348 protein-coding genes, 13 tRNA genes and 1 pseudogene (1 of these 362 running past the window's edge) are annotated in these 410,056 nt (G+C 45.5%); 196 read left to right on the forward strand and 166 right to left on the reverse strand.

Features of this window, described 5'->3' with window-relative positions:
• Positions 1 to 512: the 5' portion of a pyridoxal phosphate-dependent aminotransferase gene (locus tag F461_RS0108815; protein ID WP_020000790.1), read on the reverse strand. The gene continues 598 nt to the left of window position 1, outside the view; the window shows 512 of its 1,110 coding nt (coding positions 1-512); the start codon lies at positions 510 to 512; its stop codon lies beyond the left edge, outside the window.
• Positions 496 to 1,650 carry a hypothetical protein gene (locus F461_RS0108820; protein ID WP_235633758.1) on the reverse strand — a complete coding sequence of 385 codons (1,155 nt, stop codon included), beginning with the start codon at positions 1,648 to 1,650 and terminating at the stop codon, positions 496 to 498. Before F461_RS0108820 ends, F461_RS0108815 begins: the two co-directional genes overlap by 17 nt.
• Before the next feature lie 294 nt (positions 1,651 to 1,944).
• Here F461_RS0108820 and F461_RS0108825 point away from each other — a divergent pair, with 294 nt between their 5' ends.
• Positions 1,945 to 3,129, forward strand: a complete 1,185-nt coding sequence (locus tag F461_RS0108825; protein WP_020000792.1) for an MFS transporter — start codon at positions 1,945 to 1,947, stop codon at positions 3,127 to 3,129.
• Positions 3,130 to 3,318: 189 nt separating this feature from the next.
• On the opposite strand, the gene F461_RS0108830 is transcribed toward F461_RS0108825, so the two are convergent.
• The 5 genes and pseudogenes from F461_RS0108830 to glmS form a co-directional block, all read right to left on the reverse strand.
• Entirely contained in the window at positions 3,319 to 4,182 is an 864-nt protein-coding gene (locus tag F461_RS0108830; protein ID WP_020000793.1) for an FAD binding domain-containing protein, read from the reverse strand.
• Entirely contained in the window at positions 4,179 to 4,658 is a 480-nt protein-coding gene (locus F461_RS0108835) for a (2Fe-2S)-binding protein (RefSeq protein ID WP_020000794.1), read from the reverse strand. Before F461_RS0108835 ends, F461_RS0108830 begins: the two co-directional genes overlap by 4 nt.
• A complete protein-coding gene (locus F461_RS0108840) occupies positions 4,655 to 6,940 on the reverse strand; it encodes a xanthine dehydrogenase family protein molybdopterin-binding subunit (RefSeq protein ID WP_020000795.1) in 2,286 nt (761 codons plus the stop codon). Before F461_RS0108840 ends, F461_RS0108835 begins: the two co-directional genes overlap by 4 nt.
• A gap of 176 nt (positions 6,941 to 7,116) precedes the next feature.
• Positions 7,117 to 7,272 (reverse strand): annotated as a pseudogene (locus tag F461_RS19045) (transposase); the annotation flags it as partial.
• 468 nt (positions 7,273 to 7,740) lie between these two features.
• Positions 7,741 to 9,564 carry a glutamine--fructose-6-phosphate transaminase (isomerizing) gene (gene glmS / locus F461_RS0108850; protein ID WP_020000798.1) on the reverse strand — a complete coding sequence of 608 codons (1,824 nt, stop codon included), beginning with the start codon at positions 9,562 to 9,564 and terminating at the stop codon, positions 7,741 to 7,743.
• A gap of 547 nt (positions 9,565 to 10,111) precedes the next feature.
• Here glmS and F461_RS19185 point away from each other — a divergent pair.
• The 5 genes from F461_RS19185 (at position 10,112) to F461_RS0108875 (ending at position 13,874) form a co-directional block, all read left to right on the forward strand.
• Entirely contained in the window at positions 10,112 to 10,417 is a 306-nt protein-coding gene (locus tag F461_RS19185) for a hypothetical protein (protein ID WP_143154775.1), read from the forward strand.
• A gap of 252 nt (positions 10,418 to 10,669) precedes the next feature.
• Positions 10,670 to 11,149: an acetolactate synthase small subunit gene (gene ilvN, locus F461_RS0108860; protein WP_020000800.1), complete on the forward strand. Its 480-nt coding sequence runs from the start codon at positions 10,670 to 10,672 to the stop codon at positions 11,147 to 11,149.
• A gap of 20 nt (positions 11,150 to 11,169) precedes the next feature.
• Positions 11,170 to 12,096, forward strand: coding sequence for a bifunctional enoyl-CoA hydratase/phosphate acetyltransferase (locus tag F461_RS17565; RefSeq protein WP_020000801.1), 927 nt, complete (start codon positions 11,170 to 11,172; stop codon positions 12,094 to 12,096).
• The gene (gene buk / locus F461_RS0108870) at positions 12,096 to 13,214 is read left to right on the forward strand and encodes a butyrate kinase (RefSeq protein WP_020000802.1); all 1,119 of its coding nucleotides are present in this window, start codon (positions 12,096 to 12,098) and stop codon (positions 13,212 to 13,214) included. Before F461_RS17565 ends, buk begins: the two co-directional genes overlap by 1 nt.
• A gap of 96 nt (positions 13,215 to 13,310) precedes the next feature.
• A complete protein-coding gene (locus F461_RS0108875; RefSeq protein ID WP_020000803.1) occupies positions 13,311 to 13,874 on the forward strand; it encodes a TetR/AcrR family transcriptional regulator in 564 nt (187 codons plus the stop codon).
• Positions 13,875 to 13,932: 58 nt separating this feature from the next.
• Here the strand turns inward: F461_RS0108875 and F461_RS0108880 are convergent, their stop codons facing one another.
• Both F461_RS0108880 and F461_RS0108885 read right to left on the reverse strand, forming a co-directional pair.
• Entirely contained in the window at positions 13,933 to 14,316 is a 384-nt protein-coding gene (locus F461_RS0108880) for a Spy/CpxP family protein refolding chaperone (protein ID WP_020000804.1), read from the reverse strand.
• Positions 14,317 to 14,419: 103 nt separating this feature from the next.
• Positions 14,420 to 15,475 carry a glycosyltransferase family 9 protein gene (locus tag F461_RS0108885; RefSeq protein ID WP_020000805.1) on the reverse strand — a complete coding sequence of 352 codons (1,056 nt, stop codon included), beginning with the start codon at positions 15,473 to 15,475 and terminating at the stop codon, positions 14,420 to 14,422.
• A gap of 343 nt (positions 15,476 to 15,818) precedes the next feature.
• Here F461_RS0108885 and F461_RS17570 point away from each other — a divergent pair, with 343 nt between their 5' ends.
• From F461_RS17570 to F461_RS0108900, 3 genes are read left to right on the forward strand one after another with little or no spacing between them, the layout of a single operon-like run.
• Positions 15,819 to 17,258 carry an efflux transporter outer membrane subunit gene (locus tag F461_RS17570; RefSeq protein ID WP_020000806.1) on the forward strand — a complete coding sequence of 480 codons (1,440 nt, stop codon included), beginning with the start codon at positions 15,819 to 15,821 and terminating at the stop codon, positions 17,256 to 17,258.
• Between the two features lie 5 nt (positions 17,259 to 17,263).
• Positions 17,264 to 18,535, forward strand: coding sequence for an efflux RND transporter periplasmic adaptor subunit (locus F461_RS0108895; RefSeq protein ID WP_020000807.1), 1,272 nt, complete (start codon positions 17,264 to 17,266; stop codon positions 18,533 to 18,535).
• Positions 18,536 to 18,538: 3 nt separating this feature from the next.
• On the forward strand, positions 18,539 to 21,712 hold the full coding sequence (locus F461_RS0108900; RefSeq protein WP_020000808.1) for an efflux RND transporter permease subunit: 3,174 nt from the start codon (positions 18,539 to 18,541) through the stop codon (positions 21,710 to 21,712).
• Between the two features lie 346 nt (positions 21,713 to 22,058).
• On the opposite strand, the gene F461_RS0108905 is transcribed toward F461_RS0108900, so the two are convergent.
• Entirely contained in the window at positions 22,059 to 22,892 is an 834-nt protein-coding gene (locus F461_RS0108905) for a sugar phosphate isomerase/epimerase family protein (protein ID WP_235633757.1), read from the reverse strand.
• Positions 22,893 to 23,398: 506 nt separating this feature from the next.
• Here F461_RS0108905 and hmcA point away from each other — a divergent pair.
• The 17 genes from hmcA (at position 23,399) to pnp (ending at position 41,314) form a co-directional block, all read left to right on the forward strand.
• On the forward strand, positions 23,399 to 24,958 hold the full coding sequence (gene hmcA / locus F461_RS0108910) for a sulfate respiration complex hexadecaheme cytochrome HmcA (RefSeq protein ID WP_020000810.1): 1,560 nt from the start codon (positions 23,399 to 23,401) through the stop codon (positions 24,956 to 24,958).
• A 16-nt stretch (positions 24,959 to 24,974) separates the two neighbouring features.
• A complete protein-coding gene (hmcB, locus tag F461_RS0108915; protein ID WP_020000811.1) occupies positions 24,975 to 26,081 on the forward strand; it encodes a sulfate respiration complex iron-sulfur protein HmcB in 1,107 nt (368 codons plus the stop codon).
• Complete coding sequence (hmcC, locus tag F461_RS0108920; RefSeq protein ID WP_020000812.1) at positions 26,081 to 27,241, forward strand: sulfate respiration complex protein HmcC; 1,161 nt, start codon at positions 26,081 to 26,083, stop codon at positions 27,239 to 27,241. The genes hmcB and hmcC overlap by 1 nt, the downstream gene beginning before the upstream one ends.
• Positions 27,242 to 27,257: 16 nt before the next feature.
• The gene (hmcD, locus tag F461_RS19315) at positions 27,258 to 27,401 is read left to right on the forward strand and encodes a sulfate respiration complex protein HmcD (protein WP_020000813.1); all 144 of its coding nucleotides are present in this window, start codon (positions 27,258 to 27,260) and stop codon (positions 27,399 to 27,401) included.
• A gap of 42 nt (positions 27,402 to 27,443) precedes the next feature.
• Positions 27,444 to 28,124 (forward strand): sulfate respiration complex protein HmcE, encoded by a 681-nt coding sequence (hmcE, locus tag F461_RS0108930; protein ID WP_020000814.1) that lies wholly within the window; start codon positions 27,444 to 27,446, stop codon positions 28,122 to 28,124.
• 23 nt (positions 28,125 to 28,147) lie between these two features.
• Complete coding sequence (gene hmcF / locus F461_RS0108935) at positions 28,148 to 29,533, forward strand: sulfate respiration complex iron-sulfur protein HmcF (RefSeq protein WP_020000815.1); 1,386 nt, start codon at positions 28,148 to 28,150, stop codon at positions 29,531 to 29,533.
• Between the two features lie 118 nt (positions 29,534 to 29,651).
• Positions 29,652 to 30,008: a response regulator gene (locus tag F461_RS0108940; RefSeq protein ID WP_020000816.1), complete on the forward strand. Its 357-nt coding sequence runs from the start codon at positions 29,652 to 29,654 to the stop codon at positions 30,006 to 30,008.
• Positions 30,009 to 30,029: 21 nt separating this feature from the next.
• Positions 30,030 to 30,479, forward strand: coding sequence for an RrF2 family transcriptional regulator (locus tag F461_RS0108945; protein ID WP_020000817.1), 450 nt, complete (start codon positions 30,030 to 30,032; stop codon positions 30,477 to 30,479).
• Between the two features lie 341 nt (positions 30,480 to 30,820).
• The gene (locus tag F461_RS0108955; RefSeq protein ID WP_020000819.1) at positions 30,821 to 31,324 is read left to right on the forward strand and encodes an LSm family protein; all 504 of its coding nucleotides are present in this window, start codon (positions 30,821 to 30,823) and stop codon (positions 31,322 to 31,324) included.
• 36 nt (positions 31,325 to 31,360) lie between these two features.
• On the forward strand, positions 31,361 to 32,749 hold the full coding sequence (nusA, locus tag F461_RS0108960) for a transcription termination factor NusA (RefSeq protein WP_020000820.1): 1,389 nt from the start codon (positions 31,361 to 31,363) through the stop codon (positions 32,747 to 32,749).
• Between the two features lie 6 nt (positions 32,750 to 32,755).
• The gene (locus F461_RS19050) at positions 32,756 to 32,983 is read left to right on the forward strand and encodes a YlxR family protein (protein ID WP_073020969.1); all 228 of its coding nucleotides are present in this window, start codon (positions 32,756 to 32,758) and stop codon (positions 32,981 to 32,983) included.
• A 16-nt stretch (positions 32,984 to 32,999) separates the two neighbouring features.
• Entirely contained in the window at positions 33,000 to 36,023 is a 3,024-nt protein-coding gene (gene infB, locus F461_RS0108965) for a translation initiation factor IF-2 (RefSeq protein ID WP_020000821.1), read from the forward strand.
• Between the two features lie 169 nt (positions 36,024 to 36,192).
• Entirely contained in the window at positions 36,193 to 36,483 is a 291-nt protein-coding gene (locus F461_RS0108970) for a DUF503 domain-containing protein (protein ID WP_020000822.1), read from the forward strand.
• Positions 36,484 to 36,582: 99 nt separating this feature from the next.
• Positions 36,583 to 37,569: a DHH family phosphoesterase gene (locus F461_RS0108975; RefSeq protein WP_020000823.1), complete on the forward strand. Its 987-nt coding sequence runs from the start codon at positions 36,583 to 36,585 to the stop codon at positions 37,567 to 37,569.
• Positions 37,570 to 37,575: 6 nt separating this feature from the next.
• Entirely contained in the window at positions 37,576 to 38,493 is a 918-nt protein-coding gene (gene truB / locus F461_RS0108980; RefSeq protein WP_020000824.1) for a tRNA pseudouridine(55) synthase TruB, read from the forward strand.
• Between the two features lie 36 nt (positions 38,494 to 38,529).
• The gene (gene rpsO, locus F461_RS0108985; RefSeq protein WP_020000825.1) at positions 38,530 to 38,799 is read left to right on the forward strand and encodes a 30S ribosomal protein S15; all 270 of its coding nucleotides are present in this window, start codon (positions 38,530 to 38,532) and stop codon (positions 38,797 to 38,799) included.
• 262 nt (positions 38,800 to 39,061) lie between these two features.
• A complete protein-coding gene (gene pnp / locus F461_RS0108990) occupies positions 39,062 to 41,314 on the forward strand; it encodes a polyribonucleotide nucleotidyltransferase (protein ID WP_026364706.1) in 2,253 nt (750 codons plus the stop codon).
• A gap of 743 nt (positions 41,315 to 42,057) precedes the next feature.
• Here the strand turns inward: pnp and F461_RS0109000 are convergent.
• The 5 genes from F461_RS0109000 to F461_RS0109020 form a co-directional block, all read right to left on the reverse strand.
• Positions 42,058 to 42,639, reverse strand: a complete 582-nt coding sequence (locus tag F461_RS0109000) for a hypothetical protein (RefSeq protein WP_026364707.1) — start codon at positions 42,637 to 42,639, stop codon at positions 42,058 to 42,060.
• A gap of 51 nt (positions 42,640 to 42,690) precedes the next feature.
• Entirely contained in the window at positions 42,691 to 43,335 is a 645-nt protein-coding gene (locus F461_RS0109005) for a hypothetical protein (protein WP_020000829.1), read from the reverse strand.
• A 77-nt stretch (positions 43,336 to 43,412) separates the two neighbouring features.
• Positions 43,413 to 44,006 (reverse strand): hypothetical protein, encoded by a 594-nt coding sequence (locus F461_RS0109010; RefSeq protein WP_020000830.1) that lies wholly within the window; start codon positions 44,004 to 44,006, stop codon positions 43,413 to 43,415.
• 625 nt (positions 44,007 to 44,631) lie between these two features.
• Complete coding sequence (locus tag F461_RS0109015; RefSeq protein ID WP_020000831.1) at positions 44,632 to 44,985, reverse strand: hypothetical protein; 354 nt, start codon at positions 44,983 to 44,985, stop codon at positions 44,632 to 44,634.
• A 4-nt stretch (positions 44,986 to 44,989) separates the two neighbouring features.
• Positions 44,990 to 45,592: a DUF8043 domain-containing protein gene (locus F461_RS0109020; RefSeq protein WP_020000832.1), complete on the reverse strand. Its 603-nt coding sequence runs from the start codon at positions 45,590 to 45,592 to the stop codon at positions 44,990 to 44,992.
• A 734-nt stretch (positions 45,593 to 46,326) separates the two neighbouring features.
• Between F461_RS0109020 and F461_RS0109025 the strand changes: the two genes are divergently transcribed.
• The 8 genes from F461_RS0109025 to F461_RS0109060 all read left to right on the forward strand — a co-directional run bounded on the left by F461_RS0109025 (position 46,327) and on the right by F461_RS0109060 (position 56,277).
• The gene (locus F461_RS0109025; protein WP_020000833.1) at positions 46,327 to 47,646 is read left to right on the forward strand and encodes a malic enzyme-like NAD(P)-binding protein; all 1,320 of its coding nucleotides are present in this window, start codon (positions 46,327 to 46,329) and stop codon (positions 47,644 to 47,646) included.
• A gap of 153 nt (positions 47,647 to 47,799) precedes the next feature.
• Positions 47,800 to 49,284 (forward strand): leucyl aminopeptidase, encoded by a 1,485-nt coding sequence (locus F461_RS0109030; protein ID WP_020000834.1) that lies wholly within the window; start codon positions 47,800 to 47,802, stop codon positions 49,282 to 49,284.
• 200 nt (positions 49,285 to 49,484) lie between these two features.
• Positions 49,485 to 49,892, forward strand: coding sequence for a VOC family protein (locus F461_RS0109035; protein ID WP_020000835.1), 408 nt, complete (start codon positions 49,485 to 49,487; stop codon positions 49,890 to 49,892).
• Positions 49,893 to 50,089: 197 nt separating this feature from the next.
• Positions 50,090 to 52,027 (forward strand): biosynthetic arginine decarboxylase, encoded by a 1,938-nt coding sequence (gene speA, locus F461_RS0109040; protein ID WP_020000836.1) that lies wholly within the window; start codon positions 50,090 to 50,092, stop codon positions 52,025 to 52,027.
• A 78-nt stretch (positions 52,028 to 52,105) separates the two neighbouring features.
• A complete protein-coding gene (locus F461_RS0109045) occupies positions 52,106 to 53,302 on the forward strand; it encodes a saccharopine dehydrogenase family protein (RefSeq protein WP_020000837.1) in 1,197 nt (398 codons plus the stop codon).
• Entirely contained in the window at positions 53,275 to 54,432 is a 1,158-nt protein-coding gene (gene nspC, locus F461_RS0109050; RefSeq protein WP_020000838.1) for a carboxynorspermidine decarboxylase, read from the forward strand. The genes F461_RS0109045 and nspC overlap by 28 nt, the downstream gene beginning before the upstream one ends.
• Positions 54,433 to 54,611: 179 nt before the next feature.
• Entirely contained in the window at positions 54,612 to 55,463 is an 852-nt protein-coding gene (gene speB / locus F461_RS0109055) for an agmatinase (protein WP_020000839.1), read from the forward strand.
• 64 nt (positions 55,464 to 55,527) lie between these two features.
• Positions 55,528 to 56,277: a metallophosphoesterase family protein gene (locus F461_RS0109060; protein ID WP_020000840.1), complete on the forward strand. Its 750-nt coding sequence runs from the start codon at positions 55,528 to 55,530 to the stop codon at positions 56,275 to 56,277.
• 103 nt (positions 56,278 to 56,380) lie between these two features.
• On the opposite strand, the gene leuB is transcribed toward F461_RS0109060, so the two are convergent.
• The 7 genes from leuB to F461_RS0109095 form a co-directional block, all read right to left on the reverse strand.
• Complete coding sequence (gene leuB, locus F461_RS0109065; RefSeq protein ID WP_020000841.1) at positions 56,381 to 57,454, reverse strand: 3-isopropylmalate dehydrogenase; 1,074 nt, start codon at positions 57,452 to 57,454, stop codon at positions 56,381 to 56,383.
• A gap of 83 nt (positions 57,455 to 57,537) precedes the next feature.
• A complete protein-coding gene (locus tag F461_RS0109070; RefSeq protein ID WP_020000842.1) occupies positions 57,538 to 58,035 on the reverse strand; it encodes a 3-isopropylmalate dehydratase small subunit in 498 nt (165 codons plus the stop codon).
• A gap of 181 nt (positions 58,036 to 58,216) precedes the next feature.
• The gene (gene leuC / locus F461_RS0109075) at positions 58,217 to 59,473 is read right to left on the reverse strand and encodes a 3-isopropylmalate dehydratase large subunit (protein WP_020000843.1); all 1,257 of its coding nucleotides are present in this window, start codon (positions 59,471 to 59,473) and stop codon (positions 58,217 to 58,219) included.
• A gap of 5 nt (positions 59,474 to 59,478) precedes the next feature.
• Positions 59,479 to 60,999, reverse strand: a complete 1,521-nt coding sequence (locus tag F461_RS0109080; protein WP_020000844.1) for a 2-isopropylmalate synthase — start codon at positions 60,997 to 60,999, stop codon at positions 59,479 to 59,481.
• A 314-nt stretch (positions 61,000 to 61,313) separates the two neighbouring features.
• Positions 61,314 to 62,063 carry a CDP-diacylglycerol--serine O-phosphatidyltransferase gene (gene pssA / locus F461_RS0109085; protein ID WP_020000845.1) on the reverse strand — a complete coding sequence of 250 codons (750 nt, stop codon included), beginning with the start codon at positions 62,061 to 62,063 and terminating at the stop codon, positions 61,314 to 61,316.
• A gap of 59 nt (positions 62,064 to 62,122) precedes the next feature.
• On the reverse strand, positions 62,123 to 62,770 hold the full coding sequence (locus F461_RS0109090) for a phosphatidylserine decarboxylase family protein (protein WP_026364709.1): 648 nt from the start codon (positions 62,768 to 62,770) through the stop codon (positions 62,123 to 62,125).
• A gap of 134 nt (positions 62,771 to 62,904) precedes the next feature.
• Positions 62,905 to 63,543, reverse strand: coding sequence for an HAD family hydrolase (locus F461_RS0109095; protein WP_020000847.1), 639 nt, complete (start codon positions 63,541 to 63,543; stop codon positions 62,905 to 62,907).
• Between the two features lie 124 nt (positions 63,544 to 63,667).
• Between F461_RS0109095 and F461_RS0109100 the strand changes: the two genes are divergently transcribed.
• Both F461_RS0109100 and F461_RS0109105 read left to right on the forward strand, forming a co-directional pair.
• Positions 63,668 to 64,648 carry a YbgA family protein gene (locus F461_RS0109100; protein WP_020000848.1) on the forward strand — a complete coding sequence of 327 codons (981 nt, stop codon included), beginning with the start codon at positions 63,668 to 63,670 and terminating at the stop codon, positions 64,646 to 64,648.
• Between the two features lie 297 nt (positions 64,649 to 64,945).
• Positions 64,946 to 65,221 (forward strand): HU family DNA-binding protein, encoded by a 276-nt coding sequence (locus tag F461_RS0109105; protein ID WP_020000849.1) that lies wholly within the window; start codon positions 64,946 to 64,948, stop codon positions 65,219 to 65,221.
• Between the two features lie 285 nt (positions 65,222 to 65,506).
• Here the strand turns inward: F461_RS0109105 and F461_RS0109110 are convergent, their stop codons facing one another.
• The gene (locus tag F461_RS0109110; protein WP_020000850.1) at positions 65,507 to 68,224 is read right to left on the reverse strand and encodes a bifunctional acetate--CoA ligase family protein/GNAT family N-acetyltransferase; all 2,718 of its coding nucleotides are present in this window, start codon (positions 68,222 to 68,224) and stop codon (positions 65,507 to 65,509) included.
• A 471-nt stretch (positions 68,225 to 68,695) separates the two neighbouring features.
• Between F461_RS0109110 and acs the strand changes: the two genes are divergently transcribed.
• Positions 68,696 to 70,693 carry an acetate--CoA ligase gene (gene acs, locus F461_RS0109115; protein WP_020000851.1) on the forward strand — a complete coding sequence of 666 codons (1,998 nt, stop codon included), beginning with the start codon at positions 68,696 to 68,698 and terminating at the stop codon, positions 70,691 to 70,693.
• Positions 70,694 to 71,663: 970 nt separating this feature from the next.
• On the opposite strand, the gene F461_RS17575 is transcribed toward acs, so the two are convergent.
• Together F461_RS17575 and F461_RS0109125 are read right to left on the reverse strand one after the other, a co-directional pair.
• A complete protein-coding gene (locus F461_RS17575) occupies positions 71,664 to 73,715 on the reverse strand; it encodes a sigma-54 interaction domain-containing protein (protein WP_020000852.1) in 2,052 nt (683 codons plus the stop codon).
• Positions 73,716 to 73,872: 157 nt separating this feature from the next.
• Positions 73,873 to 75,135, reverse strand: a complete 1,263-nt coding sequence (locus F461_RS0109125; RefSeq protein ID WP_020000853.1) for an HDOD domain-containing protein — start codon at positions 75,133 to 75,135, stop codon at positions 73,873 to 73,875.
• 199 nt (positions 75,136 to 75,334) lie between these two features.
• Between F461_RS0109125 and F461_RS0109130 the strand changes: the two genes are divergently transcribed.
• On the forward strand, positions 75,335 to 76,687 hold the full coding sequence (locus F461_RS0109130; protein WP_020000854.1) for an NAD(P)/FAD-dependent oxidoreductase: 1,353 nt from the start codon (positions 75,335 to 75,337) through the stop codon (positions 76,685 to 76,687).
• A 241-nt stretch (positions 76,688 to 76,928) separates the two neighbouring features.
• Complete coding sequence (locus F461_RS0109135) at positions 76,929 to 77,147, forward strand: hypothetical protein (RefSeq protein WP_020000855.1); 219 nt, start codon at positions 76,929 to 76,931, stop codon at positions 77,145 to 77,147.
• A gap of 48 nt (positions 77,148 to 77,195) precedes the next feature.
• On the opposite strand, the gene F461_RS0109140 is transcribed toward F461_RS0109135, so the two are convergent.
• The 18 genes from F461_RS0109140 to F461_RS0109225 all read right to left on the reverse strand — a co-directional run bounded on the left by F461_RS0109140 (position 77,196) and on the right by F461_RS0109225 (position 86,675).
• Positions 77,196 to 77,432, reverse strand: coding sequence for a hypothetical protein (locus tag F461_RS0109140; protein ID WP_020000856.1), 237 nt, complete (start codon positions 77,430 to 77,432; stop codon positions 77,196 to 77,198).
• A gap of 90 nt (positions 77,433 to 77,522) precedes the next feature.
• Positions 77,523 to 78,182: an RluA family pseudouridine synthase gene (locus tag F461_RS0109145; RefSeq protein WP_020000857.1), complete on the reverse strand. Its 660-nt coding sequence runs from the start codon at positions 78,180 to 78,182 to the stop codon at positions 77,523 to 77,525.
• Positions 78,183 to 78,197: 15 nt separating this feature from the next.
• Positions 78,198 to 79,019, reverse strand: a complete 822-nt coding sequence (locus F461_RS0109150; RefSeq protein WP_020000858.1) for a hypothetical protein — start codon at positions 79,017 to 79,019, stop codon at positions 78,198 to 78,200.
• Between the two features lie 448 nt (positions 79,020 to 79,467).
• Complete coding sequence (locus F461_RS0109155) at positions 79,468 to 79,866, reverse strand: NifB/NifX family molybdenum-iron cluster-binding protein (protein WP_020000859.1); 399 nt, start codon at positions 79,864 to 79,866, stop codon at positions 79,468 to 79,470.
• 46 nt (positions 79,867 to 79,912) lie between these two features.
• Positions 79,913 to 80,776: a 4Fe-4S binding protein gene (locus F461_RS0109160; RefSeq protein ID WP_020000860.1), complete on the reverse strand. Its 864-nt coding sequence runs from the start codon at positions 80,774 to 80,776 to the stop codon at positions 79,913 to 79,915.
• Positions 80,769 to 81,623: a nucleotide-binding protein gene (locus F461_RS0109165; protein WP_020000861.1), complete on the reverse strand. Its 855-nt coding sequence runs from the start codon at positions 81,621 to 81,623 to the stop codon at positions 80,769 to 80,771. Before F461_RS0109165 ends, F461_RS0109160 begins: the two co-directional genes overlap by 8 nt.
• Complete coding sequence (locus F461_RS19495) at positions 81,623 to 82,183, reverse strand: NifB/NifX family molybdenum-iron cluster-binding protein (protein WP_020000862.1); 561 nt, start codon at positions 82,181 to 82,183, stop codon at positions 81,623 to 81,625. The genes F461_RS0109165 and F461_RS19495 overlap by 1 nt, the downstream gene beginning before the upstream one ends.
• 58 nt (positions 82,184 to 82,241) lie before the next feature.
• Positions 82,242 to 82,616: a DUF134 domain-containing protein gene (locus F461_RS19500; protein ID WP_020000863.1), complete on the reverse strand. Its 375-nt coding sequence runs from the start codon at positions 82,614 to 82,616 to the stop codon at positions 82,242 to 82,244.
• A 443-nt stretch (positions 82,617 to 83,059) separates the two neighbouring features.
• A tRNA-Asp gene (locus tag F461_RS0109180) sits at positions 83,060 to 83,136 on the reverse strand.
• A gap of 6 nt (positions 83,137 to 83,142) precedes the next feature.
• Positions 83,143 to 83,218: transfer RNA gene (locus F461_RS0109185), tRNA-Val, on the reverse strand.
• Between the two features lie 251 nt (positions 83,219 to 83,469).
• The gene (locus F461_RS0109190; protein WP_020000864.1) at positions 83,470 to 83,844 is read right to left on the reverse strand and encodes a Rid family detoxifying hydrolase; all 375 of its coding nucleotides are present in this window, start codon (positions 83,842 to 83,844) and stop codon (positions 83,470 to 83,472) included.
• A 309-nt stretch (positions 83,845 to 84,153) separates the two neighbouring features.
• Positions 84,154 to 84,229 (reverse strand) — tRNA-Val (locus F461_RS0109195).
• Between the two features lie 47 nt (positions 84,230 to 84,276).
• Positions 84,277 to 84,353: transfer RNA gene (locus F461_RS0109200), tRNA-Asp, on the reverse strand.
• A gap of 14 nt (positions 84,354 to 84,367) precedes the next feature.
• Positions 84,368 to 84,443, reverse strand: a tRNA-Val gene (locus tag F461_RS0109205).
• Between the two features lie 176 nt (positions 84,444 to 84,619).
• On the reverse strand, positions 84,620 to 85,249 hold the full coding sequence (locus F461_RS0109210) for an RluA family pseudouridine synthase (protein ID WP_020000865.1): 630 nt from the start codon (positions 85,247 to 85,249) through the stop codon (positions 84,620 to 84,622).
• An 87-nt stretch (positions 85,250 to 85,336) separates the two neighbouring features.
• On the reverse strand, positions 85,337 to 86,215 hold the full coding sequence (gene map / locus F461_RS0109215; RefSeq protein WP_020000866.1) for a type I methionyl aminopeptidase: 879 nt from the start codon (positions 86,213 to 86,215) through the stop codon (positions 85,337 to 85,339).
• Between the two features lie 300 nt (positions 86,216 to 86,515).
• A tRNA-Asp gene (locus F461_RS0109220) sits at positions 86,516 to 86,592 on the reverse strand.
• Between the two features lie 7 nt (positions 86,593 to 86,599).
• Positions 86,600 to 86,675, reverse strand: a tRNA-Val gene (locus tag F461_RS0109225).
• 465 nt (positions 86,676 to 87,140) lie between these two features.
• Here F461_RS0109225 and F461_RS0109230 point away from each other — a divergent pair.
• Positions 87,141 to 88,505 carry an outer membrane homotrimeric porin gene (locus F461_RS0109230; protein WP_020000868.1) on the forward strand — a complete coding sequence of 455 codons (1,365 nt, stop codon included), beginning with the start codon at positions 87,141 to 87,143 and terminating at the stop codon, positions 88,503 to 88,505.
• Between the two features lie 185 nt (positions 88,506 to 88,690).
• Here F461_RS0109230 and F461_RS0109235 read toward each other — a convergent pair whose 3' ends face one another.
• Complete coding sequence (locus tag F461_RS0109235; RefSeq protein WP_020000869.1) at positions 88,691 to 89,710, reverse strand: radical SAM protein; 1,020 nt, start codon at positions 89,708 to 89,710, stop codon at positions 88,691 to 88,693.
• 270 nt (positions 89,711 to 89,980) lie between these two features.
• Here F461_RS0109235 and F461_RS0109240 point away from each other — a divergent pair, with 270 nt between their 5' ends.
• On the forward strand, positions 89,981 to 90,397 hold the full coding sequence (locus F461_RS0109240) for an HIT family protein (RefSeq protein ID WP_020000870.1): 417 nt from the start codon (positions 89,981 to 89,983) through the stop codon (positions 90,395 to 90,397).
• 32 nt (positions 90,398 to 90,429) lie between these two features.
• Positions 90,430 to 90,720, forward strand: a complete 291-nt coding sequence (locus F461_RS0109245) for an integration host factor subunit alpha (protein WP_020000871.1) — start codon at positions 90,430 to 90,432, stop codon at positions 90,718 to 90,720.
• Between the two features lie 90 nt (positions 90,721 to 90,810).
• On the opposite strand, the gene F461_RS19580 is transcribed toward F461_RS0109245, so the two are convergent.
• From F461_RS19580 to F461_RS0109265, 4 genes are all read right to left on the reverse strand, one after another.
• Positions 90,811 to 91,545, reverse strand: a complete 735-nt coding sequence (locus F461_RS19580) for a septal ring lytic transglycosylase RlpA family protein (protein WP_020000872.1) — start codon at positions 91,543 to 91,545, stop codon at positions 90,811 to 90,813.
• A gap of 111 nt (positions 91,546 to 91,656) precedes the next feature.
• Positions 91,657 to 93,480 carry a triose-phosphate isomerase gene (locus F461_RS0109255; RefSeq protein WP_020000873.1) on the reverse strand — a complete coding sequence of 608 codons (1,824 nt, stop codon included), beginning with the start codon at positions 93,478 to 93,480 and terminating at the stop codon, positions 91,657 to 91,659.
• Positions 93,440 to 94,264 (reverse strand): hypothetical protein, encoded by an 825-nt coding sequence (locus F461_RS17585; protein ID WP_051089206.1) that lies wholly within the window; start codon positions 94,262 to 94,264, stop codon positions 93,440 to 93,442. Before F461_RS17585 ends, F461_RS0109255 begins: the two co-directional genes overlap by 41 nt.
• A 359-nt stretch (positions 94,265 to 94,623) precedes the next feature.
• Positions 94,624 to 94,881: a hypothetical protein gene (locus tag F461_RS0109265; RefSeq protein ID WP_020000875.1), complete on the reverse strand. Its 258-nt coding sequence runs from the start codon at positions 94,879 to 94,881 to the stop codon at positions 94,624 to 94,626.
• Between the two features lie 524 nt (positions 94,882 to 95,405).
• Here F461_RS0109265 and dsrA point away from each other — a divergent pair.
• The 4 genes from dsrA (at position 95,406) to F461_RS0109285 (ending at position 99,779) form a co-directional block, all read left to right on the forward strand.
• On the forward strand, positions 95,406 to 96,719 hold the full coding sequence (gene dsrA / locus F461_RS0109270; protein WP_020000876.1) for a dissimilatory-type sulfite reductase subunit alpha: 1,314 nt from the start codon (positions 95,406 to 95,408) through the stop codon (positions 96,717 to 96,719).
• An 18-nt stretch (positions 96,720 to 96,737) separates the two neighbouring features.
• Positions 96,738 to 97,883, forward strand: a complete 1,146-nt coding sequence (gene dsrB / locus F461_RS0109275; protein ID WP_020000877.1) for a dissimilatory-type sulfite reductase subunit beta — start codon at positions 96,738 to 96,740, stop codon at positions 97,881 to 97,883.
• A gap of 77 nt (positions 97,884 to 97,960) precedes the next feature.
• Positions 97,961 to 98,197 (forward strand): dissimilatory sulfite reductase D family protein, encoded by a 237-nt coding sequence (locus F461_RS0109280; protein ID WP_020000878.1) that lies wholly within the window; start codon positions 97,961 to 97,963, stop codon positions 98,195 to 98,197.
• Between the two features lie 106 nt (positions 98,198 to 98,303).
• Entirely contained in the window at positions 98,304 to 99,779 is a 1,476-nt protein-coding gene (locus F461_RS0109285; protein ID WP_020000879.1) for a cobyrinic acid a,c-diamide synthase CobB, read from the forward strand.
• A 150-nt stretch (positions 99,780 to 99,929) separates the two neighbouring features.
• Here the strand turns inward: F461_RS0109285 and F461_RS0109290 are convergent, their stop codons facing one another.
• From F461_RS0109290 to F461_RS19655, 4 genes are all read right to left on the reverse strand, one after another.
• Positions 99,930 to 100,397, reverse strand: a complete 468-nt coding sequence (locus F461_RS0109290; RefSeq protein ID WP_020000880.1) for a DciA family protein — start codon at positions 100,395 to 100,397, stop codon at positions 99,930 to 99,932.
• A gap of 54 nt (positions 100,398 to 100,451) precedes the next feature.
• Positions 100,452 to 101,501, reverse strand: coding sequence for an FUSC family protein (locus F461_RS0109295; protein ID WP_020000881.1), 1,050 nt, complete (start codon positions 101,499 to 101,501; stop codon positions 100,452 to 100,454).
• 629 nt (positions 101,502 to 102,130) lie between these two features.
• A complete protein-coding gene (arsB, locus tag F461_RS0109300) occupies positions 102,131 to 103,237 on the reverse strand; it encodes an ACR3 family arsenite efflux transporter (RefSeq protein ID WP_020000882.1) in 1,107 nt (368 codons plus the stop codon).
• A gap of 110 nt (positions 103,238 to 103,347) precedes the next feature.
• Positions 103,348 to 103,557, reverse strand: a complete 210-nt coding sequence (locus F461_RS19655; RefSeq protein WP_412779042.1) for an ArsR family transcriptional regulator — start codon at positions 103,555 to 103,557, stop codon at positions 103,348 to 103,350.
• 201 nt (positions 103,558 to 103,758) lie between these two features.
• Between F461_RS19655 and F461_RS0109305 the strand changes: the two genes are divergently transcribed.
• Positions 103,759 to 104,679, forward strand: coding sequence for an ArsR/SmtB family transcription factor (locus tag F461_RS0109305; RefSeq protein WP_020000883.1), 921 nt, complete (start codon positions 103,759 to 103,761; stop codon positions 104,677 to 104,679).
• A gap of 22 nt (positions 104,680 to 104,701) precedes the next feature.
• Entirely contained in the window at positions 104,702 to 106,141 is a 1,440-nt protein-coding gene (ahcY, locus tag F461_RS0109310; protein ID WP_020000884.1) for an adenosylhomocysteinase, read from the forward strand.
• Between the two features lie 100 nt (positions 106,142 to 106,241).
• On the opposite strand, the gene F461_RS0109315 is transcribed toward ahcY, so the two are convergent.
• From F461_RS0109315 to F461_RS0109360, 10 genes are all read right to left on the reverse strand, one after another.
• Positions 106,242 to 106,667, reverse strand: a complete 426-nt coding sequence (locus F461_RS0109315; protein WP_020000885.1) for an MOSC domain-containing protein — start codon at positions 106,665 to 106,667, stop codon at positions 106,242 to 106,244.
• A gap of 256 nt (positions 106,668 to 106,923) precedes the next feature.
• Positions 106,924 to 107,919: a MerR family transcriptional regulator gene (locus tag F461_RS0109320; protein ID WP_143154822.1), complete on the reverse strand. Its 996-nt coding sequence runs from the start codon at positions 107,917 to 107,919 to the stop codon at positions 106,924 to 106,926.
• A gap of 828 nt (positions 107,920 to 108,747) precedes the next feature.
• Positions 108,748 to 110,415 carry a dihydroxy-acid dehydratase gene (gene ilvD, locus F461_RS0109325; RefSeq protein ID WP_020000887.1) on the reverse strand — a complete coding sequence of 556 codons (1,668 nt, stop codon included), beginning with the start codon at positions 110,413 to 110,415 and terminating at the stop codon, positions 108,748 to 108,750.
• Positions 110,416 to 110,478: 63 nt separating this feature from the next.
• Positions 110,479 to 111,351 carry a cell division protein FtsX gene (locus tag F461_RS0109330; RefSeq protein WP_020000888.1) on the reverse strand — a complete coding sequence of 291 codons (873 nt, stop codon included), beginning with the start codon at positions 111,349 to 111,351 and terminating at the stop codon, positions 110,479 to 110,481.
• Positions 111,351 to 112,058, reverse strand: coding sequence for a cell division ATP-binding protein FtsE (gene ftsE, locus F461_RS0109335; RefSeq protein WP_020000889.1), 708 nt, complete (start codon positions 112,056 to 112,058; stop codon positions 111,351 to 111,353). The genes F461_RS0109330 and ftsE overlap by 1 nt, the downstream gene beginning before the upstream one ends.
• Positions 112,059 to 112,488: 430 nt before the next feature.
• On the reverse strand, positions 112,489 to 113,121 hold the full coding sequence (locus F461_RS0109340) for a tetratricopeptide repeat protein (RefSeq protein ID WP_020000890.1): 633 nt from the start codon (positions 113,119 to 113,121) through the stop codon (positions 112,489 to 112,491).
• Entirely contained in the window at positions 113,111 to 113,500 is a 390-nt protein-coding gene (locus tag F461_RS0109345; protein ID WP_020000891.1) for a hypothetical protein, read from the reverse strand. Before F461_RS0109345 ends, F461_RS0109340 begins: the two co-directional genes overlap by 11 nt.
• Positions 113,500 to 114,171, reverse strand: coding sequence for a YkgJ family cysteine cluster protein (locus F461_RS0109350; protein ID WP_020000892.1), 672 nt, complete (start codon positions 114,169 to 114,171; stop codon positions 113,500 to 113,502). Before F461_RS0109350 ends, F461_RS0109345 begins: the two co-directional genes overlap by 1 nt.
• Before the next feature lie 376 nt (positions 114,172 to 114,547).
• The gene (locus F461_RS0109355) at positions 114,548 to 114,736 is read right to left on the reverse strand and encodes a ferredoxin (protein ID WP_020000893.1); all 189 of its coding nucleotides are present in this window, start codon (positions 114,734 to 114,736) and stop codon (positions 114,548 to 114,550) included.
• 212 nt (positions 114,737 to 114,948) lie between these two features.
• On the reverse strand, positions 114,949 to 116,304 hold the full coding sequence (locus tag F461_RS0109360) for a trypsin-like peptidase domain-containing protein (protein WP_020000894.1): 1,356 nt from the start codon (positions 116,302 to 116,304) through the stop codon (positions 114,949 to 114,951).
• 188 nt (positions 116,305 to 116,492) lie between these two features.
• Between F461_RS0109360 and cobT the strand changes: the two genes are divergently transcribed.
• Positions 116,493 to 117,608, forward strand: coding sequence for a nicotinate-nucleotide--dimethylbenzimidazole phosphoribosyltransferase (gene cobT / locus F461_RS0109365; protein ID WP_051089207.1), 1,116 nt, complete (start codon positions 116,493 to 116,495; stop codon positions 117,606 to 117,608).
• 382 nt (positions 117,609 to 117,990) lie between these two features.
• Here the strand turns inward: cobT and F461_RS0109370 are convergent, their stop codons facing one another.
• Entirely contained in the window at positions 117,991 to 120,951 is a 2,961-nt protein-coding gene (locus F461_RS0109370) for a DEAD/DEAH box helicase (RefSeq protein WP_026364714.1), read from the reverse strand.
• A gap of 229 nt (positions 120,952 to 121,180) precedes the next feature.
• Here F461_RS0109370 and F461_RS0109375 point away from each other — a divergent pair, with 229 nt between their 5' ends.
• Positions 121,181 to 122,887, forward strand: coding sequence for a Na+/H+ antiporter NhaC family protein (locus tag F461_RS0109375; RefSeq protein ID WP_020000897.1), 1,707 nt, complete (start codon positions 121,181 to 121,183; stop codon positions 122,885 to 122,887).
• Between the two features lie 89 nt (positions 122,888 to 122,976).
• On the opposite strand, the gene hypF is transcribed toward F461_RS0109375, so the two are convergent.
• Positions 122,977 to 125,316, reverse strand: a complete 2,340-nt coding sequence (hypF, locus tag F461_RS0109380) for a carbamoyltransferase HypF (RefSeq protein ID WP_020000898.1) — start codon at positions 125,314 to 125,316, stop codon at positions 122,977 to 122,979.
• Positions 125,317 to 125,554: 238 nt separating this feature from the next.
• Between hypF and F461_RS0109385 the strand changes: the two genes are divergently transcribed.
• Together F461_RS0109385 and F461_RS0109390 are read left to right on the forward strand one after the other, a co-directional pair.
• Positions 125,555 to 126,124, forward strand: coding sequence for a cupin domain-containing protein (locus tag F461_RS0109385; RefSeq protein WP_020000899.1), 570 nt, complete (start codon positions 125,555 to 125,557; stop codon positions 126,122 to 126,124).
• Positions 126,125 to 126,132: 8 nt separating this feature from the next.
• Entirely contained in the window at positions 126,133 to 127,782 is a 1,650-nt protein-coding gene (locus F461_RS0109390) for an AMP-binding protein (protein ID WP_020000900.1), read from the forward strand.
• Positions 127,783 to 127,855: 73 nt separating this feature from the next.
• On the opposite strand, the gene F461_RS0109395 is transcribed toward F461_RS0109390, so the two are convergent.
• Together F461_RS0109395 and F461_RS0109400 are read right to left on the reverse strand one after the other, a co-directional pair.
• On the reverse strand, positions 127,856 to 130,489 hold the full coding sequence (locus tag F461_RS0109395; protein ID WP_020000901.1) for a cytochrome ubiquinol oxidase subunit I: 2,634 nt from the start codon (positions 130,487 to 130,489) through the stop codon (positions 127,856 to 127,858).
• 1 nt (position 130,490) lies between these two features.
• Positions 130,491 to 131,552, reverse strand: a complete 1,062-nt coding sequence (locus F461_RS0109400; protein WP_020000902.1) for a hypothetical protein — start codon at positions 131,550 to 131,552, stop codon at positions 130,491 to 130,493.
• Positions 131,553 to 131,988: 436 nt separating this feature from the next.
• On the opposite strand from F461_RS0109400, the gene F461_RS0109405 reads away from it, so the two are divergent.
• From F461_RS0109405 to F461_RS18675, 4 genes are all read left to right on the forward strand, one after another.
• Positions 131,989 to 132,777 (forward strand): type III pantothenate kinase, encoded by a 789-nt coding sequence (locus tag F461_RS0109405; protein WP_020000903.1) that lies wholly within the window; start codon positions 131,989 to 131,991, stop codon positions 132,775 to 132,777.
• A 77-nt stretch (positions 132,778 to 132,854) separates the two neighbouring features.
• Entirely contained in the window at positions 132,855 to 134,144 is a 1,290-nt protein-coding gene (gene eno / locus F461_RS0109410) for a phosphopyruvate hydratase (RefSeq protein WP_020000904.1), read from the forward strand.
• A 242-nt stretch (positions 134,145 to 134,386) separates the two neighbouring features.
• Positions 134,387 to 135,577: an oxygen-binding di-iron domain-containing protein gene (locus F461_RS0109415; protein WP_020000905.1), complete on the forward strand. Its 1,191-nt coding sequence runs from the start codon at positions 134,387 to 134,389 to the stop codon at positions 135,575 to 135,577.
• Between the two features lie 128 nt (positions 135,578 to 135,705).
• Positions 135,706 to 136,194: a cytochrome P460 family protein gene (locus tag F461_RS18675; protein ID WP_020000906.1), complete on the forward strand. Its 489-nt coding sequence runs from the start codon at positions 135,706 to 135,708 to the stop codon at positions 136,192 to 136,194.
• Between the two features lie 221 nt (positions 136,195 to 136,415).
• Here F461_RS18675 and aspS read toward each other — a convergent pair whose 3' ends face one another.
• From aspS to F461_RS17595, 3 genes are all read right to left on the reverse strand, one after another.
• Complete coding sequence (gene aspS, locus F461_RS0109425; protein WP_020000907.1) at positions 136,416 to 138,245, reverse strand: aspartate--tRNA ligase; 1,830 nt, start codon at positions 138,243 to 138,245, stop codon at positions 136,416 to 136,418.
• Between the two features lie 143 nt (positions 138,246 to 138,388).
• Positions 138,389 to 139,627, reverse strand: a complete 1,239-nt coding sequence (gene hisS, locus F461_RS0109430; RefSeq protein ID WP_020000908.1) for a histidine--tRNA ligase — start codon at positions 139,625 to 139,627, stop codon at positions 138,389 to 138,391.
• A 136-nt stretch (positions 139,628 to 139,763) separates the two neighbouring features.
• Complete coding sequence (locus F461_RS17595; RefSeq protein ID WP_020000909.1) at positions 139,764 to 140,555, reverse strand: class I SAM-dependent methyltransferase; 792 nt, start codon at positions 140,553 to 140,555, stop codon at positions 139,764 to 139,766.
• 517 nt (positions 140,556 to 141,072) lie between these two features.
• On the opposite strand from F461_RS17595, the gene F461_RS0109440 reads away from it, so the two are divergent.
• Complete coding sequence (locus F461_RS0109440; RefSeq protein WP_020000910.1) at positions 141,073 to 141,603, forward strand: acyl-CoA thioesterase; 531 nt, start codon at positions 141,073 to 141,075, stop codon at positions 141,601 to 141,603.
• A gap of 496 nt (positions 141,604 to 142,099) precedes the next feature.
• Here F461_RS0109440 and F461_RS0109445 read toward each other — a convergent pair whose 3' ends face one another.
• From F461_RS0109445 to F461_RS0109465, 5 genes are all read right to left on the reverse strand, one after another.
• Entirely contained in the window at positions 142,100 to 142,489 is a 390-nt protein-coding gene (locus tag F461_RS0109445; RefSeq protein WP_020000911.1) for a Fur family transcriptional regulator, read from the reverse strand.
• A 154-nt stretch (positions 142,490 to 142,643) separates the two neighbouring features.
• Positions 142,644 to 143,126, reverse strand: a complete 483-nt coding sequence (gene moaC / locus F461_RS0109450; protein ID WP_020000912.1) for a cyclic pyranopterin monophosphate synthase MoaC — start codon at positions 143,124 to 143,126, stop codon at positions 142,644 to 142,646.
• Complete coding sequence (gene dnaJ, locus F461_RS0109455; protein WP_020000913.1) at positions 143,126 to 144,247, reverse strand: molecular chaperone DnaJ; 1,122 nt, start codon at positions 144,245 to 144,247, stop codon at positions 143,126 to 143,128. Before dnaJ ends, moaC begins: the two co-directional genes overlap by 1 nt.
• 5 nt (positions 144,248 to 144,252) lie before the next feature.
• Positions 144,253 to 144,477 (reverse strand): DNA-directed RNA polymerase subunit omega, encoded by a 225-nt coding sequence (rpoZ, locus tag F461_RS0109460; RefSeq protein WP_020000914.1) that lies wholly within the window; start codon positions 144,475 to 144,477, stop codon positions 144,253 to 144,255.
• A 50-nt stretch (positions 144,478 to 144,527) separates the two neighbouring features.
• Positions 144,528 to 145,841 (reverse strand): DUF4340 domain-containing protein, encoded by a 1,314-nt coding sequence (locus tag F461_RS0109465; RefSeq protein WP_020000915.1) that lies wholly within the window; start codon positions 145,839 to 145,841, stop codon positions 144,528 to 144,530.
• A 449-nt stretch (positions 145,842 to 146,290) separates the two neighbouring features.
• On the opposite strand from F461_RS0109465, the gene F461_RS0109470 reads away from it, so the two are divergent.
• From F461_RS0109470 to F461_RS0109480, 3 genes are all read left to right on the forward strand, one after another.
• Positions 146,291 to 147,043, forward strand: a complete 753-nt coding sequence (locus tag F461_RS0109470) for a tRNA lysidine(34) synthetase (RefSeq protein WP_020000916.1) — start codon at positions 146,291 to 146,293, stop codon at positions 147,041 to 147,043.
• A gap of 51 nt (positions 147,044 to 147,094) precedes the next feature.
• The gene (locus tag F461_RS0109475; protein ID WP_020000917.1) at positions 147,095 to 148,000 is read left to right on the forward strand and encodes a M23 family metallopeptidase; all 906 of its coding nucleotides are present in this window, start codon (positions 147,095 to 147,097) and stop codon (positions 147,998 to 148,000) included.
• A gap of 104 nt (positions 148,001 to 148,104) precedes the next feature.
• Positions 148,105 to 149,232, forward strand: coding sequence for a glycosyltransferase family 4 protein (locus F461_RS0109480; RefSeq protein WP_020000918.1), 1,128 nt, complete (start codon positions 148,105 to 148,107; stop codon positions 149,230 to 149,232).
• Positions 149,233 to 149,638: 406 nt separating this feature from the next.
• Here the strand turns inward: F461_RS0109480 and F461_RS0109485 are convergent, their stop codons facing one another.
• Both F461_RS0109485 and F461_RS0109490 read right to left on the reverse strand, forming a co-directional pair.
• Entirely contained in the window at positions 149,639 to 150,598 is a 960-nt protein-coding gene (locus tag F461_RS0109485) for a DNA polymerase III subunit delta' (RefSeq protein ID WP_020000919.1), read from the reverse strand.
• Between the two features lie 19 nt (positions 150,599 to 150,617).
• Positions 150,618 to 151,898: an adenylosuccinate synthase gene (locus F461_RS0109490; protein ID WP_020000920.1), complete on the reverse strand. Its 1,281-nt coding sequence runs from the start codon at positions 151,896 to 151,898 to the stop codon at positions 150,618 to 150,620.
• Positions 151,899 to 152,107: 209 nt separating this feature from the next.
• Here F461_RS0109490 and F461_RS18680 point away from each other — a divergent pair, with 209 nt between their 5' ends.
• Positions 152,108 to 153,712 (forward strand): transglycosylase SLT domain-containing protein, encoded by a 1,605-nt coding sequence (locus F461_RS18680; protein ID WP_020000921.1) that lies wholly within the window; start codon positions 152,108 to 152,110, stop codon positions 153,710 to 153,712.
• Here F461_RS18680 and F461_RS19065 read toward each other — a convergent pair.
• Complete coding sequence (locus F461_RS19065) at positions 153,632 to 153,991, reverse strand: hypothetical protein (RefSeq protein ID WP_020000922.1); 360 nt, start codon at positions 153,989 to 153,991, stop codon at positions 153,632 to 153,634. The two genes, F461_RS18680 and F461_RS19065, sit on opposite strands and share 81 nt — an antisense overlap.
• 221 nt (positions 153,992 to 154,212) lie before the next feature.
• Here F461_RS19065 and F461_RS0109500 point away from each other — a divergent pair, with 221 nt between their 5' ends.
• From F461_RS0109500 to F461_RS0109520, 5 genes are all read left to right on the forward strand, one after another.
• Positions 154,213 to 155,487, forward strand: coding sequence for an AICARFT/IMPCHase bienzyme formylation region (locus F461_RS0109500; protein ID WP_020000923.1), 1,275 nt, complete (start codon positions 154,213 to 154,215; stop codon positions 155,485 to 155,487).
• A gap of 170 nt (positions 155,488 to 155,657) precedes the next feature.
• A complete protein-coding gene (locus tag F461_RS0109505) occupies positions 155,658 to 157,736 on the forward strand; it encodes a ribonuclease catalytic domain-containing protein (protein WP_020000924.1) in 2,079 nt (692 codons plus the stop codon).
• A 76-nt stretch (positions 157,737 to 157,812) separates the two neighbouring features.
• Positions 157,813 to 158,418 (forward strand): glycerol-3-phosphate 1-O-acyltransferase PlsY, encoded by a 606-nt coding sequence (plsY, locus tag F461_RS0109510; protein WP_020000925.1) that lies wholly within the window; start codon positions 157,813 to 157,815, stop codon positions 158,416 to 158,418.
• Positions 158,418 to 159,869, forward strand: a complete 1,452-nt coding sequence (thrC, locus tag F461_RS0109515) for a threonine synthase (RefSeq protein ID WP_020000926.1) — start codon at positions 158,418 to 158,420, stop codon at positions 159,867 to 159,869. Before plsY ends, thrC begins: the two co-directional genes overlap by 1 nt.
• Positions 159,870 to 160,248: 379 nt before the next feature.
• Positions 160,249 to 163,116, forward strand: coding sequence for a ComEC/Rec2 family competence protein (locus F461_RS0109520; RefSeq protein ID WP_020000927.1), 2,868 nt, complete (start codon positions 160,249 to 160,251; stop codon positions 163,114 to 163,116).
• A gap of 393 nt (positions 163,117 to 163,509) precedes the next feature.
• Here the strand turns inward: F461_RS0109520 and F461_RS0109525 are convergent, their stop codons facing one another.
• A complete protein-coding gene (locus tag F461_RS0109525; RefSeq protein WP_020000928.1) occupies positions 163,510 to 163,869 on the reverse strand; it encodes a response regulator in 360 nt (119 codons plus the stop codon).
• 526 nt (positions 163,870 to 164,395) lie between these two features.
• On the opposite strand from F461_RS0109525, the gene F461_RS19330 reads away from it, so the two are divergent.
• Positions 164,396 to 164,626 carry a ubiquitin family protein gene (locus F461_RS19330; RefSeq protein WP_020000929.1) on the forward strand — a complete coding sequence of 77 codons (231 nt, stop codon included), beginning with the start codon at positions 164,396 to 164,398 and terminating at the stop codon, positions 164,624 to 164,626.
• Positions 164,627 to 164,735: 109 nt separating this feature from the next.
• Positions 164,736 to 165,641 carry a PP-loop family protein gene (locus tag F461_RS0109535; protein WP_020000930.1) on the forward strand — a complete coding sequence of 302 codons (906 nt, stop codon included), beginning with the start codon at positions 164,736 to 164,738 and terminating at the stop codon, positions 165,639 to 165,641.
• Between the two features lie 285 nt (positions 165,642 to 165,926).
• Here F461_RS0109535 and F461_RS0109540 read toward each other — a convergent pair whose 3' ends face one another.
• The 9 genes from F461_RS0109540 to F461_RS17605 form a co-directional block, all read right to left on the reverse strand.
• Positions 165,927 to 167,636, reverse strand: coding sequence for an FAD-dependent oxidoreductase (locus F461_RS0109540; protein ID WP_020000931.1), 1,710 nt, complete (start codon positions 167,634 to 167,636; stop codon positions 165,927 to 165,929).
• Between the two features lie 741 nt (positions 167,637 to 168,377).
• Positions 168,378 to 169,388: an FAD:protein FMN transferase gene (locus tag F461_RS0109545; protein ID WP_034606211.1), complete on the reverse strand. Its 1,011-nt coding sequence runs from the start codon at positions 169,386 to 169,388 to the stop codon at positions 168,378 to 168,380.
• Positions 169,285 to 170,304: an RnfABCDGE type electron transport complex subunit B gene (gene rnfB, locus F461_RS0109550; RefSeq protein ID WP_020000933.1), complete on the reverse strand. Its 1,020-nt coding sequence runs from the start codon at positions 170,302 to 170,304 to the stop codon at positions 169,285 to 169,287. The genes F461_RS0109545 and rnfB overlap by 104 nt, the downstream gene beginning before the upstream one ends.
• 57 nt (positions 170,305 to 170,361) lie before the next feature.
• The gene (locus F461_RS0109555) at positions 170,362 to 170,937 is read right to left on the reverse strand and encodes an electron transport complex protein RnfA (RefSeq protein ID WP_020000934.1); all 576 of its coding nucleotides are present in this window, start codon (positions 170,935 to 170,937) and stop codon (positions 170,362 to 170,364) included.
• 16 nt (positions 170,938 to 170,953) lie between these two features.
• Positions 170,954 to 171,625, reverse strand: coding sequence for an electron transport complex subunit RsxE (rsxE, locus tag F461_RS0109560; protein ID WP_020000935.1), 672 nt, complete (start codon positions 171,623 to 171,625; stop codon positions 170,954 to 170,956).
• A 53-nt stretch (positions 171,626 to 171,678) separates the two neighbouring features.
• Positions 171,679 to 172,260 (reverse strand): RnfABCDGE type electron transport complex subunit G, encoded by a 582-nt coding sequence (rnfG, locus tag F461_RS0109565; protein WP_020000936.1) that lies wholly within the window; start codon positions 172,258 to 172,260, stop codon positions 171,679 to 171,681.
• A 3-nt stretch (positions 172,261 to 172,263) separates the two neighbouring features.
• Positions 172,264 to 173,223 carry an RnfABCDGE type electron transport complex subunit D gene (locus F461_RS0109570; RefSeq protein WP_020000937.1) on the reverse strand — a complete coding sequence of 320 codons (960 nt, stop codon included), beginning with the start codon at positions 173,221 to 173,223 and terminating at the stop codon, positions 172,264 to 172,266.
• 9 nt (positions 173,224 to 173,232) lie between these two features.
• Entirely contained in the window at positions 173,233 to 174,429 is a 1,197-nt protein-coding gene (locus F461_RS0109575; protein ID WP_020000938.1) for a 4Fe-4S dicluster domain-containing protein, read from the reverse strand.
• A gap of 9 nt (positions 174,430 to 174,438) precedes the next feature.
• Positions 174,439 to 174,840 (reverse strand): cytochrome c3 family protein, encoded by a 402-nt coding sequence (locus F461_RS17605; RefSeq protein ID WP_020000939.1) that lies wholly within the window; start codon positions 174,838 to 174,840, stop codon positions 174,439 to 174,441.
• 321 nt (positions 174,841 to 175,161) lie between these two features.
• Between F461_RS17605 and F461_RS0109585 the strand changes: the two genes are divergently transcribed.
• The gene (locus F461_RS0109585; RefSeq protein ID WP_020000940.1) at positions 175,162 to 175,692 is read left to right on the forward strand and encodes a chemotaxis protein CheW; all 531 of its coding nucleotides are present in this window, start codon (positions 175,162 to 175,164) and stop codon (positions 175,690 to 175,692) included.
• Between the two features lie 228 nt (positions 175,693 to 175,920).
• Here F461_RS0109585 and F461_RS0109590 read toward each other — a convergent pair whose 3' ends face one another.
• A complete protein-coding gene (locus tag F461_RS0109590; RefSeq protein ID WP_020000941.1) occupies positions 175,921 to 176,307 on the reverse strand; it encodes a Ros/MucR family transcriptional regulator in 387 nt (128 codons plus the stop codon).
• Between the two features lie 914 nt (positions 176,308 to 177,221).
• On the opposite strand from F461_RS0109590, the gene F461_RS0109595 reads away from it, so the two are divergent.
• The 7 genes from F461_RS0109595 (at position 177,222) to F461_RS19190 (ending at position 183,552) form a co-directional block, all read left to right on the forward strand.
• Positions 177,222 to 178,619 carry a cobyrinic acid a,c-diamide synthase CobB gene (locus F461_RS0109595; RefSeq protein ID WP_020000942.1) on the forward strand — a complete coding sequence of 466 codons (1,398 nt, stop codon included), beginning with the start codon at positions 177,222 to 177,224 and terminating at the stop codon, positions 178,617 to 178,619.
• On the forward strand, positions 178,612 to 179,259 hold the full coding sequence (locus F461_RS0109600) for a precorrin-8X methylmutase (RefSeq protein ID WP_020000943.1): 648 nt from the start codon (positions 178,612 to 178,614) through the stop codon (positions 179,257 to 179,259). The genes F461_RS0109595 and F461_RS0109600 overlap by 8 nt, the downstream gene beginning before the upstream one ends.
• Before the next feature lie 123 nt (positions 179,260 to 179,382).
• The gene (locus F461_RS0109605; RefSeq protein WP_020000944.1) at positions 179,383 to 180,948 is read left to right on the forward strand and encodes a DEAD/DEAH box helicase; all 1,566 of its coding nucleotides are present in this window, start codon (positions 179,383 to 179,385) and stop codon (positions 180,946 to 180,948) included.
• A 32-nt stretch (positions 180,949 to 180,980) separates the two neighbouring features.
• The gene (locus F461_RS0109610; protein WP_020000945.1) at positions 180,981 to 181,442 is read left to right on the forward strand and encodes a hypothetical protein; all 462 of its coding nucleotides are present in this window, start codon (positions 180,981 to 180,983) and stop codon (positions 181,440 to 181,442) included.
• Between the two features lie 287 nt (positions 181,443 to 181,729).
• Positions 181,730 to 181,805, forward strand: a tRNA-Ala gene (locus tag F461_RS0109615).
• A gap of 321 nt (positions 181,806 to 182,126) precedes the next feature.
• Positions 182,127 to 183,125, forward strand: coding sequence for a 4Fe-4S dicluster domain-containing protein (locus tag F461_RS0109620; protein WP_051089200.1), 999 nt, complete (start codon positions 182,127 to 182,129; stop codon positions 183,123 to 183,125).
• On the forward strand, positions 183,118 to 183,552 hold the full coding sequence (locus tag F461_RS19190) for a hypothetical protein (protein WP_026364716.1): 435 nt from the start codon (positions 183,118 to 183,120) through the stop codon (positions 183,550 to 183,552). The genes F461_RS0109620 and F461_RS19190 overlap by 8 nt, the downstream gene beginning before the upstream one ends.
• 284 nt (positions 183,553 to 183,836) lie before the next feature.
• Here F461_RS19190 and F461_RS0109630 read toward each other — a convergent pair whose 3' ends face one another.
• On the reverse strand, positions 183,837 to 184,142 hold the full coding sequence (locus F461_RS0109630; RefSeq protein WP_020000946.1) for a Dabb family protein: 306 nt from the start codon (positions 184,140 to 184,142) through the stop codon (positions 183,837 to 183,839).
• A gap of 198 nt (positions 184,143 to 184,340) precedes the next feature.
• Here F461_RS0109630 and F461_RS0109635 point away from each other — a divergent pair, with 198 nt between their 5' ends.
• A complete protein-coding gene (locus F461_RS0109635; protein ID WP_020000947.1) occupies positions 184,341 to 186,077 on the forward strand; it encodes an AMP-binding protein in 1,737 nt (578 codons plus the stop codon).
• 427 nt (positions 186,078 to 186,504) lie between these two features.
• Positions 186,505 to 187,326, forward strand: coding sequence for a shikimate dehydrogenase (gene aroE, locus F461_RS0109640; protein WP_020000948.1), 822 nt, complete (start codon positions 186,505 to 186,507; stop codon positions 187,324 to 187,326).
• Between the two features lie 224 nt (positions 187,327 to 187,550).
• On the opposite strand, the gene F461_RS0109645 is transcribed toward aroE, so the two are convergent.
• The 4 genes from F461_RS0109645 to F461_RS0109660 all read right to left on the reverse strand — a co-directional run bounded on the left by F461_RS0109645 (position 187,551) and on the right by F461_RS0109660 (position 191,835).
• On the reverse strand, positions 187,551 to 187,877 hold the full coding sequence (locus tag F461_RS0109645) for a P-II family nitrogen regulator (RefSeq protein ID WP_020000949.1): 327 nt from the start codon (positions 187,875 to 187,877) through the stop codon (positions 187,551 to 187,553).
• Between the two features lie 18 nt (positions 187,878 to 187,895).
• Positions 187,896 to 189,269 (reverse strand): ammonium transporter, encoded by a 1,374-nt coding sequence (locus F461_RS0109650; protein ID WP_020000950.1) that lies wholly within the window; start codon positions 189,267 to 189,269, stop codon positions 187,896 to 187,898.
• A gap of 409 nt (positions 189,270 to 189,678) precedes the next feature.
• Positions 189,679 to 190,821: an NADP-dependent isocitrate dehydrogenase gene (gene icd, locus F461_RS0109655; protein ID WP_020000951.1), complete on the reverse strand. Its 1,143-nt coding sequence runs from the start codon at positions 190,819 to 190,821 to the stop codon at positions 189,679 to 189,681.
• 231 nt (positions 190,822 to 191,052) lie between these two features.
• Positions 191,053 to 191,835, reverse strand: coding sequence for a DsbA family protein (locus F461_RS0109660; RefSeq protein ID WP_026364717.1), 783 nt, complete (start codon positions 191,833 to 191,835; stop codon positions 191,053 to 191,055).
• A 418-nt stretch (positions 191,836 to 192,253) separates the two neighbouring features.
• Between F461_RS0109660 and asnS the strand changes: the two genes are divergently transcribed.
• Positions 192,254 to 193,639, forward strand: coding sequence for an asparagine--tRNA ligase (asnS, locus tag F461_RS0109665; protein ID WP_020000953.1), 1,386 nt, complete (start codon positions 192,254 to 192,256; stop codon positions 193,637 to 193,639).
• A 247-nt stretch (positions 193,640 to 193,886) separates the two neighbouring features.
• Here asnS and F461_RS0109670 read toward each other — a convergent pair whose 3' ends face one another.
• Positions 193,887 to 195,113: an OmpP1/FadL family transporter gene (locus tag F461_RS0109670; protein ID WP_020000954.1), complete on the reverse strand. Its 1,227-nt coding sequence runs from the start codon at positions 195,111 to 195,113 to the stop codon at positions 193,887 to 193,889.
• A 491-nt stretch (positions 195,114 to 195,604) separates the two neighbouring features.
• On the opposite strand from F461_RS0109670, the gene F461_RS0109675 reads away from it, so the two are divergent.
• Positions 195,605 to 196,819 (forward strand): L-serine ammonia-lyase, encoded by a 1,215-nt coding sequence (locus tag F461_RS0109675; RefSeq protein WP_020000955.1) that lies wholly within the window; start codon positions 195,605 to 195,607, stop codon positions 196,817 to 196,819.
• Positions 196,820 to 196,890: 71 nt separating this feature from the next.
• On the opposite strand, the gene F461_RS17610 is transcribed toward F461_RS0109675, so the two are convergent.
• The 3 genes from F461_RS17610 to F461_RS0109690 all read right to left on the reverse strand — a co-directional run bounded on the left by F461_RS17610 (position 196,891) and on the right by F461_RS0109690 (position 199,188).
• Positions 196,891 to 197,250: a SpoIIAA family protein gene (locus F461_RS17610; RefSeq protein WP_020000956.1), complete on the reverse strand. Its 360-nt coding sequence runs from the start codon at positions 197,248 to 197,250 to the stop codon at positions 196,891 to 196,893.
• Between the two features lie 7 nt (positions 197,251 to 197,257).
• Positions 197,258 to 197,890, reverse strand: coding sequence for a tetratricopeptide repeat protein (locus F461_RS17615; protein WP_020000957.1), 633 nt, complete (start codon positions 197,888 to 197,890; stop codon positions 197,258 to 197,260).
• A gap of 230 nt (positions 197,891 to 198,120) precedes the next feature.
• Entirely contained in the window at positions 198,121 to 199,188 is a 1,068-nt protein-coding gene (locus F461_RS0109690) for a M24 family metallopeptidase (protein WP_020000958.1), read from the reverse strand.
• A gap of 234 nt (positions 199,189 to 199,422) precedes the next feature.
• Between F461_RS0109690 and F461_RS0109695 the strand changes: the two genes are divergently transcribed.
• On the forward strand, positions 199,423 to 200,190 hold the full coding sequence (locus F461_RS0109695) for an exodeoxyribonuclease III (protein WP_020000959.1): 768 nt from the start codon (positions 199,423 to 199,425) through the stop codon (positions 200,188 to 200,190).
• A gap of 434 nt (positions 200,191 to 200,624) precedes the next feature.
• Here F461_RS0109695 and hisF read toward each other — a convergent pair whose 3' ends face one another.
• Positions 200,625 to 201,404, reverse strand: a complete 780-nt coding sequence (gene hisF / locus F461_RS0109700) for an imidazole glycerol phosphate synthase subunit HisF (protein ID WP_020000960.1) — start codon at positions 201,402 to 201,404, stop codon at positions 200,625 to 200,627.
• Positions 201,394 to 202,035 carry an imidazole glycerol phosphate synthase subunit HisH gene (gene hisH, locus F461_RS0109705; protein ID WP_020000961.1) on the reverse strand — a complete coding sequence of 214 codons (642 nt, stop codon included), beginning with the start codon at positions 202,033 to 202,035 and terminating at the stop codon, positions 201,394 to 201,396. The genes hisF and hisH overlap by 11 nt, the downstream gene beginning before the upstream one ends.
• 398 nt (positions 202,036 to 202,433) lie before the next feature.
• Here hisH and carB point away from each other — a divergent pair, with 398 nt between their 5' ends.
• Genes carB through F461_RS0109720 form a run of 3 tightly spaced genes read left to right on the forward strand, consistent with a single transcriptional unit; the run spans position 202,434 to position 208,111 of the window.
• On the forward strand, positions 202,434 to 205,670 hold the full coding sequence (carB, locus tag F461_RS0109710) for a carbamoyl-phosphate synthase large subunit (protein ID WP_020000962.1): 3,237 nt from the start codon (positions 202,434 to 202,436) through the stop codon (positions 205,668 to 205,670).
• Between the two features lie 28 nt (positions 205,671 to 205,698).
• The gene (purF, locus tag F461_RS0109715) at positions 205,699 to 207,084 is read left to right on the forward strand and encodes an amidophosphoribosyltransferase (protein ID WP_020000963.1); all 1,386 of its coding nucleotides are present in this window, start codon (positions 205,699 to 205,701) and stop codon (positions 207,082 to 207,084) included.
• Positions 207,085 to 207,112: 28 nt separating this feature from the next.
• The gene (locus tag F461_RS0109720; protein ID WP_020000964.1) at positions 207,113 to 208,111 is read left to right on the forward strand and encodes a KpsF/GutQ family sugar-phosphate isomerase; all 999 of its coding nucleotides are present in this window, start codon (positions 207,113 to 207,115) and stop codon (positions 208,109 to 208,111) included.
• A gap of 248 nt (positions 208,112 to 208,359) precedes the next feature.
• Here F461_RS0109720 and F461_RS0109725 read toward each other — a convergent pair whose 3' ends face one another.
• On the reverse strand, positions 208,360 to 210,153 hold the full coding sequence (locus tag F461_RS0109725) for a bifunctional lysophospholipid acyltransferase family protein/GNAT family N-acetyltransferase (protein WP_020000965.1): 1,794 nt from the start codon (positions 210,151 to 210,153) through the stop codon (positions 208,360 to 208,362).
• Positions 210,154 to 210,687: 534 nt separating this feature from the next.
• Between F461_RS0109725 and F461_RS0109730 the strand changes: the two genes are divergently transcribed.
• On the forward strand, positions 210,688 to 212,868 hold the full coding sequence (locus tag F461_RS0109730) for a glutamine synthetase III family protein (RefSeq protein ID WP_020000966.1): 2,181 nt from the start codon (positions 210,688 to 210,690) through the stop codon (positions 212,866 to 212,868).
• A 324-nt stretch (positions 212,869 to 213,192) separates the two neighbouring features.
• Positions 213,193 to 214,542 carry a glutamine synthetase family protein gene (locus F461_RS0109735; RefSeq protein WP_020000967.1) on the forward strand — a complete coding sequence of 450 codons (1,350 nt, stop codon included), beginning with the start codon at positions 213,193 to 213,195 and terminating at the stop codon, positions 214,540 to 214,542.
• A gap of 103 nt (positions 214,543 to 214,645) precedes the next feature.
• Here F461_RS0109735 and F461_RS0109740 read toward each other — a convergent pair whose 3' ends face one another.
• On the reverse strand, positions 214,646 to 214,948 hold the full coding sequence (locus F461_RS0109740) for a hypothetical protein (RefSeq protein ID WP_020000968.1): 303 nt from the start codon (positions 214,946 to 214,948) through the stop codon (positions 214,646 to 214,648).
• Between the two features lie 314 nt (positions 214,949 to 215,262).
• On the opposite strand from F461_RS0109740, the gene F461_RS0109745 reads away from it, so the two are divergent.
• On the forward strand, positions 215,263 to 215,676 hold the full coding sequence (locus F461_RS0109745; protein ID WP_020000969.1) for a 2-thiouracil desulfurase family protein: 414 nt from the start codon (positions 215,263 to 215,265) through the stop codon (positions 215,674 to 215,676).
• A 768-nt stretch (positions 215,677 to 216,444) separates the two neighbouring features.
• The gene (locus F461_RS0109750) at positions 216,445 to 217,038 is read left to right on the forward strand and encodes a DinB family protein (RefSeq protein ID WP_073021048.1); all 594 of its coding nucleotides are present in this window, start codon (positions 216,445 to 216,447) and stop codon (positions 217,036 to 217,038) included.
• Positions 217,039 to 217,131: 93 nt separating this feature from the next.
• On the opposite strand, the gene F461_RS0109755 is transcribed toward F461_RS0109750, so the two are convergent.
• Positions 217,132 to 217,497, reverse strand: coding sequence for a diacylglycerol kinase (locus F461_RS0109755; protein ID WP_020000971.1), 366 nt, complete (start codon positions 217,495 to 217,497; stop codon positions 217,132 to 217,134).
• A 212-nt stretch (positions 217,498 to 217,709) separates the two neighbouring features.
• On the opposite strand from F461_RS0109755, the gene F461_RS19195 reads away from it, so the two are divergent.
• On the forward strand, positions 217,710 to 218,048 hold the full coding sequence (locus F461_RS19195) for a hypothetical protein (protein ID WP_073021050.1): 339 nt from the start codon (positions 217,710 to 217,712) through the stop codon (positions 218,046 to 218,048).
• A 51-nt stretch (positions 218,049 to 218,099) separates the two neighbouring features.
• Here the strand turns inward: F461_RS19195 and F461_RS0109760 are convergent, their stop codons facing one another.
• Positions 218,100 to 219,860 carry a chloride channel protein gene (locus F461_RS0109760; RefSeq protein WP_020000972.1) on the reverse strand — a complete coding sequence of 587 codons (1,761 nt, stop codon included), beginning with the start codon at positions 219,858 to 219,860 and terminating at the stop codon, positions 218,100 to 218,102.
• A gap of 414 nt (positions 219,861 to 220,274) precedes the next feature.
• Between F461_RS0109760 and F461_RS17620 the strand changes: the two genes are divergently transcribed.
• A complete protein-coding gene (locus F461_RS17620; protein ID WP_020000973.1) occupies positions 220,275 to 220,895 on the forward strand; it encodes a phosphatase PAP2 family protein in 621 nt (206 codons plus the stop codon).
• 76 nt (positions 220,896 to 220,971) lie between these two features.
• Here F461_RS17620 and F461_RS17625 read toward each other — a convergent pair whose 3' ends face one another.
• On the reverse strand, positions 220,972 to 223,128 hold the full coding sequence (locus F461_RS17625) for a GGDEF/EAL-containing response regulator (RefSeq protein ID WP_020000974.1): 2,157 nt from the start codon (positions 223,126 to 223,128) through the stop codon (positions 220,972 to 220,974).
• 170 nt (positions 223,129 to 223,298) lie between these two features.
• Between F461_RS17625 and F461_RS0109775 the strand changes: the two genes are divergently transcribed.
• From F461_RS0109775 to F461_RS0109830, 11 genes are all read left to right on the forward strand, one after another.
• Positions 223,299 to 223,946 (forward strand): DUF47 domain-containing protein, encoded by a 648-nt coding sequence (locus F461_RS0109775; protein WP_020000975.1) that lies wholly within the window; start codon positions 223,299 to 223,301, stop codon positions 223,944 to 223,946.
• Positions 223,947 to 223,958: 12 nt separating this feature from the next.
• Positions 223,959 to 225,449 carry an inorganic phosphate transporter gene (locus F461_RS17630; protein WP_020000976.1) on the forward strand — a complete coding sequence of 497 codons (1,491 nt, stop codon included), beginning with the start codon at positions 223,959 to 223,961 and terminating at the stop codon, positions 225,447 to 225,449.
• 68 nt (positions 225,450 to 225,517) lie between these two features.
• Positions 225,518 to 226,576 carry a cobalt-precorrin 5A hydrolase gene (locus tag F461_RS0109785; RefSeq protein ID WP_020000977.1) on the forward strand — a complete coding sequence of 353 codons (1,059 nt, stop codon included), beginning with the start codon at positions 225,518 to 225,520 and terminating at the stop codon, positions 226,574 to 226,576.
• 3 nt (positions 226,577 to 226,579) lie between these two features.
• Positions 226,580 to 227,329 (forward strand): precorrin-3B C(17)-methyltransferase, encoded by a 750-nt coding sequence (gene cobJ / locus F461_RS0109790; protein WP_020000978.1) that lies wholly within the window; start codon positions 226,580 to 226,582, stop codon positions 227,327 to 227,329.
• A 16-nt stretch (positions 227,330 to 227,345) separates the two neighbouring features.
• Entirely contained in the window at positions 227,346 to 227,762 is a 417-nt protein-coding gene (locus F461_RS0109795; RefSeq protein WP_020000979.1) for a cytochrome c3 family protein, read from the forward strand.
• Between the two features lie 184 nt (positions 227,763 to 227,946).
• Complete coding sequence (locus F461_RS0109800) at positions 227,947 to 228,345, forward strand: cytochrome c3 family protein (protein ID WP_020000980.1); 399 nt, start codon at positions 227,947 to 227,949, stop codon at positions 228,343 to 228,345.
• Positions 228,346 to 228,826: 481 nt separating this feature from the next.
• Positions 228,827 to 231,877, forward strand: a complete 3,051-nt coding sequence (locus tag F461_RS0109805; RefSeq protein ID WP_020000981.1) for a hypothetical protein — start codon at positions 228,827 to 228,829, stop codon at positions 231,875 to 231,877.
• Positions 231,878 to 232,141: 264 nt separating this feature from the next.
• Positions 232,142 to 232,696, forward strand: coding sequence for an acetate uptake transporter (locus tag F461_RS0109810; RefSeq protein WP_020000982.1), 555 nt, complete (start codon positions 232,142 to 232,144; stop codon positions 232,694 to 232,696).
• A gap of 523 nt (positions 232,697 to 233,219) precedes the next feature.
• The gene (locus tag F461_RS0109820) at positions 233,220 to 234,239 is read left to right on the forward strand and encodes a LacI family DNA-binding transcriptional regulator (RefSeq protein WP_020000984.1); all 1,020 of its coding nucleotides are present in this window, start codon (positions 233,220 to 233,222) and stop codon (positions 234,237 to 234,239) included.
• A gap of 386 nt (positions 234,240 to 234,625) precedes the next feature.
• Positions 234,626 to 236,248, forward strand: coding sequence for a BCCT family transporter (locus tag F461_RS17635; RefSeq protein ID WP_020000985.1), 1,623 nt, complete (start codon positions 234,626 to 234,628; stop codon positions 236,246 to 236,248).
• 8 nt (positions 236,249 to 236,256) lie between these two features.
• Positions 236,257 to 236,943 (forward strand): S1 family peptidase, encoded by a 687-nt coding sequence (locus F461_RS0109830; RefSeq protein ID WP_020000986.1) that lies wholly within the window; start codon positions 236,257 to 236,259, stop codon positions 236,941 to 236,943.
• 252 nt (positions 236,944 to 237,195) lie between these two features.
• On the opposite strand, the gene purE is transcribed toward F461_RS0109830, so the two are convergent.
• A complete protein-coding gene (gene purE, locus F461_RS0109835; protein ID WP_020000987.1) occupies positions 237,196 to 237,696 on the reverse strand; it encodes a 5-(carboxyamino)imidazole ribonucleotide mutase in 501 nt (166 codons plus the stop codon).
• Positions 237,697 to 237,717: 21 nt separating this feature from the next.
• Positions 237,718 to 238,986: a phosphoribosylamine--glycine ligase gene (purD, locus tag F461_RS0109840; RefSeq protein ID WP_020000988.1), complete on the reverse strand. Its 1,269-nt coding sequence runs from the start codon at positions 238,984 to 238,986 to the stop codon at positions 237,718 to 237,720.
• Between the two features lie 643 nt (positions 238,987 to 239,629).
• On the opposite strand from purD, the gene F461_RS0109845 reads away from it, so the two are divergent.
• The gene (locus F461_RS0109845; RefSeq protein WP_020000989.1) at positions 239,630 to 240,052 is read left to right on the forward strand and encodes a universal stress protein; all 423 of its coding nucleotides are present in this window, start codon (positions 239,630 to 239,632) and stop codon (positions 240,050 to 240,052) included.
• A 167-nt stretch (positions 240,053 to 240,219) separates the two neighbouring features.
• Positions 240,220 to 241,641, forward strand: a complete 1,422-nt coding sequence (gene cls / locus F461_RS0109850; protein WP_020000990.1) for a cardiolipin synthase — start codon at positions 240,220 to 240,222, stop codon at positions 241,639 to 241,641.
• A gap of 376 nt (positions 241,642 to 242,017) precedes the next feature.
• Here the strand turns inward: cls and hemL are convergent, their stop codons facing one another.
• Positions 242,018 to 243,286, reverse strand: a complete 1,269-nt coding sequence (gene hemL, locus F461_RS0109855; RefSeq protein WP_020000991.1) for a glutamate-1-semialdehyde 2,1-aminomutase — start codon at positions 243,284 to 243,286, stop codon at positions 242,018 to 242,020.
• Positions 243,287 to 243,355: 69 nt separating this feature from the next.
• Positions 243,356 to 243,835, reverse strand: a complete 480-nt coding sequence (ahbB, locus tag F461_RS0109860) for a siroheme decarboxylase subunit beta (protein ID WP_020000992.1) — start codon at positions 243,833 to 243,835, stop codon at positions 243,356 to 243,358.
• 385 nt (positions 243,836 to 244,220) lie between these two features.
• Here ahbB and F461_RS0109865 point away from each other — a divergent pair, with 385 nt between their 5' ends.
• Complete coding sequence (locus F461_RS0109865) at positions 244,221 to 245,213, forward strand: NAD(P)H-dependent glycerol-3-phosphate dehydrogenase (protein WP_020000993.1); 993 nt, start codon at positions 244,221 to 244,223, stop codon at positions 245,211 to 245,213.
• Between the two features lie 178 nt (positions 245,214 to 245,391).
• On the opposite strand, the gene F461_RS0109870 is transcribed toward F461_RS0109865, so the two are convergent.
• Both F461_RS0109870 and F461_RS0109875 read right to left on the reverse strand, forming a co-directional pair.
• The gene (locus F461_RS0109870; RefSeq protein ID WP_020000994.1) at positions 245,392 to 245,703 is read right to left on the reverse strand and encodes a tetratricopeptide repeat protein; all 312 of its coding nucleotides are present in this window, start codon (positions 245,701 to 245,703) and stop codon (positions 245,392 to 245,394) included.
• Between the two features lie 13 nt (positions 245,704 to 245,716).
• Positions 245,717 to 245,986, reverse strand: a complete 270-nt coding sequence (locus F461_RS0109875; protein ID WP_020000995.1) for a DUF2325 domain-containing protein — start codon at positions 245,984 to 245,986, stop codon at positions 245,717 to 245,719.
• Positions 245,987 to 246,180: 194 nt separating this feature from the next.
• Between F461_RS0109875 and F461_RS0109880 the strand changes: the two genes are divergently transcribed.
• The 3 genes from F461_RS0109880 (at position 246,181) to F461_RS0109890 (ending at position 248,207) form a co-directional block, all read left to right on the forward strand.
• Positions 246,181 to 246,768 carry a DUF1007 family protein gene (locus F461_RS0109880; protein ID WP_161624754.1) on the forward strand — a complete coding sequence of 196 codons (588 nt, stop codon included), beginning with the start codon at positions 246,181 to 246,183 and terminating at the stop codon, positions 246,766 to 246,768.
• A 2-nt stretch (positions 246,769 to 246,770) separates the two neighbouring features.
• Positions 246,771 to 247,685: a nickel/cobalt transporter gene (locus F461_RS0109885; protein WP_020000997.1), complete on the forward strand. Its 915-nt coding sequence runs from the start codon at positions 246,771 to 246,773 to the stop codon at positions 247,683 to 247,685.
• A 255-nt stretch (positions 247,686 to 247,940) separates the two neighbouring features.
• Positions 247,941 to 248,207: a hypothetical protein gene (locus tag F461_RS0109890; RefSeq protein ID WP_020000998.1), complete on the forward strand. Its 267-nt coding sequence runs from the start codon at positions 247,941 to 247,943 to the stop codon at positions 248,205 to 248,207.
• Positions 248,208 to 248,303: 96 nt separating this feature from the next.
• On the opposite strand, the gene F461_RS0109895 is transcribed toward F461_RS0109890, so the two are convergent.
• Positions 248,304 to 248,954, reverse strand: coding sequence for a tetratricopeptide repeat protein (locus F461_RS0109895; RefSeq protein ID WP_020000999.1), 651 nt, complete (start codon positions 248,952 to 248,954; stop codon positions 248,304 to 248,306).
• 137 nt (positions 248,955 to 249,091) lie between these two features.
• Between F461_RS0109895 and F461_RS0109900 the strand changes: the two genes are divergently transcribed.
• From F461_RS0109900 to F461_RS0109915, 4 genes are all read left to right on the forward strand, one after another.
• Complete coding sequence (locus F461_RS0109900; protein ID WP_020001000.1) at positions 249,092 to 249,280, forward strand: ferredoxin; 189 nt, start codon at positions 249,092 to 249,094, stop codon at positions 249,278 to 249,280.
• 330 nt (positions 249,281 to 249,610) lie between these two features.
• A complete protein-coding gene (locus F461_RS0109905) occupies positions 249,611 to 250,075 on the forward strand; it encodes a chemotaxis protein CheX (RefSeq protein WP_020001001.1) in 465 nt (154 codons plus the stop codon).
• 416 nt (positions 250,076 to 250,491) lie between these two features.
• Entirely contained in the window at positions 250,492 to 251,160 is a 669-nt protein-coding gene (locus F461_RS0109910) for an anaerobic ribonucleoside-triphosphate reductase activating protein (protein ID WP_020001002.1), read from the forward strand.
• Complete coding sequence (locus F461_RS0109915; RefSeq protein ID WP_020001003.1) at positions 251,108 to 253,198, forward strand: ribonucleoside triphosphate reductase; 2,091 nt, start codon at positions 251,108 to 251,110, stop codon at positions 253,196 to 253,198. Before F461_RS0109910 ends, F461_RS0109915 begins: the two co-directional genes overlap by 53 nt.
• Before the next feature lie 552 nt (positions 253,199 to 253,750).
• Here the strand turns inward: F461_RS0109915 and F461_RS0109920 are convergent.
• Positions 253,751 to 255,421: an FG-GAP repeat domain-containing protein gene (locus F461_RS0109920; protein WP_020001004.1), complete on the reverse strand. Its 1,671-nt coding sequence runs from the start codon at positions 255,419 to 255,421 to the stop codon at positions 253,751 to 253,753.
• Between the two features lie 316 nt (positions 255,422 to 255,737).
• Here F461_RS0109920 and F461_RS0109925 point away from each other — a divergent pair, with 316 nt between their 5' ends.
• A complete protein-coding gene (locus F461_RS0109925) occupies positions 255,738 to 256,997 on the forward strand; it encodes an RsmB/NOP family class I SAM-dependent RNA methyltransferase (protein WP_020001005.1) in 1,260 nt (419 codons plus the stop codon).
• 161 nt (positions 256,998 to 257,158) lie between these two features.
• Here the strand turns inward: F461_RS0109925 and F461_RS0109930 are convergent, their stop codons facing one another.
• On the reverse strand, positions 257,159 to 257,761 hold the full coding sequence (locus F461_RS0109930) for a SagB/ThcOx family dehydrogenase (protein ID WP_020001006.1): 603 nt from the start codon (positions 257,759 to 257,761) through the stop codon (positions 257,159 to 257,161).
• Positions 257,762 to 258,903: 1,142 nt separating this feature from the next.
• On the opposite strand from F461_RS0109930, the gene F461_RS0109935 reads away from it, so the two are divergent.
• The 5 genes from F461_RS0109935 (at position 258,904) to F461_RS0109955 (ending at position 264,522) form a co-directional block, all read left to right on the forward strand.
• The gene (locus tag F461_RS0109935; protein WP_020001007.1) at positions 258,904 to 260,454 is read left to right on the forward strand and encodes an ABC transporter substrate-binding protein; all 1,551 of its coding nucleotides are present in this window, start codon (positions 258,904 to 258,906) and stop codon (positions 260,452 to 260,454) included.
• Between the two features lie 177 nt (positions 260,455 to 260,631).
• Positions 260,632 to 261,609 carry an ABC transporter permease gene (locus tag F461_RS0109940; RefSeq protein WP_020001008.1) on the forward strand — a complete coding sequence of 326 codons (978 nt, stop codon included), beginning with the start codon at positions 260,632 to 260,634 and terminating at the stop codon, positions 261,607 to 261,609.
• A 3-nt stretch (positions 261,610 to 261,612) separates the two neighbouring features.
• A complete protein-coding gene (locus F461_RS0109945) occupies positions 261,613 to 262,524 on the forward strand; it encodes an ABC transporter permease (RefSeq protein WP_020001009.1) in 912 nt (303 codons plus the stop codon).
• A 6-nt stretch (positions 262,525 to 262,530) separates the two neighbouring features.
• Positions 262,531 to 263,490: an ABC transporter ATP-binding protein gene (locus tag F461_RS0109950; protein WP_020001010.1), complete on the forward strand. Its 960-nt coding sequence runs from the start codon at positions 262,531 to 262,533 to the stop codon at positions 263,488 to 263,490.
• A gap of 3 nt (positions 263,491 to 263,493) precedes the next feature.
• Complete coding sequence (locus F461_RS0109955) at positions 263,494 to 264,522, forward strand: ABC transporter ATP-binding protein (RefSeq protein WP_020001011.1); 1,029 nt, start codon at positions 263,494 to 263,496, stop codon at positions 264,520 to 264,522.
• A gap of 117 nt (positions 264,523 to 264,639) precedes the next feature.
• Here F461_RS0109955 and infA read toward each other — a convergent pair whose 3' ends face one another.
• The 3 genes from infA to F461_RS0109970 form a co-directional block, all read right to left on the reverse strand.
• Entirely contained in the window at positions 264,640 to 264,858 is a 219-nt protein-coding gene (gene infA, locus F461_RS0109960) for a translation initiation factor IF-1 (RefSeq protein ID WP_020001012.1), read from the reverse strand.
• A gap of 79 nt (positions 264,859 to 264,937) precedes the next feature.
• Positions 264,938 to 265,014 (reverse strand) — tRNA-Met (locus F461_RS0109965).
• A gap of 220 nt (positions 265,015 to 265,234) precedes the next feature.
• Positions 265,235 to 265,897: a metallophosphoesterase family protein gene (locus tag F461_RS0109970; protein WP_020001013.1), complete on the reverse strand. Its 663-nt coding sequence runs from the start codon at positions 265,895 to 265,897 to the stop codon at positions 265,235 to 265,237.
• Between the two features lie 215 nt (positions 265,898 to 266,112).
• Here F461_RS0109970 and F461_RS0109975 point away from each other — a divergent pair, with 215 nt between their 5' ends.
• From F461_RS0109975 to fliQ, 15 genes are all read left to right on the forward strand, one after another.
• Positions 266,113 to 266,691 carry a 5-formyltetrahydrofolate cyclo-ligase gene (locus F461_RS0109975; RefSeq protein WP_020001014.1) on the forward strand — a complete coding sequence of 193 codons (579 nt, stop codon included), beginning with the start codon at positions 266,113 to 266,115 and terminating at the stop codon, positions 266,689 to 266,691.
• Positions 266,682 to 267,434, forward strand: coding sequence for a purine nucleoside phosphorylase YfiH/LACC1 family protein (locus F461_RS0109980; protein WP_020001015.1), 753 nt, complete (start codon positions 266,682 to 266,684; stop codon positions 267,432 to 267,434). Before F461_RS0109975 ends, F461_RS0109980 begins: the two co-directional genes overlap by 10 nt.
• A gap of 12 nt (positions 267,435 to 267,446) precedes the next feature.
• A complete protein-coding gene (locus F461_RS0109985) occupies positions 267,447 to 267,998 on the forward strand; it encodes an aminodeoxychorismate/anthranilate synthase component II (protein WP_020001016.1) in 552 nt (183 codons plus the stop codon).
• Between the two features lie 10 nt (positions 267,999 to 268,008).
• Positions 268,009 to 269,337, forward strand: coding sequence for a chorismate-binding protein (locus tag F461_RS18685; protein WP_020001017.1), 1,329 nt, complete (start codon positions 268,009 to 268,011; stop codon positions 269,335 to 269,337).
• The gene (locus F461_RS0109995; protein ID WP_020001018.1) at positions 269,334 to 270,101 is read left to right on the forward strand and encodes an aminotransferase class IV; all 768 of its coding nucleotides are present in this window, start codon (positions 269,334 to 269,336) and stop codon (positions 270,099 to 270,101) included. Before F461_RS18685 ends, F461_RS0109995 begins: the two co-directional genes overlap by 4 nt.
• Before the next feature lie 479 nt (positions 270,102 to 270,580).
• Complete coding sequence (gene era / locus F461_RS0110000) at positions 270,581 to 271,498, forward strand: GTPase Era (protein WP_020001019.1); 918 nt, start codon at positions 270,581 to 270,583, stop codon at positions 271,496 to 271,498.
• 117 nt (positions 271,499 to 271,615) lie between these two features.
• Positions 271,616 to 272,350 (forward strand): YggS family pyridoxal phosphate-dependent enzyme, encoded by a 735-nt coding sequence (locus F461_RS0110005; protein WP_020001020.1) that lies wholly within the window; start codon positions 271,616 to 271,618, stop codon positions 272,348 to 272,350.
• Positions 272,351 to 272,371: 21 nt separating this feature from the next.
• Positions 272,372 to 273,133, forward strand: coding sequence for a flagellar motor protein (locus tag F461_RS0110010; RefSeq protein WP_020001021.1), 762 nt, complete (start codon positions 272,372 to 272,374; stop codon positions 273,131 to 273,133).
• A gap of 34 nt (positions 273,134 to 273,167) precedes the next feature.
• Positions 273,168 to 274,037: an OmpA/MotB family protein gene (locus F461_RS0110015; RefSeq protein WP_020001022.1), complete on the forward strand. Its 870-nt coding sequence runs from the start codon at positions 273,168 to 273,170 to the stop codon at positions 274,035 to 274,037.
• A gap of 3 nt (positions 274,038 to 274,040) precedes the next feature.
• Positions 274,041 to 274,769, forward strand: a complete 729-nt coding sequence (locus F461_RS0110020; RefSeq protein WP_020001023.1) for an OmpA/MotB family protein — start codon at positions 274,041 to 274,043, stop codon at positions 274,767 to 274,769.
• 35 nt (positions 274,770 to 274,804) lie between these two features.
• Positions 274,805 to 275,284 carry a flagellar basal body-associated FliL family protein gene (locus F461_RS0110025; protein ID WP_020001024.1) on the forward strand — a complete coding sequence of 160 codons (480 nt, stop codon included), beginning with the start codon at positions 274,805 to 274,807 and terminating at the stop codon, positions 275,282 to 275,284.
• A gap of 41 nt (positions 275,285 to 275,325) precedes the next feature.
• On the forward strand, positions 275,326 to 275,853 hold the full coding sequence (fliN, locus tag F461_RS0110030) for a flagellar motor switch protein FliN (protein ID WP_020001025.1): 528 nt from the start codon (positions 275,326 to 275,328) through the stop codon (positions 275,851 to 275,853).
• A complete protein-coding gene (gene fliO, locus F461_RS18690; RefSeq protein ID WP_020001026.1) occupies positions 275,846 to 276,280 on the forward strand; it encodes a flagellar biosynthetic protein FliO in 435 nt (144 codons plus the stop codon). Before fliN ends, fliO begins: the two co-directional genes overlap by 8 nt.
• Complete coding sequence (gene fliP, locus F461_RS0110040) at positions 276,201 to 277,010, forward strand: flagellar type III secretion system pore protein FliP (RefSeq protein WP_020001027.1); 810 nt, start codon at positions 276,201 to 276,203, stop codon at positions 277,008 to 277,010. The genes fliO and fliP overlap by 80 nt, the downstream gene beginning before the upstream one ends.
• An 11-nt stretch (positions 277,011 to 277,021) precedes the next feature.
• Positions 277,022 to 277,291: a flagellar biosynthesis protein FliQ gene (gene fliQ, locus F461_RS0110045; protein ID WP_020001028.1), complete on the forward strand. Its 270-nt coding sequence runs from the start codon at positions 277,022 to 277,024 to the stop codon at positions 277,289 to 277,291.
• A 285-nt stretch (positions 277,292 to 277,576) separates the two neighbouring features.
• On the opposite strand, the gene F461_RS0110050 is transcribed toward fliQ, so the two are convergent.
• Both F461_RS0110050 and hemW read right to left on the reverse strand, forming a co-directional pair.
• Positions 277,577 to 278,467, reverse strand: coding sequence for a zinc dependent phospholipase C family protein (locus F461_RS0110050; RefSeq protein ID WP_020001029.1), 891 nt, complete (start codon positions 278,465 to 278,467; stop codon positions 277,577 to 277,579).
• Positions 278,468 to 278,554: 87 nt separating this feature from the next.
• Positions 278,555 to 279,697 (reverse strand): radical SAM family heme chaperone HemW, encoded by a 1,143-nt coding sequence (gene hemW, locus F461_RS0110055; RefSeq protein WP_020001030.1) that lies wholly within the window; start codon positions 279,695 to 279,697, stop codon positions 278,555 to 278,557.
• Positions 279,698 to 279,864: 167 nt separating this feature from the next.
• Between hemW and F461_RS17650 the strand changes: the two genes are divergently transcribed.
• The 3 genes from F461_RS17650 to F461_RS0110070 all read left to right on the forward strand — a co-directional run bounded on the left by F461_RS17650 (position 279,865) and on the right by F461_RS0110070 (position 282,911).
• On the forward strand, positions 279,865 to 280,305 hold the full coding sequence (locus tag F461_RS17650; RefSeq protein WP_020001031.1) for a MarR family winged helix-turn-helix transcriptional regulator: 441 nt from the start codon (positions 279,865 to 279,867) through the stop codon (positions 280,303 to 280,305).
• Positions 280,306 to 280,610: 305 nt separating this feature from the next.
• A complete protein-coding gene (locus F461_RS17655; protein WP_020001032.1) occupies positions 280,611 to 281,951 on the forward strand; it encodes a M23 family metallopeptidase in 1,341 nt (446 codons plus the stop codon).
• A 324-nt stretch (positions 281,952 to 282,275) separates the two neighbouring features.
• Positions 282,276 to 282,911 (forward strand): LysE family translocator, encoded by a 636-nt coding sequence (locus tag F461_RS0110070; protein WP_020001033.1) that lies wholly within the window; start codon positions 282,276 to 282,278, stop codon positions 282,909 to 282,911.
• Positions 282,912 to 283,683: 772 nt separating this feature from the next.
• On the opposite strand, the gene F461_RS0110080 is transcribed toward F461_RS0110070, so the two are convergent.
• Positions 283,684 to 283,770, reverse strand: a tRNA-Leu gene (locus tag F461_RS0110080).
• 324 nt (positions 283,771 to 284,094) lie between these two features.
• On the opposite strand from F461_RS0110080, the gene F461_RS0110090 reads away from it, so the two are divergent.
• From F461_RS0110090 to F461_RS0110105, 4 genes are all read left to right on the forward strand, one after another.
• Positions 284,095 to 285,039: a bifunctional riboflavin kinase/FAD synthetase gene (locus tag F461_RS0110090; RefSeq protein ID WP_020001036.1), complete on the forward strand. Its 945-nt coding sequence runs from the start codon at positions 284,095 to 284,097 to the stop codon at positions 285,037 to 285,039.
• Between the two features lie 26 nt (positions 285,040 to 285,065).
• The gene (locus F461_RS0110095) at positions 285,066 to 286,850 is read left to right on the forward strand and encodes a chloride channel protein (protein WP_020001037.1); all 1,785 of its coding nucleotides are present in this window, start codon (positions 285,066 to 285,068) and stop codon (positions 286,848 to 286,850) included.
• A 169-nt stretch (positions 286,851 to 287,019) separates the two neighbouring features.
• Entirely contained in the window at positions 287,020 to 287,715 is a 696-nt protein-coding gene (locus tag F461_RS0110100; RefSeq protein ID WP_020001038.1) for a FadR/GntR family transcriptional regulator, read from the forward strand.
• 72 nt (positions 287,716 to 287,787) lie between these two features.
• A complete protein-coding gene (locus tag F461_RS0110105) occupies positions 287,788 to 288,810 on the forward strand; it encodes an alpha-hydroxy-acid oxidizing protein (RefSeq protein WP_020001039.1) in 1,023 nt (340 codons plus the stop codon).
• Between the two features lie 51 nt (positions 288,811 to 288,861).
• On the opposite strand, the gene F461_RS0110110 is transcribed toward F461_RS0110105, so the two are convergent.
• Both F461_RS0110110 and F461_RS0110115 read right to left on the reverse strand, forming a co-directional pair.
• The gene (locus F461_RS0110110; protein ID WP_020001040.1) at positions 288,862 to 289,329 is read right to left on the reverse strand and encodes a YbhB/YbcL family Raf kinase inhibitor-like protein; all 468 of its coding nucleotides are present in this window, start codon (positions 289,327 to 289,329) and stop codon (positions 288,862 to 288,864) included.
• A gap of 1 nt (position 289,330) precedes the next feature.
• Positions 289,331 to 291,277, reverse strand: coding sequence for a molybdopterin biosynthesis protein (locus tag F461_RS0110115; RefSeq protein WP_020001041.1), 1,947 nt, complete (start codon positions 291,275 to 291,277; stop codon positions 289,331 to 289,333).
• Between the two features lie 991 nt (positions 291,278 to 292,268).
• Here F461_RS0110115 and F461_RS0110120 point away from each other — a divergent pair.
• A complete protein-coding gene (locus F461_RS0110120; protein ID WP_020001042.1) occupies positions 292,269 to 292,691 on the forward strand; it encodes a universal stress protein in 423 nt (140 codons plus the stop codon).
• Between the two features lie 635 nt (positions 292,692 to 293,326).
• Here F461_RS0110120 and F461_RS0110125 read toward each other — a convergent pair.
• Positions 293,327 to 294,505 (reverse strand): Na/Pi symporter, encoded by a 1,179-nt coding sequence (locus tag F461_RS0110125; protein WP_020001043.1) that lies wholly within the window; start codon positions 294,503 to 294,505, stop codon positions 293,327 to 293,329.
• A 346-nt stretch (positions 294,506 to 294,851) separates the two neighbouring features.
• Between F461_RS0110125 and F461_RS0110135 the strand changes: the two genes are divergently transcribed.
• Complete coding sequence (locus F461_RS0110135; RefSeq protein ID WP_020001045.1) at positions 294,852 to 295,676, forward strand: nitroreductase family protein; 825 nt, start codon at positions 294,852 to 294,854, stop codon at positions 295,674 to 295,676.
• A 264-nt stretch (positions 295,677 to 295,940) separates the two neighbouring features.
• Here the strand turns inward: F461_RS0110135 and F461_RS0110140 are convergent, their stop codons facing one another.
• Positions 295,941 to 296,273, reverse strand: coding sequence for a hypothetical protein (locus tag F461_RS0110140; RefSeq protein WP_020001046.1), 333 nt, complete (start codon positions 296,271 to 296,273; stop codon positions 295,941 to 295,943).
• A gap of 37 nt (positions 296,274 to 296,310) precedes the next feature.
• Positions 296,311 to 297,957, reverse strand: coding sequence for a hydantoinase/oxoprolinase family protein (locus F461_RS0110145; protein ID WP_020001047.1), 1,647 nt, complete (start codon positions 297,955 to 297,957; stop codon positions 296,311 to 296,313).
• Positions 297,958 to 298,567: 610 nt separating this feature from the next.
• Here F461_RS0110145 and F461_RS0110150 point away from each other — a divergent pair.
• Positions 298,568 to 298,960, forward strand: a complete 393-nt coding sequence (locus tag F461_RS0110150; protein WP_020001048.1) for a Ros/MucR family transcriptional regulator — start codon at positions 298,568 to 298,570, stop codon at positions 298,958 to 298,960.
• A 124-nt stretch (positions 298,961 to 299,084) separates the two neighbouring features.
• Here the strand turns inward: F461_RS0110150 and F461_RS0110155 are convergent, their stop codons facing one another.
• Positions 299,085 to 300,671, reverse strand: coding sequence for a peptide chain release factor 3 (locus F461_RS0110155; protein ID WP_020001049.1), 1,587 nt, complete (start codon positions 300,669 to 300,671; stop codon positions 299,085 to 299,087).
• A 314-nt stretch (positions 300,672 to 300,985) separates the two neighbouring features.
• On the opposite strand from F461_RS0110155, the gene phrB reads away from it, so the two are divergent.
• Positions 300,986 to 302,347 carry a deoxyribodipyrimidine photo-lyase gene (gene phrB / locus F461_RS0110160; protein WP_020001050.1) on the forward strand — a complete coding sequence of 454 codons (1,362 nt, stop codon included), beginning with the start codon at positions 300,986 to 300,988 and terminating at the stop codon, positions 302,345 to 302,347.
• A gap of 64 nt (positions 302,348 to 302,411) precedes the next feature.
• Here the strand turns inward: phrB and F461_RS0110165 are convergent, their stop codons facing one another.
• Positions 302,412 to 303,332 (reverse strand): dihydroorotate dehydrogenase, encoded by a 921-nt coding sequence (locus F461_RS0110165; RefSeq protein ID WP_020001051.1) that lies wholly within the window; start codon positions 303,330 to 303,332, stop codon positions 302,412 to 302,414.
• A 10-nt stretch (positions 303,333 to 303,342) separates the two neighbouring features.
• Positions 303,343 to 304,161 carry a dihydroorotate dehydrogenase electron transfer subunit gene (locus tag F461_RS0110170; protein ID WP_020001052.1) on the reverse strand — a complete coding sequence of 273 codons (819 nt, stop codon included), beginning with the start codon at positions 304,159 to 304,161 and terminating at the stop codon, positions 303,343 to 303,345.
• Positions 304,162 to 304,661: 500 nt separating this feature from the next.
• On the opposite strand from F461_RS0110170, the gene F461_RS0110175 reads away from it, so the two are divergent.
• Positions 304,662 to 306,674 carry a peptidase U32 family protein gene (locus tag F461_RS0110175; protein ID WP_020001053.1) on the forward strand — a complete coding sequence of 671 codons (2,013 nt, stop codon included), beginning with the start codon at positions 304,662 to 304,664 and terminating at the stop codon, positions 306,672 to 306,674.
• Between the two features lie 99 nt (positions 306,675 to 306,773).
• Here the strand turns inward: F461_RS0110175 and F461_RS0110180 are convergent, their stop codons facing one another.
• Together F461_RS0110180 and F461_RS0110185 are read right to left on the reverse strand one after the other, a co-directional pair.
• Positions 306,774 to 308,099 (reverse strand): M14 family metallopeptidase, encoded by a 1,326-nt coding sequence (locus F461_RS0110180; RefSeq protein ID WP_020001054.1) that lies wholly within the window; start codon positions 308,097 to 308,099, stop codon positions 306,774 to 306,776.
• The gene (locus F461_RS0110185) at positions 308,099 to 308,944 is read right to left on the reverse strand and encodes a M15 family metallopeptidase (protein WP_026364723.1); all 846 of its coding nucleotides are present in this window, start codon (positions 308,942 to 308,944) and stop codon (positions 308,099 to 308,101) included. Before F461_RS0110185 ends, F461_RS0110180 begins: the two co-directional genes overlap by 1 nt.
• Before the next feature lie 400 nt (positions 308,945 to 309,344).
• Here F461_RS0110185 and dnaX point away from each other — a divergent pair, with 400 nt between their 5' ends.
• The 3 genes from dnaX to recR all read left to right on the forward strand — a co-directional run bounded on the left by dnaX (position 309,345) and on the right by recR (position 312,250).
• Positions 309,345 to 311,219 (forward strand): DNA polymerase III subunit gamma/tau, encoded by a 1,875-nt coding sequence (gene dnaX, locus F461_RS0110190; RefSeq protein ID WP_020001056.1) that lies wholly within the window; start codon positions 309,345 to 309,347, stop codon positions 311,217 to 311,219.
• A gap of 100 nt (positions 311,220 to 311,319) precedes the next feature.
• Positions 311,320 to 311,631 carry a YbaB/EbfC family nucleoid-associated protein gene (locus F461_RS0110195; RefSeq protein WP_020001057.1) on the forward strand — a complete coding sequence of 104 codons (312 nt, stop codon included), beginning with the start codon at positions 311,320 to 311,322 and terminating at the stop codon, positions 311,629 to 311,631.
• A gap of 13 nt (positions 311,632 to 311,644) precedes the next feature.
• Positions 311,645 to 312,250 carry a recombination mediator RecR gene (recR, locus tag F461_RS0110200; RefSeq protein ID WP_020001058.1) on the forward strand — a complete coding sequence of 202 codons (606 nt, stop codon included), beginning with the start codon at positions 311,645 to 311,647 and terminating at the stop codon, positions 312,248 to 312,250.
• A 270-nt stretch (positions 312,251 to 312,520) separates the two neighbouring features.
• Here recR and F461_RS0110205 read toward each other — a convergent pair whose 3' ends face one another.
• Positions 312,521 to 312,916, reverse strand: a complete 396-nt coding sequence (locus tag F461_RS0110205; RefSeq protein ID WP_020001059.1) for a secondary thiamine-phosphate synthase enzyme YjbQ — start codon at positions 312,914 to 312,916, stop codon at positions 312,521 to 312,523.
• Positions 312,917 to 313,130: 214 nt separating this feature from the next.
• On the opposite strand from F461_RS0110205, the gene selB reads away from it, so the two are divergent.
• Entirely contained in the window at positions 313,131 to 315,056 is a 1,926-nt protein-coding gene (gene selB, locus F461_RS0110210; protein WP_020001060.1) for a selenocysteine-specific translation elongation factor, read from the forward strand.
• 228 nt (positions 315,057 to 315,284) lie between these two features.
• On the opposite strand, the gene F461_RS17660 is transcribed toward selB, so the two are convergent.
• Positions 315,285 to 316,838, reverse strand: a complete 1,554-nt coding sequence (locus tag F461_RS17660) for a TolC family protein (RefSeq protein ID WP_020001061.1) — start codon at positions 316,836 to 316,838, stop codon at positions 315,285 to 315,287.
• Between the two features lie 457 nt (positions 316,839 to 317,295).
• Between F461_RS17660 and tolQ the strand changes: the two genes are divergently transcribed.
• From tolQ to pal, 5 genes are all read left to right on the forward strand, one after another.
• Complete coding sequence (gene tolQ / locus F461_RS0110220; RefSeq protein ID WP_020001062.1) at positions 317,296 to 317,991, forward strand: protein TolQ; 696 nt, start codon at positions 317,296 to 317,298, stop codon at positions 317,989 to 317,991.
• 5 nt (positions 317,992 to 317,996) lie between these two features.
• Positions 317,997 to 318,422 carry a protein TolR gene (tolR, locus tag F461_RS0110225; RefSeq protein ID WP_020001063.1) on the forward strand — a complete coding sequence of 142 codons (426 nt, stop codon included), beginning with the start codon at positions 317,997 to 317,999 and terminating at the stop codon, positions 318,420 to 318,422.
• A gap of 11 nt (positions 318,423 to 318,433) precedes the next feature.
• Positions 318,434 to 319,345 (forward strand): cell envelope integrity protein TolA, encoded by a 912-nt coding sequence (gene tolA / locus F461_RS0110230; protein WP_020001064.1) that lies wholly within the window; start codon positions 318,434 to 318,436, stop codon positions 319,343 to 319,345.
• Positions 319,346 to 319,370: 25 nt separating this feature from the next.
• Positions 319,371 to 320,714: a TolB family protein gene (locus tag F461_RS0110235; protein WP_020001065.1), complete on the forward strand. Its 1,344-nt coding sequence runs from the start codon at positions 319,371 to 319,373 to the stop codon at positions 320,712 to 320,714.
• Positions 320,715 to 320,925: 211 nt separating this feature from the next.
• Positions 320,926 to 321,474: a peptidoglycan-associated lipoprotein Pal gene (pal, locus tag F461_RS0110240; protein WP_020001066.1), complete on the forward strand. Its 549-nt coding sequence runs from the start codon at positions 320,926 to 320,928 to the stop codon at positions 321,472 to 321,474.
• 293 nt (positions 321,475 to 321,767) lie between these two features.
• Here pal and F461_RS0110250 read toward each other — a convergent pair whose 3' ends face one another.
• Entirely contained in the window at positions 321,768 to 322,283 is a 516-nt protein-coding gene (locus tag F461_RS0110250) for a hypothetical protein (RefSeq protein ID WP_020001067.1), read from the reverse strand.
• Between the two features lie 96 nt (positions 322,284 to 322,379).
• The gene (locus F461_RS0110255) at positions 322,380 to 323,351 is read right to left on the reverse strand and encodes an ABC transporter ATP-binding protein (protein ID WP_020001068.1); all 972 of its coding nucleotides are present in this window, start codon (positions 323,349 to 323,351) and stop codon (positions 322,380 to 322,382) included.
• A 154-nt stretch (positions 323,352 to 323,505) separates the two neighbouring features.
• Between F461_RS0110255 and F461_RS0110260 the strand changes: the two genes are divergently transcribed.
• Entirely contained in the window at positions 323,506 to 323,778 is a 273-nt protein-coding gene (locus F461_RS0110260) for a DUF4911 domain-containing protein (protein WP_020001069.1), read from the forward strand.
• A 109-nt stretch (positions 323,779 to 323,887) separates the two neighbouring features.
• Here F461_RS0110260 and F461_RS0110265 read toward each other — a convergent pair whose 3' ends face one another.
• From F461_RS0110265 to ald, 17 genes are all read right to left on the reverse strand, one after another.
• Positions 323,888 to 324,097: a hypothetical protein gene (locus F461_RS0110265; protein WP_143154826.1), complete on the reverse strand. Its 210-nt coding sequence runs from the start codon at positions 324,095 to 324,097 to the stop codon at positions 323,888 to 323,890.
• Between the two features lie 46 nt (positions 324,098 to 324,143).
• Positions 324,144 to 324,929, reverse strand: a complete 786-nt coding sequence (locus F461_RS17665; RefSeq protein WP_020001071.1) for a class I fructose-bisphosphate aldolase — start codon at positions 324,927 to 324,929, stop codon at positions 324,144 to 324,146.
• A gap of 16 nt (positions 324,930 to 324,945) precedes the next feature.
• Complete coding sequence (locus F461_RS0110275) at positions 324,946 to 325,713, reverse strand: tRNA1(Val) (adenine(37)-N6)-methyltransferase (protein ID WP_082208201.1); 768 nt, start codon at positions 325,711 to 325,713, stop codon at positions 324,946 to 324,948.
• Positions 325,714 to 326,073: 360 nt separating this feature from the next.
• Complete coding sequence (locus F461_RS0110280) at positions 326,074 to 327,282, reverse strand: FprA family A-type flavoprotein (RefSeq protein WP_020001073.1); 1,209 nt, start codon at positions 327,280 to 327,282, stop codon at positions 326,074 to 326,076.
• Between the two features lie 298 nt (positions 327,283 to 327,580).
• Complete coding sequence (rd, locus tag F461_RS0110285; protein WP_020001074.1) at positions 327,581 to 327,739, reverse strand: rubredoxin; 159 nt, start codon at positions 327,737 to 327,739, stop codon at positions 327,581 to 327,583.
• Positions 327,740 to 327,757: 18 nt separating this feature from the next.
• A complete protein-coding gene (locus F461_RS0110290; RefSeq protein ID WP_020001075.1) occupies positions 327,758 to 328,138 on the reverse strand; it encodes a desulfoferrodoxin in 381 nt (126 codons plus the stop codon).
• Positions 328,139 to 328,505: 367 nt separating this feature from the next.
• Positions 328,506 to 329,534 carry an endolytic transglycosylase MltG gene (gene mltG / locus F461_RS0110295; protein ID WP_020001076.1) on the reverse strand — a complete coding sequence of 343 codons (1,029 nt, stop codon included), beginning with the start codon at positions 329,532 to 329,534 and terminating at the stop codon, positions 328,506 to 328,508.
• A gap of 10 nt (positions 329,535 to 329,544) precedes the next feature.
• Positions 329,545 to 329,976 (reverse strand): Holliday junction resolvase RuvX, encoded by a 432-nt coding sequence (gene ruvX, locus F461_RS0110300; RefSeq protein WP_020001077.1) that lies wholly within the window; start codon positions 329,974 to 329,976, stop codon positions 329,545 to 329,547.
• A 75-nt stretch (positions 329,977 to 330,051) separates the two neighbouring features.
• Positions 330,052 to 333,627 carry an FAD-binding and (Fe-S)-binding domain-containing protein gene (locus F461_RS0110305; protein ID WP_020001078.1) on the reverse strand — a complete coding sequence of 1,192 codons (3,576 nt, stop codon included), beginning with the start codon at positions 333,625 to 333,627 and terminating at the stop codon, positions 330,052 to 330,054.
• Between the two features lie 113 nt (positions 333,628 to 333,740).
• Positions 333,741 to 334,775, reverse strand: a complete 1,035-nt coding sequence (locus F461_RS0110310) for a DHH family phosphoesterase (protein WP_020001079.1) — start codon at positions 334,773 to 334,775, stop codon at positions 333,741 to 333,743.
• Position 334,776: 1 nt separating this feature from the next.
• Entirely contained in the window at positions 334,777 to 335,283 is a 507-nt protein-coding gene (locus F461_RS0110315; protein WP_020001080.1) for a bifunctional adenosylcobinamide kinase/adenosylcobinamide-phosphate guanylyltransferase, read from the reverse strand.
• Between the two features lies 1 nt (position 335,284).
• On the reverse strand, positions 335,285 to 336,151 hold the full coding sequence (cbiR, locus tag F461_RS17670) for a cobamide remodeling phosphodiesterase CbiR (RefSeq protein ID WP_020001081.1): 867 nt from the start codon (positions 336,149 to 336,151) through the stop codon (positions 335,285 to 335,287).
• Between the two features lie 225 nt (positions 336,152 to 336,376).
• Positions 336,377 to 339,520 carry a UvrD-helicase domain-containing protein gene (locus tag F461_RS0110325; RefSeq protein WP_020001082.1) on the reverse strand — a complete coding sequence of 1,048 codons (3,144 nt, stop codon included), beginning with the start codon at positions 339,518 to 339,520 and terminating at the stop codon, positions 336,377 to 336,379.
• A 344-nt stretch (positions 339,521 to 339,864) separates the two neighbouring features.
• The gene (locus F461_RS0110330; protein ID WP_026364727.1) at positions 339,865 to 340,584 is read right to left on the reverse strand and encodes an amino acid ABC transporter ATP-binding protein; all 720 of its coding nucleotides are present in this window, start codon (positions 340,582 to 340,584) and stop codon (positions 339,865 to 339,867) included.
• Positions 340,585 to 340,611: 27 nt separating this feature from the next.
• The gene (locus F461_RS0110335; protein WP_020001084.1) at positions 340,612 to 341,283 is read right to left on the reverse strand and encodes an amino acid ABC transporter permease; all 672 of its coding nucleotides are present in this window, start codon (positions 341,281 to 341,283) and stop codon (positions 340,612 to 340,614) included.
• A 115-nt stretch (positions 341,284 to 341,398) separates the two neighbouring features.
• Positions 341,399 to 342,139: a glutamine ABC transporter substrate-binding protein GlnH gene (gene glnH, locus F461_RS0110340; RefSeq protein ID WP_020001085.1), complete on the reverse strand. Its 741-nt coding sequence runs from the start codon at positions 342,137 to 342,139 to the stop codon at positions 341,399 to 341,401.
• Positions 342,140 to 342,490: 351 nt separating this feature from the next.
• A complete protein-coding gene (gene ald / locus F461_RS0110345) occupies positions 342,491 to 343,594 on the reverse strand; it encodes an alanine dehydrogenase (protein ID WP_020001086.1) in 1,104 nt (367 codons plus the stop codon).
• A gap of 635 nt (positions 343,595 to 344,229) precedes the next feature.
• Here ald and F461_RS0110350 point away from each other — a divergent pair.
• Positions 344,230 to 345,468 (forward strand): M48 family metallopeptidase, encoded by a 1,239-nt coding sequence (locus tag F461_RS0110350; RefSeq protein WP_020001087.1) that lies wholly within the window; start codon positions 344,230 to 344,232, stop codon positions 345,466 to 345,468.
• Positions 345,469 to 345,772: 304 nt separating this feature from the next.
• Here F461_RS0110350 and F461_RS0110355 read toward each other — a convergent pair whose 3' ends face one another.
• On the reverse strand, positions 345,773 to 346,192 hold the full coding sequence (locus tag F461_RS0110355) for a YccF domain-containing protein (protein ID WP_020001088.1): 420 nt from the start codon (positions 346,190 to 346,192) through the stop codon (positions 345,773 to 345,775).
• Positions 346,193 to 346,449: 257 nt separating this feature from the next.
• Here F461_RS0110355 and gdhA point away from each other — a divergent pair, with 257 nt between their 5' ends.
• The 7 genes from gdhA to cydB all read left to right on the forward strand — a co-directional run bounded on the left by gdhA (position 346,450) and on the right by cydB (position 356,185).
• Entirely contained in the window at positions 346,450 to 347,796 is a 1,347-nt protein-coding gene (gene gdhA / locus F461_RS0110360) for an NADP-specific glutamate dehydrogenase (protein WP_020001089.1), read from the forward strand.
• A 344-nt stretch (positions 347,797 to 348,140) separates the two neighbouring features.
• On the forward strand, positions 348,141 to 351,131 hold the full coding sequence (locus F461_RS0110365; RefSeq protein WP_143154827.1) for a PEP/pyruvate-binding domain-containing protein: 2,991 nt from the start codon (positions 348,141 to 348,143) through the stop codon (positions 351,129 to 351,131).
• Positions 351,132 to 351,726: 595 nt separating this feature from the next.
• Positions 351,727 to 352,173 carry a YqaA family protein gene (locus F461_RS0110375; RefSeq protein WP_026364728.1) on the forward strand — a complete coding sequence of 149 codons (447 nt, stop codon included), beginning with the start codon at positions 351,727 to 351,729 and terminating at the stop codon, positions 352,171 to 352,173.
• Positions 352,174 to 352,332: 159 nt separating this feature from the next.
• Entirely contained in the window at positions 352,333 to 352,776 is a 444-nt protein-coding gene (locus F461_RS0110380; protein WP_020001093.1) for a universal stress protein, read from the forward strand.
• A gap of 37 nt (positions 352,777 to 352,813) precedes the next feature.
• Positions 352,814 to 353,269, forward strand: coding sequence for a universal stress protein (locus tag F461_RS0110385; RefSeq protein ID WP_020001094.1), 456 nt, complete (start codon positions 352,814 to 352,816; stop codon positions 353,267 to 353,269).
• Positions 353,270 to 353,813: 544 nt separating this feature from the next.
• Entirely contained in the window at positions 353,814 to 355,112 is a 1,299-nt protein-coding gene (locus F461_RS0110390; protein ID WP_020001095.1) for a cytochrome ubiquinol oxidase subunit I, read from the forward strand.
• A 44-nt stretch (positions 355,113 to 355,156) separates the two neighbouring features.
• Positions 355,157 to 356,185 carry a cytochrome d ubiquinol oxidase subunit II gene (gene cydB, locus F461_RS0110395; RefSeq protein WP_020001096.1) on the forward strand — a complete coding sequence of 343 codons (1,029 nt, stop codon included), beginning with the start codon at positions 355,157 to 355,159 and terminating at the stop codon, positions 356,183 to 356,185.
• A 211-nt stretch (positions 356,186 to 356,396) separates the two neighbouring features.
• Here cydB and F461_RS0110400 read toward each other — a convergent pair whose 3' ends face one another.
• Positions 356,397 to 356,888 carry a YchJ family protein gene (locus F461_RS0110400; RefSeq protein ID WP_020001097.1) on the reverse strand — a complete coding sequence of 164 codons (492 nt, stop codon included), beginning with the start codon at positions 356,886 to 356,888 and terminating at the stop codon, positions 356,397 to 356,399.
• Positions 356,889 to 357,237: 349 nt separating this feature from the next.
• Here F461_RS0110400 and F461_RS0110405 point away from each other — a divergent pair, with 349 nt between their 5' ends.
• The 6 genes from F461_RS0110405 (at position 357,238) to F461_RS0110430 (ending at position 360,357) form a co-directional block, all read left to right on the forward strand.
• Positions 357,238 to 357,660: a PilZ domain-containing protein gene (locus F461_RS0110405; protein ID WP_161624758.1), complete on the forward strand. Its 423-nt coding sequence runs from the start codon at positions 357,238 to 357,240 to the stop codon at positions 357,658 to 357,660.
• Positions 357,661 to 358,000: 340 nt separating this feature from the next.
• The gene (locus F461_RS17675) at positions 358,001 to 358,384 is read left to right on the forward strand and encodes a hypothetical protein (RefSeq protein WP_020001099.1); all 384 of its coding nucleotides are present in this window, start codon (positions 358,001 to 358,003) and stop codon (positions 358,382 to 358,384) included.
• 112 nt (positions 358,385 to 358,496) lie between these two features.
• Positions 358,497 to 359,786, forward strand: coding sequence for a serine--tRNA ligase (serS, locus tag F461_RS0110415; RefSeq protein WP_020001100.1), 1,290 nt, complete (start codon positions 358,497 to 358,499; stop codon positions 359,784 to 359,786).
• A gap of 69 nt (positions 359,787 to 359,855) precedes the next feature.
• A tRNA-Lys gene (locus tag F461_RS0110420) sits at positions 359,856 to 359,931 on the forward strand.
• A 136-nt stretch (positions 359,932 to 360,067) separates the two neighbouring features.
• Positions 360,068 to 360,143, forward strand: a tRNA-Lys gene (locus F461_RS0110425).
• A 138-nt stretch (positions 360,144 to 360,281) separates the two neighbouring features.
• Positions 360,282 to 360,357, forward strand: a tRNA-Lys gene (locus tag F461_RS0110430).
• 363 nt (positions 360,358 to 360,720) lie between these two features.
• On the opposite strand, the gene mtnA is transcribed toward F461_RS0110430, so the two are convergent.
• Positions 360,721 to 361,770 carry an S-methyl-5-thioribose-1-phosphate isomerase gene (gene mtnA / locus F461_RS0110435; protein WP_020001101.1) on the reverse strand — a complete coding sequence of 350 codons (1,050 nt, stop codon included), beginning with the start codon at positions 361,768 to 361,770 and terminating at the stop codon, positions 360,721 to 360,723.
• A gap of 315 nt (positions 361,771 to 362,085) precedes the next feature.
• On the opposite strand from mtnA, the gene F461_RS17680 reads away from it, so the two are divergent.
• Positions 362,086 to 363,384, forward strand: coding sequence for a GGDEF domain-containing protein (locus F461_RS17680; protein ID WP_020001102.1), 1,299 nt, complete (start codon positions 362,086 to 362,088; stop codon positions 363,382 to 363,384).
• A 276-nt stretch (positions 363,385 to 363,660) separates the two neighbouring features.
• Here the strand turns inward: F461_RS17680 and F461_RS0110445 are convergent, their stop codons facing one another.
• The 3 genes from F461_RS0110445 to F461_RS0110455 form a co-directional block, all read right to left on the reverse strand.
• A complete protein-coding gene (locus F461_RS0110445; protein WP_020001103.1) occupies positions 363,661 to 364,596 on the reverse strand; it encodes a DUF7973 family transport facilitator in 936 nt (311 codons plus the stop codon).
• 166 nt (positions 364,597 to 364,762) lie between these two features.
• The gene (locus tag F461_RS0110450) at positions 364,763 to 366,118 is read right to left on the reverse strand and encodes a sigma-54-dependent transcriptional regulator (RefSeq protein ID WP_020001104.1); all 1,356 of its coding nucleotides are present in this window, start codon (positions 366,116 to 366,118) and stop codon (positions 364,763 to 364,765) included.
• Positions 366,118 to 367,932 carry an ATP-binding protein gene (locus F461_RS0110455; RefSeq protein WP_020001105.1) on the reverse strand — a complete coding sequence of 605 codons (1,815 nt, stop codon included), beginning with the start codon at positions 367,930 to 367,932 and terminating at the stop codon, positions 366,118 to 366,120. The genes F461_RS0110450 and F461_RS0110455 overlap by 1 nt, the downstream gene beginning before the upstream one ends.
• Before the next feature lie 239 nt (positions 367,933 to 368,171).
• Between F461_RS0110455 and F461_RS0110460 the strand changes: the two genes are divergently transcribed.
• The 3 genes from F461_RS0110460 (at position 368,172) to F461_RS0110470 (ending at position 370,080) form a co-directional block, all read left to right on the forward strand.
• Complete coding sequence (locus tag F461_RS0110460; RefSeq protein WP_020001106.1) at positions 368,172 to 368,711, forward strand: Spy/CpxP family protein refolding chaperone; 540 nt, start codon at positions 368,172 to 368,174, stop codon at positions 368,709 to 368,711.
• A gap of 320 nt (positions 368,712 to 369,031) precedes the next feature.
• The gene (locus F461_RS0110465) at positions 369,032 to 369,460 is read left to right on the forward strand and encodes a hypothetical protein (protein WP_020001107.1); all 429 of its coding nucleotides are present in this window, start codon (positions 369,032 to 369,034) and stop codon (positions 369,458 to 369,460) included.
• An 11-nt stretch (positions 369,461 to 369,471) separates the two neighbouring features.
• The gene (locus tag F461_RS0110470; RefSeq protein WP_020001108.1) at positions 369,472 to 370,080 is read left to right on the forward strand and encodes a hypothetical protein; all 609 of its coding nucleotides are present in this window, start codon (positions 369,472 to 369,474) and stop codon (positions 370,078 to 370,080) included.
• A gap of 135 nt (positions 370,081 to 370,215) precedes the next feature.
• Here the strand turns inward: F461_RS0110470 and F461_RS0110475 are convergent, their stop codons facing one another.
• Entirely contained in the window at positions 370,216 to 371,409 is a 1,194-nt protein-coding gene (locus tag F461_RS0110475) for a DNA polymerase IV (protein WP_235633773.1), read from the reverse strand.
• Positions 371,410 to 371,647: 238 nt separating this feature from the next.
• Between F461_RS0110475 and kdsB the strand changes: the two genes are divergently transcribed.
• The 5 genes from kdsB (at position 371,648) to F461_RS0110500 (ending at position 376,329) form a co-directional block, all read left to right on the forward strand.
• Positions 371,648 to 372,397, forward strand: a complete 750-nt coding sequence (gene kdsB, locus F461_RS0110480) for a 3-deoxy-manno-octulosonate cytidylyltransferase (protein WP_020001110.1) — start codon at positions 371,648 to 371,650, stop codon at positions 372,395 to 372,397.
• A complete protein-coding gene (gene carA / locus F461_RS0110485; RefSeq protein WP_020001111.1) occupies positions 372,397 to 373,521 on the forward strand; it encodes a glutamine-hydrolyzing carbamoyl-phosphate synthase small subunit in 1,125 nt (374 codons plus the stop codon). Before kdsB ends, carA begins: the two co-directional genes overlap by 1 nt.
• 30 nt (positions 373,522 to 373,551) lie before the next feature.
• Complete coding sequence (locus tag F461_RS0110490) at positions 373,552 to 374,352, forward strand: tetratricopeptide repeat protein (RefSeq protein WP_020001112.1); 801 nt, start codon at positions 373,552 to 373,554, stop codon at positions 374,350 to 374,352.
• A 552-nt stretch (positions 374,353 to 374,904) separates the two neighbouring features.
• Positions 374,905 to 375,891, forward strand: a complete 987-nt coding sequence (locus tag F461_RS0110495; protein ID WP_020001113.1) for a sulfite exporter TauE/SafE family protein — start codon at positions 374,905 to 374,907, stop codon at positions 375,889 to 375,891.
• 12 nt (positions 375,892 to 375,903) lie between these two features.
• Complete coding sequence (locus tag F461_RS0110500; protein WP_020001114.1) at positions 375,904 to 376,329, forward strand: hypothetical protein; 426 nt, start codon at positions 375,904 to 375,906, stop codon at positions 376,327 to 376,329.
• A 216-nt stretch (positions 376,330 to 376,545) separates the two neighbouring features.
• Here F461_RS0110500 and F461_RS0110505 read toward each other — a convergent pair whose 3' ends face one another.
• Genes F461_RS0110505 through F461_RS0110515 form a run of 3 tightly spaced genes read right to left on the reverse strand, consistent with a single transcriptional unit; the run spans position 376,546 to position 381,833 of the window.
• Positions 376,546 to 379,626, reverse strand: a complete 3,081-nt coding sequence (locus F461_RS0110505; protein ID WP_020001115.1) for an ATP-binding protein — start codon at positions 379,624 to 379,626, stop codon at positions 376,546 to 376,548.
• The gene (locus F461_RS0110510) at positions 379,626 to 380,888 is read right to left on the reverse strand and encodes a metallophosphoesterase family protein (protein WP_020001116.1); all 1,263 of its coding nucleotides are present in this window, start codon (positions 380,886 to 380,888) and stop codon (positions 379,626 to 379,628) included. The genes F461_RS0110505 and F461_RS0110510 overlap by 1 nt, the downstream gene beginning before the upstream one ends.
• Before the next feature lie 24 nt (positions 380,889 to 380,912).
• Positions 380,913 to 381,833 (reverse strand): pseudouridine synthase family protein, encoded by a 921-nt coding sequence (locus F461_RS0110515; RefSeq protein WP_020001117.1) that lies wholly within the window; start codon positions 381,831 to 381,833, stop codon positions 380,913 to 380,915.
• Positions 381,834 to 382,476: 643 nt separating this feature from the next.
• Here F461_RS0110515 and F461_RS0110520 point away from each other — a divergent pair.
• The 9 genes from F461_RS0110520 to F461_RS0110560 all read left to right on the forward strand — a co-directional run bounded on the left by F461_RS0110520 (position 382,477) and on the right by F461_RS0110560 (position 394,799).
• The gene (locus F461_RS0110520; RefSeq protein WP_020001118.1) at positions 382,477 to 383,811 is read left to right on the forward strand and encodes a helix-turn-helix domain-containing protein; all 1,335 of its coding nucleotides are present in this window, start codon (positions 382,477 to 382,479) and stop codon (positions 383,809 to 383,811) included.
• Between the two features lie 135 nt (positions 383,812 to 383,946).
• Positions 383,947 to 385,101, forward strand: coding sequence for a DNA polymerase III subunit beta (gene dnaN, locus F461_RS0110525; protein ID WP_020001119.1), 1,155 nt, complete (start codon positions 383,947 to 383,949; stop codon positions 385,099 to 385,101).
• A complete protein-coding gene (gyrB, locus tag F461_RS0110530; RefSeq protein WP_020001120.1) occupies positions 385,101 to 387,497 on the forward strand; it encodes a DNA topoisomerase (ATP-hydrolyzing) subunit B in 2,397 nt (798 codons plus the stop codon). The genes dnaN and gyrB overlap by 1 nt, the downstream gene beginning before the upstream one ends.
• Positions 387,498 to 387,506: 9 nt before the next feature.
• Positions 387,507 to 389,945 carry a DNA gyrase subunit A gene (gene gyrA / locus F461_RS0110535; RefSeq protein ID WP_020001121.1) on the forward strand — a complete coding sequence of 813 codons (2,439 nt, stop codon included), beginning with the start codon at positions 387,507 to 387,509 and terminating at the stop codon, positions 389,943 to 389,945.
• A gap of 3 nt (positions 389,946 to 389,948) precedes the next feature.
• Positions 389,949 to 390,734: a tetratricopeptide repeat protein gene (locus F461_RS0110540; RefSeq protein ID WP_020001122.1), complete on the forward strand. Its 786-nt coding sequence runs from the start codon at positions 389,949 to 389,951 to the stop codon at positions 390,732 to 390,734.
• Positions 390,735 to 391,102: 368 nt separating this feature from the next.
• Complete coding sequence (def, locus tag F461_RS0110545; RefSeq protein ID WP_020001123.1) at positions 391,103 to 391,603, forward strand: peptide deformylase; 501 nt, start codon at positions 391,103 to 391,105, stop codon at positions 391,601 to 391,603.
• Positions 391,588 to 392,577 (forward strand): methionyl-tRNA formyltransferase, encoded by a 990-nt coding sequence (gene fmt / locus F461_RS0110550; protein WP_020001124.1) that lies wholly within the window; start codon positions 391,588 to 391,590, stop codon positions 392,575 to 392,577. The genes def and fmt overlap by 16 nt, the downstream gene beginning before the upstream one ends.
• Positions 392,578 to 392,590: 13 nt before the next feature.
• Complete coding sequence (locus F461_RS0110555) at positions 392,591 to 393,436, forward strand: DUF116 domain-containing protein (protein WP_020001125.1); 846 nt, start codon at positions 392,591 to 392,593, stop codon at positions 393,434 to 393,436.
• A 34-nt stretch (positions 393,437 to 393,470) separates the two neighbouring features.
• Positions 393,471 to 394,799, forward strand: coding sequence for a transcription antitermination factor NusB (locus F461_RS0110560; RefSeq protein WP_020001126.1), 1,329 nt, complete (start codon positions 393,471 to 393,473; stop codon positions 394,797 to 394,799).
• A gap of 178 nt (positions 394,800 to 394,977) precedes the next feature.
• Here the strand turns inward: F461_RS0110560 and F461_RS0110565 are convergent, their stop codons facing one another.
• From F461_RS0110565 to queA, 5 genes are all read right to left on the reverse strand, one after another.
• The gene (locus tag F461_RS0110565; protein ID WP_020001127.1) at positions 394,978 to 395,526 is read right to left on the reverse strand and encodes a 2-oxoacid:ferredoxin oxidoreductase subunit gamma family protein; all 549 of its coding nucleotides are present in this window, start codon (positions 395,524 to 395,526) and stop codon (positions 394,978 to 394,980) included.
• A 1-nt stretch (position 395,527) separates the two neighbouring features.
• Positions 395,528 to 396,286, reverse strand: a complete 759-nt coding sequence (locus tag F461_RS0110570; RefSeq protein ID WP_020001128.1) for a thiamine pyrophosphate-dependent enzyme — start codon at positions 396,284 to 396,286, stop codon at positions 395,528 to 395,530.
• A 3-nt stretch (positions 396,287 to 396,289) separates the two neighbouring features.
• Complete coding sequence (locus F461_RS0110575) at positions 396,290 to 397,351, reverse strand: 3-methyl-2-oxobutanoate dehydrogenase subunit VorB (protein WP_020001129.1); 1,062 nt, start codon at positions 397,349 to 397,351, stop codon at positions 396,290 to 396,292.
• Positions 397,352 to 397,353: 2 nt separating this feature from the next.
• Positions 397,354 to 397,581, reverse strand: coding sequence for a 4Fe-4S dicluster domain-containing protein (locus F461_RS0110580; protein WP_020001130.1), 228 nt, complete (start codon positions 397,579 to 397,581; stop codon positions 397,354 to 397,356).
• A 143-nt stretch (positions 397,582 to 397,724) separates the two neighbouring features.
• On the reverse strand, positions 397,725 to 398,843 hold the full coding sequence (queA, locus tag F461_RS0110585; protein ID WP_020001131.1) for a tRNA preQ1(34) S-adenosylmethionine ribosyltransferase-isomerase QueA: 1,119 nt from the start codon (positions 398,841 to 398,843) through the stop codon (positions 397,725 to 397,727).
• A 155-nt stretch (positions 398,844 to 398,998) separates the two neighbouring features.
• Here queA and F461_RS18695 point away from each other — a divergent pair, with 155 nt between their 5' ends.
• From F461_RS18695 to F461_RS0110620, 7 genes are all read left to right on the forward strand, one after another.
• Positions 398,999 to 399,565, forward strand: a complete 567-nt coding sequence (locus F461_RS18695; RefSeq protein WP_020001132.1) for a hypothetical protein — start codon at positions 398,999 to 399,001, stop codon at positions 399,563 to 399,565.
• On the forward strand, positions 399,565 to 400,773 hold the full coding sequence (gene coaBC, locus F461_RS0110595) for a bifunctional phosphopantothenoylcysteine decarboxylase/phosphopantothenate--cysteine ligase CoaBC (protein WP_020001133.1): 1,209 nt from the start codon (positions 399,565 to 399,567) through the stop codon (positions 400,771 to 400,773). The genes F461_RS18695 and coaBC overlap by 1 nt, the downstream gene beginning before the upstream one ends.
• A complete protein-coding gene (locus F461_RS0110600; protein ID WP_020001134.1) occupies positions 400,755 to 401,564 on the forward strand; it encodes a hypothetical protein in 810 nt (269 codons plus the stop codon). Before coaBC ends, F461_RS0110600 begins: the two co-directional genes overlap by 19 nt.
• Before the next feature lie 301 nt (positions 401,565 to 401,865).
• The gene (locus F461_RS0110605; protein ID WP_020001135.1) at positions 401,866 to 403,224 is read left to right on the forward strand and encodes an NfeD family protein; all 1,359 of its coding nucleotides are present in this window, start codon (positions 401,866 to 401,868) and stop codon (positions 403,222 to 403,224) included.
• A gap of 309 nt (positions 403,225 to 403,533) precedes the next feature.
• Entirely contained in the window at positions 403,534 to 404,295 is a 762-nt protein-coding gene (locus F461_RS0110610) for a slipin family protein (protein ID WP_020001136.1), read from the forward strand.
• Between the two features lie 72 nt (positions 404,296 to 404,367).
• Positions 404,368 to 405,375 (forward strand): NAD-dependent epimerase, encoded by a 1,008-nt coding sequence (locus F461_RS0110615; RefSeq protein ID WP_020001137.1) that lies wholly within the window; start codon positions 404,368 to 404,370, stop codon positions 405,373 to 405,375.
• Between the two features lie 360 nt (positions 405,376 to 405,735).
• Positions 405,736 to 406,515 carry a ParA family protein gene (locus F461_RS0110620; RefSeq protein ID WP_026364732.1) on the forward strand — a complete coding sequence of 260 codons (780 nt, stop codon included), beginning with the start codon at positions 405,736 to 405,738 and terminating at the stop codon, positions 406,513 to 406,515.
• Between the two features lie 15 nt (positions 406,516 to 406,530).
• On the opposite strand, the gene F461_RS0110625 is transcribed toward F461_RS0110620, so the two are convergent.
• Positions 406,531 to 406,974, reverse strand: a complete 444-nt coding sequence (locus F461_RS0110625) for a hypothetical protein (RefSeq protein ID WP_020001139.1) — start codon at positions 406,972 to 406,974, stop codon at positions 406,531 to 406,533.
• An 85-nt stretch (positions 406,975 to 407,059) separates the two neighbouring features.
• Between F461_RS0110625 and F461_RS0110630 the strand changes: the two genes are divergently transcribed.
• The 3 genes from F461_RS0110630 (at position 407,060) to F461_RS19200 (ending at position 409,644) form a co-directional block, all read left to right on the forward strand.
• Positions 407,060 to 407,953 (forward strand): ParB/RepB/Spo0J family partition protein, encoded by an 894-nt coding sequence (locus tag F461_RS0110630; RefSeq protein WP_020001140.1) that lies wholly within the window; start codon positions 407,060 to 407,062, stop codon positions 407,951 to 407,953.
• 62 nt (positions 407,954 to 408,015) lie between these two features.
• The gene (locus F461_RS0110635) at positions 408,016 to 409,029 is read left to right on the forward strand and encodes a bifunctional heptose 7-phosphate kinase/heptose 1-phosphate adenyltransferase (RefSeq protein WP_020001141.1); all 1,014 of its coding nucleotides are present in this window, start codon (positions 408,016 to 408,018) and stop codon (positions 409,027 to 409,029) included.
• A 324-nt stretch (positions 409,030 to 409,353) separates the two neighbouring features.
• Positions 409,354 to 409,644 carry a hypothetical protein gene (locus F461_RS19200; RefSeq protein WP_143154864.1) on the forward strand — a complete coding sequence of 97 codons (291 nt, stop codon included), beginning with the start codon at positions 409,354 to 409,356 and terminating at the stop codon, positions 409,642 to 409,644.
• The last annotated feature ends 412 nt before the right edge of the window (positions 409,645 to 410,056 follow it).

The raw sequence follows: 410,056 nt of genomic DNA on the forward strand, positions 1-410,056 counted from the left end.
GGATTATTGGGATTGCAGACAAAAATAAGCTTGGTTCGGGCATCAACAGCAGCCAACATGGCATCTGGATCAAAACGATAGTTTTGATCCAACGGAATCAAACGTGCTTCAATACCGGAGAACTCTGCAACCCATTCATAAACAGCAAATGTTTTATCTGCAGTAATAATATTGTCGCCCGGTTCACAGAATGCCTTAACAACACTCGAAATCAATTCGCAGGAGCCGTTCCCCACCAAAAAACGTGACCGATCCGGTCCCAATTTTTCGGACAGAGTATCACGCAGATTCTGACTATCGCCATGAGGGTAAATAGGGATTATACCTGCATTGATCTCGGCCAGCAGTTCTCGCACGGCAGGCGAGGGCCCCAATATGTTCTCGTTGTTGTTCAAACGGTGCAGGTGATTAAGACCGTAAAGCCGCATCAATTCAGCATCCGGAGGACTAGGCCGATATGGATCGAAAAGCCGGATATGTTCCGGAACCAGATTATCAAGCTTCAGAGACATGACGGAAAACCAATGTATCAGACTGCCCACCGTGGGGCAGTAGAAGTTCAGGCCGGAAGCCACACCGACACAGGGAACTGCCTATGGCAGCGTGCCATCCTTTAGACAAGTCTATTTCAAAAAAAATGTTTCGGTAACCTGCGGAAGTAAGAGACGCGACATGCCGGCCAAGGTTATCACCCATGTCTGCACCGTTGAGTTCCGGGTAAAGGAAAGCCTCACTCAGGGCGGGGCTCAAACGTGCGCCGATAACTGATCCCGGTTGAACGACTTCGCCGAGTTCGCTCACAGGACGTAAATCACGGACCAGTTCCAAGGCATCGTAGCGGCTACGCAGAAAATCAGCGAACTCCGAGTGCGTCCAAACCACCGCGCCGAAATCCTCTTGGAGCATTCGGCCCCAGACGGAATGCATTACTGGCTCCGAAGCACCTTCTAGCAGGTACGGCAGCTCAGCCATAAGTTCGAAGCCATGGTCAGCCAGCGACTGTGTGCCCAAGCTATTGAACACGTTCTTGGCTCTGGTTCGTCCCACAGCCTGCAACATGGCGTTGACCAGTTCCCCGACGACAGAACCATCCGTAGAAAAATCATAAGGTCCGAAGAAAGTGACGCTCTGTTCGGAACGCATTTCCCAAAAAACTATTCCACACAAGTGACCGGACGCATCACGAGCTTCTATGGCAAACAACTCCCCAGCCCCAACCAAATCTGCCGTTCTACCCGGACAAGCACACCACTCCGGCACAACATGCTCCGGATAAAGCGCAGTAATCGCGTTACACGCTTCAAACAACGAGTCTGCATCGCTGACGCCGGAAAAAGTCATCCGCCCTTGCAAACAAATGCGTTCCACTGGAAAAGGCTTCAGCTCAGGGTATACCTTGTCTACCCGTAAAGCGAGCTCCATCCTCCGACCATCCAGCCTAACACGAAAGCCGTCAGACATCCGCGCAGCCAATAACAATGGCAGACAAGTCCAGTCTCCATTTTCTCCGTCAATATTAGGCGCAGAGGCCAGATTCATTGCGGAAAGGTCAACATCGGCAGAGACAAAAGAAAAACTAATCTCAACACCGGTGGGGATGGTTCGGATAGTCGTTTCAATATCGCCCACATCGACCGATGCGAGAAACAACAAAAGCTCCTCGGCGCAATGGACCAAACGCGGAATCTTAGCGCGGTCCAATCTGAAGACGGCACCAGCCTGCTCGGCCGCTGCCTGCAAAAGTCCAGCCCATTCAGCATCAGCATGAAGCCGGAGACGGATACACGGTGCTGCGGTGTTCACAAAAAGCCTCACTGACGAAATTGATGAAAAACGGCGTTCTTGCCGAACGCCTTTACAAAAGGCTCGCCGAAAAGCTAATCACAAGAAAGGGTTGCAACAAACTCCCACGAACCATCTACTGCCATATTGAAAGGTAATACCATGCTTCTTTTTTCCAAAAATGACAACTCGTTATTCTCTCCAGAGTTCTGCCTCCTCATGGGAGTCACCTTTCTAGCCTTCTGCAATATTTCCCTGTTCTACGGTCTGAACGACTACCTTAAAGCAAACGACATTCCCTCATTTTGGCGTGGTGTGCTAATCGGGCTGGAACCGTTCACAGCCCTTGTGTTCAGACCTTTAATCAGCCCCTTTCTGACCGTGCGCAACAGTGTATCCGTAGTTGCAGCCGCTTTACTGATCCTTATGAGCGCATTGTTTTCCTATTCTGTAGCCGACACCCTCTGGACCCTCGCTATAGTCCGCATCGCTCACGGTCTGGGCTTCGTACTGCTCGTATCAGCGCTGGCAATGCTATTAGTGGCATCCCTTCCACCCGACAGGGTGGGACAAGGCTTCGGAGTCTTCGCTATAGCAGGTCTGTTGCCCTATGCCATCCTGCCTCCGCTTATGGAGCGACTGTTGCCGCTGGCAGGCAGCGAACCTCGCATCTACGCAATGTTTGCGCCAGTACTACTTCTCGCACTGGCCTCACTTCCATACCTGCGCAAACGCATCCTACAATCGGAACGAGACAACATTGCCGAATTTCGCCGCCCCACTCTAGCTGACATTCGAGCCGGTCTCCGCGAGCCTGGCGTTGGACGACTGCTGACCGCAAACGGGTTACTCTTCACAGCCACAACCGTAGTCTTCTTTTTCATGAAAGACCGGTTGGTAACGCTCGACACGCTCAATGCAGGGCTCTTCTTCAGCGTTTCCACAGCTGGCACAATCGGCGTACGCGTGTTTTGCGGCAAACTTCTAGATAGGATGGACAGATTCGCCATGCTTCTGATGGTGTTACTAGCGTTAGCAACGGTTATCGCTCTCTTCAGTCTTGCGGGAGAAGCCTCCACACTTCTCATCCTAGCCGGAGCCTACGGGATATGTATGGGATTGGCTGTTCCGCAGCTTAATGCGGCTATGTTTGAAATTTCCCCACCGCAGTTACGTGGCTTCAATATCAACCTGATGCTATTTACCATGGATGCCGGTTACGTTTTCGGGCCACTGATAGCCGGAGGACTGCTGGCTATGGGAACGTCAACTGCCCACCTATTCGTCTGGTTTGCGGTCTGCCCGCTGCTGGGAGGCATTCTTGCCGGAAGTCTTCGACGACGATAATCAAAATGCAATGGGGGGCAAGCTCCTTTTTAAAAAGAGCTTACCCCCCCCCCAAAAAAAACACGTTAGAAAGCGTCACTGAATAAAGTAAACAACCGGCCACTAAAAGACATCGACCAACCCGAAATTACAACCTGTTTTAAAGGGTACTATTGGGTACTCGTTGTTTTCCAAATATACTATTGAGAGCTAGAAACCTACCTTAATTCCCGTCGGATCAGCCGCCTGTTCAGCCAGTCGAAGCAACAGATTAACAGCCACTTCCATTCGGTATTCTGCAGAAGCACGAACATCGCTGATGGGGTGAATCGCACGGCGTACGCTTTCCCCGACACTACGAAAAGTATCCAGAGTCGGAGCGCTTCCAATAAGCTGGGATTCAACATCCGAGCAGCGGACTACAGTCGGCCCAACACTACCCCATGCCAACCGAGCTTCAGTGATCACATTACTTTCGACTCGAAGCAGCGCAGCCAGACTAACTACGGCGATAGCCAACGCCTTACGCTTCCCAACCTTTTCAAAATACCCAATAGTACGACCTTGTGGCACAGGCACAATCACAGCGCCAAGCAACTCGCCTGAAGCCAATGAGGTTCTCCCGGGAGCCACAACAAAATCAGAAATAGGTATACACCGTTTCCCTGAGGACGAATAAATTTCCACTTCTGCTCCCAGCACATGCAAAGGCGGCAGGGTATCCGCTGCCGGCGAAGCCGTGCATATATTGCCACCAATGGTGGCCATATTGCGCACTAAAGGGGACGCAAAAACCTCGGCTGCGCGGTGCAGCAAAGGCAACCGTTCTCGGATATCCGTATTGTCCAGAAGACCACTCATCGTTGTAGCAGCTCCGATGCGAATCCGGTCTTCTTGAACCTCAATGCACGAGATATCTGCGACCTTCTCCATACAAACGACTATCTCTGGAGTTTCGGAACCGGCACGCCGTTTTACCAACAGGTCTGTCCCTCCGGCCATAACTCTGGCAGTAGGATTAACCTGTAAAGCATCCAGAGCCGCCTCAACAGAAGTCGGAAAGAGAATGTTCATTCACCCCTCCCGTGTTCTTTCTGCAATCGCTTTGCAGCATCCTCCACGGCATCCACTATTTTATGATAGCCTGTGCAGCGACAAAGATTGCCAGAAAGGGCATCACGAATTTCCTTACGGGTCGGATCAGGATTACGCTCCAAAAATTCCGCTGCGGTTACAGCGATCCCCGGTGTGCAATATCCGCACTGAACTCCGCCAAGATCGGCTAAGGCCTCCTGAACAGGATGAGGTCCATCCGTACCCAACCCTTGAGCCGTGGTTACAATGCAGCCGTTCATCTGCGCGGCCAACATTAAACAGGAAAGCCGAGTCTCTCCGTCCACCAGCACGGCACAGGCACCGCATTCGCCGGTTCCGCAGCCTTCCTTAGGAGCAGTCACGCCACAGTATTCCCGTAAGACGTCAACGGCGCGCAGTCCCCCGTCTACATCAAGAGTTTGTTCTTCGCCGTCCAACACAAAAGAGATGATCATGAATTGCCTCCGCATAGTACTTTCAAAACTCGTTCCGGTGTAAAGGGAGCACGGATCATGGGCAACCCCATGCGCAACAGGGCAGATGCCACTGCCGGAAGCGGACCATTCATACCCACTTCACCAATACCTTTCATCCCGAACGGACCAGATTCTTCCTCGGTCTCCACAGCATGGGACTCGATATCCGGAAGATCTCCGGAGCCGGGAATAACATAGGTACTGAAGTCAGTAGTTCGCAATTGCCCGTTTTCGGCAACACAATCCTCCCAGAGTGCGTATCCCAGCCCCTGAGCTACCGCCCCCTGTACCTGCTGTTCGAAATTCTGCGGATTAAGCACCCGGCCTCCGTCAGTGAAGGCCACATAGTCACATACAGTCACAAGGCCGGTAAGTTCATCCACCTCCACGCGTGCAAGGTGCGCAGCGTAAGGAAAAATTAAGTGAGGAAAACCGAGCCTGAAACTCTCGCCGCCGTCGGGCATATCGTGCGTTACAGGCATCATTGCCTCTCCGATGCAGACCCTGTCTTCCGGATGAAGCATACCTGCCAGAACTGCCAAGGGCAGTTCCCGGCCTGAAGACGTATGGCGAACAGCGCCCGGTACAAGAGAAAGAGCAGAAGCTTCGTCCGCCATGAGCACCATGGCCGCCCTGTGCAAAAGCTTATCCCGCATGGCTTCGCATGCCTGAATCAGCGCCTTGCCATAGGTGTACGTCGTCCGCCCCGCCGAGGATGAACCGGAAGGATGCGACCGTTCCGTGTCAGGCTGCACCAATTCCATTTGAGACTCATTCTGATTCAAAACTTCGCAAACGATCTGCACGAAAGTAGGACTGTTGCCCTGCCCCATGTCACTGACACTATTATAAACCCGGAACCGGCCATCTCCGGTTAACCGGATCTTAGCCACGGCCGCGTCAGCCAGCCCTCGACCATATCCCATACCATTATACACAGCGGAAATACCGACCCCGCGCCGAGTCAGAGGCGGTGCACTTTGTACCCATTCATCACGAGACCGCCAAAACTGATGGTCCTGCAATCCGACCAAACATTCTGCCATTCCGGTAGAGCCGGTCATGACCACGCCCACCCCGTTCTTGTCCCCCTGACGAATCGCATTCTTAAGCCGCAGTTCCAAAGGGTCCATGCCCAATCTAACAGCCAGCCTGTCCATCATGCCTTCAAAGGCAAAACAAACTTGAGCCACACCAAAACCGCGAAACGCCCCAGCAACAGGGTTATTGGTATATATGCAGCGTCCGTTGGCCTCCAAATATTCCACGCGATAAGGCCCACTGGAGTGCTCCAAACCAAGGGCCATAATCTCCACCCCAAGATGAGCATACGCACCAGAGTCGTAGTCCAAATCACAGATCAAGGCTGTTAACGTCCCATCCGCCTCGGCACCGAGACGAAAGTGCATTCTTGCCGCATGACGTTTGTATCCGGCGAGCATACTTTCCTCTCGACTCCACCACATCTTGACTGGTCTTCCACCGGCATGCATGGCGGCCAGAGCCAAAAGGCACTGAACCGTTGATCCGTCCTTACCTCCGAACCCGCCTCCAAGAAAAGGGGCGGTAATATGCAACCTATCCGGCGGCAATCCCAAAGCCCGGCCTATTTCAAAACGGTCACGAAAGGGAGCCTGAGTAGACACCGTCATATGCAAGGTGCCATCCTCAGCCATATATGCTGTACCGTTTTCTGTTTCCAAAAAACAGTGTGCCTGCTGAGGAGTAAAAAAAGTCTCTTCAATAACGACCGGACAACGAGCTAGAGCAGCTTGTGCATTCCCCTTACGCAACGAAGCCTGCTTAAGGACATTGCCCGTCTCTAAATCGTGAACCAAAGGTGCGTCGGGTGCCAAAGCCGCATCCAAACCGTCCACTACAGGAAGTGGTTCTATATCAAGCACAATAGCAAGCAACGCCTCAGCCAGAATTTGCCGTGTTTCGGCTACAACCAACGCCACGGCATCACCTGCATGGCGAACCTTGGTGCCGCATAATACTGGCATGTCCCAATGAATAAACCCCTGCCTGTTCTCTCCTGGAACGTCTTCAGCGGTTAACACCGCCACAACGCCGGGTATAGCTCGAGCTTGAGTTGTGTCTACACCGCGAAGCAACCCATGGGGTACACCTGCGCGCAACGCCCCCGCCCAGAGCATGCTCTCCGGATATTCGTCCGAGGCAAAACGCTCCCTGCCGAGTGCCTTTTCAGGAGCGTCAAAACGGCGGGATCGTGAACCTATGGTCTGCGTAGAAAGCATGGAACCTCCTGATTTGATTAGCACGAAGCATTATACACCCCTCAGGGATTGTCAATCAAAGCGAAGTTCAAGCAGGGTCAAGACTATCGGAACAACAATTCGGCCTGTTCAAATTCGCAGAGATCATCATAGTCACCATAGCGGGGTGGTGGAGCACGCTGATCGGGCACAAAAACTTTCATCCCGCCGTATTTTGATTTCCACTTGTAGTAAGTGGCTTGGCTTACAGAGTGCCCGCGACAAACTTCAGCTACCTTTCTGCCGCCTTCAACTTCTTTGAGAATCCGAATTATCTGACTTTCAGTGAATCGAAATTTCTGCTGCGTTCCTATCCCCTTAATAAGATACAGGTTAACGAAAATCTCTTCTTTCGGCTGATCTTATTTTACGGGAGGTTTACATGCCCCCTTTATCCCATGCTTCGCGGCAAGAAGTTCTACTGCGCGGTGTCCTGCGCCGGAGGCAGTTCCCAGATGGAATGTTCTGTGGAAAGTCTGAAAATTTTCACCAGAAGTTTCAGCGGAGCTAAGGAAAAAGGTGTCATGTCCGTCACCAGAGCATGGGACGAAGGAGCTGCCACAGGGAGCCACGCATTCCATCAGGCATATACGTTGGGGGTAAGCTCCTGAACGAACAAATCTAACTATAATAATTCTGAAAAATATCTCTTACACTAAAAAAGCCGCTCCTTTTTTGACCATAGTTACAGTCAAAAAGGAACGGCTTTAGTATATAACGTTACTATCTAGTGTACGGCGCTATTATTCTCTCACAACAACTAACCGCGCTATATCAACAAATTACTCTACCGTAACGCTCTTCGCAAGGTTGCGCGGCTGATCAACGTCCTTACCAAGGTAGTCAGCAGACTCATAGCTAAACAACTGTAATGCCGGAAGTACTAAAAATGATGAAAGCGGGTAAACGCAGTCCGGAAGAACCCATTTATGTTTTACAGAAAGATCGGAGTTAGGGTTGGTCAATGCAATTACATCACCTGCGCGCGCCTGAACTTCTTCAAGATTAGACTTAACTTTAGCAAAAAACTTATCATTCAACGCAATGGCAAATGTTGGAAACTTCGGATCAATAAGAGCAATAGGGCCGTGTTTCATTTCTCCGGCAGCATACCCTTCAGCATGAATATACGAAATCTCTTTCAATTTGAGCGCGCCTTCCATCGCCAAAGGGTATCCGACACCGCGACCAAGGAAGAAGAAACTCTGAGCCGTAGAGTATTCGCGAGCCAGACGTTTTGCTTCTTCACGAATGCGCGGCAATTCCGCTTCCAGCAGATCTGGAAGCTTGCGGAGACCGCCAAATATTTCACGGCGCAGTACATCATCAAGCAAGCCTTTACGATCTGCCCATGCAAGCCCCATAAGCAGGAGAACAGCCATTTGGGAACACATAGCTTTGGTAGAGGCAACAGAAATCTCAGGGCCGGCCTGTGTATACACTGTAACGTCAGATTCGCGTGCTATGGATGAACCAATTACATTACAAAGGCCAACAACCGGAACCCCCTGCTCTTTCGCGATACGAAGTGCAGCAAGAGTATCCGCGGTTTCACCGGACTGACTGATAACCAGAACCACATCGCCTTCATTAAGAATAACGTCGCGGTATCTGAACTCAGAAGCGATTTCAACGGAAACAGGAATATGCGCCCAGCTCTCAAAAAGATGCTGCGCCCACATACCGGCGTTAAAACTTGTACCGCATGCAACAATGTGCAAGCGTTTTGGAACAGGCATTGCGCTCAATTCCGGCAAAACAGCTTCCTGCTTCTGCCAATCGACCCGACCGGCAAGACAATCTTTCACAACCCGAGGTTGTTCAAAAATCTCTTTCAGCATGAAATGCTTATAACCGTCTTTTCGGGCAGACTGCACATCCCATTCAATGTGGTGAACTTCTTTCTCAATCGGAGCAAGTGTTCGTGCGTCTTTTACGGTCCAGCTATTCGCATCAATGCGTACCATTTCCCCGTCTTCAAGGAAAACGACATTACGAGTGTAGGCAAGGAACGCCGGGACATCTGAGGCGACAAAGTTTTCTCCCTGTCCAACCCCCAGAACAAACGGACAAGCACAGCGTGCACCGTAAATAACACCCGGGTTGCTCGCTTCCATAACAAGAACCGAATAGGCTCCATCTGCCTCGTTTACTGCCCAGCTAAGCCCTTTTTCAAGGGAACCGGTCTGCTTAACGCCTTCAGCAATGAGATTGCAAAATACTTCAGAATCAGTATCAGAACGGAATCCGTACCCTTTGGCCGTCAAACGTTCTTTCAGTTCCTGATAGTTCTCAATAATACCGTTATGAACAATCGCAAGCGATTCATCCCATGAACTATGTGGATGGGCATTGCGTTCAATCGGTGCGCCGTGTGTTGCCCAACGGGTATGTCCCATGCAAGAGGTAGCGAGCGAAACATTCATAGATTCAAGCTTAGATTCAAGATTGATAAGCTTGCCTTCTGCCCTGACAGTTGTGAGCTTTTTGTTTTGAACAAAAGCCACTCCAGCAGAATCATATCCACGATATTCGAGGCTTCTCAGTCCTTCAATTGCAAGGGGAACAGCAGGTCTATGGCCTGTATACCCAATAATTCCACACATATATACGTCTCCTATTATCGAGAGATTTAGTCTATTTTCCAATGATGTATATGCTTTCTAAACAATAGGCAAGAAACGCACACAGTCTCTACAGTAGTCGGAAACAGTAATATTAACTACTTGTTATAGAAATATATTTGGAAATATTCTTTCCGTTTTTCTCCAAATTCACACAAACAAGTCTCCAACAACCTGCAACCACATTAATGCGTTCAGACAAAGGAAACAATGTGTGTTCACCTCTTCAGCATAAAAATCATACAATTGTACCCTGCAAATATGCTCTGCTACGAGCTCACCTTAACGTCATAACGATATTGCGCGTCATCCACTTTTTTACAGTACTCCGACACTGAAGTTACTACGAAAACTAAACGCCCCCTTTTCAACGAACCTCCCCTGAACATAAAAAGTATTCCACTCATTTTGTTACCAGTATGAGTATACATTTTTCAACTCCAGAAACAATAATTGTTCCTGCCTATTCAGAATGGCAGAAATATATGATGGGAAATCCCCCCTTTTTAGCGAAACGCGAGGTGATGATATGGGACAGCGAGTACCAGATATCGACTTCCAACTCGTCCGCCGAGGCGATTTAGCAATTGAATCGATGGATCGAGCTGTTCAGGCAACAGGCATAAAGCAATGCTATCCGTACAGAGCACGGTGGCAATGGATGCGTCGTCTTTACTTGCAGGGACGTGCTACGCCATCGCTTCTACGAACGTTCATTATACGGCTATCACGACATACTCCCTACTCTTTACGAACCTTAATGGATCTTCATATCCGTTCCGGAGTTGACCTTGTCTGCCCGGTCATGGACGAAAAAGGCCGCTTTGACCTATAACAATTCAACATTATAGAACATTTCGCAGGGCTATCGTTTTTACGGTAGCCCTGCTATTGTCTCAACAGTAGAATAGACTATATACTCGCTTGTTTGTGATCACTAACTTGTGTACTTTCCTTGGCTCAAGCTTTCCTATCTTTGTTGAATATATTAGGAAGAAGTTGCTGACCACTGCGTAATTTTTTCACAGTGCCACCGCTATTTCAATTTTAGCACACTACAAGAGTCACAGGTCGTAAGGAGTCTTACATGATTTATACTATCTCAACGCTGGTTAACAACCAGCCGGGTGTTGTTGCAGACGTTACAGCTGTATTTAGAGATCGTAACGTAAATTTCAAATCCATTTCCTGTGCAGAGACAGAGGAATTTGACGTTTCCCAACTTGTTATTACTGTTGATTGTAACTCTGCTACTATCAAAACTCTTATTGAAGACATTGCGAACCTCGCTGCGGTATCTAAAGTAGATACCCTTGAACGTAATGACTTTGTTGATCGCCAGATGGCACTTATAAAAGTTGGCTTTACTAAAGACACTATGACTCAGGTAATGCAAATTTTTGAAGTGTTCCGTGCAGATGTTGTAAGCATGGGGCAGGAGACCATCACCATCGAAATTACAGGTGATGAAGACAAAGTTGACGGTCTTATAAAGATGCTACGCCCGCATGGCATCCGCAGCCTATGCAGAACCGGCGTTGTTGCTCTTAAACGTGGCGACGAATAAATAGGCAGGAGAAATACACTATGCCTATTAATTCCCTTCAGTCCCTTGCAGAGTACATTATTGAAGGCCACGTTTGTGCAAAACTCGCAGTTGCATCTTGTGCGGAAGGTTTTGTGCTACGTGCATGCGTAGAAGCAAATGCAAAAGGAATTGCAGAACCAATTCTTGTTGGCGACTTAGAGCTTGCAGAAAAACTTGCTGCGGAACGTGATCTTGATCTTTCCCCATTTGAAAAATATCACGTACCGGATCCAACCGAAGCTGTGGCTAAATGTATTGAGCTGGTCAAGAACGGCCATGCCAGCGCCATTATGAAAGGTAAAGTTAATACCGACATACTATTACGCGGTATTCTTAATAAAGAGACCGGAATGCCCCCAAAAGGGGTTCTTTCCCATGTAGGGCTCTTCAACGCTCCGAATGCTGACCGGCTCATGATAGTTACTGATGCCGGGATCAACATTGCACCAAACATGCAACGTAAAGTTGATATTGTTAAAAACGCATTGCGTGTTGCAAAAGTACTCAAAATTGAGCAGCCCAAAGTTGCAATGCTCGCAGCAACAGAAAAAGTTATTTACCCTGCAATGCCCGCAACCCTCGATGCCCAGATGGTTGCAAAAATGGCTGAACAGGGCGAATTCGGCAACGCTCTCGTTGCCGGTCCGTTTGCACTCGACCTTGCCGTTTCTATGCGCGCTGTTGAATGCAAAGGTGTCGACAATCCGGTGGCAGGCAAAGCAGACATCCTTGTTGCGCCGGACATCGAAAGCGGCAATATCTTATACAAGTCGCTTACCGCACTCATGAATCTGGATATGGCCGGCATGGTTGTCGGCAGCGAAGTACCTATTGTACTTCCATCTCGTGGTGATACTGACCGTACAAAATTCTATTCTATTGCACTTGCCATTACTATGGCTATGGGTGAAAAGGAGTCGCCTTAATGGCTGAGCGTATTCTGGTTATTAATCCGGGTTCAACATCTACCAAAGTTGCTGTTTTTGATGGGGAAAAGGAACTTTTCTCGCACACGGCAGAACATGAAAAACATGAAACCCTTGCCTTTAGCGCTGCTATGGAGGAAATGGAACTTCGACGCAGTACTATTAAAGCAGTTCTCAAAAAATATGGCATGGACACCATAAAATTTGATGGCGTTGCGGGCCGTGGAGGACTTCTGGCTCCTATGCAGGGAGGCACATGGAATGTCACGCCTGCCATGCTGTCCGATCTAGCTTCCGCTCGATATGGAGAACATGCTTGCAACCTTGGTGCCCCCTTAGCACTGGAATTCGCAAAAGAACACGGAGTAAAGGCATATATTGTCGACACCGTTGTTACAGACGAAATGGACAGCCGCGCCCGTCTCAGTGGTTTACCGGAACTTCCACGCCGTAGTATTTTTCATGCCCTTTCCCAAAGGGCTGCTGCACGAAAGGCAGCGGGACAACTGGGAAAGCAGTATTCAAACTGCCGCTTTCTTGTATGTCACATGGGCGGTGGAGTATCCGTAGCCGCACACCGTAACGGTAAAATTTGTGACGTAGTCAATGCGCTGGAAGGAGACGGACCATTTTCACCAGAACGAACCGGTCGTCTACCAGCTCTGGGTGTACTTGATCTCGTCAAAAATGGTATCTTTACATACGAAGAGTTACGTTCACGTATTCTCAAAACAGGCGGCCTTTGGGCTCACTTGGGCACAAATGACTTGCGCATTGTAGAAAAACGTATGGCCGAAGGCGATACGAAAGCACAACTGGTATTTGAAGCTCTTACATACTGCATTGCGAAAGAACTATCAGGACTTATTCCTGCACTTATGCATCTTGACGAAGGTGAAAATGCACCTGTTACCATTGACGGTTTTGTGCTCACCGGTGGCATGGCAAACAGTAAAAAGCTCATTGAAACTATTATAAACAATCTGCCACCGCTTGCTCCTGCCTTCATCTTCCCCGCTGTGGAAGAGATGCATGCACTTGCGGGTGGCGTTTTACGCGTACTTCGAGGCAAAGAAACCGCACGAGACTACACAGGAACTCCAAAAGATTTACTATAATTCACAACGCATTGATTTTCCTTCATATTTCTACTAATAAGCATGAATACGGTTCCCGTATATTACGGGACCATAATTTAACACCGTGGGGCAGACATGGGTTCATCAAAAGAACTAATTCTTCATAACGCACGCCAACTCTTCGCAGATAAAGGCTTTAAGGGCACAACTGTGGCCCTTATTGCGCAGCTTTCGCACGTGACAGATGCTGCTATTTACAGACACTATAAATCCAAGCAGCAGATATTTGATCAAATTATTGAAGAACTCATTACTGAGTATAAGGGCATGCTTAATGAGATAAAGGCTCGCCAGAAATCCGGCTATTGCCTTTTAGAGACACTCATTCATGACGTTGTGTCTTTCGTCAATGAACATGAAACTGGATACAAAGTTATCCTTACCACATACGCGACAATTCCAAGCGCTAAGATTGCTATGGACAGTGTCACTGATGCACTGAAACAAACTATCGTTGCATGTCTTGAGCGAGGCATCAAGGACGGTACAGTTCGCGAAGACATTGAAGTAGACAGCACTGCTGAAATCATCACCTGGCTACTTGCGGGGCTTAACCGCCGCCGCATCTTCTGGCCTGAACATGAGCAGATTTCAGACGCTGCTGTTACTTTTTGTCTTAATTCCATCAAGGGCTTTTAGACAGCACGATTTTTGCGCATAAAAAAAGGAGAGCTGCATAGCTCTCCTTTTTTTTTAATTAACTTTTTTTCCGTATTTTCTGTCCCTGCATGCGGCTATGTATAAATTCCTGATACTTTTGCTCTTGCTCATCCGTAAGCACATCATTCAATTCTTTTCTATAACGCTGGTGCTGTTCTAAGATATCTATCTTGATTTCCCTCTGCTCTTCTTTATCGTCTGCTTCAGAAAGTGACTTAAAAAGTGGTTCCATCTCTGCATCTCTGCGTATAATGATATCTTTGATTTTTGCCTGCTGATCCGACGTCAAATTCAGCATAGTTGTCAAACGCTCTACACGTTGCTCCGGAGTCTTTTTACTATGTGGATAATCTTTAGCAAAAGCAGAAGAACACAACGCTACCGCCAATACAGCCACACACACCATCAGCAATCTTTTCATACCAGCCTCTCATTATATAAATTTATGCAGCAAACCTTGCCGAATTCACATCTCAGGCTAGTATGTAAGGATAACGGATTGTTGTCATAGTATTTTCATGAAACTAATCAGTTACATGATCAAGATGTTCCAAGAGTTTTTCCGCAACATACTCTGGATCAAGTTCAGTAAGACACTTGTAGCCAATAGAACATGAGGTGCTATTACACGGGCAGCAATCTATGTCGGAATTCACTGTAAGATGCTCCTTAGACGGGAACCGCCATGAGTCACTGCTTGAACCAAGGGCAACAAAAGTAGGTGTGCCAACCGCAACAGCCATATGGCGAGGAGCAGAACAGTTACCGAAATGAAGCACACTCCGTTCCTGACAAGCGGCGACTTCACGCAACTGCAAGCTTGGCGAAGGTACAATAACCGCTTCCGGTGCATCACAGTTACTCAGGATTTCATCAAAAATACCTTCTTCACCGGGACCGGCCAATAAAACGAAGCGCAACTCCTTACGCCTGTTAGCTAGGATACTGATGACCTTTGCGAAATTTTCAGCAGGATATTTCCGTCCGAGGTCATGGTGGGTAGCATCAATAGTGATCAACCTATGTTCAGCGGTTACTCCCCACTCCTTCAAACGCGCAGACATTGCCTCGCGTTCTTCTTCTGTAAGAAACAGCTTTGGGGTCGTGCAGTTCCACTTAATTCCAAGCGGTGCAAGAATCGCAGTTTTAGACTCCGATGCATACCCACTTTTCGCTTTAGTGAGATGAGTATACCCGATGTCGTTAATCCATGAGGAATGATAGCTTAATTTTACAGGTGCATCTGTGAGATAAGAAATCCAGCGTACTCGTGGAAGGTGTTGTAGCCCTACCATCAAATCAAATCCTTGCTGGGCAACTTTTTTGTAAAATGCAAATTCTTTAATAATGTTAGATAATTCTTTTTTATCCAACGCCCATATTTTAGAAATATACGGGTTATTCTGAAGAACAGGGACACATTTTTTTTCTGTAAAATAATGAATCTCTGCATCAGGATACTTCTGGGCAAGCAACTCAGCCACTGGTGTGGAGAGCATAACATCGCCAATTTGCCGAAGCTGACAAACAAGAATTTTTTTTACTTTCGCGGGATCTAAGATAATGGTGCTGTCAGTCACAGATACTCCAAATGATAAATGCAATAATTTATATGCGACCTGATAATATAATGTCCTCGGCAAACATCGTCAACGCGTTCTATGCATCTACTTATTCCAACAAAATGTCACAGTAACGACCTGATAACTCCTGCTCACCTAAGTAGCTAAATCAACATTATTGCTGTGAACTGTATAAAATCAATACAGTTTTCAGCTTTAAAAAGTGACTGCTTGAGTATAAGGTTTTCTTAATTTCACACCTCACTGTTGACATGGCAACAAAAAAGCTGCCATGACTTGACGCGTTAGCAACTGCTATTTCAATCTAACTAACCATTCATATCGCCCTAAGAAGGACTGTATGCCGAAATATATATTTCCTGCGCTTATTCTGAGCATCTTACTGTGCTCTGCATGCGCTCCTTTTGCACCGACACACACCATACAGCCTCAAGTTCGACTCGATAAACCGTATTCAATTCAAGTTGCAGGGCAAAAGTCCGACAAATTATGGTGGGAAAGCTTTAAAAGCACGGAGCTAAATGCGCTTATTGAGCAGGCACTATCCGATAACTTCAGTATTACTATTGCCTACGCCCGGTTAAAACAGGCAAGCGCCAACTTAGAACGCGCCGGTGCTGACCTGTATCCAACGTTGGATATCACAGGCGGAGCTAAAGCGGGACGAACCGGCACAAAAGAAAATACCGGAAAACCTAGTTACTACGACGACACACAGCAATATAAACTTGGTGCTGCAGCAGCCTACGAGGTTGACCTGTGGGGGCGCATTGAAGCCCAACGTAGTGCCAGTGAACAAACGTTCTATGCAACCCGGGCAGATCTTGATGCAGCAGCCGTCAGCATTGCAGCCTCCGTGGCCGAAACATGGGTTGACTTGCTGCGGGTTCGCGAAGAAATCGCTATTCTTAATGAACAGATTGAAAACAACAAGAAGCGACTGGAATTTCAGGAGCTGCGTTTTATAAACGGGCTTGCAGAATCTGTAGACGTATTGCAGCAACGCCAGATTCTGGCATCAAGCCAATCTGAGTTACCGCTACTTATCGCAAAAGAACAAGTGCTCCTTAACGCACTTTCTGTACTGATCGGGAGCACGCCGCTGGACCGTCCTACAATTATCCAGAAAGAATTACCGAAGCTTATTGCTTTGCCGCCAACAGGATTACCATCAGACCTGCTGGTAAACAGACCTGATGTCCGCTCTGCCGGATACCAGTTATTCTCAGCAGAATGGAGCGTTGCTGAGGCAAGAGCGAACAGGCTACCCCAGTTTACACTCAACGCAGACGCAGCGTTCAGCAGCAGCGTTGCCGCAGTGCTTTTCAACAACTGGGCAACTACCCTTGCCGGTAACATTATGCAGCCGTTGTTAGATGGCGGCCTACGAGCTTCGGAAGTTGCCCGAACTCGCGCAGTCGTGGAAGAACAGGCAGCGTTATATAGCCAGACAGTCTCAGAAGCGATACAAGAAGTTGAAGATGCGCTTATAAATGAAGAGCAGCAGCAGGAGTACTTACGGCTCATAGCAGCACAGCGTGATGCTACTGCAAAAACACTTGAAGATGCCCAGCTGCGTTACCTTCAAGGACAAAGCGGCTACTTGCCTTTGCTGCAGGAAGTCTTAAACGTACAAAGTCTTGAAAGACAAATGATCCAACAGCAAGCAGAGCTTATCAAGCTCCGGATATCGCTGTATCGAGCACTAGGGGGCGGCTGGACATACAGCCTTGCACATGTCCAGAAGTCTTCATCTGATGATCAAAATGAGGGGATATAACCGGTATGCAGAACAATCCTACATCCCGAAAAACCGTACTTATCAACGCCGTCGTTTTCACTCTCATGATTACGCTAGGTATTGGCGGCTATATGTTTTTTATGGGTTCCAAACCCAAAGTTGCTAAAAAAGCAGCTATCAAAAAAGTTGCTGCTGTTACAGTTCGCCACCTTGAAAAAGGTAGTGTCTCTATGCAGATAAAAGGAACAGGGGTCGTAATCCCTGCACGGGAAGTTGAACTTAAGCCGGAGGTCTCCGGGACAATTGCATGGACTGCTCCCCAATTTGCTGCTGGCGGCATTATTAAAAAGGGCCAAGTAATTCTTCGTATCGACACTCGCGATTATGACATTGCGCTACGAAAAAGCAAAAGCACTCTTGAAACTGCCAAAGCAGACTTAATGATGGAAGAAGGACAACAACGCGTGGCCAAAGAAGGCATACGCCTTTTAGATGAAAGTAAAAGTGCCGCCAAATACAGCACAGCACTGGCACTACGTAAGCCGCAACTGATAACAGCGAAGGCTGAACTTGAAAAAGCTAAAGCTGACGTCGAGCTGGCAGAACTTAATGTCTCTCGCTGCACGCTACGCGCTCCATTTGATGTTATGATACAGGAAACCGGTGCGAACCTTGGCTCCCGTGTCACCACTTCCTCTACTGTCGCCACTCTGGTAGGCATCGACGAATATTGGGTTGAAACCGCAGTCCCTGTGGATCGCCTTGAAAATCTCGGCTTGTCCCGTAACTCAATTACCGCAAAAGTTGTCCGCCAGGGTGGTACTTCCCAATGGGCCGGCAAAGTGTTGCGCCTTACGGGGACACTTACAGAATCTACCCGCCTTGCGCGTGTTATCGTCTCCATTATCGATCCGCGCGGCCTAAGATCTCAAAATTTTTCAATGCCGCTCATGCTCGGCGATTATGTTGACGTCATAATTGAAGGCAACACAATACAATCTGCCTATAAAATCCCCAGAGACCTTGTACATAATGAAAACGAAATATGGGTATATACGGATGGGAAACTAACCATCCGAAAACTCAAGATTGTCTGGAAAACTCCTGAGGCTGTTTACGCTACAGACGGCATTACTGAATCTGATGCAATTGTGGCTTCTAATCTAAACAATGCATACTCAGGTATGGCTCTTGCTCTCGACTCAGGCAGTGCCCCGACGGTTGCGGAACAACCGAAAGAGGAAAGTCAAAAAAAGACAATTAATAACTCTGACAATAGTGCCCGAAACGGCAACAAAGTCGCAACTGCGGAGTAACCTATGCAAATGTCTCCTCTTGCTTCGCAGCACCGCAAGCCAATATCGCCGGAACCGGAAAAGTCACGCGGCCCTGTGGCATGGATGGCAGGCAACTCTGTTGCAGCCAACTTACTTATGCTCATCCTTCTCATCGGTGGCCTTGTTCTCGGTTCCAACACCACACAGGAAGTTTTTCCGGAAATCGAAATGGATGCTGTATCCATAACCATTGCTTATCCGGGAGCCAGCCCTGAAGAAATTGAACGCTCTATTGTGCAAGCTGTTGAGGAAGCGATTGAAGGCATTGAGGGCATCGAAGACATCACCTCTACTGCCAACGAAAACAGTGCAACAATTCGGGCGGAACTACTCGACGGAGCTGATGTTGACCGCGTATGGCAGGATATAAAAACAGAAGTCGACAGAATAACTACGTTCCCTGACGAGGCAGAAGACCCGCGCATCACCATCGATGCCAGAAAACGCAGTGTACTCACCCTTGTTATCAGTGGGAATGTTTCTGAGCTGGTATTACGTGATTACGCAAACCAGTTGGAAGATGCCCTACTAAGAAGCCCTGAGATTACACAGGCTGATGTCTCCGGTGTGCGAGATTTGGAAACTCATGTTGAAATCTCACGCAACACCCTTCGCAAATACAATCTCACCCTCACCGACGTTGCCAGCCAGATCAAAAAGGCATCTGTTGAACTTGGTGGTGGTAGTCTTAAAACTACACAAGGCGAAATCCTTGTACGAGTATCAGACCGTAAGCTTGTAGCAAAAGACTTTAAACGTATCCCAATTCTTACGGACAAATACGGAGCCTCCATCTATCTTGGAGACATTGCAAAAATTTGGGACGGATTTGAAGACACAGATGAATGGAGCAGTTTTGACGGTAACCGCGCTGTCTCTGTTGACGTCTACCGGATCGGCTCACAAACCCCGATGAGTGTTGCAACGGCTGCGCTTGATGTGGTCGAAGAATTCAAGACAAATCTGCCTCCGGGTATGAAAGTCGGCTCGCACCACAACCGCTACATAATATTCCAAGACCGCGCAGAGCTGCTTCTCAGCAATGCGTATATCGGTCTTGCGCTGGTATTCATATTTTTGGCGCTGTTCCTTGAAATCCGTCTTGCCTTCTGGGTAAGTCTCGGTATTCCGATATCATTTTTCGGAGCATTTGTATTCCTGCCGTTTACCGACTTCAGTATCAACATGATTACCATGTTCGCTTTTATTATCACTCTCGGTATTGTTGTGGACGATGCTATCGTTGTAGGCGAAAACGTCTACTACCACAGAAATTTGGGAAAAAGCAGGCTACAGGCTGCTATTGATGGCGCAAAAGAAGTGATTATGCCGGTAACGTTCAGTGTTCTCACAAACATTATCACGTTCCTTCCATTATACTTTGTACCTGGCATAATGGGAAAAATTTTTAAATACATCCCCGTGGTAGTAGGATTTGTATTTTTAATTTCACTCGTTGAAAGCATATTCATTCTGCCCGCCCACCTTGCACACGGCAGTGAAAAATCACGAATTCCAGGGCTTGGTTGGCTCATACGATTCCAGCAACGCTTCAGTAACCGTTTTGAAAAATTCATTGCCAATCAGTTCGGTGCGTTCATCAGCAGGCTTATTACATACCGTTATGCAGTTCTCGGAAGCGCACTGGCAATCCTGTTTATTACTGTAGGATTTGCTTTATCCGGCCGACTGGGCATGGTTCTTTTCCCGACTGTTGAGTCTGACTATGCCTACAGTTCAATCACAATGCCATACGGAACACCTGTTGAACGCATAAAGGAAGTTGAAAAGCAACTCTTTACATCCGCAAATAATGTCATCAGCAACAACGGCGGTGAAAAACTCAGCACTGGCGTATTCACCGATATCGCAAACAACATACTCACGGCACGTATTTACCTTACACCGCCAGACTCACGTCCTATATCCACATCAAAAGTTACGGCTCTGTGGCGCAAAGCTGTCGGTACAGTTGACGGTGCAGAAACCGTAGATTTTCTTGCTGACAGAGGTGGACCGGGATCCGGTAAGGGCGTCACTATTCAGCTCTCGCATCGTAACATCGCCATGCTTGAAAAGGCAGCAACAGAACTGGCCGAAGCTATGTCGCTGCTCAATGGCGTGAGCGATATAGATGACGGCAATGCACGCGGAAAACGCCAGTTCGACATCAAACTGCTCCCTGCAGGTGAAGCGGCCGGACTTAATTCCCGTGAAGTTGCAAACCAGTTGCGTAACGCCTTCTACGGTGCTGAAGCTCTCAAACAACAAGTAGGACAGGATGAAGTAACAGTACGAGTACGTTTGCCAAAAGCAGAACGCGCATCCGTTGCAACATTCGATGACCTGATACTCACGCTTCCAGACGGTGGTGAGATGCTGCTGCGCGATGCAGCACGTATAACAAGAGCATTCGCCGATACCTCCATCACACGAGAAAACGGCAAACGTATCCGGAGTGTCGCAGGAAACGTTACCCCGCGCAATCGTTCAGAACAAGTTATTGCCTCTGTCAAAAGCGATATATTACCTGAACTTCTTCAAAAATACCCGGGGCTAAACTATTCTCTTGAAGGAAAACAGGCAGATATGCGGGACAGCATCCAAAGTCTTGTGAAAGGGCTGCTTCTCACGCTGCTTGCCATTTATGCATTGCTTGCCATTCCGTTCAAAAGCTACACACAACCACTTATCGTACTGCTATCTATACCATTCGGCATGGTCGGTGCGATCATCGGCCACATGGTCATGGGCTACTCTCTCAGCCTTATGAGTATGTTCGGCCTCGTTGCTCTGTCCGGCGTTGTCGTAAACGATTCACTCGTGCTGGTTGACTTCACAAACCGACTGCGACGCGAAGGATACACGCCACAAGAAGCTGTCATCTCAGGTGCGGTCAAACGATTCAGACCAATTTTGCTGACTACCATCACAACATGCGGTGGGTTGGCACCAATGATTCTGGAAACGTCAAGGCAAGCACGATTCCTTATCCCGATGGCAATTTCTCTCGGGTTCGGCATCTTGTTTGCCACGCTTATTACACTTGTGCTCGTACCGTGCTTCTACCTCGTGTTTGAAGACATAGCGCAGCTTGTTTCGGCCAAAAGTTCACATGCGACAGACACCACAGCCGCAACAGAGCATCCAGTGTAGGGAATCTGTTATGACCTTTCAGCGGCTAGAGGATACTGGATATTGCAGCTAGCTGTACTCTCTTATTCGTCGGGGCCCACTGCCGCTTTAAAAAAGGAAGCTTCTGGACTCTTCTAAAGCTTTTGCTAGCGAGCCAGCCCGCTCTGACACAGTATTGCTGATTATACTCTACTATTATTCATAAAATAAAGGCTGTCCTTCATACGAAGGACAGCCTTTATTTATTCAAAGAGTGAGAGACGCCACGTGAAATATCTACTAACGAATATCCACCGCATAATAACAGTGTTGGGAAGATGGGTTGGGGGAATAAATAAACAACTAGGTCCGACTACCGAACGATCTATTATTCCTCAATTAAAAAACAGACAGAGGTGCTGTGAGCTTCAAGAAACTCCATAGACTTTGGAAACGCATCTTCCGCGTGCGGCTCGAGGGTTGCGCTTGGCGTGAGTTCATTTTCCGCAATGTAATCAAACAAATCGAGAAGCGGGATAGAGCCTTCGCCGAGGGCAAGATGTTGATCTGCTGAGCCATCGTTGTCGTGCAAATGAAGGTGGCCGAGGCGCGACGAAAAAGCATCAAGCCATTCGTATAGGTTATTACGCTGCGCCCCTTTAGCAAAGGAATACCAGTGCCCCACGTCAAAACAGTGGGAGACACGACTGGCAGGCAACATTTGCACAAGATCGACAAGAGGCTTCGGTACCAGTTCAAAAGTGTTTTCAAGAAAAAATGGAGAGTTCGATTGACTTTCACGAAGCAATAGAGACCATGTTTCGAAAGAACGAGAAAGCCACTCTTCGTAATAAGGAGCGTGCTGCCCCGCTTCATATTTAGGATGCCCAACAAAATGAGTTGGTTCGTAAGCTTGTGAAAATTCGAGCGCCTTTAGCAGCGTTGCACGGGTTGCGTCGAGAATATGGTCGTTTAAACTCCCCGGTGCCAAGTCAAAAAAAGGAAGATGAATCCCACAGGAAAGCCCGGCTTCTGCGAAGCGTAATGCGGTTTTCACATGCCAGTCCATGTCAAGATATTGAACCGCATAGGTATCCATGCCCAGTTCTGGAGACACTCCTTGTGCAATCAGCATATCAATATATCGCGGTTCATTAGCAGCATAACTAAGCGGCAAATTTACAAACAGGCTCATACCATTCAACCCTTTTTTTTCATCCAAAGACAACTCATACACATAGTCTCTTTTCGTGTGCAAAAAACACCGTGAAGTTATATTTTACACAGTTTCTTTTCAAGACACTACCTTGGAAAAAAATTGAAACTATTGTCGACTGCTCCGTTGGACAATAAATCCTACTTTTTTTGTATATTTTCGCACAAAATATTTTTTTATTATCTTTTCAGACTGTTACACACAAAAAACCATACCTCGCCCACTCCCTTTCTCTTGACGAAATCCTATAAATACCCTACCCCGTCGGTATGATAATAACTCATACCAGATCGGTAGGCTTTCTAGCCTCCGGTTTACTGAGTTATCAGGCCTCGTATTTTTTACGTTGCCTGTGCAACCGCATACATATCCAGACTGCCACAGTGCCCTTAGGCCGCATGGCCAGTTCTGCGCGGTTCTGCTTTTCTCTTGAAGTTGGGGAACTTTTCAGGAGACTGATGGCTAAGGGGTGTCTGAGGACAAGTTAATATTTCATCGAAAGGACTGCCACTATGATGAAGGGAAAATCACTGCTTCGCTGGGCGGGCATGCTGATGGTTGTAGCGCTTGTATCGGTCGTCGGTATCGAAGCGCGCAGCTCTAGTGTAACAGCTGCTCCTGCCGAGCAACATGCTGATATCATAAAAATTGATGTTATCGGCAAGCTGGGTGATATGGAATTGCCAGCCGTTACGTATCGACATGATTTGCATACTGATGCGCTGAAAAAAATGGATAAAGACTGTGCTACCTGTCACGACAGCGACAGCAACGGCAGCATGAATCTTACTTTTAAAAGAACTGATGATATGTCTGCTAAACAGTTGCAGAATTTATATCACCAAAACTGTGTAGGTTGTCATGCTGACATGGCTAAAGCCGGTAAGGACACTGGTCCTCTGGAAAGCGAATGTCGTTCATGTCACAATCCTAAGCCAGATATGGTTGCAGAACGCCAGCCTATCGAAATGGATAAATCCCTGCACTTCCGCCATATTTCTTCCAAAAAACTTGCTGTTTCACAACAGGACAAAAACTGTGGCGCTTGTCACATGAATGTTGATGTTGTTGCCGGTACCGCTAGTTACGTAGCAGGCACCGAAGACAGCGATAACGGCTACGGTGACGGCTTTGTAAAATACAAAAGCCCTAAATCCGCAGCACACAGCAGCTGTATCAGCTGCCACAAGAACGAAGCAAAGAAAGACACCGCATTTGCAGGTCCTGTGACCTGTGCTGGATGTCACAGCGCTACTGCTCAAAAAGAAATGAAGAAAGTAACTCCTGAACGTCTCGACCGCGGTCAGCCGGATACTCTTCTCATCGTTCCGAACACTGCTGCTGAAAAAAATATCGCACCTGTGGCATTTGACCACAAGTTCCATGAAGCCAACGTAAAAGATTGCAGCACTTGCCACATCAACGGCATCGGCAATGACAAAGACGGATTCAAACCACTCTACAGCGACATGCACGACGCTAAGTCTTCTGCAAGCTGTGTCGGTTGCCACGCAATGCGTATTGCACAGAATCCTTCCTGTGAAGGCTGTCATACAATGGTTCCTGTTCAGAACTTCAACGAACAGTCTTGCGCCACTTGTCACAACGCTAACGGCGTTACCGCTGAACAAGCAGCTAAGATGAGCAAAAAAGAACGTAGTGCAGTTGCTGCATCCGTTATTGCTGCTCGCGAAGCAGGTGCTGTTACTTACACCGCTGAAGATATTCCTGAATTCGTAAAAATTGACGCTTTAGCAGACACATACGAAGCATCCAAAATGCCGCACCGCAAAATCGTTGAAACTCTGCTCAACGCAACTGCGGACAGCAAGCTTGCTGGTAGCTTCCACGCTGAAAAAGGCAAAGTCTGTCAGGCCTGTCACCATCAGAGCCCTATCAGCATTAAGCCACCAAAATGTCAGAGCTGTCATAGCGAAGCTTTCAAAAAAGGTGACCGTCCAGGTCTTAAAGCTGCATACCATCAGCAATGCATGACCTGCCACACCGAAATGAAAATTCAGAAGCCACAGAACACTGAGTGCGCAGGCTGCCACGCCGCACGCGCTAACTAGGAATCAAGGAGCAATTATGCATCGCAGAAAATTCCTAAGCCTGCTTGGCGGCGCCGGTATTGCTTCCACCTTGGGAACTACTAAGGCAAAGGCTGCCAGCCACGCTGCATTTGACGGATATCCTGACGCCATGGGCGTACTTCACGACAGCAGCCGTTGTATTGGTTGTCGTAAATGTGAAGAAGGATGTAACACTGTAAACAACTTCCCGAAACCAGAGAAAAAGTTTGACGATCTCTCTGTTTTGGATACTAAACGCAGAACCAACGCCACCGCGCACACTGTAGTTAACAAATACAATGTTGCCGGTCTGGATCACCCTATCTTCCGTAAACAGCAGTGTAACCACTGTATGGAACCAGCATGTGCATCCGCATGTTTTGTTAAAGCGTTTACCAAAAACCCTGACGGCTCCGTTACATACAACGGCGACGTTTGTGTTGGTTGCCGCTACTGCATGATCGCATGTCCATTCTCCGTTCCTACTTTCGAATACGAAGATCCTTTAGATCCACTCGTTCAGAAATGTACTATGTGTCACCCGCTCATCAAAGAGGGCAAGCTCCCGGGCTGTGTTCAGGCATGTCCTAAAGAAGCACTCACCTTTGGTAAACGTTCTGACCTGATTGAAATTGCACGTGAACGCATCCGCAAGCATCCTGATCGTTACGTAAAGAAAATTTACGGCGAAAAAGAAGCTGGCGGAACCAACTGGCTCTACCTTGCTCCGGTAAAACATACCGAACTTGGCCAGCCTGTAGTTGGTAAAAAGGCCGCTCCGGAACTTACCGCTGGAGCTCTTGGCGCTGTTCCAATGGTAGTAGGTATTTGGCCTGTATTGCTCACCGGCGCATACGCAATCAGCAAGCGTAAAGAAAAAATCGCTGCTGAAGACCAGAAAGCCGCTGTAGCTCAGGCTGTTTCTGAAACTCAATCCGCTGCGGAAGACAAGCTTAAAGCTGCAATGGAAAAAGCTGCTAAAGACAAAGAAGCTTCCATTGCTCGTGAAACTAAAAAAGCTGTCGCCAACGCTGAAAAAGAGTTTGAAGAAAAGCTTGCTGCACTCCAGAACCCTGAGAGCGAAGAAGTAGAAGAAAGCTCCAAGCCTGAGGGAGATGCATAATGAGTAACGATCAAAAAAAATTCTGGCATGCTGGAAATATCCTTACCGCTATCATTCTTGCCGGCGGTCTGGTTCTTACTTTCCTGCGTTTTTATAAAGGTATCGGCGCCGTAACCAACCTCGATGATAACAACCCTTGGGGTCTCTGGATCGGTTTCGACCTTATGTGTGGTGTAGCACTGGCTGCCGGTGGTTACGTAACCTCTGCATCCTGCTACCTCTTCGGCATGAAGCACTACCATTCTGCAGTGCGTCCTGCCATCACTACTGCTTTTCTTGGCTACTTCTTCGTAGTTGTAGCTCTTCTGTACGACTTGGGTCACCCTTGGAGACTCCCGTACCCACTGGTATACTCTCAGGGCACAACCTCCCTTCTTTTTGAAGTAGGTCTGTGTGTATCCCTTTACGTATCAGTTCTTTTCATTGAGTGGTCTCCTGCAGCACTCGAATGGCTCGGCATGCGCAAGCTTCGCAATCTTGTAATTAAGCTTACATTGCCTCTCACCATTATGGGTGTTGTTCTTTCCACCATGCACCAGAGCTCACTTGGCGCGTTGTTCCTCATCGCACCGGGCAAGCTGCATCCGCTTTGGTACTCCAGCTTTATGCCGGTATTCTTCTTCATCTCCTCCATGGTAGCTGGAACATCCATGGTAATCTTTGAAGGAACTCTCGCTCATAAAGGTCTGCACCATATGATGGACGACACACACCTTAAAGAAGCACACGGTGTGGCTTTCGGCTTTGCAAAAGCTGCCTCCTTCATTCTTGCCGGTTACTTCTTCATTAAGTTGTTCGACATCACAATGGACAACGACTGGAAATACCTTGCTACCGGCTATGGTGTTATCTTCCTTATTGAAATGTTCGGTTTTGTACTGCTTCCTTCTTTCCTCTACGCAATCGGCGTACGTGAAAAGAACCTGAAGATTGTACGTATCGCGTCCATTTTCGGCGTACTCGGCATTGTTGTAAACCGTTTCAACGTGAGCATGATTGCGTTCAACTGGCAGCTTCCTGCTTCTGAACGTTACTTCCCGAGCCTCATGGAAATCGGCATTTCTATTTTCGTTGTGACACTTATTATCACAGCGTACCGCTTCATCACTACCCGGATGCCTGTTCTGTTCGAGCATCCGGAGTACAAAGACGCTCATTAGTCCGGAGGTTAATACTATGGAAAACATTATCTATACTCTCCACGACTTTATGCTCCACACCAAGACCATCACATACGTGCTGATGGGTGTGGCTCTGGTCAGCTTTGTCGGTTACTGGATGTTCCTGACCGGCAGAGAAGAAAAAATGAGAAAGTACTAGTCATGAGGGGAGGGTAACCTCCCTCAGGACAAGGAGATAACAATGATAGCATTTCTTACCGGACCGATGCTGTGGGTATCACTGCTGGTATTCTTTGGCGGTCTTACAGTTCGTGCCGTAATGTACGTACGCGGTCTTAACTGGCAGCTTGATCGTGTAGCATATAAGCCGCACATGTCTCTTGGCCTTCGCGGTGCAATTCACTCCATCCGTTGCTGGCTCATCCCGGGCGGCACTTACGGTTGGCGTCAGCAGCCATTTATGGCAACAGGCTTCTTCCTGTTCCATATCGGCGCTATTTTGCTTCCGCTTTTCCTGATCGGACATCAGGAGCTTCTTAAAATGGCATTCGGCTTCAGCCTTCCGACGATACCGTCCAGCGTTGCAGATGCACTTACAGTTCTCGCAATTATCGGCGGCTTCATGCTTGCCATCCGTCGTATTGCACTTCCTGAAGTACGTATTCTTACAACGGCCTACGACTGGTTCATTCTCGGTATTTCTGTAGCACCTTTTGTGACCGGCTTTATCGCCCGTCTACATCTCGGTAATTACGATTTCTGGCTTACCTGTCATATTCTTACCGGCGAAGCTGTGCTGCTTCTGGCACCATTCACTAAGCTGTCCCACATCGTACTGTTCTTCATGTCCCGTGGTCAGCTCGGCATGGATTACAACATTAAGCGCGGTGGCGCTAAACGCGAAACCGCATTCCCGTGGTAACAGTAAGCCGCTAGGAGAAAACAATGCCTCAAGGTACTTTTTGTAACACCACACCTATTGGCAGCGAAGAAGAGCTGAAAGCTCTGCTTGGCGACAAAGGTGGCGCTCAGTACTACGAAGAAATGAAAGAGCTCGACGTTGATTCCGACGCCCTTGGAGCTTTACTCGAAAAAACTTGTCAGTCCCGTATCCATACGTGGCTTGAAATATGTGCCCACTGTGGCATGTGTGCAGATTCCTGTTTCCTGTACCGCGTAAATGATCGCGATCCTAAACAGGTTCCTGCGTATAAAATCCAGTCTACTCTTGGTGAACTGGTTAAGAAAAAAGGCAAAGTGACCAACGAATTCATGCGTCATTGCGTGGACGTTGCATGGTCACAGTGCACCTGTTGTAACCGTTGCGGCATGTACTGCCCGCATGGCATCGACATGGGCGTAATGTTCAGCTACCTTCGCGGCGTTCTCAACTCTCAAGGTTTTGTTCCTTGGGAAATGAAAATCGGCTCCGGTATGCACCGTGTATACAATGCACAGATGGACGTTACCACCGAAGATTGGATCGACACTTGTGAATGGATGGCTGAGGAGTATGAAGAAGAGTGGCCGGGTCTGGAGATTCCTATTGATAAGGAAGACGCAGATATTATGTACACTCTGAACGCTCGTGAGCCTAAACACTACCCTGAAGACCTCGCAGAAGCAGCAATTCTGTTCCACCTTGCAGGAGAAAACTGGACAGTACCAAGCGTGGGCTGGGAACAGACCTCCCTTGCCATGTTTGCCGGAGACTGGGCAGCATGTAAAATGCAGGTTGAATCCGTATACAAAGCTATCGAACGACTTCGTCCGAAGCGTGTTATCGGCACAGAATGTGGCCACGCACACCGCGCAACAGTAATCGAAGGCCCTTACTGGGCTGGTCGTGAAGACGGTTTGCCACCTGCACCATACATTCACTACGTAGAATGGGTTGCAGAAGCCCTGCGCACCGGCAAACTCAAAATCGATCCAGAGAAAAAGATTAAAGAACCTGTTACCCTTCAGGATTCATGTAACTACGTGCGTAACCACGGCTTAGCAAAAGCTACCCGTGAAATCATGAGCTACATAGCTGAAGACTTCCGCGAAATGGGTCCTAAACGTGAGCACAACTACTGCTGTGGCGGTGGTGGCGGCTTTAACGGTATCGGTAAATACCGTAAAGAACGTAACAAAGCGCTCCAGACCAAACGCGACCAGATTCTCGCAACTGGCTGTAAGCTCGTTATAGCACCTTGCCATAACTGCTGGGATGCCATCCGCGATCTTGAAGAGGAATACGAAATCGGCATCCGCTGGTCCTTCCTCAAACCTTTGCTCATTAAAATGGTTATTGTTCCGGATCACCTTAAGCTTCCAGAAGAATAGTCCATAAAGAGCATTACATTTGTTATGGTCACCGGAGCGGAAGGCTACCGCTTTCCGCTCCGGTTTTCATCTTGGCGCCCGGCAGGTGCCCCGCAACGTTTATCCCGAAGAGTACGGTATGAGAAAACGTATCCTTGTTATTGAGGATGATCCGAATGTCCTCGAGTACATGATCAATTTTCTGCAGTCTGGTGATTACGATGCTGTGGGTGCTCAAAACGGAAACACAGCCCTTGATATTGCAGCAGGAACTCCATTTGATCTGATTACCTTGAACATGGAAATGCACAATGATTCCGGAGCAGTAGTTTACAAGGAATTGGCTTCCAGTAGTTATAACAGGGAAACTCCTTTTATCTTTGTGGGTGGCCCCAAAGATATTCATCAGGCCATTCCCAATGCTGTGGCGACTGTAACCAAGCCATTTGATCCCGATAGGATGCTCACCATAATCCGGCAAACTCTCGGCGAATAACTTTTACGCTTTATCTGAATTATGAAATTCACCACACGTAGCCGTTACGCAACGCGTATGCTCCTCGACATAGCAATGAACGAGGAAGATGGTCCTGTCTCCATTAAAGACGTAGCCATGCGGCAAGAAATATCCATTAAGTATTTAGAAAAACTTATGCGTGATCTTAAAAAAGAAGGCTACCTTACCAGCAAGTTAGGGGCTAAAGGTGGCTACCACCTTGCGCGCAATCCTTCCAGAATACGGTTGGGAGAATTGATACAGGCGCTTGAGAAAACTGAACCATGTTACGGCTGCGACGAAAACCATTCTTGCTGCCCGCGCATTCATGTCTGTCTCACCCGCACCATGTGGGAAGAAGCTTCAAAAGCTATGTATCACAAACTTAATCAATTCTCATTGGCAGACCTTATCCACGACTCATCTCTGTGTCCTAAGAACCAGCCAGATTCTGTTCCACCACGAGTTTAATCTCCCCTTCTACAACATTATAGATGTGTCGCTTTTATTTTCTCCCACCCGACACATCTTAATAACCACCAGAAACCGCTTACATTTATAAAAAAACAGCTTGACAGCGAATCAAAAACTTTCCGTCCCAGCCCTTGACTTTAAACACGTAAGGGCATAGTTATGACCAGTTCAGCGCTTGCTGTCGTGCTATTGTTGCGCGCCAAGGCAGAGCACAAAGGTTCGCCTTATGCACTGTTTGCTGAAAACATCCTGTGGCCGTGAGGCCGTCGTTTACGGGGTGGCCTTTTCTCAGGGGCCTCCTTTTTTTTATTTGAGCGACAGGAAATAAGGAAGCAAAAATGACCGGAAACGGACTGTACCAACAGATCAAAGATATCATTACACCACTCATCGATGATGCTGAACTCACCCTGTGGGGTTTTGAACTCGGCTCCGGCCAGCGTATGGTGGTAAGAATTTATGTAGAAGGCCCTGACGGTGTCACCATCGATCAGTGCGCCAAGCTCTCCAGACACATTGGCTTGACGCTCGAAGTTGAAGACGTTCTCTCTGATGCATACACACTGGAAGTTTCATCACCCGGCCTTGAACGCCCGTTTTTCACAGCAGAACAAGTTTCCAAGTATATTGGTAAACCTGTTTCAGTAGTATTGCGCGACCCTCATGATAATTTCCCGGGACGCCGCAAATTCCAAGGCGAAGTCAAGTCCGTAACAAACAACACTATTGTCCTCACTCTTCCTAATGATGAGGGCGACCTGACTTTTGATTGGGATGATCTGAAAAAAGCACACTTGGTACACATTTTTCCTGATACCAGCAAAGGCAAGAAAAAGAAGTAGGCAGACTTAGCGCAAGAGCGAGTCGAAGGAATTCAAATGAGCATGGATATTAAAAAAGCCATAGACCAGATCAGTAAAGATCGCGGCCTTGACCGTGGAATGCTGGTTGATACTTTAGAAGAAGCAGTCCGCACCTCAGTTATTCGTAAATTTGGCGAAGACCTTGATGTGGAGGTAAGCTTTAACGAAGAAACTGGTGAAATTGAGGTATTCCAGTTTAAAGTCGTTACCCGCGATGAAGACATCGAAAACGACGTTACCCAAATTTCCATTGAAGAAGCTCGGGAACACGACCCTTCCGTACAGCTTGACGACGAAATCGGCTTCCGCCTTAAGGTTGAAGACCTTGGTCGTATTGCTGCACAGTCTGCCAAGCAGGTTATTATCCAGCGCATGCGCGATGCTGAGCAGGAAATCATCTATGAAGAATTCAAAGACAGACAAGGTGAGATCTTAAGCGGTATTGTACAGCGCCGTGACAAAGCAGGTTGGATTATCAATCTGGGTCGCACCGAAGCTCTGCTGCCTAAAGACGAACAAATCCCACGTGAACATTACAAACGCGGTGACCGTGTTCAAGCACTGGTTATCGATGTTCGCAAAGAAGGACGCGGTCCTCAGGTTATTGTTTCCCGCTCCCACCCGGACTACATGGCAATGCTCTTTAAGCGTGAAGTTCCGGAAGTTGACGACGGTACCGTTGTAATCATGAACATTGCCCGTGATCCAGGCAGCCGCGCAAAAGCAGCCGTTATGACTCGCGACCGTGATGTTGATCCAGTAGGTGCATGTGTTGGTATCCGTGGTTCCCGTATCCAGAACATTGTTCAGGAATTGCGCGGCGAACGTATCGACATTGTTGTTTGGAGCCCTGAGATCGCCACTTACGCACGTAACGCGTTATCTCCTGCTGTTATCACCCGCATCGTTGTGGATGAAGAAGAAAACATGCTGGAAGTAATCGTGCCGGATAACCAGCTGACCAACGCCATCGGCCGTAAAGGTCAGAACGTTAAGCTTGCTTCTAAGCTTCTCGGCTGGAAAATCGATATATTTACTGAAACTCGCTACAACGAAGGTCACGCAATCGGAAAAGGTCTCGACCAGCTTGCAAGTGTGGCAGAAGTTCCACTTCAGGCATTTGTTGACGCTGGATTCCAGACCATTGAAAAGCTCCAAGACGCTTCAGACGAAGAGCTTCTTACGGTTGAGGGACTTACTGAGTCTAAAATTACCGACCTTCGCACTGCAATCAACTTCCTTTCCTCCGCAATTGAGGGAACTCTGACTGAGGAAGCTGAAGAAACTGCTGATGCTGATGACGCTGCCGAAGCTCCTGTAGCAGCCGAAGAAGCACCAGCTGTAGAAGTTGAAGAAGCAGGCGAAACTGAGGAAACCGTAACCGATAAAAAGGAAACGGAATAATACCGGATGCACAAAGCCATCCGGAAACACCATACACCCGTCCGCAGATGTGTGATATGCCGTGCCAGTTTGCCTAAGAGTGAACTCAAACGATATGTTTGCACACAGACAGAATCCGGTGATACAATACCTGTCTTCGATAAGGAGCAGGTAATGCCGGGTAGAGGTTACTACATCTGCAACAGCCCAGAGTGCGAAAAACGCTTTGCAAAGTTCAGAGGCTGGCGGAAGTAAAGGGGGTTTTTGCTACATGAGTGATAAGAAGATTAAAGTTAAAGAATTAAAAACAGAGTTGAACGTTCCTACCAAGGACATTCTTTCAGCTCTGCGCGAACTTGGGGTCTCCGCAAAAAGCGGTGAAACCTCTATACCGACAGAAATGATAGAGCAGGTTCGCGACCACATAAAAAACGGTCCGGCTAAAAAAGAAGTAATGCGCAAGGAAACTTCCTCTGGCGTTATTGTTCGCCGCCGTAAGAAAGCTGCTAAGCCAGCGGACGCAGCACCTGCAGAAAAAGAACAGGTAGCCGAAGCAGAAAAGGTACAGGAAGAAGTGAAAGAAGTTCCCGCTAAAAAAGAAGCTCCTAAAGCTAAAGCTGTTACCCCTAAAAAGGAAACAAAGCCTGAACCTGCTGCTAAAAGTGCCAAGCCTGCTAAAGAAGAGGCACCAAAGGTACGTGTAGTGAAACCAGAAGAGCTTGCTAAAACAGAAGCCAAAGAAAAGACAGCTGACACCCCCCAGCAGTCCGCTAAAGCTGATGCTCCTAAAAAAGGGCAGAAGCCGGCTCCTGAAGAAAAAATTGAAACTGCTCCTAAAGCTAAAGCCGAAAAAGTAGAAAAAGCTGAAGCGACTCCTAAAGCTAAAGCTGAAAAAGCTGAAGCTGCTCCTAAAAAAGCTGCTCCTGCAAAGGCTGTTAAAGAAAAAGCTGAAACTACTGCTGATGCTGACGGTACTAAGAAAAAGAAAAAGCCTGCTAAAAAACGTGAGGAAGCACCTGCTGCTCCTCAGGTTCGTATAATTTCCCGTCCTGACCCTGCTGTTGCTGCAGCAGAAGCCAGAGAGCGTGAGCAGCGTGCTGCTCGTCCGCAGCAACGCCGCGATGATCGCGGTGGTCGTCCTAACGGCGGCGGACGTCCAGACGGTGGTCAAGGCCGTCCCGGTGGTCAAGGCCGTCCTGGTGGCGGTGCTCCTCGTCCTGGTGGCCCAGGCCGTCCTGGTGGTCAAGGCCGCCCTGGTGGCGGTGCTCCTCGTCCTGCGGGTGGCGGCGCGCCTCGTCCTGCAGGTGGCGGCGGTCGTCCTGCACCAAACTTTACTGATGCTCCGTCTCCGGACAAAGCTGGTGCACGCAATAAAAAACGCGGTAAAGGTAAACGTACTGTAGATTTCAACCAACGCGATACTTTCGATAAGAAAAAACGTGGTGGTAAAGATGGTTTTGGTTCTGATGAGTGGCAGCGCAGCAAGCGCAAGCGCAAAAAGCAGGAACAGACAACGTCTACTCAGCCTCTCAAGGCAGCAAAACGTAAGATTAAAGTTGATGATCACATTCGTGTATCCGACCTTGCTCACCAGATGGGTATTAAGGGTTCCGAGATCATTAAAGTGCTCATGCAGCTTGGTGTAATGGCTACCATTAACCAGTCTCTTGACTTTGATACTGCGATTGTTGTTGCTGGCGAGTTCCAGTACGAAATCGAAAAAGTAGGTTTCTCCGAAGAAGATTACCTCACTCCGCGTGAAGAGGACAAATCAGAGGATCTGAAAATCAGACCTCCGGTTGTTACCATCATGGGTCACGTTGACCACGGTAAAACTTCTTTGCTTGATGCTATCCGCAAATCCAGCATTACCGACCGCGAAGCGGGTGGTATTACCCAGCACATTGGTGCGTACCACGTTGTTACCCCTAACGGTGACCTCTGCTTCCTCGATACCCCGGGCCACGAAGCATTTACAGCTATGCGTGCTCGTGGTGCTAAGGTAACTGATATTGTTATCCTTGTTGTTGCTGCCGACGACGGCGTAATGGAACAGACCCGTGAGGCTGTATCGCACGCCAAAGCTGCTGAAGTACCTATCATCGTAGCTGTCAACAAAATGGATAAAGAAGGTGCTAACCCAGAACGTGTAATGCGCGAACTCTCCGACATCGGACTCGTAGCAGAAGACTGGGGCGGCGACACTATCTTTACTAACGTATCAGCTAAAACTGGTATGGGTCTTGAAGGTCTTCTTGAAATTCTTGCTCTGCAGGCTGAAGTTCTTGAGCTGAAAGCTAACCCGAACAAACCAGCTCGTGGTCACATTGTTGAAGCTAAGCTCGACAAAGGCCGCGGTCCAGTTGCTACAGTACTTGTGCAGGAAGGCACCCTGAAACAGGGCGACATCTTTGTATGTGGCACCTTCTCCGGCCGTGTACGAGCAATGTTTAACGATCAAGGTATGAAAGTAAGCGAAGCTGCTCCTTCCACTCCTGTAGAAGTACAGGGCTTTGACGGTGTACCAGAAGCTGGTGAAGAGTTTGTAGCTCTCGACGACGAAAAAGTAGCACGCCGCATCGCGGATCAACGCGCTATCAAAGAACGCGAACGCGCTCTTGCCCGTGAGTCTAAAGTTACTCTCGAAACCTTCCTCGCAAGCCGTGCTGATGCTGAAGAAGCTCAGGTTCTCAACGTAGTTCTTAAAGCTGACGTACAGGGTTCTGTTGAAGCAATCGTTGATGCTCTTCGTAAGCAGGCAACAGAGAAAGTTAAAGTCGACGTTATTCACTCCGGCGCAGGTTCAATTACAGAATCCGACATTCTCCTTGCTTCCGCATCTAACGCAGTTATCATTGGCTTTAACGTTCGCCCAACCGTGAAAGTTAAAGACGTTGCTGAGCAGGAAGGCGTAGACATCCGCTTCTACGACATTATCTACAAGCTCGTGGAAGAAGTTCGCGCAGCTATGGCTGGTATTCTTGCCCCTATCGTTAAGGAGCAGTACCTCGGTCAGGCTGTTGTTCGCGAAACCTTCAGCGTACCTAAAATCGGTGTTATCGCCGGTTGTCACGTTGACGACGGTAAAATCACCCGTAACGCTGGCGTTCGTCTGCTTCGCGATGGTGTGGTTATCTATACTGGTAAAATCTCTTCCCTCAAGCGCTTCAAAGACGACGCTAAAGAGGTTATGAAGGGCTACGAGTGTGGTATCGGACTCGAACGCTTTAACGACATCAAAATTGGTGACGCTATCGAAGCATTTGAAGAAGTAGAAGAAGCCGCTACCCTGTAAGTAATAAATACAAATCGCGGAATCGGATTCCCGTCCGGTTCCGCGATTTTATATTTTTCTTTAGCTTTCACCGACTCTCCGAGAAGTGAAGCTTCCCCCGTACCCTCCTGACCACGATTGCAGATTAAGGGCGGGGATAAAAAAATGATTAACTATATTCGGTGCTGTTATGATTATCGGAGTACTGCGGGTTGAATATGCCTTACATGGCAACGATTCCCTGAAAGGCAAACGGCGTATCGCCAATAGCCTGAAGTCAAAGGTTCGTAACAAATTTAATGTTTCCATCGCAGAAGTGGGCTCAGAGAATTCTATGGGCACCTTAGCACTCAGCATTGTAAGCGTAAGCAACAGTGAAAAGCACTTGCAGAGCAGACTCACAAAATGCCTGAGCATGATGGAAGCTGTATGCCATGAAGAAATGACATTCAGCGACATGGAGTTTTTTGGCGTTGAATAACATCAGCAGACTTCCTGTCTGATTCACTACGTCAAGACCACAGACTGTTGGACTTAACCATCCAATACACCAAATTTAAGACCAAAAAGAACAATAACAATGCCAAACGAAGTAGCACAAATTGCACAGGCGATTCGCGCCGATGATATATTTCTTCTCACAGCCCATGTTAACCCTGACGGCGATGCTGTTGGGTCTATTGCTGCGATGGCATGGCTGCTTACCGGATTAGGTAAAAAGCCAATTATCTTTTTGGAATCGGGTATTCCCTCCTATCTTGAGTGGGTAGAGCTGCCGGGCAAGGTTATAACAACTGCAGAAGAACTTGCAGTCTGCGAACCTGATCGCATTATTGTCATGGATTGTGGAGACGCCCAACGCTCCGGCAAGATCATGACTGAATTCCTCGAGCACACCACAGCACCTGTAGTCAACATTGACCATCACCTGAATAACCCTATGTTTGGTGACATCAATCTTGTTGAAATAACATCCAGCTCCACGGGAGAACTGGTTGCAGACGTTCTGGACGAGTTAGGTGTTCCCTATGAAGGGTTTCTTGGAGAAGGGCTATACTTGGCAATAAGTTCAGACACAGGACGCTTTGCTTTCAACAGTACAACAGCCCGTGCACATGACATTGCCTCAAAAATTATCAGTGCCGGCTTAAAGCCGGGAGATTTCAACGAAAGGCTGGATAGCGGCTGGAGCTTAAACAAAATTAACCTCTGGGCAGAGCTCTTTGCGAATATTGAAATTGCGCTTAACGGAAAAGTAGCATATCTGACACTTCCTAAAGCACTATTTGAACGTACTGGTACAATATATTCAGATGTAGAATTAATCATTAACTATCTTCGAAAGATAGAGAATGTAGATGTTGCAATGACCGTACGCGAGACAGAATCTGGCTCCAAAGTGAGCTTGCGTTCTCATGGTGCAGTGAATGTACAAAAAATGGCAGCAAGCCTTGGCGGTGGCGGACACAAAAATGCCGCCGGAATCAACCTTGATCTCCCGCTCAAAAAAACTGTTGAAACCTTGCTTGCCACTATTGCTCAGAATCTGGTATTAAACGAGGCATAAGTTTACATGGCACAAGTTCCACAGCAGCACGGTATTCTGCTTCTCAATAAGCCTAAGGGACCTTCCTCTGGTGGATGCATCAGCAAGATAAAACGTCTCGGGCAAAAAAAAATCGGTCACGCTGGCACCCTTGACCCTATGGCTCAGGGACTGCTGATCGTATTACTTGGACAGGGCACTAAACTGTCCAACTATCTTATGACCGGCGGCGAAAAAGTGTATTCCGGCACCATTAAGCTTGGTGAAACAACGGACACATGGGACGCGGAAGGTCAGATAACAGATACCGCAGACTGGCAGCATATCACCGAAGAAGATGTGCGTGCGGAAGTTGCACATTGGCTTGAAGTGACTGAGCAGGAAGTTCCTGCATTCTCAGCGGCAAAACACAAAGGGAAATCCTTGTATAAGCTGGCGCGAGAAGGTAAAGAAACACCGGTTAAGATAAAAACCGTAAAAATTTCCGAAGCAGCAACTCTATCGGTAGAGTTGCCGTTTCTCCGTTTCCGGGTGCGGTGCAGCACTGGTACGTATATTCGGTCCCTGGCCCACAGCTTGGGGATTCGATTGAAGTGCGGGGCAGTTCTCACTGAACTGATCCGGGAATACAGCCATCCGTTCTCGCTGGACAATGCTTGCGAGCCCGATGAGTTGGTCGACAATCCAGAATTGCTTGAATCCAAGATTATTTCCTTGGAACAAGCGTTGCCAACCTGGCCGAAAATTATCCTCAGTGATGAGGAAGTTGCTTTGGTCAAAAACGGCAATCCTATTCCGTACGACCCAGAAAAAATTGCTAACATGCCGTTTTCTGTCGGCATTAATGCAATGCTTCTGGACTCAAACAGAACGCCTCTGGCTCTTGTTGAAACAAACATCGTGCAACGCCAGCCTGTATGGTCCATCCTGCGCGGTCTTTGGTAACCTTAATTAACCCATTTATCCTTGGAGGATATCGCTGTGGTAATGACACCTGAAACTAAGCAGGCAGTTATTAATGAATTTGCTCAGAAAGAAGGAGACACCGGTTCTCCAGAAGTACAGGTAGCTCTTCTGACTGCCCGTATCAAATACCTTACTGAACACTTCAAAGAGCACAAACACGACTACCATTCCCGTACTGGTCTGTTGAAACTTGTTGGTCAGCGTCGTAAGCTTCTGAAGTACCTTGCTCACAAGGACATTCAGCGCTACCGTGATCTCATCAAGAAGCTTGGCCTTCGTAAGTAGGCATTTTTACAGGGGAATCCGTAGGATTCCCCTGTTCTCATATATTTATTGTATCCAATAGGCTTACAGAAGACTTAAGATATTTCTTCTAGAAAGCTGGGGTTCCCAGCTTGAATACCTATTAAGATACCTACGCAGTATCGCGAAAGGGGGGTCCGGGAAGAAGGTTTTTCCCCCGCTTAGCAGCACTTAGAACGGCTAAAATTAGCCTGCTAAAAGCACTCTCCCCGGAATCCCCTTCGCCAAACGATGAGGATTTATGATGGAAAATAAATTTGGCGCACAGCGCCTTACCGCCACTATTGGCGGCAAAGAAATTACTTTTGAGACCGGTCGCCTTGCTAATCAAGCTGATGGCTCAATCTGGATTCAGTGCGGTGGCACAGTAGTTCTCGTAACAGCTTGTACCCAGCCAACTGACCGTGATCTTGGCTTCTTCCCGCTTACCGTTGAGTACACAGAAAAAATGTACGCAGCAGGTCGCATTCCCGGCTCTTTCTTCCGCCGTGAAATGGGTCGTCCATCCGAACGTGAAACCCTTTGCGCTCGTGTAATTGACCGCCCTATCCGTCCAATGTTCCCTAAAGGGTTCCGCGACGAAGTGCAGATTCTTGCAAACGTTATCTCTTCTGACCAGCTCAATGAGTCTGACGTTCTTGCTCTTACTGGTGCTTCTGCTGCTCTCAGCATCTCTTCTGTTCCTTTCAATGGTCCTATTGCCGGTGCACGTGTTTGTCGCGTCGGTGGCGAGTTCGTACTGAACCCGACTGTTAAAGAACAGGAAGGCGCTGACCTTAACCTCGTATTCGCAGCATCCCGCGACGCTGTTGTAATGGTAGAAGGCGAAGCTAACTTCGTACCGGAAACTGTTATCGCAGAAGCTCTTGACTGGGGTCACAAAGAAATCACTCCTCTCTTCGACGTTCAGGACAAACTCCGTGAACTTTGTGGTAAAGAGAAAATTGAATTTGTAGCACCAGTTCCTAACGAAGAGTTGAAAGCTCGCGTTGAAGAACTCGCAATGGAAGACCTTAAAGCAGCCCTTCAGGTCGCTGACAAAATGGAACGCAAAGTTGCTCGCAAAGCTGTAAAAGTTAAGGTTATGGAAGCTCTTTCTGCTGAACCACAGTATGAAGAAGATCCATCACCGCTTTCAGAAGTTGGCGAAATTCTCGGCGCTCTTGAAAAAACTATTGTACGTACTCGTATCCACAAAGAAGGCCTGCGTATCGACGGTCGCGACGTAAAAACAGTACGTCCGATTATTGTTGAAACAGGCGTCCTTCCACGTGCTCACGGTTCTTCTATTTTTGCACGCGGCGAAACCAAGTCCATGGTTGTTACAACTCTTGGTTCCACCACAGATGAGCAGCGCATGGACTCCCTTATGGGTGACGTAACCAAGCGCTTTATGCTCCATTACAACTTCGCACCGTACTGCGTTGGCGAAGTTAAAATGGTTCGCGTATCACGCCGCGAAATCGGTCACGGTGCATTAGCAGAAAGAGCTCTGCGTCCAATCCTTCCTGCAAGCGAAGACTTCCCGTTCACGGTTCGTGTCGTTTCTGAAACAATGGAATCCAACGGTTCTTCTTCAATGGCGGCGGTGACTGGCGGCTGCATGTCCCTTATGGACGCAGGTGTACCAGTTAAAGCTCCTGTTGCAGGTATCGCAATGGGCCTTATCAAAGAAGGCGACGACTACATCGTTCTTACCGATATTCTCGGTGACGAAGATGCACTCGGCGATATGGACTTCAAAATTGCCGGTACCGCTGAAGGCATTACCGCAGTTCAGATGGACATCAAAATCTCCGGTATCCCTTCTGACGTAATGGTACGTGCTCTTGATCAGGCTCGTGAAGCTCGTCTGCACATTCTTGATGAAATGGCAAAAGAACTTCCTTCCTCCCGTGAAGAGCTCTCCAAATACGCTCCGCAGATTGCGACCGTTGAAGTTAACCCGGATGTTATTCGCGTTATCATCGGCCCTGGTGGTAAAAACATCAAAGCTATTACCGCTGCAACCGATGCTTCTATCGACATTGAAGACAGCGGCAAAGTAACCATCTTCGCACCTACGCTCGAATCCCTTGAGCAGGCTCGTGAAATGGTTCAGTACTACGACCAGCGTGCAGAGCTTGGCAAAGATTACATGGGCAAAGTTAAGAAAATTCTTGAGATCGGTGCGATTGTTGAGATTCTTCCTAACGTGGAAGCTCTTGTACATATCTCCCAGCTCGATATCGCTCGTGTTGAAAAAGTAGAAGATCTCGTATCCCTCGGTGAGGACATGAAAGTTAAGGTTATCGAAATCAACGATGGCCGAGTTCGTGCTTCCCGCAAAGCAGTTCTTCTCGAAGCTCAAGGTACTCCTTGGACTCCGGAATCCACAGCGCGTCCACAGCGTCGTCCTGCTGGCCGTGATGATCGCCGTGGCGGTGGTCGTGATGACCGTCGTAGTGGTGGTCGTCGTGATGATCGTCGTGATGATCGTCGTGGTGGCCGTCGCTAGTAAGTGACTTTAAAAAAGAGCGGAAGCATCGCTTTCGCTCTTTTTTTATACCCCCACGCCATGCAACCTCACTCACGGCTCACACAAAGAACATGGAATTCCCCGCCTTGTTCGGTCTGTCTGCCTGACGTCACAGGCGTATTACATATGCGAAAATTATTCGCCAAAAGCGCCGAGATTGCATGAACTGTAATTTATTTTAAGCATAATAAAATATATTTTGAATCAGCAAATCCAATTGACATAAACCATATCTGATAGATAACATAACTTTTCCCTGATGTTCATAGGGGGGAGAACATCTATCAGAGTTCAGATTCAACGTACTGTTTCCGGGGGGAAAACAGCAAGAGAAGAGTAATTATGTACAGAGTGGATCACCTCCAGGCTCGGCATTTTGAGACGATGCAGCAGCTTTCAAAGGATCAGGAAAAAAGTGCTCGTAAACTACAATATCAATTAGACCAGATTGATGAGGCTTTTAATGAGTTGAATGAGACGCTTACGACAAGTTTTTTCGATGCTACCCCAGCACATGTCAAACCCCCTCGTATCGGCGGATTTTTCTCACACATAAAAGGGTTATTCCTTTAATTTTCGCTGCTGCTTTTCAGGCGGATTTTTTTCTAGCAGTCAGCAGAAAACCAAAATTTACTTATACATAAGAACATCCCGCCCGTACAACGGGCAGGATGTTTCCTATTTTCTATCCAGCATATTTTTGCGTTAAAAACGTCAACAGACTAGCGTGCCATAAAGTCGTCCATCTCAAGGGTATATAGTTCTTTCGCCTGCGGCGCAGGTGGATTTCCACTTACGGCATCCGGCGTCATGACAAGCACTCGTGCCACAAGCTTACGCCCTATCAGTCTATCATACATTTCCATTTTATATCCCGAAGCTAGCTGGTGTCCCATCTTCTTAATATAGTCAGCATAACGACGGTATTCAAGGCTCGTGTTATTGGGATCAAGCTGATACGTATTTTTGCGCCAGCTGCTACCCCATTTGGAAACACCAGTCCCTACCAGCGGACGGAAAAAATATCTATCACCCGTCACCCGCATAACCTGCGAAAGAATATACGCTTCACCATCACCAAATACCGTTGTATTAAACGTTTGGTATGGGAACGCTCCACTCTCCCAAACAGTCGGCAAGACACTAACACTAACACTGCCTATTTTCTCAAACCCTTGAGGCAACTTAAGCTGTGAAGTACCATAAACCGTATACATACGGGTCTGCGGATTATATCGGGCACCGCAGCCGACAATTATCAACAGCACTACCATCAAAATACAAACCTTAGAGATTTTTCTCATTGCGCACCTCACATCGCTTTCCTCAGAATAGTTTTCCATTATCAAAAAACACTATGGAATTACATCACACTTTATTTCGTTTTTCTTAACAGTCTCATATGACACAAGCGGATACAGCTGATTAAATTGCGGTATAGAAGCACTAGCCCCTGTCGAAGGAGTAAACTCCAATACCCGTGCGATAATACGACCTGAAAAACGCTTTGCATATACTGTCACTGCAAATGATTCAGGAAGCGACTGTCCCTGTTGTTTTATGTACTCAATATACTGCCTATATTCATTATTATCTGTATTCACCGGTACTGTAAATGATGTACGCTGCCAACTGTTTCCCCAACGTTCCGCTGTTTCATTTGCCAACGGCTCAAAATAATAAATATCAGTCCCAAGCTGTGTCCACTGTGTCAGATAGTATGTACCGTCATTTTCATACACCGTTGTCGACAAATACTGAGGAAGAGACATACCCGGAATGGTTATCGCCGGGCTCCACGACACTTCAACGGTACCAAGCTTGGTAAACGATGAAGACAGATTAATAAAAATATACCCATAGACAACCTCCCGCCTTTCCTGAACATCTTCACCAAACATAGCATCATCACCAAACATAGACGGAAGCATTTTGGAGCAGCCCACTATGGCTGCACAGCAAATCAGGAACCAAAATAGTCCTCTCTGTAGTCGTTTCATGCCTGTGATACTCCTTAAAAAAAGAATGCCCTCGAAGTATACTCCGAGGGCATTTTTTTCTTATATGATTACATCCGCTATGAGTTGTTACCACCAAAGCCATCACCGTACTCGTAGTACTGGTATAGATCATTGAAAGAAGGCATTGCGGCCAAGCCACCTGTTGCGGAAGGAGTAAGGCTAATTACCCGGGCAACAACGGCAGGTGTAATTTTTTGGTCATACATGGTTACTTTGTACAGAGGAGCAAGCTGTCCGCCTTTTTCACGGATGCATGCAAAGTACTTCGCATATTCAGCATCTGTAGTATTTGGTGAAAGGGTGTAGTCACCTTTTCTCCATGCACTGCCCCACATTTCTGCGGTTGAACCGACCAAAGCTCTGAAGCGGTAGAATTGGTTAGTGAATACCATTTTCTGTACAATTACGTAGCTATCACCCATTCCGTAAATTTCAGAACTCCATCGTTGGTACGGGTACATACCTTCAACTGGAATGTTCACCGTATCAGGCAAGACAGATACCGTCGTGGTACCAAGCATTGAATAGCCTGTTGGGACTACAGTTTTTGCATTACCGTACACTCGCATCGGCTCGCCAGCCTGAGTTTGAGCGCAGCCTGCAAGCACCATTAGTGCGATCACAATAAACAAGCAACGTGTTAATTTCATAGTATTCCTCACTAGAGTTATGTGAATATACTGTAAAACAAGAATAATACTTATAATACTTTGCCAAGGGACTCTGCTCTTTTCAGCATCCCAACAATAGCTGATAGCGAATCTATTGCCATAATATTTTCAAATAACATCATTCTTTATAACAAGTTACTACACTTCTAGCTTGTTCATTTTTTTATAAGCAGAAAGAAATAGTTTTCAACCGTCCAACAAGTGTTATTGTTTTTATATTTGATGTTGTTACATATTGTTATTCCATTATATCAAACACACAACAGTTCTTATTCCACTCACTCGCCATTATTTCTCGCACTACTCACCATTTTACAATAAGCTTTTCCTGCAAATAATCCGTTACTACATGAAATTACTGCACCATACAACATTGCAACGTAATATTGAAAGAAACTTGGAGCTGCACGCTTTCTTTTACTGATCGAAAAGCAACATCTCCCCTTATCGCTAAGTATCAAAGCAAAAAAGCGCGATATCTCTCCACAGTATTCTGTAAAGATATATCACGCTTTCAACGTATTATCTGGACGCTGCCGCCCGGAAATATATACTTTAGGTCATCAGCAATATGCAGCAGTGCGTATGCAACAGCACACAGCCACTACCCTTGCCTGTCCAAACAATTGGAAATAGAACTACCCGGTGTTGTTACCGATTTTTGGTAACCACGGTAACCTGATGACTTCTTCTTGCTTGCCATAAGTTGAGATTTTAATGAGGCGTGTAGCTTTTTAAGCTCATTTGTCAGCAAAACTTGAACATTCTGCATTTTCAAAAGCTTTTTACGCAATTCATCCTCAATATCGCTTGTTCGCATAGCCCACGCCTCAGAAATAAGACGCTCACGCTCCACAGCGGCCTCATCAGCAACATCCATGTCACCATTTTTCAAGGCTTCCAGTTCTCGCTCTCCAATCCGGAAAGCTTCATCAAGCAATGTAAGGCTGTTTGCCATACCTTTATTCCTCGCAAACATTCTCCAGCTTCCCACGCAGAATAGCGACTACGCTTTTCCAGCGGGAAACGGCTGTTGCAAAATCACCATCAAGAATCTCAGCAAGGGCATGCCAATCTTCTTTACTGGTAGACTCTCCCATACTTTCAAACTGAGCAGAAACTTCTTCAACCGTTTTTTCAAACAATTCTTCTTTTTCATGCACGTATTCATCACGAAGCACAGCAAGCATGCCCATAAAATCGTGCAGTACGTTCAACAACTCAGTAAATAACGCGAGAGCCTCAGCTTCCTGACCATTGCGGAACATACCGGCAATATGATGGGAGCTGTTTTCCATAAGAGAAACTACTTTATCAAGTTCTGCAACAATCCCGAGAGCAAATTCGTTCATAGGAACGCTTTTGATCTCAACACGCTTAAATGAACTGGTTTCTACCTGACCAGCCTGATTGGGATATTCTTCTTGAAACTGAGTCTCATCAACGAGCACATCAGTAACAATCCTATCCTCAAGCTCGTCTTCCATAACCTTGACGAGCAATTCCTCAAGGTTTGAAAAAGCGTTCACATTGTAATCTGCTGCATTACCGTCAATAACAATCATTATTGAGCCTCCTGATGCCTGATAAGGCGAAATTTTCCGTCACATTCAGCAATACAATTTCTATGCCACGCATATTGTAATAGAATTTACGAGCCCAATTTGTTTCTTTTCACCAGTCATCGCACCCACCATACTAACAACATAACTATCTAGTTTAAAAAACTTTTTTTTACATAAAGCAATTACATAGCCTTCTTCTTCCCCTACACCAGCTGTTCTTCATATTTTATACAACACCATGCAACTTGTACCTTTCAGTCAAGTTACTGACGTAACTCCTAGATAGTGTTTTGACATAAAAAAAGCGTACCCCAAGTAACAAAAATTTTACGCCGTTCCGTCTCATTATAAAGACCAAACTAACTATTGTATTGGGTAAGTTCACATAGCCCTAGATTCATCAAGCCTCATTGCTCCCATTTTATTCAAAGTTAAGACTGATAAAACATTTTTATCCTCACATCACGCTTCTGACTCACTTTGCCTTCAAAACTGGTGAGTATTTCTTCTAACTATAATTTTAACGTAACAACCATGAGGATTTACTTGCTTTCGCGTAACAAGATGCTTAAAGCCATTTGAAAGCTATTTTCATCGCATTCTATAAGCAATGTAACGGCTCCGGTACTGATAATACGAAAAAATGGAGCGCAAGTTCTGCTATTACCAGTTCCGCATCCAACCACATCTTACTGCGTGCACAAATCGCCCAACGTAAATAAAGGTTCAAAAAAATGGCGTTATTCACAAAAGAAGAAGCGCTGGAGTACCACAACGCTCCTCGCTGCGGTAAAGTTGAAGTTGTTCCAGTTAAACCATGCGGTTCACAAAAAGACCTCTCTCTTGCCTACTCTCCGGGTGTTGCAGAAGCATGTAAAGAAATTCATGCCGCTCCGGAAACTGCTGCTCTGTACACCAACCGCTCGAACCTTGTCGGCGTAATCACAGACGGCACCGCTGTGCTCGGTCTTGGCAATATCGGCCCATTAGCAGCAAAGCCTGTTATGGAAGGTAAAGGCGTTCTGTTTAAAACGTTCGCAGATATTGACGTGTTCGACATCAACCTCGACATCAAGGATGCAGACCAATTTATTGCCGCAGTAAAGGCAATGGAACCAACTTTCGGTGGTATCAACCTTGAGGACATCAAAGCTCCTGAGTGCTTCTATATTGAAGAAACACTCAAACGCGAGATGGATATCCCTGTATTCCACGATGACCAGCACGGCACCGCTGTTATCTCCGGAGCAGCGATCATTAATGCTTGTGAGATTACCAATCGCGACATTAAAAAACTCAAAGTTGTCGTTGTAGGTGCAGGTGCAGCAGGTATCGCATGCTCCAAGTTCTACGTTGAACTCGGTGTTAAACGTGAAAACATCTTTATGTTCGACTCCCGTGGTCTCATCCACACTGGTCGCGAAGGACTCAACAAGTACAAAGCTGAGTTTGCGCAGGACAAAGACTGCGGTTCGCTCGCAGAAGTCCTTAAAGGTGCAGACTGCTTCCTCGGTCTTTCCGCGAAGGACTTGCTCTCCAAAGATATGGTTGCTTCCATGGCAGACAATCCAATCATCTTTGCAATGGCAAACCCTGATCCGGAAATCCCATACCCTGATGCAAAAGAGGCGTCTCCTCACTGCATTATGGGCACAGGACGCTCTGACTTCCCGAACCAGATTAACAACGTTTCCGGCTTCCCGTACATCTTCCGTGGTGCGCTGGACACATGTGCTACCGAAATCAACGAAGCAATGAAAATTGCTGCTGCATCAGCCCTTGCTAAGCTTGCAAAAGAACCGGTACCGCAATCCATTTGCGAAGCATACGGCGTTGAGTCTCTGGAATTCGGCACAGATTACGTTATTCCTAAACCACTTGATCCACGCATTCTTGAGTGGGTCGTGCCAGAAGTTGCCAAAGCTGCAATGGAAACAGGTGTAGCACGTCTGAACATTGATGATTTTGATGCATACAAAAACGAACTCACAGCACGCTTAGAAGCTTCTCACAAACGCGTTAATGCTTTTGTAGCAAGCTATTATTCCAAGTAAGATTACGATCGCATCTGGACTCCGGACAGTTCCGGTCTTATATTATCAGATCGACAATAAAAGCGGCGCGTCATGCTCTGCATAACGCGCCACTTTTTGTATAAAAACTCATCAACTACCGGACATACCGGACAATCTGCTGTGGAGACAAACATGGATCTTCGATTCCAACAGGCACCAGCCGCTGAGTGGCAAGCAAACACTGTGCTTCTTTTCAACTTCAAAGAAGAGACAGTGACCGAAACCATCCCTAATCTAAGTGAAACCATCCCTTGGATTACTATTACCCCTGCCATTCAGGATGCAAAGGGCGAAAAGAATCAGGTAACAGTTGCATACGGTCACCCTTCTATCCCAATGCCACGTGCTATTATCGTCGGCCTTGGCGAACGTAACGACTTTACTCTTGAGGTATTCCGTGAAGCTGTTAAAACAGCAGCGCTCAAATGCAGAGAGCTCAAAGCAGACACCTGCGCCATCGCCGTTGAAGCGTTTGATTCCATTGATGAAGAAAACACGGTGCTTGTTGAAGAAGCTGTTGCTTCTTCAATTATTGCCTTGCATACCTACGATGCACTCAAAACCACACAGGAAGAACCGCCACATTCTCCTCGCTGGATGGCTCTGCTCTCCACAGAAGACAACTTCCCTGATGACATTCATGCAGCAGCGCGCCGCGGTGAAGCAGCAGCAGCAGGCGTTAACTACACCCGCGACCTCGTAAACGCACCTGCAAACATTGTCACACCTGCTGCTCTTGCTCAAAAAGCTGAAGAGCTCGGTAAAAAATACAATTTTAAACGTACCATCCTTAGCCGTAATGAAATCATCGAGGCAGGCATGGGCGCGTTTATGTCCGTTGCAGCAGGCTCCGATGCTGAACCAAAATTTATTGTTCTTGAACACGCCCCCAAAGGTACTGAAAACGACGACCCAATCGTGTTTGTCGGCAAAGGCGTTACCTTTGACACCGGCGGAATTTCCTTGAAACCATCCCTCGGCATGCATGAAATGAAATCAGACATGGGTGGCGCTGGCGCAGTATTCGGCCTGTTCGAAGCACTCGGCAATTCCGACATCGAACGCCGAGTTATCGGCATCACTCCATGTACCGACAACATGCCAAGCTCTACTGCTACCCATCCGGGCGATGTTGTCACCTCCCTTAACGGTAAGACCATCGAAGTAATCAACACAGATGCTGAAGGGCGACTCATTCTCGTTGATGCACTTACCTACGCGCAAAAAGAATACAAACCGGCAGCGCTTATCAACCTGGCAACTCTTACCGGCGCATGCGTTGTTGCTCTCGGTACCCACGCAGCAGCAGTGTTTGCAACAGACGAAGAGCTTTCCAAAAAAATTTCTGAGACTGGCGCGCATGTTGGTGACAAATATTGGCCTATGCCTCTGTGGGATTGCTACTTTGAAAGCCTTAAATCCGACGTTGCAGACATGAAAAACGTTGGCAACCGGGAAGGTGGTGCAGTCAATGCAGCACTCTTCCTCAAACAGTTCGTTGAAAAAGATGTTCGCTGGGCACATCTCGACATCGCAGGAACCGCGTTCAACAAAAAAGACGGTGCAACCGGCTTCGGTGTCCGCACAATGCTTGAAATTGTCCGCAAGGGAATTTAAACGGTCTCCTTTGCATGAATGCCAGTATTGGCATCCTAACAACCAGCAGACTCGTAAATAAGACTAAAAGGCTGCCCTACACAAAGGGCAGCCTTTTTATTTCTTCGTAACACCAATCGGGAACCAGCAACTATACTGCCTCCTGAAAAAGGGGTGTGATACCGTATTAGCAATCTTCACTGATAAAGGGATGTAAAGGTATGAACGTTGAAATAGATCACCTGACGCTTAATGTTGAAAGCCCTGACGCCTGCGTCACTTTTTACCACGAGGTCATTGGGCTGCTGCCGGAAAATTATGATGCATGGAAGCAAGGAAAAGCAAAATTTCCTTCTGTGCGAATTAATACGCATAATATGATACACTTTTTCCCGCCGGACATGTGGAAAGAGATGGGGTATCTGCTCTGCTCCCCGGGCAAAGGAAATCATGTATGTCTAGCCTTTGCAGAAAAAGAATGGACAGCACTCCTCCATCGCCTTGAGGAACGTGAAATAAAAATGAGAGGCCCCCTGACGCTGACAGGTGCTCGCGGGACGGGCACATCTATATTCATAAACGACCCTGAAGGATTTACTGTAGAATTAAAGACTTACGACCATGAGTAACACAAACTGATTTACATACGATTTTACCCTTTTTTTTATATTGACATGACGGCCAGATGCCCTCTAAAAACTCGCACACGTTTACTGTAAAATACGTGTGTACGTGCGCCTGCCATCCGGTTATAAAGCATGTACGTGTAGAGGTTACGGCAACTGGACTTTTAGTTGTTGCCGGTTGGTCACACCATTAATGGAGTATGTATGAGGTACGACAGTTGGCAAACAAGAACGCCCTCCAGCAGTGGAGTATTGATGACTCTGCTGAACTGTATGGCATCCGTAATTGGGGTGCCGGTTACTTTGACATTACTGAAAATGGCGACGTTGCCATCCACCCGTTTGGACGTGGCAGCAACGTAGCTGTCAGTATTCCAGAGGTTATTAGAGAACTCAAAGAGCGTGGCCTTGAGCTGCCTGTTCTCTTGCGTATTGAAAACATTCTTGATTCGCAAATATCCTCTCTTCACAATTCCTTTAGAGACGCCATCAAAAGTCTTGGCTACAAGGCTGAATACCGAGGCGTTTTCCCCATCAAAGTCAATCAGCAACAGCAGGTTCTCGAAGAGATAGCCAATTTTGGTTCTTCCTTCCATCACGGGTTTGAAGTTGGCAGTAAAGCAGAGCTTATCGCTGCGATCTCACAAATGCGTGACCATAAGGCATGCCTTGTCTGCAACGGATACAAAGATGAAGAATTCATCGATCTTGGACTCCACGCCATGCGCATGGGTTTCAACTGTATTTTCGTTATGGAAATGGGATGGGAACTGTCCACGTTGTTAGAACGTGCTGCATTGCTTGGTGTAGAGCCGCAAATCGGTGTACGCGTTAAGCTTTCAGCGAAAGGCGGCGGGCACTGGACTGCCTCCGGTGGAGAACGTTCTTCTTTCGGGCTTTCTATGTCGCAAATCACCGACATTGTTGACACCCTGAAAGAACAGAAGAAGCTGCACTGCTTGAAGCTGCTGCACTATCATCTTGGCTCACAGATTCCTAACATCCGCAGTATACGTACTGCTGTCCAGGAAGCTTCCCGCGTATATGCTGAGCTTGTTCAGGAAGGCGCACCAATGGGATACATTGACCTTGGTGGCGGATTGGCAGTCGACTACGACGGTTCACACACAAACTATGTCTCCAGCCGAAACTACAGCGTTAATGAATATGCCATGGACGTTGTAGAAGCGGTTATGACCACTCTCGACAAACAAGATATTCCGCATCCGCACATCATTACTGAATCCGGTCGTGCTGTGGTTGCATATTATTCCGTACTGCTTTTCAACATCCTTGATGTAAGCAAAATTGAAGACGGCCGTGTCCCGAAGGAAATTCCGGAAGACACCCCTGAAGCAATAGTAAACATGTACGAAGCATATAAGTCTCTCAACCTGCGCAACCTTCAGGAAGCATATAACGATGCACTCTTCTATCGAGACGAGGTGCGCCGTATGTTCCTGGACGGAAGAGTTAACCTGCGCCAACGAACATTAGCAGACAATCTCTTCTGGGCGATTACCAAAACCGTTGCCAAACTGAAAGACAAACTCAAAATAGTCCCTAAAGAGCTGGAAGAAATTGATACAGCTCTTGCAGATATATATTATGCTAACTTCAGCGTATTCCAGTCTCTTCCGGATGCGTGGGCAATTGACCAGCTGTTCCCGGTGATGCCACTGCATCGATTAAAAGAAGAGCCGTCTCGCAACGCCATTATTTCAGACATTACTTGTGACTCTGATGGCAAGCTGGACACCTTTATTGACCCGAAAGGCGAAAAACCACTGCTTGACCTGCACCCTATGCAAAACGGTGACGAGTACTACCTTGGTGCTTTTCTCGTAGGTGCATATCAAGAGACCCTTGGAGATCTGCACAATCTGTTCGGCGATACAAACGTCGTCAGCGTACGCGTATACGAAGACGGCAGCTACGAATTTGTGCGTGAGATTGAAGGTGACACAGTGGGTGAGTTGCTTGAATACGTTGAGTATGACCAACGCAGAATTATGGAAGATCTGCGCACTATGGCAGAACAGGCCGTGCGTGAAGGTCGTATCACCGCTGCGGAACGATTCGATCTTCTTCAGGCATTCTACGCCGGTCTACGCGGCTATACCTATTTCGAAAAATAATTTTTGCGGCTGGAACCTATCACAACATAGCAATTTCGAGGTAGGTTCTTCTCCCCGCACCATGCAAGGAGTACAACTATGTCTAAGGTGTTGATTATCGGCGCTGGTGGCGTCGGCGGCGTGTGTGTACACAAGTGCGCACAGGTTCCTGAAGTTTTTTCCGAAATCGTTCTTGCATCCAGAACCATTGAAAAATGTGATGCAATTGCCTCTTCCGTTAAAGAACGTACCGGCCGCGACATTGTTACTGACACGGTTGACGCAGACAATGTGCCTGAGCTTGTAGATCTCATCAACAAGCACAAGCCTGCTCTCGTTATCAACCTCGCACTCCCGTATCAGGATCTCACCATCATGGACGCATGCCTGGAAACCGGTGTGCACTACCTTGATACTGCGAACTACGAACCACTTGATGAAGCAAAATTCGAGTACAAATGGCAGTGGGAATATCAGGAGCGTTTCAAAGAGAAAGGCCTTATGGCACTCCTCGGTTCCGGCTTCGACCCGGGTGTGACAAACGTGTTCTGTGCACATGCAATGAAACATCATTTTGATGAAGTTCATCAACTTGATATTATTGATTGCAATGCCGGCGACCACGGTCACCCGTTCGCAACCAACTTCAATCCGGAAATCAACATCCGCGAAGTTACTGCAAATGGTCGTTACTGGGAACATGGCGAGTGGATTGAAACCGATCCTCTCAGCTTCTCCATGAACTACGACTTCCCTGAAGGCATCGGTCCTAAAAAATGTTTCCTTATGTACCACGAAGAGCTTGAGTCTCTCGTAAAACATTTGAAAGGCCTCAAACGTGCCCGTTTCTGGATGACATTCTCCGACCAGTACCTGAACCACCTTAAAGTGCTCGAAAACGTAGGCATGACTCGTATCGACACTGTTAAATACAATGGTCAGGACATTGTGCCTCTCCGATTCCTCAAAGAAGTTCTTCCGGAACCTGCAGGACTTGGCGAACGCACAAAAGGTCGTACCTGCATCGGTTGCCGTATCAAAGGTATGAAAGACGGCGAGCCTAAAGATTACTATATCTACAACATCTGCGACCATGAAGAAGCATTCAAAGAAGTGGCTTCTCAGGCTGTTTCCTACACCACCGGTGTACCAGCTATGATTGGCGCAATGCTTATGCTTACCGGCAAGTGGACTGGCGAAGGCGTCTTCAACATGGAAGAGCTTGACCCTGACCCATTCATGGAAAAACTCAACATTCACGGTCTCCCATGGACAGAAGTTACCTTCAAAAATTAAATCCGGAGCGCCTGCCTTCTCCATGCTTTGTTGTGGATGAAGCAAAGCTTGCGGATAACGCGGCAATTCTGGATTCCGTTCAGCAGCGTACAGGAGCAAAAATCCTCCTCGCGCTCAAAGGATTCGCCACATACAGCACCTTTCCGGTACTCAACGGCATCCTGCACGGAACCTGCGCCAGTTCACCGCACGAGGCGAGACTAGGACGTGAAGAATTCGGCGGCGAAGTGCACAGCTTCGCCGCTGCTTATTCAGATGATGATATGGCAGAAATTATCAAATACTCTGACCACATCGTTTTCAACTCTTTCGCACAGCTTCGCAAGTACCGCCCGCTCATTCAGGCAGCAGAACGTACCATCAAAATCGGCGTGCGCGTTAACCCGCAGCACTCCGAAGGTGCAACGCCCATTTATGACCCGTGTTCCCCCGGTTCACGTCTTGGTGTGCGCCTTGAAAACTTTGATGAAAACGACCTTGAAGGCGTATCCGGATTGCACTTCCACACCCTCTGTGAGCAAGACGCAGACGCACTTGACCGCACGCTGGAAGCTGTAGAAACGCAATTTGGACACCTTCTTCACGGCATGGAATGGCTTAACTTTGGTGGCGGACACCACATAACCCGTGAAGGGTACGATATAGACCGCCTGTGCGCCTGTATCGAGCGTGCAAAAAGCCGCTACAATGTTCAAGTGTATCTTGAACCGGGAGAAGCCGTAGCGCTGGATGCAGGAATCCTTGTGAGTACCGTGCTCGATATTATCAAAGCAGACATGGAGATAGCCATTCTCGACGCATCCGCAGCATGCCACATGCCGGATGTTCTCGAAATGCCATACCGTCCGTTTGTTATTGATTCCGGAGAGAGGGACGAAAAAGCCTACTCATACCGCTTTGCCGGTAAATCCTGTCTTGCCGGCGATGTTATCGGAGAATATTCCTTCAATGCCCCGCTTAACTCAGGAGACCGGCTTGCCTTCACAGATATGGCGATCTACTCCATGGTGAAAACAAACACCTTCAACGGATTGCAGCTGCCAGCAATCGCACGCTACAACCCAAATTCCGATGAACTGCATATAGTACGCGAATTCGGGTACAATGACTTTAAGTGTCGGTTGTCATAGTTTTTATTTTTTTCGTCCGGTGGAAACCTTTTGCAATAGGTTTCCACCGGCCCCCCTTCCAGAAGATTTTATTCGCAAGGGCAACTCTTTGCTTACGTAGCCTCACGGCTCCTCACAACCTCTCGCTCCTGAAGTCATACCGTATTGCCAACAAATTCATCACAACGTAGAATAAAAATATGAATAAATTTTTAGCATCAGAACTTGAAGAAACTACGCCGGAACAATGCCGATTTCAGGTTGTTCCGGTTCCTTTTGAAGCAACAGTTTCCTATGGTGGTGGCACAGCTGAAGGCCCTCGCGCTATTCTTGAAGCGTCCGATCAGCTTGAATTGTGGGACGGCGAATCCATTCCCGCAAATGAAGGCATCTACACCCATGAAGCAGTAGATTGTACAGGCCCTACTGAACAAGTTCTTGCCCGCATTGAAGCTGCCATATCCACTGCTGCAGAGTATGGGATGCCGGTTATGCTTGGCGGCGAACATTCTGTAACACTTGGCGCCTTGCGTGCATTGAAGAAAAAATACGGCACATTTGGTATCGTACAATTCGACGCCCATGCTGACCTGCGAAAAGCCTACGAAGGCAACCCGTACAGTCATGCCTCCGTTATGCACCGTGCCCTTGAACTGGAACTTCCTGTATTCCAACTCGGCGTGCGGGCCTTTTGTACAGAAGAAGTTGCGGTGCGCGCAAAACACAACATCCCGCATATTGATGCAAAAGAACTGGCACTCAACCCACTGCCGGACACCTTGCTCCCTGACGGTTTTCCAGAAAATATTTACATTACTTTTGATGTAGACGGACTTGACCCGTCCGTTATCCGCGCAACAGGAACTCCTGTTCCCGGTGGTATCCAATGGTGGCAGGCTATCACGTTACTTGAAAAAGCAGTGAAAGGGCGAAATGTCGTCGGCTGCGACGTGGTTGAACTTGCACCACAGGAAGGCGATCACGCATCAGACTTCGCGGCTGCACAACTCACCTATTCGATGCTGGGGATTATCCAACGATCTGCTAAATAAAATTACAGAGAGTGTACGGTACAGCTATCTTAACTCACAATAACGTAATGTTCATGGTTACAATATGAAACTTGCAATTATCTCTGACATACACAGCAACGTTTTTGCGCTACAGGCTGTTCTTGATGACATTTATGCTCGTGGTGCTGACCGTATTATAAACCTTGGAGATACGCTGTACGGACCGATGGAGCCAAAAGCGACTTACGATTTGCTTGCATACTGCGATATTATTTCAATATGCGGAAATCAGGATCGTATGCTGTATGAAATGCCTTCTAAAGACCTTGCAGAAAACGCTACATTTCAATTTGTATTGAACGATCTTGGCGAGACTCCCGTTGAATGGCTTAAAACACTGCCCTTTGACTGCCAGATAACCAATCAAATTTATGCCTGCCATGGTTCACCAACAAATGATGTAACTTACTTGCTGGAAGACATATCATGTGGAAAAACACAGATACGACAAGATGGTGAAATATTTCAGCTGCTCAACGGACAAATTTCATCTATTATTCTCTGTGGTCACACACATATCCCGCGAGTCGTAGAATTATCCTCCAGCCAGCTTATTGTGAACCCCGGAAGCGTGGGGCTACCAGCATATACAGACGATCAACCTGTTGTTCATTCCATGGAAACGCATTCTTCTCACGCATCGTATACAATGCTGGAAGCATCTTCCTCCGGCTGGGATATTCAACAATTGAAGATTGCATATGATGTCCAAAGTGCTGTTGTTGCAGCAAACGAACAAGGCCGCACTGACTGGGCACACTATCTTGCAACAGGTAGGGGAGATAAGATCTAATATTTCATAAAACAAAATAAAAAAGACGAAGCCACGTTTTGTAGCTTCGTCTTTTTCTTTTTAACAGTTGATAGCTCCAGCAGCCGGAGCCGCCAGTCTTATTTTATAATCTTTCAACAACCAAATTACCCATAGTGTTACAGCCTACAAGAGTTTCACCTTCAGACATGATGTCTCCGGTTCTGTAGCCTTCACGTAATACTTTCTGCACGGCTGCTTCAATTGCGTTTGCTTCTTTAACGAGATTGAAGGAATGACGCAGCATCATTGCCATGGAAAGAATTGAGGCAAGCGGGTTTGCTTTGTTTTGCCCTGCAATATCCGGAGCGGAGCCATGAATCGGCTCAAAAAGACCGGTGCCAGATTTGTTGAGGGATGCAGAAGGAAGCATGCCGATGGAACCGGTGATGACTGCTGCTTCATCAGACAAAATGTCGCCAAAAAGGTTGCCGGTCACGATAACATCAAACTGGTTCGGGTCGCGAACAAGCTGCATTGCTGCGTTATCAACGTACATGTGGCTAAGTTCAACTTCTGGATATTCAGTTGCAACTTCTTCCACTACGGCTCTCCACAGACGGGATACTTCAAGAACGTTTGCTTTATCTACAGAACACACGCGCTTGTCACGTTTCATAGCTGCTTCAAAAGCAATTCGGGCAATGCGGCGCACTTCATCTTCATTATACACCATTGTGTTATAACCATAACGCACGCCGTCCCGTTCTTCCTGCCCTTGTGGCTGACCAAAGTAAATACCACCAGTAAGTTCGCGCACTACCATTACGTCGATACCGTCTTTTACAATATCAGGGCGCAGGAAACATGCACTGGAAAGCTCTGGAAACAATTTGGCAGGACGCAAGTTAGCAAACAGACCAAGCTCTTTACGGATACCAAGCAATCCAGCTTCAGGACGAGTTGCACCATCCAGATTATCCCACTTAGGACCACCTACAGCCCCGAGAAATACGGCATCTGCCTTCTTACACGCTTCAACAGTTTCCTGCGGCAACGGGCTTCCTGTGGCGTCAATAGCACAACCGCCGATAAGCTCTTCGGTAAACGTTACCTTATGACCAAACTTGTCTGCAACTTTCTTTAAAACTTCTACTGCCTGCTTGGTGATTTCCGGCCCGATGCCGTCACCCGGCAATAACGCGATATTCATATCCATTGTCTTTCCCTCGATGAAAATTTTGTATGTAGCTTTATGGGTTACGCTCCACTTCCTTGCAGTGATGAGGAGCAGCTTGCCTCTTATTTACTGTTCAATTTTTCCCTTACGTACGGAATGAGTCCGCCGTTATCGACAAAATCACGCATAAACTGCGGAAGCGGCGGGAAATTAATAACTTTTTCAGTTGTCACGTTGGTCACGGTGCCAGCTTCGATATCTACAGCAACTTCATGACCATCCTCGATGTACTTGACGTCATCACCGATTTCGATAAGCAACAAACCCATATTAAAACTGTTACGGTAGAAAATTCGAGCAAATGAATGCGCAACAACTACCGGCATTCCCGCACCGAGGATAGAAATAGGTGCGTGTTCACGTGAGGAACCACAACCGAAGTTTTCACCGGCAACCATGATGTCGCCTTCTTTAACACGCTTTACCCAGCCCTCTTCGAGGCCTTCCATGCAGTTAGCGCCAAGTTCTTTTTCATCAGTCGTTACCAAAAAACGCGCTGGAATAATGGCATCAGTATCTATGTGATCGCCCACTTTGTGAGCTGTACCTTGTAAGGTCATGGTCATTTCTCCCAAAAAGAATCAAATCGTTTGTGATTGAAACTAAAATTACATCGTTTACTCGATGCACCTCTATAATTTCAAACACCACTTACCTATTCGCGGTCAGGGGGGCGTTCCCTATGCGTGTGCAGAGCAGAAGCCCGTCCGATGACCAAAGCGTCAGAGACCCGCTACAACGCTACACTTTGCGTGGGTCTGCGATCTCACCTGCTAATGCACTTGCCGCAGCTACGGAAGGGCTTGAGAGGTAGACTTCTGACTCAAGGCTGCCCATGCGTCCTTTAAAGTTACGGTTCGTTGTAGCTACTGCCACTTCACCGTCAGCAAGGATACCCATGTGACCACCGAGACATGGTCCACAGGTTGCAGGGCCTACGATACAGCCTGAATCCATAAAGGTTTCGATGAGACCTTCACGCAATGCCTGTTTCCAGATATTCGGTGTTGCCGGAAGAACAATGGTACGTGTATGTGAAGCGACTTTGCGTCCTTTGAGTACGGCAGCGGCTTCACGAAGATCACTGATACGACCGTTGGTACAAGAGCCGATAACGACCTGATCAACCTTTTTAGGTTCGACATTTTCGACTGGATGCACGTTATCCGGCAAATGCGGACATGCAACCATCGGTGACATGTTTGATACGTCGAAGATAAGAACACGTTCATATTCTGCGCCTTCATCCGGTGAAAGAGCTTCATCGTGACGACCGCGTGCGGCTGTGTATTCGAGTGTTTTCGCATCCGCAGAGAAGAGACCGCATTTACCGCCGGCTTCAATAGCCATGTTAGCTATAGTCATACGGCCTTCCACATCGAGAGCATCAATTGTGGAACCACCGAATTCCAGAGCCTTATAAAGTGCACCGGACACGCCGATTTCACCGATGAGACGCAGAATAAGGTCTTTTGCGCCTACGAACTCAGGAAGTTCGCCATTGAAAACTGCACGGATTGTTGGCGGAACTTTGAACCATGTAGAACCAAGTGCCATACCGCCTGCTACATCTGTTGAGCCAAGGCCTGTTGCGAAAGCTCCAAGACCACCATAGGTACAAGTATGAGAGTCCGCGCCGATTACAATGTCACCGGGGCCAACGAGTCCAAGCTCAGGCAAGAGAGCGTGTTCAACACCACAATTACCACCTTCGTAGTAATGGGTAATATTTTGTTCCTGCGCGAATTCACGGGTATTTTTGACCTGAATTGCGGATGCGATATCTTTTTGGGGAGTAAAGTGGTCCATAACAAGTGCCACTTTGTCTTTATCAAACACAGACTTTGCACCCATTGCCTTAAACGACTTAATCGCGAGCGGTGCGGTAATATCATTTGCAAGAACCAAGGAAACATCACACTGAACGATCTGTCCGGTTCCTTCGATTTTTTGGTCTGTGTGTCTCTGTAAGATTTTTTGTGCGAGTGTATACGCCATGACTGTTAACCCTCCGAGTTCATTTTATCGAGTCTATTTAAAGCGTTCAGGAATGCTCTTGCGCTAGCGGCAATGATGTCAGGATCGGATCCACGTCCAACTGTGCTGTATCCATTCTCTTCAAGGCGTACGGTTACTTCGCCCTGAGCATCTCCACCACTGGTTATGGCGTTCACACTGTATCGATTGAGCTTTGGTGCACGCCCAACGATCTGAGAAATGGTTTTAAATACTGCATCAATCGGACCTGTGCCGAACGTAGTGTGCTCTCTGCGAATGCCGTTAATTTCCATTACAACAGCAGCGCTTGGTGGCACGCCCACATCACTTGACTGAACGGAGAGATGTACCAGTCTGTATTTATCCGGGATACGGTAGACTTCCTCAAGGATAATTGCCTCAATGTCTGCGTCGTAAACCTTCTCTTTTTTATCTGCGAGGCGTTTTACTGCCTCGAAAACAATCTGTAATTCGTTATCTTCCAACGGATAACCAAGCTCGGTTGTTTTTCCTTTAATGGCGTTACGACCGGAATGTTTACCGAGGATGAGATCTGTTTTTTCACGGCCTACGGACTCAGGGGTCATGATCTCGTAGGTTTCGCGGTTCTTGAGCATGCCGTCCTGATGGATACCGGACTCATGCGCAAATGCGTTTGCGCCGACAATTGCTTTATTGGCAGGAATCGGCTGACCGATGATCATTGAAAGTAAGCGGCATGTCGGGAACAACTGCTCAGACTTCACGTTAGTTTCAATGCCGTAGTAATCACCACGAGTACGCAACGCCATTATGAGCTCTTCAAGAGCTGCGTTACCGGCTCGTTCTCCGATACCGGAGATAGTCACCTCTGCCTGCCTTGCACCTGCATTAATTGCAGCAAGGGTGTTTGCCACACCAAGACCGAGGTCGTTATGGCAATGCACACTAAAAATAGCCTTATGGCTGTTGCTAGTGTGCTCAATTACGTGGCGAACCATATCTCCGAATTCCTGAGGTTGTGCATACCCCACAGTATCAGGAATGTTGATGGTGGTTGCGCCTGCATTAATTGCTGTTTCTGCTACTTTTGCAAGGAAATCCCAATCGGAGCGGGATGCATCTTCCGCAGAAAATTCAATATTAGAGGTATACTTAGCTGCATGCCTTACAGCCGCTTCTGTCATTTCCAAAACCTGTTCCGGTGTTTTACGAAGCTTGTACTCCATATGTACCGGACTGGTTGCTAAAAACGTATGGATTCGTGGATGCTTTGCGTCTTTAATTGCATCCCAGCATCTATCAATATCCGCCGCCATCGCTCGGCACAACCCAGCAACCTGTGTATGCTTAACGGTCTGTGCAATCTTGCGTACTGCTTCAAAATCCCCTTGGCTTGCAGCAGGAAATCCTGCTTCCATAATATCGACACCCAAATTCTCAAGTTCACGCGCGAGACGAATTTTTTCGTTCTGGTTCATTGTTGCGCCGGGAGACTGCTCTCCATCTCTCAAAGTGGTATCGAAAATGTATAAGCGATCGGACATTGTATTCTCCTGTGGAGTTATTTTTTAAAGCTAATCATAAATTATATTCACATAAACCTCACTTAGTTCTCAGATAGGATACATAGTAGTGGGCCATAAGGACGGTATTCAATCTCTGATCGGCTCATTTGCTTTGTGACGTATGCTGAATGCATAATTTTCACTCCTTTTAATAACATAATTGTTAAGTTTTATTCTGCTTATAAAAAAAGCTCCGGTTCCTTCTGTGTAGAAGAAACCGGAGCTTTGGTTTGCTTGTACTTTAAGAGTAAAGGCTGTGGGCGGTGTGTTACTCGCCGTGCCTTTCCTCCGTGTTAGCTCTCGGAAAGGTCACCCAGTAACTTTGTGGACCTGCGTGATAGAAATAGGAATGTATACACAGGTCCGCTAATAATATAGCCGCCAATAATAATGAAGCCTAGTAGCTTCGGCTCGCTAATAATTAGGGTAAAGATAAGGATAGCAGAAACGAGAGTGCTGAATGGACGAGCTTTTACGAAACCGTACTCTTTAAAGGAGAAGTAACGTACACGGCTGACCATTGAAAATGCTGCAACAAAAGTAAGACCCAGCGCAATCGCAGGGATAATACCAGAAAGTTCAGCAGGAATGTACTGGACAAAGAATACGAAGGCTGCAAGTGCACAGCCGCCGGCAGGTGAAGGAAGTCCGATAAAGAACTTCTTAGGAACCACTGCAGTGGATATGTTGAAACGTGCCAACCTGAGAGCAGCACATGCTGCGAACAAAAATGCGACAGCAATGCCAAGACGGTTGAACTGGTGAAGGTACATTGAGTACATCATAAAGGCTGGTACGAGACCAAACGCTACGAGATCACACAAGGAGTCGAACTGTACTCCAAATTCACTAGCAGTACCTGTAAGGCGTGCAACCTTGCCATCCAACCCATCCATAAGAGCGGAGAATAAAATAGCGGTAGCACACATCTCAAATTTGCCCGCAGATGCCCATATCAACCCCATAAAACCTGCAAAGAGGCTTGCTGTGGTAAAAAGGTTAGGCAAAATGTAGATTCCCTTACGGGCTTTTGTTTGATCCATGTCTATGTGCTTCCTTATTAAAATCAAAAACTGCTGATGAAAGTCTTCAGTTCAAAATATTACTTTTCACTTTTGCAGGCAATTACAGTTTCACCTGCAAAGACCTGTTCACCGACATCAACGGAAGGAGCATATCCCTCTGGCAAGTAAAGGTCAACCCGAGAACCGAACTTGATCATTCCGTAACGTTCTCCACGAGTTAAAGCCTCATCAACGCCCACACGGCACACAATTCTGCGAGCTATAAGGCCAGCGATCTGTACCATTGTCCAACGACTGCCGTCAGTATGTTCAAGGTCGTATGCACAACGTTCGTTATCCGTTGAAGCCTTGTCCCACGCAGCATTTAAGTACTTTCCTGAAAAATATTTAATACCGCGAACAGTGCTTTCAATCGGAGAGCGATTCACATGCACGCTGAAAACATTCATAAAAATACAAATGCACATACGGCGCTCACCAGTGAACGGATCTTCCATTGGAGTAATCTTTATAACTTTACCGTCAGCAGGACTTACAGCAAGACCTTCACCTGTTGGTGTAACACGTTCCGGATCGCGGAAAAAATGCAGACTGAACCAGAAAAGAATAAAGAACACAGTAGAGAGTATCCAACATCCCATAATGGCAAATGCAAGAGTACCAAGACCGGTCAGCACGAGGGAAGGAATACCTTCCGGGGTAAGGCCGCTTGTTGCTTTTCTCATAATATATATGCCGGAACAAAACATTCCGGACTTGCTTGTTTGTTGAAAATCAGCGGGCACGATATGCAATTTTTTTTCATAACGCAACGTTTGCAGAGTGTGACACTCTCATCCGCCGTCTTTCACAAGTGCTGCTATCCTGCTGGAAAAATGAGATTAGGAAATAATGCCTGAAGACGATCCAAGACCTTCCCATGGTCATCATACAGCAAAGTCTGCATCCCGACCTCATCTGCACGCAATAAATTAGAAGGGTTATCATCCACAAATAAAGAGCATTCGGGTGTCACATCCATGGCGCGCATTGCATGAAAAAAATAATCGTGTGAACGTTTTGAAATACCTTCACGGTATGAGTTAAATACACGATCAAAATGGGAGTAGATGGAATGTTCAAAGTCAAGTTCTTCAAGCCAGTTAGTGTGGTCGCTTAAAATCGCAGTCTTCACACCACTCGCACGAATAATATCCACTACTTCAAGCATCCATAACCGGACAGCAAATCCTGTTAAGACCTCAAGATGCAACAGCTCGCTCTGCTCAACCAGCCCTGTTTTTTTGCGTACTTCTTCCCAGAATTCCGCTTCACTCACTTTACCGGTCGCATAACCGCCCTCGTAACATATTTCTGTTACTACAGACTGAAATTCATCCTGATCAAAACCGTTACGTGCAGCTATCTTGCGTACCCCGTCAATAAAACCTTCATCGGCAAGCACGCCGCTAAAGTCAAAAAATACAACTTCTATGGGGTGTGACTGTTCAGTACTCATAGAGAAACTCCCAATGTAGCTAAGAACCATTTCGTAATTTTATATTTGCATAGCAAACACAACTGAGCCACTCTGAATATGTATTATCAGCCATAATATTATACCTCAGAGAGGAAAGAGCAACATGCAAACCACAAAAAAAATTCGCATTGGTATTTCTTCCTGTCTACTTGGCAACCCTGTCCGCTTTGATGGTGGCCATAAAAAAGATCAATGGCTTGTAAACACGCTCGGCGAATACGTTGACTACGTACCAGTGTGTCCAGAAGTTGAAATGGGACTTCCAATCCCCCGCGAAGCTCTACGACTTGTTGGAAATCCCGATAATCCGCGACTCGTTACAAATAAAACATATCAGGATTACACAACACAGATGAAAGAATTCTCTGCACGCCGGACAAAAGAACTGGAACAAGAAAACCTGTGCGGCTTCGTTTTCAAACGCTCGTCTCCTTCCAGCGGCATGGAACGTGTGAAAGTTTACAAAGATGTCCCTCCGGAAGACGCCAAAAAGTCCGGCCCGCCAAGTTTAAACGGTATTGGCGTCTTTGCTCGAACTTTTATGAAACACTTTCCGCTGCTGCCAGTCGAAGAAGAAGGTCGACTCGGTGACGCAAATTTGCGTGAGAATTTTATTGAACGAATTTTTGTCATGCAGCGCTGGAGAGCAATGCTTGAGCAACCCTTCTCCCTGCGAAATCTAGTAGAATTTCACACCAACCATAAGCTACTGATAATGTCCCATAGTATCACTCATTACCGATCTATGGGAAAACTGGTGGCCCACGCAAAACAAATCGAACCTCAGGACCTGCTCCAGCAATATCAAACTGAATTACTGACAGCACTAAAACTAAAGGCAACTGTTAAAAAGCATACTAATGTCTTACAACATATTGCCGGATACTTTAAGAACGATCTCTCTTCTGATGAAAAGAAAGAACTTCAAGAAATTATCGAACAATACCACAGCGAACTTGTACCACTAATCGTTCCGCTTACCCTTTGTAACCATTATGTGCGTAAATACGACAAACAATACCTGAGCTCACAATGGTATCTCAACCCGCATCCTGTTGAATTAAAACTTCGGAACCACGTTTAAATATTGCTACGTCCCGTTAGTATAACGAAGCAACTCCTGTTACAGTGGCTTTTTCGCTCAATTCTAACAGTACTTTTAATTATATATTGCAACTAGTACTATAAATTGAATTAATTTTTTACTGTCTAAATGTACAAACATTACAATTTATTGGTCATACTCTTTATAGTTTTATAACCAAAACCCCTTTGAATAACAGAAGAAATAACCATCACCCCCTTGTCACTATTACAATGAATGGGTACTACTCTAATATCGTGGACAAAATTACGAATTGATATTCCATAGGGGGTTCTTGTGAATAAAAGCGAATTAGTTAAAGTCATGGCTGAGGAGCACAACCTGTCTAAAGATGAAGCAGTAATGCTTGTTAACGTTTTTTTTGACAGTATCCGTGAAGCTCTTGTAGAAGAAGGTAGAGTTGAAATTCGAGGATTCGGCTCTTTTAAAGTTAAAGAATACAAGGGATACAAAGGCCGTAACCCTAAGACTGGTGAAAGCGTAACTGTATCTCCTAAAAAACTACCTGTCTTCCGGGCAGGAAAAGAACTCAAAGAAATGGTTAACAAGTAGAGTAGATTCTTCCTGTAGACCAAAAACTTTGCAATATGAGACACACGCTCCGGCTTCATTGCCCCGTACAGTACGGGCACGATGGTGCGGTTACCAGCAAGGAAGCCGGACAGCCTCTCAAATTCGTATTAGCGTTCGCCTTCCTGTGGAATTCGCAAGTATACGATGCAAAGCAATAAAAAGAGTGGAGCATTGCCCCACTCTTTTTATTTTCCATTTCTACTCAACCCAAAAGCATCCCTAATCAAATAAAACAGGGACGCTCTTTTTCTAAATTTCCATCACCTAGGTCTCTCCCGCATCCTCTTCACCGTCACCACGTAAATCCAGCGTAAAATGATACGTATCGTCATTAAAATCTTTTGAAACAACGAACCCCAGTGAACGGGCAAGCTCTACCATGTTCTTGTTGTCACCAAGAGCCTCGCCGGTAATCTGTTTTGTGTTGCGGGAACGTAGATAGTCCACAAGGTGCGACATCAACATCCGTCCCAGTCCCTTGCGTTTCCAGTCACTTCGTACAGCCACGGCAAATTCGGAGGTTTCGTTATCCGGCGAAATCATCGCGCGAGCAGAGGCAACAGTGAGCGGCTCTTCCCCGTCTTCAGGAATAGTCTGCGCAATGAATGCCATTTCCCTGTCATAGTCAATCTGCGTCAGCTTAACCATTTCTGAACGCGGAAGTTCTCCGACATTGCCAAAGAAACGGAACCTTCTGTCCTGCGGGCTGAGATGCTCTACAAAATCCCAGTGAGCATGTTCATCCTCCGGTCTGATGGGACGCAGACGTACCGTCAACCCATTGCCTACATCGACAATTTCTTCCAGTTCAGCAGGGTACGGGCAGATTGCAAGCTGGTCAGCTCCACCAACCTCTGTCCACGCGACCCGGATGGCAGCATCAAGCGCAAAAGCACCGCTGGCATCGGCCTGCACGGGATTAATCTCTAACTCAAAAATTTCCGGAATATCAATAAGCAGCTGCGAAATGGACACCAGCAGTTCGTACACAGCCTGTGTGTCAACACCTGCAACAGTGTCATTCCCCACAAGCTGCTTACTCACATGTGTTGAGGCCACAAGTTCTTTGGCAAGACTCATATTAAGCGGCAGCAATTCCGTCTGCGTATCCTGTATAAGATGTGCAAGGGATCCCCCCTGCCCGAAACGGATAACAGGCCCGAATTGAGGATCAGTTTCAATTGCCACAGCAAGCTCTACGCCACGCATCCGCCGGGTCATTCGTTGGACAGCAAAACCGTTAATGCGCGCAGCAGGCTGATACTGCGCAACATTCATTACTATAGATTCAGCAGCTGCGGTTGCTTCAATTTTGTTATTAATATCCAGCATCACACCGCCAACCTGCGACTTACGATAAATATCCGGCGAAATAACTTTAATAGCCAGAGGATAACCGACTTCATCCGCAATTGCCGCAACATCTTCGATGGAATCAGCAGTTCGTGTAGTAATACAGTTAATACCATACGCACCCAGTAACGCTTCTGATTCCTGCACTGTAAGCATCTGACGTTTATCTTCCAGCGCCTGCAACACAATGGCACGGCTTTTTAATACATCTATTTTGCTTTCCGGACGCGACTCAGGTGCTTCTGCCAGTTTGATCTGGTTACGTCTGTACTGCACCAGGTACAAGAAAGTACGCACGGCACTGTCCGGTGTGAAATAGGAAGGCACTTTTGCTTTAAAAAATATGTTACGAGCGATATCCCCGTCGCCAGCACCAAGCCAGCTTGTAAGAATAACTTTTTTACTGCGCTTACACGTTTTCACAACCCGTTCTGCAATGGCGGCACTATCCACCCCGACAGTAGGGATGTGCAACACGAGAATACCATCCACCGAGCTGTCGCGCAGCAACGGCTTAATGGCGTTGGCATACATATCAGCATCGGCCTTTGCATCAATTACTAAAGGGTTCCAATATGACCAGCCATTCCCAAGAGTGTCATCCAGATGCTGGCAGGCTTCGTCTGTTAATTCTGCAAGTTCTCCGCCTCCTTGCAACAACAAATCAGTTGCAATAAATGCAGGTGCCCCACCATTTGCTACAATTGCCAACCGGTTCCCTTTTAACGGCTTTGCCCATGCCAGCGCCTGAATTGTGTCAAATACTGAATCAATAGAATCCATTCGAAGCATCCCGGCACGTTTAAACGCAGCCTCGTACACTTCATCCGCGCCCAGAATCATACCAGTATGCGCCGCCACAGCCTGCTCAGCGGCGTGAGATTTTCCTGCCTTAACTACAATAACGGGTTTTAAGCGTGAAAGCGCTCGCGCGGCAGACATAAATTCGCGGGCATTGGTAACAGACTCAAGATAAAGCAATACAGCACGGGTATTCATATCCATGTGCAAATAGTCCAGCACTTCGCTGAAACCTACATCAAGCATGTCCCCGAGAGAAATTACGTGAGAAAAACCAAGAGATTTAGACACAGCCCAATCAAGCACTGAGGTAAACAGGGAATCAGACTGGGTAATAAAGGCAACTTTCCCCATGGAAAAAGGAGATGAGACAAGACTGGCATTAATGCCGAGGGATGGGTTTATAAAACCAAGTCCATTAGGCCCCAGCAATCGCACAGAAAATTTATGAGCCAGTTCAATAAGCCGCTTACGCTTGCGTGTGGCCTCTTTTGTATCAAACCGTGAAAAGCCGGGAGCAAAAAGTATCGCATTCTGTGTTCCGCGTTTGCCAAGTTCTTCTATGTAAAAAGGAACTTCATCTGCATCAACACAAACAATGGCAAGATCCGGCGTAATGGGGAGGGTATCAATAGCTGTATAAACAGGCTGCCCGAAAATTGTATCCGGCGAATCCGGCTGTGTCACAACTGGCAATACAGGCCCAAGAAAGGTGCCGCCAAGCAAGTTTCGCATACATTCACAGGCGGGAGTTCCAGACTCTTCAGAAGCACCAATTATTACCACAGAGGTCGGTCGAAACATCTGTTTTAGCGTCGATTGACTCACATAGGCTCCTACGATTGGTTCCAGTTGGGATTATGCAACAGCAAGTATGAAATACTGTAGTGGAAACTCAAACTAAGTTCAAACAGTTGTATTACTTTTACTCCTGCTGGCGACACGAACCCTTGACACCCTACCGGCCTCTACCGCTCACCATGTCTTTTTTAACCGCTTACCGTTTGCCATGCTATTCACCAAGCGATTCTTGCCGTTCACCGAAAAAGAATATTCTTTTGGTTGCCAGTAGCTGCATAGTGCAGTTGTTCATTAACAAACCGAATCTGCTCTCACAGGGAGCATACGAATTGTTTCCACCTTTCCCTTATGGTTTGTTTACGGTTGTGGCGTCCACTATTCCTTGCAGCACCAGTGGGCTCCACAGCCGGAACATGCAAATTTTCAGGTCAGCAAACATCACAGTGCCGTCGGGCAGACTGTGCCGACATTGCCACCATTTATTTTGAGGAGAACGCCATGAGCCAACATAACATCATTTCCATGCAAGATGAGCAACGCCTGTTCACTCCATTCCCGTCTAAAACCGCAGGTACTCATATCCGGTCTCTGGAAGAATACAAGCGGCAATACACGCGTTCTATGGAAGACAATGAAGGCTTCTGGGCTGAACGTGCTAATGAATTACTTGACTGGTTTTCCCCGTTCACCACAGTGCTGGAAGCAGACATGGATACACCGGACATCCGTTGGTTTACCGGCGGAACGCTGAATGTAGCCCACAACTGTCTTGACCGGCATCTCGAGCTTGGTCGTAAAGACAAGACAGCTCTTATCTGGCAAGGAGAGCCGGAAGGTGATGTTATTACTTACACTTACGAACAATTATACGAAGAAGTATGTAAGTTTGCAAACGTATTGAAAAAATACGGCGTAGGTAAAGGCGACCGTGTAGCTTTGTACATGCCTATGATTCCGGAATTAACTATTGCCATGCTTGCCTGTGTTCGTATCGGCGCAGTACATTCCATTGTTTTTGCGGGCTTTTCTGCTCTCAGTTTACAAAGCCGCGTAGTGGATTGCGAAGCAAAGATACTTGTTACCGCAGATGCTGTTTTGCGCTCCGGTCGCGTAATTCCCCTTAAATCAAATGCAGACGATGCGCTCACAGCCTGCCCGAGTGTTGAACACGTTGTTGTAGTAGACCGTGCAGGTACTGCTGAACAAGGCAACCTTGAATGGAAAGAAGAACGTGACATCTGGTGGCATCAGGCTATGCAACAGTCTGACATCAAAGCATTCTGTGAATGTGAGCCTATGGAATCCGAAGATCCGTTGTTTATTCTTTACACAAGTGGATCAACAGGAAAACCAAAAGGTGTTGTTCACACTACAGGTGGATACCTGACCTATGCAGCACACACCTCACAGTGGGTTTTTGATATTCAGGAATCTGACGTATACTGGTGTACCGCTGACATCGGCTGGATTACCGGTCATTCTTACATTGTGTACGGCCCGCTTGCTCTCGGTGCGACTACAGTCATGTTTGAAGGTGTTCCAAGCTTCCCTAGTCCTGACCGCTTCTGGAATATTGTAGAAAAATTCGGTGTTACCATTTTCTATACTGCGCCGACAGTTATCCGTGCACTTATGCGTGAAGGTCTGGAATGGACCCAGCGACACGACCTGTCTTCATTGCGGGTTCTTGGGACCGTTGGCGAACCAATCAACCCTGAAGCCTGGATATGGTATTACGAAAATATCGGTAAAAACAAGACACCTATCGTTGATACATGGTGGCAGACAGAAACCGGTGGTATTATGATTGCGGCTCTTCCTTTTGCAACTCCGCTTAAACCGGGATCTGCAACACTGCCACTTCCTGGTATTGATGCACGTATTGTACGTCCGGACGGAAGCGATGCAGAACCAAATGAAGGTGGGCATCTTATTATCCGTAAGCCTTGGCCGGGCATGCTTCGAGGCGTATTCGGAGACCCTGAACGCTACAAAAGTACATACTTTGAAAGATTTCCTGGAATGTATGAATCCGGCGATGGTGCCCGCGTAGATAATGACGGATACTTCTGGATCATGGGACGCCTTGATGACGTTATCAACGTATCCGGACACCGTATGGGTACCGCTGAAATTGAATCTGCACTGGTTGCTCATCCTACAGTTGCAGAAGCAGCAGTAGTAGGAATGCCGCATCCTATCAAAGGCGAAAGCATTTATGCCTACGTCACCTTAAAAGCAGATGAAGAAGAGACTGAAGAATTGCGTGCTCAGCTTCGCACATGGGTACGAAAAGAAATTGGACCGATTGCTACACCGGAAGTATTGCAGTTTGCGGAAGAACTGCCGAAAACCCGGAGCGGTAAAATTATGCGGAGAATCCTGCGGAAAATTGCTTCAGGAAGTACAGGTGACTTTGGTGACACGTCCACGTTGGCCGACCCAAGTGTCATCACCGAGCTCGTAGAAGGACGCACTGAACTGACTGGAAATTAATTTCTAGAATTCTGCCGCTCTTCCCGAGACAAAGGTACGCAATCTGTATGTCCAGTGTATGCAGCTAATCCGTACATATTAAAAGTGACTAATTGTGTACCTTTGCTCAAGGGATGCATGAAAATATTCATGACGTCCCCCCCCTATACAAAAAAAGCACTGAACAGATGGTAACATTGTTCAGTGCTTTTTTTGATACCACGTCTGTCACAGACGAGCTATTGGCAGACATGGTATCATTTTAGAGACACACCGGCGGGCGTAACGCGCGGTGATGCTCTTTTTCACCAGCGAAGAGCGATGAAATTTTTTCTTATATTATATGTCACTCACGCTACGGTAATAGAAAAAAGCCAAGTATCGAGACGGATACTCAGCTTTTTTCTATAGCACTCTTAAACGACTATTCAGCCGAAGAATCTTCTCGCAGTAAATTGCGTTCACTGTGGCAGGTCATGCCGTCCATCAGTTTTCCCCCGCATTCAAAAAAATCATAAGATTTTTTCTGCGAAATAGAGCGGTCATAACCTGCTCTAATTTAATGGTATAACTTTTTGAGTACTATACCCCCCCATGCCCCGATGAAGATAGTAACCTTCACGCGGCTATCCCCCGATCTGCCCTCTGAAGCGCAGACCATACTTGCTAACTCTTCCATGAACCTTACTATTCCCCAGCGTGGTCCAAACAATCTTTTCCCCAAGATTGTCAGAAGAGTCAGCACCTTCAGGCGTAGTACAGTATGTATAGAATACTGCTGACCAAAATTTTGTTCTGTCGTCTATTGTTGCATTGTGACGAACAGATTTAATTTTATTATAGCAAGCATAGTGCCAACTTTTTCATTTCTTTTAGTCATGTTATTTCAATATGTTACTGGTGGGAAAAAACATGACAATATAAAAAAAATGTCTCGTGAGACGTCTCACGAGACATATTGAGACGTCTCAAATATTACTTTCTGTCTAACTTATCCCAGACCAAGTTCCTTTAATTTCCGATACAAGGTTGCTCTCCCCATACCGAGCAATTTAGCTGCCGCTGTTTTATTACCATTGGCAGAAGCTATTGCCGCCTGCACTTCTTCAGCGGTAACAGTATGGCATGGCACACGAACCTGCTGCATTGAAGCCGGCATATAGGCATTAGGGCTGATAAGCGGCTGAGGAGAATAGTGCAAACCGTACCCACCACCATAACCACCGTATGGCGGATGACGCACAACATCTGAGCTGGAAAGAGGATCTGTCCCCAGAATTTGAACAGGAAGATGGTCCGGCGTGATACGCCCAGTACGGGCGAGAATCGAAGCATGCTCAATAGTATGTTTTAATTCTCTTATATTACCCGGCCAAGGATGATTCATAAAAATCTGCATAGCCTGTTCAGATACACCTGAAATTGAAACGCCCAAGGTATCATTAAACATATCAATAAAAAACTGTACCAGCAGAGCCATATCATCCAGACGTTCACGCAACGGCGGAAGATGCACATTCATAACATTCAACCTATAAAACAGGTCTGAACGGAATACGCCTTGAGCCACACGCTGCTGTAAGTCTGCATTGGTAGCTGCCACAATTCGCACGTTCGCTTTACGGGTAACAGTATCACCCACGCGTTCAAATTCATGTGATTCAAGGAACCTGAGCAGTAAAACTTGAATACGCAACGATACGTCACCAATCTCGTCTAGGAAAATTGTACCGCCTTCAGCAGCTTCAAAACGCCCAACCTTGTCCTTTGTCGCGCCGGTAAAAGCTCCACGGACATGCCCGAACAACTCACTTTCCAGCAAATTCTCAGATAAAGCCGAGCAGTTAACTCGGACAAGCGGCCCGTTTGCGCGAGAACCATTGTGATGCAATGCTTCTGCCACAAGCTCTTTACCTGTACCGGACTCACCAGTCACAAGAACTGTGGTATCCAGATCGACAAGGTTTTCAAGCATTGAATACAGGTTAAGCATACTTTTACTTGTACCGATAATGTTCTTGAAGGAACGTCGCTCCTGCAACTGTTCTTCCAAAGAAACAAGACGGGTAATATCGCGCAACATAAGCATAGCGCCACGCTGTCCATCGGCACCGGATGCAAACGGCGAGCAGTTAATCATAAAGATATGCCGCGCATCAGAGTCCAGCAACAGCTCTACTCGTTCTTCCACTATGCGCTCTCCGTAAGAAAGCACATCGTGGAAAAATTCATCACAACGCAGTGCAAGGTCAGGCATAACCTGCGGAAGCAATTTGCCCACAACATCATCCTGTACAACTCCGAACAATTCTTCGCCTGCACGGTTAATACTCTGTACAGTGAGTTCCGGATCAACAGAAATAATCACATCCTGCATGGATGAGAACAAAAGTTCCAGATGCTGTTTATACGTTTCTTTCTCTTGAAGGGTACGCCTGAGCTGCCTGTTAGAAGCGCTCAGCTCTTCCGTACGACTGGTTACTTTTTCTTCCAGTGCACTATTGCTTTCAGAAAGCTGCTTGTAGAGAAAAAAGTTTTCGATGGCGATACTTGCCGCAACAAGTGTCATTGAAAGGAGATAGTAAGAAACATCTTCTGCAGGTTTATCACCCTGCAAAACACCAAAAAACATCCCTACAGGCCCGGACGAAGTCTGCAAAGGATGCAGCAGGACTTCTCCTACCCCCTCGGAAGTGACTGTCGTAGGATGATTTCGACGCAATGCCCATGAAAACATGTGGTCTTCCATGAGCTGGCGGCAGGCGTCTGTAATACTGGCTTCTTGTGCTTCAGATGAACACCATGACAAGACAAAGTCATGTGAGTCTTCATCCACCAACAAAAATGCCATCGTTTGGAATGGATGGATTGCCTCTACATTGGCAGCAATTTCTGAAAGCATGCTTGAAACATCGGTAACTTCACTTAGCCGATATCCAAAATGCCCCATCCCTGTTGCTGCCTCCAGAATTTTTAACAACGCCTTCCGGCTATTTGGTGTATTGTTTTTATCTGGAGAAACAAGTGCTTCATGCTCTACCATCTCACCCAACTTTTCTTATAAGTACGACTTTATCAGCCGAAAAGAACGCATTCTCCGGCTCTATTCCCACGGCAGCTCGCAAACTGTGCATATACAGCCCGCCACCTTTCCCAACTTGGAGTACACCAGCTGCATCAAGGCTGCAACACTTGCCGGACTACATACCGTCGGTCAAAATCTCGTGAGTATCCGCAAGCTGCCTATCATATTGCGAAAGAATAGGTACAAGTGCAGAAGGAGAAATCTTTGTCTCGTCTACTGTAGCTTGAAAAAAGTCCGGCAAATGATACGTACAGAAATCTTTGCTACGCAATCCTGTCGCCATAATTGTTGCCAAATGAACAATGCTGGAGTCAATCGGCAATGGCGACGACAACGGAGTATAGCAATGGCGAACAATATTTGTAAGAGTTTCCGGAATATTCCATGACTCAAGAAGAGTAGCACCAACCTCTGCATGATTAAATCCGAACACAGCGCGCTCTGCTACAGGCAGAGAAACACCTTTCTTTCGGCTCAAAAGCACGGCCTTACACATGGACGCCGGATCATAACTTATCATAAGCAGCATTCCGACAGGCTGCAACAGCCCGCCCACAAACAAACGCTCTTCCATCAAGTCAGTACATTGCGCACCAAGCAAGCGAGACAGAATACCACAGGAAATTGCGTACTCCCAAAAGTCCTTAACATTAAAAACCGTTTCAGGAACTCCCAGAAAACTATGTACGACACTCAAGCCCAGTGTAAGCGTCGTCAACTCGTTTGAACCAAGAATTGTCAACGCACGCTCAATACTTTCAATGCGGGATGGAAATCCATAAAAAGGGCTGTTAACCAATTTTAAAATACGGGCGGCAAGTCCGGTATCCTTTGAAACAATGCCGGCAAGCCTACGCGATGTCGTAAACGGAAATTCCAGTTCACGAACAATTTCATAATAAATGTCTGGAAAAGAAATAAGCTCCAACTGCTTTTCCACAACGTTCTGAGGCGTAACCATTCCCGGACGCAGTGAACTTTTGGCAGCTTGGTCATACAAATCACGCATTGTTTCTGCTGACATCACAGAAAAACTTTGATTACGGATAGCCTTGGCTGTGCGTTTCACACACTGCAGCTTAAACTGCCGCATAAAGCTTGAGCCAACCTCCTGCCCACGGAATGCTTGTGTAACATACCGTTTAGCAAGCCGTTGGGCTTCATCCGTTACAGGACCATTTTCCAACTGAGTTTGACGAGAAATTTCACGAGCTCCCCCTATTATATCGGCCTCTACCACTCCCCATGCTTTAAGAATTGTAATCTTTTGTTCATCCAGCTCAACACCGGCAGGAAACAGACGTTTCCCTTTCATCCCCCGAACTTCGTCTTGAAGCACCATACCGGATTGAAGCAGGTCAATACTAAGTTTTCCCACAAACAACTCCTGCTATAAATAATCACAATGCAACTTAACTAATCTATCTAAAATATGATATAATTCATAGTCCTCATTACCCTAAAAAAATCTATACACTGGTAATAAAATCATACATAGGTATAGATAAGAGCATGTTGTAATTTGCATGCGACAATTCAACCATCACAATTAGATAATCACACACAATGGTGTACCAATGTCAGAAAACAACGATGCTAAACACATTATTATCCTAGGCGGTGGTTTTGCCGGACTTTGGGCAGCAAAAGAGCTCAGCAAACATGATGAATATAAAGTAACAGTCATAGACCGTAACAACTATCATCTATTCCAACCGTTACTTTATCAGGTTGCGTCTGCCGGTCTTGAGCCGGAGCAAATTACGTACCCGCTTCGTGGAACCTTCCGCAAAATGCTGAATGTCGAATTCCGCATGGCTGAGGTTACCGGACTTGATTTAAACAAGAGGGTTCTTCTCAGTGATGTCGGATCAATCCCTTATGACGGCCTTATTATCGCTCTGGGAAGTGTTACCAGCTACTTTGGTGTCCCCGGTGCGGATGAATTTGCCTTCTCACTGAAAAGTGCAGAAGAGGCCATCGACATACGAAACCACATTTTATCCTGCTTTGAATACGCACAGCATGAAACCGACCCTGCAATACGCGAACAACTTCTTACATTCGTAATTGTAGGTGGCGGCCCTACAGGAACCGAGTATGCAGGAGCCCTTTCCGAGCTTGCCAACACGTCCCTGCGCAGAGACTTCAGAGGTCTGGAAAAAGATACTGTAAAAATTATGCTTATCGAAGGGGAAGACGGTCCTCTTAATGGCTACCCGGAAAAGTTACGCGGTTATGCCAAAAAGCGGTTAAAAAAACTTGGTGTTCACGGCTACTATAATCAGCACGTAGTCCAAGTGGAAGCAGACAAAGTTACTTTGAAGTCCGGCGAGGTCATTCCCACCCGCACGGTTCTTTGGACAGCGGGTGTCCGCGGCAATAAGGTTGCCGAAAAAATGGGGGTGCCTCTTGGCCGTGCCTACCGTATCATAACAAATCCAAACCTACAGCTGACTGATCATCCGGAAGTATTTGTTGCCGGAGATATGGCATTGCCTATGGATGGTGACAGGATATTGGTCGCCCCCACAATTGCACCAAATGCAATTCAGCAGGGCATACTGGTCGCTAAAAATCTCATAAACCATTTTGCAGGCAAAGAGCTTACTTCATTTTCCTACCACGACAAAGGTTCTCTTGCCACCATCGGCCGTTCGAGCGCCGTCGTACATCTTGGAAAATTGAATATCACGGGGTTCTTCGCGTGGATAACGTGGCTGATAATACACATACTGTACCTTATTGGGTTCCGTAACCGAGTTATAGTACTCATAAACTGGGCAGCAGAATATATATGCTTTGAACGTGGCGTGCGCTTAATTTTGCCCAAGGCAAAAGATACTATTCCCCATGGGAAGGCTGATGAATACGAAGCCTCAAGCACTGAAGGTTCAGCACTGAATAACCGTTCTGTAAAAGAAAAATAAATATAGCCGGCTCAGGTTGATAAGTATCAAAAGTACAGGCAGTATACAGCCATACTGATGGTTCTTTGATAGACACCATGGCAATACTGCCTAATTGTGCCGGTAGAAGACACTGGTCGCCTACAAAGTCCATTTTAGGCAGATTGAGACAGCACATTGCAAAGGGAAACGCACTAGATAACGGATTCACAGGATGCGTAGCCCATGTACTAGTTTGTCATCAACCCGAGAGGATGTGCTTATGATTTTAAATGCTAATCAACTAAGGGCACTGCGCCAACGCAATGATGAAGAGTTGCACAAAGAACAGCCTAACAACGGCTACCCTGCCCATACAATTCGTGATTTGCTCCATACCGTTGAAGCAATCAAGAAAGAAAAGAAAAAATGGAAGCGGCTTGCGCAGGAACGCGGCAGTGTGATTGAAATTATGAAAAAAGCACTGGAAGAAGAAGTTTAGAATAAAATCAGCAAAGTATAAAAAAAGGAAAGGGTACCCTTTCCTTTTTTATTTCTTCGGATCTTTTGTTCCGGAATATGTACAGGCATTGCGGATCATCCTGTAATGCCCTTCTTTATCCACACCTATAGGACGTCCACACAGGCAAAATACTTTGCCATCGCGCTCATCTATCTCAAAAATTTTTTTTATTCGATCTTTATGGCACCGGACAACTTCACCTTTACCTATCTTAAAATACTTCCAGAGCTTTCTGCGGCAAGCAGCACACTTAAAAGTCAGCATCACTATCCTCCCGAAGTGCAAACGCACGTTATTCCAACCGCGCAACTCACAAGTCATACAGAATTGCAAGGTAGTCACAATTTTCGCAAATTAAAAATCAGGCGCTCTGTCAAATTCCAATATTTCATTGGAAACAGGATGCGCAATTTTTAAATAGCGAGAATGCAGCATAAGACGTTCACCAGGATTACGTGTACCATACAGGTTATCTCCGACAATAGGGCACCCCAACCCGAATTTATGGGAAGAATGCACGCGAAGTTGATGCGTACGTCCAGTAATCAGATCAAATGCGATACGAGTTTTTCCATCCGTATAATCCAGCTTTTGCCACAAGGTAATGCAACGTTTTCCCTGAAGCGGATCATAAATACGAATGGGGCTATTAAACCAGTCCAGACGCAACGGCAGATCAATTGTACCGCTCTCCCCGCGCACTTCGCCGTCAAGAATAGCCTCGTACTTTTTCCCAACCCGGCGTTCGCGGAACTCTGTAGACAAATTCCGCTTGGCATCCATTGTCAGCCCCAGAATAAGAATACCAGACGTGGACATATCAAGACGATGTGCCTCAGGATGCTCAATGCACTCAGGAAACATTTCCCGCACACGGCTTACAACACAGTCTGCCTTCTCCGGCCCTTTCCCGGGTACAGAAAGTAATCCTGCGGGTTTGTACACCACTACACAGTGCTCATCCGCGTACAGAACGTCTATTGAAAGATGCGATGCATCATATTTATCGAACATATATCAACCCAAAAGTTATTGTAAGCCGCAAAGCATGAAGCCGAGAATCGGTTGGCATTTTTCTTCGCACGCTTCATAAAACATACCGTGCTGCCGCGTTTGCGATTTATTTTCAGCCCCGTAAAAAAATTCTGCAATCCCCAGCGGAGTCAACTGGTTCTGCTGTGCATAATGAATCAGTTTAGGAGCACAACAATCTGCTGTGCCAGTTCGCATCCCCTGCTTGCTGTGGAACACCTCTTTAAGGGGCTTTTTCTCACCCTTAAAATTCCCCAGAATATACAATGCGTACAATTCATTCATCAAAGAGCGAGATCGAGCTTTGCGCTCCTGCTTAAGCTGTTGTAACAACGCTTTTTCGGAAGGAGCCAGAATATTGATCCGGTCAGTGTACTCATTAACAATTTTATTTCCAGCAGAGTTCACCGCATTGTATCGGACTAAATCCATTACAGGCGGTGCCCAGCCGGGGATTTCGTATACTCTGTCATACTGGCCGGAAAAGGCGCGAACGATACCGACAGTGCCGTCCTGCTTCCTGCACACCATAATGCCGAGCATCTGTCCAAGCGCTTTGCCCCATAAATAGTCCGTGCTGTAACGTGAATTTCCTGCAAGAGCATCCAACCGGGCCTGAAGCTCCTGCTGTTCTGCAACCCCGTCAGGAATCGCAAGAAGCATGTCACCCTTGGCTTCCAACTCCTGACGCAATTTATGTGCATAGAATTTTGCCGCACCATACGGTAACGAATGCGTAACACCACATACGGGACAATACCCGAATGCAGCTGCTTCTTCAGAAAATTCATCTGTACACGTATCCAGAGGAATAAACACGAACGTCTCCTAGCGGTCAATATGGCAAAATTCATCGTTCTGCACCGCAAGGTATATAGGCACTGAAAGCAAGAACAGCAAGGAAAGATAGGCCGGAGAATATAAGAACAGGCACGGCAAAATAGCTGCAACCCTGTAAACGCAGAAAAACGAGGTGAATTCACCTCGTTTTTTCTGTCGCAAACCTACCGGATAAAATCAGTATATCTAACAAAAGACTCTACAGGTCGATGAGAACTTGCGGTGGCGCAGTGCCATGCAGCAATAATCGTTAACAGAGCATATCGATTTACCTAAAACAACTCCGGCGGTTACACGATATTGCTATCGTTTGCGTTGCAAAAAAGTACAGAGGATGGGCACGGCCAAGGAATGCAACGTTAGAAGTTCTAACTTTGCAGTGCTCTTTTCAAGCCCGACAGCAGCTTCCTCCCTGCACAATCTGTTTCTAGTGGTTACCGCAGCCGTCAGAGCTTCCGCCACCACAAGTAAATTCCTGAGAGAAGCGCGGCAGGGAGCCAGCGATGAATGCACTTACTGCATCCTGAACACTTACAGCACCATTGCCATGCAGAACTTCAATGCCAACCTGATGGAAGCCCATCAGAGGACGCATACCCATACCGCCGGAAATGATTGCCTGCACTTTGTGCTCTGCAAGGTAGTTTACAGGAGCCATGCAGCCACCCTGTTCATGCGGGATGTTCGGGATAACTTCAACATTAGCAATATTGCCGTCTTCTACAGAAACAAGGGTGTACATCTGGCAATGACCAAAATGTGCGTCTACGCCTGCTTCTAATCCACCTGGAACTGCAGACGGAACTGCTACGAGAGTTGAGGACATATTTTTCTCCTTCTAATATGTCAAAATTGGATGCTGAAAGGGGTACTTACAGCTGTGAGAGTACATTGTTCCATATACCGGCAAAATCAGAGTACATAGCTGAATCAAATTCCGTGACAGTCTTGCGCTCCACCATAGCTGCTGTAACAGCATCAGAATGCGGTATTCGACCCGCAACGAGGTATCCCTTCTGTTTACAGAATGATTCAATTTTTTCTGTCATGCCGATATTTAAATCGTATTTATTTATAACCACACATCCTTTAACACGGAAGTGGTCACATAATGCAGCGACGCGCTCTAAATCGTGCAACCCTGAGGGGGTCGGCTCCGTTACAAACACGGCAAGATCTGTTCCGGAAAGAGAACTGATAACTGGACAGCCAATACCCGGTGCACCATCTGCAAGCAGAATCTCATAGCCAAGTTCTTTGGCAGTCTTACGAGCTTCGTCTTTAAGTAGCGCCACCAGCCTGCCGGAGTTTTCTTCTCCGGGGTACAACTGCGCATGAACCAGATGCCCAAACCGAGTTTTTGATCTGTACCATTCACCGCATTTCTTTAAATTAAAATCAATAGCATCGCTTGGACATAAAGCTACACAGACCTTACAGCCTTCACACTTCATCGGGTCAACAGTATAGGTTTCACCTTCTAATTTGATTGCGTCAAAACGGCAAGGCTCTAAACAGACACCACAATGCACACAATCATCCTGTCTTATCTGCGCTTCATAACCGGACCAGAATTCATGACTCTCATATTGCTCCGGTTGGCTGATAAGGTGAAAATCCGGCGCATCCACATCCAGATCGCAAAAGATTGCATTTTCTGAAAGATGGGCAAACGCACCGGTAACTGTTGTTTTACCGGCTCCGCCCTTACCGCTGATTATGAGAATTTCATGCATGGACGGACTCCTGAATAGAACAAATCAGCTCTTCAAACACAGGCTTCAACTCAGGGACTGCATCTGTAATGACTGCTCCCACAGAATAAGCTTCTGCGATGCCTCTATCAAACGGAATCTCCGCCCATATAGGAATATTATTTTCTTTGCAGAAGGTATACACCTGATTGTCACCAATGCCAGCTTTATTCACAACAACACCCATAGGTTTGTTAAATACCGCAAAGGCATCATAAGCAATTTTAAAATCATAAAATCCAAACGGGGTCGGCTCCGTTACCAGCACCACACAGTCTGCATCTGCGACTGCACAAACTGCAGGGCAGCTTGCACCGGGAGGAGAATCTATAATTATATCGCGAGAATCATTTTCATACATTGAAAAGACCTTGCGCTTAACCAGCTTCATTAGTGGAGGACACATAGCCTCACCGATGCGAAGCCTACCCATATGGAACGCAATATCACCGGAAGTGCCATAGCACAGCTCGCCCAATTCACGTGAACTCTCTGTTAATGCACCGGTTGGACACACAGCAATACAACCGCCACAACCATGACACATATCAGGAAAGGTTAATAACGTATCCCCAATTAATGCAATTGCCTTAAACTGGCACAACTCAGCACAGGCTCCACAAGAGGTGCACATCCCCTCGTCTGCTTGAGGGACTTCGATATATCCTTTCTCTGTTCCGGTGATTTCAGGATGTAAAAATAAATGAAGATTAGGTTCTTCAACATCCAGATCTACCGCAGCAACAGGGGGGGACCAGTTTGCTGCTAACGCAGCAGTAACTGTTGTTTTACCGGTACCACCTTTACCGCTGGCCACTGCAATAATCACTAGATACGACCTCCGCCTCTACGACCGCCACCTTGACCGCCACCTTGACCGCCACCTTGACCGCCACAGCGTCCGCCGCCTTGTCCACCTTGTCCACGGCCTGCACCCTGACCACGACCAGCGCCCATTCCGGCACCCTGTCCCGCGCCCTGAGGCTGCTGAGAAGTCTGAGCAGCACCGCCACCCATTCCACTTTTGCCCTGAGAATTAGGTGAAGAAGCAATTGTGATATTGCCTTTATTAAATTCTTCTACTGCCTGACGTACTGTCATATTTTCAACGTCCTGCCCAACTTGGACATGCGCTGCTTCCAGTGCTGTAAAAGCCTTAGGACCAACATAGCCGGTAAGCACAACCGTTGCGCCGCTACCTGCTACATTTTGAGCAGCCTGAATGCCAGCGCCTTGAGACATTGTCTGTGAAAGACCGTTATCCAAGTAAGAAAACTCAAGGCTCTGAGAATCTACAATCAAAAAACCAGGTGCTCGTCCGAAACGAGGGTTTACGGTATCATCAAGTGTTGGGCCATTGGTGCTGATTGCTAATTTAACTGATTCCATATGTTACTCCTTGGTGATGTCCATGCATCAGAAAACGGTTTTTAACGCCACGAACATACTAAATGTTGTCGGGGTCACCTATCTTTTGCTTACCACCAGAACAACAAGGCTGTCCTGCTTCGTTCTTAGCCTGTAGGTCTGCTTCAAATTTATAGTCTCCACCTTCAACCCGGATCGCACATCCTTCAGAAAGAGCAGTAGCAATTGTTTTTCGCGCTCCTGCTAAAATGCGTCCAAGCGTTGGGCGAGAAACACCCATTTGTGTGGCAGCTTCTTCTTGTAAAAAACCCTCAGCATCAATCAACTGCAGTGCTTCAAACTCATCCACAGATAACTCTACTGTTGTTAAGTCCATCATTGGAATTCCCTGCGGTTTATAAAACACCACATGAGGCATCTTCCTGACAACACGGGTTATTTTTCGTCTGCCCACAAATTCTCCTGTTCGGTTAGTAAGTACTCACAATTTATGCATCCACTGTTTAAAGTCAATACAAAAAATGAGCGTAGGTTCAAAAAAAAGTATAACCATCTAATTATTATGAACATACGCTCAAAACTTTTTTATGCTTTTTAAGCAGAAGAATAAAACGATATCCTAGTAACTCTCTGAAGGGACATTTCCTCTTTATGGACAAAAATTTTCAAATCCGTTCAAGGTGGAATCCTTATTGTCCCAACACTCCTGCAGCAAAGTCATATTCAATGAAAAACCAGGCGGCACAAGCATTGGCTCAGACTTAGCAAAATAAAAGCCTTCATACAAAGAACTGTATGAAGGCTTTTATTTTCTAATAGTTAACGGGATGCATCCTTAAAACCAAAGAATAGGCATAAAAAAAAGTCCTCATACAATGTATGAGGACTAAATTTACATGGCGGAGCCGACGAGACTCGAACTCGCGGCCTCCGGCGTGACAGGCCGGCGTTATAACCGACTTAACTACGGCTCCGCAAAATGGTGGGCGGTACAAGGCTCGAACTTGTGACCCTCGGCTTGTAAGGCCGATGCTCTCCCAACTGAGCTAACCGCCCGATGCAGAAGTATCTATATGTACCGTCTTTCGAAGTCAACAGAAAATCGAATTTCAATACATTTTTTCTCAGAACTACAGTAGGTACTAGAAACAGCTTAGCCTGAACATTATAAGGTGGCGCAGTTCAATGTACCACCCCGGCGCTCGAAAAATATGAGAAAACGGCAGCAACATACAATCACTGCCGTCTATGCTTTCACATATATCTATTCTAAAGAACTCACTGTTAAACAAATCAAGCCTGAAAGCTTACTTCTCAGCGATCACTTCAATCTCAAACATAGACCCCATTGGAAGACGGGATACTTCCATCCCACTGCGTGCAGGGAACGGCTCATTAAAGAACTCTGTGTATACTTTTGCAAGGTCTGCAAAATACTCTAATTTAGTTGCATAAACAGAAACTTTAACAACTTTATCCAATGAAGTGCCTGCGGCCTCCAGAACATGTTTAACATTAGTAAGCGCCTGACGCGCCTGAGCTTCTGCACCTTCAGCCAATTGGCCTGTTGCAGGATCAATTGCAAGCTGTCCTGCTGTAAAAATAAGACCTGCGGCCTTCACTGCGTGAGAGTACGGACCAGCCGCTGCAGGTGCTTTTTCACTCATAATTACGGTTGCCATTGTGTCTTTCTCCAAAAATAAAAATATAATGAAAAATACAACAGACAATTCTTATACGAAACGCGCAAAGTTGTTTTGCCTGACAGTATTCCTATGACAAAGTGTTCAGCATTACTCTATTCTATAACATAATATGGAAGAAACATTACTTCAACGGATTTTCCTTGAAAACAACACGTAACCCGCTAGTTATCAGAAGTAGAAACAACACAAAGGTTGACCCAACTTGCGATCCGTCTTGTTTTCAGGGATTGTTACAATGAGAAATTGAACAAAAAAAAAGGACTGGAAAAAATCCAGTCCAAAAAATGGTGGGCGGTACAAGGCTCGAACTTGTGACCCTCGGCTTGTAAGGCCGATGCTCTCCCAACTGAGCTAACCGCCCGAAATTTTCAGATATAAAGCAAGACTAAAGTCCGCTTCACAAAAAAGTGGCGGAGCCGACGAGACTCGAACTCGCGGCCTCCGGCGTGACAGGCCGGCGTTATAACCGACTTAACTACGGCTCCGCATTGGCATTGAATGGTGGGCGGTACAAGGCTCGAACTTGTGACCCTCGGCTTGTAAGGCCGATGCTCTCCCAACTGAGCTAACCGCCCGTTCAACGAGGACACTTTTTAGGGAAAACCCGCTCTGGTGTCAACCAAAAAGCTTCAAAAAAGTTTTTTTCTATCTTCCTATCTTATACAAGCCCCAAAGATGCAGGTCTCCCTGCAAGTTGATCAGGAGTGTAGCCGAGTTTTAACCAAATCAATTTAACGAGTATCAGTTCCCACTAAAAATCAGGCTCAGAATGAAACTTCATCACTTCTTTTGTCTTGGGATGGACAAAACGCAAATACGCAGCATGCAATTTCATCTGCCCCGGAAGCGAGCCATTTCCGTACAATCGGTCTCCCACAATAGGAAAGCCCAACCCATAACGCGCATGCAGCCGTAATTGATGGGTCCTGCCTGTATGCAAAATAAACTCGACTCGTGTATTCGCACCTTCCACACCAAGGTTACGCCACTCTGTTAATGCTGGTTTGCCATTTTCTGGATCTATAACACTATACGGTCGGTTATTTAAATCCATCCGTAGAGGCAAAGAGATAGTGCCACCTTCCTCAATAATTCGCCCTTCTATAAGAGCAATGTACCGTTTACTCACTTCTCTGCTTTGAAATTGTTCGGACAACTCACGCTTTGCACGCTTTGTTAACGCCAGCACAAGCAACCCCGAGGTGTCCATATCCAGTCGATGTACAGTAGGAATCTTGGTGCACTCCGGATACCGCTCTCGAATGCGAGTTTCCACGGAGTCTTGATTGTCTTCCCCTTTTCCCGGAACAGAAAGTAACCCACTGGGTTTATTCACTACCACAAGCTTAGTGTCTTCGTAGAGAAAGGTAAGGGAAAACATAAGTGCTCCAAAAATAACTTTATAAACGCTTCTGCTGCGAAGAAAAGCAAACAGGTACGCAGGGTATACGTATTGCGTAGTGAATTTTTACAACTCGAACGGTGTCAGACTCTCAAAACCGTTCTCGGTGACTACGAGAGTCTGCTCAAACTGGGCAGAAAGGGAACCATCTCTTGTAACGGCAGTCCAGCCATCATCAAGCAAACGGACGTCCTTTTTGCCGAGGTTAACCATCGGCTCAATAGTAAAAGTCATACCCGGCACAAGAGGGACGTTGCCCCATCGAGAGCGAAAATGAGGAATTTCAGGAGATTCGTGAAAGTCTAACCCAACACCGTGCCCCATGTACTCACGGACAACAGAGCAATTCTGTCCTTCGGCATAGGTCTGAATAGCACCAGATATGTCATTGACAATTTTGCCAGGCTTGACCTGTTCGAGTCCGAGACGCAGACACTCACGAGCCACGTCAACGACTTTGCGAGCATCCGCAGATGGCGTCCCAACAAAGAATGTCTGGTTGCAATCAGCATAATAGCCGTTAAGGATTGAGGTGATATCTACGTTGACGATATCGCCATCCTTAAGGACATCATTTCCAGGGATTCCGTGGCAGATAACTTCGTTTGGCGAGACACAAACACTTTTTGGGAACCCATGATAGTTCAACGGGGCAGGGCGTGCGCCATTCTTAATAGTAAATTCATGCACCGCCCTGTTAATATCTTCAGTCTGTACACCGGGACGAATCAGATCCCTGACGACCTCGAAAGTTTGCATAACCAGCTTGCCGCAACGACGGATACCTTCAACCTGTTCCGGCGTCTTGAGCCGGACCTTGTAGCGATTAAGCATGGTTTCAGGCAAAGTCAGACTCTCTGCTTTTTCTGTACCCATGCAGCATTTCTTATATTTTTTTCCACTGCCACACGGGCAGGAGTCGTTACGTCCTATTTTAGTATTCATCAGTGGTCTCCTGAAGATTTTGTGACAAATTGTACCTGAGAAATGATGGTTACAAAAAAAGCGACAATTGAAAAGCACTGGCAGAAATTAAGGAAACAGGCTCAAGATGCACACAACACATTGAAAGCTATGTAGTGGCAGGTGATAAACCATTAAGAATGGTACAACGCCCGAAGAAGTGAGCAATGCAGGGAGCGGCTAAACAGGACGGCAAGTCAAACGGCTCATGCCGGATTAATCAATAACAATAACGAACGACAAAAAAAGGGTTACACATTTGTGTAACCCTTTTGACTCCAATGGCGGAGCCGACGAGACTCGAACTCGCGGCCTCCGGCGTGACAGGCCGGCGTTATAACCGACTTAACTACGGCTCCGCATAAATGGTGGGCGGTACAAGGCTCGAACTTGTGACCCTCGGCTTGTAAGGCCGATGCTCTCCCAACTGAGCTAACCGCCCATATTCAGAAAACACTTACTAGTGAATCCGGCTCAACGAGTCAACTTTTTTCAATACAATTGTATTTGCTAAAAGCTGTTCCCCTCAAGCGAAAGAGCTTTTACGTAATTTCAAAATTGCCTGCAAGTCTTTTTTTCATTTTCTCCTTTCTTTATGCATCACTCCCCAGAATCCCTGCGAATTCTCTAGCTTTACGCCAAATCTAACGGTTCTTCATTGTACGTTCACGCAACAGCACAAATCTAGTCCTGTTTAATTTTTTTTACCTACAGAAAGCCCCGCAACTTCAGGCTTAAGGCATTAGAGACCTATTATAATTACTTAATATAATGAGAAAAAACTTGTGCACACTTCTTCTTTTACGCTACAACAGCTTCAGACCTGTGTTGGGATTATTGACCACAATCTCAAAAGATTATTGACCACAATCTTTTAGCAGTCTTAAAGAAAGAAGGATTTTTACACATGAAACGCATTATTATCCTGATGCTTGCTTGTGCTATGGTATTTAGCGCCGTAGCTTCAAGTTCAGCTACCGAATTTAAAGTTTCCGGTACACTCGACATGGCCTTCGAGTTTTTGGACAATCCTGATCCAATAAGTGCTGACAATGGTGACTACTTCCAAGCTCTCCAGCGTCTGCGTACCAAAATTGACATCATTGCTAACGAATCTCTGAAAGGTGTTTACTACCTTGAAGTCGGCAGCATTTACTGGGGCCAAGGCGGCGGAAGCAGCGCTGGACCACTCACTGGACGTACAGGCCCGGGCAGCGGCGGCGCACTTGGTACCGACGGCGTTAACGTTGAAACTAAACGCATGTACATCGACTACCAGATGCCTAACACTGCTCTTTCTATCCGCATGGGTCTCCAAGGCCTCGCACTTCCATCTCTTGCTAACAACAACCCTGTTCTCGACGATGACGTAGCAGCTGTAGTTGCTAACTACGCTTTCACAGATCAGTATAACGTTGTAGCAGCTTGGGCTCGTGCTGCTGATACTAGAAACTTAGGTAACACAAGCAACGACAAATACGATGTATTTGCTCTTATCGCAGGTTTAAACTTCGAACCTGTAACTATCGTTCCTTACGCTGCCTATGCAACTATAGGCCGCAATGCTGACATCCATTCCACAGACGGAACTAACCTTCTTGGCACAAAAGATCGCGACGTTTGGTATGTTGGTCTTTCCGCTAAGTCTAACTACTGGGAAAATCTGAACCTTGCTATGGACTTCATGTGGGGCAGATCTGACGACGCCGGTATTTCCGCTGCTAACGCAGCTGCAAACCCAGAAGTAGCTTCTATCAGAGAACAGAGCGGTTTCTATGTACTCCTCCATGGTGATTACAAAATGGAATCCTTCACTCCTACTCTTGACCTCTGGTACTCTTCCGGTGATGAAGACGGCCTGAACAGTGACGGCAACTTACTGCCTGAAATCTCTGCTGGCGGCCTCGCTCTTACCAACCTTGGTACTGACGGCGGCTTCTACGACACCACAGATAACGCATTCACAACTTCCGGTATCGGCACCATGGGTGTTGTTCTCGGCATCACTGAAGTTTCCTTTATTGAAAACGTAACTCATGACTTTAAAGTTGCATGGATGCAGGGCACCTCTGATTACTCCAGCACTGGTGCAGTTGATCAGTTCCCAACTGACGAAGACCGTGCTTGGGAATTCAACATCGATACTAACTGGCAGATGTACGAAAACCTCGCAGCTATCTTAGAACTTGGTTACTTAAACCCAGACTATGAGTCTGTTTCAGACGAAGAAGCTGTTTGGAAAGCCGCTCTCGGCTTCCAGTACTCTTACTAGTTAATAGCTAGTGGTCAGCGCATAGCCACGCGCAAACAACACAGTTCGAGCCGGAGGATTTTAATCCTCCGGCTTTTTAATGTAAAAAAAATCAGCACATCACTTTTTGTAATATGCTGATATATCATCTCATAATGTTCACGCCAGTGTTCTGCGGCATATATGCAATCACACTTCAGTAAACATCAATCCATTTGAAAAACAGGCAGGTTCCAGCCTAATGCATTCTCAGGAGTCAACCCTTGCGACTTCCAAAAGGCTTTATGAGCCCCTTTGTAGCCCCAAAGTTCTCCTTGGTAGCGTTTGGGAAAAAACAATCTTGAAAAAGGCTTATTTAACATTTGCATCTTTTCAACAATCAAACATCTCAGAGCTTCGCTACGAACCATATTTCCCATTGCGGGATGGAACGGCCCTGCAACAAGGCTATCGGTTAATCCATCCTCCTGAGCCACTCCTATTCGAATGACACGAATACCATGCCGCCAGAGATCAAGCAGGCCCACACCAAGAGCTCCCACAGTCTCGTCTAAAGCCCATGGTGCATACTCTCCTCGAGCGAACCAGCGAGCCAAAACGGTATCCTCAAAAACCAGACACGGATAGAGACGAACAACTGCCGGAGCGATGGAACACGTTTTTCGAATATCATCTTGAAATATCTTGCTATCCATTCCGGGAAGTCCCGGAAGCAATTGAACGCCCAGATCAAGTGAACACTTTATAACAGTATTGCAAGCACTTACAATCACATCTTCAGTATATCCACGCTTGCTATTAGCTAACACTGTGTTATTATAGCTTTGAACGCCCAGTTCGACAGTCCTCAGCCCTAGATCCTTCAGGAGCAATAGTTGCTCCCGGTCTACCGCATCTGGACGGGTAGAGCAGCGCACGCCTGAAACTTTTCCAGACTCTTTGAAATGTGCGGCAAGCGAAACAAGCCGCTTCTGCCATTCGAAGGGGAGTGCGGTAAACGTTCCACCATAAAATGCGACCTCAAATGCGGCATCATCTTCTGCATTCTCGAGAATTTGTTGCAAAAAATTGTAAATATTTTTCAATTGCGCTTCAGCTGTCCCAGTTTGAATCGTCTGAGAACAATATACACATCGGGTTCTGCATCCGGCAAAAGGCATAAAAATTGGCAGGATTCTAGTCTTGCTTCTCGCAGGTTCTGGGTGAGAGAAAATCATTTCTGACATAACCGCCTTTATGTATTAATCTTTTTTTTACATTTTCCGTGTAAAAAATATATACCACCTCAAAACGAGCAAAAGACCCGTAGATTCAGGCACAGCGGCCCTTTAAACAAGTGCCGAACAACACATCAACAGTGTAAACACATAAAATTACGTAAAAAAACTTGATTGCTCGTACACATTGAGTATATACACAGCGCGACACGTGACTGGAAAAGATAAAATCATCCAGCCTATTACCTGAACAATGTAACAAAAAATCATTACAGCCCTATGAGTACTCACGATTGTATTTTTTGCAAGATCGTTAATGGCGAAATTCCGTGTGTAGAAATCTACTCAGACGACAAAGTACTGGCTTTTCTAGACATTGGTCCGGTAAATAGAGGCCACACGCTTATTATTCCTAAACAGCACTATGCGAATATCTTTGATATTCCTGCTGAAATTGCCCCTGCCATCATCAGCACACAACAGACTGTTGGCAAAGCTATACTTGCCACTACAGGGGCAACAGGGTTGAATATATTCATGAACAACCATCCAGATGCCGGTCAGCTTGTTTTCCATGCTCACTGGCACCTGATTCCCCGCTTCAGTGATGATGGGCTGAAGCATTGGCCACAGGCAGCATACGACTCTATTGAAGAGGCACAGCATTTAGCCACCAGCATTCGGCAGCACATATAAGAGCCGTTACCCCACGAAAATGGGAGGATAACATGGAAGGGAAAACCCTTACAAAAGCTGACATTGTAGATTCTATCTACGAAAAGACTGACAGGAACCGCGCAGAAGTTAAAAACCTCGTAGAATCCCTGTTGGATATCATGAAGAGTGCAATCAAAAAAGATCACGCACTTCTCATCAGCGGATTCGGTAAACTTGAAGCTTACGACAAAAAAGCTCGTAAGGGCCGCAACCCGCAGACAGACGAAACTATTACCCTGCCTCCGCGTAAGGTTGTAGTATTCCGCCTGTCCCGCAAATTCCGCGCTGAACTGAACGGTTAGTTCTCAGAACGGAATTGTCAGGCACACTCTGCATCTGCACTGTGCCTACATCTTACAAAAAAACCCGCATTACGCGGGTTTTTTTTGTTTCTACTTTCCAGCAAAAATAAAAGCACCGGAAAACTCATTACCAAGAGCATGCTTTGCACGCTCAGCGGCTGTATAGGTTAAATAAGGGCCAACGTGCACCTTCCAGATACTGGAACTTATATCCTGATACAACCGACAGGAACGTCCCTCTTGAACTATTTTTTTCCGGAGCGTCTGGGCATTAAATTTATCCCCGAAAGAACCAACCTGAACATAATATGTTCCACCGGTTTTATTGGGAGCAGAGGCCACAGTACTATGATTAGGCCCGCCGATAGCTTCCAGCTTAACCGAAACAACGCCGGGGCCAAGCATACCAAGTTTCTGTGCCGCCGAGTGTGTTAAATCAATAATACGCCCTTCAACAAAAGGCCCTCTATCGTTAACACGAACAACAACAGAACGGTTGTTCTCTATGTTTGTTACACGTACGAGAGTACCAAAAGGCAAATTTTTATGCGCAGCAGTCATGCCGTACATATCGTAGCGCTCACCATTAGCGGTTTTTTTACCGTGAAATTTTTTACCGTACCAGGACGCTTTGCCGAACTGCACAAAATTTTCAGATGAGGCCAACGTATTGTAGCGTTTTCCCCATACAGCATATGAACCGGCAGATTTAGCTTTGGTAGAGGTAGTCGCTGACTGTCTGTGCGGAGAAGCTATGTGCTTCTTTCCACACCCGACAAGCGATATGAGACATGCAATACAAAGCGAAAAAATAAAGACTCGCAAAGAATACTCCTAGTACGTAATACATCATAGAAAGAATATTCATTGGCTATAATATTAAAAGAACGCATGCTGCAAGAGGCAACATGCGTCCTTTTATCGTCTTTACGTTCTCTAACAAAGTACTTCGGGCTTTTTTCCTTCTTCCAGCTCGCATTCGCGCTGTAAAAGTTGCTCAAGCATAATATCTGCACCGACCACACCTGTAATATTATCGTGACCATCTGTAACAGGGGCTGAAACCGTCAAAATAAGCTGCCCTGTAAAATGCGATGTGTACAAGTTGGTAATATGCAGTTTGCCTGTCTGAATCGGCTTCTGGAACCACTCTCTGGATGAGAAGTCATACCCGATATCAAGCACTTCATACTTTTCTTTAAACCGCATATCAGTAATTTCCGAAGCAATCAGACCACCGTCTTTGTCCGTCAGATACAGATACTGAATAAACGGATAGTCCTGTACAAAGTCTGTCAGGCAACCATAGTTTTCTTTTGCAAGAATAACGTTACAATCCACTGACAATTTGGAAATAAGTGTAGCCGCAAGATTATGTGCAACCTCTTTAAGGTTATCGAAGTCCGTGCGGAACATTTCCGGCATATAGCGGCGCACAAGGCGTTCCATTTCTTTGTTAGAAACAGAAGTGGATCGGCCATTTTCATACGCTTCCATAATCCTATCGTACACTTTACCTACGGATGGGTGACGTTTTGAAACTTCATTGTCACCTGTAAGTTTAAGTGTCTGGTTAATCCAGTAGGCTACACCGGCTCTACCGGATTTATCTGTGATGATAATCGGTACAGGACGGTTAAGAAGACGGCTGGTATCAAAGACGTTGTAAATCTCTTCGTTTTTAGCAAGGCCATCCACGTGGATACCTGCACTCGTAGCGTTAAAATCACGCCCGACAAACGGATAGTTATCTGCAACTTTGTACTCAAGCTCGTTTTCGAAATATTCACAGATTTCGCTAATTACACGGGTATCAGCGGATTCATCGTGACCGGTAAGAGATATGTATTCAATAATAAGCGCCTCAATAGGCGAGTTACCGGTACGTTCACCAAACCCGAGCAACGTTCCGTTAGCGCCACCACAGCCATACAGCCATGCTGTTACTGCGTTAACTAACGTCTTATGAAAATCGTTATGTCCGTGCCATTCCAACCATTCACTCGGCACACCGACTTCATCTGTAAACGCGCGTACAATACGAGGAACAGAACGCGGGAGCGTTGCTCCAGAGTACGGGACACCGTAGCCCATTGTATCACACATTCGAATTTTAACCGGCAGTCCACTCTGGCGGGAAAGCTCCATCAGCTTTTCTGCGAACGGCAAACAGAATCCATAAATATCAGAGCGGGTAATGTCCTCAAAATGACAACGAGGAGAAATGCCCCAAGCCAATGCTTGTTCAATAACCTCAAGGTAGTTACGCATTGCCTGTTCACGATCAAGCCCAAGCTTTAAGTAGATATGGTAATCAGAAACTGAAGTAAGCATCCCTACTTCTTTAAATTCCATACTCTTAGCTATTTTCAGATCATCCTTATGGGCACGAATCCATCCGGTAATTTCCGGGTATTTGTAGCCTCTGGAGCGACAGGCATCAATGGCACGCTTGTCTTTATCAGAGTACATAAAGAACTCAGAGGCACGGATCAATCCGCTTCTGCCACCAAGCCTATGCAGCATATCAAAAATAGTTTCAATCTGCTTTACCGTGTACGGAGGTCTTGCCTGCTGACCATCCCGAAATGTTGTATCGGTGATGAACATTGGCTCCGCCGGGCGCGGTGCCACAAAAACATCATCAAACGCGATACGGCTAATCTGCTTATAAGGAAACAGATCGCGATAATATTCACCTTTTTCAAGGTTCTCAAGTTTAAGCTTCGATGTCGCGCGATTTAGATGAAACAAGGTCACAGTTTTTTACCCTCCTTGGAGACGAATCTTTTAACAATTCTTCAATTTTTTGGCGCACGGTAGCAGCTCTGGTACACGCAGGATTTATCTGCTCTGCTTCTGTAGCTGCCTCTAACGCCTCATCAAGGCGTCCTCCTTCCAAAAGCCCTTCTGCTGCCAGAATGTACATTTCTTCCGGCATCGTTCCATAAATAGAAGAAATTAATGTGTCATAATCTTTCCCGAACACACGCTTAACCAAGCTGTTACGAGAAAATAATAGCCGGGCAACCAAAAGATTTTTTTTGTTATGTGCGCAATAGATGCAAAAAAGCGTATTGCAGCGTGCGAGTAAGAAAGAGATACGGGCAATTTCTCGAGACATACTCTCTCGTGTTTCGCCAAGAAGCTGTGAAAAAGGCTCCACAACATCCTGGATGCCATTTTCAGCTGCGGGCTGCTCCAATGCTTTAAACATCGGAGCATAATGCTGTTGCTGGTAGGCATCCTCTTTCAGCTTAATGCATTCGTGGAATACATAACTGATAGCCCAGTCCAGTGCTTTTGCTACTACAGGAGCCTGCGCGTCTGTTCTGAGCAAATGATGAGCAGTATCTTTCAAGCGCCAAAGCAGGCCCTTGTTCATGGTGCTACCTAGCAAGTCACGCACTTGTGTAAACGAAACCGCACCAGAGTCTGCAAAACGTATAAACTGCTTTTCAAGTATGCTCGATACCATACAAAAATCACGCAGAATATCGCGCGCAAATTCTTCTCTATTGGCTTCTATCCATTGGCGGGACATGATCACCTCATCTCGTGTTGCATCGATCACAATACATGGTTTTACAAAAAAGTAAAACCAAGCACTACACAAAGCCCCCACTGTGTTAAGCAAGTGGACAACTGAACCAACCATCAGAACTCGTTGAGTATCCAATTGATACGCATTCTGTGCAACATATTTTACGATCAAAATTCACTTTATGATTTAACCTAAGGGCTGCGCACTAAAAACATCATTACGTCTAATTAATAACATTATTATACAAGCATTTCATTCTAATTTTTCTAGACAAAAAAATAACGGCAACACCTGAATACCCGGGGTTGCCGTTAGTTGTACACTAGGTACAAAACCTTTTGTACTGCCTTTAAAGGCTACTAATTCTCGTTAAGCAAAACCTTTGCGACAGAAATGTCATAAAAAAGCATAGGGTCGACATCTCTTCCCATTCCCTTATACATTTCTGCAGCTTGCTTGATTGCCTCGTAGGGCACCCAACCATGTTGATCCCAAACCTGCTCGTTATCCAAACGCCAAAGACGAAATTCGATATCATCGGCGTTACGACGCACGTATACACGGGTTTTTTTATCATTCGGCGCGGGATGATAGTAGTGTCCAAGCTGATCTTTCATAGCAAACCTCACTTAGTTCTTGTGTGGCTTTGACCTTATTTAAGCAACAAGGTCAAGTCTGCGAGTATCCGTTTTTCGCAAGTTAGCGTTCAAAATAATTTCCCACCTCCTGTTTTACATTTTATTACACCTTGTTCTTGTTATCATTTTCTTTCCTTCTCGAGGTTGTGAAAAAAATAACATATGATAATATGTACTTTCTTTTTATGAAAGTTCGTTACGTTACCCCCCTACTGCAAACTCAAATTGTCAGCGCACAGCACGGGGTTTGCGTTGTTTTTCTGCAACTTACAAATAGATGATGCTATACATAAACTTGTCAAATCCACTTGACAAATCAAGGCGTTCTTTCTAGCAAGAGATAACTTTGTCCAAAAAATCACGCCCTTTTTCAGGAACAAAATCTTAGACCAGATTTACTCCGTGTAAGGTGCGTCCATCTTGACCGCTCCTCAGATCGCCTGCGGTGGGATGGAAAGTGTCTGGTGTAAAAACACATACCAACTTTTTGTGGAGGTAAGGTAATGGCGAAACACGCAACTCCTATGTTGGATCAGCTCGAAACCGGCCCTTGGCCAAGTTTCGTATCCGACATTAAGCAGGAAGCAGCAATGCGTGCTGCTAACCCTAAAGGCCTTGATTACCAGATCCCTGTAGATTGTCCTGACGATCTCCTCGGTGTTCTGGAACTTTCTTACAACGACGGTGAAACTCACTGGAAACACGGCGGCATCGTAGGCGTATTCGGTTACGGCGGCGGTGTTATCGGTCGTTACTGTGACCAGCCAGAGATGTTCCCTGGCGTAGCACATTTCCACACTGTACGTTTGAACCAGCCTGCTGGTAAATACTACACCACCGATTTCCTCCGTCAGCTTTGCGACATCTGGGATCTCCGTGGTTCTGGTCTTACCAACATGCACGGCGCAACTGGTGACATCGTACTTCTCGGTACTACCACCCCTCAGCTTGAAGAAATCTTCTGGGAAGTTACTCATAACATGGATAACGACCTTGGTGGTTCCGGTTCTAACCTGCGTACTCCTGCTGCTTGTCTCGGCGAGTCCCGTTGTGAATACGCTTGTTACGATACCCAGGCTGCTTCTTACAACTTGACCATGGAATACCAGGACGAACTTCACCGTCCAGCATTCCCATACAAGTTTAAATTCAAGTTCGACGGCTGTCCTAACGGTTGCGTAGCTGCTATGGCTCGTTCCGACTTCTCAGTTGTTGGTACTTGGAAAGACAGCATCAAAATCGATCAGGAAGCTGTAGCTGCTTACGTTGCTGGCGAATTCAAGCCAAACGCAGGCGCACACTCCGGTAAAGATTGGGGTGCATTCGACATCGAAGCTGAAGTTATCAACCGTTGTCCTTCCGCTGCTATGAAGTGGGAAGGTGGCAAACTCGCTATCGATCGTTCTGAATGTGTTCGTTGTATGCATTGCATCAACACCATGCCTCGTGCTCTCCATATCGGTGATGAGCGTGGCGCATCCATCCTTTGTGGTGCAAAAGCACCTATTCTCGATGGCGCACAGATGTCCTCACTCGTAGTTCCATTTGTTGAAGCTAAAGGCGACTTTGATGAAATCAAAGAAGTTGTAGAAAACATTTGGGATTGGTGGATGGAAGAAGGCAAAAACCGCGAACGTCTCGGTGAGACTATGCGTCGTCTTTCCCTCCAGAAACTCCTCGAAGTTGTAGGTCAGGAACCATCTGCTCACAACGTTCAGGAACCTCGTCACAACCCATACATCTTCTTCAAAGAAGAAGAAGTACCTGGTGGTTGGGACCGCGACATCAACGAATACCGTAAGCGCCACCAGCGCTAAGAAGAGGAGTACAATAACATGGCATTCATCTCTTCTGGTTACAATCCAGCTAAACCAATGGAAGGCCGTATCACTGATATTGGCCCTCGTGAATTTACCGAATTCCTTCCTCCAGTAATCAAGGCTAACAAAGGTAAGTGGGCATACCACGAAATCCTCGAGCCTGGCGTACTGGTACACGTTGGTGAATCCGGTGATAAAGTATTTACCGTACGCGTAGGTGCTGCACGTCTTATGTCTGTTACTCACATTCGCGAAATCTGCGAAATTGCTGACAAACATTGTGACGGCTACCTTCGTTTCACAACCCGTAACAACGTTGAATTTATGACTGACAGCGAAGATAAAGTAGCTGCTCTTAAAGCAGACCTCGCTGCTCGTAAATTCGACGGTGGCTCTTCCAAATTCCCTGTAGGTGGTACCGGTGCTGGTGTTTCCAACATCGTTCACACTCAGGGTTGGGTACACTGCCACACCCCTGCAACTGACGCTTCTGGTCCTGTTAAAGCTGTTATGGATACAGTATTCTCAGACTTCCAGAATCATCGTCTCCCAGCTCCTGTACGTATCTCCCTCGCATGTTGTCTCAACATGTGTGGTGCTGTACACTGCTCCGACATCGGTATCGTAGGTATTCACCGTAAACCACCTATGATCGACCACGAGTGGACTGACCAGCTTTGTGAGATCCCTCTTGCAGTTGCTTCTTGTCCTACCGCTGCAGTTCGTCCTAGCAAGGTTGAACTCGAAGGTAAGAAAATCAACACCATCGCTATTAAGAATGAACGTTGCATGTACTGTGGTAACTGCTACACTATGTGTCCTGCTCTTCCTATCTCCGATGGTGAAGGTGACGGCGTTGTAATCATGGTTGGTGGTAAGGTTTCTAACCGTATCTCCCAGCCTAAATTCTCTAAAGTAGTTGTAGCATACATTCCTAACGAAACTCCTCGTTGGCCTACACTTACTGAGAAAATCAAACACATCATTGACATCTACGCTGACCACGCTATGAAATACGAGCGTCTTGGCGACTGGATTGAACGCATTGGTTGGGAAAAGTTCTTCGAACTCACCGGCCTCGAGTTCACCCAGCACCTCATTGATGACTTCCGTGACCACGCTTACTACACCTGGCGTCAGACTACCCAGTTCAAGTTCTAAGCAACGTTACTTTGTAATTACGCCGGACGAGGGATTCCCTCGTCCGGTTTAACGCTTAAACGCTAAAGGGGCTTCCCATGGAAGAATCAACTAAAATTATCGTTGACTTCATTGAGTCCAAATCTAAGAGCAAATCTAAATTTTACTTCAACGACTTCCTTCCTCTTTTCCCAGAGATGAAACCACGTGAAGTTAAAAAAATCTTGTCAGCTCTCGTTAAATCCGAAGTAATGGAATACTGGTCTTCCGGTTCCACTACTATGTACGGTCTTAAAGGCGCAGGCAAACAGGCTGCAGCTGAACACGAAGATTAATTTCTTCGTTCAACAGAGCGTAAGGCGTATGGACTTTGGTCCATACGCTCTTTCTATTTTATAGACTCAATTCAAACCTCAGCAAACGTGTGCAGCAAGGCATTGTATGACCCTTCCCAGACTCATTATAGCTGGCCTTAACGGCGGTACAGGAAAGACCATTACCAGTCTTGGCACGACCCGAGCCTGGAGTCGTAAAGGCAAATGTATTAAGCCATTCAAAAAAGGGCCTGACTACATTGATGCAAAATGGCTGGCACTTGCTTCACAACACCCTTGTACCAACCTTGACCCATATCTTTTAAATAACGCTACCCTTAAAGCCTTGTTCGCTACAGCCGCAGCGGGATACGAAGGAGCGCTTATTGAAGGCAATCGGGGACTGTTCGACGGTAAAGATATCACTGGAACCTGCTCCACTGCAGAATTAGCCCGTATTATTAACACGCCGGTTATCCTTGCTATGGACTGCACAAAAATGACCCGTACAGCCGCAGCAATCCTCACCGGCATGCTTAACTTTGAAGATGACCTTCACATAGCTGGCGTTATTCTTAACCGCACAGCAACTGACCGCCATCGTTCCATTTTACGGCAAACAATTGAACACTACACGGATGTGCCGGTACTCGGTTGTCTGCCTAAAATTAAACATAACCCTATCCCAGAAAGACATATGGGGCTTATTTCCAACGCAGAATACGCTGGAACAAATTCCGCTCTTGAAGAAGTTGCAGACATCATAGAAGACCATCTTGATGTAGAAATGATGTGGGAGATCGCATCTGCTGCACCAGAATTTTCCACTCAGCCAAATGTCTGGGATATAGCCGAACAAGCAATCACAGGGGCAAACTCAACGCCTACAATCGACACTCCATGCGCAACGACAATGCCTTTGTGTCCGGAAGTCAAACCGACAATGGCCCCGCGCATCGGCTATGTGCATGATGACGCCTTATGGTTTTATTATGATGAGAACTTACAGGCATTACAGCATGCAGGTGCACAACTGGTTCGTCTTTCAATCACATCTGACAAGGACTGGCCGCAGATTGATGCCTTATACTTAGGCGGAGGCTTCCCTGAAACGATGCATGAATCCATCACTGCAAATAAAAAAATCTGCGAACACGTACGTGGACTCGCAGAAAGCGGAATGCCAATTTACGCCGAATGCGGCGGATTTATGTATCTGTCCAAGGCTCTTGTTCAAGAAAAAAGCACATCCTCTATGGCAGGCGTGCTTCCAGTCCAAACCCAACTGTGTAAACAGCCTCAAGGGCTTGGCTACATTGATGCAGAAGTGATTAAAGCCAATCCATATCATCCGCTGGGTTCTGTAGTTCGCGGGCATGAATTCCACTATTCAAAGTGTATCATCGAAAACGAACAGCCGACATTTGGCTTTCGTCTGTCAAAAGGCTTCGGCATGGGAGAGCGTTTAGACGGGCTCATCTACAAGAATGTTTTTGCATCCTACACCCATTTATTCGCGTTAGGCGAACCACATTGGGCTGTTAACTTTGTTCGAGCTGCTCAGGAATTCAAATCCGGAACGCCTGTGACTACTGCCCAATAACATGTCCGCGGCAGCTAAAGGGTTCTGCCCTTTGCCACCACGCTAGGGAAGTCTACTCACTTACCCATGATCTGGCTGCTTAGGTTTAAAGTTAACTGCAAAACTAGCTTCGGCACTCCTTTCGTGCGAACTACGATAAATACCAGTACCTCAATCTTCTGATTCGTCTTTTTTCCCGTCATACATTGCCACATACTTCTTGTAACATTTGGTAACAGGTGATTCAGGATCAAAAATGTGTTCAAGATTCCCCAGATCATCAGGACGCGGTGGGATTTTAGGAAGCGCTTTCTCAAATGTCGGTATAGTAAGGTTGTCCAAGGACTCTCTTCCCTGCATCAATTCAACCTGCACAGTATCAAACATCTCTTTGCCAAGAAATGCGTTCACACGCTCAAGAACTTCATACGTCTGTGCAGAAAGCTCATACTGAGCCATATTATCTTCAGCACCTATAATGATCGTACGGTTCTTATGCCCAAGCGGTCGACCAAGTTCTGCCAGATCTTCGCCCATGACCATGTCCCAATTCTGCCATAAAGGCACAAGTGGCATGTTGCGGTCCCCACCCTTCTCGTACAGAAGTTTAGTAAGCATCTTACTTGCGTGGTGTTCCATAATTCCTCTCAACTTGGGGAGACGACAGCCTCCGGATGCCAATAAAAACCGTCGCTAAATACGTTTATACTTATTCTGCCTCTGTACAGAAAGAAGCAGATCTTCGCCCATCTGCTGGACGCTATGGTAAAAACTGACAACCTGCATCATGTCACGCATAGTAAATCTCCGGATCATCCCGTCAGCACGAAGAGTTTCAAGTCGTTTATCTGCACTGTACAAAGCTTGCTCCAACTTACGAGTATCAGGAATCACGTTGCGGCCAACAGCACGCATAACATCCTGCGACTCCTTCACAACCTTACGAATTTCAGCTTCCATAATTATACAGTATTCGCTGTCATTCAATTCGCGCACAACATGAAGCATTGCGTGTAAATGTTCTACACATTGCACAAGGGTTTCAATTTTAATATCGAGCATGGCTGAATCATCATCAACAAATAAGCGTTCGTGACGCAAATATCCACGGAACAACTCACGATTATAATGAATCTCATCTTCCAGATCAGCAAGCATGCCTTTGCTGGAATCACACTTCAGCGTCAGAAAGGAGTTAACAATGCTCTCGTATTTTACTGCGCAGCGAGTAAACTGTTCCTGTAAACGTTCTTTTAGCTCACAACTGGCATGATGCGGCCAAACAAAAAGCGCTACGATAAATGTCGAGCAAACACCTATACTAATTTCTGCAACTCGAAAAAGGGCGTAATGAATGTAGTCACCGGATGCCTGAGGCGCCAGCATAACAATGGTAACGGTGATCGCAGCCATGGAAAAACGATTTGTATAGCGCTTAAGATACGCACAGATACCCACGGTCACAAGGAATCCTGCAAGCCGTCCATGGTCAGTTGGAGGGACAATATAAAGCGCGGTCATACCCATTGTTGCGCCGATTGCGGTACCTACAAGGCGGTATCCACACATCTGCATAGACGCAGCAACGTTACGCTGCATAACAATAACAGCGCTAATAACAGCCCAGAACCCTAAATTTGGGTCGGTTAGTGAGGCTACGAAATAAGAAAGAAGTGCAGCAAGTGCAGTTTTTATGCCGTACTTTACATATTCCGCCCGTTGGCGCGAGCCAAAAAACAGCATTTCAACGCTCCTGTTGAGCAGGCAGTCTGTGCGGATTTCTCGCAGCAAAATACTATCTGCAAGTAATATATCCGTAAAATTTTTTATGCCTCTTTGCTTCGCGCAAGAAGTATAGCAAGCTGAGAACACATGCAAGAATTTTGTCCTCACCCTATTTCATAAAAAGCATGCTTAGCTACGATAGCGGATTGCTATACTCAATAAAAGCCTCTTTTCATCGTCAGTTACGATTTACCATCTTCTTTATCGATAGTAAAAGTTCCTTATCCTTTTTTTATACATGTAACGATAACGATCTCATCGTCGTCTTTTCTTCAAAACACATCATGCACATTGAAGACTGCTTTTGATGCCAGCGATCTCATCATTAGAATATAATCACATCCACAAATTGTTTTTTAGAATCTGTCTTCAGATTTTTTGCTGAAAGAGGAAAAGGCAGGTCTGCACTCAGATAAATATCCAGTCGCTTGAATGAAAGGGAAGACCCATGCCCGATTCAGTGGAGATAGCGTGGATGTAAAGATATAAAAGGTTATGCGTTGTAAAAGCTATTTTTTAAGCAGGTACGCTAACCAAGCCTAACTGCTTTTTTTGTGCTATCGGATCTTGTAAAGCCGTTAGACACATTACGCTTCATTTTCAGGCGAGGAGCATTTTACATGACACACTCCGGAAATGCTTTCTACAGCGTTCGGAAAATATTTACGTTTAAAAAAGAGGGCAACATTAACAAGTGCAATGAGCACCGGAACTTCGACCAGAGGGCCAATAACAGCAGCAAAAGCTTCACCTGAATTAATACCGAACACAGCAATTGCAACTGCTATGGCAAGTTCAAAGTTGTTTGATGCCGCTGTAAAACTCAGAGTTGCAGCTTGCTCGTATGTCGCGTCCGCTTTGAAAGAAAGATAGAAGGAAAGCAAAAACATTACGAGAAAGTATATGGTTAAAGGAATCGCAATACGCATAACGTCGAGCGGAAGCTGAACAACCATATCACCTTTGAGTGAGAACATAACGACAATGGTGAACAACAGAAACACCAGCGTTAATGGACTGATGAGTGGAATGAATGATTGCTCGTACCACTCTTGCCCCTTCAAACGTATCCCTACGAAGCGAGTGATCATCCCACCCAAAAATGGAATACCAAGATAGATGAAGACACTCTCCGCTATCTGCCCAATTGAAATATCTACTACAGCGCCCTGAAAACCAAACCAATCTGGAAGCACTGTAATAAACAAGTAGGCATATACGGAAAAGAAGATGACTTGAAAGATGGAGTTAAAGGCTACCAATCCCGCGCAGTATTCAGTGTCGCCCTTGGCAAGGTCGTTCCAGACAATAACCATGGCGATACACCGGGCAAGGCCAATTAGAATAAGGCCTACCATGTATTCATGATACCCGGAGAGAAACGTTACAGCCAGCCCGAACATCAAAATTGGACCGATAATCCAGTTCTGCACGAGTGACAGGGCGAGGATCTTAACATTACAAAAGACCTGACCAAGTTGTTCATACTTCACTTTGGCAAGAGGCGGGTACATCATAAGAATAAGACCGATGGCGATGGGGATGTTGGTTGTGCCAACCTGAAATGAGTTTATATGCGTCTTAATATTGGGATAGAAATACCCACCGCCAACCCCTATGAACATGGCTAGAAATATCCAGAGTGTTAAATAACGATCCAGAAAAGAAAGTTTTTTCACAACTGAATTGGGCATATTTGCTCCTTGCAGAACCATTTAATTACAATTTTTGGTGTTTTTGTTTTCGAGATAGCGGCAAAGACGATGATAATCCCCCGCTGTCTGAGGAGCCATCGGTAAACTTTTCACAGGATAGTCATAATGCGAGCCTGTGTAAGATCATCGGGCTCGGCCAAACTACAGTAACCAACTTCCCGCTTCGTCTGCTGACACCCCATCCTGTTTTTTTTCAAAAAAGACAAATACCTAGAGACCCAAGATTGTGACAACACTAAGGCCTCCATTAGGTCGCAGACACATAGTTCGAACGATTCGCAATCGGGTCGAATAGGCAAGGGCTTTTCGCTTTAATATTGTAAGTAATTTTGAGCGGATTAACCCACAAGTGCAGTGATAAATAACCATTGAACAATATCAATATGTATTGATATTCAAGATTGATCTACTTGACTGTATCCCCAACCTTAGATAAAGCTGTATCAACTTTTCTTGATGCAATTTAATCAAGACAGCCGAAAATAGCATAGGAATTTATTATGTCGACCATACTTCCTGTATTCAAGGCGCTGGCAGATGAAACCCGCCTAAGATTACTGCACGTTCTCAACAGGTACGAGCTAAGTGTAAACGAGCTTGTAACTATCCTTGAAATGGGGCAGTCCCGCGTTTCCCGCCATCTTAAAATCCTCACAGGAGCCGGTCTGTTAAGCTCCCGTCGTGACGGATTATGGGTTTTTTACAGTGCGCCAACAGAAGGCGAAGGAAGAGAGTTTATCGACGCTGTTGCACCATTTATCGACAACGACGAAACTCTTGATTCAGATATGGAAATGGCAGCAACCATTATTGAAGAACGAGTTCGCAAAACAAAACAGTTCTTCAATGCCATTGCCGAAGACTGGGATCAACTCAACCGTGAAGTTATCGGAGAGTTCGACTTGCCCGGTGCTATTCTCGAGCGTATGCCGCGCTGCAAAGTTGCTGTAGATTTAGGCTGCGGAACAGGAACTCTGCTTGAGCGCATGTTAGAGCGTTCGCTTAACATTATCGGCGTTGACGGTTCTCCCCGCATGTTAGAACTTGCAAAACGCAGACTTGTTGAAGATGAAGACCGCGTATCATTACGTATCGGTGATCTTGAACATCTTCCATTACGCGATGGCGAAGCAGATTTCGCGACCATCAACATGGTATTGCATCACCTTTCCCACCCGGGAAAATCGCTAAAAGAAATCCGACGCGTTCTCCGCAAAGGCGGCCTGCTTGTGCTTGCCGACTTTGATAAGCACGACAACGAAAAGATGCGTGCGGACTACGGTGACCGCTGGCTCGGTTTTGATATGACAAATTTAGCTCTTAAACTCACAGAAGCTGGCTTTGCATTGCGCCAAAGTTCATTGCACCCTGTGCGCAACGGGCTGACAATTCATCTTATTGTAGCAGAAAATACACAATAAATTTCTTAGGAGAAATTGAGAAATGACTGACGCAAACCGCGCTATCAAGCTTGACCTGAGCCTTGAAAATAAAGTCGCTGACATGTCTCTTGCTGACTTCGGCCACAAAGAAATGCAGATTTCTGAACGTGAAATGCCGGGCCTCATGGAGACCATCAAAAAATACGGCGAAAGCAAGCCACTGAAAGGTCTTAAAATCATGGGCTCCCTGCACATGACAATCCAGACCGCTATGCTCATCAAGACTCTGCACGCCCTTGGCGCAGATATCCGTTGGGCTTCCTGTAACATTTTCTCCACACAGGATCATGCTGCAGCAGCTATTGTTGATTCCGGTATGGCAAAAGTTTTCGCATGGAAAGGCGAAACTCTTGAGGAATACTGGTGGTGCACTGAGCAGGCTCTCACATGGCCTGACGGTTCCGGCCCGGACCTCATCGTGGATGACGGCGGCGACGCAACCATGCTTATCCACAAAGGCGTTGAAGCAGAAAAAGACAATTCCCTCGTTGAAAAAGCATACGACAACAAAGAGTTCCAGATCGTTATGGATCGTATCGCTCTGTCCCTTCAGGAAAATCCTGGCAAATGGACCCGTATTGCTGAAAAAATAAAAGGTGTTTCTGAAGAAACCACCACCGGCGTTCACCGTCTCTACCAGATGGAAAAAGAGAATGCTCTTCTTTTCCCTGCAATCAACGTTAACGACTCTGTTACCAAATCTAAGTTTGACAACCTCTACGGCTGCCGCGAATCACTTGCTGACGGTATCAAACGCGCTACCGACATCATGATTGCTGGTAAATCCGTTGTTGTTCTCGGTTACGGTGACGTTGGTAAAGGTTGTGCACAATCTATGCGCGGATTCGGTGCTCGCGTTGCGATTACTGAAATTGATCCTATCTGCGCACTTCAGGCTGCAATGGAAGGCTACGACGTTGTTACACTCGAAGACGTAGTTGAATCCGCAGATATCTTTGTGACTGCTACCGGTAACTTCAATGTTATCACCGGAGCACACATGGAAAAAATGAAAGACGAAGCTATCGTTTGTAACATCGGTCACTTTGATAACGAAATCGATATGGCTTACCTTGAAGGTGACAACGGTTGTTCCGTTCTCAATATTAAGCCTCAGGTAGATAAATGGACTCTCCAGTCCGGTCGCAGCATTATCGTACTTGCAGAAGGCCGTCTCGTTAACCTCGGTTGCGCAACAGGTCACCCATCTTTCGTAATGTCCAACTCCTTCACCAACCAGGCACTTGCTCAAATCGAGCTTGCCTCTAATGATTCCCTCGAGAACAAGGTATACACCCTGCCTAAACACCTCGACGAAGAAGTTGCACGTCTTCACCTTGATCGTCTTGATGCGAAACTCACCAAGCTTACCAAAGCTCAGGCAGAGTACCTCGGCATCGACCAAAACGGTCCGTTCAAAGCAGATCACTACCGCTACTAAGCCGGTATTGGACATAGAAGTAAAAAAAGGCTGTTTCTTTAAAAAGAAACAGCCTTTTTTTACACATACTCACTGGAAAAACTTGTGCCGTAACACATTACTATAGCAATGTTATTTCATCTCCAGTATGGATCTCACCGCCCTTAAGGACTCGTGCAAAAATACCTTCAGTTGGCATCACACAAAACCCGACAGCTTTATGTATTTCACATTTGGAATGGCATTTCTTACCAATCTGGGTCAGCTCAAGTAATGTTGAACCAATAGAAAACTGTTGTCCAACACGTAAAAAAGTAATTGGAAATCCGCTTACAAGTAAATTTTCAGCAAAATCTCCTGCCTTCAGGGTCGGCAGCTTATGACGCATTTTATCCACGCTTTCAACAGCAAGCAAACTTACTTGTCTACCGCTACCGGCATGTGCATCACCTTCAATTCCGTGCTCTTCAATGAGCACAGCTGACTCAACGGGCTTTTTCTGCTCACCTTTTTTCTTGCTTATACAAATAGCTAAGACTTTCCCCATCACGACACCCCGTTATTCATAATAAGAATGGAAGAATACATACAGTCCGTTGTAAGTAAAGTACGCAACATTACTACTACACTACCATCTTTATATTCTAGAGTACACATTGGCACAAAACAACGCACCTACACAAACTTATTCACTATTTCCATACCATAAGAAACACTCACCACCACATTGAATATAAAAAAGGCCAACCTATAAAGCAGGTTGACCTTCAGAAAATCATAACAATATTTTTTAGTCAGCCCCGCTAGCGGGAGTAGACATCTGTAATAAAATCTTGCAGCGCACCGGGGGTAATTTCATGTCCGTTTGTGGTCATATCTTTAATTACCATAACTGCCCCGCGCAGCGTGGACGTTTGCGCCATGGTCAGACATATGTTGTGTGGAACCTGAGCCCGTTCCTGTAGAAGATCGAGCTGCCAGCCGAAATTATTTTCTGACCAATGAATTGTATAGCAATCCTCCTCAACAAAGTGGGTCATAAGCGACGCTCTCAAATCGTTGAGGGTAATGCGGCTATTCCCGCGTCCATGCAGTGGAGTATATTCCCCTTCCCTTTCCTGAATAAGGAGCGGGAGTGCAAGAATGTTGCGTGGTGGATCATGCGAAATAGCCTCCCGCAATGGCACCAGCCTATGTACTGTCGCTTTCTGCACCTGATCTTCAACCTGTTGAGAGGAGGCTGAGGATTGACCAGCGGCAGTATTAGCAGAAACAGTACAGGAAATAGCATCCCACAATGCTTCAGTACGTTCCGTTAAGACTCGGAGCTCAGTAAGCACAGGATCAGCTGCCGGTCTTTCTTCTGATGAACTTATATCTGCAAGCCCCAGCTGCTGTAAGCGCGATTCGATCGCATTCATTTTTTTCAGCATCTGTTCCTGCTTCAAAGAAAGATTCACCATACTCGTAGCAAGGCTACTCATGGCCTGCTTATAGTCATCAGGCAAAACAACTTCCACAACTTCATTTTCCTCTTCTGGTTCCTCAAAAACCGGAGGAGCAATAAAGTCAAAGCGTTCAGCAAGCCGCTGATGTGTTTCTTCGATTGAAAGGCCGGAGCTAAATAAATCGCGTATAATACGACACACTTCAAGAGCCTCTTCGGTGAATTGAATCGGCTTTCCCTTGCTCGCTACAGGAATACAATCTGGAAACTTGCGTCTGTAACTTTTAACAGTCGTCTCTGAAACACCCAAAATTCGGGCAATTCTTTTGTGAGTCAAAGGCATATGGCTCATGATTTCCTCGCAACTTCAGTAGTATAACGGTATCGTAATCGATAAGTTATTTACCCCAAGAGTGCAACTATCCGGTCGCAACAAGCAATATATACTGTTCCTTTGATAGCTGCATCGTACTGCTTAATAGTGCACCACGCGCATTTTGCACACTACCCTCCAAAAGAACAAGATATTTACTGCAATACTTGGCATCCATTACCCCACAAAAAGGGCAAAAAACAGTCAGCTGACCTCCCTGCCTGTTGCAACAAACTACGAGCTGCCATTACGCAGTACCATTGTCACGTTCTATCCAAAACAACAATGACCGGATTGTCATTATCGTTTCTGCATTGTTTTCAATACGTGTACGATACTACCCGGTTAAACAACTGCATCCGCACGGCTACATATTAACAACCTGTTGTAAAATTTATTCTTTTAATAAAAGGATGTTATCTATGTTATCAACAATGTGTTTATAATATGTCACTATTTTGTTCATAACTTTTAGGTTACGAACATTTTTAAGAACATTTTAGAAACAATGTAATAACGCTGATGATTTCGGCTAGCTAAAGCACTTACCAAGCGTACTCATTAAAAATTTTATCATGCAATGTTATCCTAAAGACTTAAACAAAAAAGGGCTGCCCTACCTTATGAGGACAACCCTTCTCAATTTATTGAAAAGCTATGAAGCATCAACCGCAAGTCCACACAACCAACTGCCTGAACTCGCAATTACAAGCTTTCATCGATTGTTAATGCTTTTACCATTACGCTGACAAGTACCTGCGGAGATATCGCTCTAATAGGCATCGCCGAAGGCAAACACACAAGTGCTTATTTGTACACAGCACCAGAGGAAGCACTTTTAACCATCCGGCTGTAGCGCTTGAGCAAAGGTGACGTGATTTCTTTTTCCAGCGGTTTCCAGCCTTTTTTCCGTTCTTCAATTGTTGCTTCGTCTACAAGCAAATTAAGTTTACGCTCAGGAATATTGATTTCAACCTTATCGCCTTCTTCCACAAACGCAATCATGCCGCCGTCTGCTGCTTCCGGAGAAACGTGACCGATTGCCGCACCGCGGGTACCACCGGAGAAACGTCCATCCGTGATGAGCGCAACATCGGAGCCGAGTCCAATGCCGGCAATTGCGGCTGTTGGTGACAGCATTTCACGCATACCCGGACCACCTTTAGGCCCTTCGTAGCGAATGATAATTGCATCACCTTTGTTGATCTTCTGTCCCATGATGGCTTCGAATGCTTCTTCTTCAGAGTTAAACACGCGCGCATTCGCTGTACGTACCATCATTTCCGGAGCTACTGCGGACTGCTTTACTACGGCACCTTCAGGAGCAAGGGAGCCGTAGAGAATTGCGATGCCACCTTCTTTGGAATATGGATTTTCGATTGGACGAATAACTGTTGGATCACAGTTAGCGGCCTTCATCTCTGTTAGATTTTCGCCGAGAGTTTTACCTGTAACGGTCATTACGTCGAGGTTGAGTGCGTCTACTTTCCGCAGTTCAGCGAGAACAGCGGGAATACCACCAGCTCTGTGGAGATCCTGAATATACTGATCTCCGGCTGGAGAAAGCTTACAGAGATTTGGTGTTCTTTTGCTGATCTTATCGAAAAGCTCGAGTGAGATATCAAGATTTGCTTCACCGAACACGGCAGGCAGATGCAATACAGTGTTGGTGGAACAACCGAGCGCCATGTCTGCGGTGATTGCGTTGGAAACAGATGCTTCCGTCACAATATCACGCGGGCGAATGTTCTTTTCAAGCAGTTCCATAACTTTGAAACCGGCTGTTTTTGCAAGACGGATACGTGCAGCAGATGTTGCAGGAGTAGTTCCGTTACCCGGCAAGGCAAGGCCGATGGTCTCAGAGAGACAGTTCATAGAGTTTGCAGTGAACATACCGGCACAAGAACCGCAGCCCGGACATGCAGTCTCAGAAAGGTCTTCAAGCTCGTCTTCTGTCATTTTGCCAAGTTTTACCTGACCTACGCCTTCAAACACATTGATAAGGTCAGCACCACCGCCGCCTTTGGTTGTTCCTGCCGCCATCGGGCCACCGCTGACAAGTATGGATGGTACGTTCATACGCAGCATAGCCATGAGCATACCCGGAACGGATTTGTCACAGTTTGGAATAAACACAAGAGCGTCAAATGGGTGTGCAGTTGCCATAATCTCAATAGAATCAGCAATCAGCTCACGACTTGGAAGCGAGAAGCGCATGCCCTCATGGTTCATGGCAAGACCGTCACATACCGCGATAGCAGGAAACTCCATAGGAGTACCGCCAGCAGCCCTAATTCCGGCCTTTACAGCATCCGCAATGGTATCCAGATGAATATGACCGGGAACCACCTCGTTGGCTGCATTAACAACACCCACAAGCGGGCGGGAAATTTCTTCGCGTGTAAGCCCGAGAGCATACAGTAAGGAGCGATGCGGCGCTTTTTCAAGGCCGCCTGTCATTTTTTTACTACGCATAGTTAAGCTTCCTGTAGTGTTTCTGGTCAATCAAAATATTTGCTGCTGCAACAGCGCACAGCATTAGTTACGTACAGCAACCCAGCTACTGATACAACCGACACACATCGGTATAACCACCAGTAATAATGCTTGGTCAACAGGCAGAAAGTGGAGTTGCCAATAGAGCGGTGCAAAATTAAACGTATCTTTTAAATTCCACCATGTTGCATATAACCCAACAACACCGAGCATACCGCCGACACTGCCGAGCAGTGCGCCGCCAACTAACAGCGGAGTTCGAATATACCAGTTTTTGGCACCCACCAGTTTGAGAATTTCAATTTCATCTTGTCTACTGATGAGCGAAAGCTTCATGGTGTTCCCCACCGCTATAGAAAGAATCAGCACCAAAAACCCCAGAACCGGATAGGTTACGGTTCCGGAAATTTTTTTCCAAGCGCGACTTACTTCATCCTTCAAACTGCTGGAACGAACTGTTTCAACATCGGGAAAGCGTCGCAGCGTAGCCAGCGTGGTATCTTTCCAGCGGGACAACTCACCTGAACGAGGCGCAAACTTGACCACTGCGGTGTACGGCAGAGGGCTTCTGTCTGACAGCAGCACTCCTGCACTGCCCTGCGGGAACGTGGAACCTAAATCTTTCAACGCTTCTTCCGGCGTATAGGTAAGAACCTCTACCACACCGTCCATGTTGCGTAATGTCCGCCATGCCTCTTCAACCCGTTTGGGCGAAGCACCTTCCTTCCAGTATATCTGGAAGGCAATCTCACCGCGTGTCACCCTCAACTCATTATCCAGATTTCCCACACCAAGCAGCATGAGTCCGGCAAGAAAAGTAGTGAACATAACGGCAAGTAACGTCATTACCTGCGCCCATGGATGCAGAGCTATGTCGCGGACACCTTGGCCGATAAGCTTGAAGAATACACGCATTATAAGTGTTCCTCCGCGATGCTATCAGAAAAGATTTCCGCTCCGCGCCAATTCGCGGCAGTAATTTTCCCATGCTCCAACCGGAGCTGACGTGCTTCAGGATGCATTCGCACAATATTGCTGCTGTGTGTTGCAAGCACAACGGTTGTTCCATGCATGTGGAATTTTTTAAAAATATCCATCATACGTGCTGCCAGATCTTCATCCAGATTCCCTGTAGGTTCATCAGCAAGAAGAATCTTCGGGTTTACCACAATGGAGCGGGCAACAGCTACCCGTTGCTGCTCACCACCGGACAGCTCTCCGCACAGCATATTAATGCTTGACTCAAGCCCTAAACCGCGCACAACAGCGCGTACCCGTCTATCAATATGAATATTGCTGAGCCCTCGAACCTCAAGAGCCATAGCCACATTCTGAAAAACGGTACGGTAAGGCAGAATTTTAAAATCCTGAAAAACAACACTTACCTGCCGGCGCAGGTTGGGAATCTGCCGCGCGGGTAACGACTTTAAATTGTACCCCGCAACATTTACATTACCGCGCATAACCGGAAGCGAAGCATATAACAAACGCAGCAACGTTGTTTTGCCGGCACCGGATGAGCCCGTTAGAAAAAGAAATTCCCCCTTCTTCAATGAAAAAGAACAGTTTTTCAATGCCCAGTACGGCCCGAAATTATGCGATAGGTTTGTAACGTTAAGCAAAACACTCCTGCCTTGTAAGAAGCTGATGGATATTTGTTGTATACAATTATGTAAAAATCAACAAAATTTACACACGGACAGAGCAGGATACGCACTAGTCATGTTCTTTTCAAGGAATGACAGTCTGCTAGGATAATACAAAACGAAAAATAAATTATCGATTATCCCTTACCAACTCTGACCTGCGCCAACTATTAGTATCTATTGATTTTGTAAAAGCAAAAAAATTTTCTTTATTATCTGTTAAGCACAGTCTGCAAAGTATACTTTCTGTAGTCTTTCTCAACAACAAAAAAGGCTGTCCTTCATATGAAGGACAGCCTTTTACTTAACAAACAAGATGCATACGCCACGGAATAATGAATAACGGGCGCTTTGCGCACAGCAATACGTGTTAACCGCCGGAGGCAGCAACGCTCTATTGTTGTATTTATGCTTCGCGGTGCGGAGCAAGTTCAGCGAGGAAGTTAGGATCAACTTCGAAGCCGAGTTCAACAGCTTTATCTACGTTTTCAATTGCAACTGCAAAGTCGCCACGCTCAAGAGCAACGAGGGCGAGGTTGTTATATGCAGGTGCAAATGCAGGATAGCTGGCAATAGCTTTTTTAGAAACTTTTTCGCTCTCATCAAGTTCGCCGAGCATATAGTGTGCAGAAGCAATAGTAGCCTGAGCCTGAACAAAGTCAGCATCCCATTTAAGGGCTTTCATAGCGCATTTAATTGCTTCTTCAGCATTACCCTGCTGAAGGTGAACAAATGCCATGTTTGCCCAAGGCACAGGGAACTTAGCGCGACACTGTGCAGCTTCTTTGTTGTACTGCATACAACCTTCAAGATCATTGCGCTGCATACAGATACCGCCAAGCTGTACGTATGCTTCAGCGAAACGGCTGGAGTTACGCACACACTCAAGAAATGCAGCCTCTGCACCACTCCAGTCACGAGCGGAAAGAAGTGCTACACCAAGGTTGTAATGGTGGTTAGCACACTCCGGGTTCTCATCAATCTCTTTACGTAAAAATGCAATATATTCTTCGATACTTGCGAAATCTTTAGTCGTCATGATTTATATGCCCTTCTTCAATCAAGAGGTTGTAATACCAAACGCAGAAATCGAAAACGCCGCGGTACTTCTCATCCTTATTAACAATGCCCACAGCTGTTTCTAATGCGCCGCGACCATAGTCATTGGAATACTGGCCTCTATGAGACTGGAGAAACTCGCGAACGAGCTGTTGTGTGGTACGTTTGGAAAGATCCATACGTAATTCCATAGGATCGTTCGGTTTCGGGAACGGGTCCCAGTTATCATATCCGATACGGTCAATGAACTTACGGCGACGTGGTGCCATTTGTTCATACATAAACCGCTTTTGTTCTTCTTCTTCCGGTGTCAACTCATGCTCTGCACCAGTGCGGTACATGCTCGCGGAAATACTCATTACGCGCCCTTCTTCTTTGGCTCTTTAAGGCCAAGATATTCTTCGTCGTAATTGGTAATAAGTGCCATTGACACAGGAACAAATACACCCGGAAGCTCTTTGTAGTTAGATTTGATTGCCTTACATAGATCAAGACTGATTTTTGCAAGACGATCCTGAATAATATCTAATGATACAGTAGGATAAGGCTTTCCGGCTTCAAATTTAGAAAGACCGCAAGTATGTGCTTTGCCGCCGATATTGGTAGGAATACCATACAGACGGCAAGTAATAGGACGAGCATCATACATGGTACATTTGTCTTCGTTGTCCAGCAGTGGACAACGGATGCGTTCTTTAGCCATTGCCTCAAGCAGTTCACGAGGCTCGGCACCTTTCATGGAGTCGCGGTACAATTGGCGCTTACGCTTATAGATCAAACGGTCCGCGGTGTTAGCAGCTTCTACTATGTTAGAACGCACTTCACCAAACGGGAACTGTTCAAGAAATTTGTGATTTATGTACAACGCTTCAATCAGGCTTATGTCAAACAGTGCATGACAACAGTCACTACACCCGGAATTACAGCTGACACAGTCACCGTGCATGTCGACTACACGATTAAAAACAGAATCTACTTCAGCAACAAGTGCCTCGTATTGTTCAAAAAATTCAGAAAAATCAAGCTTCATCAGAAAACTCCCTACCTCAGCAGACTCGTTAGGTGTCCGGATTCGGTAGCCTTTTTATACATCAATGATTGGAGCAATAAATTTCTAAGTAGTGTTTGAACAGGCACTCGCAACCTTGCACCTGTTTCCAACAAATCATTAGTAACGAAATGGCCAACTGGCAAGGGATGAACCGCAGCAGAATATTTTTTTTGTCGCAATGCGTTGAATATCAACGGTTGCAGCAAAAAGTATTTTTTGCTCTAGCCGATCATTGAACAAGGTAAACTTACTATACGGAGATGTTAGCCCCCCCCCATATATGAAACCGGACAGCGAGATTGCCCCCACTGTCCGGTTCAAAAATCAAAGCATGCGAAAAAACGCACTTGTTGAATTACATTTCTTCAACAGTGATTGCGTCTGCTTCACAAACTTCAACACAGGATTCACAACCGAGACATTCGTCTGCGTTTGCTGGCTCTGCTTTGCCGTCCTGCATTTCGAAAACTTCAACTGGACATACGTCTACGCATTCTGCGTCGCCTGTACATTTGTCTTTATCAACAGTAACGTTGTAACCCATGGTAATCCTCCAAGTTTGATTTTGGTTCTTGATGAACCTGTAATTAGAGCACCAACACCTAGTGACTAGGTTTGGTGCATTAATCTCATCGAAACCTGCAATTAGCCCTGTCCTGTCTTCAGTGTCAAGGGCTGAACAGCATTATCTTCGTGCTTTGGCGTTTTTTTTTAGTGGTTATCATACGCCATTCAATATTTCCAGTAATCATAGCATTATATATCCATACGCACACGGTAGCCTTTTCCATCTCTTGCAACAAAAAGAATCAATGATGAATCAAGCCTGTGCGTAAAAAACGCCTGATATAATGCTTTCATACTTGTTATTTTCTTACCACTGATGTTCACAAGCAGGTCTCCCGCCTGTAATCCCAGCTTTGCAGCGGGGCTACCTTGTCGTACCGATTCAACAGCTAAATACGTTTTTCCCTTCCGCAGGGTAAGACCCCAGCGATTTTGCAACTGTTTGGCTGCAAGTGCTTCAGAATACGGGGCAGTTCGCAATGCAGCCGTTACTGGCTCGCCATCACGCATATAGGTAAGAGTTACAGATTCACCCTTTGTCATATTTTTCAACAACTGCACATAGTGCCTGTGGTCCGTCACGGCATTGTCATTTATTTCAACGATGGTATCACCGGACTTAATCCCGGCTTTTGCAGCAGGAGTTCCGTCATACACCGAAGTGACAAGCAACCCCTTAGTCGATGACAATTGCAACCAGGCGGCAGTATTTTCATCAAGATTCTGACCGGAAAGGCCTAACCATACCGGAACAATATGCCCTGTTTCCAACAACTCCAGTACAGCTCTGCGCGCCTTATCAATGGGAATGGAGAAGCCAATGTTCGCAGCCTGGCGCAACATTGCAGTGTTAATACCTACCAATTCACCGGCAAGGTTAATTAACGGCCCCCCGCTGTTTCCAGGGTTAATCGCAGCATCAATCTGGATAAGATCTGTAATCGTTGAATTATCTGTCTTAATAGAACGATCCAGTGCAGAAACAACGCCAGTTGTCACCGTATGGCTGAATCCAAGGGGATTACCGATAGCGATCACCGTTTCACCCGGCATCAGATCATCTGACTGTGCCATAGGTAGCGCCGGTAAATCTGATGCCTTATCAAGTTTCAGGACGGCAAGGTCAAAATCCGGATCAGACCCGAGTAAGGTTGCGGTAAACATACGACCATCAAGCAAGGTTACGTTAATCTGCGCTGCACCCTGAATAACATGCGCATTCGTTAATACAATTGCTTTCTTGGAATCAATAATCACACCGGAGCCAAGAGTTTGCTCTTTTACCTTACGGCGCCCCTGACCTCGTTGAAAAAATTGTTCCAGCAACGGATTACGGGGCAATAAATTAGCAAAAGGATTCACAGCACGCTCAACAATTCTGTCTGTACTGATACTTACAACAGCAGGCGCGGCTTTTTGTACTGCCGATACCACAGGAGTTATGCGAACGCTTCCTTCATTCTTTAATTTTGTATAATTATTCTGGGCAAATGCCATACTTGAACTAAGTATAACTATAAGGATGATTGCGAAGATTCGGCGCATCAGATACCTTTATCCTGTTCTTGATGGTTAATAGTAGACTGATATTCAGGCAACACTGACTGTAAGTATGTCTGGATAAAAAAGCTATAGCCATCAGACTCAAAGTCAACACTACAACATCTTCCGGCTTATCATTTTCCATTATTTTAGGAGATCGTATGACATCGTCTTTGCTGGATCACGCTATCATGGTTGAACCAGTTTCAACCTACGAAAACACCGCAGAAAATGAAGCTCTGCTGCGTGATCTTCTACAACGAATCAAGCCGGTTTCTGACACACTGCGCAAAGCAGCAACCCACCGTCTTGATAATTTGACAAAGCCCATAGGCAGTCTTGGCAAATTAGAAGAACTAGCCGTACGCATATGCTGTATTCAAAATAAGACACTGAATATTACAACTGACCCGCTACGTATATACGCAATAGCAGGAGACCACGGCGTAAACGAAGAAGGCGTCTCAGTCTTCACGCAAGACGTTACACGTCAGATGGTGCAAAATTTTTGTGATGGTGGTGCAGGAATAAATGTTCTGGCAAACACTGCCGGTGCAGAACTCTACGTTGTCGACCTCGCTTCAAAAGGCGGGAGCTACCCAAATCATCCGACGCTCATCCAATGTAAGATTGCCCAAGGCACAAACAATATCGCAAAAGCACCAGCGATGAACCGCGAAATGTGCCTACGGGCGCTACTCATAGGTGCCGCTCTTGCAAACAAAGCGCTTGCTGAAGGATGCCCGGCTATAGGCACCGGAGAGATGGGGGTATCAAACACGACTCCGTCAACAGCTCTTTACTGCGCTTACCTGAATCTTCTCCCGCAAGATATTACTGGAGCAGGCGGCGGTCTCGACCCCGAAGGTGTTACACGTAAAACCAGTGTTATCGAACGCGCCCTCTCACTACATTCAGCCACAATAGAATCCGAAGATCCCATCGACATCCTCGCCGCCCTCGGCGGCTACGAAATAGCGGCCCTCGCAGGACTCATCCTCGGTGGTGCAGCAAACAACCAACTCGTACTTCTCGACGGCTTCATCGCAACAGCTGCATACACAGCAGCATGGAAACTCTGCCCAACTGTAAAAGACTACGCATTCTTCTCGCACGCATCAGCTGAGGCAGGACACAAACAAATTCTCGCAAAACTCGATATTGACGCACTCCATGACCTCGGCCTGCGACTCGGCGAAGGCAGCGGCGTGCCGCTTGCCCTCTTCCTCATGCGCTGTGCCTGCAACACCTATAATCAAATGACCACCTACAGCGACGCTGACGTAGAACCTCCTGAAAATCTGTAGTGATGAATCTGCTACATTCTTTGCCTCCGGCGGGTCTTTGACGAGCCTCCGGCGGCCTAAGAACCTTTCTGTAGAAAGTGTTCTTAGGAATCTCCAAAGACTTTTACCTGCGAGACAAATACGTTTTTTTACGTAACCTCGCGGCTTATGCTCCACTACCTTTTTAGAAATTTAAAAGGGCTGTCCCACATATAGAGGACAGCCCTTTTGTTATTGTTCAAGTCAGTAAAGTTAAGCCGCGTGGGGAAGTTATCTACGGGTGTTCTTCGCATAATAAAAGTTTTAGGAAGGGGGGTCTGGGGGAGACAAATAAAAACGCGCCAAAGGCGCCCCACTGACAATCTCCGGCAAAAACAACAGGCACCCATCACGACCATCGGTACTACCATGCAATAGGCACGCGTACCTTTTGCTTTGCCTTGTTGGTAAAGAGCAGATAGCCATGCTCTTTACCGTAGAGATAGATATCGCGGGTAATGCGCACGTCTGCCTCGCAATAGGTTGCGATTTCTTCAATTTTTCCTTCTTTCCACCACTTGAGCGCCTGTAGACCGTCAGCAGTTTTAGGCGCATTAAGCGTTGCAGAACCGAGATTGTCCAACGATACACGGTAATTCAGCCGCTTGCGAATTTCATCAAGCAGATCAAGCGTCGGTAACGATTTAAGATTGTACTCTGCATAGGCTGAGAGCACCTTATAATCAAAGCGAATTATGTTGAACCCGATGATGCAGTCAAAATCTTTAAGATGTTCAAGCAGATCGGGCATGTCTTCTTCCATATAATGGATAAACTTGTCTTCCTTGGAATCGTAGAGCACCGCGACTGATACGCGCATAAGATCAGCGCGATGCCAGCCTCCCACTTCCTGCGCTGAGCGTTGCGTTTCAATGTCGAGCACTGCATAGCGAGTCGAAGACTCAATATTTTGGGGCTCCGCTTGGATTTCTGGATCAGGAGTTGCTGGATTTGTGTTTTTTTCAGCTTCAACCTTGAGCACCTTCGGCGCAATGCGTGCAGATGTAGCGAGCTGTTGCGGAAGTGGCTCTACATCAAAGATCTCGTCTGCTGGAGGGGTAAACTCACCCTTAACCATCTCTTCAAGGAGAAAGATGCTGCCCACTTTATCGATTGGGCGATTGCCGGAACCACACTTTGGAGAATGCACACAGCTTGGGCAACCGAGCTCACAACCACAATCACGGACAGCCGCGAGAGTTCGTTCAAAAATTTCCTGCGCCATAGTGAACGCGTGACGTGTCAAACCTGCGCCACCTTCCATGCCGTCGTAAACAAAGACGGCGGGTTTGCCGACCTGAGCATGCATGGGGGTAGAAATGCCGCCAAGATCGTTGCGGTCTGTAAGTACAAGAATCGGCAGAATCCCAATCATAGCATGTTCAAGGGCATGGATTGCACCCATGAAGTGTAAAAACTCGTCTTCCACTTTACGCTGTACGCCCAGAGGCACTTCGAACCAGATGCCTTCTGTTTCAAAAACAAGGGGCGGAAGCTCAAGCGGAGTAATACCGAGTAGCTTACCACCCTGCACGCTGCGTTTTTCAAAACCGCTGATAATCTCTGTAACACGAAGCTTTCCAAAACAAAGCCGAGTGCCCCATACAATTGTCTGATCAAGAACTTCTAAGATCTCTGTGCTCTTGTTACAACGGGTACGTGTATAGTAGTTCACACGACCTTTTTTTGCTTTTGCTGTACGAGTACCAAAATCAAGCTCTGTAATTGACCATGTCTGGCCTTTATGCAGATACACGGCACCGGGGTGCGTTTCTTTAAATGCTTTAACGCCGTCAACACTCCCGATAATCGTGCCGTCTTCTGATTCTATATGGAAAGTGTTTCCTGCACCGCGAAGGTCAACATGTCGATGCGGACGTTTTTTTGCTGCAAAAATCGTTGAGCCTTCAGCATCACGCAAAAGTAATCCGCACTGTTCAAGTTCATGCGTTGCTGCAACGACTTCCGACTCCTGCATCCATTCTTCGGATATGCGCAGGGTAAGTTCTGCTGCGGCACATTCCAGATGTCGTTTTAAAATCACAGGATTATGCGGATTCAACACAGCGGATTCTGGCGGACGTGAGAAAAATTCTTTAGGATGCCGCATGAAATATTGATCCAGCGCATCTTCACCTGCCACAAGCACCACTGCGGATTCCTGTTTTTTTCGACCTACACGTCCACCACGCTGCATAGTGGACATAATAGACCCCGGATACCCTACAAGAATACATAAATCGAGCGCACCAATGTCGATACCCAACTCTAAAGCGCTTGTTGAGATAACAGCGAGCAGTTCACCACTGGACATTTTTTGCTCAATTTCTCTACGTTCTTCCGGCAGAAAACCAGCCCGATATGCGGATATTCTATCCTTGAAAGCGCCGGATTTTTGTCCAGCCCACATGCTGATAAGCTCTGTCATTTTTCGGGACTGCGTATACACAATAGTTCGCATATTCCGCATCAAAGCAGATTTGAGTAAAGAAATGGCTGCCGAAGAAGGACTCTGATGCGGGTCCATAAATACAAAATGCCGTTTCCCCTGCGGCGCACCGCTTTCAGTAATAACCGTCGGAACAATGCCCGTAAGGTTCTCACATAACTCGGCAGGATTTCCAACCGTCGCAGAACAAAAGATAAATGTCGGAGAAATCCCGTACTGTTTGCATACACGGAGCAACCTGCGAAAAAGTTGTGCCATATGTGAGCCCATAACACCGCGATAGGTATGAACTTCATCAACAACAATAAATTGCAGGGATGCAAGAAATTCAATCCATTGCTCGTGGTGCGGGAGGATGGAAAGATGTAGCATCTCCGGATTCGTCATCAGCACGGTAGGTGGTTTTGTACGAATTTTTTTTCGAAAATGGGGCGTAGTATCGCCATCATAAATTGCGGCTTCAGGTCGTGCGTCTTTAGGCCAATGCGCAGTAAGCGATTGGAACGTCTTTAACTGATCCTGCGCCAGTGCCTTCAGGGGAAACAGATACAACCCGCGTGAATCAGGGTCTTGTAAAAAACGTTCAATGACGGGCAGGTTGTATACCAGACTTTTTCCGCTTGCCGTCGGCGTCGCCACAACAACGTGCCTACCCGCCCGAATATGATCTGTGGCGAGAGTCTGGTGTGCATACAGGTAGGTTATACCCTGCATGGCAAGCATATCTTTGATGGCCTGTGCCCATGGGCGACGGTTCTCAGCGTACTGCGCATCCACATCCGGCAAGGTTTTGTGATACACCACTTGATCGCCAAGACGTTCCGACTTGCGTAATGCGTCTACATATTCCGCTACAATGTCCTTATCCTCTTGCATAAGCCCGACAATGCTGTGCACCCTCCCTAAAGTCAATCTGCAAACTATGAAATGACACCAAAAGACAGTCAGACTATCTTTCATGATATTTAAAAGACAAAAAAATGCTGTAACATTTTGATTTAATGCTTACTTTCTCTCTTTCAAAACAGAAAAGACAATGCTTGCAAAGCATGAGTATTTCTTTTAGGAACTACGCAAAAGAGAGCAATAATCGGGGAGAGTGATTATGAAACTTAGACATTTCTTGCTACTGTTTTCTGCAGTAGCAATTCTTTTTGTTACCGCACCAGCGTTTGCTGCTGATTCAAGCAAAGGTGCTGCTAACTCACAAATTTTTGGATTATGGACACTGGTTCCGCCGCTGGTAGCAATCATCCTTGCATTTATCAGCCGTAACGTTGTGTTGTCCTTGTTCCTTGGTGTATTCTCCGGTGCAATGATGCTGGAAACTAAAGGTTTCGACATTTACCACGGCATAATTGGTTCTTTCCACCGGGTTTCCAACGAAATCCTTAGTTCCTTAGCAGACCCATGGAACGCCGGTATCGTATTGCAGTGTCTTGCAATCGGTGGCCTTATTGCAGTTGTATCCAAAATGGGCGGTACTCTTGCAGTAGCAGAAGCACTTGCAAAAAAAGCAAAAGGGCCACGCAGTGCTCAGTTCTTCACCTGGGTGATGGGACTGGTTATCTTCTTTGATGACTACGCAAACTCATTGACCGTAGGCCCTATCATGCGTCCGGTAACTGACCGTATGCGTGTATCTCGCGAAAAATTATCATTCATCATTGATGCAACAGCAGCTCCTATTGCCGGTATCGCACTTATTTCCACTTGGGTTGCGTACGAAGTTGGTCTTATTAAAGACGGATTCGAACAGATCGGTATCCAGATGAATGCATATGGTGCATTCGTTGAAACCATTCCATACCGCTTCTACAACATCTTTATTCTGTTCTTCGTACTCGCAGGCATCTTGCTGCTGCGTGAATTCGGACCAATGCTGAAAGCTGAAGAACGTGCACGTAAGCACGGTAAAGTAATTGCCGACAATGCCAACCCAATGGCTTCCGAGGAAACAACTCAACTCGAACCGGGTGCACATGTTGTTCCTTCCATCTGGAATGCGATCATTCCAATCGGCATTCTTATTGTGGCAGCATTTCTTGGTTTCTACTTCAACGGCCTCAGCGGTATTGGTAACGCTGAAGTACTTGCAAAAGTAAACGCTGCTCCATACAGCTTCTATGCTATCCGTCAATGCTTCGGGGCTTCCGACGCCTCTGTAGTACTGTTTCAAGCTGCTTTGCTTGCGGGAATCGTTGCCATGGCAATGGGTATCTGCAAAAAAATCTTCAGCATCGAAGAAGCAATCACCACATGGATTCTGGGTATCAAATCCATGAACATCACAGCAGTTATCCTGCTTCTTGCTTGGTCTCTTTCCGGTATCATCAAAGAACTCGGCACTGCTATGTGGCTCGTAAGCGTGCTGTCTGATACGCTGCCAGCATTCCTGTTGCCTTCCATCATCTTTATTCTCGGTTCTATTATCTCCTTCGCGACAGGAACCTCATACGGCACAATGGGTATTCTCATGCCGTTGGCAATTCCACTCGCATGGGCAATTAACCCGGATCAGGCATACTTGCTCCTCAACGTAGGTGCAGTTCTTACCGGTGCTATCTTCGGTGACCATTGCTCACCTATCTCCGATACCACCATCCTGTCCTCCATGGGCTCCGCATGTGACCACATTGATCACGTACGTACTCAGCTTACGTATGCAGTAAGCATAGGTATCGTTTCCATTCTCTTTGGCTTCCTGCCAGCAGGTCTCGGTCTCTCCCCGATGATTACCCTGCCAGTCGGCCTTGCCGCTGTAGTCGGCATGCTCTACCTCTTCGGTAAGAGACTGCCGGACGCAAGCTAACAGCTTGCCCACTGAATAATAAAAAAAGCCCTCAGCATTTTTGCTGAGGGCTTTTTTTATTTACGATGACCTGCGGTTGAAAACACTCCCTACACCTTCTTATTAAGAAGCCACTGCCTGCCATAAGCAGCTTGCCCGAGCGATATACAACCGTCATTCGGCGGGAGCTGCGTGTGCTGTATAACCGTTAAACCGAGGGCAACAAGAGCTTTGGGTAACTCCGTTCCTATAGTAAAGCTTTGCATAACACCACCGGACAACGCGATTGTAGAAATGCCTGTTTCGCTTGCCATGCATGCTACGAGACGGGCGCAGCCTTGGACAAGCCCAAGATGAAATTTACGAGCTATTATGCCGGTATCTATACCTTGCAGCCAATCCTGATAGCACTGCAAAAACAGATGCACACTGTCTAGTTCAACAATCTCACCTGTTTTCTTAAACGGACATTCGTAGGCTTCTGTTACTGTAAGGTCTTGCGCGTCTTCGAGAAGAATGGCGGCTTCGCCTTCGTAGGTGACGGTATGACAAATACCAAGCATGGCTGAAACGGCGTCAAATAGCCGTCCGCAAGATGATGTAAGCGGTGTGTTGATGTTACGTTCCAAAAGCTGTGGTAAAAATAGAGACTGTTGACTGAATACGCTCTGCCAAGTCCATTCTTTGTCAGATTTTTTGATGCCGGCGTTCCAAAGAATCCCCTGCGCTATCCTCCATGGTTCGTGGATTGCGGTCTCACCACCGGGAAGCGGAATATGTGCCAGTCTGCCGAGTCTGCTATGCTCAAGTGTTTCGTTGTTGATGCAAAGCAGCTCGCCACCCCATATAGTACCATCTTCACCGTATCCGGTTCCGTCCAAACCAAGCCCCAGAGCGGTTCCGGTGAATTTGTTTTCTGCCAGCACACTGAAGATATGCGCGGCATGATGCTGAAGCCCGAGCACTGGAATGTTATGCTCTTCTCCGTAATCACGGGCAAATCGGGTTGTCATGTAATCAGGATGCAAATCGTGAACAACTGCTTCGGCCGTTACTTCCAGAATCTGCGGTAAAAACTCAGCTATCTCTTCGTAGAAGGAGTAAACTTCAAGATTCTGCATATCGCCAATATGCTGCGACACAAAGGCTTCGTTGTCACGGGTATAACAAAGCGTATTTTTAAGTTCCGGACCTACGCCCAGTACGGACGGCGCGTTGTCTGCCATAAAAACAGGACGCGGCGCAAACCCTCTGGCACGGCGAAAAAATTGTGGTTTTGCTGTATCTTCTTGTACACGGACAACAGAATCATCCACCCGTACAAGAATATCTCGGTTATGAAGTAAAAAGACATCTGCAAGAGGGTGCAAGCGCTTAAGTGCTTCGCGGTTACCAAGCGCAATGGGTTCACTGCTCATGTTGCCAGAAGTCATGACAAGCACAGGCAGTTCACATGTTTGCTGAGCAAAGTATTTGAAAAGAATATGATGCAGTGGTGTATACGGAAGCATTATGCCGACGTACTGCGTGCCCGGATTGAGCGCTTTTGCAATGGGGGCATCACAACGTTGTCTGCATAAAACAATAGGGCGTTCTTTGGAGAGCAGGAGATGTTCTTCCTCCTCAGTGATATCTGCTATGGCACGGGCAGTTTCAATGTCCCTTACCATAACGGCTAGCGGCTTGCCCCAACGATTTTTACGTGTACGCAACGTCTCAATGGCCTGCTGCCCCTGAGCACCAGTTGCCATACAAACGAGATGGAATCCGCCAAGCCCCTTAACAGCGGCGATACGGCCTGTTGCTAAGGCTTCTGCAGTTTGTATAATAGCTTTTGTGCCCCGACATTGCTCGACACCATCCTGCGTTGTAAGCCACACGTATGGGCCACAGACATCACATGCATTAGGTTGTGCATGAAAACGCCTGTCCAGCGGGTCTTCATATTCTGTTTTACAATCAGAACACAACGGGAAGCAAGACATTGAGGTCTTTGCTCTATCATAAGGAATAGATTTGGTGATGGTGTAACGCGGCCCGCAATTGGTACAATTAGTAAAAGGGTATTCGAACCTGCGGTTTTCCGGATCGAAAATGTCACGCAAGCAATCATCGCAGGTGGCAACATCTGCACTAATAAGGACTCGATTGCCCTTTTTACCTTCACTTGCCAAAATTTTAAACTCTGTTTCCCCGTCTACAATGGGAAGTTCATCCTCTGTTTTAGAGGTGACTTCCGCCAGTGGCGGCAGTTTGTCTTCCAAGTCGAATGCGAAACCAGCTAGTGTTCTCTCGTCCCCCTGCACTTCAATGAATACTCCATCAGAAGTATTACTAACAGTACCAGTAACCTTGTTTTCCAAGGCAATTCGATACACGAATGGACGAAACCCAACACCCTGAACCTGACCAGTAATGATATAGCGCTTGCGGCGTGCACGATGAGTCATGCGAAACTATACCGCAAACATAAGGGAGAGAAAAGAGAAGGCGCTAACCAAATCTAACTATTATAATTTTACCAAAATTGTACTCCTAGTAACATGCTGCAATAGTTTACAATAGCACTACACCAACAATTGAAAGTAGCGTACAGCTAGAATTGATCACCTCAGAACACTTGAATATTCTTGTAACGTCGGATACCTGATAAATCTCTTTTGAACAATTTTGTAGTATGGAGAAACTATGGCGACTGAAAAATTAGGAAATCGCATTCGCAAGTTTAGGGAAGAGCGCGGTTTAAGCCGTGCTGAACTTGCTGAAAATGCAGATTTAACAGAACTTTTTGTGACAGCATTAGAGGAAGAAGACTTATATCCTTCCATTGCTCCATTACAGAAAATTGCCCGAGCACTCGGCGTTCGCCTTGGAACGTTCATGGATGATGAAATTTCTGTTGATCCGCTGATAGTACGTAAAGCCTGCCGCGAGGCAGACCTTACCATGCAAAAAGCTGGTGACAAAAGTCCTAGCTTTCTGTTTCACTCTTTAGGCAAAGGCAAAACTGACCGTAATATGGAACCGTTTTTTGTCCATATTACTCCGGAAGCAGAAGAAGACCGCAAAATTTCTTCACATCAAGGTGAAGAATTTATCGTTGTCACTTCCGGCAAGCTACTTATACGTTATGGCAAAGAGGAACACATTCTCGAAGCCGGCGACAGTGCCTATTTTAACTCCATTGTTCCGCATTACGTAGGTGCAGCTGATGGTGAAGAAGCAGAAATCTACGCAGTAATCTACTACCCTGACTAGGAAATTCCATGCCAGCATTCGAACTTCGCGAAAAGACCCTTGGTCAGATTCTTGATGAAACCATTACAAAGTATCCGGAAAACGATGCTGTTGTATATGTAGACCGTGACTACAGGCAGACCTACAAAGAATTTGGCAAGGTGGTTGATGATCTGGCGCAAGGGCTTATGGCTCTTGGTGTCCAACGGGGCGAAAAAGTTGCTGTATGGGCAACAAACGTTCCGTACTGGGTTGCACTACAGTTTGCCACAGCAAAAATTGGTGCCATCCTGCTAACCGTAAATACCAACTACCGTAAAAGCGAACTAGAATACCTGCTATCTCAGTCTGAGTGCGAAAACCTGTTCATTATGGACGGCTACCGCGACCATGACTTTGTTCAGACTATCTACGACATGGTTCCGGAATTACGCAATCAACCTCGCGGTAAACTTAATGTAGACAAGCTGCCGTTTTTGAAACGCGTGATGTTCCTTGGTGTTGAAAAACATCGCGGAATGTACTCCATTCCGGAAATCATGGCGATGAAAGCAATGGTATCCGAAGACGAATATCAGGAGCGGCAGGACTCCCTTTCTCCATACGACGTGGTGAATATGCAGTACACGTCAGGAACTACAGGGTTCCCTAAAGGGGTTATGCTTACACACGTCGGTATTGGTCTAAACGGCTATTGGATTGGTGCAAACCAGAACTTTACCCACAAAGACAGACTTTGTCTGCCTGTTCCGCTGTTCCACTGCTTTGGTTGCGTACTCGGCGTTCTCGCCGCCGTAAACCATGGTGCAGCACTTGTGATTCTGGAAAACTTTTCACCAATGCACATCATGGCCTCTGTAGATCAGGAACGATGTACCGCACTTTACGGGGTACCGACAATGTTTCTTGCGGTACTTGAGCACAAGCTGTTCTCCAAGTTCGACTACTCTTCACTCCGCACTGGTATTATGGCTGGTTCCATTTGTCCGGAACCGCTCATGAAACGTGCTATCGAAGACATGAACATGACTGAAGTAACTATCTGCTACGGTCTCACAGAAGGGTCTCCGGTAATGACCCAGACTTTACCGCATGACAGCTTTGAGCGCCGCACACAGAGTGTCGGCAAAAAAATGCCGGGTATTGAAGTGCGCATTGTTGATCCTGAAACAGGTGAAGAATGTCCACGCGGAACGCAGGGCGAAGTTGTCTGCCGCGGCTACAACGTAATGAAAGGCTATTACGCACAGCCGGAAGCCACAGCAGCAGCTATCGATAAAGATAACTGGCTGCATTCAGGGGACCTCGGAGTAATGGATGAAGACGGCTATGTAGTTATCACTGGCCGTATCAAAGACATGATTATCCGTGGCGGCGAGAATATCTACCCGCGTGAGATTGAAGAATTCCTCTACGGGATGGAAGGAATACTCGACGTACAGGTTGTCGGTGTCCCAAGCCGCAAATACGGTGAAGAAGTTGCCGCCTTTATTATCAATAAAGAAGGCTACGATATAGCACCGGAAGATGTACGCGATTACTGCCGTGGACAGATTGCATGGCACAAGGTTCCACGGCACATTGCTTTTGTAAAAGAATATCCGATGACAGCCTCTGGCAAAATTCAGAAATTCAAACTTCGTGAAGACTCTGAAAAATACTTCGGTGAAATTAAATAACGTTACCTATGAAAAAGGGTGGAGCACATGCTCCACCTTTTTTTTTTATGTACTACGTCAGAGGCAACTCTTATTATTTTTCAATAATCGGATGATGCGCTGAGTCATATTTACTCATTTCCATAGTATGGCATACACAATTGTCTTCGGCGCCAAGCGGTGCTGCATACTTCTGATACTGCAGCGGTGTTATGTTATTCAGAGATTCACCGTAGCCGTTGTCTGCCTGATAAAGAGCATGCGTCGAACCATGACATGCTTCACACATCACAGCTTCCATGTCATCCTTTCTGTTTTTAAAAAGCCCCTGCGGATCCTTCGTCCATCCGTTAACAGCCGAGGCATCACTATCCGGTGACTCAAAATAGGAATGGCATACGCCACAATCCGGTTCATTCACCCAAGCCTCGCGCGGAACCACGTCATCTAATTTTGCGGATGCGCGCGGGATCAAATTCGCCATAAGCTGTTTTGCTTGTGGCTTACCCTTTTCTTTTTCCGCCTTGAGCAAACTTAACGCGTGATCTTCAATTGTTCCATGGCAATTTATACAGGTTATCTCACGATCAACGTGCAGCCCGCGCATTCCCTGTGTATTTGTGTTGTGTCCGGCTGGATGACAACTTTCACATGTTATGTCATCACGATCCGCTAAGTAGTTTGCATGCCAGCCGTGCATAGCCGCTGAAAATCCTAGAACCTGTTTCTTACCGGCATCGCCTGTGCGAGTGGATCCGTGACAGGATTGACACTTAGGCGGGGCGCCTCGGTCACTGTCTTCTACCAGTCTGGTTCCGTTAATCTTATCGTGCGCAACAAGAATGTTGTCTGCAGTTTTATTGGAAATACCTGCAGTCTCAGCTACACGCCATGGTCCGTCATGGCACTTACGGCAGCCCCATTCTGTTGAAACTGGAACAGCCACTCTGGTTGCAGCAAGCAGTTTTCCGTCAGCAGTCCGCGCTTCGACGTTTAACAATGGGTACGGGTTTACTATGCCATCATCAGAATATGGAAAGACTGGCAACGAACAAGCAATGAAGGCTCTGTTTTCCTCGTCGAGCTTAAAAGTACCAATGAGATTTGTTTCGCAGATGCCAGTGTCTGACGGCAAGTCTTTGCCTGTAAGTTGCTTTGCATAATTCCAGAAGGTCACGTGCTCTGCCGGTGTGGAGAATGCTTTCTCTATTCTGTAGGTAAGTGTCACACCTTCTGTGACAATTTCTGGAACTTCATCCCGCAGAAACAGCTGAGCACGGATGGTTGAGCCGGGAATCTGCATAGTAAATTTTGTATAATTGTCGGAAATGGTATTCATACCTTCTGTTGCCCATGCCACAAGCACATACTCAGCTTCTTCCGGATTAAACTCAGGTAAGACCACACCTTCTTCATGCGGCAGTTTAGCTGGCGCCTCTTCAAGCGGCTTGCCCATAACCGAGGCGAGATATGCTGCTACCGCTTTTTGTTCGGCATCATTTCCAAGAAACGGCGACATAAATCCACGCAGCTTCCCCTGACCGTTGAACTGCGAAACTAAGCCATAACGGGTGAGCCCTGCTGCCTCTTTTTTTATAGCAAGCATGGGCCCATTCAGACTGTGGCACGTCATACATTGCACCCGGTAAAGTTCTTCACCCGCTTTTAACAGATTTTCATCTGTAATTTCTTTAGTACCAATCCACTTTGCATAAGAAAGCATCCCGTTTTCACGGATGGCGTCTGTCTGTGCAACATGCACAGAGTTTGACCACATATATTCATGAATAATATACGGACGTCGTCCTGCTTCACGAATCCATTCGAAGGTGCCAATCTGTCCTATGCCAATAACAAGAAGCACTCCGAGGAGTGCAGGACGCACAGCCTGTGGCGTGACGAAGACAAAAACCAGAACACCTATGAGAAGGACGGCTGAGAGTGGAAGAAATATTTTTACCAGCTGCGGAGTCTGCGCAGATTTGGTTAACACCATGGTAAACTGTGCTGCCGGAAGTGCGACAATGTACCAGACGGCACAAGCGATGAGCAAAGCAAACGGGAACGCAACAAATCGTACGGCGTAACGGAGCATCTGCTCGCGCGTTTCTACCTCTGTAATACGATATGCCGTTATCAAGGCAAACAGTCCGGCGAGCATGAGACAGATGGCAAAACGCAATCCGAGAGACGGCCAGAACGTAGGATTCCAGAAACCGTCCCAGAACGATTGTGTCTCAAGCCATTTCCCCGGAGTCAGCATCATGGAGATAATACCGTTGACGACAACCAGAGATAAGAACGCAAATAACGCGTAAAACCAGCCGACAATCTGATGATCGCGGCGAGACATTTTGCCAAACCGGTAATGATAGATAAGCAGAGCAACAATTTCACAAAGGAAAAACACCCATTCTGTTGCCCAGCCAAAACTGAATTTATGCACCAGCACAGATGTTGCAGCCGGCGAAAGCAGCGCGATAGTGACCCAAATCCCTACACCTGTCATGCCGCCCGCGACCATGGTCAGTATAAGAAAAAACTTTGTATGACGCTTGACGTACTCAATAATCTGCGGGTTTTCTTCTGCATAGCCTTTGCGTTCTGCCAGTATGAGGAAGAATCCTCCACCAACGGCAAAATGAGCAATAAACACGTGAAAAATTGACATGCACGCAATGAGCAATCCGCCAGAAAAAAACGGAAGCCACCAGACTGGATATTCCATGCTATGCCTCCCCGTTGCTACGCATTGCAAGTTTAATCATATACGCAATAGCAATAAGCCCAAGAACAAGAGAAATAATAAACATCAGGAAAGGAGAATACTCCGCTTGAACTGGAAGAGCTGCGATGCCACCGTAAGGATCGAGCATGGCTTTGCGGACAAGAGCCCGTAAACTTGCCATCACAAGAACGGTGACGAGTAGCGCGCTAATGGTGCCGTACAGATTCCGTGATGCAGCCTCAAAGAGGAGCAGAGCAACAATGGCCAAACCGACTAAAAGTGCACCTGTGTAAAATTCCGACCCACCGGAAAAAAGCCAACGCACTGGCTCCGGTAAGGCAAAAAACAGAGTTACGCCGACCATGAGTTGCGCCAGCGTGGCGATCAGGAAAATATTCAGCCCCAGCCGTTCTTCACTGATAGCCAATTCCTGAGATTCTCTTACAATTATATGGCGAGCAACAATGGCCAAGACAAGCCCGCCTACAGCGATGGATGCAACCACAACATGCAGGTATCGCAACCAGACCGTTGGGTCGCCAAAGTTAAGGAGCGTCCCATCGGGGGAGGAAAAATAAGCAGCCCACACATCAGGGCGAAGCATTAGTGTCATATTATTTGAAAAGACAAGCCCGACACAGAGCATAGCAACAGTACTTATAAAAATAGATGCGGAAAATTTTGTATGTCTCCCGTATCGCGCGGCAAAAAAATACAGAGCAGAATAAGCAATAATCGCCAGAAAAACGATGCTCAGCCAATACACAGCCATTAGAATAGAACTTGGGTACACGAATTGCCCATAAAGCATCTGGATAAACAAGAGAGGCGCAACGCCTAAGTTGACCGCAAAGGCAAAGATTGAAGGCAATACCTTTGCTATTTTTTTTATTGAAAGACTTTTTTTATTCACAACACTGCGGACAGAGCAGACAAAGGCCCCTCCAAGGACTGCACTCATTAGAAGAATATGCAAGGCGAACGTTATTATCAGAAGTCCTTCCAGCCAACCGGCAGCTACTGGAATGGACTCTGGAGCAGGAATAAGAGCAGAAGCTTGCATTAATTCTCCTTACAAAATGTGCTGCAAAAAAATTGTAAACAGTTTCATGCAGCTTTATTTGTTTTTTCTCTTTTTTGTTCTCTTGTTTTATTCTATCAAAGAGGGTACGTGCCGCTACAGCACAAGTCGTTGGCGCAGTAGAGTGCATGGCAAGACCATGTATAAACATTGGTGCAGTGGACTGAAAAACACACAGCACGTTTGCCAACGAAACAACGCATGCACATTAGTCTGTATGCGTATTATGCGCGGTTTCTAATAATATGAGGATACCGCACTGTATACTACTATGTATTGTCTGTATTCAGATGAAATCTGAATATAAAATTCTGGTAGTAAGCGAGTTATACATGGCAAAATATTTTTTGTTTTGTTCAATAGATGTTCAAAAACTCTTGATTGCATGCTCAGGCGTTGAGATTCAACCAGAGGAAATATGACTAACACTGTTTTATTATTTGACATTGGTAATACCAATATTAAAATTGGTATTACACAAAGAGAAGATCTCGCCACAACATATGTCTTACCCACAGATCCGCACCAGACAGCTGATTCTATTGGGTTTCGCATTTTAGACGTTCTCTCGCACATGTCTATTTCTCCCGACGAAATCATGGCGTGTATCGGCAGTTCCGTTGTTCCGGATATGAACCCGATTATCCGCAAAGCTGTTAAGCGGTATCTTAATCAGGGGCTCTTACTTGCACCGGAAGACATTCCTATCCCATTAGAAAATCGGTACACAAGGCCGGAACAGGTCGGTGCAGACCGGCTTGTAGGCGCATACGCAGCCAGAAAGCTGTGCCCAGAAGCCCGCTCCATTGTTTCTGTAGATTTCGGTACCGCTACTACCTTTGACTGTGTACAGGATAATGCCTACCTTGGCGGACTAATCTGCCCCGGCGTCAAGTCTGCGGCCTCTGCACTGGCTAGCAACACTGCAAAACTTCCACAAATCAGCTTAGAAGTGCATAGCGATATGCCGGTTTTCGGACGCAGCACATCTACCAGTATTAACCATGGCTTTATCTTTGGCTTTGCGTCTATGACAGAAGGATTATGCAAACGTCTTTCCACTACGCTCGAAGGCCCCATGCAGGTTGTTGCAACAGGCGGTTTTGCCAAAGATATTGCGCGCGTAACATCATGTTTTAACCACGTCCGCTCCGACCTTTTAATGGAAGGTCTGCGGTTGTTATATTTGGAGAGTGGCATCCGGTAACGCACCGTAGCCACAGTAGTTTTATACTATTTGTTAGAAAAGAACGGCCAACAGGCCGGACTACAAGGAGTTATAGAATGAGTACTATTGTTTCCGTATGGGCAAGAGAGATTTTGGATTCCCGCGGCAATCCAACCGTTGAAGTTGAAGTTTCCCTCGAATCCGGTCACTCCGGCCGCGCTGCTGTTCCATCCGGCGCGTCCACCGGTACCCGTGAAGCACTTGAACTTCGTGACGGTGATAAAAACCGTTACCTCGGTAAAGGTGTTGAAACCGCTGTTAACAACGTAATGGGCGAAATCGCAGAAGGCATCATCGGCCTCGACGCTACCCGTCAGGTTAACATCGACAACATCCTCATCGAGCTCGACGGCACCGAAAACAAAGAACGTCTCGGTGCTAACGCAATGCTCGGCGTTTCCTTAGCAGTTGCACGTGCAGCAGCAAGTTTCCTCGGCCAGCCTCTGTACCAGTACCTCGGCGGCATCAACGCTAAAGTGCTTCCAGTACCAATGATGAACATCATCAACGGTGGCGAACACGCACCAAACAACCTCGATATTCAGGAATTCATGATCATGCCTATCGGTGCTCCTACTTTTGCAGAAGCACTCCGTATGGGCGCAGAAGTATTCCACGCACTGAAAAAACTTCTCTCCAACGACGGTCACGTTACTTCCGTTGGTGATGAAGGTGGTTTTGCACCTAACCTTGCAAGCCATGCAGAAGCTTTTGACTACATCATGAAAGCTATTGAAGCTGCCGGCTACGTTCCGGGTAAAGAGATTGCTCTTGCTATCGACGCAGCTGCTTCTGAGTTCTACAAAGACGGCAAGTACGTTCTTGCTGGCGAAAACAAAACCCTTTCTTCTGAAGAAATGGTTGACTGGCTCGCTGCATTTACCGAACAGTACCCACTCATCTCCATTGAAGATGGTCTTGCAGAACAGGACTGGGATGGCTGGAAACTTCTTACCGAGAAGCTCCCTACCACTCAGATCGTTGGCGACGACATCTTTGTAACCAACCCTGAAATCCTTGCTGAAGGTATTGAAGAAGGTTGCGGTAACTCCATTCTGATTAAACTCAACCAGATTGGTACCCTTACTGAAACTCTCGACACCATCGAAATGGCAAAAGGTGCTGCTTACTCAACCGTTATTTCTCACCGCTCCGGTGAAACTGAAGACAGCTTTATTGCAGACCTCGCAGTGGCAGTGAACTCCGGCCAGATCAAAACCGGTTCTCTTTCCCGCTCCGACCGTCTCGCTAAATACAACCAGCTCCTTCGTATCGAAGAAGACCTCGACGACGACGGCATCTTCTTCGGTCCATTCATGGCAGCCCACTTCGGCCTCAGCGACTAATCGTCGCTCCGAACAGCACAGCATTAAAGCCGGAACGCATAGCGTTCCGGCTTTTTTTGTTTACCTCCGACGGGCAAAGGTTCTGGCCTGCCCCTCTTGCCCCATTACAGTTTATTCTGGAACGGGGCACATGAAAGGTAGTGGAACATAAACCACAAGATCACATAAAAAACATATATAAATTAACCCACGTGACAACCATGCTACACTCTCTTGGAATTGCAGATAAGCAGGAGAAATTCATGCGTAAAAAAATAGTCGAGGGCGTTTCATGGGTCGGAAAAATAGACTGGGAAATCCGCACTACACACGGAATAGAGTATTCCACGCACAAAGGAACATCATACAATGCGTACCTCATTGAAGATAAGAAAACAGCTTTAGTGGATACTGTATGGGAACCCTATGCAAAGGAGTTTGTCGACAACCTCAAGCTTGAAATAGACTTAGAGCAGATAGATTACATCATCTGCAATCACGCAGAACCAGACCATAGCGGCGCGTTACCGGCCTTGATGGAATGTATCCCCGACACACCTATTTACTGCACCAAACAGGCTACCATGTCGCTTCCGGGGCACTATCACCAAAATTGGGATTTTCGTCCTGTCAACACTGGCGACACTCTAAGCCTCGGACAGAACACACTCACCTTTCATCCCATTCCCATGGTGCACTGGCCGGATTCAATGATGACACACCTTTCCGGTAAAAACATTCTCTTCTCCAACGACGCCTTTGGACAACACTACGCTCATGAACTGCTTTTCAATGACCTGGCAGACCAATGCACTCTATATGAAGAGGCAATCAAGTACTTTGCGAATATCCTTACCCCGTTCAGCTCCATTATAAAAAGCCGCATTGAAGACTTCCTTGCAACCTCACTCCCCGTTGAGCTGATTGCAACAAGCCATGGTATACTCTGGCACAAAAATCCGGAGCAGATTATCGAACAGTATCTGCAATGGTGTGATGCGTATCAGGAAGACCAGATCACGATTATTTATGATTCAATGTACAATTCGACAAAAGTAATCGCAGAAACTATTGCGCACGGAATTTTACAGCACAGTCCTGCAACACGAGTAAAACTTTTTCATGCAGGTAAAGCGGATAAAAACGATATAATTACAGAAGTATTCCGTTCTAAAGCCGTGCTGCTAGGCTCGCCAACATTCAACAAAGGGCCTCTATCAAGCCTGTCTGCACTGATTGAAGATTTTCATGGTTTAAAATTTATGGGTAAAAAAGCAAACGCATTTACGTCGTATGGATGGAGCGGTGAAGCTGCAAAACTGATGCTTGCACAACTTATGGATGCAGGTTTTGAAATTACCGGCGACGGGTTTCGTGTAAACTGGAGAATGGATGCCGAAGAACGCCATGCAGCACTGCAATTCGGAGTCGATTTTGCCGCGGCAACATTCTAAAAAGAACATATTATAAAAAATACGCATTATATAATAAATATAAAACAAAAATCAACAAGTAATAACACACATTGCATAATTGTTACTATATACAACAACTAGTTTATTTGACGACGCGGAGGATTATCATGAAACGATGTCTTATGGTTGCCTGCTTCATCATCTCCCTAAGCTTGTTCACTGCATGTTCATTATTTCAACCTGCCAACATTAAAAAACCTCCGATGACAACGGCCTCCGCACTTTGGCAGTACATAACCATAACAGATCCCTACACAGAATGGGAACAGTTCGACGACACGGCAGGCATGCAGATCGGCGCACCACCCCACGGACCTCGGATTCAGATATATCCCAATAAAATTGCATCGCGCTCAGTATACAAAGCGAATGAGGGTTCCATCATTGTAATGGAAAACTATAATAAAGACGAAAAGACACTCCTTACCATAAATCTCATGCAAAAACGCCCAAACTACGCCCCTTCCGCTGGAAATTGGTTTTGGGCTGCGTATGAACCGGACGGAACGGTCATTGAGGAAGGTAAAATCAAACGATGTGTTGAATGTCACGTAAGCATGGCGTTTGATGATTACACGTTTATTCACCAATGGTGATTACGCATAAACGGAATCCTCTCTCCTACTTTCCGTTAAACCTGCTCTAACCTCCCATCCAGAGCAGTGCAAACTCCGCGTTTGCTGTGGCGTAGGTCGACACAGTAAACAAAAAGGCAGAAGCGTCGATGCATCACGACGCTCCTGCCTTTTTATTTTCATTTTCTATACCTGACAAATGCAGATACAGAACTGCTTGGACAGAGGGAAAGCTCAGTCTGCTATTCAGCAGCTTCTGTTTTAATTTCACGTAAACGCAAGCTTAAGTCGCGCAACTGGTTATTGGAAACAGCAGAAGGAGCTTTGGTAAGTAAACAGGTGCCCTTCTGAGTTTTAGGGAAAGCAATAACGTCACGAATGGAAGGGGAGTTAGTCAAGATCATAACAAGACGATCAAGACCGAACGCGATACCACCGTGTGGAGGCGCACCGTACTCAAATGCTTCCATAAGGAAGCCGAACTGCTCTTCAGCTTCTTCTTTAGAGAAACCGAGTGCGGAAAACATTTCTTCCTGACGCTGACGGTTATGCATACGGATAGAACCGCCGCCGACTTCGCTGCCGTTAAGTACGAGGTCGTACGCACGCGCTTTAGCGTTAGCAGGGTCTGTTACCATTACATTCTCTTCGCCGTCCTGAGCTGAGGTAAACGGGTGGTGACATGCCACATACCGTTTTTCATCTGCATCATATTCGAAGAGAGGGAAGTCTGTAACCCAGAGGAAGTTGTAGGTGTTCTCAGGGATAAGGTCGAAACGTTTTGCAACTTCAATACGAAGGTATCCAAGAGCGTTATTAACCATATCCGCAGGACCAGCCTGGAAGAACACGATGTCGCCAACTTCAAGACCGAGTTCTTCGGTAAGTCCCTTACGCTCGTCATCAGAGAGGAACTTGGCAATAGGGGACTGCCATTCGTCTTCTTTAATCTTGATCCATGCAAGACCTTGCGCGCCGTAAATTTTTACGAAGTCAGTGTACTGATCGATTTCCTTACGGGAAAGAACAGCACCGCCCGGCACACGCATGGCTTTAACAAGCTCTGCACTAGAGAAAAGACGGAAGCCTGAGTCTTTTACAACATGGCTTACGTTTTTAAGACGCAGGTCAAAACGTGTATCAGGTTTATCAAGACCGTAATCCGCAATAGCCTGATCGTAGGTCATGCGGGGGAAGGTGCTTGGAATCTCAACATCGAGACACTCTTTAAACACACGCCCGACAAGACCTTCTGCCATGCCCTGAATCTGCTGCTCATCAGCAAAGCTCATTTCAATATCAACCTGAGTAAATTCAGGCTGACGGTCGGCACGGAGATCTTCGTCACGGAAACAACGAACGATCTGGTAATATTTATCCATGCCCGCAGTCATAAGCAGCTGTTTAAAAATCTGTGGCGACTGAGGAAGTGCATAGAACTCACCCTGATTTGTACGACTCGGTACGAGGAAGTCACGTGCGCCTTCAGGGGTAGATTTTGTCAGGAACGGAGTTTCGACTTCAAGGAAGTCCAGTTCGTCAAGATAACGGCGAATTGCCTGAGCAGCTCGGTTACGGATGATGAAGTTTTTTGCAAGCTTAGGTCGACGAAGGTCGAGGTAACGGTATTCAAGACGAAGGTTCTCGGATGCGTCCACACGGTCTTCAATCTGGAACGGAGTAGTTTTGGCAGTGTTGAGCAGTTTCCACTCGGTTACGTAAATTTCAACTTCACCGGTCACCATGCTGGTATTGGTCATACCTTCAGGGCGATGACGGACTTCACCTTTAATTGCGACAACATATTCAGTACGCAGAATGTGTGCGAGCCTGTGAGCTTCCTGATTCACGTCCGGGCTGAATACTACCTGGGTAAGGCCTCTGCGGTCACGAAGGTCGATAAAAATCAGGCCACCATGATCGCGACGAAACTGCACCCAACCCATCAGGCATACTTCAGAGCCGATATTATTGGCATTCAGCTCGCAGCAATTATGGGTGCGAACCCACCCGTTAAGAGGCTCGATATACTGCTGATGGTCCTGCTGAATATCCAGATTTTGATCGCTCATTCTCGTTTCCTTTAAAAAATACATTAAAGACAGCAATGCTGCCCAAAGGTTAGGGGTTCTACACGAATGGTGTTCTCAGACGGCGGAAAAAGTCAGGCGGCACCATGCTGTGCCGTCCGTCAGTTACTGCTTCTGATGTATAATTATATATGCTCAATAAGTTCAGACTGTGAAACAGTGATCTGCTCACCAGTTTCCATATCTTTTACAACAACGGTGCTAGCCGCAAGCTCATCCCCGCCAAGAATAAGCGCCTTACGAACACCCTTTTTACCAGCCTGACGCATCTGTGCTTTCATAGACTTGGAAGCAAAGCTGACATCACCTTTCTTACCTGCAAGACGCAAGGTCTGTGCAAGCATAAGGCCATCTTCAAGACCGTTCTCATCGAGAACCGCAATATAGAAATCAGGCTGCTCAACCTCACGCTCACCAAGCATAAGAGCAAGACGTTCCATGCCGCACGCAAAACCGATACCCGGAACATCTGCACCACCAAGCTGCTTGATAAGCCCGTCATAGCGACCGCCACCAGCAACAGAGCTTTGGGATCCGATCGCGTTGGACACAACTTCAAAGGTAGTACGGTTGTAGTAATCAAGGCCGCGTACAAGGCGGTCATTCTGTATAAATGGTACATCTGCGGCACGTAAAGTGGAAAGCACCTTGTCGTGGTGAATTCGGCACTCGTCACAGGTATGCTCAATAATTGTCGGAGCATTTTCAGTTAATGCCTTACAGGCAGGAACCTTACAGTCAAGCACGCGAAGCGGGTTCGTATCCATACGGCGACGACAGTCTTCGCACAACTCTTCTTTATTGAGATTTGCAAGGAAGGTACGCAGTGCTTCATTGTACTTCGGACGACATTCACGGCAACCAAGGGAGTTAACCTCAAGAACAAGCTCTTTCAGACCAATCTTTGTAAGAAAGGTCATAAGCATGAGGATTACTTCTGCATCCGCATGCGGCTCATCAGGGCCGAGACATTCACAGTTAATCTGATGGAACTGGCGCATACGCCCTTTCTGAGGACGTTCATACCGGAACATAGGGCCGAAGGTGAAAAGTTTAGAAACCTGCTCAGAGGCATTCACATTGCCCTCAATATAGGCACGCATAACACCTGCAGTTGCTTCCGGACGCATGGTAAGCGAACGACCTTTACGATCATCAAAAGTGTACATTTCTTTCTGTACAACGTCTGTTTCATCGCCAATAGAACGTTTAAAAAGCTCGGTACGCTCTATAACAGGCGTACGCAATTCTTTATAACCAAATCGACCAAAGACATCGCGTGCAACAGTTTCCATAAAGGTGAAGGTATCGCTCTCCGGAGAGAACATATCTGCAAAACCTTTAATTCTTTTTACTTTACTCATGCCGGTTCCTAAAAAATTGTAATTTTTTCCATGTGCTACAACATAAACCAGTAGCAAATATGCGGTGCTGTTCGCACACAAAAAAAGCTGTATCGACAAAATTGTGTCGAAACAGCTTTGGGTAGTCTAAAGCTGCCTATTTGTCAAAAGTAGAAGTGGGATTTCGCGCGGCTAAATTTGTCCGACAGGCATTCAAAATCGCAGGTTTTGCCCTGCGTTTCTGTATTCTGAGGGGAATAGTCATTTTTGTATCATTTTTATCGACACATATACCTGAAAGAGCACCAAGTCCGTACGGCATAATTCTGGAGTTTATCCAACCGAGCAAAGGAGTCTCTTTCCATGTACAAACCGGACCAAGTAAAATCGAACGACGCGTAAGCTCACCGGTATCGACCTGTTCGCGAATCATTTTATCTACAGTTACGGGGCTCAACCACCGCCTGTTTTCCACACATCCACCCCCGCTACGACTGCGCAGCAAGTAATGAAATGACCATTTGGAGTAGACTGTCACAATCACACCGCAGGAGGCAACCCGAAGCGCTTCTGCAAGAACAGCCTCAGGCTCTTCCACAAATTCAAGCACTGAACCGACACTGACATAATCAAACTGATTGTCATCAAACGGAAGATGTTCTGCTCTTCCTAAAAAAAACTCCGCACGCCTTCCCAACAGCTCCCGCGCTTCTGCAAGCATCAATGGCGAACAATCCAGCCCGGTCACATCAAATCCGGCATGATAAAACATCTCTGTCATCAATCCCGTAGCGCATCCCACTTCGAGAAAACGACGCCCACGACGAGGCCATCCCGAAATCAGATCCACAATGAGTTTCTTTTTAGACTGCAAAGCCAAGGAGCCAGCCGGAGACTCAACCCATCGCCTGTATTCATCTACAATATTTTCATTAGCCCAAATAGTCATTATCGAGTACCTTTTCACAAAGAACATAAGGTATATATATAAGCCAAGCCTGCATAACACTTATTCTACAGACTTCACGAAAACAATACTCAATCAGCTGTTATACAATCATTAACTAGCGTCTTTTACACATGATATCAAATATAATTCTTCTCTATTAATAAACAGAAACCATGCTTAAAACACGTAACAACGACTTGACACACACATCCCTGTTACCTGCTGACACAGTCAAAACGACTAGCACCAAGCACCAAGCAAAAACAACACATTCAGGACAGTTACCATGCTATGCGCTTTCATTCTCTACTAAAACCGGAACATATCGTTCCCTTAAGCATCATAATAGATAAAGATAACAGGACGACTTACACATAGGCACTACAGATTTTCTTGCTTATTCCATCGTTCAACATTATGACATTACTTAGAAAATAACACAAAACCAAGTAGATGTATTGCCGCAAGGTACAAAGAAAGATATAGACCACCAGTTATTTTAGGCGAGGAAGACTATATGATAGGACGTAGCGTTACGAGCAGCGAAACGTTTATGACACACCGTGCACTTCCGGGTGACACGAATGCCGCAGGCAATGTTCATGGCGGCGTCATCCTCAAGCATATCGACCTTGCAGGAGCTGTCTGCGCCATGCGACATGCAAGAGGGTGCTCTGTTGTCACTGCTTCTATCGACCGCATGGAATTCAAAGCACCAGTCCATGTAGGCGAACTGATGATGCTTAAATCGAGCGTCAACTTTGTCGGCTCTAAATCTATGGAAGTTGGGGTACGAGTAGAGTCAGAAGACTTATTTACTGGCAACATCAGGCATGTTGCATCTGCCTACCTTACCTTTGTTGCAATGAATGCAGAAAAGAAGGCCACCTCTATTCCGCCGCTTGTTGTCGAATCAAAAACGCAAGAGCGAAGACTACAGGAAGCAACGTTGCGCCGCGCAGCAAGACAAGCCGAACGCAAGAGGGAAAAGCAGACTCAAGACGAGATGGAGCAAAGTTCTATCTACAGCCCGGAAGAATTATTTTAAGTTCTCAAAACAACCTACGCATGGGCAGAACTCTCAAAACATCCATGCGTACCGCAAATATGTATTTACACATTGTTAGCAGGGCAAAATCGCCGCTTTGCTAAAGGGGGCTTTGGGTTATTAAGCTACGCTTTTTTTGTGCATTTATACCCAGATTCAGCAGATCCCTACCCTGCAGAATAAGATCATGCACTAAAAGCATTTCCCCCCTTCTATAGCTTATTCCCCATTGCCCCCAAGTATTTCTAATCGACAGGCATTCTTCTAACTTTAAATATTTACAGATGTTATCGCTTTCTGAAAAAGATTCACAAGTTGCCCTCAAACCCGCACTAAACAATCACAAGCCCAACTGAAACAATTTTAGGCCAATCACAACAGACGGCAACAAAAACTACCTGCGCAGACAATAAAAAAGACGAACAGAATTGTTCGTCTTTTTTGTAGGTACACAAAAGAAGGGTAGATGATTCATCACCTACCCTTCGAACAGGCACTAATTATGTGTCTGACAATCGTCACACACACCTTCAAACTCGACATATGCTGCATGAATAGTAAATCCGGGAGCGACTGCCCCCTGAGAAGAAGCAATGTACTCTACGTTCATCACGTCCCCTACTTTACCACAAATACTGCACCGGACATGAGCATGAGGATTTGTATTGCCATCAAATCTCTTCTGTGAACCTGCATGTTCAAGCTTCAGAACATCCCCGCTCTCTGCCAGTACATCAAGGTTACGATACACGGTTCCCAGACTAATGCGCGGCAAGCGCTGTCTGACCATGTCGTACACCTCATCTGCTGTCGGGTGAGTAGTGACCTTGCAAAGCTCTTCTAAAATAACTTTGCGCTGTTTGGTCATACGAGTCTGTACAGCCATATATGCACCCCCTGTTAATAGTAATAGTTTTTACTATCGGGTAATCAACAGGATGTCAACTATCATTAACATCTCACCTACCAGACTAATATATAAAGAAAAAGCCCTTGCATATCTGCAAGGGCTTTAACTCTTTGTCCTGTGTCCAGTACAATTATTCGGCCTGAAACACACCACTCTTGCCTCCAGCCTTGTATACAAGACGGCAATCGCGGATGATAATATCTTTTTGCACAGCTTTACACATATCATAAATTGTCATGGCAGCAGTCTGAGCAGCCATAAGTGCTTCCATCTCCACACCGGTCTGTGACGTAGTGCGAGCTTCAGCCTCAATATTAATGGAATTCTGTGCCTCATCAATTTCAAAGCGTATATCAACATAGCTCAAAAAAAGCGGATGACACAAAGGAATAAGCTCCCATGTGCGTTTTGCAGCCTGAATTCCGGCCACCTTGGCAGTTGTCAGAACATCACCTTTAGGCAACGCCTGACGAAGAAGCAAATCAAGGGTATTCGAAGAGACTTCTACCACAGTCCGGACAATTGCGGTCCGGCGGGTGTCGTCTTTATCCCCAACATCCACCATTGTAATCGAACCGTCTGTATCCATGTGGGAAAAACTCTTCTCTTCCATTAATCAACTCCCATTGCTTTCCCGGCTTTTTTAAACATTTTCTTTACTTTGGAAAAAGGCTTCTCATCTTCAAGGGCAGCGAATTCATGAAGCAATTCTTCCTGACGCTTTGAGAGCTTAGTCGGGGTTTTCACAATGATTTCCACCATCAGATCACCCTGTTGAGCACCATAACCAAGGTTAGGCAACCCATACCCCTTCATGCGGAAGACTTCACCACTCTGGGTTCCTTTAGGAATATCCATAGTGATAGGCTCATCAAGAGTAGGCACTTCAATTTTGTCGCCCAGAGCAGCCTGAACAAAAGAAATTTCTCGGTGGAGAATCAGGTGCTGCCCCTGACGTTCAAAAGTCTTATCTTCTTCCACAGTAAGGACGACATACAGGTCACCCGGAGGGCCGCCATGAATGCCCGGTTCACCTTCTCCGCGCAAGCGCAGACGGTTGCCAGTATCCACACCGGCAGGAACTTTTACCTGCAGTTCTTTCGTTTCTTTAACAATGCCCACGCCGCGACACTTAGGACACGGATTAGGAATAATCTGTCCCGAACCGCCACATACCGGGCAAGGTCGAGAAATAGAGAATGGCCCTTGACTCTGACGAACCTGACCAGACCCGTGACAGTGATTGCACGTCTCGGCAGAAGAGCCCGGCGCAGCACCGGAACCGTCACATTCATCGCAAATAACATTTTTAGGAATCTTCAGCGTAACTTCGTCACCATGTGCAGCCTGACGAAAAGAAACCGTCAAATTATAGCGCAAATCTGCACCAGCTTGAGCACGAGGACCGCGAGAGCCACCGCCCATGTTGAAGCCGAAGAAATCACCAAAAATATCTCCGAAAGATCCGAAGATGTCTTCTGCATTATTGAAGCCACCAAAACCATTGCCATCTACACCAGCATGACCAAACTGATCATAACGGCCGCGCTTTTCAGCATCATGCAAAACTTCGTAAGCCTGTGAAGCTTCCTTAAAGTTCTGCTCAGCTTCTGGATTATCCGGATTTCTGTCCGGATGGAATTCCATAGCTTTTTTGCGGTAAGCGCGTTTGATTTCATCTGCAGAGGCAGATCGGGAAACCCCGAGCACCTCATAATAATCTCTCTGGCTCATAATAACTATTCAGCGTCTTCCTGTTCGTAACCAATCTTCATATCAACACCATCTGCAAGCACTTTGCCGGCAGCGATTTCACGAAGAGCAGTTACAACTTCTTTATTCTTACTATCTACGAGAGGCTCGTAGCCTTCACGGAACTGATGAACACGTTTAATTGCCATCTGAACAAGAAGGAAACGGTTATCTACACGTTCCTGACAGTCTTCTACTGTAATGCGGGCCATTGAGGACTCCTTATGTATGAATGCGGCTAAGCCGTTTTTTCAACAAAATGTTACTGATTAAAGGGGAGACGTGCCCGCAGGTCTAGCAACAGCTTGCTGGACACGGGGTACCACACACTTTCCCTTTGCAACCGTACCCAGCAAACTCCTTCTGGAAGTTCCGGGTCAGTATAAAAATACAATTCAACAAGCGGAACGCCTTCCGCTGCATAAATATTCCAACTGAGCGAGAGCAGCGCGGTCTCCGGTCTATTACGAACCGGAAGACTTACATACTGCATGTCACTAAGTCGCCAAATAAATAAATCCATCCCTGTAAGCTCTTGGTTGGTCAGGTCATCCACCCAGCCTTCCATTGTCTTCGCGATGGTAATATTTCGAACTTCCTTCCCGTCAATACGAGTAAGCGTCTGCTTAACAGCCTCACCGACATTCACGTTAAAAATAGGCTTTTCTTGTAATGCAAAGGCGGTGACTTTCAACTGTTTCACCAACTGTGATGAAAGCTCTACAGGATCAGGTTGACGGCTGTCCTTTGCTTTGTATCCCCCTTCACCATCTTCACGCTTGAAGATTACAAGAGTGGTAGGATCAGAGGAACCATCCTGCCATACAGAGATAGAAAAATCGGCAACGGCTCCCACCAACTCTTCAGTTGATTCGCAGGATGCCCCGCCGTTTACGAGCGTATGAATAAATAGCTCTGCTGAATTTTGATTTACAGCGTGCATCACAAGCGTTTCAGGATACGAAAAACGAAATCCATCATCAGAACGCGTAATTTCCCATGTACCTGTACCTTCCCCCTGCATCCGGATTCTGGTGATCTGGCTTGAAGGAATAGCAATAACACGGGAATCAATAAATGTAGCAACAGGTTGATCAAGCATGGTGACAACGTCCGGAGTTACCAAGCATACCTGACCATCGCCCTTTCGGGCATAAAAAACTTCGCCGCTCACAGCTGAACGTCCAATACCGAGATGCCAAAGAGCCTTTCCTGATAAAGTAATCCGAATTTTCGGGTTGTCCAGACCGTAATCAAGTATCTTTTCAGGCTCTACTTCCGCACAGTTTTGTGGTGGCATTTCACGCAGTTTCGTAAACAACTTCTCAATAACATCTTGCCGTGCAAGACATTTTTTTCCACTAAACAAAACAAACCAGCGTCCCTTTTCCCGTATAAAAGAAAAATGGCCGCTGTTATTTATTAACTCAATCTTCTTCACAGCCTCTGACGGCTGTGTAAACCAAGAAGCATTGCTCACGCGCGACGAACTCGTACGCTGATATGTTTGAACTCCTGCTACAACTCCGGCAGAAAGGAGAAGCAGAGCAATTGCTGCTAGTAGTATTTTTTTCATAAACAACCGTTCAACGGTTTAGTTAATGATAACGTCGGACTTCATCGCCATCATCCTCAAAATAAGCCTGCCTGCGTTTGCAGGGGTTCCTGCTGAACTTAGCAATAAAAAAAACGCAGACTATCCGGCAAGCTTTGCAGTATACTCCCCCACGCGATACCTGTCAACAAAACCATAGCATTTTACACTCTCTCCAGATACCCGCCCGCCATCACATGTCATTTTGACAAACGCCCTCACCGTCCAACGATTCCGCCTAAATCCTGCTTGCCTGACACTGCCCTCCCTGCTAATGCCTCTACACCCCTACTCGCTCCGCCATCATTATATCGGACACGGTAGGCTCAAATATCGCACGAACAGACCAGCTCGCACAACAGGGCTCTTGCGCTTGCCTTGATGCAGCGCAAAAACAAACAAGCCAGCCGAAAGCCGGGTCAGGAGCATATATGGCAAAAGAAAAATTAAGCTACATTCAAAAACAATGCATCGGCAGCGCCGGAAAGCTGATGCAGCAGACAGAAATGATTCACCCCGGCGCACGGATCGGCGTGGCCATGTCAGGCGGCATGGACAGCTGGGTACTCATGCGCACCCTCCTCTATCGCAAAAAAATCGTGCCCTTCACATTTGAGATGATGGCACTGCATATCAACCCGGGATTTGACAACACGAGTCATGCACCGCTCACCCCATGGCTCGTTGAACACGGCATTCCGTATCATATTGAAACCACAACAGACGGTCCGAATGCACATTCCGAGGTAAACCGTAACAATTCTCCATGCTTTTATTGTGCAATGAAACGCCGCACACGCCTTTTTGAATTGTGCAAACAGTACAACCTCACTCACCTTGCTTTCGGTCACAACGCAGACGACCTTGTCGGAACATTCCTGATGAACCTGTATGAGGGAGGGAGCGTCCGCGGCATGTCAATTAAAGAAGATTTCTTTAGTGGCGATCTTACTGTTATCCGACCATTACTTATGGTCAAAAAAGACATCATTCGAAAATGCGTCAAGCAATGGGAATTACCCTTATGGGATAACCCATGCCCTTCTGCATTTGATTCACGCCGTAAAGACGTGATGGACGATTTCTGGGAACTTGCAGGAAAATACAAGAACCTAAAACAAAACGTTTTTAACGGCCTCACCAGATGGCAGCTCGGCTTGACACTTGAGTCTAAAGAGAAGTAACCTCGAAAATTATTTTTTTCACCCCTAACATCTGAGTATCTGAAAGATAATATGCTGTTCAATCGCTACCACGTTGTTGTCTTCAAGGACAATCAGGGGCATTGCAAAAAGATAAGCCTGCACGGCTGGTTTTTTGCAAGCATCCTCTTTCTTATCTTCTCATTATCTGCGGGGAACATTTTCCTGTGGAAATACTACCATCAATCTCAGACATTAGCACAAAATCTGGCAGACTCAGAAAAAACAATTTTCGAACAAAACAGCCAGATTTTAAGCATGGTGGACAAACTACGTATTGTTCAAAAAGATTTACAACGCGTACAGCAGTTTGACACAAAACTGCGTGTCATGATCAATCTCGACAAAGATCAAGGCGAGACCACTTCTGCCATCGGCGGAGCAAAAACTAAAGATTTTGCAGACAATTATCTGCCGATACACAGACAGGAACTGCTGGCCCGTAAAATTCACAGTTTTCTGAAAGACCTTAACACTGAGGTTCGTCTGGAAGAAGTGAGCCAACAAGAGCTGATTCAGACTTTCCGTAAAAACCAACGGCTGCTTGCAGCAACTCCATCCATCTGGCCTACAGAAGGATGGGTGGCATCCCCATTCGGTTCTCGCATTTCTCCATTTACAGGCCGTAAAGACTTCCATAAAGGCATCGATATCGCCAACCGCATCGGCACACCAATTTACGCCACAGCAAACGGTCGCGTCTCTTTTGCCGGCACAGGTGGAGGCTATGGTGTAAACTTGATTATCAACCATGGTGCCGGCGTCCTTACACGCTATGGGCACATGAACCGGTATATCGTCAAAAGAGGCCAAAAGGTAAAACGTGGAGAGTTGATAGGCTATATGGGCAACACTGGTCGCTCGACCGGCCCCCACCTTCACTACGAAGTGAAGCTAAACGGTGTAGCACTGAATCCAAAGAAATTTATCTTAAATTAAATGAAAGACGACAAAGGGGTAATAGACATATTGCCCCTTTGCCATATCTAACGTCAGCCTAATTTCTCTTCACTTCATTTAACTTTTTAGAGTACATTACCATTATGAAACGTACTATCTTAATCGCATCGCAAAACATTCTTGGTAACACCGGCTCTTCAAGAATTATTCTTGCAAACATTAAATACCTGACTAAAGCAGGGCACACCGTCTGGACCATCAGTGAAAAATGCGACAAAGAACTCGTCGCAGAGGCTGGCGGCAAAGCTATTACGGTTCCTACAATTAAGCTAAGTAAATATTCCAGACGTGTTATCTTTTCAAAATTCGTTGATATTGCAGCTAAATTTTTGAAACCAGACATCGTATGGGGACAGGGCGAAAACTTGAACTCAGACATTGTCAGCATGCACAACTGCGTCCATCTGGCATCTGAACTGCTCGACGGTTCAAATTCCAAGGAAGGCAGCGTGCATCGCCTTCATGCAAACTTTCTTTTCGAGCAAAAGTTCAAGTTCATCATAGCCAACTCTCAGCTTATGCGAAACGATCTAATCAAGCGCTATGGAATTTCACCAGACAAAATCACAGTCATCTACCCCGGCTACTCTTCCGATCAATTTTCCCTTGAACATAGAAAGGAACACAGAGCGGCACTACGCAAACAACTCAATATTTCGGACGACAAAAAAGTTATCGGACTCATCACCTCTGGAGATTTTAAAAAGCGTGGAATTACAACACTTCTCAAAGCAATCTCCCTTGTCCCTCAAGAGTCACGCGACAAAATCTCAATTGTTATCGTAGGAAAAGAGAAGAACAAAAAGCAATACGCAGCCGAAGCCGAAAAACTCGGTCTTGCAGAACAGACTCACATCCTCCCTGCAACGCAGGAAGTCCATAAGCTCTACCATGGGCTTGATCTTATGGTTCACGCAGGGCCTATTGAAGAGTTTGGACTTATCATCCTTGAAGCTGTAGTTTGCGGCACTCCTGTTCTCGCCAGCAAAGGCGTTGGCGCAATGGAACTTGCAGATACAACCAGCAGCGATTTCGTAATTCCGGAACAACCGGATGCACAAATCTTCGCAAACGAACTCGAACGCTTTGTTAATGACCCTAATTACGCCACCCGCTGGCTGGCTCTTAATAGAGATCGCTTTGTAGAGTGCACAGATAACAAGCACTTTAGAGAAACCATACGATTCCTCGATGAGCAAGTGTTTGCATAACCGCAGAGAGCTCTCTCCGACGACACTTGTCAGCGAGATCTTAAAAACCATTTAAATAAGATTTTTAAAAATCTCCAAAAGTTCTGGCTAGAAGGCAACACTCTTTTTAGACATTCTCGCTGTTTTTTGCTCCACCACCTTTCAATAAATGAAAAAGGGCATCCCCATCTATGTAGGGTAGCCCTTTTTTTATTATTCGTGTCAATGAGGTATCACGCGCGAAGAAACATACTTAATGAGCTGACCGCCTATAAAATATTTTGGAGAACCCAAAGCATTTTTCAAAACGGTAGCAATTCTCGAAGAATAAGAAATTACAAGCAGCGACAGTAAAACAAGATTCTCTGACCGCCAAAAGCAAACATCACAACACCACTAAAAACAAAAAAATCGCAACTAAATAAGCTTATCGGATAGGTCGCCCACTCGATTTAGCAGCGACTTTAGCGAGAAGATACAACTTTGTTCCCAGCCAATCGATAACGAGCGGCGGAGACACAAGTGCATTTAAAGACTCCTGACACTCACTGAGCACTTCATCCAGTTTGCGTTGACGACCAATGTCAAGCTGCGCAAAAAGACGCGCAAGCTCTCCGGCCTTTCTGCCGGTTATGGCACTGAGAAGTTCGTGCTGACAATGGACGATGAGCTGTACCGCAAGCGTTGCGTCCAATGCACCACGTACCCCTGTTTTGGTGAGAAGCGCTGTGCCCTCCACCATAAAAGTCGCGAGCAAGTCAGACCATTCGCGAACTTCGTCTGAAAGCGCAGAAGAAGTTTCGCCTATCGGCCATGCAAGGGTTACAACCCAACTTCTTGAAACAAGTGTCGGCAACAGGCGCTCACGTTGAGGAGCAAGGAGAAGAAAGCTTGTATTCGGACGCGGTTCCTCAAGCGATTTGAGCAAGGCATTTGCCGAGGCAACGCTTAATGACTGAGCTTCGAAAAGAACAACAACGCGTTTTTTTTCAGACCGTGGCGGCTCTCCCAAGATTGAGCGAAGCTCTCGAATCCATTCTATTTTAATGGTCCCCGTATTGTTGGGTTCACCATCAAAACCGATAGACCCGGCACGTCCGTCGAAAAAAAACAAGTCGCGTGATGATTTAGTAATCATCTGCCTACAGGCACTACATTCCAAACAAGGCGCGGGGGAGTTGACGCAATTAATGCGCGCAGCCCAATAGAGCGCCACAGCTTCACGCTCTTCGGCGGTTCCACCTTCGAACAGAATAACTTGTGGCGGATCTTCTGCGAGCTGCTCAATAAAGCCCCGCACTCTGGCATGACGGGCAGCCAAAGACGGGGCTATAATATCATGAGGCTCCAGAGCGGACTGGGTTAATTGGTCTTTTGACGTACCCAAACCGTTACCTCCGGGATTTTTAACGCATGATAGTCTGATCGCGTTCAGGGCCTACAGAGATGATGCTTACGCGTACCCCTGTGAGGTCTTCGATGCGTTCAATATACTTCTGACAATTTTCAGGAAGTTCTTCCCACTTAGTCGCCTTGGTAATGTCTTCATCCCAGCCCGGTACGGATTCGTACACTGGGGTGCATTCGCCAAGAGCGCCTTGTTCCTGAGGGATGACAGTAACACGTTCGCCTTTGTATTCATATGCGGTACAGATTTTTATTTCTTTCATACCGCTCAGAACGTCCAGCTTAGTAAGTGCAATGTCAGTAGGGCCGTTGAGACGTGCAGTCTCACTGAGAACAACAAGATCAAGCCAGCCACAGCGACGGCGACGACCGGTAGTAGCACCAAATTCGTGGCCTTTTTCCTGCAGGTAGTTACCGTCACCATCAGAAAGTTCAGTCGGGAACGGACCTGCACCTACGCGGGTTGTGTATGCCTTAACGATTGCAATAATACGATCAAGACGGGAGGCTGGAATACCAGCTCCGGCTGAGGCATTACCTGCAACAGTATTGGAAGAGGTTACGAACGGGTAAGTTCCGTGGTCGATATCAAGATGAATACCTTGAGCACCTTCAAACATCACGTTCTTACCAGAGTCGAATGCTTCCCAGATTTCACCAGTAACATCGGCAAGATATGGCACAAGACAGTCACCTGCTGCCACAACCTCTTCGAATACTGCGTCAACGGAAACAGCTTCCCGGCCATAAAGAGCTGTAAACAAAGCGTTCTTCTCAACCAGTGCAGCTTCGATTTTAGCACGAAGCAGAGCATGGTCTGCAAGATCGCCGGCACGAATACCGATTCGAGCTGCTTTATCTTCGTAGCATGGGCCGATACCACGACCGGTAGTACCGATCTTGTTATCGTCTGATTTATGATCTTCACGCGCACCATCAAGCGCACAATGGTACGGCATGATGAGGTGAGTCTTCTTACTGATCTTAAGGCGTTCAGGACTTACATCAAGTCCTTTTGCACGAAGCCCTTCAATCTCTTTCCAAAACACGCCTGGATCAAGCACGACACCGTTGCCAATGAGGCACTTTTTGCCTTCGTGCAGGATGCCTGACGGGATGAGATGAAGGATGTATTCCTTATCACCTACGATTACAGTATGACCGGCGTTATTTCCGCCCTGAAAGCGGACGATTACGTCGATGTCGCGGGTAAGGAGGTCAACAATTTTACCTTTGCCTTCGTCTCCCCACTGAGCGCCCATCACGATTACGTTTGACATTAGCCTCTCCTTCTGGAATGAAACTGCTTTTTCGCGACCCTGTCTATCCGGGGAACGCAAAAAATGCATCTTCTCTTAATATACTCTTTGCACCCCCGTCAATTGATTCAAAGAGAAAAATTCACTAGCGACCTGTTAGATTATTGTTATAATGCCGCTACGATGAAAAAATATATAGGTGCGGTTTGTTACCTTGCCTCGGAGATTCTATGAAGAGACGTTTTTTCACCTCATGGGAAGCAGTTTTACTGCTCTTTCTTATAGCAGCGCAGGCAATGTTTATGGTAGGCTCAGAAGTTATGTCCTACCTTTACCGCCTTCCTCCGGTGCGCGTTGTTGTGCCCAATGTCTCCCAATTTTCCTCTCTTGTTTCTCCATACGGCCTTGGTGTAGACGGCGAACTTTTAAGCAGATTTGCCAAGGAAAAAGACTACACAATCACTATCATCAGAGTAAAAAGTGCAGACGAAGCATGGAAACTAATTTCTAACGATGAAGCAGACTTGCTTGTCGGTTTCGGCGGTGAAATCCCTGAAGAATACGCCAGAAAAATTACTGCCGGCCCTGCGTACGACGACTATCAGTCTGTAACCATCAAAGACACTACACAAGTCGACAACAAAGAACTTCAAGCCCTTTGCCGCAGTCTTTTGGATACAGTTCCTGAAGGCGTAGATGAAGAAATTTACACCGCAAACGACTCTCTTATTTCTTCTCTTGTGGATGCTTTTCCCCAGATGGTTTCGTCTCGGGAAGACAGTGAACCTTCCGGTCAAACCCAGTATGCCAGAAAAAAACTAAGCCCACCTGCCTCTGAAAATTCGACACAAGGTGAAGAACCCGCTGTAAACGTTGCGTCTGAAGATCAAGAAGTTCTTGAAGATGGCGACTGCGTCGATTTTGACCAATTCCACATGTACAATCTCATATCTTTCGATAGCGATGAGGGGGGCATTGCACAAATTGATGTTCGTAATTTTACAATGCTGCACCCCTTCTTCCTTGACGTTGTGCCTGATTCACAAATCAATGAAGAAGGCTCATATCGCTGGTTCTGGCGTAACAAGTTCTTTGCGGAGGCCGGATTACAAAAAGACCTTAGGGACTTCTGGGACTCCGTTAAATCAAAAGATACCATCGCCGCGTTAAAAGAAAAGAATTACGGATTCTTCCCCAAGAAACTGAACTATTACGTTATCAGAAAACTAAAAAATGCATTGCGTAAAAAAGTTCCCAGATATTCAAAAACAATGGAAGAGGCGAGCAAGAAATATGGCATTGACCCACTACTGCTTGCAGCAATAATTTTTCAAGAATCGCATTTCGACAACAGTGCTCGCAGTAGAACTGGCGTACGCGGATTGATGCAGATAACCCAAGCGACAGCAAAAGACCTTGGAATCAACAGACTTGACCCGCAACAATCAATCATGGGCGGGGCAATATATTTACGTAAACTGTGGGATAAATTCGAAGGCCAGAACCTTGCTGAATGGGACAGGTGGTTCTTCACTCTTGCAGCATACAACCAAGGATATGCTCATATTCTTGACGCAATTAAACTTACAAAAAAGCGCGGTGGCACAGGCAAAACCTGGCGGGAATTGAAAGAAACCCTGCCGCTTCTGGCCTGGAAGCGTTACTACTCTCAGACCAGACACGGCTATTGTCGCGGCTATGAAGCCGTTACATACGTAGAAAATATCCGGTACTACTTTTATCTCATTAACGGGTTAGTCGCTCTTTCGAGGCCGGAAGGCGAGAACCTTGCCAAGCTTAGGAGCAGTTTGAACTCCCTGGCTCCCGATGCCTGATTGAACATTGCCCCCAGCGTCCCGTTTCACCATGTCAAAAGCTGCCTGTGGAGGCAGATTGCGCATATGCCCCTGCTCTGATTCTGCCCAGTGATGATTGAACAATTGATTCTTCCAGCGCACAGCCTGAATCAATGAAAAAATCAACGCAGACTCTTCCCATTCCCGACTTGGTTCAAACGTTTCAGTCTTTGCTGCATATTTTTCCCACAAATCCATGAGGGATGCTTCATCGTATCCATTCAGCTGTGCGGCTAATTTTCGAAGGGCGCGTTCCATAGCAGTAAATTGCTCCTTTCTACATGTGAATAATGGTGGTACCGAATCTCTACTGCAATCTGCCATTGCCTTCAAATGAAAATTGCCCCCCGTGCTACTGTATGATACCTTCTTGCCCCTCTGGGGGTGTTGTTGCCGAGACATGGCAACTAAACTCGGCGATACACCACATGTTTGTGTTTTATTTGGGCTATTAACATAACAAGCGGAGTCAAAACCTCATGAGCGACTTGAAGAATATGTACAAAACCATTCTCGGAGATCCATTTCCGTCCGAGATGAAAGTTCAGTTGGGCGATCAAGAGCTTGTGTATCGCAAGCGCACGTGGGAAATTGACGGGGAAGAAAAAGGGCTGCGCTACGGCGAGAACCCTGACCAGCCAGCAGCAGTGTACGAGTTGGCTGAAGGCTCCCTTACTCTCGGTGGTGTGGAGTTTCGTGGACCGGGCAAAGGACTTGTTTCTGCCTTGACTGAAGAAAATATGATTCAGGCAGGCAAACATCCTGGTAAAACCAACCTGACAGATGTTGATAACGCCATTAACATGTTGCAGTACCTCACTGCAAAACCGGCTGCCCTCATCTTAAAGCACAACAATCCTTGCGGTGCCGCATGGTCCGACAAGGGTGTTGCAGATGCGCTTGATAAAGCCTTCTGGAGTGACCGCATTGCTGCTTTCGGCGGCGCGGTAGTGGTAAACCGCCCTATGACGTTAGAGTGCGCCAAAATTATTAACAGCGCATACTTTGAAGTAGTAGCAGCACCTGCATTTGAAGAAGGTGTTGTTGACGAACTGAAAAAACGCAAGAACCTGCGTATACTCGAAATTCCGGGAATGGCACATCTTGAAGAACTGGTAAACGTACCGGTGCTTGACTTCAAGAGCCTGATCGACGGCGGTATTGTAATGCAGCAGTCCTTCCGCAACCGCATTCTCACGGCAGATGACTTTATCCCTGCCACAGCAGAAAAAGACGGTGTAGAAGTAGCAGCACGTAAGCCGACAGCACAGGAAGCGGACGATCTCCTCTTTGCATGGGCTGTTGAGGCCGGTGTTACCTCAAACTCAATTATCTTTGCACGCAACGGCGCTACCGTTTCTATCGGCACCGGCGAGCAGGACAGAGTAGGCTGCGTTGAACTTACTATCCACAAAGCGTACACCAAATTTGCTGACATGCTGGCATTTAAGGAACAGGGCATTTCTTTGTACGAACTTAAGCTTAAAGCGCTTAAAGACAAAGAAGCACAGGCAATTCTGGACGACATTGAAGCCCGCACCCGCGCAGAAAAAGGTGGACTCATGGGAACCGCTATGGTTTCTGATGGATTCTTCCCATTCCGCGATGGTGTCGATGCAGCGCTTGCACACGGTGTAGCTGCAATCGCACAGCCGGGCGGCTCTATTCGTGACTATGAAGTTATCGAAGCAGTGAACGAGGCTTCACCGCAGGTAGCGATGGTCTTTACCGCGCAGCGTTCCTTCAAGCATTAATTAAAGACACTTCCCGCAGGCGGTAACTCGCCTGCGGGAAAGTCATATATACTGCCACCAATAAATTTTGCCTCCTTCCCGGAGGCACCCCGAAAAATACCCGGTGAGAGACACACCGCATAGATACGAATGAATACCGGCAGAAGCCGGTTCCAAATAAAGCAGGTAATATGAGTGCTTCTTCTCTGGTTCGGTATCCCGGACCGGGCTGTGTTGTAGAATTCATGCACGGAAACAAGGCTCAGCAAGGCTGGGTACTTGACGAACAGGGTGGAAAACTACGGATTCTGACAATCAATAAACGCGAGATGAAACTGGCTTCATCACGCGTTCTTCCTTGGGCAGGCCCGTCATACAGCGGTGAACGTTCCCGTCAGGAAATCGGTGAGCTCTTAGAAGAGCATCGGGCGAAACGTGACGCCATTAGTGCTGAACTTGATGCACTTGAATTATGGGATTTTGCACAGGGTGAAGTGGACAAAGAATCCATCCAGTGGTTTGCTGAACTGTTATGGGAAGAACCGGCCATTGACCAGCTTGCTGCACTTGGCAGCGCAATGCTTGCATGCAAGACTCACTTTAAATTCCAACCACCGGAATTTGAAATTTATCCTGCCGAAAAAGTCGACAAGCGCCTTGAAGAAGACCGCAAGCGTCAGGAACGTGAAGCACTCGTTACGCAGGGAGTAGGCTTTTTCCGTACCCTCTGGGAAAAACATTCCAAAGGTCGGGCTCTTGGTAAGGTTCCGGATGAAAGTGTCGCAACCCAGCTTAAAGAAATTATCTTAAGCCGGATGAGCGACCCTGACAGCCATGAAGTAGATCAAGTCTGGAAACAACTGGCTAAAGGCTTGCCAGATGATCAACACATGGCTCTGCACCTTGCCCGTGCATGGGATTTGGTGCCGCCGCACCACAACTTCTGGCTCGACCGCGCAGATTATGATTGCTCCAACAATTGGGCAGACGTATTTTCCGCCGAAGTTCAGGAAATCAAAGAGAAGTGTCTTTCTGTCCGTCAAGAACCGGAAGAACGTACCTATATTTCTATCGATTCCGCCACCACCAAAGATATTGATGACGCTTTCCACATCGAACGTCGTGGTGACGGCGGCTATCGCCTCCGCATCTCTCTTGCCTGTCCGGCTGTTGCGTGGCCGTTCGGCAGTCATTTCGATAAAGAAGTGCTCCGCCGAGCCACCAGCGTATACCTTCCGGAAGGTGACTGTCACATGATGCCGACAGCACTTGGTACAGACTTTTTCAGTCTGCATGCACAAGAAGACCGTCCATCACTGATTCTTGACATGGAGTGCAGCAGCACAGGCGAGTTGGAGCGTTGTACTCCGGTTCCTGTATGGGTCAATCTAGCTGCCAACCTGACCTACATCGATTCTGAAGCCGTCATTAACGGCGGCGGAGAAGCCACTCCTGCTGCCGAGTTTGCGGAACAAATTAAACTTGGCGCAGAACTCAGCGATAAACTTCAGGAACAGCGCATTGCTAATGGTGCGGTTATCATTGAGCGCAACGATCCTAAGGTACTACTTTCCGGCGAAGGAAATGAAACCAAGGTAGAAATTGTTCCCGCGGATGACACCCCAAAAGCTATGAAGCTGGTAAGCGAGATGATGATTCTTGCGAACTCCGGCGTAGCATTGTGGGCAAAAGAGCACGGTATCACCCTGCTTCACAGAACACAGGATGTGGCAGTACCCAAAGAGTACGTAGGAGTCTGGAGCGCACCGCATGACATTGCGCGTGTTGTAAAAGCTCTTTCTTCTGCTATTCTGGAAACAACGCCGAGACCGCACAGGGGGATCGGGGTAGATGCGTACAGTCCGATTACTTCTCCACTGAGACGCTACCCAGACCTTGTCAACGTGGCACAAGTAATACACTATACCGCAACTGGCGAAGCACAGTGGTCCAATGAAGAAATTACCACAATGCTCCCGCTCCTGAACGCCCGCCTTGACTCTGTGGGTCAAATCCAGCGTTTCCGCCCTCGCTACTGGAAGCTTTTATACTTCAAGCAACAGGGTGACAAAGTATGGCGTGAGGCAATTGTTACAGAAGAAAACGATGCCTTTGTAACGGTTTCTTTACCGAATGAGCAAATTTTTGTACGTGGCAGACGTAAGTCTTTTGGCGATAAGGTGAATCCGGGGCAACTTTTTATGGTTCGCATCGGCAAAGTTCACCCTTTGAATAACGAAATCCAAATTCTGGATGCAATGGAAAGTTAACATCCTGTTCCAAGTCTATGCTCAATTGTAGACACCACCGGACAGATATTGATGAACTATCGCAAGGAGAGTGAACATGCTGGCTAAACTTCTCTGGCTTGGTATCGCATACGTTATGGGCTCCATTCCGTTCGGTCTGCTTATCGCTAAAGCTACCTGCGGAATCGACCCACGTCTCGACGGCAGTAAAAATGTCGGCGCAACCAACGTAGCCCGTCTTTGTGGCTTTAAATATGGCGTTGCAACACTGCTCTGCGACCTTCTTAAAGGCGCAGTCCCCGTCGCAATTGCTTTTACCATCAGCCATAACTGGCTATTTATAAGCCTTGTTGCGCTTGCTGCGCTTATGGGGCACGTGCGTTCCTGCTTCCTCGGTTTTGAGGGAGGCAAAGCGGTAGCAACAACTGTTGGTGTGTTTATCCCGCTGGCATTTTACCCTATTCTTTTTAGCTGTATCGCTACTGCACTCGTCATCTGGCGCTCCGGTTACGTGTCCATGGGATCACTGACTCTTGTTGTAACCCTTCCGGTGTTCCTGTTCCTGTCCGGTCATTGGTCTTTTATCCCTTTGGCTCTCGTAGTGCTCGCACTTGTATTCTGGACTCATAGAGAAAACATCGGCCGCCTTGCACGTGGTGAAGAAAAATCTTGGCTTAAGAAGAAGCACGAGGAACAAGCATAATGAAAAAAGCATCAGTATTCCCCGAATACCGGGGAAATATGGAATACTACTGTCTTGGTTGCGGAAAACGTTTCGGCATCGACGAACTTTTATACACCTGCCCAGAATGTGGTGGTGTATTCATGCTCGACAATCTCGACTTTAAAAAACTTTCCGAACGTACCGGCAAAGAATGGCGTGAGCTATTCGATACCCGTGCGGCTTCAAAGAACACCGCATTACGCGGTATCTTCCGTTTTTACGAATTGATGGCACCTGTTCTGGAAGAGGAAGACATCGTCTACTTAGGCGAAGGTAACACCCCTATCATTGAAGCTAACGATCACCTTGCCGAAAAAGCAGGTGTCCGCTTTGCCTTCAAAAACGATGGGCAGAACCCGAGCGCTTCTTTTAAAGACCGTGGTATGGCGTGTGCTTTTTCTTATCTCAAAGCACTGGTACGCAAACACGGATGGGACGAAGTCCTCACCGTATGTGCATCCACTGGTGACACTTCGGCTGCAGCAGCACTGTATGCTTCATACATCGGCTCCCCGCTCAAATCTGTAGTGCTTCTGCCACACGGCAAAGTGACTCCGCAGCAGTTGTCCCAGCCTCTCGGCTCCGGTGCGACCGTGCTGGAAATTCCGGGCGTATTTGATGACTGCATGAAGGTTGTAGAAAACCTTGCAGAAAACTACCGTGTAGCCCTGCTCAACTCCAAAAACAGCTGGCGTATTCTCGGTCAGGAATCTTACGCATTTGAGGTTGCACAGTGGTGTGACTGGGATCTTAAAGGCAAATGCGTATTCGTACCAGTGGGTAACGCAGGTAACATCACCGCTGTTATGGGTGGATTCCTTAAGTTACATCGCCTTGGCATCATCAGCGAACTTCCGCGCGTATTCGGAGTACAGTCTCACCACGCCGACCCTGTATATCAGTACTACAGCGTAGAAGATCCGGCAAAACGCGTATACAAGCCGGTTACAGTCACCCCTTCCGTTGCTCAGGCAGCAATGATTGGTAACCCTGTATCGTTCCCGCGTGTAAAGCATTTTGCAGAACAGTTTGAAGCCATCGGCGGCAAAGGCTCTTTCCAAGTATTACAGGTGACAGAACAGTCGATTATGGATTCCATGATCGAAGCAAACATGAACGGCCACATCGCATGTACTCAGGGTGGAGAGTGCTACGCAGGTCTCAAGCGTGCAAAAGAACTTGGCCTGATCGCTGAAGATGAATTTGCAATCCTTGACGCAACTGCGCATGCGCTAAAATTTTCAGGGTTCCAGGACATGTACTTCAGCAACAGTTTCCCTCCGCAATTCGGCGTGCAGCCGGATACGGCTCTTGCCAACGCACCAGAACTGGTCATTGAAGAATCTGCAAAAGCAGAACTGGCACCGGAAGCATTCACCGAAGCTGCTGCAAAAACTATTGCAGATAAGCTGGGACTTCAGAGCAAATAATTTGTAGCGAAACGCCTTCGGTAACGCTACGAAGCTTTGTATCTACGACGTTTGCCACCGGCGGCTTATACTTCGCCCTCTTTCATAAAATAAGAAAAGGCTGTTCCATAATTATGGGGCAGCCTTTTTTACTTGCCGGACAACATGACACTCCCCGAACCATACGCTGTTTCAACTATTTTTATGTACGGCAGCAGGCTGAGCATCTTTGAATCATACCAACATTACATTGAAATAATGAGTTTTTCTTTCTAAAAAAATTAAATGAAACTAAAGCCCAAATCATCCCTCTGTTGTAATGTACATTTTTTTGCATTACCTTTTAATCACAAATTTGTAATTAACCATCAAAGTGGCTAGAATTGGGGATTTTCAGAACATGGAAGGCACTGCACCACACGATTCAATCTCGTACCCTTCACTGCTTATGTGGCACTGGTACTTCCTTGCATGGGCAACAGGTCTATGGGGAGCTCGCTATTTTGTGCCTTCCCTTGCAGCTCTTGGTGCTCTCATCTTTTTCTACGTACTTACGCGCCTTCTTGCGCGTCAATGCCCAGAACAGTATCTTCCATCGCCCCCAAATAGCGCCTCAAATGTGGTACGTCTTTGCATTGTTTTTGCCATCTTCGTTTTAGGATTGCAGACAGGCACGGCAACACTTGCTAACCGACCTTTTGACATAACCAATCCGGATACGCTTCCTCAGTTTGTTCTTGATAAAAAATATGTGCAGGTTACCGGAACCGTGCGCGAAGTGCTCACCTCTCCCGACAGGCGAATAAAATTCATTCTGACAGATGCAAGCTACACACTGAATGACACGAACGCCCCGATTACCGGCGATTTAGTCTGGACATGGGCAAACCGTAAAGACGCATGGGACAGGCAGCAAAAAGCAATTCAAGTGTTGAATGAAGGGAAAAACGGAAAAGTTTCAATAGCACAAGTCCTCCCGGCAGCATCAAGCCAGCCTGCAATCGCACGACTACGCCCTATGGTCGGTGAAACTGTTTCAATTCGTGCAAAACTACTTCCCATCGTCGGATTCCGTAACAAAGGGGCATGGAACAGCGGTGCCTACTGGCAGAATCAAGGGGTCTTCTGGCGCATATGGACATGGGGGGATAAAGCAATCCCAACCCGCACTGGTAATGTGTCTCTCCTGACATTATGGCGTGAAAAAATGCGCTTTACAGTCTCCAAGCAGCTTGAAGACCTTGTTCACACAAGAGTGGTACAAAAGCTCTCTTCAGTACTGGGAGAGACGGCATATGGTGATGCCTTAGACGTTCTCCCAGCTCTGCTTTTTGGAGATAAATACAATTTCCCAAGCAAGCGTTATACACAGCTTTCGCATGCATCGCTTTCGCATTCTTTCGCACTCTCTGGAATGCATTTAGCGATTGTGGCCTTGAGTATCTCTTTTCTCTTTACACTCGTTATACGCCGCGCCAGCGTGTACGAAACAATCAGCCGTCCTAAACTCCTTGCTCTGGGAATCCTTCCTGCGGCTTCAGTGTATGTCTGGATTGGTGGAGGCTCACCGTCACTTGTACGGGCTTTTATTATGCTTTGTTGCTGGTGCATCCTGCTGTTATTCAACCGTCCTCGCGTTTTTATGGACGGGTTGTTCTGGGCACTTGCAGTAATGACGATAATCAACCCGCTCATCGTATTTGATTTACGGCTTCAACTTTCTGCACTGGCAATCGTCGCTATGATCATTGCGCTGCCGATACTTTCCGTCGTTAAAGCATATCTGCTGCCAAAGGATACCACGCGCTTTCAACGCATAAAACGTGCGGCATTTGATATTCTGTTTCTATCTACTGCAATCCAGTTTGTTTTACTTCCGTTGATTATCTGGAACTTTAACGAGCTGTCCCTATGGAATATTCTAAATATTCTTTGGTTGCCGATTCTAGGTATGGTCATCATGCCACTGCTGTTTCTCGGGCTTCTTGCCGCCTGTTTCAGTATGGTATTACCATCCCTTACTCCTCTCTCCGAAACACTATTTACGATTGCAGCAACCCCCGTCGCAACCCTGTTTTCCTTTCTTGACGATATGGATAAGGCAGGTTTTTTGGATCCAGTCATTATGAATCGCCCGCATTGGATCGAAATATTTGCATGGTACGGTTGCATCATTTCAGCCCTAATATGGTGGAAAACCGAGGGAAACGATGTCATTTCAGAACTGTACAATTCTCTGAGTGAAGGCGCTCCAACTTGGGAAAACAAACTATTTACGGCAGTAGGACTACCGCTTGTTGGAGATGACATAGAGCGGACAGAAAAAGATCAGCCTAACAGGCTACGCAGCGCAGTACCCCCAGATAGCAATACAGAAAAAGGCATCACCCGCCCTGCGAATAAACTGAACAGTGGATCTTCCCGCTGGATGGCCCGCATAGCCTTTTTATGCTTTGTCCTGCTTCTTTTCGTACCGGATGCACTGCGTACATACGGCACAGAAAGCAAAACTCGATTACATGTTCTGGATGTAGGACAGGGCCAATCTTTGCTACTGACCTTTCCTAACGACAAGCGGATGCTCATTGATGGGGGAGGATTCTCCTCACGTTCTTTTGACGTAGGCCGCGCAATCATTATGCCTTGCATAACACGTCAGCATGATGCGTCGTTGCAATGGATTATTTCGACCCATCCAGATACTGATCACCTTCGTGGGCTTTTCTATCCAATCGCGAATGCAAACGTAGGAAATTATCTTGCAAGCAACGCAACACCACATGGATGGAACAAAAAACAGCTCCGGCAGGCATTAAGAAAGGCGGGATTAACGAAACGTATTCTTTCGGCTGGAGACGTTCTGACAATCTCAGAAAATTTAGAACTGGAAGTATTGCACCCGCCGAAAAACTCTACTCTCGAAGGAAACAATAACTCGCTGGTGCTTCGCCTCGTTCAACACAATGGTACAGAACGCAAAGGACTACTTTTAGTTACAGGGGATATTGAACTGAAAGGAATTCGAGAACTCATGGATACAAAAGCAGACCTTAGCGCAGAAGTACTTATTCTTCCACATCACGGCTCTGTATCCAGTTTTTCTCCGGAATTTTATAACGCTGTGAACCCGAAGGTAGCAATTGCTTCATGTGGATTTCTGAATAAATTCAAGTTCCCGTCACCAAATGTCATGAAAGAACTTCACCGTAGAGGAATTCAAGCAATCACGACAGCATCACAGGGAGAAGTGGCGCTCTATCTTGAATGAGTGGATCTATTAGAACAAAATTATTTTTAGATTATAGTACATTAGATTGCATTAGATTAATTATTTTTCACCAAATAACATCAAAATCACTTGTAGAATATGGAGGATGTGGTAGGAAAATAGAAAGCATACTGGCAGGTTGGTGAGAAACCGAAAACTACCCCTTCGAAATTATCAGCTGTTCAGATGCTGCAGGTAAGAGCTTCGGTAAACTTCCGGACATGCGGCGGCCCCATTCCGCTTAAAAAACAGGGCCGCTACACACATTATCCTGATGCTGAAGAGTGACCAACTCTAGCAGCAAGTCCCCTGAAGGATGACCCCCTTCAAGAGACAATATCTCAAAAAGGGCACGCAGAAGCGTGTCCTTTTTAGTTCTCACTAAAAATAATGCTATTCGAAGAAACTTGCAACCTTCGCTTTCAATTCTGTTAAATCAACAGATTTTACTACATAACAATCTGCCGCAATTGACTTCATGTCATGCTGAAAGCTGTCGTAAGCTGTACTTAGAATAACAGGCAATGTCGAATTCGTAGTTCGGATATCCTGCAACAAATCCAAGCCGGTAACCTTTTGATTCAGCCTGATATCCAAAACAACAACATCGGGATGTTCACGATTAAGCACGTCTATTATGGGTTCAGATCCATCGGAGAGGGCAACGGTGTAGCCATCCTCTTCAAATGCGTCCTTATATATGAGCCTAACGTTCTCTTCATCGTCCACAATTAGCACTTTCTTATCAGCCATCTTATTCCCCCCCAAAATGGAAAAAAGAAGAATTCTCTACATGTTAATCGCGCGTAGAGGCTGATTATGCAATGATTAAAACATTGCAGAGCTATTAATTATGAATGTTGAAAAGATGACTTCGTCCCCATGATTAATACCGCGTATACTTGGCATACCCTGCAAGCAAATGCAACGAGATTCATAACCCCCTTATTAGAATGTACAAACATAAAAAAAAGTCAAAGTAGTGCATTACTCAACACAACACATCCACACCAAGCATAACGCATTGATATAAATGAATAACAAAAACAGACTGTGACATCACATACTATACTAACAGCATCAGCAACCACTTACTGTACAGATTCTTGTCATGTTGTAAAAAATGAGTATGGTATGCACTGACTGTCGTAAGACTGTTTTGTAGCGTCGTATTCGTTACGACAGGTGTCTCGCGACACTCTTGACTTAATGCAAACTTCTGCCCCGGCTCAAAAGAGACAGAAGGCATTTAAAACCTCTACGTACACGGATGCCCATAATGCAAGAAGATAAGGTTGTTTACACAAAACCATATGGAGTTACAGTTACACTCCAGCCACAAAACGAGACCCGCACACTTAAAGCTCGTTCCGTGCGCCAACTTTTAAACATTATTAAAGCAAGTCCAGCAACAGTGCTTGTTATCCGCAATAACGAACTACTTACCTCAGACAGAAAACTCTCTCACGGTGACGAAATTATCGTTCGCACCGTTGTATCCAGCGGCTAACAACAACGTCTCGCTGACAACCAAATTTATAGTGCAGGCTCCCATTTTGACTTCGGGCTTCGGCGTCGGTTCTCCAAGACGCCGCATACATCTATTAGGAAAACACAGAATGAAATGTAAAGTATGTAAAGCAACTGCAGTTGTTTCACTTCCTAGTCACAACACCGGATTTTGTGCTGACTGTTTTATGTCGTTCTACGAGCGCTCTGTAGAACGCAGTATCCGTCGCCAAAAACTGTTCACATTTGAAGATAAAATTCTCATCGCACTCTCTGGCGGTAAGGACTCCCTTGCTTGTGCGCTTGTACTCAAGAAACTTGGCTACAATGTGCATGGATTACATATAGATCTCGCCATTCCAGACAGTTCAGCTGCCGCACGCGGTGTAGTAGAACGCTTCTGCGATTCTCACGATATCCCACTCATCATTAAAAAGATGGAAGAGGAAGGCTTACAGATTCCACGCGTTAAAAAAGTTCTCTCCCGCTCCGTTTGCTCTGCGTGCGGTCGTATTAAACGTTACTTTTTCAACAAAGTTGCCATTGATGAAGGATTTACAGTTCTTGCCACCGGTCACAACCTTGATGACGAAATAGCACGACTTTTCTCCAACACACTGCGTTGGGACATTCCTCATCTAAGTGATCAGGGGCCACTACTGGAAGCAGAAAACGGCTTTGCGCGCAAAGTCCGCCCTCTCTTCCGACTTACTGAATTTGAAAACGCTAACTATGCCTTCCTGAACGATCTTGAATACCACTACGCACCATGCCCGTATTCTCCAGGTGCTACTTCCACTGCATACAAAAAGCTCTGGAACCAGCTTGAAGAAGAGATGCCGGGACGCAAACTCGCGTTCTACACCGCATTCCTCGCGCATGGACGTGAACCGTTCCGTCAATTCGAAAAAGAAGAAGGTACAAAGCCCGTCCCATGCGAACGCTGCGGGTATCCTACGTCCGTTGGAATCTGTGGCGTCTGTCGCACTCGAGATGCTGTAGCCGCCGACGAATAGTGACTTCTTAATTTCATATCAGCAGAAAGTTTCTAAGAAACCCTGTTGCAATAGTAAAAAAAGGGCTGTCCTTCGTATGAAGGACAGCCCTTTCCTGTTCATCTTATTGGAATTACGCCTCGTAACAATAGCTCACCGGGCGCATCGCATCATAGTTGTTTTTCGAGCCTGTTATCGAGCATTAAGCCGTTCTCAAAATACAAGAGATTGCGAACAACTGCAGCTGAACAAAGACGTAGATTATACAGACAGGTACCGTCAGAGCCAGCACTGCCAACGTACAACCTAGATTTTAGCGTTCAGTTTTTTCTGAGCGCCCATGCCGCCAGCAGATGCTTTAATATTTTCAATACCGAGCTCGCTGGCAAGGAGCATTGCTTCATAAGAGCGCAGACCGGTATTGCAGATCATTACAACCTGTTTGTCTTTAGGAATTTCGTTAATTCGTGCACTAATTTCTTCGTTTGGAATATTGTGCCAATGCTCTGGATATGCTTCGCACATATCTTTTGCACCACCGGCGAGACGGGTATCAATGAAGTAGTACTCACCGCAATCACGTTCAGCCCAGCATTTTTCGAACTGTGCAGGATCCATGTACTTGTTCTGACCGGAAAGAACGTTGTCTGCTACGTTAGCAACAGCATTAACGATATCCATCGCAGAGGAGAACGGTGGAGAGTACACAACTTCGAGGTTGGATACGTCATCGATGGTTGCGTGGGAAGTAATGAGCGGCACAACTGCGTTAATACGCGCAGTAAGTGCATCACCGAATTCGTTCATACCCTGCATACCGAGAATACGGCGGGTTGGGCGGTCTACAACAATCTGGAGAGACATAAGCGCTTTTTCAGGGAAGAAGTGAGCTCTGTCCATCTGTTCAACGTGAACGGAGATTGCATCGAAGTCATTAGCAAGAGCCTGCTCAAGAGTAAGACCAGCACCACTGCAGGACATGTCGAACAATTTTACACACCAGCTACCGATACCACCGGCCATGCTGGCATCACCACCGGCAAGGTTAGTACCGATAATACGCCCCTGACGGTTAGCCATGGAACCAAGCGGGTAGTAGCCGAGTTTGCCGGTTACGAGGTTTGGAATAGTTACGCAGTCACCACCGGAGTAGATGGATGGATCAGAAGTCTGGAAATGATCGTTAACGAGAATCGCACCGCGTTTATCGCATTCAATACCAGCTTTAACAGCAATGTCAGTATTAGGAGAAACACCGACAGCAAGAATGACAAGATCTGCTTCGATTTCACGCTTGTTGGTAATAACTTTAGTAACTTTGCCGTCAACACCTTCAAAACGAACAACAGACTCTTCGAGGTACACATTTACGTCATGATTTTCGAGGTCAGCCTGTGCCATTTTTGCTAAGGACTCAGGCATGAAGCCTGGAAGTACCTGACTCTGAAGTTCTACAACACTGGTGTTGATGCCCCACATATCTGCGAAAGCAACTGCCATTTCAAGACCGATAAAACCGGCACCAACAACAACGGCATTGCTAACGTCACCGCCTGCTATAGCATTTTTGATAATTTCAGCTTCTTCGAGGTTCGTTGCAGGAGTAATACCTTTGAGGTTAATTCCCTCAAACGGAGGCATGTTCGGTTTAGAACCGGTTGCGATTACGAGTTCATCGTAAGAAAGCACTTCTTTTTCGCCAGTCAAAACGTTTTCGATAGAAACAGTTTTAGCTTCGCGATCAATAGAAGTTGCGCGGGTATTAATAAGAACGTCTACGTCTTTGTTTGTTTTGAAAAACGCAGCGTCACGAACGATGTGGTACGGAGTAGACTGGAGGTCTACAACGGTGTTTACTTCACCGGAAACAAAGTAAGGAATGCCGCAACCACCGTAAGAAATACGAGGAGCCTGATCAATCATGGTTACTTTTGCGTCTGGACAAAGACGTTTGTAACGACAGGCAGCTTTTGGGCCAAGGGCAACAGCACCAATAACAATTACGTGCTTAGACATAAGACATCCTCCGCAAAAGATGTGTAAGTCGGCGGCAGGCTCGCTCTCACATGAACTGTCTGTCGCACAATTTACTATAAAATAAAAAGAAACAAATCAGTTAATGCGTGCTCGCTAATACAGCTGAACACCCATGTAGCAGCAGGTTAGTAAAAAGCTAATTAGTAACCGCTGGCGCAATCAATCAATTATTCACCTCTATAACCAAAGAGGCGCAGCTACCAGTCTGTATATGCTCACATTTTAGGTAGGTACCAGTTATACAAACACATACGACCAAGCTGTATCACGTGAGGGTAGGACTAGCATGTTTGGCTATTTTTGCAAGTAGTGATTACAGGTTGTTATACACTACCGGCGCGGTAGGGTATCTACCAATACCATTGATACTCATACACTTACAGAAACACAACTTGACTGATTCCAAACGCTACGCCACCAAGCTTACCTTTTCATTGATGCATATCAAGTCTTATATTCCGGCTTACCAAGTAGAGATAAAAAATTGAACGGCAAACCATTAATAGCTTCTGTTCTTTTTCGCCTCTACAGAGTTCAGTTTCGAACTATTAGCGTCTAATTTTATTGATTTATTCCTAATATCGTAAGCACAATTCGTAACCACAATTACTGTGATATCTTAGAATACTGTGCTTTATGTATCCCCTAACAAACAAAGCGCAAAAAAATGCCAGCCTGCAATGCAGACTGGCATTTTTACTTTAGTATCTACTATAAGAACTATCCGAACTGAGGTGTACTCAGCTTCATGCCATCCTTTGTCACGATAAGGGCTTCACATCCATTAAGTGATTCAATGAACTGAAGGCCGCGACGAGACTGCATAATAAACGTAGCTGTTGCAAGAGCATCAGCTTCCATTACACTTGGAGCCATGACAGATACAGACGCCACGTTGTTAGGGCTCATACCGGACTGCGGGTTCACCAGATGGTTATACATATGGTTCTTGTCGTAGAAAACCTCATAACCACCGGAAGTTGCAATTGCACCTGTGGTCATCTGAATCACCGCAGGGTAGTTGCCTTTCTTTTCCGGATCCTGCACAGCAACAACCCAAGGCTTTCTGCCAGCTTTTTCACCCATGGTGCGGATGTCACCGCCAGCATTAATCATATGGTTTTTAGCACCGTACGCAGCAAGCACTGCGGAAGCCTTGTCCACGATGTAGCCTTTTGCAATGCCATCCAGCGTAATGCCCATTCCTTCGCGGTTAAGGCGAATAGAATCGCGTTTCTGAATAAGAGAGTCAGCATCTACAAGAGACAGTGCTTCCTCAAATTCTGCTTTTGAAAGCACCATTTCGCCATTCAGATTGGCTTTTTCACCATAGAGATCAATCACAGGCTTAATGGTTACATCAAACGCCTTATCAGAAAGCTTGCTGATCAAACGCGCGCTGCGCACGACTTCTGCAAGTTCCTGAGGAATGCCGGAAAGGCGTCCGTCTCTGTTTAACACAGAGACAGGGGAAGCACTCTGGTAACGGCTGAGAAGCGCCTCAAGGCGTGTTATCTCTTCAAAACTGCGACCAATTGCTTCCTCTCCAAGCTGTCTGGAAGGATGCAACGCAGTAATGGTTACCACGGTTCCCATCATAAAACGGGTTTCCTGCACTTTATATTCGTCACCCACACGGGCGGCAGAGGCTACTGCTGGCACGCCGGTTACAGCGGCACCAAGACCGAGCACACCGCAAGCCTGCAGGAACTGTCGACGAGAAGTAGTCATAGTCTTCGCTCCTATTAGGCGTTTGCCTGTGGTTTTCTGCTTCTGCGGCTTTAGCAGCTTCTGCAGCTTGTTTAGCCGCTGCTGTTTCCTGAGCCTTAGCGGTAATACCTACAGGACACATGAGACGCAAGATATCGCGCGGACATGCATCAACGCAGGCTTCTTCACAGTCAGGGCCGTAGGCAAGACAAGCAGCCTGATCAATTCTAATCTGACCGTTAACGTGAGAAATAACGTTTGCAGGACATTTTTTCACGCACTTCATGCAATTAATACAACCGGCCTCACACACATCCATAACAGCTTTCATTTTATCCTGAGTAGAACAGAAAACCTGTACACGTGCACGACGCGGAATCATCTCGAGAACCTTATTCGGACAAACGTTGATACATGCGCCACAAGCCACGCACTTATCAGGGTCAATCACAACCAGATCATTCTCAAGGTACATGGCATCAAACGGACATGCTTTTACACAGTCGCCGTAGCCAAGACAGGAGTATTTACAAGCATCAGAACCGTCTTGCAGCAGACCGGCTGCTGTACATGACTGCACACCCTGATACTCAAATTTCTTTTGAACCTTGCCTTCATCCTTCACGCAACGGCGGAAGGAAATTTCCGGATCATCGCTACCGGCAGACTTGCCGGAGAGTTCAGCGACTGCAATGGCCACGTCTGCACCACCGGCACAACACAGGCCGGCAGATACATCGGGATCGGTAATTACGGCAATTGCGTAGGCCTCACAGCCTGCATAGCCACAACCACCGCAGTTAGCACCCGGAAGCGCTTCGCAGACAGCCTCTACTCTTGGATCTTCTTCCACATAGAAGACACGGGATGCTGCAGAGAGCACAACCGCGCAGAAAAAGCCCAGAGCTAGCAATGAAAGGACAGATGTCAAAACCATAATGCTATCCTTATTGGTTTATCCCGCAAGGGGAGTCACATGCATATAACCCTGCGCCTAAGAGATCATGCCCTTAAAGGCCATGAAGGACAGAGACATGATACCAGCCATCACCAACGCCGCAGGAACACCCTTCATTGACTTTGGTAGATGGGTAACTTCCAGTCGTTCGCGAATAGCGGCAAGCAGTACGAGAGCGAGCAAAAAACCTAAGCCTGAAGCGAATGAATAGAAGATGGAAAGGCCGAGATCAAATTCTTTACGCTGAACGAGAATTGCAACACCAAGCACCGCGCAGTTAGTTGTAATGAGCGGAAGGAAAATACCGAGCGCATTGTAAAGCGGCGGGATAGATTTCTTCAGGAACAACTCAACAAGCTGCACAAGCGAAGCGATGACAAGAATAAACATAATGGTCTGCAAATACCCGAGATCAAGCGGCAGGAGCACATATTCCTGAATAAGCCATGTAAGCGGGGTTGCAATAACCATAACAAAGATAACTGCGCCGCCCATACCAAGAGACACACCCTTTTCCTTGGAACAACCAAGATACGGGCACTGCCCCAGATACTGGGCAAGAACGATGTTGTTAACAAAGATCGCGGAGATAAAAATCAGGAAATAATCCATACTGTACTACCTCCAGTTACTTATGGCCTGCACAGGCACGGCATGCGTGGCAACCTGTGGATGGGTTTTCCGGAGCAGGCTCACCACGACGTTTAGCCTGAACAATACTCAGATAGTTCATGCCTGCGAGAATAAGCCCAAGAGCAATAAATGCACCCGGTGCAGCAACCATGAATTTAACCGGCTGGAATGATCCGCTCAGCACCTGAACACTGAACACATAGCCGGTACCAAGTAATTCACGAATCGCGCCAAGGAAAGTAAGCGACAATGTAAAACCAAGACCAATGCCAAGACCGTCTGCAACAGCAAGATGCACAGGGTTTTTACCCGCAAAGGCTTCCGCCCTGCCAAGAATCAGGCAGTTAACAACAATAAGTGGCACAAAGATACCAAGCTGCTGATATAATGAATATGCATATGCCTGCATCAGCAATTCCACAGCAACAACAAGAGATGCAGCAATGGTAATATAACAAGCAATACGAACTTTTTTAGGAATAATCTTACGGATCAATGAGACAAGGAAACTGGACAGGGTAAGAACAAACACTACCGCTATCCCCATGCCAAAACCGTTTTCCGCCTTGGTGGTGACCGCTAGAGTCGGACACAAGCCCAACAGGAGTCGAAACGGTGGCAATTCTGCCCATAGGCCCTTGGAAAACTCTTTCCACATGCTGGCCATACTTTTCTCCTCACAGCGCGCATTACCGCGCGTTCACGTTATTCTTCCAGTGCCTATTTAAAGGCTTGAAGAATCTCTTCTTTCAAAGCGCTGTATATTTTACCAGCATCTTGAACCGCTACCACAGCACCAGTGGAGGAAATGGTTGCGCCGGAAAGGGCGTCAATCACACCACCTTGAGACTTCAACTTAGCTTCGGATTCAGAAAGCCCTGGAAACCGTTTAAGAAAGTCCGGCTCAGCAATACGTGACCCGATCCCCGGAGTCTCTTTCATTGTGGTAATACCGATGCCAACAAGCTTATTGTTTTCAGGGTCAAAACCGACCATTACACCAATATTGTCACCGTAACCACCGCCAAAGCCTTCGATAGCAACAGCTTTAAGCTGCCCATCTACTTTAAGCGGAAATACGTTAACAAGCTTGTTGGTAAGAGGATTAGTGAATTTTTTACGTTCCTTCACAGGGTCGTTTGTATAGTCAGGTAATACCTGCTTCAAGGACGGTCCCTGTACAAAGGTAAGCAACTGCAACTCAATGGTCGGTGCGGTCATCTGTTTAAGTGAAGATAACGCAAAACCGGAAATACCACTGATTAAGGTCAACACAACGATCATCTTTAAGATTTCACGCATAGCTTACCTCGCTCCAAATGGTTTAGGCTTAATCATATCACATAGTGGTGTGATCATGTTTGCAAGTAAAACTGCAAACAAAGCACCATCAGGGTACTGACCGTATGTGCGAATGAGTATGATAAGGAAGCCAGCTACAAGTCCGAATACGATTTTGCCGCCGCGTGTATTTGGCGAAGAGGTAAAATCTGTCAGCAAGAAGAAAATCGCAAGCATGCTAGAGCCTGTGAACAAATGGAACAACGGATTAGCGTAAAGTTCCGGATCAATCACATAGTAGATACCGCCAACAACTAAAACTGATACAATGGTTGCAACAGGAATTTCCCATGTAATGATACGGCGGGCGAGCAAAATAAGTCCGCCAAGCAGTATTGCACCAATCTGGACAGCGCCAAGGGCGCCGAGCTGATTACCCATGAGGTAGTCATACATTGAAGTATCTGCGATATAATCGATACCAAAGTACTTAAGCTGGGAAAGCGGGTTCACCAGAGTAGTATTCAGCATGGTTGCATCGACGTTCATTTGAACCGGCCATGATACAGTACAAAACGCCCAGCCAACCGCGATAGCACAAATAGGTGCGCCACCATAGTTACCCCAGAGCATTTTACCAAGGATCATTGTTACGGCAGAGCCTGACACAACAAGCCACCATTCGGCACCAGCTGGCAGGATAAACGCAAAAAGTAAACCGGTTACGACTGCGTGCAAATCGTCTACACGCACTTCCTTTTCCATAATTTTTGAGCAAAGCGCTTCAACAATAACCGCCGTTGCGATGGAAAGCGCCATAACACGCAGAGCTTCCATGCCATACCAGTATACTGCGCCGACAACTGCCGGAAGTAACGCTACCAAAATTGTGCTCATCATTCCCTTGATGGATGCACCACAATGCAAATGCGGTGCGGAGGCAACCTTCAGGAATGGAGCGGTGGGCAATGATTGTTTCGCCATAGTATCCCCCTACTCTTCAACCTGCAGAGCACAAGCGGTAACCTGTGTTTCTTCAAGGGTTATTTTATGTTTTCCGAGACGGATCAACTGAAGCATAGGCCGACGAGCCGGACAGTAGTATGTACACAGTCCGCATTCCATACATGCATTAATGTTTTCCTGACGACAGAAATCAAGCTCATTGAATTCAACATAACGTGAAATCATGTTCGGCTGGATGCGTGACGGACAATGCTGAATACATGCGCCACAGCTAAAACAGGCATAGTCGGAAACCGGTGTGGTTGTTCCGGCGGGTACTACAAACACTGCATTGGTATTTTTACCAATACCTGTGCTTAGATTGCCTGTGGCTTCACCACGCATAGGACCACCCAAAAGTACAGTGTCGCCGTCTGCCACTTCGATAGAAGCGTCTTCCAACAACGCACCAACAGGGGTACCGATAGGCGCCACGACATTTTTGCCTTCGACACAAACAACTGTGTGCGTCAATGGCATACCGCTTTCTGCAACTGCACCCAAATTATACAGTGCGTGCAGATCAACAACATTAATGCCTCGCATGCTTTCCTTGCCGGTAATACTGGCAACAACAAGCTCGTCAAGACTGTTAGGGTACTGCGGGTTAATAAAAGCTATGTCTGCGCCATCAAAAGCTGCGGTAGAACCAGTAGGCAAAGCCACTACGGCTTTTGAAGCAGGGGAAAGGCGTTTGAGCATATCAAGGCCGGCGTTGATGGTACTTTTTGCGTGCACAAGCATGCTCTCTGCGTACGTGATTCCCGGTTCTGGGTTTAACGCATTCACAATAAGCAATTCACAACGCTTAAGGAATGGACGAATATCCACTCCCAACCCTTTCAGCGCAGCCTGTAGCTGCTCGCCTTCCAAGGAAGCAAGGGCAACCGGCTCCACACCTTCGGGTTTTGGCTCTTCACCTTCCGCCGGAGCAGCAAGCTCCTGTGCTTTGATGATAATATGAGTGTCTGTAACTGCAGTTACAATACCGGTAATGCCAGAATGCATATCACCTATGTTAGCATTCTCGTGGTCTGCCACAAGAAGCCCTGGATATACTTCTGTTTTTTTCTTTACCGATTTTTTACCATGTCCATTCAGGGGAATACGCACTTCGAAAGGGACTGAACCAGTCTCAAATGCTCCTGTGTCCCCATGAGTCAGAATGAAAATATTCTTATTCATAAGACATCCCTATTTGAAATGACACTGGTTACACTGGCCTTTAGAATAAGGACCAGAACCGTTTTCTTCATGGCACCCCATGCAAGACTGATGGTACGCGTCCATCAAGCTAGGTACATCCGGATCATCAGACGCTTTAGAATGGCAGTCGCTACATGGGGTAGGCTCAGCGTCATCCAGCAGGTTGCCGTCATCGTCAACTTCATCTGAAAGCTCATGATGACAGGCCACGCAACTTTCGCCGTACCCATCTACGTGTTTGGCATGATCAAATATGACCATACCTGCGCTGTTATCTAACAGCACACGCATAGGAACGGCCGCAGTTTCTGCGGGGCGCAAAAAGCCGTAGCATGCAACGGCAATAAGAATCGCAGTTAGTATTGCGATTGGAAAGTATCTCGTTGGCAAGGCACACCTTCCTGATACTGGTGTTAAACCCGACCGACCGAGTAAGGGGATAAGATAGTCTGTTGGCGCCTTTTAACTAGAACATTTTTTCATTTTTGAAAAGGCTCACAAGTCCCTGTATTCAGGAAAAATAACGGTATGTTATGATTATCAAAGTTTTTTATTTGGCTTTTTAATCAAATCAGTGCGTAATTTTTAGAAAATTTTTTTTCTAAGATTTTTCCCTTTTATTTCGAAATGTTGTAAAAAAAGCTACTTGTTTTCAAAGCACCAAAACTACGATACAACACCCGCACTTCAAAGAAATACACGGTGCAATATATGCTTACTCAGACCAGTCCACAGGCGTTTAAAAAAATATTTACTTTTTCTGCTGGCTCCGAAACTTTCGGACTACCGCTACACCTCCTGCACGAAGTCATTTACCCAGAACACATAACCAGAGTCCCGAAGGCACCCGCCTTCATGGCAGGGATTCTGACATATGGCTCTGAAACGATTTCCGTGCTGGATATAAGCAAAAAGCTATGCCTTGCAGCGCCGTCCATCCGCGTTCATCATCCGGCAATCATCATCAATACTATTATTGAAGACGAAACAATGCAACTAGCTTTACTTGTTGAGAGATTTGGAAAAATTGTTCAATACAAAAGCTCGGAAACAATAAAACGGAAAAACATTCCATTCAACACCAACTCAAACAAGAATAACCAACTTAGACAAAAATCTGCAATATACACACAGTCCCGTGAAGCCATCAGGAAATTTGTAAACGAAGAACTTTATCGCGCGGGAGTGCGAATACGACTTTTGAATGAAGACACACTTTTTTCCATAGCAGAACTTACATAACAAAATCTTTATTTAATATCCTGCTGAAGCATTTCGAATGCTGTTCTCGTAAAAAGCAATGCTATGCCATAATTGATAACTCTTAAAGCAATGCAAGAACATTTATCACAAGGCTAAGACGTCTTTGGAGCTGCTCTTAAAGCCTAACATATGATGATACCATTATTCTTCACTTAAGCACAAAAAAAAAGGGCCATATGACCCTTTTCTGTGTGCGTAAGATTCTTTCTATGCTCTGCGTTCCCACAGCCGCATATCTTTCATCTTTTTGCGTCGCTCTCGCTGGAGAGATTTACAAACCAGCGGAGTATTTTTCTTGTATCCACAACGAGCGCGGTACTCTTCTGGTGTAAGCCCGTGAGTTGCGAGATGCTTCTTAGTTAATATTTTAAAGGACTTTCCACATTCAACACAGGTAATAGACTTTTCCTTAATCGCCTTTTTAGGATCAATCATTTTACCTGCAGAATCATCATCAACAGCACAGCTTGCACTAATTTCCTTAATTCCCCCTGCAAGCTTACGAACCATTGTTGTGATTTCTTCTTCTGTCATTGTCCGTACACTAGCTTGTGCTTTGACAATTTCCAGAGCTTCCTTCAAATAACTTTCCATGTAAAACTACCCCTCCTATCCATTAAATGAACAAGTATTATACCCAGAAAATAGAAAAATCTTTAAAATAATACCGCCATGGCACAACTTACGTATTTAAATGCTAATTAATAACGACTACTAAATTGCACATAGGCACTATTAAACTTATGTTAAATGCACTGAAGACATACTACAGAACTGCATATACACACAATAGAATTTTTTGCAGTTTTTTTTATAACAGCATCACAACTTAATTACATTTTTCTATCTTTATAAATACACAATTACTGCATTTTATACAGTTGAAGCAATAGTGGGCAAAGAGGCGACATCTACAATTCCCATTGTTTTGAATTTTTTGATGTATTTTTATTTTTTACCCTAATATAATTATATTTTTTATGGCCAAAACAATGCTTCACATGGCTAATCCTTGTCCCTATTGTAGAAAAAACATGACAAGCTCTACCGCTGCATTGTACCTTTTGATAAAAAAACATGCATTGTCCTACCAAATCAGTGAATAAAGCAAAAAATAAACAACAATATTGTTATATCCTCTGAAAACTCAAACACCTTTTCACGTAATTATATATTTTCTTGGCTTTGTTTATTTCATAATTACGAAGAATGACAATACGTTTCAAAAATATAACCGTAAAAAAAATGATGCAAATGCAAGCAGATACAAAATAATAAAAATATTTTTTGTTTTGTGCACAAGAAGCGAGCCAATTTTTTTGACTTTTTACCACAAAAAACGTGACTTACATGCCAAACGAATTGCAAGCGACTTTTGATGTATAATTAGACAGCTTCAATCTTCTTTAAAATTTCTATACTCTCATACTTTGGGTAAATATAGTTTCTGTTTGTCCCAAAAAAGTTACGGCAAAATGCTTTGCAATATTTCTTGGAGAATTATCTAGATGGCAAAAATCATTGTAATTGGCGGGACACAAAGTGGCAGCGGCAAGACACTCATCAGTTTAGCTATTATGGCCGCTCTTACACGTCGAGAATTAAAGGTTCAGCCATTCAAGTGTGGTCCGGACTTTATTGATCCCGGACTTCATAAAGTTATCACAGGTAATACAAGCATTAATCTTGATGGATGGATGCTCTCAAAAGATGCCTGCATCAACGCCTACAAAAAGGCAATGCACCCCTCAACAGGAAAAGCTCCCGATATTGCGGTTATTGAAGGAGTTATGGGACTCTTTGATGGAGCAAGTGGCAGCAATGATGCCGGTTCAACAGCGCAAATAGCAAAATGGCTTGAAGCCCAAGTTCTGCTTGTTATTGACGGACGTTCCATGGCGCGCTCTTTTGCCGCTATAGCTCATGGCTTTACAACCTTTGATCCCGACCTTATCTTTGCAGGGTGCGTTGCTAATAACGTAGGAAGCCCCAATCACGTGTCCCTTATCCGCGAAGCCATGCATACATACTGCCCAACGACACTGCTTGCAGGGTGTATGCCGCGCAAAGAAACATTAACCCTTCCGTCACGCCACCTCGGCCTTGTAACGGCAGAAGAAGGCATTCTAAACTCAGAACGTATTACCGAGCTTGCACAGTGGGCGGAAGAACACATTAACTTTGACCAGCTACTTACAAATTTACCAGAACACACAGAGCCATTATCGCCACAAGATCGTTGGGAAGCTACACCCAGCAAAATGGTACGCATTGCCGTTGCTCAAGATGCAGCATTTTGCTTCTGCTATGCAGATAACCTACGGCTTCTCGAAGAGCATGGCGCTGAAATTATCCATTTTTCTCCGCTTAATGACGCTTACTTGCCAAAAGATATTGACGGAGTTTACTTGCCCGGTGGCTATCCGGAATTATATGCAGAAAGATTGAGTCTCAATACTTCAATGCGCTCTGCCATCCGTGCGTTCTCACAATCAGGGAAGCCGGTGTACGCGGAATGCGGTGGCTTCATGTACCTTGCACGGGAAATCACAACAGATGCTGCAACAACATATCCAATGTGCAATGTCTTTGACCTGCACTGCACAATGAGCACCCGACACAGGGCACTCGGCTATAGAGAAATCACAACAACTGCCGATTCAATTCTAGGTAGCAAAAATACGACTGCGCGCGGGCACGAATTCCACTACTCATTCGCAGAAGAAAATACTGCACACAACTCGCTCTACACAGTGACAGATAGAAAAGGTGCAAAAACATCAACGTCCGGCTATGTTACGCGCAACACTGTCGGCTCATACGTACATCTACATTTTGCCTCGCAACCATCCGTTGCAAAAGCCATTGTAGAAGCTTGCCTACGCACAAGGACTCTTCATGACTAAAACTTCATTGCAGCCATATTTTTCACCAGACAACATTGAACACCGTTCTTTCGAAATTATCGACAGCGAAGTCCCTGAACCACGCCCATTTTCCGGGGACGAATGGACAATCGCCAGACGCCTTATTCACACTACCGCAGATTTTGACTTGCTGAATCACATTATATTTCACCCTGAAGCCATTGCTGCGGGTGTAAATGCAATCAGAAACGGCTGCACCATTTTTACCGATACCGAGATGGCGCGCTCCGGCATCCCTGTTCGCCGTACAACTCCGTTCGGCTGCAGTACCCAGTGTCTACTCAACCGTCCTGACGTTGTGCAAAAAGCACAGGAGACCGGCTCCACTCGCGCACAGGCGGCAATAGATGCAGCATCTCCGGAAATCGCTGATTCCATTATGGCAATCGGAAATGCTCCGACGGCCCTTATACGGCTTATGCAACACCTGAAAAACGGTGGCACACCGCCTGCACTCATTGTCGGAATGCCTGTCGGATTCGTTAATGCCTCTGAATCCAAAGAAATACTACTTGCACAATCTACTATTCCTTATATAACGATTCGCGGACGGAAGGGTGGTTCGCCACTTGCAGCCGCGACAGTAAACGCACTGGCGATCCTTGCCGCAACTCCATAGATCACTATAATTTATCAACTATTTTCTCAGCAAGTTGCAGTAATCCACTACAGTTGCTATAGTGTTCTGTGGAACTTTGACTTTTGCTAATTTACAGTCTTTTTTAGACTGACAGGATGTACAATGACAGACGAACCTCACAACAGCGTTTCAGAAAATGCCCCGAAAAAGCAAAATAAAATGCTAGACCCTGCGGATAGAATCGCCGCAGAAATTACCGGCATCACTGAACCGGAAGATGCGCTGCCACCAATTTCTCTGGAGGATCTTCCAGAAAAAATCCGCGAAGCCTGCACTCGTGCCGGGTGGAATAAGCTTATGCCTGTTCAGGCACACGCTATGCCGTACCAGTTGGCTCGCAGAGACATTATGATTCAATCCCGCACTGGCAGCGGTAAAACCGGCACCTATCTTCTTCCTGCGCTGGAACGAGTAGATACATCTAAAATGCACACGCAGATGCTCGTACTTGTCCCAACCCGCGAGCTTGCCTTACAGGTTGAATACGAAGCCTCAACTCTTTTTGAGAATACCGGTATCACATCCTGCGCAGTCTACGGCGGTGTGGGATACGGTAAGCAGGTTGATAAACTTAACAGCGGCGCACATGTTGTCATAGGTACGCCAGGTCGCGTACTCGACCACCTCATCCGCCATACGCTGGATCTTTCCAAAACACGTATCCTTGTATTTGACGAAGCAGACAGAATGCTCTCCATTGGTTTCTATCCGGACATGGTAGAAATCAAAGGATACCTGCCGCGCAGTCGTTCCACTTTCCTGCTCTCTGCAACCTACCCTCCGCGTGTTATCCAACTCGCAGGAGAATTCATGCATAAGCCGTCCATGCTGAGCCTTTCGCACCAGCAGGTACACGTAGTAGACACGCCACACGTATTCTACAACGCAAAACCGATGGATAAAGACCGAGTACTCGTCCGTGTACTGGAAGTGGAAAACCCGTCCTCTGCTATTATCTTCTGTAACACAAAAGCCAATGTGCATTACGTTACGGCAGTACTTAAAGGCTTCGGATATGATGCGGATGAACTTTCTGCCGATCTGTCCCAATCCAAGCGTGAAAAAGTTCTCACAAAACTACGTGAGGGACGCGTGCGTTTTCTTGTGGCAACAGACGTTGCAGCCCGCGGGATTGATATTCCGGAACTCTCACACGTAATCCTGTATGAGCCACCGGAAGATCGTGAATCATATATTCACCGCGCAGGTCGCACTGGCCGCGCAGGTGCCAGTGGTGAAGTAATCTCTCTTGTAGACATTATGCAGAAGCTGGAACTGGAACGCATCGGAAGCTACTACAAAATTTCCCTTCAGGAACGCGAAACGCCAACTGATGAAGATGTTGCTAAAGTTGCCGGACTACGCCTTACAGCAATGCTGGAAGGAAGTCTTAGAGGTAAAACCAACCTGGAAAAAGAACGCATGAAGCGGTTTGTTCCACTTCTTAAAGAGCTTGCTCAAGATGACGAACAGCTCCTTCTGGCCGCACAGCTTCTTGACGAACTGTACCAGCAAACCCTGCATACGCCGCCTCCGGCTCCTGAAGCAGCCAAAGAGCAAAACCAGGGTGACAACAAACAAAATGACCAGCACAAGAAACAAGGGCAACAGCAGCGACGCAATACTCGTCCACGCCGCAGGAAACCGCCCCAGAACCGTGCTAACTAGTCATAGATACTTCTTACAGGATGGTGCAATTAGTGCTGCCAGTTTACTCTGAATCCGATTTATTCGACAACTTTGATGCACTGCTTGATACCTACGATGTGAATGACGAACTCACAGTTTTTGAACTGGGAAAATTTCATTTTCTTCGTAAGAAAAAAGCAAAGCATGAGCTTACTGCGCTGTTTTATGCTCTCTGGAAGCTCGCGCTAAAACAGTCGTTTCCAGATGACTATGAGCTCTATTTTTCAGATTACTGCGAAGTAAAAAAACTGAAAATGGACGCCGCCGGAAACGCTACCATGTTGTACCGTAGCATCGAAGTATTCAACACCCTGCTTGCAGAGCACGGGATAACGAATTTTTCTAATGTCGCAGATTTCTTAACAGATGAACTTGTTAATGACTCTGAACGAAGAGAATACATAACGTTAAAGCTAGCGCTTTCAATACGCTCAACATACAACGTTATTTTTCAAAATCTTATCTCAAACTAACGCACCTCCGACGTTGAATCTAAAAAAACCTCCCAAAAAAAGGCGACCTCGCAACTGGTCGCCTTTTTTTGGGAGGTTATCCCCATAGGTAATAAAACGTCTTTAGTTACAAAGCATATCGACATCCTGCAATTTGCCTTTACTTTTTTCTGCTATTTTTTTGACATGTTCATTTTTTATTCCGCAAAGTTATTTTTCACTAATCACCTCACCTGTTTTCAGCTTTTTTTCATTTTCATATTGACAAGAAGACTCACAATCCGATAAACACCGACTTCACACGATGTGGGGCTATAGCTCAGTTGGGAGAGCGCTTGACTGGCAGTCAAGAGGTCATCGGTTCAACCCCGTTTAGCTCCACCACATTGAATTTAAAAGCTTACAGAGAAATCTGTAAGCTTTTTTTGTATTCCCAACACACATTTCCCTCCCCCTCAAAAAGATCGATAACAGCTCGTCCGTTCAATCCTTGCTACACTTTTTTCATACAGCGAGTTATCTTAACCTAGATCATTGCAACCAACCCGCGAATTACAGAGCATACGGATACGCTGTCACCAACTATACTGTTTCATGATGCGCTAACCCCTTGCTACTCATACAGACATGCCCTCCACTATTTCACAGTATACGCCAGCTCAAAAAATTTATCCGTCAGACCTTACACAATTCACAGGTAGTAACATGAAAAAGTCATCTATAAATAAAACATCATCCAATTTGCCGATCTCCCGAAGGTCCTTTCTAAAAGTTTTCGGAGCTGCCGGAGCTACTGCATGTGCCTCTACGGTGCGCCCTGCTGAAGCTCAAACAAAACAACCTAAAGAAGAACTTATGACCGTACTCGATATATCAAAATGTATCGGCTGCGGGGAATGTGTTGCTGCCTGCAAAGACTCCAACGCACATAAGTTTCCTACGGTATCCAAACCTATTCCGAAGATGTTTCCTCCACGCGTAAAAGTTGAGGACTGGTCAGATAAAAAAGATGTGGACGACCGGCTCACCCCGTACAACTGGCTCTACATTCAGACAGCAGAAGTGGAACACAACAACGAAGAATACGAAATTAATATTCCGCGCCGCTGTCTGCATTGTACCAACCCGCCGTGCGCAAACCTCTGTCCATGGGGCGCTGCGCGCAAAGAAGATTCAGGCATAGTCCGCATCAGCGAAGATATTTGCCTTGGTGGCGCCAAATGCCGAACGGTCTGCCCTTGGCATATTCCACAACGCCAAAGTGGTGCAGGTCTATACTTAAACCTTCTCCCCCGCTTTGCAGGAAACGGAACCATGCTCAAGTGCGACCGTTGCTACGATAAAATAGCACAAGGCGAGCAGCCCGCATGCATCACCGTCTGTCCGGAAAATGTGCAGCGCATAGGCTCCCGCAGCAAAATGATCGCCTATGCAAAAGATCTTGCAGCTTCTATGAATGGATTCATCTACGGACTTGAAGAAAACGGCGGCACCAACACAATATATGTATCTCCAGTACCATTCGAAAAGCTCAACAAAGCCATTGAAAAAGGTAAGGGGAAGCCGCATCTTGCGCCGGTGGAGAACTCCATGGCGAAGGAAGAAACACTTACATCAGCACTTATTGCCGCTCCAATCGCCGGTGTCGCAGCAGGCGTACTTAAAGTTCTCTCTGATGCACGCAAGGAAAAGAACAATGACTAACATTCTTCGAAAACTCTGGGTGCCCGTAATGACACTCATGGCCATAACCGGCATGGGCCAGATGCCAATATTCAAACGCTACTACATTGCAGATATTCCCGGTCTCGCATGGTTAGGACAGCCTTTCACTGTCCATTGGGTGCATTATATAGGCGCAGCTGTCCTCATGTTCATGATCGCATGGTTCACAACATTATGGTTAGCCAAACAGCGCAAGCTGACAGCGTCAGGCAAGCTTCGCATCATACTTCTCGCCCTGCTTATAATCACGGGCTACGTACGTGTAATAAAAAATCTACCTGATGTGCACTTTTCACCAACATCCACCATGCTCATCGACTGGACGCATCTGCTTTTCGCCATATTGCTCGGTGTAGCCGCCATCTGGAGTGCGCAAACCGGTCGCAAGGATTACGTCATAGAATAAGTTTTTCCATCCGCGGAGTTTTTTGTCTCCGGCGGCCTATGACCCTTTCTAATAGAGCAAGTTAGGGATCTTCAAAAATCCCGAGATGTGATTTTAGAAAATTATCTACGAAATTTTGCAGCTTAGTCCCTACTATCTATCGAAAAAAAGGGCTGTCCTACATACATAGGACAGCCCTTTTGCTATTCGAGTCAGTGAAATAACAGCGCGTAAAAAAATTAAAAACGAGCGTTATTCACGGAATAAAAGTTTAGGAAATGCTTAAGCCATAGGCAGCAGTCCCACTACACTACGAAATCAATAGCTTTTCGTGAAGAAACAACTTTTTTGATAAATGTTCCACATTCTACGTGCAACGGGTGGTTCGCGTAGCCTGCAAGGCCTGCTTCATCATCGTGCGTAGAAAGGAGGATTACCTGTACATCTTCAGTAGTAGTGCTTGCAAACTCCATAGAGACGTCGAGAGTTTTAAGAGAAGGAATTTTTCCTTCAAGATCACGAAGCATTGCTACAATTTTGGCTGCATTATCTGCGGCGGATGCACCTTCTGCCTCTTCTTTAAGAGTAAACCAAACGATATGCTTAATCATGAGATTGTCCTTCTATAAAATAATGTTGTACCTTGTTCCATATGCTTAAAGGGACAAAAAGGTCAATTGGCATGCCGTTACAGACAACACGAATGCAACAGACAGCATTGCAGACTTGTCAATCTTCGCGTACAGACAGTTCGTTTAGCAGTGAACAGTATTCATTGTTTTAAAAGGATTATCTTTTACGGAGCGCCCATGTACCCACTTACTACATATACCCTCACCGCAATGCTCGAGCGCAGTGCTGATTTATTTTCAGATCAACCGGCGCTCTCAAATGTTGGTGGAGTTCCTGTCACCTACAAAGAGTTTGCGGCCGCCGTTCAGGGCTTGCAGGGCCTTCTTGCCAAGCATGGCGTCGTTGCCGGTGACAAAGTTGCAATATTAAGTGAGAGTACACCGAACTGGGGCATTGCATATTTTGCAATTACCACTATGGGTGCAGTAGCTGTTCCTATCCTTCCGGACTTTCATCCGGATGCCATCCATCATATCATCCGCCATTCTGAAGCAACCGCTGTTATTGTTTCTCAAAAACTGTTTAACAAAGTTGAAGACGGCCAATATGATGAACCGCCTACACTGTTCCTGATGGAAACCTTTTCTCCGGTTGCTATTGATGAAGAGCCACAAAAGCTGAAGGAATTAAAAAAATTAGGTTTGCGTGAATTCCGCTCTATTATGGATAAAGCGCGCGACCTGACACAAAAGTTCATCGACCGCGATCACGCAGACAAAATCAAAGGCACAATCAGTCTTTTTTCTGCAGGAAACACCGTTTCACCAGACGATGTTGCTGCGATTATTTACACCTCCGGTACCACAGGGCACTCCAAAGGGGTTGTTCTTACTCACAGCAATATTGTTGCAAACGCATATGCCGTCCGTACTATTGTTGAGCTAGGCCCCGGAGACAGACTACTTTCTATCCTTCCCCTTTCCCATACATATGAGTGTACTCTCGGTTTAATTTTACCCCTGATGAACGGTGCACATATTAACTACCTGGACAAGCCGCCTACAGCACGCGCATTACTGCCTGCTATGGCTCAAGTTAAGCCTACAGTCATGTTATCAGTCCCGCTTGTCATTGAGAAAATCTTCAAGACTGCAATTTTACCCAAACTTACAAGCAGCTGGGCAAAACGACTGCTGTATAAATTTGCGCGTCCTAAATTACATGCTATTGCCGGTAAAAAATTGCTGGAAACTTTTGGCGGCAGCCTACGAGTTTTCTGTATCGGTGGCGCTGCAATTGCACCTGAAGTTGAACGTTTCTTAAAGGAAGCCCACTTCCCGTACGCTATCGGATACGGGTTAACGGAAACCAGCCCGTTGCTTGCAGGTTCCGGCCCAGCAGAAACCCGTCTCTTATCTACAGGCTATAGTCTTGATGGTGTTGAACTGAAAATTGATGACCCGAATCCAGAAACTGGTGAAGGTGAAATTCTCGCAAAAGGGCCCAGCATTATGCGGGAGTATTACAAAGCGCCGGAGATTACTAAATCCGTGTTTACGCAAGATGGCTGGTTCCGCACTGGTGATCTGGGTAAATTTGATAGTGATAAATTCCTCTACATCCGAGGACGCCTCAAAAATGTTATTGTAGGTCCAAGCGGTGAAAACATTTATCCTGAAGAACTTGAAGGCATGATCATGCAGTCCCCATGGGTGCTGGAGACTATTGTATATGAGCAGGATAGAAAGCTTATCGCCCGCATTCACCTTGATAGAAATAAAATTGACGAAGAGTTCGGTTCATTGCATGCAACAAAGCTTGAAGAAAAAGTTTTGAAGCTGCTTGAAGAAATTCGTACCAACGTAAACAGCAAAGTTGCCGGTTTCTCACGCATTATGAAAGTGACAGAGCAGACTGAACCGTTTGAAAAAACGCCGACACAAAAAATTAAACGCTACCTGTATGTAGACTAGTACATTTTCTGGCACAGAGCATAACCTCCTCCAGTTCAAATTTTTTGCAGCTTTTCCCTGCTAATAGCAGAAGCATTTTACGGAGTATAAATTACTTTACATTTTTAAAGGCTAACGCCTAACGGCAGACACACCTTACCTACTGATTTTACAGTTCTTTTACAAAAAACACGCCATTCCAAAAAGTTGGCACGCTGTTTGCTTAATTAAGAGTACCTTCTTTCTTTCATAGGTATTTCATGGCAAGGGGTGGCTCCCCAAAACCCATATTTCTAAAGCGGAGCGCTTAGCACTCCGCTTTTTTTATTGCTGACAACAGCTACACGCTCTGTACCTTAACTTTTTTCTTCGCTACACTCTACGGCACACCAAAAACGTAATACACAACGTGCTGCCATAGAACGTGCTGCCCATAGAAGGAAGAAACATGACTGCTCCTCAAAAAAAATTATATGGAATCATCGGACACCCGTTAGGTCACACTATGAGCCCCGCCTTACACAATAGCGGGTTCAACATGTTTTCCCTTCAATCGGTATACATGGCGTTCCCAACCCCGCCGGAGAAACTTGCTGACTTTATGAAAAGCTTCCGCACCGTGCCGATACACGGAGCAAGTGTTACTATTCCGCACAAAGAAACTGTCATGAGGTACGTTGATAAAGTTACGCCACGGGCAAGTGCGGTTGGTGCTGTGAATACGCTCTACTGGGAAAAAGATCTTATCGTTGGTGACAACACAGATGTTCTCGGCTTTATGGCCCCGCTCAAAGACAAAAAAAATACATCTAAAAAAGCACTTGTGCTTGGTGCGGGTGGAGCAGCAAAGGCTGTTCTGGCAGGATTACAGGAACTCGGTACAAGTGACATCACCATTTGCAATCGCACACTCCAACGGGCTGAAAAACTCGCAGCAACGTTCAAAGTTAACACCATTACGTGGGATGAACGAGGTTCCGTGGTTGCAGACCTTGTCATCAACACAACCCCTATGGGTATGGCTGGAGAACATGTAAACGAAACACCATATCTTGCAGAAATGTTTACAGAACATGGCGTAGCATATGACCTTGTCTACAATCCTCTTGAAACAACATTCCTGCGTGCGGCAAAAGAAGCCGGCTGGGAAACAATTGACGGTTTGCACATGTTTGCCGCACAGGGCGCTGAGCAATTCAGACTCTGGACTGGAAAAAAACTTCCGCACGACCATATTCGTAAGCTGGTTTCAAATCTTTTACGCCTTTAATTTTACGCTTGTTCCAAAATTTTTACTGCATAACGATTGCCTCTTACCTCACACCATTCTGCATCTACCTCTATGCCATCACACTAAGCCCCTCCTGCCTATTCTTTCTGCAACAAAAAAGGGTAGAGTTTTTACACTCTACCCTTTCTACGTTTCTTCAATCAATTGGATCTGATGCAGATATGGCTTGTTATCCGCAGCTATTACAAAGAAGCTTTTGTCTGCTACAATGCCTCGCCAGTTCGAATTCGTCTTACGCCTTCGATGTTATAAAAGTAGATGATACCATCACCTTCATTCTGAGTTCTGGCGCCTTTTTCAATGGCTGCAATAGCGTCGTTAAGTCGTTCTTCCTGAACAACAAGTTCAATACGCAGTTTCTTAAGAAGGTTAACTTCCTCAGTTACGCCACGATAGGTTTCTGTAAAACCTTTCTGCTGGCCGCTACCGAGAATATTTGTCACAGACAACCCAAAAAGATCCTTGGCGAACAACTCCTGCTTAACCTGCGGGAGACGTTCTGGTCTAATAAAAGCAACGACATTTTTCATTGTTTTTCTCCAATCAGGTTATTCGACACTAAAAATCTGGAAACCGTTGTAGGCCTCTGAGCCATGTTCGGTAATATCCAGTCCCTTAATTTCTTCAACGCGGCTAACGCGTAATCCAACCAACTTATCAATAAGTTTAAAGCATACAGTGCCAACACCGAACGCCCATGCGAAGAAGACGACAACGCCTAAAAGCTGGACTCCGAACAATGACAGATCTCCGGTATAGATAAATCCACTTGCAGAGCCAAAATCCGGTGATGCAAATAAGCCAACACTAAGGGTACCGAGTGCACCGCAGACACCGTGAACAGAGATAGCACCTACAGGGTCATCAATGCATAGAACGGAATCAATAAAGTGTATAACCAAAACAACTGCTACGCCGCAAATTGCACCTACAAGGATTGCACCTAACGGTGAAAGTTCACTACACCCTGCGGTTACACCTACCAGTCCGGCAAGAACGCCGTTCATGGTCATAGATGCTTCTGGTTTGCCAAAGCGGACCCATACAGTAATCATAGCTGTAATCATACCTGCACAGCCGGCTAAGCTTGTATTAAGGGCAATGTAGCCAATGCTGCCATCTGCCATTGTTGTTGAGCCAGCATTAAATCCAAACCAGCCAAACCAGAGAATAAATACACCGAGACCAGCCATAGGCATGCTGTGCCCAAGAATAGCACGAGGTTTTTTGTCCGGCATGTACTTACCAATTCGTGGACCAACTGCCATTGCGCCAGCCAACGCAACCCAGCCACCGAGAGAATGAACAACCGTTGAGCCTGCAAAATCTATAAAACCGAGCGATTCGAGCCAGCCGGCATTACCGGTAAGTCCGCCCCACGCCCAGTGTCCAGCGATAGGATAAATGAACCCTGTGATAACAATACTAATCAGAATGTATGCGTGAAATTTAGTACGTTCAGCAACACTACCGGAAACAATAGTTGCCGCCGTTGCAGCAAATACAGACTGGAAGAACCAGAATGTAATATCGAAATCCCTTGTAGCTGACGGAGCAAGAATGGAAGAAAGGAAGAACCCATCAGTTCCGAATATTCCGGAAAAATCTGCACCAAACATTAACCCGTAACCAAACATAACAAACAGCATAGAACCGACGCCGAAATCCAGCATATTCTTCATGAGAATATTGCTCGCGTTCTTAGATCGAGTTAGACCACATTCTACCATAGCGAATCCGGCCTGCATAAACATTACCAGTATGGCACCTAGCAGGGTCCATACTATGTTCGCGTTTGTTTGTGTCAGATACACTACAGCCTCTTCTTCAGCATGTACTAACGATGCGCTTGCGCCAAGCGCCAAAACTGTCATTACCGCAATCAACCCATTTCGGGATAACGTGCCTTTGCACACAGACATAGCAACCTCCTGCTTTTTAGATTTTGCATAATATAAAGCAGACTCTGTGCCAAAAATGTAACTACCTGTTTTTACTACACCACGTTTTTTTTGTTTTTACAATTTTGTAAATAACGACATTTTTGAAGCTTGCTTTTTTATTCAAATTTACAATTTTGTAAAAAACTACATTTTTGTTTTCTTCTAATTCTGTCTCATGATTCAAAAGCATAGATTAGTATTTTTATAGAGACAAAAACATAGAAATTATCCCTCAGAGACCTGCTAAACGTCTGCAACAGGATGTGCTTCAGTTTATTTCAAACTATACGCCGGCGCCCCACCTTCATGGCTGCCAAGGATAATACAATAAAAAAAGGGCGACCCCAGAGAGGCCGCCCTTTTGAAAACTTTATATGGATAAATAGGACTACAAGAGACTTCCCACCAGTTCACCAAATGCCTTACAGCCGATGGTCTTAGCGCCTTCCATCTGGCTAGCAAGGTCACAGGTAACAGTTTTTTCAGAGATAGCCTTGCTTACAGCTGCGTGAATAGAGTCAGCTGCTTCAGTCCAGCCAATATGCTCGAGCATCATTGCACCGGAAAGAATGAGACTACCGGGGTTTGCCATGTCTTTACCGGCAATAGTCGGAGCTGTGCCGTGAGTCGCCTCAAAGAACGCAAGTTTATCGGACATGTTCACACCCGGCGCCAGGCCGAGTCCACCAACCTGCGCAGCGAGTGCGTCAGAAAGGTAGTCACCATTAAGGTTGGTAGTGGCAAGTACGGAGTACTGCTCAGGTCGAATAAGCGCTTCCTGGAACATTGCGTCAGCAATGCGGTCTTTCACAACCACTTTACCCTCTGCCGGAGCATCTTCTGTGGTTGTCTGTCCAGCAAACTCTTCACTGGCAACATCATACCCCCACTGGCGGAACCCACCTTCGGTGTATTTCATAATGTTACCTTTATGCACAAGAGTCACACTCGGCTTACCCTGTGCCACCGCAAACTCCAAGGCTTTACGCACAAGACGCTTAGAGCCGTTCGGAGTAATCGGCTTTAAGCCGACACCAGCAGTAGGATCCACAGTTACGCCAAGTTCATCACGGAAGAATGCAATGAGGCGCTTTGCTTCATCGCTGCCGGATTCGAATTCGATACCAGCATAAACATCTTCAGTATTCTCGCGGAACACAACCATATCAACAAGATCGGGCCGCTTTACCGGTGACACAATACCATCATAGTAGCGAATAGGACGAATACATGCGTATAAGTCAAGCGTCTGTCTCATGGTAACGTTAAGGCTTCTGAATCCTTTCCCGACAGGCGTCATCAGCGGGCCTTTAATAGCAAGTTCTGCATTCTGCAATGCAGTCAACGTATCCTGCGGCAGGTATTCACCTGTCTCATTAAATGCTTTTTCTCCGGCGAGAAGCTCCTCAAATTCCAAGGAACGTTCTTTGCCGTACGCTTTTTCAATCGCAGCAGTAAGAACCGGACGTGCGGCTGCCCACACTTCTTTGCCGATTCCGTCGCCTTCGATAAAATACACTGTTTTCTGCACGGATGAACCCTCCCAGCATAAGCTAAATTTCTAATTCGAGACGGGACGATAGCCTGAACTATATCAACTTTGCAAGAGTTCTTACTCCACTATTTTACTCCGTTTGTTTAATATCTTCTTTTTATTACATTTTTGTAAACCAGCTCGATGTATAAAAAAAGCCCCGAGCTGATACTCAGGGCTTAGCATACTCAATAACACCCGCAACAAGGCAGGTTTCAAATGCAAATTCTATTTCTTGTTTTCATAATCCAATGCAATTTCAACAGCTTCAGAGTACAAATCAAGTGGTAAAGCACCACGAATAAGAATATTATTCACGAGAAAATACGGAGTCCCTTCCAGTTCCAGTGCTTTTGCGTCTGCCATATCTTCATCAATAATTGCGTTCACAGCTTTTGTGCGGGCTTCTTTAGCGAGTTTTTCAGGATCAAGCCCTACTTTCTTCGCAGTTTTCTTCATGAAAGGCTCACCCTCGGCAATAAGCGTTTCACGGTTAGCAAAAAACTCATCATACAGCTTCCATGCTTTTTCAGAGTCAAAATTATTTGCTGCTACAAAATACTGAGATGCCAGACGCGCATTTTCATGGGACACAAGCGGATAATTCTTAAAAATAAATCGCACGGTTTTACCATAGTGCGACATAAGACTATTTAATGTAAAGGCCGCCCGCTCACAGTAAGGGCATGTAAAATCAGAAAAAGCAACTATGGTTATCGGCGCATCATCATTTCCACGAACCGCACGGCCTTTAGTTGCAACTTCTTTAGGGACAGCAACATCCTGCTTCCACTGTGCCTTCATGGCAGCAATTTTTGCTTTAGAATTGCCTTCACGCAGTGCCGTCAGCACCTGCTCACTGTTTTCACGAATAATACTAAGTAAAATTTCCGGGTTATCACGCAGGATGGATTCTACTTGAGCTTTTAATTCAGGAGTACCAGCAGCAGAAACACTCTGCGGAACCAAAAGCAGCAGTGAAAATACTGCCATAAAAATTCTTTGAACCATATGTCCTCCGGACCGGTCTTTCAGAAAGTTAATATGCATAAAAAAGAATCGTCGTGACAGGCGAATCAGAGTGCGTTGAGAACTCAGGTTAACGCTCAACATTTTCTGTACTGTTTGCACCAAGCCGTTGCAAGTACGCAAGCCCTTTCTTTTCAAATTGATATCAATTTCAGAGCATACGGAGACTTTCCTTGTTACAAATCTCATCCTGCTCCTTTCATTTTTACTTATCAAACAGCAATATTTCAATGTGACGACAACAGTTCAAAAAAACAGAGGAAGGAGAATATCTTCCTAACTGCAAGTAATATCAAATTGCAGTGGACTTGCAAGTCAGTTATAGAGCGTAAATACCAAGTAAAAAACGATACCAACTATGGTTTCGTATACCGCTATACGACTGTAAGGAGACAGGGACATGCGTAGAACCCCCATTGTTGATGCATTGCAGGCAGAAGAGGCTTCCAAAGAAGTAAAAATTTGCGGATGGGTACGTACCCGTCGTGATGCAAAAGGTTTTTCTTTTCTTGAGCTGAATGACGGCTCCTGCCTTAAAAACCTGCAGGCTATTGTCGACGAATCCATACCGACCTACGAGATTATTAAAGATGTAACCACCGGCGCAGCTGTTGAAGTGCTTGGTGAACTTGTACCATCTCCGGGTAAAGGACAGAAATGGGAAGTTCGCGTTACAGAACTCAAATTGCTCGGTACTGCAGATGCAGACGAATTTCCTTTACAGAAAAAACGCCATTCTGATGAATTTCTTCGCCAGATTGCGCACCTCCGCCCACGTACCAACAAATTCGGTGCCGCATTCCGAATCCGCTCCGAAGCAGCATTCGCAATACATAAATTTTACCGGGACAAAGGGTTCTTTAACGTACATACCCCTATCCTCACCGGTTCTGACTGCGAAGGTGCAGGTGAAATGTTCAGGGTTTCCACATTACCTGCAACCGGCGTAGAAGTTCCTAAAGAAGGCTCTGTTTTCGAAAACGACTTCTTTGGTCGTGAAGCAAACCTCACTGTATCTGGACAGCTTGAAGCAGAACTACTCGCAATGGGACTTGGCAAGGTCTACACCTTCGGCCCAACGTTTCGTGCTGAAAACTCCAACACCCCGCGCCACGCTGCCGAATTCTGGATGATCGAACCGGAAGTTGCCTTCGCAGATAACGAAGACAATATGGATCTCGCAGAAGAAATGACAAAGTATGTGGTAAAGCATATTCTGGATAACTGCGCTGACGACATCGAACTCTTCGCTAAGTTTGTCGACAAAGAGCTCATGGGTCGTCTTGAAAACATCATCAACGAACCGTTCGCACGCGTAAGCTATACCGAAGCAGTTGAACTGCTTTTAGCTGCTAAGAAAAAATGGGAGTTCCCTGTTGAATGGGGCATTGATCTTCAGACAGAACACGAACGTTATCTTGCAGAAGAACACTTCAAAAAACCTGTAATAGTGTACGATTACCCTAAAGATATTAAAGCATTTTACATGCGCATGAACGACGACGGTAAAACTGTTGCAGCAATGGACGTTCTGGTACCACGTATCGGCGAACTCATTGGCGGTTCACAGCGTGAAGAGCGTATGGACGTACTTCTGGAGCGCATTAACGAAATGGGCCAGAATCCTGAAGACTACTGGTGGTACACCGACCTCCGTCGCTTCGGCTCCGTGCCGCACGCCGGCTTCGGTATGGGCTTCGAACGTCTGCTCATGCTCGTGACCGGTATCACCAACATCCGTGACGTGATTCCGTTCCCACGTACACCGCAACATATCGAGTTCTAAACGTTGCTTCGAGATACGTACGTCTCAACAGACGGACTTCGTCTAGTCTAGGATGCTTGCTTCCTGCGGCCCGCATAACGTTCTAAAGCGAAATGTTATCAGAAATATCTAAAGGCTTTTTATTACGAGTTCACCGTGTTGTTTGCGTAACCTCGCGGCTTGCGTTCCACGACCTATCATAAAATAAAAAAGGGCTGTCCTTTGTACGAAGGACAGCCCTTTTGCTCTTTAATTCTGTGGTATTTGGTTAGAACCTATAGCCGACAGTAAAACCGATGAGATGTGCGTTACCGTCTTTAAATTCCACATCCTGAGTGTACATTGTTGTATTTGCTCTAGCTACGTCAACAGAGGCAGAGCGGTCTACAATCATCAAGTAAGAGTAGCTTGCGTCGACAGACCAGTTTTCGTCATGCCAACCCACGCCAAAACCAAAAATGTGACGATCATTAGCAGGCACCATGTAGCTCAGACTGTTACTGTTAAGCGGAGATTCGTCATACACATAGCTGGCACGTAAGTCCCAGTTTTCAGTAAGATTGTATTCCGCACCAATATTGTAACGCCAAGAATCTTTATAGTCGCTCTGCTTTACAAACGGACCGCCATCGAATTCTACTTTAAGTTCGTCGTAGCTGCTCCACCCAATCCATGTAGCGCCAATTTCCACACTCAAGTCTTCCATTGGCTTCACATTAATACCAAAACCAATCTGCTCCGGCAGAGTAATTTTTCCGGACGCACTGGTATCCTTGAGGGTCATGCTGCCAGCTTTCATCTTGACTCCGCCTTTAACATCCTGAGCTACCTCAGAACGATAGCTGGCGCCTAAAGACAGCCAATCCGTACACTGATAACGCATTCCAAGAGCAAGACCTACGCCCCAACTGTCGCCGTACATCTTCGCATCACCGAATTGTGCACCGAGAGCAGTTTTCTTTTTAAGCATAAAGTCAAACCACATGATCTCCGGTCCGACAGCAACAGTAAAATTATCGGTTACATTATAGGCAATAAGCGGATTAATGGAGACTGTCTTAATTTCCACCTTGTACACATCGGGTGCACCCGGCCAATCACTGTCAAACTCAGTGCCAAGACCAAAGCGTGAAAACACCCCCACGCCTAAGGAAATTTGATCGTTTACCATATGAGTTGCATACAGATGCGGCATAGTCCAAAGGCTACTTTTACCATCATAGGAGCCCGCATCTTGTGCAGGAGAATCAATTTCTACGGTAGCACTCGGGTAAATTCCTGTTACACCAGCAGCAAGTTGGGTTCCTTTAAGCTGACCCAACTGTGCAGGGTTAACAGCAATAGAAGAAGGATCTGCTTTACCAGCCATTACAGAGTTGCCAAGCGCGTTCCCGCGGGCACTGAATTCATAAATACCAAACCCTGCAGCTTGAGCAGAAATGGCAGTTATTAGCATAAAACAAAAAGCAATAAGTTGGATTACACGACGAGTCACATTCTCTCCTAATGTGCTTTGAGGATAAAGCAACCGTTCCCCTTAGTTGCTTCAATAATCATGTTGTCCCTCGTTCAATTCAGTCGTTTTTATAAAATTGAAGTAGCACTCACCTAATAGCTACCCATTAAATTTGCAAGAAAAATCAGATAATTAGAAGCATGCAAACACTACAAATGACAATCGCAAACACTTTTGAGAGTGTCACTCACATCTACATAAAAGAGAGCGTCTCTATATTTTTTTAAATCGTTACAATTATATTGGGCATACTATTCTCACGAGACCTGAATGAACAGTGTTTAGCTATTCTAGTAAGATAGAAAAAACGTTTGAGAAAAGCTTGCTTCTCAGCCGAGATTTTGATTGTGTGCAAGACACTGGTGTCGAATACTTAAAATTGTTTTCTCCCAAATGTAAAAAATTGTTTAAACCGCACTGTTGGGGTCGAGCGGCAGACAGTTCTACATTTGAGATGGAGATGAACTGTTATGAAATCCATTCGTGAATTGTACAGAATTGGTGTCGGGCCTTCTTCTAGCCATACCATGGGCCCAAAACGGGCAGCAGAACTTTTTTTACAACAGTACACGCATGCCTTCAGGTATGTTGTACACCTGTATGAAAGCCTTGCCGCCACAGGCAAAGGACACCTTACAGATCAGGCAGTGCTGGAAGTTCTCGGCAAGGAGTACACGACAATCAAATGGCATCCTGAAAAATGTTTGCCTCAACACCCGAACGCTATGGAATTTGAAGCGTTTGACAAACAGGGAGAGCTGTTAGGTTCTCGGACTTTCTTCAGCGTAGGCGGCGGAGAAATCCGCGAGCTTGGGCAGGAGGAAAAAGAAAGCGACGCTGTTTACCCGATCACGACAGTCAAAGAAATTATGGAGTACTGTTCGCAAAAAGGCATCACGTACTGGGAATATGTAGTGGAATGCGAAGGGGAAACTATTTTTGATTTTCTGGAGACTGTCTGGGAAACAATGGAAACAGCAGTAAAACGCGGGCTTGAAAACCAAGGTGTATTACCGGGTTCCATCGGGCTTAGCAGACAGGCATGGCGATTCTATAGAAGATGCCGCAGTGCCTCCGAAGAAATGCAGCAGACAGGGCTTATTACTGCTTATGCGCTTGCTGTATCAGAAGAAAACGCAGGTGGCGGAATCATCGTCACCTCACCGACATGCGGCGCCAGTGGCGTTGTTCCAGCAGTTCTCTATTACTTGCAGAAACAACAGCAACTGACGCGCCATGATATTCTGCGGGCACTGGCAACCGCAGGTCTGTTCGGTAATGTCATTAAATTTAATGGCTCAATTTCCGGCGCAGAAGTTGGCTGTCAGGGCGAAGTTGGTTCCGCATGTGCAATGACAGCAGGGGCTGCAGCAGAATTGCTTGGCGGAACATTGAGACAAATTGAATATGCAGCAGAAATGGGTCTGGAGCACCACCTGGGGCTCACATGTGACCCGGTTGACGGATTGGTGCAGATTCCTTGCATCGAACGCAATGCCTGCGCTGCCACACGTGCGCTGTCCTGCGCGCAGATGGCCATTCTCTCTGACGGCACACACCACATCACATTTGATGAGGTCGTGCATGTTATGAAACAAACAGGGCACGACCTGCCAAGCCTTTACCGTGAAACCTCCACAGGAGGACTCGCCAAGGCATACGCAGGACGAGGCGTTACTAAGTAGAAAAAAAGGCTGTCCCGACAATGTCAGGGCAGCCCTTTTTCTATATAGCCTCACAAGCTACAAAGTACATCTTACCCCTCAAGCCATTTTTTTGCTAATTCATACTCATCTTCTACAAATAATTTTGCTTCAAACGGCATCATAGGCAAAAGATATCCAGCGGCTTTATGAATCCAGTGAATATCTGTCACAATAGCAATTCTATTCCACGAGAAAAGATGTCTGATTCCAAACACAGCATCAGTTGCCAATGCCCCCGTAGAGTACTCTGTGCCTTCAGTAAAGTGCATAAAGCAGTTTACCTTTTCATATGTTTTCAAAATTTCTTTTACACGTGGGATAATCACGTCTTCATAATCCTGACGTGTAATTTCACCCTGTGCTTCCACGGCGAGCGTCGTGTCATCGAATCCTTCCAAAAGCTTTAACATACCGACCTCACTTATGTACTGATTGGTTAAGAAGCGGATCCGTTTTTTCAGATATAATTGGTTCCCACGCTGCTGCCATCGTATCTGCCTCAAGGATCTCTTCGTCGGACATATATTGTGCCAGAACCTCGGCGTTACGTCTTGCTTTGCTGCTTCCGCTTGATGCTGCAAGTCTGAACCATTTCAGCGCTTCAATAGAGTTCCTTTCAACACCTTCGCCGTTTCCGTACATCACACCCAGATTAGTTTGCGCTGCTGCATGCCCCTGATTAGCCGCTTTGCTGTACCACTTCACTGCTTCAGCCAAATCTTGTTCCACGCCAAAACCTGATTCGTATGCGGCACCAATACCAAATTGAGCATTAGGATGCCCGTTTTCAGCGGCACGTGTCAGCCAATAGATTGTCTTAGATGTATCCTTAGCAACACCTTGTCCTAAATGATACAGAACGGCCAAGTTAAACTGAGACTGCGGATCACCTTCTGCTGCCATCGAGCTAAGGCATTGATAGGCTTTATCATACTGAGCAGAAAAATAGAATTTGTCACAATCCTGCTGAGTATACTCCGCTGAAGCGATTGAAACGCTGCACAAACATAAACATAAAACCAGTGCGAAAAATTGAATTTTCTTTGTCATACCATGCCCTCCCGTGGTCATGAACGAGTACCTGTTTCAAGTACACATAAGTGTAGCACTCAGGATACAAGCACACGTTGATAAAACGGGTTAGGGTTGGGATAACTGAAAGGATTCTAGGGAGTATCAGGATAACAAAAAACCTACGATACCTATAAAGCACCATACGCATTATAAAGTCTAGAAAACTAACGACAGCAGCGTGATACGGAAACATTCTGTACTGTCAATCACATTCGTTCAACACCATTTTCAGTCACATGAACCATGTGTTCCCAACGAACTCCACCCCATTCCGGATAATACAATCCCGGCTCAGCAGTAACGACCATTCCCGGTTTCAAAATAGCGTCAGAACGCATGTTCACAGAGGGTGCTTCATGCGTTTCCAGCCCGATACCGTGGCCAAAAGAATGCGTAAAGTATTCAGCGACACCTGCATCTTTAAACACATTAGTCGCAATAGCATGAACCTCTTTTACTGGCATTCCGGGTTCCATTGCTGCAATAGCTACATCCTGCGCAGTACGGACAAACTCCATCGTGCGCTTAAATTCGTCTGTAGGGCTTGAGCCTACCCATATTGTACGGGTCTGGTCAGAGCAATAATCATTAAGACGACACCCTACATCAATAAGCACCGGACACTCTTCAGTAATCACAGTGTGCCCCGGAATAGCGTGAGGCAGCGCAGCATTCGGCCCCACTGCAACAATCGATGAAAAAGCCAGTTCGCTTGCACCGTTATCGCGGAAAAACTTTTCAATGTCCCACGCAACAGCCTGTTCAGTCCGCCCCGGTCTGCATACAGAAGGAACCCACTGCATAAGCTTATGGTTCAACGCACAAGCCTCGTTAAGACACGCGATTTCATGGTCATCCTTTACCATGCGAAGCTCTTCCACCAACCCGTCCCCTTCCACGCAATGCAAATCATCAGCAAATGCTTTTTGAAACGCATACGGAATAGTTCGGGCTTCAAATCCGACTGTCGTATAGCCAAGCTGCTTTATATGGGCATTAATAGAAGCCGCAGCATTTGTCCGGTAAATATAAATTCGAGATTCATCCCACAATCGTTTTGCTGCGTCCCAATAGCGGGAGTCCGTAAACAGCCAATCTTTTCCGTCCTTCGTAATCAGCAGATAGCCGGCATATTCATTTTTCTGCCCGTCATGCAACTCAAAGCCAGACAAGTAATAACGATTTGTTTCGTGACTGATGAAAAGGGCATCAATCCCTTTTTCATCCATGAGTGCGCGCAATTTTTCGCGTCTTGCTCCGCATACTTGAATCATAATCTATCTATCTCCTTCAACGAAGAATTTCAAAATGAGGGGGAGTAAAAAGATCAAACAGCAGCATTTTTCATAAACATGCCTTTGATCCTATGATTGTATCTATATATCCCCAGCATATACCCGTGATTTACATCAAGCAATTACTTCAAATTAGGAATAATTCCTAATTGACGACACACATGCACTACGCTACCTTCTGGCTGCAAATTTTACCAGCTTGAGGAAATAGAAATGAAACTTACATCCTGGAATGTGAACGGCTTTCGCGCGGTACAGAAAAAACCCGAGTGGCAATGGTTTAAAGAAAATGATGCAGACGTAATAGGTGTGCAAGAAACCAAAGCAATGCCGGAGCAGATTGCCGAAGAAGACAGACATCCTGATGGCATTTACAGCTACTGGCTTGGTTCTACCATCAAAAAAGGATATTCTGGAACGGCTGTTTTTTCCAAAATCAAACCGCTTAGTGTAAGCTACGATCTTCCTGACCCCAAATATCAGGGTGAAGGACGAGTTATCCATCTTGAGTTCGAGGCATTCCACTATTTCAACATATACTTCCCGAACGGACAGGCCGGTGAAGATCGTCTAGAATATAAACTCGGTTTCTATGACGCGTTCCTCGAACACGCAGAGGAGCTGCGCAAAACCAAGCCTATCGTCGTATGCGGAGACTTCAATACCGCTCACAAACCTATCGATCTGGCACGGCCAAAGCCAAACGAAGGCACCTCAGGCTTCCTGCCAATTGAACGTGCGTGGCTCGACAAATTTGTTGAGGCTGGTTACGTGGACACTTTCCGTCATGTTAATCCAGATGCCAAAGACCGATATTCATGGTGGTCCTACCGCTTTAACGCCCGCAAGAACAACACCGGATGGCGTATCGACTACTTCTTTGTTTCTGAAGAACTTAAAGATGCCATTAAGGACGCATGGATCGAAGATACGCAATTTGGCTCTGATCACTGCCCTGTCTGGCTTGAATTGGATATTTAACTGCCTTCTTCGACAACCCTGCGGTACTTGTTATGTCTCCGCCGGAGCTTCGACGAGCCTTCGGCAGCCAGAATACATGTTACACTGTCACTATCTGTAATCTCTCATTCTTCGAGAACAGCTACCGCTTTTGAAAAATGCTTCGCTGGACTCTCCAGAATTTTTTAGTTGCGAGGCTAACACATTTTATTAGCTAACCTTGCCACTTATGTTCCATTACCTTTCTCGAGATAAAAAAAGGGCTATCCTACTTAAGTAGGATAGCCCTTTTGCTATTCAAGTCAGTGAATTTAAGCCGCATGAAGAAGTAAACAACAAGTTGAAGTCACAACAACTTCGCGGTCAAGGGGGCGTCCCCCTTGCGGGTGCAGGGCAGAGCCCTTGCCCGTGGGAGACTCTTCAAAGAGGCGCCCGAGGCACCACCTGTGCCGTCTCTACCAGCTCATGCGCATTTTTGCGCCCATGGCGGACATCTGGCGCTTGAGTTCAGGAATGGTGTATTCACCATAATGAACGATTGATGCGATGAGCGCTGCAGTTGCTTTACCTTTGGTCACGGCATCGTACATATGCTGTGGATTCCCAGCACCGCCGGAGGCGATGATAGGGATATTTACGGCTTCTGCAATGGTGCGGGTAAGATTCAGTTCGTAACCGTCTTTCGTTCCGTCTGCATCGATGGAGTTCACGCAAATTTCGCCTGCACCAAGTGCTTCAGCGGTTTTTGCCCATTCAACCGCATCCATATTCATGTGCTTTCTACCACCATGAATAACGATTTCATAGCCGGACGGGATATCTGCGGTTACCGGAACCTGCTTTACATCCATACCGAGTACAATTGCCTGATTTCCGAAACGAGCTGCGCCTTCACTGATGATATCAGGATTTTTAACAGCACCGGAGTTAACGGAAACCTTCTCTGCACCAGCGTTAAGGGCATCACGCATATCCTGTACGGAATTGATGCCACCGCCTACGGAAAACGGTATAAAGATAGTTGATGCAACATTTTCTACAACATCAAGAAAAATACCACGTCCTTCATGAGACGCTGTAATATCGTAGAACACGATTTCATCGGCACCCTCTTCGTAGTACTTTTTGGCAGTTTCTACGGGATCACCGATATCGACGTTACCTTTAAATTTAACACCCTTAGTCAATCTTCCATCGCGTACGTCAAGGCACGGGATAATACGTTTACTTAGCATTAGCGGCCTCCTCGCAGTAATTGTAGAAGTTTTTGATCAGGCGAAGCCCTGCACGGCCACTTTTCTCCGGATGGAACTGAACAGCCCACAAGCCGGGACCACCGTGTATGGAACAAAACTCATATCCATATTGTGTCGTTGCAATCACGTACTCAGGGTCTGGCTCAGGGAAGTATGAATGCACAAAGTAAAATTCATCTTCATCGCTAATGCCTTTAAGCAACTCGCATGGTTTATGCTGAGTAATCTTATTCCAACCCATATGGGGAACACGAATCGGATCACCGTTCACGTCCTTCCATTCTTCATTAAATAGATTACATTGACCCGGGATAATGCCAAGTGTCTTGGTATTACCTTCCTGGCTGTAATCAAGCATGATCTGGCAACCAACACAGATACCGAGCAACGGTTTTCCCTGCTCAATGGCATCACGAAGTACAGCCTCAAGGCCGGAAGCTACTAATTCTTCCATTGCCTGACCGGCAGCACCGACACCAGGGAAAATAATTCCATGAGCCGCCAACACTTCATCTGGGTTTGCTGTAATTTTATTTGGGATACCGAGATGGTCAAGCGCACGCTTTACACTTGTCTGGTTCCCCGCTTTGTACTCAAGAATCGCGAGCATGTGAGCGGCCTCCTTATGTAGTATGATGGTCTTCTACGCTGTTTTAATTGCAGGATACAGCTGTAGTTTACAATGAATCAGCTTCGGAGTAACAGGCGGATACGAGAAGAGCAAGTATTTAGGGCACAGCTTGCATTACATTGCACGGCAGGCTATATTTTATCCCAAGAAAAATTTTTTTTATTTGCTTTTTAATTTCCGTTAACGTAAGACACGGAGATTTCTGGCGAGGGCACGAGATTCAATCCGCTCCTTGTCTTTTACAGGTTGACGGTAATCTCGGATTCTTACGTCATTAATCTTTGCGGGGAATTCTTTCCCGCTATTTTTGTGCCCGACAGTATTTTCTGTCTTCACCGAGAAGGTGCAACCTTATACAACCAGAGATTTTTGCCACCATGCCAAAAAGGACAGATTTAAAGCGCATTATGGTTATTGGCTCCGGACCAATTGTTATTGGTCAGGCGTGTGAGTTTGACTACTCCGGAACTCAGGCTGTTAAAGCCTTGAAAGAAGAAGGGTACGAGGTTGTGTTGGTTAACTCCAACCCAGCTACTATTATGACCGACCCTGAGCTTGCCGACCGGACGTATATTGAGCCAATTGAACCTGCAACGGTTGCTGAGATTATTCGAAAAGAGCGACCTTGTGCTCTTCTGCCCACACTTGGCGGTCAGACCGGCTTGAACACTGCGCTTGCAGTGGCAGAGTCCGGCGTACTTGAAGAGTGTGGCGTTGAACTTATCGGGGCAACCAAGTCAGTTATTGAAAAAGCGGAAAGCCGCGAGCTTTTCCGTGAAGCAATGGCAAACATCGGCCTCAGCGTACCCGCTTCTGACATTGCAAGAAGCATGGACGACGTGCGTCGAATCGGCGAAGAAATGAACTTCCCGATTATTATCCGCCCTGCATTTACCATGGGTGGTAAAGGCGGCGGTATTGCCTACAACATGGAAGATCTGGAGACTATTGCCTCACAGGGTCTTGCAGCATCTATTCAGTCAGAATTGCTTCTTGAGCAGTCCATTATCGGCTGGAAAGAGTACGAAATGGAAGTTATGCGTGATAAAGCAGACAACTGCGTTATCATTTGTTCCATTGAAAACCTTGACCCGATGGGCGTGCACACCGGTGACTCCATCACAGTAGCACCAGCACAGACACTCTCTGATGTTGAATACCAGAAAATGCGTGATGCTTCTATCGCCATCATGCGTGAAATTGGTGTTGAAACTGGCGGTTCAAACGTACAGTTCGGTGTAAACCCTAAGAACGGCGACCTCGTGGTTATCGAAATGAACCCGCGTGTTTCCCGATCTTCCGCTCTTGCATCTAAAGCCACCGGCTTCCCTATTGCTAAAATTGCAGCAAAGCTTGCAGTGGGATACACTCTTGATGAGATCCCTAACGATATTACCCGCGAGACAATGGCTTCCTTTGAACCGACCATTGACTACTGCGTAACCAAGCTTCCTCGCTTTACTTTTGAAAAATTCCCGGGTGCGAAAGACGAACTGAACACCGCGATGAAGAGTGTCGGTGAAGCTATGTCTATCGGACGTACCTTCAAAGAATCCTTCCAGAAAGGCATGCGCTCTCTTGAAGTTGGTGTTGCTGGATTTGGTAGCAATTACCGTGAAAAACTTCCTGAACTGGAAGACATCATGGGCTTGCTGCGTACACCAAACTCCAAACGCGTTTTCGCTCTGCGCCACGCATTCCTTCTTGGTATGACCATTGAAGAAATGCACGAAATCACCCACATCGACCCTTGGTTTCTCCACCAGTTGAAAGACATCATTACAATGGAAGAAGAGATTAAAGATTTTGGTCTTGCCAACTCTCTTGCTCCTGAAAATGATGAGCTCTACCCGCTGATGAAACGTGCTAAAGAGTACGGTTTCTCTGACCGTCAGCTTGCAGAAATGTGGAAGCAGCCGGAAACAGCAATCCGCCAGCTGCGTAAAGAACTCGGACTCGAAGCTGTGTACTACCTTGTAGACACCTGTGCTTCCGAATTTGAGGCATATACCCCGTACTACTACTCAACCTACGAAACAGGAAACGAGATAGAAGTTGCGGACAAGAAAAAAGTAATCATCCTCGGCGGTGGTCCTAACCGTATCGGTCAGGGCATCGAGTTTGACTACTGCTGCTGTCATGCATCCTTTGCACTGCGCGACATGGACGTACAGTCCATTATGGTAAACTCAAACCCTGAAACAGTTTCTACTGACTACGATACGTCTGACCGCCTCTATTTTGAGCCGCTCACCTTCGAAGATGTTATGAACATTGTAGAACTGGAAAAACCGGATGGAGTGATCATCCAGTTCGGCGGACAGACCCCGCTGAACCTTGCTGTGCCATTATTACGCGCCGGCGTGCCTATTCTTGGCACTCATCCGGACTCCATTGACCGCGCAGAAGACCGCGAACGCTTCCAGGCACTTATCAAAAAGCTTGACCTCAGGCAGCCTGCAAACGCGACCGTTATGTCTTTGGAAGAAGCTCGCAAAGCAGCCAAGACCATCACATACCCACTTGTTGTCCGTCCTTCATACGTACTTGGCGGACGCGCAATGGAAATTGTATTTGATGAAGAGCAGCTTGCTGAATACTTTGGAAAATATGTTCCAAACAACCTTGAGCACCCCATTCTCTTAGACAAGTTCCTTGAGAACGCGACCGAGGTTGACGTGGATGCCATCAGTGATGGTAGCGAAGTATATGTTGCCGGTATCATGGAACACATTGAAGAAGCAGGTATCCACTCCGGTGACTCCGCATGTGTTCTCCCTCCGCATACTCTGCCCGCAGAAATTGTAGGTGAAATTCGCAGACAGACCATCGAACTCGCTAAAGAGCTTCGTGTTATCGGCCTTATGAACATTCAGTTTGCGGTAAAAGATGCACAGGTATTCATTCTTGAAGTGAACCCTCGTGCGTCCCGAACCGCTCCGTTTGTATCTAAAGCAACCGGCGTACCGTTGCCGCGTCTGGCTACTCAGGTTATGATGGGTGAAAAACTTACCGATATCGACCCTTGGTCCATGCGCAAACATGGCTATGTTTCTGTTAAAGAATCTGTGTTCCCATTCTCCCGCTTCCCTGGTGTTGATATCCTTCTCGGACCTGAAATGCGTTCGACCGGTGAAGTAATGGGGATTGCAAAAACAGTTGATGAAGCGTTCATGAAAGGACAGGTTGCCTCAGGACAAGTATTGCCTCAGGAAGGCAAAGTCTTCATCTCAGTTAACGACAGCGACAAACCATACATTCTGGATGTTGCAAAACGTTTTGTTGATCTTGGATTCGAGGTACTCGCAACCTCAGGTTCCGCTAAGCTGTTTATAGAAAACGGCATTCCGGCAACCAGAGTTGCAAAAGTTTACGAAGGGCGACCAAACATAGTTGACTTTATAAAGAATGGTGAAGTAGCTCTGCTCTTGAACACGGCTTCTGGTAAACGCACTGTGCAGGATTCCAAGTCCATTAGACAGGAAGCACTGATTTATGGAGTGCCTTACTCCACAACAGTTTCCGGAGCTCGTGCTATATCTATGGCCATAGCAGAACAAAGAAATTGCGAACTGACAGTTCAAAGTTTGCAGGAATACTACGCTGGAGAATAATTCTCCGTAAAAGGCTGGAAGGGATGCCATGAAACGTGAATATTGTGGTGTGTTCGGGATCTATAATCACGAAGAGGCAGCCCGCCTTACTTACTTTGGCCTCTATGCTCAACAGCATAGAGGACAGGAAAGTGCCGGTATCGTAACATGGGACGGCACCAAGCTTCGTGAAGAGCGTGGCATGGGACTTGTTCCCGAAGTGTTTAATGAAGAGCACCTCGGCAGAGAACTGAAGGGCAACATCGGCATGGGACATATCCGGTATTCAACTACCGGTGGCTCATTCCTGAGAAACGCTCAGCCATTTATGGTTCAGTACAAAGATCTGGAGCTTGCCATTGCGCACAACGGAAACCTTGTAAACACTATGGAACTGCGCGCTCAACTTGAAGAGAGCGGTTCTATTTTTCAGACCACAATTGACAGTGAAGTTATTGTGCATCTGATTGTTAAACATCTGCGCACAAAACCGCTTGAAGAAGCGGTACTTGCTGCTTGCAAAGAAGCCCAGGGGTCTTACTCGCTTTTGCTTATGGTTAACAATAAGCTTATTGCTGTACGTGACCCACACGGTATTCGCCCATTAGTACTTGGACGTCTCGGAGATGCTCATGTAATCGCCTCAGAAACTTGCGCATTCGATCTGCTTGAAGCAGAACTCGTGCGTGACGTAGAGCCGGGAGAAATGATCGTGATTGACGGAAACTCTATTGAGTCCTACAAAATGGACGTAACAGTAGAGAAAAAACGTCATTGTATCTTTGAGCTTGTATACTTCTCCCGCCCTGACTCCCTTGTCTTCGGCGAGAATGTATATAACTGTCGTAAAGAAATGGGACGCCAGCTCGCGCTGGAATCACATGTTGACGCTGATTTTGTCATGCCGTTCCCCGATTCCGGTATTTACTGTGCAGTTGGTTATGCACAGGAATCCGGATTACCCTACGAGCATGCAATGATTCGAAACCACTATGTGGGACGAACATTTATTCAGCCTTCACAAGATATGCGAGATTTTAGCACCCGTGTTAAAATCAACCCTGTAAAAAGCCTTATTGAAGGTAAGCGCATTGTCATCGTGGACGACTCCGTAGTTCGCGGTACCACAATTCGCTCCCGTGTTAAAAAGCTGCGGGAACTCGGCGCAAAGGAAATTCATTTCAGAGTGAGTTGTCCGCCAATTAAATTCCCGTGTTTCTACGGCATCAACTTCTCCTCCAAAGGAGAACTCATTGCTGCCAATAATTCTGTAGAGGAGATCGAAAAATTCATCGGTCTGGACAGCCTTCATTATCTTTCCATTGAAGGTCTGCTCAAATCGGTTTCATCTCCTGATGATTACTGTCTTGCATGTTTTAACGGGGATTATGCAATCCCTTGTCCAAGCGGTAATTGCGGGTCATGCAACTGCTAGTTGCGGACACGCTGGAGCTTACTAAATAATGAATAAGTGTATTTGCACACCTGCTGGCGACTGGCTGGCGAAAGGCCGTCAAGCCATCCAGATCGAAATAGAAGGTCTGGAAACCGTTAAGACGAACCTTGATGAGTCTTTTGTCCGCGCAGTTGAACTGCTTGCAAAATGCAAAGGCCGAGTTATTATCACCGGTCTTGGCAAATCCGGCCTTGTCGGCCGCAAGCTCGCAGCAACCCTGTCTTCCACAGGGACTGCCTCTTTCTACCTGCATCCTGTTGAAGGCGCCCACGGTGACCTCGGCATGATCCGTGAGGAAGACGTTGTGGTGTCCATATCCAACTCCGGAGAAACTGACGAGCTTAACGCAGTTCTTCCGGCAATGCGCTCCCTTGGAGCATCTGTGATTTCTTTAACTGGCGGCACTGAATCCACTATGGCGCGGCTTTCAGATATTGTCATCAATACCGGCGTACCCAAAGAAGCCTGCCCGCTTGATCTTGCTCCAACAAGTTCAACCACTGCCACAATTGCTATCGGCGATGCCCTTGCAGCGTGCTTGATTGAAGCAAAAGCATTTACCGCGGCAGACTTTAAACGCTACCACCCGGGTGGTGCGTTGGGCCAACGTCTGACCATGCCCATCGATGCATTGATTCTTCGCGAATCTGATCCTGTAGTAGTACAGGAGACACCGCTTTCCGATGCATTGCGTGTTATGGATAGAGGGCGTCTCGGAACCGTCGTATTTACTGACGATAAAGGCTGTCTTACAGGCATCCTCACTGATGGCGACCTGCGCCGCCTTATCTGTAAAGGTACACTCGACATGGAGCAGCCTTCTTCTCAAGTTATGATCAAGGAGCCCTACAGAGCTCAAAAAGGCTCATCAGTAGCAGAACTTCTTGATTTTATGGAAGAAAAAGAAATAACTGTTCTACCAGTGGTAGAAGAGAACGGAACTCTCTGCGGCATCGTGCACATGCACGACCTGCTCGGCAAAGGGCGCGTTAAATTCAGTAGATAGCAAAGCTTCTCAGTCTATATACTACCCAAAAAGGCGACATGAAAATGTCGCCTTTTTTTATGTTAACCACGTAACACTCTAACCTCACACGAAGTCACTGTCTGCTCTTACGCGGAGGAAGCTTAATACGACGTCATCTCACAGGTTTCGATAATAAAAAGGCTGTCCTGCATAACGAGGACAGCCTTTTCCATTTAACAAAACAAGTACGGCAGGTACGCCGCGAGGCGATAAGACCGCCTACAGGGTTACTTTTCAGCTCCCTTGAATGATTCAACGAGCTCTACGGCTTCTTCGTTCCCTAAATAACGTTTGAGGGTACGCAACGGTGTTTCAGAAAGATCAATCATGAGGAACGCATCAAGACTACCAAACGCGGTATCAACATGGAAGGCACCGATTTTTCCAGCAAGACGCAAGTAGTGCTTAAAGAGAATCGGCATTGTCCGACCATCTTCCATATCCCGTACAAGCCCGTTGAGGCCTGTAAAGCTAAGGTCTGCTATGTTAAATGCAGCAGGAATCCCTTTGGGAAGCTTCAGCTTAGGAGCTTTCTTACCGGCGACAAGGGTAGCAAGCTCTGTATCAATATGGTGCTCTTTAAGGTAGTTTACAGCCGTCACAAGCGTAAAAGGATTGAACTCAAGAGGCAAACTGCATGGCCCGAATAAATAACGGGTGCCGGGCCGACGCAAGATGTACTGCCCAATGCCTTTCCAAAGCAACATCAACGGGCTGTAATCTTTCTGGTACTCTGGATGCACGATAGCGCGCCCTAACTCTACTGCGTGCTCAAAACGGGTAAAGAACTCCGGTTTGAACTTAAACAATGTACTGCAGTACATGCCTTTAATGCCGCTTCTAGGAACAATTTTATCTGTACAACCAAGACGGTATGCACCGGCGATACATTCCTTTTTGTCATCCCATAAAATAAGATGGTCGTATTCGTAATCATAGGTATCGAGATCAAGATCAAGCCCGGTACCTTCGCCTACAGGGCGGAAAGTTAATTCGCGCAGGCGACCAAGATCGTGCAACATGTTCGGAATTTGAAATGCTTGTGCTTCGAATACGGTAAACCCGTTCTCTTTTGCAAGAATCTGCTCTTCCGGCAGATTATCAATTTCTCTCAGGAGTGACTCGTGCGGGCGTGCTCCTGCAATCTCCATTTGATCTTTTTCTTTTTTGAACGGAATAAAGAACTTTTTAGCTGATGGACGCTTGGCTAGAGAGTAACTACGGACACGCAGGTAGTTCATCACATCATCTTCTGTTGCGAAAGTTTTCAACATGTTTGACGGTATGATGTTTCCGACGCTGTAGGTAATTTTTTTATTTCGTTTGTTATACAGTTGCGCAGGGAGCAATGCTGTGCGGGCGAGTGGATGCACCATGCCCATCATATTAAAGAACAGGCTGTTCCGTCCGTGGAAATACAATGGCAGGACATCGGCGCCTGTTTTACGAATAATTCGCGCAACGCTTCTATTCCAGGCAGGATCTACAATGCCGCCCATTTTAGGCTGAAGGTGGGAAACTTCTCCTGCAGGGAACACAACAAGGCTTCCGCCTTCAGAAACATGAGAAATAGCTTGGCGAAGCCCGCGAATATTTGCTCGTCGTGCCTCTTTTGTTTCAAACGGATTTACTTCGATCATGCATGGACGCAATTCCGGCATGATTCCGAGCATAAAATTCGCAAGATACTTACATTCAGGACGCAACGGCATAATTTCTGCCATAAGCGCAAGTCCTTCAATACCACCAAAAGGATGGTTAGAAACAATTACAAGCGGCTTATCTAGCGGCATATCGCGCAGCCCTCTGCCAAGAGCTTCAACTTGCACATTTAAAATTTCCAACCCATTCTGGCAAAATTCGAGCGGGCTTTCTCGTCTAGAGATGCTGTCGTACACATTGAATAACCCGTCAACACGAGTCATGTGCATCAATGGCTTTTTGATTGGTGCAAGCACCTTCTTAACTTTAGGCGGAATAAAATCTAGATTGAGATTTCTCTCTTCACTCCGTCTCATCATGGCCAACCTCTCAGGGCTAAATTCACTTACTACATTTTATGATTTATGAATGTAACTTCATCATACACTATATTTTCAAGCAATATAGCAAAATAGTTACGCCTGTGTTTCAGTCAAGTATCGATTTTTGAATAAAAAATCGACTAAAAAACCGTAATTCCAATCTATTACAACTTTGGCAAAAAAACTTGCCCTTGAACGTCGTAAACACAATTGTGTTGTGTGCGCGGATCCCACTGTCATCATGCACGTCCACTCAATCACATAATTAACATTTTTGTTATTTAGCTTTTCTTACACAATACCCTTTATGATTATTTTTTTACATAATTGTCAAAATGCTCATTTTTCGGGTTGCAGTTCTAACATTTTTGTCATACACAATAAGCAACGTACAACAGCATTTTTTATAAGCACCTGATTTTACTACACTGGCATCATCTGTGCTTTATATTTATCAAAAGAAGAATGCAGATGCCTCACAAGGCGTGTACCATTTTATATTGCGCGAATCTGTTTAAAGGAGAGATTTTCATGAGTGGATCTTTAGCAAGACTTAAAGCCATTTCGGCAGTAAACAACACAACTTCAACAAGCAAGCCTTTAAACTTCATTGAAGAAAAGCCAACAGAGCTGTTCGGCTGCAACGTGTTCAATGACAAGGTCATGCAAGAACACCTTCCTAAGGCTGTTTACAAATCTCTCAAGCGCACAATCGAAAATGGCGAGCAGATGGACCCTTCTATTGCAGATGCAGTTGCTTCTGCAATGAAAGAATGGGCTCTCTCCCGAGGTGCGACACATTACACACACGTATTTTACCCGCTGACCGGCCTTACCGCTGAAAAGCACGACAGTTTTCTTGAACCTGACGGACGCGGTGGTGCAATTGCCCAGTTCTCAGGCTCTACCCTTATTCAGGGTGAACCGGATGCATCCAGCTTCCCGAACGGTGGCCTGCGTACTACCTTCGAAGCTCGTGGTTACACCGCATGGGATCTTACAAACCCTGCATACCTCTTAGAAAACGACAACGGCGTTTTCCTGTGTATCCCGACCGCATTCGTTGCATGGACCGGTGAAGCGCTTGATAAAAAGACCCCGCTTCTCCGCTCTAATCAGGCAGTCCACACACAGGCCAGCCGCCTGCTCAAACTGCTTGGTCATAACAATTTTGACCGTATTCAGAACTACGCTGGCGTTGAACAGGAATACTTCCTCGTTGACCGCAACTTCTACTTCGCCCGTCCAGACCTCTACCTTTCCGGCCGTACCCTTTTCGGTGCGAAACCAGCGAAAGGTCAGGAACAGGATGACCACTACTTCGGCACTATTCCGAAACGTGTTCTCGCTTTCATGATTGAAGCAGAACGCGAACTTTACAAACTTGGTGTACCGGTAAAAACCCGTCACAACGAAGTTGCTCCCGGCCAGTACGAAATTGCTCCAATGTTTGAGAATTCCAACCTCGCAAACGATCACAACCAGATGATCATGAGCGTAATGAAAAGCGTTGCAAAACGTTATGGTATGGCGTGCCTCATGCACGAAAAACCATTCGCAGGCATCAACGGCTCCGGTAAACACCTTAACTACTCTATCGGTAACGGCCAGTTCGGCAGCCTCTTCGATCCAGGCGAAACTCCGCATGAAAACGCTCAGTTCCTGCTCTTCTGTGCTGCTATGATCCGTGCAGTACATAAGCATGGCGAATTACTCCGCTGTAGCGTTGCATGTGCAAGCAACGACCACCGCCTTGGTGCCAACGAAGCACCTCCAGCAATCATGTCCATCTACCTTGGACAGCAGCTTGCTGAAATTTTTGAACAGATCAAAAAAGGTGATGTAGCTACCTCTAAAGCAAAAGGCATCCTGCGTGTTGGTGTAGACACCCTGCCTCCTCTTCCAATGGATGCTGGAGACCGTAACCGCACAAGCCCGTTTGCTTTCACCGGTAACCGTTTTGAATTCCGCGCAGTTGGTTCCAGCCAGTCTATTGCTGGAGCACAGCTTGTACTGAACACCATGCTCTCTGACTCTCTGAAATACATTTCTGACCGTCTCGAAGCACTCATGACCAGCGAAAACTGCGAACTTAACGACGCCGTAACAAAAGTTATTCAGGAAATCGTTAAAAAACACGGCAACGCAGTATTCAACGGCGACGGATACTCTGAAGAATGGGCTAAAGAAGCTGAAGAACGTGGTCTTGCGAACCTTCGCACTACCCCAGAAGCACTTCCAGCACTTAACAGTGAATCCAGCGTAACCCTGTTTGAAGAATTTGGCGTTCTTTCAAAACGGGAACTCGATAGCCGCACATCCATTTTCTTTGAACAGTACATTAATACTATTCAGACTGAAATTGAACTGGCTATCAAAATGGCTCGCACCTCTATTCTCCCTGCAGCAGTTCGTTACCAGACAGAACTCGCAAAGAACTGCCTGAACATGAAGGAACTTGGTCTCGGCTGCATTCAGGGCCCACTGACCAAACTTACTGAAAATCTGAATGGTCTTGAATCTGCGGCAGACGAACTTGAAGCAATGCTTGCAAAAGGACATTCCGATGAACAGGAGCACGCTCGCTTCCTGTGCAACGAAGTACTCCCAGTAATGTTAGAGCTTCGCGAATATGCAGATAAACTGGAAGATGTCGTAGCAGATGACCTCTGGCCGCTGCCAACTTACCAGGAAATGCTGTTCATTAAATAGCTGTCTCCACCATATAGCCTCCACTTAGGCAAAGTTGCTCCCCTGTTTTTAACGAAACAGGGGAGTTTTTTTTACATTAAAAAAAATTAATTCTGGAAAAAAAACTTTTTATGTGACATTTTTGTCAACAAGGATACTTTTATCTTCTTGCTATTCACTTGGATGCTGTTTAATGATGCGCCCGTGAATAACAGGGATGAGCCTTAAAAAAAATCACTTTTAAGAACACTCAATTGTATCCCTTCAAAATTGTATGAGTTTTAGGAGCAGGCCAATCATTCCTGTCACCCATATTAGCAGACTTGCCTTTTTGGGAGGTACTTCATGATGGAAGAATATACTGTGTTTAATTGCAAAAACGGGGACGATGTTGTCCGCGCAGTAAAAGAACACCATGTTAGTTTTATTCAGTTTTGGTTTGTAGATATTTTGGGCACGCTCAAAAGCTTCCAAGTGACGCCTAAAGAACTGGAAGCCGCTTTTGAAGAAGGAATGGGGTTTGACGGTTCTTCAATTCTCGGTTTTACCCGCATTGAAGAGTCCGACATGGTAGCATATCCGGATGCAACCACATTCCAGATTTGTTCATGGCGTCCGACCGAGCGCCCTGTTGCGCGAATGTTCTGCGACATCAAAAATCCGGACGGCACTCCGTATGAAGGCGACCCGCGCTACATTCTGCGTAAGCTCATCGAAAAAGCAGCACAAAAAGGGTACACCTACTACGTAGGACCGGAACTCGAATTCTTTCTCCTTACAGACTCAAAGACCCCACAGCCGATTGATTCCGGTGGCTACTTTGACGCACCACCTCTCGATATGGGGAATGATATCCGCCGCGAAATCATTTTTGCTCTAGAAAAAATGGGTGTTGATGTTGAATACTCTCACCATGAGGTTGCACCATCACAGCACGAAATTGACCTTCGCTACTCAGAAGCACTCAAAATGGCCGATATCGCAATGACGTATAAAGTCATTGTAAAAGAAATCGCCCGAAAGCATGGCTGCTACGCGACCTTTATGCCTAAGCCGCTTTTCGGCGAAAACGGCTCCGGCATGCATGTGCACCAGTCATTGTTTAAAAATGGTAAAAACGCATTTTTCGATGCGAATGATCCACACAGCCTTTCTGCTGAAGCCCGCAGTTACATTGCCGGTCTGCTGACGCACGCCAAGGAATATACCTGCATCACAAACCAGTGGGTAAACTCCTACAAGCGTTTATTACCGGGATTTGAAGCACCTGTGTATATTGCATGGGCACAGTGCAACCGCTCCGCGTTAATCCGCGTTCCTATGTATAAACCTGGCAAAGAGCAGGCAACACGTATTGAACTGCGTAGCCCTGACCCTGCAGCAAACCCTTACCTCTGTTTTGCGGCAACCCTTGGTGCTGGTCTCGAAGGTATTGAAAACGGATACGAGCTTCCAGCAGCGGTTGAGGAAAACATTTTTGCGATGGAAACTGAAGACCTCACAGCAAAGGGTATCGAGTCTCTTCCCGGCTCACTCCACGAAGCGGCTGAACTGTTGGAAGGTTCCGAACTCATGAAAAACATCCTTGGTGAGCACATGCACTCCAACATTGTGAATAACAAGCGCATTGAATGGGACGAATACCGTACCCATGTCTCTGAGTTTGAACTTCGCAAATATCTTCCTATTCTGTAATCACAGACGTACGATACAAAAAAGCGTAGCCAAGGCACTATTGCCTTGGCTACGCTAAAAAAACTTGCAGTCTCAATACGCTAAAGGCAATCTAACTGCCGCGCTACATGCGTCTTCCCCCATCCCGATCATACCGACTACCAAACCTGCTGTGGCTACCATGCCCACCATGCATTCCGAAAAAGTTACATACTGAATCCCACATAGACGTTGAATTACACTTAGCCTGATCGGTCAATCGGAACATATGCTGTCCATGCCGTCCGTACTGATCATGGTATACATTGTGCTGTGCGTACTGATTATTCATCATTGGCATCTGGCGATTTGAATTGTTTGCAGCAAATGCAAAAGAACCTGTCAAAACCATCATTACCGCTATAATCGCAATAAATTTTTTATTCATACGTAACTCCTGCAGTATTAGTTTTATATATCTTCATAAAGCAACCCACATGCCAAGAGTCATAAGATCCTATTTTGACTACTATAAATTAGTATTCAAGAATCAACCCGCGCTTATCCTGTAAAAAAAGCATACGCTTCTTTGCGAGCATTATATCTTTACTGTGTAAATTTTATTCATGCGTTCAATTTTCATACACCTTGTTTAGCGCCATGTTCAAGAAGGCACTATCATCCCGAAACACTGACCACTTGCCCGTAACAGGTAAGGGTGCTAGGGCAACACAAGAATCGTTAATAATTCATGGAGCATGTATGATAGAATACGTAGTTAGTGCCTGTCTCGCAGGCTGTCATTGTAGATACGACGGAAAACACACTGCGAACGAGCAGGTGCAGCAACTCATTCGAGAAGGACGTGCAATGCCAGTATGCCCTGAACAACTGGGAGGCTTTTCTACCCCGCGCATGCCGTTTGAATTAAAAGAAGGCCGTGCCATTTCGAAGGATGGAGAAGATATTACGGAAAAGATGCAGCACGGTGTGGAAGAAGCAACCAATCTCGTCAAACTGGCTGGATGCACTAAAGCTATTTTAAAATCCCGTTCTCCGTCTTGCGGTGTCGGCATTATTTATGATGGTTCATTTTCGGGAGTGAAAATCGAAGGAAACGGGCTCTTCGCCGCACGGATGCTTTCAATGGGGTTGAAGGTTACTTGTACAGATTAACTTGTGCAGTTATGTAGCCTGCACATTATTCGCACAGGTGCACATGTGCAGATATTGCACATATAGAGTTGCACATGTGAGGGTTCAATCGTCCAGAATTTGCACATGTTTTTATTCACATTTAAAACGATGCAAGTAACTATCTTATTTTAAAAGATTATTATATTTGGCACGCTGTATGCTTATACAAATTCAAACAGCATAGAGAACGCAAGCAACATTGCAAACAGAGCTTGCTTCTTACAGCATTGTGGCAGATGCAAATAAGATAGCAATACATACTCCTCGTTAAAAAAACGTATTGAAATTCAGTCCCCCCCTTACACCCCGGGGCAGACTGAACGCCTCTAGCAAAGGCACTCTGCTGTATCCCCCACACTGATACAGCTTAAGGTAAGAAAAAGGAGATGGTTCATACCTCCTCACCATTTCCATCAGGTCCCAACGGGGGTTGGTCACTCGACCCCCGCTTACTGAGCAACTAACAGTTCTTACTGTTTTTATATATAACAACAAGCATAGACACTCATACTAACCCACGTTAAGTTTCCTCCTTTAGCAAGGCCTCTTCTGCTCCCCGGCATCTGTCGGGGAGCACTTTTTTTATGCAGGATACAAACCCGAGAAGCACCTGCCAGTGCCCCAATATAATCATGAATTATAAAACGTTTCTTCGCCTTTGCTTTTCATAATATTATTAGCCCATTGTAAAAATTGAGCTGGAACCATTAGTATTACAGCCCAGAGTAATCATAGAAGCTATAAAAAATGGCTGTGTACCATACAAAAATGGAACAGAATCTTTATTACATGATGCACTCAACCCACGACCATAAGATAGAGCTGCTCAAAACTCTTTCTTCGCTTAATAAGCAGTACGCGGGCATACTACGGCGCAAACCACCAGGGGAAGACAGGTGGTCACCCATTATGGTTCTTGAACATATAGTTCTTGCAGAACGCTCACTTCTTGGCGGGCTACCGGAACCCGAAGATATGGAGCTTCTGCACAGAACCTTTGCTCATAAAATCTCGTACGCGATCACATCGTATGTTTTTAACCTGCAACTACTGTTACCCGTACCAGAGTTAGCTATGTACCCTAAAGGTGAGTACGATATTTATGAATTAACAGACATGTGGGATGAAAACCATGCATGGCTTCGTTCATTCATTACTGAAGCACCACGGGAATGCCTTTCTGAAAATTACTTCAGGCATCAAATTGCCGGGCCTATGAACATTGAACAGGTCATGGGATTGAATCTTGCCCATATTGTGATGCATGAATTTCAACTTTCGCACATTTTTATGGAGTTAAATGTTGAAACTTCGCATCTGCCCTATGAATCTTCAGTATGACAAATCTACGCAAAGTGCTTCACAATCAACTCACGTAAAAAAAGCTCTGCTTCCTTGGAAGCAGAGCTTTTTTTACGCACTATGTCGTTAGGGCTACACAAAAATCACATAAAGCCATGTCAAAAGATTAGCGACAACAGCAACCCCAACAGCAGCAGAACCTGCGTCTTTTGCGCGTTTTATAAATTCGTTTTTCTCGGGCATCACTAAATCTGCAATATTTTCAATCGCGGAATTGCATAACTCAAAAGCACAGACTATAAGCCACATGCCGGTCAGCAACAGCGCATATGGAAATCCGAAGAAGAACCACGCAACAATCAGTATTACTGGAACAAGCGCAACTTCTTGTTTGAATGCAATTTCAGAACGATACGTGGAAACAAGCCCTTGTATCGAATATCCTGTTGCTTGAAAAAAGTGCGCAACACCTGTTACAATTGATTTTTTTATCGGCACGGTGCCCCCTGTCCGGTATAATATACGCATTTTTTATGCAGCATTACAAAACTATTATGGTAACATAACCTGCACTGTACTAAGACATACGATCAAAATATCAATAAGTTTCAAAAAGTTGTCGATATCCATACAACTTTCAATTTACGTTTTACTAAAAATACATACTGTTTGTGCCCAGAATGTGCAAACGGCTACACACAAGGCTAGATATGGCAAAGGTATCACCGAAGAAAGCAATCAGACGATTTTGTCTCACATGTCAGGGAGGCTCTTCCAAGCGGGTAGAAGAGTGTGAGGACAACTCATGCCTGTTCTTCAACCATCGTCTTGGAACTGAACCGGAAAAACCTCAACGCAGCTCAGTACAACAAATCCGGCAATACTGTCTTATGTGTTCCGACAACAACCGGACGGAAGTACGTTCTTGTAGTGCCAGAGAACATTGCGACCTGTGGTCATTCCGTTTTGGATGTACTCCAAAAACATGGACTCGCGTTAAACAACGGGTCAATCAGCCACGCAAGCTACTCTTACCAGGTCTTAGTTAACAAACACTCCCCCCTCTCCTCCAATAATGGAGTCGGGGGAGTATCTTTTATCTATACAGAGTCTCGTAACTGTATCCCCACCACAGATTGGTCATACGCAGCAAGCACATCCTGTTCCCGTAATGTACCTACTAGCTTTCCGTCATTACCCACCACTGGTAATTGCGATATGCTGAACGCCGCCATTCGGTGTAACGCCCCCAACACCACATCTTCGCCCCGGACAGTTTGAATACAGGTTGTTGCGATGTCTTTTGCAATAAGCAGATTGTCCAGATATTCGTCAGCAAGAACACTCCGCAAATCACGAAATGAAATAATGCCGCTCAGTTCACCATTTTTATCCACAAGATACAAATATGGTGCATTTTTTCTTTGAAATGTTTCAAAAACCTGCTTTAACGTTGCACCTTCATACAACATGTCGGGTTGCGTATGCATCAAGTCCTTTACCTTATACTTTTTCAAAATATTCTGCTCCATTCCCCCCCGAAGATCGACACCTCTGCGAAGCAATTTCATCGTATATATTGACCCGGGACTAATGGCAGACGCTAAAAATGTGCTTATGATGCATGTAAGCATCAACGGTAAAATAATATGGTAATTGCTGGTAAGCTCAAAAATAATGAGAATCGCTGTAATCGGGGCATAGGTAGTTCCAGCAACAAGCCCTCCCATGGCTACCAGAGCAAAAATACCGGGTGAAGGAATTACTGCTGGAAAAACATAATGCACAGCAAAGCCGAATGCACCACCAATCATTGCACCAATAAAAAGAGAAGGCGCAAATATACCACCGCTGCCACCGCTGCTGATTGTTAATGACGTTGCAAAAATCTTTAAAAATGCGAGGATAAGCATCGTTCCCCATGCCATCTTATCCATAAGGCTCAGGTTTATCGCACCATACCCTACGCCCATAATTTCTGGAAAAAGCAATAAGATCCCACCGATGCATAAACCACCTAATGCAGCTTTTAAAATCGGGGGGATGGGTATCAGATCGGCCAAGTCTTCCATTTTGTACAAGGTAACGACAAAGAGAACCGCCATTAAGGCAGAGAGGACACCAAGAATTGGAAACAATCCCAGTTCCCATAGTGATCCGATCTTGTACACGGGCGAAATAAATGCAGGAAAGTCTCCAAAGTAATAGCGGGAAATAGCTGTAGCAGTAACGCTTGAAAGAACAACTGGCGAAAAAGCCGCAAATCCGAAGTCACCAAGCAGTATTTCCAAGGCAAAAAGAATTCCTGCAATAGGTGCATTAAACGTAGCAGCAATCCCCGCAGCAGCACCGCACCCGACAAGAGTTCGCTGATTCGTTCTATTAACCTTCAAAAATTGCCCGATTGTAGAACCTATGCCGGAACCAATCTGTACGATAGGCCCTTCCCTCCCAACGGAACCTCCCGAACCGATACAAATAGCCGAGGCTGCAATCTTAACAACAGCAACACGTTTCCGGATCACGCCGTCACGTAAGGCAATAGCCTCCATGACTTCCGGAACACCATGTCCTTTTGCTTCCGGTGCCCCTTTAGACGTAAGGAAACCAACAACCGCTCCCCCGATAGTAGGAGGGAGCACAATGGCATACCACGGAAGCGTATTGTAAAACGTTAAAAAATCCGTGCTGTTTTGATAAAAGACAACTTGCACAGCATCAATGGCATACCGAAACACCACTGACCCATATCCCGCCAGCACGCCGACGCCAAGTGCCAGCAAAAGCATAGGCGTATGCATGTTAATCCTCGACGAGACTGCAAGCCAGTTATGGGAATCGCATACATTCTGCTGCGGCATACCTTTCCTCCAGTGCTGTAAATAGAAATTAGGCAATCATAACAAAAAGATAGTACCGCATCCAGACATTAAGCTTTCTTCTCTGTATAAGAAGCGTCATGCAAAGGCATACTTTTCAGAAAGCACAAACGATAGCAGACACTGTCGCGGTCTTACCCCCTTATTACCCCCGCTCATGTCCTTCTGTTCTCTTTAAAGAGGAGCGCTATCATCTGCATGTAATTTACAAACAAAACAAGATAGTTATGCTTTTACCTACACCTTCCACATCTTTTCCTTGTCGAGTTTTTGCCTTGCATTTGATGATTTCAATGAGTAACACAAGATACAGACGCCCGACGTCTATTATTGTCCGTTCGCACTCTGAAAAGAGTGCCCTACATAATCTTCAATGATCACTTGCCAGAGGAATACATGGCGTTTTCTACTCCTGAATGGGATTTAGTCCTCTTCAAACTCATCAACATGCAATGGCGTACAGAGATTCTTGATGTTCTCATGCCTATTTTTTCAAATCGCATGTTGGTATGGGTTGTCACCATCCCTCTTGTTTTGCTCACCGGGATAAAAACTAAAAAATGGCGGCAACTTCTTATTGGCCTAGCTATGATTGGCATAGTTGTCGGCATTACGGATTTAGGAACAAACATCATCAAAAATGCAGCAGGTCGCGTTCGCCCAAAAAATGCTATCGCGCAGGCAAACTACTACAACTACAAAAAAAGTGAGTGGCTTCAGCAGCCTGCCGACTTTGTACAAACAGACACCCGGGGGTCATCGTTTGTTTCTGCACATGCTGCAAACTCAATAGCTTCAGTAGTTATTGCAATGTTTCTTTGGCCTAAACTTAGATCTTTTTTATGGTTACTCCCTCTATTAGTTGGGTATTCCCGAGTATACCTTGCAAAGCATTACCCAATGGATGTACTTGGCGGTTGGATTTTCGGCTTATGCCTCAGTTACATGCTATGGAAAACAGTTCTGTATAGGCTGGCTCCATTATGGGAAAAAAACTCGCAGTCACCAATCAAGTAATCAGACATAAAAAAAGGGTGGAGTTACGTAACTCCACCCTTTTTCTATTCGTATATTTATGACGTACACGGTATCGCTAGAAAGCCTTCTCATCCCCGAGCATCAGAACAAACTCCTCGGCAGCAACCGGTTTTGAGAATAAAAAGCCCTGTGCTTCTTCACACTGGTGATTTTGCAGAAAAACAAGTTGCTCATCTGTCTCAACACCTTCCGCAACAACGTGCAGCTTCATTTGTTTTGCCATAGAAAGAATTGCCGACACAATATTTCCGTCATTTTCATCTTCTGGGATGCCGTCAATAAATGTTCGGTCAATTTTCAAAATATCAATCGGGAAAATTTTCAAATAGTACAGAGAGGAGTACCCAGTTCCAAAATCATCAATGACTATCTTTACACCAAGTTCAGCCAATTCACGGAGAATCTGAGCAGTTTTTTCGAGATTCTTCATCATGATTGTTTCAGTGATTTCAAGTTCAAGCTTGACCGGATTAATGCCTGATTCTTCAATAGCACTGCTTACGGTATCATATAAGTCTTCAGTAAACTGCACCGCTGAAATGTTAACGGATATCGTTAAATCAGGATTCCCCATCTCATGCCATGCATGCATTTGCCTACAGGCATCAATCAGCACCTGCCCGCCGAGCTCACGAACAAGGCCTGTCTCTTCTGCAACCGGAATAAACTCTGCAGGATTACCGACGCTGCCGTCAGGACGAATCCAACGAACCAGAGCTTCAGCACCAACAATGTCCCCACTCTGCACATCAAAACGTGGCTGAAAATATGGTATAAACTCATGGCGTTCAAGCCCTTCACGAATCAAGCGCTCAAGCTTAAGCCGTTCTTTCACCTGCTCAAGCATACAACGGTCAAAGCGCATCCAGCTGGACCGTTTCTGCTCTTTAGCGCGGTACATGGCAATGTCGCTACGGGTCAGCAACGTATTCGCATCGTGCCCGTCATCCGGGTAACACGTAATACCGATAGTCACAGACAAATGAAGTTTGTGTAATGCTACATAGAACGGCTGCTGAAAAACTTCATTCAGCTTCTCAGCATGGTTGGAAATAACACCTTCTTCTATGACATCCGGAAGCAATACAAGGAATTCATCTCCGCCGACTCTGGCAACCTTACCGGTTGTTCCGACTATGTCTTTCAAACGGATAGCAACAAGTTTAAGAAGTTCATCACCAAGATCATGCCCAAGACTGTCATTAATTCGTTTAAAATTATCAAGATCTATAAAAAGAAGGCAAAATCTTGTAGTTCCGGAATCCTGTTCAAGAACTTCACGCAAAAAATTTACTATATAAAGGCGGTTCGGAAGCGTTGTCAGTTCATCATGAAAAGCTTGATGTGCAACAATTTCTTTTTGCGCTTTAAGTTCTGTAATATTATAGAGCACACCCAGCGTATGAACTTTTCCTTCATGTCCGTTCGTAAACGAACTACGGTATAGCACATAATAGGAAATACGTTTGTCTGCACCTACGTATGTAATTTCGCAATCGCCGCTATTGTTGTTTTCAAATACATTGCTACAAAACGCATCGGCACAGGTCGTATTTGCCGCAAGCAAATCTGAAATACGTGCACCGAGCACTTCGCTTTTATCAAGCTGGAGCATGTCACAAAAGGCTTTGTTGCAATCAATACAGACAGCATTTTTATCACTGATATATAAAGGGCTGGGAATTGCTTCAACAAGGTTGTTTACAAAACTACTATTTGACCGCAATAATTGTTGATAACGAACAAGCTGGTCATTAGTTGACCGCAATTCGTGAGAATGATCTTCTAGACGGGATTCAAGTAACGCATGGTATTGGCTGCGTTCAAGTAAAAAGCTCGCTCGCTCCAAGCATTTTTTAACAGCATGATCAAGTACTCCATGATCAATTATCGGCTTTGTAATGAATTCCCAGGCACCTTTTTTTAATGCCCGGACAGCTTCATCAACAAGGTTAACGCCGGAAATAACAATTACCGGTACATATGGCGCTGTTTTCTTTACGTGCTCTACAACTGCAAGCCCACCTGTATCCGGCATCAGCAAATCAACCATTACTATATCAGGTTGATTTTGTGAGAAAAGTTTAATCCCTTCTGTACCATTACAGGCTTGCGTTACAAAAAATCCGCTGTCTTCGAAGTAAACCGAAATATTACGGCGCAACATTGTATCATCATCTATAATTAATAGATGCAGTGTATCCCCTTGCATGCGTTCCAACCCTCTTTCTCTTACGCGATGTGTAAACGGATAGAGCAACCTTCGCTGTAAAACTATAAATATATACAGAACAATCGTACGAAAGATATTTCGAACATATTACATGGATTACTAGATACTGAAAAGCAATTGTTACAAGCAATTATTGTACTGGAGGAGTGATGTCGCACAGCGTACTGCGGAAGCAGATTGGGTTAAAAAAACGCATTGACGAATTTTTAGATCAGGTGAGTGAAGCGTCTTTACTTTTTAAGCAAGGCGTAGGATTTTATATTGATGAAAAACATGAGCAATTTGAAGAAAAGCTAAACCAGATATCCACGGTAGAACATCATGGCGATGAAATGCGCCGGGCAATCGAACGCCAACTGTATCTCAAGACACTCATCCCCGAATCGCGAGGGGACGTGCTGCAACTTTTGGAACAACTGGACACTCTGCTCGATTGTTGCAAAGAAGTTCTTTGGCAATTCCAGATTGAACTGCCAGAAATTCCACACAAATCGCACGAAGACATGCAAGAACTCGTCTTGTACTCTGTGGAATCTGTTGAAGCGATCGTGCGCTCTGCCCGTGCATTCTTCCGCAGTTCAGACGTATCCGACCACCTTCACAAAGTATCATACTGGGAAAGCGAATCTGACAAAGTTACGACCCGTATGCTCATTGAAATTTATCGACGCGACGACTTGAGTTTGTGCCACAAAAGCCAGCTCAAAGACCTTGTCCGACAAGTTGCACAAATTGCAGACAGGGCAGAAGACGTGGCAGACAGACTCACCATTTACGTTATCAAACGCATGCTCTAAGGACGGTTTACTATGTTGCCTGTCTTCCTATCCAGCGGCCTTTTCCTTGGCTGGTCACTGGGCGCAAACGATGCAGCAAACGTCTTTGGCGCTGCTGTGGGTTCACGAATGGTGCGGTTCAGAACTGCTGCCATCGTCAGCTCACTCTGCGTTATTTTCGGCGCTATGTATAGCGGCTCCGGCACGGCGGATACCCTGGGTAAACTGGGGGAAGTGAACGCCTTAGCCGGTGCATTTATGGTCGCATTTTCCGCCGCCATCACCGTATACCTGCTCGTCAAAGCTCGTTGTCTTGTTTCCACATCACAGGCAATCGTTGGTGCTGTTGTTGGCTGGAACTTTTTTAGCGGTTCTGCAACAGACCCTGCTGTTCTAAGTAAGATTATGCTCACATGGGTAGCCTGCCCCGCTCTGGCTGCGGCCTTTTCAATCCTGCTCTACAAGTGTGTAGCAGGTCTCATTCGTGCTGCCCATCTTCACATTTTCACGTTGGATGGAATGACACGCTGGGGACTTATTCTAGCCGGCGCATTTGGCTCCTACGCCTTAGGCGCAAACAACATGGCAAACGTCATGGGGGTTTTTATCCCCGTCGCGCATCTACAGCCTATACAAATTTTTCCGGGACTTATCCTGTCCGCCACGCAGCAACTCTTTTTCCTCGGCGGCCTTGCTGTATCTGTTGGTATCTTTACTTACTCGCGAAGAACTATGCTGCTCGTCGGCGGCGGCATCGTCAAGCTGTCTCCTGTTGCATCCTTTGTGGTTGTTATGGCGAACTCACTCGTTCTGTTCATGCTGTCATCACAAGAGCTTTCCAACTTTTCTGTATCACTGGGCCTGCCTCCAATCCCGCTAGTACCAGTGTCCAGTTCTCAGGCAACCATTGGCGCAATTGTTGGCATCGGCCTTCTTAAAGGGGGCAGAGGCATCCGCTGGCGCTCGCTTGCAAACATCGCATTTGGTTGGATTCTTACCCCTATAATGGCGGCGACAATCTGCTTCATCTGCCTGTTCTTTTTACAAAACGTATTCCAGCAAACCACCTTCCGACCTGTATCATACGAACTGACACCAAGCGCATGGGAAAAGCTTACTGAACTTGATAATATCTCACAGGACACATTAGACCGAATTGACGACCTGTGGCTTGAGCGCTTCCCGAACTCTTCGGAATTCCGTGATGCACTGCAATACCGCCTTGGCAAAAAGCCAAAACAAATTCAGACAATTATGAGCTACGCACGACGTGACTCACTTAGACTGTCACCAAAGATTATCGAAAGACTCGGTACTGACAAATTCACTGAGGCTGAATTGGCAGTGCTGAACGAACTGTCCGGTCAGGTCTTTATCCATAGCTGGCGACTTAAAGAAACCCTCGGAGACTTATCACCATTATGGCGCTATTCTAAGACAGATACGGAACATAATAAAAAACTCGATGCCAAATTCAAATATTTGGATTCCAAGCTGCATATTCAAGAACATGACAGTTTTTAAACAGCTGCAAACTATAAAATGCATCTTTGGCAAATATAATTACATGCCCGGTTCAAAAGGACAGTACCATGAATAGCCTGGCCATTTACGCAGTCACCCCCAAGGGAGTCACCTTGGCGCACCGCATCGCAGGCTCCCTCGGTGGCAGTGTTTTTGTACCGATGCGAATGCTTGGCACTTCTCCAGTGGCACACGAAGTCGGCTTTAAAAATCTGCGGGAGTGCGTTACCAAAAGTTTCAGCGAATTTTCCGCTCATGTGTTCATTACTGCAGCAGGAATTGCCGTCCGTGCTATTGCACCGCATTTGGTAAGCAAAGATGTTGACCCAGCGGTTGTTGTAATGGATCAAAACGGACACCACATTGTGAGCCTGCTTTCGGGTCATCTGGGAGGCGCGAATGATCTGGCAAAAGTTATAGAACAACTCACAGGTGGCGTTGCGGTTATAACTACGGCTACAGACACAGAAAAACTACCATCGCTGGATTTGATTGCTGTTAAGGCTGGCTGCGCTATTCATAATCTTAGCGCGGTAAAGCATGTTAATGGCGCGTTGCTAGCAGGTGAAAAGGTTCTTCTGGATGATCCTGCTGACATGCTGGGAATAAAACATAGCACCGTAGCGGAGTTTTTTATTCCTGCAGAATTAGCACCGCTTTCGAAAGATAATCTTCCCAGTGTCGTTGTTTCATGGCGCAGTGCAAAAGCACTTGAGCCAGAAGAGAACACGTTACTCCTGCATCCTAAGGTACTATGCGTAGGCGTTGGAAGCAAACGCGGTGCACCTAAAGAAGCTGTTCTCGAACTTATTAACGAAGTATTTACTAAGCGGAATCTGGCGATTGAAAGCATCGCTTACTTAACATCTGTCGATGCAAAAGTAGATGAAGAAGGAATTATTGAAGCAGCTGAAGAGCTGGATGTTCCTTTTGTAACGTTCGCAGCAGATGTACTTGATGCCGTCGACGTCCCAAACCCTTCAGAAACGCCCAAACAGGCAGTCGGCACCAAGAGTGTAGCGGAGGCTGCAGCGCTTCACTGTGCTTCGTTAAAACATAAGGCACGGCTGATTGTAGAAAAAGAAAAGGGTGACGGCGTAACATGCGCTGTTGCGTTGGAGATATAATTAATGAGTTCCTCTTTAAAGATAGTTGGACTTGGCCCTGGCGACAGTGCTCTACTGACACCTCAAGCACAAAAAGCGATTGCAGATGCCGACGTAATTGTCGGATACACGCTATATGTTGATCTGGTTCCAGAAGCCTTGAAAGAAGGTAAAGAGATTATTTCAACAGGCATGATGGGCGAGATAACGCGCTGTGAAAAAGCTATTGAAGTTGCCCTAAGCGGCAAAGACACTGCTGTTGTGTGCTCCGGTGATCCGGGTATTTATGCTATGTCCGGTCTAGTTTACGAATTGGCTGAAAAGCACCTTGATACGCTTGAAATTGAAGTTATAGCCGGTATCCCTGCATTATCCGCAGCCTCTGCGTTACTTGGTGCACCGCTTATGCACGATTTTGCTGTCATCAGCCTTTCCGATTTATTAACGGAATGGGACGTTATTGAAAAACGTTTAAAAGCTGCCGCAGAAGCAGATTTTGTGATAGTGTTATACAACCCGAAATCCAAACGCAGAGACTGGCAGCTAGGCAAAGCGCTTGAAATTGTCGGGACAGTGCGAAGCGCCGATACTCCGGTAGGTTTAGTGAAATCAGCCTATCGCAATGAGCAGAAAACACTTGTGTTTTCTCTGAATTCTTTTGACATAGACGAAGTAGATATGCTCTCTACAATAATAATAGGCAATTCTACGACACGAATGATAGGTGAAAAGATTGTAACCCCCCGTGGTTACCTAAAAAAGTACCGAAAATAAAAACTGGGGAAATACCATGTTGCATCGCCATCTTATCCCTTCCGTTCCATTGGTAATATCGCTTTTTTTTGCAGCTATCTGTCTTGCTGCAGCGCAGGAGGCTCCGAAAGACCCTGTCATAATTGGAGCACCAGCCGGAGCGAAAATAAAAAAACCAAAGGTAGCATTTCCGCATGCCACGCATGCTGCGTTACAATGTGAAACATGTCACCATATGCTGAAACAAAATCCCGAAGTCTATTCTTGCTCATCCAAAGGCTGTCATGATTTAGCCACCCCGACTTCATCCGAAGAGCGCAAGTCCATTGCGTACTTTAGAAACGCATTCCATGCGAATAGTAAAGCAAGCTGCAATGGTTGTCATAAATCCCGTAAGAAAGAGGGTAAGTCTGCAGGACCAACCGCTTGTAAGGGATGTCATACAGTAAAATAATACAAAACAGTTTGAATGAGCAAACAATACACATTATACACTGCCTATTGTGCACATTCTTTATATGCAAGGAATGTCATGTGATTACTACTAAGTAGGTCACGTTTGCTTGACAGTGTAATAGAGGTACAATATAGCCTAATGTGAAAATCATAACATGCCTTGTGAAGGAGGTTGTACTGTCATGAAAAGAGTAATGGTACTCGCTATGGCTGCAGTGCTTTGTGTTGCTTTTACCATGGTTGCCTACGCAGTTGATGCTCCATCTTGTCCAGTTAAGATGGAAGCAACCAAAAAGCCGGTTGTCTTTAACCATGCAAGCCACGCTGATTCCAAATGTGATGCATGCCACCATCCAATCGATGGTAAAGAAAATTACAAAAAATGTGCTACTGCAGGCTGCCACTCTGCTGCTAAAGCAGACAAAAAGAAAGCTGGTTCTTACTACAAAATTATCCATAATAAAAAAGTTGGTAAATCCGGTCTTTCAACCTGTATGTCTTGTCACAAAGAAGCTGCAGGCAAAGACAAAGCAATGAAAAAAGCTCTCACCGGTTGTAAAAAATCTAAGTGTCACTCCTAGAGTGTACTTTTAATGACGAGCATAAAGGCCGCCTGAAAAGGCGGCCTTTTTTTATGAGCATAGACAGAAGCAATGATATTCCGCACTAGACCTAATGAAAGATTTCTGCATACCGATGAGGATTTAGCAATGCACACCATACCATGATGTTCATTGCTGCATACATTGTGCACGGTTATATACCTAAAAGTTGTAGTATTCACTTTTCGCATAGAAATGATGTTATTTCGCGTAATGCATGATTCAATACCGTGCCATGGATATAACAAAAAATCTCATGCATATAACGCTACGTATAAAAACGATAAACTGGGACAATACGAGACTAAACATAATCTAATGAGCGGCATCGCATCTTGCTTTATGCAATAATGTATGGTTAATTTCGTCAACTAATATATGTTGCGATGTATTCTGTTGCACGCATCAACGCACAATAAATTTGTGTTCAAAACTGCCTAACCGAATGTAAAGGTGTGTCATGTCCGATAATACAAAGAATGGAATTATCGATCTAACAGAAATAGTAGAGATGGGGACACCGCCTAACCCGGCGTCCGAGAAAAACATCCCTGCCAGCCCCGCAGGCACTGTTGATTTTGAAAGCGAACTGGAAGACCTTTTCAGTAGCACAGATTTTTCAGAGTTTACTGACTCTTCCGATGCTAGCCCGCAGCCTGCAGGAGCATCCGTTGATGACTTTCTAACAGACACACCTACAAGTGGGCCTGCAGTAGAAGATTTTTTGACAGACATAACTCCAGACACTGAACTCGCAGCATCAGGAAAAAATACGACAGCCAAGACAGATCCTTCTTTTGAGCCTGACTTGGACGATTTACTTGATTCCGAAGACTCAAAAGACTCTTCAGTCAGTTTTGATGCAGACTTTGAAGATCTATTAAGCGAATTCTCAGATTCATCATCTCAGACAAAAGAGACGGTTCATCAACCAGATTTTGACGAAGATTTATCTGCAATGTCCTTCAGTTCTGCTGACCCTGAACCTGTAGCCGCAGCGCAAGCTCCGCAGCCTCAGGCAGTGGCTCCGGAACCGGCACATGCAACAGAATCTAACATTGCAGACGTAGATAATGCTGATATTGATGATTTATTTTCCGATTTGGATTTTGAATTAGGTGAAGTTCCCTCTCAATCAGCACCAATCGAGACATCTCCAACACAATCTGTACCACAGGCTAATGCTTCAATTGAAGATGACCTGCTTGCTGATCTCGATTATGATCTGCCCCCCATGGAACCTACACAAATGACAACGTCATCTGCTGCCCCGGATCCGCAGAATTCCGAAGATGATGACTTGTTTGCTGACCTTAATCTGGAATTTGATTTGGATGAACTTGACGCAACTACAGAATCAACACTTGCATCTCAGTCCAAAGAAGTTCCAGACACCGTTCCTACAACAACGTCTGTTATTGCAGACGGAAGCGATACTGACGTTGACGATTTATTTACAGATTTTGATTTTGAAATAGAGGATGTGCCATCCACACCTTCTCATGAGCCCGTTCCTGCCCCTGACATGTCTGCGAGCCTGTCTCTTGCTGAAGAGGTCTCTCTGGACGATCCATTTGATGTAGAGAATATCCTAAACGAATCCAGTGAAGAGACTCCTCAGACAGCATCGACTCCTTCTAATGATTTTGATTTCACAGACCTTGATGAATTGCTCAGAGTCGATAATGAGCCAGCGCAGGCCCCACGTACGGACTTGACAGCTGCTGATGGCAATACGCTTGATTCAGAAGAAGTTGATATGGATGATATTGGGTTCCTCTTAAGCGAGCTTGATGAAGCCAGTGGAGCACAACCCAATGTTGAACCAGCATCAGCACCCGAGACCACGCCAGAACCAGCAATTGATCCAGAACTAGCGTTTGAACCAGATGCTCCAATGGAACCGGTTGTATCTGAAAAAATAGAGTCAGCTGACCCTGTTGATGGTTCGATGTTTGATGAAGAAATTGATGCGCTTCTGGATGATTTGGAAATGGCATCCGCCGAACCTGTAGCGCCAATTTCACAAGAACCACAAGCTCCTGTAGTTAACACGGAGCCAGAGCCAACTCAGCCTGTGGAAGCCCCCGTGACCGAAGCATTACTTGAGGATGTAAGCCCCCAAGTTGAGCTAGCGGATGCCCCACAAGTACCGGAAAACGATCTGGCCACTGAGCTTGATGCGATGCTTGACAGCGAGCCAGTGGATCTTGCTGCAGCCGAAGAAGCACAGTCTGATGTCGAGGATATTGCTCATCAAGCTCAGGTAGAGCAAGACGCTGCTTCTACATCAACCCCATCGGATGAATTAGAGTCACTTCTTGATGAACTGGATTCACTTCTTGATGAGACAGACATGGCTGCTCAACAAACTGAGCTTGCTTCTGACAAGCCAGAATTTGATTTTGATCCGGATGAACCAGTTACGGAACTGAATCCAGTAGTTGAATCTGTTTCCGGGGCCGAAGATGACATGCTTGAAGAGCCTACATCTCTGGAAGAAGATCTAGGTTCAACTCTTGATCGAATTTTGGGAGAAGACCCGCTTTCCTCTGACATGATGGGAGACGGCGTTGAAGAGAAAGTTGAACCGACTATCGAACCAGCAACGTTCAACCATGAAGACATTGACGCTCTACTGTCTGATCCAGAACCTGTAGAACAAGCGGCGATGGAAGAACCTTCTGAAATGACCGTTGAGTCTGAAATATCTTCAGATCCAGCCGAAGAAGATCAGGAAGCAGAAACAGTTGTTAACGATCCTGCTGATACTTTCGCAGAATTTGTCCAAACAGAAGAACCACAGACGCCTTCTAACGAATTGAATCCGGTATCTGAAGCAATGGATGCTATAGAGAATGAAGCTCCTATCGCAGATATTGCTCAAGAAGCGATGGCAGATCTGGAATCATTTGCAGAGGTTCAGCCGGAATATGTTGAAGCATCGGAAGAACTGCCTGAGCATGCAGAGGTATATGTCGATCCAGATCTGGACATGACAGACATTAATGAGAATGCAGCGCCTGTACCGCCTAATGCAAGTATTGAAGACCTGATGCGTAAGGCTCAGGACTCTTCAGACGCCTCTTCAGAGATGCTGGATACCAGTCCGGCAGTTAATCCTGCGATGCAAAACAATGAGCCGTTAGATGTACCTCCAATTCCGGCCATGACACCGGAAGAATTTGCAGAACTCACTGAACGCATTTATTATCTGGAAAGCACATTACAGAATATTGTTACTCAGCAGGAAGCTCTTGCAGACCAACAGCCACCTGTTGTGGAAAAAAAGGTTCTGATAGAAGCCATTGATGACGCTTTTAATATGGACGGTCCGCTGATGGCACGCGTCCTGAGTGCAGTTGAAGTTCGAACAGAGAGTATGATTGAATCAATGAGCACCCGCATAGAACGCAACATAAAAAGTGCTATCGAACAGACTGCCGCGAAGTCCGCAGCACAAGTTATCCGTGAAGAGCTTGAGGCTCTATTGACTGATGGCTTAACCTAATTAACAGAGCTGTAACTCAATTGTAACACTATTGTAACAATTGCTTGGTTGTTTACTCGTATCTAAAGAAGGGCTGCGCATAGCGCAGCCCTTCTTTTTTATAGTAACAGTGATGTGTGTAGCCGTGCGCCCCTTTTTTATAAACACTTGGTATCAGAAAAAAGAAGTGTTATTTTGCTTGAGTTTCTAAGGAATATAGCTTAGCTGTTCATTCAAACAGCCTTTTTATGAGGCATACGACTTTTTAGTTACAGGAGTAGGTTGATGCGTGATAATTTAGCGAACCCAGCACCACTCGGCCTTATGGGCTTTGGTATGACCACAGTGTTGTTGAACATTCACAATGCAGGATTTTTTCCAATTTCTTCTATGATCCTTGCAATGGGTATTTTTTACGGCGGGATTGCTCAGGTAATTGCCGGCATTATGGAATTTAAAAAGGGAAACACATTCGGTACAACCGCATTTACTTCTTACGGTTTATTCTGGCTTTCTCTAGTCGCTCTTATTGTAATGCCTAAGCTTGGCTGGGCAGAGGCAACTCCTCATGCGTATATGGGCTGCTACCTTGTAATGTGGGGAGTTCTCACCTTATTCCTGTTCCTTGGGACACTTAAAGGTAACTTCTGCATTAAGTTTATTTTCGGCTCCCTGACTGTTTTGTTCTTCCTGCTTGCATTCCGTGATTTTACCGGTTCTGCACTTATAGGCACTATTGCAGGATACGAAGGCATTGCTTGCGGCCTGTCTGCAATTTACCTTGCAATGGCAGAGGTACTTAACGAAACTTACGGTCGAGTTGTACTGCCAATCGGCTAACATTTCAGTGCAGAAAGGAGCTTGCGTAGCTCCTTACCAGCCTTTCTACTTGTCCTGCACAGGTACAAGTGTTTTTTCACTCTTTGGACAAAGTGAAAAATTGAAGACCGGAAAAGTATAGCTTTTCCGGTCTTCTTTTATGTAATTTGTCAAAAAAACCATCAGCACAGTTTTTGGAATCAAATGTAACCGTTTTCATAAATATGAAAGGCTATATTAAGCACCCCCTGCCTCCAACCGTCTACCCCATTAACCTTTGGGTAAGCAGTGTTTTATGAGAGTATTCCTCTTATCTTTACACCATAGTTGCAAAAGTTTTAAAAGCACCATATAAAGCAAAAAATGAAAACAAATTGTTTTGTTTGTTGCACGGTTTTCATTGCACTACATGATAACAGTAACACAGCTTCCTATACTTTTATCATGGCGACATAACTTACGATGCTTCCCCTCTAGTCCAAGCGCGCGTTTTGGGGATTAAGCATCCAGTTTAAAAACCATAACGCGTTTATGACTTATGACTATGAACAAATCTTTCCAGCCAACAATTAGGGACATCGCCCGAGAGGCAAAAGTTTCCATTGCAACCGTTTCGCGTTATTTAAATATGCCGGAAAAGGTGCGCAAGGAAACAGGAGAGCGCATTCAGCGTATTATCGATAAGCATAATTATCGATGCAACTTTGCTGCAAAAGCATTGGCTACTCAGCGCACAAAGACAATCGGGTACATCATTCCGGCTGTTAACAACCAGATTTACAGTGAATGCGCACGTGGTGTTCAGGACGAAGCACAACTACATGGGTACCAAGTTTTTATCGCCAGTGCGGAATACAACCGCCAGCGCGAAAAACAGATGGTAGAAAACTTTCTTGAGCGTCGTGTGGACGGTATTATACTTACGGTCTCTGATTCCATGGGGGACATTGCACAAAAGCTCTATCAGGAAAAAATCCCTGCAGTTAATCTGTTTAATAAGCAGGGCTGTCTGCCATGTGTCTCTGTAGACAACGTGCAAGCCAGCTATGATGCTACCAAGTACCTGATCAACCTCGGTCACAAGAGCTTTGCAATGCTCGGAGTACCGTTTACGGCATCCGACCGCTGTCGCATGCGTTACGAAGGCTTCCTGCATTGTTTACAGGATCACGATATCCCAACTCATCCACAAAGCTTTGTGCAAGTGTCTTCTAACACTTTAGACTGTTCTGAAGGCGTTGAGAAGTTGATGAACTCCTCAAACCCTCCAACAGCTATTTTTGCTTCAAACGACCTTGTAGCAATTAATACCATCAGCGCACTACGCCGTCTCGGATTTGAAATTCCAAAAGATGTGTCTGTTATCGGGTTTGATGACATTCCTATGGCAAAACATGTCTGGCCGCCGCTCACCACTGTATTACAGCCGGGCTACCGGATGGGACGTCAGGCTACCACAGTCCTGCTCGACATTTTGCGCAGCGGTAAGCACCCTGAAGAAACAATTCCTTCTGTTCAACACGATCTCATTATTCGAGAATCTTCAGGCGTTCCGCCACGCTAACACACCTGTACATTTCATAAAAAAAGCGCTTCAGACGTATACGTCTGAAGCGCTTTTTTTGTATGCGTTACTACGGAGATCTTGTTTGCTTTATATTGTATTATATCTTTTCAGTTTACTGGCTTCTGGAACCATTAGTTACAGAAAAAACAAGAATGTAGTGCTGCATCTCTTACTGTCATATCATACTATTTTTTTTTGGAATTTGACTACAACGTATGTTTATTGTATGTATTATGATACCGCAAGTTACAAACGCAAACACAATACATAAACCCTTTATGCATTGTTATTAGTAATGCAGAAATCATATTCTGCATTATTTTTTGTCTATATTGTTTGTTGTACTTATAACTAGTGCATTACGCACAAGCATAGGAGGAGCTTTGAGTTCTAGTTCAAACCTCACCAACCGTGATGGGGCGAAATTAAAATTTGATGTCCATCCGTATATTTTCTTTATTTCTGCTGGATTAATAGTACTTCTTGTAGCGCTCACCATCTATCTGGGCAAAGACATCAAAGATTTTTTCGGAATAATCCAGACGGGCATTTCAACGTACACAGGCTGGTTCTTCGTTCTAACCATGAATATCATTCTGGTTAGTACTTTTCTTTTCATGTTCTCCCGATTCGGAGATATCCGGCTGGGTGGCGATAACGCCGTGCCGGAATTCAGCATGATCGGATGGTTCGCCATGCTCTTCAGTGCAGGCATGGGCATTGGCCTTCTATTTTATGGCGTTGCTGAACCTATGTTCCATTTCATCTCGTCACCATTTTCAGACACTCCCGGCTCCCCGGAAGCCGCACGAAGAGCAATGGATTTTACGTTCCTGCACTGGGGGCTACACCCATGGAGCGTCTATGCTTTAGTCGGCCTTTCCTTGGCATTTTTCTCTTTCAACAAGGGATACCCACTTACAATCCGTTCAGCTTTTGTCCCTCTGCTTGGTGATAAAGTAAACGGCCCGCTAGGCTATGCCGTTGATATTTCTGCAACTGTCGCCACTCTGTTCGGCGTTGCGACCTCTCTTGGTGTTGGTGTTCAACAGGTTAATGCTGGCCTATTTCATGTCTTCGGTATTCCGCAAACAACTCACGTTCAACTCATTTTAATATGCGTTATTACGCTGATAGCTACCTATTCAGTAGTAAGCGGACTGGATGCCGGCATTCGCAGGTTGAGCGAACTTAACATCAGCCTTGCATTCCTGTTACTACTCTTTGTTCTTTTGTTAGGGCCAACCTTGTTTATCCTCAATGCTCTTGTGGAAAACATAGGTATTTACCTGCAAAACTTCATGCAGCTTTCAACTTGGAATGAAACGTACGAAAACTCCTCATGGCAAAACGGGTGGACCGTTTTCTACTGGGGTTGGTGGATCGGGTGGTCACCATTCGTAGGTATGTTTATTGCCCGAATTTCCAAAGGCCGCACCATTCGCGAATTCATAGCAGGCGTACTTCTTGTACCAACGCTCGTTACGTTTGTATGGATTACAGTTTTTGGCAACAGTGCTCTGTATATTGACATGTTCGGTGGTGGCGGTATCGCCAAAGCCGTACAGGAAAACGTGCCTGTGTCCCTGTTTGTTCTTTTGGAACACTTTCCGTTCTCCTCTGTAACAAGCGTACTTGGCATTCTTGTTGTTATCAGTTTCTTCGTAACCTCTTCGGATTCCGGTTCGTTGGTTATTGATATCATAACAGCAAACGGAAACCAGGATCCCCCTATCCCGCAACGTGTTTTTTGGGCATTGCTGGAAGGTGGCGTTGCTGCCGCACTGCTGTATGGTGGAGGATTAATAGCTCTACAAACTGCTACAATCGCGTCCGGCTTGCCGTTTGCAATAATCCTTCTCTTTATGGCGTACAGCCTTTTAAAAGGCCTTAAAGACTATTCTGGCCCTCAGCAGTTCTATATCGATACGGAGAAAAAGCCTAAAAAAGTAAGCATTACACCAAAGGCGTTTCCGGCCAAGCGCCGCCGCCATAAAATTCGCTAGGAGGACTTATGTATACAACTTCTGCCGAAAAATTCACTGGCGGCTGCATGATGCTCATGCGTCAGGACAAATGTGGCGCCGCTTTTCTCGGGTCATGCTTCCTCGTACACGAGGATGGATTCATGCTGACAACAGGACACATTTTTGGTGATAATCATCAAGATCTTTGTGTGGTACCATACTCACCTGAATCAACAGACTTTCAGACTATCAGCCGTGAGCATGTGCGCTCTATTCCTGTTGAAGTAATCAGCGTCGATAATGAACGCGATATTGCCCTGCTTGCGATGGATGTCGACGCAGACATTGTTATGCCGGACTTCCTGCTTGGTAACACAGAAAGCCTGCGCCTTGGCACACCGCTCGTGAGCCTCGGCTACCCGTTTGGTTTTCAGAACATGCACCACCTTACTGCCGTCAGTTCTATTGTAAGTTCCAAGCTGATGTCTCCACTCGGGAACAACCATATTCTTTTTGATACTCGTGTTCATGCAGGAGATGTTGGCGGGCCGCTCATAAGCATCAATGAAGACTGTATTGTAGGTGTTGTTTGTGGTCGTTACTGCCCGATGGCAGACGGTAGCTCCATATCTGCCTACTCACGGGAACAGGCTCTTGATACGGATTTGTCATACGCGATTGCTATTGAACACGGAATCGCGCTCATTGAGAAAGAAGGCCTTGACGTTATTTAGCACTTAGCAGCAGCCGGAGGCTGACCTTCACTATGCTAATGAAACGTTCTCGGTCTGGACTCTGAATAAAAAACAATGACTCACTAATTGTAATGCTTCCCACCAAGCATTATTAACATGCATTAAATAAAGAACGCCCGTCAGCTGGATCTGACGGGCGTTCTAATTTCTTCGCATTGAGGAAAGCCCCTACCATTTACACACAGTTGCAGCTATGTGAGACATGGGGAGAGCCATACTACGAAATATATTCTACTTGGCGTAACGTGCTTCCAGTTCTTCCGCGCTTTTAATAACAGCGGCCTTGCCTTCTTCACGTGCTGCTTTGAGATTTGCTGCAATGCTGGTGTCTGTAAGAGCGATCATCTGTGCAGCAAGCCATGCAGCGTTTTTTGCACCAGCTTTATCAAGCGCGACAGTTGCAACAGGGTATCCCGGAGGCATCTGTACCGTCGCAAGCATTGCATCCAGACCGGAAAGGTTGGATGCAGTAACAGGTACACCAATAACAGGCTTAAGAGTACGAGCAGCTACCGCACCGGCAAGGTGTGCAGCCATGCCTGCGGCGCAAATAAATACCTGACAACCGTCAGCTTCCAGAGTGTCCACCAGATGCTCTGTACGCTCAGGTGTTCTATGGGCAGAGCTAACGGTAAAAATGTACGAAATCTTAAGTTGATCTAATAGCTGAGTACAGGGGCGCATTGTCTCTTCATCAGAGGCACTACCCATGAAAATAGCAACTTGAGGCATAATCTCTATCTCCTGAGGGTCTTATTTAAACCCCTTAAAACCAATATCCTTACGGTAATAAGCATTATCCATTTTGACAAACTTAAGGGCTTCGTAAGCGCGTTTTTGTGCAGCGGCAAGGTCAGCACCAAGTGCTGTTACACAAAGCACCCGTCCACCAGTAGAGACGGTCTGCCCATGTTCAATGGCTGTTCCACCTTGAAAAACTTTCACGTTGCCGAGCGCTTCTGCCTCTTTAATACCTGAGATAGCCATACCTTTAGGGTAGCTTCCCGGATAGCCGTCGGCAGCAACAACAACGCCAAGGGTAGTTTCATCTTTAATAGGGAGCGGAGTTTGAGCTAGTTTGCCTTGAACGCACGCCATCATCACGTCAGCAAGATCACAGTCAAGACGCATCATCAGCGGCTGACATTCCGGATCACCAAAACGAACGTTGAATTCAAGCACATACGGTCCGTTTTTGGTCATCATAATGCCTGCGTAGAGAATCCCGATAAACGGTTTGTCCTTTGTTCCCAGAAGATTCACGACTGGTTGCATGACAGATTCAATAATTTCATCATAGCGGCTTGCAGGCAAAACAGGAGCTGGGCTGTAAGCACCCATACCACCAGTATTAGGCCCTGTATCGCCCTCGTAAACTGCCTTGTGATCCTGAGAAGAAGGAAGAGGCTTTACTGTATGACCATCGCAGAAGCAGATAAAAGATGCTTCTTCCCCGACAAGACACTCTTCAACAACAACATGTTTCCCTGAGTCGCCAAAAGACTTCTGCACCATAATTTCTTCAAGCGCCTGAATAGCTTCGTCGGTGGACTGGGCAACAATAACCCCTTTGCCTGCTGCAAGACCGTCAGCCTTAACAACAATCGGGGCGCCTTTATCCAACACGAAATCACGGGCTTCAGAAAATTCTTCAAATACTCCGAACGCAGCAGTGGGTACACCGGCTTCCTGCATAATATTTTTGGCAAATGCCTTAGAGCCCTCAAGCTGGGCTGCAAAAGCATTAGGACCAAAGCAGGGAATCCCTTCCAGATCAAGTGCATCTTTGATTCCAAGAACCAAAGGTAATTCAGGACCCGGAACAACGAGATCAATAGCCTTTTCTTTGGCGAAAGCCACCAGTGCGGGCAGGTCGTCTACTTTTATAGGTACGTTTGTACCTTCGAGCGCAGTACCACCATTACCCGGGGCGATGAAGATTTCTTCAACTTTTGCACTCTGACGAAGTTTCCATGCGAGGGCGTGTTCACGTCCACCGGAACCCACGATAAGAATCCGCACGTCTGGCCTCCTAATTGGGAATGTGTTGGCATTCCTGTTTATGGTACTTTTATAGTGCACCATTGAAAATTCTTGATGAGCGCCTGATACTGTTTTTTGGCGATCAGTTCAAGGTAGTTACATTTTTTGTCTCGTACCGTCTCAAGTGTAAATGTACTGAAAAGGGCACAACTTACACGTATCCTTTATGTATTGCTTGAACAGTCTTTGAGAAAAAAGGAATACATATTTCTCGTTTTTTCAGTATCTTTTTACTTTTTTCAAATAACTATTCAACAACCTAGGTAGATAAAGATTGCACTACTGCAACGACCATCTGCTTACACAAGAGGACTTGGTTCGTTATTAATAATCGCGAAATCAACCACTATTGCCGACTGCGACAGTTAGCGTTAGCTATGCGTAATTTTGCGTTAAAAAACTTATTCATTAATTTAGCACAATAGAGAAAAGTGGAGAAGTATTTGAAACACAAGGAAGCCAGCGTTTGACAACTGATACTGTATTGAAAAATATTCTTGAACCTGCTATTTTTTATGTTGTATTATAAGCGACATATCTGTGCGTTGTGGCATAAATTAATACTTTTTAATTTTATTGAGTTCAACGCACCCTAAGACAATAAGCATGCGGAGGCTTACTCATGTTTTTCAAAAAAATTCTTGTTCCTGTAGATGGCTCTAAACATGCATTACTTGCAAAGCGTAGAGCGCTAGCTATTGCAGAAAGCATGGATTCTGAAATTGTGTTGGTACATGTTCTTGATCGCATTCCAGCAATCATCGGCGGACATGCTCGCGAAGAACTTCGCAAAGAAATGAAAGTTGAAGCTCAGAAAGTGTTCGAACAGTACACTCCGGGGTTAGAAGCAAAGGGTATTAAATACAAAACACGTATCGAATCCGGTCGTCCATTTGATGCTATTTGCACTGCGGCAAAAGAAGAAGCTTGCGACCTGATTTGTCTTGGTGCCCGTGGATTAAGCGAAGTTGAAGGCATGTTGCTGGGCAGCGTTTCCTCAGCAATTATTTCCCACTGTGCGATTCCTGTTTTAGTTGTTCGATAGTTTCGCTAGATAAAAAAACGCGGGGTAGTGACTACCCCGCGTTTTTTTATGTCTTGGAAAAATAATAAAACTTGCAAACAATAACTGCTCAGCGTTATTGATAACATACTGTCTTTTCTGTTGTCTTTTTCAAACGTCTAGCAGACATAAGTTACAATGGAGAGTACATGTCTCCTTATGTTTTATTATTCAATTTCTTTTTTGTGCTGTCACTTCTCGGGGCTGGGCATGCCCTATTAACACGCAAACAGCCGAATTCTGCCCTTGTCTGGGTTACTCTTTGTCTGTCATTGCCTGTTGTCGGAGTACTCGCCTATATTATTTTCGGCGTAAATCGTGTCAGACGAAGCGCTACCCGGCTACGTGAAGAATTCGAACAAAAAAATGTAATGGGACACCTCAAGCCACCAGACCACAGGGCACATACCTGTATGCTCAGGGAGCTTCCTGAAGAAATCGTGATGCTAGAAAAGATCGGGCGGGCGATGACGGGCACGTTTCCACTCAAAGGAAACAGCATTCAACCGTTGTTTAACGGACAACTGGCATATCCTGCCATGCTTGATGCGATCAAGAATGCACGCGAATCCGTATACCTTTCAACCTTTCTTTTAAACAAAGACACTGTTGGAAAACAATTTATTCAAAATCTAGTCGCAGCGCACAAGCGTGGTGTGCATGTTGCCGTTCTTATCGATGGTTTCGGCTTATTGCTTTCATGGCGTTCCGTCGTCCGGCTATTAAGAAGGCATGGAATTCCCTCAACAGTTTTTCTACCCCTAAGCCTACTTCCACCACAAATTCGCTTGAACCTGCGAAACCATAGAAAATTGCTGGCCGTGGATGGCAAAGTGGGATTCACAGGTGGAATGAATATCGGTGGAACTCATGACGCCAAAGGGCATCAACGACTCTCAGATATACATTATAAGCTAACGGGGCCCATCGTTTCTCAGCTTCAGCAAATTTTCATGGAGGATTGGGCCTTCGCAAAAGGAAAAGCGCACCAGCCTCTTCCAGCACCAATGGATCATACGGGAGAAATCCTTGCCCGGGTAATCAAAGACGGGCCTGACAACCCGGATAACCCTCTCCACACATCCATCATTGCAACAATCAGTGCCGCCAAGCATTCAGTGCGCATCATGACACCCTATTTTTTACCTTCTGCAGAGCTTATAAGTGCCCTTTCCATAGCATCCCTGCGTGATGTCGCCGTAACCATTATTCTGCCTGCTAAGTCAAACTGGCCTTTCGTACAGTGGGCGAGCAGAAACTATTTCAAAGGATTGCTTGAATCAGGCGTACGCATCTTCTATCAGCCGCAGCCTTTTTGCCACACCAAACTACTGATTGTTGACGACTGCTATGTTCAGTTCGGCTCTGCCAATATGGATCCGCGCAGCCTTATGCTCAACTTTGAACTGAATGTCGAAGTTCTCGATATGGACCTTGCGCAGCAATTGATTGCGCACGTAGATGATACAGTTCGCCGATCACAAGAAATCACCCATCGTGAGATGATATCCCGACCACTTCCAGTTCGTATTCGCGACGCATTTTTCTGGCTGTTTTCACCTTATTTGTAAGGAACAAGCCACCACTACCTTCAGTGACACTTCACAGCAGATTTTTCCGCCCCCTTTCTTAGCCTATATTAATATACATTAGTTAGGCATCTCTTCACACGGCGGTATCTCCACCTCTTTAACACAACAAAGGGTGGAGCGACGAACACTCCACCCTTCGATATATATTCACTAGTTGTTTGCCAGCTTGGAACCGCTAACAAATGACTTTCGGTCAATTATACACTGGCACGTCAACACAATGAAAGGATGTTCCTCTCACGGGTGCTTGCGCCAGCAGCTGTTCACGAGAAACGAATGGTACGGATACCATCCCTCAGGGAAGCAGTTCCCGCCTGTTGAAGACACAAACGCTCAGCAAGCGCGGCAGGCTTTACTAAAACTTCACATTGCGAGCAGCTGCAAGAGCTTTTTCGAAATGCTCGTCTGTATGCGCGAAGGAAACCATTGCAGCCTCAAGACCGAGAGATGCAAGGTAGATGCCTTGAGCACGCATCTGCTGGTAGTAAGAAGCGTACATTTTTGCGTTGCAAGCTTTTGCATGCTCAAAATGTGTCACTTTTTCATTCGTAAAGAACAACGTGAACATAGATGCAATAGTGTTATACGTTACGTCTACACCTTTAGATGCGATGATCGCGTGCAGTTCTTTAGCAAATGCTGCTACACGGGCTTCAAGAGCGTCATAATCTGCATTCTGAAGGACTTTCAGCGTTGCGATACCTGCGGCCATGACAACCGGGTTACCGGAGTTAGTACCAGCTTGAAAAATGTTACCGGTAGGTGCTACGCAATCCATAATTTCCCGCTTACCACCGTAAGCGCCTACAGGCATACCACCACCAATAATTTTACCAAGAGTGGTGAGATCTGGAGTAACACCGAACCGTTTCTGTGCGCCACCGTAAGAAAGACGGAAGCCAGTGATTACCTCGTCGAAAATAAGCAGTGCGCCATATTGGTCACACACATCGCGAAGACCTTGGAGGAATCCTTCTGCCGGAGGAATAACACCCATGTTACCAGCCATTGGCTCAACGATTACGCAAGAAATTTCGTCACCGTTTGCTTCAAACTGTTTACGGACTGCTTCAATATCGTTGTAAGGAACCAGCAGGGTATCTTGCACAGTACCGGAAGGAACGCCCGGAGTACCAGGAATTGCGAGGTCAGCAAAGCCGGAACCGGCAGCTGCAAGGAACGGATCACCATGACCATGGTAGTTACCAATAAATTTAATGAATTTGCTACGTCCGGTATAACCACGGGCAAGGCGCAAAGCTGTCATGGTTGCTTCGGTTCCGGAGCTCACCATGCGTAGCATGTCTACCCCAGGCATAGCATCAACAATCATCTCAGCAAGTTCAACCTCTGCAATACAAGGTGCACCGAAACAAGAACTGTTTGCTGCGGATTCCTGAATCGCTTTGGTAACATCGGGATGCGCGTGACCAAGCAACATTGGCCCCCAACCCTCAACGAAATCAATGTAGGTTCTTCCGTCTTCGGTCGTAAGGACTGCGCCGTCACCTTTTTTAATAAAAAGCGGTTCACATTCAACGCTGAGACAAGCACGGATAGGACTGTTTACGCCACCTGGCATAAGTTCTTTAGCACGTGCATATAATTCACTGGAGCGTTCCATAAGGTTCTCCTCTTGGATGGTATAAAAAAACTAAAACCTCGCGTTCTAAGCAGGCTTTATGCTGAAAATTTAAAAATAGGTCATGGATACTTTTTTAAGTTCTTTCAAAGACTTAAGCACGGCAAATTCGTCCAGTTCAGTCGTTCTGCGAAGCTCTTCAACAACTTCCATACATTCGTCTTCGTGGCGACCGTGAATCATTGTATAAAGATTGTACTTCCACTCAGGATGAGAGGTCGGACGATGATAGCAATGAGAGATAAGCTTGTGCTTAGCGGCTGTTTTGCCAATTTCATCAATAATGTCTTCGCTTACAATCCATGCAACCATTGCATTATGATTAAATCCTGCCTTCTGGTGCTTTAAGCTGGCACCGAAACGGCGAATTGTGCCTTCGTCTTTCATAAGCTGCAACAAGTTAAGAACGGTCTCTTCGTCTGTGCCTACTTCTTCCGCAATGTCTGCGTACGGAGTAGCGCTATCCGGAAGGTTAGCTTGCACAATGTGCAAAATCTTTTTTTCGATTTCCGTAAACTCGGTCTTCGCCATGGTACATCCTCACATTCCTTTTTTATTTCACCCAGTGTTGATACCTGTTAGCACCGCACGTTGCAACCGCTAATCATTCTTTAAATAAACACCTGCAACATACAGTAAATGCAGCACTGTTTTCGAATTTCACTATTTCAAATCGTAATATTTTCTTTACTGCTTTCTCCCTCCCCTCAGGTACCCATGTTGCATCTATGCTTGTTTCTCTGCCGTCCAGCGCATAAAACACAACACTTCCCAGAAAAATACTTCTGAGAATAACTAGCCTTGAGACTTGTCAGACGATACGATACATGAAGCGTGCACAGAAAATGTAACCGCATACATTCTATTGTTGAAATTTTACACCCATTACATCTAGATTAATATTCTGGAGTCCTACATGAACGTTACCGTAATCGGCGGCGGAAGCTGGGGAACAGCCCTTGCTCAGTTACTTGCCGAAAAGGGATATAAAGTACCACTACTCGTGCGTGATGCAAAACAGGCAGCGGCCATTAACAACACGCGGGAGAACGCTAAGTACTTGCCGAATGTGCCACTCCACGAAAACATTACCGCTACAACCAACGCCCAAAAAGCACTCACTGGCGCCCGCCATATTCTATTTTCAGTACCGTGTCAGGTGTTTCGCAGCACCTTAAAAACGCTTGAGCCATTCATTGAAGCAGGTGCAACTATCATCTGTTCAAACAAGGGCTTGGAACTTGATACGGGAAAGACCGTATCTGAAGTAGTCACAGAAGAACTCGGTCATAAGAAACCGGTCTTCGCCATGCTATCAGGTCCTTCCTTTGCGGCAGAAGTTGTGCGCGGCATGCCTACTGCGGTTGTTTTAGGCTGCCATGACCAAACAAACGGCAAAAAACTGCGTGAAATGTTCTCTAATGAAAATTTTCGGGCATACTCATCTACAGATATCCTCGGTGTGCAGCTCGGCGGTGCATTTAAAAACGTTATTGCTATTGCCGCAGGCATGTCAGACGGCCTGCAATTTGGTGCTAATGCGCGTGCAGCACTTATCACACGCGGCCTTGCTGAAATGTCCCGCCTTGGCGTTGCTATGGGCGCAAAGGCTGAAACCTTTATGGGACTCTCGGGCATGGGCGACCTTGTTTTAACGTGCACTGATGATCTATCTCGAAACCGACAGGTCGGACTTAAACTCGGGCAAGGAAAAACGTTGGATGAAATCCTTGAAGAGATGCAACAGGTGGCTGAAGGTATAAAAACGACAACAGCAGTCCACCGACTGGCGCAACGCCTTAATGTTGAGCTCCCTATCACTGCCACTATGCACGCCATTATCCATGACGGTAAAAATCCGCACGATGCATGGCGCGAACTCATGAAGCGAGAACTGAGAGAAGAATAAACAAAAAGACGATAGCGTTAGCTATCGTCTTTTCGAACTTTGACCATATATCATATGTCTATGAGGAGGATAAAGGTTACTCAATGGCCTTTCGGCATTCCATTATTACCATAATATCCAGAGAGACAAGTAACGTCTAAAAGAACAATCCCGTGAAAATGTCCCTCAGTATAAATAGTTATGCCTGCCCTACTCGTGCATCTTGCAAATTTGCCTCGATAACACGATAGAGCTTATTCTCTGTTCCGATTGTTTGTGTAATCGTTGTAAGCGCTTCATTAAAATAGGTAACAGCTTCCTGCTTTTTGCCTTGCATATTGAGAATAATACCAAAGTTATTTTTAAGCTTTGCTGTGTAGGTATCTACCCCGAGGTATTCAGCTCTGCGAATAGCCTGCTGCATCATAAATTCTGCGTTCATGTAGTTACCTTCAGACATTGCTGCCATACCTGCTTTGCTCAGCGCACCAATTTCTCTTGCAGCACACATTGTAATTCCCCTTTTATCGTAAAACCTGCTTAAGTGTGGAAACACCACAGGAATGAGCCATATGAACCGGAATATCTTTAGCTTTCGCGTACTGTACAACTTCTCGGCGTGCGGCGTGTGAAACTTTGTTGGTAAACAAGATAACCATATCAGGAGTACCCATTTGACCTGCTATTGAGTTCTCCTTTCCTGTAAACACCTTCAATTTAACGCCGTGACTTTTCGCTGTATTAATATACTCACGTCTAAGTCTATCCATTCCGCCTATTAACGTTGCGCACATGACGCCTCCAAATGTATTCCGGCCTCTTCGTTACTCCATGTTTAATTGAAAACGATTTTCATTGTCAACAAGAAAATGCTTTTTTTCATTTTTTTCCATTGCTATACGAAGCGAACATGGACCCAAAAGCGACCAAGATCCCAATATATTACCGGTTCCCGCCTACAATCTATATCTTTACAGATGGTTATAACATGAAAACTGCCCTATTCTTGCTTCTTACAGTCTGCCTCTGCTGCACGACGTTCACTCCACGCACCGCACATGCACACCCGCATGTTTTTATCGACAGTTCATTAACTCTACATTTTGAAGGCAACAGTCTGAATTCAATAAACGTGGTCTGGACATTCGATGATATGTCCAGCGACATGTTTTTGAGTGATCTCGATACCAATGCCGATGGCACGCTGACGCAAGCAGAGTGGAACAAACAACGTCCTGATATCCAAGGCTATCTTGCAGAACACAGTTTTTTTGTTCATGTAACCCTCAATGGTCAGAAACTTCCGTTAACAACAGTTACAAATTTTATTGCAACCTTTGAAAACGGTACTCTGACATACAAAATGGATATTCCACTTATCGTTAGCCAAAAAGCCACAGCGCAAAAAGTACAGATCGCCATTTTTGATCCTTCCTACTACTCTGATTTTTACACCCCGCTTGAATCTATAACTGTTACCGGCAAAAATGATTTACAGATCTCCATTGATGACGCGCCTGAACTGGCCTTTTATCAGGGACAAATTATTCCTACAGCCGTGACTTTCGAGTTTTAAGAATGCAAAAAATTCTTATCTTCACACTTTTTGTACTTATTTCAGTGACAACAGCGTATGCCAGCCCATTTACGGGGGGGCAAAACACTGGACACACAACCAGAGAGCATGTGGACCAGACGCAACATGAAGCAGGCTTTTTTGCGTTGCAATATTCAATACTGCTCCGCAACGTAAACCTTGCTCAACGTGCCATGCGTTCAAAAATGTCAACGCTTGGGCATGAAATAAAGACACATCCGAACGGTCAATCTTTCTGGTTTTTTATGTTATTTTCATTTTTATACGGGATCATTCATGCTCTTGGACCGGGACATGGTAAATCCATTGTATTCTCATACTTTCTGAGTAGAAAAGGAACATTACTTAAGGGTGTTATAATGGGACACCTGCTTACAGCTATACATACGCTTTCTGCCATCGTCATAGTGCTGGGAGCATACTTCCTGCTGGACCTCAAAGGAAGCCACGCCCTCACCTCTGCCAGTGAACCGCTAAAAGTGACAAGCTACTACCTTATCATCGGGCTAGGCATTTTTATCCTTCTACACGCCCTATATGAAGCTGTTGTACGGATTCGTACAAACGGCAGTGTCAAAAAAGAAGCCGATAATAAGGGACTCATCACTATTTCTATTATTTCCGGTCTGGTACCGTGCCCCGGAGCTGCCCTGCTGCTCTCTTTTGCATTGAGCTTAAATATACTCACAACCGGACTTCTCGGCGCTCTCTTCTTTACCATGGGGATGGGCATTACAACGTCACTTTTTGGCATAATCAGCATTCATTCCCGAAAAATACTCATGCATGTTGCGGGCAAAAGCTCTACTGCCATAGCCGTTCTCCACACCTCGTTTTCCGTCATTGCGGGATTTGCCATCATTGCCACCGGCTGGCTGCTCGTCGCCACTTCATAGTACAACCTAAGAGTCTGATATAAATAAAAAAACGTCGTTTCTTTTGAAACGGCGTTTTCTATTTCCAAATTTTAGTATCAAATAGGATGGAATCTTTTTTTACATCAAAAAGCAACTTTCACCTGAATGCAGGTTCTATTTTTATTCGAACGTTAAGAGAATGGGGAGTACAACTCGTCCTCTTTAGAAATCTTAACTCGGCGCGTTTTTTGCTTAATATTATTAAGCAGAAATTTTTACCGCAGGAGAGTACCTATGTCACCTATCAATGGTGTCGGACAAGACACCTTTTCTTTTAAGCTTGGCAACCTGATAAGCACAACCAGCCAGAAAATTCAGGAACAGCAGACCGACACAGCAACACCTGTACAGGCAGCAGCGGTGCAAGCTCGTTCTGAAGTTGAAACGGCAAAGATTGCCTACGGCAATACCGTAACTGCCCTTGAGAACGGCCAACAACCTACAGGCCAGACAGGACACGCGCTTGACCCTGCCCGCGTTGCAGCATTGCTGGACTTTTAGCCCGCACGTTTCAGGGAGTGTTCACGCACTCCCTGAAAAAATAAAAAAGCGCATTGCAAATGCAATACGCTTTATATCTATATCACAGGGTATACCCTACTCTGAGTAATCTTCCTGTAACTGCGCCTTTAATTTGGCAGCGCCAACTTTATCACCAGTAGCAACAACAGCATCCAGCAAAATACGTTTAGCCTTTCGGGTATCCGGATCAACTGCGACTGCTTTTTTTAAATATTTCATTGCCACTTTGGGCTGCTTACACGCCAGACACCACTCCCCGATCATACGAAACATGCTATGTTCGTCTACGTATAGAGCTTTCGCCTCTTCAAATGCTTCTGTCGCATCCTGCAGTTTACCACTGGAAAGATATCTCCTCCCGCGGTTTAACGCTTTATCAAGTGTAAGCTTACGGTTGCGCTGCTCATTATACGACTCTGAATCCTGAATTTTCTTTAACTCAAGAAACAGCTTCACAAGGCTGTCGTGAACATTTTTTTCGTGCCCCTTCGCATACAGGATGCCTCGAGGAAACATTTTTTTGACCTCGGTAACTCTATTCATATTGTGCAGCACTTCCTTAAGGGCAGAGTCAACCGTGATTCTGTCTATACCGGTAACCTTTCCAGCAAGAACCAACCTTAGTGAGGCAATGACTGAGGCTGTGGTTCGCAGGATATCATGTCGCTGAAAATATGCTTTTGCGCGGGCAATATGCTCTTTTGCAGCTTTGGAATCATCTTTCATAGAGTCACCTTACAAATTTTATTTCAAATGCAAAGTCACGATAGTTGAATAATACTGAAAGTCAAATATCATTGTACGAAGGTCAAAGCGTGCTATTCACAAAGAACACTCCGAAAAACTCTTATAGGGAGAAAAATATGGCTAAAAAGATACGCATTGATGAAGAAGAATGTATCGGCTGTGAATCCTGTGTGGAGCTTTGTCCTGCCGCTTTCCAAATGAATGCAGAAGGCGATAAGGCAATTGTAGTAAATGAAGACTGCACTGAAGACTGTGTCGAAGAAGCTATTGACACATGCCCGGTCAACTGTATCAACTGCGAATAATAGCACTTTTTTGCAAGCTCTCAAAAGCACTACCTTTACAGAGGCAGTGCTTTTTTATTATATTCAAAAAATACTACATACATACCAAAAGGTTAGAAACGATTAACAGCTTTCACTTTACCACAAACAGCTTATCCTGTAGAACGTTAGTACATATTATACTGTAATTTTCATCTTTAGTGGAGTGAGCCGTCTCAACGACCGACTGTTGCAAAAAGGATCTGTCTTTGTACGTTGGTACAACAAACACAGATCGCTCCGATTGGTCATGGGTCTTTTCCGGTGTCCTTCAACGCAAAAACGTATTAATGCACTGCCGCAGGAGTTGTTATGAATTCTGATGTTACCTTTGCTAAGCCTTTTATCAATGCTACGAGCAACGTGCTTAGCACAATGGCTGGCATCACTCCTGTTCCAAGCGCGCCTTTTGTAAAAAAAGACAATATTGCTTGTGGCGATGTCTCTGCAATCATTGGCATCACAGGTGAAAAGCGCGGAAGCATTTCTGTTACATTCACCAAGAAATGCGCTGTTGCTCTTGTTCGCGCAATGTTGGGTGATGATATTCAGGACATTGTCTCAGACACAAAAGATGCTGTCGGCGAAATATGCAACATGATTTCAGGTCAGGCTCGAGTCGGTCTTGCAGACATGGGCTTCAAATTCGACGGTTCAACACCATCTGTCATTATGGGTGACAACCATACACTCAGCCATGTGACTTCCAGCCCTGTTATCGCGGTTCCATTCTCTACCGACCATGGCGACTTTACGCTCGAATTCTGTTTTGGATAATTGTGTTTAAATTACAGTAGAATAGAGCATTTTTAAAGAACACCGCTCGCATCTGAATGCGAGCGTTTTTTATTACACAGCTCCAACGTAGCTATTCATAGTGGTTTCACGGCAAAACAGATTGTTTCACGCTGTTTTTACACACCATTTCCACAGCCATGAACCAAATTTGGGCACCTCATTATTACTTTTTTTTGTAAGCAAACCTGTTGAGATGTCTAACTTCTAAGCTGTAGCATATGACTATTAAGAAAAAGTCTATTGCTAAAAAACTGTCAGCATGAGTATGATTTACTTCTTGCGACTGAGTAATTCAAAACGCTCGTTTAGTTGCATTATTTCATTTATTTTAATTATTTACATGATATGTGATAACGCCTTCACATATCCAGACACACTCTTTTAAGGATAAAAGTATGGCTTCTGCTTGGTCACGTGTTTTTGGTTTTGAACGGGTTAGTCTTTGCGACTGGCCTGGTATGAATGCTAGCGTCATCTTTTTAGGTGGCTGCAACATGCACTGCCCAACTTGCCACAACTTTAATCTAGCCTGGCATAGCGACACCATGAATGTCATTCCACAAAAAGCGATTGAGTCATACCTGACAAAACGCGCGCGCTGGATTGATGGTGTCGTCATTACAGGGGGGGAAGCAACCATCACACCGGGACTTGTTGATCTCATTAAGGATCTTCGCAAGCTTGGCATGCCTGTCAAAATGGACAGCAACGGCATGCGTCCGGACGTGTTGAACCAGTTGCTTGACGAAGATCTTGTTAAGCTTTTTGCAGTAGATGTCAAAGGCCCTTACCAGAAATATCCTGTGCTTACCGGTGGTACTACATCCCCAGCAGAAGCGGAAGAAAACCTCTCCCAGGTTTTCGAGTTAGCCAAACAGTATCCTGACAAGTTCCTGTTCCGCATTACTAAAGTGCCTGTGCTGACAGATGAAGATATTCAGGAAGCTGAGAGCTACCTACCGGACGGTTTTACGCTTAAGCATCAGGAATACGTTCCCCCAAGGAGAGAGCATGCCGAAACAGATTCTGAAGCGCGACGAGTGTCTGGAGACATGGTCGCTTGAGCGAATTGCACACGCAATCCTCAAGGCACTAAAAGCAAGTGGAATTAAAGACCCGCTTCTTTCAAAACGACTTGCCCGGAAAGTTGAAATAAAACTTGGTGTACAAGAAATCGTACCACAGGAATTGGTACAGGACACCATTGAACAAGTTTTGATGGAGTCTCGCCTGTACCATGTTGCAAAGCGGTTTATTATTTACCGCGAGCAGCGCAGACAGTTACGCGAGCACAAAGCCGCGTATCTGGACATTAAAGAGACCATCAACAACTATCTGGATAAAGCAGACTGGCGTGTGAATGAAAACGCAAACATGACCCATTCTTTTCAGGGACTCATGCTCCATCTGTCCGGCACATTACAAGCTAAGTACGCGCTGGAAAAATATCCGGAAGAAGTACGTCTTGCACACGAGCACGGCTATTTCCATATTCACGATCTTTCTTTCGGCCTTGCAGGATACTGCGCAGGCTGGAGTCTGCGAGATCTACTGCTTGAAGGGTTCAACCTAGAAGGTCGTTCGAGTGCAGGACCTGCTCACCACTTTGACGCCGTGCTTGGCCAGATGGTCAACTTCCTCGGAACACTTCAGAATGAATGGGCTGGTGCGCAAGCATTCAACAACGTAGATACATATCTTGCTCCATTCATCAGGCATGACGGTCTTTCGTACAAACAGGTGCGTCAGGCCATGCAGAAATTTATATTCAATCTGAATACCACTTCCCGTTGGGGCGGCCAAAGCCCGTTCACAAACCTTACTTTTGACATAGTTCCACCGAAACATATTGCCAAAGAAGCTATTATCATCGGCGGGGTTCTTCAGGACTCAACGTATGGTGAATATGCTGACGAAATGGCTATGATCAATAAAGCATTCCTCGAAGTTATGCTGCAAGGCGATCATCACGGCCGCATATTCTCTTTCCCGATTCCAACATACAACGTCACCACTGAATTTCCTTGGGAAACAGAAAATGGCGATCTGCTCATGCAGCTGACTGCAAAGTACGGAGTTCCTTACTTCCAGAACTTCATTAACTCCGATCTCGATCCGGAGGACGTTCGCTCCATGTGCTGCCGTTTACAAATGGATCTGCGCGAATTACGCAAAAAGACCGGCGGTCTTTTCGGAGCAGGCGATCTTACCGGCTCTATCGGCGTTGTAACGCTTAATTTGCCTAAGCTGGCATACCTTGCAAACAACGAAGAAGACTTTATTGATCTTATTACTGAATATGCAGAGCTTGCCAAAGACTCCTTAGAGTTTAAACGCAAACTCATTCAGGAAAATCTTGATCGCGGCATGTTCCCTTGGTCCTCCCGGTACCTCAAAAATGGTTTTAAAGCGCACTTCTCCACCATTGGTCTTATTGGCGGCCACGAAGCCTGTCTTAATCTTCTCGGTAAAGGAATCGACACAGAAGGCGGAGTACGGCTCATGCAACGAGTGCTGAACCATCTGCGGCACCTGACATCCGGTTATCAAGAAGAAACAGGCAGTCTCTATAATCTGGAAGCTACCCCAGCAGAAGGAACAAGCTACCGTCTCGCACGTATCGATAAAAAACTGTATGCAGACATCGTAGCTTCCGGCAATGGTACTCCGTACTACACAAATTCGACAGCACTACCCGTAGGCGCAACGGATGATGTTTTTGCAGCACTTGAGCACCAGGACCAGCTGCAACCGCTCTTTACCGGTGGCACCGTATTCCATACCTATCTGGGTGAAGCTGTCGCCGATCACGCAGCATTAAAAAAATTCATTATCAAAGCATTTACTAAAACCAAAATGCCGTACATTTCCATCACCCCGACATTCTCTGTGTGCAAAGACCACGGATACATTGCCGGTGAGCATTTCTCCTGCCCTACATGTAACGCAGATACTGAAGTATACACACGTATCGTCGGATACTATCGACCGATCTCACAGTGGAATAAAGGCAAGCAAATGGAATACGATGACCGCGTTTGCTACAACAGTGCACCAGTTGATTCCGGCACCAAGCCAACTATGGTGGACGAGGCAATTTAGAAAAGAACTTTCATCCGAAGCCGCTTGTAAGCAGAAAATCTGGTTGATTCATTTAACAACCAGCACAAATAAAACTGTTGCCGGCAAAGCCAGCATACGGGGTTTCCCAACCCTTATGGCTTATACCTCATAGCCTTGCAAAACCTATAAGAGGGTGGAGTATACTTACTCCACCCTTTTTTGGGCCTAAAAAAGCACTTTGTAGCCAAAAACATCACGGAAAACCATTAAGACATCCTCTCACATTGTTAACTAACTCTCTCAGAAAATTTTATGAACATTTCTACGAACAAGTTACCGACCCCTGTGCAAAACTTTTCTTCTTCCCTAGTACTAGTACTTTTTTCCAACTGTCTTGTTTTCAAGGTAATTTTGGAAAGACAGTAACGAAAAGCACACCATATTTACTGATATTTTTACGAACATTTTACGAACACCCTGTGCATAACAAAGATAACTGCCTAAAAAAGTAAGGGTGATAAAAAAACAGTATTGCGCAAAAAAAAAGTCCCCGTTGATAAAACAACGGGGACTTACTGAGACTAAGTAAGCTTACTGTTCTTGCGAATAATCGCTTGAAGCAGGCGTGTTAGGGTCGGCTTTAGCAAGATCAAGCGGGTAACCGAGCACCATTGTTTTACGGGCTTCAAAGCCGGTAGCACCCGGATGGGTGTTAATACCAACAACCAAGTCCATGATACCGTCGTTATCCAGGTCAGCGATCTGGTAAGCCATTACGCCGCCTTTAATACGACGAGTTTTCCACTGTAAAGCAAGACCTACGCCATCCCATTGCAGGGAGTGAATTTCACCCTGAGGGAAGAAACGGTAGCGATCAAAGAACTGAGCGGCTACAGAGATAGGCTTGTTAACCAGTACTTCGTATTTTCCATTATGGTCGAGGTCTTCCACAACGAATGGCATCGGAATGTAGTACTTGGACGGAATGAGAAGTTTGTCTTTACCAAGTCCAGGCATTGTGTCGTCATTTTCAATGCTGACAGTACTGCCAGAGTAAGAAACCGCAGAAGAAACCATACGGTCAAACTTAGAGTTAAACACAGCTACTTTTTCGCTATCAGGAAGAAGGACGAGAACTTTATCGCCTTCATCGTCTGGAACCCATACAAAGTTGTACAAGTTTGCTTTCTTAGGAACAGCAACTCGACGGCTGGAAACAACTTCACCGTTTACATAAGCGAGTTCTTCGATTCCCGGTCTAAATACGGTACCACCCTTACGGGTTTTCTGACCGATAAGAGTTGGCAGATAAGTAGGAGGAAGCGGTACAACGTTTACAAGCATTTTCACACTAGGAGCAAACTCCACAAGCTTTCCGCTCTTCATAGTGTAAAAGAATGTTTGAGACGCTTGATCTTTATCCATACCGCTTACAATAAGTTCGGAAACGCCATCACGATCGATATCGGCAGCACGAACAGTAAGCAGATCAAAACGACGCTGAGGCTTAACTTCTGTAAGAGGAACAAGTATGTTCTTTTCAAAATTAAAAACGCGCACAGTGTGCTTATCAAGCAGGACTACTTCGTTTTTCTTGTCACCGGTCAAATCAGCTACAGCCATACCGTGTGCTGCAAAACGCAATGCATTTGAGCGCAGGCGGTTCTCTGAATCATTATTGCCTGCATAACGGAACTGTGGGTTCAGGTATATTTCCTGATTTGCAGAGGTCTGGTTAACCGTGATTGCAGGGTTCATCTGGTTAACACGCTCTTTTGCCTGCGCAACAGCCTGCGCACGCGCATCAGGGCGGTCAAAAACTTCAGTATTAATTGCACCTGCGATGTTCTGCAGGGTAGGAATCATATCATTAAGAGAACTGGAAGCGGAGCGCGGCCAAACATTCCCTTTTTTATCAGCAACACGAACATCCAGAGAAGTCTGGTCGCCAATAATATTTACACTGCCATAAACAAGGTAGTCTGCGCCGGAAGCCGCAAGAGTTTTCTGCGCTTCAGCGTTATTAGCGGGAGTTACAACCCCATCCAGAGCAGATGCATCTACAGGGATGAACTTATCTTTCCAGAATAAACGGGAGCTGAGCATCTGCGGAATCGCACGCTCTAAATAGGTAAATGTCTTAGGTCCGTTCACAGTAAATGGAACAATACCAAAGGTTTTTGCCCCCTCTGCAAACGCTACAGACATGCTTAACATCAGCATAAGCACTGCCAAAATCACAGTGCGCATAACAGATTGCATACTATCTCCTTAAAAAAGTACTTGCCGAACAGCGAATTTGTCCAGCTTAGTCGCAAGGTTACGAGGGAAAGTCGAACTGCAGTGCAACGTACAGCGTGTTTACCAAAGCTTTCCCAAAAGTTCATTGCAGCATATAGATTTTGCTACAATGCCTATATCTGACTTTTTTTGTACGGAATTTTGTTAATCATTCAACAAAAAAACTCGTTTCACTCAGTCAGCTTCACATCCATAATATCACTTGATCGATGAAGCAACCATAAGGTACAGCGGCAAGCAGAATTTTAAAAAAAAATTGGATTGAGCAGGAGACTTTGTGACAGTAACAACCTCATCCCGTTCTTTCAGGCTTGTTTGTACCCCTGAAGAGCGACCACTTGTTGAAGAGCTTTTGCGCGTGCAAGGCTACGACTTTGAACCAGAACCATTTTCTGAATGGTCCCGAAAAATTACCCATGAGCCGAAACCACTGGGTTCCAGCCTCGCGGCATTTTTCGGTCTCATTTACATTCAGGACAGATCTTCAATGCTTCCGCCAGTGGTTTTACATCCAGAAGCCGGAGACGCGGTACTTGATATGTGCGCAAGCCCTGGAAGTAAAACAGGGTTTCTTGCTCAATTAGTCGGCTCAAGTGGTTTTGTACTGGGAAATGAACCCAGCCGAAACCGCCTTGCAACTCTACGCCAGAATCTCTTTACTATGAACTTGCTTCATACTGCCACCTGTTCCTACCCCGGTGAAAGTCTCCCTCTGCCATCCGGCGGATGGAAGAAAATCCAACTCGACCCGCCATGCAGTGGATGGGGGACAGTAAAACGCAATCCAAATGTTCTCAAACTGTGGCAAGGCGATAAAGTTAAGCCACTCATCGGCATTCAGCGCAAACTACTCCAAGAGGCATTTCGTCTTCTTGCCCCTGGCGGCAAAGTCGTCTTCTCAACCTGTACAACTAACGTACAAGAAAACGAAGAACAAGTACGCTTTGCAACAAACGAAATTGGCTTCAAGCTCCAACCAATCACTGCGCCGGAAGGCTTCACTTTTGAGGCACCATACCTTGATGGTTGTGAAGGAACACTCCGCGTTGATCCTGAAAAGTCGGGAGCGCAAGGGTTCTACATTGCCGCCTTCACCAAACCGGAAGACGCAGAAGCACCGGAAGAGTTTGAACCGGGTCTCAAAGCGGATATTATGCCGCGCCGAGCCCTTAGTATGCCGGGCGTGGATACCAGTTTACTTCCGGAAGGGGAACTCGCTCATGTTCGTGAAAACGCCCTCTTCCTGCCACAGTATGCTCTCGACAACTTTCCAGAAACTTTCCGATGGAGAGGGTTCCCGATTGGTAAAATGGCTCGTGGTGAAGTTCGACCGTCACCAAGGTTGCGCGCCCTTATGCCTGAATATGAAGAAGGCAACGGCATTAACCTTGAAGAAACCGAGCCAATCGAACGGTTACTTACCGGTCAATCTATGCAGGTAAAAGCAAAAGGTAAAGAATGCGGCCTATACTTCAAAGGTCTTCGCCTCGGACGTCTCAAAGTTAAGGGCAATCGTGTGCTTTGGAGCGAAAAATAAATTTTTTCCATCTGACTACGACGCACTTACAAGTACGACCTCTATATAAGCCATAGTTATAAACAGAAAAGGGTGGAGCTTTAACTCCTCCCTTTTTTACTACAGTATAGGGGTACCATTTTTACAACAAACCAAAGGGACTCATTCCCAAACAGACTCAGCTATTCAAAATCCTTCCAACCGACCGGCAGCACAAGCATCGGATTATGCTCTGGCGGCAGTTCGAGAAGGTCCATTAGATGTTCTTCTTTAAACGCCCCCACTTCCGTTACCCCAAGTCCTAGAGCTTCAGCTTGCAGATAGCAATTCTGCGCCATGTGGCCTGCTTCAAAAAACGTATAGGCTACGCCGCGTTCACCAAATTTTTGAGAAATACGATCAAATGCTGCTGTTATGACGATGATTGCCGGAGCCTTTGCTATCCAGTCCTGTTCCATACAGACTTCAGCAACTTCTTCGCGCAGATCTCCTTCTTCAACCTCTTCGAGAGAATGTCCGTGAGCGTCATAACGATACACGCCAGGCTCCAGACCTTCCACATTTCCAGCTACAACATAGACTTCCATCGGGTACATTGCTGCCGGAGACGGAACAGTACGCCGATTCCATGGTCCTTCTTCACTAACACCATACGTTGCCCACAGAATTTGCCCGAGGGAATCCGGAGTCAGGGGTTCATCAGCAAATTCTCGGATACTGCGGCGGTTTGCCAATGCCGTCTCAACGGAAATGGGCCCTTCCATGCTTGGTTCTGGAAACTGCATATATATTCTCCTTGCCCACACATCTCGTTACCGTGCATGCGCATTTCATATCTTTATTATTGTTGATTGATACAGTTGATCGAATATTCCTGCAAGAGGCACCTGTAGCAAATCTTATCCCCCCAACAATTTTATCAATTACACACAATGTCGTGATGTATTCTTGACGAGAAGAACTTCGGGGCACCGAGCCATCTATACCACAATTGCTTAATTTCATAACCAAAGTTAGCCAAACAAAAATGCACACACCTGAACCGCAGGTGCTCCCACACAACAGTCCCATCCATCAAATACAACGATTGAGACTGCTGCCCCTTCTAATAGACTAAAAGTACAGGCAAACAGCTTCAAAAAAACTACAAAATTGTAAAAACACGCACATTCTCAAGTTATTGGACCCCAACTTGCTATTCTATGTTTTTCTCCATCATTGGCATTTTTCCATACAGAAACAGGCTAATAGTTTATTTTATTTATTTTTTTAAAATAAAAACATACCCTCTTCTGCATTAACCAATAAACAGTGTTGCGAGAACACGCTCTTTTGAAACGTTACAGTACAAAACTCCATACAGCAGTACTGCTCTAAAAAAAGACAGTAACACTCCGTCAATATTTCACTTTCATCCCAGCATGATGGCGCAAAATGCATAGAAACATTGTTATTTCCCAATATATGTTGTAGTTAAATCCACACAGGAGGGTCGCTCAATTATCTTTACTCATTTGTTTTCAATAGCTGTTTACGTAAATGGCAATTATTGAAAATAAAATATGCAAAGCGCTTCTTTGCATACACCGAGCAACCATATCCTGCGTTTTTACTAAACGGTACGTAATCTTTATTCTCGCCCCCCCCTACGAACATCATTACGCTTACATACTGTTTTATAAGAATAAAATTTTTGCGCTTCTTTTTTGTGTACTTGCTCAAAAAACTACGCGCAAACCAGCATTATTAGCGGCTATCGGCTCTACTATCGCAAAAAAGCTTGACTTAAAAAGGTCTGACAGGTTTTTATTTCGAGCTTTATTATGTTGTTTGGGGTGCTCACTTGTATAACATACGCACGTTAAACAATTTTGTGGTCTCTATTTGTTTTAGGTTGTTAGAAGTATTTCTAGTTTGGAGGTTTTGGATGAAACGTTTGTTAACAGTGCTTGCTCTTGCTGTTGTTTTAGCATTTGCTGCAGCTCCAGCTTCGGCTAAGACTTTGCGCTTAGCAGTTGATGCTGACCCTGTATCACTTGACCCGCATGTGCAGCTTTCAGGCGGCATGCTTCAGTACTCTCACTTAGTATTTGACCCACTCGTGCGCTGGAATCAGGAGATGGGCTTTGACCCACGTCTTGCTACCAAATGGGAACGCATTGACGACAAAACCATGCGTTTTTACCTCCGCAAGGGCGTAAAATTCCATTCTGGCAATGAATTTACTGCTAAAGACGTTGCTTGGACTCTTGACCGCCTCAAGGGATCCATCGACTACAAAGGACTCTTCGAAGTTTTTGAACCTGCTGTTGTAGTGGATGACTACACTTTAGACCTCAAAACAAAAGTTCCTTACCCACTGCTTCTTAACATGGCCACCTACATCTTCCCGATGGACTCCAAGTTCTACTCCGGCAAAGATGAAAATGGTCAGGATAAAGGCGTAATCGGTAAAACTAGTCCTGCATTTGCAAACACACACGCTTCCGGCACTGGGCCTTTCACCGTTGCAGAGCGCGAACAGGGTGTTAAGATGGTTCTCAAAGCCAATCCTAACTACTGGGGTCCTCACGGCAACGTTGACGAAATCGATATGCGTCCTATTAAGAACGAGGCTACCCGTGTTGCTTCAATTCTTTCCGGCGACGTAGATTTCATCATGCCAGTACCTCCACAGGACTACGACCGTCTTGACGCAGCTGAAAACGTTGACCTTATTACCATGCCTGGTACCCGCGTTATTACATTCCAGTTGAACCAGAAACGTAATAAAGCTCTTGCGAACCCTAAAGTTCGTCAGGCAATCGTATACGCTACCAACAACGCTGGTATCGTTAAAAAAATCCTTAAAGGTCGCGGAACAGCTGCTTCCCAGCAGGGCCCTAAAGGCTACCAGGGATACGCTGCAGATCTCAAACCTCGCTACGATCTCAAAAAAGCTAAAGCACTCATGGTAGAAGCCGGCTATCCTGACGGATTTGAAGCAACAATGATTGCTCCAAACAACCGTTACGTTAAAGATGAGCAGATTGCTCAGGCTTTCGTTTCCATGATGGCTCGTATCGGTATCAAAGTTAACCTCAAGACTATGCCTAAAGCACAGTACTGGGATCAGTATGACGCACGCGCAGCTGACATTCAGATGATTGGTTGGCACTCTGACACCGAAGACTCCGCTAACTTTTCTGAGTACCTCGCAGTTTGTCCTAACAAAGAAACTGGCGCTGGCCAGTACAACTCTGGCGAATACTGCAACCCTAAAGTTGATGAGCTTGTAGCTCTTGCCAACTCTGAGACTGACCTCACAAAACGTCGTGCTCAGCTTCAGGAAATCGAACGCATCCTCTACAATGACGCTGCATTCGTACCACTCCACTGGCAGGACCTTTCCTGGGCTGGGGCGAAAAACCTTGAAAACGCTCAGAAGATCGTAAACGTAATGAACTTCCCTTACTTTGGCGATCTTGTAATGAAATAATATCTGTTCGGGGCGGCATCCGCCGCCCCGATTCAATGATGGAAACAAACAGGCATCGCCTGTACTACTCAGTTCTCCGTTACACAGCACGGAACCACATGAACCGACCATAGTGCCGGTTCTCTTAGGTTTTAAGATACTGAGACTTGGATTAACTTATAACCCCTAACACCCCATATGTTTGCTTTTATTGTTCGAAGAGTGGCACAGGCGTTAATCGTCATGTTTGTCATATCCATCATCGGATTCGGTATTAAATATTCGTTCGGTGATCCAATACGTGAAATGGTCGGCATTAACGTTTCCGCTGCAGAGCGTGAAGCGTACCGCGACCAACTAGGCTTGAATGACCCTGTCGTGGTTCAATGGGTGCGGTTTGTTAAACAAGCAGTACATGGCGACCTTGGCCGTTCCTTCTTTTATCGTAAGCCTGCAACTGAAGTAATTCTAAAAAAAGCTCCTGCAACATTGGAACTTGTTATCGCAAGTGCTTTAATTATTGTTATTCTCTCTGTGCCTATCGGCATTTACGCAGCGGTCAACCCTCGCTCATGGCTTTCCAGACTATTCATGGGAGCCAGTATCGTCGGGGTATCTATCCCCGTTTTCCTCACCGCGCTGCTGCTTATATACGTCTTTGCTGTAGAGCTTCATTGGCTTCCTTCCTATGGACGTGGTCCTACTGCAGAACTTTTCCCGGGCTGGGAAAGTAACTTTTTAAGCTGGAAGGCTTTTAGGCACATCATCCTTCCATCTGTAGCACTTTCGTCAATTATGCTTCCACTGTTCATCCGTCTCATCAGAGCAGAAATGGTTGAAGTCTTACAAACAGAGTACGTTAAATTTGCCCATGCAAAAGGTCTTAATCCGACCCGCGTTCTTATGGTGCACGCATTTAAAAACACCCTTCTTCCGGTTATTACCGTGGGTGGCGTACAGCTCGGCATTATGATTGCGTACACTATCCTCACTGAAACAGTATTCCAGTGGCAAGGTATGGGCTTCATGTTCATTGAAGCAGTAGAGCGTTCTGACACAGCTTTACTCGTAGCTTACCTTGTTTTTGTTGGTGTTCTTTTCGTAATTGTGAACACCGTTGTGGATGTTATTTACGGACTGGTTAACCCGATGGTCCGTGTTTCGGGGAGGAAGTAATCCATGCTGCGAAAATTTAAGGATTCATACTTTTGGTATAGCTTCCGCCGTGATCCTGTTGCGGTCGGCAGTTTTATTATTTTACTCATTCTGCTTGCGATGGCTATTTTCGCGCCATTTCTTGCAACACAGAATCCATATGACGGTTCAACAATCGATCTTATGGATGCTGAAACACCCCCAATGTGGACTGCTAACGGGCTAGATACCTTCTGGCTTGGTACTGACGCGCAGGGACGTGATATCTGGTCTACTATTCTATATGGTACCCGTATCTCTCTCCTCATTGGTATTGGTGCAGTTGCATTACAGTCTTTCATGGGAATCATCATCGGCTTAACCGCAGGCTATAAGGGTGGTCGTATCGACTCCTTCCTTATGCGAGTGGCTGATGTTCAGCTTTCTTTTTCATCCTACATGGTTGCTATCTTCTTTGGCGCAATCTTACAGGCTGCACTGGGCGTTTCCCGTTATGCAGATGTAGCTGTTCCATTCCTGATTTTTGTAATCGGGTTCTCTGAATGGCCTCAGTACGCACGTACTGTCCGTGCCTCCGTACTGGCAGAGAAGAAAAAAGAATATGTTGAAGCTGCCCGTGTTATTGGCCTTCCTCCAATGCGCATTATGTTCCGCCATATTCTTCCGAATACCCTGACTCCTGTTCTTGTTATTTCTACAGTACAGGTTGCTAACGCTGTAATGAGTGAAGCTGCACTTTCTTTCCTCGGACTGGGTATGCCTGTTAACCAGCCTTCACTTGGTTCGCTCATTAAATCGGGCTTTGCCTACTTCATGAGTGGCAGCTGGTGGATTACCTTGTTTCCGGGACTCATTCTCGTACTACTGGTACTATCCATCAACCTGCTCGGCGACTGGCTCAGGGACTTCCTGAATCCAAAACTGTACAAGGACTAAGGAACAATGGAACACCTTTTAGATGTAAAAAATATGGTTGTTCAGTTCCGTATGCGCGACATTGCGCTTACGGCTGTAAATGATGTTTCGTTTTCTGTAGATAAAGGCGAACGCCTCGGGCTTGTTGGTGAGTCCGGCGCTGGTAAATCTGTTACCGGCTTCTCCGTGATTAACCAGATTTCCAAACCGGGCTTTATTGCCAGCGGTTCTGTAATGTTCGAAGGTCAGGATCTTGCTCAGATGACTGACAAGCAGCTGCGTTCCGTCCGTGGCAACCGCATTTCAATGATCTTTCAGGACCCGATGATGACGCTCAACCCTGTTCTGACCATTGGCCAGCAGATGATTGAGACTGTGCTTGCACACAGCAACGTGTCAAAAAAAGAAGCTGAAAAAATCGCGCTGGAAAAGCTGCGAAAAGTGTACATTCCTTCACCGGAAAAGCGCTTAAAGCAGTACCCGCACGAATTTTCAGGTGGTATGCGTCAGCGTATTGTTATTGCAATTGCATTGCTGACAGACCCTGCGCTTATTATTGCAGATGAACCTACTACTGCTCTTGATGTAACTATTCAGGCTGAGATCATGGATCTACTTCTCGAACTTTGCGAGAAGGAAAACATGGGCTTAATCCTTATCACACACGACCTCGGTGTTGTATCTCAAGTTACAGAAAAGATTGCTGTTATGTACGCTGGCCGTATTGTGGAAATGGGCTCAACAGACGCCGTCTGTTCTACCCCGTCCCACCCGTACACTCAGGGACTTATTGCAGCACTACCGGACGGCGCTGAAGGTGACCGTCTTAACCAGATTCGTGGCTCTATGCCTAGCCTTACCAACATTCCGACAGGCTGTGCATTCAACAACCGTTGCGACTACTGTAAAGACATCTGTTTTGAAGTAGTACCGGAGCTCGAACGTAAAAAATCCGGCGTCCTTGCTGCCTGTCATGTTGTGGAGTAGGCGATGAGTAATACACCTCTTCTTAAAATTAAAAATCTTGTAAAACACTTTGATATTTCCGGCGGATTACTTGATCAGCTGGGTTTCGAAGATGGCAAGTTCACCCGAAAAAGAACTATTGTTCATGCTGTGAACGATGTGAGCTTTGAAATTCAGAAAGGCGAAACCCTTTCTGTTGTAGGCGAGTCCGGTTGTGGTAAATCGACTCTCGCACGTACCGTTGTAGGTCTGTACGAGCCAACTGGCGGTCAAATATTCTACCGAGGTGAACGAGTGGACAACAAGTCCGGTTCACAACGCAAGAAATTCCGTACCGCAGCTCAGATGATCTTTCAGGACCCGTACGCGTCTTTGAATCCACGTATGAAGGTTGCCCAGATTCTTGAAGAACCTGTTCGCTTCCACTTCCCTGAGTTCAGTGATGCTGAAGTAAAGCAGCGTGTAGCAGACGTAATGGAACAGGTTGGCATTAACCCAGTATGGGGCGCGCGCTATCCGCACGAATTCTCCGGTGGCCAGCGTCAGCGTATTTCCATCGCACGCGCACTTGTTCTTAAGCCTGAATTTATTGTAGCTGACGAGCCTATCTCTGCACTGGACGTATCCATTCAGGCACAGGTTCTTAACCTGATGATGGACTTACAGCGCGACCATAACCTTACATACCTGTTCATCAGCCATGACTTGTCTGTTGTTCAGCATATCTCAAACAGAGTCGCTGTAATGTACTTAGGTTCCCTGTGTGAACTGGCAGACGCAAAAGAGTTGTTTGCCAATCCGCAACACCCGTACACTAAAGCACTTTTGTCTGCGATCCCGCGTATAGGCAAAAAAGGCTTCTCACACATTAAACTTTCCGGCGACGTACCTACCCCGATCAACCTGCCTTCGGGCTGTGTTTTCCATGGTCGTTGTCGGCTTGCTAACCAACGCTGTGTAAATGAAGTACCCCATCCAATAACACTTGATAGTGGTACAATCTGTGCCTGTCATGCTGTTCAGGAAGGCCGCTCTACGACCATGCCGGCATAATAAACAGGAAGAGCCTTGCTCTTCACTGTGTTGTAAAACTAACAAAGCCCGCTCTAAGTATCTTAGAGCGGGCTTTATTCGTTACGTTTAAAAAAACGAACGCCTTATATGTCGAACCTAACGAGGACGGAAGGTAATACGACCACGAGTGAGGTCATAAGGTGAAAGTTCTACAGTAACGGTGTCTCCTGGCAGTACGCGAATACGGAATTTACGCATTTTGCCGGAAATGTGTGCGAGACATTCATGACCGTTTTCGAGACGAACAAGAAACATTGCGTTCGGCAAAGCTTCCATTACTTCACCATTAACTTGAATAGCTTCTTCTTTTGCCATCTGCGATCTCCTTTATTCTGGGTTAACGCCGAGAGCGCATAACACAATAACCCCCCTGCAAAACAGGGGGGTTAAATATTGGTAGCGGGGGCAGGATTTGAACCTACGGCCTTCGGGTTATGAGCCCGACGAGCTACCGAGCTGCTCCACCCCGCGTCATAGCTTGTTTACGATGCGGTTCTTGCTCTGAAAGCAATTCCCTCTCGAGGTGGACATAACTATACGTCACGCTGACAACTGTCAACATGTTTTTTTAGAAAAAATACCTGAGCTAACCAGCTCCATGCACATAAAACAGATAACAACCTAAAATATATAGTTATATCATAACTCTTGTTTCTATTAAAAAACGTATAGTTATATAGTCACTCATCACTTACATTATGCACAACTCAGCGTTAAGTACGGTGCCGTTCAAAGTAATCTTTGCATAGCCCCCCGCTGATAGCATACCTGTGTTAATCACAAGTGTTTTGCCAATAGAGTCTACAGAGCGCGCCTCATGAATGTGCCCGCACAGTACAAGCTGTGGTTGCGTCTTCTCGATAAACGCACGAGTTGCCTTACTCCCCACATGTACACCGTTTCCAAGATCATCACAGGCTGTATTAAATGGTGGATCGTGAACCACAACCACAGTGGCACCATACGGCAATGCCTTAGCATATGTTTCATCCAGCCACTTCCCAAGAGTCTCATCCGGCGTCTCTGAGGGCGTATTAAATGGCGTGATACCCGAAGTTCCCACGCCCATAATTACTACTTCAGGAGTCAACTCTGTAACGGAACGATGAATATTACATCCTTGTTCCTCTAGAAACTCCGTTACTTCCGGCTTATCCATATTCCCGATTTGCGCGTAGATTACGGGATTAATGGCAGCCACAGCCTCAATAACACGGCGTGCAGCAGGGATGCCTTTTGCCATAGTTAAATCACCGCTGATAATAACGCCACGGGCCTTTGCAAGTTCAGGAATGTCTTTAAGGCGTGCAATTTCATCATGAATATCACCAATACAAATCCAAAAATCGCTCATAAACAACTCCGTAACACTCATAATTTATATCTAGTATTCCCTTCACGCATAGTTGACTTAAAAAAGATCATTTGCAACCGTTGAAAGGTATTTTTATTTTTACGTAAATTTTGAGCACATCAAATTTATTGAAAAGACGACTCACACATGCTACGCAACATTGAAGACAAACTCACATTAGCGCCTCTTTTTTAAATTTTCTTCAGGAGAAACCTGTGAAAAAAGCTGAATTACGCAAAAAGCTTCTTGCTCAGCGTAAAAATCTTGATGAGATTTTTGTACAGGAGGCATCCATCCGTGCACAACGGCATTTACTGACTGATGATGCATGGAAAAAAGCACAGCAAGTCATCATATATTCCCCTATCCGCAACGAAGTACGCACCGATCTACTTCTTAACTCCCTCTGGGACTCCGGCAGAACTCTCCTTCTCCCCCGATGTGATGAGAAAGTAGGCCAAATGTCACTTGTACAATGTGATGGTGCACACGAGCTGGAAGAAGGCACCTACGGAATCCTCGAACCACGCAGTCATTGCACAGTTGTTGACTACGACGCTCCTGACTTTACACCTTCTCTTGTCATCGTTCCCGGAGTCGGGTTTGATTTTTGCGGAAACCGGCTTGGCTTCGGAGGCGGATACTATGACCGAATGTTGCATAAACCGGCTTTTAATCATGCAACCTTTGTAGGATTGGCTTATTCTTTTCAAATAGTCCCCGTCCTTGACGCTGACCCATGGGATCAAGCCATGCATGCATTATGCACTGAGGAGGCTTTACAATGGCTTTAAACGGAATTGAATTTGCGTTCCCCGGAGTCTCACATGTGCGATGTTTTTTTCAAAACCGTCTTGGCGGAGAAAGCACTGGCGCGTTCATGAGCAGTAATATCTCTTTGGATGTGGGGGATAATCCCAAACATGTTGTATACAACCGTATACGCCTGCAAAAAGAACTGGGAATCCAGTCATGGTGTGAATTGAAGCAGGTGCATGACGATACGCTTGTATTTGACCCGCCGGAAACTCCCGTCGGAGAAGCTTCAACACTTAAAGCAGATGGCAGCGCAACTGACAGAATTTCCAAAGCACTTGTCATTAAGACAGCAGACTGTCAGCCAATTCTCCTTACACATAAGAGCGGCAAATACATTGCAGCGCTCCATGTAGGATGGCGTGGAAACCGTATCGCATTTCCCGTTTCCGGAGTACGCAATTTTTGCGAAAAGTATGGCATTTCACCTGTCGATATTTTGGCAGTCCGTGGCCCGAGTCTGGGACCGTCTGAAGCTCAGTTTATTAACTTTGATAATGAATGGGGTGTCGAGTGGGTAGACTGGTTCTGCAAAGAAACCAGCACAATGAATCTGTGGCAGCTCACCAGACACCAGCTTCACCTTGCAGGAATCCCACAAGACCAGATTTTCAGCCTTGACCTTTGCACCAAAACGCTTGAAGACGAATTTTATTCATATCGCAGAGACAAAGTTACCGGCAGACAGGCTGCCCTTATCTGGATTGAGCAGGACTTGTAACAGGAACGTTCAGTGCGCATTGTACTAATAGACAACAACGACAGCTTCACCCGAAACTTGGAACATCTTCTGGTTATGGCAACCACCTTTGCACCAGACATAATTCCGTACGGCGAAAACGGAGCTGCATTGTTAACGTACCCGTTTGAACAGTCTGATCTGATTGTTATTTCCCCCGGCCCCGGCCATCCTGCCGAATACAATGCGTACAACGGTGTATTTGAAAGCGAAAAGCCAGTACTTGGAATTTGTATGGGAATGCAGATTATCAACAACTACTTCGGCGGTACAACTGACCGGCTTCCCGACTGCGTGCATGGCAAAACAGACCTTCTGGAAATAAACGGAGAACTTCGCACAGTTGCCCGTTACCACTCTTTATATCTTTCTTCCATTGGAGAAAATTTGAGAGTAACGTCTTCATTGTCAGGAACAAATGTTCCTATGATAATTGAACATCAAACCCGCCCTGTCATGGGGCTTCAGTTCCACCCTGAATCGTTTTTAACGGAACAGGGTGAGTGGTACATCCACCATGCAATGCGCTTTTTCGGTCTATCTTGAGGCAGGTAAAGTGCAGCGACAAAAACTTGCTGCACTATTTAACGGATTCGCAACGCTCTTCGACGCAGATATGTTCTTGTCAGGACTTTCCGAAGAAGACACCCCTCTTCGCCGATCTGCAAACACGTGCATAATCGGCATTGATCCAGTCTCTGAACTCATAGTTCAACAAGAAACAACACGAGAGGATATCAAGTCCTTCTGTTTTGGTTCCGGCAACGAATCTCTCGGGTATCTTTCCTACACATACGGCTTAAAAGAACGCGGCATAGAATCTGATAAAAAGAATGAACTGCCTCTGGGGCACTTCCGCCAATATGCAATACTCATCACCGTAAATCTTTCCACAGGACTTCTCGAATGTTCCGCTCTGGAAACTGCGGACACCCGCAAGCTCCAACGCTTAAAAGATTTATGCACTACACCGCCCCACGGCCCAGTCCTCCTTCCGGCAAGCGCCACATTTTCTCCCCCGACACCGTCCATGAATCGGAAAGAGTATATTAACGGCGTAAAAACAGTTCTTGAGCACATTCGTAGCGGTGACACCTATCAACTTTGTCTGTCATCTTCATTTTCCATGACCGTACCAGACAACTTCAGCACCTCCGTCATCAATTCCACTGACGGGAAAAAAGAGTGTGACGCTGTCGGGCTGTTTATGCATTTATGGCAGAACTATCCTGCTGCATACTATGCGTGGTTCACTACTGAGGACGTAAAAATCATCTCCACCTCACCGGAATGCTTTCTGCGTGTTAACGACGGAATAATCACCTCCGAACCGATTAAGGGTACAATTGCCTTTAACAAATTTTCAGAACAGCTGCTCACAGATCTGCGCGAATCGCCAAAAGAGAGTGCAGAACTTTCCATGATTGTCGATCTGATCCGCAACGATATTTCTGCGCATTGTGAATATAGTTCTGTCACTGTTGAACGTCATAAAGACATTTTCATTGTAGACGACATGTTACAAATGTACTCAGTAGTGCGCGGCACTCTAAAAAAAGAATCAACATGCCTTGATCTTCTTTTCGATGCATTTCCCGGCGGCTCCATAACAGGGTGTCCGAAGCTGCGTACCATGAAAATTATCGAGAAATTAGAACCTCATAGCCGTGATCTGTTCTGCGGGAGCTTTCTCCATATTGAAAATACGACAACAATGAACTCAAGTATTGCAATTCGCACTGGATGGTTTACACATGACTCTAATGGAATACAAAAGTTCCGGTATTTTTCAGGGAGTGGGCTGGTGATTGATTCAGTTCCGGAGCTAGAATTTGAAGAAACTGTCGCAAAAGCTGAAAAGTTTCGAAAGGTATTATCGACATGACCTACTACAAAGCTGGTACATACTATAATGACGGAGTAACGCTAAATATAGCGGCTCCGTCTTTTCGTTTTGGAGCAGGGGTCTTTGAGACCATCCTTTTTAACGGAAAAAACTTGTGCTTTTTCAACCAACATCTGGACCGGATGGAAAGCTCACTCGAGAAACTTGGTTTTGTTGTTCCTCAGCTGGACTATGCAGAAATTGCCATGAATGTCGTGGATCGTTGCGGACTCAGTAACCAGTTTGCCCGTGTTAACATTTTTGCGCTCATTGATGAAAACGACATGGTCGATCCTATCATTGCTGCCGCTCCATACACGCCACAGCCCGACAAGCGGTACCGCGTATGCACTGTCACAGACGGAGTCCAACACCCTCTCCTGAGCCACAAGACGATGAATTATATGTACAACTGGCTACAGCGCCGTTCAGCCATTCAAAAAGGCTATGATGACGCAGTGTTGCTTTCACGCGACAACCTCATAACTGAAACCACAACAGCCGCACTTCTTTTCGGGGACGGTGAACGTTTCTGTCTACCCGGCGGTAAAATGCGGCTTCCTTCCATTGCACTTGAAGCTGCGCGATCTATTCTGCCTATCTACGAATGCTCTGTCCGCTCATACTCCGTTGGAAACTTTCGCTACGCCTACATGCTTAATTCGCTTATTGGCATGCGTCCTGTCACAGCCATCAACGGCACCATGTTTATGCCTGATGAACACGGCTGCAAAGCCGTTACTGAAAGAATCTGCGGATGCTAGTCGGCTATTATTAATTTTATTTCTTTTTTTTAGGAAAAGAGCAAATTTACAGCTATCATCATAATATTACAGCAAATTAAAACATAATATTTGTCATTTCTTATACATGAAACCGTTATACTATTTGCTGCTCTACTCAATAAACGCTACAGTTAGTTACTGCACACAACGTCTTCCGCTGGCGGTTTTACCGCTTGTTGTGGGCAAATGACATCTTGGCGACATGCCACTATGTCTAGACGCTCCTGCCAGAAATGGCTGAGAGTCTCCTCACACAAGGATGCAGAAATTCTAGCTAGATTCTGCATCCTTGTCTTGCTCCCCCTACCCCTCATCAACAGCAGTCTTTGTCAGAATCTTCCATTTGCTGTATTGCGCCAACCCGCGTATGCTGAAATATGACTTCTTGACTTTATACAAAGTCCTATTACACATCTAAGCAAACTAATTTGTCATAAAATTGATGGAGAAATATATATATGAGTAACACAGAACACCGCTGCGGTTGGGTCGCCATGATGGGACCTCCTAATGCGGGTAAATCCACTATGCTTAACGCATACTTAGGGCAGAAAGTAGCTATAGTTACCCCTAAGCCACAAACTACCCGAAATCAGGTCAGCGGTATCCTGTCCAGCCCAGATTCCCAGGTTATCTTCATGGATACTCCTGGTATTCACCAGCTTCGTGGTAAAATGAACAAAATTTTACTGCAGACTGCATGGCACACCCTAAGTGGTGCGGATGTAGTTATGGTTGTTCTGGATGGTTCCCTGTACGTTGACCGTCCTGGCGCATTCGATAAAGATATCGAACCGTTGAAAGAAGCGATTCTTAACGAAAAACGTGCTGTGGTAGTTGCTGTCAACAAAGTGGACAAGTTCCGCGACAAAGCTAAGATGCTCCCGCTTCTTGAAAAGCTGAGCGCTCTTTGGCCTAACGCGGAAGTGTTTCCGGTTTCTGCTATGCGTAGAGACGGTCTTGACCCTATGCTTGAGTACATCAAGAAACACCTTCCTGTTTCTGATAAACTCTACCCAGAAGATCAGCTTTCTACTGTACCGGTACGCTTTATGGCTGCTGAAGTTGTACGAGAAAAGCTTTTCATGGAACTGCGTCAGGAGCTTCCGTACAACTGCGCTGTTGAAATTGAAAAATGGGATGACACTGGCGAACGTGTATTCGTAAACGCGGTTATCTACGTTTCCCGCAAGAGCCATAAATCTATGGTTATCGGCAAGCAGGGTCAAAACCTCAAAAAGGTTGGCACTGAAGCTCGTAAAGAACTTCAGGAAATGCTGCGCCAGAAAGTTCACCTTGAACTGTGGGTTAAAGTACGTGAAGGATGGACTGAAGACGTTGGCTTTATGCGTCTCCTTGGTCTTTCATCTTCCTAGCTGCTTCATTCAGCGAACACAGGCGGCTTTTGCCGCCTTTTTTATTAGAGTGTCAAAACCCCGTACTTACTTGTACCGGTGAGGGGTAATAACCGCCGGAAAAATGGATAGAGAACTATGAATGAATGTCATGTTGACGGCGCTGCAATTATTGCCCGTTATGATGCTGTCGTTGAAAAAGTAGCGGAAGCGGCCCGTAACTCAGGACGCAACCCAAAAGACGTAAAGCTTATTGCCGTATCTAAACGCCATCCTGCCGAAGCAATAAAAATCCTAAATAAACATGGACAGTTAGACTTCGGTGAAAACTATGTTCAAGAAGCACTTTCCAAGCAGGAAGAGCTGGCAGAACTTACCGTGAACTGGCACTTCATCGGCCACTTGCAATCTAAAAAAGCGAAAGATGTCGCAGGAAGGTTTACCCTTATTCACTCCATCGACAGATTAGCCTTGGCACAAAAACTGCAAAACCGCATGCAGATGCTTCCCGTTTCCGGTTTGGACGGTGAAAGAAAAGTTCAGGACATTCTGCTTCAGGTTAACATTGGTGATGAAGCACAAAAATCCGGTGTTGATAAAGACGGATTGTTTGAACTTGCTGAACAGGTTGCAGCATTCCCGCAACTGCGTATCTGCGGATTAATGGGAATGCCACCGGCATCTTGTGTTGCAGAGGAGGCTCGTCCTTTCTTCAGCAATTTGCGCATACTGCGCGATGAACTTGTGACCCGTATTGGTATTCCAATGGAACACCTCTCAATGGGAATGACACAGGATTACGTGCAGGCAATTGAAGAAGGCGCCACATTTGTACGTATAGGAACAGAAATTTTCGGCCCGCGTCCTTACTAACACGCGAAAAAAGAGCATTCTATGGATTTGGCAACAGTTCTCGGGATTGTAATTTCCTTCGGTCTGGTACTTTCTGCTATCATGATGGGTGGCAGTCTTCTTATCTTTGTGTCCGTGCCGTCATTACTCATTGTTCTTGGCGGGACTATTGGTGCAACTCTTGTAAACTATCCGCTTAAAAGCGTTGTTTCAGTAATGAGTGTTTTCAAAAAAACGCTCTTTGCTCAGGACTTGTCCCAGCAGGAAACCATTGATCAGTTTAAGGACTATGCTGACCGGGCACGTAGAGAGGGAATCCTTTCTCTTGAACCGATCATCAGCGGCATTGATGATCCGTACCTTAAAAAGGGTCTGCAGTTGACTGTTGACGGTCTGGAGCCACAGGCTATTCAGGAAATTCTGGAATCTGAAATTGCCAATACAGAAGCCCGCCATAGCGACGGGCAGGATATTCTTAAATCATTCGGTGAATACGCACCGGCACTGGGTATGATCGGTACCGTTATCGGTCTTGTTCAGATGCTGCAGACCATGAGCGACCCAAGCTCCATCGGCCCTGCTATGGCGGTTGCGCTTATCACTACCTTTTACGGTGCATGTCTTGCTAACCTTGTGTTTATTCCTATGGCAGGCAAGCTTAAGTCCCGTAGTAACTCAGAAATTCGAATTAAAGAAATGCAGCTCGAAGGCGTCCTTGCTATTTCACGTGGTGAAAACCCGCGTATTATTCAAGAAAAGCTTTCTTGTTTTCAGGCAATTAGTGACCGTAGTGATGCTGCGTAGCATCTCCCATACTTCATGGTAACGGGAGTACGTAATGGCTAAGCGTAAAAAAAAACAAGAAGAAGGCGGCGGCTCTTCCTGGCTCATCACATTTTCAGACATGATGACCCTCATGCTTACCTTCTTTGTATTACTTGTAAGTATGGCGGTCACGGATGAGAGACGCAAGCTGATCGTACTCACTTCCGTTACCGGTGCGTTTGGTGAAGGTAGTGGTAACCTGAACCCTGCCACACAGAAAGAATCTCAACGCATTGTTGACCCTGGTCCCATGGAAATGAAAACGGATGATCTTTCTCCTTTGAAAGACCTTCTATGGGAAGATGATAATGAGGACTTGAACTTTCAGGAAAACCAGTTTGTTCAAATTTTCTCCATCAGTGAAGATGTTCTTTTTCAACCGGGGACAACACAATTAAGCAGTAGAGGTATCGTACTACTAAACCGCATTCTACCTTGGATGCTGCGAATTAAGCACCCGCTGCTTCTTGCCGGACATACATCCGCCTTGCGCGATGAAGCCGGTAAAGACTATGAAGTGTCCTTTACGCGTGATGCAGAACTTTCACCAACATGGAATCTCTCATTTACACGTGTTATGAGCGTCTACAGCTACCTTAAACAACGTGGAATCCCTACAGAACACATGATGGTAGAGGCTTTTGCCAATTATCATCCACGCTGGAGTGACAACACACCAAAAGGTAGAAAGAAAAACAGACGTGTAGATATTGTGTTGGACAAACGCAATATGCAATGGATCGAAAAGCTGGAAGAACTCACCCGTGAAGCGCCTAAAAAGCAAAAGCAATTTGAGTTTAAAGACTTCAAATTTGACCTCAGCGTAAGCGACGGAAACGACAAACTCTCCAGCGCATCAGATTCAACGCAGGACGGAGTATAAGGAATGGCACGTAAAAAAAAGCAAGAAGAACCAGAAGGCGTCCCCGCATGGCTGGTGACCTTTTCTGACCTTGTGACACTGTTACTTACATTCTTCGTACTCATCCTCAGTATGTCTTCAATGGATAAGACCCTGCTTGTGCAGATGAACCCGTTTGAACGCGGTCTGGGAGTTATCAACTACCACGGCTCCGGACGAGTACCACAACGCATCAAACTTATTCTGGAACTTGTTTCCGATCCAAAATCTGCCTTTGAGCAGAGAGATAGAATTAAGGACTTGTTATTTCCGGAGGACGTTCTACCGCCGGATATTGATATGAGCACGCTGGATCGTAACTTACGCATCCTGCAAAAGCCGGAAGGTCTTGCAATTGCCCTGACAAACGATCTTGTTTTTAAACCGGGCAGTTACCAGCTGACACCTTCTGCAAAAAAACTGCTCTCACAAGTGGTGCTGATGCTGCAATACACATCAGCAGATACGAACATTTCCGGTCACGCAGATAATACAGGCCGCAATATTGCTGCCAACTATCCGCTTTCCGGAAAAAGGGCGATGGCTGTACTTGAATACTTTTTGGCACAGGGGCTAAAACCGGAACGCTTTTCCATAAGCGGATACGGCGCTGACAAGCCCCTAGAGTCCAACGCAACAGAGTACGGACGAGCACAAAATAGACGAGTAGAAATTCTGATTAAAACAACCCAGCGTCTTGGACGCTATCTATAAGAGATTGCTGCAAGAAACTGCAAAGGAGCTGTATCGTGATTGAAGAAGGAAAAGAAACAAAGAAAAAAAGCGGAAAGATGAAATGGATCATCATGCTTTTGATCCTTCTGCTTCTTGGAGGCGGCGGGTACTTCGCGTACACAACGTACTTCCAAAAATCTACCGAAACGGCAGAGCCTCAGGATGTCCAGCTTGAAGAAGTTGACCCTTCTGATTCGCAAGTGGTCACCCTGCCAAGTTTCCTTGTAAACCTCTCTGACCCGCTCGGGCGACGCTACATTAAGCTTACTCTTGATGTAGAAGTTGCCAGTCCGGAAGCTGCACAGGTTCTGGAAAGCGCAAGCGCTAAGGTGCGCGATGCAGTCATTCTGCTTCTTTCCAGCAAGTCATACGCAGATCTTGCTTCGCTTGAGAGCAAAATCCTGCTTAAAAATGAACTGGTGACACGTCTCAACCAGATCATTGGCAGCTCTAAAGTTGTACGTGTGTATTTTACAGAACTGGTTATCCAGTAATTTAACTAGCTATTATTCTCTTTCAGATAAGGAAGGTTACTATGTCTGAAGATGTGAACCAGGATTTACTGGCTGAACAGTGGGCTGCAGCTCTTGAAGAGCAGGATGATGACTCAATCGGTGGCGGCACCTCTCAAAATATGAGTCAGAACGAAGCGCTGGCAGAAGAATGGGCAGCAGCTCTTGCCAGTGAAGAACAAGAAATAGTTCAAAAAGAAAAAGAACAGAGCGTACTCTCCAGTAAGGCTCATGAAGCAGAGTTCAAGGATTTGACAGAGGATGCAAAAGCCATCCGTCCAGAATCCGGCAAACACGAACTCGACTTTATTCTCGACATCCCTCTTGATGTTTCCGCAGAACTGGGTCGCACACGCCTGCTCATCAACGAACTGCTTCAGCTTGGTCAAGGCTCCGTTGTTGAACTGAACAAGCTCGCAGGTGAACCTCTTGAAATCTTTGTTAATGGCAAGCTGGTAGCCCGTGGTGAAGCTGTTGTTATCAACGAAAAATTCGGGGTACGCTTGACCGATATCATCAGCCCAATCGAAAGGGTGAAACAACTTGCATAACATTTTAGTGACAGCAGCCCACGCGGCTATCGACTCTTCCGCTGAAATCGTCAACGGAACGTCACCCGCTGTCCCTGAGGTGGTCGGTTGGGGAAGCTATATTCAGGCTATCGGCATTCTGCTACTACTTTTAGGTGGACTATACGGACTGCTCTGGTTTGTTAAGAAAGTCGGTATGAATAAGGGCCTTAGAGGTAAAAAATGTGGCAAACTCACTCTCGATATCGAAGAAAGATTCCATCTTGCGCCTAAAAAGCAACTAGTCGTGGTACGCTTCTTGAATAAAAGGCTATTACTGGGGGTTACAGACCACCAGATAAACCTTTTATCTGAAACGGAAACGGAAGATGACTCTAGCGACTCCTCTGACACAAAAGAATTTAAAAAAATTATGGGCCAGCTCCGCGACACGGATTCTGACTCTTAGTGCTTTCATACTGCTGGTTCCCGCTGTAGCATTTGCTGCGCGGGACCTTGCAGTACCATCCCTCTCGCTGGCATTAGGTGCAGGCCAGTCAGAACCGGAGAACGTCTCCGTTCTGTTAGAAATCCTGTTCCTGCTCACTATTCTGTCACTGGCACCAGCCATCATGCTGACAGTAACCAGCTTCACCCGCATCATCATTGTCTTTTCCTTTTTGCGTCAGGCATTAGGAACACAGCAGCTGCCACCTTCTCAGGTTTTGGCCAGCCTCGCTATTTTTATGACATTCATCATTATGCGCCCTGTCGGCGTTGCAATTAACGACAATGCTCTGCAACCCTACCTTAACGAAGAAATAGGCTTCACACAGGCTCTGGATGTGGCACAACAGCCACTTAGAGAGTTTATGTTTAAGCATACACGCGAAAAAGATCTCTCTTTGTTCTATTCCATCAGCAAAATGGAACGACCAAAAACAAAGGCTGAAGTTCCAACCATGATGCTGGCAGCAGCCTACGTCATCAGTGAACTCAAAACCGGCTTTACTATCGGCTTCCTCATCTATGTACCATTCCTCATAATCGACATGGTCGTCTCGAGTATTCTGCTTGCAATGGGTATGATGATGCTGCCGCCGATGATGGTTTCCATGCCGTTTAAACTGCTTCTTTTCGTTCTGGTAGACGGCTGGAGCCTGCTCACCGGCTCTCTCGTTAACAGCTTCCTATTGTGAGGATATGAAACATGACACCCGAATTCGTTATCGGCTATGCCCGTAAAGCAATCGAGCTCACACTCATGATCTCGCTGCCTATGCTCCTTGTAGGTCTGATTGTCGGTCTGATCGTATCCATCATTCAGGCGGCAACACAGGTGCAGGAGCAAACCCTGACCTTTGTACCGAAAATTATCGCTATCTTCATATCGCTTCTCATAGCATTCCCGTGGATTATGGAAAAAATGACCACCTTTACGCGAGAAGTCTTTATGAATATCCCAACGTATATTCGCTAACACGAGGACATTCAGCCTTCAGGGGATCTGCGGCACTTGCTTTGATATTTTGTGCCTCCGACGGCTTAAGCCCACTTTTGAAAAAAAGCTTCTTACGAATATCTTAAAGTTGTTACTTGTGAACTTAGTCCGCTACGTTCCTAACCTCACGGCTTATGCTCCACTACCGTTTAAAAAATAACAAAAGGCTGTCCCTCATTCGAGAGACAGCCTTTTTATTATTAACATCAATAAAATACATGGGGCAGCATTACGGCCCCGTCAAAAACTAACTAATTAAAACAACTAAAGTACGATACGATGTGAAACCTGCAACTTAGGCAGTGTTGAAACACGCTTATCAAGCGGAAAAACGAGCGGAAAAGGGTTTCGCTTAGGCAAAATTGGAGTTCCCGCACAAAGCCCTTTTGAGTCTGCCAACGCGGATGCACCGATAGGGTCAACGCCTACGACGGCGGACTTATCGCGCATTGACAAAATATTGACCACGGATTGTGCACTGGCATCAATCATGGAACGCAGATATTTTTTGTCTGCTGCGCCAGGCATGGTATGATGGAGAAGCTTAAGAGAACTTTTCCACGGATATGCACCACAGAGTGCAACGCTGCTGCGGAACACTTGCTTACGGATGGCAAACCCGCTTCTGTTTTTATTTGTGGCTGCAAGTAATTCGCAGTCATGATCTGTACAAGAAATCTTAAAAAGTCCGCGGACACTGTTGCTGTTCCAACGTACCATGCGGTCTGCTTGTGCCTCGATGTACACGTGGCCGAGCTTGCCGGAAGTTGGTGCTCCTGACATGAGGCTTGGAACGTAATTGTTATGCGCTACAACATCTGCTGCGAGATGCGAAAGATAGCCATAGGCATATGAACGAAGCTTAGGACTTTGAACATTTTTTAAAAGAGTAAAGCCTGTTTCCCAGTTATGACTATGTCCGGGAACGACAGTGCTTCCTTTTCCAATAAAGATATCCGCAGAGAGTGCGCCGTATTTAAAGGCGTCTTTGTGTAAAGCAATAGTATGCGCGACAGGTGCAGGTAGAAGAGTCAGGTTGGAAAGGAGCCATTCGGCTATTGAAATATGTACCCCCGGTCCCCATGCATATGCTGCATCCGGAAGCAAAACAAAAGCAAAGGCAGCTACCGCCGCCAGTACCAAATATTTTTTCATTGAACCCCATCCCCTCATGTAATGCCCGATGTTTCAGGCTGAGGTCATAGAGTAATGCTATCATCTAAAAAGTCAACACTTCAAAATCTAGAGTCGGTCCATCGCGTCAAAGAGGTTCTCTATAATGGTATTAGAGACCAGCATGCCACGCTTCGTAAGGTTCAGATACCCATTACGAATTTTGACTAAGCCATGCTGATGCAGTGCTGTAATCATAGGCCGGAAATCTTCCATAAAAACTCTTCCGGTGAGCTCTTTGTATGCCGCAAAACGCAACCCACGTGCAGTTCGCAGACGGAGCATAATAAGCTCCTGCATGCGTTCATGCGGTGTCAGAGTCTCAGCATTATCACCAAGCTGCCCTTGTGTGGTCTGCCTTGCGTATCCTGCAAGGTCTTTAGGATTGCTCCAGCGACGACTATTTATTGTCGATACAGCTGAAGGCCCGAGCCCCAAATAGTCAACGCCTTCCCAGTACCCAAGATTATGGCGGCACTGAAAGCCCATACGGGCAAAATTAGAAATCTCGTAGTGGGTGTAGCCTTGAAGTTCCAGAAAGTCTGAGCCGTACAAAAACATTTTTCCCTGATCATCATCAGAAGGTAACTCTAACTTTCCATCATCATACGCAACTTCAAACGGCGTATTCTCTTCAATTGTCAGGCTATAACAAGAAAGATGATCCGGCCCCAACTTCACAATCTCTTTCAGTTCTTCAAGCCAATGCTTGAGTCGTTGGCCCGGTAATCCCCAAATAAAATCTACATTAATATTATTAAACCCGCTCTGACGTGCGAGTTCAATTGCAGCGATCGCCTGTTTTGCTGAATGCGGTCGTCCTAATGTATGCAGCAATTCTCTGTTTAAGCTTTGGATTCCAAGACTCAACCGGTTAATACCGGAACGTCGAACATCCTGAAGAAAGGTGTCACGCGCGGCAGATTCGGGATTTGCCTCCATGCTGATTTCTGCCCCGTTGCTGATGGCAAAACTCTTGGCAAGTCTGTTAAGAACAGCATCAATAGATTTGGAAGGAAGCATGGACGGCGTACCGCCACCAAAAAAGATGGTTTCTACTGCTACATTGCCAAGCCTGTCGCCCCAAAGGGCAATTTCTCGCATCAATGCATCTAGATACACTTGCATAGCGTTCGCATCCGGAACTTGGGAATGGAACGCACAGTACCCGCATTTACTGCGGCAAAAGGGAACATGTAAATATAGCAACATAACGGGTTGAAAGTAGGGGCAGGCACACTATGCGTCAAGGATTCAATTGAACTAAAGAGTAATAAAAAATGCTTTCTGTATTATTGACACGACAACATTTTAATTTTATTGACACGTCAACAATTAATACAATAATGCGCTTTTACTATTAAAGAAACAGAGGGGCTATGAAACGCTTTTCAGAGGAACCGATTCCATTGGGATATGCAGTAGCGATGACTCATCGCATGCAAGCCGCAAAAGCTAAAGAAAAAGTATCCCAATATGGTATAACATTTGGTCAGGTGCCATTTTTAATAGAAATTTTGCACAATAAAGAACCAATGACGCAGGACGCTCTGTCTAAAGCGCTTTTTATTGATCCCGCAGCCACAGCACGCGCTGTGGAACAATTGGAGATTAAGGGTTTTGTTACACGGAAAGTAAACCCTAAGAATCGAAGACAAAAGCTCGTGTCAGCCACAGATAAAGCGAACTGGATAAAAGGTGACCTCCGCTCATCATTACGAGAAACAATGCAAGAAATGCTCGCTCCACTGACCGCGGAAGAGCAAAAAACTCTTACAACGCTACTGTCCAAAGTTTGCGAACATGGCCTGAAGCCATAGCACAGCCGCTACAGACATACTATTCTGACAAAAAATAAAGCAATCTCACCCGCGGCAGCAACCTTTATTGTTGTTGCCGTACGGTGTTAACACCATTTATGATTTCCACTGTAGGTGTGGCATTACCAAATTAAATATTTTTTTATTAGATAGCCTCTCAAACTCATTATAAATAAAAAAATACTTCACCATTACTAGTAGTAGTTACTTCTAATCCCTTGACGAAAACCCTTTTCAGATGATCTTTATTAGTCCGTGTACAATATGGAATGTGGTAACAACTTAAGAACGTTTGTAAGGGTCTTATGTATATTCAGCAGAAAATAAACAAGAAAAGAGTCTCTCTGGCTATTGTTACAGCAATTTTAGTTGCTTTTACAGCGTATGTATCATTAACACCGTCGCAAAGCACACAGACTGCCCAGAACGAAACAAAAAGCACCACTTCTGTCGCTACCTCTAACGCATCACCAAAAGCACTCATTGCTTCAGCGACACACCAGATTCAATCTTCAACCGAACCCGAACCAGATCCACAGCCTGTTGTAAAAGTGTTCAGTGGAAAAATTGGAAAAGGTGAGACAGCCTCCACGCTTTTAAACAAATGGCTCACTAAAGCGGAAGTGTATGAACTTGCATCCACAACAAAGAAAACATTCCGCCTCACAAAAATCCGTCGGGGGCGTCCTTTCAGGGTCACAACCATCGATGGAGACTTCACACAATTTGAATACGAAATCGATAATGATCAATGCCTTTCCGTCACCAAATCAGACGACGGCTTCGTAGCTAAATGCAAGGATATCAAATACGACATCACCACCGAACGTATTCATGGCGTGATTAACTCCAATCTCTACGAAGCAATAGCTAACGCTGGAGAAAAAGCCGCACTGGCCGCACGCATTGGTGACATCTTCGGTTGGGAAATCGACTTTATTCGCGATATTCGTAAAAATGACAATTTCACTGTTGTTGTTGAAAAACGATTCCGCGAAGGAAAATTCCAAGGCTACGGTAAGATACTTGCTGCCCGTTTTGTGAATCAGGGCAATACTCATGAAGGCTACTACATGAAGGATAAAGACGGCTTTACGCAGTACTACACTGCGGAAGGCAAAAACCTGCGCCGCGCATTTTTAAAAGCACCGCTCAAGTTTTCCCGTATCTCTTCAAAATTCAGTAAACACCGCCTGCATCCTGTCCTCAAAACCTACCGCCCGCATAATGGCATTGACTACGCAGCTCCTCGCGGAACCCCTGTTTCTGCGATCGGCAATGGTAAGGTTATTAAAATCGCACGCAGCAAGGCCGCTGGTAAGTATGTAAAAATTCGCCACAGCAATGGGTATGAATCTGGCTACTTACATCTAAGCCGCTTTGCTAAGGGGCTTAGAGTGGGAAAAAAGGTTAAGCAAGGTCAAACTATCGCCTATGTCGGCGCTACAGGGCTTGCAACAGGACCTCACCTGGATTTTCGTATGAAAAAGAACGGCAAATACATCAACCCTGCGAAAGCAATCAACCCGCGTGCACCAAAGGCTACTAAAGCACAGATTGCTATTTTAAAAGAAAAAGTAAAACTACTTGATCCAGTAAAGGATACTGCTCAGACACCTAACCAAGCTGTCGATAACGCAGTGTAACCTCATGGGTATGAACGCTTCTGGCGTGGCTTCGACAAGCCACCGGCAGCTTAAGAACCTTTCATAAAATAAAAATGGTGAAGTTTTTAACTTCACCATTTTTTTTGTTTATAAATCACACGAGTAGATAAACGAACATTGTTTACATTGACGAAATCAAGAGCAAGAAGTAGTACTAAGTAATACCACTATACATTCTATTTGAATGGCAACAAAATGTAGCTGCATACCTGGTTTTCGACCCGTATATCTAATTCCACCAACTTACTGTATTTATTAAATTAGAAATGCAGCCTTCGATAACCTTTACCCTCAAAGAACGATATGCTTACCTACGACATTACACATTGGTCATCATTTTTTGCAGCCGCATTACTTTTAAATATTTCTCCAGGTCCTGATTTTGCCTTTATTCTCAGCCAGACAGTTAAAGGCGGGAAAAAAGCCGGAGTTGCAGCAATGGTTGGAATCTGGACGGGAGCATTTGGCCATGTGCTTCTTGCTGCCCTTGGAGTATCAGCCATTGTAATGGCCTCAGCCAACGCTTTCGCCGTTATTAAATGGGTTGGGGCTGCTTATTTGCTCTGGCTTGGTTTCAATGCGTTACGCTCAAAAGGTACAGGATTTCAGATTGACAATGATGGAATAGCAGAAAATATTTTTTCAATTTACCGTCAGGGAATTTTGATCGACCTGCTTAATCCCAAGGTCGCCACATTTTTTATTGCTTTTCTTCCTCAATTTATTGTTGACGGGGCAGGACCAGTCTGGATGCAACTACTTCTGCACGGAACTCTGCTTATTGCCACTGCAGCACTTGTAGAGCCACCTCTTATTTTTATCGGTGACCGACTGACCACCCAATTACGATCAAGTCAGAAATTGCGCGTCTGGCTTGATCGAGTGCTTGGAAGCGTTCTTGTAGGACTTGGTGTTAAATTAGCGCTAAGTGAACGCTAGTTAGAAAATCTTTCTGAAACGATAATAATAAAAAGGCCTGTCGTAGATTACGACAGGCCTTTTTATTATTACTAAATCTATCACATACCGGATTGTTAGATCATATAAACACCCACAATGGACTAGAAAACCCAAAGCAATACAGATCGATGAAGACGATCAATTTGACGATGGGAACGACAGCAAAAATACTAAACTATTCCTGCCTCTTAAATATTTTGTCTTTTAGTTTAAGAGCGAGATTTGGGGCAACTGCATATAGAATCATGCAAAGGCCGACAACACAGATAGGAATCCCCATCAATTTTGTATCAGCTAGACTTCGAGGATTCCAAGTATAATGCCCATAGAGAGCTATGTACCCCCCTCTATAGGCTAATATAAAGCCAAACCAACCTACTAGAATTCTTTTAAGCATTTTCTCGGCTCCATTTAAAAACCAAAATCTCAGATCATCATTGTAGCTTGTGTGGCTTTTACTGTTAACAATGAAATTACAAAATATAATCTTGCAGTATTGCTTCCAACTTGCATCTCTTAAAGAGATCTACTCATGCAACCGCATGCTGTCAGGCACAAAAAAGATAAAGAATAAAAATCAATCAAAACAGAATATCATAGAAAAAAACGTTACCCCCAAGAAAGAACTGCTGTAATGACAATCGCGCGCACTGTTCCAACATCGAGTCATAACAAATTTCTTGTTGATAACTCTGAAATTTGCATAAAAAAAAGCTCTTAATTCTTTTGAATTAAGAGCTTTTATATTCGATGGTGCCGGGGGAGAGACTCGAACTCTCACGGAAATACATCCACTAGACCCTGAACCTAGCGTGTCTACCAATTCCACCACCTCGGCACGTTTTCGCGAAGCTTTTTGTTACGCTTCGAGGAGTGGTGTTTATCGACAATATGAAAACCTTGCAAGCTTTTTTTTAATAAAAAAGAATAAAAAATGATAGCTATCACTCGATAACAAAGAAAAATGCGCTTGATTTTAACCTTCAACATTCTAATTTTAAAAGAAGAATTTTATAGAACAAGACAACAGACAAAACGAATTCAAAGATCATCTGCCACTTGAAGCGCTACACCTTTTGCTGTAACAATAATCGCCTTCGCGCAACAGGCTGCCTGTGCGCGAAAAGATTCATACGAAATAACACATGCTGCTGGGGTACCCATGCTAATAGCACGAAGCATACAGGAAATTTCATTAGATCTTTCCAAAGGTTGTTGCGTTACTATCGGAAACTTCGATGGTGTGCACAACGGTCACAGGAAGTTACTTAACCGCACTAAAGAAAAAGCGGCGTCTATGGGTGTACCCAGTGTCGTTGTTACCTTTTGCCCGCACCCTCTCAAGGTTCTTGCCGGCTCGCATGCCCCTGCTCTAATTACTGACTACGATAAAAAATTAGACCTGTTGGAAAAACTCGGTGTAGACCTTGTGCTATTACTTGAATTTACGCGAGACCTGGCAGCACTGGAGCCTGAAGAGTTTGTAAAAACAATTCTCGTCGATAAGCTTAACATGAAAGAGCTTGTTGTAGGCTACGATTACGCTTTCGGCAAAGGCCGCAAGGGAAATTTTGAGCTGCTCTCCGCATTAGGTAAAAAATTCGGGTATAACACTGAACGTCTTGACCCTGTGATGATTGATGACGCTATCGTCAGCTCCACACGCATACGCGATCTGATCAAGGCAGGTAAGGTATGGGATGTAAAGCCTCTTATGGATCGCTTTTACATCATACGCGGTACGGTTATTCACGGAATGGACCGTGGTGGAAAACTTCTCGGCTTTCCGACTGCAAACATGCGTGTTCGAGATGAACTGTACCCGAAACCGGGTGTGTACGCCACGTGGGCAGAGTTAGACGGTAACGTATATCAGGCTGTAACCAATATCGGCTGTAACCCAACCTTTGGTAATGATGAAATCAGCGTTGAAACATTTATTCTAGACTTTGACGCAGACATCTATGGATGGGAACTGCGTCTAAACTTTGTTGCGCGCATACGCGATGAGAAAAAGTTTAGTGGACTGGATGAACTCATCGAACAAATTACCAGCGATGTTTCGCTCGCACGACAGCTGCTCGATACACCCGAAGCACATCTGTAGCATTAATCTACAACTTGGAGCGCCCGATGCTCGGTCCCTTTAAAAGAGTTTGGCAAGAATACCTTCGTGTATACCAAAACGTTACATATGTCCGTATGCTTGTACTTGGTATATTGGTTGGTATTTTTGCTGGTTTAGTTGCAATTTTATTCCGTTTTGGGCTCGATTCTTCTCAAGACTTTATTCAGAACCATCTCGCCGGACTTTCTGCACATGGAAGTAACGGCGAATATCGTCCGTGGGTAATTCCCGTAGCTCTGGTTACTGTCGCTTTTATTACCGGTTTCCTCGTAGACAAATTTCTTCCGGATTCCATTCACGGCGTAACAGACGGCACGGATGCCATGATCAAGGCCTTTCACCAGAACAAAGGTGAAATTAAACCCAAAGCACCTATCATAAAGGGGATTACCTCTATTCTGACCATTGCCGCAGGCGGTTCCGCAGGTCAGGAAGGGCCGGTTTCCCAGCTTGGTGCCGGTCTTGGCTGCTGGTTTTCCCACAAGTTCGGTCTTTCTACCAAAGAACGCCGCATCTTAATGCTTACAGGTGCTGCAGGCGGCCTCGGCGCAATCTTCCTTGCTCCGCTCGGTGGTGCGATGACAGCAATTGAAGTTATCTATAAAGAAGATTTTGAATCAGAAGCAATCGTTTCTGCGGTAACCTCTTCAGTAGTGGCTTATTCTCTGTTCTTTATCGCATTTGGTTCTAAACCGATGTTTGAAATTCCAGAGTTTCACTTCAATGACGTGCGTGAACTTTTATTCTACGCAATTCTTTCTGTCGCATGTGCCCTTTCAGGTTGGTTTTATGTCCGCACCTTCCATTTCCTCAAGTACTCTGTCTTTGAAAAAATCCGTCAGCGTCTTGGCATTATGTGGGCAATGGTCGCAGGTGGCCTTATCATGGGCATTTACGGCATGTTCTACCCGGAAGTACTCTCAAGCGGTCACCATGGCTTAGAGCAGGCCATTAACGGCAATTTGCCGGTAATCACCATGCTGGTATTGCTCTTTGGTAAAACGCTGGCGACATCACTCACTCTTGGCTCCGGTCTCAGCGGCGGTATGTTTGCACCTGCTCTTTTTGTAGGTGGAATGACAGGCGGTGTGGTCGGTTTTACCGCAAACAGTTTCTATCCGCATATTGTCAGCCACCCGGGAAGCTATGTGCTTGTCGGTATGGCTACCTTCTTTGCAGGAGTTGCAAACGCTCCGATCGGCCCGCTGATTATGGTATGTGAGCTTTCAAAAGGCTATGGCCTACTCGCTCCACTTATGCTTTCCGGTGCCTTCTGTGTTGTTATCAGCCGCAAAGTATCTCTCTACGAAAATCAGGTTGAGAACAAATTTGAATCTCCGGCTCACATTGTAGATTCTACTGTAAACATTCTTGAAAACTTACAGGTAAAAGAGGTCTACCAGCGTGGGCGTGTAACTATTCTCGAAGAATCTATCACACTGAAAGCACTTACGAATATCATTACTGGAACAAACGAATTCTTTTTCCCTGTCAAAAATATTGCCGGCGAAATTACAGGAATTCTGTCTATCAACGATGTTCGTAATATCCTTTACGAAGAGAGCCTGTTTGACCTCGTTGTTGTAGGTGATCTTGCCCGTCAAAGTGTAACACTGCAGGAAGATGATGATCTCTACACAGCACTTGTTAAATTTGTAGATTCCGACCTTGGCCAAATTCCTGTTGTACAGGAAGACAAACAAAACGAAATTCTCGGGCTTATTAACAGAGCAGATGTGTTTAGGGCATACAAAAATCACCTGAGCACCATTCATGAAAACGAAAGATAGCAGAATCTCGTAGGCTAATGCTCAGCGGCATTGCCGCCCAAAAAACATACCGAATACTCAAGGCCCCTGAATTATTCAGGGGCCTTTTTTAGCAATAAAATTCTTCAAAACCAATTTTCATTATGCTATTGGTCAGACCAAAGAGATTGGTCAGACCACGAGGACTTACATGCATAAGACATCATCCGCTCACCTCAATGAGCAGCTAAAAATATACGAACAGGTTGTATTACGAATTCAGGAGATGCTACATAGCGGGACTCTTACCGTTGGAGACAAGCTCCCACCGGAACGTGATTTAGCAACGAGGTTCCAAGTTTCGCGTAGTTCCATTCGCGAAGCAATCCGCTCTCTTCAGGAAAAGGGCATTGTTGAAAGTCGACGCGGCAACGGCACTTTTATTGTCAACACAGGAGATATCGTTGAACCACTGGCAGAAGCTCTTACAACGCAGCGCATATATCTTCTGCAAATCATGGAGTTTCGTCGGACTATTGAACCTGCTATGGCAGGATTAGCGGCGCGGAATGCAACACCGGATCAACTTAAAAATATTGCAACTATAATGAAAGAGAATACACTGGAACCGCCTGATGGAAGCCCTTGGGAAAAAGACATTCGCTTTCATTCTGCCATTGCTCAGGCTTCCGGTAATCCACTTTTTGTACAGGCGTTATTTAATGCCAGCACCGCGTTGGAAGAAACACGGCAGGCGCCGCTTCAGACTCCGGAACGTATCACGCAGTCATGCACCATGCACAAAGAAATTTTCAACGCCATTGCCGCCGGTGACGCAGCTCTGGCGACCAAATGTATGCATGTACACTTGGAACAAGTACACAACCTGCTTTTTACTACAAAATAAACAACCGCAGGCGGATTCTCTCCGCTCGTCGCGGCTCAAAAATAAACCACAACCACCTAGCAAGGAAATGTTATGCAAGAAGTTCGTAAAGAAGCTCGAGAACGCATGAAAGGCTTTTGCAGAGTCTGTAAAGAATGTGACGGACGCGCCTGCGCAGGCGAAGTTCCGGGAATGGGCGGTCTTGGCACCGCAGCCTCTTTTAAAAGCAATGTTGAAGCATTAGCAGACTATAAACTGCGTATGCGTACTATCCATGATGTTTCTGAACCGGATCCAAGCACAAAAGTCCTCGGATACGACCTCTCTATCCCTGTGTTTGCAGCACCAATTGGCGGCGTATCCTTCAACATGGGCGGCAAGGTCTCTGAAGAAGACTACATTATGTCCAAGGTTAAAGCATGTGATGCAAACGGCATTGTAGGCTGTACAGGAGATGGTGTTCCACCATTTATCTCTGAAGCTGGATTTGATGCTATCAAGGCGGTAAACGGTAAAGCTATTCCGTTCATCAAACCTTGGGAAGGCGACGAATTCTTCGAAAAAATTGAAAAAGCCGCAGCTACCGGCTGTACTACATTCGGCATCGATATTGACGCAATCGGCCTTATCACCCTTGCAAAGATGGGACGCCCTGTTGCCCCACGCGGTGTAGAACGTTTGAAGGCTCTTATCGAACGTATTCCGGGTCAGGTTCTTCTTAAAGGCATTATGACCGAGGAAGATGCTCTGGCAGCAGTAGAAGCAGGTGCAGCAGGCATCGTCGTATCTAACCACGGCGGCCGTGTACTCGATCATACTCCGGGTACCGCACATGTTCTTCCAGCTATTGCAGAAGCCGTTAATGGTGAAATTGCCGTACTCGTTGACGGTGGTATCCGCACCGGCGTAGATGTCCTCAAAATGATAGCACTCGGAGCAGACGCCGTTATGATCGGCCGTCCGTTCTCTATTGCGACGGTGGGCGGCCTTGAAGAAGGCGCTGCCAAATACATCCAGCAGCTCACTGGCCAGCTTAAATCAGCCATGGTTCTCTCTGGCTGTGAATCCATTGCTGATGCGAACTCTAATATGATTACAGACGTTCTCGGACAATAGATATAAGACATATAAAAAAAGCCTCCGATGAATATTCACCGGAGGCTTTTTTTATTTCTTCACATTCTCTCGGGAATACACTCCAAAAAAATGTACTTTTTCAAGAACATGTCCTTCCATGGCGCGCAGTATTGCACCCTTGGCTGCCCCCGGCTTAATCCGCAAGCGAGCATCAAGTGCATAAAGCTTAAAATAGTAACGGTGCTGCCCTGACGGTGGACAAGGGCCACCGTAATACGCTTTTTGCCAGCTGTTGAGACCGTGCCCGACACCTCGGAATGGGTCGAACTGCTTTGGTGTATTTTCCTCAAGTCCGGTAGATTCCGGACTAATATTAAAAATAAGCCAGTGATCCCAAACACCATTGGGGGCATCTGGATCATCACAAATCATTGCAAGGCTTTTTGTTCCTTCCGGAAGATTTGACCATTGCAGAGGCGGCGAAATATCTTCGCCGTCGCAGGTATATTTTACCGGAATTTCTTCTGAGGCGGCAAAAGCCGGACTAAAAAACTTCACACTACTCTCCAAGGCCGATTCCCGGCTCCATAATGGTTCCTGTCAAAGACGTCTCGTACCCGCCAAGAGCTTCAATACGTGCTTTAAACGTTGGGGATTGCAGCAGCGCTAAAACAGCCTTCACCTGTGGTGTTTTCATGTAGGCTGTCGGAATAATAAGATCATACCGTTCACGCGCAAGCGGCACAAAAGCAAGATCAAGCGCTTTTGCTGCGGCATAGATTCCGAGTCCGGTATCAGCGGCCCCCGTAAGCACGTTCACTGCAACTGCCATGTGCGTAAACTCTTCCTTATCATATCCTGTCACGGACGCAGGAGAAATATCAGCTTTTTTCAAATGATAATCAAGAAGGATTCGTGTTCCGGCACCACGCTGTCTGTTAAGAAAACGAATAGCACCATTGGCAAGATCTTCGATAGATTGAATATGCTGCGGGTTCCCCTTAGGAACGATAAAACCCTGATGACGGATTGCAAGGTTTACAAGTGTGACCTCAGTATCCGGAAGATATTTTTCAATGAACGGAAAATTGTAATCGTTGGTTTCCGGATCAAACAGATGTGCACCCGCCATATGACAGGAGCCATTTTTAATGGCAAGAATGCCGCCCATTGAACCGACATGGCTGGAAGCAAGACGCATTGGTGTATCGAGCCCCATAAGTTCATCAGACAAAATGTCGAGTGTATTGTCGTGACTTCCAATGGTAACAAGTACTTCATCAAGGCGCTTCTCTTCCACAAGCAACTCTGTACGAACAATCGAATTCTGATCGATACCTTCTGATTGAGCGGGAATACGCCCTACGCCCTGAGCACGGGACATGGTGGTAATACATCCAGCACCACGAGCCAGTGGAGTTGCAACATATTTATCGCCGACTTTACCGATGGAAAGACGTAAAAATTCTTCAACACCAAGCTTGGATGGCATCTTCCGTGTGAGTTCTGCATCTACTACAGGACGAGCAGGTACAGGTTTACGGCTAATCCACGAAATCAACGGCGTAAGCAGCTCTTCGAAGCATACAACCGCGCTTACAGGGTACCCCGGAGCTCCTGCTACAAGCTTATCGTTGCAAACACCAAGCAAGGATGGCTTACCCGGCATCGCGGCTACACCATGAACAACCACCTTGCCCAGTTTTTCGATGGTAGCACGAGTGAAATCTTTGGAGCCTGCGGAGGAACCGGCACAAATAATGACCAGGTGATATGGTTCATAAAGTTTCGCAGCAACAGCTTTTTCCAGCAGCTCAGGAACATCAGGTACAGGCGGAATGCGGTCAACAATACAATCAAGGTTACGTGCCATTGCACTAAGCACCTGCGAGTTGCTTTCAATGACCTGTCCCGGTTTTGGTTCCGGACGTTTTTCAAAATCAAGAACTTCGTCGCCTGTCGGGATAATGCATATACGTACTTTTTCCCATACACGAACTTCCCAGATACCTGCACTGAGCAACGCACCAATATCATATGGAGAAATTTGCTGGTTCTGGGGGAATAGAAGCTCCGTTGCAACAATGTCTTCACCGATACGGCGGACATGCTGCCAAGGGAATGCAGGGGTTTCAATTTCGACAGTGTCATCATCTACCGCGATAACATTTTCAATCATGATAACCGCATCGCGCCCTTCCGGAAGAGGGTTGCCTGTATTTACAGGAACGTATGATATTCCTTTTGTAAGGCGTAATGGTGCCCCTTCGCGGGCACTAAAAGTTTCTTTTGCGGTTACAGCAATACCGTCCATTGCTGCGCTATGAAATGTCGGCGAGGAATACTCTGCAAACACTGCTTCGGACAAAACACGTCCGGCAGATTCATGTGTAGGAACAACCTCGCTTCGTAAAAGCAAATTTCTGTCGAGTGCAGCTTGCGTCTTTGCCACGGCTGCAGTCAGCGGGATTGTTTTTAAATATACATTTCGTTTTGCGGCAGTCATATGTCCCTCGCGCTAATTTTTATGATCAGTGGATATAATACATGTTTTAGAATGGTAATAAAAGAGCTTGAACCTCATATATTCAAGCACAGTTACCACTTTTAACGTTATTAACTACATGAATAATATTTTTCGCGCACAACACATTATATCCAAGAAACTATTTGTCCAGACACGACGTAGTTATTCACTCTGAACATTCCGGCCACCTAAAATCTACGCTGCTTATTTCAAGCTACACAAGACCATGCAGTTACTATTACAAGTTCATTTACAAAAATATGAGTATGATATTAAAGCAAAAAATACTTTTATTACAATGGGAAAAGACGTTATTTAGCTACTAAAAGATAATTTTTGAACACAAATTCAAAAAAAACTTATGAAGTACATAAAATTTATTAAGTTGCTAAGTTGCTCTGCTTTGGTACTATGCATCTTCCTCGCATAACGCGTTAGCTTTTACGCGTTGATGCTGTGTTTTCCGGACACGATGTTCCGTAAAAGTGTTCGGAAAACCCGGCAACGAATCATGAGCGTAAAAAGACCTGCCTTGTAACTATGGTGTTGCGAGACAGGTCTTTTTATTTATACATGACAGCGCACTGCACGGCATCATACTATCATTTTACAGAACTACTGCACTGTATAAATGCACCCTTCATGTTCTCTTATTTACGTCAGATTCTGCATGGATATCTACAGCACATTCTTCCCACCTTTTCAGCTTTCCTGACTCTAGGTTAATTTTCGTATTATTACGGAGAGTAGTCCTTTTATTTTTAGATATTATATCTTTTTTATCCAATTGCTACACATTGGTGAGCACGTTATACTTAGAGAAATATTTTAAAAAAGACCTGATGTTATCACTGAGTATAACCAAAATCACATCTTTTTCTAACAAATACAGTCCGCTGTGTTCTTGCACAGAACACGTATAGCAACCCTAATTTTCCACACAAACTTTGCTGTTACATGGGAGTAGTACATGGAAATAAAAAAAATATTGTTGCCGGTGGATGGCTCGGAATATTCAAGCAACGCTGCTGAAGAAGCTATTAGTCTAGCGAAGAAATTTGACGCAGAAATTATACTACTCTATTGCAGCGAAACATTTCAAACCCTTAAGCAGTTTAAAGATTTTTCTGTGGAATCCATTGAGTACGCCAACAAAATTCTGGCCCCCGTACGGGAGATGCTGAAAAAGGCAGGAGCCAGATATATTGAACGTGTTATTGATAACTCTCCTAGTGAAGAGATTCCAAGAGTAGCAAAAAAAGAGAATGTAGATTTAATTATCATGGCCCCACGCGGCACCAATCCCCTTGCCTCTATCTTACTCGGCAGTGTGACAACGCGTGTTCTTAAGCAATTACCATGCAATGTGCTTGTAGTTCACAAAAAGTCATAGGTCACAGAAGTCCGCGTACCTTACTGAAACAAAAAAGGTCGATTCTATGTACTGGCAACACCATAATGGTGGCTTGGCAGTACATAGAATCGACCTTTCTATTACGTTATCTCGTAACATTGAAACGCAGAACACAAAAGAGTCCGGAGTTCAGAACTAGTAACCATCAGCTGAACCCCGGACTCTTTTGAGAAGCTCCGGCAGCATTTCGCCCATTGAATGCTGCCGAAGAATGTGCAACACGCAGCGCTAAGCCGTTCAAAAGAACAGCCTATTGCCCGATGATGTCAGATTCATCCGGCAAACTGCGATGGAAGACAGAGTACGGGGGTACCTTCTTCCATCAGTCATTTCCCGGAAGCGGTTACACGACCTGAAGGCAGCGAACCTACTCTACTCTCACCCATTCTGAGTAATTTAGTAGAATTTATCTGATCTAACTCTGTAAACGGTTTCAAACTGACTGTAAAGCTATCCTTTTCATTTTGAAAGCACAAAATTGCAAAAAACTGCCGCAGGACTTTTTTTATAATTCCCTGCGGCAGTTCCAATAAACTTCTTAAGGTGTTGCAACGCTACACCTAATTAATTTCAGGCCAGCGTTGATGCTATTCATCAATCTAAAGCGTGCACATTTACTGTGCAAGCATAATAAATGTAGCCGGAAGTAAGAAAAATACACCCAGAACATAACATGCAGCATAGCGCTTTTTACGACCTGCATAATCAGCAAGCCATTCCGCACAACGAGGCGGGATTTCACGCATAAATGGAAGACCAAAAATAACCAGTACTCCAGCAATATTAAAAAGCAAATGTACAAAAGCAATCTGTAAGGCAAACAGACTGTTCCCACCAACAATGGCGGTTGCAGCAAGCAGAGCGGTTATACAGGTACCGATGTTACTTCCCAGAGTGAACGGGTAAATTTGCCGCATGGTGAAGATACCGGAGCCCACAAGCGGAATCATAAGGCTGGTAGTTGTGGAAGAAGACTGAACGAGCATAGTAACGAGCATACCGGAAGTAATGCCCGCAATCGGGCCACGACCAATCGCAGTATGCAACATGTTTTTCGCACGCCCCACCATGAGTTTCTTAAGCAACTTGCCCATCACAGTAATTGCACAAAAAATAAGGCCGACACCAAGAAGTGCAAGGATTACGCCCTGAACTTCTGGAGAAAATGTACTAAGCATGTCTTTAAGAGCACCGATAACCGGTTTAGTGATCGGCTTAATAAAGTTTATGCCCTTTATACTCATTGAGCTCCCGCCCGCAAACATTGAGGCAATGGCTAAACTGGTCTTTTCTAAAAAGCCGGTACAAATTTCGAGAGGCAAAAAGATTAGCACTGCTATCAGGTTAAAAAAGTCATGTACTGTTGCAGCAGAAAAGGCACGTTTAAATTCTATACTGCACCGCATGTGACCTGCGCTGACAATTGTATTTGTAATAGTCGTACCGATGTTTGCCCCCATTACCATTGGAATAGCCAGTGAGACAGGTAAGCCACCGGCAACAAGGCCAACAATAATAGAAGTAACGGTACTTGAAGACTGAATGAGGGCGGTACAGACAGTACCAATAAGAAGTCCGAGAAACGGGTTGGACGCAAAGGCAAATAGTGACTTTGCCTCTCCTGCCGTAGCAGTTTTGAATCCCGCACCAATCATGCCGACTGCAAGCAACATGCAGTAAACCAGGGCGGCAATAGCAATCCAGCGACCAGCAGCCTTGAGGCTAAATTGTTCAGAGTCAGTCACAGAGGACGCGACCTGCGTCGCTTCCGGAGAATAAGTCATGTCAGACATAGATGCTCCATAGAGTATATCTAGGTGATCGACCCGACCTGCTCAGACACACCTGCCTGCTCCTCGAGCCGTGCTCTTGATAGACGCTTTATGTGACAGCTTTGTTACAACTATGCAGCATTGTGACGATTGACTGGCGTACAACACCTATCCTGTTAAAATTAAGTGTTTTTTTACCAACATGATTTAGTTAAAAAATATCGCTCTTTATCCTCAATCTTTTTTACAGTATTGTGCATCAATCATCACGTCACATATTTTCTCCCTCTGCGCATGGATCCATGCCGATTTTTTAGCTTTTTTCATAGAGGGTCTCTACTCTATTAATGTGACATAAGGAGACAGCATGCTTAATTTTAAAATTGATACCGAAAAATGTATTCAGTGCGGTCTGTGTGTTAATGACTGCCCGACATCAATTATCCATTTTGATAATGATATTCCTTCAATTGAATTTTCCCGCGAAGATCGATGCCTCCGATGTATGCATTGCCTTGCAATATGCCCTACCGGCGCTATCTCTATATTTAATGTTCAGCCAGAAGACTGTATGCAAATAAAAGGCAATCTGCCATCAGATGATCAGCTGGAAACACTTATGCGCGGACGTCGATCTGTTCGTCGTTTTAAACAGGAAAACGTCGACAAAGAGCTTATCGACAGACTTCTTGCTCTTTCCGCAAATGCACCAACAGCAAAAAACGCCATGCAGCTGCAATTTTCTGTTGTTGATGACATAAGCATAATGCAAAAAATTTCTGACCATACATACAGACATATTGCCGCTGCAACGCGTGAACACCGAATTCCTAAAGACATGGCTCATTTTAGAGCTCTCAGTAAAGCCCATGAAGAAGGCAAGGACATCATATTTAGAAACGCACCGCACATGCTCGTTGTATCTTCGCCAACAACCGGCTCTTCTCCCATGTTTGATATTGCCATTGCCCTCACACACTTCGACCTAGCGGCTACAAACACAGGACTCGGCAGTCTCTGGTGCGGCTTCGCGATACAGGCCCTTAGCCGTTTTGTCCCTGATTTTAAAAAGCTACTGGGGGTTCCAGAAAACCATAATGCAATGTATCCCGTCTTGTTCGGATATCCAGACGTCAAATATCAACGCACTGTTGATCGTAACTTTCAAAAAATTCATCGTGTGACCATGTAGGAGATTGACGCTTCCTATCTTCGGTGAGCCTTCTTTTGGCCTCTGGAAGCCAGAGAACCTTTTTAAAAAAAAGTTTCTCTGAACTCTCCAAAAGCTTTTAGCTGCGAGATCGCCACGTTTTTTACACCACCTCGCGGCTTATGCTCCACTACCTTTCTAAAAATAAAAAAGGGCTATCCTTTATATGGAGGATAGCCCTTTTACTATTCAAGCCAACGGCATTAAACCGCGTGAAAGCAGGCGTACTAGAAATTCACCGAAGCCTTACTTCGTCAACGGATCAACATCTGAAGTGGTCGCGAAGAAAAGCTCTTTATCATAGGGGCCAAAAGACTTGGTATCGCCCAAAAGCGTAAAAAACTCGATACGTGAATAACGACGCAGACGTTCTTCGGTTACACCGTGTGTTTTGTAGTACACATCACGGTGCTGCGGATCACGTGACTCTGTGAGATCGTATACGGCTTCGTCGGTTTCGCCCCATGCGTGTAACACCCATTTTGTGCCGTCATAAAGCCATCCGTGTACAACGGTGCAATCTTCACATTCACTTCCAACTTCAATTACAGCTTCAAAACATTGTTCTTTATATTCCATAAGATGTCCCTCATTCAATCATGTAAAATTGCAAGACCTAACAGTTGTGTTCTGCCATAAACACAGAGCCAAGCGCGTTGCCCACTGCAAAATGGTCAGGGAACGCAATGGTTGTATTCAATCGCTTAGCAACATTTGTGAGCAAATATGGTGCTGCTGCACCTATCCCGATCATTGGCACATTGAGCGATACAGAAATCTGAAGCAGCTTGTTTTCTTCACGATTTGCAAGATAACCAGCAATATTTCCGCCTATTTCACGCTTGGTGAGATGCCGCAGCACTGTTTCTTCGATGACGCGCTCTGCCTGCGTAAGAACCCGCTGTGCAAAGTCCTCTATTGTCCTGCCGTCAATATTTGCCAAAATTTGAGCAGCATTGCAGGCCAAATTTTGATCCCCAATATCCAGTCTTTTAAGAACATGCAGTGCATCTGTCGGCGTAAAACCGACTTCGATGACGTGCTGCTTGTGGAGCAGCTTAGCAATCTCTTGCTCGAAGGTTATTTCTGCGATGCCCAAACTTTTAAGCAAAGCCTGTGGCGTCATAGCTCCTTGCGCTGCAAGACAAGAAAGGACTGCAGACGCTGCAATGGTTTCCTGCGTGAGATCTGGTGCCATCGTGATGCAGCGAGACAGCTTGCCTTGTCCAATCCATGTTTCAGGAGCAGGGATGTCCTGCGCCATACAGACTGGTGTTACACGAGCGGGACCAACCACCATCGGTTTACCTTGTGACAGCTGCACAAGACTGTCGCCACCAATACCGACAGTGAACATTTCAACAGCTTCCACATGGGTTTCCCATTTGCCAATGGACATGCCCGCAGTATCCACAACCGGTTTACCGTCTTTGATGAGTGTTATGTCTGTTGTGGTACCGCCTACGTCAAGAATAAGGGCATCTGTTGTATCTGTTGCTTTTGCTCCGAACAGTGCTGTTGCAGCCGGGCCGCTGGCAATAGTTGATGCCGCGTGCTTGAGTGCTTCCTGCATATGCATTGCTGTTGCGTCACCTCGCACTACAAGCACCTCGCCTGTAATACCGCAGGCGGACAGTGCGTTGCTGATACCCGAAAGAAATTTCTGCATAACTGGCAACAACTGTGCGTTAAGACATGCGGTAGAGGCTCGTTCTCTCATGCCGGCACGCGAACTGGCTTCGTGCGAGCAAAACACGGGGGCATCACTGACCAAACTTACCGCTTTTGCTGCCACCAATTCGTGAACGGGATTCATAAACGCCATCGAACTGCACACAGCCCATGCTTCAACATCGTTTTTTAATTCATTCACTCCATCCACAATATACTGGATACCAAGCGGCTCTACTTCCTCACCTTTGATAGTGTGTCCACCGGGGACAAACCGTGCGGCAACCGCGGGCACTTCCAACCGCTGGTTAAAGCCTATGACAAAAAGAGCTACGTCTGCACCTTTGTTTTCTACTAATGCATTCGTTGCCAACGTGGTGGAAACACATGTTCTGACTATATCATCCGGATTAATTTGAGATACTGCCAACACCTTCTCAACAACCGACTGGATACCTTTTTGGATGTCATAATGTGTTGTCGGACTTTTAGCTGTTGTAACAGCATTTGCTGAATCCAACTCTACAATGACCGCATCGGTATATGTCCCACCGGTATCGATACCAATATAATAGCGCTTATTACTTCCCATTACGCGTACTCCCATACAAAACTGAGCGCACAGACTACCGCTCGAACAGGTAGTTTGGCAACAAAGCGCTAACCAAGCATAATATAATGCAGTTATAACTGTGTCTAATCCAAAAATGTGCAAATTATAATGCTGTTATAATTAATTCTAATACGGAATCTTTTAACAAGACTGTAGCTATGACTTGGAACAATAAAACAAACTTTATTTTTTCCAATTTTATTGCCTATTGCATTCTTGACAATTTTTAGCGATGCTGAATTGATCTAACTAAAGCTTCATTAAAATTCAGTATGGAAATTGTAACTTATGATTAATAGTAATTACTATACAAAAGTTGCATTAAAGAAACTCTCTCAGTTGCTATTGTAAGCACTACTCTCTTTATGAGTACAACAAATTTTTTACGAAACGAAATAGAGACTTTTTAATCACAAAAATACTATTCAAACACAATATAATGGAAATGTTATATTTTACTACGTAGCTTCAGTTAAGAATTTGAGAAGCCAGTATTAAGATCTGAACAGTGCCGATGTTCTATTAAAGATGTTTAATACGTGTGGAATATGTTGCAATGAATTATGTGGCGTAACGGAAGGAGGAGATAATGGAAGAATATCTGAAGCAGGCTTTAGATATTGTGAAAGCACAGGCTAGCGTCCGCACTATGACCGAAGATGAAATCGGCTCAATGATGCAAAAGCTAGCTTTCGGTATTAAGCAGATTGCCGAAGGCACGCAGGAAGAAACAGTACAAGAGCCAATAATGGAACCTAGCAAAGCCATTAAAGAAAAATCCATCACCTGCCTTGAATGTGGTAAGTCTTTTAAGATTCTTACCCGCAAGCACTTGCTTTCCCATGAACTGTCTATGCAGGAATACCGCGAAAAATACGGTTACAAAAAAGGTATGCCGCTTGTTTGTAAATCTCTGCAGCGCGAACGTAGAAAGAAAATGAAAGATATGCGCCTGTGGGAAAAACGTAAAAAGAAAGTCTAGCAGATAACTGACAGTTGCGTATTGCATTTGTATAAAACTCTTTGCAATACAACACTTATATATCTGATAAAAAAACCCGCATTGGTTTCTTTCCAATGCGGGTTTTTACTGTCATTAAAATACGTTAACGTATTTCTCGGGTTGTACTGAACACAACCTTCGGATAGCGCTCCTGAGCAGACTCAAGCTTCCAAGGGTTTGGAGCAAGATATGCAAGACATCCCTCTGCATCAACTGCGAGATCACTACGGTAGTAGTCTTTAAAATCTGCCAAAACTTTTTCATCTTCGCTGCTGATCCAGCGGGCAGTTGTAATCATGCAGGGTTCGTAGAGGGCATTTACACTATACTCTTCTTTCAGACGATGCACGATTACATCAAACTGCAAAATACCGACTGCACCAAGGATATAGTCGCTATTAGAAATAGGACGGAACAGCTGAACTGCACCTTCTTCTGCAAGCTGCTCAAGACCTTTCTGCAATTGCTTACGCTTCATTGGATCCTTAAGCTGTACGCGACGAAAATGCTCCGGTGAAAAGCTCGGAATACCCACAAATTTTAATTCTTCTTTGGTGGTAAAAGTATCACCGATCTTAATAGTACCATGGTTGTGAATACCGATGATGTCGCCAGCGTAAGCTTCATCAACGCCGGTTCTGTCCTGCGCCATAAAAATAGTCGCATTCGCAATAGTAAAATCTTTACCAACACGATGATGTTTTACTTTCATGCCACGGGTAAACTTACCGGAACAAATGCGCATAAAGGCAATACGGTCACGGTGGTTTTTATCCATGTTTGCTTGAATCTTAAAAACAACACCGGAAAAATCTGTTTCGTACGGAGAAACGTCGCGAGTTGTTGTAGGACGACTTTTCGGAGCCGGAGCAAGCTCAACAAAGGCATCCAGCATTTCCTGCACACCAAAATTATTGATCGCGGAACCGAAGAATACCGGAGTCTGCTCACCGTTAAGGTAACGTTCTTTATCAAACGGGTTACCCGCACCTTCAAGCAATTCCAACTCGTCACGTAACTGTACTGCAAATTCACCAAGATACTCTTCAAGACGAGGATCGTTTACATCGTTAAAAACAAGGCCTTCCTGAGTCTTACCTTCGTGCACAGCACTAAACAGATGCAATTCGTTCTTGTATATATTCCATGTGCCTTTAAATTCTTGCCCCATACCTATAGGCCAAGTAAGCGGCACACATTCAATCTTCAAATGTTCTTCAATGTCAGCCATAACATCCAGAGGATCAAGACCTTCCCTGTCGAGCTTGTTAATGAAGGTCACAATAGGAGTATTTCGCAGACGACAAACGTCCATGAGTTTCAGCGTCTGCGCTTCTACACCCTTTGCAGAGTCGATAACAAGCAGACCGGAATCAACCGCGGTGAGCACACGGTAGGTATCTTCAGAAAAATCCTGGTGCCCCGGTGTATCAAGCAGGTTAATTTCGTGCCCTTTGTATTCAAACTTCATAACAGAGGAAGTAACAGAAATACCACGCTCCTGCTCCATAGCCATCCAGTCAGAAGTAGCGTGACGTGCCGCTTTACGGGATTTTACTGATCCCGCCATCTGAATTGCACCACCGTACAGCAACAATTTTTCTGTCAGGGTGGTTTTACCGGCATCCGGGTGACTGATGATGCCGAACGTACGGCGTTTATCAACTTCACGTGCTAAAGCTTTACTCATGGTTAATCCTCTGTATTCCGTTTTGTGAATAAAAACGGTGCGATCTCGCAAAAAACAGCGCGGATAACCGCGCTGCAAAAAGTGCTAATATTGTCAACGTAAAATTTTACATCCTACGCTGTTGATGACTGCGTATTCCACAAAGAACCCGCTTTGGTCAAGAAAGAAGAAACACAGCTCCCCAGACATTCCCCCCGATGCCCCATTAGGCCTTCTGTGTATGTACCTTTCGTGCAAAGCACGGTGTATACATTTTCACAGCAACCATCTTCTGCTAAACTAAATAGACATTATCTCAGGAGCAGGGAACAACTATGCAGACAGAACGAATATATTTTATGCGAAAGTCTCCAACACGGACTCACGCACAATGTGTTATTTATTGGATGCGTTGCGAACATAGGGCACAAGATAACTGGGGGTTACTTTACGCTCTGCATACAGCAAATAATAACAAGCTGCCCCTGCTCGTTCTTTTTTGCCTTGCCGGTTCCACGCCGCACTCTTCCTACAGGCAAAAGAAGTTTCTCTATGACGGAATTAAAGAAACACAAGCAGCGCTTGAAGCTATAGGGATTCCGTTCATCAACTCCAATGCGCAAACTCCCACCGAGTTAGCAAGCGTGATAACTACTTTTGCCCCCAGCATGCTTGTGACAGATCACTCATCTCTTAAGCCACAGAAGTCATGGTTACAATTCATTAAAAAACATACGGAATGCGCAATTGCCGAAGTAGATGGAAGAAATATAGTCCCCGTACGGTATGTTTCAGATAAACAGGAATACGCAGCCCGGACAATCCGCCCTAAGATTCACCGATTGCTTGACCAGTTTCTGTCTCCATTCCCGCAGCTCACTGCACCCCAAACGGCATGGAACGGTGATAAGCTCTCGGAACCACTTTCTCCACCACTGGAAATAAAAAATAGTCCTTTTTCCATACTGCCTTTTAAATCAGGCGAAAAAGCGGCTTTAGCTGTACTCGACCATTTTGTGAACAAGAAAATCCATCAGTATCTACACAGAAATGATCCCACAAAAAACGCCCTCTCCAATCTTTCCCCATACCTGCACTTTGGAATGCTTTCCGCCCAACATGCTGTACTGAAGATCCTTGAGTATCCTCAAATTCCCGCTGAGGCAAAAGAGGTTTTTCTGGAAGAGTTAGTCGTTCGTCGAGAACTTGCAGATAACTTTTGCTTCTACAACCCACAGTATGATTCAGTAAAATGTTTTCCTAAATGGGCACAAAACACTCTGGAAAAGCACCTCTCCGACCCGCGGGAGTATCTTTATTCACTTCATGAATTAGAACATGGTAAAACACATGACCCTCTATGGAACGCAGCGCAGCAGGAGCTTGTATATCAAGGAAAAATGCACGGTTACATGCGCATGTATTGGGCAAAAAAAATTCTGGAATGGACAGCTTCACCCGAAGAAGCCATGCAGCACGCTATCTATCTTAATGACACCTACTCGCTCGACGGTGTCGATTCTAATGGATATACCGGCATTGCATGGTCAATCGGCGGAGTACACGACAGACCGTGGCGGGAACGACCTATATTCGGCACGGTGCGGTACATGAACTATAATGGTGCCAAACGTAAGTTTAACGTCGACGAGTACATAGAAAAAATCAAACTCGCTATTGAACAGCACCTTGAATAATAAAAAAGGCTGTCCTTCATACGAAGAACAGCCCCTATTATTTCTCACGATCAGAGACCGCTTGCTATACCTTCAGAGACCCTCTGAATTCTTCCAGATCAGTGATGTTCATCTCTTCCATCAGCTGTTCAAGCTGATTTACAAGACGAAACGAGAAATCTGGACGCAGGAAATTCGCAGTACCTACTTGTACGGCATGCGCTCCTACAAGAATAAATTCGAGAACATCTTCTGCTGATGCAATGCCACCCATACCAATTACCGGAATTGAAACGGCCTTGCAGACCTGGTGGGTACAGCGCAACGCCACAGGCTTGATTGCAGGCCCAGAAAGACCGCCGATTACGTTTGCGATAAGCGGTTTACGGGTACGGATATCAACGCCCATACCGGAAAGAGTGTTAATGCAGGAAATAATATCTGCACCGGCACCTTCTACAGATTTGGCAATGGTGGTGATATCAGTAACATTCGGGCTCAATTTAATGATAACCGGCTTGTCGCCCGCAGCTTTTTTTACAGCCTCTGTAACACGTGCAGCCTGCTGCGCATCCTGACCAAAAAGAATTCCGCCTTCACGCACGTTAGGGCACGAAATATTCACTTCAATAGCTGCAATACCATCTTCTGCTGCGAGAACTGCAGTAAGTTCAGCAAACTCACCAGGATCACATGCATAGATATTGGCAATAACTGGCAATTCATCAGTTGGAAGCTTTGGCAATTTTTCGGTGATAAAAATCTCTACACCGGAGTTTTGCAGGCCAACGGCATTGAGCATACCGCATGGAGTTTCTGCAATACGCGGCATCGGATTACCTGCACGCGGCTCAAGGGAAAGCCCTTTTACTACGATACCACCCAGTGTTTTAAGATCACCGTACGGAGCAAACTCTACACCGTACCCGAACGTACCGGATGCAGTGAGAATAGGGTTTTTAAACTGTAAACCGTTAGAGCCGGGAAGCGTTACATTCATAGTCATTTAAGCCTCCTTACTCTTCGTCCAGAATAATTTGATCTGCCCAGAATACAGGACCGTGCTCACAAGCCTGTGCGCGACCGGCTGCAACTCCTTTGGCAGTCATTTTATCCGTAGTTCTGGTTACACAACCCAAACATGCGCCAACGCCGCATGCCATTCGGTTTTCAAGAGAAAGCTGACAACGCGCATTATGCGTTGCTGCAAAAGTCTGCACCGCTTTAAGAAACGGAGTAGGGCCGCAGGCAAGCACAAGGCCGTCGCTTTCTGCGTATTCCTTCACGCTTGTTTCAACCAAATCAAGAAAATGAGCTAAATCGTCAGGGCCGCGCTCATAGTGACTTGCTGCTGTAATCCGCTCATTGATTGACTCGAACGGATAGCAGTTCAGGGGCATTCTATGCCCGAACTCCATATGCAGGTTCCATGGTTGCGGATGCTTTTGTGCGTAGGCAATAAGCGGCGCTATGCCGATACCGCCTGCAAGCAGTAATGTAGGCGTCTTCTCTTCCATAACAAACGGGGTACCCAGCGGTCCCCATACCACAACTTTATCGCCTGCTTTCAACTCTGCAAGACGCTTAGTACCACGCCCTACAACCTGAAAAAAAATTACGAGGTCGCGTTTGCTTACACGACAAATAGAAAAGGGGCGCGCCCAGATCATATCAAGCGCCCACCCTACCGGGCGAAGCATCACAAACTGGCCTGGCTGCCAGTCTGCCCATTCCGGGCGCTCAATGCGCAGGGCGAAAAAGAGATTTTCGCCGGATACTGTTCCAAAGGGAACATTATCAAGGACTGTAAGTGTAGTGCATTGTTCCTGATGCATAATTCCTGTAACCTTATTGCAATTTCTTAAGGCATGTTAGACCTGCCCAAAGTGTGCAAATCCTGATAGTAAAGTATTACCCGAACGCCGGGCTGTTTACGTGTACGTTCTTTCTTCCCTAGTCGCAATCAATACTTTGGAGCCAAATAACATTTAATTTATCCGTTATTTTTACAAAACGCCCCAACAATATGACTGTATCATAAAAAACATAACTGCTGTTGCTTCTTCACACATTTATTAAGCATACAATTATAGTAGAAAAAAAACTCTCGGCACACACTGCCGATTTGGCACTGATTTAAAGGATCCGCGAATGAGTTATGTTAAAAAAGAGTTTCCTCGAGTAGAGTATTAGTGTTGCCAACGGGTAATTCAATAGGTATGTGCTACACCGCAGACTACGAAGAAAATTTTTTCCGCCAGCAAATTTTTTCAACCAATTGCACGGCAGCTGGTTGAACCACCTAGGTACGGCGGGACTATAAGAGATATATATTATGCAAAATAAACCTGAAATTTTGGCACCTGCCGGTGATAAAAACGCGTTTCTCGCAGCTATAGCTGCGGGTGCTGACGCGGTATACCTTGGCTTGAAACATTTTTCCGCCCGTATGGCGGCGGACAACTTTTCCTCTACCGAACTCTCTAAAATGGTTGAGCTTGCCCACAAAGAAGATCGAAAAGTCTATGTGGCAATGAACACCCTTGTTAAGCCGGGTGATCCTGACTCCGCGGCCCGCCTCATTGGCAGGCTCCAGCGTGATGTAGGGCCGGACGCACTCATCGTGCAGGATTTAGGCATGGTTGAAGTAGCAAAACAGGTTGGATTTAAAGGTGAGTTACATCTTTCCACACTGGCAAACGTTACCCACCCGGCAGCATTTAAAGTTGCACAGGAACTGGGTGTAGACCGCATTATTCTTCCACGAGAATTAAACATTGATGAAGTACGTCAGTGCAGTGATGCATGCCCTGAGGATATGACTCTCGAGATGTTCGTGCACGGTGCTCTTTGCTACTGTGTTTCCGGTCGTTGCTACTGGTCCAGCTACATGGGCGGTAAATCCGGCCTTCGCGGCCGTTGTGTTCAACCTTGCCGCCGAGTTTACCAGCAAAAAGCCCGCAAGGGTCGTTTCTTCTCTTGTCAGGATTTGTCTCTGGACGTTCTTGCCAAGACATTGCTTCCTATTGAAAACCTCAAGTCATGGAAGATTGAAGGCCGTAAAAAAGGCCCTCATTACGTATACTACGTAACCACTGCATACAAGCTCCTTCGCGATAATCCGGACGATCCGAAGGCTCGCAAACAGGCAGAGCAAATTCTGGAACAGGCGCTTGGTCGTCCTTCCACTCACAGCACTTTCCTGCCTCAGAAGCGTCGTTCTCCTGTTAATCCGGCAGAACAGACAAGCTCCGGCCGCCTTGTCGGTAAAATTACCGTTGAGCCGCCTGCAAAGGCAAAGAAAGGCGAACGCACCTATCCAAAATATTTCTTTAAACCTCGTTTTGAACTACTCAAATCCGACTTTTTACGTATCGGGTACGAAGACGAGCAGTGGCACTTTACTGACCGCGTTCCGCATCCGGTACCGAAGAACGGCACCTTTGTTCTGCGCGCACCGGCCGGTAAACGTCCTAAAAGCGGCACCCCTGTTTTCTTAATCGACCGCCGCGAACATGAAATGATCAAAATCCTGAAAGAATGGGATGGCAAACTCTCCCGCTGTAAAGGTAAAAAAAGCGAAGCTATTGAAGCATCGCTGACATACCCGGCACAGGGGAAACGCCCACGCGCAGTGACTATTCTCATGCGCGACCACCTTCCGCACGGCAAACAGGGTAAAGCAGGCAAATTCACTGATACAGCGAACGGCATCTGGCTCGGCGAACGTTCGTTGAAAACTGTCGGGCGCACTCTCTTCGGCCGTATGTCATGGTGGCTGCCACCTGTAATCTGGCCTAATGAAGAAAATAAATGGCGCTCCATGATCAAACAGGCACTGCGTCAAGGTGCTCGTCACTTTGTACTCGGTTCCCCATGGCAGGCGACCTTCTTTGAAGACGCACGCAACATTGATCTTATCGCAGGCCCGTTCTGTAACCCGTCCAACCCTGCGGCAATTGCTGCATTGAAAAAAATGGGTTTTAAAGGCGCTATCATTTCGCCTGAGCTTTCTCAGGAGGATATTATGGAACTACCGAAGCAGAGCTGTCTGCCGCTTGGTATTGTTCTTTACGGCTACTGGCCAATGGGTATCTCTCGATTCCCGTTGGAAGGTGTTAAGCCTAATGAACCGTTCTATTCTCCAAAAGGCGAGTGCTTCTGGCTACGTCGCTACGGCCAGAACTCCTGGATTTACCCGGGTTGGCCTATGGATATTGAAAAGAACAAGCAGCAGCTTTTGCAGGCAGGTTACACTATGTTTGTCAAACTCATGGAAAAGCCACCGGCAGCAGTGCCTGAAGCAAAACGTACATCCCCGTTCAACTGGGATCTTACGTTGCTATAACCAACGCCTGCACTTGTAAGATTCAAAGAACAATCCGCAATAAAAAAGGCTGTCCTTCATATGAAGGACAGCCTTTTTGTTATTTCAATCATCAATCTATTAACGAACAGCCAACGCGTTATTTTCACTGAACCGGACAAGCACCATGCCGGAGAATTTTTCCCCCCGATATGCTTCTACCCGGTATACGCGTCCGTTTTTATCAAGAGAAAAACGTGAGATAAGGTCTTTTCTCCGTACTAACATACCTGATTCCGCACCGTTGTTTCGCCCTACGAACCCGATAATGTTAACCCGATAGCCATCCATAGAATTAATACAAAAATGGCTGTCTACATCAATGATGGTTCCCATGGCAACGTCTCGAGTATGTCCATCAACATTTATTCGTAATGATGAGAGGCTATCATCAAATTCAAAAAATTGAGGAGATAAATTCGTCAGATTTCTGTTTCCGTAATAGACCTTATACCCGTTCGGAGCATCAACCATAGTCAGTAACGGCTTAGAAACTTCAAACTTGCTGGCAAGATCCTTATTCATAGGGATATATTGCAAGTACTTACGGACATTATCCAGATCAAGCTGGAGTTTACCACCATACAGGGCAAGTTTAACCTGACTAAACATAGCCTGTTTTATTGAACGAGGACTCAGGTCAAAGTCTCGAGAGAACTCGACACCAACCTGCTTCAGAAAGGATTCAAGTACCGAAAGATGATAGTATGTACGGGTCGGCGTCATGAATGATTTGCTAGCTTCAATACCGAACGCTGGCTTACCGTGCTTAATAGCATAGTAAGTCAACGTTTTTTCCATTTCATGATCCCCCTCACGTGTGCGGGTGTTCTTCAAATGAAAGGCATCGCTCCCTTGGAGTAACTCTGCGTTCACTTTTCGAACAGCAATTTCTGCCATGTCGCTTAGTCTGCCATACAACGGATGCTCAATAGCTTTTTGGTCGATAATAACGCACTGTCCCCAATAACCGGGGTTATGAAGTTCATCGATATATTGAGGATGATAGAAGCCGCTACCGTCGTGCAAGTTGAGAATCATATCAACCTGATCATTACGGATAATTTCTTTTATCCGCTGCACAGCAGTATAATCAGGGTCATTCTTATCCAACGCCGCAAACTTGCGGTTCATATCACCGAATGGTCCACGCGCGCTCTTGATAATACTTAAAAAATTCAAATTAGGAACAACCCATACATTACCCTTAGTAATCTTGTAATGGGTTACAAGCATGCCGGCAGCGCTGAATCCACCAGGTTCGTCACCCTGAATACCACCAACAACAAGAATGGTAGGGCCGTCAGGATCGTTTCCAAGTTTATGTAACGAAAAATCCAGCGGGTTATGCGCAAACGCAGGAACTGCGGTCATGACAACAAGTATGAAAGATAGTAACAATCGCATTATGAGTTCACCTTAACATGCCAAGGTTCATACCGTACTCCCAGCAAATTGCCTCTGGGATATCGTAGTGTCAGGTAGCCAAGTTCATTCAACTTGCTGAACACATGTGTCTCAGTAAAACGGGAAGTAAAATTGGATTTTCCGTACCGCCTCTGCCCAACATCAAAATCACCAATACCGTGAAAAGAGTAACCCGGAGGAGCTAGTGACCGTGAAGCAAGAGACAAGTTTCCCCCGTTACTGTTCGCCTTCATAAGAAAAAGGTGGAACTGTTTCACTATTCCACGAACGCCGGATGTCAAAATCACATCAGAAGAAAGAGCACTTTTTATTTCTTTCCACACTCCATATGGATGTTCCTTAAAAAGATAGTGTCCACTGTTGCGAATTTTAATAACTTTGCTGCGGTTTATAGTCTGCGTAAATACAGTAATGGGTTTATCACCGTAAAACCCTAATAAATGGGCATCGTAGTAAAATATTTTTTCAAGAAAGGCTTTTTCCTGATTAGTAAATGCTCCAATACGGGAATATCTTTTCCCATATGTAAAGGCTTGATCGATACTGACAAGATTAAAATTTCCGTATCCAACAGTACGCATTACACGAGTAAGCCTTGCAGTACATTCTTTAAGCAGTGTTAAATCTTCACCTTTCAACACAATATCATCTGGATGTGCTGAATCAAAATGACTCATCTTTGAAATATAGTCTTTCACATGTACATCAAACTGCCCATGCTGTTCTTGAGGCTTTTTCTCAATTAACTCTGCAGCAAGAGTATTGCATGGTATTGCCATCATAGATGCAATACAAATCTGTTGTAAAAAGGATCGCCTGTTCATACATTACTCACGAGGAAAATATATACATCACAACATTATTGCCGTTTATTTCAAAAGAAAACTACGTCATTTTACCTAAAAACAAAACCCCGATAATCATCGTTTGGGCACTCCAATCTGCACTGTGTTTGTTACTTCTAATAGTAATATCTTGTAAAAATACCTAGCAAAACATACTTTCTACAATATTAATAAACATTACAGATATATACTTCACTTTTCGTCATTTTCTGACAAAGCAAAACGTAATTAGCCAATCCTTCCGTACCAAGGGTTCATCTTGCCATTGCCCTATTTTTTTTTTAGCGTGGCTAATTGTAGTTCTTTTTATGTATTCCTTGTCTTGGATACATAAAGATGGAACACACAATCCCAAATTTTTGAAATTTGCAGGACCATAATGAGTACAGCAGCATTAACCACAGCCTACAGACCCCAACGCTTTGCCGACGTTGCAGGGCAGGAAACAGTAAAATCTGTTCTTTCCCGTGCAGCCAAAGAAGACAAAGTGGCTCCAGCCTATCTTTTCAGTGGCACCCGCGGTGTCGGTAAAACAACCATTGCCCGTATTTTTGCAAAAGCGCTTAACTGTAAGAATGCTCCTACAAACGAGCCATGCAATGAATGCGAACACTGCAAAAAAATTACACAGGGCATGCATGTAGATGTGGTGGAGATTGACGGTGCTTCCAACCGAGGAATCGATGATGCGCGCAGACTGCGTGAATCCATCGGCTATGCCGCAATGGAAGGTCGCTATAAAGTCTTCATTATCGATGAAGCACACATGCTCACCCGTGACGCGTTCAACGCGCTGCTCAAAACACTTGAGGAGCCACCTAAAGGCGTTACGTTTATACTTGCAACCACAGAGTCGCATAAATTCCCTATTACTATCATCAGCCGCTGCCAGCACTACACGTTCAAAATGCTTACAGAGCAGGAACTCGTAGATCATCTGACAAAAATTCTTGAACTGGAAAAATGTGAATACGACCCTGTTGCAGTACGTCTTATTGCACGCCGTGCTGCCGGATCAGTTCGAGACTCTATGTCTCTACTCGGACAAGTTCTGGCTTTAGGGAATGATCGTCTTGAAGTTGCGGATGTTCGCTCTATCCTTGGTCTTGCAGGACAGGAACTGTTTTTCAGCGTTATGGACGCCATGAAAAATCAGGATGTTATCGCTCTTTCTCAGGTAATTCGCGATATTCTGGAACAAGGTGTTGATATCGGCTTCTTCCTTCGCGAGCTTGGCAATACATGGCGTAACCTGTTCATGCTTAAACAGGCTGGTGAACAGGCATTGCCACTATTAAATCTTCCTGCTGCAGAAGCACAACAATGGTTGGAATTAGCACCGCAGTTTGCCTTATCACACGTACATGCCTGCTGGCAGTTGACTCTTGAAGGCCAGCGCCGCGTGCTCACAAGTTTAGAACCAGCAATGGCTCTTGAACTGCTGTTACTGAACCTTGCGTTTCTGCCGAAACTTATTTCTACAGAATCTCTGTCCCGTGGAACCGGTGCTCCACAGCAACCAACAGGACAGCGTCCTGCTTCTCAACAAAACACGCCAGAGGCTGCGCCACAAAGGCAAGAGGCACCTCAACAGCAGGCTTCATATCAGCCTCAGCAAAGCGCTCCACAACAAGCCTCTCAGTCTCAGCCTCCACACAGGCAGCAGACACAGCGTCAAACACCACCTCATAGGCAGGAACCGCCGCATAGACAACAGCAACAGCGCTCTCCTATACAGAACAGCATGCCTCCATCTATGCCTCCGATGGACGCTCCGCCTATGGAGTTGCCACCAGAATTGGGCGGAACCAACAATAGTATGAGCGCACCACCTCCGGATATCCCACCGTCCGGTGGGGGAGATGCATCAAGTAATAATCAGCCGTCCGATCTTACCCGTTGGAGCGAATTTTTAGAGTCCTGTCAAAAGCAGGACGAGACGGGCGGCAAAAGTTTACAATACCTCGCTCAGGCTACTGGTAAACGTTTTGGCGACACCTTGCAGATTACTGCTGCAGGGCGCACGCAGTATGACATGCTGAATAGTACAGACACAATCGCACTGCTCACCCACCGTGCCAGAGAATGGTACGGTACAGCTACTGTAACGTTGAAGGAACCTGAAACAGAGGCCCGCAGTTACCACGAATTGAAAGAAGAAATTGAATCGGATCCGGCAGCACGGCTTCTCAAAGAAGAGTTGGGAGCAGAGCTACTGACGTTTAAACATAAAGACGATCCAAGCCGGAAATAGTGTTACTCTTCAAGAAAAAATTATTTCACTATTACTTTGTAAACTCTGCAGAAAAATTCTTTCTGCTTATTTAAAATACTACATTCTCAAGGAGACTACCATGCGTGGAATGAACGATATGCTTCGTCAGGCTCAGATGCTTCAGAAAAAAATGACTAAACTTCAGGATGAACTTGCAGAACGTGAAGTATCCGGCACTGCTGGCGGCGGCATGATTACTGTTGTATGCACCGGCAAACAGGAAATTCGCTCTATTGTGATTGATAAAAACGCTGTAGACCCTGAAGATGTTGAAATGTTGCAGGATCTCGTCCTTGCTGCGACCAACGACGCGCTGCGCAAATCTAAAGAAATGGCTGAAAATGAAATGGGCGCTCTTACCGGCGGCATGAACATTCCAGGCATGTTCTAAGTTAGGATAACCAGTGCAACAGCTCCCTGAACCGCTTAAAGTTCTCGTTGGACAACTTTCCAAGCTGCCGGGACTCGGTCCTAAATCTGCACAGCGGCTTGCTATGACACTACTGAAGTGGCCGGAAAAGCAAACACGCGACCTTGGACAAAACATCCATGACCTGCGGGACAAGCTCCACTTGTGCGACCGATGCGGCGCATTGTCAGATACCGACCCGTGTGCAATATGCATCAATGAAACCCGCGCTACTGACACACTGTGCCTCGTACCGGAATGGGATGCGATGCTCGCACTTGAAGAGGGCGGCTTCTACAAAGGGCAGTACTTTATTATCGGCGGACTAATTGCACCGCTGGAAAACGTCACTCCCGAGCAGCTGGAACTGGATAAATTAAAACAACGTCTTCTCGAAGGCACTATTTCCGAGATTATCTTTGCACTTGGCACTACGATTGAAGCGGAAAACACCGTCTCCTACATCAAGGAGCTCGTAAAACGGGAATTCCCGCACATCAGTGTCAGCCGACTCGCGCAAGGTATTCCCCTCGGCTCAGATGTAAAATTTGTGGATAAAGCAACCCTGCGGCAGTCTTTGAATTACAGACAGAAACTGTAGCTGTAACAGGTGCTTTTTTACCTTTGGCAAGGATTTACGAATCTATATCTTTCGTAAAATTAAGGCTGTCCTTTTATTCAAAGGACAGCCTTTTTCTTGTTCATTTCAAAATTATTATATCGTCAATATACAGCCTGTTCCCACGCGTACTGCCAGTTTCTTTCTTCCGACTCTGATCTTTTATGACAAAAAAACATAAAAAATTGTTATAAGAATACACGGTACGCTACTCACGCTTGCAAGCTTTGAGAACGAAGTTATCCCCCGTTGCTATACAGAAAGAAATTTCAGCCACAGTTTACGGCTTCTCGCTCCATCAAATTCGCAAAAATAGATGGCCTGCCATGTTCCAAGTTGTACACGCCCATTTTCGACTATCAGCATCTGATCAGGGCCGAACATACTTGCCTTAATATGTGCATCACTGTTCCCCTCCATATGCTTATAGTCTCCCTTATGCGGCACAATGTGACGCATATTTACTGAAATATCCCGTGCGACGTCGGGATCTGCCCCTTCATTAACAGTTACCGCTCCGGTTGTGTGCGGACAAAAGAGCAGCAGTGCACCGTCTTGCCAGTTTTTTTCGCTGACCACAGCTTGCACTCTAGATGTAATATCAATGAGTTCTTCACGGGTTGACGTACGTATTTCGAGTAATTCCATGGTAGCCTCGTATGGTTATAAGCAATTGAACGGAGTACTGATTATGTAGCATGATTATGTAATATATTCCATCAGCGGGGAATAGTTGAGGAGTTGGGTTTTTTCCAATACAACATACAATCCTATTAGCGGTCGAAACCACCGATAGGAACAGCATACAGTATAATGACATTCCGTAAGAACATCAGTCAGGAATTTATGCCAAGGAGTATCTATGCCTGTTGTAATGGGCACTGCCGGTCATATTGATCATGGTAAAACTACGCTTGTTAAAACCCTCACCGGAATCGACTGCGACAGACTGGAAGAAGAAAAAAAGCGCGGAATAACCATTGAATTAGGTTTTGCATTCTTTGAGTTGCCGAATGGCGGCAAAATGGGAATTGTAGATGTTCCGGGGCACGAAAAATTTGTTAAAAACATGGTTGCAGGTGCATCCGGTATCGACTTTGTGATGCTGGTAATTGCCGCGGATGAAGGCGTAATGCCACAGACCCGTGAGCATCTGGAAATCTGTTCTCTCCTAGGTATTCCGACAGGTTTTGTTGCGCTCACAAAAACAGATATGGTAGACGAGGAATGGCTTGAACTGGTGCAAGAAGACGTAAAAGCTTTTCTGCAAGGCTCCTTCCTTGAAGATGCGCCGATTTTCCCCGTGTCCTCACAGACAGGTAACGGGCTTGATACGATTCGTGCGTATATCACCAAGATGGAAAAAGAGCTCAAACCACAGCGCCGTTCCGATCTGTTCCGTATGCCGGTCGATAGAATTTTTACAATGCGCGGACATGGAACCGTTGTGACAGGGACGATGGTTTCAGGCTCCCTCAACATCGGCGATGAGGTACGCTTCTATCCTCGCGAGTTGACAGGGAAAGTTCGCGGACTGCAAAGCCACGGCAGTACCGTTGAAAATGCTCCCGCAGGTAAGCGTACCGCAATCAACATTACAGGTGTAGAAGTAGCAGATGTGCACAGAGGTGATGTTCTCGCACACCCCGACACGCTGTTTCCCTCGGATACATGGCACATTGAACTTACCTGCCTTTCATCATCACCTTCACCGCTTAAGAACCGTACAGAAGTTCATTTCCATCATGGAGCACGAGATGTGTTGGCACGTCTCTATTTCCCGGATCGTGATAAACTCATGCCGGGTGAAACCACTATCTGTGAAGTCCGGTTCCCTGAGCCAATGGTTGGAGTTGCAAATGACCGCTGTGTTATCCGCTCATTCTCTCCGCTACGCACCGTAGCGGGTGGCAAGCTTCTGCAACCGGAGGCAGAACGTCTGCGCAAAAAAAATCCACATTACAATATCATTTGGAAGAGTCTGCAAGAGCTTCCCAAAGCTGAGCCGGAAGACAGAGTACGTCTTCATCTGGCAATGGCGGCAGAAAATGGACTTTCCTTTTCCCGTCTCTGTATCTTCACAGATATCGAAACCAAAAAACTTGAGAAGATCCTCAACCTATTCGGTGGAAAACAGGAAGCGCTCTGTTTCGATAAGGAAGAGCGCCAGTACATCGCAGGAAATATACTCACAGAACTTTCAGAAAGTTGCATTGAATTCATGACAGCCTTCCATAAACACGACCCAATGAAGGCCGGTCTTTCCCGCGGCATGCTCGCATCCGGTTGGGGTAAACAGCTGTCTCCTAAGCTTGTACACTTTCTTGTAGAACGATTGATAAAAGCTAAAGCCATCATCATTGACGGTGACGTCCTGCGACTGCCAACGCATAAAGTGTCTATGGCTGCAGATCAGGAAGGCCTGCGCAGAGCCATTCTCGAAGCTTACGAAAAAGGTGGTATCACTCCACCGAACCTCAAAGAAGTACTTGAACCGCTCAATGTCGATGTAAAAGAAGCTCTGCCTGTTCTCAGGCTTATGGTAGAGAACAACGAAATGGTGAAAGTAAAAGATACTCTTTACTACCACGCACCATCACTTGAAAAAGTAAAAAAAATGGTGTGCGACTACCTTTCCGACCATGATGACATCGGCCCTGCACAACTGCGGGATCTCACAGGACTTTCACGTAAGTATGCGATCCCGCTTCTTGAATATTTTGACCGAGTGCGCCTGACTATGCGTATTGGTGACAAACGACAACTACGCGGTACCGGTGGAGTTTAGGTTTAGGTTTAGCATAAAAGCTGTTTACTTCGTGAAGAGTACGGCAGGCTATTTTGATAATTCCATACTGCACGTATCGGAGAGACAAGTAGCAATGTTTTCTTAACAACAAGCTCAAAAAAAGGCTGTTCCTCATAAGGAACAGCCTTTTTTTATTCTCATATCGCAGCGGTAAGCGTACTAATAGTCTGTTGTTACCGGCTGACAATCTTTGTCGACATCGAGTGATTAATTCTGAGCACCGGTATCATCTGTACTGTCTGCGGCAACATCATTTTTAAGATCTTTCGCGATATCCGCTTCCAGTCCACTACCTGTCTGGTTAATGACATCGCTTGTAGTAAGCCCAGGAACTTTACGACCTGTTGCGTTATACAATGATGCCACAGAAATCATGTAATCGCCACGTGCTGTAATCAAAGATGCTTCCGCAGAAGAAAGGTCAGCCTGCGCATCAAGTACATCAGTGTTGGTACCAACCTGAGCCTGATAGCGGGCTACAGCCATGCGGTATGCTTCTTCTGCTGCTGCAACGGTTTTTTCTGCCACTTTAATACGTTTTGCAGCATTGATAATGTTCAAGTAACGAGACTTAACTTGGTATGCAGCTTCCTGCCATGTATTTGCTTCAGAAGCCTTATTGGAAAGTACAGTCTGTTTTGCGCTGGTTGTTGCAAAATAGGTAGTACCCCAGGAGAAGAGGTCCCAAGAGGCCTTAGCTCCTACTGTAGTTTCTGATAACGCTGTTGGATTAGTGCTGCTATCAAAACCATTTACTTCCAGCCCGTCACCTGTTTTAGTCCACTCAACTGAAGCGGAAACCTGTGGATAGAATTCACTTGCAGCCACGGTTACCTGTTCCTGAGAAATCTCTGTTGCTTTACGGGCAATGAGAATATCCGGACGATAATGAGCGGCGGTATCAAGACTTACCTCAAGAGGCTGTTCAAACGGGAAGTATGCAAGCTCACCTTTGTAGTTAATATGGGCATTAACCGGAAGGTTAAGCAATGTATTCAAACGCGCTTCCTGGATAACAACCTTGTTTTGTGCAGAGATGAGGGTATCCTCAGCTTCGGAAAGCTGTGCCTCAGCACGCAAGACGTCAATACGAGGTTTGAGCCCTACATCATAGAATGCCTGTGCAACTTTAAGCTGAGAAGCAAGACGCTCTACTGAGTCTTTCGCAGATTCAACATTTTCACGTGCAGTCAGCAGATTAATAAAATTCTGCTGAACAAGAAAAATTAAGTTCAGCTCTGCCTGTCCCAGCGCAAGATCCTTACTCTGTGCAGTAAGAGCTGCACTATTGTAAGTAGCAAGAAGCTTGAAACCAGTAAAAATTGGCTGCGAAACTTTGACAGACCACAGATATGTATTGTGAGTATTGTATGAACTTCTATCAGTGTGCAGTGCTGTATACGTGGTATTCAACGATGGTCCAAATGAACCGCGAGCAGCTTTTCTGCTTTCTTCAGCGCTGGTAGCACCTCTGCGGACAGCTTCAATGGACGGGTTATCAGCAAGTGCTTTCAGCACAGCTTCTTTTAAATTAAATGTACCGGAAGACTGAATACCGGAAGTAGACTCAGGTTCAATCGCAGTTGCAGCCTGCTTCATTTCTTCTGCCACGGCTGAACGCTCAGCAGGGGTTGCTTCGCGGTCAATCTTAACATCCTGCAAGCTATCTTCTGGGGTCATCTCTTCAGCAAAAACAGGTGCTGCCATAAGCATACTAAGCAGTACAAATAAAAGCAGCTGTTGCCAACGTGGGCATCTCATGGTCGGATCTCCTTGCGTCAGTCTCATAGACTCGCAGCTAGCACAGAACAGCTTATTCAAAAAAGAATAATTTCTTTCATGTGCTGTTTCAAGGGGTAAGGGATAAAAATACTGATCTATACGTAATATAACGCGGTGTTTCAGATATGCTTCCGTGTGTAGGGAGAAGCAATGAATGATCAGAATAATTCCTAGTAGTTAAAAGATTCAAACGGTGTTTGAATCGCTAGTTTTTACTCAAAATAGCCAATTACTGCAAGGTTCTTTCCGCGGCAAGCAAAAAACAGCATCTTTTTTTACCTGAAACTTCAAGCACTTTGATAAAAAAGGTTAGCTACTCTTAAGATAATTCAAAAAAAATTAATTGGATATGGAAGAACTTTATACCGTCACAGATTTAGGGTACAACGCTTCAAACTTAAAATAAAAATATCCGTAACATCAACCGGAGAAATATATGGGCGATACCAACATTTTCATGCTCATCGGGCAAGCAACAATTGTCGTAAAAATTATTCTTGGAATGCTTGCACTTATGTCCCTCACCAGCTGGACAATTATGTTTAATAAATGGCTTACTCTCAGCGCTGCCAAAAAACGTGCAAGCAAGGGTATTGAAGCATTCCAGAGCGCGAAGTCGCTACGCGAAGCTGTTCAGGCCGTTGGCACTGATGCTTCCTCACCATTGTTCTTCGTAGCACAGCAAGGTGTAGACGAATACACCCGTCTTCGCGACAACGTAAATTCCTCTACCGTCATTGCAGACAACGTTCAGCGTTCTTTAGAACAAGGCGTGTCTATGCAGGCGGCATCCCTTTCCTCTGCACTTCCATTTCTTGCAACATGCGCAAACTCTGCACCTTTTATCGGCCTGTTCGGTACTGTGTGGGGTATTATGCATTCATTTCAGACTATTGGTCAGATGAAATCAGCAGCACTGGCAGCAGTAGCACCGGGTATTTCAGAAGCATTGATTGCAACCGCTATTGGTCTTGCCGTCGCCATTCCTGCTGCCATCGGCTACAATATGTTCCTTGGTAAATTACAGGACATTGAAGTGCAGCTTAATTCATTTTCCGGTGTATTCTTAAACCGCGTACAGCGTGAACTCCACGCTCACCAGCGTCCTAAGCGTACCACTGGCGAAGGGTAGCACGCATGGCAATATCTCTCGGAAATAAAAAAGGCTTTGTAGCTGAAATCAACGTAACTCCTTTTGTAGATGTCATGCTGGTCCTGCTTATCATTTTCATGGTAACTGCCCCGCTTATGACACAGGGGTTAGATGTTGAACTGCCGCAAACAGAAACTGTTTCCGCATTGCCATCGGACAAGGATCACCTGATACTTACCATTGATAAAAATGGTAAGATGATGCTTGATGACTATGCTGTAACAGCTCAGGACCTTCCGGGACATCTGGAACGTCTTGTAAAAAAACAGAATAAGCAACTGTTCTTACGTGCCGATAAACATGTAGCATACGGAAACGTTGTAAAAGCAATGGGTATTATCAAAGGTGCAGGCATCAATAACTTGGGAGTTCTCGCTGAAAACCCAGAAACTGCGACAGCAAAAAAATAGGTGCTCTTAACATGCGCTTTTTGAGTATGTTGTTCTCCTTGTGCCTTCATTTAGGGCTTATTGTTGCAGTCCTCTATTGGCCTGCTTCTACCATTAAGGTTCGACTGGATGTACCGGTCTACAAGGTTAAACTTGTACATTTGGCTCAAGCAAAGCCTACCTCTCATCCAAAACATACGACACCGGTAGTAAAAAAAACAAAGCCCAAAAAAGACACACCTAAAAAAGAAAGCCCTAAAAAGGACACTCCTAAAAAAGAAGCTCCTAAACCAAAAGTGACAAAGCAGAAGGAGCCTGCAAAACCAAAATCCAAAACAAAACCTGTTAGCGACAAAAAGAAAGATCAGCCCAAAAAAGCGGTAAGTAAAAAGACAAAGCCGCAAAAGAAAAAAGCTGTAACTAAAGCTGACACCAAGAAAAAACCGCAAAAGAAAAAGGTGAAGAAAAAAACTCCACCTAAACCGACTCCTGAGGATCTTTTGCGTAAAGCACTGGCTTCAACTAAGGCTGCTGTAAAAAAGGACGACCAGAAGAAGGTACAGGATATCGAAAAAGAGCTGGCGGCGTTACAAAAGACAGTGGCAAAAGAAGATGCCCAGCAAGCTGAACAAGGACTTAAAGGTACTCCGCAAGATGGTATTATCGGCAGTATAGAAGATCTCTATGCGTTAACAGTGATGGACGCCATCAGACCCAATTGGCGTTATCCAAAGCTTGCCACACGCACCATTCTTGTTGCACAGGTACGGATAATGATTTCGAATACAGGGGAAATCTTAGACGCCAAGCTCATGAATTCGTCTGGACGTCCAGATTTCGATTCTTCCACATTGCGCGCTATTGCTGACACAGAGCAGTTACCTAGTCCGCCAAGCCCTGATCTTACTGAAATCACCCTGAACTTTAACAGTCAGGCACAATAACTGACACAACGTCTGGATGAACAAAATGAAGCGTATTTATATACTTACATTGCTGGTCTGCATGGCTTTGGCTGCAGCAACATCCGCAAACGCCCGTTCTTTGGAAATTGACATTTATGGACCGGGACAAAATAGCATCAACCTCATCCTATCCGCTCCTGTTATCGCACCGCAAGCAATGGGAAGCCCGCAAACACTACAAAGTGCTGCTGCCCTTTCCAAACTGATAAATAATAACCTGTACTACCTGCCGTTTATGAAGCTCATAAAAAGCCATACCATTCTTGGCGGCAACACAGTAATAGGTGGTACAGGTAAGGCTGTTGATTTTAAAAAATACCAGTTAGCAAATGTTGACCTGCTTGTTACCGAAGTATGGCCGGAAGTACCAAACGGTGCACGCCCTAAAGTTGAACTGCGTGCATTTGAAGTATTTACCGGAAAACTGGTTCTTGGTAAGGCATATTCCGAGCTTACACCGGAAAACCTTGCAAACGTTGCAGACAGATTCTGTTCTGCTTTAATGAAAAAACTGACAGGACGTGGCGAATTTTTCCTCTCCACACTTGCTTTTGTTAAAAAAGCAAATCCTGAAAAGAAAGATATCTGGACAGTCCGGCCTACCGGTCGTGATCTGAACAGACTGACGAATATGTCCGGTCTTGCCATGTCACCAACATGGTCTCCTGACGGCCGGTATATCTTATTCAGTCACATTGGCAAAAGATACCACTCTCTGGGCATTTGGGATCGCCTGACCCAGCGGGTGCAAAAAGTTCAATTTCCGGGAAACACCATTATCGGCCCTGCTTTCCTGCCTGATAACAAGGTTGCAGTAAGCCTTGCCGCAGGTGGTAATCCGGACATCTACCTTTTGAACCACCTCTTTAAACGCGAAAAAACTCTTGTACAAAACTGGGCAATTGATGTTTCTCCAAGCTTCGATGCCACAGGAAAGAAGATGGTGTTTGTTTCCAGCAGACGTGGTAATCCGCACATCTTCCTCAAAGACCTGGTAACAGGTAAAGAGACCCGTATTACTCGAAATGGCAAATACAACACCAGCCCGTCTATTTCACCTGACGGAGAACTGGTAGTATTCGCGCGAAGGACGCCGCAAGGCCACAGAATATTTGCCCTTGACCTAGTCACCGGCAAAGAAAAGCAGATTACCTTCGGGCCGGGCAATGATGAAATGCCTGCTTTCGGCCCCGATGGCTTTTTTGTTGCTTTCTCGTCCAACCGCACCGGCGAATACAAAATATATCTTACTACCCGCCACGGGGGGACTCCAAGGATTGTAAAAACCGGCTCGGGAGAAGCAACTCTGCCCGCATGGGGCATGGTTCCCGCTGGGTCAGTACGATGACATTTACTTTCTAAGTATCATCGCACTTGCCAACAGCCTGAAACCATGTAAGAAATGGACGGAGTTTTTTTGAATTTTATAGGAATATAGGTTATTACGGCGCATTGCTCTAATATAAGTATATTCGCGCTATTCAAATCGGTTTTTAAATGCTTGTTATGAAAGCGATTCTATCGCTAGAGTCCTTTTTTGCAAACTTTAGGAGGATGCAATGATGAAACGATTCGGTATTGCACTGCTGCTCATTATGGCTATGGCTATGAGCTTCGGTTGTGCTAAGAAACAGGTAGCTGTTACCCCTGAAAATGCCTCTGGCTCTACTGCTGTTGTTGAAGCGTCTGCTGACAATAATGGTGGCTCTATGGATATGAGCTCTCAGGCAACAGAAGGACAGCTTGCAGAAGAAATGGCAGCAGCAGCTGTTGTTATGGCTGACGCACCAATTTACTTCGATTTTGATAAATTTGACATTAAAGCTGAGTACCGCACCGTGCTCAAGCACAATGCAATGATGCTCCAAAAGTACCCTATGATGCGTGTTCTCATTGAAGGCCACACTGACTCCCGCGGTACTTCAGAATACAACCTTGCTCTTGGTGAACGCCGCGCACGTGCTGTTCAGGATTACCTGATCGTTCTCGGTGTACCTGCAACTCAGCTCGAAATCGTTTCCTACGGTGAAGAACGTGCTGCTGTTCAGGGTGCAAGCGAAGCTGCTTGGGCTAAGAACCGTCGTGCCGAGTTCAAACTCATCAAGTAATATAGCTAAGACTCCTTAGCAGATATACGTAAGGCGTTTCCTCAGGGAGACGCCTTTTTTTTGGGGTTATTGCCGTTTGAGCCATGCTTATTGATCTCTAACAAACGCCCTTCGATGCCTGCAATTTTAATCCATAAGACAGATTGCTCCATCGAGAAAATTACTGCATTAATCCGCTTGAACACAGCAATCATAGAATTAAAAAAACATGGAATTTTATTCACAAAAAAGCAGGCAATGGATGCTCCATTGCCTGCTTTTTTGCGCTTTGAAAACTATATCTACAACAAATACTATTGTTTTTTACTAGTAGTATCTGTTGCTGTAGCAGCTTCAGCCGCTTTCATTTTTTCACGAGTTTCTTCAATGTAGCCCTTAACCTTATCAGACTTCTTCCATTCATCATACATGGAAAGCCAGTTACCAAAGTCAAGGAAGCTCTGGTCGAGCTGTGCTTCGTGACCTTCAACCCACATGCTGAACAAATGCATCTCAAACTGGAAGGTTGCACTGTTGAAAACACGCTCTGCCATACCTGCTTTCATGCTGTTACCATCAAGTTCGGTAGAAACATACACAATAACAGCTTCACGGGAGGTTTCCGGAGTAATTTCCTTGTTGTTAAGCTCATCAGCAAGGGAATGAATATGCGGCCAATTCTCACGGATACGCATGTCTGCTTTTTCAGGAATACGTATGAAGAGCTTGCCATCTTCCTCTTCGCTAATGAAGTAGAAGCGTAACCAGTTCTCAAAGATAAGAACTTCGCTGATAGATTTAACTGCCTTAGAAAATTCTGTAACCGCCATGTGGCACTCCTTTCTCTGTTTCTCCCACTGAATGGGGACAAACAACTATGGTCATTAGATGGCCATACGTCAAGTGAGTTTTTTCACAATCATGACTTACGCGTATAAGTGACAGAGTACATGATGGTTTTTTTCAACTTCCAACCACTGCGGCGCGACTTCTCTACAGACTGGCATCACCCTTCTACAGCGTGTATGAAACGGGCAGCCTTCAGGCAGCGTCAATGGACTTGGTATATCTCCATGTTGTGGAGTGCCGACGCTACGTCTTCCTGGAACAGGAATCGGTATCGCCTCAAGCAGCATCTGAGTATATGGATGCAATGCGTTGTCAAACAACGCCTGAGTACTCGTGAATTCGACAAGACGCCCGAGATACATGACTGCAATAGTGTCGCTTACGTGCCCAACAACAGCTAAATCATGCGATATAAACATGTACGTCAGACCAAAATCTGTCTGTAAATCCGTCAGCAGATTCAACACCTGCGCCTGAACTGAAACATCCAACGCAGAAACGGCTTCATCGCAAACAATAAAGTCCGGATTCAGGACCAAAGAACGTGCAATTGCCACGCGTTGTCGCTGACCACCGGAAAATTCATGTGGATAACGGGCATAGTGTTCCGCACGCATCCCAACACGTTCAAGCAAATCTGTTACGACCTTTTTACGCTCTCTTGGCTTTCCTACACGATGCACATCCAACGCTTCCTGAATACTTTTACCGATGCTTTTACGTGGATTCAATGACGAGACGGGATCTTGAAAGATCATCTGAATACGACGAGGTAAAGAATGAGTCACCTCGCGGCTCCCGTGCCATATAGATTCTCCCTCCAGCAAAACATCACCGGAAGAAGGCGGAAGCAAATGGGCAACAATTTTTGCCAACGTAGATTTACCACAGCCACTCTCGCCGACCAGCCCCAGCGTTGTACCTTTTTCAATTCTTAAACTGACGTCATTCACGGCCGTCAGTTCTCTAGGAGCTTTCGACAACAAAGGTTGTTCTACGGAAAATGTACGCGTAACGTTTTTAAGTTCTAAAAAAGTTGTAATGCTCATCTCTCCAGTACGTTAGAGTCCAACGCTCATATAGTAACAACATGTCATTGTATGAGCAAAAACCTATCGATACAACTAATGATTACAGGAGACCCACTACGCTTTATTGACAAGGTTTTTGAAATGAGCCACTTTCCACCTCCGAGGGATAAACATGGCAAAAAAACGCACTAGAAAACCACGTCCACCATTACCAGCACCAAGCTGGTCGAGCATGCTGTATGTAAAAATTGAAAAAAAATACATCGGCATGTTCCGCTTTCTACTAGAAGCACAAGATAACCTCGGCTACGCATCCGTAGTCGATAATTACGACTGTGTGCTTAAAGTTACCTACTCGCCGCATCAGGATAGAGAAATACGCGCGTTCCTTAAAGGCATGCAGGAAACTATTCCATTTGAAGTCTTTGAACGGCCAGTGGAATAGCTGATCCACACCACATCTATAATGCACGACATTATGTGGTTACGGAAGCTTCACCCCAACAGCACATTCAGGTACCGCAAGCAACTGTCCTAGCCCACTGTATAAAATACTATTTTCTACGAGTCACCAGATTCAGCAACAGACGTGCGATGAACCAAGCACTGCCAAAGAGAATTGCAAGTGATAAGAAATAGAGTGGCGTGCTGGCAGCAATTTCAGAGTTTCGCAACATTGTAATTCCGCTAAAGATAATTGCAGCACTGACTATAAGCTGGAACAGGTGATTCGAATCCCGAATCACCTTACGTCGTTTGCTCATAAAAAAGCTCATGATCCAGACGATCACAAAAAAAAGTACTGCTAATTTAAACATCTTCTTTCTGAGGTTCCTCTGCAAGAGTCGCAATGCTCTGGATACGTTCCAGACTTGTAACTTGTTCATTCTGAGGAAGAATCTGAAACGGCACAATTACCCCATCCGCACCGCAAGCAAGGCCATTTTCAACGGACTTACAATAACTGCCGAATATCGCTGCTCCGTGAGTACCTGTTAATAGTACAGGTGCGGTGGAATCCCCCACGGCTTGTGCAAAACTTTCCTGATGGCCGGAGTAAGGCACAGCAATAACATCTGCACCAAGCTCACTGCCGAGGCTTATTGAGTCTGCAATGAGCGCACGGTCGTATTCCTGAACGATACGATCACCCTTTGCAAAAATTGAAAGAAGCACCGGTAATCCGTAGGAATGGGCTTCCTCGCTGATGTTGCCAAAGTCCTGAAGCATTTTTTCTTCGTACTCATTGCCGATGGCGAGTTGCAAAGCAACAGCCCCTGCTCCAGAGCGTAACGCTTCAAGCACTGAACAAACAATGCTACGATTCCAAGCTGGCACAGCATGTTTACTTGCTGTAGAAAGCTGGATGATCAACGGAAGAGATGCAGGAAAAGTTAATCCATACGTTCGGGCAAAACCACTTGATACAATAAGTGAAGTTAGCGGATGTTTGCTAATGGCTTCTACGCAGGCAGGAATTGAGGCAGAAGAAGAAAAACCACCGTCCATTCGGGACTGTTCAAAAGAAACAATAACAGGTTTTGATTTGTTGTCTGTTGAAAGCAGATGCTCTCTTCTACGATAAATGCCAATCATAAACATCTCCTGAGGGCTATCGCCCGCGTGCATTGCATTCCAGATACGGACAAAATGTCAGAGCCCCGTCCGTAAGAGCTGTGTTGTCCCCAATGCCGCTGTACATCACAAGCGGAGCTTCAACAACAACACCGCAGTTACCGTTTTTTCTAGCTTCAAGCAATACCAGCGTACTATTTTGATCTGCCTTACTGTGAATAAATTTTATACGCTTAGGCGTCAGTTTATTCCGTGAACAAACCACCACAAGCTCTTCAAGGCGCTCCGAAGGGAATATACAACAGAACGCTCCCTTATTCTTTACCAGAAAAGAGGCCGCCTGCACAAATGCCTCAAGCGCACCTTCTGTTTCAAACAACGCACACGTCCGTTCCTGTGTTGCTGCGTGCCGCCCCTGATTCTGCCTCCTATACGGAGGGTTGGACACAACCAAGTCTGCACTTTCAGCCGCAAGACCGCTCGCACGAATGTTACCCACATCAACCAGAGTACCACTAAAACGCTCTGCAACTCCCAAAGACTCAGCATTCTGCTTTGCCGCATCAAGCAATACAGGTTGTAATTCAAGCCCTGTCACTGCCAGCTGCTCGTTCTCTAGTAACATCGTCAAACCAACAATGCCACAGCCTGCACCAAGATCAACAGCCGTGCGGTACTTCGCTGCACCAGCAAACCTCGCCAGCAACAACGCATCCATTGAAAAGCGGAACGTCCCCTCCGGTTGAAAAAGGCCGCGTGGAAAATATTCCCGAGCCACCGCTATCTCATCTTCTTTACGCATCATTACCCTCAACGCGCCGCAGGCGCTTTTTTCTTGCCTTCGGCGGATGGGCTGAAACTATTACACAGAGTCCCCAGCCCCTTTCAATATTTTTTGTATTACGGAAGATGCCCGTTATGTAACTTCGCAACCGGCTCAACATCTACATTTTCTTGCTTAAATATAAAAAAAGGGTGGGACTAATCTCCCCACCCTTTCCTTACAAACACTATTAAAGCCGTGGTCGCTGTTATTAACAAGAATCCTTCGCTAATCGGGTCAAAGGAGATTCCCCCTTACGAATGCAAGGCAAAGCCTGCCCTTCGGAAACTCATCAAAGAAAATACAACTCAAGAAGAGAAAGCGCCACAGGCTCCCAAACAGTTAGTCGCCACACTTCTCTTTAAGAGCTTTTGCAAGTTCAACACCCATTTCATAGCACTTTTTAAAAGAATCGTGCGTTGGAACGAACTGAATTTTTACGCCATCAACAGGCATTTCAAATCCCATATCGACAAGACTACCGGAAAGTGATTTTACGCACTCACCAGACCAACCGAAGGAACCGAATGCGCCGCCAATGCGGTTCTGCGGACGCAGCCCTTTCATGTAGGTAAGCATTTTAGCTACTTCAGGCAAAATACCGTTATTATGTGTCGGAGAACCGAAGACTACAGCACTGGCGCTTCCAAGCTCTGTCATTACAGCGCTATGATGATCAGTCTTAAGATGCATAATGCGTACTGGAACACCTTCGCTTTCAAAGCCTTCCGCAACGGCGTAAGCCATTTTTTCGGTAGAATGCCACATTGTATCAAAGATAATTACAGCACGTTTTTTCCATGCCTGCTCTGCAAATTCACGATACTTATCGAAGCACCACTGAACATCTTCTTTACCACGGAAAATAAGACCATGATCCGGTGCAAGCATATCAATTTCAATACCCATTTCTGCAATAGCATCAAGGGTCTTGAGTACTAACGGAGAGAACGGAAGAACAATATTATGGTAATATTCTACCATATCGTGCTCTACAACGGCACGGTCTACTTCGTCTACAAAGCGTTCGGTAGTAGAGATGTTCTGGCCGAAAATGTCGTTACAAATAAGAAGCTTGTCCTGTGGGATGTAGGAAACCATAGAATCAGGCCAGTGAAGCATACGGGTTTCGATAAACTGGATGTCACGAGAACCAATGTTAATGGAGTCGCCTGTTTTCACAACTTCAATAGGCCACCCCTCTGTATCGTAGTGAGCCTGCATGGACCGTTTACCCAGAGGTGAGCAGAAAATCTTCTCCGGTTTGCAGAGTTCAACGAGCTTAGGAAGACAGCCGGAGTGGTCTGGTTCAAGATGGTTACAAACGATGTAGTCTACTTTTTCCAGCTCGGTCACGTTAGACATACGGCAGAGCATTGTATCAAGAAAATTACTTTTTACTGTATCAAAAAGTACTGTTTTTTCATCTTTTACGAGATAGGTATTATACGTGGTACCCTGTGGAGACAGTGAGTAGCCATGAAAATCACGGCTCGTATAATCAACTGCACCGACCCAAAATACGTCTTTCTTAATTTCAACAGGATGCATCATGTTTTCCTTATTACTTGCCCTTGTATTCAGAGAAAGGATCTTAGAGAGAAATTTTGTTGCTGTTCAAAACAAATAGCAGCGTGTCACCGCTCTAAGAGTATAGCGCTATACTTAAAGAGCCTGTATTCTCGCACTGATTACGTCAGCAACACGCAAAAAAATCTACCAAAGTAACGCACACCATGGCACAACAGCTAAAGATAACGATAGCATGTGCGCCTATATCCTGTACAGAGTATGCTATACAACAATTTACTAAAAAAAGCCCCCCTTCATGAGGGGGGCTTACTATTGCTTAAGCTGGTTCGAATTCGCTCTTAGGAGCCCCGCAAACCGGACAAAGCCAATCATCAGGAATATCTTCGAACTTTGTGCCTGGCGCTACCCCATTATCAGGATCACCCTCAGCAGGATCGTATTCATAACCACAAATCAAGCATACATATTTTTCCATTGTTCTCTACCCCTTTGATTATGCTTCAGCTTTCCAGTGACCATGAAGATTACAGTATTCACGAACAGTAACGGTTTCTGCTTCAACACAGAACTCGGCTTCAGGGGCATCACCCGGATTAAGAAATTTGGTGTAACTTACGCCGTCTGCAATAAGCTCAATCCACTGAATCCAATGTGTGTCAATCATAGGATGAGCAACTTCACCGACTTTTACGAGGTAGCCATTCGCAGTTTTTTCAATAACTGGAACATGCTTTTCGCGTGCTGCGTCTACGGTTCCTTCAACCTGAAGAACCATATCATCATCACAACAAACTAAAGCTGGACCGCCACCTACGAGAATTTGAGCCATATTTCCGCAGTGCTCACATTTGTAAACTTCAAGACGATTTGGCATCGGGAGCCTCCTGATCGGCATTATATTATTTTTATTCGGGGAAAAATCGTTTTCCAGTAACCAGAATTTCGAGTGCTGCGTTACTATACACGTAAAAGAGTATCAGTTCAACGCGTTAAGCAGGCTTTTATCTGCTCCTGCCATCTGTTGAAAAACATATACGCAGTTGAAAAAGAATAATCAAGCTATTAATAACTATTCTTATTAAGCTTTTTTCCCTTTCTCGCTTAACCCATTGAATTACATAAATTTTGTAAAAAACAAAAAAGAGGCAGAGAGTATGCACTCTCTGCCTCTTTTACTGAAAATATCATCAAGCACAGCGGTATGTTAAGCCATACGTCTGCTGGCCTAACACATCATGACCTTATTTCTTCTTGCCCAGCTGAAACTTACGAACAGCTTTGTTATGTTCTTTCAAAGTCTTGCTAAACTTATGCGAACCATCACCTTTTGCGACAAAGAACAGGTAGTCATGCTGTGCAGGATTCATGGCAGCGTTTATGGCTTCAAGCCCGGGGGAACAAATAGGCCCCGGAGGTAAGCCTCTGTGCTGATACGTGTTATACTCATTATTTTTGTTACGAATGTCAGCGCGACGGATATTGCCGTCGAAATCCTGACCCAAACCATAAATGATAGTCGGGTCAGCTTGCATACGCATTCCCCTCTCAAGGCGATTACGATACACGCCAGCAACAAGTTCGCGCTCTGACGCAATTGCGGTCTCTTTTTCTACTAACGAAGCTAAAATAAGAATCTTTTGCAATACTTTTGTATCTGGAACATCGTCTCCCCAGACAGAGGAAGTTTTCTGCCAGAACATATGAACGAGCATTGATGCCACGTTTTCTGCAGAAGCTTCATTCAATACCTTAGGCTTGTGCAACTTATACGTTTCAGGAAACAGAAAGCCTTCTGCACTGGAAAACGGAATGTTATTTTTTTTCAGGAAAGCGGGATCATGAATAACTTTTGAAAAATCCTCTGCTCTGGCAAATCCCTGCTGTTCAATTTTTTTGGCAACATCCCACCAAGGCAACCCTTCCTGAAAAGACAACGTATAAAGAACTCCCTTGCCACGTATGAGTTCTTGTAAAAGACGTTCGGGCGTCCAGCCGGTATTAATTAAATATTCGCCGGCCTTTAACTGCTGCTGCTGTTTACGAATGCGAACAAGCACACGAAATGCAAATGGATATGTGACGGCGCCCTGACGTGCCATATCATCAATAACCTGATTAAACGACGCACCGTCCGGAACAACAAGAGGCACTTCGCGCGATTCTTCCTGCATAGGAGAACGAGTGTACGCTTCAAACGCAAACCATGCCCCACCTGCCATAAGAATAACAAGCACTGCTATTGCACTGCATATTTTAGAAAATGTACTCATATAAATACTACTAATCGTACCGCTGTCTGTGCTCTTCACTCAAGTGCAAAAACGACTCTAAAATGCGCACGGCAGCCTGCTGATCAACAACTTTATCAATCTCGTGCCCCTTCAGTCCAGCATCACGCAGCTCTAATTCTGCCTCAAAGGAACTGAGAGCTTCTGTGATGATAAAAATCGGCAGGTCGCAACGGCGGCGCAACCGTGCCAAAAAATTGCGAACCTGTCGGGACATAAGGGTTTCTTCACCATCCAGAGTCATCGGCAGGCCAACAACAATCGCATCAGGAGTCTCTTTCTCGATAAACGCCAGAAGTTCCGTGAAAAATTTTTCACGGGTTTTCATTATCAGCGTCATACGCGGAAATGCCATGTTGCCCCCAGTGTCGCTGGCAGCAAGCCCTGTCCGCTTTGTTCCGTAGTCAATCGCAATATATTTCATGTAATGTTTCTTTTGCCATAATACGCAAAGCTCCCCTCCTGACTGTAAACGAGTGCAGAAGGGGAGCCAACGTTATTAAAGACTTTTTGTACCTACGATTCGCTTCGAGTCTTTCTTAACAGACTCAATTGCAATACGTTTCAGATGTTTTTTCCAGTCTGCGCCGTATAGTGCCTCAGCTATATATTCCACTGTATGCAACACGGGGCGTTTTTCCTGTAAATTCAAGAATATTCGTGAAATACCAACCTTACATGACGGACACCCTACAACAACGGGAGCATCATCCGGCATGGTTGGCAACACATGTGTTAGTCCTGCTTCTTTCTTCGCACGCAATTTATTGTAAATCGCCGGACTAGTAAGAGCACCCATACCGGACTCACCACAACAACCAGGGTTCAACGTAACATCTACACCACAAAACTCACTCAAAGCATGGGCATACACGCCAGCGGCCTTAGTTTTATGCACGCCGGTCCACTCTGCGTGACAAGAAGGGTGGTACAGCACAGATTTACCTTTGGATGCATCTTTCAACGCATCACTACCCATACGTTCAATTAAGAATTGTACAGCGTCCTTATGCTCAAGCTGAATATTCAAGGCTTCAGCAAGCCCGTATGACTCAAGCCCTTCCCGACAGGAACCACACGCAGTAATGGAATGCGTAATTTTAAGCCCCGCGCGTACAGCATCTGCAAGAAACACTTTCATTTCTTCGAGGTTTGCCGCACGGTTTTTCTTGTATTCTTCATCCTTACCGGCTGCCAGCAGCGGATATCCACAACACATATGTCGTGGTGGCATAATTACAGCCACACCGGATTTGAGCATCAGCATAAGTGATGCAAGTCCGATGTTTCTATAAAAAAGAGAACCGCCACACCCCGGGAAGTAGAAAACTGCTTCCAGTTCTTTTCCTTCCGGTGCATTTTCAGGAATAAAAATTGATCCTTTATCCAGACGGAGCACCTCGTTAAGGCCTCTGTAGCCTACCTCAGGCCCTAAACCGGAGAAAAGCGGACTGTTAATGCCGGAACGCCATGCACTTGGAATAAGACGCAACATTTTGTTCTGCATACGCTGTCCCATGGAAGCCATTTTAGCGGCACGCGGAACACGACTTGCGACATCCGACACAAGGTAATCAAGTACCTTCGACTTAATAGGATGTCCTCCTGCACCTTCATCTTCAACAAAAGCACGCAGTTCCAGTGCTACCTTTGAAGAATCGATCTTTACAGGGCACACAGCCATACACTTGCCGCAGCCAGTACAATGCTCCATGAGCTTACGCAGCTGCCCCATAAGATTCTCATCCGGCTTACCTTTGTTCACCTGAGAGTAATATACGGCTTCCAGCAGCGCCCCGAGGCTCAAGTTCTTATTTCGCGGATGATACAGCAAATCGCCCTGCGGGTAGAACATTGGACAAACCTGCTTACACTTACCGCAACGAGTACATACCTGTATATTGGTGAGCAGGTTAATAAGGCGTTCTTTTTCCGGCAGACCGGATGCCTGAATATCGCGGATAAGACGGTTAAATGAGAATGTAAAAGGCTTAACCGGAGTATCACGCTGCGTGAGCTTTGCAGGGTTCAAAATAGAAAGAGGGTCAACTCTGCGTTTAAACAACGTCAGCTGCTCCATCTTTTCCGGTGCAAGGAATTTAATCTTTGTAATGCCGATGCCGTGCTCGCCGGTTACTTCACCGTCCATTTCCTGTGCCTTCGCCATAACCTCTTCTGCCACTTCTTCAGCATTATGCAGCATGGCAGGGTTGTTGGAATCCACAGGAATGTTCACATGGCAGTTACCATCACCGGCATGCATATGGTTCGCAACAACGATGCGGGTTGCGAGCATATCATCAACAATCTTTTTAAGTTTTCGACGCAAGTTCGGGTAGCGATCCTGCGCGTGTTCAAAATACGCAAGAGCCTGATCAAGCGCTTCCTGCTCTGAAAGTTCTGCAATCGGCACATCGCCTTTGGCAACTTTGGAAGCAAAGGTAAATGCGCGGTTCAGTTCCTTATCTTCAAGAGGCATCCCGCTCAGACGTCCGCTTTCACCAAGTGCAGTACGGAATGCCCGCCCCATGCAACGCTGGTTCAAATGCTCAAGGAAATCGGAAAATTCAGGAATGACATCAATTGGAATGACAATGTCTTCGTTGATTTTAAAACCAGAGGTGCGACGGGCAATAGCAGAAAGTTTGTGTCTATCTTCCCAGAAGACTTCTGCCTCTGCTGCATCTTTCGCAACAAAAACTTCCACGCCTTCATACGGAGCACAAATATTCACAATATCCTGCACGCTGTTATCCAGCGCATTTGTATCATTTGAGTTCAATTCAATAATGAGAACTGAAATCGGACTTTCGTCGTCGTGTTTTTTTGATTTTGTCTGGTATTCAATTGCTTCAACATATTTAACACCAAACTCTTCCAACGCTGAGATTTTAACAAGATCACCCTGCTCACGAATAGTATTACGCAGTGCGACAATGTCCTTAATCACAAGCATTGCATTACGCATGGAGCGTCCAAAAAACTCCAGCACAAGCACGCGGTCATATTTTTGCTTCGGGTAGCAGATGAAGGTTGCCTCAGTGATGATGCCATCAGTGCCCTCTTTCTGCACCCCGGGCAACCCGCCGAGGAACTTGTTTGTAACGTCTTTACCAAGACCTGCCTTGCGGATTTGATCACCGCGCAGAGAAATAACAGTTCGGACACCGCCGGACACGTCCTTGACTTCAAACACGGCGGTTTCATCTTCCATAATTTTATGACGGGGATGATTAACGCGCTCAACATTAATGATTTCACCTGTAGGCGTGACCATTGTGTAGTGAAGGATGTTGTCGAGAGTTGTTCCGTACTCAAAGGCAAAAGGACCGCCGGAGTTTTCCGACACGTTCCCGCCGATGGTGGAAGCAGTCTTAGATGCTGGGTCGACAGTAAAAAGCATCCCACCGTTATCTACGGCTTTAATGGCGTCAAACGTAATAACGCCAGCCTCTGCGGTGAGAGTCATTTCTTTTTTGTCGATGGATTTGATAGCGCTCAGCTTCTGCAAACTCATCACAACAGTACGTTTGCGTGCCGGAATAGCACCGCCGGTACAACCGGAAGCACCGCCACGCGGAATGAGAGCAAATTTCATTTCATTCGCAAGGCGAACAATAGCGCTTACTTGCTCTGTTGCCGAAGGGGCAACAACAAGCAAAGGAAGTTCCATACGCAAGTCGGTTGCGTCTGTGGAACACTCCACTAACGATGCAGGACGCAGATCAATGTTATTTTTAGGGATGATCTGTCCCAGACGGCGTACCAACTCACTCCGGAATGCCATATCTGCCTCATAGGCACTCCAGAACATTGTAACGCCTTCGCGCAGAGTGTTCGCGTAATGATGTGCAAGAGCAGGTTCAGCTCTATCAAATCGTTTGGCAACACTCGAACGAACAGTATCCGCATCGATAAACGGATTGTAGCGGACAAGAAAGAGTTCTTCAGCGAGCGCAATGGCTAACTCTCGAACTGATTCCGGCCAATCTTCAAATTCATCAAGATCAATCCGCAACACCCTATGGACAAGAAACTCGGAACCTATAGAAATATGTGGGCCTTTGTGCGGCATGACCAATTCTCCCAGTAGTTAAAAACGAAGCCTGTGAGTTTACTTTTTGTTCTTTAAGAATGCAAGAACAGCGTAACAGCTCTCTTTACCAGCAGAATCTTGGCACTAGACCATTATTCACACATTGTTTCGATATCGTCTTCGGCAGGTTTTGCACATTTGACCAAACGGCTGCGGGTAGGAGATACAAGGCGTTTAAAAATAAACATTTCAACATCCTTACCGCACAATTCTTCGATAGGAATTTCCGCACGGGCTAATGCCTTATGGCCTCCGGCAGAACCAATATCGCTAAACTGACAGTAAGCAAAGCGCCCCAGGTCACGGTTAACGCCATCACCACGAAAAATAACTATGGCCTTATCCTGATACACTCCGCACACGGCAACCCAACGCATTTCGTGCACACGCATGAAGAAATCAGCGATCACAACAAGTGCGTCAGGATTATCCACAACGCCTACAAAGGCGTATTGCCCAGAGCCAACCTTATGTATTCCTGTAATCGCACGGGAGAAATAGTCCAACCAATCGTAATGCATCTCGCTTCGTGCAATACGTGAAAGCAGAGGATGGTTTGCATACTTACTTAAATACTTAAACGCACGGATATCGATTTCGTTAAAATTACGTTCAAAATCATTTGTGTCAGTTTTAATTCCGTACATAAGAGCTGTTGCCAGCAGCTTACCCGGTCGAATCTTCAACTGATACAAATATTCTGTAAGAATGGTGGAGTTTGAGCCATATCCGGGAAGAATCTCTTTATACTCTGCAGTAACAGGAAAATCATCATTCAACGGATGATGATCAATAACTATCGAATAATCCAGTTCACTGAATAAGGGATGGTGATGAGGCTGAGAATCTACAATCGCAAACTTGTCATACTGCGCCGTCACCTGCGGCGTCAATTTAACCATAGGAATACGAAGCAAGCGAACCATGGCAAGGTTGTCAGGACGTGTAATCTCGTTAACACGGGCAATATCAACATCTGCAACTCGATGGCTTAAAATACGTTTAAGCGCCATTGCAGACCCCATCGCATCCGGATCAGCATTGATCGTGATGAGCCAGCGTTCATTACGAGAGAACATTTCCAGCAGATTATCCAGCTGTGGTTTTACATTACGAAAATACGACATGTTATGCCTTTTTTACATAGAGCGGGATACCCGCAATCATGAGGCAGACCTCATCACTTACAGCTGCAACAGCTTGGTTAAGAGCCCCCAATCGACGGATAAACTGACGAACCTGAGAACTGGCCGCAATAGGTCCCAATCCTGCCTCACACGAAACAATTGTAACTTGAGTCTTCTCTGGAACCAATGAAAGAGTGTGTAAAAATGCGTCCTGCGCCTGCTCCCATTGCTTATTGCACGCAAAAACCCAAAAATCCAAGCTGTCGATTAAAATAGACTGATACTCCAATATGGACTTTTCTAACAATCGGGGCAATTCAATTCCTGTTTCTTTTACTGGAATTTCAGGATTTCTTGCTAACCGATGATCTAAAATTTGCTGACCAAACGAAAAGTCCTGAGCCCGCCCCGTTGCAAGTAAAAGAGATGGCATTGTTCCTTCATACAACCGCTGCAAGCCAAAATCTGACTTGCCGGACTTGTCTCCCCCCAGAATAAGTCGGATCATCTTATTTTCCTTCTATCAAAAGCATCTCTTCAACAATTGGAATGGTCGTTTCAATATGTTTCCAACTAAACAACTCGTACACGAGCGTACAATTCTCGCCGCAATGCTGTAATACCTTGCGCGCAACGTACTTTCCGGCATCATCAAGGTGCAGTAAACTTGCATGCTTACTGCGCCCCTTAGCCGTCAGCACATCCGCAGGAGCATTCACGTGAATCATACGAAGCCGATCAAAAAGATCACAACAATCAAGAAGTGCATGATGCCCGTATGCAATGATATGGCCTATGTCAATGCATACCCCCAGTCCCAAATCTTCTATTACCGGGGCAATATCAATCAGACATGCCCCCTCAACATTCTCAATTAATAAATCATTACAGTCAAATCCATGACTATGCCATGCGCGAGCAACCACTGTTAATAATTGCTGAGCCACTTCCACAGAAAAAGCATTTTCCCCCAACGTCAACGGTGGATGCAGCACAGCCTGACGGACTCCTAGAAAATCTACCTTATCCATCAAACCCAAGATAATATCTGCCACAGCATCGGCATCAGGCCACGGTAAATCCAACGGCAGATGTACGTGGTACGACAAATCAAGCTGCGCTAAACCACGCGGCAAGTCATCCTCACCATATGCAAGACATGCCTCCGACTCAAAAAACAACAAGGAAACTTCGTCGACCTTATCCTCAAGAAAAACGCAGTTTTCATACACAGTACCAGCCATCACCCATGAGGGCGCAGCTGTAGTAATGACAGCGTTGGTGCCTTTTACGGGGTGCCGACGGGCAGTCTTCGTTTTGCATCTGGAAATGGACACTGTTTCCTTGAGCCCGTTTACATGCGGTTTTTTATCCATAAGGCTTATTTTCCAGCTTAGGTGTTGTTTCTAGTGTGTAATGCGAGATCTCCCCGGCTAGGCCGAGCAAGTTCTTCCGCCCATAGAAAAAGGGCATCTAGCAATATTTTAACCGGTTACAATCAACACATAGCTAGTACGTCATGTCGGTCGGGGAGGCCTCTCCCTCTCTGAAAGGAGTTTCCCGCCTGAGCTACGAAATTAAGCGCAGCAGGCAGTCAAATTTTACAACAAACTCAGCTGCGTTTCTTTATGCTTCTTTTTAGCCTTGAGTGCGGAATGCATTAATCCGTCATTTGGCAGATCCGTTAAGAAACGAGAAGGGGAAAGGTGCACTGTGTGCCCGTAAATCATGCGCTTGCCTGAATGGCTCAGGAATAAAAGCTGCTCTGCACGGGTTATTGCCACATAGAGCAGACGTCGTTCCTCATCAATGTCATAATGATCTGGAGTACTGGAAGCTGTGCCGGTCAGGGTGTTCATACCAGAATATGGCATAATTCCATCTTCTAAGGCAGGAAGAAAGACGGCTTTAAATTCTAGCCCCTTGGAGGCATGTATTGACATTATCTGCACTTTCTCACTTTTTTGGCGTACCAAATCAAGTTCCGTTTGCAGATTAATCCAATTAAGCAGCCCCACCCAACCTTTATGCTCTTTGTAGTGCTTAACAAGCTGGTTGAATGCAGTTGACTTCCAGAACAGACGATCAAATGGGAGAATATCTTCCATGTACACAGCTATGCCCTGAGGGCCTTTAGCAAGCACTGCATCAGGGCACGTAATCTGTTCTTCACCTTCATCGCTGGAGATACCTACAAACCGCCCTGCGGCGGCAAGAATAAGCTCCACTCGCGGATCGACCCAAAATGCTTCCTGTTCAGGCACAGCGCAGGGAATTCCCAGTCTGTTAAGTGTTTGGCTGATAACAGGAATAAGCGCTTTAAACCGCACGAGAACAGCAATGTCACCGGGAGAAAGTTCGCCGCCAAGAAGTCGTTCTTGTCTACTATCCTGCAAAGAATGACTTGTTTGTCCGAGAAGACCACGAATTTGTTCACCTATCCATGAAGCTTCCGCCTCAGAGGTTGGTGCTTCAAACATGCGCACCTCAGCTTCAGTAGATTTTTTTGCTTCAATCGGTTGTGCTTCTCGAGCTGGCTGCATTAACGCACCAGCGTAATCCACAATTTGCTTCGATGAACGGTAGTTTTCAAAAAGCTGGATTGTATTCAGCGACGGAAGTTCTTTGCTCAAGTACGCTTCTACGCCGCCGTGTGCACCTCTGAAGCCATAAATAGATTGATCCGGATCACCGATACCGAAGAAGCCCTGCCCATTCTGTTCATCTTGCGATACAAGCTCCCGCACAACTGCAAGTTGCAACGGGGATAAATCCTGAATTTCATCAACGAGAACATGCGTCCACTGGCGAACAAAGACGTTGTTACGCAAAGACTCAAGCCAAAACTCTAGAAGATCGGTATAATCTGCAAGGTTCCATGAATTTTTTAAACTTGAATAATTATTGTATGCAGCCTGCTGCTCAACCGGACACTCTTCCATACGTTCACGGCATAACGAGATTATTTCCCACGACTTTTTGCACTGCTGTTTACTTGCATCCGCATTAGCTTCTCCAAACACACGCTTAGAACTTTCCTCAGAAAGCAACGTCGGAGCATCTGAATAAGAATTTTGCCAGTATTCAAAAGCAAGGCCATGCAACGTATCTGCGCGAGGGATGGATAATTCGTTTTGAACAGAATCTGCAAGTCGTGTTGTCAATTCCTGCGCGGCGCGACGTGTAAAGGTAAGTGCAAGGATTTGTCTCGCTTTAACACCTGCCTCAAGCAAGTGTTCAATGCGTCCAATAAGCGTACGGGTCTTACCCGTTCCCGGCCCCGCCAGAACAAGCACTGGCTCAGGTGCTGAAGTAATCGCCAATTGCTGTGCTTCATTGTATCTAATACGCTCTGGCTCTTCCTGCCGCTGCTGCACGGCAGCCTCAAAAACAGGCGTTATGGAAGCCTCCTCTTCCGGAGTCAATCCACTTACTTTTTCCGGCACATCAATAAGCGACTTTCCGTGCTTAAATTCGTCACGCTCCTTTTGGGAAAAAACACGAACCACACCATATTCGCCATCAAACCCGGGTTGACGCAGTACGTCACCTCTGCGCATTCTTCCTACAGCTTCAGCAAGAAGAGGATGAACCTTTTTAATATCTTCTTCCGGCACATCCCGCAGAATAGCCATTTCTGAACCGAGCTTAGGGATTGCTTCCGCATACAGCGTCATGACTTTTTTTGTCTTAGGCCCTACCCCCAACACTTCACCCATCAGTTCCGGAAGCGGTATCAATGAGCTGAAGTCACCGGCCTTGGCTGGCTGCTTGGGTGTATCCCTGTCCGCAAGAGAGAGCACTCTATGCAACACACCCACAGTTAACGGCTTGCCGCATACAGGGCAAATTCCGTCACGGGTTAATGTTTCTCTAGGCTCCATCACAACATTACACTTGCGATGGCCGTCTAAATGATATTTTCCTTCTTCAGGAAAAAATTCCATTGTACCAAGAAACTTATGTCCCAGCCCTTCGCCACGCAAACTGCGGTACATGCCTTCAAAGGATATGTCGCCGGCAAACAGGTTACATTCACGCCCAAGTTTGTCGCCGGAATGGGCGTCAGAATTTGATACGAGAGCAAAGCGATCAAGAGCGCTCCATAACCAGTTCATTTCCGGATCTGATGAAAGACCTGTTTCAAGTGCAAAAATTTCTGAGGCATAGTCGCCGAAGCACTCTTCTATTGTGTCAAACCCAGATTTTGAGCCAAACAGAGAGAACCACGGTGTCCATATATGAGCAGGAATAAGGAAAGCAAGGGGATGGGTATCAAGCACGAGGTCGAGGATATCACGAGAATCCATCCCGAGAATAGGGCGTCCGTCTGATGTAATATTACCGATCTCGCCGAGACGATTGCTAAATTTTCGAGCAGCTTCAAACGTAGGCATGTAAACAAGGTTATGAACTTTCCGAACCTTGCCGCCACGTTTGTAAATTGAACTGATTTCCCCCTGCAGCATAAACAATGATCGGCCATTCATGGGGGTATCGCCAAAACGCGGAATCTCTTTGCCTAGGTCTGTTGTGTCTTTCAACCGAAACAATCCGCTCTGGCTGTCTTCGACGAGCTGGTCTTCTAACTCGTCCAGCCATTCTGGATGGGTACAATCCCCCGTTCCAAGAACATCAAGTCCCTTTACCTCCGCCCATGCTGCCAAATGACGTGGCGTCAACTTTTTACTGGTTGCACGGGAAAATCGGGAATGAATATGCAAATCGGCACGAAACTGTTTCATGGAGTAACTATCCTAGCTTTAAGCCGTTGATTGTCAAACGCAGACAGAAAAGAAATCCTTCCGTTCCATACATGTATCAGAGGAACACTACCTAGACAATTCCGTAACTTATTCGTTTTTTATGGCTCAACCTTTTGAAACTTATGCACTATGCGGCTTTTGCACTCTAAGCGTTATTTTCTTTTTTGTCTTCGGCAACCAGAGCACCTTTGAAATAAAAGAATTCTCAAAACCTTCCAAAGACTTTTATGAACATCACGGCTTAAACATCACAAAAAAGGGCTACCCTTCAAATGAAGGACAGCCCTTTTACTATTCAAGACAGTACAGTAAAACAGGTAAAGCTACAGCTTGCCCAAGAAATCTTTAAGACGCGGATGCTTCGGATTAGAGAAAAACTCGTCCGGAGCTTCTTCTTCCTGAATCACGCCGTCAGCAATAAAGATTACGCGGTCCGCAACCTCACGGGCAAAGCCCATTTCGTGGGTTACTACCACCATGGTCATGCCTTCGTCTGCGAGCTTTTTCATAACATCAAGAACTTCACCTACAAGCTCTGGGTCAAGCGCGGAAGTCGGTTCATCAAAAAGAATCACTTTCGGATTCATTGCCAACGAACGTGCAATTGCCACACGCTGTTTCTGACCACCGGAAAGCTGATCCGGATATGCAGCAGCTTTGTCCGGCAAACCAACTTTATCAAGCAGACTCAGTGCAATCTTATCCGCTTCTGCTTTGTCCATCTTACGAACTTTTATCAACCCGATGGTGATGTTCTGCAGAACAGACAGGTGCGGGAACAGGTTAAACTGCTGGAACACCATACCTGCTTCGGAACGCACGTAGTTAATATCAGTTTCTTTGGCGTAGAGATCATAACCATCCACAATGATAGAACCTGAAGTCAGTTCTTCGAGACGGTTAATACAGCGCAGAACAGTTGATTTACCAGATCCGGAAGGACCCAGAATTACCACAACTTCACCCTGCTTAACGTTCAAGTTTACGCCTTTAATTACTTCTATATCACCATAACTTTTATGCAAGTTACGGATTTCAATCATATTTGATGTATCACTCATAGAATGCTCCTAGCGGCTGCTGCGTGCCATCAATTTTTTTTCATACCAGCGTAATACTTTCGCGATAGAAAGCGTCATACAGAGGTAAACGATCGCTACAGTCAGGTATACTTCAAACGAACGGAAGTTAACCGCAACAATCTCCTGACCGGAACGGGTAAGCTCTGCTACACCGATAACGGTAAGAAGTGAGGTATCTTTAAGCGAAATAATAAACTGGTTCCCCAGTGGTGGAATCATACGGCGAAAAGCCTGTGGCCAAATAATAGAGATCATAGTCTGATGGCGGGTAAGTCCGATAGAACGCCCCGCTTCAAATTGTCCTGCATCAATAGATTGAACTGCGCCACGAACAATTTCCGCAATATAAGCACCGGAGTTAACAGCAATGGTGATAATACCTGCTGTGATAGGATCAATACGAACTCCGGTAACAAGCGGTACACCAAAATACAGGAACAAAGCCTGGACAATCATCGGGGTACCACGAATAATTTCTATATAAATGCCCGCAAGAGAGCGATTAAGCTTATTCTGAGAAAGACGCCCCAAGCCTGCGACTGTACCAATAATAAAACCAATCGCAAGGCCAAGGAGAGTGATATAAATAGTCAGTTCAACCCCTTCAGTAAGAAGCGGAAGAGTTTCTAACATCACTGCTGGTTTAAACTGAAATGCCATAAAATGTATCTGCCTTTGGGTACGTTAGCCAAAATAATTCAGCGGATAAAATGTACATAGGGATGGCACAACACCATCCCTATGTTTTATATACTATGAGAAAAATAAATAACTGCTATTTAGCAGGTGCATAACCGAACCATTTGATGAACAGTTCGTTGTAAGTTCCATCTGCTTTAATGTCTTTGAGCGCTTTGTTAACGCCGGAAACAAGCTTGGAACCTTTAGGGAATGCAATACCATATGCCTGCCCCTGATAGATAGGACCAACAACTTTAACCATACCCTGACCAGCTTTTGCTTCAAAGTCTTTAACAACTGGCATGTCAAAGATAACTGCATCAGCACCGCCGGTCATCAGTTCCATGAACATGTTGTCGTTGTTAGGGAAAAGTTTGATATTTTTCTTAGGTACGTACTGCTGAGCAAGGTCAACAGAAGAAGTAGCAAGCTTGGTGGCAACAATTTTGTCTTTCAAATCATCAATGGTTTTGATGTCATTGTTATCGGAGCGAACGAGGATAACGAGACCGGAATCGTAGTAGCCGTCAGAGAAATCAACAACTTCAGCACGGGAAGGCTTAATGGTAATGCCTGCAACAGCAGCATCTATAGAACCAGCCTGAAGACCGGGAATAATGCCGTTAAAATCCATTGGCTGAAATTCGTAATCAAGGTTCATACGCTTAGCAACTTCTTTCCACATGTCGATATCAAAGCCGACGAATTCACCATTCTGTTTGAACTCAAAAGGCTTAAAGTTGGTGTCATGTGCAACAATCAGTTTCTGAGCAAATGCTGCAGAAGACAAAGAAATAACGAGCAAAGCTGCCAAGATGGCAATAAGACGTTTCATAAATGAACCCTCCAAAAAAATGATTACGATAGCTACTATGTAAAATTCCTACTATTGCGTTTTTTCATTAAACGAAAGTTTAACGAAAATATGTTCTCAAACCGAGAGAGTATTAGCAGATGGCAGAAAAAAAATCAAACCAAGCGTCTTTTTTTTCTTTTTTGTTAATTGTAAATTTATTTTTACAATTAACAACATTTCGGCTCAATGATTCCAATACCATACCCATACTATTGTAAACAGATATAACAATATTATTTTAACAAATATGTGAGTGAGATCGTAACTATAAAAAATCCGGCTTCTAAAAAGAAGCCGGATAGTAAAAAACGTGAGTTTTTAGACGCTGAATTACAGTACGTCTTCAGGAGCAAGAGAGTCGAGACCAAAAGCTGCGCCAACTGCTGGACAAGTAAGTTTACCTTTGTAGGTATTAAGTCCCAGAGCCAGTGCACGGTCTGCACGCAGGGCATCAAGGCCTTTATTAGCAAGCTGGATTGCGTATGGCAGAGTCTGGTTGCTAAGAGCAAATGTTGAAGTACGAGGTACAGCGCCCGGCATGTTTGTAACACCGTAATGAACAACGCCGTGCAAAGTAAATACAGGATTGTCGTGGGTGGTTGGCTTAATCGTTTCGCAACAACCGCCTTGGTCGATAGCTACGTCCACGATAACAGAGCCTTCTTTCATAGTTTTAACCATGTCTTCTGTTACCAGACTAGGAGCTTTTGCACCCGGAATAAGAACGGCACCAACAACTAAGTCTGCTTTCGCAACCCATTCACGGATGTTTGGTTCGGTAGATGTGATGGTGCGGATACGGTTTCCGAACACGTCATCAAGGTACTGTAAGCGCTGGTGGCTGACATCAAGGATAGTAACATCTGCACCAAGGCCAATAGCCATTTTAGCAGCGTTTGTACCAACAACACCACCACCGACTACGGTAACGTGTGCTGGTGCAACACCAGGGGTGCCGCCGAGCAGAACACCAAGTCCACCGTTTGTTTTTTTAAGGAAGTTTGCACCTTCCTGTGTTGCCATACGTCCTGCAACTTCAGACATAGGCATAAGAAGTGGAAGAGCGCCATTTGCAAGCTGCACAGTTTCATATGCTACGGAAGTGGTGCCACCCTCTAACAGGGCATTTGTTAAATCACGTTCCGCTGCAAGATGGAGATATGTGAAAAGGAGTAAACCATCGCGAAGGAATTTGTACTCAGATGCGACAGGTTCTTTAACCTTGATAACCATTTCAGCGCCCCAAGCCTCTTCAGCTGAAACCATTTTTGCACCGGCAGCGATGTATTCTTCATCATATAATCCGCTTCCGTTACCTGCGTTAGTTTCCACAAGCACGGTATGGCCTTGACGAACAAGTGTTGCTGCGCCGCCTGGAGTAAGAGCTACTCGATTTTCCAGAGTTTTAATCTCTTTAGGTACACCAATAATCATGACTTTCTCCTTGCAACATTCAGAGGAGTTAATCTGGCTACGAAGTGTCGTATGCGGATTCGGCCCCTGATTGTAGACATTGAAACTGTGGTATAAATTCACGCCGAAACGTGTGTCATCTGGCTTACCAACACCTGTACAACCCCCACAGTTTTGCGACAAGAAAAAAAGTACTTTTCTGCAGAAAAAACACGAAATTTACTGAGTTTTGCGAAAGCTTCCCACTGTATTGCATAAATGCATCGTGATTATTTTTTTCATGTCATATAAGGGGGTTAGTCGTGCGATCAAACAACTCTAAGATTCGATGAATCCACACTTCGTTATAATCGATATAGATGCGTGAATGATCAGCTGTGTTATAGCTCCCCCATAGTTGATCATCTAATTTAAAAAACATTTAAAATATGAAGAAAAGATCAGTATTTTGTTTTTAAATGCATGATAACACTATTTAACACCTTAACAACATACTATTTGTTACAATGCTGAACAGATGACATAGAAATATTAGACTAAATAATCATACACTCATATACTAGTAACATACTGTAAATTCTAATCATACCTTAAAACCATATGGATACTCTCTTGCATACGGAGACTTTCCCTCTATCTATCACGAAGGAAACACCATGACCTTTTTGACCATCCTTATTCTTTTTTTCATCATCGGCACCTGGGGACTTGAAACATGGGTGAACAGACTGAACCTCAACTATCTCGGTCAACCCGTTCCTTCTGCATTTAAACACGCAGTGGACACTCACAAGTATGCAAAAATTCAGGCATACACACGAAGAAATGAAAAACTGTCTTTTTTTTCAAGTATTGTCAGTGTGGTCGCAATAGTACTCTGCATCATATTTGGTATTTTCAATATATTTAATGAATGGGCCGCAGCACTTTTCAGCGGACAAATCATGCAGGGGTTAGCATTTCTCGGCATCGTTTCTCTGGCTTCCATGCTTCTCTCGTTCCCGTTCTCTATCTATAAAACATTTTGCATTGAAGAAGAGTACGGATTTAACCGCACGACCCCTAAACTATTTATTGCTGACCGCTTCAAAGGCATTTTTCTAGCGATTATCATCGGGGGCCCGCTTGCCGCAGGTGTTATCTGGTTCTTTCAAACATTCCCAACATTCGGCTGGGTTATCGCGTGGGGATTTGCCACCGCGTTTATATTTGCAGTGCAGTATGTTGCGCCAATTTGGATTATGCCGCTTTTCAATAAATTTACTCCGCTTGAAGACGGCGAGCTACGGCAGGCTATTGAAAAATTCGCACAAAAAAACGGATTCAATATTTCTGGCATCTATATAATAGATGGTTCCAAACGTTCCAACAAAGCAAATGCCTTTTTCACAGGATTTGGCAAACAGAAACGTATTGCGCTGTTCGATACTCTTGTAAACTCCATGAGCACAGAAGAAATTGTAGCCGTCCTTGCCCATGAAATCGGACACAGCAAACTAAATCACATCAAACGAATGTTCCTCACAAGCATTGTCACAACTGCTATTACCTTCTTCTGCTTATCATTAGTGCTACGCTACCAGCCGCTCTACACGGCGTTTCATGTGGAACACATGACTGTTGCTGTTGGAATTGTGCTTTTCAGTTTTCTCTACACGCCGCTATCTCTTATTATGACTATTTTTACATCGTATCTGTCCCGTAAATATGAGTTTGAAGCAGATTCTTTTGCAGCCAAAACAACCGGAAATTCTTCAGCGCTATGCAGTGCGTTAATTAAACTATCGGTCAACAGCCTTTCAAACCTGACACCACACCCTGCATATGTTTTTTTACATTACTCACATCCGCCGGTTGTTGCGCGCATTGAAGCTCTGAAAAATATTTCGTTGTAACTGCTATGCCGGACAGAACAACACGATTGCTTCGTGTTGGAAAATGTTGCTGATCAATTTAGTAACACTCTATATCGGCAAAAAAGCGACGCGGTTCGTTGAACCGCGTCGCTTTTTAACAGGTAACTTTGTGATATCTTATCGTTACTATTCTTCTTGTGCCTGTGTTTATGACTAAAGCACTGTCAGCTTTATATATAAAAAGACGTGTAACCTTAAAAGGTGACAGTAATCACCCCATCTCTTTATTCAGTATTTTTTTACAGATAACCAACTTATTATAAAAAGAAGAAAGCACTTCTTTTTAACGATTAAGCAAGGAATTCGGATCATCAACCACACTCTTTCCAACAGGGGCAAGGCAAATTACTGCAAGTTTTAAATGCTGGAAGCCGAATGGAATGCCAATAATGGTAATAAAGTTGGCCAATGCAAAAAACAGGTGCCCAATAGCAAGCCAAAGGCCCGCAAAAATAAACCAGATGATATTGCCCAACAGCCCAAGAAAGCCAGTTCCAATATCATGCCGACCTGTAACATCCATCCTGTTCACAACTGCTTTGCCGAATGGCCACAGAGTAAACATCGCAAGTACAAAACAAGAACGTGCCCATGGAATACCGATAATTGAAATAATCATAATAACGCCGGCGATAAACCATCCCAAAGCCATTCCAAGTCCTCCAAGAAATAACCAGAGGATATTCATAATAATTTTTAGCATACTATTTCTCTATTATTCACAAACTCGTACGTAAAACATTGAACTTGTTTCACAATTTTGTGACCGTTTAAATGCTGAATTGTAATTTTATATATTAAATACGAATTACAATAAAAAGCAAGTTTCGTCGGTTTGCTCAATTTTTAATCTTTATATTCCAACATTTCAAAAAAAAGTGCAGTATGTCGCCATTAGTCTGTATATGAATGTAACTTTGTTTTTTGCTGCGCGTCGCTGCAGCGCGAAGGAGTCCGACAATGGATATTCTCGACCTTATTAAAAGCAGAGACCCTAATGAACGTGAATTTCATCAGGCGGTTACTGAAGTTGTAGAATCTATCAAGCCAGTCCTTGATCGCAACCCTCATTACCGCAGTGCGAATATTCTTGAACGTATTGTTGAGCCTGAACGCGTCATTATGTTTCGAGTTCCATGGGTTGATGACGATAACAACATTCGCGTTAACCGCGGGTTTCGTATTGAAATGAACAGTGCTATCGGCCCTTACAAGGGAGGCTTGCGTTTCCACCCTTCGGTAAACCTTGGTATTCTTAAATTTCTCGCATTTGAACAAGTTTTTAAAAACGCACTCACCAGCCTTCCGATGGGTGGCGGCAAAGGTGGTTCCGACTTTGATCCTAAGGGTAAAAGCAACATGGAAATAATGCGCTTTTGCCAGAGCTTCATGACCGAGCTGTCCCGCCACATAGGCCCTAATACCGACGTTCCAGCAGGAGATATCGGCGTAGGCGCTCGTGAAATCGGCTTCATGTTCGGTCAGTACAAGCGACTTCGTAACGAGTTTACCGGCGTGTTGACAGGTAAAGGATTAGACTGGGGTGGCAGTCTTGTCCGTCCGGAAGCAACAGGGTACGGCGCAGTCTACTTCGCAGCTGAAATGCTAGCTGTTGATGGCCGAACTCTTAAAGACACCCGCAGTCTCGTATCCGGTTCCGGTAACGTTGCACAGTACGCAATGGAAAAACTCATTGAACTGGGTAGCATTCCAGTTACGTTCTCTGACTCCTCAGGCTACATTTATGATGAAAAAGGTGTCGATCAGGAAAAACTTGCGTTCATTAAAGAGCTCAAAAACGTACGCTTCGGACGTGTTAGCGAATACGCGGAAGAGTATCCTGAGGCAGTATACGTGCCTGTTGACCCAACCGCTGACTGCAACCCGCTGTGGAATCACAAAGCGGACTGTGCATTCCCTTGTGCTACTCAGAACGAAATTAACCCGAAAGACGCTGCTAATCTTGTAGCCAACGGCGTTAATGTTGTCTCTGAAGGTGCAAACATGCCTACAATGCCTGAAGGGGTCGACCTCTTCATTCAAGAAAAGATAATGTACGCTCCGGGCAAAGCTGCGAACGCAGGAGGCGTATCTGTTTCAGGACTTGAAATGTCCCAAAACTCCATGCGTATCAGCTGGAGCCGGGAAGAAGTTGATAATCGTCTGCACATGATTATGAAAAACATCCACAAACGTTGTCTGGATACCGCACAATATTACGGCACTCCGCGTAACTACGTGAATGGCGCAAACATTTCCGGTTTTACCAAAGTTGCTGATGCGATGATGGATCTGGGAGTAGTGTAACACAAAAAAAAGTGTGTTCTCTGAACACAATCTATCTATTTTAACGAAGCATATATGACATCATGTATGCTTCGTTTTTTTTATTACGAGTAGCTCCTGTACCGCTCCCCATACTCATTCTTCAACCAAGCGGCACTCTCTGAAATTGCGGTCATCCATTGCTCTAACAGCCTGCAAGTGCTACAGATTACAGGAAGGCACCTCCTTTTTTAGACATATACATGCTGAATAGTGGCACCACTCTTTTCTTACAAACACAAAAAAGACAGCATGGCGACGTCGTTGCCGGGTTTCCTTCTTCTCAACAGAAAATTCCAAATTCACCCACAAACGAGCGGGGCACTATGGCACTTTCTGATTTCTGTCACAGAATTACAGCTGAAAATAAATTTACCGTCTATCACGATCTCATGCGCGAAAAGGTAAAGCACATCCTTCTTGTATCTTCCCCGTATGATGCATGGGTTATGGAAGAAGACTGTGACCTTTCTGAACGCCTTGCAAATGAGTACCGCGGCTTAAACCTCAGCTCACCACCACGGCTTACATGGCTTTCATCACCGGAAGATATCCCCGCAGCCCTGCAAGCTCGTGCAGCAGAAATGGTTATTCTCATGTCCGGACTTGCAGAACCGGAACTTATTAACCTTAAACAACGTATTGATTCATTTGTTCCGCACCTGCCGGTGGTTGTACTCACCCATAGAGAAATTAAAGAAAGTGCACGTCTCAAACGTAAGGATTTAGATCACTGTTTCTTATGGACAGGTGACGCCGAGCTTCTTCTGGCTATTGTAAAGCTGACAGAAGACAAAATGAACATTGCGCATGACACGCAGGAAGCCGGTATCCGCAATATTATTCTTGTTGAAGATTCCCCAAGCTACATTTCATCATTTCTTCCTATCCTCTATCGAGCATTGGTTCAGCAGGCACAAGCTGTTATACAGGAAGGGCTTAATCAGGAGCACAGACTCCTCGTCATGCGCGCACGACCTAAAATACTTGTTGCTGAAACATTTGAAGGAGCAATGGAATATTTCCGTCAGTACGAACAATACGTACTGGGAGTTATTTCTGATGTACGGTATCCGCACAATGGTGTGCTTGACCCTTCAGCAGGGGTTACCCTGTTGTCTCTGATAAAAAAAGAACGCAAAGATATTCCACTTCTGCTGGCAAGCAGTGAATCAGTAAACAAATGGTATGCAAAGGAAATACCCTGTGAATTTATTGATAAAAATTCTCCGCTTTTGTTGGCAGAACTTCATAAGTTTGTCAGTGAGCATCTCGGTTTCGGTGATTTTATCTTCCGCAACAAAGATGGAATAGAAATAGACCGAGCACATACAATGTTTCAGCTTCAACAAAAGCTGGATCAAATACCGGCCGATGTCTTTCTTGAGCACTGCCTGAATAATGATTTTTCACGCTGGTTCTTTGCCCGCACAGAAACCGAACTTGCTTGCGTCATGCGCCCTCTTACAGCTGAAGACTTTGAAAACAGTGTAGAAACCATGCGCACCTTTGTTATCCAACAAATTCGCAACAGGCTTCAACAACGGCAAAAAGGCGTGGTTGTTACCTTTAAAGAAAATAACTTTGACCCGCAGACAGATTTTTTAAAAATTGGCGAAGGTTCCATAGGCGGTAAAGCCCGTAGTCTCGCCTTCATGTTTCGCCTTATCGAGCAAAGTAGCTGGCTGAATAAAAAATACCCGAACATAAACATTATCACGCCCAAAGTGTTAAGCATTGCCACGGAAGGCTTTGACAGCTTTTTGCGATTAAACGACCTTGGATATCTTGCGGATGAAGATTTTAAGGATGAAGAAGTCATAGCAATATGCCTTAAGGCAAAGCTCCCTGAATGGCTGACGCGAAAGTTACGAATCTTTTTAGATAAAATAAAAACACCGCTGGCAGTCCGTTCTTCCAGTCTACTCGAGGATGCACAATATCAGGCATATGCAGGTTTATATTCCACAGTAATGCTCACCAATACACACCCGGATATAGAAGTGCGTTACGCAGAATTAGCAACCGCTGTCAAAAAAGTATATGCATCTACTTTTTTCCAATCACCCAAATCCTTTTCGCGTCGCGTCAAATTACGTACAGATGAAGAAAAGATGGGGGTAATTATTCAAGAAGTTATCGGTAGGCGCTTTGATGACTACTTTTATCCAGCCATTTCCGGTGTCGCACAATCAAAAAACTTCTATCCATTCGGAAGAATGAAAACAGATGACGGCATTGCATCAATCGCCATGGGACTTGGAAAAACGGTTATGGACGGAGGACAAGCGTACCGTTTCTGTCCTAAGTGCCCCCATGTGCAACCACAATTCATAGATTTGCAGGAAACGCTCAAAAATTCGCAAAACACATTCTATAGTCTTTATATGGGAGATCCAAATCTTGCGCCAAAAGTAGAGGAACAGGAAGGTGCCCTTGTGCAGCGCAGGGTCTATAATGCAGAACCGAACGGACCAATCTCATTTCTTGCGAGCAGTTATTTGCCGCAGGAGGGAATAATTCGAGAAACTGCCTCTATTCCGGGTAGCTCAAAGGTTCTACTCTTTGCGCAGGTACTTAAACACGGCCTGTTTCCACTTCCAGACCTGCTTAACGATGTGCTCTCATTAGCTGAAGAAGCAATGGGCGGGCCAGTTGAACTGGAATTTTGTGTAAATATGGATATGGATGGTTCCAATGCAGAATTTGCATTGCTGCAATTGCGGCCAATGAGCTCACTCTCAGGATTATCCGCAGTCACCATTACCAAACAAGAACGCGCCGCGGCCTTCTGCTATTCAAAACATGCATTGGGTAATTCCGAAAGCAATGACATCTATGATATTATTTTTATCCATCCGGATGATTTTGATGTAGCAAAGACTCTCGAGATTAAGCAGGAAATACTGGAGTGTAACAAACAAATGCTGCGAGAAGAGCGCAAATATCTTCTCGTAGGCCCTGGTCGATGGGGGACATCCGACCGATGGCTCGGAGTGCCCGTCATTTGGAACGATATCTCCGGAGTTTCTGCCATTGTTGAAGCATACACAGAACATCTACGCGTTGAGCCTTCTCAAGGATCGCACTTCTTCCATTGCATCACCACACTAGGTATCAACTACGTTATGATAACGAACTCCAACGATGAATTTATTCATTGGGAATGGTTAACAACTATTCCTGTTCACTATAAAGGCAAGTTTATAACCCACATACGTTTTGAGTCTCCAATCACTATCAAGGTAGACGGACGTACCGCCGAATGTACAATGTTAAGACCAAGTTCCCATACCCCGACCATGCCCATCGTATAACAAACTGACTTTCCTAACTATAATCATTAACTTTTAGTGAATGTTGTAGCTATGCAACATTCACTAAAAATATAGCTATCACATAGCCACCGCTTATTCGTTGATATTCAAAGGTTTTTACCTTGTGATGCATTTACGAAACATTCAGCAAAACAACCACCCCTTTTGCGATGCTTTTTTGCAACATGAAGGACTGTACATCATTATATTCCTTCATGAGCAACCCCCCGTAATTATACATTTTAAAAAAAGAAGCGTTTTTTTTACAACTTGGCATCGCAGTTGCTATATACTAAGCAGCTTTTCAAAAAAGCACCTATGGTATCCTCTAACACAGTGAAATTGAGAGTAACTGCCATTACTCATTTCACCTCCAGACTAGTTTACCTAAACTTCCTTTTTCTATCTGTCTCCCCCCGCTGTAATTGCGCTTTAATGGCGGGGGATAGTCAGATAGCCTGAATGTTCCACGAATATTTCCTGCAGATGCCCTGTACTCATAATGAGAACAGGGCATCTCTTGGTTTTAATGACAGCCTTCCTGCAAAGCTATAATTTGACGCAGACAGTCCTTTTTGAAACAGTATGCACAACCATGACAGATTTTTTTTCTCCTGAGCTAGGGTACACCGCACTATTTTTTCTCAGCTTTCTTGCTGCAACAATACTTCCGCTCGGATCAGAGTGGTTGCTTATTGCCATGGTTGCAGGCTCATATGAGCCTGCATCATCCGTACTTGTCGCAACAGCCGGTAACACACTGGGCGCATGTACTACCTACGCCATCGGAATCTGGGGCGGAGCCTACATTATCCACCACATCCTGCGCATGGATGAAGCTGCACAAGCAAAAGCACAGCGCTTCTACTCCCGATGGGGATCATGGTCACTGCTTCTTTCATGGGTGCCTGTGATCGGCGACCCGTTGTGCCTTGTCGGCGGCATCGCGCGTGTGCGATTTCCCCTTTTTCTTCTGCTTGTTCTCATCGGTAAATTTGCCCGCTATGCCCTTCTTGCCTGGATCACCCTGCAGGCAACGTAGTCACGTCCGGCTTCTTCACTTCATTATTCTTTCTCCTCCCCCTTATAAAATGCTCTTCAGTGGTCATTAAAAGACTATACACCTGCCCTCTCTATGTTAGGATGGAGCAAACATTTTTTTGACATGCTAAAAATCCATTTTCATACACTGGAGGACGATATGCGGACAATCAAAAATATCCTTGTAGCAGTTGATCTTATGGAAGACAGTTCATTTGTTGCATCATATGCAAAACTATTTGCTGAAAAATTAGGTGCTGACGTTTTGGTGGTCTACGCTACTCCCCCATTAAGTCAGTACTTTGGGTTATACCTGCCGCAAGACACCATCGCGAAATTCCATGAAGACACAGAAAAAGGCGCAATTCGTGAACTAAAAGAGTTTGTAGAAAAGCACTTTACAGGCATTAATGTAAAACAACGGCTCGCAAACGGTCACCCTCAGGATGTTATCCTTGGTGTTGCAAAAGAAGAAAACTGCGATTTGATTATTATGGGCACCCACAGCCGGAAGGGTGTGGATCGAATTATGTTTGGTTCGGTTGCTAACCACGTTGTAAAACGGGCTGATATACCTGTTATGACTGTAAGACCAGACATGTAGACGAAGTTCTGATTTTTAAACATCCACAGGAGGAACTATGCGTACTATCAAAAACATCCTCGTTCCTGTTGACATCATGGAAGACAATGCATTTTTCGTCGAGTATGCAAAACTGATGGCTGAGCAATTTAATGCGAAAATTACTCTACTATATGCCCGTCCACTTTTGGATCGCTTCTACGACGTGTATCTTACAGATGAAATTATTGAACAAATAAAAGAAGACTCTAAACAGCGCGCCCTCCAAGAGCTTGAAAAAATTGCCAAAGAACAACTTGATGGTATCGATGTATTCATCAAACTACGCCGTGGTCAGCCACAGGATCTAATTCTTGAAATGACCGAAAGTACTGAATTTGATATGGTAGTTATGGGAAAACATTGCCGCAGAGGCGTAGAACGTGTGCTTTTCGGATCAGTTGCAAACCGGGTAATAAAACAGTCCAGCGCTCCTGTCCTGATTATCCATCCAGATGAATGCAAGATTGGCTGACACCCCACTCGCAGTAAGTAGATAAGAAACTTGCGCTTAACTGATATTCTTTGATTAACTTCTTCGCATAAAAAAACAAAAAGCCCCTTCCTGTGATTTGTTCAGGCAGGGGCTCCTTTATTGCTCATTACTAATTTTTTCCTTTTTATCTATTAATATTACAGGTAAAAAGGATTACAATACATTTTTTACATGCAAACAGCATAACGGGAAGCTCTCAAAAATGTAACCCTTTACAAACATAACTAAATTGCTTCTGCGTAACGCAACACATTTTTATTACACTTTCTCACAAAGATAAACGCAGCCGTCTTTTTTTGTTACCTATTTTTTTGTAGGGTGTTAAAAAAAAGTAATAATCAATTCTTTTTATTTGCAGAAAACGATTTTATGGTTGCAAAAACACATTTTTTAGTATTGATTACCATTACTGAGTGACTAATAGAACAATTGTTGTGTTCTGTTATAAATATTCAACAATTTTTGCTAAACCTTGGCGTACGATGCCTGCTTTAACAGGACGAAAGCCGAAGGGGGTTAATGTATGGACGTAGTAATGCTGTCCAGAATTCAGTTTGCAGTAACTGTGTTCTTCCATTTTATTTTCGTACCATTAACGCTTGGACTGTCTGTACTGCTTGCCATCATGGAAACCATGTATGTGCGTACTGGCAACGAAATGTACAAGCGTATGGTAAAATTCTGGGGTAAATTATTTATTATCAACTTCACCCTCGGTGTTGTTACCGGCATCACTCTTGAGTTCCAGTTTGGTACTAACTGGTCCCGTTACTCTGAGTATGTAGGTGATATTTTTGGTTCTTTACTTGCTATCGAAGCAAGTACGTCTTTCTTCCTTGAATCTACTTTTATTGCGGTATGGTTCTTCGGTTGGAAAAAAGTCTCCAAAAACGTCCACTGTATGTGTATTTGGCTTGTAGCACTTGCTTCCAACATGTCTGCCTTCTGGATCATCATGGCAAACGCGTTCATGCAAAACCCTGTCGGCTACAAAATGGTTGAAGGCAAGCCACAGCTTAACGACTTTTTTGCAGTTATTACAAACCCGTACGGCATTGGCGAATTCGCCCATACAGTATCCTCTTCATGGATGGTTGGTGGTATTTTCGTACTTGGCATTTCCGCATGGCACCTATTACGCAAAAACGAAATGGAACTGTTTAAAAGTTCCTTTAAAATTGCTTCCATTTTCTTCCTTATTTTCTCAATAACTACCGCGATAGCAGGTCACCATCAGGGACAGGTTGCAGCTAAATATCAGCCTGCAAAATTGGCAGCTATGGAATCCCACTGGGAAACAGGCACCAATGTACCTATGTACCTGCTGACATGGCCTAATGCTGAAAATACCGGCAATGCCATTCAGGCTCTGCCTTTGCCTGGTGCGTTGTCGATCCTCGCATACAACAACCCACAGGCAAAAGTTATCGGCCTGAATGATATTCCAAAAGAAGACCGCCCTCCAGTGCTGCCGACCTTCATTACCTTCCGGCTTATGGTTGGCTTAGGCTCCTTCTTCCCACTTCTTGGTATTGCCCTGTTCGCTTGGCGTAAAAAGATTGAAGAAAAAAGTTTTGTTCTTAAAGTACTTCCTTGGCTTATTCCGCTTCCATACATTGCCATTATGTTAGGTTGGACAGTAACAGAAGTTGGTCGCCAGCCATGGATTGTCTACAACATGCTCCGAACCTCAGCCGCGGCTTCTCCAATTGAAGCCTCCATGGTTGTCTGGTCTATTGTCGCCTTTACCCTGATTTACACCTTCCTTGGCCTGCTGGATATCTACCTGCTGAGGAAGTACGCAATGAAAGGCCCTAAATAGACCGACAGGACAAATCCTAAGCAATCAATAGAGAGGTTTTTTGTATGACTCTTGAACTTATATGGTTTTTATTGTGGGGAGTCCTCTGGGGCGTCTACTTCGTGTTAGACGGTTTTGATCTGGGGCTCGGAACTCTTTTCCCGTTCTTTGCGAAAAACGAACGCGAAAAACGTGTTCTGTATAATACAGTGGCTCCATTCTGGGATGGCAACGAAGTATGGTTAATTGCAGCTGGCGGTATAACTTTCGCTGCATTCCCAAAAGCATACGCTATTATGTTCAGTGCACTCTACGCACCGCTTCTCATCATTCTGTTTGCTCTCATCATGCGTGCAGCAAGCTTTGAGTTCCGTAATAAAGTAGATTCTGATGGCTGGCGTAAAATGTGGGATATTTTCCAGTTCCTCGGCAACTTTGTACCAGCTCTGCTTTTCGGTGTCGCTTTTGCCAATATTTTCCAAGGCATTCCTTTTGATGCAAACGGCGTATATCATGGAAGTATTATCCAACTGCTCAACGTGTATGGCATCATCGGCGGACTGTTCTTTGTAATCAACTTTGCAATGCACGGTGCAATGTGGCTTTCTATGAAATCAGAAGGGCACATTCATGACCGCGCTATAAACTATGCTAAAAAATTGTGGGTATTCACTGTAGCTCTGGCTATTGCATTTCTCGCAGCCACTGCCATCTACACTGATTTATTCGTAAACTACCAGAAGAGTGGTATGCTGCTTGTTATCCCTGCAATTGGCGTAACGGCACTGCTTATGGTTCGAATATTCCTTGCTGGTGGCCGTAACCATCTTGCATGGATCAGCAACGCAATCTCCATCTTCTTTATAATCATGTTCGGTATAGTGGGGATGTTCCCGAAACTGCTGCCTTCCAATCTCGATCCGGCAGCATCCGTAACTATCTTCAACGGTGCATCCAGTACCCTTACCTTGCAGATTATGCTCGGCGTAGTGGTAGTGATCATCCCGCTTGTCCTTCTCTATCAGTTATGGGCTGTAAGACTGCTCATGCATGTAGTAGACGACGAAGTGCTCGATTCTGACGAATCCTACTAGTACCAAGCACAGTACATAAAAAGAGGGCAGCCCTATAAGATAGGACTGCCCTTTTTTATTAACAGTAAGGCTCGGTTAGAGACTATAAAAAACTTACACAACCGGTAGCTGTCCTCAAAAAATGAGGGCTTTCAGCTAACTACGGTGAAACAAATTTTTAACGCCTCATCGGCAAACGCGTCGAAAACATCTCATTGAGAGATGATGAAACTTAGTTCTTACCACAACACTTTTTGAATTTTTTACCGGAGCCGCAAGGACAAGGCTCATTACGACCTACCTTTGGAGTCTCACGACGGTAGGTATCGTGGTTTTGAACCATACCTTCTACATAGAACCAGTCTTTGCCTTCTTTACGGAAAAATGCATGCTCGTGCATTTCCTGTGGTACGCCGCCAAGTTTGTAGTTCGCAACAAACTCAACTTCACCTGTCACATCGTTTTCGCCACCATCTTTGGTGCCGAGGATATCAAGACCAGTCCATGTAATTTTTTCAGACCATTCTTTTATTTCCTCTTCAGAAAGATCTCCGCGCATATCTGGATGAACAGAACTACCAAGATATTCATAGCTTCCCAGTACATGTGCAGAGTAACGGGAACGCATAAGAGCCTCTGCAGTAGGAGCAGGGGTTTGGCCGGAAATAATTGGCTCACAACATGCAGAAAATTCAAGATCAGAACCGCAAGGACATTTTGCCATGATTTATTCCTCTAACTTTATTTAAATTTTTTAGTATATTTCAATTGATAGCATTTTCAAAAAATCAGATTGTAACAATCAAATATCTTCCAGCAAAAAAGCAACACACAGTCGCAGCAACATATTTCAAGATAGTCACAACGTAGTGCAGTGTGGGTACAACATTCAAAATACTCTGGCAAGGCAACTCTATTTTGTCAAAATAACAAGCAATTTATAATAGCATCTGAGCCTGATTGCTGTGATATTTCCTTGCAACCATTCTCTTCATGTTTCTATGTATAGTTAAATATAGAAACAAGACTACGCAGCGAACACAACCTCTTTAATCATTATGGGACTATTGCACATGCCACAAGAGGCTCATTATCGAGAACGCAGGGCAATGACACGTTACCCCCACCCGTTTACTGCATCCATAGCTGAATTTGTATTTCCTATGTCCTGCCAGCCGGAATTTAAGGCTGAATGTTTAGACATGACGTCCAAAGGTGCCATGCTGGAAGTCTGCTCAATAATTCCAAAAGGAAGCGTGCAGCAAGTAAGCATCGAGCTACCCGGATTTGAAAAAAAATTGCATAAGAACAGTCTGTTAAATTGCGACAGTCCATATCAGATTCGCGTTGTTTCACGAGTAATCTGGGCAACGGTCAAAAATGACACCTCTGTCATTGGTATTGAATTCTTAAATATGAATAAAAGTGCTGAGCAGGCATTGGCCCGATATCTAAAAGAGAAACGCACACAAGGTCTTCCTGACAATAAATCATAATTTTACAAAGTGTGTCCACTACACATTATCTATGCACAGGTGTCATCGAAAAAGGTCGTACAAAACAGTATGGCCTTTTTTTTGTCATTATGAATAAATTACAATTAGATGATGCCCAATGACATCAGTTTTCTTCTTCTTAAAAAAAAATAACTCGCCCAAAAAACGTCTTCAAGACAGATCTGTCGTACGTTCCCATCCAATCGTATCTTTTCACAAAGTCAAACGTCTTTAATGTTCATTGACACAAACAGACTGTTTCCGCATATTTATAATGATTCAGCCACCTTGCTCATGCCCAGTTCGTCCCTGCCGAGCAGGAAAAACAAAGGACACAATCATGGCAGAACCATCGCATACGACCCGCAAAAAACAAGAAATGCTGTCTTTTCTTTCTGAATCGTTTAAACAAAAAATTCAGCATGTTCCTATTCAGGAAGAAGTACAAAACGATATTCAAAGAATCATGCTCGCGCTTGGGTATGCCATTGCGCTCACCCCAACAGGAAACACAGCTTTTACACTCCAGACCCAATATAAAGGAATTGAGGTCCGTGTCTGGGTTATGAATGAACTCCAGAATGGATGCCCCAGTTCATTATTGGAGACAGTCTGGGTTGGTTATTATACACATGGCGACCAACGCGAAATGGTCGAAGATTTTGAATATCCGCGGCTTATGGATTACTTACAGAAAATTCATCCTGAAATATTTAGCTCTTAAAAACTTCATATTTCAGGTTACAAAATTATGGCGCCAATTTATCTAAGTTGACGCCATATTTTCCTGCGGCTATGCTAACAAATCGTACAAAATTTCAAGGAGCCGCATTTCAATGCTCGATCTCAAACTTTTGCAGAAAAATCCGCAAGTTGTAGCCGAAGCTTTGGCTAAGCGAAACTCTTCCATTAATGTTGAAGAGTTTTCTAAAATCGACAAACGTCGCAGAGAATTACTCGTAGAACTTGAGTCTCTTAAAAGCGAACGCAACAAAGCATCCGGAGAAGTAGCTCAGATGAAACGCTCAGGCGAAGATGCATCTGAACTGATTTCCCGTCTCGGTTCACTGTCCGATAAAATCAAAGAGCTTGATGCTGAAACGGATACTATCAAAACCGTAATGAATGAATGGCTTATTGCTGTTCCTAATATACCACATGAAAGTGTTCCTGTTGGTGCAAACGAAAACGATAACGTTGAGTCACACAAATGGGGCGAAAAGCCATCTATGTCCTTCACTCCTAAAGAACATTGGGAAATTGCAGAGACTATGGGCGGCCTTGACTTTGAACGCGCTGCTAAACTTACCGGCTCCCGCTTTGCTGTATTGTGGGGCTGGGCTGCTCGCTTAGAACGCGCTCTTATCAATATGTTCCTCGATATGCAGACTCTTGAGCACGGCTACACTGAAGTGTTCCCGCCTGCTATCGTAAACAGCACAACCATGACAGGTACCGGTCAGCTGCCAAAATTCGAAGAAGATCTCTTCCGTCTTAACCATAAAGACTACTACCTCATCCCGACTGCTGAAGTACCACTGACAAACATGCATTCTGGTGAGATTCTTGAGGAAGGCGATTTGCCGCGTGCATACACTGCACAAACTCAATGCTTCCGTTCTGAAGCTGGTAGTTACGGCAAAGATACTAAAGGTATCTTTCGCATGCACCAGTTTACCAAAGTTGAGATGGTGCGCTTCGCGCATCCAGACAACTCGTATGATGAACTTGAAAAAATGCGTCAACACGCAGAAAACATCCTCCAGCGCCTCGGTCTGCACTATCGTGTAGTAACGCTGTGCACTGGCGACATGGGCTTCTCTTCCTCTAAAACCTACGACATCGAAGTTTGGTTACCGGGACAGAATAAATACCGTGAAGTTTCCTCATGTTCCAACTGCGTAGATTTTCAAGCTCGCCGTGCAAACCTCAGATTTAAACGCAAGGGCTCTAAAAAACCTGAGTTTGTGCATACACTGAATGGTTCCGGCCTTCCTACAGGTCGTACCATGATTGCGATCATTGAGAACTATCAACAGGAAGACGGCTCTATCGTAATCCCAGAAGCCTTACGTCCTTACATGGGTGGTCTTGAAAAAATCACTCCAGATATGGCAATCAAATAAAAAATCACTTTTTTTTTAAAAAGTATTTGACAAGATGAGTGCTCAACTATAGAACTGCACTCCTCAAACGGGTCGTTAACTCAGTTGGTAGAGTATCTGCCTTTTAAGCAGAGAGTCGCAGGTTCGAGCCCCGCACGACCCACCATTGAATGTAAAGACCGGAATTTCGGTTCCGGTCTAATTTATTCACTTCGTTTGAGTAAGGTTACTCGCAGTCAAACTTTTATTTGAAAAACATTTGACATGAGGATGCGAAGCCGTTAAAAAAATTTTCCTCAAGAGGGTCGTTAACTCAGTTGGTAGAGTATCTGCCTTTTAAGCAGAGAGTCGCAGGTTCGAGCCCCGCACGACCCACCATGTATATATAAGCCGTATTCGCGAAAGCAAATACGGCTTTTTTAGGTGCAAAAGGTGAGGGTTATAGCTTTCTAAAAAATATTTTTTAGAAAAATGTTTGACAAGATTACATGGAGTCTATAAACCACATCTCCGAACGGGTCGTTAACTCAGTTGGTAGAGTATCTGCCTTTTAAGCAGAGAGTCGCAGGTTCGAGCCCCGCACGACCCACCATGCATATATAAGCCGTATTCGCGAAAGCAAATACGGCTTTTTTGCGTCTACTGTCCAGCAGTCCCCCCCCCTCTCTGACAACGCAAATAATTATTTATTGTATTTCGAATCAAGAACGTTACGCTGCGAACAGCGCCCGTTAATTGATATTTTTCACGGCTTCATTTTGCTGAATTGGATAACAAAAGGACTGTCCTTGTTATGCAGGACAGTCCTTTTGTTATTACCCGAAAAGTCGTGAAGCATACTCCGCAAAGTTACGTAAAAAAGTGCTTACTCCGCAGGTAAAAATTTTAAAGATTCGTATAAGAAGCCCTTTATTAAAAAGCTCTTCACCGTCGCAACCCCCTAAAAAACATTGTCCTACTTACCCTGCTCTTCGAAGGCTTTCTTGATGGACTCAGTGAACGGAGGACGCAGCACACCCACTTCAGTCACGATCCCTGCAATAAGCTCATTTGGAGTCGGATCGAAAGCAAAGTTAAACACTGGTACGCCATCTGGAGTAATCTGGGTATCACCCACGTGCGTTACTTCCAACGGAGTACGATCTTCAATCGGGGTTGAATCACCATCAGGCATATTTCTGTCAATAGTGGACAATGGAGCTGCTACATAAAAAGGAACCTTGTGCGCTTTAGCGAGGAGCGCCACGGAGTACGTGCCGATTTTATTTACAGCATCACCATTTGCGGCAACGCGGTCTGCGCCTACAACAACTTTATTAACCATGCCCCGACGCATGAGAAGCCCGCAAGCATTGTCACATGCTACGGTAACAGGAATCCCGTCTTCTTTCAGCTCATACGCAGTCAGTCGCGCGCCTTGAAGGAATGGACGAGTTTCGTTTGCAATAACTGAAACATCTTTTTTACCAGCATCTATGGCACCACGAACAACACCAAGTGCTGTACCGTATCCTGCTGTTGCAAGTGCCCCTGCATTACAATGGGTCATAATAGTATCGCCGTCTTCTATAACAGTTGCCCCGTGTACGCCGATAAGCTTGCAAATTTCAATATCTTCTTGATGAATAATCTTTGCTTCCTCAAGCCAGATCTTCATGAGCTCTTCGATAGTTTCAACCTGAGAAGATGCCCATAATGCTTTCATACGCTCTACTCCCCAACGCAAGTTAACTGCGGTTGGGCGCGCTTCTGCAATTTCTTCCAGCTTGACGTTAAGCTCTTCTTTCCAATTCTTGCTGTCTGCAACTTCATTTGCTGCAATCCAACACCCATATGCTGCCGTAACGCCGATAGCAGGCGCACCACGCACAACCATCGTCTGCAATGCATAAATAATATTTTCTACAGTGCGACAATAGTAATCGTCTTCACGCGTCGGAAGATAACGCTGATCGAGCAACACAAGGGCAGAATCTTCATCAGAAAAACGAATATGACGTTCCATTAACTACTCTCTATAGGTTTTAGAAAACGCCTCAACATGCCGATAAAAGATAAGGGATGCAGGACAATGACAAGACGAAAAACTCTATCTGTCCATCATAACTGCTAAACTTCTCTAGAATGAAAAAATCTTTTTTTTAGAACATAAAGCATCGAGAAACGTATTCTGTGAGTAAAAGTGTGTGCCACACAGATACCCTGTTGCCTTTATCTGAGCAAGAAAACACACAGGGATTGCCCCATAGGACACTTCAGGCTATGACGTGCATTAGAGAGGGTTGGAATTAAAGATGATATCAAACGTTACGAGTTTACTATGAGAGCACTTACCAGTTTAGTTCTCTCTTTGTTCCTGCCTATTACTATCCTTGCGGGAACATTTTTTATCGTAATGAATCAGCATTTCATTCCGCAATCAGTTCTTCCTATCGTACCTGCTTTACCGTTTATTTTTGCCATTAGCGGTGGTGCCATTGCCTGGCAATTTAAGCGGAGCAGAGCCGTTTTTCTGTTAATACTGATAGCACTCTGTTGCTGGTTTATTACCCTATATCTACCCGGTATGAGCAGTGCCGGCATGCGCCTGCGTTTGGCCTATGGTCTTTCTGCAATGTTATTGCCCATAAACTTAGTCATCTTTGCCTACTGTGAAGACAGAGGCGTTCTCACGCTTTGGGGCTCCATTTCCGGAGCATTCATCACTATTCAGGCAGCAATTGTTGCAGCCATGCTTGCCACTCCACAGCAAGATAGCTTCATTGCATGGCTTCAAGAAACTGCACTTTCACTTGATCGTATCGATATTTTGCCCATATGGGCAACGAGTTGGACATTTATCCCACAAATCGTACTGATGGTTACCGGGACTGTTTTATTTCTTCTGCTCATATTCATGACTCTCAACAAAGGTAAACGTGACAGCATATACGTAACGCTTATCACAAGCTGTATTGCCGTTATGGGGGCATATCATTACGTAACTATCCCCAACGCAAGCGCACTTTTTTTTACAGCAGCAGCGGTTATCGTCACCCTTTCTTTATTTCAAGATTCATACTTCATGGCATACGTGGACGAGTTGACAGACTTACCTTCACGCAGAGCCTTGAATGCCGATTTCAAAAAACTCGGCAGAAAATACGCACTGGCAATGGTTGATATCGACCATTTTAAAAAGTTCAACGACACATACGGACACGACATCGGTGATGATGTACTGCGCATGGTTGCAGGGCATCTGTCCAGAGTCTCCGGCGGTGGCAGAGCCTACCGATACGGAGGCGAAGAATTTACTATTGTGTTCCCAAAAGGCGTAGCAACGGAAGTTCAATCGCACCTTGATGAATTGCGCCAACGAATTGCCACAACGAACTTTCACATTCGTAGCGGCAAGCGTGCTCCTAAAAAAAGAAACGCACGCAAGGGCTCTGTAAACGTCACAATATCCATTGGGGTAGCCGAACGTACAGATGGGTCACAATCACCTATGGAAGTGGTAAAGATGGCAGATAAAGCCCTCTACAAAGCAAAAGGCGCAGGACGAAATATCGTTAAGCTTGCCTCAGCACCAAGAAACAGCAGATCAAACGACAAGAAATCCCGATTCAGCAGATAACTAAACCTCGAAGGACAAGGACATAGCCCCCTGCGTCCTTGCAGGCTTACCTTCTATCTGTGAATGAACAAGATATCCCCCCGACGTTATCAGCTTTTTTTCCGTAGATAACCTTCTAGAGAATTGACGTATCTAAGACATTAAGAACAAAAAAGCGGCTTGCCCTATAAAGGACAAGCCGCTTTTAAAATTAACTCTGCCACTCGTTAATACATATTCTCTATTCAACTATGCGCAAAATAAACTGCAATACCGAAGACTGCAGTGTTTCATCAATTACGCAAGAAGATTAAGAGCACATGTTACAACAGCAATACCAAATGCTGGTGGGTCAACGTGGGTGTCACCATGGTTCCAGAAGAGACGGGCGCCTAATTCCTGAACAAGTGCACCAGCAACTGCTGCAACTGCACAGATAGCAAGGCTACCGAAGTTTACCCAAGCGATACCCGCAAGAATGGCCTGACAATGCCATACAGGTACTCGTTGAGCAGTGTCTGTACCAAGCTGCAATGAAATAAGAGAGATTGCAGCAATAGCCCAACCAATAACAACCTGAGCTGTTTTCGTTGTGCCAGAAGCAATGCCTGCTGCCTGGGCGTAATCACCAATTGCCATTGCAACGCCACCAAACACAAGACCGATGCCGATAGCAAACATAATCATACGGGAGAACGGCAACATCCATGGAACCCATGACAAATTAGTGTCATCAGTACCAAACAGGCCGAACTTTTTGATTGATTCAGAGTTGCCAAACGGGCTCTGACGAAGGAACATAGCACGAGATACAAACGCGCTAGTAAGAACAGTAAGTGCGATGGTGTCCTGTCCGCTCATGAAAGAGGCAAACCAAGTATTACAAAGATGACCGAATACAGCGAAAAGGCCACCAACAAGTAATACGTCCCATGAAGTAGGCATCAAAGACGCAATAATATCCTTAGCTCCACCTGTAGGATGATTCTTGCGAATGCCCTGTGCATAGTTAGCAGCAGCAACACCAGCTGCAAAGCCACCAACATGCGGGCCGAAGATAGGACCGAATCCGACTACGGAGAGCATAAAGTCTCCACCGCCAGCTAAGGCAATCATACAGCCTGAAAATACAAACAGACCACAAAGCACGAAGGACAGCAGCCCGCCAAGAGCGCCGCCCAAAATTCCTCCACCAAAACAGACTAGTAACGTCGTTATGCTAAACGGTTCCATTCTGCCTCCACTTGTTGTGCTTTCCCTCTCAGCGAATGCAACAAGTTCCCCTATAGTGTGGCAGGTAGGGACATCAAATTGCAAGTGTAACTAGGCCGATAAGAAGGATTACATAATATAAATGAGATAACGATTGGTCGTATATACTAGTATAATCAATAAAATGCTACTCAAATCCATAACGTTTTAGCTTATTGTGGAGGGTTGCCCGTGTAATTCCTAATCTTCGCGCGGTCTTGCTTTTGTTATGCTCGCACTCCTCCAGAGTTGCCAATATCGCCTTGCGCTCCAATTCATCAAGAGACATCCCTGTCAAAACAGATACTTGCGCCTGCTGAATAGGTGCTTCGTTTTCTTTTACAGATAATGACAATGGCAACTCACGGGTAGAGATATACTCACCCATGGTCATAATTACAGCGCGTTCAATAACATTTTCAAGCTCACGCACGTTTCCCGGCCATGCATAACGGATAAGGGTGTCCATTGCCTGCGGAGCCAAGCCCTTGATATTTTTTCGGTTCTTATTTGAATATTTTTTCAGGAAGTATTCTGCAAGAAGCGGAATATCACTCGGCCGCTCACGTAACGCAGGAACACGAAGCGCGATAACATTAAGGCGATAATAGAGATCTTCTCGAAAATTACCGTGCTCCACCTCTTCAGGAAGGTCACGGTTAGTGGCAGTAATAACCCGAACATCAACCTTTTCCACAGTATCACTGCCCACACGCTGCACTTCGCCCTGCTGCAGGGCTCGCAAGAGCTTGGGTTGCAAAGCAACAGGGATTTCACCCACTTCATCAAGAAAAAGTGTGCCGCCGTCTGCCTGCACAAACCTGCCCTCCCGGCGTCTATCCGCACCGGTAAAAGCTCCGCGTTCATGCCCAAACAATTCAGATTCAAGCAAATTCTCGCTCAAAGCAGCACAGTTGATAGCTACAAACTTCTGACCTGCCCGATTGCTGGCACTATGAATAGCATTTGCAACAAGCTCCTTACCTGTTCCAGACTCCCCGGTAATAAGCACAGAAGCATCTGAAGGAGCAATTGTGGCAATTATCTTACGAAGCTCCTTAATTACATCACTATTGCCAACCATTCCCATATTGTTTGGTTCCAGACAACTTCCCAACTCTTCATTTTCGGAAACAATACGGGTGTGATCAAGCATGCGTTCGAGCGTCAGCTGGAGCACTTCAAAATCCAATGGCTTGGTAAGATAATCGTACGCACCTATTTTTAATGCCTTTACTGCAGTATCAACTGACGAAAATGCAGTCATAATAAGAATAGGGATGGACGGGTTGTACTCCTTAATTAATTCAAGAGCAGTTATGCCATCCATGTTCACCATTCTGATATCCATCAGAATGGAATCATAGGACTGCTTCCGCACCATTTCGACAGCAACATCACCATCATCGGCTTCTGCCACATCGTAGCCCCAGCCTTTGATAAGAATTTTAAGCATGGAACGGTGCGCCAAATCATCATCTACTATTAATACTTGTGCGCTCATTAGGCGTTTTCTCCTACCGGTGACACTGGAATTTCAATAACAAACTGAGCTCCGGCACCTTCCTGTGGTTCCACGTGAATTGTGCCGCCGTGTGCTTCAATAATTTTAAGCACAATGGAAAGACCTAGTCCTGTACCCTGACTTTTAGTTGTATAATATGGTTCAAAGATACGAACAGCATCCTCTTTACTAATGCCTTTACCGGTATCGGAAATAGCCAGTGTAACTAATTTTTCAGTATGGGAAAGGTTCACGGTAAGAGTACCGCCTTCCGGCATGGCTTCAAAACTGTTTAAACAAATATTCAAAACAGCCTGAGAGAATCTGTCCGGATCAACAAACAGATGTGGAAGAGTGTCATCATTTACAACATTCAAAACAACATTATGTGTTGCAGCATCTTGTTTGATTAACCCGAAACAATGCTTAAGCAATACATTTAGGTCAGTCTCTGTACGACGTAGATCAGACGGTCTGGAAAGACTGATGAGATCCGTAATTACACGATTAAGGCGCTCAACTTCATGCACCATAATATTAGCAGCTTCCCTGTCCTCAGAGCCTTCTTCAAAGCGACTGCCAAAATACGTTGCATACCCTTTAATTGAACTTAAGGGATTGCGGATTTCATGGGCAACACCAGCTGCAAGCGAACCGACAGCAGCCAGCTTTTCCTTGCGGCGAACTTCTGCCTCAAGTCTGCGCACTTCACGAAGATCACGCAGCAGATAGACATACCCGATAGCGGTACCGTCATCCAGAGCGACAGCAGAACCACTCACGCCAATCGGGATAATTTCACCGTGCTCACCGAGACACTCAACTTCGATTTCAGAAAGAACTTCACCACCGGTAAGCTCTACAAGACGCGCTACGCATTCCGGCAACACGTCTGAAGGGAGTTTCCCCACCACATCACCATCTGTAAGATTCAACTGCTCCAGAGCAACATCGTTCAACATAGCGATACGGCCTTCATCATCCGTCACCAGCAAGCCATCGGGAAGATTATACATAACTTCATTGGCTAGAGCTTCAGAGCTCTGCATACGTCTGCGTGACTGACGTGCTTTCTGTGCCCATGTCAGTGCAAAAAAACCTGCAAGACCAATAAGCAGAATAAACACAGCATTCACCATCGCGTGCTCTCTATTCACTCTCTGTGCAGTGGCAAAGGCCTCCTCATCCAGCCCAATATAAATAACTGGTACAGGGCCGTGTTGTGGAAAAAGTTTACGCCTGAACATATGTTCTTCTTTTGAACACTCTCGAGCCTGCATCCCCTTATGGTTTTCCATCTTGCAGACGGAACGAGGCATTCCGTGAGGCTTGCCTGACATTAGAGCAAAAGGACGAAATTCTCTGTAAACAACAAATGCCTTCTCTCTGCCCTGCTCCATAATGCGCCACGAAACGTGTCTCCGAGGGTGCAGCTTTGCTAATTGCTGCATACTGAATGCACGGGTGCCAACTACGTTGGGATTACTGTGGGCGATAATATTACCATTAGCGTCAGTTGCCATAAGAAACAAAATACCAGACTGGCTTGCCATTTCCTCTAACATGGTCTGAAGCCTAAGAGCTTTCATATTAAGGCGAAAATCTGTTCGGGTTCCTGCTTCCAGAGCCTTTATGATAGAGGCGCCTTTCTCTTCATAAAATGTTTCCAGCTGTCGATTCTCCTGCTCAATACCCCGTATTGTCATAAAGCTGATAACCATGCCGAGGATAATAATCCCACCGGCGAGTAACCATAACGAAGTAACAAATTGAGATCGCACTATTTTTTTCTTACGAAGAATGGTCTCTTTCATAACAGCCCTGTGTATTCTTTTTTTTCAGTGTAAAAAAAATAAACAACCAACACAAAACATTCTGTATGCTTTTTTTACACATATATTTTGGTTTATTTTTCCCAAAACAACACTTCTCAAGACAACGCTTTGTTTTAAAACAACTTATCTACAAAAGGAAAAACTTGGCACAAGCGTTGCTTTATTAAGAACTAGCAAAACACGAACCATTACTTGATCATTAAATATAGGAGTTCATTATGCAGTTTAAAACATTAAAACTATTAGTTGCGACAGCATGTGTCATGGCAGTGGCCACCGTAGCTTTAGCCGCAAGTCCGAACTGGACAGACCTTAGCGAAGCTCAGCAGCAGAAGTACATAACTCTGCACGATGATTTTATTAAGAATACGACTCCACTTCGTGATGCTATATGGGCAAAACAAGTAGAACTTAACGCCCTTATGAACAATGAAAATGTTGATGCAAACAAAGTTGCAAGCGTAGTTACTGAAATGAACAAACTCCGTGCAGAGATGCGTGCTCAACGCACCGCTTTTGCAGCAATTGTAAAAAAAGAAGTTGGTGTTGACCCAATTGCTAACCCGCACCGTGGATATGGTATGGGTTACAACTGTCCGAGATACAAAAACAACATGGGTGGACAGGGGATGATGCGCGGTCAGGGCATGCGTGGACAAGGTATGATGCGTGGTCAGGGTATGCGTGGACAGGGCATGATGCGTGGTCAATGTGGCTACAATGGCAATATGCCAATGCCTGCTCCTGCTCAGCAGTAACAACCAAAATTTATACTCCGCAATCCGTCACAACTCGCGGCAGCGAGTCCTTCACCTAGTGTGGCGCATTGCACACCTTCTTAGTTGTCTTTTACCCTCCGGGGTAATTCGAATACAAAGGGTAATTGGTACCCTTTCTCCCCCAGATGGAAAGGCCCTGTACGAATCCTCAAGTACAGGGCTTTTTCTTTTTTATAATCAGCAAATATACGCTAAACGCTCTCCATCAGTTATCCTTATCGCTAATCATTGAGACACCCCAGTTCAATAGTACAATACTAGGAAAAGATGCACTCTTTGACGCTCTTTGGGGGAGATTTATGCGCCAAAACACACTAAAATGGATAGTAGTACTTACCTTGCTCCCCATTCTCTCCGCACTTGCCATTCAGTATGAAACCCGCAGAACCTCCGGTACGATCTACATTGAAAAAGCAGTACCTGAACAGGTCATGCTGATTCTCAACACAACACACCCGGAGAAAGTTGAAACAACATTTATGCTCGCCCGAGATCTGTACAATAAAGGAATAGAAACCACGCTTGTTTTAGAAGGATCAGGTGTAAATCTGGTGCGCATGCTGCATACTAAGAATTTTGGATATGAGGGTAAAATTGCTGTCTGCAAGAAGTGCATGGATAAATTTGATATTCAGAAAGAAGAACTCCCTGATGGTGCATATCCTACTTCTGAGAACCTAACCTTCATCATTCATGTCGAAGATTACATGAATCCGAGCTTTGAATAACAGGACATACCATGAATACGTTCAAGGAGATGATCACGACTCTTTGTATTCTACTATTTTTCACACCCCTGCTCCACGCAGAAACTATCTCTGCATTTTCTGCAACTCCGCTCCATGTACAATACTGTACACCGCCAGCTAGTAGTTCTTATCGAGAAATAACATTTATTATTCCTGCAGCAAACAAACTCAGGCAGGCAGTGCGTACAGTCACCCTTGCAAATAAACGCCAGCGCGCTGGGGTGCACACGATTATCCTGTTTGAAAGTACAGCAGCAAGCCTTCCGGTTGTTCAAGGAATTCCATATGAAACAATTACACAGTACACAGAAAAAAGAGGGGGAACACAGCAACAATCAATCTCAAAGTGTTCTAAAAGAGCCACAGGCACCATTCCTCCACTTATCCCTGAAATAACTATCCCGAACGCACAGCAAATATATCTGCCTCTTTTGGATAAGCTTCTTCTGGAACATGCCAGACTTGGTGGCAACATAGTGTTGTGCCCCTGCTGCAACCAAACACTGAAGCAGGGAATAAGGTATCTGCCCAAAAGAATTGCGCCTAAGAAGCTACAACATCTCAAAAAACAAATGAAGATACCTGAGGGGGATTATTAGAGTATGTTCTAAAGCGGGGACTAGTTTTTTAGGGAGGGGATGGGGAAAAGTTTGATTGTAAAAACGGTAGGAGAGTTTGCGGGAAACATTAATACAAGAATATGCATTTATTAAAGAATATTTTATTTTTGGAAATTATTCGTCAGTAAAGCCGAAAAGACTTCCTCGACAAATGACTTTGTTTCCGAACTTATTACGCACTGCATCCAATGCTTCATCAATCTGCTGCTGTTTTTTAGTAGCGCGCACAACACCCGTGCACCTATGCTGCATGTGATCAAGCATATTAAGCTGCTCTAAACCGGTATTATTGTAATTTGAAAGTCCAAGGCCGATCAGACGTACAGGTTTTACAAGGTCAATAGCATCCAGCAAATCTGCTGCTACTTGATAAATAACATCTGTCGTGTTGGTGGGATCAGGTAATGTCTTACTTCGGGTAAGAGATTGAAAATCACTGTACTTAACTTTTAATGTAATAGTACGCCCTTTAAGTCCATGCTTTCGCTGGTTCTGCCCCACACGGTCTGCATGACGCATAAGCCATTTTTTGAGCAACACCTTATCGAGTGTATCCTTATGCAACGTAGTTTCTGCACTTTCTGATTTCGCCTCTATAGAAGTTTCAACTGCTCGTTCATCAATGCCGTTGGCACGTTCCCATAGCGCAATGCCGCTTTTCCCAAACCGGCGTTCCCAAAATTCAAGCGAATATTCCAGAACATGACCGCAAGTACTGACGCCAAGTTCATCAAGCTTTTCAACAAATTTTTTGCCTACTCCGGGAATTTTACGCACAGGAAGTTCCTGCAAAAAAGTTGAAACATCTTCTTCGTAAATAGCGAACAGCCCGTTAGGCTTGTTGTAGTCAGAGGCAATTTTAGCAAGAAACTTTACAGGAGCGATGCCGATTGAGCATGTCAGGCCAACGGTATCAAAAATTTTCTGCTTCATCCCCTGCGCCATTTCAAGAGGAGAGCCGAAAAGATGACCGGCTCCTGTTGCATCAATAAAAGCTTCATCAATTGAAGCTTGTTCAATAACCGGGGAATATGAATAGAGCACGGACATTACTTTACGGGAAATTTCCACATACCGCCCCCGCGAGATATCTGCATATATCCCGTTCGGACACAGCTTACGTGCCTGAACAATAGGCATAGCAGAATGCACACCAAATTTCCGTGCTTCATATGAAGCCGCACATACAACACTACGATCTCCAGAACCACCTACAATGACAGGTTTCCCTTTCCATTCCGGGTGGTCTAGTTGCTCAACAGAAGCAAAAAAAGCGTCCATATCAAGGTGCATAATGCAGCGTTTCATACACAACATATACCAGAATGCCAGTACGGACAGAAGCCCCATTGTGACACAAAGCAGTTTTGTACAGTCAGCCTACGAAAGTAACAAAAATTCAAGATGCTACTACAAACTCATTTTTTCTCTTTCCTTTTCAAAAAAACTAGCATACTCTCTGACGGTTTAAACAGTGCCCCATAGCGTGGGGCTTTTCTGTGTCCAATCTATTACTCCCCCTAATATTAGGGAAATAGGTGTGCATATGGCTCTAACAGCTTCCTGCTTTGGTATTATACCCGCACGGTACGATTCCTCGCGCTTTCCTGGAAAACCGCTTGCGCTTATCGAGGGCAAGCCTATGTTCTGGCATGTATATCAACGTGCCTGTTCATGTCCGGAGTTCGACAAAATCGTATTGGCAACGGACGACGAACGTATTGCAAACATCGCGCGCGAGCTGGATGTCGAATACGTAATGACCCGCAAAGACCACCCCAGCGGGACGGACAGAGTATATGAAGCTGCATGCTTGCTTGGCGCTGGTGAAGACGCTGTTATTGTAAACATCCAAGGCGACGAACCTGCACTTAACCCGATTATGCTCACCGAGTTAGTTACCCCATTCTTAACAGACGGCAATGTACAGGTAGCGACACTCGCGCACCATATTACCGAAGAAGAAGCAGCAAGTCCTGACAAAGTAAAAATTGTTCAGGCTGCAAATGGTGACGCACTCTACTTTTCCCGCGCACGTATCCCATTTGCGCGAGATGGCGAAACAACTAACGGGTATCTTGGGCATATTGGCTTATACGCATTCCGTTTTGGAGTTTTAAAGCAGTTCACAAAGTGGGAGCAGTCCAGCTTAGAGCGTATAGAACGACTTGAGCAACTGCGTCTTTTAGAGAATAATGTTCCTATCAGAGTGGTATGCACGGAGCATAAGACACACGGTGTGGATCGTCCTGAAGATATAGACGTAATTTTAAAACTTTTACGGGAGAACGCCTGATGAAAGCCATTTTGGCACTTGAAGACGGCTTTGTACTTGAGGGTCGCTCATTCACCGGACCTGGTGAAACTGGCGGTGAGGTCATCTTCAACACTGGTATGACTGGGTATCAGGAAATTTTGACAGACCCTTCCTACGCTGGACAAATGGTATGTATGACATACCCGCTTATCGGCAACTACGGCGTAACTGAAGAAGATATTGAGTCAGGCGGGGTTCACGCTGCAGCACTTATCGTAAAAGAATGCTGCAAAGTTCCTTCTAACTGGCGTTCGGTAGCGTCTCTGCCGGACTATCTCAAGCATAGTGGTGTACTTGGTATTGAAGGAATTGATACAAGAGCACTTACAAGCCACATTCGTAAGAACGGCGCAATGCGAGCAATTATATCTACAAAAGAACTTAATGTAGAAAAGCTTGTTGAAAAAGCAAAAGCGCTTCCTTCTATGGAAGGACTCAATCTTGTAAAAGACGTTGCACCAACAGATGTATACCGATGGGATGGTGTTCGACCGCAAAAAATCCGTCTTGTAGACGGTGTTTACAGTTGGACAGGCAAAGGTCCCAAAATTGTTGTGTACGACTTTGGCATTAAATGGAACATCTTACGACTATTGCATGAACTGGGACTTGACTTACTAGTCGTTCCTCCGTCATTTACAGCAGAGCAGGTTGCATTAACTGGTGCCGATGCAGTCTTTTTATCTAACGGACCAGGTGACCCTGCGACACTTAAAGATGAAATTGCCGAAATTACTAAGCTTTGCGACATGATGCCTGTTGGCGGTATTTGCCTTGGACATCAGCTACTTGGACACGCATTAGGTGGCACAACATCCAAACTTAAATTTGGGCATCACGGCTGTAACCATCCTGTTAAGGATTTGACAACTGGGCGCATTGAAATTTCTTCGCAGAACCACGGATTCTGTGTTGAACTGGATAGTGACGATGTGGAAATTACTCACATCAACCTCAACGATAATACAGTTGAAGGCATTGCACATAAAGTTAAGAGTATTATTTCTGTGCAACACCATCCAGAAGCTTGTCCGGGACCTAATGACAGTCACTACTTCTTCAAACGATTCAGTGACATGGTTAAAGAAAGTCTCAACAAGTAGTTTCATCACGCTTCCCAAAGGGGGTTTTGGATGTCTGCTGAACTGACTAGAGCTCGTACTCAGCTAAGCAATGTTCGTACGTACTTGAAACAAGCAAAAATTCAGATGGCCGCTCAGGCACTGCATGACGGGATAATTGCTTACTTAAAATATCCGTTAATGAAGGCTGAAAAGCAGGAATTTTTACGCTTACTTGAAGACAGTACAATGTATTTGGCTGCAGCTCCTAAACTTAAAGAAGTTTTTCCCATCGCACTTATCTTTAAAGAAGGTGAAGAGCGACAGCTGGTTCAAACACTGAAGGAGCTACTTGTCGAGCTTCAAAAGAATGTAACTGACGAAGCTCAGCAAATGCTCGAAGCGCTGGAAAGACAAAAACAGCTAGAACTTGAAAAAGGGCAAATGCTTCTTGATACAGCACAACATGAAAATGCTGTTACTGTATTCAATGCCTTACTCACAAGATTTTCAGAAGATGCAGACCTTAAAAGTGACGTTGCAGAACGCTACATTCGTGCTGGTATGTACAGTGAAGCATTCACTCTGCTTGCTGAAGCAATTGAACTTTCTCCGGAAAACATCCGTTATTACAACAGTATTGGAATGGCGCTCCGGAAAATGGGTAAATACGATGTAGCAGAAAAATATTTTGCTAAAGCCGTAAAGGTCGCCGGACAAGACCCGCATCTCTTCTTTAATCTTGGACGAGTCTACGTAGACTGGGAAAAATGGGATAAATGCGCAAAGTCAGCCCTTATGGCGCTGAAGCTTGATCCCGAATTTAAAGAAGCAGAAAAAATGCTCGCATTCGCAAAAAAACGTATGGCATAACCCCTTAAAGCGTAAGCACAGAGTTATGATATAAACCTGAAAACCAGGAAAAACAGTATGCTTTGTATATCGTCATCATAACTCAGGCAGCCATTGATTTATTAGCAGCCCAAGAGCAGATAGTAAAAACTATCTGCTCTTTTTTTTTATGCATGTTATTTTTATCTCTATCTTCTTACCTGCTTTATTTTATTGATTTTTAATAAAAGCTAAAAAAAACAGCCCTTACGAAAAAATATTTGATATTCAAACTTCAACTCCTTGTGCAAAAAAACACAATGTTGCAATAAAAATAATATTTCATCATAAATTCAAACTATTACCCTTTATCCAAGTTTATGAATAAGACATTATTACACAATTCCTTTCTTTTTTTTTAAAAAACATGCTTCTATAGGAAAGTAGCTATTATTCTTAATAAACTTGAATTTCAGTGGGTTATTTCGATTCTTTTATTCAGACGAGGTGATTGACATATTTTTCACATTCTTTTACCTCAAAAGCACGGAACAACATTTGATTAGAGGTTAACGTAAGTTATGCGAGGAAAAAATGCTTAAAAACGTTACTAGACTTTTCACTATGCTATCCCTCTGGGTTAGCGCAGCAATTTTTGCATCTCCTGTAGGTGCTTTTGCTGCTGAAGCGGTTACGGCAGGTGCTCCTGCCGGCGGCAATCATGTATGGTGGTTTTGGCCACTTATCTTACTAGTTTTTTGTTTTGTACTTGGTGTGATCGCGGTTCTTGCTGGTGTTGGTGGCGGCGTATTGTACGTACCACTGGTATCCGGTTTCTTCCCGTTCCACATCGACTTTGTACGTGGTGCAGGTCTTATGGTTGCGCTTGCAGGTGCCCTTGCTGCGGGCCCTGGTCTTTTAAAGCGTAACCTTGCAAGTCTCCGCCTTGCACTGCCTATGGCTCTTATTGCGTCAGCCTGTGCTGTCGTGGGTGCTATGCTTGGTTTATACCTCTCACAGCTCGACCCACGATATGTTCAGACTGCACTCGGTGCGACCATTATGGGTATCTCAATTCTGTTGCTTTGTTCTAAAAACTCAGAATACCCGGTTGTCACAAAACAGGACGCAATCAGTCATGCGCTTGGTATTGAAGGTCTCTATCAAGATCAGGCAACAGGAAAAGAATTTGAATGGAAAACTCACCGCACCTTTACCGGTCTGCTGTTATTCGTCGTAATCGGCGTCATGGCAGGCATGTTCGGACTTGGCGCAGGTTGGGCTAACATCCCTGTTCTCAACCTCCTTATGGGCGCTCCACTGAAAGTCTCTGTAGCAACATCCAAGTTCTTACTCTCCATCACAGATACCTCTGCGGCATGGGTGTACATGAACCAGGGTGCGGTTATTCCACTGATCGCTATCCCTTCCATTATCGGCCTGATGCTTGGCTCTCTCGTGGGCGTACGCCTGCTTGCTGTCGCAAAAGCCTCTTTCATCCGTTATATGGTAATCGGCGTTCTCTTCTTTGCTGGTTTCAAGGCTCTTGATAAAGGCCTTGGACTCGGTATCCTGGGTTAATGGAGGTAAGTCATGACAATACAAACGAACAGATGCGTGACTCCACCAGAACAAATGCGCTATGCAATGATTCTGGAACGTGGTGCTTATCTTGGTATCCTTATCATGCTCATTACCTATGCAATATATGCATTTGGTATTCTTACTCCCCATGTACCAATTGAAACAGTAATTAATAACTGGCACCTAGGTGTTCACGACTATCTAAAAGCAACCAACAGCCCTACAGGCTGGGACTGGCTTAGTCTTGTCGGAACAGGCGACTTCATCAACTTCATCGGTCTTGTATTGCTCGCAGTTATGACTATCATCTGCTACGCAACACTCATTTTACCGTACTTCCGATGTGGTGATTTTATCTACCTTTCTATTGTAATCGCTGAAATCGCAGTTCTTACTCTTGCTGCTTCTGGTATCCTCGGAAGCGGCGGGCACTAAAGAACCTGATATTAAATAACAAAAAAAAGCCCCTCGATCATTCGATCGAGGGCTTTTTTTTGTTGAGATTTCGCTTCCTTAATTTTTTATTGCCATCGCCAAGAGGCTTCTCCAACGGATGATAGAAATGAAAAGGGCTACTTGCCTGATACAAGTAGCCCTGAAAATTAACACAAAGAGTTGCGCACGCACGCGCAAGTTATTTCCATTTGCAGCTTAGCCGGTTTCAACATCAAGCAAACCATTCACAACGGTATAAACACCGACATCCTGAGCATGATTTCGCATGATTTCTACTGTTTGCGGATGACAGGTAAAAAGAAATACCTGATTATGCGTTGCTAACTCTGTAATTGTTTCAGCAGTACTTGCAGCTCTTATTGGATCAAAATTAACCATTATATCATCCATGATGACAGGTAACGGTTCATTTTGATTTGAGTGACTTAATATATGCCCAAGGCGCAGGGATAAATAGAGTTGCTCCACTGTTCCTCGGCTTAATTCTTCCGGCTTTCGTCTTGTGCCATCTTCTGCCAACGCAAAAATATCTTCTTCTCCAAGTGGCTTAAAGACACCACTGTAGGCACCTTTTGTAATTGTCTTAAAGAAAATTCCGGCCTGCTTAACAACTTCAGGCTGCTGCTCACGCTCAAACCGCTCCCGCGCCCGGGATAACAGATGTTCCGCAATTCGATATCGTGCCCATTCTTTGGCTAATCCATTTGCTTCTTCTTTAAGCGCTTCGCTTTGGTTCCTCTTATATGCCAACTCTTCTGTCGAAGTTAACTTTTCTTGCTCAACTTTGGCTTGAATAAGTTCCTGTCGCAGCTCTTCCAGCTCTTTCTCTCTCACTTCAATGGTTGCAGCTAACTCAGATGCCTTTATTGCAAGCTCCTGCTCGCTCTGTTGACCAATTCGCGCTGCAAGCTGACTAATATCCCCATCATCGCTTGCGGCTACAAGAGACGCATTCAACGCGTTAAAAGCAGATAACAATTCTTGCTGCTGCATGTAGATTGCATGCTTTGTTCTAAATGACTCTTCATCTATTGCATTTGCTGCTGTAAATAATGCATGAATCTCTTCTTCATGTTTTACTACAGAATCGCGAAGAACTTTGGCTGATTCCATATCCTTGCGCAGCGCATCTGATAACCCCAGAATCTCAATCTGGGCTGATTGAGATTCTGTCAATATCCGAAGTAACTTATCCTGCGTTACACTACGTTTAATAGTACGATCGAAAGCATATTCCGGCTCAATACATGCTGCCGCACAAAGAGCATCCTGCTGCTTTGCAAATGCTTCAAGAGCACCCTGTACAAATGTTTTACGAGCTTCTAAGTCGGAAAGCTGACTAATGTTAGATTTAGCATCCTTAATAAGCTGTAGGGTTTCCGGAATATGCTGCACACGCAGGCCTGACGATAATCCGCGCTCAGTCAGCCATTGTTTTACCTTGGAATTGACTCTCGTTAGAATATCGGCCGCATCTTGCTCATTACAACTTCCTTTTTCAAACAGCTTCTGCGCTTCATCATGTTGTTTTTGAGCGAGATGCAGCTTTTCCTGCAAAGCCTCGCACACCATGATACCACGCTGCATGTCTTCAAATAAATCTTCCGCCTGAAGCAGACACTCTTCAGTAACTTCCGGTTGAGGAAACAATAACGGCGCGCTACTCATCAACTCCAAAACATCGTGCTGTTGGGCCGATATTTTTTTGCTCCGTTGCATTGTGGTCAACACCCCCCCGGCGATTGCCAAGACAATAACCGCAATTCCCGAATACAAAATGTACGGAGAGACTGGTATAAAACTCGGCAAGGCAACAATACCCGCGCCAACAACTCCAAAGGCAGCCGTAACCATAAGCGGCGTAATGGTAGAAGCATTTTCCGATGCAAGCACCTTTGGTAAGCGTGAGCGGACTGCTCGCAAAACATCTTTACTCTGTTGCAGGTCACCCGATACAGAATTAAGCTCACCTTTCAAGGCAGAGAAACGTCTTACGTCAACATTATTTTCAAATTCATATTTATATTGCTCAAGATTACGTCGCGCATCTTCAAGTACTCCGGCAAGACGTACTGTTTCGTTCTGGGCAAGCGTAACAGCCTGCTTGGCGGCGCCCGTTTGTTCTTCAAATTGAGCAACTTCACGACGCGTATTATCAGATAAATCAAATGCAGACACACGCTCTGCATTCCAATCAGCACCAAGCTGTTCAAACGTCTCAGCAAGATCACGTTGAAGGGCTTTCTGTTCCAGTCCCAGCTGCTCCAGTTCGTTTTGTTTGCCCACCATTACAGCTTTTTCTTCGCTTAAGGCACGCACAACATCCTGTTGCATAATAAGCTCTGAATTAACCAGTGTCTGCTTAGCTTCGATCTCCCGTTGTGTCGTCTCAATGCCAGCCTTAACCTTGGCTAACTGCTCACGTTTTTCTTGTGCGCTACTGTTATGGCTATCAAAACGAAGTAATCCATCCTGCGGAAAAACAACAAGCGGCTGAACAGCCTCAAGCGCTGCTTTCTTTTCTTTATATTCGGTAAAAATGCCCCACAAACGAATGTCCGCGTTTACAGTTCCGGCTTCGATGCCCAATTTACGCAACGCAACAGTTCGTTCTGCAAGCTCATCTTCAAGTTCGGAAATTTTTTGTGAAACAGCCAGATACGCAGCAACACTGTCATCACAAGCATTCATATCTTTGCGAAGCTGCTCAAGGTCTTTGATATGCTTATTTAATGGAAGAACTTTACCGCCTTTTTTAAACAAAGCCTCACGCTTTGTAGAAAGGTGCTTCATCACATCAGTATAGGAAGCACCGCCACCATGCACTGTTCCGTATAAGGCGTTACGAACAGCATCACCGGTTAAAGCTTCTTTGCTTTGTAATTCTGTGAGGGAAAAACCATACACATTCGTGTAGAGATCGCGGGAAACATTACCAAGTAATGCCTGCAAGGCTGATTCATCCATTTGCCCGCCATTTCCACCGGTAATTGCTACACGCTTCGGTTTAAAAGAACGCTCAAGCCGCAGTGCACCAAACTTTTGTGTAGCAAGCCCCAGCACACCGGCGTGCTTGCCACCACGAAGCGGCTCGTAGTGCGAAATATTTTTCCCTTTTCGCGGTAATCCAAACAACATGTACCGTAAAAAAGATAGGCAGGTGGATTTTCCCGCTTCATTGTTCCCAAGAAAAACATTCACGCCGGAAGAAAATCCGGATAATTTCTGTTCTGCAAAAACACCAAAGCCGTTTATATAAAGATCAGTAATCCGCATTAGTCAGCCTCAAGCAAATCAAGACATAAATATTGTGCTTCTGTAGCAAGCTGCACCAACTCCTCATCAGAAAGAATAGTTAGATGGCGTTTACTTGTAGGTGAACCGAATAGTTCACTCACTGAGTCACGCAGTTCAACAACACCTTCTTCTCTTGTTAACTGATCAGCAACAGTTAAGGCTTCACCAAGTAGATCAGGGCGGCTGCGCATGGCTTCAATATCTATATCCGGCTTACACGCCAGCTCTATATCTTTCAGCCAGACAAATGGACTGCTTTCCATCTGCCCCTCACGGATACGCTCCTCAAGCTCTTTTACTGCGCCATTCTTCCTCAGTTCGGCATCGAGAATGCTCCGTCCTTCAAGCACAAGGCGTACAATAACGCCTTTGCAGGCTGTTGGGAGTTGCTGCGCCACATTTTCTAAACAAGACTCCACAACCTCTTCAAGTAGATCAACCTGCGCCACGTTAGATATATCAACAGATTCAATCTTCCATAAAATCCCACCAAGAGTATGATGCCGAGTTGAAACTTCACCATTTTCAACATTAACAAGCAAACAGCCACGCTCTCCTTGCTCGTTAATATGCAGACCTTGAATATTGCCTGAATAGACAACAAAAGGTTCACGACTCACGATCTGCTGCTCGTGGATATGACCAAGAGCCCAGTATTCAATACCGGACTTAGCAAAATCTGCTATACTTGCCGGAGCATATTGTTCAGAAGCAGCAACCGAATCAACCGTACAATGCAGCACAGCAATTTGAAAAACATCATCTTCCGTACGCGAATATTGTCTTGCCAGTTTTCTACGCTCGTTGTGTTTTCCATGACTCACACCATGAACGACCGTAACTAGCTCGCCGTTTATGTTTTCAATACGCACCTGCTCAACACTATCTGAACCAAAAATATGCACATTATCAGGAAAGCTGAAAGATTTCTCTGTTTCCAGCAATGGGTCATGGTTTCCGTGAACAATAAAAACTCGAACTCCCGCATCACGCATCCGTTTACACGCATCAAGCAGAGCAAAACGAGCCTTCAGGCTCTGATCTTCCTGATTATAAACGTCTCCAGCGAGCACAACGAACAAAGGGCGTTCGCTGCATGCAAGCTCCGTTAAACGTTCCAAAGCTTCAAATGTAGCAGCACGCAGAGCTCCTGCCACCTGTGATGATACATTGGCAACACCCTTAAAGGCTGCATCCAGATGCAAATCTGCTGCGTGGATAAAAGAAAATGACGGTTTCATGGCTTAATGTTTTCTCTATAAATTTTAAATCGTCTCTACTAGTTCATTACCTACAAAAAATGGGGACTTCCATGTTGGCATGCATACAAAAGATTCTGTCGGTAAAATAATCCGCCATGCATGAAGCAGCATGCCCTGCGGGTTAGGCGAAGCACCATATTTAGTATCCCCGATGATAGGGTGATTCCTACTGGAAAGCTGCACCCGAATCTGATGCGTACGACCTGTTTGTAATGAGATATGTAACAACGATTTTTTATTTGTTACAAGCAAGGGAGTAACAGTGCAGAGAGATTCTTTACCATCTCCCGTTTCCATACGTTCCTTTCCATCCACCTGCGCCTGTTTACTCAGTTGATCATATAACTGTACTGTTTCAGGATGCTCCCAGCGCCCTTCAACCCATGCCAGATAATGTTTACCAAGAGCATGCTCATTACGAAAAAGTTTATGTAACTCCTGCAAACGGGTGTAGCTAGTTGCAACCAGTAACAAGCCGGACGTATTTTTATCTAGCCGATGAGCAGGGGTAGGGCAAAAAGGTGCATCAACATATTGAATTTTTAAACGTGTTGTTACTGCATCCTGATGACCTGTTCCAGGTTGAACTGGTAATCCTGCAGGCTTGTGCAATACAAGCAGGCCATCACTTTCGTTTACTATATTAAGAGCAATATTGTTGCTGGCGGAATCCTCCTGCTCTTTTTTCTGCTCAGAAGAAGGCGCTGACTCATCAACAGTATAGGGTGGAATCCGAACTATATCATCCTGCTTTAAGCGAACAAAAGGCTTCACTCGTCCTTTATTAAGACGCACCTGTCCAGTTCGAATCCAACGCATAATCGCGCTCTTAGGAACTTCTTTGTCAACACGACGCTGCAAAAATTGCAGCAACTTCTGACCGGCTTCTTCCGGCGTAACAACCACAAACTCAACCTGTCCCATGTAATTCCTTTATTCCCCAGCAAAGAGACGCTGTCCCCTGTATCCCTTTTAAGATTAGCGGTGACCTAATGCCTTTGAGTTTTAAAATTTGTATCAACAAGTTGTACTGCAACATTTTTTAATTGGCTATAGCAGATACGTTATCTACAGGATGTTCCTAACTTTCATCAGTGGAAAATGTGCGTAACTTTATTATCTCACTTTGTTTAAAAGAAAAATTAAACAACAAATTATGAACATTTATATTTGTATGTAACTTGTTCTTAACAATTAAAATGGGGATCCTCTTAAAATCGTCATATAAAAAAATAGGCCATATTCCTCCTGCACACACAAACAAAAGTCTGCCCTTTAGCTGTAAGTCCCATTCAGCAAAAAAGACTAAACACAATCACAAGAAGAATTATTTTTATTATATTTTATAGCCGGACGGTCGATTTCGCTTATAATGAGCTTAGAACGCATTGAAAGGGCGGAAGATAACATGAGACTCATCTTGTTGAAAAAAACAGGCGCAGAACGGCGATAGCTTGGCTTACTCTTCGTTTTTTGATATATAACTAAGGTTACGGCGCCTGATTTTATGTACAAGATATTTGGTGCCAATTTTTGTTAATAACCAACCGCAAGTAGTAACTTTATTTTGCTGAAAAACGGGCTGAGAAATTTTCTCGAACAGCAGTATTCTGAAAAGGATCTGCGCAATTGGTTCGACCCCCTCACTATACGCTATGGTCATGCCGAAAAAAGCGTATCTGTTGCCTTTCCTCATGCCTTTTTCGGCTCATGGTTTACCACACATGGAAAAACAGCGCTGGAACAGGCTGTGCGGGATTATATTAGTCCTGAAGTTGTTGTGTTGTATGAAACTCCGCTTGCATCTGCTGCAACGAAACAAGTATCGGCTGCATCTAATACTGCCGTGCAGGAAACACCTGCATCAGTCGTTAGCCGTACAGTTCCCAACACTCAGTTCACATTCGACACGTTTTTGCATAACGCAAAAAATATATTCCCAGTTGCAAGCGCAAAAGAAGTGGCCAAAACGGATATTCCCCCAAAATATAATCCGCTTGTTATTGCTGGCCCTTCAGGGAGTGGAAAAACCCATTTATTACGAGCTATTGCACACTCAATTATAGAGCTACGCGGAGAGGAATCAATTTTCTTAGGAAATATTGAAGATCTGGCGTCGTTGTATCAGGACGGCAGCCCTGGCGCCCGTTTTGAAATGCGAAAGAAAATTGTCCAGAAGAATTTCTTTTTACTGGATGATTTGCAACGATTGGAAGATTTTCCGATTCTGCAAGAAGAGTTGATAGCACTCTTTGATGCATTTCATGACAATAATAAACAGATGGTGTTCTGTTGTACGGATGGACTGACAGCACATAACTTTTTATTACCAACCTTGCGCTCCCGTCTGGAGTGGGGACTACTGGCTCAGCTGAAGCCGCAAGATATGGACATAAGAATAAAATATGTGACCAACTATCTGAAAAATAATCAGATAAAGCTGACTAATGATCAGATCATTCTTTTGTGTCAGCGCTTTGGAGATTTCAGACTATTGCAAGGAGTGCTGCTTAAACTATCGGCATTTAAAGAACTTATGCATACTGAAGTCTCTGAATATGAATTTAATCAGATTATCGAGCATACGGATAACACAAAAACCAATCCACTTACCCCTGACATTATTATAGGGATAGTAGCAAAACATTACATGCTACAGACAAAAGATTTGTTGAGTGAAAAACGGCACCAGAAAATCGTACTTGCCAGACAGATCGCAATGTATCTAACCCGTACTTTACTTGGTTCTTCGTACCCGGCTCTTGGCAGAATGTTTGGCGGCAAAGATCACTCTACAGTCATCTATGCTGTTAATAAGATTAAGAAATTTATAGTTAAGAACAAAGATACGAAACTTTTAATAAACGAGCTGAAGGAAAAGTGCTTAACAGCCACAAAGTAAAAAATACGCCTTTAGTTACGCGCATCCGGTTACTAACGGGTCATTCATAGTGACACATTAAATATATGCAAAATCAGATAGTTATCACAGTTAATAACATAGTGACAGCCCCTACAACTACTACAAGGAGATCATATGTATTTAAAAGTATTTAAAGAAGACGTCATTGACGGTCTCCTGAAGGCTGCTAATATCATTCCTGCAAAAACAGGAGCAGCCTACTTACGTTCTGTCTGGCTTAAAGCTGAAGGCGGAATGTTGCAGATCCTTTCTACTGATTCAAATATTGAATTCAGCGGTAACTACACAGCTGACGTAACAGAAGAAGGCCTGGCTGGCGTACAAGGCAGAGCTTTTGTTGATCTGGTAAAAAAAATGCCAGCAGGCGAAATCACCCTTCGTCTAGAAGAGGACAGTAATAATCTTCTCATCGAACAGGGAAGAAAGCGCTACAAGCTTCCTGTAAACGAAGCGACGTGGTTCCAAAATTTCTCTGATTTCCCTGAAGCAAATTCTGTTTATTGGTCAGGTGACTTTCTTCAGGAAGTAATCGATAAAATTTCTTTTTGTATTTCTGATGAAGATACTATGGAGGCAATTGCTTGTCTGTCCATTAAGCCAATGGAAGAGCAGTACATCGAAGCATGCGGTCTAAATGGACACCAGTTCTCAATGCAGCGTTTCCTTAATGACGAACTGCATGCACTGCTTCCTGAAGATGGTATTCTTCTTCAGAAAAAATATCTTAATGAACTCAAGAAGTGGCTCGGTGGTGATGAAATCGAGCTGAATATTGATAATAAACGTCTCTTTTTCCGTACTGGCGATAAACGTGAAGTTTTTACGATTCCTTTATCGTACTATCAGTACCCTGATTACAATTCATTCTTATCCCGTCTGGGGTGTGATGATGTGACGAAGCTGACCGTTGATCGTAAACTAATGATTGACGCTTTAGACCGTCTCCTCATCTTCAACACAGACAACAACCGTTGCACCTACTTCACCTTTAACGGCAGTGAAGTGGAGCTTGCATCTCAGGGACAGGAAGTAGGTATTGCAAAAGAATACGTGGACGCAGAAGTGTCTGGTGACATTGAAAAAATTGCGTTCCCGACACGTAATCTGATCGAAATCCTCAATCACTACCAGTCTGAAAAGTTGACCTTTATTCTTACCGGAACAGAAGGTCCATGTGGTTTACGCGGTAGTGACGATCCGGAATACACTGTAATTATTATGCCAATGAAGATTGTAGAAGAGACTTACTACAGCGAGGAAGAAGTTTAATGACCAATAAGAGTCAATATACTGCGGATAGTATTCAAATTCTTGAAGGACTTTCCGCGGTCCGTAAGCGTCCGGCTATGTACATCGGCAGCACGGATGTTCGCGGTTTACATCATCTCGTTTATGAAGTTGTGGACAACTCCATTGACGAAGCTATGGCAGGATTTTGTGACAAGATCACAGTAAAAATCCATCTTGATAACAGTGTAACTGTTCAAGATAATGGCCGTGGTATCCCTGTAGATATGCATCCCAAAGAAAAACGTCCTGCTGTAGAAGTTGTTATGACTGTCCTGCATGCTGGTGGTAAATTTGATAATGATGCATACAAAGTATCCGGCGGCTTGCACGGCGTTGGCGTTTCCTGTGTAAACGCATTGTCAGAATATCTCGAAGTTACCATCGATAGAGAAGGTTCTCGCTACAAGCAGCGCTATGAGCGTGGTGTACCTGTTACCGGTGTTGATGAAGTTGGAACTTCAAGACGTCGTGGAACAACTATTCGTTTCCGTCCGGATGAAGAAATTTTTGAGACTAATCAGTTTGTTTTTGAAACGCTCAAAAAACGTTTTGAAGAACTTGCCTATTTGAACTCCGGTCTTGAGATTGAATTTAACGATGAACGCTCCGGTGACTCTTCAGTTTTCAAAGCTGAAGGTGGCATAAAGCAGTTTGTTAAAGATATGAATACCGGCGAAGGTGGCATGCATGCCATTATCTACGGTAGCGGTTACGGTACTGGAGCTCATAAGAATATCTTTGTTGAGTACGCATTACAGTATAATGCTAGCTACAAAGAAAACTTGCTTACATTTTGTAACAATATCCGCACAAAAGAGGGTGGTACCCACCTTCAGGGCTTTAAAACAGCACTTACCCGCGCAATCAATGCCTACATTCAGGCCGCAGATTTGCCACGTAAGTATAAAGTAAAGCTTTCCGGTGATGATGTTCGTGAAGGTCTTACCGGCGTTATCAGCGCAAAAATTCCTCAGCCTCAGTTTGAAGGCCAGACAAAAACAAAACTCGGTAACAGTGAGGTTGCCGGTATTGTATCTGCTCTGGTGTACGAACAGTTGATGACCTATTTTGAAGAAAATCCGAAAGACGCACGGTCCGTTATCGAAAAAGCTGTTGATGCGGCTCGTGCCCGTGATGCTGCGCGTAAAGCAAAAGACCTTGTTCGCCGTAAAGGTGCTCTCGGTGATAACTCTCTGCCGGGTAAGCTTGCAGACTGCCAGTCCAAAAAGCCGGAAGAGTCCGAACTCTACATTGTGGAAGGTGACTCTGCGGGTGGTTCTGCGAAACAGGGGCGTAACCCTAACTCGCAGGCTATTCTGCCTCTTCGCGGCAAAATCTTGAACGTTGAAAAAACACGTTTTGACAAGATGCTTGCGAACAAAGAGATTAAGGCGATGATTACGGCAATGGGGGCCGGTATCGGTGAAGAGGATACTGATTACGATAAACTCCGTTATCATAAGATCATTATTATGACAGATGCGGACGTGGACGGCGCGCATATCCGTACGCTGCTGCTCACATTTTTCTTCCGTCAGTACCCTGAACTTATCACCCGCGGGCATCTCTATATCGCTCAGCCTCCATTGTACCGTGCCCATTCTTCCCGTTTTGAGCGTTTCATAAAGGATGACGAAGAGCTCACATCGTTTCTTCTTGAACGTGTAGCGAAAGACCTTATTATTGTGGGTGCTAATGGCGTAGAATTCGCCGGAGAGGACTTAAAAGGACTTTTAAACACTGTGCGTTCTATTAAAGGGAAAATGCGTGAGGCGGGAAATGTGGGCATAAAAGAGGATCTTTTCCGTACTCTTCTTGACTATGATAAGCGTCTTTTCCCTCAAAACTTTGAAGAAGAGAAGCTTAACGGTCTTGGCGCGCTGCTTGAAGAGCGCGACTATTCTGTTCTGATTGAAAAAGAAGAAGACGAGATTGACGCACGTACCTTCCTTATCTTTGAAGACTTGAATGGACACCGTACCCGTATCGGTACAGAATTTTTCAACTCCAAAATGTATAAGGTCCCGTATATTGCCTTTGATGACCTGCGCAGTATGTGCGGCGGCTTGAACTTTACCTTACGTCGTAAGGACGCTGAGGTTGAAGTGGATGACGTGCTTGAGCTTGTGGATATCGTTATGCAGGAAGCTCGTAAGGGACTGAACGTACAGCGTTACAAAGGTCTTGGTGAGATGAACCCTGATCAATTGTGGGAAACTACTATGAATCCGGAAAACCGTGTTTTCTTGCAGGTCACAATTGATGATGCGGAAGAAGCAAGTGAAACCTTTGAAAAACTCATGGGTGACAAAGTAGAGCCGCGCCGTGAATTTATTGAACGAAATGCGCTTAACGTGCAGGAACTGGATATTTAGGAGAGGTACGTGTCACTAGAACCGCAAATTACTATCGAAGAGGAGCTCAAGAAGGCATATCTTGAGTACTCCCTCAGTGTTATTGTCGGCCGTGCTATTCCGGATGCCCGAGATGGTCTTAAGCCGGTACACAGACGTATTATGTACGCACAGCATGAACTGGGTAACTCGTACAGCCGTGGACATAAAAAATCTGCTCGTATCGTCGGTGACGTAATCGGTAAGTATCACCCGCATGGTGACTCAGCTGTGTATGATGCGTTGGTTCGAATGGCGCAGCCATTCGCAATGCGCGATCCGCTTGTTGACGGTCAGGGTAACTTTGGTTCCATCGATGGCGATGCCGCAGCGGCAATGCGTTATACAGAATCACGTATGTCCCGCCTTGCAGGCGAGTTCCTGAATGATATCGAGAAGGAAACCGTTGAGTTCCGTCCAAACTACGATAACACTCTCCTTGAACCGACCGTGCTGCCTACCAAGGTGCCGAACCTGTTGCTTAACGGTACTTCCGGTATTGCCGTTGGTATGGCGACCAACATTCCACCGCATAACCTTGGTGAACTTATTGGCGCCTTATTTGTTCTGCTTGAAGACCGGGATGCAACAGTGTCTCAGCTTATGGAGCATGTTAAAGGGCCTGACTTCCCGACAGGCGGTTTCTGCTACGCAGGTAAAGGACTTATAGATGCATACAATACCGGTCGCGGTACTGTAAAAGTTCGTGGCAAGCTTGAAGTAGAAGAACGTAAAAAAGGACTTCAATCTCTTGTTATTAAAGAAATTCCTTACGCTCTTAACAAGTCTTCTCTTGTAGAAAAAATTGCATCTCTCGTTAATGACCGCAAAATTGAAGGTATTACCGACCTTCGTGATGAGTCTGATCGTAAAGGTATTCGAGTTGTTATCGATTTGAAGCGTGGCACTATCCCAGAGATTGTTATCAACTCTCTGTACAAGTTTACCCCGCTTGAAACGTCTTTTGGCATTAATATGCTGGCAGTTGTAAATAACAAACCGGAACTCCTTAACTTACGCACCGCGCTGCTTCATTTTCTTGATCACCGCCGTGAAGTTATTATCCGTCGTACTCGTTATGATTTGCGTAAAGCAGAAGCACGCGCGCATATTCTCGAAGGGTTACGGATTGCTCTCGATAATATCGATGAAGTTGTTAAAATTATCCGTGCATCTAAAACTGCTGCGGATGCAAAACTTGCTCTCAAGGAGCGGTTTGAGCTTTCAGATGTTCAGGCACAGGCTATTCTGGATATGCGCCTCCAGCGTCTGACCAACCTTGAGCACGAAAAGCTTCTTGAAGAATATAATGAGCTTATCAAGTTGATTGAATACCTCACCTCTATTCTCGAAAACCGGGATGTGCTGCGTGGTGTTATTCGTGAAGAACTTGAATATATTAATGAAAGATATACTACTCCTCGTCGTACAGCTATTGAGTTTGATGAACTTGACGGTATTGAAATCGAAGATCTCATTCCTGATGATGACGTAGTAATTACCCTTTCCCGTCGAGGCTACATCAAGCGTACTACTCTTGAAGTATACCGCGCTCAGCGTCGTGGAGGTAAAGGGATTGCCGGACTGCATACGGGTGATGGAGACTTTGTTCAGGACTTCCTGACAACTTCAAACCACCAGCACCTGCTTCTCTTCAGTAACAAGGGACGCATGTTCCAGATGAAGGTGCATCAGGTTGCTGAAGGTTCCCGTACTGCGAAAGGTGTACATATCGCCAACCTGTTGCCGCTTGAAAATAGTGAGTGGATCACAACAGTACTGTGTGTCCGTGACTTTGAATCTGACCGTTTCTTCCTCTTTGCGACTAAGAGCGGCATGGTTAAGCGTTCCAGCGCTGAACTGTATAAAAAAAGTCGTCGCACTGGTATCATTGCTGTCGGTCTTAAAGAGAATGACGAACTCATCATGGTTCGTGAAGTTGATGATCACTGCCAGATTGTTCTGACAACAGCCTCCGGTATAGCTATCCGTTTCTCCTGCACTGATGTTCGAGCAATGGGACGTTCCGCAACTGGCGTAAAAGGCATTGCTCTCAAGGGTGAGGATCAGGTTGTAGCCTGTGTAACTCTCCGTGAAGATTCCGAATGCGAGATTATGACTGTTGCAGAAAACGGCTACGGAAAACGTACCCGTATTGATCTCTACCGTATCCAGTCTCGTGGTGGTAAAGGTATCATTAACTTTAAAGTGACACCGAAAACCGGCAAGGTACTTGGCGCAATTCCTGTACTGCTTGATGATGAGCTTATTCTGTTGACTTCCGATAACAAAGTTATCCGCATGGGAGTTAAGGAAATTCGTTCAGTAGGTCGTGCGACACAGGGTGTACGTCTTGTTAACATGGATAAAGGCGGACATGTTGTTGGATTTGACCGTGTAGTTGAACAACAGCAGGAAGATCAGGAATAGCGAATGAACCGAAGTGTTCTATTGCTTCTTGTGATGGTAACCATCCTCGTCTCCGGCTGCATGCAGCCGGAGACAGAGGATGAACTTTCCAGAGCACGTAAGGCATTTATAAATAAAGAATACACGGAGGCGGAGCGTTTTTATCAACGCTATCTTCGTGATTATGATAACGGAACAGAGCGCTGGAATGTATGGAACCGTCTTGTTGAGATAACTGGAACAGTTCGGGGAAATAAAGATAGAGCTATCGAATTGCTTGATGCAATGCTGCTTGAATTTTCTGGAGAACCGGCTCGTTATAAACAGATTCTCATAAGCAAAGGGAATATTTTTGGAGAAGTAGGTCGCTGGGGAGAGGCAACAACTGTGTGGTCACAGTTGTTGAGTGCTCCGGAAGTGACAACCGAGGAAGAGGCACAAGCCTATGCCAGTCTCGGTAAAGCTTATCTCATGCGTGGAGATTACGAGTTGGCTGTGGATGCATTTAAAGATTGTCGTGAGCTAGAGTTAGATAACTCTGAACATCAGACTCTCTGTATCTATGAGCTTGCACAAGCCTACGTTTATCTTGGAAATTTTTTTGAAGCTGAGCAAAGCCTGAATAATTTATTGCAATATAAAGGTGTTGAAACCACTCTTATGGCGCGGGCTAAATTGCTTCTTGCAGATATATATGAACAGCAGGAAAAACCGCTTAAGGCTATAACATTGTTAGAGGAAATTCGAAATACCTACCCGAATCCACGGGTTGTAGAGTTCAGACTGAAGAATTTACAGAAAGAAATGTAACGTTATTTGCCTCAGACGGTTCTTTGATGAACAAGGTCACAGTCTGCGTAAGAGGGATACCTCCTTGGCGCGAGTAAGGAGTGTAGTGAGTTAGAACAAAGATATACTTCGGCGACACCTATTTTTGAGATTACGGATAAGAACTTATTATACGTTTTTTCAGGAGTATGAGGGCAGAGGGGGAACCCCGTTTTTTACGGAGTTCCCCCTCTGCCCGCCGGAGACCTTGAAGAATATATAGAAAACAACATACCTTTTCAGTAGGTATAATCGTACTTATTTATATATGAGGTGCGATAGGAAATTGTCTTTTTTAGAGACAGAGCATACAACCATTCCGGTTGAAGCGTTACCGGAAGGAGATATATATGATTTGCGAAGTTTTGCATTATCCTGACAGCCGTCTTGCTGAAAAAAGCAAGCCTGTCGAAGAGATTACCAAAGAGATTAAAGAACTTGCAGCGGCTATGACTGAGACCATGTATAAAGAAGAAGGTATTGGCCTTGCAGCCCCACAGGTTGGCAAGTTGCACCGTCTTGTTGTTATAGATGTTTCCGGTCCTGAAGTTCGCAACGAACTGATGACACTGATCAACCCTGTGATCGTTTCGGCTGAGGGTTCCTGTGATTCTGAAGAGGGGTGTCTGTCTGTTCCCGGTTACCGTTCAAAAATTAAGCGTTCTGAAACAGTAGTTGTTAAAGCGCAGGATTTGGAAGGTAATGATGTTACCATTGAAGCAGATGGTCTTCTCGCAATCTGCTTACAGCATGAACTTGATCACCTTGATGGTATTCTCTTTATTGATAAAATGAGCCGTCTGAAACGTTCTCTGTATGACAAGAAGGTGAAAAAATGGTTGAAAAGGTAGGTAAACTTCGCGTCGTATACATGGGCACTCCTGATTTCGCGGCAACAATTCTTGATCGTGTATCTCAGTGGGATGGAGCAGATGTTGTTGGTGTATACACACAGCCTGACCGACCTTGTGGACGCGGGCAGGTATGCAAACCTTCTGCTGTAAAAATGCTTGCCTTAGAAAAAGGCTACGATATTTATCAGCCGCTTAATTTTAAAGATGAGTCAGATGTTGAGCAGCTTGAAGCGCTCAAGCCTGATGTTCTGCTTGTTGCTGCGTATGGCCTTATTCTTCCGCAGCGTGTACTAGATATTGCAACGCATGGCGCTATTAATGTTCATGCTTCTCTTTTGCCTAAATATCGTGGCGCGGCACCTATCCAGCGCGCTATTATGAATGGTGATCCAGTTACCGGCATCACCATTATGCAGATGGAAAAAGGTTTGGATTCTGGGCCGATTTTATTACAGCGTGCACTTGCCATCGGTATTGATGATACCGCAGGTTCCTTACATGACGAATTGGCCGTGCTGGGCGGTGAATTGCTGGTTGAAGCCTTGCAGAAGCTTTTTGTCGGAGATTTGCATCCCAAAGTGCAGGATCATGATCGTTCTACCCATGCCGCAAAGTTGACCAAGGCAGAAGGTTTGCTTGACTGGAATCAAACCGCTTTGAAGTTACATGCGCATCTGAGAGGAATTTCTCCATGGCCGGGCGGCTATTTTATTCTTGAGCGTGCCGGAAAAAAATCTGTTCGAGTTGCTATTGAGCCTGGTATAATAGGCCCAGACCTTGAAGAAGGTATAGCTCCCGGAACAGTTCTTGGATTGCAGGATGACGCAATTGCAATTGCTACGACAGACCGTATGTACTTAGTACGCAACTTGCGTCCGGCTAATAAAAAGGTGATGGACGCGAAGGCATTTGCCTGCGGGTATCTTGCTCAATGTGACGACGCAACTTGTTCCGGTGAAGGGCTTTGTTAATATAAAGAAAAACATGCTGTTTCATAAAAAAGATCTTGATAATCCAGAACGGTATTATGGGGCCCGTAAAAGGCTATTTATTGGCTTAATTACGGGCACTTCTATTTTGCTGTGCTCCCTTTTGTTTGCAGGGTGGATTATCCCTTTCATCGGCTTTTCTAATATCCATCCATCGTTACCGTACTTTTTTGGACTTGTTTTTGGTGCAGCTATTTTTTTCATTTGCTGGACAACTCTGGGGCTTGTTCTGCAAATTCTTAAAGGTAAAGCAGTTCTTGGAAGTGCCAAAATGCGCGGGTTGACGATTCGAATATTTTTGCCGCTCATGACAATGCTTGCTCGTTTGCTCGGTATCGACAAGTGTAGAGTTCGACAATCGTTTATTCGTGTAAATAATGAATTAGTGCGGTCTGAAAACGGGAAGTTTGAAGCAAAAGATATTTTAATTCTTACGCCGCATTGTTTGCAGGCGAGTGACTGTTCGCTGCGTCTTTCCTATAATGTTGATAATTGTAAGCGGTGCGGGCGCTGTCCTGTAGCTATGCTTCTTAAATTACGTGACCATTATGGGGTTAAATTTACTATTGCGACAGGTGGCACAATAGCCCGGCGCATTGTGGTGCAAGAGAAGCCAAAATTTATTATCGCTGTAGCATGTGAGCGCGATTTAACTTCCGGTATTCAGGATACATACCCGCTTCCTGTGTATGGTGTATTGAATGAACGTCCGTGTGGCCCGTGTCTTGATACTACCGTACCGGAGCTTTCAATGGAGCGGGCGCTACGCATGTTCATTAAAAATCCGGGGCCTCCGTTATTGTTTGAAGCCGCTTTCGGCCACGCAGATACAAAGTGCTAGCAAGCACATAGAAATAAATTGTTAAGGAAAATATATGGCAAGACGTAAAGATTCAGCATTACCGCCAGCTCGTTCGGTTGCGCTTGAAGTTATCTCACAGGTTTTAGATAAGGGCCGCGACGTTCAGGCAGCGCTGGATTATCAGCTCAATAATCAGAAGATTACAGCACAGGACTCCGCCTTGTGCACAGAGTTGGTATACGGATTTTTACGCTATAAGGGGCGTATAGAGGCTCTTTTAGGATTGTTCCTGAAGGATAGCTCGAAACTGCCGAAAAAGGCCGCCAGTGTAATGGGGCTTGCAGCGTATGAAATGCTGTATCTTGACCGTATTCCTGTTTATGCTTCTGTTGACTGGTGTGTTGGATATGTGAAAAAGCGTTTTTCATTAGGTCTTGGTAAATTAACAAACGCAGTATTGCGTAACCTCGACCGTATGGGTGAAAAAGCGCATGATATGGAATCAATCCGTAAAGAAGGGATGTCTGACATCGCACTTCTCGCTGCGTGGCATTCGATGCCTGAGTGGATTGTTTCCGCATGGATGGAAGCCTACGGTGAAGAGCGTACACAGGTACTGCTCGCAAATGCACAGAAACATGCACCGCTTGGTATTCGTGTTAACCAGACATTTGAAGCCGGTATGGATCTTGTTAATGAGCTCGCCAACGATGGTAAAAGCATCGAAACTATCGGGTATGGTGTGATGTATCCGGCTGGTTCCCAACCGGCAGAGCTTAAAACCATGATTAACGACGGCCTTATTTCCCGGCAGTCCATGGCATCACAGGAAGTACTTCGTGAAGCGCTCCCTGAAACTTGGGAAGGACCAGTATGGGATTGCTGTTGTGGACGTGGTGGTAAAACCTATGCCTTGCTTGAGCAGGATGTAGACGTAACTTTTGCTTCTGATACTTCACGAAAACGCCTTTTAGGTATGCGCGAGGAAGCAGAGCGCCTTGCCATGTATCCACCAGAATCTCTTCTCATGTCCGCAGCAGAGCCGCCTAAGAAAGGCTCTCCTCTTGAAGAAAATCCACCTGCAACTATTCTTGCAGATGTCCCATGTTCCGGATTCGGAACTCTTTCACGCCGTCCGGATGTTCGTTACCATCGCACAACAGAAGGGATTTCTGACCTCGTTGAAGTACAGAAAGCTATTATGGAAAATACTTTTTCTGTTCTCAAAGACGGTGGGCTGCTTGTGTACATGACCTGTACTATCAATCCTGACGAAAACGAAAAACAGGTTCAGGCGTTCCTCGAACGGCATCCTGAAGCTAAACTCGAAAAAGAATGGCACACTCCAGACGATAGCCCGTACGGTGAATATTTCTACGTGGCGTTGTTGAGAAAGCCTTAATTTGCCGCATTGTCTCATTTATGAAGAGGCAACGCATTTTGATGATCGCAATAAAAAGGGTGGAGTTAAAAACTCCACCCTTTTTTCGTACGATAATAAAAGAAGATACCGATTGGCGGTTAATCCCCCTTTGAATGTAAAGTGAGATCTACCCGCCGAAGGAAATCTTTTATCTTTGTTACTTCATTTGTTTTGCTACATGATCTGCGCCAGCCTGAAGGGCTTCAGCGTTTTTAGGGATCAGGTGACCGTAGCGTGAGCTGATGACAGATTTAAGGGATTCTTTAACCTGTTCTAATGGTACACAGCCTGTTGCCTGCACGTATGCACCGAGAGCGACCATGTTTGCCATACGGGTATTGCCGAGGCCGTCAGCAATTTCGTTAGCAGGTACTGTGTAGGTTGTTACACGGTCTTCAGCTATTGATGCATCAACGAGTGAAGTGTTCAGAATCTGAATACCGCCATCGATGAGCTTCGGCTGGAATTTGTCGAGAGAAGGCTGGTTCATGATGATCAGAGATTTAGGGCTCTGGATAATAGGGGAACCGATGTCTTCTGAGGAAATTACAACGGTGCAGTTTGCAGTACCGCCGCGCATTTCCGGACCGTAAACAGGGATGTAAGTAACTTCAGAGCCAGCTTCCATGCCTGCATATGCGAGCAGGTTACCGATGAGCATAACGCCCTGACCACCGAAACCGGCGATAATAACGTCCTGATACATGTTATTCCTCCCCGTCCTTGGTCACATCTTTGAATACTCCCAGAGGGAAGTATGGAATCATTTCTTCAGAGATGCGGGTATTGGCAGCGATTGGATCCATTTTCCAGTTAGTAGGACATGCGGAGAGCATTTCTACAAAACCGAAGCCGGTACCGTTAATCTGCATTTCGAAGGCCTTGCGCAGAGCTTTTTTAGCACGGCGGATATTTTTAACAGAATCAAGAGATACACGTTCGCAGTACGCAGTACCGCCGAGACCACCGATGATTTCACTCATCCGGATAGCCATGCCATGTTCTTCTGCTGAGCGGCCGTTAGGAGAAGTGGTAGTTTTCTGGCCTAGAAGGGTAGTAGGAGCCATCTGTCCACCGGTCATGCCGTATACGGTGTTGTTGATGAATACAACGGAGATTTTTTCGCCGCGGTTCGCAGCGTGAACAATCTCAGCAAGACCGATAGAAGCTAAGTCACCGTCACCCTGATAGGTGAAAACGAATTTATCTTTATGTGCGCGTTTAAGGCCGGTTGCTACAGCAGGAGCACGGCCATGAGGTGCTTCAACTGCATCTACATCAAGGTAGTTGTAGATAAATACGGAACAACCGATGGAGCCGACACAAAGGGTGTCGTCTACAAGGCCCATTTCGGTAAGCACTTCACCCACGAGGCGGTGTGCAACGCCGTGATGACAACCCGGGCAGTAATGCGTTGGGCGGTCAATCATGATTTCAGGTGCGTCGAAAACGAGTTTTTCAGACATTCCCTAGTCCTCCAAGTGCTTGATGATAGGTGCGAGGAAGTCATCGGAACCAGGGAGGTCGCCTGGCATGTGACCGTGGAATTCGGAATCTGCAATACCACGTACTGAAAGGCGTACGTCGTCTACCATCTGGCCGCAGTTCTGTTCAATAGTAAGGAAGCGTTTGCCTTTTTTTGCAATATCGCGAAGCACTTCAGATGGGAATGGGTACAGAGTAAGAGGACGTACCAGACCAACTTTTTTACCTTCGGAACGCAGACGGCGAACAGTAGATTTAACAATACGGCCAATAGAGCCGAATGCTACTACTACAAGCTCTGCATCGTCGCATTCAAAAACGTCTGCGCGCGCTTCTTCCTGCATTGCTTCGTATTTAGCCTGCAGGTTGCGGTTTTGGCCTGCAAGAGCACCGTCTTCGAGGAAGAGGGATTTTAGCAGACGCTTTTCGCGACCTTTAGCACCGTCGAGGCACCAGTTTTCAGCACCATGGTTATCAGCGGCTTTTGGTTCCCAAGGGATTACCGGTTCTTTCATTTGCCCAACGATAGCATCGGCAAGAACGAGAACAGGATTACGATATTTGAATGCAAGGTCAAACGCCTCGATCATCATGTCGTAGCCTTCCTGACAGGTGCCAGGAGCAAGAACGAGTGTACGGTAGTCACCGTGACCGCCGCCTCGGGTAGACTGGAAGTAGTCACCCTGAGAAGATCCGATGTCACCAAGACCTGGACCACCACGGTTAACGTTTACAATAACACCCGGAAGCTCAGAGCCAGCCATGTAGGAAATTGCTTCCTGCATGAGAGATACGCCAGGGGAAGAAGATGTTGTCATAGCACGTGCGCCGCCAGCAGCAGCACCTAAGAGCATATTTGCCGCAGCAACTTCAGATTCAGCCTGAACAAATTCACCGTTAACTGTAGCCATTTCGGTGGAAAGAAATTCAGGAATATCATTCTGGGGAGTAATAGGATAACCGAAGTAACAGGTACAACCGGCAGCGAGTGCACCACGGGCAATCGCTTCGTTACCTTTGATAAAAATACGTTTTTTTTCGGACATGGCTACTTCTCCTTTTTCTCTTCGCGGTAGACCTTGATGACAAGATCAGGGCAAATAAGCGCACAGGAAGTACAACCTGTACAGTTTTCCATGTCTTCTGCTTTTACCTCTGCTACTTTGTATCCTTGCTGGTTAAAGCGGGAGGACTGGCAGATAATCTTCTTTGGGCAAACGGTAGAGCAGAGCATGCAGCCCTTGCACCGTTCTTCGCGGAATTCAACGCGCGCCATGTTTTCACCTCAACTTTATAAGTAAGATCAATATGTTGCCGTGTGTTTTCTTTGTAACGAACGGCTTATTTGTAGAGTAACGACGACAATTATGTCAAAAGAGGGAATGTATTACAATACCCATTCTAAACATCTTCAAATGTTTAGAGAATAAGCATTGAATCCCCATAACTGAATACTCGGAAACCTTGTGAAATGGCTTCCGCGTAACCTTCCAGAACACGCTGCTTTGAAGCGAATGCGCTAATCATCATAAGTAACGAAGATTCCGGCAAATGGAAGTTTGTGATCATGTGATCTATAACATTGAATTTGTATCCTGGGTAGATAAAGATATTTGTCCACCCTTTGAATGGTGCAATACTGCCGACTTCATTAAAAGCGCCTTCCAATACGCGGGAAGATGTAGTGCCAACTGTGATAATTGGACGACCTTCTGCTTTTGCCTTAGCAATTTTTTGTGCAGTTTCTTCTGATAATTCAATAAATTCTTTATGCATTGAATGTTCACGAATGTCATCGCAGCGCACGGGGGAAAAGGTTCCGTATCCTACGTACAAGGTAACTTCTGCCCATTCAATACCGCTTTGTGAAAGCTTGTCTCGCATTTCTTCAGTAAAGTGCAGACCGGCAGTTGGCGCAGCAACAGAACCAAGCTGGCTGTCATCTGCGTACACTGTTTGGTAGCGATCCTTATCGGCTGTTGTATCCTCACGTTTGATATACGGAGGAAGCGGAAGGTGGCCTTGTTGTAAAAAGTGCTCCTTCAGTTCTCCGCGCCAGTTGATGGTTGCTTCGCAGCGTCCAAATTCAGCTGTTTGCGTGACTTCAATCCACAAATCGTTACCGAATTCTGCCTTAGTGCCTATTTTTACGCGCTTAGACATGCGCATAAGTCCTTCAACTGTGGCACTTTTCCATTCACCATGCTCTACAGGGGTAACCAGCGGGAGCGGGGTGAGCATAAGAAATTCAACTTTGCCGCCGGAAGGGCGGTTTCCGAACAGACGGGCTGGCAGTACCTTCGAGTTATTAACAACAAGCAGTGCATTTTTGGGAAGGTATTTTCCAAGGTCTGCAAACATTGCTGTATGGTTCTCACCGCTTTCTCTGTTTATTATAAATAGGCGTGAACTGCCGCGTTTATCGGCAGGATACTGCGCTATCTGATCTTCAGGAAGTTCGTACGTATATGCTGAAAGTCTGAAATCTTCTGGTATTGTCTGTAAATCTTTTTTGGTACAGTTGCTATCGCGTTCCATTATTAATATTCCATTCTCTGTTATTTAGGGATGGTGGAAAATTGCGGTTTATCTTGCATTGCGCTATTCATATCCCACGTAACATTATATACATGATGTGCACTTCATGTGCCTACACCTGAACTCTCTAAGACTCAATCATAAAGGAGCGGCCAATGCGAGCCCGATTAGTTTTTTCTGTAGTAGCTCTTTGCATGATGCTATCTGGTTGTACTTTCTCGAATATATCCGGCACAGCGCAGCCGACTGGTAGCGCTCAAGGTCAGGCAGAATCTAAATTCATGTATTACAGCTTTCCTGATGTCCGTGTTCCTACCGAAATGAAAGTTGATGAATCACAGATGTTTGTCCACGGTATGGGGCATAAGCAAACAGGTGTACTTGTTTTTTCCGGTAATGTTGATTTTATGTCACTTACCAATGCAATGATCACCACGATGCAGCAGGATGGATGGGAATTGCGTTTCCAATTTACCTCTCCGCGCACTTTGTTGCTTTTTACAAAACCTACCCGTTTTGCTGTTTTGAACATTACTGACACAAGTTCATTTAATACAGATCTCGAGATTTGGGTTTCTCCCCGTCCGGAGCAGGATTCTATGATGGAAAAGCCACTTCCGTTTATAGATTTACCTAGATCATCTTCGATGAGCACTCCAAAGCCGAAAACTTCCACTGCGCCGGTATCTGATCTTCCGGCAGAAGAAGGATTGGACAGCTAGTGAAATCACATACAGCTTTTACAGGCTTTCTTGGTAAGCGTATGCACCTTGGTATCAGCGGTTCGATTGCTGCCTACAAAGGGTTAGACTTGCTCAGAATGTTTAAAGATAGTGGTGCAGATGTGGGAGTTACTCTTACCAGTTCTGCACAAGAGTTTATTACTCCTTTGAGCTTTGAAGCGTTGGGAGCCTCACCTGTTTTTTCTAAAATGTATCCTGTCGGTGATGATGTTTTCGGACATCTTATGCCGGGGGAAGCATGTTATGCCTTTGTAATTGCTCCTGCCTCCGCTACAACTATTGCTCGACTTGCGAATGGATTGGCTGACGATATGCTTTCGTGTCAGGCATTAGCATTTCCTGAGAAGTTGGTTATTGCTCCGGCAATGAACCCGCGGATGTGGAACAATGCAGCAACGCAGGAAAATGTGGAAAAGCTGCGCCAGCGTGGGCATGTTATTGTTGAGCCCGGCTGTGGCCGCACCGCATGCATGGAAGAAGGTCAAGGGCGGCTAGCGCCTGTTGATGATATTTATCTGCATGGGCTTCGTGCTTTATCCCCGCAGGATATGGCGGGGCAGAACGTTATGGTTACGTTAGGCCCGACTCGTGAAAAGTGGGATGGTGTGCGTTTTTGGTCTAATCCATCTTCCGGAACCATGGGAGCTTCTTTTGCTGTTGCTGCGTGGTTGCGTGGTGCAGAGGTTCACGCAATCTGTGGAGCTGGTACGCCTTGGTTGCCATCTGCAATTACCCGACATGACGTGACTAGTGCCGCGGAAATGTATCGAGCTGCTGATAGCCTATGGAAAGATATGAGCATTGGTGTGTTTACAGCAGCTGTTGCAGATTATGCCCCTGTTCCATTTGGCGATTCCAAGTTTAAAAAGGGCGGAGATGATCTTACAGTTTCCTTTACACGGACTGTGGATATTCTTAAAACCCTTGGCAACGCTAAGCGTGATGATCAAAGGGTTATCGGTTTTGCAGCAGAAACAGACAATATTCATGAGAATGTGAAAAAGAAGCTTTCTGCAAAAAATGCTGATATCATAGTTGGGAATAATGTTGCTAAAAGCGGTTCAGGATTTGGATCTGCTACTAACGAAGTTTGTATTGTTGATCGTAATGGTCGGCAGGAAGACTGGCCTGTGGCACCAAAACCGGAAGTCGCATGGAGAGTTTTTGATTGGCTGCTTCAACTGTAGTTCTTAGCGAACAAATACGTCCTTGGCATAATGCCGGACTTCGCTTTCTTTTTGATGAGGATGGTTCTATTGCACAGGCAATGTCTGACGCACAAGCAGCAGCTTCTGCACAGCCAGCACCTGTGGCCCAATCTTCCTTGTCTCCTGTTGCGTCTGCACAGTCGCAGACACCGCAGCAATTTAAGCAGCCAACTGTGCAGAATCAGCCTCAACAGCAGACATCTCAGCAACAGCAGTCTCCTCAACAGCGTCCTGTCCAGAAAGTACGATCTGCAGCAGTTCCACCGCGTGCTATACCATCTCTTGTTATTCATCCAACAACTAAACCACCGGAAGAGTGGCCAGAGTTGTGGCAGAGTTACTGGAGCAAGGTACAGATACCAAGCCCAGTGGTATGGACATATTGGTCTCTTGGTGATGATCTTTCTGGTCACGCAGATCCGAACCGCCGTGAAGTTTTGAAGAAGCTTATCGGCAGTCTCAACTTGCCACGTGGAACGAGTTCTTTCTGGCCGGTGGCAGCTTGTGGTAAAGTCGCTGGTGAACTGACTCCGGCTCCGGAAATTTTTCTTGCCGGACTAAGACGGCTTCGGCCGCGATATAGTGTGGTCTTTGGTTCAAAAGCGTTGAAAAGCTTTATGCCTGATTCCACGCTGCGTCCGTATTTGTTTACTCAGTTTCTCGGGCATCGGCTAATTGCGTTGCCGGATGTTGATTATCTGGTAAAGTCTCCAAACATGCTTGCGCCAGTCATAGCATACTTACGAACAGCCATTCGGTTGTCGCGTTAGGTTCTATATTTTGCTCCGGTATTAAACTTACCTTTCATTCGCAAGGTGAAGCCTTTTTATCTTGATAAGTGATTAAGCTTCCGGCGCATGATTTATTATCTAGAAACAAGATTATGAAATCCCTTTTCTCAGATTCTGAGGAAAGGGATTTTTTTGTTCAACAGTGTTTCACGTGAAGCTTTTTTAGTTTTTTTGAAAAACAATGTATTAATTTTCAATACTGGTATTATCTCGTAATAGGTCTAAGTTTCCATTCCTTAATAGGAATAATTCTTTATTAGTCTCTAGGTTGGGGGTTAAAATGAGTCGTATGCCTTTTATTGCCCTTATTAGCCTGTTTGCAGCGTTTTTTGCTTTTTGGCAACCAAACACCCTATATGCCGAAGAAAAAGAGCCCATAGGAATCTATAAAAACGGGCAAAATTTTACTGTTAAAATTTTGCATTATTCAATTGAAGGTGGAATTGGCCCTGCGCAAGTGGAATTAACAGATGGGGTTTTGCGTCAGGCTGGAAAGATGGGAGCTCGATTTGTTGTGCTGGAATTAGATACTCCAGGTGGGCTTGTTTCTTCTATGCGAAAAATTCTAAAAAGTATGTTGAATTCGTCTATTCCTGTTTTGGTTTGGGTAGGCCCTCGAGGGTCACGAGCTGCGAGTGCTGGTGTCTTTTTAGTTGCAGCTTCTTCATTTGCGGGTATGGCTCCGCAGACAACAATGGGGGCAGCTTCACCTATTGATGCGAGTGGGAAGAATATTGACTCAACCATGAGTAAAAAGGTCGTGAATGATTTGGTGAGCCTTGTCCGTACTGTTGCAGCAAGGCAGAATAGAAATTTAAACTGGTATGAAGATGCGGTGCGTAACAGCATCACGATAACAAGCGAAAGGGCTGCAGCTTCTCGAGTGGTAGAAGTTGTTGCACCGTCGATACAGGACTTTCTTGTACAAGCAGGTAAACACGGAGTTCATACTCAACATGGAACCGTCCATTTTTCTCAAGAGCAGTTGGAAATCGTTACGTACGAGCCTAACTTCCGATATCAAGTTCTTTCCTGGCTTGTAGACCCGCAGATTGCATATCTGCTCCTTTTAGCCGGTGTTGCCTGCCTCTTTATTGAATTTACTCATGCAGGCGCAATGATCCCCGGAGTTATTGGTGCACTGGCCTTACTTCTTGGGCTGTATGCCATGTCAATTCTCCCAACAAATATAGTAGGGCTTTTGCTTATCCTTTTCAGCCTTGTTCTCTTTGCTTTAGAAATAAAGATTACTAGTTATGGATTTCTTTCGTTAGGTGGGGTGGCAGCCCTTCTTATAGGCTCATTGATTCTATTTCCTGAGGATGATGGGCATATGGCGTTGCCAATATCCCTTATTTTGGGAACAACTGGGGCAATAACCGTAATTATGTGTGGTACGGCATACTTAGCAGCAAAAGCGATGAGGAAAAAACCTGCAAGCGGTCTGCAAGCTATGATTGGTGAAACTGCAGAAATAGTTTCATGGACGGGAATGAAGGGAAAAATTTTTATGTACGGAACTCTTTGGTCAGCAACGGTTGATCCAAAAAAATATCCTGACGGAATTGAGCTTGAGAATGGATCTGTTGTCATAGTGAAGTCTATTGATGATTTGACCGTAACTATTGATGTTAAATAGACTTTTTTTGCATTGCTTGACTAGGGTGAACGTAGGTTCTGCTTAGATATCATGTGGTTATATGATTTTTTTTAATGTAATGAGAAGAACATATTGAGAGGACAATAAAAAAGCGCGCAGAGCTTGTCAGTTAAGGTTTCTTGGCAGGGCTAGAGAAAAGCTTTCAAAGTGGTGGCTGTGTTCGATGAATGTGAGATTACATATAGCGATAGTCTACCAAGACTCTCTGGTCTCCGGAGGCAGACAGAGTCTGTATGGGGAAGGCACAGAGAGTAATAGATAAAAATCGAAATATAGTTGGGAGAAATTATGTATTCAATTTCAGCAATATTTGGTGTCGTGGTGGTCTTTTTGGTCTTAGCTATTCGTGTAATGAATGAATACGAACGGGCTGTAGTTTTTCGTTTAGGCCGGGTCCTACAGGCTAAGGGGCCGGGACTTATTATCCTTATTCCTGTTATTGATCGCATGATTCGTGTTTCAATGCGTGTGCTGACATTGGATGTTCCTGCTCAGGATGTGATAACACGCGATAACGTTTCGGTGCAGGTAAGTGCGGTTGTCTACTTTAAGGTGGTAGAACCGACAAAATCTATTATCGAAGTAGAGGATTTTTTATTCGCAACATCCCAGCTTGCGCAGACTACGCTACGTAGCGTTTGTGGTGGGGCAGAGCTTGATGAATTATTGGCGCATCGTGAAAAAATGAATATGCAGATTCAGGATTTGCTAGATAAGCAAACGGCTCCTTGGGGTATAAAAGTCAATTCTGTTGAGTTAAAACATATTGATTTACCGCAAGAGATGCAGCGCGCTATGGCTAAGCAGGCTGAAGCTGAACGTGAGCGTCGAGCGAAAGTTATTAATGCTGAGGGTGAATATCAGGCTGCAACAAAACTTTCTCAAGCAGCAGAAATCATAGCCCACCATCCTCAGGCTCTTCAGTTACGTTATTTACAGACCATGCAAGAAATATCTACAAATGCAGGATCAACCCTGATTCCAATTCCACTAGACATTATGACTAAACTCATGCCACAAAAAGGCGTTAATTCGACAGACGATACTTAATTCCGACCGCTAGTAAAATTTAACCGGTGGCTCGGATTACATACACATGATTCCATCGCTAGGAGCTTTTGAATGCATATTCTTGTAACTGGAGCTGCCGGTTTTATCGGCTCAGCACTTTCTCAGCGCTTTCTTTCCGCTGGTAATACCGTTGTTGGTCTTGATAACTTGAACGATTACTATAGCGTTCAGCTAAAAAAAGACCGTCTCGAGCCTCTTCTTGCTAATCCAAACTTTCGTCATGCCAATTTTGATTTAGCAGATCGGAAGTCTATGCGTGAAATGTTCGCTGCTGAGCAGTTTACTCATGTTGTAAACTTGGCAGGTCAGGCAGGGGTTCGCTATTCAATCGAAAATCCAGATTCATATGTAGATGCAAACCTTGTGGGGTTTGGAAACATTCTTGAAGGTTGCCGCCATAATGATGTTAAGCATCTTGTGTATGCATCTTCCAGCTCTGTATATGGTCTGAATACGAATATGCCTTTTGACACTCATAAGGCCGTGAATCATCCGGTTAGTTTATATGCAGCTAGTAAAAAGGCGAATGAGTTGATGGCGCATACTTACAGCCATTTATACGGCTTGCCGACAACAGGACTTCGTTTCTTTACAGTATATGGCCCGTGGGGGCGTCCAGATATGGCACTATTTCTGTTCACAAAAGCAATTCTTGAAGGTAAGCCAATAAACGTCTTCAACCATGGTAAAATGAAACGAGACTTTACCTATGTTGATGATATTGTGGAAGGAGTTGTTCGGGTTACCAATAAAATTCCAGAAGCTAATCCTGATTGGGATAGCAACAATCCTGACCCAGCTTCCAGCTCTGCGCCTTACCGTGTGTATAATATCGGTAACAATAATACCGTAGAACTTGGTCGTTTTATCGAAGTTCTTGAAGAAAAGCTTGGGCAAAAGGCTGTGAAAAATATGATGGAAATGCAGCCGGGTGATGTTGAAGCAACCTATGCAAATGTCGATGACCTTATGAACGATGTAGGCTTTAGACCGGATACTCCGATCGAAAAGGGCATAGGAGCATTTGTTGATTGGTACCGTGAGTACTATAATGTGTAGTTACGTTTTTCATGTGAAATAAAAAAAGGGCTCTTTTTTAAGAGCCCTTTTTTTGTGTAAAGGTCTATTCTGGGGGTCGTGTACAAAAGTGATAAGAAAAATTTTGTTTCACATGAAACAAAAAAATAAAATTTTCTAATTAGTTTGTCTTTGTGAATGGAGTATAACGGGGCAAATAAGGTCTCTTTTACTGTATACACGTCACTGCTTTGTGTTGACATAAACATAATATATTAACTAGCAATAAAAAGTCACTACGCGACAGTGTTTTTAAAGAGGGTGGGAATGGATGATTTTGTGACGTTTCACGTGAAACATCTCGCACAATTATCCAACTTCAACTGTACAAGAGAGGTTCATGTGGCACGGATTATTGCTGTAGCTAACCAAAAGGGTGGAGTAGGAAAAACTACATCATCTGTAAACTTGGCAGCGTCGTTGGCTGTGATGGAAAAGCGGGTACTACTCGTTGACTGTGATCCGCAAGCAAACGCAACAAGTGGTATTGGCCTTGATGTGGATAGTTTGTCTAGCAATTTGTACCGCACTTTTTTTACACCAGAAAAAGCTTTGCACGCCATTTATCCTACCAGAACTCCATATCTTTCTGTGTTGCCTGCATCAACGGATTTGGTTGCTGTTGAATTGGAACTTGTCGATAAGATGGGCCGTGAATACTATTTGCAGGACGTCCTTAAAAACGTTGCTTCACGATTCGATTATATTATTATTGATTGTCCGCCGTCACTTGGACTTATTACACTAAATGCACTTTGTGCTGCCCATGAAGTTCTTATACCACTTCAATGCGAATTTTATGCGCTAGAAGGGATTGTGAAGCTACTACAAACATATGAGCAAGTAAAAAAACGCTTGAATACAAGCTTATCTTTACTAGGCGTAGTGCTTACTATGTTTGATACACGCAATAAGCTTTCTGCTCAGGTCAAAAATGAAGTAGAGCGCTGTTTTCCGGAACATGTTTTCAAGACCATTATTCCTCGTAATGTTCGTCTTTCCGAAGCGCCAAGCTACGGAAAATCAATTATCCATTATGATATAAAATCAAAAGGCGCAGCAGCATATCTTGCACTTGCTAAAGAAGTAGCAATGCGAAATGCCCCTGCGCCTGCAAGATAAATATAGACTATGTAGCTATTCAGGATAGATGCATTCCGGTTCACAAGATTCGCCGGAAGGCTTTGTAGCTTCAAGGCAGACATGATCTTTAAAATGTTTTTTACGTACGGTGCTGCCGCATTTTTCACAATGGAAAACAAGAAGACCGCTTAAAGATGCATTTTTAAGATAGAAGACTCTAGGAGTATCCTCTTCCCAGTTCTCTGACTTTGCACCACATGCGTTGCAGGTAACTCCTGGGTTAAATGGATATTTAAAATCCCAGTAATCTTTAAACGTCTCCCAGTCTTCAATAGGTTCTTGATGAATCTCAGAAGTAGGTTGTTTGTCCTGAGCCTGATCAAGAATCTCTGATATTTTTTTACCAGCTTTTTCCCAGATTTCTGGGCTAAGCAGTACGCCGTGTAAGTTACCGTCGCGGTCATAAAGCGGCTTAACATGGGTTTCATATTCGGACATTTCAGCCTCCAATAACGTGCCGATTTTTTGTGAGTGTGAATATAATAGAGTCATGTCGAAAAGACATATTGTCAAGGAGATATATATGGCAGGAGCACAGAGAGGGTTAGGCAGAGGGTTAGATGCACTGTTTAAAAATACAGAAACTGTAGAAGAAAATGAAAGCCCGAATATGCTTCCGTTACGTCTTTTGCATGCGAATCCAAACCAGCCCCGTAAACAATTTGATGATGCTGCTTTAGAAGATTTGGCAGCTTCTATTCGAGAAAAGGGTGTGCTTCAGCCGTTACTTGTTCGACCACAGGTTGTGGGTGGAGAGCTTTCTTACGAAATTGTTGCCGGTGAGCGCAGGTTCAGAGCAAGCCAACTCGCAGGTATCCGTGAAGTGCCGGTTGTTATCCGTGAACTTGATGATATGGAAACGTTGGCGATTGCGTTGATTGAAAACCTTCAGCGTGAAGATTTAACGGCTCTTGAAGAAGCAAAAGGCCTGCAAGAATTAAAAGATCAGTTCAACCTTTCACAAGAAGAACTTGCAAAACAGGTAGGTAAAAGCCGTTCTGCAATTGCAAATACATTGCGCCTTCTGCAGCTTCCCGACATGGCTCAGGAAGCCTTATCAGCGGGGACTATTACAGCAGGGCATGCGCGAGCTATTTTATCTGTTGATGATATTGCCCGTATTGATTTTCTTGGTCTTATTGTTTCACAGATGCTTACTGTGCGCGAAGCAGAAGCACTTGCGGCTTCCTGGAAAGAGCATAAGAGTTTTGCTCTTCCGAAAGATACAAAGAATGAAACTCCAAAAAATGAAAAGTCAGCAGTATTAAAAGAATTTCAAAACCAGTTAACAACTCTTTTTTCCAGTAAAGTTACTATGAGCGGTACTGAAAAAAAGGGGAAAGTTATGTTGGCTTATAATACAGAAGCAGAACTGCATGAGTTGCTTGGTAAACTGGGAATTAAACAAGCAGGATAACACTAACGTATTGCTATGCATGCAGAAGTGACAGAGTCATTATTCTGAGGATAACATTATATATGGTAAATAAAGATACACTTGCAGAGCGCGTCGACAGCTTCTCCGGATCGAAAGTACTAATTATCGGCGACATCATGATAGATGAGTATTTAATGGGGAGTGCAGATCGAATTTCACCAGAAGCGCCGGTTCCGGTTGTTCATGTCAGTAGTGACAGACATGTTCTTGGTGGAGCTGGAAACGTAGCTAAAAACGTTTGTACACTCGGTGGCGCTCCTAAAATTATTACTGTTTCTGGTGCGGGAATGGGGGCAGATTTATTGACGGCATTGTTGGATTCTGAAGGAATCGAGCATGACATTCAGCAAATCGGTACTCGTAAAACAACTCGTAAAACACGTATTCTTGCAAGCAATCAGCAAATGATACGTATTGATCGCGAGGATACTGCGTCCATCTCCGGTAATGATCTTGATCAGCTTATGGAACGTGTTGAAAGCTGTATTGCTGAATATAGTGTTGTCATTGTTTCCGACTATGGCAAAGGAATTGTAAGCAAAGAATTTATGGAGCGATTGAGTTTTCTGTGTGAAGCGCAGAAGAATCAACCAAAGATTTTTGTCGATCCAAAGACACCAAATTTCAAGCTTTACCAAAACGTGTTTATTCTTACGCCAAACTCCAAAGAAACAAGCGAAGGTGCAAATCTTCCTGTTGGCAGCCAGAAAGAGATTCTGGACGCAGGGCGAGAAATATTTCGTCTTCTTGGATGTGATAAGTTACTTACCACATTAGGGCCGCTTGGTATGGCGCTTTTTGATGATGAAAATACCGTGTGGCATGTTCCAACAATGGCGCAGGAAGTGTTTGATGTAACAGGGGCAGGTGACACAGTTATTGCTACTGCAGCTCTTGCCGTTGCATCCGGTTGCTCCCTTGTGGACTCATGCGTGCTTGCAAACTATGCAGCCGGTGTAGTTGTAGGGCATGTTGGAGCAGCCTCTGTTACTCCGGATCAGTTGATCGAAACTATTCAGAATCTGCCCCTCCCTCCTGTTGAAAAATGGACTTAAGTGTTAGTTAGGTATATAACTATCGTTGAACATTAGTTTAGGGATATGTTTTGTACAATATGTCGCGATGCGGTATACTATTAGGTTATTCACACTAAGTATAAAAAAGGCCCGGAGTATGTTCTCCGGGCTTTTTATTTGGTATTGCAGATGAATATAAAAAGAGTCTCATTTATACGTACCATTCTACTATACATATGCGTTCTGTTTATTACAGGCTGCGCATCAATGAGCAGATTTAAGAATTATAGCGCTAATGAACTGTATAGAGGTTATCTGGCGAAGGATGAAGTGATTCTTGCATTGGACGGAAGGATCGTTCATGTGGAAGGTACCATTACGCGGATAGATCAAAGTAAGTTACGTGATGTATTTATTGAGCTTAATTCTCGAGTCATTGTAATTTTAAGAAAAGATGAGATTACTAAGATTTCGAAAATTGGATTAAAAAATGGTGATACTATAACAATAGAAGGTAATTTTGACGGTGAAGGTGTATTGTCAAAATGGCTTACCAACGCCAATAATAAGGTTTTAGTCATAGAAAACGGGCAAATTATCGACAAAGACTGTTGGTATGATTTTGAGAATTTTGAAAACCCGCTTTTCTTTTAGTTTGAATTGAAATTGATTTTATATGAAAAAACTTTTTATTTTTAAAATCAGTATGTTATCAAGTAATCTGATGATTGTTTAGAAAAAGCACTAAAAAAATATTAAAAACATGTTGACGGAGAGGGCTGGTTTGCATAGAACGTCTCTCGCTGCAACGGAGCAGCCCAAACGGGTCGCACCAAAACAGCTTGTTCATTTTCAATTAACGACGCAAAAACGAAAGACAACTTCTTCGAAAGTAATTCAAAAAAGAGGTTGACTCCTGAAGTAAGATAAGGCAAAACGCTTTTCGCACTTCGGAAGACAACTGGTCTTTTGTCGTCGCTTGGAAACTCTTTGACAATTAAATAGCGAATCGGATTGATTTAGAGATCAGCTAGCGTTGTTCGTTACTAAGGTAACGGGCAATTCA

The sequence above is a fragment of the Halodesulfovibrio aestuarii DSM 17919 = ATCC 29578 genome, from assembly GCF_000384815.1.
GTDB lineage: Bacteria > Desulfobacterota > Desulfovibrionia > Desulfovibrionales > Desulfovibrionaceae > Halodesulfovibrio > Halodesulfovibrio aestuarii.

Coding starts and splice junctions, on each gene's coding strand:
- F461_RS0108825 (WP_020000792.1), top strand. CDS start 1,945: ATGCTTCTTTTTTCCAAAAATGACAACTCGTTATTCTCTCCAGAGTTC.
- F461_RS0108830 (WP_020000793.1), bottom strand. CDS start 4,182: ATGAACATTCTCTTTCCGACTTCTGTTGAGGCGGCTCTGGATGCTTTA.
- F461_RS0108835 (WP_020000794.1), bottom strand. CDS start 4,658: ATGATCATCTCTTTTGTGTTGGACGGCGAAGAACAAACTCTTGATGTA.
- F461_RS0108840 (WP_020000795.1), bottom strand. CDS start 6,940: ATGCTTTCTACGCAGACCATAGGTTCACGATCCCGCCGTTTTGACGCT.
- glmS (WP_020000798.1), bottom strand. CDS start 9,564: ATGTGTGGAATTATTGGGTATACAGGCCATAGACCTGCTGTTCCCCTT.
- F461_RS19185 (WP_143154775.1), top strand. CDS start 10,112: ATGGGACAGCGAGTACCAGATATCGACTTCCAACTCGTCCGCCGAGGC.
- ilvN (WP_020000800.1), top strand. CDS start 10,670: ATGATTTATACTATCTCAACGCTGGTTAACAACCAGCCGGGTGTTGTT.
- F461_RS17565 (WP_020000801.1), top strand. CDS start 11,170: ATGCCTATTAATTCCCTTCAGTCCCTTGCAGAGTACATTATTGAAGGC.
- buk (WP_020000802.1), top strand. CDS start 12,096: ATGGCTGAGCGTATTCTGGTTATTAATCCGGGTTCAACATCTACCAAA.
- F461_RS0108875 (WP_020000803.1), top strand. CDS start 13,311: ATGGGTTCATCAAAAGAACTAATTCTTCATAACGCACGCCAACTCTTC.
- F461_RS0108880 (WP_020000804.1), bottom strand. CDS start 14,316: ATGAAAAGATTGCTGATGGTGTGTGTGGCTGTATTGGCGGTAGCGTTG.
- F461_RS17570 (WP_020000806.1), top strand. CDS start 15,819: ATGCCGAAATATATATTTCCTGCGCTTATTCTGAGCATCTTACTGTGC.
- F461_RS0108895 (WP_020000807.1), top strand. CDS start 17,264: ATGCAGAACAATCCTACATCCCGAAAAACCGTACTTATCAACGCCGTC.
- F461_RS0108900 (WP_020000808.1), top strand. CDS start 18,539: ATGCAAATGTCTCCTCTTGCTTCGCAGCACCGCAAGCCAATATCGCCG.
- hmcA (WP_020000810.1), top strand. CDS start 23,399: ATGATGAAGGGAAAATCACTGCTTCGCTGGGCGGGCATGCTGATGGTT.
- hmcB (WP_020000811.1), top strand. CDS start 24,975: ATGCATCGCAGAAAATTCCTAAGCCTGCTTGGCGGCGCCGGTATTGCT.
- hmcC (WP_020000812.1), top strand. CDS start 26,081: ATGAGTAACGATCAAAAAAAATTCTGGCATGCTGGAAATATCCTTACC.
- hmcD (WP_020000813.1), top strand. CDS start 27,258: ATGGAAAACATTATCTATACTCTCCACGACTTTATGCTCCACACCAAG.
- hmcE (WP_020000814.1), top strand. CDS start 27,444: ATGATAGCATTTCTTACCGGACCGATGCTGTGGGTATCACTGCTGGTA.
- hmcF (WP_020000815.1), top strand. CDS start 28,148: ATGCCTCAAGGTACTTTTTGTAACACCACACCTATTGGCAGCGAAGAA.
- F461_RS0108940 (WP_020000816.1), top strand. CDS start 29,652: ATGAGAAAACGTATCCTTGTTATTGAGGATGATCCGAATGTCCTCGAG.
- F461_RS0108945 (WP_020000817.1), top strand. CDS start 30,030: ATGAAATTCACCACACGTAGCCGTTACGCAACGCGTATGCTCCTCGAC.
- F461_RS0108955 (WP_020000819.1), top strand. CDS start 30,821: ATGACCGGAAACGGACTGTACCAACAGATCAAAGATATCATTACACCA.
- nusA (WP_020000820.1), top strand. CDS start 31,361: ATGAGCATGGATATTAAAAAAGCCATAGACCAGATCAGTAAAGATCGC.
- F461_RS19050 (WP_073020969.1), top strand. CDS start 32,756: ATGCACAAAGCCATCCGGAAACACCATACACCCGTCCGCAGATGTGTG.
- infB (WP_020000821.1), top strand. CDS start 33,000: ATGAGTGATAAGAAGATTAAAGTTAAAGAATTAAAAACAGAGTTGAAC.
- F461_RS0108970 (WP_020000822.1), top strand. CDS start 36,193: ATGATTATCGGAGTACTGCGGGTTGAATATGCCTTACATGGCAACGAT.
- F461_RS0108975 (WP_020000823.1), top strand. CDS start 36,583: ATGCCAAACGAAGTAGCACAAATTGCACAGGCGATTCGCGCCGATGAT.
- truB (WP_020000824.1), top strand. CDS start 37,576: ATGGCACAAGTTCCACAGCAGCACGGTATTCTGCTTCTCAATAAGCCT.
- pnp (WP_026364706.1), top strand. CDS start 39,062: ATGGAAAATAAATTTGGCGCACAGCGCCTTACCGCCACTATTGGCGGC.
- F461_RS0109000 (WP_026364707.1), bottom strand. CDS start 42,639: ATGAGAAAAATCTCTAAGGTTTGTATTTTGATGGTAGTGCTGTTGATA.
- F461_RS0109005 (WP_020000829.1), bottom strand. CDS start 43,335: ATGAAACGACTACAGAGAGGACTATTTTGGTTCCTGATTTGCTGTGCA.
- F461_RS0109010 (WP_020000830.1), bottom strand. CDS start 44,006: ATGAAATTAACACGTTGCTTGTTTATTGTGATCGCACTAATGGTGCTT.
- F461_RS0109015 (WP_020000831.1), bottom strand. CDS start 44,985: ATGGCAAACAGCCTTACATTGCTTGATGAAGCTTTCCGGATTGGAGAG.
- F461_RS0109020 (WP_020000832.1), bottom strand. CDS start 45,592: ATGATTGTTATTGACGGTAATGCAGCAGATTACAATGTGAACGCTTTT.
- F461_RS0109025 (WP_020000833.1), top strand. CDS start 46,327: ATGGCGTTATTCACAAAAGAAGAAGCGCTGGAGTACCACAACGCTCCT.
- F461_RS0109030 (WP_020000834.1), top strand. CDS start 47,800: ATGGATCTTCGATTCCAACAGGCACCAGCCGCTGAGTGGCAAGCAAAC.
- F461_RS0109035 (WP_020000835.1), top strand. CDS start 49,485: ATGAACGTTGAAATAGATCACCTGACGCTTAATGTTGAAAGCCCTGAC.
- speA (WP_020000836.1), top strand. CDS start 50,090: ATGTATGAGGTACGACAGTTGGCAAACAAGAACGCCCTCCAGCAGTGG.
- F461_RS0109045 (WP_020000837.1), top strand. CDS start 52,106: ATGTCTAAGGTGTTGATTATCGGCGCTGGTGGCGTCGGCGGCGTGTGT.
- nspC (WP_020000838.1), top strand. CDS start 53,275: ATGGACAGAAGTTACCTTCAAAAATTAAATCCGGAGCGCCTGCCTTCT.
- speB (WP_020000839.1), top strand. CDS start 54,612: ATGAATAAATTTTTAGCATCAGAACTTGAAGAAACTACGCCGGAACAA.
- F461_RS0109060 (WP_020000840.1), top strand. CDS start 55,528: ATGAAACTTGCAATTATCTCTGACATACACAGCAACGTTTTTGCGCTA.
- leuB (WP_020000841.1), bottom strand. CDS start 57,454: ATGGATATGAATATCGCGTTATTGCCGGGTGACGGCATCGGGCCGGAA.
- F461_RS0109070 (WP_020000842.1), bottom strand. CDS start 58,035: ATGACCTTACAAGGTACAGCTCACAAAGTGGGCGATCACATAGATACT.
- leuC (WP_020000843.1), bottom strand. CDS start 59,473: ATGGCGTATACACTCGCACAAAAAATCTTACAGAGACACACAGACCAA.
- F461_RS0109080 (WP_020000844.1), bottom strand. CDS start 60,999: ATGTCCGATCGCTTATACATTTTCGATACCACTTTGAGAGATGGAGAG.
- pssA (WP_020000845.1), bottom strand. CDS start 62,063: ATGGATCAAACAAAAGCCCGTAAGGGAATCTACATTTTGCCTAACCTT.
- F461_RS0109090 (WP_026364709.1), bottom strand. CDS start 62,770: ATGAGAAAAGCAACAAGCGGCCTTACCCCGGAAGGTATTCCTTCCCTC.
- F461_RS0109095 (WP_020000847.1), bottom strand. CDS start 63,543: ATGAGTACTGAACAGTCACACCCCATAGAAGTTGTATTTTTTGACTTT.
- F461_RS0109100 (WP_020000848.1), top strand. CDS start 63,668: ATGCAAACCACAAAAAAAATTCGCATTGGTATTTCTTCCTGTCTACTT.
- acs (WP_020000851.1), top strand. CDS start 68,696: ATGAGCCAACATAACATCATTTCCATGCAAGATGAGCAACGCCTGTTC.
- F461_RS17575 (WP_020000852.1), bottom strand. CDS start 73,715: ATGGTAGAGCATGAAGCACTTGTTTCTCCAGATAAAAACAATACACCA.
- F461_RS0109130 (WP_020000854.1), top strand. CDS start 75,335: ATGTCAGAAAACAACGATGCTAAACACATTATTATCCTAGGCGGTGGT.
- F461_RS0109135 (WP_020000855.1), top strand. CDS start 76,929: ATGATTTTAAATGCTAATCAACTAAGGGCACTGCGCCAACGCAATGAT.
- F461_RS0109140 (WP_020000856.1), bottom strand. CDS start 77,432: ATGCTGACTTTTAAGTGTGCTGCTTGCCGCAGAAAGCTCTGGAAGTAT.
- F461_RS0109145 (WP_020000857.1), bottom strand. CDS start 78,182: ATGTTCGATAAATATGATGCATCGCATCTTTCAATAGACGTTCTGTAC.
- F461_RS0109155 (WP_020000859.1), bottom strand. CDS start 79,866: ATGTCCTCAACTCTCGTAGCAGTTCCGTCTGCAGTTCCAGGTGGATTA.
- F461_RS0109160 (WP_020000860.1), bottom strand. CDS start 80,776: ATGCATGAAATTCTCATAATCAGCGGTAAGGGCGGAGCCGGTAAAACA.
- F461_RS19495 (WP_020000862.1), bottom strand. CDS start 82,183: ATGGAATCAGTTAAATTAGCAATCAGCACCAATGGCCCAACACTTGAT.
- F461_RS0109190 (WP_020000864.1), bottom strand. CDS start 83,844: ATGGCAACCGTAATTATGAGTGAAAAAGCACCTGCAGCGGCTGGTCCG.
- F461_RS0109210 (WP_020000865.1), bottom strand. CDS start 85,249: ATGTTTTCCCTTACCTTTCTCTACGAAGACACTAAGCTTGTGGTAGTG.
- map (WP_020000866.1), bottom strand. CDS start 86,215: ATGAATACTAAAATAGGACGTAACGACTCCTGCCCGTGTGGCAGTGGA.
- F461_RS0109230 (WP_020000868.1), top strand. CDS start 87,141: ATGAAACGCATTATTATCCTGATGCTTGCTTGTGCTATGGTATTTAGC.
- F461_RS0109235 (WP_020000869.1), bottom strand. CDS start 89,710: ATGTCAGAAATGATTTTCTCTCACCCAGAACCTGCGAGAAGCAAGACT.
- F461_RS0109240 (WP_020000870.1), top strand. CDS start 89,981: ATGAGTACTCACGATTGTATTTTTTGCAAGATCGTTAATGGCGAAATT.
- F461_RS0109245 (WP_020000871.1), top strand. CDS start 90,430: ATGGAAGGGAAAACCCTTACAAAAGCTGACATTGTAGATTCTATCTAC.
- F461_RS17585 (WP_051089206.1), bottom strand. CDS start 94,264: ATGTCCCGCCAATGGATAGAAGCCAATAGAGAAGAATTTGCGCGCGAT.
- F461_RS0109265 (WP_020000875.1), bottom strand. CDS start 94,881: ATGAAAGATCAGCTTGGACACTACTATCATCCCGCGCCGAATGATAAA.
- dsrA (WP_020000876.1), top strand. CDS start 95,406: ATGGCGAAACACGCAACTCCTATGTTGGATCAGCTCGAAACCGGCCCT.
- dsrB (WP_020000877.1), top strand. CDS start 96,738: ATGGCATTCATCTCTTCTGGTTACAATCCAGCTAAACCAATGGAAGGC.
- F461_RS0109280 (WP_020000878.1), top strand. CDS start 97,961: ATGGAAGAATCAACTAAAATTATCGTTGACTTCATTGAGTCCAAATCT.
- F461_RS0109285 (WP_020000879.1), top strand. CDS start 98,304: ATGACCCTTCCCAGACTCATTATAGCTGGCCTTAACGGCGGTACAGGA.
- F461_RS0109290 (WP_020000880.1), bottom strand. CDS start 100,397: ATGGAACACCACGCAAGTAAGATGCTTACTAAACTTCTGTACGAGAAG.
- F461_RS0109295 (WP_020000881.1), bottom strand. CDS start 101,501: ATGCTGTTTTTTGGCTCGCGCCAACGGGCGGAATATGTAAAGTACGGC.
- arsB (WP_020000882.1), bottom strand. CDS start 103,237: ATGCCCAATTCAGTTGTGAAAAAACTTTCTTTTCTGGATCGTTATTTA.
- F461_RS0109305 (WP_020000883.1), top strand. CDS start 103,759: ATGTCGACCATACTTCCTGTATTCAAGGCGCTGGCAGATGAAACCCGC.
- ahcY (WP_020000884.1), top strand. CDS start 104,702: ATGACTGACGCAAACCGCGCTATCAAGCTTGACCTGAGCCTTGAAAAT.
- F461_RS0109315 (WP_020000885.1), bottom strand. CDS start 106,667: ATGGGGAAAGTCTTAGCTATTTGTATAAGCAAGAAAAAAGGTGAGCAG.
- F461_RS0109320 (WP_143154822.1), bottom strand. CDS start 107,919: ATGAGCCATATGCCTTTGACTCACAAAAGAATTGCCCGAATTTTGGGT.
- ilvD (WP_020000887.1), bottom strand. CDS start 110,415: ATGCGTAGTAAAAAAATGACAGGCGGCCTTGAAAAAGCGCCGCATCGC.
- F461_RS0109330 (WP_020000888.1), bottom strand. CDS start 111,351: ATGCGTGTATTCTTCAAGCTTATCGGCCAAGGTGTCCGCGACATAGCT.
- F461_RS0109340 (WP_020000890.1), bottom strand. CDS start 113,121: ATGACGACTAAAGATTTCGCAAGTATCGAAGAATATATTGCATTTTTA.
- F461_RS0109345 (WP_020000891.1), bottom strand. CDS start 113,500: ATGAGTATTTCCGCGAGCATGTACCGCACTGGTGCAGAGCATGAGTTG.
- F461_RS0109350 (WP_020000892.1), bottom strand. CDS start 114,171: ATGAAGCTTGATTTTTCTGAATTTTTTGAACAATACGAGGCACTTGTT.
- F461_RS0109355 (WP_020000893.1), bottom strand. CDS start 114,736: ATGGGTTACAACGTTACTGTTGATAAAGACAAATGTACAGGCGACGCA.
- F461_RS0109360 (WP_020000894.1), bottom strand. CDS start 116,304: ATGCGCCGAATCTTCGCAATCATCCTTATAGTTATACTTAGTTCAAGT.
- cobT (WP_051089207.1), top strand. CDS start 116,493: ATGGTTGAACCAGTTTCAACCTACGAAAACACCGCAGAAAATGAAGCT.
- F461_RS0109370 (WP_026364714.1), bottom strand. CDS start 120,951: ATGCAAGAGGATAAGGACATTGTAGCGGAATATGTAGACGCATTACGC.
- F461_RS0109375 (WP_020000897.1), top strand. CDS start 121,181: ATGAAACTTAGACATTTCTTGCTACTGTTTTCTGCAGTAGCAATTCTT.
- hypF (WP_020000898.1), bottom strand. CDS start 125,316: ATGACTCATCGTGCACGCCGCAAGCGCTATATCATTACTGGTCAGGTT.
- F461_RS0109385 (WP_020000899.1), top strand. CDS start 125,555: ATGGCGACTGAAAAATTAGGAAATCGCATTCGCAAGTTTAGGGAAGAG.
- F461_RS0109390 (WP_020000900.1), top strand. CDS start 126,133: ATGCCAGCATTCGAACTTCGCGAAAAGACCCTTGGTCAGATTCTTGAT.
- F461_RS0109395 (WP_020000901.1), bottom strand. CDS start 130,489: ATGGAATATCCAGTCTGGTGGCTTCCGTTTTTTTCTGGCGGATTGCTC.
- F461_RS0109400 (WP_020000902.1), bottom strand. CDS start 131,552: ATGCAAGCTTCTGCTCTTATTCCTGCTCCAGAGTCCATTCCAGTAGCT.
- F461_RS0109405 (WP_020000903.1), top strand. CDS start 131,989: ATGACTAACACTGTTTTATTATTTGACATTGGTAATACCAATATTAAA.
- eno (WP_020000904.1), top strand. CDS start 132,855: ATGAGTACTATTGTTTCCGTATGGGCAAGAGAGATTTTGGATTCCCGC.
- F461_RS0109415 (WP_020000905.1), top strand. CDS start 134,387: ATGCGTAAAAAAATAGTCGAGGGCGTTTCATGGGTCGGAAAAATAGAC.
- F461_RS18675 (WP_020000906.1), top strand. CDS start 135,706: ATGAAACGATGTCTTATGGTTGCCTGCTTCATCATCTCCCTAAGCTTG.
- aspS (WP_020000907.1), bottom strand. CDS start 138,245: ATGAGCGATCAAAATCTGGATATTCAGCAGGACCATCAGCAGTATATC.
- hisS (WP_020000908.1), bottom strand. CDS start 139,627: ATGAGTAAAGTAAAAAGAATTAAAGGTTTTGCAGATATGTTCTCTCCG.
- F461_RS17595 (WP_020000909.1), bottom strand. CDS start 140,555: ATGACTATTTGGGCTAATGAAAATATTGTAGATGAATACAGGCGATGG.
- F461_RS0109440 (WP_020000910.1), top strand. CDS start 141,073: ATGATAGGACGTAGCGTTACGAGCAGCGAAACGTTTATGACACACCGT.
- F461_RS0109445 (WP_020000911.1), bottom strand. CDS start 142,489: ATGGCTGTACAGACTCGTATGACCAAACAGCGCAAAGTTATTTTAGAA.
- moaC (WP_020000912.1), bottom strand. CDS start 143,126: ATGGAAGAGAAGAGTTTTTCCCACATGGATACAGACGGTTCGATTACA.
- dnaJ (WP_020000913.1), bottom strand. CDS start 144,247: ATGAGCCAGAGAGATTATTATGAGGTGCTCGGGGTTTCCCGATCTGCC.
- rpoZ (WP_020000914.1), bottom strand. CDS start 144,477: ATGGCCCGCATTACAGTAGAAGACTGTCAGGAACGTGTAGATAACCGT.
- F461_RS0109465 (WP_020000915.1), bottom strand. CDS start 145,841: ATGAAAAAAATACTACTAGCAGCAATTGCTCTGCTTCTCCTTTCTGCC.
- F461_RS0109470 (WP_020000916.1), top strand. CDS start 146,291: ATGGCAAAAGAAAAATTAAGCTACATTCAAAAACAATGCATCGGCAGC.
- F461_RS0109475 (WP_020000917.1), top strand. CDS start 147,095: ATGCTGTTCAATCGCTACCACGTTGTTGTCTTCAAGGACAATCAGGGG.
- F461_RS0109480 (WP_020000918.1), top strand. CDS start 148,105: ATGAAACGTACTATCTTAATCGCATCGCAAAACATTCTTGGTAACACC.
- F461_RS0109490 (WP_020000920.1), bottom strand. CDS start 151,898: ATGTCAAACGTAATCGTGATGGGCGCTCAGTGGGGAGACGAAGGCAAA.
- F461_RS18680 (WP_020000921.1), top strand. CDS start 152,108: ATGAAGAGACGTTTTTTCACCTCATGGGAAGCAGTTTTACTGCTCTTT.
- F461_RS19065 (WP_020000922.1), bottom strand. CDS start 153,991: ATGGAACGCGCCCTTCGAAAATTAGCCGCACAGCTGAATGGATACGAT.
- F461_RS0109500 (WP_020000923.1), top strand. CDS start 154,213: ATGAGCGACTTGAAGAATATGTACAAAACCATTCTCGGAGATCCATTT.
- F461_RS0109505 (WP_020000924.1), top strand. CDS start 155,658: ATGAGTGCTTCTTCTCTGGTTCGGTATCCCGGACCGGGCTGTGTTGTA.
- plsY (WP_020000925.1), top strand. CDS start 157,813: ATGCTGGCTAAACTTCTCTGGCTTGGTATCGCATACGTTATGGGCTCC.
- thrC (WP_020000926.1), top strand. CDS start 158,418: ATGAAAAAAGCATCAGTATTCCCCGAATACCGGGGAAATATGGAATAC.
- F461_RS0109520 (WP_020000927.1), top strand. CDS start 160,249: ATGGAAGGCACTGCACCACACGATTCAATCTCGTACCCTTCACTGCTT.
- F461_RS0109525 (WP_020000928.1), bottom strand. CDS start 163,869: ATGGCTGATAAGAAAGTGCTAATTGTGGACGATGAAGAGAACGTTAGG.
- F461_RS19330 (WP_020000929.1), top strand. CDS start 164,396: ATGCAAGAAGATAAGGTTGTTTACACAAAACCATATGGAGTTACAGTT.
- F461_RS0109535 (WP_020000930.1), top strand. CDS start 164,736: ATGAAATGTAAAGTATGTAAAGCAACTGCAGTTGTTTCACTTCCTAGT.
- F461_RS0109540 (WP_020000931.1), bottom strand. CDS start 167,636: ATGTCTAAGCACGTAATTGTTATTGGTGCTGTTGCCCTTGGCCCAAAA.
- F461_RS0109545 (WP_034606211.1), bottom strand. CDS start 169,388: ATGACTACTTCTCGTCGACAGTTCCTGCAGGCTTGCGGTGTGCTCGGT.
- rnfB (WP_020000933.1), bottom strand. CDS start 170,304: ATGGTTTTGACATCTGTCCTTTCATTGCTAGCTCTGGGCTTTTTCTGC.
- F461_RS0109555 (WP_020000934.1), bottom strand. CDS start 170,937: ATGGATTATTTCCTGATTTTTATCTCCGCGATCTTTGTTAACAACATC.
- rsxE (WP_020000935.1), bottom strand. CDS start 171,625: ATGGCCAGCATGTGGAAAGAGTTTTCCAAGGGCCTATGGGCAGAATTG.
- rnfG (WP_020000936.1), bottom strand. CDS start 172,260: ATGCGTGAAATCTTAAAGATGATCGTTGTGTTGACCTTAATCAGTGGT.
- F461_RS0109570 (WP_020000937.1), bottom strand. CDS start 173,223: ATGGCGAAACAATCATTGCCCACCGCTCCATTCCTGAAGGTTGCCTCC.
- F461_RS0109575 (WP_020000938.1), bottom strand. CDS start 174,429: ATGAATAAGAATATTTTCATTCTGACTCATGGGGACACAGGAGCATTT.
- F461_RS0109585 (WP_020000940.1), top strand. CDS start 175,162: ATGCTTACTCAGACCAGTCCACAGGCGTTTAAAAAAATATTTACTTTT.
- F461_RS0109590 (WP_020000941.1), bottom strand. CDS start 176,307: ATGGAAAGTTATTTGAAGGAAGCTCTGGAAATTGTCAAAGCACAAGCT.
- F461_RS0109595 (WP_020000942.1), top strand. CDS start 177,222: ATGGCAAAAATCATTGTAATTGGCGGGACACAAAGTGGCAGCGGCAAG.
- F461_RS0109600 (WP_020000943.1), top strand. CDS start 178,612: ATGACTAAAACTTCATTGCAGCCATATTTTTCACCAGACAACATTGAA.
- F461_RS0109605 (WP_020000944.1), top strand. CDS start 179,383: ATGACAGACGAACCTCACAACAGCGTTTCAGAAAATGCCCCGAAAAAG.
- F461_RS0109620 (WP_051089200.1), top strand. CDS start 182,127: ATGAAAAAGTCATCTATAAATAAAACATCATCCAATTTGCCGATCTCC.
- F461_RS19190 (WP_026364716.1), top strand. CDS start 183,118: ATGACTAACATTCTTCGAAAACTCTGGGTGCCCGTAATGACACTCATG.
- F461_RS0109630 (WP_020000946.1), bottom strand. CDS start 184,142: ATGATTAAGCATATCGTTTGGTTTACTCTTAAAGAAGAGGCAGAAGGT.
- F461_RS0109635 (WP_020000947.1), top strand. CDS start 184,341: ATGTACCCACTTACTACATATACCCTCACCGCAATGCTCGAGCGCAGT.
- aroE (WP_020000948.1), top strand. CDS start 186,505: ATGACTGCTCCTCAAAAAAAATTATATGGAATCATCGGACACCCGTTA.
- F461_RS0109645 (WP_020000949.1), bottom strand. CDS start 187,877: ATGAAAAATGTCGTTGCTTTTATTAGACCAGAACGTCTCCCGCAGGTT.
- F461_RS0109650 (WP_020000950.1), bottom strand. CDS start 189,269: ATGTCTGTGTGCAAAGGCACGTTATCCCGAAATGGGTTGATTGCGGTA.
- F461_RS0109660 (WP_026364717.1), bottom strand. CDS start 191,835: ATGGTTCAAAGAATTTTTATGGCAGTATTTTCACTGCTGCTTTTGGTT.
- asnS (WP_020000953.1), top strand. CDS start 192,254: ATGCGTAGAACCCCCATTGTTGATGCATTGCAGGCAGAAGAGGCTTCC.
- F461_RS0109675 (WP_020000955.1), top strand. CDS start 195,605: ATGAAATCCATTCGTGAATTGTACAGAATTGGTGTCGGGCCTTCTTCT.
- F461_RS17610 (WP_020000956.1), bottom strand. CDS start 197,250: ATGTTAAAGCTTTTGGAAGGATTCGATGACACGACGCTCGCCGTGGAA.
- F461_RS17615 (WP_020000957.1), bottom strand. CDS start 197,890: ATGACAAAGAAAATTCAATTTTTCGCACTGGTTTTATGTTTATGTTTG.
- F461_RS0109690 (WP_020000958.1), bottom strand. CDS start 199,188: ATGATTCAAGTATGCGGAGCAAGACGCGAAAAATTGCGCGCACTCATG.
- F461_RS0109695 (WP_020000959.1), top strand. CDS start 199,423: ATGAAACTTACATCCTGGAATGTGAACGGCTTTCGCGCGGTACAGAAA.
- hisF (WP_020000960.1), bottom strand. CDS start 201,404: ATGCTAAGTAAACGTATTATCCCGTGCCTTGACGTACGCGATGGAAGA.
- hisH (WP_020000961.1), bottom strand. CDS start 202,035: ATGCTCGCGATTCTTGAGTACAAAGCGGGGAACCAGACAAGTGTAAAG.
- carB (WP_020000962.1), top strand. CDS start 202,434: ATGCCAAAAAGGACAGATTTAAAGCGCATTATGGTTATTGGCTCCGGA.
- purF (WP_020000963.1), top strand. CDS start 205,699: ATGAAACGTGAATATTGTGGTGTGTTCGGGATCTATAATCACGAAGAG.
- F461_RS0109720 (WP_020000964.1), top strand. CDS start 207,113: ATGAATAAGTGTATTTGCACACCTGCTGGCGACTGGCTGGCGAAAGGC.
- F461_RS0109725 (WP_020000965.1), bottom strand. CDS start 210,153: ATGATGAGACGGAGTGAAGAGAGAAATCTCAATCTAGATTTTATTCCG.
- F461_RS0109730 (WP_020000966.1), top strand. CDS start 210,688: ATGAGTGGATCTTTAGCAAGACTTAAAGCCATTTCGGCAGTAAACAAC.
- F461_RS0109735 (WP_020000967.1), top strand. CDS start 213,193: ATGATGGAAGAATATACTGTGTTTAATTGCAAAAACGGGGACGATGTT.
- F461_RS0109740 (WP_020000968.1), bottom strand. CDS start 214,948: ATGAATAAAAAATTTATTGCGATTATAGCGGTAATGATGGTTTTGACA.
- F461_RS0109745 (WP_020000969.1), top strand. CDS start 215,263: ATGATAGAATACGTAGTTAGTGCCTGTCTCGCAGGCTGTCATTGTAGA.
- F461_RS0109750 (WP_073021048.1), top strand. CDS start 216,445: ATGGCTGTGTACCATACAAAAATGGAACAGAATCTTTATTACATGATG.
- F461_RS19195 (WP_073021050.1), top strand. CDS start 217,710: ATGGCAAAGGTATCACCGAAGAAAGCAATCAGACGATTTTGTCTCACA.
- F461_RS0109760 (WP_020000972.1), bottom strand. CDS start 219,860: ATGCCGCAGCAGAATGTATGCGATTCCCATAACTGGCTTGCAGTCTCG.
- F461_RS17620 (WP_020000973.1), top strand. CDS start 220,275: ATGGCGTTTTCTACTCCTGAATGGGATTTAGTCCTCTTCAAACTCATC.
- F461_RS17625 (WP_020000974.1), bottom strand. CDS start 223,128: ATGCAAGGGGATACACTGCATCTATTAATTATAGATGATGATACAATG.
- F461_RS0109775 (WP_020000975.1), top strand. CDS start 223,299: ATGTCGCACAGCGTACTGCGGAAGCAGATTGGGTTAAAAAAACGCATT.
- F461_RS17630 (WP_020000976.1), top strand. CDS start 223,959: ATGTTGCCTGTCTTCCTATCCAGCGGCCTTTTCCTTGGCTGGTCACTG.
- F461_RS0109785 (WP_020000977.1), top strand. CDS start 225,518: ATGAATAGCCTGGCCATTTACGCAGTCACCCCCAAGGGAGTCACCTTG.
- cobJ (WP_020000978.1), top strand. CDS start 226,580: ATGAGTTCCTCTTTAAAGATAGTTGGACTTGGCCCTGGCGACAGTGCT.
- F461_RS0109795 (WP_020000979.1), top strand. CDS start 227,346: ATGTTGCATCGCCATCTTATCCCTTCCGTTCCATTGGTAATATCGCTT.
- F461_RS0109800 (WP_020000980.1), top strand. CDS start 227,947: ATGAAAAGAGTAATGGTACTCGCTATGGCTGCAGTGCTTTGTGTTGCT.
- F461_RS0109805 (WP_020000981.1), top strand. CDS start 228,827: ATGTCCGATAATACAAAGAATGGAATTATCGATCTAACAGAAATAGTA.
- F461_RS0109810 (WP_020000982.1), top strand. CDS start 232,142: ATGCGTGATAATTTAGCGAACCCAGCACCACTCGGCCTTATGGGCTTT.
- F461_RS0109820 (WP_020000984.1), top strand. CDS start 233,220: ATGAACAAATCTTTCCAGCCAACAATTAGGGACATCGCCCGAGAGGCA.
- F461_RS0109830 (WP_020000986.1), top strand. CDS start 236,257: ATGTATACAACTTCTGCCGAAAAATTCACTGGCGGCTGCATGATGCTC.
- purE (WP_020000987.1), bottom strand. CDS start 237,696: ATGCCTCAAGTTGCTATTTTCATGGGTAGTGCCTCTGATGAAGAGACA.
- F461_RS0109845 (WP_020000989.1), top strand. CDS start 239,630: ATGTTTTTCAAAAAAATTCTTGTTCCTGTAGATGGCTCTAAACATGCA.
- cls (WP_020000990.1), top strand. CDS start 240,220: ATGTCTCCTTATGTTTTATTATTCAATTTCTTTTTTGTGCTGTCACTT.
- hemL (WP_020000991.1), bottom strand. CDS start 243,286: ATGGAACGCTCCAGTGAATTATATGCACGTGCTAAAGAACTTATGCCA.
- ahbB (WP_020000992.1), bottom strand. CDS start 243,835: ATGGCGAAGACCGAGTTTACGGAAATCGAAAAAAAGATTTTGCACATT.
- F461_RS0109865 (WP_020000993.1), top strand. CDS start 244,221: ATGAACGTTACCGTAATCGGCGGCGGAAGCTGGGGAACAGCCCTTGCT.
- F461_RS0109870 (WP_020000994.1), bottom strand. CDS start 245,703: ATGTGTGCTGCAAGAGAAATTGGTGCGCTGAGCAAAGCAGGTATGGCA.
- F461_RS0109875 (WP_020000995.1), bottom strand. CDS start 245,986: ATGTGCGCAACGTTAATAGGCGGAATGGATAGACTTAGACGTGAGTAT.
- F461_RS0109880 (WP_161624754.1), top strand. CDS start 246,181: ATGAAAACTGCCCTATTCTTGCTTCTTACAGTCTGCCTCTGCTGCACG.
- F461_RS0109885 (WP_020000997.1), top strand. CDS start 246,771: ATGCAAAAAATTCTTATCTTCACACTTTTTGTACTTATTTCAGTGACA.
- F461_RS0109890 (WP_020000998.1), top strand. CDS start 247,941: ATGTCACCTATCAATGGTGTCGGACAAGACACCTTTTCTTTTAAGCTT.
- F461_RS0109895 (WP_020000999.1), bottom strand. CDS start 248,954: ATGAAAGATGATTCCAAAGCTGCAAAAGAGCATATTGCCCGCGCAAAA.
- F461_RS0109900 (WP_020001000.1), top strand. CDS start 249,092: ATGGCTAAAAAGATACGCATTGATGAAGAAGAATGTATCGGCTGTGAA.
- F461_RS0109905 (WP_020001001.1), top strand. CDS start 249,611: ATGAATTCTGATGTTACCTTTGCTAAGCCTTTTATCAATGCTACGAGC.
- F461_RS0109910 (WP_020001002.1), top strand. CDS start 250,492: ATGGCTTCTGCTTGGTCACGTGTTTTTGGTTTTGAACGGGTTAGTCTT.
- F461_RS0109915 (WP_020001003.1), top strand. CDS start 251,108: ATGCCGAAACAGATTCTGAAGCGCGACGAGTGTCTGGAGACATGGTCG.
- F461_RS0109920 (WP_020001004.1), bottom strand. CDS start 255,421: ATGCAATCTGTTATGCGCACTGTGATTTTGGCAGTGCTTATGCTGATG.
- F461_RS0109930 (WP_020001006.1), bottom strand. CDS start 257,761: ATGCAGTTTCCAGAACCAAGCATGGAAGGGCCCATTTCCGTTGAGACG.
- F461_RS0109935 (WP_020001007.1), top strand. CDS start 258,904: ATGAAACGTTTGTTAACAGTGCTTGCTCTTGCTGTTGTTTTAGCATTT.
- F461_RS0109940 (WP_020001008.1), top strand. CDS start 260,632: ATGTTTGCTTTTATTGTTCGAAGAGTGGCACAGGCGTTAATCGTCATG.
- F461_RS0109945 (WP_020001009.1), top strand. CDS start 261,613: ATGCTGCGAAAATTTAAGGATTCATACTTTTGGTATAGCTTCCGCCGT.
- F461_RS0109950 (WP_020001010.1), top strand. CDS start 262,531: ATGGAACACCTTTTAGATGTAAAAAATATGGTTGTTCAGTTCCGTATG.
- F461_RS0109955 (WP_020001011.1), top strand. CDS start 263,494: ATGAGTAATACACCTCTTCTTAAAATTAAAAATCTTGTAAAACACTTT.
- infA (WP_020001012.1), bottom strand. CDS start 264,858: ATGGCAAAAGAAGAAGCTATTCAAGTTAATGGTGAAGTAATGGAAGCT.
- F461_RS0109970 (WP_020001013.1), bottom strand. CDS start 265,897: ATGAGCGATTTTTGGATTTGTATTGGTGATATTCATGATGAAATTGCA.
- F461_RS0109980 (WP_020001015.1), top strand. CDS start 266,682: ATGGCTTTAAACGGAATTGAATTTGCGTTCCCCGGAGTCTCACATGTG.
- F461_RS0109995 (WP_020001018.1), top strand. CDS start 269,334: ATGACCTACTACAAAGCTGGTACATACTATAATGACGGAGTAACGCTA.
- era (WP_020001019.1), top strand. CDS start 270,581: ATGAGTAACACAGAACACCGCTGCGGTTGGGTCGCCATGATGGGACCT.
- F461_RS0110005 (WP_020001020.1), top strand. CDS start 271,616: ATGAATGAATGTCATGTTGACGGCGCTGCAATTATTGCCCGTTATGAT.
- F461_RS0110010 (WP_020001021.1), top strand. CDS start 272,372: ATGGATTTGGCAACAGTTCTCGGGATTGTAATTTCCTTCGGTCTGGTA.
- F461_RS0110015 (WP_020001022.1), top strand. CDS start 273,168: ATGGCTAAGCGTAAAAAAAAACAAGAAGAAGGCGGCGGCTCTTCCTGG.
- F461_RS0110020 (WP_020001023.1), top strand. CDS start 274,041: ATGGCACGTAAAAAAAAGCAAGAAGAACCAGAAGGCGTCCCCGCATGG.
- fliN (WP_020001025.1), top strand. CDS start 275,326: ATGTCTGAAGATGTGAACCAGGATTTACTGGCTGAACAGTGGGCTGCA.
- fliP (WP_020001027.1), top strand. CDS start 276,201: ATGACTCTAGCGACTCCTCTGACACAAAAGAATTTAAAAAAATTATGG.
- fliQ (WP_020001028.1), top strand. CDS start 277,022: ATGACACCCGAATTCGTTATCGGCTATGCCCGTAAAGCAATCGAGCTC.
- F461_RS0110050 (WP_020001029.1), bottom strand. CDS start 278,467: ATGAAAAAATATTTGGTACTGGCGGCGGTAGCTGCCTTTGCTTTTGTT.
- hemW (WP_020001030.1), bottom strand. CDS start 279,697: ATGTTGCTATATTTACATGTTCCCTTTTGCCGCAGTAAATGCGGGTAC.
- F461_RS17650 (WP_020001031.1), top strand. CDS start 279,865: ATGAAACGCTTTTCAGAGGAACCGATTCCATTGGGATATGCAGTAGCG.
- F461_RS17655 (WP_020001032.1), top strand. CDS start 280,611: ATGTATATTCAGCAGAAAATAAACAAGAAAAGAGTCTCTCTGGCTATT.
- F461_RS0110070 (WP_020001033.1), top strand. CDS start 282,276: ATGCTTACCTACGACATTACACATTGGTCATCATTTTTTGCAGCCGCA.
- F461_RS0110090 (WP_020001036.1), top strand. CDS start 284,095: ATGCTAATAGCACGAAGCATACAGGAAATTTCATTAGATCTTTCCAAA.
- F461_RS0110095 (WP_020001037.1), top strand. CDS start 285,066: ATGCTCGGTCCCTTTAAAAGAGTTTGGCAAGAATACCTTCGTGTATAC.
- F461_RS0110100 (WP_020001038.1), top strand. CDS start 287,020: ATGCATAAGACATCATCCGCTCACCTCAATGAGCAGCTAAAAATATAC.
- F461_RS0110105 (WP_020001039.1), top strand. CDS start 287,788: ATGCAAGAAGTTCGTAAAGAAGCTCGAGAACGCATGAAAGGCTTTTGC.
- F461_RS0110115 (WP_020001041.1), bottom strand. CDS start 291,277: ATGACTGCCGCAAAACGAAATGTATATTTAAAAACAATCCCGCTGACT.
- F461_RS0110120 (WP_020001042.1), top strand. CDS start 292,269: ATGGAAATAAAAAAAATATTGTTGCCGGTGGATGGCTCGGAATATTCA.
- F461_RS0110125 (WP_020001043.1), bottom strand. CDS start 294,505: ATGTCTGACATGACTTATTCTCCGGAAGCGACGCAGGTCGCGTCCTCT.
- F461_RS0110135 (WP_020001045.1), top strand. CDS start 294,852: ATGCTTAATTTTAAAATTGATACCGAAAAATGTATTCAGTGCGGTCTG.
- F461_RS0110140 (WP_020001046.1), bottom strand. CDS start 296,273: ATGGAATATAAAGAACAATGTTTTGAAGCTGTAATTGAAGTTGGAAGT.
- F461_RS0110145 (WP_020001047.1), bottom strand. CDS start 297,957: ATGGGAAGTAATAAGCGCTATTATATTGGTATCGATACCGGTGGGACA.
- F461_RS0110150 (WP_020001048.1), top strand. CDS start 298,568: ATGGAAGAATATCTGAAGCAGGCTTTAGATATTGTGAAAGCACAGGCT.
- F461_RS0110155 (WP_020001049.1), bottom strand. CDS start 300,671: ATGAGTAAAGCTTTAGCACGTGAAGTTGATAAACGCCGTACGTTCGGC.
- phrB (WP_020001050.1), top strand. CDS start 300,986: ATGCAGACAGAACGAATATATTTTATGCGAAAGTCTCCAACACGGACT.
- F461_RS0110165 (WP_020001051.1), bottom strand. CDS start 303,332: ATGACTATGAATGTAACGCTTCCCGGCTCTAACGGTTTACAGTTTAAA.
- F461_RS0110170 (WP_020001052.1), bottom strand. CDS start 304,161: ATGCATCAGGAACAATGCACTACACTTACAGTCCTTGATAATGTTCCC.
- F461_RS0110175 (WP_020001053.1), top strand. CDS start 304,662: ATGCAAAATAAACCTGAAATTTTGGCACCTGCCGGTGATAAAAACGCG.
- F461_RS0110180 (WP_020001054.1), bottom strand. CDS start 308,099: ATGCGATTGTTACTATCTTTCATACTTGTTGTCATGACCGCAGTTCCT.
- F461_RS0110185 (WP_026364723.1), bottom strand. CDS start 308,944: ATGAACAGGCGATCCTTTTTACAACAGATTTGTATTGCATCTATGATG.
- dnaX (WP_020001056.1), top strand. CDS start 309,345: ATGAGTACAGCAGCATTAACCACAGCCTACAGACCCCAACGCTTTGCC.
- F461_RS0110195 (WP_020001057.1), top strand. CDS start 311,320: ATGCGTGGAATGAACGATATGCTTCGTCAGGCTCAGATGCTTCAGAAA.
- F461_RS0110205 (WP_020001059.1), bottom strand. CDS start 312,916: ATGGAATTACTCGAAATACGTACGTCAACCCGTGAAGAACTCATTGAT.
- selB (WP_020001060.1), top strand. CDS start 313,131: ATGCCTGTTGTAATGGGCACTGCCGGTCATATTGATCATGGTAAAACT.
- F461_RS17660 (WP_020001061.1), bottom strand. CDS start 316,838: ATGAGATGCCCACGTTGGCAACAGCTGCTTTTATTTGTACTGCTTAGT.
- tolQ (WP_020001062.1), top strand. CDS start 317,296: ATGGGCGATACCAACATTTTCATGCTCATCGGGCAAGCAACAATTGTC.
- tolR (WP_020001063.1), top strand. CDS start 317,997: ATGGCAATATCTCTCGGAAATAAAAAAGGCTTTGTAGCTGAAATCAAC.
- tolA (WP_020001064.1), top strand. CDS start 318,434: ATGCGCTTTTTGAGTATGTTGTTCTCCTTGTGCCTTCATTTAGGGCTT.
- F461_RS0110235 (WP_020001065.1), top strand. CDS start 319,371: ATGAAGCGTATTTATATACTTACATTGCTGGTCTGCATGGCTTTGGCT.
- pal (WP_020001066.1), top strand. CDS start 320,926: ATGATGAAACGATTCGGTATTGCACTGCTGCTCATTATGGCTATGGCT.
- F461_RS0110250 (WP_020001067.1), bottom strand. CDS start 322,283: ATGGCGGTTACAGAATTTTCTAAGGCAGTTAAATCTATCAGCGAAGTT.
- F461_RS0110255 (WP_020001068.1), bottom strand. CDS start 323,351: ATGAGCATTACAACTTTTTTAGAACTTAAAAACGTTACGCGTACATTT.
- F461_RS0110260 (WP_020001069.1), top strand. CDS start 323,506: ATGGCAAAAAAACGCACTAGAAAACCACGTCCACCATTACCAGCACCA.
- F461_RS0110265 (WP_143154826.1), bottom strand. CDS start 324,097: ATGAGCAAACGACGTAAGGTGATTCGGGATTCGAATCACCTGTTCCAG.
- F461_RS17665 (WP_020001071.1), bottom strand. CDS start 324,929: ATGATTGGCATTTATCGTAGAAGAGAGCATCTGCTTTCAACAGACAAC.
- F461_RS0110275 (WP_082208201.1), bottom strand. CDS start 325,713: ATGATGCGTAAAGAAGATGAGATAGCGGTGGCTCGGGAATATTTTCCA.
- F461_RS0110280 (WP_020001073.1), bottom strand. CDS start 327,282: ATGCATCCTGTTGAAATTAAGAAAGACGTATTTTGGGTCGGTGCAGTT.
- rd (WP_020001074.1), bottom strand. CDS start 327,739: ATGGAAAAATATGTATGCTTGATTTGTGGTTATGAATACGATCCTGCT.
- F461_RS0110290 (WP_020001075.1), bottom strand. CDS start 328,138: ATGCCAAATCGTCTTGAAGTTTACAAATGTGAGCACTGCGGAAATATG.
- mltG (WP_020001076.1), bottom strand. CDS start 329,534: ATGAGTACATTTTCTAAAATATGCAGTGCAATAGCAGTGCTTGTTATT.
- ruvX (WP_020001077.1), bottom strand. CDS start 329,976: ATGAAATATATTGCGATTGACTACGGAACAAAGCGGACAGGGCTTGCT.
- F461_RS0110305 (WP_020001078.1), bottom strand. CDS start 333,627: ATGCCGCACAAAGGCCCACATATTTCTATAGGTTCCGAGTTTCTTGTC.
- F461_RS0110310 (WP_020001079.1), bottom strand. CDS start 334,775: ATGTCGTATTTTCGTAATGTAAAACCACAGCTGGATAATCTGCTGGAA.
- F461_RS0110315 (WP_020001080.1), bottom strand. CDS start 335,283: ATGATCCGACTTATTCTGGGGGGAGACAAGTCCGGCAAGTCAGATTTT.
- cbiR (WP_020001081.1), bottom strand. CDS start 336,151: ATGGATAAAAAACCGCATGTAAACGGGCTCAAGGAAACAGTGTCCATT.
- F461_RS0110325 (WP_020001082.1), bottom strand. CDS start 339,520: ATGAAACAGTTTCGTGCCGATTTGCATATTCATTCCCGATTTTCCCGT.
- F461_RS0110330 (WP_026364727.1), bottom strand. CDS start 340,584: ATGATTGAAATCCGTAACTTGCATAAAAGTTATGGTGATATAGAAGTA.
- F461_RS0110335 (WP_020001084.1), bottom strand. CDS start 341,283: ATGGCATTTCAGTTTAAACCAGCAGTGATGTTAGAAACTCTTCCGCTT.
- glnH (WP_020001085.1), bottom strand. CDS start 342,139: ATGAAACGTCTTATTGCCATCTTGGCAGCTTTGCTCGTTATTTCTTTG.
- ald (WP_020001086.1), bottom strand. CDS start 343,594: ATGATTATTGGTGTACCTAAAGAGATTAAAACTCTGGAAAATCGAGTA.
- F461_RS0110350 (WP_020001087.1), top strand. CDS start 344,230: ATGACCTTTTTGACCATCCTTATTCTTTTTTTCATCATCGGCACCTGG.
- F461_RS0110355 (WP_020001088.1), bottom strand. CDS start 346,192: ATGCTAAAAATTATTATGAATATCCTCTGGTTATTTCTTGGAGGACTT.
- gdhA (WP_020001089.1), top strand. CDS start 346,450: ATGGATATTCTCGACCTTATTAAAAGCAGAGACCCTAATGAACGTGAA.
- F461_RS0110365 (WP_143154827.1), top strand. CDS start 348,141: ATGGCACTTTCTGATTTCTGTCACAGAATTACAGCTGAAAATAAATTT.
- F461_RS0110375 (WP_026364728.1), top strand. CDS start 351,727: ATGACAGATTTTTTTTCTCCTGAGCTAGGGTACACCGCACTATTTTTT.
- F461_RS0110380 (WP_020001093.1), top strand. CDS start 352,333: ATGCGGACAATCAAAAATATCCTTGTAGCAGTTGATCTTATGGAAGAC.
- F461_RS0110385 (WP_020001094.1), top strand. CDS start 352,814: ATGCGTACTATCAAAAACATCCTCGTTCCTGTTGACATCATGGAAGAC.
- F461_RS0110390 (WP_020001095.1), top strand. CDS start 353,814: ATGGACGTAGTAATGCTGTCCAGAATTCAGTTTGCAGTAACTGTGTTC.
- cydB (WP_020001096.1), top strand. CDS start 355,157: ATGACTCTTGAACTTATATGGTTTTTATTGTGGGGAGTCCTCTGGGGC.
- F461_RS0110400 (WP_020001097.1), bottom strand. CDS start 356,888: ATGGCAAAATGTCCTTGCGGTTCTGATCTTGAATTTTCTGCATGTTGT.
- F461_RS0110405 (WP_161624758.1), top strand. CDS start 357,238: ATGCCACAAGAGGCTCATTATCGAGAACGCAGGGCAATGACACGTTAC.
- F461_RS17675 (WP_020001099.1), top strand. CDS start 358,001: ATGGCAGAACCATCGCATACGACCCGCAAAAAACAAGAAATGCTGTCT.
- serS (WP_020001100.1), top strand. CDS start 358,497: ATGCTCGATCTCAAACTTTTGCAGAAAAATCCGCAAGTTGTAGCCGAA.
- mtnA (WP_020001101.1), bottom strand. CDS start 361,770: ATGGAACGTCATATTCGTTTTTCTGATGAAGATTCTGCCCTTGTGTTG.
- F461_RS17680 (WP_020001102.1), top strand. CDS start 362,086: ATGAGAGCACTTACCAGTTTAGTTCTCTCTTTGTTCCTGCCTATTACT.
- F461_RS0110445 (WP_020001103.1), bottom strand. CDS start 364,596: ATGGAACCGTTTAGCATAACGACGTTACTAGTCTGTTTTGGTGGAGGA.
- F461_RS0110450 (WP_020001104.1), bottom strand. CDS start 366,118: ATGAGCGCACAAGTATTAATAGTAGATGATGATTTGGCGCACCGTTCC.
- F461_RS0110455 (WP_020001105.1), bottom strand. CDS start 367,932: ATGAAAGAGACCATTCTTCGTAAGAAAAAAATAGTGCGATCTCAATTT.
- F461_RS0110460 (WP_020001106.1), top strand. CDS start 368,172: ATGCAGTTTAAAACATTAAAACTATTAGTTGCGACAGCATGTGTCATG.
- F461_RS0110465 (WP_020001107.1), top strand. CDS start 369,032: ATGCGCCAAAACACACTAAAATGGATAGTAGTACTTACCTTGCTCCCC.
- F461_RS0110470 (WP_020001108.1), top strand. CDS start 369,472: ATGAATACGTTCAAGGAGATGATCACGACTCTTTGTATTCTACTATTT.
- F461_RS0110475 (WP_235633773.1), bottom strand. CDS start 371,409: ATGAAACGCTGCATTATGCACCTTGATATGGACGCTTTTTTTGCTTCT.
- kdsB (WP_020001110.1), top strand. CDS start 371,648: ATGGCTCTAACAGCTTCCTGCTTTGGTATTATACCCGCACGGTACGAT.
- carA (WP_020001111.1), top strand. CDS start 372,397: ATGAAAGCCATTTTGGCACTTGAAGACGGCTTTGTACTTGAGGGTCGC.
- F461_RS0110490 (WP_020001112.1), top strand. CDS start 373,552: ATGTCTGCTGAACTGACTAGAGCTCGTACTCAGCTAAGCAATGTTCGT.
- F461_RS0110495 (WP_020001113.1), top strand. CDS start 374,905: ATGCTTAAAAACGTTACTAGACTTTTCACTATGCTATCCCTCTGGGTT.
- F461_RS0110500 (WP_020001114.1), top strand. CDS start 375,904: ATGACAATACAAACGAACAGATGCGTGACTCCACCAGAACAAATGCGC.
- F461_RS0110505 (WP_020001115.1), bottom strand. CDS start 379,626: ATGCGGATTACTGATCTTTATATAAACGGCTTTGGTGTTTTTGCAGAA.
- F461_RS0110510 (WP_020001116.1), bottom strand. CDS start 380,888: ATGAAACCGTCATTTTCTTTTATCCACGCAGCAGATTTGCATCTGGAT.
- F461_RS0110515 (WP_020001117.1), bottom strand. CDS start 381,833: ATGGGACAGGTTGAGTTTGTGGTTGTTACGCCGGAAGAAGCCGGTCAG.
- dnaN (WP_020001119.1), top strand. CDS start 383,947: ATGTATTTAAAAGTATTTAAAGAAGACGTCATTGACGGTCTCCTGAAG.
- gyrB (WP_020001120.1), top strand. CDS start 385,101: ATGACCAATAAGAGTCAATATACTGCGGATAGTATTCAAATTCTTGAA.
- F461_RS0110540 (WP_020001122.1), top strand. CDS start 389,949: ATGAACCGAAGTGTTCTATTGCTTCTTGTGATGGTAACCATCCTCGTC.
- def (WP_020001123.1), top strand. CDS start 391,103: ATGATTTGCGAAGTTTTGCATTATCCTGACAGCCGTCTTGCTGAAAAA.
- fmt (WP_020001124.1), top strand. CDS start 391,588: ATGGTTGAAAAGGTAGGTAAACTTCGCGTCGTATACATGGGCACTCCT.
- F461_RS0110555 (WP_020001125.1), top strand. CDS start 392,591: ATGCTGTTTCATAAAAAAGATCTTGATAATCCAGAACGGTATTATGGG.
- F461_RS0110560 (WP_020001126.1), top strand. CDS start 393,471: ATGGCAAGACGTAAAGATTCAGCATTACCGCCAGCTCGTTCGGTTGCG.
- F461_RS0110565 (WP_020001127.1), bottom strand. CDS start 395,526: ATGTATCAGGACGTTATTATCGCCGGTTTCGGTGGTCAGGGCGTTATG.
- F461_RS0110570 (WP_020001128.1), bottom strand. CDS start 396,286: ATGTCTGAAAAACTCGTTTTCGACGCACCTGAAATCATGATTGACCGC.
- F461_RS0110575 (WP_020001129.1), bottom strand. CDS start 397,351: ATGTCCGAAAAAAAACGTATTTTTATCAAAGGTAACGAAGCGATTGCC.
- F461_RS0110580 (WP_020001130.1), bottom strand. CDS start 397,581: ATGGCGCGCGTTGAATTCCGCGAAGAACGGTGCAAGGGCTGCATGCTC.
- queA (WP_020001131.1), bottom strand. CDS start 398,843: ATGGAACGCGATAGCAACTGTACCAAAAAAGATTTACAGACAATACCA.
- F461_RS18695 (WP_020001132.1), top strand. CDS start 398,999: ATGCGAGCCCGATTAGTTTTTTCTGTAGTAGCTCTTTGCATGATGCTA.
- F461_RS0110605 (WP_020001135.1), top strand. CDS start 401,866: ATGAGTCGTATGCCTTTTATTGCCCTTATTAGCCTGTTTGCAGCGTTT.
- F461_RS0110610 (WP_020001136.1), top strand. CDS start 403,534: ATGTATTCAATTTCAGCAATATTTGGTGTCGTGGTGGTCTTTTTGGTC.
- F461_RS0110615 (WP_020001137.1), top strand. CDS start 404,368: ATGCATATTCTTGTAACTGGAGCTGCCGGTTTTATCGGCTCAGCACTT.
- F461_RS0110625 (WP_020001139.1), bottom strand. CDS start 406,974: ATGTCCGAATATGAAACCCATGTTAAGCCGCTTTATGACCGCGACGGT.
- F461_RS0110630 (WP_020001140.1), top strand. CDS start 407,060: ATGGCAGGAGCACAGAGAGGGTTAGGCAGAGGGTTAGATGCACTGTTT.
- F461_RS0110635 (WP_020001141.1), top strand. CDS start 408,016: ATGGTAAATAAAGATACACTTGCAGAGCGCGTCGACAGCTTCTCCGGA.